321 protein-coding genes, 3 tRNA genes, 4 pseudogenes and 3 riboswitches (1 of these 331 only partly in view) are annotated in these 358,976 nt (G+C 72.7%); of the genes and pseudogenes, 183 read left to right on the top strand and 145 right to left on the bottom strand.

Annotated elements, in window-relative coordinates; translation table 11 throughout:
• The 5 genes from ispG to ASD48_RS27175 form a co-directional block, all read left to right on the top strand.
• The coding region (gene ispG / locus ASD48_RS27195; protein ID WP_057604327.1) for a flavodoxin-dependent (E)-4-hydroxy-3-methylbut-2-enyl-diphosphate synthase at positions 1-808 on the top strand (808 nt) is incomplete at its 5' end.
• 26 nt (positions 809-834) lie between these two features.
• A complete protein-coding gene (gene dxs / locus ASD48_RS27190) occupies positions 835-2,757 on the top strand; it encodes a 1-deoxy-D-xylulose-5-phosphate synthase (protein ID WP_057604326.1) in 1,923 nt (640 codons plus the stop codon).
• Positions 2,754-4,139 (top strand): aspartate aminotransferase family protein, encoded by a 1,386-nt coding sequence (locus ASD48_RS27185; protein WP_057604325.1) that lies wholly within the window; start codon positions 2,754-2,756, stop codon positions 4,137-4,139. The genes dxs and ASD48_RS27185 overlap by 4 nt, the downstream gene beginning before the upstream one ends.
• Positions 4,140-4,261: 122 nt before the next feature.
• A complete protein-coding gene (locus ASD48_RS27180; protein ID WP_057604324.1) occupies positions 4,262-4,894 on the top strand; it encodes an XRE family transcriptional regulator in 633 nt (210 codons plus the stop codon).
• Positions 4,891-5,013 (top strand): DUF6126 family protein, encoded by a 123-nt coding sequence (locus ASD48_RS27175; RefSeq protein ID WP_020129477.1) that lies wholly within the window; start codon positions 4,891-4,893, stop codon positions 5,011-5,013. Before ASD48_RS27180 ends, ASD48_RS27175 begins: the two co-directional genes overlap by 4 nt.
• A gap of 107 nt (positions 5,014-5,120) precedes the next feature.
• Here ASD48_RS27175 and ASD48_RS27170 read toward each other — a convergent pair whose 3' ends face one another.
• Positions 5,121-5,918: a tyrosine-protein phosphatase gene (locus ASD48_RS27170; RefSeq protein ID WP_057604323.1), complete on the bottom strand. Its 798-nt coding sequence runs from the start codon at positions 5,916-5,918 to the stop codon at positions 5,121-5,123.
• Between the two features lie 220 nt (positions 5,919-6,138).
• On the opposite strand from ASD48_RS27170, the gene ASD48_RS27165 reads away from it, so the two are divergent.
• The 6 genes from ASD48_RS27165 (at position 6,139) to ASD48_RS27140 (ending at position 14,416) form a co-directional block, all read left to right on the top strand.
• Entirely contained in the window at positions 6,139-8,214 is a 2,076-nt protein-coding gene (locus tag ASD48_RS27165) for an alpha-galactosidase (RefSeq protein ID WP_057604322.1), read from the top strand.
• A 269-nt stretch (positions 8,215-8,483) separates the two neighbouring features.
• A riboswitch (cyclic di-AMP (ydaO/yuaA leader) is annotated at positions 8,484-8,678 on the top strand.
• 4 nt (positions 8,679-8,682) lie between these two features.
• Entirely contained in the window at positions 8,683-9,654 is a 972-nt protein-coding gene (locus ASD48_RS27160) for a LysM peptidoglycan-binding domain-containing M23 family metallopeptidase (protein WP_057604321.1), read from the top strand.
• Positions 9,655-9,914: 260 nt separating this feature from the next.
• On the top strand, positions 9,915-11,810 hold the full coding sequence (locus ASD48_RS27155) for a hypothetical protein (RefSeq protein WP_057604320.1): 1,896 nt from the start codon (positions 9,915-9,917) through the stop codon (positions 11,808-11,810).
• Between the two features lie 14 nt (positions 11,811-11,824).
• Positions 11,825-12,544, top strand: a complete 720-nt coding sequence (locus tag ASD48_RS27150) for a DUF6250 domain-containing protein (protein ID WP_057604319.1) — start codon at positions 11,825-11,827, stop codon at positions 12,542-12,544.
• Positions 12,545-12,670: 126 nt separating this feature from the next.
• Positions 12,671-13,456 (top strand): SGNH/GDSL hydrolase family protein, encoded by a 786-nt coding sequence (locus ASD48_RS27145; RefSeq protein WP_057604318.1) that lies wholly within the window; start codon positions 12,671-12,673, stop codon positions 13,454-13,456.
• Positions 13,457-13,654: 198 nt separating this feature from the next.
• Positions 13,655-14,416 (top strand): SIMPL domain-containing protein, encoded by a 762-nt coding sequence (locus ASD48_RS27140; protein WP_057604317.1) that lies wholly within the window; start codon positions 13,655-13,657, stop codon positions 14,414-14,416.
• Between the two features lie 589 nt (positions 14,417-15,005).
• On the opposite strand, the gene ASD48_RS27135 is transcribed toward ASD48_RS27140, so the two are convergent.
• Positions 15,006-15,626 carry a TetR family transcriptional regulator C-terminal domain-containing protein gene (locus tag ASD48_RS27135; RefSeq protein WP_057604316.1) on the bottom strand — a complete coding sequence of 207 codons (621 nt, stop codon included), beginning with the start codon at positions 15,624-15,626 and terminating at the stop codon, positions 15,006-15,008.
• Positions 15,627-15,684: 58 nt separating this feature from the next.
• Positions 15,685-16,872 carry a Glu/Leu/Phe/Val dehydrogenase dimerization domain-containing protein gene (locus tag ASD48_RS27130; RefSeq protein WP_057604315.1) on the bottom strand — a complete coding sequence of 396 codons (1,188 nt, stop codon included), beginning with the start codon at positions 16,870-16,872 and terminating at the stop codon, positions 15,685-15,687.
• 185 nt (positions 16,873-17,057) lie between these two features.
• Here ASD48_RS27130 and ASD48_RS27125 point away from each other — a divergent pair, with 185 nt between their 5' ends.
• The 6 genes from ASD48_RS27125 (at position 17,058) to ASD48_RS27100 (ending at position 23,196) form a co-directional block, all read left to right on the top strand.
• Entirely contained in the window at positions 17,058-18,287 is a 1,230-nt protein-coding gene (locus tag ASD48_RS27125) for an MBL fold metallo-hydrolase (RefSeq protein WP_057604314.1), read from the top strand.
• Between the two features lie 310 nt (positions 18,288-18,597).
• Positions 18,598-21,054 carry a sensor histidine kinase gene (locus tag ASD48_RS27120; RefSeq protein WP_057604313.1) on the top strand — a complete coding sequence of 819 codons (2,457 nt, stop codon included), beginning with the start codon at positions 18,598-18,600 and terminating at the stop codon, positions 21,052-21,054.
• A gap of 62 nt (positions 21,055-21,116) precedes the next feature.
• Entirely contained in the window at positions 21,117-21,551 is a 435-nt protein-coding gene (locus ASD48_RS27115) for a roadblock/LC7 domain-containing protein (RefSeq protein ID WP_020129489.1), read from the top strand.
• Between the two features lie 2 nt (positions 21,552-21,553).
• A complete protein-coding gene (locus tag ASD48_RS27110) occupies positions 21,554-21,925 on the top strand; it encodes a DUF742 domain-containing protein (RefSeq protein ID WP_020129490.1) in 372 nt (123 codons plus the stop codon).
• Positions 21,903-22,562 (top strand): ATP/GTP-binding protein, encoded by a 660-nt coding sequence (locus ASD48_RS27105; RefSeq protein ID WP_057604312.1) that lies wholly within the window; start codon positions 21,903-21,905, stop codon positions 22,560-22,562. Before ASD48_RS27110 ends, ASD48_RS27105 begins: the two co-directional genes overlap by 23 nt.
• Before the next feature lie 61 nt (positions 22,563-22,623).
• Entirely contained in the window at positions 22,624-23,196 is a 573-nt protein-coding gene (locus ASD48_RS27100; protein ID WP_057604311.1) for a GAF domain-containing protein, read from the top strand.
• A gap of 10 nt (positions 23,197-23,206) precedes the next feature.
• Here the strand turns inward: ASD48_RS27100 and ASD48_RS27095 are convergent, their stop codons facing one another.
• Positions 23,207-23,812 carry a GPP34 family phosphoprotein gene (locus ASD48_RS27095; RefSeq protein ID WP_057604310.1) on the bottom strand — a complete coding sequence of 202 codons (606 nt, stop codon included), beginning with the start codon at positions 23,810-23,812 and terminating at the stop codon, positions 23,207-23,209.
• Positions 23,813-24,065: 253 nt separating this feature from the next.
• Between ASD48_RS27095 and tdh the strand changes: the two genes are divergently transcribed.
• The 7 genes from tdh (at position 24,066) to ASD48_RS27060 (ending at position 29,415) form a co-directional block, all read left to right on the top strand.
• Entirely contained in the window at positions 24,066-25,094 is a 1,029-nt protein-coding gene (tdh, locus tag ASD48_RS27090) for an L-threonine 3-dehydrogenase (protein WP_057604309.1), read from the top strand.
• Between the two features lie 56 nt (positions 25,095-25,150).
• Positions 25,151-26,362: a glycine C-acetyltransferase gene (locus tag ASD48_RS27085; protein ID WP_057604308.1), complete on the top strand. Its 1,212-nt coding sequence runs from the start codon at positions 25,151-25,153 to the stop codon at positions 26,360-26,362.
• Between the two features lie 405 nt (positions 26,363-26,767).
• Positions 26,768-27,670 carry a LysR family transcriptional regulator gene (locus ASD48_RS27080; protein WP_057604307.1) on the top strand — a complete coding sequence of 301 codons (903 nt, stop codon included), beginning with the start codon at positions 26,768-26,770 and terminating at the stop codon, positions 27,668-27,670.
• A gap of 55 nt (positions 27,671-27,725) precedes the next feature.
• On the top strand, positions 27,726-28,322 hold the full coding sequence (locus ASD48_RS27075; protein ID WP_057604306.1) for an XRE family transcriptional regulator: 597 nt from the start codon (positions 27,726-27,728) through the stop codon (positions 28,320-28,322).
• Positions 28,319-28,840, top strand: coding sequence for a GNAT family N-acetyltransferase (locus ASD48_RS27070; RefSeq protein ID WP_057604305.1), 522 nt, complete (start codon positions 28,319-28,321; stop codon positions 28,838-28,840). Before ASD48_RS27075 ends, ASD48_RS27070 begins: the two co-directional genes overlap by 4 nt.
• Before the next feature lie 30 nt (positions 28,841-28,870).
• Positions 28,871-29,230 (top strand): MmcQ/YjbR family DNA-binding protein, encoded by a 360-nt coding sequence (locus ASD48_RS27065; protein ID WP_057604304.1) that lies wholly within the window; start codon positions 28,871-28,873, stop codon positions 29,228-29,230.
• Between the two features lie 108 nt (positions 29,231-29,338).
• A tRNA-Pro gene (locus ASD48_RS27060) sits at positions 29,339-29,415 on the top strand.
• Here the strand turns inward: ASD48_RS27060 and ASD48_RS44420 are convergent.
• Positions 29,378-29,524: a hypothetical protein gene (locus ASD48_RS44420; protein ID WP_157880702.1), complete on the bottom strand. Its 147-nt coding sequence runs from the start codon at positions 29,522-29,524 to the stop codon at positions 29,378-29,380. The two genes, ASD48_RS27060 and ASD48_RS44420, sit on opposite strands and share 38 nt — an antisense overlap.
• A 214-nt stretch (positions 29,525-29,738) precedes the next feature.
• On the opposite strand from ASD48_RS44420, the gene ASD48_RS27055 reads away from it, so the two are divergent.
• Positions 29,739-30,494 (top strand): sigma-70 family RNA polymerase sigma factor, encoded by a 756-nt coding sequence (locus ASD48_RS27055; protein WP_057604303.1) that lies wholly within the window; start codon positions 29,739-29,741, stop codon positions 30,492-30,494.
• On the opposite strand, the gene murJ is transcribed toward ASD48_RS27055, so the two are convergent.
• The 6 genes from murJ to ASD48_RS27025 all read right to left on the bottom strand — a co-directional run bounded on the left by murJ (position 30,400) and on the right by ASD48_RS27025 (position 36,520).
• Complete coding sequence (gene murJ, locus ASD48_RS27050; protein WP_242432742.1) at positions 30,400-31,983, bottom strand: murein biosynthesis integral membrane protein MurJ; 1,584 nt, start codon at positions 31,981-31,983, stop codon at positions 30,400-30,402. The genes ASD48_RS27055 and murJ overlap by 95 nt on opposite strands.
• Before the next feature lie 150 nt (positions 31,984-32,133).
• Complete coding sequence (locus ASD48_RS27045) at positions 32,134-32,559, bottom strand: (2Fe-2S) ferredoxin domain-containing protein (RefSeq protein ID WP_242432735.1); 426 nt, start codon at positions 32,557-32,559, stop codon at positions 32,134-32,136.
• 2 nt (positions 32,560-32,561) lie between these two features.
• Positions 32,562-33,101: an NUDIX hydrolase family protein gene (locus tag ASD48_RS27040; RefSeq protein WP_107104401.1), complete on the bottom strand. Its 540-nt coding sequence runs from the start codon at positions 33,099-33,101 to the stop codon at positions 32,562-32,564.
• 15 nt (positions 33,102-33,116) lie between these two features.
• On the bottom strand, positions 33,117-34,280 hold the full coding sequence (locus ASD48_RS27035; protein WP_057604300.1) for an amidohydrolase family protein: 1,164 nt from the start codon (positions 34,278-34,280) through the stop codon (positions 33,117-33,119).
• Position 34,281: 1 nt separating this feature from the next.
• Positions 34,282-35,685: a glutamine synthetase family protein gene (locus tag ASD48_RS27030; RefSeq protein ID WP_057604299.1), complete on the bottom strand. Its 1,404-nt coding sequence runs from the start codon at positions 35,683-35,685 to the stop codon at positions 34,282-34,284.
• A 43-nt stretch (positions 35,686-35,728) separates the two neighbouring features.
• Complete coding sequence (locus tag ASD48_RS27025) at positions 35,729-36,520, bottom strand: SAM-dependent methyltransferase (RefSeq protein ID WP_199875968.1); 792 nt, start codon at positions 36,518-36,520, stop codon at positions 35,729-35,731.
• A gap of 121 nt (positions 36,521-36,641) precedes the next feature.
• On the opposite strand from ASD48_RS27025, the gene ASD48_RS27020 reads away from it, so the two are divergent.
• Together ASD48_RS27020 and ASD48_RS27015 are read left to right on the top strand one after the other, a co-directional pair.
• The gene (locus ASD48_RS27020; protein WP_057604297.1) at positions 36,642-37,496 is read left to right on the top strand and encodes a Cof-type HAD-IIB family hydrolase; all 855 of its coding nucleotides are present in this window, start codon (positions 36,642-36,644) and stop codon (positions 37,494-37,496) included.
• 275 nt (positions 37,497-37,771) lie between these two features.
• Positions 37,772-39,016 carry an amidohydrolase gene (locus tag ASD48_RS27015; protein WP_057604296.1) on the top strand — a complete coding sequence of 415 codons (1,245 nt, stop codon included), beginning with the start codon at positions 37,772-37,774 and terminating at the stop codon, positions 39,014-39,016.
• Between the two features lie 43 nt (positions 39,017-39,059).
• On the opposite strand, the gene ASD48_RS27010 is transcribed toward ASD48_RS27015, so the two are convergent.
• The 4 genes from ASD48_RS27010 to ASD48_RS26995 all read right to left on the bottom strand — a co-directional run bounded on the left by ASD48_RS27010 (position 39,060) and on the right by ASD48_RS26995 (position 41,049).
• Positions 39,060-39,392 carry a DUF3140 domain-containing protein gene (locus ASD48_RS27010; protein ID WP_057604295.1) on the bottom strand — a complete coding sequence of 111 codons (333 nt, stop codon included), beginning with the start codon at positions 39,390-39,392 and terminating at the stop codon, positions 39,060-39,062.
• Between the two features lie 64 nt (positions 39,393-39,456).
• The gene (locus ASD48_RS27005) at positions 39,457-39,939 is read right to left on the bottom strand and encodes a DNA starvation/stationary phase protection protein (protein ID WP_057604294.1); all 483 of its coding nucleotides are present in this window, start codon (positions 39,937-39,939) and stop codon (positions 39,457-39,459) included.
• Positions 39,936-40,193: a WhiB family transcriptional regulator gene (locus ASD48_RS27000; protein WP_057604293.1), complete on the bottom strand. Its 258-nt coding sequence runs from the start codon at positions 40,191-40,193 to the stop codon at positions 39,936-39,938. Before ASD48_RS27000 ends, ASD48_RS27005 begins: the two co-directional genes overlap by 4 nt.
• A gap of 55 nt (positions 40,194-40,248) precedes the next feature.
• Positions 40,249-41,049 carry an alpha/beta hydrolase gene (locus ASD48_RS26995; protein WP_057604292.1) on the bottom strand — a complete coding sequence of 267 codons (801 nt, stop codon included), beginning with the start codon at positions 41,047-41,049 and terminating at the stop codon, positions 40,249-40,251.
• A gap of 103 nt (positions 41,050-41,152) precedes the next feature.
• Here ASD48_RS26995 and ASD48_RS26990 point away from each other — a divergent pair, with 103 nt between their 5' ends.
• Together ASD48_RS26990 and ASD48_RS26985 are read left to right on the top strand one after the other, a co-directional pair.
• Complete coding sequence (locus ASD48_RS26990; protein WP_057604291.1) at positions 41,153-42,340, top strand: acetyl-CoA C-acyltransferase; 1,188 nt, start codon at positions 41,153-41,155, stop codon at positions 42,338-42,340.
• A 190-nt stretch (positions 42,341-42,530) separates the two neighbouring features.
• Positions 42,531-43,304 (top strand): sulfite exporter TauE/SafE family protein, encoded by a 774-nt coding sequence (locus ASD48_RS26985; RefSeq protein ID WP_057604290.1) that lies wholly within the window; start codon positions 42,531-42,533, stop codon positions 43,302-43,304.
• A gap of 24 nt (positions 43,305-43,328) precedes the next feature.
• On the opposite strand, the gene ASD48_RS26980 is transcribed toward ASD48_RS26985, so the two are convergent.
• The 3 genes from ASD48_RS26980 to ASD48_RS26970 are packed head-to-tail and all read right to left on the bottom strand — an operon-like array spanning position 43,329 to position 46,823.
• Positions 43,329-45,416 carry an MDR family MFS transporter gene (locus tag ASD48_RS26980; protein WP_057604289.1) on the bottom strand — a complete coding sequence of 696 codons (2,088 nt, stop codon included), beginning with the start codon at positions 45,414-45,416 and terminating at the stop codon, positions 43,329-43,331.
• A gap of 60 nt (positions 45,417-45,476) precedes the next feature.
• The gene (gene cobF, locus ASD48_RS26975) at positions 45,477-46,250 is read right to left on the bottom strand and encodes a precorrin-6A synthase (deacetylating) (RefSeq protein ID WP_057604288.1); all 774 of its coding nucleotides are present in this window, start codon (positions 46,248-46,250) and stop codon (positions 45,477-45,479) included.
• Positions 46,251-46,292: 42 nt separating this feature from the next.
• A complete protein-coding gene (locus tag ASD48_RS26970) occupies positions 46,293-46,823 on the bottom strand; it encodes a DUF309 domain-containing protein (RefSeq protein WP_057604287.1) in 531 nt (176 codons plus the stop codon).
• Between the two features lie 100 nt (positions 46,824-46,923).
• On the opposite strand from ASD48_RS26970, the gene ASD48_RS26965 reads away from it, so the two are divergent.
• The 5 genes from ASD48_RS26965 to ASD48_RS26945 all read left to right on the top strand — a co-directional run bounded on the left by ASD48_RS26965 (position 46,924) and on the right by ASD48_RS26945 (position 50,910).
• A tRNA-Pro gene (locus ASD48_RS26965) sits at positions 46,924-47,000 on the top strand.
• Positions 47,001-47,183: 183 nt separating this feature from the next.
• Entirely contained in the window at positions 47,184-48,170 is a 987-nt protein-coding gene (locus tag ASD48_RS26960) for an aldo/keto reductase (RefSeq protein WP_057604286.1), read from the top strand.
• Positions 48,171-48,272: 102 nt separating this feature from the next.
• A complete protein-coding gene (locus tag ASD48_RS26955; RefSeq protein ID WP_057604285.1) occupies positions 48,273-48,845 on the top strand; it encodes a TetR/AcrR family transcriptional regulator in 573 nt (190 codons plus the stop codon).
• Between the two features lie 125 nt (positions 48,846-48,970).
• Positions 48,971-50,149: an acyl-CoA dehydrogenase family protein gene (locus ASD48_RS26950; protein ID WP_057604383.1), complete on the top strand. Its 1,179-nt coding sequence runs from the start codon at positions 48,971-48,973 to the stop codon at positions 50,147-50,149.
• Between the two features lie 2 nt (positions 50,150-50,151).
• Positions 50,152-50,910, top strand: a complete 759-nt coding sequence (locus ASD48_RS26945; RefSeq protein ID WP_057604284.1) for an SDR family NAD(P)-dependent oxidoreductase — start codon at positions 50,152-50,154, stop codon at positions 50,908-50,910.
• Between the two features lie 41 nt (positions 50,911-50,951).
• On the opposite strand, the gene ASD48_RS26940 is transcribed toward ASD48_RS26945, so the two are convergent.
• The gene (locus tag ASD48_RS26940; protein ID WP_057604283.1) at positions 50,952-51,737 is read right to left on the bottom strand and encodes a GntR family transcriptional regulator; all 786 of its coding nucleotides are present in this window, start codon (positions 51,735-51,737) and stop codon (positions 50,952-50,954) included.
• 621 nt (positions 51,738-52,358) lie between these two features.
• Here ASD48_RS26940 and ASD48_RS26930 point away from each other — a divergent pair.
• From ASD48_RS26930 to ASD48_RS44870, 6 genes are all read left to right on the top strand, one after another.
• Positions 52,359-53,378, top strand: coding sequence for a sugar ABC transporter substrate-binding protein (locus ASD48_RS26930; protein WP_057604281.1), 1,020 nt, complete (start codon positions 52,359-52,361; stop codon positions 53,376-53,378).
• Positions 53,378-54,454 carry an ABC transporter permease gene (locus tag ASD48_RS26925; RefSeq protein WP_057604280.1) on the top strand — a complete coding sequence of 359 codons (1,077 nt, stop codon included), beginning with the start codon at positions 53,378-53,380 and terminating at the stop codon, positions 54,452-54,454. Before ASD48_RS26930 ends, ASD48_RS26925 begins: the two co-directional genes overlap by 1 nt.
• 8 nt (positions 54,455-54,462) lie before the next feature.
• The gene (locus ASD48_RS26920; protein WP_057604279.1) at positions 54,463-55,377 is read left to right on the top strand and encodes an ATP-binding cassette domain-containing protein; all 915 of its coding nucleotides are present in this window, start codon (positions 54,463-54,465) and stop codon (positions 55,375-55,377) included.
• 1 nt (position 55,378) lies between these two features.
• Positions 55,379-56,281 (top strand): sugar phosphate isomerase/epimerase, encoded by a 903-nt coding sequence (locus tag ASD48_RS26915; RefSeq protein ID WP_057604278.1) that lies wholly within the window; start codon positions 55,379-55,381, stop codon positions 56,279-56,281.
• A 152-nt stretch (positions 56,282-56,433) separates the two neighbouring features.
• Complete coding sequence (locus ASD48_RS26910) at positions 56,434-57,687, top strand: serine hydrolase domain-containing protein (protein ID WP_057604277.1); 1,254 nt, start codon at positions 56,434-56,436, stop codon at positions 57,685-57,687.
• Positions 57,688-57,720: 33 nt separating this feature from the next.
• Positions 57,721-57,912, top strand: a complete 192-nt coding sequence (locus tag ASD48_RS44870) for a hypothetical protein (protein WP_054241309.1) — start codon at positions 57,721-57,723, stop codon at positions 57,910-57,912.
• 66 nt (positions 57,913-57,978) lie between these two features.
• On the opposite strand, the gene ASD48_RS26900 is transcribed toward ASD48_RS44870, so the two are convergent.
• From ASD48_RS26900 to ASD48_RS26890, 3 genes are all read right to left on the bottom strand, one after another.
• A complete protein-coding gene (locus tag ASD48_RS26900; protein ID WP_057604276.1) occupies positions 57,979-58,983 on the bottom strand; it encodes a Gfo/Idh/MocA family oxidoreductase in 1,005 nt (334 codons plus the stop codon).
• A gap of 107 nt (positions 58,984-59,090) precedes the next feature.
• Positions 59,091-59,867, bottom strand: coding sequence for an SDR family oxidoreductase (locus ASD48_RS26895; RefSeq protein WP_057604275.1), 777 nt, complete (start codon positions 59,865-59,867; stop codon positions 59,091-59,093).
• 15 nt (positions 59,868-59,882) lie between these two features.
• The gene (locus ASD48_RS26890; RefSeq protein WP_057604274.1) at positions 59,883-61,049 is read right to left on the bottom strand and encodes a phytanoyl-CoA dioxygenase family protein; all 1,167 of its coding nucleotides are present in this window, start codon (positions 61,047-61,049) and stop codon (positions 59,883-59,885) included.
• A 118-nt stretch (positions 61,050-61,167) separates the two neighbouring features.
• Between ASD48_RS26890 and ASD48_RS26885 the strand changes: the two genes are divergently transcribed.
• Entirely contained in the window at positions 61,168-62,202 is a 1,035-nt protein-coding gene (locus ASD48_RS26885; protein ID WP_057604273.1) for a LacI family DNA-binding transcriptional regulator, read from the top strand.
• A 37-nt stretch (positions 62,203-62,239) separates the two neighbouring features.
• Here the strand turns inward: ASD48_RS26885 and ASD48_RS26880 are convergent, their stop codons facing one another.
• Together ASD48_RS26880 and ASD48_RS26875 are read right to left on the bottom strand one after the other, a co-directional pair.
• Positions 62,240-62,908 carry a hypothetical protein gene (locus ASD48_RS26880; RefSeq protein ID WP_057604272.1) on the bottom strand — a complete coding sequence of 223 codons (669 nt, stop codon included), beginning with the start codon at positions 62,906-62,908 and terminating at the stop codon, positions 62,240-62,242.
• 149 nt (positions 62,909-63,057) lie between these two features.
• On the bottom strand, positions 63,058-64,215 hold the full coding sequence (locus tag ASD48_RS26875) for a Gfo/Idh/MocA family oxidoreductase (protein WP_057604271.1): 1,158 nt from the start codon (positions 64,213-64,215) through the stop codon (positions 63,058-63,060).
• A 129-nt stretch (positions 64,216-64,344) separates the two neighbouring features.
• Here ASD48_RS26875 and ASD48_RS26870 point away from each other — a divergent pair, with 129 nt between their 5' ends.
• Positions 64,345-65,391: a LacI family DNA-binding transcriptional regulator gene (locus tag ASD48_RS26870; protein ID WP_057604270.1), complete on the top strand. Its 1,047-nt coding sequence runs from the start codon at positions 64,345-64,347 to the stop codon at positions 65,389-65,391.
• Here ASD48_RS26870 and ASD48_RS26865 read toward each other — a convergent pair.
• Positions 65,381-65,755: a cupin domain-containing protein gene (locus tag ASD48_RS26865; RefSeq protein ID WP_057604269.1), complete on the bottom strand. Its 375-nt coding sequence runs from the start codon at positions 65,753-65,755 to the stop codon at positions 65,381-65,383. The two genes, ASD48_RS26870 and ASD48_RS26865, sit on opposite strands and share 11 nt — an antisense overlap.
• A gap of 122 nt (positions 65,756-65,877) precedes the next feature.
• Here ASD48_RS26865 and ASD48_RS26860 point away from each other — a divergent pair, with 122 nt between their 5' ends.
• From ASD48_RS26860 to ASD48_RS26825, 8 genes are all read left to right on the top strand, one after another.
• Complete coding sequence (locus ASD48_RS26860; protein ID WP_057604382.1) at positions 65,878-66,390, top strand: hypothetical protein; 513 nt, start codon at positions 65,878-65,880, stop codon at positions 66,388-66,390.
• 138 nt (positions 66,391-66,528) lie between these two features.
• Positions 66,529-67,179, top strand: a complete 651-nt coding sequence (locus ASD48_RS26855) for a GntR family transcriptional regulator (RefSeq protein ID WP_020127395.1) — start codon at positions 66,529-66,531, stop codon at positions 67,177-67,179.
• 49 nt (positions 67,180-67,228) lie between these two features.
• Positions 67,229-67,981: a PIG-L deacetylase family protein gene (locus ASD48_RS26850; protein WP_057604268.1), complete on the top strand. Its 753-nt coding sequence runs from the start codon at positions 67,229-67,231 to the stop codon at positions 67,979-67,981.
• Positions 67,978-68,682: a 4-carboxy-4-hydroxy-2-oxoadipate aldolase/oxaloacetate decarboxylase gene (locus ASD48_RS26845; protein WP_057604267.1), complete on the top strand. Its 705-nt coding sequence runs from the start codon at positions 67,978-67,980 to the stop codon at positions 68,680-68,682. The genes ASD48_RS26850 and ASD48_RS26845 overlap by 4 nt, the downstream gene beginning before the upstream one ends.
• Positions 68,679-69,791 (top strand): 4-oxalomesaconate tautomerase, encoded by a 1,113-nt coding sequence (locus ASD48_RS26840; RefSeq protein ID WP_242432734.1) that lies wholly within the window; start codon positions 68,679-68,681, stop codon positions 69,789-69,791. The genes ASD48_RS26845 and ASD48_RS26840 overlap by 4 nt, the downstream gene beginning before the upstream one ends.
• Complete coding sequence (locus ASD48_RS26835; protein ID WP_057604266.1) at positions 69,788-70,738, top strand: catechol 2,3-dioxygenase; 951 nt, start codon at positions 69,788-69,790, stop codon at positions 70,736-70,738. Before ASD48_RS26840 ends, ASD48_RS26835 begins: the two co-directional genes overlap by 4 nt.
• A 193-nt stretch (positions 70,739-70,931) precedes the next feature.
• A complete protein-coding gene (locus tag ASD48_RS26830) occupies positions 70,932-72,257 on the top strand; it encodes an aromatic acid/H+ symport family MFS transporter (RefSeq protein ID WP_057604265.1) in 1,326 nt (441 codons plus the stop codon).
• 247 nt (positions 72,258-72,504) lie between these two features.
• The gene (locus ASD48_RS26825) at positions 72,505-73,293 is read left to right on the top strand and encodes an alpha/beta hydrolase (RefSeq protein WP_057604264.1); all 789 of its coding nucleotides are present in this window, start codon (positions 72,505-72,507) and stop codon (positions 73,291-73,293) included.
• Positions 73,294-73,313: 20 nt separating this feature from the next.
• Here ASD48_RS26825 and ASD48_RS26820 read toward each other — a convergent pair whose 3' ends face one another.
• Positions 73,314-73,727, bottom strand: coding sequence for a cupin domain-containing protein (locus ASD48_RS26820; RefSeq protein ID WP_057604263.1), 414 nt, complete (start codon positions 73,725-73,727; stop codon positions 73,314-73,316).
• Between the two features lie 203 nt (positions 73,728-73,930).
• On the opposite strand from ASD48_RS26820, the gene ASD48_RS26815 reads away from it, so the two are divergent.
• The 12 genes from ASD48_RS26815 (at position 73,931) to ASD48_RS26760 (ending at position 85,025) form a co-directional block, all read left to right on the top strand.
• Positions 73,931-74,488 carry a carboxymuconolactone decarboxylase gene (locus tag ASD48_RS26815; RefSeq protein WP_079073985.1) on the top strand — a complete coding sequence of 186 codons (558 nt, stop codon included), beginning with the start codon at positions 73,931-73,933 and terminating at the stop codon, positions 74,486-74,488.
• The gene (locus ASD48_RS26810; protein WP_057604261.1) at positions 74,485-75,972 is read left to right on the top strand and encodes a sugar ABC transporter ATP-binding protein; all 1,488 of its coding nucleotides are present in this window, start codon (positions 74,485-74,487) and stop codon (positions 75,970-75,972) included. The genes ASD48_RS26815 and ASD48_RS26810 overlap by 4 nt, the downstream gene beginning before the upstream one ends.
• The gene (locus ASD48_RS26805; RefSeq protein ID WP_242432733.1) at positions 75,969-76,991 is read left to right on the top strand and encodes an ABC transporter permease; all 1,023 of its coding nucleotides are present in this window, start codon (positions 75,969-75,971) and stop codon (positions 76,989-76,991) included. The genes ASD48_RS26810 and ASD48_RS26805 overlap by 4 nt, the downstream gene beginning before the upstream one ends.
• 56 nt (positions 76,992-77,047) lie before the next feature.
• Positions 77,048-78,001, top strand: coding sequence for a sugar ABC transporter substrate-binding protein (locus ASD48_RS26800; protein ID WP_057604260.1), 954 nt, complete (start codon positions 77,048-77,050; stop codon positions 77,999-78,001).
• Between the two features lie 102 nt (positions 78,002-78,103).
• Positions 78,104-79,012 (top strand): LysR family transcriptional regulator, encoded by a 909-nt coding sequence (locus ASD48_RS26795; RefSeq protein WP_057604259.1) that lies wholly within the window; start codon positions 78,104-78,106, stop codon positions 79,010-79,012.
• 109 nt (positions 79,013-79,121) lie between these two features.
• Positions 79,122-80,042 carry a VOC family protein gene (locus tag ASD48_RS26790; protein WP_057604258.1) on the top strand — a complete coding sequence of 307 codons (921 nt, stop codon included), beginning with the start codon at positions 79,122-79,124 and terminating at the stop codon, positions 80,040-80,042.
• 46 nt (positions 80,043-80,088) lie between these two features.
• Complete coding sequence (locus ASD48_RS26785) at positions 80,089-81,537, top strand: NAD-dependent succinate-semialdehyde dehydrogenase (protein ID WP_057604257.1); 1,449 nt, start codon at positions 80,089-80,091, stop codon at positions 81,535-81,537.
• On the top strand, positions 81,534-82,340 hold the full coding sequence (locus tag ASD48_RS26780) for a fumarylacetoacetate hydrolase family protein (RefSeq protein ID WP_057604256.1): 807 nt from the start codon (positions 81,534-81,536) through the stop codon (positions 82,338-82,340). Before ASD48_RS26785 ends, ASD48_RS26780 begins: the two co-directional genes overlap by 4 nt.
• The gene (locus tag ASD48_RS26775) at positions 82,337-82,708 is read left to right on the top strand and encodes a VOC family protein (RefSeq protein WP_054241285.1); all 372 of its coding nucleotides are present in this window, start codon (positions 82,337-82,339) and stop codon (positions 82,706-82,708) included. The genes ASD48_RS26780 and ASD48_RS26775 overlap by 4 nt, the downstream gene beginning before the upstream one ends.
• 26 nt (positions 82,709-82,734) lie before the next feature.
• Positions 82,735-83,520, top strand: coding sequence for an alpha/beta hydrolase (locus tag ASD48_RS26770; RefSeq protein ID WP_057604255.1), 786 nt, complete (start codon positions 82,735-82,737; stop codon positions 83,518-83,520).
• Complete coding sequence (locus ASD48_RS26765; protein WP_057604254.1) at positions 83,517-83,993, top strand: heme-binding protein; 477 nt, start codon at positions 83,517-83,519, stop codon at positions 83,991-83,993. Before ASD48_RS26770 ends, ASD48_RS26765 begins: the two co-directional genes overlap by 4 nt.
• Positions 83,994-83,996: 3 nt before the next feature.
• Complete coding sequence (locus ASD48_RS26760) at positions 83,997-85,025, top strand: methionine synthase II (cobalamin-independent)-like protein (protein WP_057604253.1); 1,029 nt, start codon at positions 83,997-83,999, stop codon at positions 85,023-85,025.
• Positions 85,026-85,119: 94 nt separating this feature from the next.
• Here the strand turns inward: ASD48_RS26760 and ASD48_RS26755 are convergent, their stop codons facing one another.
• Positions 85,120-85,407 carry a putative quinol monooxygenase gene (locus ASD48_RS26755; RefSeq protein WP_057604252.1) on the bottom strand — a complete coding sequence of 96 codons (288 nt, stop codon included), beginning with the start codon at positions 85,405-85,407 and terminating at the stop codon, positions 85,120-85,122.
• A gap of 190 nt (positions 85,408-85,597) precedes the next feature.
• On the opposite strand from ASD48_RS26755, the gene ASD48_RS26750 reads away from it, so the two are divergent.
• The 5 genes from ASD48_RS26750 to ASD48_RS26730 all read left to right on the top strand — a co-directional run bounded on the left by ASD48_RS26750 (position 85,598) and on the right by ASD48_RS26730 (position 92,376).
• Positions 85,598-87,046 (top strand): aldehyde dehydrogenase family protein, encoded by a 1,449-nt coding sequence (locus ASD48_RS26750; protein WP_057604251.1) that lies wholly within the window; start codon positions 85,598-85,600, stop codon positions 87,044-87,046.
• A 37-nt stretch (positions 87,047-87,083) separates the two neighbouring features.
• Positions 87,084-88,295, top strand: a complete 1,212-nt coding sequence (lhgO, locus tag ASD48_RS26745; RefSeq protein ID WP_057604250.1) for an L-2-hydroxyglutarate oxidase — start codon at positions 87,084-87,086, stop codon at positions 88,293-88,295.
• Between the two features lie 389 nt (positions 88,296-88,684).
• The gene (locus tag ASD48_RS26740; protein ID WP_054241279.1) at positions 88,685-89,545 is read left to right on the top strand and encodes an amidohydrolase family protein; all 861 of its coding nucleotides are present in this window, start codon (positions 88,685-88,687) and stop codon (positions 89,543-89,545) included.
• 13 nt (positions 89,546-89,558) lie between these two features.
• On the top strand, positions 89,559-91,277 hold the full coding sequence (locus tag ASD48_RS26735; RefSeq protein ID WP_057604249.1) for a thiamine pyrophosphate-dependent enzyme: 1,719 nt from the start codon (positions 89,559-89,561) through the stop codon (positions 91,275-91,277).
• Between the two features lie 19 nt (positions 91,278-91,296).
• Positions 91,297-92,376: an Ldh family oxidoreductase gene (locus ASD48_RS26730; RefSeq protein ID WP_057604248.1), complete on the top strand. Its 1,080-nt coding sequence runs from the start codon at positions 91,297-91,299 to the stop codon at positions 92,374-92,376.
• A gap of 130 nt (positions 92,377-92,506) precedes the next feature.
• On the opposite strand, the gene ASD48_RS26725 is transcribed toward ASD48_RS26730, so the two are convergent.
• The 8 genes from ASD48_RS26725 to ASD48_RS26690 all read right to left on the bottom strand — a co-directional run bounded on the left by ASD48_RS26725 (position 92,507) and on the right by ASD48_RS26690 (position 109,876).
• Entirely contained in the window at positions 92,507-93,460 is a 954-nt protein-coding gene (locus ASD48_RS26725; RefSeq protein WP_057604247.1) for an alpha/beta hydrolase, read from the bottom strand.
• 100 nt (positions 93,461-93,560) lie between these two features.
• Complete coding sequence (locus ASD48_RS26720; protein ID WP_199875964.1) at positions 93,561-94,628, bottom strand: class I SAM-dependent methyltransferase; 1,068 nt, start codon at positions 94,626-94,628, stop codon at positions 93,561-93,563.
• On the bottom strand, positions 94,625-95,800 hold the full coding sequence (locus ASD48_RS26715; protein WP_057604246.1) for a glycosyltransferase: 1,176 nt from the start codon (positions 95,798-95,800) through the stop codon (positions 94,625-94,627). Before ASD48_RS26715 ends, ASD48_RS26720 begins: the two co-directional genes overlap by 4 nt.
• Positions 95,797-96,612 carry an alpha/beta hydrolase gene (locus ASD48_RS26710; protein WP_057604245.1) on the bottom strand — a complete coding sequence of 272 codons (816 nt, stop codon included), beginning with the start codon at positions 96,610-96,612 and terminating at the stop codon, positions 95,797-95,799. The genes ASD48_RS26715 and ASD48_RS26710 overlap by 4 nt, the downstream gene beginning before the upstream one ends.
• A gap of 3 nt (positions 96,613-96,615) precedes the next feature.
• Positions 96,616-96,942 carry an acyl carrier protein gene (locus ASD48_RS26705; protein ID WP_057604244.1) on the bottom strand — a complete coding sequence of 109 codons (327 nt, stop codon included), beginning with the start codon at positions 96,940-96,942 and terminating at the stop codon, positions 96,616-96,618.
• Positions 96,939-101,483: a type I polyketide synthase gene (locus ASD48_RS26700; RefSeq protein ID WP_063887501.1), complete on the bottom strand. Its 4,545-nt coding sequence runs from the start codon at positions 101,481-101,483 to the stop codon at positions 96,939-96,941. The genes ASD48_RS26705 and ASD48_RS26700 overlap by 4 nt, the downstream gene beginning before the upstream one ends.
• Before the next feature lie 8 nt (positions 101,484-101,491).
• Entirely contained in the window at positions 101,492-108,544 is a 7,053-nt protein-coding gene (locus ASD48_RS26695) for a type I polyketide synthase (protein WP_057604243.1), read from the bottom strand.
• 573 nt (positions 108,545-109,117) lie between these two features.
• Positions 109,118-109,876 carry an SDR family oxidoreductase gene (locus ASD48_RS26690; protein WP_057604242.1) on the bottom strand — a complete coding sequence of 253 codons (759 nt, stop codon included), beginning with the start codon at positions 109,874-109,876 and terminating at the stop codon, positions 109,118-109,120.
• 971 nt (positions 109,877-110,847) lie between these two features.
• Here ASD48_RS26690 and ASD48_RS26685 point away from each other — a divergent pair.
• A complete protein-coding gene (locus ASD48_RS26685; RefSeq protein ID WP_057604241.1) occupies positions 110,848-112,050 on the top strand; it encodes a serine hydrolase domain-containing protein in 1,203 nt (400 codons plus the stop codon).
• A 7-nt stretch (positions 112,051-112,057) separates the two neighbouring features.
• Here ASD48_RS26685 and ASD48_RS26680 read toward each other — a convergent pair whose 3' ends face one another.
• Positions 112,058-112,639, bottom strand: a complete 582-nt coding sequence (locus ASD48_RS26680; RefSeq protein WP_057604240.1) for a TetR/AcrR family transcriptional regulator — start codon at positions 112,637-112,639, stop codon at positions 112,058-112,060.
• Between the two features lie 124 nt (positions 112,640-112,763).
• Here ASD48_RS26680 and ASD48_RS26675 point away from each other — a divergent pair, with 124 nt between their 5' ends.
• Positions 112,764-114,194, top strand: coding sequence for an MFS transporter (locus tag ASD48_RS26675; protein WP_057604239.1), 1,431 nt, complete (start codon positions 112,764-112,766; stop codon positions 114,192-114,194).
• 44 nt (positions 114,195-114,238) lie between these two features.
• Positions 114,239-114,312: transfer RNA gene (locus tag ASD48_RS26670), tRNA-Pro, on the top strand.
• 58 nt (positions 114,313-114,370) lie between these two features.
• Here the strand turns inward: ASD48_RS26670 and ASD48_RS26665 are convergent.
• Positions 114,371-114,658, bottom strand: a complete 288-nt coding sequence (locus tag ASD48_RS26665) for an SHOCT domain-containing protein (RefSeq protein WP_057604238.1) — start codon at positions 114,656-114,658, stop codon at positions 114,371-114,373.
• A 240-nt stretch (positions 114,659-114,898) separates the two neighbouring features.
• Here ASD48_RS26665 and ASD48_RS26660 point away from each other — a divergent pair, with 240 nt between their 5' ends.
• The 5 genes from ASD48_RS26660 to ASD48_RS26640 all read left to right on the top strand — a co-directional run bounded on the left by ASD48_RS26660 (position 114,899) and on the right by ASD48_RS26640 (position 119,625).
• Positions 114,899-115,330, top strand: a complete 432-nt coding sequence (locus ASD48_RS26660) for a hypothetical protein (RefSeq protein ID WP_057604237.1) — start codon at positions 114,899-114,901, stop codon at positions 115,328-115,330.
• 334 nt (positions 115,331-115,664) lie between these two features.
• Positions 115,665-116,504 carry an SDR family oxidoreductase gene (locus ASD48_RS26655; protein ID WP_057604236.1) on the top strand — a complete coding sequence of 280 codons (840 nt, stop codon included), beginning with the start codon at positions 115,665-115,667 and terminating at the stop codon, positions 116,502-116,504.
• Between the two features lie 111 nt (positions 116,505-116,615).
• Complete coding sequence (locus ASD48_RS26650) at positions 116,616-118,004, top strand: cytochrome ubiquinol oxidase subunit I (RefSeq protein WP_242432741.1); 1,389 nt, start codon at positions 116,616-116,618, stop codon at positions 118,002-118,004.
• Positions 118,001-119,050, top strand: coding sequence for a cytochrome d ubiquinol oxidase subunit II (locus ASD48_RS26645; protein WP_057604234.1), 1,050 nt, complete (start codon positions 118,001-118,003; stop codon positions 119,048-119,050). Before ASD48_RS26650 ends, ASD48_RS26645 begins: the two co-directional genes overlap by 4 nt.
• Entirely contained in the window at positions 119,047-119,625 is a 579-nt protein-coding gene (locus tag ASD48_RS26640; protein ID WP_057604233.1) for a gluconokinase, read from the top strand. The genes ASD48_RS26645 and ASD48_RS26640 overlap by 4 nt, the downstream gene beginning before the upstream one ends.
• A 4-nt stretch (positions 119,626-119,629) precedes the next feature.
• Here ASD48_RS26640 and ASD48_RS26635 read toward each other — a convergent pair whose 3' ends face one another.
• A complete protein-coding gene (locus tag ASD48_RS26635; RefSeq protein ID WP_057604232.1) occupies positions 119,630-121,378 on the bottom strand; it encodes a cation:proton antiporter in 1,749 nt (582 codons plus the stop codon).
• 13 nt (positions 121,379-121,391) lie between these two features.
• Positions 121,392-121,826, bottom strand: a complete 435-nt coding sequence (locus ASD48_RS26630) for a DUF6325 family protein (protein ID WP_057604231.1) — start codon at positions 121,824-121,826, stop codon at positions 121,392-121,394.
• A gap of 393 nt (positions 121,827-122,219) precedes the next feature.
• On the opposite strand from ASD48_RS26630, the gene ASD48_RS26625 reads away from it, so the two are divergent.
• On the top strand, positions 122,220-123,152 hold the full coding sequence (locus ASD48_RS26625; RefSeq protein WP_199875962.1) for a cyclase family protein: 933 nt from the start codon (positions 122,220-122,222) through the stop codon (positions 123,150-123,152).
• A 165-nt stretch (positions 123,153-123,317) separates the two neighbouring features.
• Complete coding sequence (locus ASD48_RS26620; protein WP_057604230.1) at positions 123,318-124,913, top strand: GMC family oxidoreductase; 1,596 nt, start codon at positions 123,318-123,320, stop codon at positions 124,911-124,913.
• Between the two features lie 27 nt (positions 124,914-124,940).
• On the opposite strand, the gene ASD48_RS26615 is transcribed toward ASD48_RS26620, so the two are convergent.
• The 3 genes from ASD48_RS26615 to ASD48_RS26610 all read right to left on the bottom strand — a co-directional run bounded on the left by ASD48_RS26615 (position 124,941) and on the right by ASD48_RS26610 (position 128,936).
• Entirely contained in the window at positions 124,941-125,444 is a 504-nt protein-coding gene (locus ASD48_RS26615; protein ID WP_057604229.1) for a hypothetical protein, read from the bottom strand.
• A gap of 82 nt (positions 125,445-125,526) precedes the next feature.
• The gene (locus ASD48_RS44415; RefSeq protein WP_157880701.1) at positions 125,527-125,664 is read right to left on the bottom strand and encodes a hypothetical protein; all 138 of its coding nucleotides are present in this window, start codon (positions 125,662-125,664) and stop codon (positions 125,527-125,529) included.
• 95 nt (positions 125,665-125,759) lie between these two features.
• Positions 125,760-128,936, bottom strand: a complete 3,177-nt coding sequence (locus ASD48_RS26610; protein WP_282438320.1) for a tetratricopeptide repeat protein — start codon at positions 128,934-128,936, stop codon at positions 125,760-125,762.
• Positions 128,937-129,132: 196 nt separating this feature from the next.
• Here ASD48_RS26610 and ASD48_RS26605 point away from each other — a divergent pair, with 196 nt between their 5' ends.
• A complete protein-coding gene (locus ASD48_RS26605; RefSeq protein WP_107104400.1) occupies positions 129,133-131,256 on the top strand; it encodes a tetratricopeptide repeat protein in 2,124 nt (707 codons plus the stop codon).
• Positions 131,257-131,268: 12 nt separating this feature from the next.
• Here ASD48_RS26605 and ASD48_RS26600 read toward each other — a convergent pair whose 3' ends face one another.
• The 4 genes from ASD48_RS26600 to ASD48_RS26585 form a co-directional block, all read right to left on the bottom strand.
• Positions 131,269-131,763 (bottom strand): hypothetical protein, encoded by a 495-nt coding sequence (locus ASD48_RS26600; RefSeq protein WP_057604228.1) that lies wholly within the window; start codon positions 131,761-131,763, stop codon positions 131,269-131,271.
• The gene (locus tag ASD48_RS26595) at positions 131,763-132,986 is read right to left on the bottom strand and encodes a hypothetical protein (RefSeq protein WP_057604227.1); all 1,224 of its coding nucleotides are present in this window, start codon (positions 132,984-132,986) and stop codon (positions 131,763-131,765) included. The genes ASD48_RS26600 and ASD48_RS26595 overlap by 1 nt, the downstream gene beginning before the upstream one ends.
• 110 nt (positions 132,987-133,096) lie before the next feature.
• Positions 133,097-133,456 carry a hypothetical protein gene (locus ASD48_RS26590; protein ID WP_057604226.1) on the bottom strand — a complete coding sequence of 120 codons (360 nt, stop codon included), beginning with the start codon at positions 133,454-133,456 and terminating at the stop codon, positions 133,097-133,099.
• Between the two features lie 94 nt (positions 133,457-133,550).
• Positions 133,551-134,201, bottom strand: coding sequence for a TetR family transcriptional regulator (locus ASD48_RS26585; protein WP_057604225.1), 651 nt, complete (start codon positions 134,199-134,201; stop codon positions 133,551-133,553).
• Between the two features lie 57 nt (positions 134,202-134,258).
• Here ASD48_RS26585 and ASD48_RS26580 point away from each other — a divergent pair, with 57 nt between their 5' ends.
• The 13 genes from ASD48_RS26580 to ASD48_RS26525 all read left to right on the top strand — a co-directional run bounded on the left by ASD48_RS26580 (position 134,259) and on the right by ASD48_RS26525 (position 147,981).
• Positions 134,259-134,945, top strand: coding sequence for a class II aldolase/adducin family protein (locus ASD48_RS26580; RefSeq protein WP_107104399.1), 687 nt, complete (start codon positions 134,259-134,261; stop codon positions 134,943-134,945).
• A 58-nt stretch (positions 134,946-135,003) separates the two neighbouring features.
• Positions 135,004-135,933: a carbohydrate kinase family protein gene (locus ASD48_RS26575; RefSeq protein ID WP_057604224.1), complete on the top strand. Its 930-nt coding sequence runs from the start codon at positions 135,004-135,006 to the stop codon at positions 135,931-135,933.
• A 242-nt stretch (positions 135,934-136,175) separates the two neighbouring features.
• Positions 136,176-136,676, top strand: a complete 501-nt coding sequence (locus ASD48_RS26570) for a DoxX family protein (protein ID WP_057604373.1) — start codon at positions 136,176-136,178, stop codon at positions 136,674-136,676.
• A 915-nt stretch (positions 136,677-137,591) separates the two neighbouring features.
• Positions 137,592-138,488 carry a glutathione S-transferase C-terminal domain-containing protein gene (locus ASD48_RS26565; protein ID WP_057604223.1) on the top strand — a complete coding sequence of 299 codons (897 nt, stop codon included), beginning with the start codon at positions 137,592-137,594 and terminating at the stop codon, positions 138,486-138,488.
• Positions 138,489-138,554: 66 nt separating this feature from the next.
• A riboswitch (SAM riboswitch) is annotated at positions 138,555-138,674 on the top strand.
• Between the two features lie 396 nt (positions 138,675-139,070).
• Positions 139,071-140,051: an amino acid ABC transporter permease gene (locus ASD48_RS26560; RefSeq protein WP_057604222.1), complete on the top strand. Its 981-nt coding sequence runs from the start codon at positions 139,071-139,073 to the stop codon at positions 140,049-140,051.
• The gene (locus ASD48_RS26555) at positions 140,048-140,851 is read left to right on the top strand and encodes an amino acid ABC transporter ATP-binding protein (protein WP_057604221.1); all 804 of its coding nucleotides are present in this window, start codon (positions 140,048-140,050) and stop codon (positions 140,849-140,851) included. The genes ASD48_RS26560 and ASD48_RS26555 overlap by 4 nt, the downstream gene beginning before the upstream one ends.
• Positions 140,852-140,949: 98 nt before the next feature.
• Positions 140,950-141,972: a transporter substrate-binding domain-containing protein gene (locus ASD48_RS26550; protein WP_057604220.1), complete on the top strand. Its 1,023-nt coding sequence runs from the start codon at positions 140,950-140,952 to the stop codon at positions 141,970-141,972.
• A gap of 158 nt (positions 141,973-142,130) precedes the next feature.
• Complete coding sequence (locus ASD48_RS26545; RefSeq protein WP_057604219.1) at positions 142,131-142,880, top strand: GNAT family N-acetyltransferase; 750 nt, start codon at positions 142,131-142,133, stop codon at positions 142,878-142,880.
• An 11-nt stretch (positions 142,881-142,891) separates the two neighbouring features.
• On the top strand, positions 142,892-143,023 hold the full coding sequence (locus ASD48_RS46210) for a putative leader peptide (protein ID WP_348983231.1): 132 nt from the start codon (positions 142,892-142,894) through the stop codon (positions 143,021-143,023).
• Between the two features lie 127 nt (positions 143,024-143,150).
• Positions 143,151-144,353: an LLM class flavin-dependent oxidoreductase gene (locus tag ASD48_RS26540; protein ID WP_057604218.1), complete on the top strand. Its 1,203-nt coding sequence runs from the start codon at positions 143,151-143,153 to the stop codon at positions 144,351-144,353.
• Between the two features lie 22 nt (positions 144,354-144,375).
• Positions 144,376-145,752, top strand: a complete 1,377-nt coding sequence (locus ASD48_RS26535; RefSeq protein WP_057604217.1) for an NtaA/DmoA family FMN-dependent monooxygenase — start codon at positions 144,376-144,378, stop codon at positions 145,750-145,752.
• Positions 145,749-146,840 carry an LLM class flavin-dependent oxidoreductase gene (locus ASD48_RS26530; protein WP_057604216.1) on the top strand — a complete coding sequence of 364 codons (1,092 nt, stop codon included), beginning with the start codon at positions 145,749-145,751 and terminating at the stop codon, positions 146,838-146,840. The genes ASD48_RS26535 and ASD48_RS26530 overlap by 4 nt, the downstream gene beginning before the upstream one ends.
• Positions 146,833-147,981: an LLM class flavin-dependent oxidoreductase gene (locus ASD48_RS26525; protein WP_057604215.1), complete on the top strand. Its 1,149-nt coding sequence runs from the start codon at positions 146,833-146,835 to the stop codon at positions 147,979-147,981. Before ASD48_RS26530 ends, ASD48_RS26525 begins: the two co-directional genes overlap by 8 nt.
• 104 nt (positions 147,982-148,085) lie before the next feature.
• Here the strand turns inward: ASD48_RS26525 and ASD48_RS26520 are convergent, their stop codons facing one another.
• The 5 genes from ASD48_RS26520 to ASD48_RS26500 all read right to left on the bottom strand — a co-directional run bounded on the left by ASD48_RS26520 (position 148,086) and on the right by ASD48_RS26500 (position 152,833).
• Positions 148,086-149,198: a phosphotransferase gene (locus ASD48_RS26520; protein WP_057604214.1), complete on the bottom strand. Its 1,113-nt coding sequence runs from the start codon at positions 149,196-149,198 to the stop codon at positions 148,086-148,088.
• Entirely contained in the window at positions 149,195-149,956 is a 762-nt protein-coding gene (locus ASD48_RS26515) for an ABC transporter ATP-binding protein (protein WP_057604213.1), read from the bottom strand. The genes ASD48_RS26520 and ASD48_RS26515 overlap by 4 nt, the downstream gene beginning before the upstream one ends.
• Positions 149,953-150,723 carry an ABC transporter permease gene (locus tag ASD48_RS26510; protein WP_057604212.1) on the bottom strand — a complete coding sequence of 257 codons (771 nt, stop codon included), beginning with the start codon at positions 150,721-150,723 and terminating at the stop codon, positions 149,953-149,955. The genes ASD48_RS26515 and ASD48_RS26510 overlap by 4 nt, the downstream gene beginning before the upstream one ends.
• The gene (locus ASD48_RS26505; RefSeq protein WP_057604211.1) at positions 150,720-151,772 is read right to left on the bottom strand and encodes an ABC transporter substrate-binding protein; all 1,053 of its coding nucleotides are present in this window, start codon (positions 151,770-151,772) and stop codon (positions 150,720-150,722) included. The genes ASD48_RS26510 and ASD48_RS26505 overlap by 4 nt, the downstream gene beginning before the upstream one ends.
• A 137-nt stretch (positions 151,773-151,909) precedes the next feature.
• Complete coding sequence (locus ASD48_RS26500; RefSeq protein WP_057604210.1) at positions 151,910-152,833, bottom strand: ABC transporter substrate-binding protein; 924 nt, start codon at positions 152,831-152,833, stop codon at positions 151,910-151,912.
• Positions 152,834-153,271: 438 nt separating this feature from the next.
• On the opposite strand from ASD48_RS26500, the gene ASD48_RS26495 reads away from it, so the two are divergent.
• Positions 153,272-154,186 (top strand): rhodanese-like domain-containing protein, encoded by a 915-nt coding sequence (locus tag ASD48_RS26495; RefSeq protein ID WP_057604209.1) that lies wholly within the window; start codon positions 153,272-153,274, stop codon positions 154,184-154,186.
• 232 nt (positions 154,187-154,418) lie between these two features.
• Here ASD48_RS26495 and ASD48_RS26490 read toward each other — a convergent pair whose 3' ends face one another.
• Together ASD48_RS26490 and ASD48_RS26485 are read right to left on the bottom strand one after the other, a co-directional pair.
• Positions 154,419-155,876, bottom strand: a complete 1,458-nt coding sequence (locus ASD48_RS26490; RefSeq protein ID WP_057604208.1) for an MFS transporter — start codon at positions 155,874-155,876, stop codon at positions 154,419-154,421.
• 198 nt (positions 155,877-156,074) lie between these two features.
• Positions 156,075-157,160, bottom strand: coding sequence for a M12 family metallopeptidase (locus ASD48_RS26485; RefSeq protein WP_057604207.1), 1,086 nt, complete (start codon positions 157,158-157,160; stop codon positions 156,075-156,077).
• A gap of 96 nt (positions 157,161-157,256) precedes the next feature.
• On the opposite strand from ASD48_RS26485, the gene ASD48_RS26480 reads away from it, so the two are divergent.
• Complete coding sequence (locus tag ASD48_RS26480) at positions 157,257-159,278, top strand: LuxR family transcriptional regulator (RefSeq protein ID WP_063887500.1); 2,022 nt, start codon at positions 157,257-157,259, stop codon at positions 159,276-159,278.
• Positions 159,279-159,300: 22 nt separating this feature from the next.
• On the opposite strand, the gene ASD48_RS26475 is transcribed toward ASD48_RS26480, so the two are convergent.
• Entirely contained in the window at positions 159,301-161,880 is a 2,580-nt protein-coding gene (locus tag ASD48_RS26475; RefSeq protein WP_057604372.1) for a CHAT domain-containing protein, read from the bottom strand.
• A gap of 248 nt (positions 161,881-162,128) precedes the next feature.
• Between ASD48_RS26475 and ASD48_RS26470 the strand changes: the two genes are divergently transcribed.
• The 3 genes from ASD48_RS26470 (at position 162,129) to ASD48_RS26460 (ending at position 164,696) form a co-directional block, all read left to right on the top strand.
• Positions 162,129-163,556, top strand: coding sequence for a S8/S53 family peptidase (locus tag ASD48_RS26470; RefSeq protein ID WP_057604205.1), 1,428 nt, complete (start codon positions 162,129-162,131; stop codon positions 163,554-163,556).
• Positions 163,557-163,626: 70 nt separating this feature from the next.
• Positions 163,627-164,202: a sigma-70 family RNA polymerase sigma factor gene (locus tag ASD48_RS26465; protein ID WP_057604204.1), complete on the top strand. Its 576-nt coding sequence runs from the start codon at positions 163,627-163,629 to the stop codon at positions 164,200-164,202.
• A gap of 5 nt (positions 164,203-164,207) precedes the next feature.
• Entirely contained in the window at positions 164,208-164,696 is a 489-nt protein-coding gene (locus ASD48_RS26460; protein ID WP_057604371.1) for a hypothetical protein, read from the top strand.
• Between the two features lie 313 nt (positions 164,697-165,009).
• On the opposite strand, the gene ASD48_RS26455 is transcribed toward ASD48_RS26460, so the two are convergent.
• Positions 165,010-165,813, bottom strand: coding sequence for an N-formylglutamate amidohydrolase (locus ASD48_RS26455; RefSeq protein ID WP_057604370.1), 804 nt, complete (start codon positions 165,811-165,813; stop codon positions 165,010-165,012).
• Positions 165,814-166,206: 393 nt separating this feature from the next.
• Positions 166,207-168,426 (bottom strand): NADP-dependent isocitrate dehydrogenase, encoded by a 2,220-nt coding sequence (locus ASD48_RS26450; protein ID WP_057604203.1) that lies wholly within the window; start codon positions 168,424-168,426, stop codon positions 166,207-166,209.
• 210 nt (positions 168,427-168,636) lie between these two features.
• Between ASD48_RS26450 and ASD48_RS26445 the strand changes: the two genes are divergently transcribed.
• Complete coding sequence (locus tag ASD48_RS26445; protein ID WP_057604202.1) at positions 168,637-170,226, top strand: M1 family metallopeptidase; 1,590 nt, start codon at positions 168,637-168,639, stop codon at positions 170,224-170,226.
• A 30-nt stretch (positions 170,227-170,256) separates the two neighbouring features.
• Here ASD48_RS26445 and ASD48_RS26440 read toward each other — a convergent pair whose 3' ends face one another.
• The 3 genes from ASD48_RS26440 to ASD48_RS26430 form a co-directional block, all read right to left on the bottom strand.
• A complete protein-coding gene (locus ASD48_RS26440; protein WP_057604201.1) occupies positions 170,257-171,354 on the bottom strand; it encodes a mechanosensitive ion channel family protein in 1,098 nt (365 codons plus the stop codon).
• A 201-nt stretch (positions 171,355-171,555) separates the two neighbouring features.
• Positions 171,556-173,106, bottom strand: a complete 1,551-nt coding sequence (locus ASD48_RS26435; protein WP_079073982.1) for an amino acid permease — start codon at positions 173,104-173,106, stop codon at positions 171,556-171,558.
• 130 nt (positions 173,107-173,236) lie between these two features.
• Positions 173,237-174,232 carry a hypothetical protein gene (locus ASD48_RS26430; RefSeq protein WP_057604200.1) on the bottom strand — a complete coding sequence of 332 codons (996 nt, stop codon included), beginning with the start codon at positions 174,230-174,232 and terminating at the stop codon, positions 173,237-173,239.
• A 331-nt stretch (positions 174,233-174,563) separates the two neighbouring features.
• On the opposite strand from ASD48_RS26430, the gene ASD48_RS26425 reads away from it, so the two are divergent.
• Genes ASD48_RS26425 through ASD48_RS26415 form a run of 3 tightly spaced genes read left to right on the top strand, consistent with a single transcriptional unit; the run spans position 174,564 to position 178,710 of the window.
• Positions 174,564-176,003, top strand: a complete 1,440-nt coding sequence (locus tag ASD48_RS26425; protein ID WP_057604199.1) for an FGGY family carbohydrate kinase — start codon at positions 174,564-174,566, stop codon at positions 176,001-176,003.
• Entirely contained in the window at positions 176,000-177,364 is a 1,365-nt protein-coding gene (locus ASD48_RS26420) for an FAD-dependent oxidoreductase (protein ID WP_057604198.1), read from the top strand. Before ASD48_RS26425 ends, ASD48_RS26420 begins: the two co-directional genes overlap by 4 nt.
• Positions 177,361-178,710 carry an FAD-dependent oxidoreductase gene (locus ASD48_RS26415; RefSeq protein WP_057604197.1) on the top strand — a complete coding sequence of 450 codons (1,350 nt, stop codon included), beginning with the start codon at positions 177,361-177,363 and terminating at the stop codon, positions 178,708-178,710. Before ASD48_RS26420 ends, ASD48_RS26415 begins: the two co-directional genes overlap by 4 nt.
• Before the next feature lie 24 nt (positions 178,711-178,734).
• On the opposite strand, the gene ASD48_RS26410 is transcribed toward ASD48_RS26415, so the two are convergent.
• Complete coding sequence (locus ASD48_RS26410; RefSeq protein ID WP_079073981.1) at positions 178,735-179,706, bottom strand: lysylphosphatidylglycerol synthase transmembrane domain-containing protein; 972 nt, start codon at positions 179,704-179,706, stop codon at positions 178,735-178,737.
• Positions 179,707-179,952: 246 nt separating this feature from the next.
• Between ASD48_RS26410 and ASD48_RS26405 the strand changes: the two genes are divergently transcribed.
• Positions 179,953-181,833: an ABC transporter ATP-binding protein gene (locus tag ASD48_RS26405; protein ID WP_057604195.1), complete on the top strand. Its 1,881-nt coding sequence runs from the start codon at positions 179,953-179,955 to the stop codon at positions 181,831-181,833.
• Positions 181,834-182,126: 293 nt separating this feature from the next.
• Here the strand turns inward: ASD48_RS26405 and ASD48_RS26400 are convergent, their stop codons facing one another.
• The 3 genes from ASD48_RS26400 to ASD48_RS26390 all read right to left on the bottom strand — a co-directional run bounded on the left by ASD48_RS26400 (position 182,127) and on the right by ASD48_RS26390 (position 185,690).
• A complete protein-coding gene (locus ASD48_RS26400) occupies positions 182,127-182,996 on the bottom strand; it encodes a hypothetical protein (protein ID WP_057604194.1) in 870 nt (289 codons plus the stop codon).
• A 154-nt stretch (positions 182,997-183,150) separates the two neighbouring features.
• Complete coding sequence (locus ASD48_RS26395; RefSeq protein WP_057604193.1) at positions 183,151-184,059, bottom strand: YihY/virulence factor BrkB family protein; 909 nt, start codon at positions 184,057-184,059, stop codon at positions 183,151-183,153.
• A gap of 209 nt (positions 184,060-184,268) precedes the next feature.
• Positions 184,269-185,690: an RICIN domain-containing protein gene (locus tag ASD48_RS26390; RefSeq protein ID WP_057604192.1), complete on the bottom strand. Its 1,422-nt coding sequence runs from the start codon at positions 185,688-185,690 to the stop codon at positions 184,269-184,271.
• Between the two features lie 156 nt (positions 185,691-185,846).
• On the opposite strand from ASD48_RS26390, the gene ASD48_RS26385 reads away from it, so the two are divergent.
• Together ASD48_RS26385 and ASD48_RS45580 are read left to right on the top strand one after the other, a co-directional pair.
• A complete protein-coding gene (locus ASD48_RS26385; RefSeq protein WP_057604191.1) occupies positions 185,847-187,760 on the top strand; it encodes an SMI1/KNR4 family protein in 1,914 nt (637 codons plus the stop codon).
• 118 nt (positions 187,761-187,878) lie between these two features.
• Positions 187,879-188,122, top strand: a pseudogene (locus ASD48_RS45580) (endonuclease/exonuclease/phosphatase family protein); the annotation flags it as partial.
• Positions 188,123-188,145: 23 nt separating this feature from the next.
• Here ASD48_RS45580 and ASD48_RS26380 read toward each other — a convergent pair.
• Together ASD48_RS26380 and ASD48_RS26375 are read right to left on the bottom strand one after the other, a co-directional pair.
• Positions 188,146-190,320 carry an FUSC family protein gene (locus tag ASD48_RS26380; RefSeq protein ID WP_057604190.1) on the bottom strand — a complete coding sequence of 725 codons (2,175 nt, stop codon included), beginning with the start codon at positions 190,318-190,320 and terminating at the stop codon, positions 188,146-188,148.
• A 408-nt stretch (positions 190,321-190,728) separates the two neighbouring features.
• The gene (locus ASD48_RS26375; RefSeq protein ID WP_057604368.1) at positions 190,729-191,832 is read right to left on the bottom strand and encodes a hypothetical protein; all 1,104 of its coding nucleotides are present in this window, start codon (positions 191,830-191,832) and stop codon (positions 190,729-190,731) included.
• 246 nt (positions 191,833-192,078) lie between these two features.
• On the opposite strand from ASD48_RS26375, the gene uvrA reads away from it, so the two are divergent.
• Positions 192,079-194,547 carry an excinuclease ABC subunit UvrA gene (gene uvrA, locus ASD48_RS26370; RefSeq protein WP_057604189.1) on the top strand — a complete coding sequence of 823 codons (2,469 nt, stop codon included), beginning with the start codon at positions 192,079-192,081 and terminating at the stop codon, positions 194,545-194,547.
• Here uvrA and ASD48_RS45575 read toward each other — a convergent pair.
• From ASD48_RS45575 to ASD48_RS26360, 3 genes and pseudogenes are all read right to left on the bottom strand, one after another.
• Positions 194,517-194,924 (bottom strand): annotated as a pseudogene (locus ASD48_RS45575) (transposase); the annotation flags it as partial. The gene uvrA and the pseudogene ASD48_RS45575 overlap by 31 nt on opposite strands.
• A 57-nt stretch (positions 194,925-194,981) precedes the next feature.
• Entirely contained in the window at positions 194,982-195,431 is a 450-nt protein-coding gene (locus tag ASD48_RS26365) for a DUF1931 family protein (RefSeq protein ID WP_057604188.1), read from the bottom strand.
• Positions 195,432-195,787: 356 nt separating this feature from the next.
• Positions 195,788-197,569 (bottom strand): helix-turn-helix domain-containing protein, encoded by a 1,782-nt coding sequence (locus ASD48_RS26360; RefSeq protein ID WP_057604187.1) that lies wholly within the window; start codon positions 197,567-197,569, stop codon positions 195,788-195,790.
• Between the two features lie 290 nt (positions 197,570-197,859).
• Here ASD48_RS26360 and dnaK point away from each other — a divergent pair, with 290 nt between their 5' ends.
• The 10 genes from dnaK (at position 197,860) to ASD48_RS26310 (ending at position 207,890) form a co-directional block, all read left to right on the top strand.
• Positions 197,860-199,761, top strand: a complete 1,902-nt coding sequence (dnaK, locus tag ASD48_RS26355; RefSeq protein ID WP_057604186.1) for a molecular chaperone DnaK — start codon at positions 197,860-197,862, stop codon at positions 199,759-199,761.
• Between the two features lie 8 nt (positions 199,762-199,769).
• Positions 199,770-200,378, top strand: coding sequence for a nucleotide exchange factor GrpE (locus ASD48_RS26350; protein WP_057604185.1), 609 nt, complete (start codon positions 199,770-199,772; stop codon positions 200,376-200,378).
• Between the two features lie 6 nt (positions 200,379-200,384).
• On the top strand, positions 200,385-201,335 hold the full coding sequence (locus ASD48_RS26345; RefSeq protein ID WP_057604184.1) for a J domain-containing protein: 951 nt from the start codon (positions 200,385-200,387) through the stop codon (positions 201,333-201,335).
• The gene (locus ASD48_RS26340) at positions 201,335-201,742 is read left to right on the top strand and encodes a chaperone modulator CbpM (RefSeq protein WP_057604183.1); all 408 of its coding nucleotides are present in this window, start codon (positions 201,335-201,337) and stop codon (positions 201,740-201,742) included. The genes ASD48_RS26345 and ASD48_RS26340 overlap by 1 nt, the downstream gene beginning before the upstream one ends.
• On the top strand, positions 201,733-204,372 hold the full coding sequence (gene clpB, locus ASD48_RS26335) for an ATP-dependent chaperone ClpB (protein ID WP_057604182.1): 2,640 nt from the start codon (positions 201,733-201,735) through the stop codon (positions 204,370-204,372). The genes ASD48_RS26340 and clpB overlap by 10 nt, the downstream gene beginning before the upstream one ends.
• A complete protein-coding gene (trxA, locus tag ASD48_RS26330) occupies positions 204,369-204,815 on the top strand; it encodes a thioredoxin (RefSeq protein ID WP_057604181.1) in 447 nt (148 codons plus the stop codon). Before clpB ends, trxA (ASD48_RS26330) begins: the two co-directional genes overlap by 4 nt.
• 5 nt (positions 204,816-204,820) lie before the next feature.
• Positions 204,821-205,084, top strand: coding sequence for a UBP-type zinc finger domain-containing protein (locus ASD48_RS26325; RefSeq protein WP_057604367.1), 264 nt, complete (start codon positions 204,821-204,823; stop codon positions 205,082-205,084).
• A complete protein-coding gene (locus ASD48_RS26320; protein WP_057604180.1) occupies positions 205,084-206,898 on the top strand; it encodes an FAD-dependent oxidoreductase in 1,815 nt (604 codons plus the stop codon). Before ASD48_RS26325 ends, ASD48_RS26320 begins: the two co-directional genes overlap by 1 nt.
• Positions 206,899-207,079: 181 nt before the next feature.
• Entirely contained in the window at positions 207,080-207,499 is a 420-nt protein-coding gene (panD, locus tag ASD48_RS26315) for an aspartate 1-decarboxylase (RefSeq protein ID WP_057604179.1), read from the top strand.
• A gap of 43 nt (positions 207,500-207,542) precedes the next feature.
• Entirely contained in the window at positions 207,543-207,890 is a 348-nt protein-coding gene (locus ASD48_RS26310) for a GNAT family N-acetyltransferase (RefSeq protein ID WP_057604178.1), read from the top strand.
• 446 nt (positions 207,891-208,336) lie between these two features.
• On the opposite strand, the gene gndA is transcribed toward ASD48_RS26310, so the two are convergent.
• On the bottom strand, positions 208,337-209,776 hold the full coding sequence (gene gndA, locus ASD48_RS26305) for an NADP-dependent phosphogluconate dehydrogenase (protein WP_057604177.1): 1,440 nt from the start codon (positions 209,774-209,776) through the stop codon (positions 208,337-208,339).
• A 198-nt stretch (positions 209,777-209,974) separates the two neighbouring features.
• Between gndA and ASD48_RS26300 the strand changes: the two genes are divergently transcribed.
• Positions 209,975-211,216, top strand: coding sequence for a transglycosylase family protein (locus tag ASD48_RS26300; protein ID WP_057604176.1), 1,242 nt, complete (start codon positions 209,975-209,977; stop codon positions 211,214-211,216).
• On the opposite strand, the gene ASD48_RS26295 is transcribed toward ASD48_RS26300, so the two are convergent.
• Complete coding sequence (locus ASD48_RS26295) at positions 211,206-212,474, bottom strand: DMT family transporter (protein WP_057604175.1); 1,269 nt, start codon at positions 212,472-212,474, stop codon at positions 211,206-211,208. The genes ASD48_RS26300 and ASD48_RS26295 overlap by 11 nt on opposite strands.
• 227 nt (positions 212,475-212,701) lie before the next feature.
• Between ASD48_RS26295 and ASD48_RS26290 the strand changes: the two genes are divergently transcribed.
• From ASD48_RS26290 to ASD48_RS26270, 5 genes are all read left to right on the top strand, one after another.
• Positions 212,702-213,541, top strand: coding sequence for a (2Fe-2S)-binding protein (locus ASD48_RS26290; protein ID WP_057604366.1), 840 nt, complete (start codon positions 212,702-212,704; stop codon positions 213,539-213,541).
• A 39-nt stretch (positions 213,542-213,580) separates the two neighbouring features.
• Positions 213,581-214,732 (top strand): glycogen synthase, encoded by a 1,152-nt coding sequence (glgA, locus tag ASD48_RS26285; protein ID WP_057604174.1) that lies wholly within the window; start codon positions 213,581-213,583, stop codon positions 214,730-214,732.
• 50 nt (positions 214,733-214,782) lie between these two features.
• Entirely contained in the window at positions 214,783-216,003 is a 1,221-nt protein-coding gene (gene glgC, locus ASD48_RS26280) for a glucose-1-phosphate adenylyltransferase (RefSeq protein ID WP_057604173.1), read from the top strand.
• A 104-nt stretch (positions 216,004-216,107) separates the two neighbouring features.
• Positions 216,108-217,466, top strand: a complete 1,359-nt coding sequence (locus tag ASD48_RS26275; protein ID WP_057604172.1) for a wax ester/triacylglycerol synthase family O-acyltransferase — start codon at positions 216,108-216,110, stop codon at positions 217,464-217,466.
• Between the two features lie 103 nt (positions 217,467-217,569).
• Positions 217,570-219,078, top strand: a complete 1,509-nt coding sequence (locus ASD48_RS26270) for an SDR family NAD(P)-dependent oxidoreductase (RefSeq protein WP_057604171.1) — start codon at positions 217,570-217,572, stop codon at positions 219,076-219,078.
• Between the two features lie 160 nt (positions 219,079-219,238).
• On the opposite strand, the gene ASD48_RS26265 is transcribed toward ASD48_RS26270, so the two are convergent.
• Together ASD48_RS26265 and ASD48_RS26260 are read right to left on the bottom strand one after the other, a co-directional pair.
• The gene (locus tag ASD48_RS26265; RefSeq protein WP_057604170.1) at positions 219,239-219,997 is read right to left on the bottom strand and encodes an SDR family oxidoreductase; all 759 of its coding nucleotides are present in this window, start codon (positions 219,995-219,997) and stop codon (positions 219,239-219,241) included.
• Positions 219,998-220,022: 25 nt separating this feature from the next.
• Positions 220,023-220,472 carry a hypothetical protein gene (locus tag ASD48_RS26260; protein ID WP_057604169.1) on the bottom strand — a complete coding sequence of 150 codons (450 nt, stop codon included), beginning with the start codon at positions 220,470-220,472 and terminating at the stop codon, positions 220,023-220,025.
• A gap of 483 nt (positions 220,473-220,955) precedes the next feature.
• Between ASD48_RS26260 and ASD48_RS43675 the strand changes: the two genes are divergently transcribed.
• The gene (locus ASD48_RS43675) at positions 220,956-221,129 is read left to right on the top strand and encodes a hypothetical protein (RefSeq protein ID WP_107104397.1); all 174 of its coding nucleotides are present in this window, start codon (positions 220,956-220,958) and stop codon (positions 221,127-221,129) included.
• Positions 221,130-221,193: 64 nt separating this feature from the next.
• On the opposite strand, the gene ASD48_RS26255 is transcribed toward ASD48_RS43675, so the two are convergent.
• The gene (locus ASD48_RS26255; protein WP_057604168.1) at positions 221,194-222,537 is read right to left on the bottom strand and encodes an amidase; all 1,344 of its coding nucleotides are present in this window, start codon (positions 222,535-222,537) and stop codon (positions 221,194-221,196) included.
• Between the two features lie 122 nt (positions 222,538-222,659).
• Entirely contained in the window at positions 222,660-223,376 is a 717-nt protein-coding gene (locus tag ASD48_RS26250) for an FCD domain-containing protein (protein WP_057604167.1), read from the bottom strand.
• A gap of 188 nt (positions 223,377-223,564) precedes the next feature.
• Between ASD48_RS26250 and ASD48_RS26245 the strand changes: the two genes are divergently transcribed.
• From ASD48_RS26245 to ASD48_RS26230, 4 genes are read left to right on the top strand one after another with little or no spacing between them, the layout of a single operon-like run.
• Positions 223,565-224,320 (top strand): SDR family oxidoreductase, encoded by a 756-nt coding sequence (locus ASD48_RS26245; protein ID WP_057604166.1) that lies wholly within the window; start codon positions 223,565-223,567, stop codon positions 224,318-224,320.
• Complete coding sequence (locus ASD48_RS26240) at positions 224,317-225,285, top strand: aldo/keto reductase (RefSeq protein WP_057604165.1); 969 nt, start codon at positions 224,317-224,319, stop codon at positions 225,283-225,285. The genes ASD48_RS26245 and ASD48_RS26240 overlap by 4 nt, the downstream gene beginning before the upstream one ends.
• Positions 225,282-225,596, top strand: a complete 315-nt coding sequence (locus ASD48_RS26235; RefSeq protein ID WP_057604164.1) for an L-rhamnose mutarotase — start codon at positions 225,282-225,284, stop codon at positions 225,594-225,596. The genes ASD48_RS26240 and ASD48_RS26235 overlap by 4 nt, the downstream gene beginning before the upstream one ends.
• On the top strand, positions 225,593-226,417 hold the full coding sequence (locus tag ASD48_RS26230; RefSeq protein ID WP_057604163.1) for an amidohydrolase family protein: 825 nt from the start codon (positions 225,593-225,595) through the stop codon (positions 226,415-226,417). The genes ASD48_RS26235 and ASD48_RS26230 overlap by 4 nt, the downstream gene beginning before the upstream one ends.
• Here the strand turns inward: ASD48_RS26230 and ASD48_RS26225 are convergent.
• On the bottom strand, positions 226,405-227,826 hold the full coding sequence (locus ASD48_RS26225) for a lipase maturation factor family protein (protein ID WP_057604365.1): 1,422 nt from the start codon (positions 227,824-227,826) through the stop codon (positions 226,405-226,407). The genes ASD48_RS26230 and ASD48_RS26225 overlap by 13 nt on opposite strands.
• Positions 227,827-227,953: 127 nt before the next feature.
• On the opposite strand from ASD48_RS26225, the gene ASD48_RS26220 reads away from it, so the two are divergent.
• The 3 genes from ASD48_RS26220 (at position 227,954) to ASD48_RS26210 (ending at position 231,610) form a co-directional block, all read left to right on the top strand.
• A complete protein-coding gene (locus tag ASD48_RS26220; protein ID WP_057604162.1) occupies positions 227,954-228,520 on the top strand; it encodes a hypothetical protein in 567 nt (188 codons plus the stop codon).
• A 62-nt stretch (positions 228,521-228,582) separates the two neighbouring features.
• A complete protein-coding gene (locus ASD48_RS26215; protein ID WP_057604161.1) occupies positions 228,583-230,670 on the top strand; it encodes a SpoIIE family protein phosphatase in 2,088 nt (695 codons plus the stop codon).
• A gap of 76 nt (positions 230,671-230,746) precedes the next feature.
• On the top strand, positions 230,747-231,610 hold the full coding sequence (locus ASD48_RS26210) for a DNA-formamidopyrimidine glycosylase family protein (RefSeq protein WP_057604160.1): 864 nt from the start codon (positions 230,747-230,749) through the stop codon (positions 231,608-231,610).
• A 178-nt stretch (positions 231,611-231,788) separates the two neighbouring features.
• On the opposite strand, the gene ASD48_RS26205 is transcribed toward ASD48_RS26210, so the two are convergent.
• From ASD48_RS26205 to ASD48_RS26195, 3 genes are all read right to left on the bottom strand, one after another.
• Positions 231,789-232,451, bottom strand: coding sequence for a zf-HC2 domain-containing protein (locus ASD48_RS26205; protein ID WP_057604159.1), 663 nt, complete (start codon positions 232,449-232,451; stop codon positions 231,789-231,791).
• Between the two features lie 141 nt (positions 232,452-232,592).
• Entirely contained in the window at positions 232,593-233,108 is a 516-nt protein-coding gene (locus ASD48_RS26200) for a hypothetical protein (protein ID WP_057604158.1), read from the bottom strand.
• Positions 233,109-233,264: 156 nt separating this feature from the next.
• The gene (locus tag ASD48_RS26195) at positions 233,265-233,816 is read right to left on the bottom strand and encodes a sigma-70 family RNA polymerase sigma factor (protein ID WP_054241199.1); all 552 of its coding nucleotides are present in this window, start codon (positions 233,814-233,816) and stop codon (positions 233,265-233,267) included.
• Positions 233,817-234,039: 223 nt separating this feature from the next.
• Between ASD48_RS26195 and ASD48_RS26190 the strand changes: the two genes are divergently transcribed.
• A complete protein-coding gene (locus tag ASD48_RS26190) occupies positions 234,040-235,191 on the top strand; it encodes a CapA family protein (RefSeq protein ID WP_057604364.1) in 1,152 nt (383 codons plus the stop codon).
• 31 nt (positions 235,192-235,222) lie between these two features.
• On the opposite strand, the gene ASD48_RS26185 is transcribed toward ASD48_RS26190, so the two are convergent.
• Positions 235,223-235,696 (bottom strand): universal stress protein, encoded by a 474-nt coding sequence (locus ASD48_RS26185; protein WP_057604157.1) that lies wholly within the window; start codon positions 235,694-235,696, stop codon positions 235,223-235,225.
• Between the two features lie 87 nt (positions 235,697-235,783).
• Between ASD48_RS26185 and lysX the strand changes: the two genes are divergently transcribed.
• Positions 235,784-239,050 (top strand): bifunctional lysylphosphatidylglycerol synthetase/lysine--tRNA ligase LysX, encoded by a 3,267-nt coding sequence (gene lysX, locus ASD48_RS26180; protein ID WP_057604156.1) that lies wholly within the window; start codon positions 235,784-235,786, stop codon positions 239,048-239,050.
• 115 nt (positions 239,051-239,165) lie between these two features.
• Positions 239,166-240,005: a polysaccharide deacetylase family protein gene (locus ASD48_RS26175; protein ID WP_057604155.1), complete on the top strand. Its 840-nt coding sequence runs from the start codon at positions 239,166-239,168 to the stop codon at positions 240,003-240,005.
• 33 nt (positions 240,006-240,038) lie between these two features.
• Here the strand turns inward: ASD48_RS26175 and ASD48_RS26170 are convergent, their stop codons facing one another.
• Entirely contained in the window at positions 240,039-240,707 is a 669-nt protein-coding gene (locus ASD48_RS26170) for a class F sortase (RefSeq protein WP_057604154.1), read from the bottom strand.
• Positions 240,708-241,040: 333 nt separating this feature from the next.
• Between ASD48_RS26170 and ASD48_RS26165 the strand changes: the two genes are divergently transcribed.
• Positions 241,041-241,547: a hypothetical protein gene (locus tag ASD48_RS26165; protein ID WP_057604153.1), complete on the top strand. Its 507-nt coding sequence runs from the start codon at positions 241,041-241,043 to the stop codon at positions 241,545-241,547.
• Positions 241,548-241,656: 109 nt separating this feature from the next.
• Here ASD48_RS26165 and ASD48_RS26160 read toward each other — a convergent pair whose 3' ends face one another.
• From ASD48_RS26160 to ASD48_RS42440, 3 genes are all read right to left on the bottom strand, one after another.
• Positions 241,657-242,193: a hypothetical protein gene (locus tag ASD48_RS26160; RefSeq protein ID WP_057604152.1), complete on the bottom strand. Its 537-nt coding sequence runs from the start codon at positions 242,191-242,193 to the stop codon at positions 241,657-241,659.
• A 279-nt stretch (positions 242,194-242,472) separates the two neighbouring features.
• Positions 242,473-243,237: a DUF4239 domain-containing protein gene (locus ASD48_RS26155; RefSeq protein ID WP_079073977.1), complete on the bottom strand. Its 765-nt coding sequence runs from the start codon at positions 243,235-243,237 to the stop codon at positions 242,473-242,475.
• A gap of 21 nt (positions 243,238-243,258) precedes the next feature.
• Complete coding sequence (locus ASD48_RS42440) at positions 243,259-243,891, bottom strand: hypothetical protein (protein WP_199875978.1); 633 nt, start codon at positions 243,889-243,891, stop codon at positions 243,259-243,261.
• Positions 243,892-244,176: 285 nt separating this feature from the next.
• On the opposite strand from ASD48_RS42440, the gene ASD48_RS26145 reads away from it, so the two are divergent.
• The 4 genes from ASD48_RS26145 to ASD48_RS26130 all read left to right on the top strand — a co-directional run bounded on the left by ASD48_RS26145 (position 244,177) and on the right by ASD48_RS26130 (position 248,963).
• Positions 244,177-245,151 carry an SCO0930 family lipoprotein gene (locus tag ASD48_RS26145; protein ID WP_057604150.1) on the top strand — a complete coding sequence of 325 codons (975 nt, stop codon included), beginning with the start codon at positions 244,177-244,179 and terminating at the stop codon, positions 245,149-245,151.
• 361 nt (positions 245,152-245,512) lie between these two features.
• Positions 245,513-246,325, top strand: coding sequence for an SAM-dependent methyltransferase (locus ASD48_RS26140; RefSeq protein WP_057604149.1), 813 nt, complete (start codon positions 245,513-245,515; stop codon positions 246,323-246,325).
• Positions 246,322-248,457, top strand: a complete 2,136-nt coding sequence (locus ASD48_RS26135; RefSeq protein ID WP_057604362.1) for an EAL domain-containing protein — start codon at positions 246,322-246,324, stop codon at positions 248,455-248,457. Before ASD48_RS26140 ends, ASD48_RS26135 begins: the two co-directional genes overlap by 4 nt.
• A gap of 173 nt (positions 248,458-248,630) precedes the next feature.
• On the top strand, positions 248,631-248,963 hold the full coding sequence (locus ASD48_RS26130; RefSeq protein WP_057604361.1) for a DUF4440 domain-containing protein: 333 nt from the start codon (positions 248,631-248,633) through the stop codon (positions 248,961-248,963).
• 2 nt (positions 248,964-248,965) lie between these two features.
• Here ASD48_RS26130 and ASD48_RS26125 read toward each other — a convergent pair whose 3' ends face one another.
• Complete coding sequence (locus tag ASD48_RS26125; RefSeq protein ID WP_057604148.1) at positions 248,966-249,817, bottom strand: LysR family transcriptional regulator; 852 nt, start codon at positions 249,815-249,817, stop codon at positions 248,966-248,968.
• Positions 249,818-249,938: 121 nt separating this feature from the next.
• Between ASD48_RS26125 and ASD48_RS26120 the strand changes: the two genes are divergently transcribed.
• Positions 249,939-250,829, top strand: a complete 891-nt coding sequence (locus ASD48_RS26120) for an NAD(P)H-binding protein (RefSeq protein WP_057604147.1) — start codon at positions 249,939-249,941, stop codon at positions 250,827-250,829.
• Between the two features lie 123 nt (positions 250,830-250,952).
• Here the strand turns inward: ASD48_RS26120 and ASD48_RS26115 are convergent, their stop codons facing one another.
• Positions 250,953-251,837 carry a LysR substrate-binding domain-containing protein gene (locus ASD48_RS26115; RefSeq protein WP_057604146.1) on the bottom strand — a complete coding sequence of 295 codons (885 nt, stop codon included), beginning with the start codon at positions 251,835-251,837 and terminating at the stop codon, positions 250,953-250,955.
• 131 nt (positions 251,838-251,968) lie between these two features.
• Here ASD48_RS26115 and ASD48_RS26110 point away from each other — a divergent pair, with 131 nt between their 5' ends.
• The 6 genes from ASD48_RS26110 (at position 251,969) to ASD48_RS26085 (ending at position 258,967) form a co-directional block, all read left to right on the top strand.
• On the top strand, positions 251,969-252,640 hold the full coding sequence (locus tag ASD48_RS26110) for a succinate dehydrogenase (protein WP_057604145.1): 672 nt from the start codon (positions 251,969-251,971) through the stop codon (positions 252,638-252,640).
• Positions 252,641-252,642: 2 nt separating this feature from the next.
• Positions 252,643-254,601, top strand: coding sequence for a fumarate reductase/succinate dehydrogenase flavoprotein subunit (locus ASD48_RS26105; RefSeq protein WP_057604144.1), 1,959 nt, complete (start codon positions 252,643-252,645; stop codon positions 254,599-254,601).
• Entirely contained in the window at positions 254,598-255,347 is a 750-nt protein-coding gene (locus tag ASD48_RS26100; protein ID WP_057604143.1) for a succinate dehydrogenase/fumarate reductase iron-sulfur subunit, read from the top strand. The genes ASD48_RS26105 and ASD48_RS26100 overlap by 4 nt, the downstream gene beginning before the upstream one ends.
• 271 nt (positions 255,348-255,618) lie before the next feature.
• Entirely contained in the window at positions 255,619-256,392 is a 774-nt protein-coding gene (locus tag ASD48_RS26095; protein ID WP_057604142.1) for a GNAT family N-acyltransferase, read from the top strand.
• Entirely contained in the window at positions 256,392-257,354 is a 963-nt protein-coding gene (locus ASD48_RS26090) for a lysophospholipid acyltransferase family protein (RefSeq protein ID WP_079073975.1), read from the top strand. The genes ASD48_RS26095 and ASD48_RS26090 overlap by 1 nt, the downstream gene beginning before the upstream one ends.
• Positions 257,355-257,911: 557 nt before the next feature.
• Positions 257,912-258,967, top strand: coding sequence for an NAD-dependent epimerase/dehydratase family protein (locus tag ASD48_RS26085; RefSeq protein WP_057604141.1), 1,056 nt, complete (start codon positions 257,912-257,914; stop codon positions 258,965-258,967).
• Here the strand turns inward: ASD48_RS26085 and ASD48_RS26080 are convergent.
• The 3 genes from ASD48_RS26080 to rpmF form a co-directional block, all read right to left on the bottom strand.
• The gene (locus ASD48_RS26080) at positions 258,964-261,333 is read right to left on the bottom strand and encodes an excinuclease ABC subunit UvrA (protein WP_057604140.1); all 2,370 of its coding nucleotides are present in this window, start codon (positions 261,331-261,333) and stop codon (positions 258,964-258,966) included. The two genes, ASD48_RS26085 and ASD48_RS26080, sit on opposite strands and share 4 nt — an antisense overlap.
• A gap of 112 nt (positions 261,334-261,445) precedes the next feature.
• The gene (locus ASD48_RS26075) at positions 261,446-262,459 is read right to left on the bottom strand and encodes an LLM class flavin-dependent oxidoreductase (protein WP_057604139.1); all 1,014 of its coding nucleotides are present in this window, start codon (positions 262,457-262,459) and stop codon (positions 261,446-261,448) included.
• 83 nt (positions 262,460-262,542) lie between these two features.
• A complete protein-coding gene (rpmF, locus tag ASD48_RS26070; RefSeq protein WP_057604138.1) occupies positions 262,543-262,713 on the bottom strand; it encodes a 50S ribosomal protein L32 in 171 nt (56 codons plus the stop codon).
• Positions 262,714-262,879: 166 nt separating this feature from the next.
• Here rpmF and ASD48_RS26065 point away from each other — a divergent pair, with 166 nt between their 5' ends.
• Positions 262,880-263,371 (top strand): hypothetical protein, encoded by a 492-nt coding sequence (locus ASD48_RS26065; protein ID WP_057604360.1) that lies wholly within the window; start codon positions 262,880-262,882, stop codon positions 263,369-263,371.
• A 192-nt stretch (positions 263,372-263,563) separates the two neighbouring features.
• Here the strand turns inward: ASD48_RS26065 and ASD48_RS26060 are convergent, their stop codons facing one another.
• Positions 263,564-263,779, bottom strand: coding sequence for a dodecin (locus tag ASD48_RS26060; protein ID WP_057604359.1), 216 nt, complete (start codon positions 263,777-263,779; stop codon positions 263,564-263,566).
• Between the two features lie 230 nt (positions 263,780-264,009).
• Here ASD48_RS26060 and ASD48_RS26055 point away from each other — a divergent pair, with 230 nt between their 5' ends.
• Positions 264,010-265,269 carry an extracellular solute-binding protein gene (locus ASD48_RS26055; protein ID WP_057604137.1) on the top strand — a complete coding sequence of 420 codons (1,260 nt, stop codon included), beginning with the start codon at positions 264,010-264,012 and terminating at the stop codon, positions 265,267-265,269.
• A gap of 64 nt (positions 265,270-265,333) precedes the next feature.
• Here the strand turns inward: ASD48_RS26055 and egtD are convergent, their stop codons facing one another.
• From egtD to egtA, 4 genes are read right to left on the bottom strand one after another with little or no spacing between them, the layout of a single operon-like run.
• Positions 265,334-266,296 (bottom strand): L-histidine N(alpha)-methyltransferase, encoded by a 963-nt coding sequence (gene egtD / locus ASD48_RS26050; RefSeq protein WP_057604136.1) that lies wholly within the window; start codon positions 266,294-266,296, stop codon positions 265,334-265,336.
• A complete protein-coding gene (egtC, locus tag ASD48_RS26045; protein WP_057604135.1) occupies positions 266,293-267,084 on the bottom strand; it encodes an ergothioneine biosynthesis protein EgtC in 792 nt (263 codons plus the stop codon). Before egtC ends, egtD begins: the two co-directional genes overlap by 4 nt.
• Positions 267,084-268,454 (bottom strand): ergothioneine biosynthesis protein EgtB, encoded by a 1,371-nt coding sequence (egtB, locus tag ASD48_RS26040; RefSeq protein WP_057604134.1) that lies wholly within the window; start codon positions 268,452-268,454, stop codon positions 267,084-267,086. Before egtB ends, egtC begins: the two co-directional genes overlap by 1 nt.
• Positions 268,451-269,752, bottom strand: coding sequence for an ergothioneine biosynthesis glutamate--cysteine ligase EgtA (gene egtA / locus ASD48_RS26035; protein WP_057604133.1), 1,302 nt, complete (start codon positions 269,750-269,752; stop codon positions 268,451-268,453). The genes egtB and egtA overlap by 4 nt, the downstream gene beginning before the upstream one ends.
• Positions 269,753-270,060: 308 nt before the next feature.
• Between egtA and ASD48_RS26030 the strand changes: the two genes are divergently transcribed.
• Complete coding sequence (locus ASD48_RS26030; protein ID WP_057604132.1) at positions 270,061-270,921, top strand: TIGR02452 family protein; 861 nt, start codon at positions 270,061-270,063, stop codon at positions 270,919-270,921.
• Here ASD48_RS26030 and ASD48_RS26025 read toward each other — a convergent pair.
• The 4 genes from ASD48_RS26025 to ASD48_RS26010 form a co-directional block, all read right to left on the bottom strand.
• A complete protein-coding gene (locus ASD48_RS26025; RefSeq protein ID WP_057604131.1) occupies positions 270,906-271,352 on the bottom strand; it encodes a type II toxin-antitoxin system PemK/MazF family toxin in 447 nt (148 codons plus the stop codon). The genes ASD48_RS26030 and ASD48_RS26025 overlap by 16 nt on opposite strands.
• 44 nt (positions 271,353-271,396) lie before the next feature.
• A complete protein-coding gene (locus ASD48_RS26020; RefSeq protein ID WP_057604130.1) occupies positions 271,397-272,878 on the bottom strand; it encodes a flotillin family protein in 1,482 nt (493 codons plus the stop codon).
• Between the two features lie 154 nt (positions 272,879-273,032).
• Positions 273,033-273,251, bottom strand: a complete 219-nt coding sequence (locus ASD48_RS26015) for a hypothetical protein (RefSeq protein ID WP_020127564.1) — start codon at positions 273,249-273,251, stop codon at positions 273,033-273,035.
• 26 nt (positions 273,252-273,277) lie between these two features.
• Positions 273,278-274,699, bottom strand: a complete 1,422-nt coding sequence (locus ASD48_RS26010; protein WP_057604129.1) for an amidase — start codon at positions 274,697-274,699, stop codon at positions 273,278-273,280.
• 260 nt (positions 274,700-274,959) lie between these two features.
• Between ASD48_RS26010 and ASD48_RS26005 the strand changes: the two genes are divergently transcribed.
• The gene (locus ASD48_RS26005) at positions 274,960-276,348 is read left to right on the top strand and encodes a glycoside hydrolase family 43 protein (RefSeq protein ID WP_057604128.1); all 1,389 of its coding nucleotides are present in this window, start codon (positions 274,960-274,962) and stop codon (positions 276,346-276,348) included.
• A 77-nt stretch (positions 276,349-276,425) separates the two neighbouring features.
• On the opposite strand, the gene ASD48_RS26000 is transcribed toward ASD48_RS26005, so the two are convergent.
• From ASD48_RS26000 to ASD48_RS25980, 5 genes are all read right to left on the bottom strand, one after another.
• Positions 276,426-277,766 (bottom strand): DUF3500 domain-containing protein, encoded by a 1,341-nt coding sequence (locus tag ASD48_RS26000; RefSeq protein WP_057604127.1) that lies wholly within the window; start codon positions 277,764-277,766, stop codon positions 276,426-276,428.
• A gap of 166 nt (positions 277,767-277,932) precedes the next feature.
• Entirely contained in the window at positions 277,933-279,453 is a 1,521-nt protein-coding gene (locus ASD48_RS25995) for an ATP-binding protein (RefSeq protein ID WP_057604126.1), read from the bottom strand.
• Complete coding sequence (locus ASD48_RS25990) at positions 279,444-280,169, bottom strand: response regulator transcription factor (protein WP_057604125.1); 726 nt, start codon at positions 280,167-280,169, stop codon at positions 279,444-279,446. Before ASD48_RS25990 ends, ASD48_RS25995 begins: the two co-directional genes overlap by 10 nt.
• A 122-nt stretch (positions 280,170-280,291) precedes the next feature.
• On the bottom strand, positions 280,292-281,413 hold the full coding sequence (locus ASD48_RS25985; RefSeq protein WP_057604124.1) for a PP2C family protein-serine/threonine phosphatase: 1,122 nt from the start codon (positions 281,411-281,413) through the stop codon (positions 280,292-280,294).
• 456 nt (positions 281,414-281,869) lie between these two features.
• Positions 281,870-282,325, bottom strand: a complete 456-nt coding sequence (locus ASD48_RS25980; protein ID WP_020127572.1) for a MarR family transcriptional regulator — start codon at positions 282,323-282,325, stop codon at positions 281,870-281,872.
• Between the two features lie 167 nt (positions 282,326-282,492).
• Between ASD48_RS25980 and ASD48_RS25975 the strand changes: the two genes are divergently transcribed.
• The gene (locus tag ASD48_RS25975) at positions 282,493-283,950 is read left to right on the top strand and encodes an MFS transporter (RefSeq protein WP_057604123.1); all 1,458 of its coding nucleotides are present in this window, start codon (positions 282,493-282,495) and stop codon (positions 283,948-283,950) included.
• A gap of 210 nt (positions 283,951-284,160) precedes the next feature.
• On the opposite strand, the gene ASD48_RS25970 is transcribed toward ASD48_RS25975, so the two are convergent.
• The 4 genes from ASD48_RS25970 to ASD48_RS25955 all read right to left on the bottom strand — a co-directional run bounded on the left by ASD48_RS25970 (position 284,161) and on the right by ASD48_RS25955 (position 288,429).
• Positions 284,161-285,150, bottom strand: a complete 990-nt coding sequence (locus ASD48_RS25970; protein WP_057604122.1) for a helix-turn-helix domain-containing protein — start codon at positions 285,148-285,150, stop codon at positions 284,161-284,163.
• A 267-nt stretch (positions 285,151-285,417) separates the two neighbouring features.
• On the bottom strand, positions 285,418-286,392 hold the full coding sequence (locus ASD48_RS25965; RefSeq protein ID WP_057604121.1) for an alpha/beta hydrolase: 975 nt from the start codon (positions 286,390-286,392) through the stop codon (positions 285,418-285,420).
• 182 nt (positions 286,393-286,574) lie between these two features.
• Positions 286,575-287,522, bottom strand: coding sequence for an FkbM family methyltransferase (locus tag ASD48_RS25960; protein ID WP_057604120.1), 948 nt, complete (start codon positions 287,520-287,522; stop codon positions 286,575-286,577).
• A gap of 343 nt (positions 287,523-287,865) precedes the next feature.
• Positions 287,866-288,429 carry an NAD(P)H-dependent oxidoreductase gene (locus ASD48_RS25955; RefSeq protein WP_057604119.1) on the bottom strand — a complete coding sequence of 188 codons (564 nt, stop codon included), beginning with the start codon at positions 288,427-288,429 and terminating at the stop codon, positions 287,866-287,868.
• Positions 288,430-288,529: 100 nt separating this feature from the next.
• Between ASD48_RS25955 and ASD48_RS25950 the strand changes: the two genes are divergently transcribed.
• Complete coding sequence (locus tag ASD48_RS25950; RefSeq protein WP_057604118.1) at positions 288,530-289,231, top strand: TetR/AcrR family transcriptional regulator; 702 nt, start codon at positions 288,530-288,532, stop codon at positions 289,229-289,231.
• Here the strand turns inward: ASD48_RS25950 and ASD48_RS25945 are convergent.
• Both ASD48_RS25945 and ASD48_RS25940 read right to left on the bottom strand, forming a co-directional pair.
• Positions 289,215-290,342 carry an NAD(P)/FAD-dependent oxidoreductase gene (locus tag ASD48_RS25945; protein WP_057604117.1) on the bottom strand — a complete coding sequence of 376 codons (1,128 nt, stop codon included), beginning with the start codon at positions 290,340-290,342 and terminating at the stop codon, positions 289,215-289,217. The genes ASD48_RS25950 and ASD48_RS25945 overlap by 17 nt on opposite strands.
• A 31-nt stretch (positions 290,343-290,373) precedes the next feature.
• The gene (locus ASD48_RS25940; protein ID WP_057604116.1) at positions 290,374-291,045 is read right to left on the bottom strand and encodes a TetR/AcrR family transcriptional regulator; all 672 of its coding nucleotides are present in this window, start codon (positions 291,043-291,045) and stop codon (positions 290,374-290,376) included.
• 116 nt (positions 291,046-291,161) lie between these two features.
• On the opposite strand from ASD48_RS25940, the gene ASD48_RS25935 reads away from it, so the two are divergent.
• The 3 genes from ASD48_RS25935 to ASD48_RS25925 are packed head-to-tail and all read left to right on the top strand — an operon-like array spanning position 291,162 to position 294,891.
• The gene (locus ASD48_RS25935; protein ID WP_057604115.1) at positions 291,162-292,211 is read left to right on the top strand and encodes a LacI family DNA-binding transcriptional regulator; all 1,050 of its coding nucleotides are present in this window, start codon (positions 291,162-291,164) and stop codon (positions 292,209-292,211) included.
• A gap of 25 nt (positions 292,212-292,236) precedes the next feature.
• Entirely contained in the window at positions 292,237-293,415 is a 1,179-nt protein-coding gene (locus ASD48_RS25930; protein ID WP_057604114.1) for a 4-hydroxybenzoate 3-monooxygenase, read from the top strand.
• A 39-nt stretch (positions 293,416-293,454) separates the two neighbouring features.
• The gene (locus tag ASD48_RS25925; protein WP_057604113.1) at positions 293,455-294,891 is read left to right on the top strand and encodes an aldehyde dehydrogenase family protein; all 1,437 of its coding nucleotides are present in this window, start codon (positions 293,455-293,457) and stop codon (positions 294,889-294,891) included.
• Between the two features lie 36 nt (positions 294,892-294,927).
• On the opposite strand, the gene trxA (ASD48_RS25920) is transcribed toward ASD48_RS25925, so the two are convergent.
• Positions 294,928-295,332, bottom strand: a complete 405-nt coding sequence (gene trxA, locus ASD48_RS25920) for a thioredoxin (protein WP_057604112.1) — start codon at positions 295,330-295,332, stop codon at positions 294,928-294,930.
• A gap of 141 nt (positions 295,333-295,473) precedes the next feature.
• On the opposite strand from trxA (ASD48_RS25920), the gene ASD48_RS25915 reads away from it, so the two are divergent.
• Positions 295,474-296,892, top strand: a complete 1,419-nt coding sequence (locus tag ASD48_RS25915; protein ID WP_057604111.1) for an NAD(P)/FAD-dependent oxidoreductase — start codon at positions 295,474-295,476, stop codon at positions 296,890-296,892.
• Between the two features lie 26 nt (positions 296,893-296,918).
• Here ASD48_RS25915 and ASD48_RS25910 read toward each other — a convergent pair whose 3' ends face one another.
• Positions 296,919-297,563, bottom strand: a complete 645-nt coding sequence (locus ASD48_RS25910; RefSeq protein ID WP_057604110.1) for a peptide deformylase — start codon at positions 297,561-297,563, stop codon at positions 296,919-296,921.
• A gap of 159 nt (positions 297,564-297,722) precedes the next feature.
• Between ASD48_RS25910 and ASD48_RS25905 the strand changes: the two genes are divergently transcribed.
• Positions 297,723-299,120 (top strand): PepSY-associated TM helix domain-containing protein, encoded by a 1,398-nt coding sequence (locus ASD48_RS25905; RefSeq protein WP_057604109.1) that lies wholly within the window; start codon positions 297,723-297,725, stop codon positions 299,118-299,120.
• Positions 299,121-299,185: 65 nt separating this feature from the next.
• Here ASD48_RS25905 and ASD48_RS25900 read toward each other — a convergent pair whose 3' ends face one another.
• The 3 genes from ASD48_RS25900 to ASD48_RS25890 all read right to left on the bottom strand — a co-directional run bounded on the left by ASD48_RS25900 (position 299,186) and on the right by ASD48_RS25890 (position 300,580).
• On the bottom strand, positions 299,186-299,557 hold the full coding sequence (locus ASD48_RS25900; protein WP_057604108.1) for a tetratricopeptide repeat protein: 372 nt from the start codon (positions 299,555-299,557) through the stop codon (positions 299,186-299,188).
• Positions 299,558-299,630: 73 nt separating this feature from the next.
• The gene (locus ASD48_RS25895) at positions 299,631-300,083 is read right to left on the bottom strand and encodes a hypothetical protein (protein ID WP_057604107.1); all 453 of its coding nucleotides are present in this window, start codon (positions 300,081-300,083) and stop codon (positions 299,631-299,633) included.
• Positions 300,084-300,085: 2 nt separating this feature from the next.
• Entirely contained in the window at positions 300,086-300,580 is a 495-nt protein-coding gene (locus ASD48_RS25890; protein ID WP_057604106.1) for a MarR family transcriptional regulator, read from the bottom strand.
• A 287-nt stretch (positions 300,581-300,867) separates the two neighbouring features.
• Here ASD48_RS25890 and ASD48_RS25885 point away from each other — a divergent pair, with 287 nt between their 5' ends.
• Positions 300,868-302,049: a cytochrome P450 gene (locus ASD48_RS25885; RefSeq protein ID WP_157880700.1), complete on the top strand. Its 1,182-nt coding sequence runs from the start codon at positions 300,868-300,870 to the stop codon at positions 302,047-302,049.
• Between the two features lie 143 nt (positions 302,050-302,192).
• Here the strand turns inward: ASD48_RS25885 and ASD48_RS25880 are convergent, their stop codons facing one another.
• The 5 genes from ASD48_RS25880 to metE all read right to left on the bottom strand — a co-directional run bounded on the left by ASD48_RS25880 (position 302,193) and on the right by metE (position 307,960).
• Positions 302,193-302,540, bottom strand: coding sequence for a hypothetical protein (locus ASD48_RS25880; RefSeq protein ID WP_057604358.1), 348 nt, complete (start codon positions 302,538-302,540; stop codon positions 302,193-302,195).
• Positions 302,541-302,592: 52 nt separating this feature from the next.
• Positions 302,593-304,539: a glycoside hydrolase family 9 protein gene (locus ASD48_RS25875; RefSeq protein WP_057604104.1), complete on the bottom strand. Its 1,947-nt coding sequence runs from the start codon at positions 304,537-304,539 to the stop codon at positions 302,593-302,595.
• Positions 304,536-304,664, bottom strand: coding sequence for a hypothetical protein (locus ASD48_RS46050; RefSeq protein ID WP_282438308.1), 129 nt, complete (start codon positions 304,662-304,664; stop codon positions 304,536-304,538). Before ASD48_RS46050 ends, ASD48_RS25875 begins: the two co-directional genes overlap by 4 nt.
• Before the next feature lie 119 nt (positions 304,665-304,783).
• Positions 304,784-305,350, bottom strand: a complete 567-nt coding sequence (locus ASD48_RS25870) for a universal stress protein (RefSeq protein WP_057604103.1) — start codon at positions 305,348-305,350, stop codon at positions 304,784-304,786.
• Positions 305,351-305,641: 291 nt separating this feature from the next.
• Entirely contained in the window at positions 305,642-307,960 is a 2,319-nt protein-coding gene (metE, locus tag ASD48_RS25865; protein WP_057604102.1) for a 5-methyltetrahydropteroyltriglutamate--homocysteine S-methyltransferase, read from the bottom strand.
• Positions 307,961-308,138: 178 nt separating this feature from the next.
• Positions 308,139-308,342: riboswitch (cobalamin riboswitch) on the bottom strand.
• Between the two features lie 147 nt (positions 308,343-308,489).
• Between metE and ASD48_RS25860 the strand changes: the two genes are divergently transcribed.
• On the top strand, positions 308,490-308,759 hold the full coding sequence (locus ASD48_RS25860; RefSeq protein ID WP_057604101.1) for a hypothetical protein: 270 nt from the start codon (positions 308,490-308,492) through the stop codon (positions 308,757-308,759).
• A gap of 31 nt (positions 308,760-308,790) precedes the next feature.
• Here ASD48_RS25860 and ASD48_RS25855 read toward each other — a convergent pair whose 3' ends face one another.
• Positions 308,791-309,279, bottom strand: coding sequence for a nuclear transport factor 2 family protein (locus tag ASD48_RS25855; protein ID WP_057604100.1), 489 nt, complete (start codon positions 309,277-309,279; stop codon positions 308,791-308,793).
• A 33-nt stretch (positions 309,280-309,312) separates the two neighbouring features.
• Positions 309,313-309,456: a hypothetical protein gene (locus ASD48_RS45570; RefSeq protein ID WP_242432731.1), complete on the bottom strand. Its 144-nt coding sequence runs from the start codon at positions 309,454-309,456 to the stop codon at positions 309,313-309,315.
• Positions 309,457-309,796: 340 nt separating this feature from the next.
• Here ASD48_RS45570 and ASD48_RS25850 point away from each other — a divergent pair, with 340 nt between their 5' ends.
• Positions 309,797-310,246 carry an ATP-binding protein gene (locus ASD48_RS25850; protein WP_057604099.1) on the top strand — a complete coding sequence of 150 codons (450 nt, stop codon included), beginning with the start codon at positions 309,797-309,799 and terminating at the stop codon, positions 310,244-310,246.
• A 72-nt stretch (positions 310,247-310,318) separates the two neighbouring features.
• Here ASD48_RS25850 and ASD48_RS25845 read toward each other — a convergent pair whose 3' ends face one another.
• Positions 310,319-311,689: a M1 family metallopeptidase gene (locus ASD48_RS25845; RefSeq protein WP_079073974.1), complete on the bottom strand. Its 1,371-nt coding sequence runs from the start codon at positions 311,687-311,689 to the stop codon at positions 310,319-310,321.
• Between the two features lie 166 nt (positions 311,690-311,855).
• Positions 311,856-312,452, bottom strand: a complete 597-nt coding sequence (locus ASD48_RS25840) for an NAD(P)H-dependent oxidoreductase (protein ID WP_057604357.1) — start codon at positions 312,450-312,452, stop codon at positions 311,856-311,858.
• Positions 312,453-312,564: 112 nt separating this feature from the next.
• Here ASD48_RS25840 and ASD48_RS25835 point away from each other — a divergent pair, with 112 nt between their 5' ends.
• Complete coding sequence (locus tag ASD48_RS25835) at positions 312,565-313,401, top strand: helix-turn-helix transcriptional regulator (protein WP_057604097.1); 837 nt, start codon at positions 312,565-312,567, stop codon at positions 313,399-313,401.
• Positions 313,402-313,464: 63 nt separating this feature from the next.
• On the opposite strand, the gene ASD48_RS25830 is transcribed toward ASD48_RS25835, so the two are convergent.
• The 4 genes from ASD48_RS25830 to ASD48_RS25815 all read right to left on the bottom strand — a co-directional run bounded on the left by ASD48_RS25830 (position 313,465) and on the right by ASD48_RS25815 (position 316,347).
• Positions 313,465-314,109 carry a dihydrofolate reductase family protein gene (locus ASD48_RS25830; protein WP_057604096.1) on the bottom strand — a complete coding sequence of 215 codons (645 nt, stop codon included), beginning with the start codon at positions 314,107-314,109 and terminating at the stop codon, positions 313,465-313,467.
• 219 nt (positions 314,110-314,328) lie between these two features.
• Complete coding sequence (locus tag ASD48_RS25825; RefSeq protein WP_057604095.1) at positions 314,329-315,294, bottom strand: pirin family protein; 966 nt, start codon at positions 315,292-315,294, stop codon at positions 314,329-314,331.
• Positions 315,295-315,371: 77 nt separating this feature from the next.
• Positions 315,372-315,860, bottom strand: coding sequence for a hypothetical protein (locus tag ASD48_RS25820; RefSeq protein WP_242432730.1), 489 nt, complete (start codon positions 315,858-315,860; stop codon positions 315,372-315,374).
• Between the two features lies 1 nt (position 315,861).
• Positions 315,862-316,347 carry an ATP-binding protein gene (locus ASD48_RS25815; RefSeq protein WP_057604093.1) on the bottom strand — a complete coding sequence of 162 codons (486 nt, stop codon included), beginning with the start codon at positions 316,345-316,347 and terminating at the stop codon, positions 315,862-315,864.
• Between the two features lie 130 nt (positions 316,348-316,477).
• Between ASD48_RS25815 and ASD48_RS25810 the strand changes: the two genes are divergently transcribed.
• Both ASD48_RS25810 and ASD48_RS25805 read left to right on the top strand, forming a co-directional pair.
• Complete coding sequence (locus ASD48_RS25810) at positions 316,478-316,708, top strand: DUF397 domain-containing protein (protein WP_107095593.1); 231 nt, start codon at positions 316,478-316,480, stop codon at positions 316,706-316,708.
• 182 nt (positions 316,709-316,890) lie between these two features.
• A complete protein-coding gene (locus ASD48_RS25805) occupies positions 316,891-317,814 on the top strand; it encodes a helix-turn-helix transcriptional regulator (RefSeq protein WP_057604092.1) in 924 nt (307 codons plus the stop codon).
• Between the two features lie 11 nt (positions 317,815-317,825).
• On the opposite strand, the gene ASD48_RS25800 is transcribed toward ASD48_RS25805, so the two are convergent.
• Positions 317,826-318,644 (bottom strand): SAM-dependent methyltransferase, encoded by an 819-nt coding sequence (locus ASD48_RS25800; protein WP_057604091.1) that lies wholly within the window; start codon positions 318,642-318,644, stop codon positions 317,826-317,828.
• Between the two features lie 173 nt (positions 318,645-318,817).
• Here ASD48_RS25800 and ASD48_RS25795 point away from each other — a divergent pair, with 173 nt between their 5' ends.
• From ASD48_RS25795 to ASD48_RS25785, 3 genes are all read left to right on the top strand, one after another.
• Positions 318,818-319,582, top strand: coding sequence for a PAS domain-containing protein (locus tag ASD48_RS25795; protein ID WP_057604090.1), 765 nt, complete (start codon positions 318,818-318,820; stop codon positions 319,580-319,582).
• Positions 319,579-320,553, top strand: a complete 975-nt coding sequence (locus ASD48_RS25790; RefSeq protein ID WP_057604089.1) for a pyridoxal-phosphate dependent enzyme — start codon at positions 319,579-319,581, stop codon at positions 320,551-320,553. The genes ASD48_RS25795 and ASD48_RS25790 overlap by 4 nt, the downstream gene beginning before the upstream one ends.
• 142 nt (positions 320,554-320,695) lie before the next feature.
• Positions 320,696-321,055, top strand: a complete 360-nt coding sequence (locus ASD48_RS25785; RefSeq protein ID WP_020127623.1) for a cupin domain-containing protein — start codon at positions 320,696-320,698, stop codon at positions 321,053-321,055.
• Between the two features lie 17 nt (positions 321,056-321,072).
• On the opposite strand, the gene ASD48_RS25780 is transcribed toward ASD48_RS25785, so the two are convergent.
• Together ASD48_RS25780 and ASD48_RS25775 are read right to left on the bottom strand one after the other, a co-directional pair.
• Complete coding sequence (locus ASD48_RS25780) at positions 321,073-322,425, bottom strand: VWA domain-containing protein (protein ID WP_057604088.1); 1,353 nt, start codon at positions 322,423-322,425, stop codon at positions 321,073-321,075.
• Positions 322,422-323,279: a MoxR family ATPase gene (locus ASD48_RS25775; RefSeq protein ID WP_057604087.1), complete on the bottom strand. Its 858-nt coding sequence runs from the start codon at positions 323,277-323,279 to the stop codon at positions 322,422-322,424. The genes ASD48_RS25780 and ASD48_RS25775 overlap by 4 nt, the downstream gene beginning before the upstream one ends.
• Positions 323,280-323,403: 124 nt before the next feature.
• Between ASD48_RS25775 and ASD48_RS25770 the strand changes: the two genes are divergently transcribed.
• Entirely contained in the window at positions 323,404-323,982 is a 579-nt protein-coding gene (locus tag ASD48_RS25770; RefSeq protein WP_057604086.1) for a hypothetical protein, read from the top strand.
• Between the two features lie 2 nt (positions 323,983-323,984).
• Here ASD48_RS25770 and ASD48_RS25765 read toward each other — a convergent pair whose 3' ends face one another.
• Entirely contained in the window at positions 323,985-324,830 is an 846-nt protein-coding gene (locus tag ASD48_RS25765; protein ID WP_057604085.1) for an NAD(P)H-binding protein, read from the bottom strand.
• 104 nt (positions 324,831-324,934) lie between these two features.
• Here ASD48_RS25765 and ASD48_RS25760 point away from each other — a divergent pair, with 104 nt between their 5' ends.
• Positions 324,935-325,300: a helix-turn-helix domain-containing protein gene (locus tag ASD48_RS25760; RefSeq protein ID WP_057604084.1), complete on the top strand. Its 366-nt coding sequence runs from the start codon at positions 324,935-324,937 to the stop codon at positions 325,298-325,300.
• Positions 325,301-325,350: 50 nt separating this feature from the next.
• Here the strand turns inward: ASD48_RS25760 and ASD48_RS25755 are convergent, their stop codons facing one another.
• From ASD48_RS25755 to rhaI, 6 genes are all read right to left on the bottom strand, one after another.
• Positions 325,351-325,992, bottom strand: a complete 642-nt coding sequence (locus tag ASD48_RS25755; RefSeq protein WP_057604083.1) for an LUD domain-containing protein — start codon at positions 325,990-325,992, stop codon at positions 325,351-325,353.
• Complete coding sequence (locus ASD48_RS25750) at positions 325,989-327,476, bottom strand: LutB/LldF family L-lactate oxidation iron-sulfur protein (RefSeq protein ID WP_057604082.1); 1,488 nt, start codon at positions 327,474-327,476, stop codon at positions 325,989-325,991. Before ASD48_RS25750 ends, ASD48_RS25755 begins: the two co-directional genes overlap by 4 nt.
• Positions 327,473-328,228: a (Fe-S)-binding protein gene (locus ASD48_RS25745; RefSeq protein ID WP_057604081.1), complete on the bottom strand. Its 756-nt coding sequence runs from the start codon at positions 328,226-328,228 to the stop codon at positions 327,473-327,475. Before ASD48_RS25745 ends, ASD48_RS25750 begins: the two co-directional genes overlap by 4 nt.
• 73 nt (positions 328,229-328,301) lie before the next feature.
• On the bottom strand, positions 328,302-329,738 hold the full coding sequence (locus ASD48_RS25740; RefSeq protein ID WP_057604356.1) for a rhamnulokinase family protein: 1,437 nt from the start codon (positions 329,736-329,738) through the stop codon (positions 328,302-328,304).
• A 5-nt stretch (positions 329,739-329,743) separates the two neighbouring features.
• Positions 329,744-331,783: a bifunctional rhamnulose-1-phosphate aldolase/short-chain dehydrogenase gene (locus tag ASD48_RS25735; RefSeq protein WP_057604080.1), complete on the bottom strand. Its 2,040-nt coding sequence runs from the start codon at positions 331,781-331,783 to the stop codon at positions 329,744-329,746.
• Positions 331,784-331,953: 170 nt separating this feature from the next.
• Complete coding sequence (rhaI, locus tag ASD48_RS25730) at positions 331,954-333,114, bottom strand: L-rhamnose isomerase (RefSeq protein WP_057604079.1); 1,161 nt, start codon at positions 333,112-333,114, stop codon at positions 331,954-331,956.
• A 261-nt stretch (positions 333,115-333,375) separates the two neighbouring features.
• Between rhaI and ASD48_RS25725 the strand changes: the two genes are divergently transcribed.
• The 10 genes from ASD48_RS25725 (at position 333,376) to ASD48_RS25680 (ending at position 344,172) form a co-directional block, all read left to right on the top strand.
• Positions 333,376-334,893 (top strand): sugar ABC transporter ATP-binding protein, encoded by a 1,518-nt coding sequence (locus ASD48_RS25725; RefSeq protein ID WP_057604078.1) that lies wholly within the window; start codon positions 333,376-333,378, stop codon positions 334,891-334,893.
• Positions 334,890-335,984 carry an ABC transporter permease gene (locus ASD48_RS25720; RefSeq protein ID WP_057604077.1) on the top strand — a complete coding sequence of 365 codons (1,095 nt, stop codon included), beginning with the start codon at positions 334,890-334,892 and terminating at the stop codon, positions 335,982-335,984. The genes ASD48_RS25725 and ASD48_RS25720 overlap by 4 nt, the downstream gene beginning before the upstream one ends.
• Positions 335,977-336,969, top strand: coding sequence for an ABC transporter permease (locus ASD48_RS25715; RefSeq protein ID WP_057604076.1), 993 nt, complete (start codon positions 335,977-335,979; stop codon positions 336,967-336,969). Before ASD48_RS25720 ends, ASD48_RS25715 begins: the two co-directional genes overlap by 8 nt.
• A 34-nt stretch (positions 336,970-337,003) precedes the next feature.
• The gene (rhaS, locus tag ASD48_RS25710; RefSeq protein ID WP_057604075.1) at positions 337,004-338,086 is read left to right on the top strand and encodes a rhamnose ABC transporter substrate-binding protein; all 1,083 of its coding nucleotides are present in this window, start codon (positions 337,004-337,006) and stop codon (positions 338,084-338,086) included.
• Between the two features lie 40 nt (positions 338,087-338,126).
• Positions 338,127-338,447 (top strand): L-rhamnose mutarotase, encoded by a 321-nt coding sequence (locus ASD48_RS25705; RefSeq protein WP_020127639.1) that lies wholly within the window; start codon positions 338,127-338,129, stop codon positions 338,445-338,447.
• 85 nt (positions 338,448-338,532) lie between these two features.
• Entirely contained in the window at positions 338,533-339,957 is a 1,425-nt protein-coding gene (locus ASD48_RS25700) for a BNR repeat-containing protein (RefSeq protein WP_057604074.1), read from the top strand.
• Positions 339,958-340,059: 102 nt separating this feature from the next.
• Positions 340,060-341,100 carry a LacI family DNA-binding transcriptional regulator gene (locus tag ASD48_RS25695; RefSeq protein WP_057604073.1) on the top strand — a complete coding sequence of 347 codons (1,041 nt, stop codon included), beginning with the start codon at positions 340,060-340,062 and terminating at the stop codon, positions 341,098-341,100.
• 127 nt (positions 341,101-341,227) lie between these two features.
• On the top strand, positions 341,228-342,529 hold the full coding sequence (locus ASD48_RS25690) for an alpha/beta fold hydrolase (protein WP_057604072.1): 1,302 nt from the start codon (positions 341,228-341,230) through the stop codon (positions 342,527-342,529).
• Between the two features lie 28 nt (positions 342,530-342,557).
• A complete protein-coding gene (locus tag ASD48_RS25685; RefSeq protein WP_057604071.1) occupies positions 342,558-343,301 on the top strand; it encodes a PIG-L deacetylase family protein in 744 nt (247 codons plus the stop codon).
• Between the two features lie 40 nt (positions 343,302-343,341).
• Positions 343,342-344,172, top strand: a complete 831-nt coding sequence (locus ASD48_RS25680; RefSeq protein WP_057604070.1) for a pentapeptide repeat-containing protein — start codon at positions 343,342-343,344, stop codon at positions 344,170-344,172.
• Here ASD48_RS25680 and ASD48_RS25675 read toward each other — a convergent pair.
• Positions 344,134-345,789: a cytochrome P450 gene (locus tag ASD48_RS25675; protein WP_242432729.1), complete on the bottom strand. Its 1,656-nt coding sequence runs from the start codon at positions 345,787-345,789 to the stop codon at positions 344,134-344,136. The two genes, ASD48_RS25680 and ASD48_RS25675, sit on opposite strands and share 39 nt — an antisense overlap.
• 107 nt (positions 345,790-345,896) lie before the next feature.
• Here ASD48_RS25675 and ASD48_RS25670 point away from each other — a divergent pair, with 107 nt between their 5' ends.
• A complete protein-coding gene (locus ASD48_RS25670; RefSeq protein WP_057604069.1) occupies positions 345,897-346,511 on the top strand; it encodes a TetR/AcrR family transcriptional regulator in 615 nt (204 codons plus the stop codon).
• A 135-nt stretch (positions 346,512-346,646) separates the two neighbouring features.
• Entirely contained in the window at positions 346,647-347,372 is a 726-nt protein-coding gene (locus ASD48_RS25665) for a DUF2470 domain-containing protein (RefSeq protein WP_057604068.1), read from the top strand.
• Here the strand turns inward: ASD48_RS25665 and ASD48_RS25660 are convergent.
• Complete coding sequence (locus ASD48_RS25660; protein ID WP_057604067.1) at positions 347,340-348,626, bottom strand: lactonase family protein; 1,287 nt, start codon at positions 348,624-348,626, stop codon at positions 347,340-347,342. The two genes, ASD48_RS25665 and ASD48_RS25660, sit on opposite strands and share 33 nt — an antisense overlap.
• Positions 348,627-348,925: 299 nt before the next feature.
• Positions 348,926-350,182, bottom strand: coding sequence for an FUSC family protein (locus ASD48_RS25655; RefSeq protein ID WP_057604066.1), 1,257 nt, complete (start codon positions 350,180-350,182; stop codon positions 348,926-348,928).
• A gap of 180 nt (positions 350,183-350,362) precedes the next feature.
• Between ASD48_RS25655 and ASD48_RS25650 the strand changes: the two genes are divergently transcribed.
• Positions 350,363-351,010, top strand: coding sequence for a TIGR03086 family metal-binding protein (locus ASD48_RS25650; protein WP_057604065.1), 648 nt, complete (start codon positions 350,363-350,365; stop codon positions 351,008-351,010).
• Between the two features lie 62 nt (positions 351,011-351,072).
• On the opposite strand, the pseudogene ASD48_RS45565 reads toward ASD48_RS25650, so the two are convergent.
• Positions 351,073-351,319 (bottom strand): annotated as a pseudogene (locus tag ASD48_RS45565) (diguanylate cyclase); the annotation flags it as partial.
• 19 nt (positions 351,320-351,338) lie between these two features.
• Positions 351,339-351,938 carry an HD domain-containing protein gene (locus ASD48_RS25645; protein WP_057604064.1) on the bottom strand — a complete coding sequence of 200 codons (600 nt, stop codon included), beginning with the start codon at positions 351,936-351,938 and terminating at the stop codon, positions 351,339-351,341.
• Between the two features lie 48 nt (positions 351,939-351,986).
• Here ASD48_RS25645 and ASD48_RS25640 point away from each other — a divergent pair.
• The 4 genes and pseudogenes from ASD48_RS25640 to ASD48_RS25625 form a co-directional block, all read left to right on the top strand.
• A pseudogene (locus ASD48_RS25640) lies at positions 351,987-352,220 on the top strand (hypothetical protein); the annotation flags it as partial.
• Positions 352,221-352,242: 22 nt separating this feature from the next.
• Entirely contained in the window at positions 352,243-353,205 is a 963-nt protein-coding gene (locus tag ASD48_RS25635; protein ID WP_057604062.1) for an aminoglycoside phosphotransferase family protein, read from the top strand.
• A gap of 91 nt (positions 353,206-353,296) precedes the next feature.
• A complete protein-coding gene (locus ASD48_RS25630) occupies positions 353,297-354,589 on the top strand; it encodes an ROK family protein (protein ID WP_057604354.1) in 1,293 nt (430 codons plus the stop codon).
• Positions 354,590-354,747: 158 nt separating this feature from the next.
• Entirely contained in the window at positions 354,748-355,029 is a 282-nt protein-coding gene (locus ASD48_RS25625) for a hypothetical protein (protein ID WP_057604061.1), read from the top strand.
• A gap of 323 nt (positions 355,030-355,352) precedes the next feature.
• Here ASD48_RS25625 and ASD48_RS25620 read toward each other — a convergent pair whose 3' ends face one another.
• The 3 genes from ASD48_RS25620 to ASD48_RS25610 all read right to left on the bottom strand — a co-directional run bounded on the left by ASD48_RS25620 (position 355,353) and on the right by ASD48_RS25610 (position 358,466).
• Positions 355,353-356,315: an SDR family NAD(P)-dependent oxidoreductase gene (locus ASD48_RS25620; protein ID WP_057604060.1), complete on the bottom strand. Its 963-nt coding sequence runs from the start codon at positions 356,313-356,315 to the stop codon at positions 355,353-355,355.
• A 416-nt stretch (positions 356,316-356,731) separates the two neighbouring features.
• On the bottom strand, positions 356,732-357,388 hold the full coding sequence (locus ASD48_RS25615) for an HAD family hydrolase (protein WP_057604059.1): 657 nt from the start codon (positions 357,386-357,388) through the stop codon (positions 356,732-356,734).
• A 37-nt stretch (positions 357,389-357,425) separates the two neighbouring features.
• Entirely contained in the window at positions 357,426-358,466 is a 1,041-nt protein-coding gene (locus tag ASD48_RS25610) for a PHP domain-containing protein (RefSeq protein ID WP_057604058.1), read from the bottom strand.
• Between the two features lie 116 nt (positions 358,467-358,582).
• On the opposite strand from ASD48_RS25610, the gene ASD48_RS25605 reads away from it, so the two are divergent.
• Positions 358,583-358,819: a hypothetical protein gene (locus ASD48_RS25605; protein WP_028806480.1), complete on the top strand. Its 237-nt coding sequence runs from the start codon at positions 358,583-358,585 to the stop codon at positions 358,817-358,819.
• A gap of 6 nt (positions 358,820-358,825) precedes the next feature.
• Here the strand turns inward: ASD48_RS25605 and ASD48_RS25600 are convergent, their stop codons facing one another.
• Positions 358,826-358,976, bottom strand: the final stretch of a protein-coding gene (locus tag ASD48_RS25600; protein WP_057604057.1) for a VanZ family protein. The gene runs 326 nt beyond the window's last position; only the last 151 of its 477 coding nucleotides appear in the window; its start codon lies off the right edge, out of view; the stop codon is at positions 358,826-358,828.

Here is a 358,976-nt window from a genome sequence, read left to right as displayed (position 1 = left end):
GAACCCCGGCAACATCAAGCAGTTCGACGACAAGGTSARGGAGATCGCCAAGGCGGCGAAGGAGCACGGCACCCCGATCCGCATCGGCGTCAACGCCGGCTCGCTGGACCGCCGCCTGCTCCAGAAGTACGGCAAGGCGACCCCCGAGGCCCTCGTCGAGTCCGCCCTGTGGGAAGCCTCCCTCTTCGAGGAGCACGGCTTCCGCGACATCAAGATCTCGGTCAAGCACAACGACCCGGTCGTGATGATCGAGGCGTACCGCCAGCTCGCCGCCCAGAGCGACTACCCGCTGCACCTCGGCGTCACCGAGGCCGGCCCGGCGTTCCAGGGCACGATCAAGTCGGCGGTGGCGTTCGGCGCGCTGCTCTCGCAGGGCATCGGCGACACGATCAGGGTGTCGCTGAGCGCCCCGCCGGCCGAGGAGGTGAAGGTCGGCATCCAGATCCTGGAGTCCCTCAACCTCAAGCAGCGCGGCCTGGAGATCGTCTCGTGTCCGTCCTGCGGCCGCGCCCAGGTCGACGTGTACAAGCTGGCCGAAGAGGTCACGGCGGGCCTCACGGGCATGGAGGTCCCGTTGCGCGTCGCCGTCATGGGATGTGTGGTCAACGGCCCCGGCGAGGCGCGGGAGGCGGATCTGGGGGTCGCCTCCGGCAACGGCAAGGGCCAGATCTTCGTGAAGGGCGAGGTCGTCAAGACCGTCCCCGAGTCGAAGATCGTGGAGACCCTCATCGAGGAGGCGATGAAGATCGCCGAGCAGATGGAACAGGACGGCGTCGCGGCGGGGGAGCCGGCCGTCACCGTGAGTTGAACAGCACGGACCGAAGGGGGCCCGACGTGACGATCCTGGAGAACATCCGGCAACCACGCGACCTGAAGGCGCTGTCCGAGGCGGAACTCGGTGAACTGTCCGAAGAGATCAGGGAGTTCCTGGTGCACGCGGTCGCCAGGACCGGCGGACACCTGGGGCCCAACCTCGGTGTGGTCGAACTGACTGTCGCGCTCCACCGGGTCTTCGAGTCCCCGGTCGACCGCGTCCTGTGGGACACCGGACACCAGAGCTATGTGCACAAGCTTCTGACCGGGCGTCAGGACTTCTCCAAACTGCGCGGCAAGGGCGGCCTGTCCGGCTACCCCTCCCGCGAGGAGTCCGAGCACGACGTCATCGAGAACAGCCACGCCTCCACCGCCCTCGGCTGGGCCGACGGCCTCGCCAAGGCCCGCCAGGTGCAGGGCGAGAAGGGCCACGTGGTCGCGGTCATCGGCGACGGCGCGCTCACCGGCGGCATGGCCTGGGAGGCGCTGAACAACATCGCGGCCGCCAAGGACCGGCCGCTGATCATCGTCGTCAACGACAACGAACGCTCGTACGCGCCGACCATCGGCGGACTCGCCAACCACCTGGCGACCCTGCGCACGACCGACGGCTACGAGAAGGTGCTGGCCTGGGGGAAGGGCGTACTGCTGCGCACCCCGGTCGTCGGCCACACGGTCTACGAGTCGCTGCACGGCGCGAAGAAGGGCTTCAAGGACGCCTTCGCGCCGCAGGGCATGTTCGAGGACCTCGGTCTGAAGTACGTCGGCCCCATCGACGGGCACGACATCAAGGCCGTCGAGTCCGCGCTGCGGCGTGCCAAGCGCTTCCACGGGCCGGTGCTGGTGCACTGCCTGACCGAGAAGGGCCGCGGGTACGAGCCCGCCCTCGCGCACGAGGAGGACCACTTCCACACCGTGGGTGCGATGGACCCCCTCACCTGCGTGCCGCTCGCGCCCGCCGGCGGCCCGTCCTGGACGTCCGTCTTCGGCGAGGAGATCGTGCGGATCGGCGAGGAACGCGACGACGTGGTGGCGATCACCGCAGCGATGCTGCATCCGGTGGGGCTCGGCGGGTTCGCCGAGCGCTTCCCGGACCGCGTCTGGGACGTGGGCATAGCCGAACAGCACGCGACCGTGAGCGCGGCCGGGCTGGCGACCGGTGGCCTGCACCCCGTCGTCGCCGTCTACGCCACCTTCCTCAACCGGGCCTTCGACCAGCTGCTGATGGACGTGGCCCTGCACCGCTGCGGGGTCACGTTCGTGCTGGACCGGGCCGGCGTGACCGGTGTGGACGGGGCCTCCCACAACGGCATGTGGGACATGTCCGTGCTCCAGGTCGTCCCGGGGCTGCGCATCGCGGCCCCCCGCGACGCCGAGCAGTTGCGCGCGCAGCTGCGGGAGGCGGTCGCGGTGGACGACGCGCCGACCATGGTCCGCTTCCCGAAGGAGTCGGTCGGACCGGAGGTGCCGGCCGTCGGACGGGTGGGCGGCATGGACGTACTGCACCGCGGCGACCGCGCGGACGTGCTGCTGGTGGCCGTCGGCGTGATGGCGCCGGTGTGCCTGCAGGCCGCCGAGCTGCTGGACTCCAGAGGTGTCGGCTGCACGGTCGTCGACCCCCGCTGGGTGAAGCCCGTCGACCCGGCCCTGCCCGGCCTCGCCGCCGGGCACCGGCTGGTGGCCGTCGTCGAGGACAACAGCCGCGCCGCCGGCGTCGGATCGGCGGTGGCGCTGGCCCTGGGCGACGCCGACGTCGACGTGCCCGTACGGCGGTTCGGCATCCCGGAGCAGTTCCTCGCGCACGCCAAGCGCGGTGAGGTGCTCGCCGACATCGGCCTCACCCCGGTCGAGGTGGCCGGCCGGATCAGCGCGAGCCTGGCCGCCGCGGACGTCCGGTCCCTCGACACCGCGGTGACCGGCCCAGTCAAGGAGAAAGCTGAATGACCACGGAGTTCGACCTCGGCGCCCTCCTGGCCGAGCGCGGAGCCGAGCGCTACGAGCTGCACGCCAGATACCTCAACCACCAGCTGCCGCGCATGCTGCACACCATCGGCTTCGACAAGGTCTACGAGCGCGGTGAGGGCGCGTACTTCTGGGACGCGGACGGCAACGACTACCTGGACATGCTCGCCGGGTTCGGGGTGATGGGGCTGGGCCGGCACCACCCCGTCGTCCGCAAGGCGCTGCACGACGTCCTCGACGCCCGGCTCGCCGACCTGACCCGCTTCGACTGCCAGCCGCTGCCCGGGCTGCTGGCCGAGAAGCTGCTCGCCCACAGCCCGCATCTGGACCGGGTGTTCTTCGGCAACAGCGGCACCGAGGCGGTGGAGACGGCGCTGAAGTTCGCGCGCTACGCCACCGGCAGGCCGCGGGTCCTGTACTGCGACCACGCCTTCCACGGGCTCACCACGGGCTCGCTGTCGGTGAACGGCGAGTCCGGGTTCCGGGACGGGTTCGCGCCCCTGCTCGCCGACACGGCGGTCCCGCTCGGCGATCTCGACGCACTGGCCGGGGAGCTGGGCAAGGGAGACGTCGCCGCCCTCATCGTCGAACCGATCCAGGGCAAGGGGGTGCACGAGGCGCCGCCCGGCTATCTGCGTGCCGCGCAGGAGCTGCTGCACCGGCACAAGGCGCTGCTGATCGCGGACGAGGTGCAGACGGGTCTCGGCCGGACCGGCGACTTCTACGCCTACCAGCACGAGGACGGCGTCGAGCCGGACCTGGTGTGCGTGGCCAAGGCGCTCTCCGGGGGCTATGTGCCGGTCGGCGCCACGCTCGGCAAGGACTGGATCTTCAAGAAGGTCTACTCGTCGATGGACCGGGTGCTCGTGCACTCGGCGAGCTTCGGGTCCAACGCGCAGGCCATGGCGGCCGGGCTCGCGGTGCTGTCCGTGCTGGAGAACGAGCAGCTCGTGGCCAACGCGCGGGCCACCGGCGACCTGCTCAGGTCCCGGCTGGCGGCCCTCGTCGACAAGTACGAGCTGCTCGCCGACGTCCGCGGCCGGGGTCTGATGATCGGCATCGAGTTCGGCAAGCCCGGCTCGCTGAAGCTGCGCAGCCGGTGGGCCATGCTCCAGGCGGCCCGCAAGGGACTCTTCGCGCAGATGGTGGTGGTACCGCTGCTGCAACGGCACCGGATCCTCACCCAGGTCTCCGGCGACCATCTGGAGGTCATCAAGCTGATCCCGCCGCTGATCATCGGCGAGACGGAGGTCGACCGGTTCGTCGACGCCTTCACCGCCGTGATGGACGACGCGCACGGCGGCGGCGGGCTGATGTGGGACTTCGGCAGGACGCTGGTGAAGCAGGCGGTCGCCAACCGCTGACCCGCACGGGGCGCGGGCGGTGGTGGTGGGGGAACGGGCGGCCGGGAGGGCGGTCCCCCAGGCGCTTTTGCCTCTGAGGCAACAAATTTGCCGCAGAGGCAATTCCGGCGTGCAATGGAGCCATGAGCTCGCCCGAGTCCGAGGACCCGGCGGAACCAGCCGGGGCTCTTCCCGCCGTCGCCCCCCAGCTGCGCGCCCTGCGCCGCCGGGCCGCCCTCACGCTGGAGGCCGCGGCCCGCGCCGCCGGGCTGTCGCCCGCCCATCTCTCCCGCCTGGAGACCGGGCAGCGCCAGCCCTCGCTGCCGATGCTGCTCGCGCTCGCCCGTATCTACGGTACGACGGTCTCGGAACTGCTCGGTGAGACGTCCGCCGACCGGGACGCCGTCGTCCGTGCCGCCGGCATGGAGCCGACCCGCGCGGGCGGCTGGACGTACTGGCAGGCCGGCGCGTCCGGGCGCGGGATGCAGGCCCTGCGGGTCCATGTGCCGTACGGCTCCCAGGGGGACGTCGTGCGCGTGCACCCCGGGGAGGAGTGGCTGCACGTCCTGCGCGGGCGGCTGCGGCTGCGCCTCGGGGACACCACCGAACTGCTCGGGCCCGGTGACAGCGCGCACTTCGACTCGCTGACCCCGCACCGCATCGCGGCGCAGGACGCCGACGGGGTCGAACTGCTCTTCGTCCACACCCTGTTGCAGAGTCCCACGGCCACGCTGTGCCTGGGCCCGACCCCTTCGCACATCGGAGAGACACCATGAAGGACATCGAGGAGAAGTTCCCCCGCACCCTCTGGATCCGGCTGATCATCTACATCGCGGTCGGGCACGTCTTCGCGGCGTTCCTCTGGCTGCTGTTCGAGGTGGGGGCCAACCAGTAGCGCCCCCGGGAGCCCGTGCGCCCTCCGGGGCACGGACCCGGACGCGACCTCGGACGCGACCTCGGACGTGACATCGGACGCGATCTCGGACGACAGCGGACGCGGTGTCAGTCGAGCAGCCGGGTCCGCAGCCGCTCACGGGTCTCGGGGGAGAGGCCGAGACCCTCCTCCAGATAGGTGTCGACGCCGCCCCAGGTCTCCTCGATGGTCTCCAGGGCCGCCGCGAGGTATTCCGCGCGCGCGTCGAAGAGGGGGCTGAGCAGCTCCATGACCTCGGGGGAGTAGGCCGCGGACGAGGTGGCGCTGCGGCGCACCCGGTAGCGGCGGTGCTTGGCGTTGGACTCCAGGTAGTCGGCGAGGATCGCCTCGCGCTCCACACCCAGGGCGAGCAGTGTCACCGCGATGGACAGGCCCGCGCGGTCCTTGCCCGCCGCGCAGTGCATCAGAGCGGGGACGCTGTCCTCGGCGAGCGAGTGCAGCACCCGCGCGTGCTCGGCCGTCCGCTCCTTGATGATCGAGCGGTAGGAGGCGATCATCCGGCCGGCGGCCTTGCCGTCGCCGAGGATCCCGCGCAGCTGGTCGATCTCGCCGTCGCGGACCATCTTCCAGAACTCGGAGCCGTCCGCCGGGTCGGACAGGGGCAGGTTCACATTGCGTACGCCCGGGAGCTCGACGTCCGGGCCCTCCAGCTTCTGGTCCGCGGCGTTGCGGAAGTCGAAGATCGTGTGCAGGCCCAGGCCGGAGAGGAACGCGGCGTCCTCGTCGGTCGCGTGCGCGAGATGGCCGCTGCGGAACAGCACGCCGTGCCGCACCCTCCGGCCGTCGACGGTCGGCAGACCGCCCACGTCCCGGAAGTTGCGCACACCGGCCAGCTCGGGCTCGGTCGACGGGATCTGCTGCGTCACGGGGGCCTCCCTGTCGGTCTCCGCCGGCGCGGCTCGTGGTGGCCGACGGGACGCTTCCCCGACGATACGACATGGGTTCCCCGGGCAACGGGTTGTCCACAGGGCGGTACTCCGGACGTCCGCCCAGGTGAAGAGTTGTCCACGGAAAGTTGCCCGGCAGGCCGACCGCATTCGATGATGTTGGTGCTTGATCGCACCTGTTCGAATTAGTGGGGGTTTGATGCCCGAGATCGCCGACAACGGCCGTACCTGGCTCCTTTCGGGGCCGACGAGCAGCTATGCCCTCCACCTCACCGAGGCCGACGAGCTGGTCCACCTGCACTGGGGCCCGGGCATCGCGCTCGCGGACGCCGAGGCGCTCGCCGCCCTCCCGCCGTCGGAGCGGGGGGCGTCCTTCGAGTCCCCGCTCGACGGCCGGGAGGAGTACCCGGTCGAGGGCGGCCCCCGCTTCGTCCGGCCCGCCCTGTCGGTGCGCACCGACAGGCGGCGCGGCACCGAGTGGTCCTACGAGGGCTTCGAGGCCGACGCCGACGGGCTGCGGCTGCGGCTGCGGGACGCCGGGCTGGCCGTCACCCTGCACTACCGGATGCGCGGCGACGTCGTCGAGCGCTGGACGACCCTGCGCAACGACGGTGAGCGGGCGCTGGAGCTGCTGCGCGCCGACTCGGCCACCTGGACCCTGCCCGAGCGCGACGACTGGCGGCTGTCGCAGCTGCACGGCCGCTGGGCCGCCGAGTCCCGGCTCACCCGGTCCCCTCTCACCTACGGCGAGCAGGTCATCGGCAGCCGGCGCGGCCACACCGGGCACCAGCACCTGCCCTGGGTCGCCCTGGACACCGACGCGACCGAGGAGCGCGGCGAGGTCTACGGCTGTGCCCTCGGCTGGTCGGGCACCTGGCGGATCGCCGTCGCCCAACTTCCGGACGCGCGCGTGCAGATCACCGGGGGCGCCGGATACGACGACTCGGGGCTGCTGCGGCTGGCCGCGGGGGAGTCCTTCACCACGCCCGTCTTCGCCGGCCTGTGGAGCGACGCCGGCTTCGGCGGAGCGAGCCGCGCCTGGCACGCCTACCAGCGCGCGTACGTCGTCCCGGACGCCGGACGGGACCGGCCGGTGCTGTTCAACTCCTGGGAGGCCACCTACTTCGACATCTCCGAGGAGCAGCAGGGCGCACTCGCCCGGCGGGCCGCCGCGATCGGCGTGGAGCTCTTCGTCGTCGACGACGGCTGGTTCGGGGCGCGCACCGGCGACCACGCCGGGCTCGGCGACTGGCAGCCCAACCCCGACCGCTTCCCGAACGGGCTGAAGCCCCTCGCCGACCAGGTGCACGACCTCGGTATGCAGTTCGGCATCTGGGTCGAGCCCGAGATGGTCAACCCGGACAGCGAGCTGTACCGGGCGCACCCCGACTGGGTGCAGTTCCAATCCGGACGAAAGCGGACGGAGTTCCGCAATCAGCTCGTGCTGAACCTCGCGCGCGAGGACGTCCAGGAGTACCTCTGGCAACAGCTCCACGCGCTCCTGTCCAGCGCGCCCGTCGACTATGTGAAGTGGGACTTCAACCGCTGCTTCACCGACGCCGGCTGGCCGGACGACCCCTACCCGCAGCGCCTCTGGGTCGACCACGTACGGGCCCTGTACGCGCTCCTGGACCGGCTGCGGGAGGCCCACCCCGGGGTCGCCTTCGAGTCCTGCTCCGGCGGCGGCGGGCGCATCGACCTCGGGATCATGAGCCGCACCGACCAGGTGTGGACCTCCGACAACACCGATCCGCTCGACCGGCTCGACATCCAGCACGGCTTCAGTCAGATCCACCCGGCCCGGGTGATGGCGGCATGGGTCACCGACAGTCCCAACGCCCAGCTCAACGGCAGGGTCAGCTCGCTGCGCTTCCGGTTCGTCAGCGCCATGGCCGGCGTGCTCGGCGTCGGCGGTGACCTCTCCGAGTGGGGCGAGGAGGAGCTCGCCGAGGCGCGTCGATGGGTGGACCTCTACAAGGAGATCCGGCCGCTCGTCCAGCAGGGCGACCTCTACCGGCTGCGGCCCCCGGCGGGCGGCCTGAGCGCCGTCCAGTACGTGCGCGGTGACGAGAGTGTCGTCCTCGCCTGGCTCCAGGCGCAGCGGTTCGGCGAACCCGTCCCGGCGCTGCGGCTGCGCGGACTCGACCCGACGGCATCGTACGAATGCCGTGAAACGGGCGAAGTTCACCGAGGGGCGGTATTGGTCCATCACGGACTGCGCACCGGACTCCGGGGGGACCTTGATGCGACAGTTATCCGACTGCGTCGCATCTGAGGTTTCTGTCCGAATTGAAGCCTTAATTCCAACTCGCTCTGGAATAAAGGAACCTGGAGAGCTGTCACGTGAGGAGCGTCATATCCGTGACCGTACGTCGCCCGTCATGTTCACGTAATTCGTAGGCGTTTCCAGGGTGCTTGGCGATAAAGGGACCCCTTGTCTCACGCAGTGTGACCGGGGATTCCCACAGGGGATCAAGAGATGGGCGTGAGCGGCACAACCTCTGCTTGTCCCTGTGCGTCCCGGTCGCTTACGTTCCACACCAATCCGGACGGACGCCGAATCCTGCCACCGCCCGGAGCCCGCACACTCACCCGTATCTGGCAGGAGCGGGGGACCCACAGGTACAACCGCCTGTTCCGGTCTCCGGAAGAGGCTTTGGGGTAAAGCCGCGCCTCGGCGCGGCCGGGCATCTCCAGTCCGCACCCGACAGCTCACCTCGCAGGCGCCGGAGAGGAATTCGCCATGCCCGCGAAGGGTAAGCACCGCCGTCCGAAGACCCAGCGCTTCACTCGTTCCATCGCCGTCGCCGGAACGGGCGGCGCCGCGCTCGCCCTTCCGCTCATAGGTGCCGCCGGCGCTCACGCGGCCCCCGCCCAGTCCGTCGCGCAGTCGGCTTCCCAGGCCGTTCCGGAAAAGGCCGTGCAGTCCGTGCCGGTGGCGCAGAAGACGGCCACCGCCACGACGGCCAAGTCCTACACCGTGCGGTCCGGCGACTATCTGTCGAAGATCGCCGACGAGCAGAACGTCAGCGGTGGCTGGCAGAAGCTGTACCAGGACAACCGTCGGGCCGTGGGCAGCGACCCGTCGCTGATCCACCCGGGACTGAAGCTCTCGATCGGCAAGAAGGCCGCGAGCACCGGTTCGTCGTCCGGCTCGTCGTCCGGTTCCTCCTCGTCCTCCCCGTCGAAGTCGAAGGCGTCCGGAACCAAGTCGTCGTCCTCTTCCTCCCCTTCCTCTTCTTCGTCCGGTTCGTCCTCCTCGAAGGCGGTCACCCAGGCCGCCGAGAGCGGCACCGGCACCTCCAGCGGGTACACGCTGCCGGTGGCGGGCGCCACCGTCGGCACCGCTTACCACACGGCCGGCAGCATGTGGTCCAGCGGCTACCACACCGGCACCGACTTCGTCGTCCCGACCGGTACCTCCCTCAAGGCCGTGGGCGCGGGCACCGTCGTCTCCGCGGGCTGGGGCGGCGCGTACGGCAACCAGGTCGTCATCAGGCTCGCCGACGGCTACTACGCCCAGTACGCCCACCTGTCCCAGCTCTCCGTCTCGGCCGGCCAGACCGTGACCGCGGGCCAGCAGCTCGGCCTCTCCGGTGCCACCGGCAACGTGACCGGCCCGCACCTGCACTTCGAGATCCGCACCACGCCGGACTACGGCTCCGACGTGGACCCGATCGCCTACCTCCGCTCGCACGGCGTCTCGATCGGCTGACCCCGCCGACTCCGACGACCTCCCGCCTGACACGCGGCCGAAGGCCGGACCCCGATCCCCGGGTCCGGCCTTCGGCTTGTCCGGGAACGGCACGGCACGGCACGGTCGGCCGGGCGGGCGGTGTCGGACTTTGCGCGTTCATGATCGTTTCATTGCGTTCTTGTGGCAGCCCTTCTTGCCCCGTCGACAGGCGGGTCAGAGTGGGGACACAGTGATCTCCGTCAGCGAGCAAGCGCTTTCTATCGCTCTTCGGAGGTCCTGTGTCCGGCGTCGACCGACGCATCGTCATCAAGGGCGCCGCCGCCGCGGCCGCCGTCACCGCCGTCAGCCTGCTGGCCGGACTCGTCTCCGCGCCCGCCGGGCACGCAGCCGGGATCCCGCGCCGGATCGTCGAGAACCTCGACCGCGGCCTGGTCGCCACTCCGTCCGGCGAGGGGACCTTCCTCAGCTGGCGGCTGCTCGGCACCGAATACGCGCGCTACGGCGACACCCTCGCCTTCAACGTCTACAAGAACGGCCGCCGCCTCAACCGGGAGCCGGTGCGGAAATCGACGACCTATCAGGACAGCACCCGGGGGACGGGGACCTATACCGTCCGCGCCGTCGTGGCCGGGCACGAGCAGCGGCCGAGTCCGGCGGCGCTGCGCTTCACCGACGGCTACGCCGAGATCCCGCTGGCCGACGCCGACGGGTACACCGTCCAGCACGCCTGGCCGGGCGACCTCGACGGCGACGGACGCTACGAGCTCGTCGTCAGCCGGCTGTCGGGGACCCGTGACAGGCCCGACCTGCTGGAGGCCTACACGCTCACCGGTGAGCGCCTGTGGCGGGTCGACCTCGGCCCCGGCTCCTACACCCAGGTCGGCGGGAACGGCGCCAACGACCCGGCGCCCGCCGCGATCAGCGGTTCCACCGCGATCGGCGGCTATCGCAACGACGACAACGTCACCGTCTACGACCTCGACGCCGACGGCCGCGCCGAGGTGCTGGCGCACACCGCCGCCGGGACCACCTTCGCCGACGGGGCACAGGTCACCGCCGCCTCGCCCGCGAACCAGTTCGTGTCGGTGATCGACGGCGCGACCGGCACCGAGCGGACCCGGCAGCCCGTCCCCGACGACTTCACGGCCGACGGCCCGTCCGGCGGCCACTTCGGCGTCGCCTACCTCGACGGCGTGCATCCCAGCCTGGTCACCAAGCTGGTCACCCGCGTCGGAGCCAAGCGCGGCTCGTTCCGGGTCCTCTTCCAGACCTGGGACTTCAACGGCACTGATCTCGAACGCCGTTGGAAGTACGTCGTGGACCCGACGACCGGCGCTACCAGCTTCCACCAGATCCGGACCGTCGACGTCGACGGGGACGGCAGGGACGAGATCGCCGACGGCAACTACGTGGTGAACAGCGACGGCACGCTGCGCTACGTCGTCGACGGCGCCATCCACGGCGACCGCTTCGACATCGCGGACCTCGACCCCGACCGGCCCGGCCTGGAGGGCTTCGCCATCCAGCAGTCCGAGCTGGGCATCGTCTCCGCCTTCCCCTGGTACTACTACGACGCCGCCACCGGCGAGCGGCTGGTCACCGGCTCGCACCCGACGAGCCCGGTGAGCGACGCGGACCTCGACACCGGCCGCGGGAACGCCGCGGACATCGATCCCGGCCACCGGGGCTACGAGTACTGGACGTCCACCGCCGACGTGACCCGGCCCGGCGCGGGCGTGTTCAACGTCCAGGACGGCAAGGTCTCCACCACCACCCCGAGCGTCAACTTCCGTATCTGGTGGGACGGTGACAAGGCGTCAGAGCTGCTCGACTTCACCCGCGTCGAGAAGTGGGACCCGGCGACGGAGAGCAGCGCGACGGTCTTCGACCCGGCCGGCGTCGTCTCCGGCGCCCGCAACGCCACCCCGTTCTACGGCGATCTCGTCGGCGACTGGCGCGAGGAGATCCTCGCGGAGACCGCCGACCACACCGCCCTGCGCCTCTACACCAGCACCGTGCCGACCGGCACCCGCGTCTACACGCCCGCCCAGAACCCCGCGTACCGCCTCGGCTGGACCGTCCGCGGCTACCTCCAGTCCACGTACACCGACTACTACCTCGGCACCGAGACCCGCCGGGTCCCCGAACCGCACCTCACCACCCCCGCCCGCTGAAGGAGCCGACCATCATGACGACCACCCGCAGGGCGTTCGGAGCCCTCGCCGCCGGCGCGGCGCTGGCCGCCCTCGCCCCGGCGACGAGCGCGAGCGCCGCGACCGCCCGACCGCCCCGCCACCGCCGCCTGATCGCCCACGACGACTTCCGGCACGGCCTGCGCCAGTGGGCCGTCGAACTGGAGAAGGGCGGGACGGTCACCGCCTCCCGCGGGACCCTGGAGGTCGACGTGCCCGCCGGGGCCACCATCTGGTTCAAGCGGCCGCTCGAAGGGCCCTACGTCCTCGAGTACACCGCCACGCCCGTCTCCGCGGGCGGGGTCAACGACCGCGTCTCCGACCTCAACAACTTCTGGAACGCCGTCGACGTCCGCTCCCCGGAGAATCTCTTCGCCACCCCGCGCGGCGGCGCGCTCGCCGAGTACGACTACCTGAAGACGTACTACGTCGGCTACGGCGCCAACACCAACACCACGACCCGGCTGCGCCGCTATGTCGGCGAGGCCGGGGTGCGTCCGCTGCTCTACGACTACACCGAGCCGCTGCTCGTCGCGAACGAGCCGAACCACGTCCGTATCGTCTCCGACGGTTCGGTCGTCCGCTGGTGGAACAACGGCCGGCTCGTCTTCGACCACACCGACCCGGAGCCCTACACGGGCGGGCACTTCGCCTTCCGCACCACCTGGAGCCATTTCCGGATCAACGACTTCCGGGCGTGGTCCCTTATTCCCTGATTGGCGAAGTCTTTAAGGGTGTCCTATCTCACCGCCCGTCAACCCCTTCCTACGATCGCGTAGGTCACATTCGAAGGTGAATGATGAACTGCTGTGGCAGACGATTCGAAGTGTGACGACAGATCAGTGATCGGGTCGTACGTGGCGGTGGGGGACAGCTTCACCGAGGGCGTCGGCGACCCAGGCCCCGACGGGGCGTTCGTCGGCTGGGCGGACCGCTTCGCGGTGCTCCTCGCCGACCGGCGCCCCGAGGGCGACTTCAACTACACCAACCTCGCGGTCCGCGGAAAGCTGCTCGACCAGATCATGGAGGACCAGCTCCCCAGGGCGGTGGAACTCGCCCCGGACCTGGTCTCCTTCTGCGCGGGCGGCAACGACATCCTCCGTCCCGGTACCGACCCGGACGAGGTCGCCGAGCGGTTCGAACGCGCGATCTCGGCCCTGACCGCCGTGGCCGGCACGGTCATGGTGACCACCGGCTTCGACACCCGTGGCGTCCCCGTGCTCAAGCATCTGCGCGGCAAGATCGCCACCTACAACGGCCACGTCCGTGCCGTGGCCGACCGCTACGGCTGCCCGGTCCTCGACCTGTGGTCCCTGAAGTCCGTTCAGGACCGCAGGGCCTGGGACGGCGACCGGCTCCACCTCTCCCCGGAGGGGCACACGCGCGTGGCGCTGCGCGCCGGCCAGGTGCTCGGCGTCGAGGTACCGGCCGACCCGGAGCAGCCCTGGCCGCTGCTCCCGCCGCGCGGCACCCTGGACGTACGGCGCGACGACGTCCACTGGGCGCGCGAGTACCTGGTGCCGTGGATCGGACGACGGCTGCGCGGGGAGTCCTCCGGCGACCACGTGATCGCCAAGGGCACCCTGTCGCCGGACGACATCAGGATGCGGATAGCGGCCGTGGCCTGACCGCCGACCGGGTGGGCGCGGCCGGCCGCGGAGGACGCACGGCCGGCCGCTCCCGCGCCGCTCCACCAGTGAGGTGATCGCACGGGAGTGGTGCCCGGGCGGTGCCGGGTGCGGGTGCTGGGATGACCGCACCCGCACCCGCACCCGGCACCGCCCGCCCACGCCGGCACCGCCGACACCTCCAAGGACCGGTCCCGTATGCCTCTTCGCCGTACGCCCGTCGCCGTGGCCCTCGCCTCCCTGCTCGCCCTGGGCGTCCCCGCCCTCACCGCGCCCGCGGCCGCCGCGCTGCCCGCCCACCCCGCTCCGGCGGCCCGTCCGTTCGCACCGGACAGCCCCGCCTCCGTCACGGTGACCGGCGAGGGCAGCGCGAGCGCACCGCCCGACCTCGCGGTCGTCGGCGCCGGTGTCGAGGCCTCCGCCAAGACCTCGCAGTCCGCGCTGGACGCGCAGAACAAGGCGGCCGCCGCGCTGCTGGCCGCCGTCCGCGCCCAGGGCGTCGCCGACCGGGACATCCGTACGGAGAGCATCTCCCTCGACGCGGTCTACGACCACACGGGCGGCACCGCCCGCCTGACGGGCTACCAGGCCACGCAGTCCTTCTCCGTGAAGGTGCGCGAGGTGAGGAAGGTCGGCGCGGTCGTGCAGGCGGTCACCGACGCCGCGGGTGACGCCGGGCGGATCGCCTTCGTGGCGTTCGACGTCTCCGACCCCGCCCCGCTGCGGGCCGCCGCGCGCGAGGCCGCCCACGCCGACGCCCACGCCAAGGCCGAGCAGTACGCCCGCCTCAGCGGCCGCCGCCTGGGCCGGCTCGTCTCGCTCAGCGAGGACGCGTCCAGCTCCCCGCGCCCGGCGCCGTCGGCCGCGGACACCCCTGGTGCCGGCCTCGGCGGTGTGGCCGTCGCGCCCGGCGAGATCCGCGCCACGGCGACGGTGACGGCGGTGTACGAACTGGACTGAGACGCGACTCCCGACGAGTCATGACCGGGACGCCGGTCGGGCCGGGCCGTCGGTCGGTCGGGTCGGCGGCCGCGACCCGGGGTGCGGGGCTCGGGGCTCGGGGCTCGGGTGTGGCCGTCGTGCCGGGTGCGGTCCGGGGGTGGGCGGCGGTGACGGTGGTGTGCGAGCGGGCCGTGCCGACCGGGTCCGGGCACCGGAAATCGCCCGCGGCCAGTCTTCCGGCCGGGTCGTCGGGTCGGGTCGGGGCGCCCGGCGCGGTCGGCGGCCGCGACCCGGGGTGCGGGGCTCGGGGCTCGGGGTGCGGGGCTCGGGTGTGGCCGTCGTGCCGGGTGCGGCCGGGGGTGGGCGGTGGTGACGGTGGTGTGCGAGGTGCACCGAGCCGTCCGCGGGAGCCGGTCACGGGCCGGGTCGGGTGGCCCGGCGCGGTCGGCTCGCCGCTCCGGCCCCGCCTGCCGTTCCGGCTGAGCCCGCGTCGTCGCTGCCACGCCGGTGACGTTCCTGTGCCGCCGTCGCGGGCCCGGCAGTCACGGCGGTCACGGCAGTCCCGGTGGGCCCGCTGGACTCCGGGGGTGTGGCGGGAGCCGGTCGCTCAGGGGTTCTGGGTGCTCAACGTCTCGGGGCCCAGGCCGAGTTCCCGGGCCAGCGCCTCGTCGACCCACTCCTGGGCGCGGGCCCGGGACACCGTGCCCGCGTAGGACGTCAGCTGTACGGCGAGTCCGTCGAGCAGGGCCGTCAGGCGCAGGGCCGTGCCGGCCGGGTCCGGGCACCGGAACTCACCCGCGGCCACGCCCTCCGCGATCACCTCGGCGAGCGCCGCCTTCCACTCCCTGTCGAGGTCCCGCGCGACCTCCCGCAGCGCGGGCTCGCGCAGCGACACCGCCCAGCCCTCGATCCACAGCCGCCAGCCCTTGGCCTGCCCCGTGGGCGCGTACCAGCGCACCGCCGAGCGCAGCCGGCGCAGTGCGGTGGTCCGGCGGCCGACCAGCTTGCGCAGCCGCGCCAGGTCGCCCTCTGCCGCGTAGGCGAACGCGTCGGCGACCAGCTTCTCCTTCGTCGAGAAGTGGTAGAGCACCAGGGCGTTGCTCACACCGAGGGCCGCGGCCACGTCGGCGATCCTGACCGCCGCCACGCCCCGCGCCTCGATCTGCTCGATGGCCGCCCGCAGCAGCTCCTCGCGCCGCTCGGCCACACTCAACCGGACCCTCACCACGCCGTCACCCTAATCCGTCGGCGCGCGCGACGGCGGGCCGGTCCGCGGCGGCGGACGTCTACGGAGCGGGCCGGTAGCGGCCGAAGCGTTCCGCGATCACCGGCAGCCGCCGCTCGGCGATCGTGTGCGCGGCGGCCCGGGGCGTGGTGCCGTCCGCCTCGGCGCGGGCCAGCACCAGTTCCACCAGGGCGCGCATCGAGCGGCGCGTGTACGCGAAGGCCTCCGCCGCGTCCGCGCCGATGTCGCCGAACAGGGTCCACCACCACCAGGCGTTCGTCCCGGAGTTGACGACGACGTCCGGCAGCACGCTCACCCCGCGCGCGTGCAGCAGCTTCTCCGCCTCCGGCAGGACCGGCATGTTGGCGGCCTCGGCGATCCAGCGGGCGCCGATCCGCTCCTGCTCCTCGACCCCGATGGCGTACGACACGGCGGCCGGTACCAGCACCTCCGCCTCCACCGACAGCCAGGCGTCGCCCGGTAGTTCGAGGTCCGCGGGGCGCAGTACCGCGCGGTCCACCGTGCCGTGGGCGTCCCGCGCGGCCAGCAGCGCCTCCACGTCGAGACCGGCCGGGCAGGCGATCGTGCCCTTGACGTCGGCGACGGCCACCACCGTCAGCCCCGCGCGCGTGAGGAACCGCGCCGTGGCCCCGCCCATGGTGCCGAACCCCTGGAGGGAGACCCGCGTCCCGGCGTACGCCACCCCGGCCCGGTCCAGCGCGGTGAGCACGGACTCGGCGACCCCGCAGCCGCCGACCAGCTCGTCCAGGCCGATGCCGTCCACCTCGACGGCGAAGGCGGCGGCGAGCCGCTCGCGGGCGGCGGACTCGTCGTCCAGCAGCGGGTAGACCGCCTGCACGGACGACACCAGCCCCGCTTCGGCGGCCGCCCGGTCCACCAGGTCCTGGGTCAGCCCCAGGTCCTCGCCGGTGGTCCAGCAGCTCTCCACGTACGGCCGTACCGCCCGCAGGTACCGCACCAGCAGTCCGTACGCCTCCGGGTCCCGGGGATCGCAGTCGATGCCGCCCTTGGCTCCGCCCAGCGGGACGTAGCGGGCCTCGGGGTCGTAGTGCAGCGCCTCCTTGAGGCTCATGCCCCGGGCGAGCCCGGTCACCTCCTCCAGGGTGCAGCCCGCCCGCATCCGCAGCCCACCGCTGCACACGCCGCGCACGAGCCGGTCGACGACCAGGTGGCCCTGACGCCCGGTGACGTGATCGGTCCAGGTGAGCGACAGGAAGGGGGCGGTCATACGGACTCCTCGACCGGCGGGCCCGGGGGTGGCCGGAAACGACTGGTACTGAACAGTGGGTCAGTATCGGAAGGCGGGGGCGCGGGTGTCAAAGCCGGCTCGCGGCGGAATGACCGGGGTGACCCCGGCGTTGTGGGAGCGGGCAACCATAATGGAATGCCTCAGCGACTCCACCTGGAGGTACCGTGTCCGGTTTCCGTTCCCTGAGCTCCGGGCTCCGCGCTCTTCAGCCCGAGGCCTTCGGCGCGGATCCGAGCGGCGAGCGCCTGGCGCGCATCCGCAGATCGCCCCACTTCAAGGACGGCGTCTTCCAGAACCCCGGCGGCCCGGCGCGGACCCGCCCCTCGGGCTCCACGCTCGACTTCGCCAAGGTCTTCTTCGACAAGGAGCAGCGCCCCCGCCGCGCCCCCGCGGGCACCGTACCGGTGCACCCCACCACCCTCGCCGACCTCGCCAGGCCGCCGGCCACGGGCCTGCGGCTGACCTGGATGGGGCACTCCAGCGTGCTCGCGGAGATCGACGGGCAGCGTGTCCTGTTCGACCCCGTCTGGGGCGAGCGCTGCTCCCCCTTCCCCTTCGCGGGCCCCAAGCGGCTGCACCCGGTCCCGCTGCCGCTCGCCGCGCTGGGCCCGGTCGACGTCGTCGTCATCTCCCACGACCACTACGACCATCTGGACCTGCCCACGATCAAGGCGCTCGCGGACACGGACACCCTGTTCGCCGTGCCGCTCGGCGTCGGCGCCCATCTCGAGCACTGGGGCGTGTCCGCCGACCGGCTGCGCGAGCTGGACTGGCACGAGGCGACGAAGGTCGGCGGACTCACCCTGACCGCCACCCCGGCCCGGCACTTCTGCGGCCGCGGCCTGCGCAACACCCAGCACACCCTGTGGGCCTCCTGGGTGGTCGCGGGCGAGGAACACCGGATCTACCACAGCGGCGACACCGGCTACTTCGACGGCTTCAAGGAGATCGGCGCCGATCACGGCCCGTTCGACGCGACCATGATCCAGATCGGGGCCTACTCGGACTTCTGGCCCGACATCCACATGACCCCCGAGGAGGGCATGCGCGCCCACCTCGATCTCCAGGGCGGTCCCGGCGGAGTGATGCTGCCGATCCACTGGGGCACGTTCAACCTCGCCACCCACGCGTGGACCGACCCGGGGGAGGGCACCCTGGCCGCCGCGCGGGCCGTGGGGGCGCGGGCCGCCCTGCCCAGGCCCGGCGAGCCCTTCGAGCCCGGCGGCGAGACCGTTCCGGGCGGGCCGTGGTGGCGGGAGGCGGCCCTCGCGCCGGCCGCCGGATGGCAGCCGCTGATCGCGACGGTAGCCAAGGCCAAAGCCGATACCGAGAGTGACGAAATCCAGGGTGCCGTCGAAGGCGGCGACGCGCCGGAGGCGGTCCCGGCGGGCTGACGGGGGCCGGAGGCGTTCGACCGTGCGGGCCGGGGAGCGAAAAGCTCCCCGGCCCGCACGTCGTTTCCGGACCATCTCTGACCAGGTCTGATCGTGCTCTTTCCATGTTGTCCTCCGGGTGGCACGGTCTTATCGGTCTGTCGTGCGAAGCCTCATACCAGAGCGGGACGCTCGCTGGGTGACTTTGTCAACTGCCCATCGCACCTGACACGTTGCCGACTACTGTGAGTGGCCGTCGGGCGGCACCGGGCCGAATTCTTCGGCTCTCCCGACCGACAGCCAGGCTCGACGGACCAGTACGAGGACACCGATGTCTCACCTCCGCGCACCCGCCACACGCGCCGACCGCCGTGAGGGCGGACGGCACGGGCGGCCGGTCGCCCGCCCCGCACCGGCGTCGGCCGAGACACACATACGGCCGCAGCTGCTGCGGCTCGCCGTGCTCCCGCCGACCGCTGTCGCCCTCAGCGCCTGCGCGGTCGTCCTGTTCACCGTGCGCTCCACCGGCGTCCGGCCCGGCGTGACCCTGTGGGCGGTCCTCGCCGGTGCCGTCGCGGTGACCGGCGCCGGCATCGTGATCGCCGCCGTGGCCGCGGACCGTGCCGCCCGCTCCGTCAGCGACCGTGTCGCGGCCCTGCGCCGCGGCAGCGCGCGCGGCGAGGCCGAGCTGCGCGCCGTCATCGAGGCGCTGCGCCGCGGCGAGGTCCCGCCCCGGCGCACGTCGCGCGGCGGCCCGCCCGGCGACGCCGACGACTTCGAGCTGCTCGCCGCCGACCTGGCCCGGGCCCACGAAGGGGCCGTCACCGCCGTCGTCCAGGCCGCGCAGCTGTCCAGCCAGGCCGGCAGCGAACAGAAGCTGGAGGTCTTCGTCAATCTCGCGCGGCGCCTTCAGTCCCTGGTGCACCGCGAGATCTCGATCCTCGACGAGCTGGAGAACGCGATCGAGGACCCCGATCTCCTCAAGGGCCTCTTCCACGTCGACCACCTCGCCACCCGCATCCGCCGGCACGCCGAGAACCTCGCCGTCCTCGGCGGGGCCGTCTCCCGGCGGCAGTGGAGCAACCCGGTCTCCATGACCGAGGTGCTGCGCTCCGCCATCGCCGAGGTCGAGCAGTACGCACGGGTCAAACTCGTCCCGCCCATCGACGGCGAACTGCGCGGCCACGCCGTCGCCGACGTCATCCACCTGCTCGCCGAACTCGTCGAGAACGCCACGGTGTTCTCCGCCCCGCACACCCAGGTGCTGCTGCGCGCGAACCTCGTCACCTCCGGACTCGCCGTCGAGGTCGAGGACCGAGGGCTCGGTATGCCCGTCGAGGAGCAGAGCAGGATGAACGCCCTGCTCGCCGACCCCGACCAGGTCAACGTCGGCCGTCTGCTCGCCGACGGCCGGATCGGCCTGTTCGTCGTCTCCCAGCTCGCCCGGCGGCACGGCATCCGGGTGCGCCTCCAGAGCAACATCTACGGCGGCGTCCAGGCCGTCCTCGTGGTGCCGCAGGCGCTGCTGGGCTCCGCGCCGGGCATCCCCGGAGCGGTACCGCGCGGACCGGACACCGACGGCGGCGGCCGGCCCCTCGTGCCCGCCGCGCCCCCGGTCCCGGCCGAGCCGGTACGGCCGCCCCCGCCGCCCGCCCCGCAGTCCCGCGCCGCCCGGCCCCCGGACCCCGTACAGCCGCACGGTCCCCGGCACACCGCGGACACGGGCCGCCCGGCGGGCTTCGCGCATCCGCAGGACACGCCGGGCGCGGGCGGGCCTTCGGCGCCGTCCCCGGGACGGGACACCGACGGCGCCGGGCGGTCCCTCGGTCCGGCGCGGGGCGGCGCCACCCGCCCCGGCCCGTCGGCCGGTTCGCCGGAAGCGCGGAACGCCCCGGGCGCGGGTCGGAGCCCGTCCCACGCCCCGACCCCGTCCCAGGTCCCGACCTCGTCCCCGACTCCGGCCCCGGCCCCGTCCTCGACGCGGGACACGCCCGGGTCCGGGGTGCCCGTGGTCGCCCCGCCCCCCCAAGGTCACCCGAGCGGCTCCGGCCCGACGCGTGCCGCCGTGCCGTCCCCGCACCTCGGCCCCGCCCCCGCCGAGCCGATGCCACAGCGGCCGGGCGCACCGGCGCCGCTGCCCGTCCGGGGCGCCCGCGCGGCACGGCCCAACCCGGCCGAGGCGGTGCCCGGCATCCGGCGCGGCGACCGGCCCGTCGTCGAGGAGCACGCGGGCATCGCGCCCACCCCGCGCGTCGGCGCGGTGCGCGGCACCATGGGCAAGCCCCAACTGCCCCGCCGCCGTGCCCAGGAGCACATCGTGCCCCAGCTGCGCGGCGGCCCCGTCCCGCGCCAGGACTCCGAGCAGCCGGCCGGCCACGACCCCGGCCTGATGGCGGCCTTCCAGCGCGGCATCGGCCTGGCCGAGGCGCAGCAGAGCCTGGAGGCGGACGTCCCGGACCCGGCACCGCCGCACCCGTCGGCCCCGCTCGACGCCCTGCTCGATCCGGCCGCGGACCCGGCGTCGCACCACGGCCACAGGCCCGCGGGTCACGGTGCCCTGGGCGACGGCGCCCCGGGCGGGGGCCCGGAACAGGGCCGGCCGGTACCGCTCCCCGCCGAGGCCGGCGCCGAGGCCGATGTACGACCGCCGCACCCGTCCCGCATACCGCAGGCGCGCCCCACGCCCGCCGCCGCGCCACTCGATGCCTACGGCGCGGGTGACGGGCCGGACCTGCCCGGTCCCGACCGATCCACCCCCCGGCACGACGGGAGCGCACCGGCCGGATGAGCACGGTCACCCCCACCCCCAGCGCTCCCGCAGACCTTCGTACCCCAAGGAGTCGATCCACCATGGCGAGCGATGCGCCGACCGGCCAGGTATCCGATCTCGACTGGCTGATGAGCGGCCTCGTGCAGCGCGTACCGCACACCACCAGCGCGGTGCTGCTCTCCTGCGACGGACTGGTGAAGTCGGTCCACGGCCTCGACCCGGACAGCGCCGACCACATGGCCGCGCTGGCCTCCGGCCTGTACTCCCTCGGCCGCAGCGCCGGCGTCCGGTTCGGCGACGGCGGGGACGTGCGGCAGGTCGTCGTCGAACTCGACTCGACGCTGCTGTTCGTCACCACCGCGGGATCGGGCGCGTGTCTCGCGGTGCTCGCCGGCCGGGAGGCCGACGCGGCCGTGCTCGGCTACGAGATGTCGATGCTCGTCAAGAGCGTCCGGCCGTATCTCATGACCGCGCCCCGGCAGCACGCCGTCGAACCGTCGGTGATGGGGCCTTGAGCGTGGCGGCGGCCGGCGACGGGCCCTGGCTCGACGACGCAGCCGGGCGGCTGGTGCGCCCGTTCACGGTCAGCGGGGGCCGGACCAAACCCAGCGTCGCCCTCGACCTCATGTCGCAGGTGATGGCCACCGGGGCGACCCCCCTCGGCTACCTCGGTCCCGAACACGCGACCGCGCTCCACCTGACCCGCGCGCCCGTGTCGGTGGCCGAGATCGCGGCCCATCTGAAGCTGCCGGCGGCGGTCACCAAGGTGCTGCTCTCCGACCTCCTCGACTGCGGGGCGCTGACCACCAAGCCCCCCGAGTACCACCACATCCCCACCGACCGGGCCCTTCTGGAGGCAGTGCTCGATGGACTACGACGACAGCTCTGAGTACGACACGTACGACGGGCACCGCGCGTACGGCGCCGCTGACGGCGGCGGCTCCGACCCCTTCCCCACGGCACTGAAGATCCTGGTCGCGGGCGGTTTCGGGGTCGGCAAGACGACCTTCGTCGGCGCCGTGAGCGAGATCGCGCCGCTCAGCACCGAAGAACTGCTCACTACGGTCAGTGCCGCCACCGACAACCTCGACGGCATCGAGAACAAGGTCGAGACGACCGTCGCCATGGACTTCGGCCGCATCACCCTCGACCCGAGCCACGTCCTCTACCTGTTCGGCACGCCCGGCCAGGAGAGGTTCTGGTTCATGTGGGACGAACTGTCCGAGGGCGCCCTCGGCGCGGTCATCCTCGCGGACACCCGGCGCCTCGAGGAGTGCTTCGCGGCCGTCGACTTCTTCGAGGAACGCGGACTCGCCTTCATCATCGCCGTCAACGAGTTCGACGGCTCCCACCGCTACAACCCCGAGGAGGTGCGGGCCGCCATCGACCTCGCCCCGGACGTCCCCGTCGTGCGCTGCGACGCCCGCATCTCCGCGTCCGGTGTGCAGACCCTGCTCACCCTCGTCAAACACCTCATCGCCCACGCACCGGCCGCACCCCAGCCGAGCCGCGGCGCTCACATGTGATCCCCGCTACCGACGCCCCGGAGCCGCATATGACGTACGTCCACAGCGACGGAACCCGGCCATGAGCTACGACCCGCCGCGCCCGGCCGGTCGTCTGCTGCTCACCCCGGACGACAGGGAAGCTCCCGCCCGCGCCCGCAGGCTGCGCAGACTCGGCCTCGGGGCCCGGCCGGAGCCCGCCCTGGACGCCTTCGCGAACCGCCTGGCCCAGGTGGCCGGAGCGCCGTACGCCATGGTCAACTTCCTCGACGAGGAACGGCAGTTCTTCGCCGGGCTGCACACCCCGGAAGGCGGCCGGGCCGCGCGCGGCGGCAAACCCGAGGTGGGCCGCCGGCTGCCCCGCGACTACGGCTACTGCCCGCATGTCGTCGTGCGGCGCAAGGCGCTGGTGCTCGAGGACGTGGGCGACTATCCGCGCTTCGCGGGCAACCCGGTCGTCGACGAGTACGGCATCCGCTCCTATCTGGGCGCCCCGCTCATCGACACGAGCGGCATGGTGCTGGGCACGGTGTGCGTCGCCGATCTCACGCCCCGGCCCTGGGGGAAGGCCGGCCTGGAGACCATCAAGTCGACCGCCGCCGAACTCGCCGGACACCTGCAGCGGCGGGAGAGCGGCGGGTTCCCGGAGCCGTGAGGTACGCGGGTCAGGGAGCCCGCCAGATGTTGTCGAAGGCCGCGTCCTCGATGGACCGGCGCTGCCGTACCGCCTCGAGCTCCGCCACCGCGTCGCCGACCGCTGCCAGGACCGTGACGACCGTGTCGCCGGGGAGGTCCGGGAAGCCCTCGGCGGGCTCCTCGCGCAGACCCACGGCGGCGCCCAGCGCGGCGAGGACCGGCTCGTCCGCCGCCCAGCGCCCGGTGGCATGGCGACGGGCCGGTGAGTCGAGCGGCTCGGTACCCGCGGACCGGAACGGGAGCCGGCCGTGGCGTGTCCGGCCGACCAGCCCGTCCGCCTCGAACCGGGCGGAATAGGCCGCGGCCAGGCCGCTGCCGCGCCGCCACAGCCAGTCCTCGACCGACTCGTACGGCGCCGCCCGTACGAGTGACGCCGCGGCCTCGGCCAGGAGGCGGTCCTCCGGTGCCGGCGCCGGGCCGGGCACGAGGAGGTCGCCGTCGAGGGACACCGCTCCGGTGCCGACGAGATCGATCACCTCGGCGCCCGCGAGGGCCAGGGACAGTTCGCCCTGCCCGGCGGGGCGTACGGGCGCCACGTCCATCGCGACGAGCATCAGGTCCCGTGCAGTGGTCATCGAGGACTCCATGTCAGTCGGCCGGCCCGGTGAGGGTTGCGGTCAAGGGTGGCACGCCCCACCGTGGTGTGCGGGAAGCCGGTCCGGGCGAGCGGGGCCACCCGTGTGAAGCGGAGCTGTGGCGGCGCTTAAGAAAAGCTCGATGGACCCGGCCGGTGAAGTGCGGCAGATTGCTGGGCGAATCCACATGTCTTCCCGGATGCGGGGCCCTTCGGGCTGCTCGTGCCCGGGCCCTCACCACAGGAGCCGTAGCGTGAAGGCGCTGGTCAAGGAGAAGGCGGAGCCCGGACTGTGGCTCGCGGACGTCCCCGAGCCGGCCGTCGGGCCCGGAGACGTGCTGATCAGGGTGCTGCGCACCGGTATCTGCGGCACGGATCTGCACATCCGGTCCTGGGACGGCTGGGCGCGGCAGACGATCCGTACCCCGCTCGTGCTCGGGCACGAGTTCGTCGGCGAGGTGGTCGGCACCGGCCGCGACGTCGCCGACATCCAGGTGGGGGACCGGGTCAGCGGCGAGGGCCACCTCGTCTGCGGCAAGTGCCGCAACTGTCTCGCCGGGCGGCGTCATCTGTGCCGGGCCACGGTCGGGCTCGGAGTCGGCCGTGACGGCGCCTTCGCGGAGTACGTCGCCCTGCCCGCGGCGAACGTGTGGGTGCACCGGGTGCCGGTGGACCTCGACGTTGCGGCGATCTTCGACCCGTTCGGCAACGCCGTGCACACCGCGCTGTCCTTCCCGCTCGTCGGCGAGGACGTCCTGATCACCGGCGCCGGACCGATCGGCCTGATGGCCGCCGCGGTCGCCCGGCACGCGGGTGCCCGCAACGTCGTCGTCACCGACGTCAGCGAGGAGCGGCTCGAGCTGGCCCGCAAGATCGGTGCGAGCCTCGCGCTGAACGTGTCGCGGGAGACCATCGCCGACGGGCAGCGTGAGCTGGGGCTGCGCGAGGGCTTCGACATCGGTCTGGAGATGTCCGGCCGGCCCGCGGCGCTGCGCGACATGATCGCGAACATGACGCACGGCGGCCGGATCGCCATGCTGGGGCTGCCCGCCGAGGAGTTCCCCGTCGACTGGGCCCGGATCGTCACCTCGATGATCACGATCAAGGGCATCTACGGCCGCGAGATGTTCGAGACCTGGTACGCGATGTCGGTGCTGCTGGAGGGCGGCCTCGACCTCGCCCCCGTGATCACCGGCCGGTACGGCTACCGCGACTTCGAGGCGGCCTTCGCCGACGCGGCGAGCGGCCGCGGCGGCAAGGTCATCCTCGACTGGACCGCGTAAGTCACCTGCGTTTCTCGGCGTTTCCTGCGTTTCCTGCGTTTCTTAGGAGCTTCCTGATGTTCGACTCCGTGCGCGACGACGTGCGCGCCACCCTCGACGAGATCCGTGCCGCCGGTCTGCACAAGCCCGAGCGGGTCATCGGCAGCCCGCAGTCGGCGACGGTCGCCGTCACCGCGGGCGGCCGGCCCGGCGAGGTCCTCAACTTCTGCGCCAACAACTACCTCGGCCTCGCCGATCACCCCGAGGTCGTCGCCGCCGCCCACGCGGCCCTCGACCGCTGGGGCTACGGCATGGCGTCGGTGCGCTTCATCTGCGGTACGCAGGAGGTGCACAAGGAGCTGGAGGCCCGGCTGTCGGCCTTCCTCGGCCAGGAGGACACGATCCTGTACTCCTCCTGCTTCGACGCCAACGGAGGGGTCTTCGAGACGCTCCTCGGCCCCGAGGACGCGGTGATCTCCGACGCGCTCAACCACGCCTCGATCATCGACGGCATCCGGCTGTCCAAGGCCCGCCGGTTCCGCTACGCCAACCGCGACCTGGCCGACCTGGAGCGGCAGTTGAAGGACGCCTCCGACGCGCGGCGCCGGCTGGTCGTCACCGACGGCGTCTTCTCCATGGACGGCTATGTGGCGCCCCTCGCCGAGATCTGCGACCTCGCCGAGCGCTACGACGCCATGGTCATGGTCGACGACTCGCACGCGGTCGGCTTCGTCGGTCCCGGCGGCCGAGGCACCCCCGAGCTGCACGGCGTGATGGACCGCGTCGACATCATCACCGGCACCCTCGGCAAGGCGCTCGGCGGTGCGTCCGGCGGGTATGTGGCCGCCCGGGCGGAGATCGTCGCCCTGCTCCGCCAGCGCTCCCGTCCGTACCTCTTCTCCAACACCCTCGCCCCGGTCATCGCCGCCGCCTCGCTGAAGGTCCTCGACCTGCTGGAGTCGGCCGACGACCTGCGGGTGCGGCTCGCCGAGAACACCGCGCTGTTCCGCCGCCGGATGACCGACGAGGGCTTCGACATCCTGCCCGGCGACCACGCCATCGCGCCCGTGATGATCGGCGACGCTGCGAAGGCGGGCCGGATGGCCGAACTGCTGCTGGAGCGCGGGGTGTACGTGATCGGCTTCTCCTACCCGGTGGTCCCGCAGGACCGGGCCCGCATCCGGGTCCAGCTGTCCGCCGCGCATTCCACGGACGACGTCAACCGCGCGGTCGACGCTTTCGTCGCGGCGCGCGCGGAACTGGACGCGTCCGAGCCGCAGACGGTCTGAAGCCGGCGGGCCGGGGGCGAGGCGGCGCGGTCCCGGCCGACGGCCGCCCGAGCGGCGGCTGACCGGGACGGTGGCCGCCAGGACCGGTGGCCGCCAGGACCGGTGGCCGACCGCGACGGTGCAGGCCTGGCCCGGCGGCTGACCGGGACGGCCCGGGCCGACGGCCGTTCCGGCCGGTGGGGACCAATGACCGTCCGGGCTGGAGGCTGTCCGGGGCGGTGACGCTCTCGGCCGGTGCCCCCTGGACAGGTGCGCCCGCGACGGCGGCCGCCCGCGGCGGTGCCCCCGTCCAGGTCGGGGGGCGCCCGGGACGGTGGTGGTCCTGAGTGGGGGTCCTCCGGGCGTCGGTGGGGGGCCGGGGCGGCGGCGGGGCGAGTGGCTCGGGCGTGTTGCGATAATCGATCCATGATCGAAGCGCGGCGGCTCCACATCCTCCGGGCGGTGGCAGACCACCGTACGGTGACCGCGGCTGCCGCCGCCCTGTATCTCACCCCGTCCGCCGTCTCCCAGCAGCTGACGGCCCTGGAGCAGGAGACCGGCCACCGGCTGGTCGAGCGGAGCGCGAAGGGCGTACGGCTCACCCCGGCAGGCGAGATCCTGCTCACCCACACCAACGCCGTCCTGGCCCAGCTGGAGCGGGCCGAGGCGGAGCTGGCCGCCTACAGCTCCGGCGCCGCCGGCACGGTCACGGTCGCCGCCTTCGCGACCGGGATCGCCCTGGTCGTGGCGCCCGCCGTGGCCCGGCTGGCCGGTACCGCCCCGGGGATCCGGATCCGCGTCCAGGACGCCGAGGGCGACGCCAGTCTGCCGATGGTGCTCGACCGGCAGGTCGATGTCGCGGTGGCCGTCGAGTACCGCGGGGCCCCGGCCGCCGACGATCCGAGACTCGCGCACGTCCCGCTCTACGCCGAGCCCTTCGACGCGGTCGTCCCCGTCAGCCACCGTCTCGCCGACGCCCCCGAGGTTCCGCTCGCCGAACTCGCCAAGGACCCGTGGATCGGCCCCTACCCGGGCAACCCATGCCATGACGTGGTCGTCCTGGCCTGCGAGAACGCCGGCTTCCAGCCTCGCCTGGAGCACTCCTCGGACGACTTCCGCGCGGTCGTCGCACTGGCCTCGGCCGACGCGGGCGTGGCGCTCGTCCCGCGTTCGGCGCTGCGCGGCATGGACCTCACCGGGGTGGTCGTACGGCCGGTGGACGGGGTGGCGCCGACCCGGAGGGTCTTCGCGGCCGTCCGTCGGGGAGCGGAGGGGCATCCGCTGATCCGTCCGGTGCTGGAGGCGCTGGGCGAGGCCGCACGCGTGTGAGCCCTGTGAGCCTTCCGTAACCGTGCCGTCTCATATCAGGGATAGCGTCCCGGATATGAGACATGAGGCAGGCGGAGCGGAGACGGTCGGGGCGCCGGACCCCGTCGATGTGCGGATCGCCGGGCGGCTGGCCGAGTTGCGGGCCGAACGCGGCTGGTCGCTGGGGGAGTTGGCGGAACGCAGCGGGGTGAGCCGGTCGACCCTGTCGCGGGCCGAGCGGGCCGAGACCAGTCCGACCGCGGCGGTGCTCAACCGCCTCTGCCATGTCTACGGGCGGACCATGTCCCGGCTGCTCAGCGAGGTGGAGGCGGAGCCCGCGCCGCTGGTGCGCGCCGACGAGCAGTCGGTCTGGGAGGACCGGGCCTCCGGGTTCGTCCGGCGTTCCGTCTCGCCGCCGCACCCGGCGCTGCGCGGCGAACTGGTCGAGGGCCGGCTCGACGCGGGCGCCGACATCGCCTACGACCGGCCGCCCGTGGCGGGCCTGGAACAGCACATCTGGGTGCTGGAGGGCGCCCTGGAGGTGACGGCCGAGAGCACCGCGCACCACCTCGGCGCCGGGGACTGCCTGCGCCTTCGGGTGTGGGGCCCGACCCGGTTCCGGTGCGCGGGCGGCGAGGACGTGCGGTACGTGCTGGCGGTGGTGCTGCCATGACCGTGGCCCGGCTCGACGCCTCCCGACTGCGCGCCCGCGCGGCGGAGTTGGCCGACCTGCTGATCGACGCGGTGGACGACGGCGCCTCGCTCGGCTTCCTCGCCCCGCTCGACCGGGGGGCGGCCGAGGACTGGTGGAGAGACCGCGCGGAGGGCGTCGCGGCCGGGCAGCTCGCGGTCTGGGCGGCCCGGGACGGGGACCGTGTCGTCGGCACCGTGGGCCTGGCCTTCCCCGGCAAGCCCAACAGCCGCCACCGTGCCGAGCTCGTCAAGCTGATGGTCCACCGGGACGCCCGCGGGAAGGGCCTCGGCCGCACCCTCCTGACCACCGCCGAGGAGAGCGCCGTCGCGGCCGGTGTCACCCTGCTGCACCTGGACACCGAGACCGACAGCCCCGCCGAGCACCTGTACCGCACCGCCGGGTGGACCAGGGCCGGGGTGATCCCGGACTACGCGGCGAGCCCGGCCGGGATCCTGCGCCCGACCACCCTGTACTACAAGCACGTCGGCGCCGGGTGACTGTCAGTGGCAGCGGCTACGGTGCGGAGCATGCCGGACGCCGAAGACGTACGCCGTATCGCCCTGTCCCTGCCGGACACCACGGAGAAGATCTCCTGGAACATGCCCACCTTCCGGGTCGCGGGGAAGATGTTCGCCACCCTGCCCGAGGAGGAGACCTCCCTCGCCGTGCGCTGCCCCAAGGAGGAGCGCGACGAACTGGTGCTCGCCGAGCCGGGGAAGTTCTGGATCGCCGACCACGAGGCGCAGTTCGCCTGGGTGCGGGCCCGCCTCGCCGCCCTGGAGGACGAGGACGAGCTGCGGGACATCCTGGCCGACTCGTGGCGTCAGGCGGCCCCGACGCGGCTGCTCGACGCGTACCCGGAGCTGGGGGCGGCCCCGGGGGACTGACGGTGCCCGGTGGCCGGGGCGCGGGAAACGGGTGCGCGACCATCGACCCGAGTGCGGTATGGTTTCCATGCGTGTTCGGCCAGGGGAAAGCCCAGGTCAGGCGGGCAACGGGACGTGGCGCAGCTTGGTAGCGCACTTGACTGGGGGTCAAGGGGTCGCAGGTTCAAATCCTGTCGTCCCGACCAGCTTCATCGCAGGTCGGAAGGTCGTTTCCACGAATGTGTGGAAGCGGCCTTCGTCGTTTTCCACCCGGTTCACGTCGTTCGCGCGGTTCACGCGGTCCACGTTTTCCACGCGGCTCATGTGGAGCGACGAGCCGGGACGGGGTGGGACGCGATGACGTGTCTCGCGCGCCCCCCGCCCCCGATCTGACAGCCCCCGACCCGACGGCCCCGACCTGACGAAGGTGACGTGTGCGCGCCGTCCCGGCCTGTGAGTCGGCCGGGCCGGCTGTGGATTCGCTTAACCCCCGGTGACGCCCCGCGGCCCGCTGCCAGGATGAGGCGCCATGACCGCAGGGCACGGCAAGGCCGACAAGCACCGCAGACTCCCGGACACCGTCAAGGCCGGGAGGCACCGCACACCGCACGGCGCCGGACGCGCGAAGCGGGCCGGCAAGGCGGCACCGGCCGACGAGTCGACGACCGCGCTGGCGCTGGCCGCGCGGGGCGGGGACGCGACGGCCGTCGAGGCGTTCGTGCGCGCCCTGCATCACGACGTCCTGCGGTACGTGGCCCATCTGAGCGCCGACCCGCAGGCGGCGGACGATCTGGCGCAGGACACGTTCCTGCGGGCGCTGAGCGGCCTGCACCGGTTCGAGGGACGTTCCTCGGCGCGGGCCTGGCTGCTGTCCATCGCGCGCCGGGCGGTGACGGACAGCTTCCGGTCCGCGGCAGCCCGGCCGCGCCTGTCGGACCGGACGGACTGGCAGACGGCCGTCGAACTGGCCCAGCCACGCGGACTGCCCGGCTTCGACGACGGTGTCGTCCTGCGGGATCTGCTGGCCGCGCTGCCGCAGGACCGGCGGGAGGCGTTCGTGCTGACCCAGCTGCTGGGGCTGCCCTACGCGGAGGCGGCCGAGGTGAGCGGCTGCCCGGTCGGCACCGTCCGCTCGCGGGTGGCCCGGGCCCGTGCCGCGCTGGCCGGCCTGCTCACCGAGACGGGCGACCCTACGGCTCCCGCGACCCCCGCAGTCCCCGAGGGCCCCGCAGCTCGTCTACCTTCGTCAGCCGGAGGAGACCGAGATAGACCAGGACCAGGGTGAGGGAGCCCGCCGCGAGGGCGGTCGCGGTCGACACCGTGCCGCCGCCCAGCGCGGCCGCGCACGCGCCGTCGGCCGCCCACCCCGCGACGGCGGCGAGGCCCGCTGCCACCAGCAGCTTGGTGTACGTGCGCCGCAGCGCGCCGTCGTCCAGACGCCCGCCGGTCCGGCCGCGCAGCCGGCGCGCGGTGAGGGCCAGCCCCGCGAGGTAGGACAGCGCGTAGGCCCCGGCCATCCCGGTCACCGCCCAGCGGTCGGGCAGCAGCAGCCGGCAGCCGGTGGCCAGAGTGATGTTCACCGCCGCGATCCAGAGCGCCATGAAGAACGGTGTGCGGGTGTCCTCGAAGGCGTAGAAGCCGCGCAGGAGGAGGTACTGCGCGGAGAACGGGATCAGGCCGAGTCCGAACGCCTGGAGCATGTGGCCGAGCGGCTGCGCGGAGGCCGCGTCGGCCGCGCCGTGCGCGAACAGCAGCGTGGCGATCCGCGGACCGAGGGCCAGGAACAGGAACGCGGCCGGGACGATGACGACCCCGCTCACCCGCAGCCCGCGCGACAGATCGGCGCGCACGTCCGCGACGCGCCCCCGGGCCACGGCGCGGCTCATGCGCGGCAGCAGCGCGGTCACCAGGGAGACGGTGACCACCGACTGCGGCAGCATCCAGATGGTCTGCGCGTACATGTACGCCGTGTAGCCCGCGCCGGCGTCCGGCAGCCTCTGGTCGACCGTGGTGGCGTAGTTGGTCACCACGGTCAGCGAGACGAGGTTCGTCAAAACGAGCAGCAGGGTCCACTTGGCGGCGTGCACACCGGATCCGAGGCCCGAGCCGCGCCAGTCGAACCGCGGGCGGAAGCGGAACCCGGCGGCCCGCGCGAACGGGACCAGCGCGAGGGCCTGCACCGCGATGCCGGCCGTCGTCCCGACGCCCAGCAGCCGGACCTGGGCGTCGGTGATGTCCCCGACCTCCGCCGGCACGGTCATCAGGCCGAGGTAGGCGCCGAACATGCCCAGCAGCACGACGTTGTTGAGGACCGGCGTCCACATCATCGCGCCGAACCGCTCGCGGGCGTTGAGCACCTGTCCGTAGATGTTGAACAGGCCGTAGAAGAAGATCTGCGGGAGCAGGAACCGGGCGAAGACCACGGTGAGGCGGTACGCCTCGTGGTTGTCCGGGGTGTCGCGCATGTACAGCGAGACGATCTGCGGGGCCGCCCACACCGCCAGCGCCGTCCCCGCGGCGAGGACGGACACGACCAGGGTGACGAGCCGCTGCTCGTAGGCCCGTCCGCCGTCCGGGTGGGTCGCCCTCGCCCGTACCAGCTGCGGCACCAGCACGGCGTTCAGCGCACCGCCGATCAGCAGGGTGTAGAGGCTGGTCGGCACGGTGTTCGCGGTGTTGTAGGTACTGGCCAGCAGGCCGGTGCCCAGGGCGGCGGCCTGCAGGACCTGGCGGATCAGCCCCGTCGCCCGGGAGACGATCGTGCCCAGGGCCATCAGCACCGACGAGCGCGCCGCCCCGCCCTTGCGGATCTGGTGTTCCCCGGACTGCCGCTGTGCTGTCGCCCCCATCGGGCCAACCTACGCCAGACGTGCTCCGCGAGCCCCAACCGCCTTGCTCGCCAGGGCGGTTGGCGGGCACGGGAGTCACCGGCGGCTGCGTACCCGCTCCCCGCGCGGCGGGCTGATGAACTGGAGCTCCAGCGTGACCGGCGGCGCCGCGATCCCCGGGCCGCCCGCCGCGGCCCAGGTCAGGATCTCGTCCGTGCAGTCGTCGTCCATGGCGAAGCCGACCCAGGTGGCCCGGCCGCCGGCCCGGCGTCCACCGGCCGAGGGCTGCACGACGATCACGTTGGCCTGGTCGCAGGGGCCCAGGCAGTCGGTCGTCCGGACCTCGAAGGCACCGGCGGAGTCGGCGGCGGCCGCCCGCAGCCGCTCCAGCTGCCAGGCGTGGTCGTAGCCGGGGTGTTTGCCGGCGTCGCCGCAGCAGCAGCCCCTGCACACCACGAGGGTGCAGGGACGACTGCGGGCGGCGCCCACCAGGGCACGACGGCCGGCCGGGGCGGGGATCACGCTCAGGAGGCCGAGAGGCCGACGTGGGCCAGGGCCTGCCGCAGCAGGAACCCGTGTCCGCCCGCCATCTCGCTCTGCACCGCGAGCGAGGCGGCCTCCTGCGGGCTGAACCACACCAGGTCCAGCGCGTCCTGGCGGGGACGGCAGTCGCCGGTCACCGGCACGATGTAGGCCAGCGACACCGCGTGCTGACGGGGGTCGTGGTACGGCGTGACGCCCTGCGTGGGGAAGTACTCGGCCACCGTGAACGGCTGGAGCGAGGTCGGAACGCGGGGCAGCGCCACCGGACCGAGGTCCTTCTCCAGGTGGCGCAACAGGGCGTCGCGGACGCGCTCGTGATGCAGGACCCGGCCGGAGACCAGGGTGCGGCTGACCGTGCCTTCCGGTCCCATCCGCAGCAGCAGGCCGACGCTGGTGACTTCGCCGCTGTCGTCGACGCGCACGGGCACGGCCTCGACGTACAGGATCGGCATACGGGCGCGCGTCATCTCGAGCTCGTCGGAGCTCAGCCAACCCGGCGTGGTTTCGGTCAAGTCAGACATTGCTTGATCATACTTTCAGTGTCCGTCGGGAAGCCGGTAGACCCGGCGGGCGTTGTCGGCTCCGGCCCAGCGCGCCAGGCGCAGCGCGTCGGACAGGCCCAGTTCGTCGGCGTCCACCCGGTCCTGGAGCAGATCCCCCAGTCCCCTGCGGAACGCCAGCGCGCCGAGCCCGTAGAACTCCGCCACACCATAGGCGTCCGAGCTGTACAGCAGTTTGCGGAACGGTGTGATCTCCAGCGCCTCCTCCAGGACCGCCCGCGCTCGTGGGGGACCCACATGATGCAGGGTGAGCCCCACATCCAGGTAGACCTGCTCGAACACCGCGGCCAGATAGGCGGCCTGGCGCTGATAGGGCCAGCAGTGCAGCAGCATGACCGGGACGGTGCCCGCCGTCAGGTGCAGCCAGTCCGTGAGAAGGCTCGGGTCCACCCGGTGCAGCCGGATGTCGTTGTCGCCGAAGCCGGTGTGCAGTTGGAGGGGGAGCCCCACGTCGACGGCCGTCCACAACAGGTGCCGGACCAGCACCGGGTCCGTCAGCCGTCCGCCGCCCGCCGTCCAGCGCCGGGCGGCCCGGGTGACCTCGGCGTCCGAGGGCCGGGCCGGGTCGAAATCGAAGCCGGTCCGGTACGCGGCCACCGACTTGACCGCCACCACGCCCGGCCGCCGCACCGCGTCCAGGGCCGCCGCCCGGAACGCGTCGGAGTACCCGTCGGCCTCGACACCCCGCGTGACCACGGCCTCCGCGACGGCTTCCAGCCGGACGACCTCGTGGGCGACCGCCGGCTCGTGGGCGACCGCCGGACCGCCGGCCGCGGCGGCCGCCGCCAGCTCGGCGGGCGTGGTGATGCGGTGCGGGGCGAACCCGGTGTCGACGCAGAACACGCCGGTCCGGGCGGCGCCGAGGAACCGCCGGTTCACCTCCCGCGGACCCAGTTCGGCGCGCCGGGCCAGGTAGACGTCGGCCGGGGCGTGCCGCTCCAGGTCGAGCAGCGGCGCGCAGTGGCGGCGCACGGCCACCCCGGCGGGGGTGTCGAAGGCCGACACGCCCGGCCACCGGTCGCCCTCGGTGAGCAGGGCCTCGAAGCCCGGCCGGTCCAGGGGGTCGACGACCACGCCGTGGCAGTGGTGATCCACCAGCTCCAGCTCGGCGAGGGCCTCGTGGACCGGTCCGCCGGTCATGTCAGTACTTCCAGCGGTAGGCCGCGGCCACCCGCTCGTCGTCGAGTCCGTCGACGGCGTCGATCTCGCCCTGCCGTACGGCGCTCACCGCGTCGGCGAGGACCGGGCCGAGCGCGGTGCGCAGCACCTCGTCCCCGCGGAACTCGGCGAGCGCCGCGGCCAGCGAGGCCGGCAGCCGGCGCACGCCCCGGGCCGCGGCCTCCCCGGCACCGAGCCGGGCCGGGTCCCCGTGCGTCTCCTCGGGCAGGACGGCGCCCGACGCGAGCCCGGACAGCCCGGCGGCGATCAGGCAGCCGAGGGCGAGGTACGGGTTGGCGGCCAGGTCGACCGGCTTGACCTCCAGATTCGCCTGCTCGGCGCGGCGGCCCGCCGTACCGCGCACCAGACGCAGCGCGCACTCGCGGGTCTCCAGGCCCCAGGCGGTGAACACCCCGGCCCACTGGGACGGTTTGAGGCGCAGATGGCTTGCCGGGCTGGGCGCGGTCACCGCCGTGAGGGCCGGCAGCCGGGCCAGCACTCCGGCCGTGAACGCCTCCGCGTCGGCCGTCATGCCGTGCCGCCGCACTCCGCCCGCGTGCAGGTTCGTGCCGTCCCGCCAGGCGGAGAGATGGACGTGCCCGCCGTTGCCGACGCCTTCCGCCACGACGGCGGGGGAGAAGGACACCCGCAGGCCGTGGCGCCGGGCCAGCGCGCGGATCGTCTGGCGGACGAGGACGCTGCGGTCGGCCGCCGCCACCGGGTCGAGCGCGCCCACCGAGATCTCGAACTGACCGGGCGCGTACTCCGGATGGATCTGGTCGACGGCCACGCCCTGCGCCGCGCACGCGGCCAGCAGCTCGACGGTGTACTCGCTCAGCTCGACCTGCCGGGTCGCGCCGTACGCCGGTCCCGCGGCCGCCGGGACGAACTCGCCCGCGGGCGCCGAGTCCAGGCCGACCGCCCACTCGATCTCGATGGCCGCCTTGAAGTCGAGACCGTGCTCGCGGGCCGCCCGCGCGACGACGCGCCGCAGAAAGGTGCGGGAGCAGCCGGGGTGCCGCTCCCCGTCCTGGGTGACGCGGTCGACCGGCGCCCAGGCCCAGCCGGGCTGCGCGGCCAGGGCCACCAGCCGGTCGAGGTCCGGGTACAGGCGCAGATCGCCGTCCGGGGAGCCCAGCACGTCCGTCGCGACGATGTGGTCGTTCGCCAGGAACGTGTCGAACACCGGCGACATCCCGACGCCCCAGGCGACCGCCGAGGCCAGCCCGGCCGTGGGGATCGTCTTCACCCGGCCGATGCCCGCCGTGTCGACATACGCCAGGACGATCCCGTGCACGCCTCTCTCCGACAGCTCGCCGGCGAGCGCCCCGGCCCGCTCGACCTCTCCGGGACGCCCGCCGGGGACGGGATCGGCAAGGGTGGTCATACGTCCTCCACGGTCGGTACGTCCGGTGCGTGCCGTACGTCCGTCAGGGTTTCACGGCCACCGCGCCGTACTGCGGCACCACCGCGAGGGAGTCGGCCTCGCCGCGCCACCGCGAGCAGGACACCAGGCCCGGCTCCAGCAGCTCCAGGCCCTCGAAGAACGCGGCGATCTCCTTGCCGCCCCGTGCGGTGATCGGCGGGGTGGCGTTCTCGTTCCAGAACTTCATCGCCGGGATCTGGCCCTCGCCGCCCACCTCGCTGTCGTGGGTGGGGTGCGTCAGCACCAGGAAGCTGCCCGAGGGGACGTCGGCCATGACCTTGCGGACGATGTCCCGGGCCGCGTCGAAGTCCAGGACGAAGTTCAGGATGCCCAGCATCATCACCGCGACCGGGCGGGTGAAGTCCAGGGTGCCCGCCGCGCGTTCGAGGATCTGGGCCGGGTCGTGCACATCGGCGTCGATGTAGTCGGTGACGCCCTCGGCGGTGCCGGTCAGCAGCGTACGGGCGTGCGCCAGCACGATCGGGTCGTTGTCGACGTACACGATCCGCGACTCGGGCGCGACGCGCTGCGCGATCTCGTGGGTGTTGTCGGCCGTCGGCAGTCCGGTGCCGATGTCGAGGAACTGCCGCACCCCGCGCTCCTCGGCGAGGAACCGCACCGCCTGTCCCAGGAACCAGCGGTCCGCGCGCGCGATCTCCCGGATGAGCGGGAACATCCCGGCGACGTGTTCGCCGACCCGCTGGTCGACCTCGTAGTTGTCCTTGCCGCCGATCCAGTAGTTCCACACCCGCGCGTTGTGCGCGACGCTGGTGTCCAGCCGTGCCGACCCGCTCACCCGAGAGCCCCTTCTCACGTCCTGCCCGCGTCACGGGCCTCCGTCCGCCATTGTGCCGCCGGATGATCACCGTTGTCCCCGGTAGGGTGAAAATCCGGTGATCCCGTCCAGGAAGCAGGCCATGCCCTACTCGCACGCCCCCCGCCCGACCGCGTCCGCGTCCCCGGCGGGTCCCGTCGACATCCGGCTGGTCGTCACCGACATGGACGGCACGCTGCTCGACGACGACAAGAAGATCCCCGAGGGCCTGTGGGAGACCCTGGCGCGGCTGCGCGAGCGCGGGGTGCTGTTCACCCCGGCGAGCGGGCGCCAGTACGCCACCCTGGCCGCGGAGTTCGCCGAGGTCGCCGACGGCATGGTGTTCATAGCGGAGAACGGCACCTACGTGGTGCGCGACGGGGAGGAGCTGAGCTCCGATCCGCTCGCGCCGGGCGTGGTCGCGCGGGTGATGCAGACCGTGCGCGGGCTGACCGCCGACGGCGTCGACGTGGGCGCCGTCGTCTGCGGGAAGCGGTCCGCCTACGTCGAGCGGGCCGACGAGGCGTTCCTGGCCGAGGTGGGCCGCTACTACGTGCGGCACCGGGTCGTCGAGGACGTCACCGCCGTCGACGACGACATCATCAAGGTCGCCCTCTTCGACTTCGCGTCCGTCGAGAGGACCACCGCACCGGCGCTCGCGCCCTTCGCGGGCACCCACCAGGTCGTCGTCTCCGGCGAACACTGGGTCGACGTCATGAACCGCACCGCGAACAAGGGCGCCGCGCTGCGCGCCCTCCAGCGCGAGCTGGGCATCACACCGGCGCAGACCATGGTGTTCGGCGACTATCTCAACGACCTGGAGATGCTGGACGCCGCCGACTGGTCGTTCGCCATGGCCAACGCCCACCCGGAGGTCGTCCGCCGGGCCCGCCACCTCGCGCCGTCCAACAACGACAACGGGGTACTGCGCACCGTCAGGCGCCTGCTGGACCTCTGACGCCGCGGACGGTGCCGCTGACGGTCCCGGCGAAGGTGTGCAGCAGGGGGCCTGATCCGGCCGGATCAGGCCGACGCGCGGTCCGCCGCCTCCGCGCCGCGACCCGCCCGTGATCGCGAGCGGGTCGTGTGCCGCGGCCCCGACGTCCTGGCCGGCCGGGGCTGCGGGCGAGGGGCCGTACGCCTTCCCGGCCCACGGCGGCGGACGGTCCCGCCGACCGGCCGATCGCGCCCGTCGGCTGCGGCCGGCCCGACCGCTCTCCTAGGCTGCGCGGTATGACCGAACCGGCCGTAGTCGCCCGCCTGACCCGCGAGATCACCTCGGGACTCGAACCCGGCCGGCTGGCGGGCTTCTACGAGGATCTGCACCGCCATCCCGAGCTGTCCTTCCAGGAGCACCGCACCGCCGGGAAGCTGGCCCTGCGGCTGCGCGGGGCCGGGTACGCGGTGACGGAGGGGGTGGCCCGCACCGGCGTCGTCGGGGTGCTCGAGAACGGCGACGGGCCGGTGGTGTGGCTGCGCGGCGACATGGACGCGCTGCCCGTGCGGGAGGCGACGGGGCTGCCTTACGCCTCGACCGTCGACGGGCTGATGCACGCCTGCGGCCACGACCTGCACGTCACGTGGCTGGCGGCCGCCGCCGAGACGCTCGCCGCCGCCCGGGAGACCTGGTCCGGGACGCTCGTCGTGGTCGGGCAGCCCGCGGAGGAGGCCGGGGGCGGCGCCCGGGCGATGGTCGCCGACGGGATCCACGCCCGCTTTCCGCGCCCGGACGTGCTGTTCGGCCAGCACGTGGCGCCGGGACTCGCCGGTCTCTACCCGCACACCCCCGGCCTGACGCTGTCGGCCTCGGACGACGTCGACGTCGTCGTGCACGGTGTCGGCGGGCACGGTTCGCGGCCCGAGTCGACGGTCGACCCGGTCGTCACGGCCGCGTACATCGTCACCAGGCTGCAGACCGTGGTCGCGCGCGAGGTGGCGGCGACCGAGCCGGTGGTGCTGACGGTGGGGAGTTTCCACGCCGGTACGAGTGCCAACATCATCCCCGCCGAGGCCCGGCTCGCGCTGAACGTGCGCACCCGGGACAGCCGGGTGCGCGAGCGGGTCCTCGCCGCGATCCGGCGGGTCGTGGAGGGGGAGTGCGCCGCCGCGGGGTGTCCGGTCCCGCCCGAGGTCACGGTCCACGCGGGCTGCCCGAACACCGTCAACGACGCGGTCCTGGACGGGGAGATCGCCGCCGTGCACCGTGAACTCTTCGGCGAGCACACGGTGTTCGACTTCGGGCAGGCACTGGGCAGTGAGGACTTCTCCCTGCTCGCCCCGGCGGGCGTGCCGTACGACTACTGGTACGTGACCTCGACCCCGGAGCCCGTGTGGGAGGCGGCGCCGGGGGAGGAGCTGCGGGAGAAGTTCGCGGGAGTGCCGGGCAACCACAGCCCGTTGTTCGCGCCGGACCCGTCCGTGCTGGTGCCGGGAGTGCGCACGCTGGTGTCGGCGGCGCTCTCCCGGCTCACCGGCTGAGGCGTGGGCGGCCTGTGGCGCCCCGTGCGGCCCGAGCGGGCCCTCAGGGCTTGAGCGGATCGTGGCCGATCGTCATCAGACGATGGCGCCCGCGGGTGTCCTCGGCCCTGGGCTCGTTCTCCGGGTCCGTCTGCGCGGTGACCGTGTCCACGACCCGGTACATCACGCGGACGTCGTCGTCGGTCAGGTCGGTGCGCCGTTTCTGGAGGATCGCCAGCACCTGCCGCCCGGTGGAGGTTCCCGCCTCCTCGGGCAGCGGCTCGGCGTTCTCGTCGGCGTCCCGCACCCGCAGCCAGGCGGCCAGCTCCTGCGAGGTCATGTTCACCGCGCGGTGGAAGTCCTCCCACAGCGCGTCGAGTTCGAGTGCGTCGGTCATGGCGGGTGGTCCGCTCCCTCTGTTCCGCTCTCCGCGTGGATCAGTGCTCGGGTCCCTGCCCGGATCAGTGCTCGCGCGGCCAGTTCTCCGCCTCGAACATCCACCGCTGCTTCTCCAGCTCGGCGGTGATGCCGATGAGCAGGTCCTGGGTGACCGGATCGGCCTGTTCGGTCGTCGTGATCCGCTCCCGCAGGCGTGCGATGGCCGCCCCCAGTGTCTCCGCGATCACCTGGACGACGTCCTCGTCGCGCAGCCAGCCGTCCTTGGGGGAGGGGAGGGTGAACGCCGAGGCGATCGTCTCCGGGCGGCCGTCGGGCGGCAGGCCCAGCGCCGCGGCGCGCTCCGCGACCGTGTCGGCGTACGTACGGGCCGTCGAGACCACCTCGTCGAGCTGGAGGTGTATCGAGCGGAACCGGGGCCCCACGATGTTCCAGTGCGCCTGCTTCCCGATCAGGGAGAGACCGAGGAGATCCACGAGGGTGGTCTGCAACGCGTCGAAGGTGACCTGGCGGGCCGGTTCGGGCAGGGGGCTCTTCACGACAGTCATGCGGTGCTCCTCGTCGTCGCGTCGTGTCTGGCGGTACGGAGCAGTTCCGCGCGTTCCTCCTCGCCGGTCCCGCCCCACACACCCGACGTCCGTCCGATCGCGAACGCGTACGACAGGCACTCGGCGCGCACCGTGCAGCGGGCGCAGACGCGTTTGGCCGCCGCGGTGTCGCGCAGGGCGGGTCCGCTCGTGCCCACGGGGAAGAACAGCTCAGGGTCCTCGCCCACACAGGCGGCACTGCGCAACCACTCCATGCAGGCGCGGGTGCCCCGGTCACACCACCGCAAACAGCCGCATCCTGGTGCCGTCTCAGGAGGCGGGCACACCGTCGAGGAAACGCGTCACGTCCGCGAACACCTCGGCGCGGTTCGTCTCGTTGAAGACCTCGTGCCGGGCCCCCGGGTAGATCCGCTCGGTCTGGGTGCCGCCGCTCAGCCGCTCGACGCCGGTCCGGCTGCCGGGCAGCGGGACCAGCCGGTCGTCGTCCCCGTGCAGCCACAGCAGGGGCAGCGGCCCGATGTCGCCGCCCTCGGCCACGGTCCGCAGGGTCCGTACGAACGCCTCCAGCGTCGGCCGCTTCATCGGCCCGTGCCAGACCAGCCCGTCCGCCGCGTAGGCAGCGCCCACCGAGGGGTCGCGGGAGAGGGCGGCGGGCGAGACGGGCAGGTCGGGGATCTCCTCGTACGCCAGCAGCCGGCCGGGCAGCTCCCAGTCGCCGATCACCGGGCCGGACAGCACGAGCGCGGCGAGTGTCCCGCCGTACCGCTGGGCGTACCGGGCCGCGACGAGTCCGCCCATGGAGTGCCCGATCACGATCAGCGGGAGGTCCGGGTGCGCGGCGCGGGCCAGCCGCGCCACGGTGTGCACATCGGTGACCACGTCCTCGAAGTCCTCGATCGCCACGCGCTCGCCCGCCGACCTTCCGTGCCCCATGTGGTCGGGGGCGAAGACGGCCGCGCCGTGCCGGGTCAGGACGTCGGCGAGTTCCCCGTAGCGGCCGGCGTGCTCGCCGTAGCCGTGCACCACCAGCGCGATCCGGCGGGGCCGCGGAGCGGACCACTCGTGCACGACGATCGTGCCGCGGGTCCCGGTGAGGACGTGTTCGGTCATCGCTCCTCCAGCTGCGTCGGCGAAGGCCTGCGGGGATCTTCCCAGGGGGTCGGGCCGGGGTCTACAGTCGAAAAACTAGCAGTGTTAATCAAGGAGTCCTGACGTGCGTCCCGTCCACTTCGCGGCCGCCCGCCGCACCCCCGTCGGCAGACTGCGCGGAGCCCTGTCCTGCGTGCGGCCCGACGACCTCGCCGCCACCGTCATCCGCGGCCTGGTCGCGGGGGTGCCCGCGCTCGATCCGGCCCGTATCGACGACGTCTACTGGGGCGCCGCGAACCAGGCGGGTGAGGACAACCGCAACGTCGCCCGGATGGCCGCCCTGCTCGCCGGACTCCCCGAGACCGTGCCCGGCGCCACGGTGAACCGGCTGTGCGCCTCCGGGCTCGAGGCCGTCACGACCGCGGCCCGCACGATCGCCGCGGGCGAGGCCGACATCGTGCTGGCGGGCGGCTCCGAGTCGATGAGCCGCGCCCCCTTCGTCCTGGCCCGCCCCGACGAGGCCCTCCCGCACCGGGTCGAGACCGTCGACACCCGGCTCGGCTGGCGCCTGGTCAACCCCGCCATGAAGGAGCTGCACGGCCTGCTCGCCATGGGAGAGACCGCCGAGGAGGTCGCCACGCGGTACGGCATCACGCGCGAGCGCCAGGACGCGTTCGCCCTGCGCAGCCACCGACTGGCGGCGCTGGCCCGCAAGGACGGCCACTTCGACGACGAGCTCCTGCCCGTACGGCGCCCCGACGGCGTGGTCGTCGACGCCGACGAGGGCATCCGCGAGGACACCTCGCCGGAGAAGCTCGCGAAGCTGAAGCCCGTCTTCCGCGAGGGCGGCACGGTCACCGCGGGCAACGCCTCACCCATGAACGACGGCGCCGCCGGGCTCCTCCTCGTCAGCGAGGAGGTGCTCGAGGAACTGGGGCTGGAGTCCCTGGGCCGGTATGTCGCGGGCGGCTCCGCGGGCGTCCACCCCGACGTGATGGGCATCGGCCCGGTCCCCGCCACCCGCAAGGTGCTGGCCCGGGCCGGCTGGAGCGTCGACGACGTCCAGGAGGCCGAGTTCAACGAGGCGTTCGCCGCCCAGGTACTCGCCTGCGTCGACCAGCTCGGCATCGACCCCGGCCGGGTCAACCCCAGCGGCGGTGCGATCGCCCTCGGCCACCCGCTCGGCGGCTCGGGTGCCCGCATCCTCACCACCCTCCTGCACCGCATGCGCCGCACGGGGGCGGAGCGCGGACTGGCCACGATGTGCGTGGGCGTCGGACAGGGCAGCGCGGTACTCGTGGAGAGGCACTGAGCGGCACGGGCGGCACGGGCGGCACGGGCGGCGGGCGTGGCACGGGCGGGACGAGCGGTACCGGCAGGCGCTGAACGGCGCTGACGCCGTCGGCCGGGGACCGCCCGGTCGGCGGCCGGCGGGGCGGGACCGGCCACCAGGCGAGACGGCTTCGGGCCGTCCGGTAGGTGTGCGTAGCATCGGTCTCCGCATGAACACGATGAACTTGTGGCACATCACCGGCTGGGAGTTCGTGGCGCTGGCCCTCGCGGCCCTGCTCGTCGGCTTCTCCAAGACGGCCGTCAGCGGGGCCAACACGGTCAGTCTCGCGATCTTCGCGGCGATCCTGCCCGCCCGCGCCTCCACGGGGGTCCTGCTGCCGATCCTGATCGCCGGCGACGTCCTCGCCGTCCTCACCTACCGGCGGCACGCCCACTGGCCCACCCTGTGGCGGCTGTTCCCGGCGGTCGCGGCCGGCGTGGTCGTCGGGACGGTCTTCCTGGTGTGGGCCGACGACGAGGCGGTGCGCACCTCGATCGGCGCGATCCTGCTGCTGATGGCGGGCGTCACGGTGTGGCGGCGCCGCACGGCCGACGCGGACGGCGGACCCGACACCGTGGCCACCCGGTCCGGCCGCCTCAAGGCCCGCTCCTACGGCGTCCTCGGCGGCTTCACCACCATGGTCGCCAACGCGGGCGGGCCGGTGATGTCGATGTACCTGCTCTCGGCCGGCTTCCGCAAACTCGGCTTTCTCGGCACCTCCGCCTTCTTCTTCCTCATCGTCAACGTCTCGAAGGTGCCGTTCAGCGCGAGCCTCGGACTCATCGACGGTCGCTCGCTCCTCCTGGACGCGGCACTCGTCGCGTTCGTCGTCCCCGGCGCGCTGCTCGGCAAGTGGGCCGTGCCCCGCATCGACCAGCGGCTCTTCGAGCGACTGGTGATCGCGGCGACCGTGGTGGGCGGCCTCCAGCTCCTGCTGCGCTAGCCGTACGGCCCGGACAGCCGGTCCTCAGGGCGCCGCGACGGCCGCCGGCTCCGGCTCCGGACGGCGTCGGGGCAGGCCCTCGTTGAGATCCTCGACCAGGAGCCGCTTGGCGATGGTGTCCACCGCCGCCCGCAGGTCGCCGCCCGCCGGACGCCCGATGTCCTGCGCCACCCGCTCCTCCAGCCACTCGCCCCACGCGTGGGTGATCACCCCGGCCTCGCGCGCGCCCGCCTCCGTGTGCGACAGCAGGGAGCCGTGGCGGGTCAGATATCCCTCGTCGACCATCCGGTCGAACACCGGCAGCAGCACCTCCGGCGGCAGATGCCGACGGGCGGCGACGAGCCCGAGGCTCGTGTGGCCGACCATCCGGTCGAACAGCTCGACCTGCATCACCGCCCAGGCCCCGGCCACGTCCAGGCGGGTGTCGGAGCTCTCGACGATCCGGCGCGCGGTGTCCGCGTCCGTACCGCCGATGATCTTCGCGACGGAAGCCTCCAGCACCCGCCGGGAGTCCGCGCCGGACGGCTGGCCGAAGCCCTCTCCCATGTCGGTGGAGCTCATCCGCGCGCTGTCGCGCAGCTCCACCTGCTTCAGGAACAGGGCGACGACGAAACCGGCGGCCGCGACCGGCACCGTCCACAGGAACACCGTCTGGAGCGTGTCCGCGTAGGCGTGGACGATCGGGTCGGCGATGTCGGAGGGCAGTCGGTGCAGGCCCTCCGGGCTGGTCGCCGCCTTGGCGATGGTCGCCGTGTCGACGCTGCCCGCCGCCGCCGTCGTGGCGGCCCCGATGCCGTCCTCCAGGTTCGGGGTGAGGGAGTTGGTGTAGAGGGTGCCGAAGACGGCCGTGCCGAACGAGCTGCCGAGCGTGCGGAAGAAGGTGACACCGGAGGTGGCGGTGCCCAGGTCGGCGTACTCGACGGTGTTCTGCACGGCGATCGTGAGCACCTGCATGCACAGGCCGATGCCGGTGCCGAGCACGAACATGTACAGCGATTCCAGCCACGCCCCCGTGCCGGGCCCCATCAGGGACATCAGATACAGGCCGACGCCCATCACCAGCGAGCCGACGATCGGGAAGAGACGGTACTGCCCGGTCTTGCTGACCACGTTCCCGCTGAAGACCGACGCGATGAGCAGACCGAGCACCATGGGCAGCGTGCGCACACCGGAGACGGTGGCCGAGTCGCCGTCGACGTACTGGAGGTAGGTCGGCAGATAGGTCAGCGCGCCGAGCATCGCGAAGCCGACGATGAAGCTGAGGATCGAGCACACGGAGAAGACCGGGTTGCCGAACAGCCGCATGGGAAGCATGGGTTGCCGCGCCCGTGTCTCGACCAGGCAGAAGAGGGCGAGCGCGACGGCACCGCCCGCGAACAGGCCGATGATGACGCCCGAGTCCCACGCGTACTCGTTGCCGCCCCAGCTCGTGGCCAGGATGAGCGCGCTCGCGCCGACCGCGACCAGCGCGATGCCCAGGTAGTCGATGACCGGCCGGACCGCCGACTTCACCACCGGGATGGTGCGGGCGGCCGCGAAGACGACGACGATCGCGATGGGCACGTTGACGTAGAACGCCCACCGCCAGGACAGATGGTCGGTGAACAGCCCGCCCAGCAGCGGTCCGATGACGGTGGCCACGCCGAACACCGCCCCGATCGCGCCCTGGTACTTGCCCCGCTCGCGCAGCGGGATGACATCGGCGATCAGCGCCATCGCCGTCACCATCAGGCCGCCGGCGCCGATCCCCTGCATGGCCCGCCAGGCGATCAGCAGCGACATGTTCGTCGCCAGGCCGCACAGGAACGAGCCCGTGATGAACACGATCGCCGAGACCTGGAAGACCACCTTGCGGCCGAACAGGTCACCGAACTTGCCGACCAGCACGGTCGCGACGGTCTCCGCGAGGAGGTACGAGGTGACCACCCACGACATGTGCGCGGCCCCGCCGAGGTCCGACACGATCGTCGGCAGCGCCGTGCCCACGATCGTCTGGTCCAGCGCCGCCAGCAGCATCCCCAGCACGATCGTCCCGAAGACGATGTTCCGTCGCCGCGGGTCCAGGACGGGCGGCTGGGCGGCGGCCGGAGCGGTTTCCTCGGAGACGGTCACGAGGTCACGATCACACCGGCACCCCCGCCGCGCACCCGGGGACGGGCCGCCCGGGGGAGGTTACGCGCGCCCCGGGTTGCGGCGCAGCAGATAGGTGTCCATGATCCAGCCCTTGCGCTCGCGTGCCTCGGCGCGCAGCCGCTCGATGCGTGGTCCGGCCTCGGCGATCGGACCGGAGACGAGGATCTCGTCCGGGGTCCCGATGTAGGCGCCCCAGTAGATGTCGACGTCCTCCTCGGCGTACTGCCGGAAGGTCTGGTGGGCGTCCAGCATCACCACCACGTCGTCCACCCCGTCCGGAAAGCCCTCGGCGAGCCGCCGGCCCGTCGTGATCTGCACCGGACGCGCCACCCGGTTCAGGCCCGTGCGGTGCCGGGCGACGAGAGCCGAGACGCTGCTGATGCCGGGGACGACGTCGTACTCGAAGGTCACCGCGCCCCGCGCCAGCACCTCCTGGAGGATGGCCAGCGTGCTGTCGTAGAGCGCCGGATCGCCCCAGACCAGGAACGCGCCGCTCTGCTCCTCGCCGAGTTCCTCGGTGATCAGCCGCTCGTAGATCCCGGCGCGGGCGCTGCGCCAGTCGCCGACGGCGGGGGAGTAGGCCGCGCCGCCGGCCCGGCGGTCCCGCTCCGGGTCCCGCGCCTCGACCACCCGGTAGCCGCCGTCCGGCAGGTGCGTGTCGAGCATGTCGTGGCGCAACCGCGTCAGGTCGCTCTTCACCTCGCCCTTGTCCAGGACGAAGAAGACGTCCGTGCTGCGCAGCGCCCGGACCGCCTGGAGGGTCAGCTGGTCGGGGTCGCCCGCGCCGATACCGATGACATGAATCTTTCGCACGCCACGAGTCTGCCGTACGCCACCGGCCGTGACCGGGCCGGGTCAGCGCAGCCGGGGCGCCCGGGCCCGCGCGTCCACGGCGGCGCCGGTCCGCTCCACGGTGTCCGCCAGCTCCCGCGCCCAGCGGGCCAGAGCGGCGAGATCCATCCCGTACGGCCGTTCCTGCCCCGCTGCGGCCGCCCACTCCCGCACCGCCCCGGCCCCGCGCCGCAGCAGCCGCGCCCCGCCCGTGAGGTTGCCCCGGGCGGCGTGCGTCAGACCCACCGCGAGCTGCGCGAGCCCGCGCCACAGGGTGCGCTCCGACTCCGGGCCCGCCTTCCAGGCGTCCTCGAAGACCTCGTGCGCGTGGAACGGCTTCCCGGCGTCCAGCAGGGCCTGCGCCTCGGTGACGGTCGCCTCCGGGGTGCGGACGACGCCCTCGGGCTGCCGCTCCACACCGGGTGCGCCGTACGGCAGGGGCCGGCCGAGCCCGTCCCGCGGCCGGGCGTTGCGCGCCCGCCCCTCGCCGTCCCGGTCCCGGGGCCCGGCGGGCCGGCCGCCGCTCGTACCTCCTGTGCTGTCCCAACGGTCCATACGTCGATTGTCCCGCGCCCGGGCCCTCTACGGCGCACCGCCCGGTGTGGGGTAAAGTGCTGTTCGCGCGATCACACGGCGAACACCGTGCGAAGCGCACCGGGACGTGGCGCAGCTTGGTAGCGCACTTGACTGGGGGTCAAGGGGTCGCAGGTTCAAATCCTGTCGTCCCGACCAGCTTCACGGCAGGTCGGAAGCCGCTTTCTCGTCATCGAGAAGGCGGCTTCGGTGCGTTCGGGGCACCTCTCAGGTCCCGTCGGCCGCCCTCGCGGCCGGGGAAAAGCCCTTGCCCTCAAGCGCACTTCAAGCGGAAGACTCCCGCTCGGGCCGGAGAACACCGGCCGAACGGGAGGCTTCAGCATGAAGTACCGCACGATAGGCGCCGACCCGGCCACCCGGCGCGAGGTCAGTGTGCTCGCGCTCGGGGCGATGCTGTTCGGGTCGGTGACGGACGAGGCGACGTCCTTCGCGATTCTCGACCGGTACGTCGAGGCGGGCGGGAACTTCGTCGACACGTCCGACAACTACGCCTTCTGGGTCGACGGCGGCCAGGGCGGCCAGAGCGAGGAACTGCTCGGCCGGTGGCGGCGCAGTCGGGGCATCGGCCGCGAGATCGTCGTCGCGACCAAACTCGGCGCCCGGCCGCTGGCACCGGGCACCGGCTACACGGACAACCCGGAGGGCCTGTCGGCGAAGGTGATCCGCGAGTCCGCCGAACGCAGCCGGGAGAGGCTCGGCGTCGAGAAACTGGACCTGCTCTACGCCCACATCGACGACCACGCCGTCCCGCAGCGCGAGACGGTCGAGGGCTTCGCGGAACTCGTCGCGGAGGGCACGGTGGGGCTGCTCGGGGTGAGCAACCAGGCGGTGTGGCGGGTGGAGCGGGCCCGCGCCCTCGCCGCCGCGGCGGGTCTGCCCGGCTACGAGGTGCTCCAGTACCAGCACAGTCATCTGCGCCCGCGCTCCGACATCCCCGGCGAGCTCTTCCCGGACGGCAGCCTCGGTCACGCAGGCGCCGAACTCCTCGGCTACCTGCGGGCCGAGCCCGGCCTGACGCTGGTCGCCTACTCGCCCCTGCTCGCCGGCGCCTACGTGAGGCAGGACAAACCCCTGCCGCCGGACTACGACCACCCGGGCACCCCGGCCCGGCTCACCGTGCTGCGCGAGGTCGCCCGCGAGACCGGCGCGAGCGTCAACCAGGTCGTGCTGGCCTGGCAGTTGGGCGGGGAACCGCCGATCGTCCCGCTGGCCGGGGCGTCGTCGGTGGCGCAACTGGAGGAGAACCTGGCCGCCGTCGACCTGGAACTGACCGAGGAGCAGCGCTCGCGGCTGGACAGCGCGCACTGACGATCCGACGCCGACCGGACACCCGACCGGGGGAGGACCGGGTACGACCGGGGCGCCCCGCGGAGGGCGCCCCGGGAGCGAGGGGGAGGCTACGCTGAGATCATGCCGTCCAACCGCCGTACCGCCCGGCAGGCCGACCTGCTCGAACGCCTCGTCGCGCTCCTGACGGCGGAGGGGTTCTCGGACCTCACCCTGGACGACCTCGCCGAGCGGCTGCGCTGCTCCAAGACGACCCTGTACCAGCTCGCCCGCAGCAAGCAGGGGCTGGTCGTGGAGGCGGTGAAGCACTACTTCCGCGGGGCCACCGAGGCGGTCGAGAAGCGGGTGGCGCAGACCGTCGACCCCTCGGACCGGGTCCGCGCGTATCTGACCGCCGTGGCCGAACAGCTGCGCCCGCTCTCGCGCCGGTTCCTCGACGACGTGGCGGACTTCCCGCCCGCCCGCGAGGTGTACGAGGCCAACACGCGGATGGCCGCGGAGCGGGTGCGCCGGCTGATCGCCGAGGGTGTCTCGGACGGCGCCTTCCGCGAGGTGCACACCGCGTTCGTCGGCGAGGTGGCCGCCGCGACCATGCGCCAGATCCAGCAGGGCGAGCTCAAGACCCGTACCGGGCTGACCGACGCGGAGGCCTACGAACAGCTCGCGTCGCTCATCGTGCACGCCGTCTCCTCCTGAGGCGAACACTTTCCGACCGTTGCCGGATGCCGGACGCCGTCCTCCTGCCGTACTGTGAATGATACGCTCGTACGCACTCCAGTATCACTTCCAGTACTCACCGGTACTCCTACGTGGAGGTCACCATGCCTGCCACTCGTGCCCTGCCGACCGAGGAAGCCGTCGAGCTCATCCAGCTCACGCGCACCCTCGCCGCCAAGGAACTCGCACCCCGGGTCGCCGACGCGGAGGCGGACGGGGCGTTCCCACGGGACGTCTTCCGCGTCCTCGGGCGCAGCGGCCTGCTCGGGCTGCCCTTCGCCGAGGAGGACGGCGGGGCTGCCCAGCCGTACGAGGTCTACCTCCAGGTGCTGGAGGAGGTCGCCGCGGTCTGGTCGAGCGTCGCCGTCGGCATCTCCGTGCACGCCCTGTCCTGCTTCCCGCTGGCCCGCTTCGGCACCGAGGAGCAGCGGCGCGAGTGGCTGCCCGACATGCTGGGCGGCGAGCTGCTCGGCGCGTACTGCCTGTCCGAGCCGCACGCGGGATCCGACCCGGCGGCCATGCTCACCCGCGCGGTCCGCGACGGCGACGAGTATGTCCTCAACGGCACCAAGGCCTGGACCACGCACGGCGGTTACGCCGACTTCTACACGGTCATGGCCCGCACCTCGGACGACCGGGCGCGCGGCATCTCCTGCTTCCTGATCCCGGCCGGCACCCCGGGACTCAGCGCCGACCCGCCGGAGCGGAAGATGGGCCTGACGGGCTCGGCGACCGCGACCATGCGGCTGGAGAACGTCCGGGTGCCCGTCGGGCGCCGGATCGGGCAGGAGGGGCAGGGGCTGAAGATCGCGCTCGCCTCCCTCGACTGCGGCCGCCTCGGCATCTCGGCCGTCGCCACCGGCCTCGCCCAGGGGGCCCTCGACCACGCGGTGCGCTACGCGCGGGAGCGGGAGACCTTCGGCAAGCCGATCATCGAGCACCAGGGGCTGGCGTTCGTGCTCGCCGACATGGGCGCCGCGATCGAGTCGGCCCGGGCCACCGCCCTGTCCGCCGCCCGGTTGAAGGATCTCGGCCTGCCCTTCACACGGGAGGCGTCGATCGCCAAACTCGTGGCCACGGACAATGCCATGAAGGTGACCACGGACGCCGTGCAGGTCCTCGGGGGGTACGGATACACCCGCGACTTCCCGGTGGAGCGCTATATGCGCGAGGCCAAGGTCATGCAGATCTTCGAAGGAACCAACCAGATCCAGCGCATGATCATCTCCCGTGCGCTGGACCGTGACGAGGGCGGTGTGCTCACCGTCCTCGGCAAGGAGTGATGATGCAGCTCGAGAACACCGCCGCCCTTGTCACCGGCGGTGCGTCCGGCCTCGGCGCGGCCACCGCGAAGGCCCTCGCCGAGGGCGGCGCCCAGGTCTTCGCCCTCGACCTCAAGGACGGCATCGACAAGGCACCCGAGGTGCCCGGCGTGACCTATGTCCCCGCCGACGTCACCGACCCCGACCAGGTCGGCGCCGCCGTCGCCGTCGCGGCGGGCTCCGGTGTCCCGCTGCGCACGGTCGTCAACTGCGCCGGTATCGGCCCGTCCGCGCGGATCCTCGGCAGGAAGGGCGTCCACGATCTCGGCCTGTACGCCAAGGTGATCCAGATCAACCTGATCGGCACCTTCAACGTGCTCGCGCTCGCCTCGGAGGCCATCGCCGCGACCGAGGCCGACGCGAACGGCCAGCGGGGCGTCATCGTCAACACCGCCTCCATCGCCGCGTACGACGGGCAGATCGGCCAGGCCGCCTACGCGTCCTCCAAGGGCGGGGTGGTCGGCCTGACCCTGCCCGCCGCCCGCGACCTCGCGCAGTACGGGATCCGGGTGTGCACCATCGCCCCGGGCATCGTGGAGACGCCGATGCTGGCGACGGTGTCGGAGGAGTTCCGCGCCTCGCTCGCCGAGGGCGTGCCCTTCCCGCGCCGCCTGGCCCGGCCCGAGGAGTACGCCCGGCTGGCCCTGGCGATCGTCGACCACGACTACCTCAACGGCGAGACGATCCGCATGGACGGCGCGCTGCGGATGGCCCCGAGGTAGGTCACCGCGAGTCCTCGGCGCTCTTGGCCTGAGCGCCGACCTCAGGGCCTGACCAGCAGCTGGAAGTCGAACGCGTAACGGGACGCGCGGTAGATGTGCGTCCCGTACTCGACCGGCCGGCCGGTGTCGTCGTACGCCGTGCGCTGCATGGTCAGCAGGGCCGCCCCCTTCTTCTCGGCCAGCAGCTCGGCCTCCTCGGCGCTGGCCGAGCGGGCGCCGATGGTCTGGCGGGCGCTGTGCAGGGTGATGCCCGCCGAACGCAGCAGCCGGTACAGGCCGGTCGACTCCAGGCGTTCCGTGTCGAGTTCCAGGAGGGCCGGGGGCAGGTAGTTGCACAGGAACGCCACCGGCTGTCCGTGCGTGGCGCGCAGCCGCTCCAGAAGGGCCACCTCGCTGCCCTCCGGGACGCCGAGCGCGGCGGCCACGTCGGCGGTCGCCGGCACGGGTTCGTTGCGGACGACATGGGTGGTGGGTCCCTGTCCGGCCGCCTCCAGGTCGTCGTAGAGGCTGCTCAGTTCCAGCGGCCGTTTCACCTGACTGTGCACGACCTGGGTGCCCACTCCCCGCCGGCGCACCAGGAGTCCCTTGTCGACCAGGGACTGGATGGCCTGGCGGACCGTCGGGCGGGACAGCCCGAGGCGGGTCGACAGGTCGATCTCGTTGCCGAGGAGGTTGCCCGGGGCGAGCGCTCCCTGTTCGATCGCCGCCTCCAGCTGCTGGGCGAGCTGGTAGTAGAGCGGCACGGGGCTGGTGCGGTCCAGGGCGAAATGCAGCAGGTCGAGCGCGGAGCCGGGCACGGCACGGGATCGGTCGCCGGTCTTCGCCATCGGGGCACCTCCTCGGGGTCGGTGGGGTCGGGTGGAGCGCTGCCGGGAGCGGGCGGAGCTGATCAGCCGGGCCGGCGGGGTCGGCCGGGTCGTCGGCCGGTGACGGCAAGTCCCGCCGTCCGGTCGCCGGTCCCCGTCCCGGTCCCGGTCCCGTTCAACGGGGTCAACTCCCGCCGGGCGAAGGCGACACGGTCCTTTTCGAACGTCTTCGACCACGTGAGGGGTACGTCCGGTCGCAAGGGGTAGAGATCGATCCCGGTACGACCCGTCGTGATCACGTCCCGTGGCTGGGCCGGCTCGGCCATGTGCGACGCTCCTCACGGTGATCGTGGTGATCGTGGGCCTGGCGTCTCCCAGGTGTAGGTCCAGGGGACCCGCGCTGTCAAGAGTTTGTACTTACATTCGGACCTGCTTGTGAAATGATGTCTTAACAAAGTATTGACAGTGAGCCCGGCAAGGGATTGGATCCGGCATCAACAGCGCACGCCGGGTCCGAGACACCTGAACAGTCGCGGACCCGGCCCCATGGCCCCAATCTGAGTAGAAACGGGCCCCGGATCTTCGCGATCGCCTCCCCTTTTCCCGTCGTTTTTCTCCGTCGCACAGTGAGGTGCAGGAAAGATGGACAGCTCTTCTCCCTTCCGCTCGAGCAGAATCGCCCCGGTCGTGGCCATGGCCGCGGCGGTGGCCCTGACCCTCGCGGGCTGCTCCAGCAGTTCCGGCGGCAAGAAGTCCGAGGAGAGCGCGGACGGCGCTTCCGCGGGCAAGGCGAGCACTCCGCAGATGACGGTGGCCCTGGTGACCCACCAGTCGCCCGGCGACACCTTCTGGGACATCGTCCGCAAGGGTGCCGAGGCGGCCGCCGCCAAGGACAACGTCAAGCTGGTCTACTCCGCCGACCCGAACGCCGGCAACCAGGCCAACCTGATCCAGAACGCGATCGACCAGAAGGTCGACGGCATCGCGGTCACCCTCGCCAAGCCGGACGCGCTGAAGGACGTCGTGGCCAAGGCGAAGGCCGCGAAGATACCGGTGGTCGGTCTCAACTCCGGTGTCAGCGAGTGGAAGAACCTCGGCCTGATGGAGTTCTTCGGCCAGGACGAGACCGTGGCCGGTGAGGCGCTCGGCAACAGGCTCAACTCCGAGGGCGCCAAGAAGGCCGTCTGTGTCGTCCAGGAACAGGGGAACATCGGTCTCACCCAGCGCTGTGCCGGTGTGAAGAAGACGTTCTCGGGCACGACGGAGACCCTGTACGTCAACGGCACCGACATGCCGTCCGTGAAGTCGACGATCACCGCCAAGCTGAGCCAGGACAAGGCCATCGACTACGTCGTCACGCTCGGCGCCCCGTTCGCGCTCACCGCGGTGCAGTCGAAGGCCGACGCGGGCAGCAAGGCCAAGATCGCCACCTTCGACCTCAACAAGGACCTGACGAGCGCCATCGACAAGGGCACCATCGAGTTCGCCGTCGACCAGCAGCCCTACCTCCAGGGCTACTTGGCGATCGACTCGCTGTGGCTCTACAAGAACAACGGCAACTACATGGGCGGCGGCGAGCAGCCGGTGCTGACCGGTCCGGCCTTCGTGGACAAGACCAACGTCGACGCGGTCGCCTCGTTCGCCGCGAAGGGCACCCGGTGATGAGCATGACCCACCATGCCGAGCCGGCGGTGACCACACCGCCGGCCCCCGGCCGCAAGGAGAGCGACGGCCGGACCAAGCAACGCCCGCTGGCCCTGCGGATGCTGGCGCGCCCCGAGGTGGGGGTGTTCCTCGGCGCGGTCGCGGTGTACGTGTTCTTCCTGATCGCGGCGCCGCCGGTACGTGACGGCAGTTCGATGGCCAACATCCTGTATCAGTCGTCGACGATCGGGATCATGGCGCTGCCGGTGGCGCTGCTGATGATCGGCGGAGAGTTCGATCTGTCCGCCGGTGTCGCCGTCATCACCTCGGCGCTGACCGCGTCCATGCTCAGCTACCAACTGACCATGAACGTGTGGGTCGGTGTGGTGGTCGCGCTGCTGGTGTCGCTGGGGATCGGCTTCCTCAACGGCTGGATGGTGGTGAGGACCGGGCTGCCGAGCTTCCTGATCACCCTGGGCACGTTCCTGATCCTGCAGGGTGTCAATCTGGCGGTGACCAAGCTGGTCACCACGAACGTGGCCACCGACGACATCAGCGACATGGACGGCTTCGGGCAGGCGAAGAAGCTCTTCGCCTCGTCGTTCGACGTCGGCGGCGTCCAGGTCAAGATCACCATCGTGTACTGGCTGGTCTTCGCGGCGATCGCGACCTGGGTCCTGCTGCGGACCCGGTACGGCAACTGGATCTTCGCGGTGGGCGGCAACAAGGACAGCGCGCGGGCGGTCGGCGTGCCGGTGACGTTCACGAAGATCTCGCTGTTCATGCTGGTCGGTTTCGGGGCCTGGTTCGTCGGGATGCACCAGCTGTTCACGTTCAACACCGTGCAGTCCGGCGAGGGCGTGGGCCAGGAGCTGATCTACATCTCCGCGGCCGTCATCGGCGGCTGTCTGCTGACCGGCGGTGCCGGTTCGGCGATCGGCCCGGTCTTCGGGGCGTTCATGTTCGGGATGGTGCAGCAGGGCATCGTCTACGCGGGCTGGAACCCCGACTGGTTCAAGGCCTTCCTCGGCGTCATGCTCCTGGGCGCCGTCCTGATCAATCTGTGGGTCCAGCGCACGGCCACCCGGAGGTGACCACCCCTATGACCACCGACGGAACCGGCACACACGGCGCCATCCTCGCGGACACCGCCCCCGAGGGCGGTGACAGTCCCCTCGTCGAACTGCGCAACGCGGGCAAGTCCTACGGCAACATCCGCGCCCTGCACGGGGTCGATCTCGCCGTCCGGCCCGGCCAGGTGACCTGTGTCCTGGGTGACAACGGCGCCGGCAAGTCCACCCTCATCAAGATCGTCTCGGGGCTGCACCAGCACACCGAGGGCGAGTTCCTCGTCGACGGCCACCCCGTGCGCTTCTCCACCCCGCGCGAAGCCCTCGACCGCGGCATCGCCACCGTCTACCAGGACCTCGCCACCGTGCCGCTGATGCCGGTGTGGCGCAACTTCTTCCTCGGCTCCGAACTCACCAAGGGCCCCTGGCCCGTGCGCCGGCTCGACATCGAGAAGATGAAGAAGACCGCCGACGAGGAACTGCGCCACATGGGCATCGTCCTCGACGACCTCGAACAGCCCATCGGCACCCTCTCCGGCGGCCAGCGCCAGTGCGTCGCCATCGCCCGCGCCGTCCACTTCGGCGCCCGCGTCCTCATCCTCGACGAACCCACCGCCGCCCTCGGCGTCAAACAGTCCGGCGTGGTCCTGAAGTACATCGCCGCCGCCCGCGACCGCGGCCTCGGCGTCATCTTCATCACCCACAACCCCCACCACGCCTACATGGTCGGCGACCACTTCAGCGTCCTGCGCCTGGGCACCATGGAACTCTCCGCCTCCCGCGACCAGGTCAGCCTCGAAGAACTCACCAACCACATGGCCGGCGGCACCGAACTCGCCGCACTCAAACACGAACTGGCCCAGGTCCGCGGCGTCGACGTCGACGAACTCCCGGAGGAGAAGGACCTCACCGCGCCTGTGGCGAGTCCCGGCGAGAGGACGCCCTGACATGCCGGGCGCCCTCGACCGCATCCGGGTCGGCTCGGCCCCCGACTCCTGGGGCGTGTGGTTCCCGGACGACCCCCGGCAGGTGCCCTGGGAACGGTTCCTGGACGAGGTCGCCGAGGCGGGCTACTCCTGGATCGAACTCGGCCCCTACGGCTATCTGCCGACCGACCCGGCCCGTCTCACCGACGAGGTCACCCGGCGGGGGCTGAGCGTCTCGGCCGGCACGGTCTTCACCGGCATGCACCGCGGCCCGTCCGTCTGGGAGTCCACCTGGGCGCACGTGAGCCAAGTGGCCTCGCTCACCCGGGCGATGGGCGCCGGGCACCTCGTCGTCATCCCGTCCTTCTGGCGGGACGACAGGACGGCCGAGATCCTGGAGCCGCCGGAGCTGACGGGTGAACAGTGGGCCCATCTCACCAAGGGCATGGAGCGGCTGGGACACGAGGTGAAGGAGACGTACGGCCTGGACCTCGTCGTCCATCCGCACGCCGACACCCACATCGACACCGAGGACCACGTCGAGCGCTTCCTGGACTCCACCGACGGTGAACTGGTCAACCTCTGCTTGGACACCGGTCACTACGCCTACTGCGGCGGGGACAGCGTCGAGCTGATCGAGAGCTACGGCGAGCGCATCGGCTATCTCCACCTCAAGCAGGTCGACCCGGCGGTCCTCGCCGACGTGGTCAGGGACGAGGTGCCGTTCGGTTCGGCCGTGCGGCGCGGAGTGATGTGCGAACCGCCCTCCGGAGTACCGGAGCTGGAGCCGGTCCTGGTCGCGGCGCAGCGGCTCGGCGTCGAGCTGTTCGCGATCGTGGAGCAGGACATGTACCCGTGCGAGCCGGACCGGCCGCTGCCCGTCGCGGTACGCACCCGGAAGTTCCTGCGCTCCTGCGGGGCCTGACCGGGAACCGGATCACCAGGCGCGTCGCGCCGTCGCCGACAGGCGGCGGCGCGCCCGCGCTCGTATGGTGGTGGTGATGGGCCGCATGCGGCCCGTGCCCCCTGGTGCGGCTGTGGCCTGCGGCGGAAACCTCCTCATACGGGAGCGAGCCCATGACACACTCGTGCATCCGACTGCGCAGGGGGATCGTCGTCGCCGCCGCGGTGGGGGCCCTGGTGGTACCGGCCGCGGGTGGGGCGGCGACGGCGCTGCCGTCCTCGGCCGCCACCCTCCCCACCGGCACCGCACCGCCTTCGCCGTCCTCGTCCGGGGACGGCGTCGTCGCACTCACCCCGGCCGTACGGCAGCAGGTCGACGCCGCCGTGCAGCGGGTGATGAAGCAGGCGAACATCCCCGGCGTGTCCGTCGGCATCTGGACGCCCGGCAAGGGCGAGTACGTGAAGTCCTTCGGCGTCGCCGACAAGAGCACCGGCCGGGCGATGGACCCCGGGCTCTACATGCGCATCGGCAGCGAGACCAAGACGTTCACCGTCACCGCGGTCCTCCAGCTGGTCGACGAGGGGAAGATCGGCCTCGACGACACCATCGGCGAGTACATCGACGGCGTGCCGAACGGCGACGAGATCACCCTGCGTCAGCTGGCCGGCATGCGCAGCGGACTGTTCAACTACTCGGCGGACGAGGACTTCTTCAAGGCGCTGACCTCCGACCCGCAGCGGCCGTTCACGCCGCAGCAGCTGCTCGACTACTCGTTCAAGCACCCCGTGCTGTTCCCGCCGGGCGAGAAGTTCTACTACTGCAACACCAACCTGATCCTGCTGGGCCTGGTCGTCGAGCAGATGAGCGGTCAGCATCTCAACGACTACATCCAGGACCACATCCTGGACCCGGCCGGCCTGGACCACACCCTGTTCCCGACCGGCAACGAGTTCCCGACCCCGCACTCCCAGGGCTACACGAACCAGACGGCGACCGGGAAGGTCGAGGACTCCGCCGACTGGAACCCGTCCTGGGGCTGGGCGGCCGGCGCGATGATCTCCCGGCTGGAGGACCTGCGGATCTGGGCGCCCACCGTGGCCACGGGTGTGCTGCCCGACGGTGAGCGGATGGTCAGCGCCGCCACCCAGCGACAGCGCCTGATCACCCCGCCGACGCCCATTCCGGGCGCCGGCTACGGGCTCGGCATCTTCAACGTGCAGGGCTGGATCGGCCACAACGGCTCGCTGCCCGGCTACGAGTCCCTGACCATCTATCTGCCGTCGGCACGGGCGACCCTCGTCGTCGTCCTCAACACCGACATCAACTACAAGAACGAGGAGCCCAGCACCCTGTTCGGCGACGCGATCACCTCGATCATCTCCCCGGACCACATCTTCGACCTGCCGGCGGAACCAGCGGCGAGGTGAGGACGTTCGGACAGGTACCAGAGGTGTGCAGTCGTGGACGGGGAGGGTGAGATGCAGGAGGAAGAGCAGGCCGGCACCGCGGAGGTCCGGCGCCGGGCCCGGTTCGGCGCGCTGCCCGAGCGAGTACGCCCGCAGGACATGGTCGAGGAGCGGCCGGCCACCCCGCGTGACCCGGACCGGGACGCCTACGACCCGGACGAGTTCGCGGTCCGCTACGGCCTGTGAGCAGGTGAGGGCGGCCGGGGAACACTCCCCGGCCGCCCTCACGCGCGGATGCCCCGGGCCGCGGGCTCAGGAGGCGCGGACCTCCGCGATCGTCACCGGCCGGTGCTCGTGCAGGGACAGCGTGCACGCCTCCGCGATCCAGCCCGCCTCCAGGGCGTCCTCGATCGTGCAGGGGGAGGGCCGGGTGCCGGCCACGACCTCGGTGAACGCGGTGAGTTCGGCGCGGTAGGCGGCGGTGAAGCGGTCCATGAAGAAGTCGTGCGGGACACCGGCCGGGAAGGTCACGCCGGGTTCCACCGAACGCAGCGGCAGCTTGTCCTCCAGGCCGACGGCGATCGAGTCCGTGAAGCCGTGGATCTCCATGCGGACGTCGTAACCCCGGGCGTTGTGACGGGAGTTGGAGACCACCGCGATCGTGCCGTCGTCGAGGGTGAGGATCGCGCCGGTGGTGTCGGCGTCGCCCGCCTCCTTGATGTAGTCGGCGCCCCGGTTGCCGCCGACCGCGTACACCTCCGTCACCTCGCGGCCGGTGACCCAGCGGATGATGTCGAAGTCGTGCACGGAACAGTCCCGGAAGATGCCCCCGGAGGCGGCCACGTACGCGGCCGGCGGCGGGGCCGGGTCGAGCGTGGTCGAGCGGACCGTGTGCAGCTTGCCCAGCTCGCCCGACGTCACGGCCGCCCGCGCGGCGACGAAGCCCGCGTCGAAGCGGCGGTTGTAGCCGATCTGGATGGGGACGGCACTGCCCCGCACGGCTTCGAGCACCTCGACGCCCTCGCTCATGGTCCTGGCGACGGGCTTCTCGCAGAAGACCGGGATGCCCGCCTCGACGGCGGCCAGGATCAGGCCCGGGTGGGCGTCCGTCGCCGCCGCGACCACGACGCCGTCCACTCCGGCGGCCAGCACGGCCTCGGGGGAGTCCGCGACCTCGGCGCCGAACCGCTCGGCGGCCTTCTTGGCGGCCTCCGCGAACGGGTCGGCCACGACGAGCGACGAGACGGCGTCGAGTCCGGAGAGGGTCTCGGCGTGGAAGGCGCCGATGCGGCCGAGGCCGAGGATTCCGATGCGCATGTGCTCCGCTGCTTTCTGGTGTGTGGTTGCTGTGCGTTGCCGGGGCTCCGCCCCGGACCCCGATCGCCCTGCGGGCCGTCCTCGAACGCCGGACGGGCCGAGCCTGCTCAGTCGAGCCCGCCGAGCACGTTCTGGTCCCAGTCGATCACCGAACCGGTGACCACGCCCGACCGCTCGGACAGCAGGAACACCACGAAATCGGCGATCTCGTCCGGCCGGCCCAGCTTGCCCATCGGCAGCCGTGCGGCGGCCTGCTCGCGCCAGTCGTCCCCGGCGCCGTGGAAGGCCTTCTGTGTCGCGTCCTCGCCCTCGGTGGCCGTCCAGCCGATGTTGAGGCCGTTGATCCGGACCCGGTCGAAGCGGTGCGCGTGCGCCGCGTTGCGGGTCAGGCCGACCAGGCCGGCCTTCGCGGCGACGTACGGCGCGAGAAAGGGCTGACCGCCATGGGCCGAGGAGGTGATGATGTTGACGACCGTGCCGGGCGCCTCGCGGGCCAGCATGTCCGCGACGGCCGCCTGCATGGCGAAGAACGGCGCCTTCAGGTTGATCGCGATGTGCTGGTCGAACAGCTCGGGCGTGGTGTCGAGCAGCGTGCCGCGCGAGGTCAGCCCGGCCGAGTTCACCAGGCAGTCGACGCGGCCGTAGGAGGCCACCGTCTCGGCCACCGCCCCCTTCGCCTGCCCGGCGTCTGCGAGGTCGGCCCGGACGAAGAGCGCCTTGCCGCCGGCGGCGGTCAGCTCCGCCACCAGCGCCTCGCCCGGCTCCGGCCGCCGTCCCGTGATCGCGACCAGGGCGCCCTCGCGGACGGCGGCCCGGGCGACGGCCGCGCCGACGCCCTGACTGCCGCCGTTGACGAGGACGACCTTGTCGTCGAGAAGTCCCATGGAGGGGAGGTCCTTTCAGCTCGTGCGCCGCAGGGCGTGGGCCCGCAGCTCGTCACGGAGCGCCCGCGGGGTCCACTCCTCGTGGAGCGCCCGCCGTACGAGGTCCGCCTGCGCGGGCGGGGCGAGGCCGTCGACCGGCGGGTCGCTGTCGAGGTTGGTGGGGAAGGGGTAGCCCTCGGCGCTCGCGGCGACGACGTGCTCCAGCCACTCCTCGCCCGCGCCCCGCGCCCGGCGCTCCAGCAGCACGGGATAGACCGCGTTCGTCACCGCCTCGCGGTCCACGGTCTCCATCGCGCGCCCGAAGGCCGAGGACACCTGGAGCAGGTTGGCCGTCCGGCGTACGTCGGTGGTGCGGTTGGTGCCGGCGGCGTGGAAGACGGCCGGATTGAAGAACGCGGCGTCGCCCTTCGCCAGCGGCAGTTGGACCCGGTTCTTCTCGAAGTACTCCTGGAACTCGGGCCGTCGCCAGGCCAGGTAGCCGGGCTCGTACGTCTGCGAGTACGGCAGGTACAGCGTGGGCCCGGACTCCACGGGCATGTCGCAGTGCGCGACCGCGCCCTGGAGGGTGAGCACGGGGGAGAGCCGGTGGACGTGCGCCGGGTAGGCCGCGGCCCTCGCGTCGGAGAGGAAGCCGAGGTGGTAGTCGCGGTGCACGCTCTGCGCCTGGCCGCCCGGGTTGACCACGTTGACCTGGGAGGTCACCTGGTAGCCCGGACCGAGCCAGGCCCGCGAGACCAGCGCCAGGATGTCGTTGGCGTAGTAGTCGGCGAACGCCTCCGGGTCACGCAGGGCGGCCTTCTCCAGGGCGTTCCAGACCCGGTCGTTGGTGCCGGGCCTCGCGAAGTGGTCGCCGGCCGTCGCGCCCGAGGCGCGCTGCTCGGCGATGAGCGCGTCGAAGACGGCGGTGGCCCGGTCGACGACCGCCGGATCGGGGAAGGCGTCGCGGAAGACGACGACTCCGGGGCCGTCGCTCAGGGCCCGCACCAGCTCGGCGCGGACCGCGCGGTCCGTTCCGGGGGCGCGCAGCCGCTCACTGTCGTAGACGAGGACGTTCCCCTGCACCGCCGAGGCGTGCGGGAAGTCGGCGAGGTCGGTGGTGCGCTCGACGAGCGGGCGGAAGGTGTCGAGGTCGCAGTCCTGCTCGGTCAGCCAGGCGTGACCTCGCACGGAGGTGAAGGACATCGTCGTCCCTTCGATGGCAATGGCGGCTCAGTGCTGCCATTCTTGTCATGACAAACCCGTCGAACAACCAGCAGGCGGCCATCAAAAACCCCTCAAGCAGATCCCGGAGGATCTTTCCGTGGGCCACCCCTTCCCCATCCGGGAGATCGCACGTCAGGCGGGTCTGAGCGAGGCCACCGTCGACCGCGTGCTCAACGCCAGGGGAGGGGTGCGGGAGTCCACCGTGCGGGAGGTCCGGCGCGCCATCGCCGACCTGGACCGGCAGCGCACGCAGGTCAGGCTCGTCGGGCGCACCTTCATGGTCGACATCGTGATGCAGGCGCCGGAACGGTTCAGCACAGCCGTCCGGGCCGCCCTGGAGGCCGAACTGCCGTCCCTGCACCCGGCCGTGCTGCGCTCCCGCTTCCACTTCCGGGAGACCGGACCGGTCCAGGAGCAGGTCGCCACCCTCGACCGGATAGCCCGGCGCGGCTCCCAGGGGGTCGTCCTCAAGGCGCCGGACGTTCCCGAGACCAACGCCGCCGTCGGCCGGCTGGTCGCCGCCGGGATCCCGGTCGTCACCCTGGTCACGGATCTGCCGGCCAGCGCCCGCCTCGCCTACGTCGGCATCGACGACCGGGCCGCAGGCGCCACCGCCGCCTATCTGACGGGCCAGTGGCTCGGTGACCGGCCCGGCAATGTGCTCACCAGCCTGAGCAGCGGCTTCTTCCGCAACGAGGAGGAGCGCGAGATGGGCTTCCGCAGCATCATGCGGGCCCGCCATCCCGAGCGCACGCTGGTCGAGATCGCCGAGGGGCAGGGGCTCGACGCCACGCAGTACGAGCTCGTCCGTGCCGCGCTGGAACGCGATCCGGAGATCCGCGCCGTCTACTCCATCGGCGGCGGCAACGACGCCACCCTGCGTGCCTTCGCCGACCTCGGCCGTGCCTGCGACGTGTTCGTCGCGCACGACCTCGACCACGACAACACCCGGCTGCTGCGCGGGCACCGGCTGTCCGCCGTCCTCCACCACGACCTGCGCCGCGACGTGCGCGAGGCCTGCCACACATTGATGCGCGCGCATGGCGCGTTGCCGCCGGCCGGGCCCCCGCTGCCGTCGGCGATCCAGGTGGTCACCCCGTACAACATGCCGCCCCGGGGGGCTGCCGGCTGACGCGGCCGCCCCCCGGGGCGCGGGCCCTGCGGGCGGATCAGCGCGGTACCGACGGTGCCCCGGCGGCCGGGGCGACGCGTGCCGCGCTGCGGTAGGCGCAGACGCCCAGGGCCAGCAGCCAGTAGCTGAGGACCGCCCCCAGCAGGGCGGTCGTGCCCCAGCCGTTCGCCGCGTAGAAGAACGCGGGGTCGTTGCCGAAGAACAGGGAGGGCACGAAGGCCAGGTTGATCCCGGCCAGGACATAGGCCGAGCGGCCGGTCCAGCGCGGCAGCAGGCGCGCGCCGGTGACGGCTCGGCCCAGCGCGGTCAGGAAGAGCGCCAGCATCAGCTTGGAGATCGACCCGTAGAGGATGTAGGTGCCGCTGACGTCGATGGTCGGGTCGATCGGGTGGTCGACGGCGATGACCGCGCCCGCCTCGAGGCCCATCGATACCAGGGTGATCGTGGCGTAGACGAGGCCCGTGGCGAAGGCGATCGAGCCGACCCCTTCACGGTCCGGTGCGACGCTCTTGACCAGCTCCCGGAACGCCGTCACGAACACGACCAGAGAGGCCAGCGCGACGATCCCGATGAGCAGCCGGGACAGGACGTTGCCGTCCGGCGGCGGTCCGTCGTAGACGAAGTAGAGCGGCACCTGGACGATGAGGGCGACCGCGGTGACGAGGGCGGCGAGGCCGGTCAGACGCCGGGCGGTGACTTCGGACATGAGGGTCCCCCGAGTTCTCGGTGTGGCGGATTCGGTGCCGGCGTCCGCGGGTTGTGCGGTCGCGTTCGCCGCCTCCTGAAGCCTGTCGTTCCCGGGGCGCGCCGTCCCTGGGCCTGGGAACCGGATCGGGGGTGGTCCTGTCGCCACCCCTACGGGTGCACGTCCACCCACGAGCCGCTCTCCGCGGAGCGTGTCATCGCCTCCAGCACGGTCGCGCTGTGCACCGCGTCCGCGAGCGTCGCCCCGTAGGGGGTGCCCTCGGCGACCGAGCGCAGGAAGCGGTAGGCCTCCACCACCTTGAGATCGTCGTACCCCATGGCGTTCGCCGCGCCCGGCTGGAAGGCGCCGAACTCGCCGTCGCCCGGGCCGACGTACACCGTGCTGACGGGCTGGTCCTGGTAGGTGGTGCCGCGGCTGACGCCGAGCTCGTTCATCCGCCGGAAGTCCCAGAACACGGCGCCCCTGGTGCCGTGCACCTCGAAGCCGTAGTTGTTCTGCTCGCCGACCGAGACGCGGCAGGCCTCCAGCACGCCCCGGGCGCCGGAGGCGAAGCGCAGCAGGCAGTCGACGTAGTCCTCGTTCTCCACCGGGCCGAGTTCGCCGCCGACGGCGAGACTGTGGCCCGCCGTCGCTCCCGTCGGGCGGGCCCGCTCGGGGACGAAGACCGCCGTGTCGGCGGTCAGGGACGTGATGTCGCCCAGCAGGAAACGGGCCAGGTCGACGCCGTGCGAGGCCAGGTCGCCCAGCACTCCGCTGCCGCCTCGCTCCCGCTCGTACCGCCAGGTCAGGGCGCCGTCGGGGTGGGCCGCGTAGTCGCTGAAGAGGCGGATGTGGGCGTGGGTGACCGTGCCCAGCTCACCGGAGGCGATCAGGTCGCGGGCGGCTTCCACGGCGGGCGCGTTGCGGTAGTTGAAGCCGACCGTGCCCTGCACGCCCGCCTTGGCCACCGCGTCCGCCACCGCCCGGGCGTCCCGGGGCGCGAGGCCCACCGGCTTCTCGATCCAGAGGTGCTTGCCGGCTTCCGCCATCGCGACACCGATCTCGCGGTGCAGGAAGTTCGGCGCGGTGATGCTGACGGCCCGCACCCGCGGGTCGGCCGCCACCTCGCGCCAGTCCCGCGTGGCGCAGGCGAAGCCGAACTGCTCCGCGGCCTCCTCGGCCCGTCCGGGCACCTCCTCGGCGACGCTCACCAGTTCCGGCCGCAGGGCCAGCCGCGGGTAGTGGTGCCGTACGCGCGCGTACGCCTGGGTGTGCACGCGGCCCATCCAGCCGAACCCGACGACGGCCACTCCCAGCGCATCCACCATGACAGTCACCACAGCCCTTCCTTGGACCGCTCCATCCACCGACCAGGCCACCCTGCGGGCCTTCTCGCCAGGGTGTCAAGGGAATCCGGGCCCTTTGACAACCGATGCGTCACATGGAACGGTCCAAGCATGAGAGCGCCGACCATCCGCGACGTCGCCGACCGGGCCGGGGTGTCCAAGTCACTGGTCTCCCTGGTGCTGCGCGGCTCCGACCAGGTGCGTGCCGAGAAGCGGGAGGCCGTCCTGCGGGCCGTGCGCGAGCTGGGCTACCGGCCCAACGAGGCGGCCCGCAGCCTCGGCGAGCGGCGCACCGCGCCCGAGCCCCGGCCACGCCCCGACGGGGGGAACCCCATGGTCGGCGTCCTGCTGCACGATCTGCGCAACCCCTGGTACGTGGACCTCCTGGACGGCCTCAACTCCCTGCTGCACGCGAGCGGTCTGCACATGCTGCTGGCCGACGCCCGGCTGCACCGGCGCGTCGGCCAGGACCCGGCCGGGCCCTTCCTGGACCTGGGAGCGGACGGGCTGGTCGTGGTGGGCACGCTGCCCGACCCGGCGGCCCTGGAGACCGTCGCCGCCCGGATGCCGGTCGTGGTCGCGGCGGCCCGGGAGCCGGTGCCGGACGGGGTGGACCTGGTGGCCAACGACGACGAGCGCGGCGCCCGCCTGGTCACCGAGCACCTCGTCGGACTCGGCCACCGCCGCATCGCCCACCTGACGGGCTACGGTGCCGTCGCCGACCTGCGCCGACGCGGCTTCGAGGCCACCATGCGCGCGGCGGGAGGGGCCCATGAGGCGCTGGTCGAGGCGGGGGACATGACCGAGGAGGGCGGCTACCGGGCCACGGTGCGGCTGCTCGCCCGCGCCGACCGGCCCACGGCCGTGTTCGCCGTCAACGACATGACGGCGGTGGGGGTGCTGTCGGCGGCCGAGGAACTGGGCCTGCGCGTGCCGCGCGACCTGTCCGTGGTCGGCTACGACAACACCGGCATCTCCCGGCTGCGCCATGTGTGGCTCACGACCGTCGACGGCGCCGGCCACGAGGTGGGCCGCCGGGCCGCCCGCTGCCTGCTCGACCGTCTCGAACGGCCGGGCGGACAGGGGCGGTTGCAGCTGACCCCGCCGGTCCTGGAGGTCCGGGGGACGACGGCGCGCCCGCCCGCGGTCACAGCGTGATCGCGTAGGCCTTGCGCAGCGTCTCGTGGACCGTCCAGGTCGTCCGGTCGCCCTCGCGCAGCACCGCCATGTCGCCCGGACCGACCGTCAGGGTGGGGCCGCCCTCGACCTCGATGGTCGCCGACCCGCTGATCACCACGAACAGCTCGTCCGCCTCCGTGTCGGTGACGACGCCCGGGGTGAGCTGCCAGATCCCCCTGACCTGACGGCCGTCCGCCGACTCCCACACCACCTTGCCGGTCACCTCGGGGGTCCCGGCGACGATCTGCCGCGGATCGAGCGGCTCGGGATCGAGACCCGCGTCGGGGATGTGGACGACGAAGCTGGCGGGCGGAGGGCTGTCGGGGCCGTTGTCGGTGCTCATGAGGCGACCCTAGCGAGGCCGTACGTCCGCCGGGCGTGGACACTGTGTGGGCTGTCGGCCCAGGTGGGAGGACACTTCGTCACGACTGGCGGCCCGTGCGCGGCGGGGTGATCGTGGTGCCCATGGCGGACGACACCGCGACGGCGCGTGAGCCGCACCGGCACGACACGCGTGAGGCGCTCCTCTTCGGCGGTGTCTACGGCGCGGTGCTCGCGAGTTCGATGGTCGCCGCGCTCAGCCAGTACGGGCACACCTCCCGGGACAGCCGCCGCTACGACGCCGTCTGGCTGCTGGTGACCGCGTTCGCCTCGGCGCTCGCGCACGGCTACGCCCACTACATCGCCGAGCGGGGTGCGCACCGCCGGGGGGACGCGCTGCGCACCCTGGTCGAGGAGTGGCCCCTTGTCGCGGCCGTGCTGCCCACCGTGCTGATCCTCGCGGGGGCCGGCTGGGGCTGGTGGCCTGCGGGCGGGGTGGAGTACGCCGCGTTCGCCCTGAACATCGCCCTGCTGTTCGCCCTCGGCCTGGTCACCGCGCGCTGGTCGCGCCGCCGGTGGGCCGTCGCGGTGCTGATCGGGGCGGTCGACGCGCTGCTCGGCGTGATCGTGGTCGTGGCGAACGCGTTGATCAAGTAGCCCGCACCGTCCTCGCCCCTCCCGTCCAGTGGGAACATGGCGCGGCGGACGTACGCGCGCAATACGGCGGACAAAATTGTTGACAATCTTGTTTCGCTAGATTTAGGTTCGACAGGCACTCACTCAGGGAGGGCAACCATGCCGAAAGAAGCCCGTCCGAGCACCGGGGAGCAGGCCAAACAGCATGCGCTCGCGCAGCTGCGGCAGGCGATCCTGCACGGCGAGATGGCACCGGCCCAGCGGCTGGTGGAGAACGAGCTCGCCGAGCAGTTCGGTGTGACGCGGGCCAGCATCCGCGCGGCGCTCATCGATCTGGAGTCCCAGGGGCTCGTCGAACGGATCCGCAACCGCGGCTCGCGGGTGCGGGTGGTGACCGTGGACGAAGCGGTCGCCATCACCGAGTGCCGCATGGTTCTCGAAGGGCTCTGCGCTTCGAAGGCGGCCGTCGCGGCCAGCGACGACCAGCTGATCGAGCTGACCGACCTCGGCACGGCCATGACCAAGGCCGTCGCCGACGGCGAGCCGGTCACCTACTCCGACCTGAACCACGAACTGCACGTCCGCATCCGGGAGTTCTCCGGCCAGCAGACCGCGCAGGAGCTGCTGGAGCGGCTCAACGCCCAACTGGTGCGTCACCGCTTCCAGTTGGCGCTGAGGCCGGGGAGGCCGCAGCAATCCCTGAACGAGCACCTGACCATGATCGAAGCGATCCGGGCCAGGGACCCCCAGGCGGCCGAGACGGCCGTCCGCGCCCACCTCACCAGCGTGATCGAGGCGCTGCGCGACTGATCACGGCTGCGCGGGGCGGGCGCCCACCTGTCACCAAGGAGATCTGAGAATGACCCAGGCCAACGCGCCCGCCAGCCCATCACGATCGACCCTCGTCGTCACCGCGCACGCCGGCGACTTCGTGTGGCGGGCGGGCGGTGCCATCGCCCTGGCCGCCTCCCGCGGGGAGAAGGTCACCATCGCGTGCCTGACCTTCGGCGAGCGCGGTGAGTCCGCCAAGGCGTGGCGCGAGGGCAGGAAACTCGACGAGATCAAGGCGATACGCCGGGACGAGGCGGAGCGCGCCGCCGCCACCCTGGGCGCCGAGGTCCGCTTCTTCGACGCGGGCGACTACCCGCTCGTGGCCACCGCCGAGCTGACCGACCGGCTCGTGGCCGTCTACCGGGACACCCAGCCGGACGTGGTGCTGACCCACCCGACCGAGGACCCGTACAACGGCGATCACCCGGCCGCCAACCGGATGGCGCTGGAGGCCAGGGTCCTCGCCCAGGCCATCGGCTACCCGGGCGAGGGCGAGATCATCGGCGCGCCGCCGGTCTTCTACTTCGAGCCGCACCAGCCGGAGATGAGCGGCTTCAGGCCCGAGGTGCTGCTCGACATCACCGAGGTGTGGGACACCAAGCGCAAGGCCATGGAGTGCCTCGGCGCCCAGCAGCACCTGTGGGACTACTACACCGACCTCGCCGTGCGCCGGGGCGTCCAGCTCAAGCGCAACGCGGGACCGAACCTGGGCCTGGCGCACAAGACCATGGCCGAGGCGTACATGCGTCCCTACCCGCAGATCGCGAAGGAGCTGGCATGAGCGGCGTGATCGTCACCGGCCCGCCCAGGGCGGAGCTGAAGGACGTCGACGCGCTGGCCGGCTTCGGTGTGGCCACGGTCGGCGAGGCGTTGGGCCGGACCGGTCTGCTGAGTCCAAAGATCCGCCCGATCCAGCAGGGCGTACGGGTCGCCGGCACCGCCGTGACCGTGCTCAGCTGGCCCGGCGACAACCTCATGATCCACGCGGCCGTCGAGCAGTGCGGCGAGGGCGACATCCTGGTCGTCACCACCACCTCCCCGTCCACCGACGGCATGTTCGGCGAGCTCTTCGCGACCGCGCTGCAGCGGCGCGGGGTGCGCGGAGTGATCACCAACGCGGGCATCCGCGACACCCAGGAGCTGCGGGACATGGGCTTCGCGGCCTGGTCGCGGGCCGTCTCCTCGCAGGGCACCGTGAAGGCCACCGGCGGCTCGGTCAACGTCCCGATCGCGATCGACGGTCAGGTGATCCGTCCGGGCGACGTGATCCTCGCCGACGACGACGGTGTGGTGGTCGTCCCGCGCGAGCGCGCCCGCGCCACCGTGGTGGCGTCCGAGGCCCGCGAGGCCAAGGAGGCCCGCTCCCGTGCCGCCTTCCTCGACGGCGAACTCGGCCTGGACCGCTACGGGTTGAGGGAGACCCTGCAGCGGCTCGGCGTCGAGTACCAGACGTACGACGCGTACACGGGGGAGTCGTCGTGACCTTCGTGCCCGAGGAGCTGCCCTGCCTGCTGATGCGGGGCGGCACCTCCCGGGGCGCGTACTTCCTCGCCGACGATCTCCCGGCCGAACCGGCCCTGCGCGACGAGCTGTTGCTGCGCGTCATGGGCAGCCCGGACGCACGCCAGATCGACGGCCTGGGCGGCGCGCACCCGCTCACCAGCAAGGTGGCCGTGGTGTCGCCGTCGGCCGACCCGCACGCCGACGTCGACTACCTCTTCCTCCAGGTCGCCGTGGACCGGCCGGAGGTGAGTGACCGTCAGAACTGCGGCAACATCCTCGCCGGTGTCGGTCCGTTCGCCGTGGAGCGCGGGCTCGTCGCGGCGGGGGAGGAGGAGACCGCCGTCCGTATCCGCATGGTGAACTCCGGCGACTTCGCGACGGCGACCTTCCCGACGCCGGGCGGTCGCGTGGACTACACCGGCGCCGCCGAGATCTCCGGGGTGCCGGGGACGGCCGCGCCCGTGGTGATCGAGTTCCCGCCGGGCAACGGCACGCTGCTGCCCACCGGCAACGTCCGCGACGAGATCGACGGTGTGGCGGTGACCTGCGTGGACAACGGGATGCCGACGGTGCTCGTCGCGGCCACCTCCGTCAAGGTCACCGGCTACGAGCTGCCCCAAGACCTGGAGGAGGACGTCGCGCTCGCCGACCGCCTGCGGAGGATCCGGCTGGCGGCGGGACGGCTGATGGGCCTCGGTGACGTGTCGGACACCACCGTGCCCAAGCTCACGCTGCTCGCCGCGCCCCGCGGCGACGGCGCGGTCACCACCCGCACCTTCATTCCCGTGCGCTGTCACCCCTCGATCGGGGTGCTCGGCGCGGCCAGCGTCGCCGCCGGCCTGCGGATCGAAGGCAGCGTGGGGGCGGAGCTGGCGAGGATCGACGCCGGTAGTGACCGAATTCGCATAGAACATCCCACGGGATTCCTGGATATCGAAAGTAGCCTCGGGTCAGCCCCCGACGGTCTGCCCTCCGCCCGCCGCACCGCCGTGGTGCGCACGGCCCGAAAGATCTTCGACGGCACGGTCTTCCCCCGGTCCGCCGAGACGGCCCCCCTCTCCCCCCGCTCCCCTGGAGGTCAACGATGACTCCGCCGCTCGGCGACATCGCCCACATCGGCCATGCCCAGCTCTTCACCCCGGACCTGGACGCCAGCGTCGGCTTCTTCACGGACTACCTGGGGCTCACCGTCAACGGCCAGGACGGCGACACGGTCTACCTGCGGACCTTCGACGACTACGAGCACCACAGCCTGGTGCTCACCGCCCGCGAGCGGCCCGGCCTCGGCCGGCTGGCCCTGCGCACCTCCAGCGAGGAGGCCCTGCAGCGCCGGGTCGCGGCCGTCGAGGCGGCCGGCGGCACCGGCCACTGGGCCGAGGACGAACCCGGCCTCGGCAAGCTGTACGTCACCACCGACCCGGACGGCCACGAGCACGCCCTGTACTGGGAGAGCGAGCACTACCGGGCGCCCGACGAGCTGAAGCCGGCGCTGAAGAACCAGCCGCAGGCCAAACCCAACCGGGGCGTGGGTGTACGGCGCCTGGACCACATCAACTTCCTCGCCGCCGACGTGCTCGCCAACTCCGAGTTCCAGCAGAACCTGCTGGGAGCCCGCCCCACCGAGCAGATCAGGCTCGACACGGGGAAGATCGCGGCGCGCTGGCTGACGTACACGAACAAGTCGTACGACGTCGTCTACACCTCGGACTGGACCGGCAGTTCCGGGCGGCTGCACCACATCGCGTTCGCGACGGACACCCGTGAGGACATCCTGCGCGCCGCCGATCTCGCGATCGACTCGGGCGTGTTCATCGAGACGGGCCCGCACAAGCACGCCATCCAGCAGACGTTCTTCCTGTACGTCTACGAGCCCGGCGGCAACCGCATCGAGCTGTGCAACCCGCTCACCCGCCTCGTCCTGGCCCCCGACTGGCCGCTGATCACCTGGACCGAGGAAGAGCGCAAGAAGGGGCAGGCCTGGGGTCTGCGGACGATCGAGTCCTTCCACACGCACGGCACGCCGCCCGTGAGCTGAGTGTGTTCTTCGGGTGCGCAGGGCCTCGGACCAGCGGATCGACTGATTGTCGATGAGATTGTTGACAAAAGTGTTGACTCTCTTGGCCCTGATCCTTAGCGTCTTGCGCACACCGGGTCAGCCGCACGAGCCGCGCCGGCCCTCTTCACTCGTCCCCTCCAGGGAACGTCTCCTGGACGAGAGGAAAACAACGATGTCCTCCTCCCCCGCGCTGTCCGCCCGCGGCAGCAGACTGGCCCTCCTGGTCGTCGGTCTGTGCTGGCTGGCCGTGCTCTTCGACGGCCTCGACATGTTCATCTACGGCTCGGTGCTGCCGCACCTGCTGGAGACGAAGACCTTCGGCCTCACCCCGGACACGGCCGGCGACCTCGGCAGCTACGCCACCTTCGGCATGCTGATCGGCGCCCTGACGGCGGGCACCGTCGCCGACCGGGTCGGACGCAAGAAGCTGATGGTCGGCTGCGTGGTCCTCTTCTCGCTCGCCTCCGGCGTGTGCGCGACGGCGGGCAGCGTCGAGGTCTTCGGCCTCGGCCGGACCCTGGCGGGCGTCGGCCTCGGCGGCCTGCTGCCCACCGCGATCAGCATGGTCTCCGACTACGCCCCGCGCGGCCGCGCCGCCCTCGTCATCGGTCTGCTGATGACCGCCCACCACGCGGGCGGCATCCTCTCCGCCTACGTCGCCAAGTGGCTCATCGACCCGGTCGGCTGGCGTGCCGCGTTCTGGGTGTGCGTGCTCCCGCTGCTCTTCGCCCCGGTGCTCGCCAAGCTGCTGCCCGAGTCGCTGAGCTTCCTCGTCGCCAAGGGCCGCACCGACGAGGCCCGCGAGCTCGCCACCCGCTACGACGTCGAACTGCCCGCCGAGAAGTCCGGCAAGCAGGGCGCCGCCGACCGCTGGAACGCGCTGAAGAACCTCTTCCGCGGCGGCGAGTGGACCCAGACCCTGCTCTACTGGCTGGCCTCCTTCGGCGGTCTCCTCCTCGTCTACGGCGTCGCCACCTGGCTGCCCACCCTGATGCGCGCCGAGGGCTACGAGCTGGGCTCGGCCCTGTCCTTCGTGGTCGTCTTCAACCTCGGCGGCATCGTGGGCATGCTGGTGGCCGGGCGCGCCGCCGACCGGTTCGGCGCCCCGCGCATCTCCGCGATCTGGTTCGCGCTGACCGCCGCCGGCGTGTTCCTGCTCAGCGTCCACATGCCGATGAGCGTGACGATGATCGTCGTCTTCCTCACCGGCGTCTTCCTCAACAGCGCCCAGACGATGATCTACGCGACGGTCTCCATCCGCTCCCACGCGGACAACCGGGCCACCGCCGTCGGCTGGACCTCCGGCATGGGCCGCTTCGGCGCCGTCTTCGGCCCGTGGCTGGGCGGCCAGCTGCTCGCCTCGAACCAGGGCGACTGGGGCTTCACCGCGTTCGCGATCGCCGGCCTGTCGTCCATGGTCTTCATCGGCATCGCCGCGCTGCGCAGCTCCAAGGAGACGCCGCGCGGCGCCGACCAGGAGCTGGTGGGCGCGCACTGAGCGAGCGCACGGGCGCACGGCTGTCACCGGGGGCAAGGACGGACGCCGGCCACCGCACGAGGTGCGGGGGCCGGCGTCCGGCGTGTCCGGCGTCCGCCTCGCGCCGAGGGCCGCGGGAGCCGGCCGACCGCGGCTTCGGGGGGCTGGTCGCACAGGCCCCGCGTCGCCGGGAGGCCCCGGTCGCCCGTGCTGTCCGGCGCCGTCCGTCCGGGGTGCGGCGAGGCGCGTCCGGCCGCACGCTCGAGGTATGGGTGAGCGGTGGGAGATCCGCCGGGCGGGCGCGACGAACGCCCCGCACCGGGTGCTGATGATTCCGGGCGGCCTGTGCACGACCGAGTTCTACGCGGACGTCATGGCCGAACCGGCGGTGGCGGGGCTGGGCATGGTCGCGGCGACCCAGCCGGGCTTCGGCCGCACCGAGGCACCCGAGGACGTGTCCATGGAGCACTACGCCCGGCTGATGGCCGACTTCGCCGCCGACGCCCACTGCGACGCGGTCGTCGGGCACAGCCTCGGCGCGAACGTGGCGCTGGAGATGGCGGCCCAGGGCCTGTTCAAGGGCCCGCTGGTGCTGTTGTCGCCGACCTTCTCGAGGGGCGACGAGGCGAGATTCCTGACCGTGCTGAACGCCCTGGGCCGGGTGCCCGGCGTAGGCGCCGCGGTCTGGAAGGCCATGCTCACGCTGCTGCCGCGGTCCGTGAAACGCGAGATGCCGCCGCACCGCGCCGAAGCGCTGGCGGCGGTCATGGGCGGCAACGATCCGGCGGCCTGTCGCCGGATCGTCCGGGGCTACTACACGTACCTGGAGCGGTATCCGTCGCTGGTACCGAGGCTGTGCGGGTCCGGGGTGCCCGCCTGGGTGGTGCGCGGCGACCGCGACGGGATCGGTCTGACGGCCGACGAGCGGCGGGGCCTCGAGGCCTGCCCGCGCGTGCGCACGGTCACCGTGCCCGACGCGGGTCACCTTCTCCTCGTCCAGCAGCCCGCCGCGGTCGCCGCGGTCATCGCGGAGGCGGCCACGGCGTCCGTGCGCTGACGGCCGTCAACGGCGCGTCCTCAGTCGTCGGAGCCCATCTGGTCCTGCGCGGACAGGTGTTCCACGGTGCGGCCGGTCTCGGTGAACGTGCGCGTCACATGGCCCGAGGAGTACACCCACAGGATCCGCAGCGGGCGGTCGCCGACGTTGCGGAACAGGTGGGGGACCGGCGACGGCACGTAGGTGGTGTCGAACCGCTCCAGCTTCGTCACCTCGCCGTCCACCCACACCTCCGCCTCGCCCTCGAGGATCGTCACGTGCTCGTCGCAGTTGTGCGAGTGCAGCGGGGCCCCGGAACCGACCGGGTAGACGCTCATCCCGCTGGTGATCCGGTTCTCCCCGGCCGCCGACGTGGTCGTGACGAGCGGTGTCGTCACGACCGCGCCGCCGCGGTCGAGCAACGGGACGGACGCGGCCTTGATGATGGTGGTCATGTCGGACGACGTTAGGTCGCCGTCCGGCGAATGGGGGGCCTCCGGCGTGCAGTTTTACGTTGCGCTCCGAGGTGGGTGAGCTTCTCGGACACGGCTGTACCTTCACCTGGCACCGCACGGAATCACGACCCGTGCCCGTAACGCGCCGGAAAGAAAAGGCAGGTATCGGCCGGATGAGGCTCCCCGTTCTCGACGAAGAGGAAATGGATGCGCGGCAGCAGGAGCTGGCCGCGCGGATCGCCGGCCGCCGTGGCGCGGTGCGCGGTCCCTTCCGGGTCTGGCTGCACAGCCCGGAGATGTGCGAACGGGCCGAGTCGCTCGGCGCGTTCGCCCGCTTCGACTGCTCGCTGCCCAGGCACCTGCGCGAGCTGACCCTGCTGATGGCCGCCCGCAACTGGGACGCCCAGTACTCCTGGAACGCCCATGTGCACCAGGCGATCGAGGCGGGCATCCCCGAGGCCGCGGTACAAGCCATCGCCGAGAAGCGCGAGGCGGTCTTCGACGACGAGGCGGACCAGGTCTTCTACCGGTTCTGCCGGGAGATCCTCGACGAGCACTTCGTCACCGACGCCACCTTCGCGGCGGCCCTGGAGCACTTCGGCTCCAAGGGCCTGGTGGACACCATCGGCGCGCTCGGCAACTTCACCATGCTCGGCATGTGCCTGAACACCTTCCAGGTGGACCTCCAGGCCGACAAGGAGCCCCCCTTCCCGGACATCCGCGGCTACGGACGTGTGGCCCCCGAGGGCGACCGGCCGTGACCGCCGTACTGCGCGCCCGGGGCGTCACCAAGAGCTTCGGCGGGGCGGCCGCGCTGAAAGGCGTCGACCTCGACCTGTACCCCGGCGAGGTGCACGCCCTGATGGGCATGAACGGCGCCGGCAAGTCCACCCTCGTGCAGGTGCTGTCCGGCGTCCACCAGGCCGACGCCGGCACGATCGAGGTCGACGGGCAGGAGCAGCACGGGCTGAGTGTGCGCAGGGCACGCAGGCTGGGCATCTCCTCGGTGCCGCAGCGCCGCGAACTGGCGATGGGCCTGAGCGTCGCCGAGAACATCCTGCTCGGCGACCTGCCCACGCGGGGGCGTGCCGTGCGGTGGAAGGCGGTCCGGCAAGAGGCCCGCACGGCTCTCGCCGCCCTGGGCATCGCCATCGACGTGGAGCGCGCCGCCGGTTCCCTCACCGTCGCCGAGCAGACCATGGTGGAGGTGGCCCGCGAGGTCCGGCGCGGCGGCCGCGTGCTGATCCTGGACGAGCCGACCGCGTGTCTGAGCGCCAAGGACGCCCACCGGATCCGCGCCCTGGTGCGCACCCTGCGCGACGAGGGCGTGGCCGTCGTCTACATCTCGCACTACATCGACGAGGTCATGGCCGTCGCCGACCGCCTCACGGTGCTGCGGGACGGGGCCGTCGTGACGAGCGCGCCCGCCGCCGAGCTGGACGACGCGGCACTGGTGCGCGCCATGGTCGGCCGGGACGTGGTCTCCACCCGCCCCGAACGCCCCACGCCGAAGGACGAAGTCGGCCTCGCAGTAAGGGGGTTGAGCCAGGGCCGGGCCATCCGGGACTTCACCGTCGAGGTGCGCAGGGGCGAGATCGTCGCCGTCCTCGGGCCCGCCGGGGACGCCCAGTCCCGGCTCTTCGACCTGCTGTCCGGACGGCAGCGCCCGCAGAGCGGCACCCTGCACGTCGACGGCCGGGCCGTGCCCTTCGGCCGGGTCCCCGCCTCGCTCGCCAGCGGACTGCGCTGTGTCACCGGCGACCGCCGCTCCCTGGGCCTGGTCCCGGGCATGTCGCTGGACGAGAACCTGATGCTCGCCGACGACCGGTTCGCGCGCCGCCGACTGCACCGGCGCGGTGAACTGGCCCGCCGGGCGGCCCCGTTGCGCCACAGCTACGGAGTCCGAGCACTCGCCGGGAACCCGCCGGTCAGCGCGCTGTCGGGCGGCAACCAGCAGAAGGTGCTGCTCGGGAAGTGGCTGGAGACCTCACCGGCCGCCTGCTTCCTGGAGGACCCCACCAACGGCGTGGACATCGCGGCCATGGCCGACATCCACACCCTCCTCGACGACCTCGCCTCCCGGGGAGTGGCCGTACTGCTCGCCTCCTCCTCCGCCGAGGAGGTCATGCGGCTCGCCGACCGGGTCGTCGTCGTGAGCGCCGGCCGCACGGTCGCCGAACACGACATCACCGCCATCACCCGCGACGAACTCGTCGCCACGGCCCTCGGAGGACAACCGCAGTGAGCGTCAAGACACTTACCGATGCCCCCGGCGTGTCCGACCCGCCCGGGGCGGCCAAGTCCCGTCTTTCCCTCGGCAGGGTGCGCGATCTGCCGCACGCCGGCCTGATCGCCGTGCTCGTCCTCGTCGTGGTGTTCACCGCCGCGCAGAGCGAGACGTTCGCCACCGACCGCAACATCGTCAACATCCTCGGCCAGGTCAGCGTCAACGCCGTACTCGCCGCGGGCCTCACCCTGTTGATGACCGCGGGCGGCATGGACTTCTCCATGGGCAGCAATGTCGCCGTCACGGCCGCCGTGTCGGCGAAACTCCTCGCCGACGGTCAGCCCACCGGCTACGCCGTCGTGGTCGCGCTGCTGCTCGGCACCGCCGTCGGACTCGTCAACGGGCTGGTGGTGACCTTCACCAACGTGGCGCCGTTCGTCGTGACGCTGGCCTCGGCCACCCTGCTCGACGGCGTCGCGCTCCTGGTCCACGACGGCTCCACCATCTCCATCGGCACCCGCATGTTCGCCCTCGGCAACGACAAGGTGCTCGGGGTGCCGTACCTGCTGATGGTCGCCGTCCTGGTGCTGATCGTGACGGCGCTCGTCATGCGGTTCACCGTGTTCGGCCGGGACGCCTTCGCCATCGGCGGCAACGAGCACGTGGCCCGCCTCAGCGGTATCAACGTCACCGCCCGCAAGCTCACCCTGTACGGCCTCACCGGCACCCTCTCCGGACTGGCCGGCCTGATGCTGCTGTCCCGTCTCGGCTCCTCCAGCCCCGGCGGCACCGCCGGCCTCTCGCTCCAACTGGCCGTGGTCGCCGCGGTGGTCATCGGCGGCACCTCGCTGGCCGGCGGGCACGGCACCGTGATCGGCACCGCTCTCGGCCTGGTGCTGCTCGGCGTGGTCGCCAACGCGCTGAACCTCCTGGACTTCTCCAGCAACTACCAGCCGGTCTCCGTCGGCGCCGTGCTGCTCGTCGCGGCCGTCGCCAACGAGATGCACAAGGCCCGCTCGGGCTCGGCGCGTCACTGACCTTCCCGCTCGTCCGTGCCCGTCCTCGTTCATGCCCGTCCTGAAAGGCGTTTCCCATGAGACTCTCCGCCCGTTCGCGCAGGGCGCTGTTCGCCACCGTCACCGGCTCCGCCCTCGTGCTGACCGGCTGCGGCAACGGCGACAGCGGCAGTGGCAGTACCGACAGCGTCTCCCTCGGCTTCGTCAACGGTGGCGACACCAACTTCCACAGCTGTCTGCAGAAAGCCGTCGAGGGCCAGGCGAAGACCGCGGGAGCGAAGGTCTACACGGCCAACTCCCACCAGAACGCCGGGACCGAGCTGTCCAACATCGAGGACATGATCTCCCGCAACGTGAGCGCCCTGATCGTGCAGACGGTCAACGTCGACGCGCTCAAGGGCGACATCGCCAAGGCGAAGGCCTCGGGCATACCGATCTACCTGACCTCCGTGTCCACCAGCGACGCCGGCGACATCCTCGGCGCGGCCGTCGTCGACCTCAAGAAGGTCGGCAGCCTCGACGCGGGCTGGATCGCCCAGGACGCGGGCACCAAGGAGGTGCAGGTCGGCATCGTGGCCGGGGCTCCCGGCGCGGCCTCGGACCTGCTGGTGGGCGGCTTCAAGGGCGCCCTTCCGGCCACGGCGAAGGTCGTCGCCGACCAGCCGGGCATGTTCAATCCCGCGAAGGCCCAGGACGTGGCGGAGAACATGATCCAGGCCAATCCCGGCCTGGACTACGCGTTCGTCGCCAACGAGGAGATGGCCTTCGCCGTGCGCAAGGCGTTCGACGCCGCCGGTGCGAAGAACGTCAAGATCGTCACCGTGAACGGGACCGACGAGGGCTTGACCGCGGTGAAGAACGGCGAGTTCTCGGCCACCGTCGCGAACTCGGCCAAGACGATCGGCGAGACGGCCGTGACCAACGCCGTCGGGCTCCTTGGCAAGGAAAAGGTTGACAAGATTGCCAACATTCCTCTTCTGTTGGTGACCAAGGACAACCTGAGCGAGGCACCCCAGTACTGCCCGAAGTGAGGGCCCCACCGGGAAGCGGTGCCGGCCGGCGCCCGGTTGTCCCGAGCCGCAGGAATGCTCCCGTTCTCGACGCCGCGGGCGGGAGCCGCAATCGGAGGAAACATGGACCGCTTGCTGCTGATGCACAGTTTCGTCACTGTCGCTCAGGCCGGAAGCTTCAACGGAGCCGCCAAGAAACTCGGCTCCTCCGGGTCACTGGTGTCACGGCACGTGGCCGAACTGGAACGTCAGGTGGGGGTCCGCCTGGTCAACCGCACCGCCCGCTCGGTGAGCCTCACCGAGCCGGGGCTGCGGTACGCGGAATTCGCCGCCCGCATCCTCGAGGAGATCGAAGCGCAGGACGCGGCACTCGCCGACTCGCACGACCGGGCCGAAGGCACCCTCAGCATCATCTGCCCGAAATGGATAGGCAGCCTGGACCTGGGCGACGCGATCGCCGCCTTTTCCGCGGCCCATCCGAAGATTCAGGTCCGATTCGAACTCGGCGGCATGTCCGACCGCACCTACGATTTCCTGGACAGCGGATTCGACGTCGCTTTCCACACCCGCGACCTCCGCGATTCCAGCGTCCGCCTGAAGAAGATCTCCTCCCTGCCGTTCGTGCTGTGCGGCTCGGCGGACTACATCGAACGCCGGGGCGGCCTCGCGCACCCCAACGACATCGCGGGCCACGACTGCCTGGTGCACGTCAACGACCCGGTCTGGCGCATCGGCCACGGCCACGCGAGCACCCTGCACAAGATCCGCAACATCGCCTTCTCGTCCAACTCCTACCTGGCCCTGCAGAAGGCCGCCGTGCACGGCCGCGGCATCGCCCTGCTCCCGCAGCGCCCGGCCTACGACGACCTCGTCTCCGGCGCACTGCAGGTGCTGCTGCCGGAACTCGCCGTACCCGACCGTCCGCTGTACGCCATCTACGGCCCCGGACAGGACACCCCGCGCAAGATCAGCGTGTTCCTGGACTTTCTCTCCGAATGGTTCTCGCAGAACCCGATTCCCGCGATCCGGTAACCCTGACGGCACACGCAACCAAGAGTTGCGCATTGGGTTGAGCCGGGGCCATTGAGGCCCGGGGCACCCCAAACCTACGCTCACCAGGCGACCCGGAAACGAGGAATCCATGGGAATCCAGAGAATCGAATCGGTCACCTACGGCATCGACGACCTCGACGAATGCGTCCGGTTCTTCGACGACTTCGGCCTGTTCCTCCTGGAGCGGACCGAAGAACACGCCGTGTTCGAGACCCGCACCGGGCAGACCCTTCACCTCGACACCGCCCCGAGCCCCCTGCTGCCCCCGCCGGTGGAGGACGGACCCACCCTGCGCGAGGTCGTCTGGGGCGTCGACACCACGGCGGAGCTGACCCGGCTGGCCGCGGCCGCCGGCCGGCGGCGCCCGGTGCGCGAGAGCGCCGACGGCGTCCTGCACACCGCCGACCGCAGCGGCTTCGGCGTGGGCCTCACCCTCGCCCGGCCCAAGCCGGTCACCGTCGCCGCCCGTCCCGCCAACGCGACGGGCGGCGTCCACCGGTGGAACACCCCCCTGGAGCCGCTCACGCGCGCGTACCCGCTGCGCATGTGCCATGTGGCGCTGAACATCGCCAAGGCGGGCAAGGACGAGGCCGTCGCCTTCTACACCGACGTCCTCGGCTTCCGGCCGACCGACATCGTGGAGCCGATGGGCGTCTTCCTGCAGGCCCCGGGCGACGACGACCAGCACACCATGCTGCTGTGCCACCGCCCGGACCGGGCGGGCGTCAACCACATCGCCTACGAGGTGCCCGGCTTCGACGACGTCGTCGAAGGCGGCAACCACATGATCGAGAAGGGCTGGCGGGAGGCCCGCCGGCTCGGCCGCCACACCATCGGCTCGAACGTCTTCCGCTTCCTGCACGCCCCGTGCGGGGGCCGCGTCGAGTACGCGGCCGACATGGACCGCGTCGACGACACCTACGAGACCCGCGTCCACGAGACCACCCCGCCGCATCACATCTGGGCGCTGCGCACCAACCGCGACCAGGACGCCACCACCGCCTCCTGAACCGCCCCGGCCCCATCGACTCTCCAGCCTGAGAGGGCACCCACCCATGACCACCGACCACGGCTACCCCGCCGTCCGCCTCCACATCGCGGGCGAGTGGTGCCAGGGCGGCACCGGACGTACCGCCCCGATCGTGAACCCGGCCACCGAGGAGGTGATCGGGGACGTACCCCTGGCCGACCCCGCCGACCTCGACCGCGCGCTCGAAGCCGCCGCGGCGGGCTTCAGGGTGTGGCGCGCGACGCCCGTGGCCGAGCGCACCGACATCCTGCACGCCGCCGCCGGCCTGCTCACCGAGCGCGCCGCCGAGGTCGGACGGATCATGACCCTGGAGCAGGGCAAGCCGCTGGCCGAGGCGACCGGCGAGGCCCGCCGGGTGGCCGGCACGCTGCGCTGGCACGCCGACGACGCCCGCCGCGCCTACGGCCGGATCATCCCGGCCGAGCCCGGCACGCTCCTGACCGTCCGCCGTGAACCGATCGGCCCGGTCGCCGCCTTCGTCCCGTGGAACTTCCCGGCGGGCGGCCCGATGCGCAAGATCTCCGCCGCGCTCGCCGCCGGCTGCTCGATCGTCATCAAGGCCTCCGAGGAGACCCCGGCGACCGCCATGGAACTGGTGCGCTGCTTCACCGACGCGGGGCTCCCGGCCGGCGTGCTGAACCTCGTCTTCGGCGAGCCCGCCGAGGTCTCCGCCCACCTGATCGCCTCCCCGCTGGTCCGGCTGGTCGCCTTCACCGGCTCGGTGCCGGTCGGAAAGCTGCTGGCCGCGCAGGCCGGCCAGGTCATGAAGCCGTCGCTGATGGAACTCGGCGGACATGCCCCGGTGATCGTCTGCGCGGACGCCGACCCGGTGCGGGCCGCCCGCAAGGCCGCCCGCGCGAAGTTCGCCAACGCCGGGCAGGTCTGCACCTCGCCGAGCCGCTTCCTCGTCCACGAGAGCCTCGTGACGGAGTTCACCGCCGAGTTCGTGAAGGCCGCCGAGGCGGTGGTCGTCGGCGACGGTCTCGAACCCGGCACCACCATGGGCCCGCTGGCCAACGAACGCCGACTGAAGTCCCTGGAACGGCTCACCGCCGACGCCGTCGCGCGCGGCGCCAAGATCCTCACCGGCGGCGACCGGCCCGACCGGCCCGGCTGGTTCTTCGCGCCGACCGTCCTGACCGACGTGCCCGAGGACGCGGAACTGCTGCACGAGGAGCCGTTCGGGCCGATCGCGCCGATCGTGCCGTTCAGCGACCTCGACGAGGCCGTCGCCCTCGCCAACGCGCTGCCGTACGGCCTCGCCGCCTACGGCTTCACCGACTCCGCCGCGACCGCCGAGAAGCTGTCCGCCGAGCTGGAGGCCGGGATCCTCTCCCTCAACCACTGCGGCGGCTCCGTCCACGAGGCACCCTCCGGCGGCGTCAAGGACAGCGGGTACGGCCGGGAGGGCGGGCCCGAGGCACTGGACGCCTACCTGGTCACCAAGCGCGTCTCCCACCAGCTGGCGCCATGAGGTACGCGCGACTCTCGGTCGGCGGACGTGCACGGTGGGGCCGGGTGGGCGAGACCGACGTCGAGCTGCTCTCCGGCTCCCCCCTGGAAGGCGACGCCGGCCGGCCGGATCCCGAAGTCGTCGGGACCGTGCGGCGCGACACGGCCGACTGGCTGCCGCCCGTCGTCCCGCCCGTGTTCTACGCGGTCGGCCTGAACTACCCCCGGCACATCGAGCACGCGGCCCGGCTCGGCAATCCGGCAGCCGTCCTGCCGGACCGCCCGGAGGTCGGCTACCGCGCCAACAACGCTCTCACCGGCCACCGTTCACCGATCGTGAAGCCCGCGGAGGTCGAGGGACGCTTCGAGGCCGAGCCCGAACTCGTGGCCGTCATCGGCCGCACGATCCGGCACGCCTCCTACGAGGAGGCCCGCACGGCGGTCTTCGGCTGGACGATCGGCAACGACGTCAGCGCCCGCACCTGGCAGCACCAGGACCGCACCTTCTGGCGCAGCAAGAACAGCGACACGTTCAAGCCGATGGGGCCGTGGATCGAGACCGACGTCGACGCCCTGGCGCAGAGAACCACCTTGCGGGTCAACGGCGAGGAGCGGGCCTCGTTCCCCACCGGCGACATGGTCTTCGACCCGTTCGACTTCATCGTCGAGATCACCCGGCACATCACCATGCGGCCCGGGGACGTGCTGTGGATGGGCGCCGAGTCGACCTGCGGGATCGAGCCCGGGGACACCGTGGAGGTCGAGATCGGCGGCATCGGTGTGCTGTCCAACCCCGTTCACCTCGAAGGGAATCACCAGTCATGAGCGCGGAACCCCGTTACATCCACCATGTCAACTTCCCCACCACCGACTCCGACCGCACCGCCGAGTGGTACACGAAGGTCTTCGGCATGAAGCGGATCATGCCCAAGTCCAACACCCGGGTCGTCCTCATGACCCGCGGCAACTTCGACCTCCACTTCACCCCCGTCGAGGAGATGGAGCGCATGGCGCCCTATCACTTCGCCGTCGAGGTCGACGACTGGGACGACTTCCTCGCCCACCTCGACGAGCTGGGCATCCGGCACACCCGGACCATCGAGCGCCCCGAGAACCAGTCGAAGTTCTGCTACATCCACGACCCGGACCACACCATGATCGAGATCGTCCACCACGCCAAGCGCCGCGACTGAGCGCCCCCGCTGAGGAGTGACATCCCATGCCCCTCGCCGACTCCGACGGCACCTCCCTCTACTACGAGCGCCACGGCAGCGGTCCGGCGATCCTGTTCGTGCACGGCAGCGGCGGCCACCACGCCGCCTGGTGGCAGCAGGTCGCCGCCCTGCGCGACGAGTTCACCGTCGTCACCGTCGACCTGCGCGGCTTCGGCAATTCGGACTCGTCCATGCCCGAGTTCGACGGCCAGGACTTCCCCGGTGACGTCGTCGCCGTCCTCGACCAGGAGGACCTCACCGACGTCATGCTGGTCGGCCAGTCCATCGGCTCCGTCGCCGCCCTGCGCGCCGGCCTGCTGCGCCCCGGACGCGTCTCCTGCGTCGTCCTCGGCCACTCCCTCGGCGGCATCAGCCACCCCGAGCTCAGGGAACTGGCCGCCGCCGACCGCGCCGAGGCGGTGAAACTCCCGGTGATCGACCGGCTGTTGACCAAGGCCTTCCAGCGGAACCGCGCCGATCTCACGTTCCTGTTCCAGCAGATGGGCACCTTCAACGTCGCCAGGATGCAGGACCTGCGCAACCTCGACACCAACGGCCCCTCCCTGGAGGAGATCGAGGCCTCGGGCGTCAAGGTCGCCTTCCTCGCGGGCGAGAACGACGCCGTGCTGAGCGTCAAGACCGTGACCCGCGCCCACGAACTGCTCGCCGGATCGCACCTGGAGATCGTCCCGGGCGCCCCGCACTCCATGTACTGGGAGACGCCCCGGGCCTACAACGAGGCCGTCGCCCGTCTGCGCCGCACCCTCACCGCACCGAAGGAAGCAACATGAGCAGCCTGACCCTGGCCGCCGCCGAGGAGATCATCGAGGCCGCCACCCGGCGGGCCCGGGCCGTGGGCAAGGCGGTGAGCGTCGCCGTCGTGGACGCCGGCGGCTTCCCCGTCGCCGTCCGCCGCGCGGACGGGGCCCGCCCCCTCACCCCGGACATCGCCCGCGCCAAGGCGTACACCGCGGCCGTCATGCAGCGGCCCGGCACGATGCTGAAGAAGTGGCAGGAGAGCCAGCCCGTCTTCTTCGCCCAGCTCTCCCAGCTCCCGGGCGCGGCCATGCCGATCATGGCCGCCGAGGGCAGCGTCACCATCAAGAAGGACGGCGAGATCATCGGCGGCCTCGGCATCGCCGGCGGCACCGCGGGCGAGGACCAGACCATCGCCGACGAGGTGCTCGCCTCCCTCGGCTACGAGCTGGAGTTCGCCGCCTGGGGCGTCGCGGGCGGACCGGCCGGGCCCGGAAAGGACGCGTGACCCATGGCGGACACGTTCAACTACCGCATCGACCACCACGGCAGCCTGGTCCGTCCCGCCGAGCTGGTCGCCGCCCGCGCGGCCGGCGACCCGCAGGCACGGACGGCCGCCGAACGGAAGGCGGTCGAGGAGGCGGTCGTCCTCCAGCGCAGGCTCCGCTCGACCGTCGTCACCGACGGCGACTTCCCCCGCGAGGACTTCCGCGGCGCCGTCCTCGACGCCGTGACCGGTTTCCGCCGTACCGACGAGGTCGGCGCGGACGGTCTCGCCGTCCGGGTCGCCGAGTCCCTGCCCAAGGCGAACGGCCCGTTGCTCGCCGACTGGGCCGACCGGCTCACCGCGCTGACGGTGATCGCGCCGAAGGTGTCGCTGCCCTCCCCGGCCTACCTCGCCGCGACCACCTACCGCCCCGGCCTCGGGGTGTCCTCCGCACGCGAACTGGGCGAGGCCCTCGCGGAGATCATCCAGGCCGAGATCGAACTGCTGGTGTCGAAGGGCGTACGCCTGATCCAGCTCAACAACCCGCTTCTGCTGGGTCAGTTGGCGACCGACCCGGCCGACCCGGGCGCGCTGTCCTTCGAGGACGCCCTCGCCGTCGAGGCCCTCGCGGTACGGCTGGACACACGGCCCGAGGGCGTACGGATCGGGGTCGCCCCCGGCTTCACCGCCCCGGGGACCGTGGACCGGGCGCGCGCCGGGCGGCTGTACGGCGCGGTGCCGGCCGACCGCTGGATCCTGCCCTTCGACCAGGGCACCGACGCCGAGCTCGACCTCGTCCGGGCGCTGCCGGAGGACCGGGACGTGTGCCTGGGCGTGGTCGACGCGACCGTGCCCGAACTCGAGGACATCGACACGGTGATGGCCCGCATCGACGCCGCCGGTGAGGTCAAGGACCTCGAGGACGCGGCGGTGTCGCCGTCCCGCGGCTTCGCCGACGTGGCGAGCCGGCCGCTGCTGACCTCGGAGGAGCAGCGCAGGAAACTCGTGCTGGTGGAGACGGTCGCCCGCTACGTGTGGGGCAACGAGTTCTGACATCGGTGGACAAGGGCCGGGCAACTGAGAGGAGTTGCCCGGCCCGGGACGTACGGGGCCTCGCCCTGCGCGCCTCGCCCTGCGGCGCCTCGCCCTACAGTGCCTCGGCGAAGGTGACCGTCCGGTCCGTCAGCAGCGGCCACACGGTGGCCACGATCAGCTGCTGGAAGTGCTCGGCCGCCTTGTGCGCCTCGAATCCGGCCCGGTCGGCATACCGCTCGTACAACAGGAATCCGCCGGGCTGCCCCTCGACGGCGTGCACCTCGTACCCCTCGTTCGCCGGCTCGGCGCGGGTGTGCTCGCGCACCCGCAGGAGCGCGGCGCGCACGGTGCTCTCGTCGGCGGGGGCGCAGCGGTAGTGGGCGACGACGGCGTAGGGCATGTCCGGTTCTCCTCGATGGGTCGGCGGAGACCGCTGTCAGGCCTCCGGCCTGCCGATTCCAGCATGGATCAGACCCGCGACCACCCGCGCGCGGCGCAATCAATGCCTGCTGCCGCAGAGCTGGCGGCACCGCCCTGACGTGGTGTGTCGTCACAGTCCGCACCCTGGCCGACAAAGGAAGTGACCCGACATGCGTACCCTGGAAACCCTCGTGGGCGGGGAGTGGGTGGCGAGCGCCGAATGGATCGACGTCCTCGACCCCGCCGACGTCCGTACCCCCGTCGCCCGCGTCCCTGCCCTCACGGCCAAGGACGTCACCCGTGCCTTCGACCACGCCGAGCGCGGGTTCGCCGTCTGGAAGCGCACCAGCCCCTTCGAGCGGGCCCGGATCTTCACCGACGCGGCCCGGCTGATCCGCGAACGGGTCGAGGAGATCGCCGCCGACGTGACGGCGGAGAACGGCAAGACCCTGACCGAGGCGACCGGAGAGACCCTCAAGTCCGCCGACTTCCTGGAGTACTACGCCGGTCTCGCCCGCCAGGGCTACGGCACCCTCCTGCACGACGTACGGCCGAACCACCGCACCCACACCCAGCGCGAGCCGATCGGCGTGATCCTGGTGATCAGCCCCTGGAACGACCCGCTGATCACACCCGCCCGCAAGCTCGCCCCGCTGCTCGCGACCGGCAACGCGGCCGTGTTCAAGCCGGCCACCGAGACCCCGGTCTCCGGCCTGCACTTCGCCCGCGCGCTGCACGAAGCCGGCCTGCCCGCGGGCGTGCTGAACGTGGTGACCGGCCGGACCGCCGAGATCGAGGAGGCCCTCCTCGACGATCCGCGGATCGTCGGCATCACCTTCACCGGCTCCAACGCGGTCGGAAACCGCATCCGCCGCCGTCTCGCCGACCGCAACGTGCGTTTCCAGGGCGAGTTGGGCGGCAAGAATGCCTCGGTGGTGCTGAAGGACGCCGATCTGCCCGCCGCCGCGAAAGCCGTCGTGGCGGCTTCGTTCGGGCAGGCGGGCCAGCGCTGCACCGCCACCAGCCGGGTCGTCGTCGAACGGCCGGTGTACGAGGAGTTCACCCGGCTGCTGGTCGCCGAGGTCGAGAAGCTGAAGGTCGGCCCGGGCAGCGACCCGGCGACCACCCTGTGCCCGCTGTCGAGCCCCAGGCAGCGCGACAGCGTCCTCGCCCACCTGGCCGGGGCCGTCGAGCAGGGCGCCACCGTCCTCACCGGCGGCCACGCGGACACCGAGGGCGAGCGAGCCCACGGCTGCTACGTGCGGCCGACCGTGCTCGGGGACGTCACCCCGCAGACGGCGATCTGGCGCGAGGAGGTCTTCGGGCCGGTCCTCGTCCTGCGCGCGGTCGACGGCTTCGACGCGGCCGTCGAGGCGGTCAACGACTCCGGGTTCGGCCTCGCCGCCGCGGTCTTCACCCGCGACCTGGCCAGCGCCCACCGCTTCGCCGACGAGGCCGAGTGCGGACAGGTCGCGGTCAATTCCACCACCACCGGCTGGGACGTCCACCTGCCCTTCGGCGGGTTCCACGACTCGGGCACGGCGTACAAGGAGCAGGGAGAGGAAGTCCTGCGCTTCTCCACGCGGGTCAAGACGGTCGCCGTGCACTTCGGCGGCTGACGATCGTGAGCAGCGACTACACAGAGAGGAGGTGCCGATGGCTGACGAGACGATCGGCATCGTCGGCGGAGGCATCGTGGGTCTGGCCACGGCCCGCGAGATCGCCCTGAGCAGGCCCGGCACCCGGGTCGTGGTCTTCGAGAAGGAGCGGGAGGTCGCGCTCCACCAGACCGGCCACAACTCGGGCGTCGTGCACGCCGGCATCTACTACACGCCCGGCAGTCTCAAGGCCGAGCTGACGGTGCGGGGCGTGGCCCTGCTCCGCGCGTACTGCCAGGACCGCGAGTTGCCGTACCGCGAGATCGGCAAGCTGGTCGTGGCGGTCCGCGAGGACGAGCTCGGCCGGATGAACGCCCTGTACGACCGGGCCAGGAACAACCATGTGCCCGAGCTGCGGAAGGTCTCCCGCGAGGAGATCCGGGAGATCGAGCCGAACGCCGGCGGGGTCGCGGCCCTGTACTCCCCGCGCACCGCGATCACCGACTACCCGGCCATCGCCCGTGCCTTCGCCGAGGACGTGGCCGGCTCCGGGGGAGAGGTGCGGACGGGCTTCCCGGTCACCTCCCTCACCGAGGTGCCCGGCGGCATCGAGGTGGCCTCCGGTCCGCGGCGCGAGCGGGTGGACCGGCTGATCCTGTGCGCGGGGCTGCACTCCGACACCGTGGCCGGCCTCGCACAGGACCGTCAGGAGCCGCGGATCGTCCCGTTCCGGGGCGAGTACATGCTGCTCAGGCCGGAGAAGACGGATCTGGTGCGGGGCCTGATCTACCCCGTGCCGGACCCCCGCTACCCGTTCCTCGGCGTCCACTTCACCCCCCGCGTCGACGGCTCGGTGGAGGTCGGCCCCAACGCGGTCCTGGCCCTCGCCAGGGAGGGGTACACCCGCACCCGGGTCTCCCCGAAGGACCTGTTCGGCCTCGCCGCCTATCCCGGCGTCTGGAGGATGGCGGCCCGGCACTGGCGTACCGGCGTCAAGGAGTACCGCGGGTCGTTCTCGGCTGCGGCCTTCATGAAGGACGCCAAGCTGTACGTCCCCGCGGTCGGCGTCCAGGACGTCGTGCGCGGCGGTGCGGGTGTGCGCGCCCAGGCCCTCGACCGGGACGGCACCCTCGTGGACGACTTCCGTATCCATCGGGTGGGCCGGGTCACCGCCGTCCGCAACGCGCCCTCGCCGGCCGCGACGGCCTCCATGGCGATCGCCGAGCACATCGTCGAAGCCGTTTTCGACCGCGCTTCCGGCAACAGCTGAGAAGCAGGCCGCGAAACCGGTTGCGGGACCGGCGGCCGGAGCCTGTCGAGAAACAGGCCGCGAAACCGGTTGCCCAAGAGGTCGCCGACGCCTGCCGAGAAACAGGCCGTGAAACCGGTTGCCCGAGAGGTTGCCGGTGCCTGCGGAGAAACAGACCGTGAAACCGGTTGCGCGACAGGCCGGGAAGCCTGTCGCGCAACCGGTTGTGCGACAGGTTCGGAAACCGCTTTCGGCGACCGCTCGCGCAATCTGAAAGTGCCTTGCGAACAGCGCACTTTCACGCAACAACAGCTTGCGCTCCCAGGGGCTCCGCAAGGCCTTTCCGGCCCCCTAGCGTTCCCTCCGCACCGCCTCACCACGTGCCTTGCCGAGAGAAAGAAGTACGGGACATGTTCGTCGTCGACACGCAGATCCACATCTGGCTGGAAGAGACCCCGGACCGCCCCTGGGTCCCGGGTGCCCGGGAGCGGATCCGCCTCAACGGCCACCGCGAGGACCCCTTCTCCTACGAGGAGGCCCTGGAGCTGATGGACGAGGCCGGCGTGAACCGCGCGCTGATCCTGCCGCCGTCCTGGGAGGGTGACCGCATCGACTACGCCCTGGAGGCCTGCGAGGCGCACCCGGACCGCTTCGGCATCATGGCCCGCATCCCGCAGAACAAGCCCGAAGAGGGCAAGGCCATGCTGAAGGACTTCGCGCAGAACCCGCACATCAAGGGCACGCGACTGACCTTCCACCGGCCGCAGGACCGCAACTGGATGATCGACGGCACCAACGACTGGTACTGGCCCGTCGCCGCGGAGCTCGGCATCCCCACCATGGTGCACGCCCCGATCTGGAAGCGTGAGCTCGGCGAGATCGCCGCCAAGCACCCCGAGCTGAAGATCATCATCGACCACATGGGCATCATGGCCCGCTGTGTCGACGACGCGATCGGATACTGGGTCGCGGAGACCGCGGACCTCGCGGCCCATCCGAACATCTACGTCAAGGTGTCGGCGCTGCCCGGCTACTCGACGCAGCCGTTCCCGAACAACAACATCCAGAAGTACGTGCGCGAGATGGTCGACAAGATGGGCCCGCAGCGCTGCTTCTACGGCACCGACATCACCCGCCTGCTGGGCCACGGCATCACCTACACCGACACCATCGAGCAGTTCACCAAGCACTGGGACTTCACGCCCGAGGAGCTGGAGTGGATCATGGGCCGCGGTATCTCCGAGGTCCTGAACTGGCCGATCGAGGGCTGAGGAACCACGCGAGATGACCGACACCACCACCGCACCGGGCGCCGACGGCGGAGACGCTCTCGTCACCGCCTTCAACGCCGCCGGCGCCGACTACCTGTTCTGCTCGTCCGGGTCCGAGTGGGCCCCCGTCTGGGAGTCCCTCGCCCGGCGTCACCGGGACGGACTGCCCTGCCCGCGGTACCTGGACCTGACCCACGAGACCGTCGCCGTGGGCATGGCCACCGGCTACGGACTGGTCAGCCGCCGGCCCCAGGGGGTGCTGCTGCACGCGGCGCCCGGCCTGCTCCAGGGTTCGATGGCCGTCCACGGGGCGCTGCTCGCCGGCGTCCCGATGGTGGTCAGCTCCTCGGAGTCGACCACCTACGGTGACGGCCCCGGGCAGGATCCGGGCGGCCAGTGGTACCGGAACCTGTCCATCGTGGGCGGCCCGCACGGGGTCGCGGCCCCGTTCACCAAGTGGTCCACTGAGGCCGCCAGCGTCCACACGCTGCCCACCATGGTCACGCGGGCGGCCGAGCTGGCCTGGCGGGCCCCGGCCGGCCCGGCGTACCTGAACGTCCCGCTGGAGATCCTCCTGGAGGACTGGGACGGCCGCGAGGCCAAGCCCATCGTGCCGCCGGGCTCCACGCACAGCTCGCCCGAGGAGGCCGACGCGGTCGCCCGGCTGATCCGCGAGGCGAGGAACCCGGTCGTCGTCACCGAGACCGCCGGCCGGGAGGCGGGCGGCTTCGAGGCACTCCTCGCCTTCGCCGAGGCATGGAACATCCCGGTCGTCGAACCGGACTCGGCGGTGTGCGGCAACTTCCCGCGCACCCACCCGCTGCACGCCGGCAGCGACATCGGCCCGTGGATGGACGAGGCGGACCTCATCCTCCTCGTCAACTGCCGTGCGCCGTTCTACCCGCCGTCGCGCCGCCCCTCCAAGGCACGGGTCGTCGTCATCGACGAGGTGCCGCAGCGTCCGCACGTCGTCTACCAGGTCCTGTTCGCCGACGCGTACCTGGAGGGCAACGTCGCCAACACGCTGCGCCAGCTCGCCAAGCGGGCGAAGGATCTCGACGAGGCAGCCGTCGCCGTACGGCGCACCGCGCAGGACGAGCGGCACGCCGCCGAGCAGACCGCCATCGCCGACGCCGAGGCCAGGGCCGGGGCGCAGCGGCAGACCGAGGGCGTCGACCCGGTACTGGTCGCCGCCACGCTGCGCGAACTGCTCGACGGCGCGGACGGCGTCGTCGTCGACGAGACCATCACCCACAGCCGCGTGGTCAAGCGGCACCTGCGCACGGCCGACCCCGACTCGTACTTCTACGTACAGGGCGGCCTCGGCCAGGGCATCGCGGTCGCGCTCGGCGTCAAACTCGCCGCGAAGGACCGGCCGGTGGTCCTCACCATCGGTGACGGCGCGTTCACCTACAACCCGGTCGTCGCGTCGTACGACGCGAGCAGGGCCTACGAACTCCCGCTGCTCATCGTGGTGTTCAACAACCGTGTCTATAAGTCGATGAACCTCAACCACCGCAGGTTCTATCCCGACGGAGCGGCCGCCCAGACCGGCGAATGGCTCGGCACCGACCTGCACCGCCTGCCCCGACTGGCCCGGTTCGCCGAGCCGTTCGGCATGCACACCGAGACCGTCGACACCGCACAGGCGCTCGGACCCGCCCTCGAGCGCGCCCTCAAGGCCGTGGCGGAGGGCACCACCGCCGTCGTCGACGTCCTCGTCACCCGCTGAACCAGGAGGCACCGCCACCATGTCCACCCTCACCCCACCCCCGAAGATCCTGGTGCCCGCCGAGGACCTGCGCACCTTCTCCGCGGCCCTCCTCGAGAAGGGCGGTCTGCGCGCCGAACACGCCCGCACCACCGCCGACGTGTTCGTCTGGGCCGCGCTGCGCGGCGTCGACTCGCACGGCATCGCCCGGGTCCCCGCCTATCTGGACCTGCTGGAGAAGGGCGTCGCCAACGCCGACGCCCGGATCACCGTCGAGTCCACCACCCCGGCCGCGGCCGTCCTGGACGCCGACCGCGCCCCCGGCCCGGTGGCCCTCAGCGCGGCGGCCGACGAGGCCGTGACCAGGGCGCGGACGACCGGCGTCGCCGCGGTGGGCGTGCGCCGCACGGTGCACACCGGCGCGATCGGCTACTACGTGTCGAGGATCGCCGAGCAGGGCCTGGTCGGCATCGGCTTCGTCGCCGGGATGCCGAACATGGGCTACACCGGCGTCCGGGGAGCGGCGGTCGCCACCAGTCCGCTCGCCATCGCCGTGCCCACCGACTCCTCGTCGGCGCACGCGCCGCTGCTCCTGGACATGGCGACCGCGACCGTCGCGCTCGGCAGGATCCGGCAGGCGAGGGCGAGCGGCACCCCGCTGCCCGAGGGCGCGGCCGCCACCGAGGACGGCACCCCGACCACCGACCCGGAGAAGGCGGTCATGCCGCTCCCGCTCGGCGGGGCCAAGGGCTCCGGCATGTCCCTCGCCTTCGAGCTGCTGACCAGCGTGCTGGTGGGGGCGCCGATCTTCGCGTCGTTCCACTCGGACGACCCGGCCGGCCGCAAGCACCGCCAGAACGCCCTGCTCATCGCCGTCGACCCGGCCGCCTTCGGGGGCGCGGAGGCCTTCGCCGCGTCCGTGGACGCCACGCTGGACACCCTCAAGGGCCTGCCGGCCGCGGACGGCGCGCAGGGTGTGTTCTACCCGGGCGAGCGCAGTGCCGCCGTGGCCGAGGGGCGTGGGAAGAAGGGCGTCCCGGTGGCGCCCAAGGTGTGGCGCGACCTGACCGAGCGCGCCGGGAAGCTGGGCGTCGCCCTGCCGGAAGCCGCCGGACAGTAGACCGCGGCTGCCCGGGGCGACGACCCGGGGAGGGGCGGGTGGCCGGGCACGCCGGTGCGGCGGACGACGCCTGCGGACCACCCGGGTGGCGTCCGGTGCGGCGGACGCGACCTCCCGCCCCCTCGCGGCCTCACGAGGCCCGTGACGTACCGGCGCCGGTCGCCCGTCGAAGATGGCGGGCGATCAGCGCGTAGGTGGTCCGGGCCCTCTCGTCGTCCTTGGTGTCGTAGCCGTGGTCGGCCCCGGCGAGGTCGTGGTGCCCGACCAGGGCACCGGCCGCGTCCAGCCGCTCCGCGTAGCGCACCCCCTCGTCCCTGAGCAGGTCGTACTCGGCCGTGATGACCAGCGCCGGGGCGATGCCCGTCAGGTCGGCGGTGTCGGAGGCATGGGCGGGCGAGACGAACCGGTGGGCGCGCTCACGCGGATCCGGCACGTACGAGGTGTCGAAGATCTCGGCCATCCAGGGCCGCAACAGAGGCTTGGCGACAGCCGCCTTCTTGTCCTTCGCGCTGGTCGCGAGATCCAGCGGCGGGTAGTGCAGCACCTGCAGGGCGATCGCGGGTCCACCCTGTTCCAGGGCCTGGCGGGCCACGGCCGCCGTGAGTCCGCCGCCCGCGCTCTGTCCGCCCACGGTGAGCCGCCCGCCGTCCCAGCCGTGCTCCGCGCCGTGCTCGGCGACCCAGCGCACCACCTCGAAGGCCTGCGTGGGCGGGGCCGGGAACGGGTGCTGCGGGGCGACGACGTACTTCACGTTGACCACGACCACCCCCGCTTCGGCGGCCAGCCACCGGCAGAGCCCGTCGTCGAGTTCCGGCATCGACACGACATAGCCGCCGCCGTGGAAGTTGACGTGGACGGGCGCGGGCGTCGCCGTCCCGGCCGGGGGCTCGTACACCGTGACCTGGGCCGGGGCGACGGAGGTCGGCACCGTCAGCTCACGCACCACGCGCGGGTACTCCGGGAAGCGGGCCTGCCCGCCGGCGGTCGGGCCGGGGCCACCGGATCGGCGGCTCGCCAGCCCGGTGAGGCCCTGCATCGTCTTGGCGGCGAGGGCGGCCACCGCCGGTCTGGCCAGGAGGGACATGCGCGTTCCGTTCGTCGAGCCGTGCCGTCGATCATCAGGATTCCTGTTGAAGGGAACGGGGCGAAGCTAGCACGGAGGGACCCGCGCGCGCACCGGTCCCTCAGTCCCGCCGGGCCACGATCCGGTACGCGTTGGACACACCGAGCCGGTGCGAGAGCGGACGCACCGCGAACCGATCGAGCAGGGTGCCCACGATCAGTGCCGGGATCCCGGCGACCAGCATCGCGGCGCGCAGCGTGCGGCGCAGCGCGCCCGGCGGCTCGGGCAGCCACGGCGCGTCGTCGCGCGGCGCCGCGTGGTCCAGCGCCAGCCAGACGGCGGCCAGCAGGTCGACCGGGTCGTGCGGCTCGGCGTGCTGCTCCGCCAGTACCGTGAAGCCCAGCAGCGTGAGCCGTTCCCGCAGATTGGCCACCGGCACGAAGTGCAGATGCTGCGGCTGGAGCCAGGGCAGCCACCAGCGGCCCAGCAGCCGCGCGTAGCGGCTCTCGGGGTCCGGCACCTCGATGAGGAGATGGCCGCCGGGGCGCACCGTCTCGTGCGCGGCGCGCAGTTCCCGGTCGGGGTCGGTGCTGTGCTCCAGGTAGTGGAACATGCTCACCACGTCGTAACGGGCGGCGAGCCCGGGCGCCAGCTCCGGGAACGCGCCCCGGTAGCCGTGCGCCACCCGGCCCTCCCGCTCGGCGAGTTCGACGCCGTCGGTGAAGTCCAGCCCGTCGAACGTCGTCCCGGGCAGCACCTCCCGGGCGGCCGCGCAGAAGTGACCGTGCCCGGTGCCGACGTCCAGCCAGGTCTTCGGCGCGGGATCGTGCGGCAGCATCGACCCGGCCCGCCCCCGGTACATCTTCGTCCGGCCCCCGAAGGTGTCCCCGAGCTTCTTCTCGCCCAGCCCGTCGTAGAAGTCCCGGTAGTAGAACTCCAGGCCCTCGGCGGTCAGCCGCGGGTTCTGGAAGGTGTGCCCGCAGCTCTCGCAGCGGTCCAGGACGAAGCGGCCCGGCTTGTGCTGGAGCAGGTCGGTGGTGCGCAGCCGGGTGGTGAGCGCCGCCGAGCCGCACCACGGGCAGTTGGTGCGGCGGGGCTCGAAGAAGCGGTCCAGGCCGGCGGCGATGTCCGCCCGGTAGGCGGGACGCGCCTCGGCGATCCGCTCGGCGGTCCTGTTCTCCTCGGTCATCCGAACTCCCGGGCCAGGTCTTCGAGATGGGTGGCGGCGGTGGACGAACCGCCCGCGGCGCGGAACGCCGTACGGATCCGGTCGGCGGCGGCGCGGTATCCGGGTTCGTCCAGCACGGAGTCGAGCGCCGCGCCCAGCTGTCGCACGGTGACCCGGCCGAACCGCACCCGCAGGCCCGCTCCCGCGTCGGTGACCTGCCCGGCCACGACCGGCTGGTCGTCGCGGATCGGGGCCACGACCAGGGGAACGCCGTGCCACAGGGCCTCGCACACGGTGTTGTGCCCGGCATGGCAGAGAACCGCGCCGGATGCCTTCTCCAGCCTTTCCAGCAGGGCGAGTTGAGGCACCGACGGCAGGATCAGCAGGTCCTTGTCCTCGCCCCGCGGCTGCAGCGTGCGGCCCGGGTCGACGATCACGCCCTGCACCCGGTCCGCCCGCTCCCGCAGCACATCCCGGCAGACCTCGAGGAAGCGTCCTCCGACGTCGGTGTTCGCGGTGCCGAGCGTGACCAGCACGGTGGCGCGGCCGTCGTCGAGCCACTCCCAGGGGAAGCCGGCTGCGGACGGCCGGGCCGTGACCGACGGGCCCACCCAGCGGACCCCGTCGTGCGCCTCGCCCGCCAACTCCGGTGTGCTGAAGGCGAGGACGAGATGTGGCGAGAAGCGGGGGTCGGCGTCGCCCGCCGGATCGCCGATCGCGGACCGCAGTCCGGCGAGGCGCCGGTCGAGCCACTCCCCGACCTTGGGCAGCCCGGCCAGCGGATCCGTGAACTCGGCCGAGGTGGTCGCCGAGGTCGCCCACGGCAGGCCCAGCCGCTCCGCGACCAGCGCGCCGGCGAAGGCCTGCTGGTCGGCGACCACGACGTCCGGCCGGAACGCCTCGACGGCCGCCCGCACCCCCGGCGCCATCGCCTCGGCGAGCGGCAGCAGGTACCACTCCCACAGGAACTTCAGCGCCTGCGGACCGCGCAGGTCGGCGGGCCGCTCGCCCGGCGGCGCGCCGCCGCAGGGGAACACCGTCCCGGCGCCGGGGCCCGCCAGCCGGCCGACCAGCTCCGGATCGGCGCAGGCCCACGCCACCCGGTGGCCGCGTGCGGTGAGTTCGGCGGCGACGCCTACGGCCGGGTTGAGGTGACCCACCAACGGCGGTACGACGAACAGGAACCGGCTCACCCCGTCGCCTCCGCCGCCACCCGACCGGCCTCGTCGACGAGGGACAGGATGTGCCCGCCGACCGTCCCCGAGGCCTCCACGAGGACCGAGTGCTCATGCCCCGGGATCACCACGGTGCGGCAGTCCGGCAGCACCGCCCGGAGCCAGGGCGCCAGTTCGGCCAGATCGGAGTCGGCGCCGTACAGTCCGAGCACCGGGCAGCGCACCGCCGCTATCTGATTGTCCGTCAGTACCCGACTGGCCGGGATGTCCCGGCCGAGGGAGGTCTCCCGCGCGAGCCGGGCCGCGCCCTTGGCCAGGCGGGCCGTGTTGTGACCGCGGTTCGCGGTGATCCAGGCGATCGCGTCGGACTCGTTCCGGGCGAGCTGGGTCACGACCCGGTCCAGGATCCCGCCGAGCTTCACCGCCCAGGCGGCGGTGGCCGGTTCGGACTCGACGAGGCTGACGCTGGCCGCCCGCTCGGGGTGCCGGGCCGCGTAGCCGAACGCGATCGTGCCGCCGTAGGAGTTGCCGACCAGGTGCACCGGACCGCTCACCCCGAGCCGGTCGAGCAGTGCCTCCAGGTCGTCGACGTTGTCGTCCAGCGCGTAGCCCGCGGTGGGGCGCTCGCTGCGGCCGTGGCCCCGCAGGTCGTACATGACGACATCGAGGCCGGCGGCCGCGAACGCCGGGGCGACGGTGAAGTAGTAGCTGGCCAGGCTGTCGGTCAGCAGACCGTGCACCAGGACCACGGTGGCGGTGGCCGGCCGGCCCTGCCGGGGGCCGATCCGCTGTACGTGCAACCGGACGGTGCCGGTGTCGACCATCGCCATGGCTCAGCTCGCCTCCGCGGCCTTCAGGCTCGTCACGACGTACTCGACGAGCCGTCCGACGGTCAGTTCGATGATCTCGTCGAACTCCATGCCGGCCAGGAACTCGGCGAAGTTGACCCGGTCGCCGTACCGCTCCTGGAGCAGGCCGGCCAGGGTGACGAGGTCGATGCTCTCCAGCTCCAGGTCCCGGTTGAAGGTGGTCTGCAGGTCGATCTCGATGTCGTCGAGCCCGTACTCGTCCTCCAGGAGCCGCGTGAGCATGCCGGTGAGATCGGCCAGGACGGACCGCTCGTCGGCGGTGACGGGGGTGTGGGGGGTGGGGGGTGTCATCGGGCGTCGTACTCCTCTGCGGTCGGGTGTCCCGTCGTCCAGGCCACCACGTACGAACGTTCGGGCAGCCGGGGCGGGTTGGCGGCCGGTGCGCAGTGCACGGGCCAGGCCCGTTCGAGGCGGCCCGCGACGGTCAGCCGGTCGCCGGCCGGTGTCGCGTCGAACACGGTGAAGTCCCTCGGCCGGCCCTCGAATCCGGTGCCCTCCGCCTTGGCGACGGCCTCCTTCGCCGCCCAGAAGCGGGTGAACCACAGCGCCTCGGAGTCGCCGGAGCCGGCCGACAGGTCTCGCAGCAGCCGTAGTTCGTCCTCGCCGAGGGCGGCGGCGAGGGTCTGCGGGGTGCGGTCGGTGACCTCCTCGATGTCGATTCCCGGGCCGGGGCCCGGCGTGTGCGGCCGGACGATCGCGACGCCCGCCTCCGCGCAGTGGGCCAGCGAGACGTCCAGCGCGGGCAGGACGCGTCCGTGCACGCCGGTGACGTACGGCCGTCCGGCCTCGTCGTTGTGGACCCGCAGCTCGGCCGGGAAGACCGGGCCCTCGCCCTGGTCCCACAGCCACTGCCGTACCGCGTCCTTCACGGCGATCCGGCCCAGCAGCCACTGACGGCGCCCGCGCGGCGCGTGCTGCGCGTACTGCGAACGCTCCGCGCCACCCAGCGAGTTGCGCATGATCAGCTCGCGGGACGCCAGGTCCGGCCACCGCTCGTGCAGCAGCTGCCAGCCGCCCGGACGGGTCTCGGACAGGGTGTGGCGCTCGGGGAAGCGCTCGACGGGCCGGGTCCTGGGGTCGTTGTCGAACCGGCGGTCCTGCCAGCCGGACAGCTCGGCCCAGACCGTGCCGCCGGCCGTCAGCTGCACGTCGGCCTCCAGGAAGGCGTCGGTGAGCGAGGTGATCCGCACCAGGCACCCCACCTCGGTCCCCGGCGCCGGATGCGGTCCGTGGAAGCGCATCTCCCGCATCCCGACGGGGAACACGACGGTCCGTTCGGCATGGGTCGCCATGATCCAGTAGCCGAGGATCTGGCCGACGTTGTCCAGCAGGGCGCCGGGCGCGTACGGGGTGGTGATCACCCCGCGGATGTGGCGGTCGCCGATCGCGGTGAGCTCGGTGACGCCCTGGAACGCCGGGCCGTGGAACATCCAGCGCTCGTCGTAGAGCTGGGCGGCGGTGTGCTCCGGGGCACGCTCGGTGACGGGTTCGACGGGCCACGGGGCGGGCGGCGGTGGGTGGGCGGCGGCCAGTTCGACGGTGGCGCGGGCCCGGGGACCGAAGGACACGGCCAGCCGGCCGGAACCTTCGGCCGTCACGGTCACGGGCACGTCGACGGCGGGGGTGGCGGTGAGCCACTCCTCGAACCGCGCGCCGTGCACGGCCACCGGCACCGTGCCGGGGGCCGCGTCCCGCGCCGCGTCCGCCGCCGCGTCCACGATGTGCCGCACGATCGTCGTCGCCGGGACGACCGGCCACCGGTCGGCGACCTCGGGCCAGCCGGGCCGCTGCGGGAAGAAGCAGTGGTCCAGCAGGTAGGGCATGGTGTCGGGGGAGACGTGGACGCTGCCGTGCCACGGGCCGGTCGGCCGTGCGGCCGCCACGGCGCCGGCCCTCGCGGTCATGAGGGCGGCCGCCGTGTCCGCCGTCTCGTGCAGCAGGGCGGACAGTTCGGCGGCCATCGGCGAGTCCCCGGCCAGGGCGTCCAGCGGCGACGGGCCGGCGGGACCCGCCGCACGGACCGGGGCGCGCAGCTCGGCCCGCAGGGCGGTGAGCCGCTGCGGCGCGAGGGACACCAGGGCGCCGCCCAGATCCAGCCGCACCGGCGGCCGAGCCGTCCGCTCGGCCGCGGCGGACGTCGGGGAGGGCCCGGGGGAGGACGCCACGGAGGGTTCCAGGGAGGGCGCCACCGCCGCCCCCGCCGTCCACAGCGCGGTGGCCACCCGGCGGAGCTGGGCGAGGCCCGTGCGGTGGGGGGAGTTGGCGGCCACGACCAGGTGGTCCCGGCCGCCCAGGGTGTCCCCGACCAGCGAGCCGAGCTGACCCGGGCCGACCTGGACGTACACCCGGTGTCCGGACGCGTACAGCGCCTCGGTCAGCTGCCGGAAGCGGACGGGCTCCAGCAGATGGCGGACGAAAAGGGACCGTATCCCCGCCTCGTCCTCGGGGAAGGGCGCTGCGGTCGTCCCCGACCAGAGGGGGGTGTGCGGCGGACGGAGCCGGAACCGGTCGGCGGCCTCCTTGATCGGGCCGAGATGCGGTTCCAGCATCGGTGTGTGGAAGCCCGACCGGAACGGCAGCACCTGGCTGAGGACACCCTGGGCGCGGAAGGCCCGTACGAACTCCTCCACCGCCGCTTGCGGCCCGCACACCATCGACTGGCCGGGCGCGTTGTCGTGGGAGAGCACCACGCCCGCCGTGGCCGGGCCGCCGTCCCGCAGGGCGGCCAGGACCCGCTCGGCGGACGCGCCGATCGCCCCGAAGGCCAGCCCCGGAACCGATACCGAGTCGGGGTCGAAGTCCGCCATGAACGCGTCGACCTCGTCCCCGGAGTACAGCCCGGCCGTCGCCATCGCCGTCCACTCGCCCACGCTGTGTCCTGCGACCGCGGACGGCACGATCCCGCCGCGGCGCAGCGCGGCGTCGAGCAGCCGGCCGACGGCGACCACACCGAAGCCGTGACGGCCCACGTCACCGGTCCGGTCCCCGCCGACGGACGGGGCGGGCAGACCGAAGTGGGCGGCCACGTCGTCGACCTGCGGAGCGAAGTCGCCCTCCAGGCCCGGGAACAGGAACGCGGGCCCACCCCCTTCGGCGCCCAGCAGGGGGCTCGGCCGGAACCAGACGTCGCTGCGGCCGTGCCAGGCACGCCGCTTGCCGACCGCGCGGCGGGCCAGGGCGAGCCGCTTGGCGGTCGGGTCGACGATGCCGAGACGGGCCGGTCCCGCGTCCGGGTGCGGATGCGAGGGCGCGAGTCCGGCGGCCCGCACGGCGGCGTCGTCGGCGTCCAGAAGGGCGGCGAGACGCGCGGGGGAGTCGGCGGCGAGCAGCAGGACCTGCTCGGGTTCGGTGACCGCCAGGGCCGGACGGGGCGGGGCGGCCGCGCGGGATCCGCGGGTCCCGGACGCGCGGGATCCGCGGGTTCCGGGCGCCTCCTCCAGCACCACGTGCGCGTTGATCCCGCCGAATCCGAACGCGTTGACGGCGGCCCGGCGCACGGGCTGCCGCTCGGTGGTCTCCCAGTCGGCCGCCTTCTCCAGGGTGCGGAACCGGGTGCGGGCCAGGGCGGGGTGCGGGTCGTCGCAGTGCAGCGTCGGGAGCAGCGTGCCGTGGTGGACGGCGAGCGCGGCCTTGACGAGCCCGGCCACCCCGGCGGCGGGCATGGTGTGCCCGATCATCGACTTGACCGACCCCAGCACCGCTTCACCGTCGCCGGGGCCGAACACCTCGGCGAGGGTGGCCAGTTCGGCCTCGTCGCCCGCCGGGGTCGCGGTGCCGTGCGCCTCCAGCAGACCGATCGAACCGGGCTCGGCCGGGTCGAGCCCGGCGGCCCGCCACGCCTGCCGGACGGCCTGTGCCTGACCGCCCGGATCGGGGTTGACCAGCCCCGCGGCCCGGCCGTCGCTGGCCACCCCGGTGCCCCGGATCACCGCGTAGATCCGGTCGCCGTCGCGCTCGGCGTCGGCCAGCCGCTTGAGCACGACGACACCCGTCCCCTCGCCGATCAGGATGCCGTCGGCGTCCCGGTGGAAGGGGCGGCTGCGCTGGCTGGGGGAGAGGGCGCGGAGCTGGGAGAAGACGCTCCACAGCGTGATGTCGTGGCAGTGGTGCACGCCGCCCGCGAGCATCAGGTCGCAGCGCCCGGAACCGAGTTCGCCCACCGCCTGGTCCACGGCGACGAGCGAGGACGCGCAGGCCGCGTCCACGGTGTACGCGGGGCCGCGCAGGTCCAGCCGGTTGGCGATCCGGGAGGCGGCCAGGTTGGGCACCAGACCGATCGCGGACTCGGGACTGTCCGGACCGAGCCTCTCGGTGAACGCCGCCCGTACCCGGCCGAGTTGGTCGGTTGTCAGGTCCGGCAGCAACTCACCGAGGGTGTGGACGAGTTGGCCGGCCGTCCGGACCCGTTGGTCGAGCCGGACCAGGCCTGGACCGAGATAGCCGCCCCGGCCGAGGACGACGCCGACGCGCCCTCGGTCGGGGAGCCGGTCCGGGCCGCCCGCGTCGTCCAGGGCGGCCGAGGCCACGTGCAGGGCGATCAGCTGGTCCGGCTCGGTCCCGGCCACCGAGTGGGGCATGATCCCGAACCGGGTCACCTCCACCTCCGCGAGCCCGTCCACGAACCCGCCCCGGCGCGCGTACACCCGGTCCGCGACGGCCGGTTCCGCGGCGGTGCCGGGACGGTAGTACGCGGCGTCCCAGCGCCCCTCGGGCACCTCGCCGATCGCGTCCACGCCGTCCCGCAGGTTCCGCCAGTACGCGTCCAGGTCGGCGGCGCCCGGCAGCAGGACCGCCATGCCGACGACGGCGACCGGCCGGTGACGCGCGGCCATGGCCGCCGTCACCAGCCCGAGGCGGTGTGGACGACGGCCGTGGCGGACTCCTCGCCCCAGGCCAGCTCCCGCAGCAGCGCCGCGGTGCCCTCCTCGGGATCGATCAGCCGGATGCCGCGCCGGGCGTACTCCCGGGCCAGTTCCGCCCCCACCATGCCGGCGTGCCCGGCCGCGGGTGCCCACGGCCCCCAGTGCACGGTCACCGCACGGTGCCCGGTACGGGCGGCGAAGGCCGCGCCGAGCGTCTCCAGCGCGTCGTTGGCGGCCGCGTAGTCCACCTGGCCCCGGTTGCCGAGAACGGCCGAGATCGAGCCGAACAGCACGGTGAACGCGGGCGCGGCGGGCAGGTCCTCCAGCGCGGTGAGCAAGGCGTCCGCGCCGGTCGCCTTGGTGCCGTAGACGCGCTGGAAGGACTCGGCGCTCTTCTCCGCGACGAGCCGGTCCTCGATCACCCCGGCTGCGTGCACCACGCCGTCCAGCCGGCCGTGCTCGGCGTGGATCTCCTTCACCGCCTGGAGCACCGCCCCGGGTTCACGGAAGTCGACGGAGCGGTAGCGGGCCCGGCCGCCGAGCGCCGTGAGTTCGGCGAGGGTCGCGGTGATCTCCCGCTGGGCCAGCAGGAGTTCGGCGGCACGGTTGATCTCCGACGGCTTCCCGCCGCCGCGCGCGGCGAGCACGGCCCGCAGCTCGGCCGGGGTGCGGGCGGCGGCGGTGTCCGCGGCCTCGGGACCGTCCGGCGCGGGGGTGCGGCCGAGCAGCTCCAGACGGCAGCGGGCGGCCCGGGCGAGCGTGGCGGCGAACTGCGCGGTGATGCCCCGCGCCCCGCCCGTGAGCAGGACCACCGAGTCCCGGTCCAGTCCGAGCGCCGCCGCCTCGGCGGCCCCGTCCCCGGCGGGTCCCGCGCCCGTGCTGCCGAGCGCGCCGAGCGGCGCCTCCACCAGCTCGAAGCCGTGCCGTCCGGCCGCCGTCCGCAGGACGACCGGGGTGCGGTCCGGCGCGACGGCCTCCGCGACCACGGCGTCCGCGACGGCGGACGGCGAGGCGTCACAGAGGTCGACGACCCGGGCGACCAGCTCCGGATACTCCCGTGCCACCGTCCGGAACAGGCCGCGCAGCCCGGCGGTGCGGGGATCGGGTGTCCCGCCGTCGGCGGTCCGCACGGCGAGCAGCCAGCGCGGGCCGCGGGCCAGGGCCGCCTTCAGGACGGGGAACGCGTCCGGCAGGACGGGGCCGTCGCCCGCGCCGTCGAGGGCACCGAGGTACAGCACGCCGTCCACCGGCCCGTCCGCCTCGGCCAGGACGTGGTCCCGCGCCCGTACGGCGACGTCGGCCCCGTGGGACACCAGCCGGGCCGCCGCCTCGGGTGCCTCCCCGAGGAGGATCCAGCGGGTTCCGGAGAGCATGGCGGAGGGGACGGCGGACGGGGCGGCCGAGGGGGCGGCCGGGGCGTCGGTTCCGGCGTCGAGCGGTACCGGCCGCAGCACGTGCCTGCGGGGCGGTTCCCCGGTCACCTCCGGTGGGACCGCCTGTCCGGGCGCCCCGGGCTCCGTGGCCGGTACCGCCACGGCCACCGTCGCCTCCCCCGGCGCCGTGCCGTGCCCGGCGGTGGGCACGGGGGCGTCCGGTCCGCCCAGCCGGGCGGTCAGCCAGTCGGTCACCGCGGCGGCCGTACGCGCCTTCGCCAGCTCCTCCAGCTCGTCGTCGTCCATCGACGCGAGGTCCGCGCCCGCCCCGGCACCCAGACGGCGGGCCAGCTCGCCCGCGATCTCGGCCCGCTTGATGGAGTCGATGCTGAGGTCGGCCTCCAGGTCGAGGTCGGGCTCGATCATGTCGACGGGGTAGCCGGTGCGCTCGCTGATGATCTCCAGGACGACCTGCTGGACGTCGACGGGCCCGGTGGCGCGGGGCGGAGCGGAATCCCCGGCCGGTTCCGCCGTCGCGGCGGCCGCCGCCGGTTGCGTCGTGGGGAGTTCGGGCACCGCATGGATCACCTGCGGCACCGCCGCAGCGGGCGCAGCGGGCGCAGCGGGCGCCGCGGGCGGCGCGCCCGCGGTCGCCCCGAAGTAGGTGAGCAGCACGTCCCGTTGGGCGGCGATCATCTCCCGGCTGGTGCGCAGGAATTCGGAGACCAGCGCGTCCCGGTCGGACGGGACGCCGTGCGGGGGGTTCGTCGGCACAGTCGCCACGGTCCTCTCGGGTTCCACGACTCGTCGGGCCGGTGCGAGCGCACCGGGAAGGAGGGCGCCGGCGGCGGTGCGGACCAGGTGCCCGTCGACCGTCCAGCCGGGCCGCTTCGGCACGGGGGTCCGTACCGCGTCGACCGCGTCCCGGCCGCGCAGCAGCCACCCGGCGCGTACCGGCAGGCCCGCGACGGCGAGCCGGGCCAGCGCGTCGAGCCAGCCGTGCAGTCCGCCGCCGGGGCGGGGCTCGCACGCCACCGTGCGGTGCGGACGGTCGCCGAGGATCTGTCCGACCAGGCGGGTCAGCACCGACCCGGGGCCGGCCTCGACGAAGACCCGGGCGCCCGCCGCGTACATCGCCTCGATCTGCTCGGCGAAGGAGACCGGGGCGGCGATCTGGGCGGCGAGTTCGGTGCGTACCCCGTCCGCGTCGGCGGGGTAGGGGGCGGCCGTGCGGTTGGACCACACCGGGAACTCGGGCGCGTGCACCGGCCGGGCCGCGAGTGCCTCGGCGAAGCGGTCGGCGGCACCGGCGACCAGCGGGCTGTGGAAGGCGCAGGCCACGGGGATCCGCTTGGCCCCGACACCGGCCTCGCGCAGCAGCCGTACGGTGTCGGCGACGGCGTCCGTGGGGCCCGAGATCACCGTCTGCTCGGGCGAGTTGCGGTTGGCGACGACCACGGACTCCGGCGCCCGCACCGCCTCCAGGGCCCGCGCCACCTTGTCGGCACCGGCCGCGACGGCGGCCATGGCGCCGGGATCACCACCGGCTGCCCCGGCGGACCCGCCTGCCCTGGCGGACGCGGTGGACCCGGCGGGCCCGGTGGACCCGACAGCCCCGGCCGCACCGGCGGCTTCGAGGATCGCCGTCGCCCGTTCCGCGCTCAGCTCCAGCAGTGTCTCGGGGCTCAGCGCCCCCGCCGCGCAGAGGGCGACCAGCTCGCCGTAGCTGTGTCCCGCCGCCATGTCCGGCCGTACCCCGGCCGCGGTGAGCACGGCGTGCGCGGCGAGCCCGGCGACGCCGAGGGCCGGCTGGGCCACCCGGGTGTCGGTCAGCGCGGCCTGCTGACGGTCGTGTTCCGCGTCGTCGAAGGCGGCCGGCGGGTACAGGGTGTCGGCGTGGGCGCGTCCCAGTTCCAGATAGGGCCGCAGCTCGGGGAAGGTGACGAACAGGTCCGCGAGCATGCCGGTGCGCTGGCTCCCCTGGCCGGGGAAGAGGAAGGCGACCTTGGCGTCCCCGGGGTCGTCCGGTCCGGCCCGGTGGATCCCCCGTGCCGGGTCGTGCTCGGCCGGATCGGCCGACACCCGTCGCAACTTGCCGACCAGGTCGTCCACGTCCGTCGCCACGACGGCGACCTGCGCCGGTTCCCCGCTCGCGTCGGACCGCCGGGCGGCGCCGAGCGCCAGGTCCCGCAGCCGCCACGGCCGGCCCTCAGCCTCCGCGGCCCTGAGGAGTTCGTCCGCCGCGCGGCCGGCCGCGGCGGCGTCCCGTCCACGGAAGACGAACAGTTCGGCCGGCCAGGCGTCCGCGCCCCGTACCGGCGGCACGCCGCCGGCGTGGGCGCTCAGCACCACATGGAAGTTGGTGCCGCCGAAGCCGAACGCGCTGACCCCGGCGAGGCGTTCCTCGGGAGGCGCCGCCCAGGGCCGGGCGCGTGCGTGGAAGGCGAAGGGGCTGCTCTCCCGGTCCCAGGCGGCGTTGGGGGCCTCGACGTGCAGCGTGGGCGGCCGGACACCGGTGTGCAGGGCGAGCACCGTCTTGATCAGCCCGGCGAGTCCGGCGGCGCACTTGGTGTGCCCGATCTGCGACTTGACCGAGCCGATCGCGCAGCTGCCCGGCGCCGCCCCGGCCTCGCCGAACACCTCGCCGAGGATGCGCAGTTCGGTGCGGTCGCCCACCACCGTCCCGGTGCCGTGCGCCTCCACGAGACCGACGTCGGCCGGGGAGACCCCCGCGTTGCGGTAGGCGCGTTCCAGGGCGGAGCGCTGGCCCTCGGGCCGGGGCGCGGTGAGCCCGAGGGAGCGGCCGTCGCTGGAGGAGCCGAGGCCCTTGATCACACCGTAGATGCGGTCGCCGTCGCGTTCGGCGTCCGCGAGCCGCTTCAGGACGACGCAGGCCACGCCCTCGCCGAGTGCGATGCCGTCGGCCGAACCGTCGAAGGCGCGGGAGCGGCCGGTCGGCGACAGGGCGTGCACGGAGGAGAAGAGGACGTAGTCGTTGATGCCGTTGTGCAGGTCGGCGCCGCCGCAGAGCACCACGTCGGAGGTGCCGCCGACGAGTTCCTTGCAGGCGACGTCCACCGCGGCCAGCGAGGAGGCGCAGGCGGCGTCGACGGTGTAGTTCGCGCCGCCGAGGTCGAGCCGGTTGGCGATCCGCCCGGAGATCACGTTGGCGAGCATGCCGGGGAAGGAGTCCTCGGTGAGCTGCGGGAGCTGGTCGTCCAGACCCGCCGGGACGCCGCCGTAGTACGAGGGCAGGACCGCCCTCAGGGTGGCCGCGTTCGACAGGTCGCTGCCCGCCTCCGCGCCGAACACCACCGAGGTGCGGGAGCGGTCGAACGCCCGCTCTCCTTCCCCGTATCCGGCGTCCTCCAGGGCGCGCCGGGCCGCCTCCAGGGACAGCAGCTGCACCGGCTCGACGCTGCCGAGCGAGGCGGGCGGGATGCCGTACCGCAGGGGGTCGAAGGGGATGCGGGGCAGGAAGCCGCCCCACTTGGACGGGGTCGACTCGCCGTGGTGGACGGCCGGGTCCCAGCGGTCGGCCGGGACCTCGCCCACCGCGTCCACCCCGCCGACCACGTTCGCCCAGAAGGTGGGCAGGTCGGGTGCCTGCGGGAACATGCACGCCATGCCGACGACGGCGATGTCGAGCGGGGCCGGGGCGGCCGGCTCCCGGACCGTCTCCTCCCGGCCCCACTCGGCTGCCCGCCGGGCGAGATGCCCGATCGCGCCGGTGGTCACCGACTCGTGCAGCGCGGCGACCGTGGTGGTCGTCGAGCGCAGCACGGCCACCGCCCCGGCCATGAACATCCCCTCGGCGAGCTGGCGTTGCTCGTCGACGGGGGTGAGGGAGCCGTCGGTGTCCCGGGTCACGCCCTTGCTGGCGATGCGCAGCCGGCCGACGTTGAGCCGCTCCAGGGACTCCCAGATCCGTCGGTCCCCGGCGCCCTCGGCCCGCAGCCGGGCCTCCTCGTCGCGGTACCCGGCGGCGAACGGGCTCGGCACGCACCGGGTGGCGTGTCCCGGCGCCGACTCCAGGAGCGTGGTGCGCTCGGCCGCCATGACCTGCCGCTGGAAGAGCGGCCGGATCGCGCCGCAGGAGACGGCCTCTTCGGTGAACAGGTACGCGGTGCCCATCAGCAGGCCGACGGCCGCTCCGCGCGCGGTCAGCGGCGCGGCGAGCGCGGCGACCATCGCCGCCGACCGTTCGTCGTGGACGCCGCCCGCGAAGAGCACCTCGACCTCCTCGGCCCGGTGACCCTGCGACCAGTCCTCCAGGACCGCCAGTTGGGCCTCCCAGAGCGCGAAACTGGCGCGCGGTCCGACGTGGCCACCGCACTCGGAGCCCTCGAACACGAACCGGCGGGCCCCGGCCTCCAGGAACTGTCGCAGCAGTCCCGGCGACGGCACGTGCAGGAAGGTCCGGATGCCGTCCCGCTCCAGCGCCTGCGCCTGGGACGGCCGGCCGCCCGCGATGATCGCGTGCGTCGGCCGCAGCTCCCGTACGGCCTCCAGCTGTGCGGCGCGCACGTCCTCCGGCGCGAAGCCGAGCACGCCCACCCCCCAGGGCCGGCCGGCCACCGCGTCCCGGGTCTCGGCGAGCATGGCCCGGGTCCGCGCGCCGTCCGCCAGCGCCAGGGCGAGGAAGGGCAGTGCCCCGTCGGCCGCCACCGCCGCGGCGAACGGAGCCCCGTCGCTCACCCTCGTCATCGGCCCCTGGGCGAGGGGGAGCCGGGTGCCGAGCGCCCGGCTCATCGGTGACCCGGCCCGCAGGGCCCGTACGGCCGTGTCGTCGCGTAAGGCGTCCAGGACCGCGTCCCGCACCGCCCGCAGGGTCCGCCGCACGTCACCCCAGCGCTCCGCGAACCGCGCGGCGAGGAAGCCGTCCTGGCCCACCGGGAGCAGTTGTCCGCGCGGATCCTGCGCGCCCAGCAGCGCCGCCACCGCCTGCGGTCCCGCGTCGAGCGGGAGCCGCGGGGCGTCGGGGCCGCGCCGCAGCAGGACCCGGTGTCCGGCGAGGACGACGGTCTCCGAGCCGTCCAGGGTGCGCAGTGCCGCGGCGGCGGGTTCGGGCAGCGCGGACTCGGCGAGCAGCGCGAGCTGGCTGTCCAGCACGACGCCTGCCGCTCCGCCGGCCACCGCGGCGGCGGCGGTGCGCGGGCCGATGCCGCCGCACGCCCACACCGGGGCGGCCACCTCGGGCGCGGCGAGGAGCTGCTGGAGCAGGACGAAGGTGCTCAGTTCACCGATACGCCCCCCGCTCTCGGCGCCGCGGGCGATCAGGCCGTGCGCCCCGGCACGTAACGCGTCGCGCGCGCCCGCCAGGTCGGTGACCTCGACCAGCACGCGGTAGCGAGCCGAAAGGCCTTCGACCGGCCAGGACGCCCCGTCGGTGTCCGCAGTGAGGACCAGCGTGTGCGGGCCGTCGGGTTCGAGGTCGGCGGGGGTGAGCCGGCAGTGTGCGCCGACCCGGACCGCGAAGGCGCCCGGGGAGGCGCGGCGCAGGCGGGACAGGGCCTCGCGGGCTCTTCGGTCACCGGATCCCAGGTCGAGTACGCCGAGCCCGCCGGCCCGGTCGATCGCCAGGGCGAGCCCGGCATCGGGTTCGCCGAAAGGAGTGATGCCGATGATCATGTCCTCGGAACGCACAGCAGACGTCATGATTCTCCGAATCAAGGGTGAGACTGCACGGTGGGGGGTTCGGGACAGCAATGGCGGCTCACCGGATTCCCGCGGGCAGGGTCCACCGCGGAACGCCGTTCTAAAGCGCGTGCTCGAAACGCGTTGAAAGGTAGTGCGCTTATTACTCACTGGTCAACGTTCGAACGATCGGGCGGTATCCAGCCGCAATGATTCGGTCAGTCACGGGCGGACGGCCAGGGCGTAGGAAATCGGATGAATTCCTTTCGGGCCCGGCCTCGTTCACCCTCCTCACACACTGTAGAAACATGAACGAACGCAGGAAATGGGTTCCTCTGGACCGCTTGTCCGAATCGACACGCACATTCCCGGCGTCGGCCGGGTGGCACGGAAAATTCTGTGTGTCGGTCCTGGAGTGACCGGGAAAGGCTTGTGTGGACGACGGTGCCCGAGTCGACCCGTGAGACGGGCCTTGACGCGGACCGGACGGCCCCGAAGACTGGAACGACTGCGGAGTCGAGCCGGTCTTCGGGAGGTCGTCGACCGGCTTGACTGCGTGGCCACCCCGGTGCCCTCTCCGCGAGGCCGGGTGCCTCACACGCTGTACCCCCCGTCGACCCCCAGGGCCTGGCCCGTGATGAACCCGGCCCGGTCCGAGGCGAGGAAGGACACCGCCTCCGCGATGTCCGCCGCCTCCCCGAACCGGCGCAGCGGGATGTTCCGCCGGGCGACCGCGAGTGCCTCGTCGTCCAGTTCGCCCGACTCGATCAGCCGGCCCGCGATGCCGTCGGTGAGCATGCCGGGCGCGACGCAGTTGACGCGGACCCCGTAGCGCCCCTCCTCGGCGGCCAGGGCGCGGGCGACCGCCTCGACCGCCCCCTTCGCCCCCGAGGACAGCCCGTCGCGCACCGGGAAGCGCCGGGTGGCGACGGTGGTGACCGCGACGATGCTGCCCCGGCTCCGGCGCAGCACGGGCAGCGCCGGATGGACGAGGTTGAAGAACGCCCCCGCGTCCGCCTCGAGTTGGGCCCGGTACTCGCCCGGGCTCACCCGGCTCAGGTGCCGCATCGGCACATGCGGACCGGCGGCGTACACGAGGGTGTGGAGGGAGCCGTACGCCTCGGCGGTCGCGGTCAACGCCCGGGCCGTCGCCGTCTCGTCGGTCAGGTCCAGGGGGAGGGGCACGAGCCCTTCGGCCTCGTCGGCGAGGGCCTCGGCCGCCTCCCGCCGGACCCGGTAGGTGAACACCACCGCGCTGCCGCGTGCCGCCAGGGTCCGTACGACCGCCGCGCCGATGCCGCCCGTGCCACCCGCGACGAACGCCACTCCCGGCCGCCCGGAGAAGTCCTCCATGCCCCACCGTCCTCCCTGTCTCCTTGCCCCGGCGCCCCGCCCCCGGCTCACGGTCCCGGGGAACCGGCGACGACCATCTGCGTGACCCCGCTCGTTCCGGCGTGGATGCGGGGCTGCGCGCCTCCGCGTGCAGTCGGGCGATCGGGTACTCCAGCATCTAGCCCAATCCGCCGAAGAGTTGAAGACATGGGCCGAGAGTGTGATCGAGCAGGGCCTGTCCGGCATCCGACTCGACGGACCCGGCGGTGAGTCCGAACGACGTGCCCCGCAAGGGCGCGACCGTCCGGCCCGACACCCCGCGCTCCTCGGCCCATCCGGCCGGTGCTACCGGCGCTACCGGCCCGACCGGCGCTACCGGTGTCCTGGACGTCGGTGGAGAGCGGGCGGCGCACGGCAGATTCGGCGGCGAGCTAGTCGGCGACGGTGTCCATCTCGGCGCCCACCACTCGGCGACGGGACCGACGGGACCGACGGGACCGACGGGACCGACGGGCCGACTGGGCCGAGCCGGTGGGTCTCCTCGGCGTCGATCGTCTTCGTGGGCGGCGTGGGCGGCGTGGGCGGCGTGGGCGGCGCGGGCCGTCGGGCTGCCGGTTCCCGCGGGGTATCGGCAGCGGCCTGGCGCCCCGCGTCCGGGGGCAAGGGGTGCGCGCCGGCCCACCCCGGCCGCCGCCGCCCGGGCGAAACCGCGGGTGCCGGGCCGTGTGGCGTCGCGCCGCCCCCCCCCTGCCGCCGACCCGGACCGCGTCGGTCATCCGGACGGCGTCGGTGGTCCGGGCAGGCGCCTCGACGGATCCCCTCGACCGGCCTCGACGGATCGCGTCGACGGATCGCCTCGACCGAACGGGTCGACCGAACGGGTCGACCGGACGGGTCGCGAGAGGCGTGCCGAGGGCCGTACGGGTCCTGGGGTGAGGGCGTACGGAGTGTTGACCCCCTGACCGATGTGACAATCAGCCCATAGTGCCCGTATGACGCGTACCCGTACGGCGCTGCTGTGCGCCGCCGCTCTTCTCGCCTCCACCTTCCAGACGGCGGCCGTGGCCGCCACCGCCGTCCCCGATCACCAGGGCCGGCCCTGCACCTCCACCCCGAAGCCGCGGGGCCAGGCGCGCGAGGTCCTCGCCCTCGTCCGCGCCGCCCGCAAGGAACTCGGTCTCAAGGCCGCCCTGGTCAAGGTCACGGTCGGCGGGCGTGAGCTCGTCACCGGCGCGGTCGGCGAGTCCCTCACGGACGTGCCCGCCACGCCCGCCATGCACTTCCGGACCGGCTCGGTCGGCATCGCCTTCATGGGCACGGTGCTGCTCCAGCTCGTCGAGGAGCACAAGGCGCGCCTCGACGACCCGGTCTCCCGCTGGCTGCCCGACCTGCCGCACGGCGACAAGATCACCCTGCGGATGCTGGGCGACTCGACGTCGGGCCTGCACGACTACGTCACCGACCCGGTGTTCCTGAAGAAGCTCTACGCCGACCCCTGGCAGCACTGGACCCCCGAGGAGGTCGTCGGGATCTCCCTCAGTCACCCCCTGTGGTACCGGCCGGGCACCAACTGGAGCTACTCGCACGCCAACTTCGTCCTCCTCGGCCGCGCCCTGGAGAAGATCTCCGGGACCCCGCTCGACCGGCTCCTGCGGCAGCGCGTCATGAAACCCCTCAAGCTGCGCAACACCCGCAACAACGACACCGCGCTCATCCCGCCGCCCGTGCTGCACGCCTACGACGACGAACGCGGCACCTACGAGGAGTCCACCTACTTCAACCCCTCCTGGACCACCGCGCCGGGCGCCGTCCTGACCCAGGACATCTGTGACCTGGCCCGCTCCGGGCAGGGCATCGGCTCGGGCGAGCTGCTCTCGAAGCGCTCGTTCCGCACCCAGCTGGACCCGGGCACCGTCGGCCTCGGGCACCCCACCGCGAACTGTCCCGCCACGGTCTGTCTGCCCATGACCGAGGACTTCCACTTCGGCATCGGCGTCGTCGTCAAGAACGGCTGGGTGGTGCAGAACCCGTCCTTCTTCGGCTACGCGGCCGTGATGGCGTACGAGCCGCACCAGCGGCTGTCCATCGCGGTGTCCACGACGGTGGGCCCGGACGCGCCCGAGGGCAACACCGCCCAGACGATCACCGAGCGGATCGCGGACCTGCTCGCCCCGCGGTACCCGCTGTCCGGCTGACCCCCCCTCATCGGCGCCCGGCGCGCACCCCGTCCAGGGCGATGGCCAGGACGCGGTCGCGCTGGGCGTCGTCCACGAAGGCCGTCGCGGTGATCCCGGCGACCATCCGCAGCAGATCGCCGAAGTCCATGTCCGCGCGGGCCGCCCCCGCCCGCTGGGCCCGCTCGAACAGTGGGCCGCCCGCCGCGTACATCGAGTCACGGCAGGCCTGGAAGATCTCCGACTCGCCCTCCAGCGCCTCGCGCACCGCCCGCTTGGTGACCATGTAACCGGCGAACCGCTCGAGCCAGGCGGTGAGCGCCTCCCACGGCTCCAGGTCGGCGAACTCCACGGCGTACCGGCACAGCGCGTTGACCTCGTCCGCGTACACGCTCTCGAACAGTGCCCGGCGGGTCGGGAAGTTCCGGTAGAGCGTGCCGATGCCGACGCCCGCGCGCCGGGCGATGTCCTCCAGCGACGCCTCGGAGCCGTGCTCGGCGAACGCCTGGCGGGCGGCGGCGAGCAGCGCGTCGTAGTTGCGGGCCGCGTCCTTACGGACGGGGCGCTGGGCCGCGACGATCTCGCTGATGGGGAACGGCTGAGCCGGCACTGCTGCCTCCTGGGCGGGCACTCGGTTGAAACGGAGGGGTGCCTCCGTTACAGTGGAGGGGTGCCTCCACTTTAACAGTCCGAGGCCCCTTCTCCTCTTTCCGGGTCTTTCCGAGAGGCTTGTCATGCCCCGCAAGTCCACCCGCCTCACCTTCGCGGTCCTCGCGACCGGTGCGGGCGTGTTCTCCATGCTCCAGTCGCTGATAGCGCCCGCCCTGCCGACCGTGCAGCACGCGCTGCACACCTCGCAGTCCACCGCGACCTGGGTGATGACCGCGTATCTGCTGTCCGCGTCCGTCTTCACACCGATCCTCGGCCGGGTCGGCGACCTGATCGGCAAGAAGCGCACCCTCGTCGGGGTCCTGCTCGCCGTCCTGGCCGGCTGTCTGCTCGCCGCGCTCGCGCCGAACATCGGCGTCCTGATCCTCGCCCGGGTCGTCCAGGGCATCGGCGGCGCCCTGTTCCCGCTCTCCTTCGGCATCATCAGGGACGAGTTCGCCCCCTCCCGCGTGCCCGGCAGCATCAGCAACCTGTCCGCCGTGATCGCCGCGGGCGGCGGCGTCGGCATGGTCGCGGCCGGTCCGATCGTCTCCGCGCTGGACTACCGCTGGCTGTTCTGGATCCCGGTCGGCATCGTCGCGGCCGCCACGCTGATCGCCCTGCGCTATGTGCCCGAGTCGCCCGACCGGGCGGAGGGCAGGGTCAGTTGGCTCGGCGCCGTGCTGCTGTCCGGCTGGCTGGTCGCCCTGCTGCTGCCGCTCAGCCAGGCGGGCAACTGGGGCTGGGGCTCGGCCCGGGTGATCGGCCTGTTCGCCCTCGCCGTGGCGCTGTTCGCGCTGTGGCTGTACACCGAGGCCCGCTCCCGCAGCCCGCTGATCGACCTGCGCATCATGCGACTCCCGGCCGTGTGGACCACCAACCTCGCCGCCCTGCTGTTCGGTGCGGGCATGTACGCGATCTGGTCCTTCCTGCCCGGGTTCGTCCAGACGCCGGGCACGGCCGGGTACGGCTTCGGCGCGAGCGTCACCGCCTCCGGACTCCTCATGCTGCCGATGCTGCTGGCGATGTTCGTCTCCGGTGTGCTCGGCGGCCGTCTCGAGCCCCGCGTGGGCGCCAAGGCGCTGCTCACGGCCGGCGCCGCGCTCGGCGCGCTCGCCCTGGGCTTCCTCGCCCTCTGGCACGACGAGCGGTGGCAGGTCGCCTTCGTGGCGGGCGTGTTCGGCCTCGGTATCGGCCTGGCCTTCGCCTCGATGGCCAACCTGATCGTCGGCAGCGTCCCCGCCGGGCAGACGGGCGCCGCCACCGGCATGAACGCCAACATCCGCACCATCGGCGGATCCATCGGTGCCGCCGTCACCAGCGTCCTGGTCACCGGCCGGCTCCAGCCGTCGGGCCTGCCCTACGAGTCCGGCTACACCCACGGATTCACCCTGCTCGCGGTGCTCTGCCTGGGCGCCGCCCTCGCCGCCCTGCTGGTCCCGGTCCGCCGCGCGGACCGTCTGCCGGGGCCGGCCGCCCGTCAGACGCCGACCGCCGCACCCACCCCCGTACGGTAGGCTCTGCCTGCGCGTTCCCGCAGCTCACCGCCGCGGCAACGCCTCGGGACGTGGCGCAGCTTGGTAGCGCACTTGACTGGGGGTCAAGGGGTCGCAGGTTCAAATCCTGTCGTCCCGACTTCGCGAAGTCGCGGAGCGGAGGCTGTACCGGAGCTGCTCCGGTACAGCCTTTCCTTTCAGGATTCGAGGATCCTGCGCTTCTGCTCCTCGAACTCGGCCTCGGTGAGGACGCCCTGGGCCTTGAGCTCTCCGAGTTGCTTCAGCTGGTCGATCTTGCTGCTCATGTCGGCCGGCGGGGGAGCGGCGGCCGGCTGCGGCGCGGGCGCCGGCTGCGGCGGCGCGGCCTGTTGGTAGTCCTGCTGGGCCCAGCGCCCTTGCTGGCGGCGTGACACGCGGTTGGACACGGCGGTCGCGGTACCGGCCACTACGGCTGTGCGGGCGACCCCGCGGAGGAGACCTGGCACGGCGGTTTTCCTTTCTCGCCGGAGACCTGCGGAGGAGACGGATACTCCGGCCGGCGCACGGCGGTCGGTGCACCGGATACCCCCATTGGACCACCGCCGGATATCCCTCGCACGTCGGCCCCCGCGCTGAACTGCGTGAATACCGGTGTTCTGCCGGTTTGTGCTTCTCGTGGCAAGCTGATATCTGGGCGACCGAACGGCCACCTGTCCGTGGCGAGATGTGTGTGGGAGGAGCCCGAAATGACCGCGACCGGAATGCATCACCGGCAGGGAAGGGCAAGCGGCGGCGGAGCGTGGGTGTCCGGCTGGACCGGATTCGCCGGGGTCATGATGATCTTCGGCGGGGTGATGGCGATATTCCAGGGAATTGCCGCCATCGCCCAGGACGACGTCTTCGTCGTCACCCGTGATTACGCCTACAACTTCAATCTGACGAGCTGGGGCTGGATCCATCTCGTCCTCGGTGTTCTGGTCGCGCTCGCGGGTGCCGCTCTGTTCGGCGGCGCGGTGTGGGCACGCGTCGTCGGCGTCGGCCTCGCCGGCCTGTCGATGATCGCCAATTTCATGTGGCTGCCGTACCAACCCGTCTGGGCCATCGTGCTGATCGCCGTGGACGCCTTCGTCATCTGGGCGCTGTGCATCGGAACGGGCCGGGACGCCCGCACCGAGTAGCCCGTCCTCACGGCCCGTCCGACCAGCCCTTTCCGACCGTCCGGTCCGACCGGCCCGTCCCATCAGCCGGTCCCGTCAGCCGGTCCCGTCAGCCGGTCCGACCGGCTCGTCGACCAGCCCGTCGACCACCCCGCCCGGCCGGCCGGGCGAGCGGTCCGCTCCCTTCCGCGTCACCCGGCCGGCGGGCATTGGGCCGTTCAGCGTGGGCGGGCACCCGGGCGGCTGACGGGGGACGCGCCACCGTGCCGTACCGATCCACGCGTGTTTTCGTTGTCGGGCGGATTCCTTTGAACGTCCGCCGAATGTCCGCGCCGGCACGCACAGGGAGACACGAGTGGAAACCAGCGGCAATGACGGTCGCCAGCCCCTTGCCCCATTGCTCCTCAAAGGACAGAAGGCGCTGGTGACGGGCGCGAATTCCGGCATCGGAAAGGCCACGGCGATCGGCCTGGGGCGGGTGGGAGCCGATGTGGTCGTGAACTACGTCGCGGGGCGGGAAGCCGCGGAGGAAGTGGTACGCGAGATCGAGGGTTTCGGCGTCCGCGCCTATGCGCACGAAGCCGATGTGTCGCAGGAGGACCAGGTCGTCGACATGGTCTCCCGGATGGTCGAGGAGTTCGGCACCATCGACGTCATGGTCGCCAATGCGGGGCTCCAGCGGGATGCGCCCCTCACCGACATGACCATCGACCAGTGGCGCAAGGTACTGGACGTGAATCTGACCGGACAGTTCCTGTGCGCACGTGAAGCGGCCAAGGAATTCATGCGGCGAGGTGTCGTTCCGGAGGTGTCCCGGTCCGCCGGGAAAATCATCTGCATGAGTTCGGTCCACCAGATCATCCCCTGGGCGGGCCATGTGAACTACGCGTCGTCGAAGGGCGGGGTGCAGATGCTCATGGCGACCCTCGCCCAGGAGCTCGCGCCGCACCGGATCCGGGTGAACGCCGTCGCTCCGGGAGCCATCCGCACGCCCATCAACCGCAGTGCCTGGGAGACCCCCGAGGCCGAGGCCGACCTTCTCCGGCTCATCCCCTACCACCGCGTCGGCGACCCGGACGACATCGCGAACGTGGTGGCCACGCTGGCCTCCGACCTTCTCGACTACGTGGTGGGGACCACCATCTACGTCGACGGCGGAATGACGCTGTTCCCCGGATTCGCCACGGGCGGCTGAGACCCGCCACTCCTGCGCCATCCGGGACGAGCCACCGAGGACCATGTGAACAGCGCGATCGACCACTTTCTGGCGGACGGCCCCGCACAGCTGCTGCCGGCCCGGGAGCTGATGGCCTTCACCCTGGGCTCCCACATCCTGCTCGTGCCCTTCGGCGTGGCCCTGCCCGCCATCACCCTCCTGATGCACTACCGCGGGCTGCGCAAGGGCGACGCCGTCGCCCTGCTGCTCGCGCGGCGCTGGTCGGCGGTCATGGCCGTCCAGTTCGCCATCGGCATCGTGACCGGCACGGTGCTCTCCTTCGAACTCGGCCTGCTGTGGCCGGGGATGATGGGCCGGTGGGGTGATGTCTTCGGCCTCGGCTTCGGGGTCGAGGCCTGGGCGTTCTTCCTCGAGGCGATCCTCATCGCCATCTACCTGTACGGCTGGCGCCGGCTCAAGCCGTGGACGCACTTCTGGCTCGGCCTGCCCCTGCCCCTGGCCGCACTGATGGGGGCGTTCGGCATCGTGGCCGCGAACTCCTGGATGAACACCCCGCGCGGCTTCTCGCTCGACGCCTCCGGAGCCCCCGTGGACGTCGACGTACGAAGGGCGATCTTCACCCCGATGTTCGGCCCGGAGTACTGGCACTTCGTGGTCGGAGTGGTGCTGACCGCGGGCTATGTCATCGCCGGGGTGTACGCGGTCGGCTGGCTGCGGGGCCGCCGGGACCGCTACCACCGGCTCGGCTTCACCGTGCCGTTCTCCGTCGCCGCGATCCTGACCCCCGTGCAGTTCGTGCTCGGGGACTCGATCGCCCGGTCCGTCTTCCACAAGCAGCCGGTGAAGTTCGCGGCCACCGAGATCGTCTGGAAGACCGACACCCATGTGCCGGAGTACATGTTCGGGCGGCTGCATTCCGACGGGACGATCTCCGGCGGGATCAGGATCCCCCAACTGGACTCGATCCTCGCCGGTTTCAGCCCGGACACCAAGGTCACGGGACTGTCCTCGGTCCCGGCCGCCGACCGTCCGACGGCGACCCAGGCCACGATCGCGCACTGGGCGTTCGACATCATGGTGACCATCGGAAGCCTGCTCGTCCTGCTCGCGCTCTGGTACGGCTGGTGCTGGCTCCGCCGGCGTGACCTGCCCCGGTCCCCGTGGTTCTTCCGGTGCGCGGCACTGGCCGGCGGCGCCTGTCTGCTGACCGTCGAGTGCGGCTGGATCACCACCGAGGTGGGCCGGCAGCCCTGGATCGTCTACCAGAACATGCGGGTCGCGGAGGCGGTGACGGACACCCGGGCCTCGACCCTGTGGACGATGCTCGGCCTCGTCGTGGTGCTCTACGCCCTCGTGTTCGGCGCCTTCCTGACCGTCCTGCTGAGGATGAGCGGACGATGGCGGCTGGCCGACGAGGGCGCCGCCGCGGCAGCCACCCCCGAGGACCTGGAGGGGGACACCCCCTACGGACCCCGGCCGGTGTCCGCGACCGGCGGCAGGGACGGGGGCGGCGCATGACCGAGGACGTCGTCGCCTGGGTGCTGCTGGCCGTGGTGGCCGCCTACGCGTGTGCCGGCGGCACGGACTACGGCGCCGGATTCTGGGACCTGCTCGCGGGCGGCACCGCACGCGGCAAGCGCCCCCGGTGGCTCATCGACCACGCCATGGAACCGGTGTGGGAGACGAACAACGTCTGGCTCATCTTCGTCCTGGTCATCATGTGGACCGGCTTCCCGGTGCTGTTCCAGACGGTCTTCACGGCCATGTGGCTGCCGTTGGCCCTGGCGGCCGTGGGACTCGTCCTGCGCGGCGCCGGGTTCGCGCTGCGCAAGCCCACGCAGCGGCTCGCCGGGCGCAGGGTCTACGGCGCGGTCTTCGCCGTCTCCTCGCTGCTGACGCCCTTCTTCCTCGGAGCGGCGGTCGGCGGGCTGGCCACGGGCCGGGTGGCCCCCGGTACGAAGGCGTCGGCCGACGCGTGGTCCAACGGGACGTCCGTGATCGCCGGGCTGCTGACCGTCGCCGCGACCGCCTTCCTCGGGGCGGTGTTCCTGACCGCCGACGCACGCCGCTTCGACGCCGCCGACCTGGTCGGATACTTCCGCCTGCGGGCCTGGTGCAGCCTCGGCGTCCTCGCCGTGCTGGCGTGCGTCGGCCTCGTCGTCACCCGCGACGACGCGCGCTACGTCCACGACGGGCTGACCAGCGGCATCGGTCTAGCCCTCGTCCTGGTCGCCGTCGTCAGCGCGCTGGCCACCGCCGTGCTGCTGTACCGCACCGCCACGGGATGGGCGAGGATCACCGCCGTCGGCAGCGTGGCCCTCGTCGTCGTGGCGTGGGGGCTGGCCCAGCGGCCCTATCTCATCCCCACCTCGCTGACCGTGTCCGAGGCGGCCGGCGCGACGACGACATTGCGCTGGCTGCTGCTGGTCACGGCCATCGCCGTGGTGCTCGTCGGACCGCCCCTCGTCCTGCTCTACCGGCTGAACACCGCCGGGGCCCTCCAGCCCCTCACCGAGGCGGACCTGCGGCGGACGGCGGCCGGACGGGAGCCCGAGAGCCCGTGACCGGCGGCGGGGAGTCGGTGCGCGGGGAGCCGGTGCGCGGGGCCGGGCAGGCGCCGCCGATCGTGCTGGTCCTCGGGGTGTCCGGTTCCGGGAAGACCACCGTCGGCAAGGCGTTGGCCGAGCGGCTCGGAGTGACGTTCGTCGAGGGCGACGGCTTCCACAGCGCCGCGAACATCGCCAAGATGACCGCCGGCCACGCCCTGGACGACGCCGACCGCGAACCCTGGCTGCGGGCCCTCGCCGCCCGCGTCCGGCACTCCGCCGAGGCCGGGGAGGGGCTGGTCGTCGCCTGCTCGGCCCTCAAGCGGGCGTACCGCGACGAGCTGCGGGCGGCCGCGGGCCCCCGGCTGTGGTGCCTCTACCTCGCCCTGGACCGGGACACCGCACGGGACCGGGTCTCCCGGCGCACCGGCCACTTCATGCCCGCCCGGCTGGTCGACTCGCAGTTCGCGACGCTGGAGCCACTGCAGGCGGACGAGCCGGGCCTGACCCTGGACGCCACCACCGCTCTGCCGGCCGCGCTCGCCCGGGTGCGGGCCGCCGTCGCCTCCTTCGGGAGGTCCACGGGCCGCTGACGGATCACGCGCTCAGGAGTACGGCGACGTCCCCCGGCCGCGGCGCCGGGCCGTCGGCACGGGTGACCGGGAGGAGCCGGCCGTCACCGCGCACCAGGAACAGCATCCGGTGTCCGGCCGGCAGGGTGCCGTCGCAGCGATGCGCCACGACCCGGGCACCGCGGGCGTGACGACGTGCCAGTTCGGGCCCGGTCAGGTCCGGATCGAAGAGCACCTCGCCGCCCGCGTAGGGCGTGATGACGCCCTGGCTGTCCGCGGGCGGCCGCAGCCGGTGGACCGTGCACTCGACGCTGCCTTCGAGACGTGTGGCCGCCAGCGCGTTGAAGTCGTCCTCGCCGGTGAGGAGCAGGACCCCGGTGAGGCCCTCGAGTTCGGCGCCCTCGCCCGTGGCCGCGGCGAACAGCTCGCCCGGGGCGAGTTCGATCCCGGCGGCCCTGATGCTGTCCCGCTCCGTCTCGCGCCCCGCCCACATCACCACCTCCAGCCCGGCCGACCGCAGGGCCCGCCCCAGATCCACCACCCAGGGATCCCCGCCCACGAGCAGCGGCCGGGAACGCGTCGAGCGCACCACGCCCAGCCGCCCGGCCACCGCCGCCGCGCTCAGCCCGTACAGCGTGACGGTGGCGACGATCACCACGAACGTGGCCGGCAGGATCTTCGCCGCGCCCCGGACGCCCTGGTCCACCAGCGTCGCCGAGAACGTCGAGGCGGTGGCCGCTGCCACGATCCCGCGTGGCGCCATCCACCCGAGGAAGCCCCGTTCCCCGGGCGTCAGATCGGTTCCCCATGCCGACACGGCCGCCACCAGGGGGCGGGCCACGAACACCAGGACCGCCACGGGCCCCAGCGTCGGCAGCACCACATGCCGCAGGGACTGGGGGCTGACGGTGGCCGAGATGGAGATGAACAGCAGTCCGATGACCAGGTTCACGAGAGTCTCGAAGAAGGGTCTGCGGGCCGTGACACCCCCGCCGGGCAGGTTCGCCACCGCCAGCCCCATCAGGACGGCGGCGATCAGTCCGGTGTCGTCCCGGACGACGTCGCAGGCGGCCGCGACGCCGACCACCGCGGCGAGCTGCACGGTGGTGGCGAGCACCTCGCCGAGCCGGAGCCTGCGCAGCGCCACCGTCAGGACGACCGCTCCGACGACGCCCCCCGCCACCCCCACCGCCGTGCTGACGGCGAAGGCGCCGACCCGGCTGCCGAAGCCGCCCGGCCCGCCCGCCGTGACGGTGTGGAAGACCAGCGCGCCCAGGATGCCGCCCACGGGATCGATCAGCGACCCCTCCCAGACGAGGATCCGCCGCAGGCGCTCCGTGGGGCGGACGAAGGTGAGCAGCGGCCCGACGACCGTCGGCCCGGACACGACGAGGATCGCCCCGAGCATCACGGCCGCGCCCTGTGACATCCCGAGCAACGGCATGGCCACCAGCGCCGCCGAGGCGCCGCTGACCAGCGCGCCGAACCAGATCAGCCGCACCACGACCCGGCGGGTGTGGCCTCTGAGTCCCCTCAGGTCCAGGCCGAGTCCGGCGTCGTAGAGGATCACCGCGACGGCGAGCGAGACCAGCGGGGAGAAGGCGCTGCCCAGGAGCCGCTCGGGGTCGAGGTCGTCGGTCAGGGCGCCCGCGGTGAATCCGACGGGCAGCAGGACGATCAGGGCGGGGATGCGCAGACGGTACGCCAGCACCTGGGAGCCGACGGCCAGCACGATGATCAGGCCGAGGCCCAGGAATACCTCGTCCTCCGTCACCGCGAGGGAGTCTCTACGTGCTCGGCGGCCGGACGTCGTCCGTCTCGTCCAGCGCGGCCAGGACGGCCGGTACCGGGATCCGCCCGGAGGCGACCAGTTGTGCGCCGCCGCGTCGCAGGGCGGTGGCGAAGGGCGCGGCCCACAGGTTCTCGTAGACCAGGATCGCCGCGGAGTTGCCGGCTCCCAGAGCGCCGCCGGCCTCCTCGATGTCGTCCTGGCCCAGCAGGCCGGAGGAGGCGCCCTCGAACACGGCCAGGTCCAGAACCCCGTCGCCGGTGAGGTCGGCGATCTCCAGGCCGACCACGGATCCGTCCTCCTCCTTCCGGACGAACAGCAGATCGAGGATCCGGATGAGGCCGCGGTCCACCAGATCGACCAGCAGGGGGAAGCCCTCCCCGGTCATGCGGCTCCCGGGGAACTCGACGACGACATAGTCGATCGGTCCCATTTCGACGAATTCATCGTTCACGGCTTCACCCCTGGGTCCCGGCGTTCGGCGGCCCCCCTGTCTTCGGACTTCATTGCAGCATCGGACGGAGACGGCCGCACCTCGGTACGGGCCTCGCCTGCACCTTGGTACGGGCCTCGCCCGCACGGCTCCCGCGCGGTGCGCCCGCGGCCCGCGCGCGGGCCGGAGTTCGCCCACCCGGCGCCGGACGGCCCGCCGGCGGTGGGATCCGGCGGGCACACCGCGCGGACACGGCTCATGTCCGTCCGGACCCCCGCGGAACGGTTCGTCCGCTCGTCGGCGTGGTGGCCCCGGGCCCGGCGACTCGGCGTGGTGGCCCCGGGCCCGGCGCCTCGGTGTGCGGGGGCCTGGGACCTGCCGGAGGGTGGGGGCATGCGGACGAGCGGCGATCTGAGCGAGGCCGACTTCCGGCGTCTGTACCGGCAGCTGCGCGACACGTCCCCCGGCGGCGCCGGACGCCGGGGCGCCCTGGACACGATCACCGCGGACCTCGTGCTGGCCGCCGTAGGCGAGGTGCGGTCGGGGCGTACGGTGTCGCTCGCCGCCCCCGTGAACACCCGCGGCGGACCTGACGACGCCGACCCGGCCGAACACCGGCTCACCGCCCCGCCGGGCGGCGAACCCGGGACGAGCGGACTGGAGTTCGCCCGGGACCGCTTCGCGATGAACGTGCACGGAGACGTCAACAGCCACCTCGACGCGCTGTGCCACGTCGTCTACGACGGCACCCTGCACGGGGGCGTACCGGCGGCGGACGTCCTGTCACCGCACGGCGCGAGTGCCCTGTCCGTCGACCTCGCCCGCGACGGCGTCGTCGGACGCGGGGTCCTCCTCGACATCCCCCGGCTGCACGGTGTCCCCTGGCTCGAACCCGGAGCGCGGGTGGGGGCCGAGGACCTCGCCGCCGCCGAGGCACGGCAGGGCGTCCGGGTCGGCCGCGGCGACATCCTGCTCGTGCGGGTCGGACACCGCCGCCGCCGCGAGGAGCTCGGCCCCTGGGACGTGACCGGCGCCCGTGCCGGACTCCATCCGACGGCCATGGAGTTCCTGGCCGAGCGGGAGGTGGCCGTACTCGGCGGTGACGGCAACAACGACAGCGCGCCCAGTCCCGCCCGCGGGGTCGCGTTCCCGGTCCATGTGCTGGGCATCCACGCCATGGGACTGCACCTGCTGGACTATCTGCGGTTCGAGGACCTCGCGCCGATCTGCGCGAGCGAGGGCCGCTGGTCGTTCCTCCTCGTCGTCGCCCCGCTCCGGCTGCCCGAGGCCACCGGCTCTCCCGTCAATCCCCTCGCGATCCTGTGACACCGGTCGGTCCGCGCACGTACGGGTCGTCGTCGCGTCCCGGCGGCCCGGTTCACCCGACCGGCCCAACTCGCCGCAGGCATCGCTCGGAGATACGTTGGTGGTCGGGTCGGACGGCCCATTCACCCGGCAGAACCGGCGCATGCTCCGAGGACGGTGGCCGGCATGACCGACGCGCAGTACTACGACGTCATCATCATCGGGACAGGTGCGGGCGGTGGCACTCTCGCCCATCGACTGGCACCCACCGGAAAGCGGATCCTCCTTCTCGAACGCGGCGGTTATCTTCCCCGTGAACGGGACAACTGGGACTCCACAGCGGTCTTCGTCAAGGGGAAGTACCGCGCGCCGGAGTTCTGGTACGACAAGGACGGGAAGGAGTTCCCGCCCGAGGTCAACTACTACGTGGGAGGCAACACCAAGTTCTACGGCGCCGCGCTCTTCCGGCTGCGCCCCGAGGACTTCGGCGAACTCCGCCACCACGACGGTGTGTCGCCCGCCTGGCCCCTGAGCTACGAGGAGTTCGAGCCGTACTACACGCAGGCCGAACACCTCTATCTCGTCCACGGCCGGCACGGCGAGGATCCCACCGAGGGCCCCACCAGCGCCCAGTACGCCCATCCGCCGGTCCAGCACGAGCCGCGCATCCAGCAGCTCAGCCACGACCTGGAGAAACAGGGGCTGCATCCCTTCCACCTCCCGATCGGGGTGAATCTCACCCAGGACGAGCGGGGCCGGGCCACCCACACCAGCGCCTGCATCCGCTGCGACCGGGTCGACGGATTCCCCTGTCTGGTCGGCGCCAAGTCCGACGCCCAGGTCATCTGCGTCGACCCCGCTCTCGAACACCCCAACGTCGAGATGGTCACCCACGCGGACGTGCGGCGGCTGGAGACGGACGCGACCGGCCGGAGCGTCACCTCGGTCGTCGCCAGGGTGGGGGAGCCGGGCGACGGGGACGCCGCCACCGTGGAGTTCCGCGCCGACCTCGTGGTGGTCGCCTGTGGCGCCGTCAATTCCGCTGTCCTGCTGCTGCGTTCGGCCAACGACCGGCATCCGCGGGGACTGGCCAACAGCTCGGACGTGGTGGGCCGGAACTACATGCGGCACAACAACCTGGCCCTGATGGCCGTCTCCAGGGAGCCGAACGACACCAGGTTCCAGAAGACCCTGGCACTGCACGACTGGTACCTGGGAGCCGACGACTGGGACTACCCCCTCGGCGGCATCCAGATGCTCGGCAAGTCCGACTCCGAGCAGATCCACGGCGAAGCGCCCCGCTGGGCCGGGGCGATGGCCCCCGACATGCCGTTCGAGGTGCTCGCCCACCACGCGGTCGACTTCTGGCTCTGCGGAGAGGACCTGCCCGCCGCCGGCAACCGCGTCACCCTGGACCGCGACGGCGGCATCCACCTGGCCCTGGACGAGAAGAACAACGTCGCCGGACTGAACCGCCTGCGGCACAAACTCCAGGGCATGCTCGGTCATCTGGGCATGAACGAACACCATCTCCTGTCGCACAGCATCTATCTGCACAAGGGCATGCCCATCGGCGCCACCGCGCACCAGGCGGGCACGGTCCGCTTCGGCGACGACCCCGGCGGCTCCGCCCTGGACGTCCACTGCAAGGCCCACGACCTGGACAACCTCTATGTCGTCGACACGAGCTTCTTCCCGAGCATCGGGGCGGTCAACCCGTCGCTGACCGCCATCGCCAACGCCCTGCGCGTCGGCGACCACCTCGCGGAGCGGCTGGCGTGACACCTGCCGGTCCGGCCGGTGTCGTCGTCAGTCCGGGGCGGTGGGCGGGGTGTTCCTTCCGGGGTCCACGCTCGGTGGGGCCGGGATCGTGAAGGAGAGGCCGGAGAAGTCGCGGCCCTGGAGAACGGGGCCGGTGAACGTGCCGCCGCTGATCTCGTTGTGCACGTCGCCGGTGCGCAGCGGGCCGGCCAGCTCGTGCCATCGCGCGAGACCCGCCCGGAAGTCCGCGTCCCCCGCCGCCCGCACCGCCAGTGCCGTGCTCAGCGCGCGGGCCAGTGCCGCGTCGTCCGGGTCCGCGGCCAGCCGGACCAGCTCCGGTTCCGCCGAACCCGCCGCCGGGGCCCCGGTGTTGCCCTCGCCCTCACCCTCGCCGTCGTCGCCACCGCTGCCGTCACCGCTGCCGTCATGTCTGCCGTCGCGCCGGAACGGGCGCCGGACGAGTTCGCTCAGTGTCGCCCAGGCCTCTCGGCCGGCCTCGCCGCCGGCTCCCGCGGCCAGTGCCGCCAGCAGCGCCACCGATATCGGCTCCAACCCCGCACCGTCCTCTCGTGTCCGATGGGTGGGGTGGCGGCGTGTGCTGCCACCCCCGGTGCGCCGATCGACCCTCAGGGGGTCACATCATGATGCACCTGTAGGTGCCGACCGCCGCGGTCGAGGCGGGCTCGGCCGCCGAGGCATTTGGCGCGGTCACGCCAAGAATGGCGAGAGTGGCGAGACCGGTGACGACGGCCAGTCGACGCATTGTGCTCACGTGACGGGATCCCTCCTTGATCGATTGATTCCGGAGGCGACCGTAGATGACCGTCGGCATATCTCATAATTGAACGATATTCACTTGTTGCGCGTTTAATTACTGCCCGGTTCGAATGTGTGTCCCGGTAAGGCGTGCGTCGTCGAGGCGACACCTACCGCCCGCCGTACGTCCGTCAGAACGCTTTCCGTCCGGGCTTTCTCGTCGACGTCGTGGGTACGCTCGGCCAGCGAAAGGGCCGCCTCCAGATCTTCCCCCGCGGAGTCGAGCCGCCCGGCTGCGAAATGCGCCTGACCGAGGTGGCGCAGCGCCCGGATCTCCTGGTGGGCGGCGCCGATCAGGCGGGCGATGTCGAGAGCATCCAGGAAATACCGTACGGCCTTACCGGGATCCCCCGCTTTCCGCTGTGCCTCGCCCAGACCGATCAGCGTGTCGGCCTGACTCTTCCGGTCGCCCAGCGCGCGGAATTCCGCGAGGGTCTCCTGATAAAGGGGGAGAGCTGCGGTGATGTCGCCCGATTCCGTGAGGACATCGGCCAGGCTGCCGCGCACGGTGGCGCGGTCGTAGCGGTTACCGGAATGTTCCAGGAATGTCAGTGCTTCCTCGAAAGACCGGCGCGAGGATTCCAGGTCTCCGCGACGCAGATGCAGATCGCCGATGTTGTTGAGCGTCTTTCCGAGCGCCGCGTGATCGCCCGCCTCGGTGAATCCGCTGAGCGTCTTCTCGAAGTGTTCCAGCGCACGGTCGTACTCCCCGAGAAAGAGGAGGGTGACCGCCATGTTGTTGTGCAGGCGCGCGCGGTCCAGGGAATCGCCGGACACCGCGGTGATCGCGAACGACTTCTGGAAGAGGACGAGCGCCGCCTGATGGTCGCCCACGTGCCAGTTCAGGGTGCCGAGCGTGCGCAGCACCTCGGCCTCCGCCTCCCCGTCCCCCGTCGCACGGGCGATCCGCAGAGCCCGGTCGCCGCTCTCGGCGGCCTCCGGGTAGCGCGCGGTGTGCGCGTGGACGGCGCTGAGGTGCAGCAGGGCACGGCACAGCGCGGCCTGCTCGCCCGTCCGCGTCCAGTGCTCGACGGCGGTCTCCAGGACGGCCTCGGCGTCGAGCCAGTGGCACTCCTCGTCGAGGAAGCCGGCCATGGCGAAGGCGAGTCGGGCGGCCGCCCCGGGGCGGCCCTGGCCGCGCGCCCGGCGTTCGGTGGCCAGCAGGTTCGCGCGCTCGGCGGCCAGCCAGGACCGCGCGGCCACGGCGTCGGGCCAGTCGGGCAGCGCTGCGCCGGGGCCGCGCTCGCGCGGCGGCGCCGGCCTCGTGCGGCGGGGGTACGCGAGACGGTCGGCGCGGTCGGCGGCGTCGACGTGGAAGTCCGTCAGGCGCCGGAGGACGTCGGCGCGCTCCTCGTCGGTGTCGTCGGCGCGGGACCTGGAGTGGCCGTACTCGCGCAGCAGGTCGTGGAACCGGTACCGGTCCGGGGTCGGCTCGTGGAGCAGATGGCACGTCAGCAGCGCTTCCAGCACGCGTTCCGCGGCGGCCGGGCGCAGGTCCAGGGAGGCGGCCGCCGAGTCCACCGTGAAGTCCGGGCCGGAGTGCAGACTGAGCCGGCGGAACGCGGCGCGCTGCTCCGGCGTGAGGGTCCGGTACGTCAGGTCGAAGGCCCGCAGCAACTCCTGCTCGGCATCCCTGATCTCGCCCAGCCGTCCCTCGGCGCGGGTCAGGCGGTCGGCCAGCGTGCCGAGCGTCCAGGCGGGATGGGCGCGGAAGCGGCTCGCGACCAGTTCGATCGCGAGCGGGAGATGGCCGCATAATCGAACGATCGTGGTGATCTCCCGGATGTCCAGGGCGCGTTCCTCGCCCGCGCAGGCGCGGAACAGGGCGATGGCGTCGTCGGTCGGGAGCACGTCGAGCGGGATGTGCCGGGCCTGCGGCAGGCCCGTCAGCCGGCGCCTGCTCGTGACGATGGCCAGGGTGGGCGAGCCGCTCGGCAGCAGCGGGCGGATCTGGTCGGCGCTCACCGCGTCGTCCAGGACGATCACCGCCCGCCGCTCGGCCAGCACGGTCTGCCACAGCGCGGTACGGCCCTCCAGCTCGACCGGGATGGTGTCCGCCGGCGTGCCGAGCAGACGCAGCAGGGTGGCCAGGGCCGCGCCGGGACCCAGCGGTTCGCCGACGGGGGAGTGGCCACGCAGGTCCACATACAGCTGGGCGTCGGGGAACCGCTCGGCCAGCCGGTGCGCGCCGTGCACGGCCAGGCTGGTCTTGCCCACCCCGGCCATGCCGCTGACGGTGCTGACGGACTCCAGGCTGATCACCCGGCCCTGCTCCGCCGCCGCGTCGGCCGCGGCGCTGAGGGCCCGCAGTTCGGCGTGACGGCCGATCAGGGGCGGCTGATGCGGCAGGTTCCTCGGCGGGCGCGGGCGGTCCGGCGGCGGGGCCGCGACCGGGCGGGCCGGGCGGGGCGCGGCCGTGCGGCCCCGGACGAGATCGGCGGCCGGCACCCGGTCGAGGATCCCGCGATGGATGCGGTCCAACTCGGCGCCCGGGCGGGAGCCGTACTGCGTCATCAGCATCCGACGGGTCTCCTGGTGGACCCGCAGCGCGTCGGTGTACCGGGCGCCGCCGTAGTACGCCAGCATCAGCTGACCCGCCAGCGTCTCGTCGCCCGGACACCGGTCGACCAGGGCGGACAGCTCGGCGGTCACCTCCGTGTACCGGCCGAGCCGGAGGGAGGCGGCGATCCGGGAGACGGCCGCGCCCAGCCGCCGCTCCGCCAGCGTCCGGCGGGTGGTCTCGGCCCACAGTCCGGGCAGTCCGGCCAGCGCCTCGCCCCGCCAGATGCCCTCCGCGCGGTCGAGGAGGGCGGCCGTGCGCTCGTCGTCGCCGTCCGCCGAGGCCGCCCCGGCCCGCGCCACGAGCTGCTGGAACCGGTGCCAGTCGACTGCCTCGGGAGCCGCCTCCAGCGTGTAGGTGTGGGCCCGGCCGACGATGCGGGGCGCACTCGCGGACGACGGGCCGGCCAGCCGGAGCCGCCTGCGCAGCCGCGAGACGTAGCTGTGCGCGTTCTCCCGTGCGTGCGGCGGCGGTTCACCGTCCCAGAGCCGGTCCAGGAGCACGCCCAGCGCGACCGGCCGGCCCACGTCCAGTGCCAGCAGGCCCAGCAGGGTCCGCTCCTTGTCCGAACCGAGCTCCACCCGGCGGCCGTTCGCCTGCAGACCCACCGGGCCCAGTACCTGGAATTCCACCAGCGCCTCCCGCTGGTCCGGCCGTTCGACTACCACGGCACCGGGGACGGTCGTGCCATGGAGCGAAGAGCATGACAGGCAGGACAGGGGGTTCCAAGAGGGGCCGGTGCGCTGGCCGAATCGCTTCCCTGCCGGAGCCCCGGCGTCCGTGGCCTGCATCGTCGGAGGCCCGCCGGGGGTAGGACCACCTTGATCGATGTAGCGGGCAACCGGTCGGAGGGGGACGAGCGGTATGAGTGCGGCGCGGGAGGACGACCAGGGGAGAGCGAGCAGCAACAGCATCGCCGGATCGGCCCGGCTCTACGGACCGACCGTCCAGGCCCGTGACATCCACGGCGGCATCCAGGTCCGGACCGCCCCGCCGCAGCCACCTCCGACGCCCCGCCAACTACTGCCGGTACCGGCGCACTTCACCGACCGGCGGGACGAACTGGAGGCCCTGGACCGGCTGCTCACGCGGCATACGGCCGCAGGGTCCCGGCAACCGCTGATCGTGGTCAACGGTCCGGCGGGCATCGGGAAGACCACCCTGGTCTCCCGCTGGCTGCGCCGTCATGAATCGGTCGCCCCCGACGGGCAGTTACACGCCGATCTGCGCGGACACGCGGCGGGCGGACCGGCGGACCCGGGCGAGATCCTCGGCCGGTTCCTGCGTGCGCTCGGCGCCTGGGCCGTCCCCGTCGACCTGGCGGAACAGGCGTCCCTGTGGCGGTCCGTCACCGCGGACCTGCGCATCGCGGTGGTGCTGGACAACGCCTTCTCCGCGGCACAGATCCGGCCGTTGTTGCCGGGCGGGCCCGGCAGCCTCGTCGTCGTGACCAGCAGGCACCGGCTGACCGGGCTGCGGCTGGACGGAGCGGAGTTCCACCGGCTGCGGGCGCTGGGCCCCGCCGCCGGGGTGGAGCTGTTCCTGCGCGGTGTCGGCGAGCGCCGGGTGGCCGGGGAACTGCCCGCGGTCCGCCAGGTCGTGGACCTCTGCGCGGGGCTGCCCCTCGCGGTGTGTCTCGCCTCCGCCCGGCTCGCCGCCCGCCCCCGGCAGCCGGTCGCCGCACTGGCCGACGCGCTCACACCCGACGTCGGCCGCCTGGCCGCGCTGGAAGTCGAAGGGGAGGCGACCGTGCGCAAGGCCCTGGACGCGTCGTACGCGGTGCTGGGAGAAGAGGCCGCCCGGATGTACCGGGCCCTCGGGCTGCTGCCCCTGCCCGAGTTCGACGTCCGGACGGCCGCCGCGGCCTGCGCGGAGCCCCTCGACTGGGCGGAACGCCGGCTGGACGAACTCGTCGAGGCCAACATGCTGGAGGAGGTCGGCCCGGACGCGCTCCGCTTCCACGACCTCGTCCGCCTCCACGCCCGCGACCGCGCGGCCCTGGCCGGCACCGAAGCGGACCGGGAACGTACCCTGCGGCGCGTCGCCGACTGGCACCTGCTGACCGCGACCGAGGCCCAACGCCTCATCACCCCCATCCAGTTCACCCTTCCCCGGACCTACGCGCAGCCCTTCCCGCTGCCCCCGCCCTTCACCGACGACCGGGGCGCCCTCGGCTGGCTGCACGAGCGACGCGGCCACCTCATGGCGATCCTCCGCCTGGCCGTGGAGCGCGGCTGGCACGCCACGGCCTGGCAACTCGTCGACGCCATGTGGCCGTTGTTCCTGCGGCTGCGCCACTACGACCTGTGGATCGAGGCCCACCGCATCGGTCTGGAGGCCGCCCGCCGCGACGGACACCGGGAGGCCGAACGCCAGATGCTCAACTCCGGTGCCATCGGGCTGAGCGCCGCCCGACGGCTGGACGAGGCCGTGGAGTGGTACACGGCCGCCCTGTACGCGGCGCGCGACGGGGAGGACCCCCGCGACGAGGGCCAGGCCCTGCTCGGCCTCGGCAACTGCCACTTCGAGGCGGGCCGGTTCGCCGAGGCCGTGTCGTGGCTGAACGGCGCGGTGGCGACCTGGCAGGAGTGCGGCTATCCGCGCGGGGTGGCGCTCGCCCGGATCACGCTCGGCGAGGTCGCTCTCGCCGAACACGACCCCGAGCGGGCCGTCACCTGCTTCGCCCGGGCCCGGCAGGGACTCGTGGAGGCGGCCGACCCGCACGACACGGCCCGGGCCCTCGCCTTCCTCGGCCGGGCCCGTGCCCGGACCGGCGACCACGCCCTGGGCATCGCCCACCTGAGCGAGGCGCTCGCGGTGTTCACCGCCTCCGGCGCCGTCCACTGGCAGGCCCGCACCCTGGAGATGCTCGGCGACACCGCACGGGAACGGGGCGAGGACACGGCCGGCGAGGAGTTCCACGCCCGCGCCCTCGCCCTGTACGAGACCACCAGCCCGGCGGACGCCCGCCGGCTCCGGCGCGCATAGGCGCCGCCGGGCTCACCCGCCGTGCACCACGCGGATGTCCTGGATGTCCCGCAGGGCGCGTCCCGCCACCAGCCAGGCGTGCAGACAGGACGCCAGCAGGGGCTGGTCCGGGGGAACCCGGTGCGCCAGGGGAAGGACCGTGCGGCTCGTCCCGTCGATGACCGCCCAGCCGCCCCCGGTCAGCGGTGCCGCGGCCAGCAGGCACCCCGGATGGGCGGCCGTGAGGTCGCCCAGGCGGCGCACCGCGTCGGCGTACGGGCGCGGGAACCGTTCGTGCAGCACATCGGCGCAGACCGGCCACCGGATCCCGGGGCACGGCCCTGCCTCCGCGGCGACGTGTTCGTCCGCGCCGGGCGCCCCGCCGGGCGCCAGGAGGCCGACCCGGGCCAGCACGTCGTGGTCGCCCGCGGCCGAGCGGACGCGGAGCGACAGGTCCGCCGCCGGGACGCCGCGCGGGCCCCGGGGGTGCGGCGACGACGCCCGCAGCCGCACGGAGACGTAGCGCATCACGCCGGCACCTCCCGCCGCCCGCGCGCCCAGGTGTCCAGCGGGGGCGGCTCCGGCAGCGGGACCGTCACCGGCTCGTGGGCGGGCCGGCCGAGCCCCAGCACGCGGTACATGAGCCGCCGCATGTTGCGGTTGAAACGGCCGGGCTCCGAGGTGATGCGCGAGGCGATCGCCGCGTACTCCTCCCGGCGGTACTCGGCCGCCGTGTACCTGAGCTGGCCGACGAGCGGGTGGGCGGGCGAGAGCGCCGGCGCGGTCACCGCGAGGGTGGCGGCCGGCGAGGCGGGGTTGATCTCCCGGTCCGGTGACCCGGCCAGCAGGATCGGCGCGCCGGTGAGCGTGCCGTACAGCGTCACCGAACCGTGGTCGCCGATGATCCAGTCCGCGGCGATCAGGACACTGCGCCAGTCCGCCTCCGGCGGCACGAGGGCGGTACCGGACCCGGCGCAGCGCGCCAGCCAGGCCCTGACCTGCCAGGAACCGTGCCCCGACCACACGTTGGGGTGGACCAGGATGACGGACCGGAACCGCCTCGCGGGCAGTTCGGCGGCCAGCCGGGGCAGCAGCGCCTCGAACCGGCCGAAGGACGAGCGGGCGCCCCAGGTCGAGACGACCACCACCAGTTTCTCGCCGTCCGCGAGGCCGAGGGCCCGGCGGTAGCGGGCGCGCAACGGCAGGCTCGCCGCGATCCGGTCGTGCACCGGATCGCCGACCACATGGGTGAGCGGGAGCACCTCCGGGCAGTGCCGTTCCAGGTCGGCCAGTTCGGCGTGGTGGGGCACCGCGACGGCGGCGGGCAGCCGGCCGCCGGGGACGAGATCCTGTCGGCGCAGCCCCGCCACACCCGGCTGCCGCACCGAGACCAGCCGCTTGAGGTATCCGGCCCCGTGCGACATCGCGATCACCGGCCCGGAGATCTTCTCGACGCCCCGCGGACCGGCGGCGAGAGCCAGGTCGAACCGCATCCGCACCGCCTCGTCCCACGGCAGCACCGCGCCTCCCAGACCCTCGAGGTAGCGCGGGACCTCGTCACCGAAGACGTGCGGCGGCGCGGTGAACACCACCTGCACCCTGAAGTCGGCCTCCAGCAGCGACAGGACCTCGACCAGCCGTTTTCCGTAGGTCAGGGTGTGCACCACGACCAGCACCAGCTTGCGTTCGACGAGCGTCAGCCACTCACGCTCCTCGACCGACGGATCCGTACTCCTGCGCAACGCCGACATCGAGACCCCCGTCGTCCGTGCGGGACCGGCTCGGCCCCGTCTGCCGGGCGTTTGCCCCTCCCGATGGACGGAAGGCCTGCCGGGACCTTGCGGAATCCTTGCAGCGGGCGTCACGAGAACACGTGCACGACCTCGATCTCGCCCACGAGATGGGCGTTGAACTCGTCCAGCTCCTCGGCCGGCACCCACAGTTCGAGGATCGTGCGGCCGCCCGCCTGACGGACCGGATACCGGCGCAGGAACGCGGAGTCGACCTCGAACCGGGTGACATAGCCGGCCCCGTCGTGCTTGACGTTCCAGTCCCGGGCGATCCTGATGGCGTAGTCCTCGTCGAGGACCGGGTAGAAGATCGGCTGCTCGGGCAGCCGGGGAGGCCAGGCCCGCCGGCCGAGCTCACGGACCAGCTCCAGTTCCCTGGGGCCGGTGGGACGCCACAGGGTCGTGGTGGCTCGGGGGTGTCGCCTGGTCATGGGATGCGCTCTCCGGGTGCGGCGACCGCCGGCGCGGTCGGTTACGGACGCCGACGCTACCGGGCGGCGCACGGCGGCGGCCAGGGACTTTCGGCTACCGCCGCCCGTAGCGCGCGACGACCTCGGCGAGATAGCAGCGCAGCATCGCCTTCGCCTCGTCGAGGAGGTCGGTGTCGCCCTCCGGGGCTCGCCGGAAGGCCTCCTGGGCGAGGGCGTCGGCGGCGAGGATCGCCGCGTGGCAGGCCCGCGCGAGCGCTTCGTCGTCGGAGGCGACGCCCAGCGCGAGCAGCACCCGGCGGACGCCGTCGGCCATGCGCCGCTTGTGCTCACGGTCCGCGGCCCGGGTCCGCTCGGTCAGCCCGCTGCCGAACCACAGGGCACGGAAACCGTGTTCGGTCCGGTAGACCCGGGCGAAGGTGTCGATGAGCACGCCCACGGGGTCGTCCCACCGCTCCCGCGCCGCCGTCCGGACCAGCTCGTCCATGACGTCTTCGAGGCGCGCGAAGTAACCCGTGGCGAGGGCGTCGATGATCGCGTCACGGTCGGGGAGGTACTGGTACAGCGAGCCGACCGACACCTTCGCCTCGGCCGCGACCCGCGTCGTGGTGAGCGCCTCCACGCCGTCGCCGACGAGGATGCGCTCGGCGGCCTCCAGCAGCAGGGCCAGACGGGCCTTGCTGCGCGCCTGGCGGGGCGTGCGGCGCAGGGGGACGCCACCGCCCGGACCCGTGGTCGCCTGGACCAAGGACTGCCTCCAAATCTGAACGTGACTTTGTTTCACGTTTACGCTACCTTCGCGGCCATGACCGCCTCAAGCTCGGCGCTGAGACAGGAGCGGGCCGCCGTCGCGGACGTCTGCCGGCGCCTGGGGGCCGAAGGCCTCCTCATCGGCACGGCCGGCAATGTGAGCGTACGCGTCGAGGACCGGGTCGCGGTCACCGCGACCGGGGCGGTCCTCGCCGAACTCACCCCGGACCAGGTGACCGTGGTCGACCTCGACGGCGAGGTGGTGGCCGGAAAACTGCGGCCGACCTCGGAACTGGAGCTGCACCTCGGGGTCTACCGCCGCTACGGAACCGGAGCGGTCGTCCACACCCACGCTCCTATGGCCACGGCGGTCTCCTGCGTCCTCGACGAACTGCCTTGCATCCACTACCAGTTGCTCGCCCTCGGCGGCACGGTACGGGTCGCGCCCTACGCGACCTTCGGCACCCCCGAACTCGCCGAGTCGGTACTCGCCGCGCTCGACGGCCGCGGCGCCGCCCTGCTGGCGAACCACGGCGCCGTCACCCACGGGACGACTCTCGACAAGGCCGTCGAGAACGCGCTGCTGCTCGAATGGGCCTGCGGCGTCTACCAGCGCGCGGCCTCCATGGGCCGGCCCCGCTTCCTCGACGAGCAGCAGCAACTCGCGGTGATCGAGGCCGCGATCGCCCGCGACTACGGAACCACCCACCCCGTACCACCCGCGCAGGAACAGAGCCGATGAAGCCGACGAGGGCGATGAAGCCGACGAGGCCGATGGAGCCGATGAAGGGGGATGGCCGATGAAGATCTTCACCATGGGCGTGCACGTCCTGGACGTGCTGGTACGGCCGGTCCAGGAGATACCCGAGGGCCAGGGCGCGACACTGGTCGACGACATCCGGATGACCGCCGCCGGAACCGCGGGCGGCACCGCGCTCACCCTCGCCAAGCTGGGCGCGCAGGTGCGCACGGCCGGCGCCATCGGCTCCGACCCGGCCGGGGACCTGCTGGTGGGCCTGCTGGACCGGGCGGGCATCGACACCGGGTTCCTCGTCCGCCGCACCGACACCGCCACCTCCGCGAGCGTGCTGCCGATCCGGCCCAACGGTGACCGCCCCTCGCTGCACCTGCTCGGCGCCAACATCACCTACGGCCTCGACGACGTCCCCTGGGACGCCCTCGCCGAGGCCGACCATCTGCACCTGGGCGGACCGGAGTTGATCGGCGTCGAGGTCGCCACACGCATCCTGAAGCACGCCAGGGAACACGGCGTCGTCACCTCCGTGGACCTGCTCGCCCCCGGTGTCCTCGGCAGCTTCGACCAGATCGAGGCGGCCCTGCCGTACATCGACCATCTGCTGCCCAACGAGGACCAGGTCCTCGGCTTCACCGGCGAGAGCGACCTGCTGACGGGCGCGCGCAAGCTCCTCGGCGCAGGTGCGGCGGTCGTCGCCGTCACGCGCGGCGGTGACGGCGCGCTCGTGGTGACCGCGGACGGCGCGGAACCGGTCCCCGCCTTCGTGGTCGACGTCGTCGACACCACCGGATGCGGCGACGCGTTCTCGGCCGGCTATCTGCGCGGCGTGAGCCTCGGCCGTACGCCGAGCGACGCCGCCGTCCTCGGCAGCGCCGCCGCCGCCCTCGTCGCGCAGGGGCTCGGCAGCGACCACGGAGACTTCGACCTCACCGCCGCCGACGCCTTCGCCGCGACGGCCAAGTCCCGCACCTGAGAGGGAGAGGGGGAGGGGAGGGAGAGGGAGAGGGCGGTCCGCCGGTAGGCGGCAGAGGTGGGGGACGGACCTCGCTTTCATGTTCACCGGAGCCCCACTGGTGGTACGCCACGAGCAGGCGGGCGCGGGCCACCACACCGCGTCGGCCGTACCGCTCTCGCCCGCCACCCGCACGCGCCCGCCTTCGTCGAGGAGTGCGCGCCGGGTGTGCGGGCACTCCCGACGGACAAGGGGACATGGCGATGAGTGAGGCTTCGGACACCGCACTGCTGCTCGTACGGGTCGTGCTCGGTGCGGTGATGCTGGCGCACGGCTGGAACCACTGGCGCGGCGGAGGCGGCATATCCGGTACCGCCGGCTGGTTCGGCGGGCTCGGACTCACCCGCCCGAGACTCCAGGCATGGCTCAGCGTCCTCACCGAACTCGGCGCGGGCGTGCTTCTGTTGGCGGGCTTCCTGACCTCACTGGCCTGCGCGGCGGTGCTGTCCGTGATGCTGGTGGCGGGCCTGCTCGCACACCGTCGCAACGGCTTCTTCGTGTTCAAGGACGGCTACGAGTACGTCCTCGTCCTGGGCGTCCTCGCGGTGGCGCTGGGGGCGTGGGGGCCGGGGGAGTACGCGGTGGACCAGGCCGCGGACATCGGGGTGACCGGATGGGCGGGCGCCGGTGTCGTGCTCGGGGTGGGTGTCGTCGCGACGGCCGGGCTGCTCGCGGTGTTCTGGCGCCCCCGGCAGGAGAGTTGAAGCAGCGACCGTGCGCGCCTGCTTCATCGGAGTGGGGGCGGCCAGGAAGCGCGCCGTTGGCCCGCCGGATCGCCGAGGCGGGCCCATGGTCCCGGCACCGCGGCTCCGGTCCGGGCACGCGTGACGGAGGCGTTCGGCGCGGTCGTGGGCAGACGGTACGGGGGCACCGAGCTGATCCCGCAGGGCAGACCCCGCACGGGGTCCGTGACCCACCTGCGCTACCGGGTCGTCTGAACGACCGCGGCGCGCAGCCCGGAGCCCGGAGGCCGGAGGCGATCGGGCGGAAGCCACTCGGCCCGCACGCCGTCAGGCCGCTCGTGGGCAGACGGTACGGGGGCACCGCCGTCTCACCCTCTCGCTGCTCGCGGCGCCTCCGGCGGGACGCGTCACCCAAGGGGTGAGCCGTCGGCCGTTCAGACGCCCGGGGCGCCGCCCGCCTCCGGCCGAGCGTCCCGGGCCGCGCACCCGCTCCCGCTCCCCGGGGGCTCCCCGGGGCCGCCCCGGGGAGCCCCCGGTACTCACCTGGTGGACGCCCCCTTGACGGAGGCTCGAGGCGGATCGACACTCGATCCGGGAATCCTAGTGAACGGGTAGGGAAACAATGGGGCGACTGGAGCCGACCACCGGCCGAGCGGGCCGCACGGCGTGGTCGTCACCCCTTCTCACCTCCCGCCGTCACATCGACCTGAAGCGCGTCTGCAGCGCCATCAGGTTCCGGGACTGAGCCGGGCCCGTCCCCGCGCCGAACCGCACCGGCGGTGTCCCGCGGACGCGGCCGCACCCGGCACGTGCGGACGAGGTCCGCGAGGTACGTACCTCCGTGCCTCCCGTACCTCCGTACCTCCCGCACCTCCCTCTTCGACGTCGCATCCGCCGCGCGCACGTCCCTCGTGCGTCCCGCCCCCGGGGAGAGTCATGTCCTTCACACCACTGGCCGCCCACCCGTCCACCCGGCCCACCGCCGCCTTCCGGGGCCGGATCGGCCGGGACGCGCGCAGCGGCCACTACGCGGTGCCGCGCCGCTACCGCCTCCATCTGGCGGCGGCCGACCCCGACTGTCTGCGCATCGCCGTCACCCACAGCCTCCTCGGCCTGGACAAGGCCTGCCCGGTCACCTTCCTGCCCGCCGTCCCGGACTGCCCCGACGGAGGTCACTCGGCGCTGCGTCCGCTGTACGACGCCAGCGCGCACCGGTACACCGGCCCCGCCCTCGCGCCCGTGCTCAGCGACGACTGGTCCGGGCGCATCGTGAGCAGCCACGGCCCCGACATCGCCCGGGACCTGGCCCGGCACTTCGGCGGCGGCCGGCCCACCCTGTACCCGTGCGGCGCGGAGTCGCAGATCGAGGCCGTGGAGCGGATGTGCGCCCAGGGCATCGAGGAGGCCGCCCAGCGCGCCGGAGCGGCCGACGCCGAGGAGGCGGAGCGCACCGCCGCCCTCGACACGTTGCTCACCACACTCGGGGTGCTGGAGCGAGGGCTCGGTGCCCACGAGCACCTGATCAGCGATCAGATCACGGCAGCAGACGTCGAGTTGTGGGTCGCCCTGGTCCAACTCGACACCGTGCACCGCTACCACCTGGACGCGGCCGCCGTGCACCGCATCGCCGACCACCCCGCGCTGTGGGCCTACGCCCGTCGGCTGGCCGCCCGCCCGGCCTTCGGCGCCCACCTCGACCTGGACGCCATCGCCCGCCGTCACCACGCCCGTTGCCAGGGCCTGGAGGCCGCCGGCGCCGCCGTCCAGATCCTGGACTGGGAGACCCACGCGGAAGCCGGTTCGGTGGTCCGACCGCAGGTCAACCGGCCCTGAACCGGTCCACCCACCGGACAACCGTTGACATTCGTTCGGGCAACTGTCTTACTTACGGCCCAGAACGGTCATGAGCGTCAGCGACAAGCCCTGGCTAGCTGACCGGCAACCCTCGCTCCGCGGTGGGGTGCCCCAGGTGACGACCGGACCGACGTTTCGGTAATGACGTATCGGTAAGCGCGAGGGCCCCTCGGGGGCCGGAACAGTGATGGTGACGGACATGTACGCAGCTCATCGGACGGCGCCCCGTCGCCCCCGGGGCTGCGTACGGCCGTACCTCGACATCCTCGTCGCCAACCGCGCCGTCGACCTCCTGCGCGTGAACAGCGCACTGTGTACCGCACCGGGCCGTGCCCGCTGTCGGGGCTGAACGAACCCCTCGCACCGCAGCCCCGCCTCCGCGTTCCTGACGAACACCGCCCGAGCGGTGTGCCGTTGTCCGCCCCACCCCGGTCTCCTGTACGCATCCGTGCGCCATGCCCTGTTCGCGCCCGCGGAGCGGTCCCCGCCGCCCCGCACAAGCGCGTCCGGCCACGCACGTCCGCCGTGACCCGGGGTGTCCGACTCCCGCCGGAGCCCCTCATGAGTGAACCCCCAGGCGCCGTGACCCTCGCCGAACCCGCACCCGCCCTCGACGTCCCGTCGGAGAAGCTCACCGCCCAGCGCGTCCAGCCGCTGCGCAAGCCCGGCCGCTGGATCGCCACCGCCGTGGCCCTGGTCCTGGTGGCGCAGTTCACGCACGGACTGATCTCCAACCCCTTCTACCAGTGGGACCGCTTCGGCTACTGGTTCCTGCGGCCGGTCATCCTCGACGGACTGCTGATCACCCTGGAAGTGGCCGCCTACAGCGCGGTGCTGGGCCTGCTGGGCGGCATCCTGCTCGCCCTCGCCCGGCTCTCGAAGAGCCCGGTGCTGCGCGCGGTCAGCTGGATCTACGTGTGGGCGCTGCGCTCCATCCCGCTGATCGTGGTGCTGCTCTTCCTCTACAACTTCAGCGCCCTGTACCAGACTTTGAGTGTCGGGGTGCCCTTCGGCCCGGCGTTCTTCCGCTTCGACGAGTCCCGGCTGGCCACCGACATGGTGATCGCCGTCGTCGGCCTCAGTCTCAACGAGGCGGCCTACGCCGCCGAAGTGGTCCGCGGCGGCATCCTCTCCGTCGACCAGGGCCAGCACGAGGCGGCCGCCGCGCTCGGCCTGCCCAAGCGCTACCAGTTCTGGAAGATCGTCTTCCCGCAGGCCTTGCGATCGATCACACCGAACTACGTCAACCAGCTGATCGGCCTGGTCAAGTCCACCTCACTGGTCTTCTACGTGTCCCTGCTCGACCTGTTCGGCACCGCGCAGACCATGGGGGCCACCTACCCCGGCGACATCGTGCCGCTGCTGCTGGTCGTCACCGTCTGGTACCTGATCCTGACCAGCCTCGTCTCCGTCGTCCAGTTCTACGTCGAGCGGTACTACGCCCGGGGCGCCACGCGGTCCCTGCCGCCGACGCCGCTTCAGAAACTGCGGACCGGTCTCACCGACCTGCGGGCCCGCATCCGCCGGGAGGCCGCCGTATGACCACCGAGACCGTGCAGAGCACCGGCACCGCCGGGATCGTGCCCGCCGCCGTCGAGGTGCACGACGTGCACAAGTGGTACGGCGCCCACCGGGTCCTGGACGGTGTGAGCCTGACCGTGCGGCCCGGCGAGGTCACCGTGATCCTCGGCCCGTCCGGCTCCGGCAAGTCCACCCTGCTGCGGGTCGTCAACCACCTGGAGAAGCCCGAGATCGGCTATGTCAGCATCAACGGCGAGCTGATCGGCGTCCGCCGCAACGGCGACCGGCTGCGCGAGCTGAGCGAAAGGGCCATCCTGGCCCAGCGCGGCCGGATCGGCTTCGTCTTCCAGAACTTCAACCTCTTCCCGCACCTGACCGTCCTCGACAACGTCGCCGCCGCGCCGGTCGCCACCGGGCGGCTCGCCAAGCCCGCGGCCCTGGAACTGGCCCGGGAACTCCTGGACCGGGTGGGCCTCGCCGACAAGGCCGGCGCCTATCCCCGGCAGCTGTCCGGCGGCCAGCAGCAGCGTGTAGCCATCGCCCGCGCCCTCGCGCTGCGCCCCGGCGTCATCCTCTTCGACGAGCCCACCTCCGCCCTCGACCCCGAGCTCGTGGGCGAGGTCCTCGCCGTCATCAAGGACCTGGCGACCAGCGGCACCACCCTCGTCATCGTCACCCACGAGGTCGGCTTCGCCCGCGAGGTCGCCGACCGGGTCGTCTTCATCGACGACGGGAAGATCGTCGAGCAGGGCCCGCCGGGGGAGGTCCTCGAAAATCCGCGGCACGAGCGGACCCGGGACTTCCTCAGCAAGGTGCTCTGACACCGAAGAGCCCCACCCTCCCCCCCCACAGCTCCACCACGCCACCTCCCCCCCGCCACCACCCTCTCGCCCAGTCACACCAGTCACAAAGGACGCCCATGTCTGCCCACTTCACCCGACGCAGCCTGATTCGCGGCATCACCGTGGCGACCGCGGTCGCCACCCTCGCCACCGGGCTCGCCGCCTGCGGTGGTGACAGCGAGGCCGCCACCACGACCGGCAGCGCGGCCGGCAGCGTGACCATCGGCCGGGTGTCCAACGGCGCCGCCGAGGAGACCGCCCTGAAGGTCTCCGAGGTCAAGTCCATCAGCGCCGAACTGCCCGACGCGATCAAGAAGAGCGGCAAGCTGAACATCGGTATCGGCGCCCTGCCCTCCGGCTTCGCCCCGCTCGCCTACGTCGGTGACGACCAGAAGACCCTCACCGGCGCCGAGCCCGACCTCGGCCGTCTGGTGGCCGCGGTCCTCGGACTGAAGTCGGAGACGAAGAACTTCACCTGGGAGAACCTCTTCGTCGGCATCGACAGCGGCAAGGTCGACGTCGGCTTCTCGAACATCACCGACACCGAGGAGCGCAAGAAGAAGTACGAGTTCGCCTCCTACCGCCAGGACAACCTCGGCTGGGAGGTCAAGAAGTCCAGCACGTGGAACTTCGACGGCGACTACGAGAACCTCGCCGGTCTGACCGTCACCGTCGGCTCCGGCACCAACCAGGAGAAGATCCTCCTGGAGTGGAAGAAGAAGCTGGAGTCCGAGGGCAAGAAGCTCACCGTCAAGTACTACCCGGACCGCAACGGCATCTACCTGGCGCTCGCCAGCGGCAAGATCGACGCGTTCTTCGGACCCAACCCCGGCATCGCCTACAACGTCTCGCAGACGGCGGGCAAGGCCAACGCCACCCGCAACGCGGGCACCTTCTCCGGCGCCGGTGAGTCGCTCCAGGGCCTGATCGCCGCCACCGCCAAGAAGGACAGCGGTCTCGCCAAGCCGGTCGCGGACGCCATCAACTACCTGATCGAGCACGGTCAGTACGCCAAGTGGCTGGCGGCCTACAACCTCTCCAACGAGGCCGTCGCCAAGTCCGAGATCAACCCGCCCGGTCTGCCGCTGGACAATTCCTGACTGTTCGTCACCACCGCGCTGACGCATACAGGTTGAGTCAGGCACGACAGCAACGACAGCAACGACAGGTACGACAGGTACGACAGGTACGACAGGCACGACAGCAACGACAGGTACGACAGGCACGACAGCAACGACTGGAAGGGAACTGCGCCTCCGTGACCACCCCGATCGACCTCCGCGGAGGCGGAGCTCCGGCCGACATCCACCCGCACCCCCTCGACAACGCCGTGTGGGCCGCGCTCGGCGGCCCGCACGCCCACCTCGCCGACCGCGTCGGCCGTGCCGCCCGCTACCCGGCCGACGTCTACGACTTCGCCGCCCTCGCCGACCCCGGGGACCCCGCCGCGTGGGCCGACCTTCTCACCCTCGTCGGCCCCGGAACCGCCGTACGCGTCAAGCCCGTTCCACGGGTTCCCGACGGCTGGGAGGTCGTCGGCGCGGGAGAGGGCGTCCAGCTCGCCGCCACCGAGGCGTTCCGCACCGAACCGGCGCCCGAAGCCGTACGCCTCGGCCCCGACGACGTGCCGGACATCCTCGACCTCGTCGCCCGCACCCGTCCCGGCCCCTTTCTCCGACGGACCATCGCCCTCGGCGCCTACCTCGGCATCCGGCACCACGGACGCCTGATCGCCATGGCCGGCGAACGCCTGCGGCTGCCCGGCTGGACCGAGATCAGCGCCGTCTGCACCGACCCCGGCCACCGTGGCAACGGCCTTGCCACCCGGCTGATCCGCGCGGTGGGCGACGGCATCCGCGAGCGCGGCGACACCCCGTTCCTGCACGCCGCCGCGGGCAACGCCCCGGCGATCCGCCTCTACGAGTCCCTCGGCTTCACCCTGCGCCGCCGCTCGACCATCGTCTCGGTGCGCACACCGGGAACATCCGTCGGATTCACGGCGTTCTGACTGATGACGAGATGTGTGAGGCGCCGCGCGGCGCCAGGAACGAGGGAGGTGCGGACGTGACCCACATACGCCACGCCGTACACCTCCACTCCCGGCCCCACATCGACCTTCAGCGCGTGGCCGGCGCGCTCTGTTGCTCCTGACCCCTCCCTCCCCCCGGCCTCAGGCCGGGGGGACCCCCGGCTCGACGCGCTCGCACCTCGCCGCGTGCCCGCGCCGTCTCCGCGCGCAGGCCGGCGCTCTCGTACGGACCTCCAGGAAGGCACCCTCGTGTCCTCGACCCCCTCCTCCCCGCTGCATCTCGCCGTCGCTCTGGACGGCACCGGCTGGCACCCCGCCTCCTGGCGCGAGCCCGTCGCCCGACCCCGCGAGCTGTTCACCGCCGGATACTGGGCCGATCTGGTCGCCGAGGCCGAGCGCGGACTGCTCGACTTCGTGACGATCGAGGACGGCCTCGGCCCGCAGTCCTCCCACTTCCTCGACCCGGACGACCGCACCGACCAGGTGCGCGGCCGGCTCGACGCCGTTCTCGTCGCCTCCCGAGTCGCCCCGCTCACCCGTCACATAGGCCTGGTGCCGACCGTGGTGGCCACCCACACCGAGCCCTTCCACCTGTCCAAGGCGATCGCCACCCTCGACTACGTGAGCACCGGCCGTGCCGGCCTGCGCGTGCAGATCACCGCCCGCCCCTCCGAGGCCGCCCACTTCGGCCGGCGCACGATCCCCCGGATCGAGGCCTACGACGCCCCGGCCACCCAGGAGTTGGTGACCGACCTGTTCGACGAGGCCGCCGACTACGTCGAGGTCGTGCGCCGCCTGTGGGACAGCTGGGAGGACGACGCGGAGATCCGCGACGTGGCCACGGGCCGTTTCGTCGACCGCGACAAGCTCCACTACATCGACTTCGAGGGCCGCCACTTCAGCGTCAAGGGGCCGTCCATCACCCCGCGCCCGCCGCAGGGCCAGCCGCTGGTCACCGCCCTCGCGCACGACACGGTCCCCTACCGGCTGGTGGCCCGCGCCACCGACGTCGGGTACGTCACCCCGCACGACACCGGCCAGGCCCGTGCGATCGTCGCCGAGATCCGAGCCGAACAGGAGCGGGCCGGACGGGCCGCCGAGCCGCTGCACGTCTTCGCGGACCTGGTGGTCTTCCTCGACGACGACCCGGCCGCGGCTGCCGCCCGGCGCGACCGCCTCGACGCCCTCGCCGGTGAGGAGTACCGCAGCGACGCCCGTGTGTTCGCCGGCTCTCCCGCCCAACTCGCCGATCTGCTGCAGGACTTCCAGGCGGCCGGACTGACCGGGTTCCGGCTTCGCCCGGCCGTCGCCGGCCACGACCTCCCGGCCGTCACCCGGGGGCTCGTCCCCGAACTCCAGCGCCGCGGCGCCTTCCGCCGTGCCTACGAGGCCGACACCCTGCGCGGGCTGCTCGGCCTGCCCCGCCCCGCCAACCGCTACGCCGCAGTCTGAGCCGGACGGAGAGTCCACGACCATGAGCAAGCCCCAGAAGCAGATCCACCTCGCCGCGCACTTCCCCGGCGTCAACAACACCACCGTGTGGAGCGACCCGCGGGCCGGCAGCCACATCGAGTTCAGCTCCTTCGCCCACTTCGCACGGACCGCGGAACGCGCCAAGTTCGACTTCCTCTTCCTCGCCGAGGGGCTGCGCCTGCGCGAACAGGGCGGCAAGATCTACGACCTGGACGTGGTCGGCCGCCCCGACACCTTCACGATCCTCGCCGCGCTCGCCGCCGTCACCGAGCGCCTCGGTCTGACCGGGACCATCAACTCCACCTTCAACGAGCCCTACGAGGTGGCCCGCCAGTTCGCCAGCCTCGACCACCTCTCCGACGGCCGCTCCGCGTGGAACGTCGTCACCTCCTGGGACGCCTTCACCGGCGAGAACTTCCGCCGGGGCGGCTACCTTCCGCAGGACGAGCGGTACGCCCGCGCCAAGGAGTTCCTCGCCACCACCGGCGAGCTCTTCGACTCCTGGCGGGGCGACGAGATCGTCGCCGACCGCAGCACCGGCACCTTCCTCCAGGACGCCAAGGCCGGGGCCTTCGTCCACGAGGGCCGGCAGTTCGACATCCAGGGCCGGTTCAACGTGCCGCGCAGCCCCCAGGGCCGCCCGGTGATCTTCCAGGCCGGGGACTCCGACGAGGGCCGGGAGTTCGCCGCCTCGTCCGCCGACGCGATCTTCAGCCGGTACGCGGCCCTCGACGCGGGCCAGGCCTTCTACACCGACGTCAAGTCACGGCTCGCCAAGTACGGCAGGCGCGCCGACCAGCTGCTGATCCTGCCCGCCGCGAGCTTCGTCCTGGGCGACACCGACGCCGAGGCCGAGGAGATCGCCAAGGACGTGCGCCGCCAGCAGGTCAGCGGCGCCACCGCCCTCAAGCACCTGGAGTTCGTCTGGAACAGGGACCTGTCCGGCTACGACCCGGATGGCCCCCTGCCGGACATCGACCCGGACCTCGGCGAGAACCACATCGCGCGCGGCCGCGCCCAGGTCCGGATGTACCGCGACCCGCTGGCCACCGCCCGCGAGTGGCGGGAGCTCGCGGAGGCCAACAACTGGTCGATCCGCGATCTGGTCATCGAGACCGGCAACCGGCAGAACTTCGTCGGCTCCCCGGCGACCGTCGCCCGGACCATCAACGAGTACGTGCAGGCCGACGCAGCCGACGGCTTCATCCTCGTCCCGCACATCACCCCCGGCGGCCTCGACGCGTTCGCCGACCAGGTCGTCCCGCTCCTCCAGGAACAGGGCGTCTTCCGCACCGAGTACGAGGGCACCACACTCCGCGACCACCTCGGCCTCGCCCACCCCGACGAGGTGGCCGGCACCGCGCGGGTGGCCTCGTGAAGTTCCTCGCCATCACCCTGATCGTGCACCGCCCGGACCCGGTCACCGGTGTCCTGAAGTCCACGCAGGACCGCTTCCGCGAGGTGCTCGACAACGCCCTGCTGGCCGAGGAGCTCGGCTTCGACGGCTTCGGCGTGGGGGAGCGGCACGAGCGGCCCTTCATCTCCTCCTCCCCGCCGGTGGTGCTGAGCCACATCGCCGCCCGCACCCGCCGCATCCGGCTCTTCACCGCCGTGACGACCCTCAGCCTCCTCGACCCGGTCCGCGCCTACGAGGACTACGCCACCCTCGACCACCTCTCCGGCGGCCGCCTGGAGCTGATCATCGGCAAGGGCAACGGCGCCGCCCAGCGCGAGCTGTTCCGGGTCACGCCCAAGGACCAGTGGGAGCGCAACGCCGAGAGCTACGAGGTGTTCCGGCAGATCTGGCGCCAGGACAAGGTCACCGCGGCAACCCGTTTCCGCCCGGAGCTGACGGACGCGGAGGTGTGGCCCCGGCCGTACCAGCGGCCCGTCCGGGTCTGGCACGGCAGCGCCACCAGCAAGGAGTCCGTCGACCTGGCCGCCCGCTACGGCGACCCGCTGTTCTCGGCGAACGTCACCCACCCCATCGAGCCCTACGCCGAGCTGATCCGGTACTACCGGGAGCGCTGGGAGCACCACGGCCACGACCCGGACGCCCTCGCGGTCGGGGCCGGCTCGGCGGGACTGTACGTGGCGCGCACCTCCCAGGAGGCCGTCGAGGCCTACCGGCCGGTCTTCGAGGGCACGCTCGCCTTCCAGCGACAGGCCGGGCTCCCCGTCGTCTTCGAGACGGTGGAGGACTTCGTCGAGCGCAGCTCCGCCCTGATCGGCAGCCCGCAGCAGGTCATCGACAAGGTGCACCGCTACCACGAGCGGTTCGGCCACACCGTGCTGCATGTGCAGGCCGACGCGAGCGGACTGACCGACACCCGGCACCGCGACTCGCTGGAGCTGTTCCAGTCGGAGGTGGCGTCCGTGCTGCGCAAGGACCTGCCGGACCCGCCGTTCGCCTGGGGCCCGGTGCTTCCCACACCGTCGAACACCGAGGAGCCGGCCCGTGTCTGACATCCCCCTCGGCGTGCTCGACCTCGTCCCGATCCCCTCGGGATCGACGGCCGCCGACGCCCTGCGCAACTCCATCGACCTGGCCCGGCACGCGGAACGGCTCGGATACGCCCGCTACTGGTTCGCCGAGCACCACCTCAACCCCGGTGTCGCGGGCACCTCCCCGGCCGTCGTCCTGGCCCTGACCGCGGCCGCCACCGACACCATCCGGCTGGGCTCGGGTGCGGTACAGCTCGGACACCGCACCGCCCTGTCCACGGTCGAGGAGTTCGGCCTGATCGACGCGCTGCACCCCGGCCGCTTCGACCTGGGCCTGGGCCGCTCGGGCGGCCGTCCGCCGGAAGAACGGCCGAGCCCGCCGTCCACGGCCACCCCCGTCGTCGACGGCCGGGCCCCGAACGGCCTGCTGATCCCGTCCCGCTTCTCCTTCGAACGCCTCCTCGGCTCGCCCCGGATCGCCCTCCAGCGCCGGCTGCTCCTCCTGCCGGAGGCCACCTCGCAGGACTACGCCGAGCAGATCGACGACGTCCTCGCCCTGCTGGCCGGTACCTACCGGTCCCCGGAGGGCCTCGAAGCGCATGTCGTACCGGGCGAGGGCGCCGAGGTCGACGTGTGGATCCTGGGCAGCAGCGGCGGCCAGAGCGCCGAGGTCGCGGGCGCCCGCGGCCTGCGCTTCGCCGCGAACTACCACGTCAGCCCGGCCACCGTCCTGGAGGCGGTGGACGGCTACCGGGCCCGCTTCAAGCCCTCCGCGTCCCTCGACGCGCCCTATGTCAGCGTCTCCGCCGACGTCGTCGTCGCCGAGGACGACGACCGCGCCCGCGAACTCGCCGCCGGCTACGGCCCGTGGGTGCGCAGCATCCGTACCGCCGAGGGCGCGATCCCGTTCCCGACCCCGCGGGAGGCACGCGCCCACGTCTGGTCCGACGAGGACCGGGCGCTCGTCCAGGACCGGATCGACACCCAGTTCGTCGGCTCCCCGGCCCGGGTCGCCGATCTTCTGGAACAGCTCCAGGAGGCCACCGGCGCCGACGAACTGCTCGTCACCACCATCACCCACGACCACACGGACCGCGTCCGCTCCTACGAGCTCCTCGCCGAGGAGTGGCGCCGCAGAGGGCACCTCGCCCCGTCGGACTGACCCAGCGGGCGGTCCCGCCGCACCGGCGTCCCCACGGACGCCCGCACGGGACCGCCTCGGCGCGGCCGGCCTCGTCGCCGCGCCGACGGCGGCACACCCACCGCCTATCGCACGGTGCCCGCCGTGGATCGCCCGCGCTCGGCCCCGACGGCACGGGCCACGACGTCCAGCAGGTGCCTGCCGTCCTCGCCCGTGAACCACTCGGCGTGCCCCACGCAGTACTCGTACGCCAGCCGGGTGTTCTGCGCGGACCGCGTGACGCCGTGGAAGTAGCCCAGCTCGGACAGCGCGAACTCGGCGTGCACCAGCGGCAGCAGCTCCGGGAGCGCCGCCGATTCGACGGCGGTGAGCGGTCGTACGGACCGGTATCCGTCGACGAGCGCGGTCACGTCCGCCTCCCGCACCGGGTATCCGGGCCGCAGCCACTGCACGGCGTTGCGTTCGATCGCGGTGGCCAGGTCGTGCACGGCCGTCGTGCGGTCGCTCATACCGAAGTCCAGGACGGTGCTGACCTGTCCGTCGGGGCCCCACAGCAGGTTGGAGGCGTGCCAGTCGTTGTGGGTCCACAGGGGTTCCAGACCGGACAGATGGGGCGCGAGCCGTTCGTGCAGCGGCAGCAGCACCCGCCGCATGTCCTGGCGCCAGGGGAACCGCCGTATCCCCGAGGCCAGTCGGGGCCGCGCGTCGAGGAACAGGTCCAGCGCCTCCCGGGGATCCCGCGCGGCGAACACCGTGAACGAGGCGACGAGCGGCTGCACCCGGCGCCGGGGCGCGTCGAACCCCCGGGCCGCCAGGTGAAGCCGGGCCAGCGCCGCGCCCGCCGCCCGGGCGTGCGCGGGGGAGCGGAACGGCGACCAGGACAGCGCGTCCCGGTACAGGTCCTCCCCGGCGCCCGTCGAGTGCACCTCGTACGTCCACGCGCCGCGTGCCGCCGTGTGCAGCACCTCCACCACCGGCGCGCCGTGCTCGCGCAGATGGCGCAGGAAGGCGTGCTCCTCCGCCAGCCCTGCCGGGGAGCGCACGGCGACGTGGTGCCGCTTCACGAACAGCCGCCGGCCGTCCCGCTCGACGACGGCCGCCGCGGACAGCGGGCGGGGGCTGCGCCACACCACCCGGGTGCCCGCCCCGACGACGTCCGTCACCTCGTCGTCGGTCAGCGGCGCCCAGTCGGGCTCGACCGGGTCGGTGCCGAGACCGTGGGCCAGATGCGCGCTCACGCGGTCCTCACCGCCGTCGTGCCGCGGAGCGATTCCAGGACCCGGCGCTCGGTGGCCGCGAACCCGGGCGCGGTGAAGTCCTCCGCCCCGCGCGGGCGGGGCAACGCCACCTCCACGCGTGCGACGACGGTGGCCGGTCGCGGCGACAGGACGTGCACGGTGTCCGCGAGCAGCACCGCCTCGCGGATGTCGTGGGTGACCAGCAGCACCGTCCACCGGTGGCGTTGCCACATCTGCGCCAGCCACAGCTGCATCTCGGTGCGGGTCAGCGAGTCCAGCGCCCCGAACGGCTCGTCCAGCAGCAGCACCGGACGCTCCAGGACGACCGTGCGCAGCAGCGCGGCCCGTTGCCGCATGCCGCCACTGAGCTGTGCGGGGTACGCCTTCTGGAAGCCGTCGAGCCCGAAGTCGGCGAACAGCGCGTCGGCCCGGGCCCGGGCCTCCTTCCTGCGCACGCCCTGCGCCTCCAGGCCGAGCGCGGTGTTGTCCAGCACGGTCCGCCACGGGAACAGCAGGTCCTTCTGCGGCATGTAGGCGACCTTGCCGGATCGCACCCCGGCCGGTTCGCCCTCCACCAGCACCCGGCCGGTGGTCGGCCGGTCGAGCCCCGAGACGAGGTTGAACAGCGTGCTCTTGCCGCTGCCGCTCGGGCCGATCACGGCCGCGAACTCGCCCGGCTCCACCGACAGTTCGAGACCGCGCAGCACCTCCAGCGCGCCGAAGGACCTGCCCACGTCCTCGATCCGCAGACTGCTCATGACGTCTCCTCCCGCTGCGCGCGCTCCCACGGCAGTGCCAGCCGCTGCAGCAGGCAGACCGCCCCGAACAGCGCGATGCTCAGCGCCGCCGTCACCCCGACCGCGGCGAACACCAGGTCCGTGCGGAACGCGCTCTTCTGCGCCTGCATATAGATCCCGAGCCCGGCCTCCGCACCCGCGTACTCCGCGAACACGGCGCCGACGACGGCGTAGGTGATGCTCACCCGCAGGCCGGCGAAGAAGTACGGCATCGCGCTCGGCACCCGCACCAGGCGGAACGTCCGCAGCCGGCCCGCGCCCAGCGAGCGCAGCAGCCGCATCGCCTCACGGTCGGTCGCGGCGAACCCCGCGGCCAGGTTGGCGGCGAGCGGGAAGAACGTCGTCAGCGTCACCACCAGCATCTTCGGCAGCAGCCCGAAGCCGAACCAGATGATGAGCAGGGGGGCCACGGCGACGATCGGGACGGTCTGCGAGGCGACCAGGAGCGGGTACAGCCCTCTGCGGGCCGCCGCCGAGAAGTCCAGGAGCACGGCGACCAGCCAGGCCGCCGCGAACGACAGCGCGAAGCCGAGCAGGGTCTCCTGGAGCGTGGGCACGGTCTGCGCCCACAGGTCCGCGCGGTTGGCCCAGCCCTGCTCGAGCACCCGCGTCGGCGACGGCAGCATCGTCGGATCGACTCCCGCGCCGGTCACGTACAGCTGCCAGCCGCCGACCACGACGGCCAGCACGAGCGACGGCGGCCACAACGACCGCAACAGGGAGCTCACTTGTTGCTCCCCGCGTCCTTCGAGGCGGGCAGATAGGCGTTGGTGAAGAAAGACGCGGCGTCCGGGGCCTCGGTCAGCCCGTCGCCGTTCGCGTCGCTCAGCAGCCCGGCCCGGTACTCGAAGTCGGCGAAGGCCTGCCAGCGCTCCTGGCTCTGGGTGCCGATCGTGCCGTCGGCGGCCCGGTAGTACTCCTTGGCCAGCAACTCCTCGCTCTTGCGCACGAGTTCGGTGTTGGTGAGGACGCTCTTGTTGGCGTCGACGAGGAGATCCGCGGCCTGGTCGGGATGGTCGGCCGCGTACCGGTACCCCTGGTCGACGGCGGCGAGGAACTTCTTCGCGACCGCCGGGTTCTTCTTCAGGAATCGGCCGGAGGACGCGATGAGCGTCGAGTAGATCGCCGGGAAGCCGTAGTCGGACAGCTGGAAGTTCTTCAGCGGCTTGCCGCTCAGTTCCGCCTCCAGCCCCTCCCAGGTCGGCATCGGCATCGCGAAGTCCGCCTTGCCCGCGTAGAGCGCCGCGTACGCCGAGGTGCTGAGGGTGACCTGCTTGAAGTCACCCTTGCCGCCCGCGTTGCGGATCACCTTCTGCAGCAGCGGCTTCTCGTAGGGCGCGCCGAAACCGGCGTACGTCTCGCCGTCCAGGTCCTTGGGGGACGCGATGTCCGTCCGGCCGGCGCGCACGGCGATGGTGACGTTCGTCTTCTGGGTGACCGCGTAGACGGAGGTGATGTCCTGTCCGGCGGCGCGCGCCGTGGTGACGCCCTCCTGATACGAGATGCCGAAGTCGGCCTGGTGGCTCGCGATCAGCGTCTCGGGCGCGGTCGAACCGTAGGGCACGATCCTCAGATCGATGCCGGCCGCCTTGAACCAGCCCTTCTGCCGGGCGACGTAGATGCCGGTGTGGTTGGTGTTCGGGGTCCAGTCCAGGGCGAGGGTGACGGTCGTGGTGCCGTCCTTCGCGGTGGCGTCGGCCGAGGGGTCCGCCGAGCAGCCGGTGGCGGCGAGGACGGCCGACGCGGCTATGACGGACAGGACGGTACGGCGGTGCATGAGGTTTCCTTCGGGGGCGAGGGGAGGGGCGGGGCGGCGTCGGCGCGGTCACGCCCGGCGACACAGCGCGCTGTCCACCCGCTTGAAGTCGACGGCCAGCCGCCGGGTCAGCCCCCGGGCCTGGCAGGACAGGTCGCTCATGCGGTCACGGCCGGCAGCAGCGCGTTGGTGAAGGAGCGGTCCCAGTCCCGGTCGTGCGCGAGGGCGCCGTGTTCCGACAGCCAGTGCGCGTACGGGCCCGTGCGCGCCGGGTCGATCACTCCCCAACGCCCTTGCGGATCCGTCCAGGTGGGTGAGATCAGGGCGAGGGAGCGGGCTATCAGCGGGCGCGGGAAGTAGGGGATGACCCCTTCGAGCAGCTCCAGCGTCCGCTCGGTCTCCTGCGCGGCGGACGCGTAGCCCCGGGCCGTGACGGCGAGGAAGTCCCTTACGAGAGAGGGCTGTTCGGCGAGCAGGTGCTCGCTCGTGCCCAGCAGGTAGCTGTGGTAGCGGGGTGCGCCGATCTCGTCGACGGGCCAGGTCACGCGCCGCTCCTCGGGAAGGTCGCCGCGCAGCGCGTCCCAGGACCAGTAGGTGCCGAAGGTGGCGTCGGCCTCGCCCGCCTCGATGTCGTCGACCGTCAGCTCGCGGGTGCCCGCGTCGATCGTGACCACCGCGTCCGGGTCGCCGCCGTCGGCCGCCACCAGATGGCGGACCATGGCCAGGCCGCGCGGGGTCGGGTTCAGGGCGACGCGACGGCCCGCGAGTTCACGGGGCCGGGTGATGCCGGTGGACGCGGTGGTCTGGATCGCCTCCAGGCCCCGGTGGTTGACGGCGGCCACCGCGATCAGCGGCTGGCCGTGCGCGGCACGCCGGGCCAGCAGCCGGTTGGGCGGGAAGACACCGAAGTCCACCTCCCCGCGTGCCAGATACTCCAGGGTGTCACCCCGTCCCGGATCCTGGACCACGAGTTCCACGTCCAGCCCGGCCTCCGCGAACCAGCGGCGGGCGCGGGCCACGTAGAAGCCGGAGGAATTGGGCCAAGGGTGGAAATAGTCGAGCATGACCCGGATGTGCGGCATGAGGGGACTCCGAAGGCGGCGCGCGGGAGCGCGGAAAAGGGGCGGAAGGGGAGAGGGCGTGCGGCGTGCGGTGCGGTGCGGTGCGGTGCGCGGTCAGACGGACCGGCGACAGCGGCACGCGCGGCAGTCGCACGGGCGACAACAACAGGAGCTGCCCGCCGGGGTGGAGACCACCGGAGGCTTCGGCTCTACTGCTGCGGACACGTGAACTCCTACGCGGGGCGCCGGGGCGCGTTTCGTGCGGTCGGCGTCCCCATGGGGACCGCGTTCGACGAACGGATCCCAGACGCCCTCTCAGCCCGTCCGGGGAGGGGCTCCCGCGTAGATGGCCGAAACCATAACGGCAGCCGACGGTCCTCGCGCAACCTTGATCCGGAATATGAGACAGCCATGATCAGTGGGTAAGACTCCCAGTTCACGGGCGTACCATCGGCCGCCATGACCACCTCCCCACTGCCCGGCCCCCTCGTCGACGCCACCTGGCTGGCCCCCCGGCTCGACGATCCCCGGCTGGTCGTCCTCGACGCCACGGTGCTGCTGCCCTCACCCCGGTACGACGGCGACCGCCGCAGTGCGAGCGGCCGTGAGGGATGGGTCCGACGACACCTCCCCGGGTCCCGGCACGCCGATCTGACCGGAGACTTCTCCGACCTCGACGCGCCCTGCCACTTCACCGCGCCGGGCCCGCGGGCGCTGGCCCGCGCGCTCGCCCGGGTCGGCGTGGGGGAGGGCAGCGCGGTGGTCGCGTACGACACCGGGGGCGGGATCTGGGCGGCCCGGCTGTGGTGGATGCTGCGGGCGATCTCCGTGCCGGCGGCCGTGCTCGACGGAGGCCTCGCGGCCTGGGAGTCGGCGGGAGGACCGCTCGCGTCCGGCGACGACCCGGTGCCGGTGCCCGAAGTGACGCCCGTGACGCCCGTCCCGCGTCCCGGAATGTGGACCGATGTCCACGAAGTGGGGGCCATCAGCCGGGGCGAGCGGCCCGGCACGCTGGTCTGCGCGCTGCCCGCGGCCGCCTTCGACGGGTCGGTCCCCACCCGGTACAGCCGACGCGGACACATCCCAGGGAGCCGCAGTCTTCCCGGTCGCGAACTCCTGGACGGCGAAGGGCGCCTGCTGCCCGCGGCCGACCTCGCCGCGCGTGTCGGTGCCGGTCTCGACACCACCGACACGCCCGTCGTCCTGTACTGCGGCGGCGGTGTCTCGGCCGCCGGGGTCGCCCTCGCCCTCACCCTGCTCGGGCGCGAGGACGTGTCCCTCTACGACGGTTCGCTGGAGGAGTGGTCGAAGGACCCGGCGCGACCACTGGAACTGGGCGCCGCGGCCGGGCCGGGTCCGCGTCAAAGCGACTGACCCGCCCGACCCTCCGCCCGGCCGCCCGCCCGCCCGTCCCGTCCGCCGACCTGTTGGTGGTCCCCGCGCCGACCTGTTGGTGGTTCGCCCGTCGGTTTGCCGACCCGTGGGCCGTCCGGCTGCCGACCCGTCGCCGGCGCCCGTCCGCCGAGCGTCGTCCGCCGGTCCGCCGGTCCGCCGACCTGCCGGCCCGTGGGCCCGTGGGCCCGTGGGGCGCCCGTTCGCCGACGGCCTACGGTGCCTCGCTGGACGTGCGGTCCGTGGCTCCCGCCCGCCCGGTGACCCGTCCCGCGCCGGACGGCACGTGCGGCAGCGCCATGCTCACCGGGAGGGCCGCCGCCAGCAGGCCCGCGCAGACGACCGTCGCGATCGCGAACGCCGTCCTCGGTACGCCCTCCGCCGAGGACGCGCCCCTCAGGTAGATCCCGGAGACCGCGCTGAGGCACACCGCCGCCGCGATCCGCTGGGTCATCTGGAGGATGCCGCCCGCCACCCCGGCCGCCTCGGCGGGGGCGTGCTGCAGGACGCGCGCCTGGTTCGGCGAGACGGTCAGCCCGGCCCCGGCGCCCGAGACCACCTGGACCGCCGCCAGCACGACAGGCAACGCGGCGAGCGGCAGCGTCACCGCCGCCACGGCCCCGCCCAGCAGCGCGAGGACGCCCACCGACAGACCGAGGGTGACGGTACGGGCGCCGATCCGCCGCACCACCCGCCAGGCCACCGCCGACGACACCCCCATCGCGACCGCCGACGGGAGCGTCACCGCCGCCGTGGTCAGCGCCGAGAGGCCCAGCCCGCTCTGCAGGAACAGCGTCAGCACCAGCCCGGCCGCCAGGGACGCGCCGAAGTTCGCCATCGCCACCAGCGTGCCCAGCGCGTACGGCGCCGAGCGGATCAGCGAGGGGTGCACCAGCGGCACCCGCCCGCGCCGGACCCGCCACCGCCGGCCCAGCGCCGGCGCGCCCGCCGCGACCAGCGCCGCGGCTCCCCACAGCGCGACCGCGCCACCACCGTCCGGGGGCCTGATGAAGGGCAGCATCAGGGACAGGGTCAGGGCCGCCACGCACAGCAGCCCCCACAGGTCGGGACGGCCGGGCGCCGCGACCCGCTTGGGCGGCGGCAGCCTGCGTGCCGCCAGCCACAGGGTGACCGCCCCGCACGGCGCGCTCAGCAGCAGACACAGCCGCCAGCCGGTTCCGGGACCGCACAGCGCGACCAGCGCGCCGCCGAGCGCCGGGCCCAGTGCCGCCGCGACCCCGCCGGTGACCGCGTACAGGCCCAGGGCACGGGCCCGGTCCAGTCCGTGGAAGACGTCCTGGAGCGTCCCGATCACCTGGGAGTTGACCAGTCCGGCACCGGCACCCTGCACCAGCCGGGCCACGATCACCGTGACCGGGTGACCGCCGGTGGCGGCGACCAGGCCGCACAGGACGAACGTCGAGAGGCCGACGAGGAACAGGTGTTTGCGGCCGTGTGCGTCACCCAGACTGCCGCCCGGCACCAGGGCGAGCCCGAAGGCCAGCGAGTAGCCGGAGACGATCCACTGCACGTCCGTCGCGCCGGCGGACAGCGACTGGCGCAGCGCGGGGACGGCGATGTTGAGGACCGACTGGTCCAGCAGGGTCGTCGCCCCGGCCGCCAGACAGACCGTCAGTACCCGCCGGGCCGCGCGATCATCTCCCGGAAGCATGCCGTCATGCTCACACCGCCCGGACGCTCCTGTCCCCGTCCCGGCCGGCCTGTTCGCACGATGGAAACACGCCGGGCGGGCCCGCCCGTGAACGGCGGACCCGGTGTGGCCGGGGACGCGTCTCCCTCCCCCGAAGGCGACGCGTCCCCGGCGCTTCCCCCGGCGCCGGACTGTGGTTCTTCCAGGTGGCCTCGCGGCTCACCAGCACATGACCGCCGTCTCGCCCGAACCCCAGCCGGAGTACTGGCGTACGCGGACGAAGTAGCGGCGGTCCCTGACGAGCCGGACCCTGATCGTGGCGTTGTGCGGAGTGCCTCCGTCGTCGTGTCCCGCGAGGAAGCGGGGCTCCCCGTCCCGCTCCTCGAAGACCACGACCATGGAGTCGCTCTCCCCGAACGTGGCGAAGGTGTACTCGCGGGTCTCGCGCGGCTCGACGGTGAAGTCGACCTGCTCGCCGGGCCCCAGCGACAGCGGCACCGAACGGAACGGCAGCAGCACCGGCGGGCGGGCCCCCTCGGGCGGCGGATACCAGCCGAGCACGAACTCCTTGTCCAGCGGCGACAGACCGCCGGACGGATGCACACCCCCGCGGAACTGCTCCGGCTCCAGGATCAGGCCCGCCGAGAAGGGATACTCCATGACGGACTGCGGGTCCCACACGGACCCGTTCACCTCGGCCGGGTCCAGCTTGCGCAGGATGTTGAACCAGGTCCGCTCCCGGCTCCAGTGGTTGGGCGGGCCCGCGAGATCGGCGTAGACGGCCTCGTCGTCCCAGTGGAGGCCGGCGAACGGGCTCTGGTGCTCGTGCTGCATGCCGAGCGCGTGCCCGATCTCGTGCAGGGCCGTCGCGCGCTCCCCGGGCGCGGTCAGGTCCCAGCCGAAGTTCATGGTGCGCTCGTTCAGACCGGCCGACAGCGCGTCCCGGCCCACCGCCGACCAGGAGCCGTCACCCGGCTGGAATCCGATGCGCAGTTCCGCCTCCGAGCGGTCGGTGACCTCGGCGAAGGACACCCCGATCCCCAGGTCCCGCCACTCGCGGAAGCAGTCCCGCACGACCTCCCGCTGGTCCTCGCCGCCGACCCACGACACCCAGCGGGTCCCCCCGGAACCCGGCAGGGCGATGACCGACCCGTCGCTCTCGCCGTCGAGGAAGCAGTAATGCAGCACCGTGCCGTTGACCCACATCCGCCGCCCGCTCATCAGCGCGCCGAGCCGCTCGGCGGCCAGCCCCGGCGCGAAGGCGGGGGCCGACTGCTGGGCGAGCGAGCAGTAGCGGGCGGTCATGGGTTCCAGGTTGCCGTGCGGGACCGCCGCCCGGCCTGAGTCGGGGGCTACTCAAGTCGCCCTGTATCAGGCGTGAGTATGCCGACTCTCCTTGATGTGACGACCTTCGAACCCCAGGACAGGACCCTGCGACTGCCGTGGCCGTTCACGGGCCGGGAAGAGGAACTGGCACTCGTCCGCCGCTCCTTGGCGGGAGGCCGGCCCGGCATCGTGATCACCGGGCCGGCGGGCTGCGGCCGCACCCGGCTGGCCATGGAGGCGGTCCGCGGCACCGACTGCGCCCGGGCGGCCGGCACCCCCGGGACCCGCGACCTGCCGTTCGCCGCCTTCGCGCATCTGCTCCCCGAGGGTGTCACCCTGCACAGGGCGGTCCAACTCCTCTCCGGTGTACGGCTGTTGCTGGTCGACGACGCGCATCTGCTGGACGACGCCTCCGCGGCCCTGCTCCATCAGCTGGCCGTCCAGGGCCGCACCCGTCTGCTGGTCCTCGTCACGGACGGGGCCCGCCCGCCCGGCGCGGTCGCCCGCCTGTGGACCGGCGGACTGCTGCCCCGCCTCGCCCTGGAGCCCCTGACCCGGGAGGACACCGCCCCGCTCCTCGAAGCGGGCGCCGGTGGCCCCCTGGAGCCCCTCACCGCCAACCGCCTGCACCGTCTGTGCGGGGGTGATCTGAGCCTCCTGCGCGATCTGCTGGACGCGCTGTGCGAGCAGGGCCTGCTGACCAGGGACGCGGACACCGACGAGCGGACATGGCGCGGCCGTGTCCCGGTGACCCCGGCCCTGCGCGACCGCGCCGCCGCCGTGCTCGCCCGCGCCTGCCCCGACGAACGCGAGATCCTCGACCGGCTCGCCTTCGCCGAACCGCTCCCGCCTGCGGCGGACACCCTGGATCTGAGGATCCTCGAACGCCTGGAGGCGGACGGTCTCCTCGCCGTCGGCGACGACACGACCGTCCGTCTGGCCCACCCCCTGCACGGCCCGGTCCTGCGCGCCGGGGCCGGCCGGCTGCGCGCGAGGCGGCTCACCGGCCGACGACGGTCCACCGCGTCCGCCCTCGACGCCGAGGCGACCGAGCTGACCCGCCGCATCGAGCGGGCCGACGTCCGGGCGACGCCGCTGCCCGTGGGGGAGTGGGTCGTCGACGAGGGGGAACCGGTACCGGCGCGGTACGCCGCCGTCCGCGCGCGGTTCTCACGGCTGCGGGGAGAGCTGCGCGAGGCGGCGGCCTGGGCGCGGGAGGGCCTGGCCGCCGCCCCGCAGGACCGCGCCTGCCGTACCGAACTCGCGCTGTGCGCAGCCCAGTCGGGCGAGACGGGCGCACCGATCGACCTCCTCGCCGAACACCCCGCCACCGCCGCCTGGCCACCGGCCGCCCGCGGAGACCTCGACACGGCCCTGAAGACACTCGAAGAGACCGGGGCCGAGGCCGGGACCGGGGCCGAGGCCGGGACCGGGACTGCGGCTGGGGCCGGGGCTGGGGCTGGGGCCGAGATCGGAGCTGGGGCCGGGACCCGGACCGGCACCGAGGCCGGGACCGGGGCCGACACCCATGATTCCGGTACCGGTACCGGTGACTCCCGCGAGGCCCGGGATCCCTTCAGCGCCCGCGACCCCTACAACGCCCGCGACCCCTACATCGCCTACGACGCCGTACGCCTCGGTGCTCCCCGGCGTGCGGTCCGGCTTCTCCCCTCCGACGGGTGCCTCGCCCGGCACGCCCGGGCGCTGGCCCGGGGTGACGGGCCGGCCCTGGACCTGGTGGCGGCCGAGTTGGAGGAGCGCGGATTCCTTCTCTTCGCGGCCGAGGCCTACGCGCAGGCGGTACGCGTCCACCGGGACGCCGGTGCGGCCCGGACCGCCCGTACACGCTCCGTCGCCCTGGCCCGGCGCTGCCAGGGCGCTCGTACCCCGGCCCTGTCCGGTCTCGTCCTGGGCGAACTCACCGCACGGCAGCGGCAGATCGTCACCCTCGCCGCGGCGGGCCTGAGCAACCGGCAGATCGCCGAACGCCTCACCCTGTCCGTCCGGACCGTCGGCAACCACCTCTACGGCGCCTACACCCGGCTCGGCGCGGGCGACCGCGGCGCCCTTCCGTGGCTGGTGGAGCAGCCGGCCTGAACGGGCCGGGCCCGGGGCCGCCTCACGCCGCGCCGAAGGCCGTGAACGCCCACCCCGTCGCCTGGTGCAGCGCGTCGTCCGGCAGTGCGGCACGGGCGTCCCGCAGGGCCTCGGCCAGGGAGAGGCCCGCGCTGACGCCCTTGTGCAGGGCCAGCATCAGCGGGACGACCGCCGCGTCGTTGACGGGTGCGCTGCTCGCCAGCACACCCGCCGTGCCCAGCGGCAGCAACGCCGTGACCAGGCCCAGGAGTTCGTCCGCGCCGACCGAGGCGAGCCGGGCGGTGTCGCAGCTGGAGAGGATGATCCGGTACGGGCTGCGGGCGAGCCGCTCGAAGTCGTGGACGATCAGCGGGCCGTCCGCCATCCGCAGGGAGGAGAACATCGGGCTGTCGCCGCGGAACGTGCCGTGCGCGGCGATGTGCGCCAGCGCGGCCCCGTCCAACTCCTGCAGCACCCGCGCCACATGGGCGTCCTCCTGCTCCAGCACGATCGGCCTGCCGTACCGCCCGGCGACCTCCGGGACCTCGGCCCCGCAGGACGCCAGCCCCGGCCCCCGTACGAGGACCTGGCGGCCGCCCGGGGGCGGTTCGGTCTCCCGCGCGCGCAGCCAGCCGCTGGCCGACGGCGACACACTCACCACCCGCTCCCGCAGCGACGGCAGCAGCGCCCACGGCACCCGGTGCAGCCGGGCCGGCGGCACCACGACCAGCGGACCCGGGCCCAGCTGCCTCGCGGCCTCGCCGAGCAGCAGCTCCTCCAGCCTGCGCCCCGCCGCCTCCACCACCGGCAGCCGGCCCTCCGCGCCGGGGTGGGCCAGCCGCCGCAGCCCGGCCTGTACGTGTTCGGCCTCCCGCTCCGCCTCGGCCAGCAGACCGCCCGCGAACCGGCGCACCCGCCCGCCCCCGCACAGCAGCACCTGGACCCGCCCGTCCAGTACGGCCAGTTCGACCAGCCGCCCGTCGCCGAGCCGCTCCAGCAGCCGGCCCGCGTCGAACCGGTCCCCGCCGAACCGTTCCCCGCCCCAGGGCGTCACCCCGCGGATGTGCAGGGTCCGGGAGCGGATCTCCCGCTCCAGGCGCCGCTGTTCACGCTCCAGCGTCGGCACCGGCCGGCCGTCCATCCGGGCGGCCTCCGCACGGGCGGCGATCACCCGGAACGCGGTCAGCCCGCTCAGCAGCGCCGGGTCGGCCGGCGGCCGGGTGGGCGGCGTCGACAGCGCCGTGGCCCGCCACCGCTCGCTCCACACCAGCAACTGCCTCGGCCCGCCCCGCTCCAGACTGACCTCCTGGGCCAGCGCGGCAAGCTCGGCGCCCTGCGCGGTGGCCCGGGCCCGCAGCTCCGAGGCGCCCAGCGTCGTCCGGTGGTCGTCGAGGACGTCGAGCCCGCGCCGGCAGGCCTCCAGCACGCCCCGGCCCGAGCCGGTGGCCCGCGCCCACAGTGCCTGCGCGGCCCAGCCCGTCATCCGGGCCAGCGGCGGCCCGCTGCGCCGGCTGCGGGCCGCGATCTGGAGGTAACGCTCGGCGTCCGTGGCCCAGTTGAGGTCCAGCGCGATCCGGCCGGCGAGCAGCCAGGCCTCCGGTGCGGCCGGCGCCTGGAAGGAGGCCAGCCGTTCGGCGAGCCGGGCGGCGTCCGCGACCAGCCGCCCCGAGCCGCGTCCGGTGGCCACCCGCGCCTCGATCAGCACCAGCCGTGCGTGCGTCTCCCACCAGGTGCGCCGCTGTCCCGCGAAGAGCCGCTCGGCCACCGCCGCGCGCGCGATCGCCGTCCCCGGATCGCCCGCCAGCCGCGCCGCCCTCGCGGCCGTCAGCAGCAGTTCCGCCTTGCGGGTGGACTGCCCGCCGATGCCGTCCAGCACCCCGATCGCCGCGTCCGCCTCGGCCAGCGCCTCGGGCGCGAGACCGGCGGCCATCAGGACCTCGCAGCGCCGGATGTTGAGCATGAACGTCGGCGTGCCGAGCTTCGCGTAGCGCTCCTCCGCCTCGTCGAGGAGGCGCAGCGCGGCCGGTACGTCCCCGGAGCGGAAGGCGGCGAGCCCCCGGCTCTCCACCGCGTCCGCCTTGTCGTGTTCCTGGCCGGTGGTGTCCCACAGCGCCTCGGCCGCCGTGAAGTCCGCCTCGGCCCGCTCCACCGCCCCGAGGGCCAGGTGCACGGTGGCGCGCAGGGTCAGGGCGCGGGCCGTCCAGATGACGTCGTCCGCCTGACGCAGCACGGGAATCGTGCGGCGTACGTCCTCCAGTGCCTCGCGATGATGGCCGAGGACCCACAGGGAGTAGGCCCGCCGGTACATCACGCGGGCGCGGGTGTGGCCGGTCCCGCGCTCGACCCCCCGCTCGAAGGCGGCGAGCCCCTGCCGGGTGCGGCCCGCGTGCACCAGCGCCACACCGAGCGTGCCGAGGACGTCCGCCTCCCGCTCGGCCGAGTCCGCGCGCGCCGCGAGGTCCCGGGCGCGCCGCAGATGGTCCAGGGCCAGACGCATGTCGCCCCAGTCCCGCTGCCAGATGCCGATCACCTGGTGGGCGACCGAGGCGTGCAACGGCGTCGGATCGGTGTCGAGCACTCCTTCCGCCCGCGACAACGCGTCGCCCGGGGCGGCGAACACCATCGGCAGCAGTTCGAGAACCGAGTCGTTTCCCGCTGTCACTCCACGGATGGTAGTGCTCCGGCCTGCGCGCCACACCGGTTCGGCACTGTATCCACCAGTAACAATTGGACGTCGTGTCAACGGAATCGGCGGGGTGAGGGGGCGCGTGGCCGCAACCGCACCACCCCCATCCGCCGTCGCACCACCTGTATCAGACGGCCGTCCCGCGGGTCTTGCTGTCGACCACCGGCTGTAGGGGAGGACATGCCATGGCACCACAGCGATTCCACGAGCAGTTCGATCATCTCCAACGTGCGCTGCCCGACGTCCCGTTGGCGATGGGGCCGGACGACTCCGCCGAGTTCATCTACGAGAAGGGTGTCGTCCTCGCACGCGACGGCGAGGAGGCCCGGGTCGTCGAGGACGCCGTCCGCTCGCACTTCACCGCGACCGAGGGCCTGGTCCCGGACCATGTGCGCCGGGCGGGCCCGGAGACCAACCGCTCGGGCATCACCCGGATCCGGGTCGGTGACCCCGGCGAGGGCGGCCGGGGCGCCGACCGCACCGTCGCGGGGGCCCTGCGCGCGCTGCGGGAGACGGAGGGCCGGGCCGGCCGCCGTCTGATCAGCCGCAACCACCTGGTGTCGATCGCCGTCAACGCCTGCCCCGGCGACGAGCCGGTGCCCGCCCCGCGCAGCGCCCGGCCCAACCCCGCCGAGGCACCGGCGGCCCGGGCCACGGAGAGCGCGGACGCCGTCGGCGTGCTCGTGATCGACACCGGCCTGACCCACGACTACCGCTCCTACCCGCTGCTGGCCCGCACCGAGGGCGACGCCCAGGTCAGGGAGACCGACGAGGAGGGCATCCTCCAGCAGTACGTCGGCCACGGCACGTTCATCGCGGGGCTCGTCGCGGCCGTCGCGCCGGACACCGACGTCACCGTGCGGGGCACCCTCAACGACGCCGGCGCGATCCTGGAGTCCGAGTTCGGCGAGCGGCTCTTCGACGCCGTCGAGGACGGCTGGCCGGACATCATCAGCCTCTCCGCGGGCACCTCCAACGGGCGGGTGGACGGCCTGCTCGGCGTGGCCGCGTTCATGGAGGAACTCCGTTCCCAGGGGACCCTGTTGGTGGCGGCCGCCGGCAACAACGGCAGCGCCGCGCCCTTCTGGCCCGCCGCCTACGCCTCGCTGCCCGAGTACGCCGACGCGGTGCTGTCGGTGGGCGCGCTGCGCGGGGACGGCGAGTTCGGCGCCTGCTTCAGCAACCACGGCCCCTGGGTGAAGGTGTACGCCCCCGGCGAGCGCCTCACCAGCGCCCTCACCGGCTTCGACAGCCCCGTCCCGTACGTCTACCAGCACTCCACCTACGAGGCCTGCCGCTACGGCTTCAGCTACTCCTGCACCTGCCGCTCCCCGCGCCACACCGGCGTGTTGAGCGAGGCGCTGCAGGTCACCCCGGGCAAGCCGGACCAGGTGATGTTCGAGGGGCTGGCGTCCTGGAGCGGCACCTCCTTCGCGACCCCGCTGGTGGCCGGGCTCGTCGCGGCCCACATGACCGCGCAGGGGCTGACCGATCCGCGGGCCGCCGCCCGCCGCCTCCTCGCCACCGGTTCCGAGTTCGCCGAGGTGCGCGGTGCGCACGTACCGGCCCTGCTTCCGCCCACCTGGCAGCCGGCCCCGGTCGGTCCGGCGTGACGGCGCCATGAGGTCCGAGAGGTGCCCTGCCACGGCGTACGATGACAGGCCGTACACGAGGGGTGGGGCCGTGGACCGTACTGATGTCGGCGCGCTCGTCCAGTCCGCCGTCGACGGTGACACGGCGGCCTGGAAGGCGCTGGTGGACGGGCTGAGCCCATTGGTGTGGTCGGTCGTGCGCGCGCATCGGCTCTCCGACGCCGACGGGCACGAGGTGTACCAGACGGTGTGGTTCCGCTTCGCCCAGCATCTGGGGCGGATCCGTGAGCCGCACAAGGCCGGTTCGTGGCTCGCGAGCACCGCGCGCAACGAGTGCCTGAAAGTGATCAAGAGCTTAAGGCGGACGACGCCGACCGACGATCCCCTGCTGCTCGACCGTGCCAGCGAGGACCTGACCCCTGAGCAGTCGGTCCTCGACTCGGAGGAGGCGGCCGCGCAGAGCGAGCGGGTCCGGTTCCTGTGGCAGGAGTTCGAGGCGCTCGGCGAGCGCTGCCGGCAGTTGCTGCGGGTCCTGATCGCCTCGCCGCCGCCCAGTTATCAGGAGGTGTCGGCCGCCCTGGGCATCGCCGTCGGCAGCATCGGACCGATGCGCCAGCGATGTCTGCGGCGCCTGCGCGCCCGACTCGACGCACGGGGAGCCCTGTGAACGGCATGAACGACGACGATCAGGACGACATCTTCGGCGAAGTCCCCTTCGTCGACGAGGAGTTCGACCACGACCGGCTGGAGGAGGAACTCCGCCAGGCCGCCGCCATCCTGGACCCGGTCCCCGCCGAACTGCGGCGGGCCGCCATCGAGGCCTACGCGCTGCACGACCTGGACGCACGGATCGCCGAGCTGACGTTCGACTCGCTGGTCGACGCCATCCCGGTGCGGGGAGCGGTGGACGTGCCGCGGATGCTGACCTTCCACACGGGCGGGCTGACGGTCGACGTGGAGGTGACCGACGAGGGACTGATGGGTCAGCTGCTGCCGCCCCAGTCCGCCTCGATCGAGGTCCTGCACGGCCCCCGGGCGGCCGCCTTGCTCACCGCCGACGACATGGGCCGCTTCGCCTGCGACACGCCTCCGGGCGGCCCGTTCGCCCTGCGGCTGCGGACCGACGCGGAGGTCGTCGTGACGGAGTGGCTGCGCGCCTGAGACCAACGGCGACGAACGGCCTCGGCGGCCCGGACGACGCCACTCCACCGCGAGCCGCTCCGGCGGAAGGGGGGCACGCAACCCCGGCGGCGAGTACACCGGCGTGGCCACCGGTGGTGGGTGCGGCCGGTCGGCGAGGTGGTCTCCCGGACGGGCCGCCCGCCGTCACCTGCCGTGAGGTGATCGGGTCGGCGGGGATCGCAAGCCGCAGGCCTGGCGGGTGCGGGCAGCCCTTTCGGTGCCGGTGCCGGTGCCGGTGCCGGTGCGGGTACGGACGCGGTGCGGGTGCGGGGCCGGGGGCGGTCCCCGGAGGTCAGGTGGACACGGTGTCCACGAGGGCCGCGAGTGCCGAGGCGAGCCGGGTGAGTCCCGGCCCGGCCGGTCCGCCGGGCTCGGTCATGTACGTGTCCCGCCGGATCTCCACCATCAGCGCGCTCACCCGGGGTTCCTTCCCGTAGTGCTCCAGGGGCACATAGGCCCCGGCGAACGGGCTGTCGAGCCCGGTTTCCCCGACCGCCTCCCCGAACGCCTCGCGCGCGGCGGCGAGCAGCTCGGGAGGGGTGTGGAAGGCGTCGGTGCCGAGACAGACCGGCGGCCGGGGGCCCTCGCCGTGCAACTCGTAGGGCAGCGGCTCGGTGGGGTAGGAGTGCACGTCGACGACCACGGCCCGTCCGACCGCTGCCAGCCGCTCGGCGACGGCGTCGGTCATCGCCTGCGCGTACGGCCGGAAGTAGCGGGCGACGAGCGGCTCGGGGTCGGTCTCCTGCGGCCGCAGCACCTCGCGGTGCGTGGTCCGCGTGTACACGGCCCCCATGCCGACGGCCCGCATCTCCTCGCGCTCGTCCGGGAACCGCTCCGGATCGACGACCAGCCGCGACAGCCGGTTCACGAACCGCCAGGGCGTCACTTCCGCCAGCCGCGCCGCCGCCTCGGCGATCTCCGCGGTGTGCGAGTCGGTGATGTGGTCCAGCTCCCGTTCCAGCGCCCCGTCGTCCAGCACGATGCCCGCCCGCACCCCTGCCGGTATCTCCCGCGCCGAGTGCGGCACATGAAGGATCACCGGCGAGTCGGCGGCGCCGGGGAGGAAGGAGAAGGAGGACGGTGCGACAGGGGTCATGAGGCTGCTCCCGAGGACGTTGCCGGTGGTGTGGCGCATGATCAAGATGCCATATCGACCCGTCCGGGCGACCTGTCCGGGCGACCTGTCCGGGCGACCTGTGCGGGCGACCCGTCCGGGCGACCTGTGCGGCGGTTGCCGTCACGAGAGCGGGTTTCCCGGGAGCCGGGAGCCGGGAGCCGGGGCACGGGGCGTGTCCGACCGTCCGGGCGGGCCCGTCCCCGGGTGTGCCGCGTGGAACGCGGACCGCATCGCGCCGCGGCCCACGACGGAACCCGCCCTGGCGGGACGCGGGACGCGGGACACGCGGACACACGGCCGCCCCGGCCCGCGGACACACGGCCGCCCCGGCCGGGAGAGACCGGCCGGGGCGGAGGTGGGTGTCGCGGTGCGTCAGCTCAGGGACGCCAGGGCCTCGTTCCAGGTGGTCGACGGGCGCATGAACGCCGCCGCCTTCGCCGGGTCGGGCTGGTAGTAGCCGCCGATGTCGGCCGGCTTGCCCTGGACGGCGTTCAGCTCGCCGACGATGGTCTGCTCGTTCGCCGCGAGGGTCTCGGCGAGCGGGGCGAAGGCCTTGGCCAGGTCCGCGTCGTCGGTCTGCGCGGCCAGCTCCTGCGCCCAGTACAGGGACAGGTAGAAGTGGCTGCCGCGGTTGTCGATGCCGCCGACGCGACGGGTCGGGGACTTGTCCTCGTTCAGGAAGGTCGCCGTGGCGCGGTCCAGCGTGTCGGCGAGGACCTTGGCACGGGTGTTGCCCGTGAACTCGGCGTACTGCTCCAGGGAGGGCACGAGCGCGAAGAACTCGCCCAGGGAGTCCCAGCGCAGGTAGTTCTCCCGGACCAGCTGCTGGACGTGCTTCGGCGCGGAGCCGCCGGCGCCCGTCTCGAACAGGCCGCCGCCCGCCATCAGCGGGACGACCGACAGCATCTTGGCGCTGGTGCCCAGCTCCAGGATCGGGAACAGGTCGGTCAGGTAGTCGCGCAGCACGTTGCCGGTGACGGAGATGGTGTCCTCGCCGCGGCGGATGCGCTCCACCGACAGCTTGGTCGCCTCGACCGGGTTGAGGATCCGGATGTCCAGGCCCTCGGTGTCGTGCTCCGGCAGGTACGCGTTGACCTTGGCGATCAGGTTGGCGTCGTGGGCGCGGGTCTCGTCCAGCCAGAACACGGCCGGGCTGCCGGTGGCACGGGCGCGGGTGACGGCGAGCTTCACCCAGTCCTTGATCGGGGCGTCCTTCGTCTGGCAGGCGCGGAAGATGTCGCCGGCGGAGACGGTCTGCTCGATCAGCGCGTTGCCGGCCCGGTCGACGAGGCGGACCGTGCCGGTGGTCGGGATCTCGAAGGTCTTGTCGTGGCTGCCGTACTCCTCGGCCTTCTGCGCCATGAGGCCGACGTTCGGGACGGAGCCCATGGTCGACGGGTCGTAGGCGCCGTGGGCGCGGCAGTCGTCGAGCACGGCCTGGTAGACGCCGGAGTAGGAGGAGTCCGGCAGCACCGCGAGGGTGTCGGCCTCCTGGCCGTCCGGGCCCCACATGTGGCCCGAGGTGCGGATCATGGCCGGCATCGAGGCGTCGACGATGACGTCGGACGGCACGTGCAGGTTGGTGATGCCCTTGTCGGAGTCGACCATCGCCAGGGCCGGGCCCTCGGCGAGCTCGGCGTCGAAGGAGGCCTTGATCTCGGCGCCCTCCGGCAGGGACTCCAGGCCCTTGTAGATGCCGCCCAGACCGTCGTTCGGGGTCAGACCGGCCGCCGCGAGCACCTGGCCGTACTGCGCGAAGGTCTTCGGGAAGAAGGCACGCACGACGTGACCGAAGATGATCGGGTCGGAGACCTTCATCATCGTGGCCTTGAGGTGCACGGAGAACAGCACGCCCTCGGCCTTGGCCCGGGCGATCTGCGCGGTGAGGAACTCGCGCAGCGGCGCGACGTGCAGGACGGAGGCGTCGACGACCTCGCCCTCGAGGACCGGTACCGACTCGCGCAGCACCGTGGTGGAGCCGTCGTCGCCGACGAGCTCGATCCGCAGGGAGCCGGCCTCGGAGATCACGACCGACTTCTCGGTGGAGCGGAAGTCGTCCACGCCCATGGTGGCGACGTTGGTCTTGGACTCCGGCGACCAGGCGCCCATGCGGTGCGGGTGGGTCTTCGCGTAGTTCTTGACCGACGCGGGGGCGCGGCGGTCGGAGTTGCCCTCACGCAGGACCGGGTTCACGGCGGAGCCCTTGACCTTGTCGTAGCGGGCCTGGATCTCCCGCTCCTCGTCGGTCTTCGGGTCGTCCGGGTAGGCCGGCAGCGCGTAGCCCTGCGCCTGGAGCTCGGCGACCGCGGCCTTGAGCTGCGGGATCGACGCCGAGATGTTCGGCAGCTTGATGATGTTGGCCTCGGGCGTCTTGGCCAGCTCACCGAGCTCGCTCAGCGCGTCCGGGATCCGCTGGTCCTCGGTCAGGTACTCCGGGAACACGGCGATGATCCGCCCGGCCAGCGAGATGTCCCGCGTCTGGACGGCGACACCCGCCTGCGAGGCGTACGCCTGGACCACCGGCAGGAAGGAATACGTCGCCAGGGCCGGGGCCTCGTCAGTGTGCGTATAGATGATGGTCGAGTCAGTCACCGGGTGCTCCGCTCCACGTCTGCAACATTGCTCGACATCAAGATATCTCGTGACCGGCGTCGGCTCGACAGGGGTCTCCTCACACCCCGGGATGTCCGCGTGGTCCCGCGGGGCAACCGAAGCGTCCGTTTCGGTGGTCGTGCGGGTGTACAGCGTCGACCTCATCCGACGGCCGGACCGACCATCCGGCCGCCCGAGCGAAAGCGGACCATGAGATATCGCAGCAGAGTGACGGCCCCGGCGGCCGCGCTGATCGGCACGGCGGCAGTTCTGGCCGGGGGCGGCACGGCGTACGCGGGCGCGAAGACCGATGACGCCCCGACCCCCGGGACGGCCTCCGGTACGACGCCCGAGACGGCACCCGGGACCGGCCCCGAGACCCTCGGCGACCCCGTCTTCCCGGCCCTCGGCAACGACGGATACCGCGTCGACGCCTACCACCTCGACTTCTCCTACGACTCCGGGACCGCCCTGGTCGACGCGACGGCGACCCTGGAGCTGCGCACCACCCAGGCCCTCACCCGCCTCTCGCTGGACGCCCTGGGCCTGGACATACGCACGGTCCGCGTGGACGGCCGCACCGCCACCTTCGAACAGGTGGACGAAAAACTGCGGATCACCCCGGCCCTGCCGCTGCCCGCGCGGGCCGGGGTCACCGTGTGTGTGACCTACACCGCGGACCCGCGCCGCGCGCTCGCGCACACCGCGTGGGTCCCGACGGCGGACGGGTTCGCGATCTGTCCCCAGCCGGACTCGGCGCACACCGTCTTCCCCTGCAACGACCACCCGTCGGACAAGGCGGACTTCACCTTCCGCGTCACCGTCCCCGCCGCCCTGCGGGCCGTCGCGAGCGGCTCCCTGGTGTGCGTCGAGCAGCCGGCCGCCGACCGGACCGCGTACACCTACCGCTCCCGCTCGCCGATCGCCACCGAGCTGGTGCAGATCACCGTCGGCGACCATGTCGTGAAGGAGCGCCGGGGCCCGCACGGGCTGCCGCTGCGCGACGTCGTCCCGACCGCGCGGGCCGAGGCCCTGGAGCCCGCCCTCGCGCTCACCCCGGGCCTGGTCGAGTGGATCGAGGCACGGCTGGGGGCCTACCCGTTCGAGACGTACGGACTGCTGCCCTGCAACTCCGACGACCCGGCCGCGTTCGACTTCACGGGCCTGGAGACCCAGACCCTCACCCTGTACAAGCCGAACTACCTGCTCCAGGCGGAGCCGAAGATCGGCTCGCACATGATGCACGAGCTGGTCCACTCCTACTTCGGCAACAGTGTCAGCCCCGCCACCTGGGCCGATCTGTGGCTCAACGAGGGTCACGCCGACTTCTACGGGCTGCTCTACCGCTACGAGCGGGGCTGGGCGGACTCCCTGGGCCTGACCACCCTCGAGGCCCGGATGAAGGACACCTACGCGCGCGGCGACCAGTGGCGGAAGAGCTCCGGCCCGGTCGCCGCGCCGAACGCGGTCGACCTCTTCGACAGCCAGCGCTACCTGGGCGGCGTCCTCGTCCTGTACGCGCTGCGCCGGCTCATCGGCGAGGACGCCTTCCAGGCGGTCGAGCGGGCCTTCCTGGCCCGCCACCGCAACTCCTCGGCGTCGACGGAGGACTACATCGCCATCGCCTCACAGACCTGCGGGCAGGACGTGTCCGGCTTCCTGCGGGACTGGCTGTACGGCACGACGACACCGAGGATGCCCGGCCATCCCGACTGGACGGTCACCCCGGTGACGCCGTCCCTCACCGCCCCGCGCCGCCGGCCGGGCGCGCGACCGCACGAGAACTCGGCCACGCTCTGACCCGGCGGCGGCCGACGCTCTCGGCCGCCGTCAGTCGTGCAGGGCGGACATCCCGCCCTGCACGAACTCGTCGCCGGTCCGCTGCTGCGGGATGACGACCGTGCCCGACTGCAACGCCACCGTGCGGGCCGGCGCCGGGATCCGGATGCCCTCCTCGCGGTAGCGGCGGTGCAGCCGCTTGATGAACTCGTGCTTGATCCGGTACTGGTCGCTGAACTCGCCCACGCCCAGGATCACCGTGAAGCCGATCCGCGAATCGCCGAAGGTGTGGAAGCGGATGGCGGGTTCGTGGTCCGGGAGGGCGCCGTCGACGCCCGTCATGACCTCCGCGATGACCTCCGAGGTCACCCGCTCCACCTGCTCCAGGTCGCTGTCGTAGGCCACGCCCACCTGCACGAGGATCGTCAACTGCTGCTCGGGACGCATGTAGTTGGTCATGTTCGTCTTGGCGAGCTGTCCGTTGGGGATGACGACGAGGTTGTTGGACAGGGCGCGCACGGTCGTCTGACGCCAGTTGATGTCCTCGACATAGCCCTCCTCGCCGCTGCTCAGCTTGATGTAGTCACCGCGCTGGACGGTCTTGGAGGCCAGGATGTGGATGCCCGCGAACAGGTTCGCGAGCGTGTCCTGGAGGGCCAGCGCGACGGCCAGGCCGCCGACGCCCAGGGCGGTGAGCAGCGGGGCTATGGAGATGCCCAGCGTCTGGAGCACCACCAGGAAGCCGATCGCCAGGACCAGGATCCGGGTGATGTTCACGAAGATCGTGGCCGACCCGGCGACTCCGGAGCGCGAGGAGGTCACCGACTGCACGAGACCGGCGACGACCCGCGCCGCCGACACGGTCACCACGAAGATCAGCAGCACCGTCAGGCACTGGTTGACGGTGTGCTGGACGGTCTTCGTCAGCGGCAGCACCGCGGCCGCGGCCGCCCCGCCACCGGCGATCATCGACCACGGCACCACCGTACGCAGCGCGTCCACGACGACGTCGTCGCCGCTCCACCTCGTGCGCTTGGCGTGCTTGGCGAGCCAGCGCAGCAGCGTGCGGGACAGGAAGGCGGCCAACAGGCCGGTGGCCAGGGCGATCCCGGCGATGACCGCGTCGTCGAGGGTCAGGGCGCGGTTCACCGGTCACCTCCGGGAAGTCGATCCGCGGCACGGGGGGTCGCCGACGGCCGGATGTGAAGTCTCGTCACGATGTCACCTGTTCGGTTCCGGGATGTGCGGTCGCGCCCGCCGTTCGCGGAGTGGGCGCGACCGCTCATCCTGCCGTATCCGGCACGGGAGTTCGTACCCGAGGATCCGGTCGCGGTGGCGGGATCCCGCAGCTCAGACGATTCCCTCGGCCAGTTCGGCCTGCTCGCGGTCCGATCCGTAGGCCGCCGCGGTGGGCGTCCCGTACGAACGGCGGGCCACGAACCACCACACCGTGGCGAGGAGCAGTACGACGGCCAGCGCCACGGACGCGTAGTTCATCGTGTCCACCGTCACCGGCGACGACTGGGGCAGACAGAACAGCACCGTCACACAGGCCACCCACACGACGGCGACCCATCCGACCGGACGGCTCCAGCGGCCCAGATGCCACGGACCCGGCCGGAAACGGTCCCCGGCGCGCAGCCGCAGCAGCACCGGGATGGCGTACGCGGGTGTGATGCCGATGACGTTGATGGCGGTGACCGCGCCGTACGCCGTCGCCGAGTACAGGGACGGCAGGGCGAGCACACCCGCGACCGCCACCGACAGCCACACGGCGGCGACCGGCGTCTGGGTACGGCTGCTGACCTTGCGCCACAGATCCGAGCCGGGCAGGGCCCGGTCCCGGCTGAACGCGAAGACCATCCGGCTGGCGGCGGCGACCTCGGCGTTCCCGCAGAACAGCTGGGCGGTGATCACCACGAGCAGCAGCGCGCTCGCGCCGTTCGTGCCCAGCCCGTCGAGGAGGATCTGCGCGGGCGGCACACCGGTGGCGGTGGCGCGGGTGGCGGCGTAGTCCTGGATGGCGAAGGTCAGCCCCGCCAGCAGCGCGAAGCCCGCGATCCATGACACCCAGATGGAGCGCACGATGCCCTTGGCCGCCGCCACCGAGGCGTTGGAGGTCTCCTCGGAGAGGTGGGCCGAGGCGTCGTAGCCGGAGAACGTGTACTGGGCCAGCAGCAGCCCGATCGCGGCCACGTACACCGGGTGGTGCCAGCCGGTGTCGTTCACGAACTCGGTGAACACGAACGAAGGCGACCGGTGGTGGTCCGGGACGATCCACAGAGCGCCGACGATCAGCCCCACCCCCGCCAGGTGCCACCAGACGGAGACGGAGTTGAGGACGCTGACCAGGCGGACGCCGAACAGGTTCAGCACGGCGTGCAGCAGCAGGATCGCCACGAAGATCAGCATCGTCTTCTCCGGCGTCGGCTCGAAGCCCCAGCGGAGATTGGCGAACGCCCCCACGAACAGCGCGGCGCCGTAGTCGATGCCGGCGATCGCGCCGAGCAGGCCGAGCAGGTTCAGCCAGCCGGTGTACCAGCCCCAGCGCCGGCCGCCGAGCCGGTCGGCCATGTAGTAGAGAGCGCCGGACGTCGGATAGGCGCTGGTGACCTCGGCCAGCGCGAGCCCGACGCAGAGCACGAACAGACCGACGCCCGCCCAGCCCCAGAGCATCACCGCGGGGCCGCCCGCGCCCATGCCGAAGCCGTACAGGGTCATACAGCCGGACAGGATCGAGATCACGGAGAAGCTGATCGCGAAGTTGCCGAAGCCGCCCATCCGGCGGGCCAGCACCGGCCGGTAGCCGAGTTCGCGCAGCCGCTGCTCCTCGTCGGGGCCGGATACGGCAGGTGTGGCGGGTGCGGCGGGCAGAGCCGCAGGGTCGGGGACGCTGGACATGACAAACCTCCGAAGAAAAAGAGGCCCCGAGGGGAGCACGGGGGGGAGAAGGGGCGGGAGAAGGGGGGAGGGGCGATGGGGGAGGGGAGATGGGGGAAGGGAGGGTGACTGGCGAGGGACGCGGACGGCGTCAGGAACCGGGCCCCCGCGCCGGAGACCGGCTGCGCGTACGGGCCTGGAGGAACACCTGCACGGCCTCCGCGTGATCCCCCGGAGCCGGGGCGCGATACGCCCAGGGAAGCGGCGTGCAGTACGGGCCGATCGCGTCGAAGACCTCCGCCGCGTCGGCGAACCGGAGCGCCCCCCACAGGGCGTGCGCCAGGTGGTTGAGGTCGAGCGGCGAGCGTTCGGCGGCACCGGCGCGGTCGAACCACCCCTTCCGCGCCCGCAGCGCCTCGCGGATCGCGTCCTCGGCCACCCAGTGCAGGTCGAGCGCGGCGCCACGTCCGCCACCGCGCCGGTAGCGCTCGGCCCGCACGTACAGCGGCAGGACGTGCAGGGCGGAACCCGGCGGGGCGCTGCCCGCGACCCGGTGCGCGAAGCCCGCCGCCCCGGCCAGCCGCCCGGAACCCGCCTGCGTGTACAGGAACTGGAGCATGCGGTGGTGCGCCTCGCGGTTGTGCGGGTCACGTCGGCCGGCCTCGTCCAGCAGCCCCCACGGGCCCGGCGGGAGGCTCGGCTCGGGCGGCGCCGCCCGGTGCTCCGCCCACAGCAGCTTGCGGTCCAGCTGGGCCAGCGCCAGCAGACACACCCAGGGCACCGGGTCCTGCGGCGCCGCCCGGGCCGCGGACTGGCTCAGGTCCCAGGCCTCGATCCACAGTTCGTGCGTACGCAGATGGCGCTCGCGATCCGCCCGCAGCGCCCGCTCGACGGCCACCCGGGCCTGCATCACCGTGGCCGGCACACTGTGCGGTTCCTCGGCGAGCCAGGCCCGCACCACGTCAGTCCCGGCCGCCGCGGCGGCCAGCACCTGGGTGCGCCGCGTCCACTGCCACCACGCCGTGGTCCGCTCCAGAAGGACGCGCATGGACAGCCAGCGCCCGGTGCGGACCTCCTGGAGAGCGGCCCGCAGATCGCCGTCGTGCCCGGCGGGGTCGTAGACCGGCCGCGCTCCGTCTCTCGCCATCAGCCACCCGCCCGCGGGCGTGGTACCGGCACGACGGCAGGGTGGAGTAACAACAGCCCTCCTCGGGGCGGCGGATGGAGCGGCGGGTGAGGAGATCGCGTCGGTCGGCCGTCACTATAGAGGCGCCACATACACGTCACACGCGTTTCCGGCTTGATCCGACTCCCCGTCCGAGCCCCGTCCAACTCTCGCCCATCACGCCTTACTTGACTGGCCATCAGCCAGCGAACGAGGGCAGGTCCACCGCTGTCGGGGGCCTCTTGACGGGACCCGTGACCCGACGGCAGGCTGTCGCCCCGTGATCACCGAGCGATCACCCAGGGAGGGCGCGATGACCGGTCCGGTACTCGCCGTCGATCAGGGCACCTCCGGCACCAAGGCCCTGGTGATCTGCCCCGAACGCGGCGTGATCGGCACCGGGTTCGCCGCCGTGCACCCCCGCTACCCGTCCGGCGGGCTGGCCGAGGCCGACCCCGCCGCGCTGTACGACTCGGTCGTCTCCGCCGGCCGCCACGCGCTGGCCGAGGCCCGCGAACCCGTCGTGGCGCTCGGCCTCGCCAACCAGGGCGAGACCGTCCTCGCCTGGGACCCGGACACGGGCCGCCCGCTCACCGACGCCCTCGTCTGGCAGGACCGCCGGGCCGCTTCCGTCTGCGCCGGACTGGAGCCGTACGCCGACGAGTTGCGCCACCTCACCGGCCTGCCCCTGGACCCGTACTTCGCCGCCCCCAAGATGGCCTGGATACGACGTCACCTCACCACCGAGGGAGTCGTCACCACCAGCGACTCCTGGCTCGTCCACCGCCTCACCGGCGCCTATGTCACCGACGCCGCCACCGCGGGGCGCACCCAGCTGCTCGACCTGGACCACGCCCGGTGGTCGCCGCGCGCCCTCGACCTCTACGGGCTGTCCCGCGAACGGCTCCCGGACATCGTCGACAACGCCCGACCCGTCGGCACGACCCGTGCGTTCGGCCCGGAGATCCCGCTCACCGGCCTCGCCGTCGACCAGCAGGCGGCCCTGTTCGCCCAACGCGTCACCACCCCCGGCGTCGCCAAATGCACCTACGGCACGGGGGCGTTCCTTCTCGCCCCCACCGGCGACACGGCCCGCCGCAGCGCCTCGGGACTGGTCGGCTGCGTCGCCTGGCGGCTCGGCGGACGCACCGCCTACTGTCTCGACGGCCAGGTGTACACCGCGGCTTCCGCCGTGCGCTGGCTCACCGGCCTCGGTGTCATCCAGGGCGCCGCCGACCTCGACACCGTCGGCGCCACCGTGCCCGACAGCGGCGGCGTCACCTTCGTCCCCGCCCTCGCCGGACTGGCCGCCCCCTGGTGGCGCGGCGACCTGCGCGGCTCGCTCACCGGACTCGGCCTGGACACCACCCCGGGGCATCTGGTGCGCGCCCTGTGCGAGGGCCTGGCCGCACAGATCGTGGAGCTGGCCGAGGCCGCGGCGGCCGACCTCGGCACGCCCGTGTCCACCCTGCGGGTCGACGGCGGCCTGACCCGCTCGGCCCTGCTCATGCAGACCCAGGCCGATCTGGCGCAGTGCCGCGTCGAGGTGTCTCGGCTGCCCGACGCGACCGCCCTGGGCGCGGGCGCCCTGGCCCGCCTCGGCGTCACCCCCGGTCTGGGCGTCGCCGACGTGCTGCCCGAGAGCCGGCCCTCGGCCGTGTACGAGCCGCGCATCCCGGCGGCGGAGGCGGCGCGGCGGCGGGGCGAGTTCCGCGCCGCCGTGGACGCGTTGCCGGAGAGGAAGCCGGTATGACGGTGACCTCCGCCGGGCCGCTGCCCACGGCGCCGTACGACGTCGCGATCATCGGCGCCGGGGTCGTCGGCTGCGCCATCGCCCGCGAACTGGCCCGCCGGCCCCGCCTGAAGGTCGCCCTGGTCGAGGCCCAGGACGACATCGGGCAGGGCACGTCCAAGGCCAACACCGCCATCCTGCACACCGGCTTCGACGCGGTCCCCGGCTCACTGGAGGCCCGCCTGGTCCGCGAGGGCGCCGCCCTGCTCGCCGCGTACGCCGCGGAGTCCGGCATCCCCGTCGAGCCGGTCGGCGCGCTGCTCGTGGCCTGGGACGAGGAGCAGCTCGCCGCCCTGCCCCGCCTGGCGGAGAAGGCCGAGCGCAACGCGTACCGGGACGCGCGCCTGCTCGGGGCCGCCGAACTGTACGCGCGCGAACCGCACCTGGGACCCGGCGCGCTCGGCGCCCTGCAGGTGCCCGGCGAGAGCGTCATCTGCCCCTGGACGACCCCGCTGGCGTACGCCACCCAGGCCGTGCGGCACGGCGTGGACCTGCACCTCGACTCCCCTGTCCGGCAGCTGGACCGGCAGGGCGACACGCACCTGGTCCATACCGGCCGGGGCACCCTGCGTGCCCGCTTCCTCGTCAACGCGGCCGGTCTGCACGCCGACACGCTCGACCGGCAGCTCGGCCACGACGACTTCACCGTGACCCCGCGCCGCGGCCAGCTCATCGTCTTCGACACGTTCGCCCGCGCTCTCGTCCACCACATCCTGCTGCCCGTGCCGACGGCCCTCGGCAAGGGCGTCCTGGTCGCTCCCACCGTGTACGGCAACGTCCTGCTCGGCCCCACCGCCGAGGACCTGGACGACAGACACGCCACGCACTCCACGGCCGACGGCCTCGCGGGGTTGCGCGCGCAGGGTCGCCGCATCCTGCCCGGGCTCCTCGACGAGGAGGTCACCGCCGTGTACGCGGGACTGCGCGCCGCCACCGAGCACGACGACTACCGCATCACCGCACACCCCGGCCGGGCCTGTGTCACCGTCGGCGGGATCCGCTCCACCGGTCTGACCGCGTCCCTCGCCATCGCCGCCCACGTCGTCGGCCTGCTCGAGACCGAGACCGGCCTCGACCCGGGACCGGTGCGCGCGCTGCGGCCCGTCCGGATGGACCGGCGAGGGACCGGCCCCGAGTACGGCATCCTCGTCTGCCACTGCGAACGTGTCTCCCGGGGCGCGATCCGCGACGCCCTCGCCGATACGATCCCGCCGCGCACCCTCGACGGACTGCGCCGCCGCACCCGGGCCCGCGCGGGCCGCTGTCAGGGCTTCCACTGCGGGGCGGCCGTGCGGGCCCTGCTGGAGGAGGCCCGGACATGACCGGAGTACGCCAGGTGGACGTCCTGGTCGTCGGCGCGGGTCCCGCGGGCCTCGCGACCGCCGCCCGGCTGGCCGCCGCCGGAGCGGGCCGCGTCGAGATCGTGGACCGGGAGACCCAGGCCGGGGGAGCGCCGCGGCACGGCGCGCACGGCGGCTACGGGACCCTGCTGCATCCCCTCACCGGCCCCGCGTACGCCCGGCTGCTGGTCACCGCGGCCCGGCAGGCCGGGGCGACCCTCCGCACCGGTGTGACGGCCCTCGACTGGGCCGGCCCGCTGGCCCTGCACACCCTCGGCGCCGAGGGGCCCGGGACGATCACCGCGCGGGCGGTCGTCCTGGCCACCGGCGCCCGCGAACGCCCCCGTGCGGCCCGGCTGGTGCCCGGCACCCGTCCGGCCGGCGTCTACACCACCGGCGAACTCCAGCAGGCCGTACACCTCTACGGGCAGCGGATCGGTACACGCGCGGTGGTGGTGGGCGCGCAGGACGTCTCGTACGCCGCCGCCGACACCGTACGGGCCGCCGGTGCCACGGTCGTGGCGATGCTCACCGACCTGCCCGGCCCGCAGACCGCCCCGGCCCGTGCCGCCGGCTCCCGGCTGTGTCACGGCACCCCGCTCCTCACCGGTGCCACGGTCGCCGAACTGCTGGGCCGGGGGCGCCTGTCGGGCGTGCGGGTACGGCACCGCGACGGCCGTACGGCCGTACTCTCCTGCGACACCGTCGTGTTCACCGGCGACTTCGTCCCCGACCACGAACTGGCCCGGCGCGGCGGGCTCGCCCTGGATCCCGGCACCCGAGGCCCGGCAGTCGACGGCGCCCTGCGCACCTCGCGCCCCGGTGTCTTCGCCGTCGGCAGCCTGCTGCACGCCGTGGAGAGCGCGGCGACCGCGGTCCGGGAGGGCGCCCACGCCGCCGGAGCCGTCACCGACCACCTCGCGGTCACCGACCACCTCGCGGTCACCGACCCGTTCGCGGCCACCGACCGGTTCGCGGCCACCGACCGGTTCGCGGCCACCCGCCACCTCGCCGGCACCGACCACCGCGCCGGCACCGGTCGGCCCGTGGGCGCCGAGCGCTCCGGGGCCGTGCCGCTCGTCGTGGACCCGCCGCTGCGCTGGATCGCCCCGAACCGCGTCACCACGGCGGACCGCCTCCCCTACGTCCTGCGCACCGCCACGCGCCTGACCCGCCCCGTCCTGCGCGTCACCCAGAACGGGCGCGTCCTGCACAGGGAACGGTTGTGGACGGCCGCCCTGCCGAACCGCACCCTGCGCCTGCCGGCCTGCTGGACGCACCGGGTCGACCCGGAGGGCGGTCCCGTCCACGTGAGCGTCCTGCCCTGAGCGCTTCGCGGCCTCGCGGGTGCCTCAGATGACCTTCATCCGTACCAGCGCGCCGAGCGTCAGCGCCCCCGGCACCAGCGGCAGCCACACCGTGATGATCCGGTAGCCGAGCACCACGGCCGTGGCCACCGCCACCGGACCGCCCGCCGCGACCAGCGCCACGATCAGCGCCGCCTCCACCGAACCGATCCCGCCCGGCGTCGGGACCAGCGCGACCGCCACCGTCGCCGCCAGGTACGCGACCGCCATGTGCGCCACCGGCACCGGCAGCCCCAACGCCTGCCCCACCGCGGCCAGTCCGGCCGCCTGGAGCACCGGGAACGCCAGCGAGCCGCCCCACAGGGCCAGCGCCCGGGCCGGGCGGGAGTGCACCGAGCGCGCCTCTCCCAGCGCGGTGCGCAGGAAGGAGCACACCGCCGACCGCAGCCGCCGTACGAGGACGAGCGCGCCCGCCACCACCAGCACGGCCGCCCCGAGGACGCCGAGCAGCGGGCCGAGCGCCCCGCCGGGCAGCAGGGAGCCGAGCCGCAGCGCGTCGGGGAAGACGAGTAGCAGCACGGTCAGCAGGCCCACCCGGGCCACGCCCTCCGCCATCAGATACAGCACGAGGGCCGCGGAGGAGCGGGCCAGGGGCACTCCGCACACGGTCATGAACCGCAGGTTGACCGCGCTCGCGCCGAGCCCTGTCGGCAGCAGGTGGTTGGCGGCGCCGGCCGCGAACTGCGCGGCCAGCAGTCGCCGTCCGGGCAGCCGCTGCACCACCGCGCCCTGCCGGGTGACGGCCGCCGCCACCCACGTCAGGCAGGTCGCTCCGAGCGCGGCCAGCAGCCAGGGCCACTGCGCGCTCCGCAACTGTGCGAAGCCCTCGACGAGAACGGACCGGTGCCGCACCGCGACCACGGTGACGAGCAGGAGCGGAAGCACACACAGGATCTGGCGTACCGGCAGGCGCCGGGCCGCCCTGTCCGGGGGAAGGGGAACGGGAACCGCTGTCACACTCGGAGAGGTTCTCGGCACGGCGCCAACGGCGGGTTGCGGAAGCGGGGACGGAACATTACGTACGGTCATCGGGTCCTTCGTCTGATCCTGTGCCTGATCCTGTGCCTGAACCGCTGTCCGGCCCCACGGCCGGTCCCTCGGCCGGTCCCTCGGCCGATCCCTTGTCCGATCCTTTGCCGTCGAGGATGCGGGAAGACGGTTGACCTCAAGGTTCCTTGAGGTCTTACGGTCACTCCCATGAGCATGGAGAGCACCGCCTGGACGCAGCTTTACAGCGTCATGAACGCCCGACAGGAACGCCGCCCCTTCGATCGGGTGACATTGCGCCGCATCGGCGCGTTCGCCCGCCCGCACCGCCGCCGGATCGCGCTGTTCGTCCTGCTGGGGGTGCTGACCGCGCTGCTGGCCGTCGCCACCCCCGTCCTCGCCGGGCGGGTCGTCGACGCGATCGTGTCGCACGGCGACGCGGACGCGGTCGTCCGCCTGTCGCTGCTCATCGCGGTCATCGCGGTGCTGGAGGCGGCGCTCGGCATCCTGGGCAGGAGGCTCTCGGCGACGCTGGGGGAGGGGCTCATCCTCGATCTGCGCACGGCCGTGTTCGATCATGTGCAGCGGATGCCGGTCGCGTTCTTCACACGTACCCGTACGGGAGCGCTCGTCTCCCGACTCAACAACGACGTGATCGGCGCGCAGCGCGCCTTCAGCAACACCCTCTCCGGAGTGGTCTCCAACCTGGTCACCCTGGTGCTCACCCTCGCCGTCATGCTCACCCTGTCCTGGCAGGTCACCCTGCTCGCACTGGCTCTGCTGCCGGTCTTCGTGATCCCGGCCCGGCGGATGGGCAGCCGGATGGCGGGCATGCAGCGCGAGGCGGCCACGCTCAACGCGGCGATGGGCACCCGGATGACCGAGCGGTTCTCCGCCCCCGGCGCCACACTGATCAAGCTGTTCGGCCGGCCCGAGGAGGAGTCGGCGGAGTTCGCGGCCCGCGCCGCCCACGTCCGGGACATCGGCGTCCGTACCGCCACCGCCCAGTCGGTCTTCATCACCGCCCTGACCCTCGTCTCCGCCCTGGCCCTCGCCCTCGTCTACGGTCTCGGCGGCCGCCTCGCGCTGAACGGCACCCTCGAACCGGGCGCCGTCGTCGCCCTCGCCCTGCTCCTGACCCGCCTGTACGCCCCGCTGACCTCCCTCGCCGGGGCCCGGGTGGAGGTGATGAGCGCGCTGGTCAGCTTCGAGCGGGTCTTCGAGGTGCTCGACCTGAAGCCGCTCATCGAGGAGAAGCCGGACGCCCGCGAGGTGCCGCCGGGGCCCGTCTCCGTCGAGTTCGACGAGGTCCGCTTCGGCTACCCGTCCGCCGACAAGGTCTCCCTGGCCTCCCTGGAGGAGGTGGCCGCACTCGACTCCCGCGGCGGCGCCGAGGTCCTGCACGGCGTCTCCTTCCGTGCCGCCCCGGGGCAGACCGTCGCTCTCGTCGGCTCCTCGGGCGCCGGCAAGTCGACCGTCGCCCAGCTCCTGCCGCGCCTGTACGACGTCGACGCGGGCGCCGTCCGGATCGGCGGGGTCGACGTCCGTGACCTGAGCGCGGGTTCGCTGCGGGCCACCCTCGGCATGGTCACCCAGGACGGCCACCTCTTCCACGACAGTGTCCGCGCGAACCTCCTGCTGGCCCGTCCGGAGGCCACCGAGGACGAGTTGTGGGACGCCCTGCGCCGCTCCCGCCTCGACGACCTCGTCCGTTCCCTCCCCGACGGCCTCGACACGGTCGTCGGGGAACGCGGCTACCGCCTCTCCGGCGGTGAGCGCCAGCGCATGACCATCGCGCGGCTGCTGCTGGCCCGCCAGCGTGTCGTCATCCTCGACGAGGCCACCGCGCACCTCGACAACACGTCCGAGGCGGCCGTCCAGGAAGCCCTCGCCGAGGCCCTCGCGGACCGAACGGCCATCGTCATCGCCCACCGGCTGTCGACCGTGCGCGCCGCCGACCTGATCCTCGTCGTCGAGTCCGGCCGGGTCGTGGAACGCGGCACGCACGACGAACTCCTCGCGACCGGCGGACGGTACGCGGAGCTGCACCGGACGCAGTTCGACCAGCCGGGGATGACGGAGGCGGCCGTGAGCTGAGGCGAGGCGCGGGCGGCGCACCGACGGTCCGCCCACGCTCGGCCTCGCGTCAGGAAGGCTGCCCCGCCCGGGTTCGGCGCGGACGGCCCGTCCGGGCTCAGGCTCGCGTGATGAAGGGCGTGTCGCCCGGGTTCGGCGCGGACGCCCGTCCAGGCTCCGGCTCGCGTGGGGAAGGGTGTGTCGCCCGCGTTCCGCGCCGATGGCCCGTCCGGCCCTGCGCCGCGTGCGGAACGCGAGCCGCCCGCGCGCCGCGCCGACGGTCCGCCCGCCCCCCTCGCGCCGCGTCCGGAAGGTCAGCTCTTGGCGAGCAGATCCGCCGGGAAGGCGCCGGCGGTCAGCGCGGTGCGTACGAAGCCCGTGCCGAGCTCGGTCAGCCGGGCCACACCCTCCGCGCCCAGGTGTGCGTACGGGGCGAGGTCCAGCCGGTCCGTCTCCCGCTCGATCTCCTGGCGCAGCGCGCGGCCCTGCTCGGTCAGCTCCCCGTCCTCGTCCAGCAGGCCGCGCTCCCGCAGCCGGCCGACCGCCGCGTCCCAGTCCTCCCGGCTCCAGCCGCGGGTGTCGAGCACCCACTTCGGCGACATGCCTTTCCCGGTCGCCGTGTGGGTGACCATGGCCTCCAGACCGTCGAGTCCCGCGGCCATCAGCACCGCGAGGTGCCCGTCGCCCCGGTGCTCGCGCAGCAGCGTGGCCGCGTGCCAGTACGCCAGGTGCGGCTCCTCGGGGACCGGCAGGTCGGCGTGGGCCGAGTACAGGGGCCGGGCGCCGCGCGAGCAGGCCTCGGTGGCGCGCAGGGCGAGCCGCGCCGCCTCCGCCATCTCCGCGGAGGCGATCACGTCCGCGCCGAGCAGGCGGCGCAGCGTCGTGTCGACGGCGCGCGTGCGCGCGGCCAGGACCTGTCGAGGCGTGGCGGTCTCCCACACGGCGGGCACGTACCGGGCGACGAGCGTGTGCTTGTAGTTGTAGAACGTCGCCGTCACCGCGCCGGCTCCCACCGGCCCCAACGCGGCCGCCCGCACGGCGAAGTTGACGGCCCGCGGATGGGTGACGCCGAGCGCGCCCAGTTCCCGGCCCACGTCGGGGGAGAAGTAGTGCGTCGCGTGCAGCGAATTGAGGGTGCTGTGACAGTGGCGGCCCGCGCGCGGGTCCGGAGCGACGGTGGTCATGGCGGGCACGATACCGACCGGTCGGTAACTTTTCCAGGTCGGTGACGTACAACCGGTGACGCACGACCGGTGACGCACAGCCGGTGACGCACCCCGCGGCCCGCCGAGCAGATCGCTTCCCGGAGCTGCCGCCGGCCGGCCCGGCCGCCGAGCGCTACGGCACGCCCGACGGCCTGGCCGTGTCCTGGTCGCGCGGTGTGGCGAGTTCCGCGGCGAACTGCGCCCCGGTCAGCAGGGCGAGGTTGGACAACCACAACCAGACGAGGAAGACCACGACGCCCGCGAGCGAGCCGTAGAGCCTGCTGTACGCGCTCAGGCCGGAGGCATACCAGGCGAAGCCCGCGGAGACCACGAGCCACAGCGCGGCGGCCAGCACGCCGCCGGGCAGACTGCGCCCGCGCAGGCGGGCCGGGGCCGGACCGGTGTGGAAGACGACCACGACCAGGAGGGCGACCAGGCACAGCAGCAGCGGCCAGCGCAGCACACTCCAGGCCCAGGTCGCGGTGGCGTCCACGCCGACGACCCGGCCCGCCGCCTCGGCCAGCGGACCGGTCAGCAGCAGGACCAGGGAACCGGCGAGGAGCAGCCCCAGCAGAGCGAGGGCGGTCAGTAGGATGCGGGGCGCCTTGCGCCAGGGGGAGCGCCGGTCCTCGACCCGGTGCATGTGGTGCAGGGCGCGGCGGAAGACGGCGAGATAGCTGGAGGCCGACCACAGGGCGCTCGTCGCCCCGGCCACCAGCAGGGGCCAGGCGCCCCGGTCGGCGCCCAGCGCACGGGACAGCACGGCGTGCAGGTCGGCGCCGGACTCGGCCGGGGCGTACATCGTGACGTGGGTGACGAATTCCTCCGCCGTGTCCGGGCTGATCATCCCGAACGCGAGGACGGTGGCCATCATCGCGGGGAGCACGGCCAGGATCGCGTAGTACGTCAGCGCGGCCGCGTAGTCCGTGATGTCGTCGTTCCACAGGGACATCGGCGTACGCCGCAGCGCCGGCCACCAGGCGGCGGGCCCCCGGTGCAGGAAGGTACGGCGTACCCCGCCGGTGTACGGGTCAGCGGACATGGCACCTCCGGTGCCTCCGGGTACTGCGGCGCAGGCGGGTGTGCGCGGTGTACGGCGCGGCCGTGTCCTCGGCCATGCCCGCGGTCATTCCTGCGAACGGTGTGCTCATGTTCCTCCACCTCTCCCCCGGATCCGCCTGCGCACACTCGTCGCGGAGCCGCCGCTCGCTCGGCGCCGTCGACGGCGACCGGTCCGGGAGGGGTGGTGTCTCAGGAATCCGAGGGACGGACGATCTGCCACTCCTGGTCGTCGGTGTTGGAGCAGGTGAAGAGCGTGAGGTGTTCTCCGTTGCCGCCGGTGCTGTATCCGGCGACGTCCAGGCACGCGTTGTTGCTGGCGTAGTTGCGGATCCAGTAGTTGCCGTCGTCCTGTTTGTCGAGCCACCACAGCTGGTTGTCGGCGGTCGTCCCGGCGCAGGCGTACTCCAGGATCGGGGACCTGATGGGCTTGGCGCCGTAGTCCGGCAGATCCACGCACTTCTGGTCCTCGACGTTGCGGATCTGGAAGAGCGCCGAGCCGCCGGGGCCCAGCTTCGGGTACCGCACCTCCAGGTTCCACCGCTGGCTGCCTGCGCTGTTCTCGTCGCAGGTGGCCTGCACCACCCGGCCCGCCGAGTCGGCGTCGTCGCCGGCGGGGAGGTCGGCGCACATCTTGGTGGTCGGGTTGCGCAGCATGATGTCGGAGGCCGGCAGCACGCTCGGGGCCTTCTTCGTGGCCGACGGGGACGCCGCGCCTCCGCCTCCGCCGTTCTGTGCCGGGGCCGACGCGGCGGGCGCGGCGGACGCGGCGGGCGTGGCCGACACGGCGGGTGCCGAAGGCGGGGCCTGCGGCGCCGAAGGGGAGGGCGCCAGTGTGCTGGCGGCGGCCTCCTGCAGTTCCCGGGCGGAGCTGGTGACCCTGGGCTTGTAGGCGATCCACAGCATCACGAAGGCGATCGTGAGCGCCAGGAGGATCCCGGACAGCCTGGTGAGCCAGCCGGGCAGGAAGCTCCGCTGCACATAGGTGCCGTCGACGGTGAGCGGCGCCACCCCCGACCGTTTCACCGCGAGGGTGTACGGCCGTTCCGTCCTGGACCCGAACCAGATGATCTGCCGAGGCTTCAGTGTGGCCTTGACGAACGCGGCCCGGCCGGGCTCGATCTGGAAGCTGCTCGGCTGGAGCTCGTAGGACAGCTGGTCACCGTTGTCGCTGCCGCTCAGGGACCCGGTCAGCTTCGTGTTGCCGAGGTTGTCGACGGCCAGCTTCGGCCGTCCCCGGAACCGGCCCTTCACCGTCGGCGGGACGAGTTCGGCCCGTACCTCCGTGAAGGGCGCGATCGTCAGATTCCCCTCGGGGACCGTCGTCGCCTCCGGATGCTCGGTCGGGGTGATCCGGATCGCGTACGGGTTCGGGCCGGCCGTCGCGTCGGGCGTGCGCGGCGGCGCGAAGGTCAGCTCCACCGTCCCCGTCGTCCCCGGGAACAGCCGCAGGGAAGCGGGCTCCACCGTGGTCCAGGGCGCGAGGCCGCCGACGGGTTCGAAGCGGTACTCGTCGACGACGTCGCCGGTGTTGCGCAGCCGCAGCCGCACGGTCGTGCTGCCACCGGGGTCCACGGTGGCCGAGGAAGGTTCGAGGGAAGTCCAAATACTCACTGCTCGACGCTACGGGTGCGGACGCCGTCCGTCAGGAGCCGCCGGGGCAGGCCGCGTTGCCCCGACGGGCACCGGCGGTCCCGGAAGCACCCAGGCGGGAGAGGAGGCGGGGCGCTTCGCGGCGCCGTTGTCAGTGCCGGATGACACCATCCGGACATGAGCGGAGAGTCTTTCGACTGGCACGGTTTTCTGGGGCGTTGGCAGGAGGAGTGGATCCCGCGCGAGGACGAGGAGGAGGAAGAGGGCGAAGAGGGCGACGGCGATCGGACCGCTGTCCGCCTCGGCAGGCCCGGGGCCCGGGAGCCGGCGATCGCCGCGGCCGAGGAGCGGCTGGGACGGCGACTGCCGCCTTCGTACCGGGAGTTCCTGGCCGTGAGCGACGGATGGCACGTGGAGCAGACGGCCGGCGTCTACCAGCTCGGCGGTGTCGCGGACATCGGCTGGTTCGAGGATCCGTACGACATGGCCCCGCTGTACGAGGAGAATCTGGGCGCCAACCCGCGCCGGGAGGACGTCCTGCTGGCCGGGATGTGGAAACGGGCGCTACGGCTGGAGACGGACTCCGACATGTCTCACGCCCTGCTCGACCCGGGCGACAGGGACCAGGACGGCGAGTGGGCACTCTACGTCTACAAAGGCTGGAGCGGTGAATTCCCGGACCGTTACCCGTCGTTCCGCGCCTACATGGAGGCCATGTACCGAGGCTTCCACGCCGACCGGGCGGGGAGGGCCGACTTCGTCAACGCGACCACCCGCGCCCAGGACGCCCGGGTGGCGCGGGCCCGTCTGCTGGCCCTGCGCGGACGGCACGAGGAGGCCCTGCCCCTGATCGAGGAGGCGCTGTCCTTCGGACGGCCGCACAGCGCCGTCCTGCTGAACCAGCTCCGGCACCTGTCTGCTCCGCACAGCTCCCGGGACCACGGCTTCCTGGCGGCCGACCCTCGCTACCTGCCCGAGATCCTTCCCGTGGCGGCCATGACGCCGGCCCGCGGCGAATGGCGGCTGGGCGGGGACGACCACTGGCTCGGCATGATGACCGCCCGCGGGGTCCCCCGGGACACCGCCGAGGCCGTACTGGGCACGATGCGGGACGGCACCCATCGCTACGCGCCCCCCGGCCCATGGGGCGAGGCCGTCTCCGAGGCCAGGGAGCAGGCCCGCTGGGGGGCGACCGACGCCGCGTGGCGGACCCTGCGGGACGCGCTCCCGGGCTGGGAGACGCCCGGACCCTCCCTGATCGCCCCGATCGGCCTGCTCGCCGATCCGGTCCTGGGCCCGCTGGTCACCCCGGAGCGTGGACGGGAAATCCTTGCGACGCCGCGGGCCGGGGAAGCGGGACCCGCTCCCGAGCCGGTGCCCGACCTCGACCCGCCGGGCCTGGCCTGGCTGACGGAGCCCGCGGCGAACCGGCGGCCGTCCGACGGCTACCGCTGTGTCTGGGTGAAGGGGATCGATCCTGCCCGCCTGCCCGCTCTGATAGGCGAGGAGGGCGCCGAACTGAGCGCGCCCGCAGACCCGCGCGAAGCCTTCTGGCGCGCACCCAAGCCCCACGAGCGCGAGGGCGTGGAACTCTGGGAGGACCGGGCCGTGGTGGCCGTCGGGCGCACCGCCGAAGCGTGGGCCTTCGCCTTCGACGGCGACTCCCACCACCTCGGCACGCTGTTCTCCTCCCCCGCCCGGGCCGCCTCCTCGGCCGGCCGCGCGGTGGTGGTGTGGCGCGATCCCCGGCACTCGTCCTCGGGGGCCCACCCGGCCGCGTTCCACCTCGCGGTGGCCGAACAGGGCGAGGAGCTCTACGCGTTCACCGTCCGGGGTACGGAGATCGAGCGCTCCGGCGCGATTCCCGAAGCGTTGGACCCCGCACGGCTGTTCCCTCCGGAGGATACGGAGCCGGACCGCGAACGGCGGCTGCTACAGACCCTGCACACCGAACTCGGGCTGTCGCTGCCCCGCTTCGCGCTGACCCAGGGCAGGCTGCCCACCTTCACGACCCGTTCCTGGACCCGGGCGCCACGCGATGGGGAGGGATTCGCCTACGCCTACATCAGCCTCGGTCGGCCACGGCCCTGAACGCGCGCGTCAACTCCCGCGTGAAATCGCGCGGGAATCGGCGCGCTCCCGGGAGAGCCGCAGTTGGAGCCGGTCACCTGGACGCAGGCGTTGGCGATGCCGCCGCCCGGTCGACGCAGTGGCCTTTGCCGACGACGACCGGGCGGCGGAGATCGCTGCCATACGCACCCCAGGTCAGCGGCCTGCAGGAGGCATGCGTGCGTGACGTCGAGAGGATCCGGGACGATCTGGACAATCGCCGCGGGCTCGTCTACCACGTCGAGTACGGGACGGTTCTTCGGAATTGGGGCCGTTGCGGGGGAGTGCGGTGGAATCCCGGGACTTACGGCCAGGCGATTCTCTCGGCAGCACCGATGACCGACCTTTCATGAACGCCGAGAAGACGTCACCCACCCCGGTGCGCGGCTTCTGAGCCGTCGCCTTCCGCCGCCACGGCCGCCCGCACCCGCTGCTCCTCGCGAGCAGAGCCGACGTCCCGTTCCAGGGGCGTGCGGCTCACGGCCGTCGCGAGCTCTTCCAAGGCCCGTTTTTGCAGCCCCGCCTCGCGCCGCACTACCTGGCTCCGGTCCCCGGCGGCCCCCTCCCACGCGCGGAACGCCTCGTCCACGTGCCCCCAGTCCGGATTTCTGTGCTCGCGCACGTCGGCTGCCGCCTGCTCGGTGTCTGCCTCCAAGGCCTCGGCGAACCGCTCCGCCTCGGGGACGAAACGGCTGTCCGCCCGCGGGACATGGCTCTCCATGAGCATCGCCGCCCGGCCGAAACGCTTGAGCGCCTCCTCTGCCTCCTGGGCCTCGCGCGACGTCAGACCCCTGGGGCGGACCGGTTCCTGCCTTGCCTGGTCGTATGCCTCCTGCCAGGCGGCGCGTGCCTCCCTGCTCGCCAGCAGTGCCCTGCGCATGTCGGCGTGACGCTCCCGGGTCGGTTCGGCGTAGTCGCGGAGCACCGCGGCCGCGTAGCGGCCGTTGGCGGCGAGCCAGTCCGCAAGCCGGCCCGCCAGCTTGGGCGTCTCCCATGCGGGGAACACCACGTACGCCACCATGGCCAGGACCCCGCCGAGCAGGGTGAGCAGCACGCGCTCCGGGACTGTCTGCTCCCACGCCTGGCCGCCCATGCCGAGCAGGAAGACGACGTACGCGGCGGTGAAGCACTGGGAGTAGGCGTAGCCGGTACGGATCAGCGTGTACGACAGGCCGGCCGAGACCACCGCCAGCGCGCCGAACACATGGGCGTCCGGGCCCAGAGCCCGCACCATCCCGGTGGCGAGCGCGACCCCGGCAAGGGTCCCTGCGAGACGGGCCACCGCGCGCGCGTACGTCCGGTGGAAGTCCGGCCGCATCACCATCACCGAGGCGATGGGCGCCCAGTAGCCGTGGCCCAGGGGGAGCCGGGCGGCGATCAGATAGCCGAGCGTGGCCACCGCCGCCAAGCGGACGGCGTGCCGGAACACGGGCGAGTCCCGCCGCAGCTCACGGCGGACCGCCCTGACGACCACCGGGACCAGCCGGAGCATCGTCGGGCGCACCAGGAACTGGGTGCCCGCGGGGCCGGGCGGCGTGGGCGTCCTGCCGCGCGCGCCGCCGCAGTCGGCGATCTCCAACGCCTCGCCGAGCAGTTCCACGAGCCGCTCGGCGGCCTGCCGCGCGGGCCCCTCCAGCACCTCGTGCTCCTCGTCGACGCGCAGGACGTCCGTGCTCCCGGGCCGCACCTCGGCGGGAGTGCCGCGGCGGATCGAACGGGCGGCCGCATCCAGGACGTCGGCGGCCGCGTCGAGCAACTCCCGCGCGCGGTCCCGCCCGGGTCCCTCCGCAGGTGCGCCCACGTCCGGGTCGGCGAGCGCGGCGACAACCGGCCGAATGCGCTCGGCGAGTCCCCGGGGTCCGTGGAGGACGGACGGACGGGTGCGGGCCTGTGACGGCGTCACGGCTGCCGCGTCCCGGGCCGTCATCAACGGTTCCGGGTCGAACGGGGCGGTCGGGTCGTGCCGCAACCGGCGGGCGTAGTCCGCCACGGCGGCCAGGGCGTCGGCGAGCGCGTCACGATGCGCTCCCCAACGCCGGATCGGGAACAGCAGGATCAGCACGGCCTGCGTCGCGCCCCCGAGCGCGATGACCCCGGCGTGCTCCAGGGCCCGCCCGACACTCGTGGGCAGGGTGATGGTCACCAGCATGCTGCCCACGGTCGTCGCCGCGACGATCCCGGCGGTCGATCCGACGGCCCACGCCATTCCCGCGGCGAAGGCCCATACGGCCAGCAGCGGGAGGAACGTCACGAGTCGCCCCGCCGCCAGGTAGCCCACGAAGGTGCTGAGCGCCAGGCCCGCGCCCGCGCCGAGTGCGATCACCTTGCGTGGACGCCAGGTGCGCTGGAAGGTGGCCCCACCCGCAGAGTAGGCGCCGAGGGCGGCGGACGCGGCATACGCAGGGGAGACCAGCCACAGCGCCGGCCCGACGACGATCGCGACCCCAGCGGCCGTGCGCAACGCGAGCAGGGGCTCCAGCCGCGTCTCCTCGATCGTGAGCCCGGATCGCACGACCTCCCCGAAGGCCCGCAGCCACGTCACGGGTCTGAGCCTGGCCGCAACGCCCTGCCGGGTCGCGTCGGCCTGGTTGAGGTGCGGCAGCGGTCGGACAAGGAAGCCTCCCACACGGGCCCGCGAACAGGCTGCGGCCGCAGCCGCTGGACGGGGCGCAGCCACTGCGGACACTGCCGAGCACGCCGTTCGTCCCGCCGGGCCGGAGCGCGGGCAGATCGCGCCCGTCCCCGGGACCGGTCCGGGGGAACCGGCGGGGCTGCGGCCCGGGTCTCTTACCGCTTGTGGCCGTTCCCGTGTCCGGTCGGATGCAGGACCACGCGGCGTGCCGTCCGGGTCCCCGCCGGTCCCCGACGCGAAACAACCACGCACCGATCGATCAGCGGAGTCTTCGTGGGTGGACGATCATCGGCCACCCGTCACCGACGAATCCCCGACTCAGGTCACCACCTGGTCCCCGTCGTCGTCCTGGAGCATCCGGCGGCGTTCCTGTTCGCGCTTGGAGTAGGCGGCTGCCCGGATCGCCTCGTCGCTCTCCAGGCCTGATCCCAGCGCGCCGCCCACTGTGGCGACCGAGGCGACGAACCAGGACAACGTCCAGTATTCGGCGGCGTCGAGCGGGGTTCCTGTCGTGGAGGCGAACACGTGGCCGTTGAGGATGAACAGGGCCCACACCAGGTTGATGACGATCAGACCCACATAGCAGACGAGCACCCCGATGCCCACGGTCATGACCGTCGACACGTTGTAGAGCCTTGCCCTCTGCCTCGCCTCCCGCGAGGCCTCGGCTGATCGATGCCACAGCTGCGCGTCCACGATCAGCCAACCGATCATGAGTGCGACAGATCCGACCGTGGCGATCACGAGGCGCGGCGCGCTCAGTGACTGGGCCAGGCTCCAGATGGTGGAGTTCACGGTGGCGACGGCTCCGGTGGCGAGTGCGGCCGCCAGGGCTTTAGACAGGCCCGGCACCAAGCGCCACGGCCGGTTGGCCCGGACCATACCGAGGAGCACCCTCAGGTATCCGCGCGGCCCGCTGACGACGTACCGCAGATCAGCGGTCTCCTCCGCACCGACCTGGCCCGGGTGAATAGGCGCGAAACGACTGACGAAGGGGGCCAGCAGCGGCTGACTCTGCGCAGGTCCCTCCACCTCGGAGGCCCGCGGACCGGCCAGACTGAGCACGGCTACTTCCACGGCCCGCCGCGCCCTCGTCTGCAGCCGCAGGCCCCCCAGCGTAGGAAGAGACAGCAGTGCCAAGCCGTGTTCGTGACTCAGATCCACCACGAGCTTGCGCCCGTGTGAGTGCAGCGGAAGGTCGGTGAGGGCCACGACGATGTCCCAGTTCTGCGCACTTCCACGGTGCATGATCCGGTGCATCAGGGTGGGCAGGTCCTCGGTCCCCGCGGTGAAGGGCTCACTGACCACCTCGACGTCGAACCGTCGCCCCCGGCCGGACCTGTCGGCGAGCCGAGCAGGAAGTATCCGGGCCATGCGCTGCGCGATCTCCGTGGGCGCGTCCGGATCGGCCAGGATAGTCACGACCGTAACGCCCTGAGATGACATCCGCATGACTCCTTCTCGTCGGCTGCCTCCGCGACGCCCCGTGCCCACAGGATGCCCCCGGGGTATCGCCGATGCAGCGTGACACGCTGGCCCCTCCCGGCGGGTGCAGGCGTTACGGTCGGATCTCGAAATCGGATCCGGGATGCTCCCGACGCTCCTGTGGGCGGGCCCGGTGACGGTGCCTGTCGCGCGGTTCCCGGCGCGATCAGGTAATCAGGAACGGTGAACAAGGACGCGAACGATTCCTTCGTGCAGGTCCGGGGCGCCCGTGAGAACAACCTGCGGAACATCGACGTCGACGTTCCGCGGGACGCGATGGTCGCCTTCACCGGCGTCTCCGGTTCGGGCAAGTCCTCGCTCGCGTTCGGCACGCTCTACGCGGAGGCCCAGCGGCGCTACTTCGAGTCCGTGGCACCGTACGCCCGAAGGCTCCTGCAACAGGTCGGCGCACCGCACGTGCAGGAGATCACCGGACTGCCACCGGCCGTGGCCCTGCAGCAGCGACGCGGGTCGCCCAGCTCGCGTTCGACGGTCGGCACCATCACGACGCTGTCGAATCTGCTGCGCATGCTGTACTCCCGCGCCGGCACCTATCCGCCCCGGGCCGCACGGCTGGAGGCCGAGTCGTTCTCACCCAACACCGCGGCCGGCGCCTGCCCGGAGTGCCACGGACTGGGCGTCGTGCACGACGTGGCCGAGGACCTGCTCGTCCCGGACCCCTCGCTGAGCATCCGCGAGGGGGCGATCGCCGCCTGGCCGGGCGCCTGGCAGGGCGCCAATCTGCGCAGTGTCGTGAACGGTCTGGGGATCGACATCGACCGACCGTGGCGCAGGCTCAGGAAGAAGGACCGCGACTGGCTGCTGTACACGGACGAGCAGCCCTCCGTGTACATCGAGCCGGAGGAGGACCGCGTCGACTACGGCTACCAGGGCAAGTTCTGGAGCGCTCGCAAGCACGTCATGCATGTGCTCGCCGACTCCAAGAGCGAGAAGATGCGCGAACGGGCGCTCCGGTTCGTCAGGAGCGTGCCCTGCCCCGAGTGCCACGGCAGCGGACTGCGGCCCGAGGCGCTCGCCGTGACCTTCGCCGGACGTTCCATCGCCGAGATCAACGCGATGCCGCTCGCCGAGGTCGTGGCGCTGCTGCGGCCCGTCGCGGCGCGGTCCGAGGCCGGCGCCACCACGTCGACCGCCCGATCCGGCGAGACGACCGAGGTCGCGGTCCGGATCTGCGGCGATCTGGTCGCGCGGCTCGACGTACTGCTCGACCTGGGCCTCGGATATCTCAGTCTCGGGCGCCGCTCGACGACCCTGTCGCCCGGCGAGGCGCAGCGCCTGCGGATCGCCACCCAGCTGCGCTCGGGGCTGTTCGGCGTCGTCTACGTGCTGGACGAACCCTCCGCGGGGCTGCACCCGGCTGACGCGGAACCGCTGCTGGACGTGCTGGACCGCCTCAAGGCGGCCGGCAACTCGCTGTTCGTCGTGGAGCACGACATGGACGTCGTACGGCGGGCGGACTGGGTGGTCGACATCGGCCCCGGCGCGGGCGAGGGCGGCGGACGCGTGCTGTACAGCGGCCCGGTCGCCGGTCTCGAGCGGGTCGGGGAGTCGGCCACGAGCCGGTACCTGTTCGGGCGCGCCGAGCCGCTCGAGCACCGTCCGCGCGCACCGCACGGCTGGCTGCACCTGAGCGGCGTCTCCCGCCACAATCTGCGCGACGTGTCCGTCGACGTACCGCTGTGCGTACTGACGGCGGTGACGGGCGTGTCCGGTTCCGGGAAGTCGACGCTGGTGACGCAGGTGCTCGCCGAGGTCGTCCGCGGCCACCTCGGACTCGCACCCGAGGAGCCCGAGGATGCTCAGCTGGAGGTCGACGTCCAGGACGCGTCGGGGATCGAGTCGTTCGACCGGCTGGTCCGGGTCGACCAACGGCCCATCGGCCGGACTCCCCGGTCCAACCTGGCCACGTACACGGGGATGTTCGACGCGGTGCGCAAGCTGTACGCGGCGACGGACGAGGCCGGGGCGCGCGGCTACTCGGCCGGGCGGTTCTCCTTCAACGTGCCCGAAGGGCGGTGCGAGACCTGCCAGGGCGAAGGATTCGTCGCGGTGGAACTGCTGTTCCTGCCCGGCACCTACGCGCCGTGCCCGACCTGCCAGGGCGCCCGGTACAACGCCGAGACGCTGGAAGTCACCTACCGCGGCAAGAACATCGCGGAGGTGCTGGGGCTGTCCGTCGACGCCGCCGCCGACTTCCTGTCCGCCGTCCCGGCCGCCTCCCGCAGTCTGGAGACGTTGCGCGAGGTGGGACTGGGCTACCTGCGGCTGGGCCAGCCCGCGACGGAACTCAGCGGTGGTGAGGCACAACGCATCAAACTGGCCACCGAACTGCAGCGAGCCCGCCGCGGGCACGCGCTCTACCTGCTCGACGAGCCGACGGCGGGGCTGCACCCCGCGGACATCGCGCTGCTGCTGCGACAGCTGCACCGGCTCGTCGACGCCGGCAACACGGTCGTCCTCGTCGAGCACGACCTGGACACGATCGCCACCGCCGACTGGGTCATCGACCTCGGGCCGGGCGGCGGCGACGCGGGCGGACGGGTGGTCGCGGCGGGCCCGCCGGCCAAGGTGGCGAGGGCCCGACGGAGCGCCACCGCGCCCTATCTCGCGGCCCGGCTCGCACGCCCCTGACGACGCCGCGAGGGGCTGAGCACCGGTCGGGTTCGGGACGCAGGGTCGCGCTCATCGCCGTGCTGCGCTCCAGCTCGCGGCGGACATCGCTCGCGCGGTGTCCCGTCCGGGCCCGTTGCACGATGACTTCGGCGACGTGGCGGCACGGCAGCCCGTGGAGTGACGCTCAGGTCCCACGTGACAGCACCCTTCGCGTCGGCCGGACACTGGAGCCGGGTGAGGACCCGGTGCCAGGGGCCGCTCCGCTGCCATCGGTGGAGCGGGGCGCAGATGTGGCTCCACGGCCCGTACTCGACGGGCATGTCCCGCGACGGAGCGACGGTGCGGACCCGGAACCGTATGCCGGCGATCAACCGCCGCCGAGGCCGGACAGGCGGCCGCCCCTCCCCGGCACCCTTCGGCTACAAGCTGCCACCTGCACCGGGACGCGACTGTTACAGCAGCCGGTCGAACACCGCGGTCACGCCCTCCCAGTGACTGGTCTGCGGGTTCTTGACATCCGGATACATGATTCTGAACGTCTCGGCGAGGGCGACGCTGAGACCGCCGATGATCTCGGGGTAGCGCTCTTCGGCCTCCTGGGTGGGTGTCCTGTCGAGGGGAGGGTGCGCGGCGAGCTGTTCCAGGATCGGCTTCAGCTCGACCTCCTCGTCGAGCCGCCGGAACCGGTGGATGCTCTCCTGCAGGCCCTTGGTGATCGGTAGGTCCCACGGTTCGACGGTATCCCTGCCGTTGGCCTTGGCCGACGCCTGGCCGACGACCAGGAGGTCGTAGAGCTTCGCGTCGACGAAGTCGCCGTACCGCTTCAGGTCGTTCCTGTCCACGTCGAGGCTTGCGGCGGCGCGGAAGAACCTCTCGAACTTCGACACAGCCATCACGGTCATGCCTCTCGCCTCCTTACCGGGAAGGGACGGCGCCCGCGCCGCCGTGGCTGTTACCCGGTCGAGATTCGCAGAGCCCCCTGCTGAGCGCCTCCGCACCCCAGGCCGAAAAAGGGCGGCCCTTCTTCCCCTGGCAGAGCAGCACGAAGTGCGCAGAAATCCCTCGGCCAGCCGTACGTCGGCAGGAGGCCGCACGGCGGTGCAACGCCAGAACCAGCGATGGCGGTCATGAACCAGGGCCCCCTTCCGGCGCGACGCGACCGCCCGGGATCAAGCCGAGGGAGGGCCACCCACTCACTGGAGCAGGGCAGCCCGCCCAACTGCCGCTGACATCGCTCGCGCAAGTTCTGGCGGGGCAATCAGCCGGGCCCGCCCAGCACGATCTTCCACACTCGGGTCGCCACTTGGAGGTTCAGCCGGTCCTCGACGTTCGCGAGGTCCTTGCCGCCGATGTCGCGGATGCGCTGGAGCCGATAGCGCAGCGTGCTGCGGTGTATCGCGAGGGATTCCGCGGTCTCGTCGTAGTTGCCGCCGCAGTCGAAGTACCGGGACAGGGTTTCCACCATGGACGTGTGGTGCCGGGAGTCGTAGTCGATGAGCTGCCCGAGCCACTCCTGGACGAACGTTTCCAGTTCCCGGTAGTCGTTGCCGGGTCCCAGGATGCGGTAGAGGCCCAGCTGGTCGAAGAACGTCGTGCCGTAGCGCTCGCGGGAGTGACGGCGCACTTCCATCGCGCGCTGCGCCTCCTGGTAGCGGTGGGGTATGTCGTCCAGGGAGTCGCAAGGCGCGCTCACTCCGATCGTCCCGGACCGTGTCCCGGTCTCCCGGGCGAGCGCCTCGTACAGCGCGCGGGCGTGCGGCCTGTCGTCGGCGACCAGGACCACGTGGTCGGAACGTAGGGTCAGCAGCGAGCGCATGCCCACGGCAGAGGCCGCCCGTCCCACGGTCTGCGCGAAGGAATCGTCCGCAGTCCGGTTCGGCCACTGCACCACGACGATGTAGTGGCTGCGGTGCAGGTCGTGTCCGACAGCCTCGGACCGGGCGTAGGCGCTCGCCTCGTCCGTCCCCGCCAGGAGGTCGTCGACCAGCTCGCGGTGCAGCCTCAGCTCCACCTCGGCCAGATCGCGCAGGTGCGTAAGCTCCGGGGCGAGCGACGCGGCGGCGCGTTCCAGCGCGAGCACGGTGTGCTGGTCGGCCTCGTCCCCGGCATCGACCACGGCCAGCACGCCCAGGATCTCGCCGTGCGGGCGGACCAGGGCGACCAGCCGGTCCTTCACCCGCACCGGCCCGGCCTGACGGGCGACGGCGTGCAGCATTTCGTCCCGGCGCACGGGGTCCGGCTCGGGATAGGGGTCGGGGCGGCTGGGGCCGGTCCAGGACCTCAGCCGACCGAAGCGGTCCTCGACCAGCGCGGGGAGTCCGGTGAGCCTGTGCAGTGCGCGGGTGATGGCTTCCTCGCCGCCGCTCGAGGCAGCGACGTCGGCCATGAGCGCGTCAACGGCCCTTTGGTACCCCAGCTCCGCCATGACGGAGATCAGCTGCCGCTGGAGGGTCGTGCGTTCGTTTCTCAGTCGGTGCAGCTCCAACGCGTCATCGCGTCGGCGGTGGTGTGCGAAGGCGACTGACAATGCGGCAGCGGTGTGCCGGGCGATCGTGGCGAGCAGGGATCGCTCGGCCTCGGACGGCCAGGAGCGGGACGTCACCACGAGGTAGCCGTGGAGTCCCCCCGGTCCGCGCAGCCCCAGAGCCCGGCCCCAGGGCCTGCCGGGTACGGTCACGGGGCCGTCCCGCCCGGCCAGGTCCCGCACCTTCCGGCCCAGGGCCGAGGTATGCGTCTGTCCGTTACTCGGGCTGGGGACCAGGTCGCCGCCCACCTTGAGGTATCCGGCCTCGGCCCTGTACGGCCCCGCGGTGGCTAGGTGGTCCATGGCCAGTCGCAGGATCTCGTCCTCGTCCGGGGTGTCGAACAGTGTGCGGGAGAGCGCCGTCAGGTCGCGGAGGGGATGGTCGGCTCGGGTGCGAACGGGTGGGCAGGGCCGTGTGCGCGCGGCAGTGGAGTGCCGCCGGGCGTCGCCCCGCGGAAGGTTGCCCGCCCGGTCGGAGCAGCGGTGGTACAGGCTGTGCGTCCGACTGTCGGCCATGGGATCACTCCGTTCTCCCTGTGTCTTCAGGGAGGCGAGTGGTATGTCGCGTACCCGCTTCCGGCCGGCCTACCCGAAATGTTCGGAATCATTCTCTCGTACTCGTGGGGCGACCGGACGCGTGCATTCCTGGCCCGCCAGGCGCAGGCGTGGAGCCACCCGGCTCGTCACCCTGGGGAGTGTTCGGGATCCTCCGTGCGCAGCGTCGGGAAACCGGCGGAGGTCCCTCTTCTACCTGAACGAACGTGATCCGCAAGGTCGGCGCAGGCGCCGTACCGGGAGGAGTTCCCATGGCCAAGGCAGTGGGCATCGACCTGGGCACCACCAACTCGGTGATCGCCGTGTGGGAGGGCGGCGAGCCGTCCGTCGTGCCCAACAGCGAGGGCAACCGCACGACACCGTCCGTGGTGGCCTTCACCGACACCGGGGAACGTCTGGTGGGCCAGCTGGCCCGCCGCCAGGCCATTCTCAACCCCAAGGGCACCATCTACTCGGCCAAGCGGTTCATCGGCCGGCACTTCGACGAGATCTCCGAGGAGGCCAGGGCGGTGGCGTACGACGTCGTCGAGGGCGACGGCGGGGCCGCCCGCTTCAAGGTGCGCGACAAGCTGTACGCGCCTGAGGAGATCAGCGCACAGGTGCTGCGCAAACTCGCCGACGACGCCTCCAAGCAGCTGGGGGAGCGGGTCACGGAGGCGGTCATCACGGTGCCCGCCTACTTCAACGACGCTCAGCGCACCGCCACCAAGGACGCCGGACGGATCGCCGGACTGGAGGTGCTGCGGATCATCAACGAGCCGACGGCGGCCGCCCTCGCGTACGGCATGGACAAGAAGGAGCACGAGACCGTCCTCGTCTTCGACCTGGGCGGCGGCACCTTCGACGTGAGCATCCTCGACGTCGGCGACGGCGTGGTGGAGGTGCGCTCCACCGCCGGTGACAGCCACCTGGGGGGTGACGATTTCGACCGGCGTCTGGTGGATCACCTCGCCGACGACTTCCAGAAGGAGAACGGCATCGACCTGCGCAAGGACCCGCAGGCGCTGCAACGACTGTTCGAGGCGGCGGAGAAGGCCAAGACCGAGCTCAGTTCGGTGACGCAGACGCAGGTCAGCCTGCCGTTCATCACCGCCGACGCCTCGGGCCCCAAGCACCTCACCGACTCGATCATGCGGTCCACGTTCGAGCAGATCACCGGCGACCTGGTGGAGCGCTGCCTCGGACCGGTGCAGCAGGCGATGGCCGACGCCAAGGTCGGCGACAGCGACATCGACGAGGTCATCCTCGTCGGCGGTTCCACCCGCATCCCCGCTGTCCAGACCCTGGTCCGCCGGCTGACCGGCGGCAAGGACCCCAACATGAGCGTCAACCCCGACGAGGTCGTGGCCCTGGGCGCCGCGATCCAGGCCGGGGTACTCAAGGGCGAGGTCAAGGATGTCCTGCTGCTCGACGTCACACCCTTGTCGTTGGGCGTGGAGACGCGCGGCGGAGTGATGACGAAGATCATCGAGCGGAACACCACCATCCCGGTGCGCCGCAGCGAGACCTTCTCCACCGCCGAGGACAACCAGCCGGCCGTCGATGTGGTGGTCCTCCAGGGCGAGCGCGAGCGGGCCGCCGACAACCGGGTGCTGGGCCGGTTCCAGCTCACCGACATCCGGCCGGCGCCGCGGGGCGAAGCACAGATCGAGGTCATCTTCGACATCGACGCCAACGGCATCCTCAACGTCAAGGCCCGCGACCGGGACACCGGCAAGGAACAGGGCATCACCATCAGCGAGAGCTCCAACCTGGACCGCAGTGAGGTCGAACGCATGGTCCAGGAGGCCGAGAGCAACCGGGGCCAGGACCAGGCACTCCGCGAGGCCGTCGACGCCCGCAACGAACTCGACGCCGTCGCGTACCAGGTCGAGAAGCGTCTCACCGAACTCGGCGACGCAGCGCCCGCGCACGAGAAGGCACGCGCCGAGATGCTCGTGTCCGACGCCCGGGCGGCTGTCAAGGAAGAGGCGGGCGTGGAGCGCGTGCGGCCCCTGACCTCCGAACTCCAGCAGGTGCTCGCGGGGCTGACGGCCCATCAGGGCGCGGGCGCCACAGGCGAGGGTCCCGGCCAGGACGCCGCCGCCGGCGGTCCCACGAGTGGCGGTGGCGATGACGATGATGTCATCGACGCCGAGTTCGACAAGGGCTGAGGCGCGCCATGCCCACCCACCCCCAGGAACCCGACCGGCCCGCGTCGGATCCGGTCGTACCGGTCCCCGAAGGCGCCGGACGCCCTCCGCGAGAGGATCTGCCCCAACCGGGCCCGCCCCGGTCCGAAGCGGGGAACGGCGAACCGGGACCCGACGCCGCAGGCCCCGCGCGTGCCGAGGACGAGTACACGACCGCGATCCAGGAACTGGAGGACCGCTGGCGGCGCGCACTCGCCGACCTCGACAACCTTCGCAAGCGTCACGCCAGGGAACTGGAGCGCGAACGGGCGGTCGAGCGGTCCCGCACGGCGGCCGCCTTCCTGCCCGTCCTCGACAACCTCGAACTCGCCCTGACCCACGCGGGCGCCGATCCGGGCGCGATCGTGGAGGGCGTCCGGGCCGTACGCGACCAGGCGGTGAACGTCCTCGAACTGCTCGGCTACCCGCGGCATGCGGAGACCGGCGTCGCCTTCGACCCGGCCCTGCACGAGGTGGTCGGTGTCGTCCAGGACCCCGACGCCCCACCGGGCACGGTCGTCCAGGTGCTGCGCCCCGGATACGGGGACGGCGAACGACAGCTCAGGCCCGCCGCCGTGACCGTCGCGAAGCGGGAGTGACCGGCCATGGCACGGGACTTCTACGAGGTGCTGGGCGTGTCGCGGACCGCGAGCCAGGACGAGATCCAGCAGGCATATCGCAAACTCGCCCGCAGGCACCACCCCGACGTCAACAAGGACCCCGGGGCGGAAGAGCGCTTCAAGGACCTCAACGAGGCGTACAGCGTCCTGTCCGATCCCAAGACCCGAGCCCGCTACGACCGCTTCGGCGAGGATTTCCGCAAAATCCCGGAGGACTTCGACGAACGGGTCGCGGCGGGAGCGGGCGGAGGCTTCCGCGGTCGGAGGACCGCAGGCGGTGGCGGTCCCCGTGTCCGGTACGCCACCGGCTTCGGCGACGACCTCGGCGCGGAGGGCATCGACATCGAGGACCTGCTCGGCTCCATGTTCGGAGCCGGCGCCGCGCGAGGCGGGGTCCCCGGAGCGGACCAGGAGGCCGAACTGCCGCTCACCGTCGAGGAGGCGTACCGAGGCGGCCGTCGAACCGTCACGCTCGCCGGCCCCACCGGGCAGCCGCGGCGGTACGAGGTCGACGTGCCGCCGGGCGTCACCGACGGGCAGCGCATCCGGCTGGCGGGTGAGGGTGGCCGGGGCAGTGGTGACGCCGCCGCGGGCGACCTGTACCTGCGGGTGCGCGTCCAGCCCCACCCGCGGTTCCGGCTGGACGGCCGTGACGTGCACGTCCAGGTCCCGGTCACCCCCTGGGAGGCGGCCCTGGGCGCGACCGTGCCGGTGCCCACACCCGGCGGTGGCACGGCCAAGGTCACGGTGCCCGCGGGTTCGTCCAGCGGCCGGCGGCTGCGGCTGCGCGGCGAGGGCATGCCGAACCCGCGGGGCGCGAACGGCGACCTGTACGCCGAACTCCGCGTCATGGTGCCGCCCACGCTCGGCGACCGGGAGCGCGAACTGTTCGAGGAGCTCGCCGCCACTTCCCCGTTCGACCCCAGGAGGACGTGATGAACGACCGACCCGCGGGAGCGGCAGGCATCGGCCGGGCCGGCGCGGGCGCCCGTCCGGTGCGGACGGGCGCGGACCTCACCGCCTCGACGGCTGTCCGGTACGCGCTCGTGCCCGTCCCCAGGCTCTCCCTGGCCGCCGTGGCCCTTCGCTCGGGCCTCCACCCCGATCTGATCCGCAGGTTCGTCGCCCTCGGCCTGGTCGACGCCGACCGCGACGCCGCGGGGCGCCTGGTGTTCGACCCCACGGCCCCTGCGGTCCTCGCCCGCATCCAGCGGCTGCGCACCGGACTCTGCCTCAACTACGCATCCATCGGCCTGGTGCTCGACCTGCTCGACCGCATCAGCCTGCTCGAAGCCGCCCTGCGCGGCCGCGGCACGAGGAGTGACACACCCCCATGGACATGAACCGTCTCACCCAGAAGTCCCAGGAAGCCCTCCAGGAGGCACAGACCGCGGCCGTCGGCATGGGGCACACCGAGGTCGACGGGGAACACCTGCTGCTCGCACTTCTCGACCAGGAGGACGGTCTGATCCCGCGGTTGCTGCAACAGGCCGGCACCGATCCGCAGGAACTGCGCGCTGCCGTGGGCGAGGAACTCTCCCGCCGCCCGAAGGTCACGGGCCCCGGCGCGGCACCCGGCCAGGTCTTCGTCACCCAGCGCCTCTCCCGCCTGCTCGACGCCGCCGAACGGGAGGCCAAACGCCTCAAGGACGAGTACGTGTCCGTGGAGCACCTCCTGCTCGCGCTGGCTGAGGAGAGCTCTTCGACCGCCGCCGGGCGACTGCTCAAACAGGCCGGCATCACCAGGGACTCGTTCCTGAGCGCGCTCACCCGGGTCCGCGGCAACCAGCGTGTCACCTCCGCCAACCCCGAAGTGGCCTACGAGGCTCTGGAGAAGTACGGCCGGGACCTGGTCCTCGAGGCTCGGTCCGGGCGGTTGGACCCGGTCATCGGCCGGGACGCGGAGATCCGCCGTGTGACCCAGATCCTCAGCCGCAAGACCAAGAACAACCCCGTCCTCATCGGCGACCCCGGCGTCGGCAAGACCGCCATCGTCGAGGGCCTTGCCCAGCGCATCGTTCGCGGCGACGTCCCCGAGGGCCTGCGCGACAAGACGGTGTTCGCCCTCGACATGGGCTCCCTGGTCGCCGGCGCCAAGTACCGCGGCGAGTTCGAGGAACGCCTCAAGGCCGTGCTCAGCGAGGTCAAGGCCGCCGAGGGCCGGATCCTGCTCTTCGTCGACGAGTTGCACACGGTCGTCGGAGCGGGCGCCGCGGAAGGGGCCATGGACGCGGGCAACATGCTCAAGCCGATGCTCGCCCGCGGCGAACTCCACATGATCGGCGCCACCACCCTCGACGAGTACCGCAAGCACATCGAGAAGGACGCCGCCCTCGAACGCCGCTTCCAGCAGGTCCTGGTCGACGAGCCGAGCGTGGAGGACACCATCTCCATCCTGCGCGGACTGCGTGAACGCCTGGAAGTCTTCCACGGCGTGAAGATCCAGGACACCTCGCTGGTCGCGGCGGCGACGCTGTCCCACCGCTACATCACCGACCGTTTCCTGCCCGACAAGGCCATCGACCTCGTCGACGAGGCCTGTGCCCGGCTGCGTACGGAGATCGACTCCATGCCCGCCGAACTCGACGAGATCACCCGCCGGGTGACCCGCCTGGAGATCGAGGACGCGGCCCTGTCCAAGGAGACTGATCCCGCCAGCAGGGCCCGTCTGGGGGAGCTGCGCAGGGAACTGGCCGACCTGCGCGGTGAGGCCGACGCCAAACGCGCCCAGTGGGAGGCCGAACGGCAGGCGATCCGCCGCGTGCAGGAACTGCGCCAGGAACTGGAGCAGGTCCGCCACGATGCGGAGGAGGCCGAACGCGCCTACGACCTCAACCGCGCCGCCGAACTCCGCTACGGCCGGCTCCAGGACCTGGAGCGCCGACTCGCCGCGGAGGAGGAGCAACTGGTCTCCAAACAAGGGCAGAACCGGCTGCTGCGCGAGGTCGTCACCGAGGAGGAGATCGCCGAGATCGTCGCCGCGTGGACCGGCATCCCCGTCGCCCGCCTCCAGGAGGGCGAGCGCGAGAAACTGCTGCGTCTCGACGAGATCCTGCGCGAGCGCGTCATCGGCCAGGACGAAGCCGTCAAACTCGTCACCGACGCCATCATCCGCGCCCGCTCCGGCATCCGCGACCCTCGACGTCCCATCGGTTCGTTCATCTTCCTCGGCCCCACCGGCGTCGGGAAGACCGAGCTGGCCAAGACCGTCGCCCGGACTCTGTTCGACTCCGAGGAGAACATGGTCCGCCTCGACATGAGCGAGTACCAGGAGCGGCACACCGTCAGCCGGCTCATGGGCGCGCCGCCCGGATACGTCGGCTACGAGGAAGGCGGCCAGCTCACCGAGGCCGTACGCCGCAAGCCGTACTCGGTCGTGCTGTTCGACGAGATCGAGAAGGCGCACACCGATGTCTTCAACACCCTGCTGCAGATCCTCGACGACGGTCGCATCACCGATGCGCAGGGCCGCACCGTCGACTTCCGCAACACCGTGATCATCATGACGTCCAACATCGGCTCCGAGCACCTCCTCGACGGCGCCACCGCCGAAGGTGAGATCAAGCCCGATGCCCGCGCCCTGGTGATGGGCGAGCTGCGCGGGCACTTCCGCCCGGAGTTCCTCAACCGCGTCGACGACATCGTGCTGTTCAAGCCGCTCGGCGAGCGGCAGATCGAGCGGATCGTGGAGCTGCAGTTCGACGAACTGCGGCAGCGGCTCGCCGAACGCCGCATCACCGTCGAACTCACCCCCGCTGCCCGGGAAGTGATCGCCCACGAGGGCTACGACCCGGTGTACGGGGCCCGGCCGCTGCGCCGCTACATCTCCCACGAGGTCGAGACGTTGGTCGGACGCGCCCTGCTGCGCGGCGACGTCCAGGACGGCGCGACGGTCCGCGTCGACGCCGAACACGGAGAGCTGGTGGTCACCTACGACCGGCCCGAGGACCTGAAGGGAGCGCGGGCGGCATGAGCACGATGCAGGCGACGACCGTCAGTTGTCCGAACTGCGGGCGCACCAACCGGGTGCCCGTGGCCGCGGAGGGCCGCCCCAGATGCGGCCACTGCAAGCAGCCCCTGCCGTGGATGGTGGACGCGGGCGACGACGACTTCACCGAGGTCGCCGAGAGGGCCGACGTCCCCGTCGTGGTCGACCTGTGGGCCACCTGGTGCGGCCCCTGCCGCATGGTGAGCCCCGCGCTGGAGAAGGTCGCCACCGATCTCGCCGGCCGCATCAAACTCGTCAAAGTCGACGTCGACAAGAACCCGCGGCTGTCGCGGCGTTTCGACGTCCAGGCGGTACCGACACTGCTCGTGCTCGACCGGGGCGAGACGGTCGCCAGGCAGGCGGGGGCGGCGCCCGCCCCCGCTCTGCGCCAGTGGGTGGAACAGTCGATCACGGCCCGGGAAGGGTGATCAGGATGACCCTGCACGCAGACCCCCACCTCGCGCTTGTCCGGCCGGTCCGGCCGCTGACCCCGCAAGGGTGTCAGGAGTGTCTGCTGCTCGGCTCCCCGTGGGTCCACCTGAGGCTCTGCCTGACCTGCGGGCACGTCGGCTGCTGTGACTCCTCGCCGAACAAGCACGCGCGTAGGCACGCAGCTGCCGACGCCCATCCGATCGTGCAGTCGTTCCAGCCCGGCGAGGACTGGCGCTGGTGCTACGTGCACGAGGCGTTCGTCTGATGTCCGGCGACCAGTCGCCGCCGGGCGAAGGACCGGTGCCCAAGGAAGCGGACGAAGCCTTCTTCCGGGAGACCCCGGACGTCTACGGCGCGTATCCGCGCCTCACGGAGGAGCAGACGGCACGTCTGGCGGAGCACGGGCAACGCCGGAGCATGGCTTCGAACGACGTGCTGATCAAGGAGGGGGAGCGCTGCGAGACGTTCTTCGTCGTCCTCAGCGGTACCGTCGCCGTCGTCGAGGACTACGGCACTCCCGAGGAGCACGTGCTGCGCGTGCACGGCCCCGGTCGCTTCATCGGCGAACTCGGGCTGCTGCACGGACAGGTGGCCTTCTACACCGCTGTCGCCAGGGAGCCGGGCGAGGTCCTCGTCGTCTCCTTGGACCAGTTGCGCCACCTGGTGTCCCAGGACTCCGCCCTCGGGGACGTCGTGCTGCGCGCCTGTCTGGGCCGTCGCGCGCTGCTCGTCGGACAGGGCGCCGGCTTCCGCATCATCGGCTCGCGCTACTCGCCCGACACCAGGCGGCTGCGCGAGTTCGCCGTCCGCAACCGGCTGCCGCACCGCTGGATCGACCTGGAGACCGACGAGGAGGCCGAGGACCTGCTGCGCCGCTTCGGCGTCGGCCCGGAGGAGACACCGCTCGTCATCTGGCGGGACACCACCCTGTTGCGCAATCCCAGCAACGCGGAACTGGCCCGGCTCATCGGCCTGCCGGCACTGCCCGCCGGAAACCGTCAGGGCGACCTCCTCATCGTCGGCTCCGGACCCGCCGGCCTCGCTGCCGCGGTGTACGCCGCCTCCGAGGGCCTGAGCACCACCGTGGTGGAGGCGATGGCCTCCGGCGGCCAGGCCGGCACGTCGTCCCGCATCGAGAATCTGCTCGGCTTCCCCGCCGGCATCTCCGGCGCCGAACTGACCGAACGCGCCGTGCTCCAGGCCGGCAAGTTCGGCGCCGGGATCAGCATCCCGGTGGAGGCGACCGGTCTCCAGCCCAAGGACGAGGACCACCATGTGGTGGCGTTCGCCGACGGCAGCGAGATCGCCGCCCGCGCCGTCGTCCTGGCCACGGGTGCCCGCTACCGCCGGCTCCAGGTGCCCGGTATCGAACGCCTGGAGGGAACGAGCGTCCACTACTCGGCGACCGTCTACGAGGCCCAGCAGTGCCGCACCGATCCGGTGGCAGTCGTCGGCGGAGGCAACTCGGCGGGTCAGGCGGTGCTGTTCCTCGCCGGGTACGCGCCGAAGGTGCACCTGCTGGTCCGAGGACCCAGCCTCGAGGCCCACATGTCCCGCTACCTCGTCGACCAGGTCGAACGCCATCCGGGGGTGGAGGTCATGCTGCACACCGAGGTCACCGAGGTCATCGGCCAGGAGGTGCTGGAGGAGCTCGACGTGGTCGACAACCGCACGGGCGGGCGCCGCCGGCTCGCGGTACGGGGCCTGTTCGTCTTCACCGGCGCCGACCCCCACACCGAGTGGCTCGCCGGCATCATCGCCCTCGACTCCCGCGGCTTCGTCCTCACCGGCCCGGAGGCCCGGGAAGCCTGCGCCCACCCCGAGGTATGGCACGGCCGCGGGCGCTCGTGCATGACCCTGGAGACCAGCCTGCCCGGGGTCTTCGCGGTGGGGGACGTCCGCAGCGGCTCGGTGAAGCGGGTGGCCTCGGCGGCCGGTGAGGGCGCGATGGCCATCCACTTCGTGCACCGGCACCTGGGGCACTCGGCCGCACCCGGCACCCCGGGCACGTCCGCTGCCGCGGGCGGCTCGGACGTCTCCGCCCGCCTGCGTCACAAGGAGTCCGCATGGCTCGCATGAGGACTGCCGGACCATGAGATCACGCGAATTCTCGCGCGGCATCGGAAAAGTCGGCAACGGGTCGGTGTGACTCCTCGAACACCTGGCGACAGCTGACCGGACATGCGAAACGATGTAGCCTCCGAAGACCGCCCTTGACCTGCAGTAGCAGGCAGGGAGCAGACAATCCGGGAGCTTTTTCATGCTGCGCACCATGTTCAAGTCCAAGATCCACCGCGCCACCGTCACCCAGGCCGACCTGCACTACGTGGGATCGGTGACCATCGACGCCGATCTGCTGGACGCTGCCGACCTGCTGCCGGGGGAGCTCGTCCACATCGTCGACATCACCAACGGGGCGCGGCTCGAGACGTACGTCATCGAGGGCGAGCGCGGCTCGGGTGTGGTCGGGATCAACGGGGCCGCCGCCCATCTCGTGCACCCCGGTGATCTGGTGATCATCATCAGTTACGCTCAGGTGACCGACGCCGAGGCGCGGGTCCTGGAGCCGCGGGTCGTGCACGTGGACCGCGACAACCGGATCGTGGCCCTCGGAGCGGACCCGTCGGAGCCGGTACCGGGCTCCGACCAGGAGCGCAGCCCGCAAGCGGTGTCGGTCTGACCGCAGCAGCCAGCGCACGTATCGCACCGCACCGGGAGTGCCCATGAGCGACATCGAGATCCGCGACGACCGGGCGGCGGGCCGCCTGGAGGCCCTCGGCGACGGCGGTGAAGTCGTGGGCCGCATCGAGTACTTCGTCCTGGAGTCGCCCGCGCCCGCCCTGGTGCCGGTGCACACCGTCGTCAAGCCGGCCCACGAGGGCAAGGGGATCGCCGGGTCGCTGGCCCGGGAGCTGTACGCCACCTCCGAGCGCGAGGGCATCCCCGTGGCGCCGCTCTGCCCGTACGTCGTGAAGTGGGCCGAGCGGCACCCCGACGAGGCTCCGGCCGCCGACCCCGAGCTGCTGCGCGCCGCGAAGGACTGGCTGCGTGCGCACCCGGGCCGTTTCTGATCCGGGCGACGTGCCCGCGGCGCGTCGTCGACGGGGGCCGGCCGGTCGGGCCCACCCGGGTGAGTGGCCGTGGCCGCCCCGGGTACGCGGGGGATGAGTCCGGAGCCAGGACTCGCAACCGGCCGGAGGACACCATGACGAACCCGTACGCCGACCCCGTCCACCCCGACCCCGTCCAGCCCGATCCCGTCCAGCCCGGACCGCCGCCGGGGCCGGTTCCGGGCCCTCCGGAGCCGTTCCCGAGCCCGGTGCCCGTTCCCGAGCCGCCGCCGGGTCCGGACCCGACGCCGCCGCCGCGGCCCGGTCCGCCCCCGGGTCCCTCGCCGTCCCCGGTCCCGCCGGGTCCGGAACCGGTCCCGAGCCCGGAGCCCGGCCCGCCCCTCACCTGACGGAAGCGCGGTGGGCGACGGGAGACCGCCGCCCGCCGCGCTGCCCCTCGACGAGGACTACGCCTCCGTCTCCGACCGGTCGCCGCCCCAGAGGGTGTGGAATGCTCCCTCGCGGTCCACCCTGCGGTAGGTGTGGGCCCCGAAGAAGTCCCGCTGTCCCTGCGTGAGCGCCGCCGGCAGCCGCTCCGCGCGCAACGCGTCGTAGTACGCGAGCGCCGCCGCGAACCCGGGCGTGGGGACGCCCTGAAGCGTCGCGGACACCAGCACCTCGCGCCACGGGTCCTGGGCCGCCGCGATCTCCGAGGCGAAGGTCTCGTCGGACAGCAGGCTCGGCAGATCTGCGCGGTTGTCGTACGCGGCGCGGATCCGGTCGAGGAAGGCCGCGCGGATGATGCAGCCACCGCGCCAGATCGAGGAGACGGCGCCGAGATCGATGTCCCAGCCGTACTCCTCGCTGCCCGCGGCGATCTCGTGGAAGCCCTGCGTGTACGACACGATCTTCGAGGCGTACAGCGCCTGCTCCACCCGGTCGGCGAAGGCCTGGGCCTCCGCCTTGTCCAGCGCGGACGCCGTCGGCCCGGCCAGTCCGCGCGAGGCCTCGCGCAGCTTCGCGTGCCCCGACAGCGACCGTGCGAAGACGGCCTCCGCGATACCCGACACCGGAACGCCCAGGTCGAGCGCGATCTGGACCGTCCAGCGGCCGGTGCCCTTCTGTTCCGCCTGGTCGACCACCACGTCCACGAAGGGCCGGCCCGTAGCCGTGTCCACATGGGACAGCACCTCGGCGGTGATCTCGATCAGGTAGGAGTCGAGGCGGCCGGTGTTCCAGGTGCGGAAGATGTCCGCGATCTGCGCGGGCTCGTACCCGGCGACATCGCGCAGCAACTGGTAGGCCTCGCCGATCAGTTGCATGTCGGCGTACTCGATGCCGTTGTGGACCATCTTCACGAAGTGTCCGGCGCCGTCCGGGCCGATGTGCGTGACGCAGGGCGCTCCGTCCGACGCCTTCGCCGAGATCTTCTCCAGCATCGGGCCCAGCGACTCGTACGACTCCGGCGAGCCGCCCGGCATGATGCTCGGGCCGTGCAGCGCCCCCTCCTCGCCACCGGAGATGCCCGTGCCGACGAAGTGGATGTCCTGCTCGCGCAGTTCGCGCTCGCGGCGGCGGGTGTCGGCGAAGTGCGCGTTGCCCCCGTCGATGATCATGTCGCCCGGTTCGAGCAGCGGGGCGAACTCTTGGATCACCGCGTCGGTCGGCTCACCGGCCTTCACCATGATCACCAGGCGGCGGGGCCGCTCCAGTGCCGCCACGAACTCCTTGGCGGTCTCGGTGGCGATGAACTCGCCCTCGTGGCCGAACTCCTCGACCAGGGCGTGGGTCCGTGCCGCCGTGCGGTTGTGCAGCGCGACCGTGTAGCCGTTGCGTGCGAAGTTGCGGGCGAGATTGCGGCCCATGACCGCGAGTCCCGTGACGCCGATCTGAGCTGAAGTGCTCATACGGTTGGCTCCTCCAGGGGTGTGCCCGTGCATTCGGTCAGTGTCGTCCTGGGACCATCTTGACGGGTTCCGCGGCCGGATTCCCGCCCGGGGCGTCCGGCGTTCGCCCGCGCGTCGGAGCGGCCGGTTGTCGCCTTGTCATGGCCAGTTCGCCGCCCTTAGTTTTGCCCCTCCTGACGCATGTCGAGGGGGATCTCCATGGCCGTACGCGGTCGGCACCGCCGATATCAGCCGAACAGGATCAACCGGGCCTCGCTCACCGTCACGGCGGGCGGTGCCGGTATGGCGCTGCCGCTGATCGGCACCGGCGCAGCTCACGCGGCCGACGTGGACACCTGGAACAAGGTCGCCGCGTGCGAGTCGACCAACGACTGGAACATCAACACCGGCAACGGCTACTACGGCGGACTCCAGTTCACCCAGTCCACCTGGGAGGCGTACGGCGGTACGCGGTACGCGCCCCGTGCGGATCTGGCCACCAAGGACCAGCAGATCGCCGTGGCCGAGAAGGTGCTGGACGGGCAGGGGCCCGGCGCCTGGCCCGTCTGCTCGGTGCGGGCCGGACTGAGCCGGGGCGGCGACACCCCCGACATCCACCCGAACGGCACCACGACGAAGAGCTCCCAGCAGTCGTCGTCCCGGTCGTCGTCGCAGTCGTCCAAGGCGGCTCCCAGGACGGCGAAGACGTCCCTGGACGACGTACGGCCGCAGAGCACACCCCAGTCCCGCGCGGGCACCGCGGAGATGTACACCGTGGTCCGCGGCGACACCCTCTCCGCCATCGCGGACACCGAGGAGGTCAAGGGCGGCTGGCGGGGGCTCTACGCGGCCAACCGGACGACCATCGGCGGCGACCCCGACCTGATCCTGCCGGGACAGCGGCTCAGCCTGGAGGGCCGGGCGAGCGCCGGGACCAAGGCCCCGGGCGCCACCAAGCCCCGGACGGACAAGCCGAAGACCTCCTCGGGCGCCAAGGAGAGCAAACCGGCCAAGAGCACCAGGACGAAGGACACCGACGGCAAGGCCACGACCGGCCATTCCCTCGTGTCGCCCGTCAGCGCCTCCACCGGAACGCCGTACCACGCCACGGGTTCGTCCTGGTCGAAGGGCTACCACACCGGCGTCGACTTCCCCGTGCCCACCGGCACCACGGTGAAGGCGGTCAAGGCGGGCGAGGTGGTGAGCGCGGGCTGGGCCGGTTCCTTCGGTTACCAGGTGGTCATCCGGCACGGCGACGGCCGCTACTCGCAGTACGCCCACCTGTCGGCGATCTCCGTACGGGACGGGCAGTCGGTGGGCGATGGACAGCGCATCGGCCGGTCCGGCTCCACCGGCAACAGCACGGGCCCGCATCTGCACTTCGAGGTGCGGACCGGGCCCGGTTTCGGGACGGACGTCGACCCGGTGGCGTATCTCCGGGCCGGCGGCGTCAGGATTTGACGCGCTCCCGATGCCGGTCCACGACCGGCATCGGGATGTACAGACCTCCGTACAGCGGGGTGTAGAACGACGGAGGCACGTCCCCGCCGGGCGGGCCCTCCTCGTGGCGCTCGCCGCCGTCGGCCGCGGTCGGTGCCAGGACCAGCCGTTCCTCCCGTGGCTCGGCCTCCCGCGCCTGGGCCGGCCGCGCCGCGTCCAGAAGCCGCAGTTCCTCCAGTGCCGCTTCGGCGAGCCGCAGGTCCTCCATCGCCGCTTCCGTCGATCGCACGTCCGCAGGCAGCGGCGCGCCCGGCTGCCCGGGGGACCCGCTGCCGTCCGCCGCGCCACCGGCCTGCCCGGTCTCCGGGGCTGTGGCCGAGACCTCCGCCGTGCCGCCGTCCGCCGGGATCCGCGCGGCCGGTAGAGCAGCCGCCGCTGTTTCGGGCCGAGCACCCTGAAGGCGCTCCGTCGTGAGCAGGATGAGTCCGCCCGCCGCCACCACACCGCAGCTCAGGGCGAGCACGGTGCCCGTGGTGCCGTAGCGGAAGGTCTCGCCGAACATCGTGATGCCGACCGCGGCCGCCACCACCGGGTTGACCACCGTCAGCGTCGCCAGCGGGGCCGCGAGGCCCGCGCCCCGGTAGGAGGCCTGCGACAGCAGCATGCCGGCCGTGGCGAGCACGCCGATCACGGCCAGGGACGGGACGTCGGCCGTCGAGACACCACCGGTCCAGTCGACCGCGACGGTCTTGGTGAACACCGACGACATGCCGAACGCGATGCCCGACGCGGTCGCCAGCAGCATGCTGCGGACCGCCGGGTGCCGGTGTGCGGCCCGCCCGGCCACCATCAGCGTCACGACCGCGGCCGCAGTGATCACGGCCACGCTGACCCGCTGCGGGGTGCTCAGCGACTGCGCGTCGGCCGCCCCCACCAGGGACAGCAGACCGGCGAGACCGACCGTCGCCATGATCGCGCCCCGCCAGGCCGTCGCCCCGGCCCTGCGACCGACGAAGAGCGCGGCCATGGGCAACGCGAACACGATGGTCAGCGCGCCGAGCGGCTGCACCAGACTGAGGGGACCGTAGGCGAGCGCCACCACGTGGAGAAGTCCGCCGAGACCGTTCAGCGCCACCGCCGCCCACCAGCCCGGACGGCGCAGCGGGGCGTACTCCTCGTCGGGCGAGGACAGCGCGACCTGCTCCTGGACGATCGCCCCGGCCGCGTACGCGACAGCGGAGACCAGCGACAGGACCACGGACAACGCGAGGGCGCTCATCAGCTGATCCTCTGCGTGAGGCGGGGGCTCGGGGCCCGGCGCGGCGAACGGTCGGCTCTCATAACCAACACGATGCCCTGTCGATCTGTTCCCGTCGTCGTCCCTGAGCACGCAATAGGTCCTACTACCGATGGAGTACGGAAGGCCCGCTGTCCTCCCTCAGGCGGGTGACGGACCAGGGATCCCCCTGAGCACGGCCCCCGACGCCCTTGGTACTACTGCACTTCGTGGACCTCGACCCCGATCTCGCCGCGCTGCGCCCGCTCGGCCCGTTCTTCGCCCTGCGCACCCGACCGGACGGCACAGGAGCGCCGGCAGTGCCACCGCCTACCCTCACGCGGGCCTACGGGGCGCCGACCCGCCGGGAGACCCCCGGGAGCGCGGCACCGGACGTCCACGGGGATCCGCTGGCCTTCCGGGTCCGCAAGGTGACCCGGGCCCTGCGCGCCCCCGAGGACCGGATCGCGGCCTCGGTGGCGCAGCAGGGCCTCGCGGCCCGCCTCTGGTCGGTGGCACTGGGCTGTGCCGTCCTGTACGGCGGCATTCCCGACCTCGCGCCGGGGCTGCTGTGCTGGGACCCGGACGCGGCCGCCCCGGACGACCTGTGGCTGACCGAGGTGCGGGCCCGGCCGGGGGACGCGGCGACCGTGGCCGCGACGGTCCTCGACGGCCACCTCGAACCCCTCTCCGCCGCGCTGCGCGCCCGCGTTCCGGTCGCGCCGGGCCTGCTGCGGGGCAACTCCGGATCCGCGCTGGCCGGGGCCGCCCGCCAACTGGAGGCGTGGGCCCGTACACACGGCCGTCCGGGCGCCGCCGCACGCGCGCGTGCCCTCACCGCGGAACTGTTCACCCACCCCCTTCTCGCCGACACCGGGACCTTCCTCGCCGACACCGGGACCCCTCTGACGGACACCGGGACGCTCCTCGCGGACGCCGGGACCTCGGCCGGTACCGCCTTCCGCCGCCGCAGCTGCTGCCTGTACTACCGGGTGCCCGGCGGGGGCGTCTGCGGCGACTGTTGCTTCATACGACCCCCGCGCTCTTCCCCCCGCGCCCCGTCTGGGTGACCATGAAAGGAGCCGATCGCCGAGAGTGGGGGTTCCGGGGTGCGAGTGGGACTGCTGACCCGGGAGTATCCCCCGGACGTGTACGGCGGTGCGGGCGTCCATGTGGAGTTCCTGGCCCGTGAGTTGCGGCGGCTCGTCGACCTCGACGTGCACTGCTGGGGCGAGGGCCGCACCGAGGGCGTCCAGCGGCATCGCCCCTGGTCCGCGCTGGACGGCGCCAACGACGCGCTGCGCACCTTCTCCGTGGACCTCGCCATGGCGGCGGCCCTGGAAGGCCGCGAGCTCGTCCACTCCCACACCTGGTACGCCAACCTCGCCGGCCACCTCGCCAAGGAGCTGTACGGCGTCCCGCACGTGGTGACCGCGCACTCGCTGGAGCCCCTGCGGCCCTGGAAGGCCGAGCAACTCGGCGGCGGTTACGCCCTGTCGAGCTGGGCCGAGCGGACCGCGGTGGAGGCCGCAGACGCGGTGATCGCCGTCTCCGGAGCGATGCGCGAGGACATTCTCACCTGCTATCCGACGCTCGCCCCGGACCGGGTCCACGTCGTTCACAACGGCATCGACACCGTTCTCTACCGTCCCGATCACGGCACCGACGCCCTCACCCGGATCGGCCTCGACCCGGACCGCCCGTTCGTGCTGTTCGTCGGCCGCATCACCCGGCAGAAGGGCGTGCCCCATCTGCTGCGCGCGGTCCGGGACATCGACCCCGCGGCGCAGGTCGTGCTCTGCGCGGGAGCGCCCGACACCCCCGAGATCGACCAGGAGTTCCGCGACCTCTTCGCCGGGCTGAGCCGGACCCGGGACGGTGTGCACTGGATCCCGACGATGCTGCCGCGCCCCGAGGTGATCCAACTTCTCACGCACGCCGCCGTGTTCGTCTGCCCCTCGGTGTACGAACCGCTCGGCATCGTCAATCTGGAGGCGATGGCCTGCGGCACTCCCGTGGTGGCCTCCCGGGTCGGGGGCATCCCCGAGGTCGTCGAGGACGGGGTGACCGGGACCCTCGTGGAGGTGGACGACGATTTCGAGGCGGGCCTCGCACGGGCGCTGGACGCGGTCCTCGGCGATCCGGCGGCCGCCCGCCGGATGGGCGAGGCCGGGCGGGCGCGCGCGGTGGGGGAGTTCGGCTGGGACGCGGTGGCCCGGCGGACGGCCGGGCTGTACGAGGAGATCGTCAAACAGGCTTAGTTCCCCCGGCCGGGGGCAACCATGGTTCAACCAGGGTGAGGGGAGCGGCCATGCGTCGTGGTGGGCCTTCGGTGCTCGGAATCGTGCTGGCGGGTGGTGAGGGCAAACGCCTGATGCCTCTCACGGCTGACCGCGCCAAACCAGCGGTCACCTTCGGCGGCACGTACCGGCTCGTCGACTTCGTGCTGTCCAACCTGGTCAACGCGGACGTGCTGCGCATCTGTGTGCTGACGCAGTACAAGTCGCACTCGCTGGACCGGCACATCACCACCACCTGGCGGATGTCCAGCCTGCTCGGCAACTACGTCACGCCGGTCCCGGCCCAGCAGCGGCTCGGGCCGCGCTGGTACCTCGGCAGCGCCGACGCCATCCTGCAGTCGCTCAACCTGATCTACGACGAGCGGCCCGAGTACGTGGCCGTGTTCGGCGCCGACCACGTGTACCGCATGGATCCGCGCCAGATGCTCACCCAGCACATCGACAGCGGCGCGGGCGTGACCGTGGCCGGGATCCGGGTCCCGCGTGCCGAGTCCTCCTCCTTCGGGGTGATCACCCCGGGCTCGGACGGGCTGACGGTCGAGCGCTTCCTGGAGAAGCCGGCCGACCCGCCGGGGCTCGTCGACGACCCGGAGTCCGTGTTCGCGTCGATGGGCAACTACATCTTCTCCACCAAGGCGCTCATCGAGGCGCTCCAGCGCGACGCCGAGGACGAGAGCTCCGTCCACGACATGGGCGGCTCGATCCTGCCCCAGCTCACCCAGCGCGGCGAGGCCCAGCTGTACGACTTCCACGACAACCACGTGCCCGGCGAGACCACCCGGGACCAGGGCTACTGGCGGGACGTCGGCACGCTCGACGCGTACTACGACGCCCATATGGACCTGATAGCCGAGCGCCCGGCCTTCAACCTGTACAACCGCAGCTGGCCCATCTACACCCACTCGGGCCAGCTGTCACCCGCGCGTTTCAACGCGGGCGGTATCGCCGGCGAGTCGATCATCAGTTCGGGTTGCCTGATCCGCGGACAGGTCACCCGCTCGGTGCTCTCACCGGGTGTGGTGGTCGACCCGGGGGCGGTCGTGCAGGGCTCGATCCTGCACGACAACGTGCACATCGGACGGGGTGCGGTCGTGCGCGGGGCGGTGCTCGACAAGAACGTGGAGGTGCCCCCGGGTGCGACCATCGGCGTGAACCCGGAGCGCGACGCGGAGCTGTACACGGTGTCGAAGGGCGGCGTGATTGCCCTGGGTAAGGGCCAGCAGGTGTCCTGAACTTAATGCGCTGTTAACTGTGTGTAGCTTGATCGTACTTGACCGTAATCGCCCGGGCGCGCTTGACTGATGGCCTCCACTCTTAGCCGACGCGAGGCAAGCCCTTGACTGCTGATGATCTGCTGGCCCCCCTCGACCTGGCGTTCTGGAACCTCGAGTCGGCCGAGCACCCCATGCACCTGGGAGCGCTCGGCGTCTTCACGGCGCAGTCGCCCACCGCGGGCGCCCACGCCGCCGACCTCCTCGCGGCCCGGGCCGCCGCCGTTCCCGGACTGCGCATGCGGATCCGGGACCTGTGGCGGCCGTTCGACCGCTCGGAACCGTTCGATCTGCGCCGCTCGCTCTCCTTCGGCGGCGCGACCCGGGAGCCGGACCCCGACTTCGACCCCCTGCACCACGTCACGCTGCACGCGCCCGCCGCCGACTTCCAGGCCGAGGCCGGGCGGCTCATGGAACGCCCCCTGGAGCGCGGCCGCCCGCCCTGGGAGGCCCATGTCCTGCCCGACGCCGAGGGCGGCCGCTTCGCCGTGCTCTTCAAGTTCCACCACGCCCTCGCGGACGGACTGCGTGCCCTGACCCTGGCCGCGGCCGTCCTCGACCCGATGGATCTGCCCGCCCCCCGCCCGCGCCCCGCCGAACCGGCCCGCGGGGCCCTCCCCGACGTGCGCAGACTGCCCGGCCTGCTGCGCGGAGCCGTCTCCGACGTGGGCCGTGCCCTCGACATCGGCGCCTCCGTCGCCGTGCACACCCTGGGCATGCGCCCCACCCCCGCCCTCACCGCCTCGGCCACCGGTACCCGCCGCACCGCCGGAGTCGTCATCGACCTCGACGACGTGCACCGGATCCGCAAGGTCGCCGGCGGCACCGTCAACGACGTGCTGATCGCGGTCGTCGCCGGAGCCCTGCGCCGCTGGCTCGACGAACGCGGCGACGGCAGCGAGGGCGTCGTGCCGCGCGCGCTGATCCCCGTCTCCAAGCGCCGCCCGCGCACCGCCCATCCCCAGGGCAACCGGCTCTCCGGGTACCTGATGCGGCTTCCCGTGGACGACCCGGACCCGCTGCGCCGCCTCGCCACCGTCCGCGCCGCCATGGACCGCAACAAGGATGCCGGCCCCGGCCGGGGCGCCGGTGCCGTCGCCCTGCTCGCCGACCACGTCCCCGCCCTCGGTCACCGCCTCGGCGGCCCGCTGGTCGGCCACGCCGCCCGGCTCTGGTTCGACATCCTCGTCACCAGCGTGCCCCTGCCCGGCTTCGGCCTGAAGCTCGGCGGGAACCCGGTGACCGAGGTCTTCCCGTACGCCCCGCTCGCCCGCGGCCAGGCCCTCGCGGTCGCCGTCTCCACCTACCGCGGCCAGATCCACTACGGGCTCGTCGCCGACGCCGAGGCGGTCCCCGACCTCGACCGGTTCGCCCGCGCACTGACCGCCGAGGTGGAGACGCTCATCACGGCCTGCGGCTCTTGACGGGAACGGGTTTGGAGGAGCGGCCCGGCGCTCCGTAAAATTCGTCCTTCGAGGGCGGACTCGGTCGGAGCGCCGCACGGGTGATCAGGGAAGCGGCAGCGCGATGACGGTGACAGAGGACGGCTCGACGGGGGTCACGGAGGAGGTCGTGGACGAGGTCGTGTACGGGCCCGGCATCGACCCGGAGCGGCTCGCCGTCTGCCTCGCCGTGCTGGACGAACTCGACAAGCTGGACGTCGACCACCCCGACGCGATCGCCGTGCGCCGGGCCACCGCCGGCGTCTACCGCACCGTGAAGCAGCGGCGCCGCCAGGACCGCCGGGCCGCCAAGACCGCCCACGACAAGGCGGTCACCGAGGCCACCGCGACCGGCTCCGCCCAGCGCATCGATGACGAGACCGAGGGCATCCTGCCGTCCTCGGTCACCGAGGAGGGCCGGATCGCCGGGATACTCCAGCGCCCGCGCTCCTGCTACACCTGCAAGACCCGGTACGTCGAGGTCGACTACTTCTACCACCAGCTCTGTCCCGAGTGCGCCCGCCTGAACCGCGACAAGCGCGACGTACGCGCCGACCTCACCGGCAAGCGGGCCCTGCTCACCGGCGGCCGCGCCAAGATCGGCATGTACATCGCGCTGCGGCTGCTGCGGGACGGCGCGCACACGACGATCACGACCCGCTTCCCCAAGGACGCCATCCGCCGCTTCAAGGCCATGGACGACTCGGGGGACTGGATGCACCGCCTGGAGGTCGTCGGCATCGACCTGCGCGACCCGGCGCAGGCCGTGGCCCTCGCCGACCAGATCGCCGAGGCGGGCCCGCTCGACATCCTCGTCAACAACGCGACGCAGACCGTACGGCGACTGCCCTCCGCGTACGCCGCGCTGGTCGACGGCGAGAGCGCGCCGCTGCCCGCCGGTGAGCTGCCCGCCCACCATGTGATCGGCGCCTTCGGCTCCGGCGCGGTCGACGGGCTGGCCGCCCTGCCCGCCGGGGTCTCCGGCATCGACGCCCAGCAGGTCGCCGACCTCGCCCTGGTCGCGGGCAACGCCAGCATCGCCCGGCACCTCGACGGCACCGCCATCGACGCGGGCGGTCTGCTCCCCGACGTCGTCGACAGCAACACCTGGGTGCAGACCATCGAGCAGATCTCCCCGGTCGAGCTCCTCGAGACCCAGCTGTGCAACTACACGGCGCCGTTCATCCTGATCAGCAAGCTCCGCCCGGCCATGGCCGACGCCGCCAGGAAGGCGACGAGCGGCCGTGCGTACGTCGTCAACGTCTCGGCGATGGAGGGTGTCTTCGGCCGCGGCTACAAGGGCGCCGGCCACCCGAACACCAACGCCGCCAAGGCCGCGATGAACATGGTGACGCGGACCAGCGGCCAGGAGATGTTCCAGTCCGACGGCATCCTCATGACCTCGGTCGACACCGGCTGGATCACCGACGAGCGCCCGCACTACGACAAGCTGCGTCTCGCCGAGGAGGGTTTCCACGCCCCGCTCGACCTGGTCGACGGCGCGGCCCGCGTCTACGACCCGATCGTGCGCGGCGAGCAGGGTGAGGACCTGTACGGGGTGTTCCTGAAGGACTACGCGCCCGGTAAGTGGTAGGTCCGCTCGGTGGCCGGTGGCCGGTGGCCGGTGGCCGGTGGCCGGTGCCGGTGGCGGGTTATGGGCTGTGGGGGCCGATCGCACGGTTCCCCGCAACCCGCAACGCGCAACCCGCAACCCGCGACTCGTGCCCGCGACTCGTGCCCGCGCCCCGCGCTTCTCAGGTGGCGATGTGCGCCCGGCGCACCCTCGTGCCGCCGTCCACCAGCAGGTCCGCCCCGGTGATCCACTTCGCCTCTTCGGAGCACAGCCAGACCACCGCTCGTGCCACGTCGTCCGGTTCCCCGATCCGGCCCAGCGGCAGGGCCGCCGCCAACTCCTTCTCTCCCGGCTCCCATACGAACCGGGCCATCTCGGTGCGTACCAGGCCGGGGGAGACGGAGTTCACCCGCACTCCCGGTCCCAGTTCGCCCGCGAGCTGCTCGGTGAGGTGGAGGAGGGCCGCCTTGCTGGTGCCGTAGGCGCCGACGCCGGGTCCGACGTGGCCCGCGCCCTCCGTGCAGATGTTGACGACCACGCCGCCGTGCTCACGCATCCAGCCCCGCCACGCGCACTGCACCAGCCGCAGCGGCGCCTCGACGTTCACCGTGAACGCCTCCCGCCAGGCGCCGGGATCGGCGTCCATGAGCGGTCCGTAGGGCTGGTTGGTCGCCGCGTTGTTGACCAGCACGTCCAGCCGGCCGAAGGTGTCCAGGCACAGTTGGGCCAGCTTCCGGGGGTGCCCGGGGCCCCCGACGTCACCGGCCAGTCCGACGCCGTCCAGCTCGCCGGCCGCGCGGCGCACCCGCTCCGGATCCCGCGCGCTCACGCACACCCGCGCCCCGGCGTCGGCGAGCGCCCGCGCCACCGCCCAGCCGATCCCGCGTGTGGCCCCCGTGACGACGGCGGCCCTGCCCCGCAACCCGTACGACGACGTCATCGGCGTACCGTCTCATGACGGTCCGTCAGTCGACAGCCCCGAGACGCGAGTTCCGTGCCGCGACCAGTTCCAGCACCGTGCGCCAGTCCTCCAGCACACCCGCGTCGAACCCGGCCGCCCGGCCGTCCTCGTCGGCCTGGCGCAGGCGGAGCAGATCGTCGTCGGCGGTGGGCTCGCGCCAGGGGTACAGGTGGACGAGACGGGAGACCCGGGGACCGAGCAGGGGGCGTACGGCCTCGGCGGCCCGTTCCGGCCGGCCGCCGGCGTCGGTGGGGCACAGCAGATGGCCGATGGGGTGGACGAGCCCGGTGAGCTGGAGCTCCTTGTCGGCGGGGCGACCGCGGCGCAGCAGTGCCGCCGTCCGGAGCGCGTGATCGTGCAGGTCGACGCCGGGCGCCCCGCGGTCCGGGGTGCCCCGCACGCCCCGGCAGGCGTACAGCAGGTCCATCAGCTCCTCGACGCTGCGCAGCTCCATGCGTCAGTCCTTCCGCGAGACCGCCGTTGCCGGACGCCAGCAGACCATGGCCTGCTTGCGACCGGACGAACGGCACTTGAACTGAGCCACGAGTTCACGGGCGCATGCGCGGCCCCCTGGGCCGCCACGCCCGGCAATATCCCCCGGACGGGTGAATCCAGAAGGTGCATCAGGGTGCAAAAAGGTTCAATTCACCTGCGGTGACATACGGGTGACTTGCCATGGTTACCCCAAATTTTCAGCCCTATCGAGCGGCCATCCGCTCATTTGGTTAATGTGTAGCGGACGGACAGCAGTACGGAGTGCCACCCACACCCACGGTCCGTCATGGGACAGGCCGCTTCACAACGGCTCGCCCTCCAAGAAGTTGCCGGCGCCACCGCGTCCTCGACCGACTTGAGCCAGGCCCGAGGGAGCGTCAGGCGCCGGACCGCAGACTGGCCGGCACGCCCCGAGGGTGACCCGACACATAAGGAGTGCGCGGTGACACCGGAGAAGACGAATCGCGAGCAACGTCCCAAGGAACGCCCGGAGCGGGCCGGCCGTCGGCCCGGAGAGATCCGCAGCCTCGACGTGTGGGCCCGCTCCGCCCCCATCCGCCTGGCGGGCTACGAGGAGGACCTCGCCGAGCCCCACATCCTGCCCAGCGTGGACTGACCGCTCGCGGTCGCCCGGCCTGGGTGTGCGCCAGGCACACCCACGCCGGGCCCGCTCTCTCCGCTCAGTCGAGCGGAGCCGTCCGCCGCCACGGACGAAGGCTCTCCAACTGCTCCGCCAGCCGCAGCAGTTCGCCCTCCCGCCCCGGCAGGCCCACCAGCTGCACCGCGGTGGGCGCACCGGAGGCCAGCGTGCCGAAGGGGACCGCCATGGCGGGCCAGCCGGTCAGGTTCCACGGCGGCGTCAGCGGCGAGTAGTTCGTGTTCACCAGGACGTTGCGCAGCCAGCCCCGCTCGTGCCACGGCACCGACCTCGGTGAGCGTCGCGCCAGCGCCGGAGTGAGCAGCACGTCGTACTCCGCGAAGAACGGCTCGAGGCGTCGGCGCAGCGCCTCCCGTGCCGAGCCGCCCCGCACCCCGGACAGGAAGCGCCGGCCGACGGCCGCGTGCACCCGGGTGCGCCGTGCCAGCAGCCGCGGGTCGAGGCCGGCGGCGTCCACCGCCGTACCCGCCGTCCAGTGCGCGAGCGAGGTGACACCCAGCGACAGCGGATACGGCGGCTCGGCCCGTTCCACATGGTGTCCGGCCCGGACCAGCACCCCTGCGGCGTCCCGTGCGGCGCCCGTGCACGGCTTGCTCACCGTGACCCCGGCCAGCGGGCTCCGCACGGATACGGCGATCTTCAGCGCACCGGGTTCCCTCGCCGCCGCGACATCGGTGCCCGCGAGGACCGACAGCATCAGCCGGGTGTCCTCGACCGTCGTCGCCAGCGGGCCGTTCTCCGACATCCCGAACCAGTCGCCCTCGCCGATCCCGGCCGGCACCACCCCGTGGCCGGGCTTGATGGTCACCAGGCCGCAGTTGGCGGCCGGGATGCGCAGCGAACCCATGCCGTCGTTGCCGAGGGCGATCGGCACCATGCCCGCGGCGACCGCCGCCGCGCTGCCGCCCGACGAACCGCCCGCCGTGCGGGAGGTGTCCCAGGGATTGCGGGCGGTTCCGTGCACGCCCTCCGTGGTGCCGAAGACGCACAGCTCCGGCACATTGGTCAGGCCCACGACCACCGCACCGGCCGCCCGCAGCCGGGCCACCGTCACATGGTCGGCGTCGGCCTGGGTGTCCGGCGTCGCGGCCGAGCCGACCCGGGTCGACTCGCCCCGCACACCGAGGTTGTCCTTGACCGCCACCGGCACGCCGGCCAGGGGCAGTCCGGTCAGGTCGCCCTGGGCGGCCAGCGCGTCGGCCTCGGCCAGGGCGGCTCGGGCCCGCACCGTGCGGAACGCTCCGATCCGGCCGTCCAGCCGCTCGATCCGCGCGAGGTGCTCGGCCACCACCTCACGCGGCGTGACCTCCTTCGCGCGGACGGCGGCGGCGATCTCGACGGCGGTCCGGCCGACCCAGCTGGTCACAGGCAGCTCCCTCGGTGTGCGTGCACTACTGGTGAGTACGTAGGAGAACTCTGCCCCGCCGGGAGCCTCGCGTCGAGAGGCTGCCACGTCGGGAGACTGCCGCGTCGGGATACGGCCGTGGCTCAGGGACCCACCTGCCCCCTGAGCCACTCCTCCACCTCCGCTACGTGGGCGGCCGCCGCCGCCCGGGCGGCCTCCGGGTCACGGGCGGCCAGCGCGCGGTGGATCGCGGCGTGTTCGCGGCGGGTCCGGGCGAAGGCGCCCTCCTCCTGATAGCCGCGCCAGACACGGGCCCGGAAGGTGCGTGAGGAGAGGCCCTCCAGGATCGCCGCCATCGTCTCGTTGCCGGCCGCCTCCGCGATCACCCGGTGGAACTCCAGGTCGTGCGCGAGGATCTCCTCCGCGTCGTCCGTCGCGTTCATCGCCGCCAGATGCCCCTCCACGACGGCCAGCTGCTCCGGGGTGATGCGGGCCGCGGCCAGTGCGGTGGCCGTGGCCTCCAGCACGCGGCGCACCTGGAGCAGTTCGACCAGACGCGGACCCCGCGACAGATCGGCCACCACCCCGAACGTCTCCAGCAGGTCCCCCGCCTCCAGCGCGGTGACGTAGATCCCGGAACCGTGCCGTGCCTCCAGCACCCCCAGCACCGTGAGCGCCCGGATCGCCTCGCGCATCGAGCTGCGGGAGATGCCCAGCTCGACCGCGAGCTCGCGTTCGGTCGGCAGCCGCTGGCCGGGTTCCAGCGACCCGTCGGTGATCATCGCCTTGATCCGCTCGATGGCGCGCTGCGTCACCGTGCCCTTCGGGACGGCGGTCCCGCTGCGCGGAGTGTCTTCCACGTGGCCCTCTCCTCCTCGCCGGTGCGCCGCGATCCCCGACCGATGTGGTCGGACCACTTGGGCAGGCAACTCGCCAAAAAGCTACCCGGGGGGTGTTGTGGAGCGGAAGTGGTCTGATAAATATTCGGCACGTATCCCGCCGGCGACTTCCGGGCCGCCGACCTCGTGATCCGGAAGGAGAAGGCGGCGTGAGCGACTTCGAAGGGCTGACGGCCCTGGTGACGGGGGGCGGCTCCGGCATCGGCCGGGCGACCGCGGAGCTCCTGGCAGAGCGCGGTGCCCGGGTCGCCGTCCTCGACCTGGACCCGTCGGGGGTGGAGAAACCGCTCCGCGGATATCTCGCCGACGTGACCGACGACGCCTCCGTGCGGTCGGCGGTCGCGGCCGCCGTCACCGACCTCGGAGGGCTGGACGTCCTGGTCAACAACGCGGGTGTCGGCGCCCAGGGCACCGTCGAGGACAACGACGACGCCGAATGGCACCGGGTCCTCGACGTCAACGTCCTCGGCATGGTCCGCACGGCCCGCGCCGTCCTGCCCCACCTGAGGCGCTCCTCGCACGCGGCGATCGTCAACACCTGCTCCATCGCCGCCACCGCCGGTCTGCCGCAGCGTGCCCTCTACAGCGCGACCAAGGGCGCGGTGTACTCGCTGACCCTCGCCATGGCCGCCGACCACGTACGCGAGGGCATCCGCGTCAACTGCGTCAACCCCGGCACGGCGGACACACCGTGGATCGGCCGGCTGCTCGACGCGGCCGACGACCCGGCCGCCGAGCGCGCCGCCCTGGAGGCACGCCAGCCCAGCGGACGGCTGGTCGGCGCGCACGAGGTCGCGGGTGCCATCGCCTACCTGGCGAGCCCCCTGTCCGGCGCCACCACCGGCACCTCCCTCGCCGTCGACGGCGGGATGCAGGGCCTGCGGCTGCGGCCGGCGGGCCGGTGAACACGCTCGGGCGCAGTGGCGTCCCGGTCACTCCGCTCGCCTTCGGCGCCGCCGTCATCGGCAACCTCTTCACCGAGGTCGGCGAGGAGCAGGCGTACGAGGCGGTGGCCGCCGCCTGGCAGCAGGGCATCCGCTACTTCGACACGGCGCCGCACTACGGTCTCGGCCTGTCCGAACGCCGCCTCGGCGCGGCCCTGCGCGAGCACCCGCGCTCGCGGTACACGGTCTCGACCAAGGTGGGCCGCCGTCTGGAGGCCACGGACCGGGGCGGCGACGACCTGGCCGACGGCTTCGCCGTCCCCGCCACGCACCGTCGCGTCTGGGATTTCAGCGCCGACGGCGTACGACGCACCCTGGAGGCCAGTCTGGAACGACTCGGTCTCGACCGCGTGGACGTCGTCTATCTGCACGACCCCGACGACCACGCCGAACAGGCCTTCCGGGAGGGCTACCCGGCGCTGGAGAAGCTGCGCTCGGAGGGCGTCGTCGGGGCGATCGGCGCCGGGATGAACCAGGCGGAGATGCTCACCCGCTTCGTCCGGGACACGGACGTCGACGTGGTGCTGTGCGCGGGCCGCTACACGCTGCTCGACCAGCGGGCCGGGACCGAGCTGCTGCCCGCCGCCGTCGAGCGTGGCGTGTCGGTGGTCGTCGGGGGCGCCTTCAACTCCGGTCTGCTGGCCGACCCCCGGCCCGGCGCCACCTTCGACTACGCGCGGGCGCCGGCCGGGCTGCTGGACCGGGCCCTGCGGATGAAGGAGACCGCCGACCGGCACGGCATCACCCTGCGGGCCGCCGCCCTGGCGTTCTGCGCCGCCCACCCGGCCGTGGCGAGCGTCCTGGTCGGCACCCGCTCGGCGGCCGAGGTGCGGGACTGCGCCGAACAGTTCACGACCCGGGTGCCCGCCGCCTTCTGGCAGGAGCTGCGGGACACGGGACTGCTCGCCCCCGAGGAGCCGTCATGAGGGTCGCCCTGCACACCAGGGTCCGTGCGGACCGCGTCGCCGCGTACGAGGCCGCGCACCGGGAGGTGCCGAGGGAACTGACGGACGCCATCCGGGCCGCCGGCGCCACCTCCTGGACGATCTGGCGCAGCGGGACCGATCTGTTCCATGTCCTGGAGTGCGAGGACTATCCGCGCCTCCTCGCCGAGCTGGAGAAGCTTCCGGTCAACGTGGTGTGGCAGGCACGGATGGCCGAGCTGCTCGACGTGGTGCACGACTACTCCGACGAGGGAGCGGGCGCCGGCCTGGCCGTCGTCTGGGAGCTGCCGTGACCGTCGACGCGCACCACCACGTCTGGGACCTGTCGGTACGGGACCAGGACTGGATCGCCGAAGGCAGCCCGCTCCGGCGGGACTTCACCGTCGACGACCTGGCGCCCGAGGCCCGCGCGGCCGGCGTCGACCGCACCGTCCTCGTCCAGACGGTCACCGTGGCCGAGGAGACCCCCGAGTTCCTCGCCCTCGCGGCCGCGAACGACCTGATCGCCGGTGTCGTCGGCTGGACCGACCTCACCCGCCCGGACATCGCCGACGAACTGGCCCGGCTGCGGGAACTCCCCGGCGGCCGGTACCTCAAGGGCATCCGCCACCAGGTCCAGGGGGAGCCGGACCCGCGCTGGCTGCTGCGCCCGGACGTGCACCGCGGGCTCACCGCACTCGCCGCCGCCGGCCTCGTCCACGACCTGGTGGTACTGCCCCACCAGCTCCCGGCCTGTGTCGAGGCGGCCGCCTCCCTGCCCGGACTCACCTTCGTCCTCGACCACCTGGGCAAGCCGCCGATCGCCTCCGCCGCGCTGGAACCCTGGGCGTCCGACGTCCGGGCCCTCGCGGCGCTGCCCAACACGGTCTGCAAGCTCTCCGGCATGGTCACCGAGGCCGACCCCGCGTCCTGGACCGCCGAGGACCTGCGCCCGTACGCGGACACGGTGCTCGACGCCTTCGGGCCGGCCCGGCTGATGTTCGGCTCGGACTGGCCGGTGTGCACACCCACCGCTTCCTACGGTGAGGTCCTGCGGCTCGCACGGCGGTTGACCGACCCGGGCGGGCACGCCGAGATCTTCGAGACCACCGCCGTCCGGGTCTACGACCTCTGAGCCGACCCCGACAGCCGCGTCGGGGGCAGGTACTCCCGCACGTAGCTGCGATGCCAGTGCGCGCCCGTCTCCCGCAGCTCCCGCCATGTGGTGCAGCGGTAGCGGAAGAGGCGGGCACGGATGTGGCGCGGGGGCTCGTCGGGTGGGAACGGGGAGCGGCGCAGCAGCCTCAGCGTGTCGCGGTCGTTCTCCAGCAGCCGTTCCACCAGGGCGGCGAACCACGCCCCGGCGTAGGCGGGGGAGAGCGCCGCGAACCACATCATCCAGTCCAGCCGCAGATGGTACGGCGCGAACTGGCGCGGCCAGTGCCGGGGATCACCGGGCTTTCCCCTGAACTCGTACTCCCGCCAGTCGGAGCCCTCGCGCGGCACGTCGTCGAGCGTGCCCTCGATCACCACCTCGTAGCGGATCCGGCTCACGCTGCCGAACGCGCCGTAGGTGTTGACCAGGTGCAGCGGATCGAAGGAGCGGTTCATCACCTGGCGGCGGGAGAGCATGTTGACCACCGGGCGGTAGCTGAGGAACAGCAGCAGCGCGGCCACCGCGAGGACCACGATCTCGTACCAGAGCGGGGTGGCGGGGGCCGACCGGTGGCCGGCGGGCAGTTCGAGCGCGGACACGGCCAGGACGACGGTGATCCAGTTCAGCCAGGCGAAGTTGCCCGACAGCACCAGCCACAGCTGGGTCGCGATCATCAGGCAGCCGGCCGCCGTCGCGATCGGCTGCGGGGCGAACAGCAGGAACGGCACCACGAGTTGGGTGAAGTGGTTGGCCGCAGCCTCCACGCGGTGCAGCGGTTTCGGCAGATGGTGGAAGAACCAGCTCAGCGGGCCGGGCATCGGCTGGGTCTCGTGGTGGTGGTAGAGACACGTCAGCTTCCGCCAGCAGGCGTCGCCGCGCATCTTGATCAGGCCCGCGCCGAACTCGACCCGGAACAGGATCCAGCGCATCAGGAAGAGCACGAGGACCGGTGGGGCCACCTCGTCGTTGCCGAGGAACACGGCGAGGAAGCCGGTCTCCAGCAGCAGGGACTCCCAGCCGAACCCGTACCAGGTCTGCCCCACGTTGACGATCGACAGATACAGCGCCCACGGCACCAGCCACAGTGACATCGCGGCCCAGAGGGGCAGCGATGCGTCCAGACCGGCGAGCAGGGCCGCCGACACCGCGCAGCCCGTCCAGGCGCAGCCCGCGAACAGGCGGTCGGAGTAGCGCCAGTGGAACAGGCTCGGCGCCCGGCGGAAGGAGACCCGCTCGACGAAGCGGGGCACCGGCAGCATCCCCCGTTCGCCGAGCAGCGCCCGGAACTGGAGGGCGGCCGTCAGGAACGCGACCAGGTAGACACCGGCCAGGGCCCGCTGGAAGACCAGGCGGCTCAGCCAGTACTCGGGTGCGGTGAACCAGTCCACGGCCGTGCGCTCCTTCTCTCCGTCCGGACCCGTGTCACTGTGCGTGGTAGCGTCCTCCGGTTGCGTGACCATGTCGGGTGAAGCAGACAATAGTGGGCGAATCACCTCCGGGTGAGGGATCGAGACGATGTACGAGACGATGCGGGAGAACGTGGTGCGACTACCCACTGCCACTCTCCTCACCGCCTGCGCGCTCTCGGCGGCGCTCCTCGTCGCCGGACGCGGTGGTGCGGGGGAGAAGATCACGATGCCGGGCGCGGACGGCGTCGTCCCGGCGGCCGAGGGACGCGTCGTCTCCGGCGACCCCTTCAGTGGCCTCTTCGCCGACCCCTCGGCGGCCGACCCGGACTCCGGTCCGTCCCTCGCCGACGCGGGCGCGGACACCGGTCCCGGGGCGGCACCCGGCTCCGGTCCCGGTGACGACCTCGGTTCCGGCGAAGGCCTGGGCTCCGGGGAAGGCCCGGGCGAAGGCCTGGATTCCGGCGAAGGCCTCGGCTCCGGCCTCGACCGGATCGCCGACCCCGGTGAGATCGGCCCCGAGACCGTCCCGGAAGTCCCCGACCTGCCCGACGGTGGCGGGCTGATCCCCGACGGGCCCGACGAGTCCGGCGTGTCCGGTGAGTCCGACGAGTCCGGCGCCCAGGACCGGTCCGGCAGCATCTTCGGCAGCCCCCTCGACGTCGTCATGGGCTGACCGTGGTCCCGGGCCCCGGTTCCCCGGTCGAAGAATCGGGCAAACCCTGGCAAGGTGGCCCCATGGTTGATCGGGGAGCGAGCGCCCTGTCCCTCCCGGACGACTGGCCCGCCCACCCGGACGCGATCCTGGCGCTCAACCGCATGGGCAGTTTCGACTGGGACCTGGACTCGGGGCAGTTCCACATGGACGCCCGGGCCCACGAGATCTTCGACCTGCGGCCCGACGAGTACGACGGCGACCCCGCGAACCTCTCCGTCCGGGTCCCGCCGGCCGAGGGGATCCGCCTGGACGAGCTGGTCGCCCAGGCCATCAAGGACGGCAGCGAGAACTACGGCGCCTACTTCCGGATGCGGTTGCGCGACGGCACCCTGCGCTGGACCCACACCCAGGGCTACATCCGGCGCGACGGGACCGGCCGGCCGCGTCGCATCGTGGGCATCGTGCGGGACGCGACCGACGAGCTCAGCGACCTCGCCGCCCGCAGCGACGAGGCGGCCCTCGACGACGCGCGCCGCGAGCAGACCAACGTCGTCCAGCTCACCACGGCGGCCCTGGCGCACGCCCGCACCGTGGGTGACGTGATCGACGTCCTCAAGGACACCCACGGCCTCACCCATCTCGGCGCGACCAGCCTCGTCATGGGGCTGGTCGAGGCCGGCCGGATCCGGCTCATCGCCGAGGGCCCGGAGGGCAGTTTCGTGCCCGGCACGCTGGTCACCCGTCTCGACGAGCCCTACCCGATGAGCGAGGTGGTGCGCACCCTCACCCCGCGCTTCATCGAGTCGCCGGAGGAGTTCGCGGGCGGCTACCCCGTGCTGTGGCCGCACCTCACCGATCTGAAGATCACCTCGGCCGCCTATCTGCCGCTCATCGTGCAGGCCCGCCCGATCGGCGCGATGGGCCTGCTCTACAGCGACCGCCGGGGCTTCACGCAGGAGGACCGCAACATACTCGTCGCCCTCGGCAGCAGCATCGCGCAGAGCCTTCAGCGCGCGATGTTCTACGAGCAGGAGAAGGACATCGCGCAGGGCCTCCAGCAGGCCATGCTGCCGCGCACCATCCCCAGCGTGCCGGGCGCCGACGTCGCCGTCCGCTACCGTGCCGCCACCATCGGCGGCTCCCTGGGCCGGGACATCGGCGGCGACTGGTACGACCTGATCCCGTTGCCCGGCGGCAGGGTCGGTGCCGTCATCGGCGACGTCCAGGGCCACGACACGCACGCCGCGGCCGTCATGGGCCAGCTGCGCATCGTCCTGAAGGCCTACGCTGCGGAGGGCCACACCCCGGCCACCGTGATGGCCCGGGCCTCGGTCTTCCTGCACGAGCTCGACACCGACCGCTTCGCCACCTGCCTGTACGCGGAGGCCGACCTCTCCACCGGAGTCGTCCAGGTGGTCCGCGCCGGGCACATCGACCCGCTGCTGCGCGGCCTCGACGGGACCTGCCGGCGCGTCGCGGTGCCCGGCGGGCTGCCGCTCGGTCTGTCCGCCGAGTTCGGCAGCCTCGAGTACCCGGTCGGCACGGTGGAGCTCGACCCCGGCCACACGCTGCTGCTGTGCACCGACGGGCTGGTCGAGCAGCCCGGCACGGACGTCGACGACGGCATGCGGGCCCTCACCGAGCTGATCGCCGCGGGTCCCGCGGACGTCCGGAAACTGGCCGACCAGCTCATCGAGGTCGCCGAGGAGCGCGGCGGGGACGACGACGTGGCCCTGCTCCTGCTGCGCCGGCGCGGCCCCGACTGCCCCCAGGCGGGCAGCCGGCTCCAGCAGCATGTCGCCCCCGGCGATCCGGAGGCCCTCAGCGAGGCCCGGCACATGATCCGCGCGGCCGTCCGCACCTGGGGCGCCCGGGACCGCTCCGACGAGATCGAACTGGTCGCCGACGAACTGATCACCAACGCGCTCATGCACACCGAGGGCGCCGCGATCGTCACCCTGCGGGTGCTCACCGGCACCGAACACCGGCTGCGCGTCGAGGTGGAGGACTCCTCCAGCGCCCTCCCGCGCCGCCGTGAGGCGGGCGAGTCGGGGGTCTCCGGGCGGGGCCTGCTGCTGGTGGACCTGCTGACCGACGCATGGGGAGTGGAGGCGCGGGGCGGCGGCAAGTGCGTGTGGTGCGAGTTCGTGGTGGCGGAAGGGACCTGAGCCGGGTACCGGAGCGGACCTGAGCCGGTGCCCGAGCGGACCTGAGGACTCGGGTTCCGGATGGCACTCTGGACGTATGCCGGAACTCCCCGAGGTCGAAGCGCTCAAGGACTTCCTGGCCGAACATCTCGTCGGCCACGAGATCGTCCGCGTGCTGCCCGTCGCGATCAGCGTGCTCAAGACGTACGACCCGCCCGTCACCGCCGTCGAGGGCCGCGAGGTCACCGCCGTGCACCGGCACGGCAAGTTCCTCGACCTGGCGACCGGTGACGGCCCGCACCTCGTCACGCACCTCGCCCGTGCGGGCTGGCTGCACTGGAAGGACAGGCTCCCGGACGGTCCGACCCGCCCCGGCAAGGGCCCCTTGGCCCTGCGGGTCGCCCTGGAGACGGGGGCGGGCTTCGACCTGACGGAGGCCGGCACCCAGAAGCGGCTCGCCGTGTACGTCGTCCAGGACCCGGGGCAGGTCCCCGGCATCGCCCGGCTGGGCCCCGACCCGCTCGCCGCCGACTTCGACGAGGCCCGCTTCGCCGCGCTCCTCGCCGGTGAGCGGCGGCAGTTGAAGGGCGCCCTGCGTGACCAGAGCCTGATCGCGGGTGTCGGCAACGCGTACAGCGACGAGATCCTGCACGTGGCGAGGATGTCCCCGTTCAAGCTGGTGGCCGGCCTGACGCCGGAGGAGACCCACACCCTCTACGAGGCCCTGCGCGGCACGCTCACGGAGGCGGTAGAGCGCTCACGTGGCCTGGCGGCGGGCCGTCTGAAGGCCGAGAAGAAGAGCGGTCTGCGCGTCCACGGCCGCACCGGTGAACCCTGCCCGGTCTGCGGCGACACCGTCAAAGAGGTGTCCTTCAGCGATTCCTCGCTCCAGTACTGCCCCACCTGCCAGACCGGCGGCAAGCCGCTGGCGGACCGGAGGATGTCCCGGCTGCTGAAGTAGCCCCGGCCCGGTCGGCCGGTCAGTCCGTCGGCCGGTCAGCCGGTCAGTCCGTCGGCCGGTCAGCCCGTCGGCCGCAGCCCGTCGGTCGGCCGTCCCGGCCCCGGACCGTACCGGCCCGTCCCGTCCCGCCGAGACCCCGCGTCGGCACCGAGTGACCTGAACTCACTCCGTGCAGGCGTCAGTGGGCCTCTAGCGTCACCAGGTGCTCCCCGCCCGAGGTGCGCAGCTCGTAGCGGGCGATCTCGTCGGGGTGCCAGGCCGCGGCGCCCTGCATGGTGTTGGGACGGGCGTCGTGCTTGGGGACGTTCCAGCTGGTGACCGTCTGCTCGGAGCCGTCAAGGCCGACCGCGATCAGCCGGCAGGAGCGGGGGCCCGCCCCGTCCTTGACCTCGAGCTCCACATGGCTGCCCCACGCCTCGTTCTCGGTGGTGACCTGCGCCCACACCCCGGACTTCTCGTCGGTCGCGGCGACCCGTACGGCGCTCTCGCCCTCACCGCTCGCGCTGCCCGCCATCATCGCGACCACGGGGCCGGCCAGGGCGATCACCACCGAGGCGGCAACGGCGTACAGCACCCGCCGGCGCACGGCCCGGTGGCGGGTCGCCACCTCGGCGAGCAGCCGGTCCAGCAGCTGCGGGCCGGGTCCGGCGAAGGGGTGCACGGCACGCGGGGTGGCGCGCCGGTAGAGCATCATCTGCCGTGCGGTGGGGCCGAACTCGGTGACCTGCGCCGCACACTGAGGACACTCCATGAGGTGGTCCTCGAAGCGGAAGGCTTCCGCTTCGTCCAGCACGCCGAGCGCGTACGCGCCGACGTCGCGATGCCTTTCCAGGGACCTCATGCCGAAACCTCGTGCCTTTGAGTGCCAGTGGGGTTACTCCTTGCTCCCACCGGTACGCACCCGGCCGCCGAATCACTCAAGCCACGTACCGAATCGTGACCCAGATGTTCGGAGCGCTCCGGCCCGCGGATTGGTGCGAATCTAAAAAAGATGAATCGCCAGGTGGCCGAGGGGCAGTCCGAGCTGCCAGGCGGGTGTCCAGACCTTGGGTCCCTCGTCCTCGCCGACCACCGGCGCACCGCCGGGAACCGCGTTGAGATCGGGAGCGAGCAGCTCCGTCTCCTCCAGCCAGCGCCAGGCGGCGGCCGCCAGGTCGAGATCGGGAGCCGGTCCGTCCGACTGGGCTGCCTCGGCCCTCAGTTGAGACATACGTTCCTCGACCCAGTCCTGCCACGGCTGGTCGTACGCCGTGAGCGAAAGCCATGTCTCGAGCTGAGTGACGACCCGGATACCGGGCAGTTCGCCGTCGGTGTCGGAGAGGAAGATGGTGAGCGCCAGGGCGTCACGTCCGGCGCGGAACTCGAAGGACGTCGGCGGCATGAGATCGCCGGTCCGCAGCAGTTCGTCGGCGATGTACTCGGCATACAACCAGGCCATGGGGACGGTGAGTTCACCGCCGCCGGTGCCGTCCGTGCTCTGGTGACCTCTGTGCAGCATCCTTTCCTGCCTTCCTCCGGTGCTTGCGCTCGCCCGTTGCCGGGACGCTGGGGACCCGGTCACCGGGCTCCATCCGGAACACGGATAAGGACACCCGATTACTCAAAGGGGGTCCTCGGCAAGGCGCTTTACGGAGGCTTGACCCAGTCGTGGGTTTCAGCGCAGGTCGGCCGCGTATCCCGGAAGCACCCGGCGCAGGGCGCGCAGCGCGTAGTACGCGCGGGACTTCACGGTACCGGGCGGAATTCCGAGGGCTTCGGCGGCCTCCGCCACACTGGCCCCCTGGAAATACACCAGCACCAGGACTTCACGGTGCTCCGGAGTGAGTGTCTTCACAGCCTCGCGCACATCGAGGGTGGCGGCCGCCCGTTCGGCGTGGTCGGCGCAGACGGGTGACGCGTTCTCCAGCACCGCGTCCCCGACCTCCGCGGGCCGCGCCTGCCGGGCCCGCCGCGCGTCGATCGCGAGCCGCCGGCCGACGGTGAGCAGCCAGGGCCGTACCGAGTCGAAGGCGTCGGCGCGCAGGGCCTCGGGATGCTGCCAGGCGCGTACCAGGGTCTCCTGGACGAGGTCCTCGGCGCGCTGGCGGTCGCCGTCGCACAGCCTCAGCAGGAGCGCGAAGAGCGGCCGGCCGTGCTCGCGCTGGAGTGCGGCGAGTTCGTGCTCGGCGGTCGTCGTCCGGGCGGTGAGGGTGGTTCCGGCGGTCATGGGCGTATGGCACCGCAGTGCGCCGTTTCGGGACAGGGCACGCACACGGGTCTGCGGCGGACGGTCGATCGCGTCGACGAACGGTTCGACGAACGGTCCGGGCTACGCCGATCGCGGGCATCGGTCCTGGACGAAGGGAGTGCCGGGGCGGACCGCCGCCTCCCATGGATTAGTACTGATCCATGGGTAAATATGACAATTCATGGGAAGTGGGGTGAAGCCGGTGATCGCCCGCAGACACCAGGTGGCCCTGGCCCTGACGGCCCTCCTCGCCTCGGCCGCCGCCTGCCAGGCCCGGGACCACGGACCGGGCGAGCGTCCCGGCCGCCCGGCGCCGGCCGCCGCCCGCGGCTTCACGCTCGTCGCCTCCGGCGACATCCTCCCGCACACCACCGTCATCGACCGCGCCGGCTTCGAGGCCGGGGGCACCGGCTACGACTTCCGCCCGATGCTCGCGGGCATCAAACCCGTCGTCTCCGGCGCCGATCTGGCGCTGTGTCACATGGAGACCGTGTACGGCGCGAACGGCGTCTACACCGGCTACCCGGACTTCAAGTCCCCGCCGGAGATCGCCGGGGCCCTGGCCGCGACCGGCTACGACGGCTGCTCCACCGCCTCCAACCACAGCCTCGACGACGGCGCCGCCGGCGTGCAGCGCACCCTCGACGCGCTCGACGCCGCCGGCGTACGGCACGCGGGCACCGCCCGCACCGAGGCCGAGGGCAACTCGGTCACGCTGCTGCGCGCGGGCCCGGCGAAGGTCGCCCACCTCGCCTACACCTACGACACCAACGGTCACCCCGTCCCGCCCGGACAGCCCTGGACCGTCAACCTCCTCGACGAGAACCGGATCCTCGCCGACGCCAAGGCCGCCCGGAAGGCGGGCGCCGACGTGGTCGTCGTCTCCGTGCACTGGGGCACCGAATGGCAGGACGCGCCGGACGACCGCCAGCTCACGCTGGCCCGCACCCTCACCGCCTCCCGCACGGGCGGCCGCCCCGACATCGACCTGGTCCTCGGGACGCACGCCCACGTCCCGCAGGCCTACGAGAAGGTCAACGGCACCTGGGTCGTCTACGGCATGGGCGACCAGATCGCGGGCGAGATGTTCAACCACCAGGGCGTCCAGGACGCGCGCGGCAACCAGTCCACCGTCGCCCGTTTCACCTTCGCCCGGCCCGCGCGGCCCGGCGGCCGCTGGGAGGTGCGCAAGGCCGAGTTCGTGCCGCAGCTGTTCGACATCGACGCCGGCCGGGTGGTCGACCTCAACAAGGCCCTCGCCCGGGGCGCGGACGTCGAAGGGGTGCGCGACCGGATCAGGCAGGTCGTCCTCGGCCGGGGCGCGGCCAAGGACGGTCTGGTGATGGGGAAGTGAGCCGGCCGCAGCGCTCACGGGGTGGCCGGGGCTACGGCACCACCGTCACCGGCCACCGTCCCGCCTTCACCAGCCGCACCGCGACGGATCCCACGATCCGGTGGCCGGCCTGTTCGGAGGCGCCCACCACCACCGCGTCCGCCTTGAGCTGGTCGGCAGCCTTCACCAGGCCGCCATAGGGGTCGCCGCGGAAGGTGTGGAACTCCCAGCGCACGTCGAATATCCCCCGGGTGCGCTCGGTGGCCTCCCGGATCTGCGCGACCAGGTCCTCGGCGATCTCGTCGGTCGTCTCCGCCACCGGCGCCCCGAGCGCCGCGCCCGCCACCAGCACCGGCTGCACGTACACCACGGCGAGCAGCGCGTGCTGGCGGCGGGCCAGGCCACCGGCGTAGGCCGCGGCCCGTAGGGAGGAGTCGGAGCCGTCCACCCCGACGAGGATGACCTTGGGTCCGTCCGTACCCCGCTCGAACTGGTGCGCGGGCTGCTGCGAGTGCTGTTCCGTCACGGCCAGAGGCTATCGGAAGCCGCAGGTCCGGCCGGTGCGCGGGCCGCTCGACGGGCGGTACGGGCCGGGTGTTCCTAGAGTCGGAACATGAGTGCCACCGTGCGGACCGCCACGGCCGCGGACACCCCGGGCCCTGCACGGCGGGCACCCGGCCGCGTCCTCGGCCGGGTGCCCGAAGGGTTCGCGGCCTTCTTCGGCGCCCTCGGCCTGCTCTGCGTCCTGCTGGCCCTGATCCCGCCGCTGCGCCGCCTGCTGCGCCCGGTCGTCCGCTTCCTGGACCTGCTGATCGTCCCGGTCAGCGCCAACCTCGCCTACGCCGTCTTCCTCTTCCTGCTGGCCGCGGCCACCGCCGCCCGCAAGAAGGCCGCCTGGTGGCTGGTCGTCGTCTACCTCGCCCTGCTCGTGCTCACCGACCTCCTCGGTGTGGCCGTCGGCCTGTACGCACAGTCCGTCCCGTCCCTCGTGGTGTGCGCGCTCGCGCTGGCCCTCCTGGTCGTCGCCCGCGGGCAGTTCTACGCCGCCTCCCGCCGCGCGGCGGTCCGGCGGGCGCTCGCCGTGCTGCTCGCCGGGCTGGTCCTGGCGATCCTCGCGGGCTGGGGACTGGTGGAACTGTTCCCCGGCACCCTGCCGGCGGGCCAGCGCCTCGGCTGGGCCGCCAACCGGGTCCTCGGCGGCCTGGTCTCCGCCCGTTCCTTCGACGGCCGTCCGCCCCGCCCCCTCTTCTTCCTCCTCGGCCTCTTCGGCGCCGTCGCCCTCCTGAACGCCGCCGCCACCCTCTTCCGCTCCCAGCGGATGGAAGCGGCCCTGCACGGCGACGAGGAAGCACGGATCCGCGCCCTGCTCAAGGCGTACGGCGACCAGGACTCCCTGGGCTACTTCGCCACCCGGCGCGACAAGGCCGTCGTCTTCTCACCCAGCGGCAAGGCCGCCGTCACCTACCGCGTCGAGGCCGGTGTCTGTCTCGCCAGCGGCGACCCCGTCGGCGACCGCGAGGCCTGGCCGCACGCCATCGCCGCCTGGCTGGACGCCGCCCGCCTGCACGCCTGGGCGCCCGCGGTCATGGGCGCCTCCGAGGACGGCGCGAGGGCCTACGCCCGCGCCGGACTCGGCGCCCTGCAACTCGGCGACGAGGCCATCCTGCCGGTCGCCTCCTTCGACCTCGGCGGCCGCGAGATGCGGGTCACCCGGCAGGCCGTGAACCGGGTGCGGCGCACCGGCGCCTCCTGCCGGGTCCGCCGCCACTCCACCCTCACCGACCGGGAGATGGAGGAGGTCGTCGGCCGGGCCGACGCCTGGCGCGACACCGAGACCGAACGCGGCTTCTCCATGGCCCTGGACCGCCTCGGCGACCCCGCCGACGGCGACTGCCTCCTCGTGGAGGCCCTGGACGACGGCGGCCGTCTCCTCGCCCTGCTCTCCTTCGTCCCCTGGGGCCGCGACGGCATCTCCCTGGATCTCATGCGCCGCGACCGCTCCGCCCCCAACGGCGTCATGGAGTTCATGGTCGCGGACCTGTGCGCCGCCGCCCCGAAGCTCGGCGTGCGCCGGATCTCCCTCAACTTCGCCGTCTTCCGCTCGGCCTTCGAGGAGGGCGCCCGCATCGGCGCCGGACCGGTGCTGCGGCTGTGGCGCCGGCTGCTGCTCTTTTTCTCCAAGTGGTGGCAGCTGGAGGCCCTCTACCGCTCCAACGCCAAGTACCACCCCGAGTGGTACCCCCGCTTCCTCTGCTACGCCGACGCCGGCTCCCTCGCCCGGGTGGGCCTCGCCTCCGGTATCGCCGAGGGCTTCGTCTCCGTGCCCTCGCTGCGCAAGCTCTGGGGCAACCGCAACGCCAAGGGCGGGCCGCGCCCCGCCACCACCGAGGGCCTGCCGCCACTGGCGGCACTCGGCCTCGACGGAGGGGACGAGGCCGGGGACGGCGGTCCGGACGCGGGCCTGCCCGAGCAGGTCCGCGTCCGGCACCGCAAGCTCGACCGGCTGCGCGCCGAGGGCGTCGACCCCTATCCGGTGGGCGTCCCGGCGCGCACCCACACCCTCGCCGCGATCCGCACGGGGGAGACGGTCACCGTCGCGGGCCGGATCATGCGGGTGCGCGACTTCGGCGGCATCGTCTTCGTGACGCTGCGCGACTGGTCGGGCGACCACCAGCTCGCCCTCACCCACGAGGCACTCGGTTCCTTCAGGTCCGACACCGACCTCGGCGACCACCTCGTCGTCACGGGCACGGCCGGGACGAGCGACAAGGGCGAGCCCACCGTCTTCGTCACCTCCTGGCAGCTCACCGCCAAGTGTCTGCGCCCCCTGCCCGACAAGCGCCGCGGCCTCACCGACCCCGAGGCCAAGGTCCGCATGCGCTACCTCGACCTGGTCGCGAGCCCGGCCGCCCGCGATGTCGTCCGCGCCCGCTCGCACGCCGTACAGGCTCTGCGCCAGGGCCTGTTGGAACGCGGCTACCTCGAGGTCGAGACCCCGATGCTCCAGCAGATCCACGGCGGCGCCAACGCCCGTCCCTTCACCACCCACATCAACGCCTACGACCTCGACCTCTATCTGCGCATCGCCCCCGAGCTGTACCTCAAGCGGCTGTGCGTCGGCGGCCTGGAGAAGGTCTTCGAGATGGGCCGCACGTTCCGCAACGAGGGCGTCTCCTACAAGCACAACCCCGAGTTCACGATGCTGGAGGCCTACCAGGCGTATGCCGACTACGACGTCATGCTCGACCTGGTCCGCGAGCTGATCCAGGGCGCGGCCACGGCCGCCTTCGGCTCGCCGGTCGCCCGCAAGGACGGACGGGAGTACGACATCTCGGGGGAGTGGCCGGTCCGGACGGTCCACGGCGCGATCTCCGAGGCGCTCGGCGAACAGATCGACCCCGACACCCCGCTGACCCTCCTGCACCGGCACTGCGACCGGGCCGGGGTCCCGTACACGCCGGACGACGGCCGGGGCGACGTCGTGCTCGAGATGTACGAACGCCTGGTCGAGGAGAGGACCCAACTCCCCACCTTCTACAAGGACTTCCCCACCGACGTCTCCCCGCTCACCCGGCAGCACCGCGTCGACCCACGGCTCGCCGAGCGCTGGGACCTCGTCGCCTTCGGCACTGAACTGGGCACGGCCTACTCCGAGTTGACGGACCCGGTCGAACAACGCCGTCGCCTCACCGAGCAGTCCCTGCTCGCCGCCGGCGGAGACCCCGAGGCGATGGAACTGGACGAGGACTTCCTCGACGCCCTCGAGTACGCGGTGCCCCCGACCGGCGGCCTCGGCATCGGCGTCGACCGCCTGGTCATGTTCCTCACCGGTCTCACGATCCGCGAGACCCTGCCGTTCCCGCTGGTACGACACCGCTGACCCGGCACCCTTCAACTGTTCGGACCGACCGGCACTGCGCCGGGCGGGTGGAATCGTGCCGCCGGTCCGGTGCCGGTGTGGTGGGTCGGGGGCCCGCCGGGCGACTGATGACTGCATGAAGAAGGATCAGTTGTTCACGCGGCGCCGGGCGTTGCTCGCCGGAGCGGCCGCCGTCGGAGCGGTCGGCACGGCCGGAGTCTTCCTGTGGGGCGAGGACGGGAAGCCGGTCCGGGCCGCCGCCCCCGCCGCGGGCGCCCCGGCGCGGAGCCTGCCGCTGAAGCCCTCCGCCTACCGCCTCCAGCCGCTGACCGGCTACGGCCCCCCGCGCGTCGCCCCCGGCCGCACCCCGGTGCGCCACGAACCGCTGCTGAGGATGACCGGCCGCGGCCGCACCATGGTGCTGACCTTCGACGACGGACCCGACCCCCGCTACACCCCCGGCATCCTCGACACGCTGGCCCACTACGACGTGCGCGCGATGTTCTTCGTGTGCGGTGAGATGGCCGCCGACAACCAGGATCTGCTGGGCCGGATGGCCGACGAGGGCCATGTCGTCGGCAACCACACCTGGTCCCACCCCCTGCTGACCGGCCTCACCCGCCGTCAGATCCGCTCCGAGATGTCCCGCACCAGCGACGTCATCGAGGACGGCTACGGCGAGCCGCCCCGATGGTTCCGCGCCCCCTACGGCGCCTGGAACCGTGCCGCCTTCCAACTCGGTGCCGAACTGGGCATGGAGCCGCTCGCCTGGACGGTCGACACCCTCGACTGGACCGCCCCCGGCACCGGCACCATCGTCGAACGGGTCGAGAAGGGCGCCGGCCCCGGCGTGGTGGTGCTCTCGCACGACGCCGGGGGAGACCGCTCGCAGAGCGTGCGGGCCCTGCGCAGCTATCTGCCGCAACTGCTGGACTCCGGCTACCACATCACCGTCCCGCACCGGCGGTACACCTGACGCGAGCCCCCCGCCCGCCCGGCCGGAATCCGTTCAGCGGACCTCGGCCAGGCGGGCGAAGGCGACCACGTTCCCGTCGTATCCGTTCGCCTTGGAGAAGCCGCCGCCACAGGTGATGACCCGCAGTTCGGGCGTGCCCTTGGAGGCGTAGACGCGGTCGCCGGGGAAGTTGTTCTTCTCGAACACCTCGATGCCGTAGATCTCGAAGACCGCCGTCTTTCCGTCCCCGCGCGACACCTCGACGCGATTTCCCTTCTTCAGGGCCCCGAGACCGTAGAAGACGGCGGGGCCCAGTTTGTTGTCGACATGGCCGACGACGACCGCGGTCCCCTTTTCGCCGGGCGATACGCCGCCGGTGAACCAGCCGGCCAGGTTCGGGTCCTCCGGCGGCGGCGCGCCGACCCAGCCGTCCGCGTCCAGGCCGACCGACGTGACCGGCGCGTCCACCCGGATCGCGGGGATCCGGACCCGGTCCGGCACTGCGTACGGCAGCGCGGCCGGGGTCCGGCCGAAGGCACCGGCGGTGCGGCCGTCCGCGGCCGCCGCCGAGGCGGGCTGCGGCGGGCCGATGTCGAACTCTCCCGACCCGTTCCGGATGAGCGCGAGACCGGTCAGCAGTACAAGCGCTATCACGCCCCATGGGGCGCGCTTGCGCCGCCGCTCCTCTTCTTCCGCCACCTCGGACAGCTCGTACGCAGACATTCGCCATCCCCTTTCGACGCGGCCGTCACCGCGTCCCTTCGCGCATACGAGAACGCTAAGTCCCCGGGCGGGAACCGGCGACGGGGCAGCAGCGAACGGGTGGCCCCGGTGTCTTTCGGTGAGCCATCCGAGTTGACGACGGAAGTAATTTTCTGACGGTCCGTGACCTGCGGCAATATCCGATTGTGTGCATTTCGCTCGGCGTGTCTTCTCACCAGGACGGACCATTCCCGAAATGCGGGCGCGTGCACGGCATCTGAGGGTCGTTTCGGGAGGTGCTTTCTCGCCGACATGCCGGGGACGGGCCCCGGGGCGCCTTCCGCGGAGGATCACATGCGCATCACTCGATTTCTGGCGGCCTCGGTGGTCTCGGCCGCCGCGGTCGCCTCGCTCGGCGTCAGCGCCCCGGCCGCCGTCGCACGCGACGGCATGGGGGCGAACCCGAGCAACATCGTGGCCCTGCCTGCCGTCATCGCCCGCGGCGGCCAGATGACGGTCACCGTCGACGGCTGCCCCGGCGGCGGCACCATGACCTCGGCGGCGTTCCCGCAGGCCAACCTGACGCCGATCAACGGCGCCAACCAGACAGCCAAGGGGACGGCGACCATCAACAACAACGCCCGGCCCGGCACCTACGACATCACCGTCAACTGCTCCGGCCGGACCCTGACCCGCCCGGCCGCCTTCACCGTCATCGGCGGTGTCCGCGGCGGTCTCGGCGGCAGCACCACCACCGGCGCCACCCCGACCGACATGGCCATCGGCGGCGGTCTCGTCGCGGCGGCCGTGGTCGGGGGCGCTCTGTTCTGGATGCGCCGCCGCGCCGAGCGCCGCGTCTGAGGCCCGCCCCGAAGGGGACCGCACGTCGCACGTGACGCAGGCCTTCGCCCCGGTCCCAGCGGGACCGGGGCGAAGGCCTGCGCACGGCGGAGCCGCCGGCGGTGAGCGGTCAGTTGCCGTCCTCGGCGGCGCGGCGCCGGGAGAAGTAGTACGCGGCACCCACCGAGCCCACGATGAGCGCGGCGCCCAGGGCGATCTCCTCGAGGTCGAACCCGGCGACGGTGCCGCCCTCGCCGGCGTGCACGCCGCGCGGGACCGGATAGGGCACCGTGGGGTCGACCGGACGGCCGCCGGCGATCGTCAACTCCTTGACGGCGCTGATGCCGCCGCAGGCGAACGTCACCCGGTAGGAGGCACCCGCCCTGGCGTCCCAGTCGACCGTGACGACCGCGGACGACGACCCCCGGGGGATGACGACCGCGTCGAACACGCCCGAGGAGACCGTCACGGCGCTCCGGCAGCCACTGGCGTTGCGGTCCACCTGCACGGTGACCTGCCCGCCCGCCGCGATCGTCGAGGGCAGCACGCTGTAGCCGTTGGACATGACGTAGTGGTTGTCGTCGTCGCTCGCGACGGCTACCGGTGCGGAGAAGGTCAGGGCGGTGACGCCCAACAGTGCGGCCGAAGCGACGCGTATCGCGCGCATGGTGGATCCTCCGGTCCCCGAGGAGCAGCTGCGGACCTTTTCCGCTTACGTCATCAATGCACCTCGATGACCGAAACGCTAGGAACATGTGTGCGCTCCCGCGATCGCAGTCGCGCGAATGGGGCAAGCGTGTGGGCCGCCCAGGGGACACCGTTCCGGCAACCGGGGGACGGCGACGGCGCGGCGGCCGTCTTCTGCCGCCGTCCCCCGGTTGCCGTCCCCCATCCCCCGACCCCCGTCCGCCGTCCACCGTTCGCGGGAGGGTGAGGTGAGCGGACGTCAGCCCGCGACGCCTGGGAACAGATGGAGGAACGGTTCCGCCGACGCGGTGATGCCACGGCTGTACGGCGCGTCGAAGTCCCAGATGAGGAAGAGCAGAAAGGCGATCAGCGCGGAGAACAGCCCGGCCAGCACCAGTTCGCGGGTGGTACGGCGGATCTGCAGCGCGAAGACCATGCCGATGGTGATGGCGGCCCCGGCCAGCAGCCCGAACCACACCACGCCCGGCATGGTGGCCCCGGTCGACTCGGCCCGCGCGTTGCGTGCCTGGTCGGCGGCGGCCATCTGGTCGATCAACGGCTGGTAGGCCTGCGCCTGGAAGTCGGACGCCGGCTCGTAGTCGGTGACGTCCACCCGGATCCGCTGGAGGAGTTCGTCGCCGCGCTTCGTCACCTCACCGTCGTCGGCCATCGACTTCCACTCGGTGGTGACGACGTGTCCGACATAGGCGTTGACATCCTCCCGAATACGGTCACGGGCATCGGCCGGGTAGACGCGTACCCGCTCCGAGATCTCGTGGAGCGCCTGCGCCTCCGCCTGGACGTGGTCCTGGGCCACACTGCGCGCCTCCCAGACGCCTGCGATGGCCAGGCCCAGGACGATGGCGTACACCACGCCGATCCACATCGTCATGTACTCGATGACGTCCGGGGTCTCGGAGGGGTCCTCGTCCTCCGGCGCCCTGCGGTGCCGCAGAAGGGTGATGACGACCACCACCGCGCAGGCGGCGAGCATCGCGAGGGTGAGAACAAGCCATTCCGGCAAGAGATGCCTCCAGGGTCGGCGCTAACGCGGTCGCAGCGCGGCGACGGCGATCACCGCGGGCACGGTGATGAGCAGGACGTAGGTGACCGGCGACTGGCCGCGGCGGACGGGCCGCTGCCGCGGCGAGGCGTGGTACGCCGGGTAGCTCACCGGGGTCGCGGACGGGCGTGGCGTGGGCTTCGGCTCGGCGGTAGGTGTCGGATCGGGGGCCGGTGGAGGTGGCGGCGGGGGTGTGGGGGCCTGCCGCGGAGGCGGTGCCGCGGGCCGGGGCGGCGCGGGCGCCATCGGCCTGGGCCGCGGCTTCGGCGCCGGGGGTCCGGGCTCGGGAGGCGGCGGCGGGGGCGTCGGCTTCGGGGTGGGAGTCGGCGTGGGTGACGGGGTGGGGCTCGGCGTCGGCTTGGGCGGGGGCTTCGGCTTCGGCGGTGTGGGGGTCGGGGTGGGCGTCGGCGTCGGTTCCGGGCACACCGGGGGAGCCGGCCATGAGTGACTCCCCGCGACCGCCACCGCCTCGGTGCCGTCCGGGCCGGTCGAGGCGTACGCGCACGCGTCGGCCGCGGCCACCCCGGCCGGGGCGGCCGCGAGGATCCAGGCCGCGGTCACCAGGGCCAGGGTCCTGGTGAGGAGGGCGGATCGGGTCGGTTGGGGTCCATGCACGACGGAGATCATGCGGCGTCCCGTACCTGCCCACGCCCCTGCCCGGTGGGTATTGCCCCGAACGGGGGAAGTTCCCGTCCCCGGGTTTGCCGGGCGGTGCGCTCGCGCATCCGGCACGCCGTGCGCCTGTGCGATCCGGAGGGCCCGCCGGGGCCGGTGTCACAGGTCCCGGAAAGTTTTTTGTGCCGTGTTTGAACACAACGACCGTCACCATGCGTACTCAGTGCCGTGCGGCGGCGCAGCAGGGCGCTGCAACACCTTGTGACGATCGGGGAGTTGTTGACGATGAAGACCACCTGGCGGAGCGCCTCACTTGCGGCGAGTGCTGTGGCCGTGCTGGCGCTGACGACGGCGTGCGGTTCTGAGAGCGGCACGTCGTCGAGCCAGAACGTCGGGGCCACGGCTCCGGCCGGTGGCATCGCGGGCGTCGGCGTGGGCAGCGGCGTCGGCAGCGGGGTCGGTTCCGGTGCGAGCGCCAGTGCGACCGCTGGGGCCGCCGCGCAGGGCAGCGCGGGTGAGCTGGCCGTCTCCGCGAACGACGAACTCGGCAAGATCCTCACCGACGGCACCGGCAAGACTCTCTACCGCTTCGACGCGGACACCGCGGAACCCCCGAAGTCGAACTGTGACGGCGACTGCGCGACCGCCTGGCCGCCGGTCTCCGCCGATGACATCGCGGCCGGCGACGGCATCGACAAGTCGCTGCTGGGTGAGGTCACCCGCACCGACGGCACCAAGCAGCTGACCGTGGCCGGCTGGCCCGCCTACTACTACGCCAAGGACGCCAAGGCCGGTGACACCACCGGTCAGGGCGTGGGCAACAAGTGGTTCGCGCTCACCCCCGAGGGCAAGAAGGCCAAGTCCGGCTCGTCCGCCGAGTCCGGCACCGAGCTGGCCGGGCTGTCCGTCCGCAAGGACGCCAACCTCGGTGAGATCGTCGTCGACAAGAACGGCATGACGGTCTACCGCTTCCTGAAGGACAAGGCCTGGCCCGAGCCGGTGTCGAACTGCAACGGAGCCTGCCTCGAGAAGTGGCCGGCCGTCGCTCCGGTCGCGTTCAACGAGACCGAGGGCATCCAGGAGAAGGGCTACATGAACTTCACCCGGTCCGACGGCACCAAGCAGCAGACGATCAACTGCTCGCCGATCTACACCTTCTCCGGTGACAAGTCGCCCGGCGACATCAACGGCCAGGGCGTGGGCGGCACGTGGTACGCCGTCGCGCCGAACGGAAAGCTGGTCGGAGCGCCGGAGCAGTAGAGATCGCCTCCCCAGGGCCGATCCCGCAGCTGCCCCATCGCGCACGACCGTTGGTCCGCCCCCTCCGCGCCGCACGGAGGGGGCGGACCGTTGTGCGTTCCGTTCCGCCCGCCCCTCGTGCTTGTCCGGCCGCCGGTTCCTGTGCGTAGACTTTCGCCGCCCCGCGGACCGCTCCGGAACCCTCCGGAACTCTCCGGAACGAACCGGGCACCTCAAGTAGCCCTTCGGGGCGCGTCGATTCGGCACGTGCCGCAGGCAGTGACCGGGAACGGACGGTCAATTTCCGTTTCCACTCGCCCGTTTGGCGGGCGATCAGTAGCCTCAGCTCGAACACCGGATCGCCTACGCCTTGGAGAGATAGATGGAGCGACCCGCCTGGGCCCCTCGGAGCATCGACATCTCGGTGCCCAGCGTCTCGCGGATCTACGACCACTACCTGGGCGGCTCGCACAACTTCGAGGTCGACCGGGAAGCAGCCCGCAAGGCCATGGAGTTCCTGCCGGGACTTCCGAAGATCAGCCAGGCGAACCGGGCGTTCATGCGCCGTGCCGTGCGGTACGCGGTCGACGAGGGCGTCACCCAGTTCCTCGACATCGGCTCCGGCATCCCCACCTTCGGCAATGTGCACGAGGTCGCCCAGGCGATGAGCCCCGGGGCCCGGGTGGTCTACGTGGACCACGACCCGGTGGCCGTCGCGCACAGCGAGGCGGTGCTGGCCGGCAACGCCGACGCCGATGTCGTGGCCGCCGATCTGCGCAAGCCGCAGGAGATCCTCAGCAGCCCGCAGGTGGCGCAACTGATCGACCTGGACCGGCCGGTGGCGCTGCTGCTGGTCGCCGTCCTGCATTTCGTGGAGGACGCGGACGACCCGTTCGCGGCGGTGGCCGAGCTCACCGCGGCGCTCGCGCCCGGCAGTCTGCTCCTGCTCACCCATGCCTCGTACGAGGGAATCCCACTGCCACCGGAGCGGGCCGGGGGCGCGGTGAACGTGTACAAGGACATCCGCAACCCGCTGATCATGCGCTCGCGTGACGAGATCGCGCGGTTCTTCGAGGGGTACGACATGGTGGAACCCGGACTGGTGCCGATGCCGCACTGGCGGCCGGACACGGCGCCGGAGGACGAGGACCCATGGGCCCTCTCCGGTTTCGCCGGCGTGGGGCGTACGGCGTGACCGCCGAGCCGGACGGGCCGGAGGACAGACTGCGGCGGTTCGCGACGATCTGGAGCCGGTCCGTGTTCCCGGTCACCTCGACGTCGTTGACCCGGTCCGAGCTGGAGGAGCAACTCCTGCCGCTGGCCGCGCGGTTGCGCGGCGCGCTGCTGGAGCGCGCCTTCGACGCCGACACGGGCAAGGCGGTCGGCGCCGCCCTCGTCGACGCGCACTGCACCGACCCCGAGGCGCTCAGCCGCTCCCTCGACTGCGTCGACGCGTATCTGGTGCTCTACTGCGGCGAGGACGGCCCCCGGGAGGATCTGCGGGCCCGCGCCGCCAGGCTCCAGCACGCCATGGCGGCCGGGTACGCGCAGGCGCTGCGCGAGCGCACGCTCGCCGAACAGGAGGCCATCGCCCAGGCCGCGTTGCGGGCCCAGGGCGTGGTCGCGCAGGCGCTGCACGCGAGTGAGGCCCGCTTCCGCGCGGTCTTCGAGGGCGCCGCGATAGGAATCGGCATCGCCGACCTGGAAGGCAACGTCCTGCAGGTCAACGGGGCGCTGCTGCGCATGTTCGGCGGTTCGGAGCAGACCCTGCGCGGACGCAAGGTCCAGGACCTGACCCATCCCGAGGACGCGCCCCAGACCTGGAAGCTGTACGACGAGCTGGTCCGCGGCGAACGGGAGCACTACCACACGGAGAAGGCGTTCAGCCGCCCCGACGGAACGGCCCTGTGGACCAACCTGACGGTCTCCCTGCTGCGTGACGCGGACGGCGAACCGCAGTACTCGCTGGCCCTGATGGAGGACACCACCGAGCGCCGGCTGCTCAACCTGCGGCTGCGCTACGAGGCCACCCACGACGCGCTCACCGGCCTGCCCAACCGCACCCTGTTCTTCGAACGGCTGGAGAAGGCGCTCGGCGCGGGCCCCGGGCAGCGCTTCGGGCTGTGCTACCTCGACCTGGACGGCTTCAAGACCATCAACGACAGTCTCGGGCACGCGGCCGGTGACCGGCTGCTCGTCGAGGTCGCCGACCGGCTCCAGTCCTGCGCCACCGCGCCCGGCGAGATGGTCGCGCGTCTCGGCGGTGACGAGTTCGTGGCGCTGACCACCGGCCCCGACACCCGCCGTGAGGTCGACGACCTGGCCGCACGCATCATGAACGCCCTGATCGCGCCGGTACGCATCGACGGCCGGGAGCTCACCGTGCGCGGCAGCATCGGCATCGTCGAAGGACCCGCGGGGGAGCGCAGCGCGGCGGAGGTGCTGCGCAGCGCCGACATCACCATGTACCGGGCCAAGTCGGCGGGCGGCAACCGCTTCGAGCTCGCCGACGCGGAGGCCGACGCCCGCGCGATCACCCGCCACGGCCTGACCACCGCGCTTCCGGCGGCCCTCGACCGCGGCGAGTTCTTCATCGAGTACCAGCCGCTCGTCCACCTCGGCGACGGCAGTGTGCGCGGTGCGGAGGCCCTGGTGCGCTGGCTGCATCCGCAGCACGGGGTGCTCGGCCCCGACCGGTTCATCCCGCTCGCCGAGCACACCGGACTGATCGTGCCGCTGGGCCGCTGGGTCCTGGAGGAGTCGGTCCGGCAGGCCGGCGAGTGGCGGGAGCGGGGCGGCGACACGGATCCCCTCCGGATCAACGTCAACCTCTCCCCGTGCCAGCTCACCCATCCCGGTCTGGTGCAGGACACCGTCGACATCCTGGAACGCGCGGGTGTCGCACCGGAGGCGCTGTGCCTCGAGGTGACGGAGTCGGCGTTGATCGGCGCCGACGACGACCTGCTCAAGCCGCTGCGCCGGCTCGCCGAGATGGGCGTCGACATCGCCCTGGACGACTTCGGCACCGGCTACTCCAACCTGGCCAACCTGCGGCGGCTGCCGGTGAGCGTGCTCAAGCTGGACCGCTCCTTCACCCAGGGCATGCAGCAGTTCCCGGCGGACCCCGTCGACCTCAAGATCGTCGAGGGGATCGTCTCACTCGCCCACAGCCTGAACCTCGCGGTCACGGTGGAGGGCGTGGAGACCGGCGCGCAGGCCGAACAGCTGCGGATACTGGGCTGCGACACGGCCCAGGGCTGGTACTACGCCCGCCCGGGCCCGCCGGACCGGCTCCACCAGCTGGCCCTGGTGGACGCGACGGGGTGAGCGGACAACCGGGTCGACAACCGGGTCGACAACCCGGTCGCGGGAGCGCGGGGGTCACCCACGGAGGCGGACAGGTGACCCACGCACGGGACGGGGACGACGACGTGAACGAGGGCGCGGAGGACGGCGTGGAGGGCGCCTTGGACGAGGTGATCGCCGGTGAGCTGGCCCTGATGGACCCCGCCGTGCGCGCCTCCCGGGCCCTCTTCGAGCGGCTGCTCGACCCCGAGTTCGTCGAGGTCGGCTCCTCGGGCCGCCGCTACACGTACGAGGACATGCTGGCCTGGCTGCCCGAGCACTCGGGCAGTTCGCGGGGCGGCCCCCGCTACCGGCCGTCGGCCATCGAGGGCGTCCTCCTGGCGCCCGGCCTGATCCACCTCACCTACGAGACGGACTTCGACGGCCTGCACGTCCGGCGCAGCTCGCTGTGGCGCAAGCGCAGCGAGGAGACGGGCTGGCGGATGTACTACCACCAGGGGACACCGGTCCCGCCCGAGGCCGCGTAGCGTCAGCCCGCCTCGCGCTCGCGTTCGCGTGCTTCCTCGGCCACGGCGACGGCGGCCCGCACCAGCGCCGCCGTGGCCGGTGAGCGGGACTGCTGGGGCCACGCGACGGCCAGGACCGCGGGCGGCGCGTCCAGGACCGGGCGGTAGACGACGCCCGGCCGGGGGTAGCGGTCGGCGACGGACGCGGGCAGCAGGGCGACGACCTCGCCCAGTCCCACCAGCGTGAGGAGCTGGGCGAGGTCCTGGCCCCTGCCGCGTACCTCGTCGATGTAGCGGTGCGCCTCGTCCGGGCGCAGCCCCAGGTCGGCCAGGCGCAACGCGGCCCGGGCGGCGAGCGGATGACTCACGGCGAGGGCGGCGACGCGCGGCTCGGCGGCCAGGTCCTCCGTGTCCAGGCCGGTGCGGTCGTACGGCTCGTAGACGAGGGCCACATCGGCCTCGCCCCGGCGCAGCAGCCGGGACTGCTCGTGCCAGGCGCACAGCCGTACGGCGACCGGCACCGCCGCGGGGTCGGACGTGTACCGGGCGAGGATCCCCTCCAGCAGCCCGGCGTCCCCGTCGGCCTTGACCGCCAGCGCCAGTTTCGGCTCGGGGGCGGCGGCCCGCCGGGCCCGTCGCCCCGCGGCCTCCAGCGCGGCGAGCGCGAACCGGGCCTCCACCAGCAGGACTTCGCCCGCCGACGTCAGCGACACGCTGTGCGTGGTCCGCTCGAACAGGACCGCCCCCAGCTCCGTCTCCAACTGGCGGATCGCCCGGGACAGCGGCGGCGGAGAGATGCCCAGCCGCTCGGCGGCGCGGGCGAAGTTGAGCTCCTCGGCGACGGCGACGAAGTAACGCAGCGGGCGGGACTCCATGGCGGCCCTCCGATCGGTATTGCTCTGAGGGTAACAACCGCGAGCCGATCGATCCTTCAGTTCCGAGGCGCGGGGCAGCAGGCTCGACGCATACCGACCATCGCGATCTCTGGAGCAGTTCATGATCGTCATCACCACTCCGACCGGCCAGATCGGCCGCGAGGTCCTGGCCCGTGTGCTCGACGCCGGCAACGGCGCGCCACCGGTCCGGGTGATCGTCCGCGACCCCGCCCGGCTCTCCCCGCAGACCCGCGAACGCGTCGAGGTCGTCCAGGGGTCCCACGCCGACCCCGCCGTCCTGAAGGAGGTGTGCCAGGGCGCCGACCGGATCTTCTGGCTGGTGCCCCCGACTCCCGGGACGCACAGCGTCGAGGGCCACTTCCGTGCCTTCACCGATCCGCTGTGCGAGGTGATCGAGGGCCAGGGCGTCGAGCGGGTCGTGGCCGTCTCGACCCTGGGCCGGGGCGTCGCCGAGAACGCCGGGCCGATCTCGGCGTCGCTGGCCATGGACGAGGCGATCGCCGCCACGGGCGTGCACTACCGGGCGCTGTGTCCGCCGTCGCTGATGGAGAACCTGCTCCGCCAGACCGCCTCGATCCGCGCCGAGGGCGTGTGGTCGGAGGCGCTCGCGCAGGATCGCGTGGTGCGCACCTGCGCCGTCCGGGACGTCGCCGCCGAGGCGGCCCGGCTGCTCCTGGACGACTCCTGGACCGGATACGCGGACGTTCCGCTGGTGGGCCCCGACGCCCTCAGCCCCGAGGGCATGGCCCGGATCGTCTCCGAGGTGCTGGACCGGCCCGTGCGGGTGCGGCAGATCACCGTCGCCGAGCAGAAGGCCAGGCTCACGGGCTTCGGCGCCACGGAGGCCTGGGCGCGGGGTGTGGCCGACATGATGCACGCCCAGAACACCCAGGGCTTCTACGGAGCCACCCAACCCAGCACCCCCGACACCGCACCCACGAGCTTCCGCCGGTGGTGCGAGGAGGTACTCAAGCCGGCTGTACACGCCTGACATCCGCAGGTACCGGCCCCTGCGGGCGGCCGTCTCGTGTGTGCCGGCGCAGGGGAGCGCCCCGCGGGCTCGGTGGCAGCACCTGCGCCCGACCCGCACCCGCCGGTCGGGCGCAGGTGCTGCTCAGCGTTCCAGGAGCATGCGCTGGAGTTCCCGGGCCGCCCTCGGCGGAGCCACATCGCTGCGGTGTGCGAGGGCGATCGCGCGGTGCAGGCCTGGGCGGGCGAGCGGGGTGACCCGCAGGCCCCGGCCCGACCGGGCGGCCACCATGCGGGGGACGACGGCCACGCCCAGCCCGGCCCGGACGAATCCGAGCACCGCGTCCATCTCCCCGCCCTCCACCGCGAAGTCCGGCTCGAACCCCTCCGCCCGGCATGCGGCCACGGTCAGTTCCCGCAGGTCGTAGCCGTGCCGGAACATCACCATGCGTTCGCCCTCCAGGTCGGCGATCCGGACGGTGCGCCGTCCGTCACCCGGCTTGGAGGCCTCCGGGGAGGACACCACCACCAGGTCCTCGCGCAGCAGCTCCACCGTCGTCAGGGCCGGGGACGGGGTCGGCAGCGGCAGTACGACCAGGGCGAGATCGAGGGCGCCGCGGGCCAGCTCCCGGACGAGGTCGTGCGAGCCGCCCTCCTCGATCAGCAGCCGGATGCCCGGATAGCGGTCGTGGAAGGCGCGCAGCACGTCCGGCAGCAGGCCCGTGCACAGACTCGGCGTCGCCCCGAGCCGCACCCGCCCGCTGCGCAGCTGCACCAGCTCCTGCACCTCGTACCGCGCGGTCTCCGTGTCCGCGAGGATCCGCCGCGCCAGCGGCAGCAGCGCCTCGCCCGCGTCGGTGAGGGTGATGTTGCCGCGCGCCCGCAGGAACAGATCCGCCCCCAACTCCCTTTCCAGCGCCTTGATCTGCTGCGAGAGGGAGGGCTGCGCCACGTGCACGAGCTCGGCGGCCCGGGTGAAGTGCCGGGTCTCGGCCACCGCCACGAAGTACTGGAGCTGCTGGAACTGCATGCCCCCAGCCTACGTCGGCGATAGCCGGAGGCTATGGAATCGAGGCGGACCATGTCTTGGACCGATGGGGTGGTCCGGCCCTAGCGTCTTGACCCATGGCTCTGGCAACGCGGACGGACCGACGGCCGTCCATGGCGCGCACCGTGTGGGACTCCTCCGTCGGCAAGAAGACGGTGATGGCCGTCAGCGGCATGATCATGCTGCTGTACCTGGTCGTCCACGTCATCGGCAATCTGAAGATCTTCTTCGGCGCGGAGGAGTTCAATCACTACGCCCACTGGCTGCGCACCGTGGGCGAACCGTTCATGCACTACGAGTGGACGCTCTGGCTCGTGCGCGTCGTGCTGGTCGTCGCGGTGGTCGCGCACGCCGTCTCCGCGTACCAGCTCAGCCGCCGCGACATCAGGGCGCGGCCCAGCAAGTACGTGCACAAGAAGCCGCGGGCGAGCTACGCCACCCGCACCATGCGCTGGGGCGGCATCATCCTGGCCCTGTTCATCGTGTGGCACATCCTCGACCTGACCACCGGCACCGTGCACAGCGGCGGCTTCCAGGAGGGCCACCCGTACCAGAACGTCGTGGACACCTTCTCCACCTGGTACGGCAACGTCATCTACATCGTGGCGATGCTCGCCGTCGGGCTGCACGTCCGGCACGGCTTCTGGAGCGCCGCCCAGACCCTCGGCGTCGGCAGCCGCACCCGCGACCGCGCCCTCAAGACCGTCGCCGACATCCTCGCGCTGCTGCTCACGGCCGGCTTCCTCGCCGTACCCGTGGGCGTCATGACCGGAGTGGTGAGCTGAACATGACTGCCTTCTCCGCCTACGCGGACTACGAGACCGGTGAGCCGGTCGTCGACACCAAGGCCCCTTCCGGCCCCGTCGCCGAGCGCTGGGACAAGCGCCGCTTCGAGGCCAGGCTGGTCAACCCGGCCAACCGGCGCAAGCACACGGTCATCGTCGTGGGCACCGGCCTCGCGGGCGGCTCGGCCGGCGCCACCCTCGCCGAACAGGGCTACCACGTGGTCCAGTTCTGCTACCAGGACTCCCCGCGCCGCGCCCACTCCATCGCCGCGCAGGGCGGCATCAACGCGGCGAAGAACTACCGCAACGACGGCGACTCCGTCCACCGCCTGTTCTACGACACCGTCAAGGGCGGCGACTTCCGCGCCCGGGAGTCCAACGTGCACCGGCTCGCGCAGATCTCGGTCGAGATCATCGACCAGTGCGTCGCCCAGGGCGTGCCCTTCGCGCGGGAGTACGGCGGGCTGCTCGACACGCGTTCGTTCGGCGGCGTACAGGTGTCGCGGACCTTCTACGCCCGCGGCCAGACGGGCCAGCAGCTCCTGCTCGGCGCCTACCAGGCCCTCAGCAGGCAGATCGCCGCCGGCAACATCGAGATGCACCCGCGCACCGAGATGCTCGACCTGATCGTCGTGGACGGCCGAGCGCGCGGGATCGTGGCCCGGGACCTGATCACCGGGAAGATCGACACCTACTTCGCGGACGCCGTCGTCCTGGCGAGCGGCGGCTACGGAAACGTCTTCTACCTGTCGACCAACGCCATGAACTCCAACGCCACCGCGATCTGGCGGGCGCACCGGCGGGGCGCCTACTTCGCCAACCCCTGCTTCACGCAGATCCATCCGACCTGCATCCCGCGCACCGGCGACCACCAGTCGAAGCTGACGCTGATGAGCGAGTCGCTGCGCAACGACGGCCGGATCTGGGTGCCCAAGGCCAAGGGCGACGACCGTCCGCCGAACCGCATCCCCGAGGAGGAGCGCGACTACTACCTGGAGCGCATCTACCCCTCCTTCGGCAACCTGGTCCCACGGGACATCGCCTCCCGCGCCGCCAAGAACGTCTGCGACGAGGGCAAGGGCGTCGGCCCCGGCGGACAGGGCGTCTACCTCGACTTCGCCGACGCCATCGCGCGCATGGGCCGCAAGGCCGTCGAGGCCAAGTACGGCAACCTCTTCGACATGTACCAGCGGATCACCGACGAGGATCCGTACGAGGTCCCGATGCGGATCTACCCGGCGGTGCACTACACGATGGGCGGGTTGTGGGTCGACTACGACCTCCAGACCACCGTCCCCGGCCTGTTCGCGATCGGCGAGGCCAACTTCTCCGACCACGGCGCCAACCGGCTCGGCGCCTCCGCGCTGATGCAGGGGCTCGCCGACGGCTACTTCGTGCTGCCGGCCACCATCAACGACTACCTCGCCCGCAACCCGCACCAGGGCGAGGTGACCCTCGAACACCCCGTCGTCCAGGAGGTGCTGGCGGAGACCCAGGACCGCCTCAACCTGCTGCTCTCGGTAGACGGCGACCGCACCCCGGACTCCTTCCACCGCGAGGTCGGCGAACTCATGTGGGAGTTCTGCGGCATGGCCCGCAGCGACTCCGGTCTGCGCAAGGCCCTCGAGCGCATCCCGCAGATCCGCGAGGAGTTCTGGCGGCGCATCAAGGTGCCGGGCACCGGCGAGGAGTTCAACCAGTCCCTGGAGAAGGCCAACCGCGTCGTCGACTACCTGGAGCTCGCCGAGCTGATGTGCCTCGACGCGCTGCACCGCGCCGAGTCCTGCGGCGGCCACTTCCGCGAGGAGTCGCAGACCCCGGACGGCGAGGCGGCCCGCCGGGACGAGGAGTTCGGCTACGCGGCGGCCTGGGAGTTCAACGGGACGGGCGAGGCCCCGGCCCTGCACCGGGAAGACCTGGTCTTCGAGTACGTCCACCCCACCCAGCGGAGCTACGCATGAAGCTCAACCTGCGCGTCTGGCGGCAGAAGAACGCGGACGCCGACGGCGCCATGTCCACGTACGAGGTGGACGGCATCTCACCCGACATGTCCTTCCTGGAGATGCTCGACACCCTCAACGAAGAGCTCATCCTGCGCGGCGACGACCCGGTCGCCTTCGACCACGACTGCCGCGAGGGCATCTGCGGCGCGTGCTCGCTCGTCATCAACGGCGACGCGCACGGCCCCGAGCGGACCACCACCTGCCAGCTGCACATGCGGTCCTTCCGGGACGGCGACACGATCGACGTCGAGCCGTGGCGGGCCGCCGCCTTCCCGGTCGTCAAGGACCTGGTGGTCGACCGCAGCGCCTTCGACCGGATCATCCAGGCCGGCGGCTATGTCACCGCCCCGACCGGTGCCGCCCCCGAGGCCCACGCGACGCCCGTGCCCAAGCCCGACGCCGACTTCGCCTTCGAGCACGCCGAGTGCATCGGCTGCGGGGCGTGCGTCGCCGCCTGCCCGAACGGCGCGGCGATGCTGTTCACCTCAGCCAAGGTCAACCATCTCAACGTGCTGCCCCAGGGCGCGCCCGAGCGGGAGACCCGGGTGCTGGACATGGTGGCCCAGATGGACGAGGAGGGGTTCGGCGGCTGCACGCTGGCCGGCGAGTGCGCGACCGCCTGCCCGAAGGGCATCCCGCTGGTGTCCATCACCGGCATGAACAAGGAGTGGCTGCGGGCCACGCGGAAGGTCACGAAGCGGTAGTGCCGCGGGGCGGAGCGGCGTTCTGACGCCCGCTTCGGAAAGAGACGTTCGCCGACAAGGTGCGGACGGGCGGGGCCGGGAGTGGTGCTCATCCCCGGCCCCGTCTCGCGTCGGGCCCCGGGCGGAGCGGAGCGGGCGTCTGGCATTCAGCAGCCGCACATCCACGGGCCCCGTGCCGGTCACGCCGAGGCCAGCCGGGCGCGGAAGAAAGCAGGTGCAGCTTCCCCGTGCACCGTCCCCATGCTTCTTCCGCCCGGCGCAGGAGACCTCCATGACCGCCATGCCCGTCGCACCCGCCGCTCCCGCCGTCCCGCCCGGCGGCTCCGGCTATCTCGTCTCGCTCGCCCGCGACCAGGACGACGTCCGGGCCGCGCAGCGGCTGCGCCACCAGGTGTTCGCCGGAGAGCTGGGCGCCCGGCTCGACGGCCCGGAACCGGGTCTGGACACGGACGCCTTCGACGCGTACTGCGACCACCTGCTCATCCGCGACAACGCCACCGGCGAGGTGGTCGGCACCTACCGGCTGCTGCCCCCCGAGCGGGCCGCGATCGCCGGACGGCTCTACTCCGAGGGCGAGTTCGACCTCGGGCGGCTCGACGCGATCCGGCCCGGCCTGGTGGAAGTCGGCCGCTCGTGCGTGCACCCCGACCACCGGGACGGCGCCGTCATCGGGCTCATCTGGGCCGGGATAGCCCGCTACATGGTGGACCGCGGACACGAATGGCTGGCCGGCTGCTGCTCGGTCCCGCTGGCCGACGGCGGGACACTGGCGGCGGCGACCTGGGAACGGGTGCGCGGCAAGCACCTCGCCCCGCCGGAGTACCGGGTACGGCCGCTGCGGCCCTGGACCCCGAACGGCACCGTCCCGGCCGCACGCACCGAACTCCCGGCCCTGCTGCGCGGCTACCTCCGCCTCGGCGCCTGGGTGTGCGGGGAGCCCGCCCACGACCCCGACTTCGGCGTCGCCGACCTGTATGTGCTGCTGCCGATGAGCCGGGTCGACCCGCGCTACCTGCGGCACTTCCTCTCCCTCGTCCCGGCCTGATGAGCGTCTGGCTACCCAGCGCGCCCTGCACCCCGCGGGTGTGCGTGGAGGCCACGGCGACCCTCACGACCGTGCCCCGGGCCGTGCTGCGGCTCATGGCGGTGGTCGCGCTGGTCCTGGTCGGGGTGGTGCTGGCGCCCGTCGGCGGCCGGTTCCCGTCCCGCGTGGTGCGGTACTGGAGCCGGACCGTCGTGCGGGCGGCGGGGGTGCGGGTCCGGGTGACCGGCGGGCCCGCGCCCACCGGCACCGGGCTGCTGCTGGTGGCGAACCACATCTCCTGGCTGGACATCCCGCTGCTGGCCGCCGTCCGCCCGGCCGGGATGCTCGCCAAGGACGAGATCCGCCGGTGGCCGGTGGCGGGCACGCTGGTCGCGCGCGGCGGTGTCCTGTTCATCGACCGCGACCGGCTGCGGGCCCTGCCCGCCACGGTCGCCGCGATCGCCGACGCCCTGCGCGCCGGGCGGGCCGTGGCGGTGTTCCCGGAGGGGAGCACCTGGTGCGGCCGCGCCCAGGGACACTTCCGGCGGGCGGTGTTCCAGGCCGCCCTGGACGCCCGGGTGCCGGTGCTGCCCGTACGCATCCGCTACCGGGACCGTGCGGGGGCGGCCAGCACCGTGGCCGCCTTCGTCGGCGACGACCCGCTGCTCGCCTCGCTGTGGCGGGTGGTGTCGGCGCGGGGCCTGGTGGCGGAGGTCGAGGTCCTGCCCGCGCTCGCGCCGGGCAGCCATCCCGACCGCAGGGCGCTGGCCGCGGCCGCCGGCGCCCGGGTGCTGGACGGCCCGCCCGAGCGGCAGGCCACGGCCCGGCCGGGCCCGGCGTGCCACCACCCCGACCCGCGCGAACCGGTCCCGTCGCGCCGCCGTCTCCGCCTCCGCCGCCTCCGCCGTCTCCGCGGTCCTCGCGGGGTGCTCCAGGGAGCCGGGGAGCGCGCCGGAGCTCCGGTCGGCCAGCCGGTCCGGTAACTGGTCGGCCCGCCGGCCCGTCAACCGGCCCGTCAACCGGCCCGTCAACCGGGGCGGCTCCCGGCGCGGGTCGTGCCGTGGGCGCGGGGTCTGCGTTCGACGGCGAAGGTCGGGTCGCCGGGTCCGCCGAGTCCGCCGGGTCCGCCGAGTTCGCCGGGTCCGCCGAGCCTGGCGAGGTCGCCGGGTCCGCCGGGTCCGCCGAGCCTGGCGAGGTCGCCGGGTCCGCCGGGCCCAGCGGGTTCGCCGGGTCCGCCGGGTTCGCCGGGTCCGCCGAGCCGCCGAGGCCAGCGGGTCCGCCGAGTCCGCCGAGCCGCCGGGGCCAGCGGGTTCGCCGAGTCCCCCGAGTTCGCCGAGCCCGGAGAGTCCCCCGAGTCTGCCGGGTCCGGCGACCCCGGCGACCCCGGCGGGTCCGCCCGGTCCCCCGAGCCCGGCGAGTCGGCCGGTTCGCCGAGCGGGGTCGGTGGGGCCGGCCGTCGGGCGAAATTCCGTTCAAGTCGGGGGCCGTCGGCCGACCTTGATGCGATCATGGCGCATCCCGACCTCTGAGGGGAGCGCGCGTGAGCGGAAGCCCGGCCGGCCGGACGGTACTCGTGACGGGAGGCAGCGGCTTCGTGGCCGCCCATCTCGTACAGCAGCTCCTGGAACGCGGCTACCACGTCCACACCACCGTGCGCGCCACGGCGAACGAGGCCAAGCGCCGGCCGCTGCGCGCCCTGGGGGACGCCCATCCCGGCCGCCTCCACCTCTTCGAGGCGGACCTGCTGGCGGCGGGCTCCTTCGACGAGGCCATGAAGGGCTGCACGGTGGTCTTCCACGTGGCCTCGCCGTTCCTGATGCCGGAGCAGATCAAGGACGGACGGCGGGACGTGGTGGAACCGGCCCTGGCGGGCACGCGCAACGTCGTGGCGTCGATCGAGCGCACCGAGACCGTCGAGCGCCTGGTCCTCACGTCCACGGTGGGGGCGATCTTCGGCGACTACGCCGACGTACGGGAGATGGACGACCGGACCCTGTCGGAGAAGTACTTCAACACCACCAGCACCGTGGAGAACAACCCGTACCACTACGCCAAGACGGTGGCCGAGCGGGCCGCCTGGGAGGCGGAGGCCGTCCAGAGCCGCTGGCGCATGGTCTCCGTCAACCCCGGCCTCGTTCTGGGCCCTTCCCTCACCCCCGGCTCGGACTCGGGCAGCCTGTTCCTCCTGGACGAGCTCTTCAAGGGCTACTTCTTCTACGGGGCCCCGGACTTCAGCTTCACCACGGCCGACGTCCGCGATGTCGCCGCGGCCCACATAGCGGCGGCCGAGCACCCCGAGGCGCACGGCCGGTACATCGTCGCGGCGCAGGAGATGACCTCCTTCCACCAGATGTCGAAGGTCCTGCGGAAGCACCACCCGCGAAACCGGCGCCTGCCCAGGACCGCCCTCCCGCACTGGCCGGTGCGGATCCTCGGCCCCGCCTTCGGCCTCTCCCAGGAGTACATCCGGGGCCACCTCGGCATCCGCTTCCGTGTCGACAACCGCAGAAGCACCGAGGAACTCGGCCTCACCTACCGTCCGATCGAGGAGACCCTGGTGGACCACCACCGGTCCTGGCGGGACCAGCGACGCTAGCGGAGCGTGCCCAGCACCCGGCGCAGATACGGCGCCGTCGCGCTCTCCTCGGCCGCCGCCACCTCCTGCGGCGTCCCCGTCGCCACGATCCGTCCGCCCGCGTCGCCGCCGCCGGGCCCGAGGTCGATCACCCGGTCGGCGCCCGCCACCACGGCCATGTCGTGCTCGACGACGATCACGGTGTGCCCGGCGTCGACCAGGCCGTGCAGCTGCCGCATGAGGACCTCGACGTCGGCCGGGTGGAGACCGGCCGTCGGTTCGTCGAGGAGGTAGAGCGTGTGGCCGCGGCGGCCCCGCTGCAACTCGGCCGCCAGCTTGATGCGCTGGGCCTCGCCGCCGGAGAGTTCCGTCGCGGGCTGGCCGAGGCGCAGATAGCCGAGGCCCACGTCGAGGAGGGTGGCCAGACTGCGCGCGACGGCCGGGACGTCGGCGAAGAAGTCAGCCGCCGACTCCACCGTCAGGTCCAGCACCTGCGCGATGTTCCGTTCACGGTAGGTCACTTCGAGTGTTCCGGGGTTGTAGCGGTCGCCGCCGCAGTCCGGACAGGGAGCGTACGTGCTGGGCAGGAAGAGCAGTTCGACGCTCACGAAACCCTCGCCCTGACAGGTCTCGCAGCGCCCTCCCGCCACGTTGAAGGAGAACCGGCCGACGCCGTACCTCCTGGCCCGTGCCGCGTCCGTCGCCGCGAAGACCTTGCGGACCACGTCGAACAGGCCCGTGTACGTCGCCAGGTTGGAGCGCGGGGTGCGGCCGATCGGCTTCTGGTCGACCGCGACCAGCCGGCCCACGCCCGGCAGGTCCTCCGTGATCTCGCCGACGAGCGTCGACTTTCCCGAGCCCGAGACGCCGGTCACCGCCGTGAAGACGCCGAGCCCGAACTCCGCGGTCACCCCGCGCAGGTTGTGCCGGGTCACCGGGCCGACCGTCAACCGGCCCCGGGCGGAGCGGACTTCACGTACGGGTGCCGCTGAGCGGTCGAACAGGAAGCGTGCCGTCGCCGACTCCTCGACCGACGCCAGGGCGGCCACCGGACCGCTGTGCAGCACCCGCCCCCCGTGCTCACCGGCCCGCGGGCCCACGTCCACCAGCCAGTCGGCGGCGCGCATCACGTCCAGCCGGTGTTCCACCACGAACACCGAGTTGCCCGCCGCCTTCAGCCGTTCCAGCACGGTGAGCAGGGCCTCCGTGTCCGCCGGGTGCAGTCCCGCCGACGGCTCGTCGAGCACGTACACCACGCCGAACAGCCCGGAGCGCAGCTGGGTCGCGATCCGCAGGCGCTGCAGCTCGCCCGCCGACAGGGTGGGGGTGGCGCGGTCCAGACCGAGGTAGCCGAGCCCGAGTTCGAGGACGGGAGCGATGCGGGTCCTGAGGTCGTCGGTGAGGACCCGGGCCGTCTCGGACGTCCCTTCGAGGAGCCGGGCCAGTTCCGCCAGCGGCAGCGCGGCCAGTTCCGCGATCGTCCGGCCCGCGAAGGTCACGGCGAGCGACTCCGGCCGCAGCCGGCCGCCGGCGCACGCCGGGCAGGGTGCGGCCGTCAGGAAGCGTTCCGCCCTGGCCCGCAGGGTCTGGCTCCGGGAGTCCGCGAAGGTCTTCATCACATAGCGGTGGGCGCTCATATAGGTGCCCTGGTAGGGGCGTTGGATGCGGTTCGCGTCCCGCACCGGGTGGACCGTCACCACCGGCTGCTCGTCCGTGAACAGGATCCACTCCCGCTGCTCGGCGGGCAGTTCGCGCCACGGTACGTCGACGTCGTGGCCGAGCGCGTCGAGGATGTCCCGCAGGTTCTTGCCCTGCCAGGCGCCCGGCCAGGCGGCGATCGCGCCCTCGCGGACGGACAGCGACGGGTCCGGTACCAGCGACTCCTCGGTGGTGCGGTGGACCTCGCCGAGGCCGTGGCACTCGGGGCAGGCTCCGGCCGCCGTGTTGGGGGAGAAGGCGTCCGAGTCGAGGCGCTCCGCGCCCGGCGGGTAGTCGCCAGCCCGGGAGAAGAGCATCCGCAGCGAGTTCGACAGGTTCGTGACCGTGCCCACCGACGAGCGCGAGGTGGGCGTCGAGCGGCGCTGCTGGAGCGAGACCGCCGGGGGCAGTCCGGTGATCTCGCCGACCTTCGGCGCGCCGACCTGGTGGATCAGCCGCCGCGCGTACGGCGCCACCGACTCGAAGTAACGGCGCTGGGCCTCCGCGTAGATCGTCCCGAACGCCAGCGACGACTTCCCGGAGCCGGACACCCCCGTGAACACGGCCACCACGTCGCGGGGGACGTCGACGTCCACGCCCCGGAGGTTGTGCTCGCGGGCGCCCCGGACCCGGATGTACCCGTCCTTCGTGGACGGCTCGCCGTCGTGCGGCTCGGGTGGGCTCGGCATGGGGGGACTCCGTACGGGTCTCCGGCCGTGCGGCCGGCGCGGTGCGGGACAAACCCCGCAATCCTATGCGTGCGCGGCGGGCGACGCCCGGTGGGCCGCCCGGGGCCGGCGGTCAGCCGCCGCTCCGCTCCGCGTGCACGATCCCGGCGAGCCGCCGGTAGGAGTCCAGCAGCGCGGCCCGGTCGTAGGTGCTGGTGGTGACCAGGACCTCCTGCGCCCCCGTCTCCTTGAGCACCGTCTCCAGCCCGTCGGCCACCTGCTCCTCGGTGCCCGCGAGATGACCGGTGAGCCCGGACTCGTAGAAGCCGCGCTCCTTCGCGGTCATCGCGCGCGGTTCGGCCTCCTCGGCCGGTGGCAGGGGCGGGAAGGTGCCGTGGGTGCGGGAGTACGCCATCGACCAGGCCTCGGGGATCAGCAGCCGTCGTGCCTCCTCGGGCGTCCGTGCCACCGCGATCGTGCCGGAGACGACCACGTAGGGCTCCGACGCCCAGGGGGAGGGCCGGAAGAGGGAGCGGTAGCGGTCGACGCCGCGCCGCATCCTCTCGCGGTCGCGGAGGTCGCCGATGACCATCGGCAGCCCCGCGCGCGCGGCGATCTCCGCGCCCTCGCCCATGGCCAGTACGAACGGTGGCACGGTCAGCCCTTCCGAGGGCCGTGCGTGCACGCCCGTGGGCGAGTCGCCGAGGAACCAGCCGAGCAGTTCCCGGAGCTGTCCCGCGAAGTCGTCGGCGTCGTCCTTGTCCCGGCCCAGCGCCCTGCGCACCCCGTCGGTGAAGCCCACCGACCGTCCCAGGCCCATGTCGACGCGGCCCGGGAACAGGGACTCCAGGACACCGAACTGCTCGGCCACGACCAGGGGCCGGTGGTTGGGCAGCATCACCCCGCCGGTGCCGACCCGGATCCGGTCCGTCGCGGCGGCCACGGCCGCGGCCAGCACCGTGGGCGCGGACCCGGCGACCCCGGGCACGCCGTGGTGCTCCGAGACCCAGAACCGGTGGTAGCCCAGCGCCTCCGCCTCCCGCGCCAGCCGCACGGTGTCCCGGAGCGCCTCGGCGCCGGTGTGACCCTCGCGCGTGCGCGAGCGGTCGAGGACGGAGAAGCGGGCCGAGGCGATCACGGAGCTCATACGGGGTTCAACACCGTGCGGCCCGCTGGATTCCCCGCACGGCGTGATGGTCCGTGCGGGACCGTCCGGGCTGCCGGCGCGGGTCAGTCCTCGGGGCGCAGCAGTCCGCGCCGGTACGCCGCCACCAGGTGCTGGGGTACGAGACGGCGGACGCCGTCGACGGTGACCGGTACCAGCTGCGCCGTGCTCGCCTTCCACCGGGCGCGGCGGTGCCGGGTGTTGCTGCGGGACATCTTCCGCTTGGGAACGGCCATGGGAAACCTCCTCGGTGGGCTCGGGTGAGCTGCGAGGAAGCTATATGAAAATGGATCCCATTAGCAATTGTGTCGGCCGGGACCGTCGGCCAGGGCCGTCGGCCGGGGCAGGCCGAACCGGGCAGGCCTGCTGGGGCCCTGGTGCCGGCTGTCTAGGGTGGACGGCGTGACCGACAGCAGCAGGCGACCCGTCGCCGTCTTCGACCTGGACAACACCCTCGCCGACACGGCCCACCGGCAGCGCTTCCTGGAGCGCAGCCCGCGCGACTGGGACGCGTTCTTCGCCGCCGCGCCGCAGGACCCGCCGATCCCGGAGGGCGTCGCGATGGTGCTGGCCCGCGCCGAGGAGTGCGAGGTCGTCTACCTCACCGGCCGGCCCGAGCGATGCCGACGCGACACGCTGGAGTGGCTCGCCGCGCAGGGGCTGCCGGAGGGTCGCGTCCACATGCGGCGCAACGACGACCGCAGGCCCGCGCGGCGCACCAAGCTGGAGGTGCTCCGCCGACTGGCCCGCAACCGGGAGGTGAGCGTCCTGGTGGACGACGACGAACTGGTGTGCGCCGACGCCCGGCAGGCCGGTTTCACCGTCGTCCTGGCGCGCTGGACGGCCCCTTCGGGCGCTCTGAAGCAGGCGCAGGAGGGTGAGGGGCGCACCTGAGGGGCGCACCTGAGGGGCGCCCGTGCCCGAGGTGCGGCCGGGTGGGGTGGCGCGGCCGTGTGGGGCGGCGCGGCCCGTACGGGAAGGCGCGTCGTGCGCGATGGTGCGGCTCGTGCGCGACGGTGCGGCCCGTGCGGGACGGTGCGGCCCGTGCGGGACGGTGCGGCCCTTCGTGAAGGGGGTGCCGGGCCGTCAGGCCGACTCGTCCAGGCGGAAGCCGACCTTCAGGCCCACCTGCCAGTGTGCGATGTCGCCGTTCTCGATCTGGCCGCGCACCTGGGTCACCTCGAACCAGTCCAGGTTGCGCAGGGTCTGCGCCGCGCGGGTGATGCCGTTGCGGATGGCGTCGTCGACGCCGTCCGGCGAGGTGCCGACGATCTCCGTGACCCGGTAGGTGTGCTTCGACATCAGGGTGCTCCTCTCGACCGTGACGGCCTCGTCACGTGTGTCACGCGTCACTCCACCGTGCCCCAAGCTGCGGCGGAGCGCGAGGCGTCGGACCGGACGGACCCCTTCCGCCCGGTCCCTCTTGACCCCCCGCATTGGTCCATACCAAAATCCGGGACACCCGTACGAGCGCCGCGCTCGTCCCCCACGTCGGGCCTCTCGCCCTGTCCGCCGGGCAGAACAGGACCCCCGTGCGACGTCGCCTCCTCGCCCTTCTCTGTGTGTCCGCCTGCCTCCTGACCGCCTGTGGCGTGCTGCCGGGGACGGGGGGACCCGACCGCCGGACGGTCACGGTGTGGCTGATGAAGGACAGCGCGTCACAGGAGTTCCTGGACCGGTTCACCGAGGACTTCGAACACGACCACCCGGATCTCGACCTCGACATCCGTATCCAGGAGTGGACCGGGATCGGCGGCAAGGTGCAGGCCGCGCTGGAGGCCGACGACGAGAAGGGGCCGGACGTCATCGAGGTGGGCAACACCCAGGTCCCGCAGTACGTCGACGGGCACGGACTGCTCGACCTGACCCTGGAGTCCGCCGCGAGATGGGGCCGGGACGACTGGCTGCCCGGCCTCGCCGAACCGGGACAGCAGCGCTTCCACCAGTACGGCATCCCCTGGTACGCCGCCAACCGGGTGGTCATCTACCGCAAGGACCTCTTCGAGCAGGCCGGCATCACCGCTCCGCCCCGCACCCGCGCCGAGTGGCTGGCCGCCACCGAGAAGCTGAACTCGGACGGGAACCAGGGCATCTATCTGGCCGGGCAGGACTGGTACACGCTCGCCGGGTTCATCTGGGACGAGGGCGGCGACCTCGCCACCGAGGACGGCGGCCGCTGGGAGGGGGCCCTCGACACCCGGGCCGCCCTGCGCGGCATGGACTTCTACCGGCGGCTCCAGGCGCTCGGCGGCGGCCCCGTGGCGGCGGACGAGGAACACCCGCCCCAGGCAGGGGTGTTCGCCGGGGGCAAGGTGGCGCAGATCGTCGCCGTGCCCGGACTGGCCCGGGCGGTCGTGCAGCAGAATCCCGCCCTGGACGGCGAGCTGGGCTTCTTCCCGGTGCCCGGCAAGAGCGCGGCCAGGCCCGGCGCGGTCTTCACCGGCGGCTCCGACCTCGTCGTCCCGCGCAAGACCGACGTCAGACAGGGTGCCGTCGCGGTGGTCGCCGCGCTGACCGGCGCGGAGTGGGACACCGAACTGGCCCGCACCATGAACTACGTACCGAACAAGGCGAAGCTGGCGAAGTCCGTCGCCGGTGAGGAGGGGGTCGAGGCCATGGCGGCGGGGGCCGCGCAGGGACGCGCGACCCCCAGCACACCCGAGTGGGCGGCCGTCGAGGCGGACAACCCGATCAAGGACTACATGACGAAGGTGCTCACGGGGGCCGACCCGGAGACCGAGGCCCGCCGCGCCGCCCGCCGGATCACGGAGGCGCTGACGGTGACCTTCTGACGGCCTCGGCCGCCCTGCCCGGTGCTCCCCGGGCAGGGCGCGGAGGGTACTCGACGGGCGGTGCTCAGCGGGCGGTGCTCAGCGACAGCGCGAACCGGCCCGCGCCGTCCGTCCACCAGTGGCTCAACTTCATTCCGACGGCCGCCAGTTCCGTGCGCACTCCCTCCTCCCGGAACTTCGCCGACACCTCGGTGCGCAGTTCCTCGCCGGCCGCGAAGTCGACGGCGAGGTCGAGCGCGGGAACCTTCACGGTCTGCGCCGTACGGGAGCGCAGCCGCATCTCGATCCACTCGTTCCCCGCGTCCCAGAGGGCGACGTGGTCGAAGGCCGCGGGGTCGAAGTCGGCACCCAGCTCCCGGTTGACCACGGTCAGCACGTTCTTGTTGAACTCGGCCGTCACGCCGGCCGCGTCGTCGTACGCCCGCACCAGCACCCGCTCGTCCTTGACGAGGTCGGTGCCCAGCAGCAGCGCGTCGCCCGGCGCGAGCAGCGCGCGCACCGAGGCCAGGAACAGCGCGCGCTCGGCCGGCAGCAGGTTGCCGATCGTGCCGCCGAGAAACGCCACGAGGCGTGGCCCCGGGGTGTCGGGCAGTGCCAGGGACGCCGTGAAGTCGGCGATCAGGGCGTGCACGTTCAGCCCCGGCCGCTCGGCGACCAGGGCCCGCCCGGCCTGGGTGAGGGCGCTCTCGCTGACGTCGACGGGCACATACGTGTCCAGTCCGGTCAGCGCGTCGATCAGGTAGCGGGTCTTCTCCGAGGAGCCCGAGCCGAGTTCGACGAGCGTGCGGGCACGGGCCGCCGCGGCGATCTCGCCGGCCCGGTCCTCGAGGATCTCGCGCTCGGCGCGCGTCGGGTAGTACTCGGGCAGTTCGGTGATCCGCTCGAACAGTTCACTACCGTGCGCGTCGTAGAACCACTTCGGCGGCAGCGTCTTCGGGGTGTCGGTGAGGCCGTGCTGGACGTCGGCGCGCAGCGCGGCGTCCGTGGCGTCCTCGGGGAGGGTGCGGGTGATGCGGAACGGGCTCACGTGCTGGTCTCCTCGGGTGGTGCGGATGCCGTGTCGGTGCTCGGTTCCTTCAGTGGGGTGAGCAGGACGTCGGCGCGGCTCGCCGCGAGCAGGGTGCGGTCGGGGACCTCCTGCCAGCGCGGATCGTCGTCGTACGGTTCGGAGGCCACGACCGTGCCCCGGCCGGGCTCCGCCAGGTACCACAGGGTGTCGCCCCAGGCGGTGGCGGTGATGGACTCCCCGTCGGTGAGCAGCAGGTTGAGGCGCGAGCCGGGAGCCGCCGCGGCGACCTCGAGCACCGTGTCCGCCAGTGCCTGGCTCCCCGTGTCGCCGGCGCGCAGCCGGGCGAGGACCAGCGCCCAGACGAACGCCGAGTCGTTGCGCGCCTCCATCGACAGCAGGTCCGCCGGGGGCAGCGAACCGGTCAGCGACTCCAGTGAGCCCGGCCAGCCCGCGACCGCCCCGTTGTGGCTGAACAGCCAGGTCCCGGCCGCGTACGGCGCCGCCGCGGCCTCCGCGTCGGCGCCGGCCAGCGTCGCGTCCCGTACGGCGGCCAGCAGGGCCCGGCTGCGGACGACCCGGGCCAGGTCGGCGAAGGAGAGATCCGCCCAGATGGGTCCGGCCCGGCGGTAGCGGGCCGGAACCGGATCCCCTTCGGCGTACCAACCCACTCCGAAACCATCGGCGTTGACCGTCCCGTACCGCTGCCGCCGGGGCGCCCACGACTGCCGGTACAGGCTGTGCCCGGGCTCCACGAGGAGCCGCCCGAGCGGCACCCCGTGACCCAGGTAGGCGAGGTGACGGCACATCAGACGTCCCCCGAGCGGGCCGTGCGGAACCCGGAGAAGATCTGCCGCCGGATCGGGTAGTCCCAGTTGCGGAACGTGCCCCGGCAGGCCACCGGGTCCACCGCGAACGACCCGCCGCGCAGCACCTTGTACTCGGGGCCGAAGAAGACCTCCGAGTACTCCTTGTACGGGAACATGCGGAAGCCCGGGTAGGGAAGGAAGTCGCTGGACGTCCACTCCCAGACGTCGCCGATCAACTGCCGCACCCCGAGCGGGGACGCACCGGCCGGGTAACTGCCCGCAGGGGCCGGCCGCAGATGGCGCTGGCCCAGGTTGGCGTGTTCGGGGCCGGGGTCGGCGTCGCCCCACGGGTAGCGCATGGAGCCGCCGGTCGCCGGGTCGAAGCGGGCCGCCTTCTCCCACTCCGCCTCGGTGGGCAGCCGGCGTCCGGCCCAGCGGGCGTAGGCGTCGGCCTCGTACCAGCACACGTGCAGTACGGGCTCGTCGGGCGGTACGACCTCGGTGACCCCGAAGCGGCGGCGCAGCCACTGCCCGCCGTCCCGGTGCCAGAACAGCGGCGCGTGGATCTTGCTGCGGCGCACGTGCGACCAGCCCTCGGTCGTCCACCAGCGCTCGTCGTCGTAGCCGCCGTCCGCGATGAACGCCTGGTAGGCGCCGTTCGTCACCGGGGTGGTGTCGATATGGAAGGGGGCCACCTCACGCCGGTGCGCCGGCCGCTCGTTGTCCAGCGCCCAGGGCTCACCGGAGGTGCCCATCGTGAACGGGCCACCGGGCACGAGGACCTCGGCCGGGCCGGTGAACAGCGGCACCGGATCCGGGTCGGGCGCGGTGAGGGCCTGCGGGCCGGCCCGGAGCTGATGGGTGATCAGCATGGTCTCGTCGTGCTGCTGTTCGTGCTGTGCGATCATCCCGAAGGCGAAGCCGGCCTCCGTCAGCCGGGTGCCGCCGAAGTCGGCGGACTCCAGCACGTCCATCACGCGGCCGCGCACCTCCGACGCGTACCGGCGGGCCTCGTCCGGCGGCAGCAGGGGCAGGGAGGGCCGTTCGGCACGCGAGTGCTCGAAGGCGTCGTACAGGCCGTCGATCTCGGGGCGCATGGCCTCACGGCCGGCCACCGTGCGCAGCAGCCACAACTCCTCCTGGTTCCCGATGTGCGCGAGGTCCCACACCAGGGGGGACATCAGGGGGGAGTGCTGGGCGGTGAGGTCGGGCTCCTCGACGCAGCTGGTCAGGAGTGTGGTGCGCTCCCGGGCCGTGGTGAGGGAGGCCAGCACCCGGGTGCGCAGGGTGTCCGCGTCCGGGCCGGGGCCGTCGGCCGGGTCGGGAACGGCGTCCAGCGCCTGCCCGGTGTCCAGGGCGGGGTCGGTCATGTGCGGAGGTCCTTCCCGTACGCGCGGGTGTCCGTGCCGCGCAGGCGGTCGAGCAGGTCGTCGGCGGGGGTGCGGCCCGGGATGACGTACCGCTCGAGGTAGTCCGACACGGCGTCCGTCACCGCCCCGGTGGCGCCGAGGCGGGGCAGCGCCCGCAGAGCCGTGGTGAAGCAGGTGACGGCGACCTCGTGCAGCTCCGGGTCGGTCAGTCCGTACCGGGCCGCGTCGATCCACAGCGGATTGTGCGGGGCCGGCAGCGGCTGGGCCCGCTCGGTCAGCGGCTTCACCGCGCGATAGACGTTCTCGGCGGCCTCGGGATCGTCGAAGAGCGCCGTCGTCACGGCGAGCGGCACGATCCAGCCGTCGTCGCCGGGCTGCGCGTCGATCATGCGCAGCTCCAGGTGGCCGCGGGGTCTGACCGGCGGGAACAGTGTGGTGAGGTGGTAGTCGAGGTCCTCCCGGGTCGGTGCTCCCGTCCGGATCCACTGGCGGAAGGTGCGCCGGTCGGGCACCTCCCACGGCCCGCTGTCGCGCCGGACGCACATCACCGGCGCGTCCAGCACGTGCCGGGCCCAGGTCGCGCGCGGATCGCCGTCAAGCGGGGGCCCGCCCGCGCGGCCGGCGCCGATCTCCATCCACAGCAGCTGCCGGGTGGAACGCCAGCCGGTGGGGGCGCCGTCGAGCAGCGGGGAGTTGGCGAAGGCCGCCACCAGGACGGCGCCCAGGGTGTGGGACAGCAACCAGCGCCTTCCGTGCCCCAGGGGGCCGGGCTCCTCGTACCCGGCGTCCAGGCAGACCTGCACGGAGGCCGAGGTGCACATCATGGCGCGGCCGGCCGGACCCGTGCGGTCGAGGCATGCCTCCATGGCGTCGTAACGGGGCTCGTGGAGGAACCGGCGGGGTGTGCGCCAGGGGTCCGTGCCGTGACCGGAGAGGGCGAGACCCTGTTCGGCCAGGACCGCGCGGACGGCGGTCAGATCGGCGGAGACGGTGCCCACGCACTCCATCAGGGAGGCGGCGGGCGGCGAGCTCAGTTCCAGCTGGCCGCCGGGTTCGACGGTGAGCGGTGAGCTCAGCGGCAGGGTGCGCAGTGCGGCGTAGGCCGCTTCGAGTCGTTCGGGTGTGACGGGGAGCCGCGGATCACGCAGCTCGTGAACGAGCCATTCCACCTCGACCCCGACGGTGCGGGGTGGTCCGGTCTTGAAACAGATGCCCCTGACCAGGGCCTCCACCTCGGCTTCGGTGAGGGCCCCGCGGGACGGGGTCTCGTCGGTACAGTCGCTGACTGAGTCGGACATGTCGGGATCCTCCTGAGATTCCACCATGCCACCGGTCCGGCCTCGGTGCGGCCGGACAGGCATCGCTCGTCCCACCCAAAACCCTCGAACGGATCCGCACAAGGGTACACAACCGTACATACCGGACCGAGTTCGAGCTGTTTTCCAGGCGTTCCCGACCGGTCCGCGGAGCGTTTCCCGGCCGGGGAAACCCTGTTGCACGCGATGTCCAGGATCGCTCACGATGCGTGTATGAGCACGACGGGGGAGACGGACGGGGCGTGGGAGACCGCGCGCCGCACGGCCATGGAGTCCACGGGGGTGGCGCCATGAGCGCGCGGCTGCGCGGCATCGCGCGGGAGACGCAGGAGATCGTCGCGGCGGGGCGCTACCGCGCGTCCGACGGGCGTGAGGTGTCCCTCTCCGCGGCGGTCGCGACCGCCCGGGCGGGGACGCGGATGACGGGACCGGGGCCGGTCGAGGTGCCGCAGGGCTCGGCCGCGGACGCGGCGGCACGGCCCCTCGGAGACACGTTCGTCGAGGTCACCGGTGAGAGCAGCCTGGAGGCGGCCCGCCGGCTGGCCGGCGCCGGCCCGGTCGCCGTGCTGAACTTCGCCTCCGCCCGCAACCCCGGGGGCGGCTACCTCAACGGGGCCCAGGCGCAGGAGGAGGCGTTGTGCCGGGCCTCCGCGCTGTACACCTGCCTGCTCGAGGCCCGGGAGTTCTACGACCACCACCGCGCCCACCGCGACCCGTTCTACACGGACCGCGTCATCCACTCACCGGCCGTGCCCGTCTTCCGTGACGACCGGGGCCGTCTGCTCGACGAGCCCTTTCGCGCCGGCTTTCTGACGGCCGCCGCCCCGAACGCGGGCGTGGTGCTGCGGACGGCTCCGGAGCGCGCGTCGGAGTTGCCGGCCGCGCTGGCGGTCCGTGCCGGGCGGGTCCTGGAGACGGCCGCCGCGCACGGCTACCGGCGCCTGGTGCTGGGCGCGTGGGGCTGCGGGGTGTTCCGCAACGACCCCGCGCAGGTGGCGGGGGCGTTCCGGGCGCTGCTCGGCCCCGGGGGGCGGTTCGAGCGGACGTTCGAGCATGTGGTGTTCGGGGTACTGGACCGGACGCCGGGAAGCGTGGTGCTGGCCGCTTTCGAGGGGGTGTTCGACCAGAAGGGCCGTCAGGTCCAGCCGTAGCGCTCGTGCAGGCGGTGCCGGACCAGGTTGAACCGCATCCGGTCCAGCGCGCAGGCCTCACGGCGCATGCCGTCCTCGTGCAGCCGCAGGACGCGGTCGACGTCCACCCACGAGTCCCGCCCGGTCCGGTCCCAGGGTCCGCTGCCGATCGGTACCCACTCACGGTCGCCGTCGTGCCGCTTGCTCGACAGCTGTACGGCGAGGAAGGTCCCGCCCGCCTCCCGGGCGACGACGAGCACCGGGCGGTCCTTGCCCCGGCCGTCGTTCTCCTCGAAGGGCACCCAGGTCCACACGATCTCGCCGGGGTCCGGGTCGCCGTCGTGCGCGGGGGAGTACTCGGTGCGCACCCGGCCGACCTCGCGGGGATCGGCCTCGGTGGTGGCGGAGGGGCCGGAGCGGCCCGGGACGTCTTCATCGGTAAACGCGGTCACGGGGGCACCCTAAGGGGTGCCCCCGTGACCGGTTCGTCAGCGGGTCACTTCTCCTCGACCGGCACCCGCTGCGCAGCCGGGCTCGCCACGCCGTTGAGCGGCGAAGTCCCGTTCGGGGCATGCCCGTTCTGGTTCATCGAGGCGAGCAGCTGACGGGCCAGACCGAGTCCCGTCCCGCCCATGGTGAGCGCCTTGGCGAACACGTCCGCCATACCGTCGGCGCCGTTGAGCAGCACCATGTTGTCCACGTTGCCGAAGGCGGACGCGCCCGCCCGCACGATCTCCGGCCAGTTCTCGGCGAGTTGCTGGGCGACGACCGCCTCCTGGTTCTCGGCCAGCGCGGCGGCCCGCGCCTTGATGGCCTCCGCCTCCGCGAGGCCCTGCGCCTTCGCCGCCTCGGCCGCCGCCAGACCCCTGGCCTGCGCGGAGGCCGCCTCGGCCTCACCGGTGGCCCGGGTGGCGGCCGCGGTGGCCTCACCCCGGGTCCTGGTCGCCTCGGCCTCGGCGCCGGCGGCGGCCTTGACCCGGGTCGCCTCGGCGGCGGCCGCGAGCTCCGTCTCCTTCGCCTTGGCCTGCGCCGCCGAGATCCGCGCGTCGCGCTCCGCCTCGGCCAGCGTGCGCTTCTCGTAGGCCTGCGCGTCCGCGGGCTTGCGGACGTCCGCCTGGAGCTGCTGTTCGCGCCGCTGCGCCTCGAGTTCGGCGACCCGCGTCTCCTGGACGACGACCTCCTGCCGGGACGCGGCGTCGGCGAGGGGTCCCGCCTGGCGGGCCCTCGCGCCCGCCTTGTCGCGCTCCGCCTGGTAACCGGCCTGGAGGATCTCGCTGTCCCGGGTGGCCTCCGCCATCCGGGCGAACGAGGCCTGCTCCGCCTCCGTGGCGAGACGGTTCGCCTCCGCCTGCGCGATCCGCGCGTCCCGCTGCACGGCCGCCGCGTGCGGCATCGCCATGTTCTTGATGTAGCCGGTCGGGTCCTCGATCTCGTGGATCTGGAGCGAGTCCACGATCAGGCCCAGCTTCTCCATCTCCGTACCGCAGGCGGCACGGGTCTGCCCGGTGAGCTTCTCCCGGTCGCGGATCATGTCCTCGACCGTCAACCCGCCCACGATGGACCGCAGATGACCGGCGAAGACGTTGTGCACCCGCTCCGACATCAGCTTCTGCTGGTCGAGGAAACGCCGGGCCGCGTTCGCGATCGACACGAAGTCGTCGCCGACCTTGAAGATGACCACGCCCCGCACCTTGAGCGGGATGCCCTGGTGCGTCACGCAGTCCACATGCAGTTCGGTCTCGTTCAGGTCGAGCGACAGCTTGCGCACCACCTGCACCCCGGGCATCACCATCGTCCCGCGCCCCGTGACGATGCGGAATCCCATGCCCGCCTCGAGGCCCTCCGTGCGGTGGTTGGAGCCGGAGATGACGAGTGCCTCGTTGGGTTCCGCGACGCGCCACATCATCTTGAACAGACCGATCAGACCGAGGACGGCGACAACCGCCACCCCCGCAACGACGCCGACAACCATCGGCATACGCCCCCTTTTGATGGTGCCCTTTCGGCACCGAACGAAGGGAGTCTGCGCCTGCCCGGTTCAGGGTTGAAGACGTCGGCGAAACCTTGTTGCAATCTTGACGCTTACGTTCCCGAAGGCGTACAGAGCGGCTCTCACCTGCGCCGGGACGGGCTCAACTGTCGTATGCCCGGGTGACGTAGACCGTCCTGGGCGGCAGGTGCTCCACCACCATCACCACCGTGCCGGACTCGATGCGGCCCGTGCCGTCCGCCGGGTGCGCCAGGAAGTGTTCGGCCCCGCCGCGCACCCGGACGATCACCTCGCCGACGAGTCCGGGCCCGATCGTCCCGGTGACCCGCCCCATGAGCCCGACCATCGACGCATCGTCCATGGTCACAGGGTACGGGCGGAACCCGCTCATCCGGCCGGCGAGTCCGCGACCGCTTCCCGCGGCCAGTGCTCGTGCCAGCGCAGCTCCGCCTCCAGCTGGGCGGCGAGCGAGATCAGCAGCGGCTCGCTGTTCGCCGGGCCGAGCAGCTGTGCCCCGACCGGGAGCCCGCCGGGCGTGAAGCCCGCGGGGACGTTGACGCCGGGCCAGCCCAGCACGTTCCACGGCCAGGCGTAGGGGCAGGCGGCGATCATCGCGCGGTCGGTGGCGAATCCGCTCAGGTGCAGCATGGCCCCGATGCGGGGCGGGGGAGCGGCCGTCGTCGGCGCGAGGATCACGTCGTACGTCTCGAAGAAGCCGCCGATACGGCGGTGCAGGACGGCCTCCGCGCGCCGGGCCGCCCGCAGCGGGACCCCGCCCAGCAGCCGGCCCAGCCGGGCGGCGCCCCGGGTGCGCCGGTCCAGGAGCGCGGGGAAAGGGGCCTCGGCGACCCGCTCGGCGATGCCCGCGGTCGCCCGGGGCACGAAGGTGAGGCCGATCTGCCCGTACGGCGGGTCGGCCTCCTCGACGGTGTGGCCGAGGCCCGCCAGCCGCTCGGCGACTTCGAGGACGCGGGTGCGCACCTCGGGCCGCAGCCGGGCGGGTACGGCGGTGAACGGGGGCTTGAGCGAGAGCGCGATCCGCAGCCGGCCGGGGTCACGCCCCACCGCGGCCGACGCGTCGACGGCGGGCGGCCGGTGCGGGTCGTGCGCGTGGTTGCCGCTCGCCGCGTCGAGCAGCAGCGCCGCGTCCGCGACCGTGCGGGCCAGCGTGCCGTTGACCGTGATGCCGTGGAAGGACTCGCCGCGGGGCCAGGTCGAGACCCGGCCGCGCTGCGGTTTGATGCCGACCAGATGGGTCCAGGAGGCGGGGATGCGGACCGAACCTGCCCCGTCCGAGCCGAGCGCGGCCGGCACCAGACCCGCTGCCACCGCGGCCGCCGAACCGCCGGAGGAGCCGCCCGGGGTGTGCTCGGTGCTCCACGGGTTGCGTGTCGCGCCGAAGGCCGGGCCCTCGGTGAACGGCCACTGGCCCAGCTCGCAGGTGTTGGTCTTGCCGACGATCACGGCGCCGGCCGCCCGCAGCCGGCGTACCGCCTCACCGTCCTCGGTGACCGCGGGGTGCGCGCCCTGGCAGCCGAACGCGGTCGGTTCGCCCGCCACGTCCATGTCGTCCTTCACGGCGACGGGGACTCCGAGCAGCGGCCGCCGGCCTCCGGCCGCCAACTCCCGGTCGGCCGCGTCGGCTTCGGCGAGCGCGGCCTCGGCCCGGACGATCCGGAAGGCGTTGAGGGTGCTCTGGCTCGCCTCGATCCGGGCGAGGGTGTGCTCGACGAGCGTGCGGGAGGACATCCCGCCCTCGGCCAGCGCGCGGGCGGTGGCCGTCAGGCCTGCGGCACGGTCGGGCGTCATGCGGGCACCTCCGGGACGACGATGTCTACCGCACGGTAACGTCTGGCGGCCCGGCGGTGGAACGGCACGCGGGCGGAGGGGCCGGCCCGTCCGTCGCGGGGGCGGCGGCCCGGCCCTGCCACAGGCGTCCCACAGGCATCGTCCGTTCCTGCGCAAAGGATTGACGTGTTCCTGCCTCACCCCTACCTTCTGATCGACTTTCCGAACCGTGTTCGGAATATCGAACCGCTGGACGCGCCTTGAGCCGTAGGAGAGCCGCCATGACGACCCGTCCCCCCGCCCCGTCCCGCCGTGCCCTGCTGCGCGCGATGGCCGTCCTGCCCGCCGCGGCACTCGTGCTCGGCGAGGCACCCGGCCTGCTCGGTACGGCCCTGGCCGCCGCTCCGGCCGCCGGTTCGGCCACCCGCTACACGATCGTGCCGTTCCTCAACAGCAACGACGGGACGGTGAACGTCTACCAGTCCGACGACGCCACCGACTTCCGGCTGCTGCAGTCGTCCGCCTACACCCCGCCGAGCAACCGCATCCGCGACGCCAGCGTCTTCAAGCACACCGACGGCTACTACTACGTCACCTACACGACCCACACCTGGCAGGACGCCAGCACCACCATCGGCTTCGCCCGCAGCTCCGACCGGGTCAACTGGACGTTCCTGTACGACTACACGGTCCCGATCACCGGCCTCTCCCGCGCCTGGGCGCCGGAGTGGTTCGTCGACAGCGACGGCAGCGTCAACGTCATCGTGTCCTGCTCCGTGACCAGCGACGAGTGGATCTTCACCCCGTATCTGCTGAAGGCCACCAACTCCGCTCTCACCGCCTGGAGTTCACCGGTCGCCCTGTCCGGCATCGGAGCGAACCACATCGACACCTACATCGTGAAGGTCGGCTCGACCTACCACGCGTTCACCAAGAACGAGACGGCGAAGTACATCGAGTACGGCACGGCGTCGAGCCTGGCGGGCCCGTACACGATCACCAGGACCGGCGACTGGGCGGGCTGGGGCAGCTACCGCGAGGGCCCGTCCGTCATCCGGCTCGACAACGGCGCCTGGCGGATCTTCTTCGACGGCTACGGCGACGGCAACTACTACTACAGCGACAGCTACGACTCCTTCGCCACCTGGAGCGCGCCCAGGGCGCTGCCCGGCATCTCCGGCACGGCACGCCACTTCACGGTGATCAAGGAGACCGTGACCGGTGGCCCCACCCTCACGAAGAACGCCACCCGCTCCTTCCGGTCCGGCAACTACACCACCCGCTACTGGCAGGAGCAGTCCGCCCTGCTCAACCTGCCCGTGGTCACCAGCTCCAGCACCACGGCCGAGAAGCAGGCGTCCACCTTCACCGTGGTGGCGGGCCTCGCCGACGCGAACGCGTACTCCATCCGCGACGCCGCCGGAAACTACCTGCGCCACTACTCCTTCCGCGGCCGCTTCGACGCCAACGACGGCACGGCGACCTTCGCGAAGGACGCCACCTTCATCGCCCGGACGGGATCGGCGAGCGGTTCGGTCCGCTTCGAGTCGTACAACTACCCCGGCTACTACCTGCGCCACTACAACTACCAGCTCCGGGTCGAACAGCCCGACGGCACGGACCTGTTCCGCCAGGACAGCTCGTTCGTGGCGGCGACCGCCTGGGCGTGAGCACGCCCGCCTCGTGACGCGCGGTGTACCGGGCCGGGATGACGGGGGCCCCGGCCCGGTGGTCCACCGCTACGACCTCACCGGTGGTGCGGCGACGTCAGGTAGTGCTGCCGGAGCAACTCCTTGCCGTAGTCGTTGCCGTTCGGGGTGCGCACGACGGAGTGGACGTGCTTCTGGGTGGCGCCGCTGCCCTGGGTGGCGCCGTACGCGCCCGCGAGGGGGCCCGGGGCCTGGCAGTCCACCTCGATCCAGACGACGGGGCTGTGCACACGGACGTAGAAGGCGTCGTCGTCGCCGGTCCCGCCGGCCCAGGTGACGTAGGTGTCGTCGAGGTGCTTGCGGACCTCGGCCAGCGTCACCTTCGCCACGTCGGCCTTGGCGCGCCCGGTGAAGGCCTGCACGATGCCGAGGAGCCTGGTCCTCTGGGCGGCGGTGAGCGCGTCGCCGCGGATGCCGGTGTACGCCTGGACCGCGTTGTCGGAGAACGCGCCCGCTTTCATCGACTCGTTGGACTTGGTGGACGACTCGACGGCGACCGCCTGCTGCGCCGCGCTGAGGGAGTTGATGAAGGCGAGGCCGGCGACGACCTCCTCGTGGCAGACCGTGACCGTCTCGCCGTCGATCTCCATCGAGGTCGGTTCCGAACCCCAGAAGCAGGGGCTCATCACGACCTGGTCGCCGAGGACGAAGTAGTTGACGACCAGGTGGTGGCCGTCGAACTGGAAGCCCCAGGGCTCGGTCGCCGAGGGCGTGCCCATCACGGTCCAGTAGTAGGCGTCCTCATTGAAGGAGGCGGTGTTGCCGATGGCCTCGCCGGCCGCCTGGTTGATCCTCCGGATCTTCTCGGTGGTCTCCAGGCCGTCGGCGCTGAGCGCCGACTTCAGCAGCGCGGTGCCCAGGGCCTTCTGGTCGTCGCCGAGGTCGGCGAGGGACACGCCCTGGCGGGCGTAGGAGTCGATGTTGCTCCACAGCCGCCACTCGGTGGAGTGGACCGTGAACTGCGTGGAGGTCTTCTGGGTGTCGCTGAGCCCGGCCAGGAAGGCGTTCGCGGCGGCGATCACCGGGGCGGTCTTCACGCCCGTGGAGTGGATCGTGAACAGGTCGTCGACCCGCTTGCCGTCGGTGGTGAGGCCGAAGAAGTCCTCGGTGATCGACTGGTTGCCCGGACCCCCGGCGCCACCGCCCGGGCCCCCGCTGGGCGCGCCGCTCGGCACCGCGCTCGGGTCGGCGGACGCGGTGGCGGTGGCGTCGTCCGCCAGCGCCGCCCAGGCACCGGCACCGCCCATGGTCGCGACGGCCGTGGCACCGCTGGCGAAGAAGACCTTGCGCATGAAGTTGCGGCGGCTCGCGTGCGCACGGCGGGCCGCTTCGGACGGTGTCTCGTGGGCCGTCTGCTCACCGGAGTCGAGCTCGGTCATCGTCGCTGATTCCCTTCGTCAGGGGCGCGTCCCCGCTGAACGGCCGCCGGGTGATCACTTTGGCGGAGCCAACTGAGGCAGGCCTGAAGCGGCGACCGCAGGACCGCCACCACCGGTGCGCGCGGGACCCCCGCACCCGGTCCGAACTGCGGTTCTGTGAGAGCCCTTAGAGTTGCGGGGAAGGTGCGGCGCCGGCTTGCCCGGCGGTGGGAAGCGTCACCGAGAACTCGGTCAGCCCCGGTTCGCTCCGTACGTCGATCCGGCCGCCGTGCGCCTCCGTGAGGGCCGCCGCGATGGCCAGGCCGAGTCCCGTGCCGCCCTCCTCGCCGCGAGTGCGCGAGCGGGAGCCGTCGGCCCGGGTGAACCGCTCGAAGATCGAGGGGAGCAGGCCGGGCGGAATGCCCGGACCGTCGTCCCGGACCCGGATCACGCACCGGGAGGCATCCGGCGACTCCACGACGACGGTGACCTCGGTGCCGGCCGGTGTGTGCACACGGGCGTTGGCCAACAGGTTGGCCACCACCTGATGGAGCCGGACCGCGTCGGCGACGACCGTCACGGGCCCGTCGAGGCGCAGCGCGAGCCGCCACGCGTGCTCGGCTCCGGCGACCTGCGCGTCCCAGACGGCCTCCGCGACCAGGGCCGCGAGGTTCACCTCGGTCCGCCGGAGCGGCCGTCCCTCGTCGAGACGGGCGAGCAGCAGCAGATCCTCCACCAGGCCGATCATCCGGGCCGACTGGGCGGAGACGCGCTGCCAGGCCAGCTCCGGCGTGATCGTCCGGCTGCCGCCGTTCATGTACTCGGCGTACCCCGCGATCGAGGCGAGCGGTGTGCGCAGTTCGTGGCTGGCGTCGGCGAGGAACCGGCGCATGCGTTCCTCGGTGCGCCGGCGTTCGGCGAGCGAGGACTCCACGTGGTCGATCAGCTGGTTGAGCACGACACCGACCTGGCCGGCCTCGGTGCCGGGGTCGGTGTCACGTGCGGCGACGCGGGCGAGGACGGCGACCTCGCCGCGGTCCAGCGGCACCCGGGCCACCTCGGCGGCGGTGGCCGCGACCCGGCCCAGCGGGCGCAGCTGCCGCCGTATGACGACGGCGGAGGCGCAGGCCGCGGTGGCCAGTCCGATCCCGGCGATCACCGCCTCGACGACGACGAGACGGTCGATCACCTGCTGCACGTCGGCCATCGGCAGCCCGGCCAGGACGGGCACCCCGTCGCCGCCGAGCGCGGTCACCCGGTACGTGCCGAGACCCGGGACGGTGCGGGTGTGCAGCGACCCGTCCGCGGTGATCCCCCCGAGGGCGGCGCGCTGGGCCGCGGTGAGGACCCGCTGACGGCCGTCCTCGGTCACCACCTCGGCGGCGATGATCTCCCCGTCGGCGAACCGGGCCGCCAGGGTGCCGGCCGGCTGCCCGCGCTCGTTGAGGAACCCCAGATCCGTCGCGCCGCCGGTCCGCCGCTGCAGCCCGCCCTGGCTGCGCTCGGCGGCGTCGGTGACGCGCTGGTCCAGGTCCCCGAGCAGATAGACGCGTTGGACGAGGACGGTGCTGAGCGCCATGACCGCGCACACGGCGACCAGGGTCACGGAGACGAAGAGCACGAGACGCACGCGCAGGGACCGCCGGCCCAGACCGGTGCCGGACGGGCTCGTCCCGCGCCGCCGGCCCGACCGGACCGTCAGGTCCATTCGTCCGCGGCTCTGATCGCGTACCCCGCGCCGCGCACGGTACGGATCATCGGCGCCCGCCCTTTGTCGATCTTGGCGCGCAGCCCGTAGATGTAGACCTCGACCAGGTTTCCCTCGCCGTCGAAGGAGGCGTTCCAGACGTGGTCGAGGATCTGGGCCTTGCTGAGCACCTGGTGCGGATGGCTCATGAGGAATCGCAGGAGGTCGAACTCCTTGGTGGTCAGAGAGACTTGCACTCCGCCCCGCCGCACCTCGCGGGTGCTCTCGGCCAGCACGAGATCGCCCAGCACCCGCACGGGACCCTGGTCGGCGCTCTCGCCGGGGCCGGCCCTGCGCAGCAGACCGCGCAGCCGCAACACGACCTCCTCCAGGGAGAACGGCTTGGTCACATAGTCGTCCGCGCCGGCCGACAGCCCGTCGATGCGGTGCTCCAGGGCGTCCCGCGCGGTGAGCATCAGCACCGGCAGCCGGGCGTTCTCGCCGCGCAGCCTGCGCAGCACCTCGACCCCGTCGACGTCGGGCAGCATGCCGTCGAGGACGACGACGTGCGGGGCGCAGTCCCGCGCGATGCGCAGCGCGCTGCGTCCGTCGGCCGCCGCGAAGGACCGCCACCCCGCCTCGGTCACGGCCGCGGACAGCAGCTCGGTGAGCTCGGGCTCGTCGTCGACTATCAGCACGCGAACCGTGCCTGCACGGGTACCGGGGACGCCAGACATGGCTCGACCCTCTCTCCGTTCACCATGAGGAGCATGTGTGCGAGCTGAGCGCACGCCATGGGGCGGACGAACCAGGGAACGCGCGCGACGGCACGGACCGGCCGCGCGGCCGGCTGCCGGGTTCAGTGACGCGGTGACCGGCGGACGGTCAGCACGGCGACGTCGTCGTGCCGGCGGTCGTACCCGGCGTGCGCGCGGGCGTCCTCGTGCAGGGCCAGGGGCAGCTCGGTGGGGGAGAGGCCGAGGTGCTTCATCAGACGCTCGTCGACCGGGTAGAAGGTGCCGTCCTGGGCGCGGGTCTCGGTGAGACCGTCGGTGGTCAGCACCAGCGTGGAACCGGCCGGGAACGCGAACCACCCGACCGTCGTGGGTTCGGCGGCCAGCTCGGCGAGCCCCAGCGGGACGCCGGTGTCCACCGCCGGTGTGGTGACGGCGCCGTCGTGCATCAACCGGGGCGGAATGTGACCGCAGTTGACGACCTGCGCCTCCGCGCCCGGGTCGACGCCGATGATCAGGGCGGTGACGAACCGCTCGTCGTCGCCGGTCTGTTCCGCGTAGGAGTTGTGCCGGACGACCGCGGCGTCCAGGGCGTCGACGAGCGCGGTCAGCGTGGGCTCCCGGTGGGCCGCCTCGCGGAAGGCGCCGATGACGGCGAACGCGGCGCCGACCGCAGCCAGCCCCTTGCCCTGTACGTCGCCGATCAGCACGCGCGTGCCGAAGGGCGAGGCCACGACGTCGTAGATGTCGCCGCCGACGAGCCGGTCCTCCTGCACGGGTTCGTAGACGCCGTTGACCAGCACGTCGTCGGTGAGCAGGGGCAGGGGGTGCAGGATGTGCCGCTGCATGGCGGCGGCGGTGGAACGCAGCCGGAGCATCTCGTGCTCGCGCGCGATGCGCCGGTGGCAGGCGTAGACGGAGGCGGCTCCCAGGGCGAGGGTGAGCAGCACCAGCAGCGCCCGGTCGAGCCACCGGCCGCCGTCGTCGGCCCGTACGAGCAGGGTGAGGGTGACGAACAGGGTGGTCCAGGCGGCGACGAACCTCGTCTGCTGGACCGTGCACAGCGCCGAGGCCGTACCCGGCAGGAAGACCAGCAGCCCGAGGAGCCACACCTCGGATCCCGACAGGACGCCGAGCACCTCCACCAGGACCGTCACCGACAGCACACCGACGACCGTCTCGGCGTTGCCCGGGGGTTCGATGGCTTGGAGGGCGTCGGTGGGGCGCGTCCGACGGGGACCGGTCATGGGAACTCCCGCGCAGGTGGTGATCTCCACTTTAGACAGGTCGTCGGCCCGGGCGGGCGGTGATGCCGGCCGCGGGGAACGGCCTCCCGGCCGCGGGGCGGCCCTCGGCCACCGCGGCCCGGGCCCGCGCGGCGCCGGGCCGGTTCCGCGCACCGGCGACGGCGGCTGAACGGGCGCCGGTGTCCACCCGTACCCCTCGCCGAACGCCCGTCCACGGGCCCGTCGGCAGGCGCGTCCGCGGGCGGCGACGGGAGGAGCGCCGACCACGGAGTTGTACGTGCTCCAGCAGTCCACGGGCCGCCTCGTGCGGGGTGCCGCACCGGCAGGCGGCCCGGCCGTGCTTTCCTTCGCCACCGCGGGTCCGAACGCGGCGCCCGGCGCGTCGTGACACCCGCCGCCTCCGGCCAGGGCCGGCCCGGCGGCGGCGAGGTCATCCGGCCGGGAGCGGCCACGACGTCACGGGCGTGGCCAGGGGCGGCCGCCGATGGCCTCGATGCCGTAGTTGAAGCGCCGTAGATAGCCCGCGAAGGCGGCGATGTCCTCGTCCGGCCAGTCGGTCATGACCTGGTCCAGGATGTCCACGATCCCCTCGCGCTCCGAGTCCAGCAGACGCGTGCCCTCGTCGGTGAGCCGGAACTTGCGGGCCATCCCGCCCTCCGGGTCGGGGATCCGCTCGATGAGCCCCGCCCGCATCGCCGCCGCGGTCTGCCGGTTCAGGGTGGAGGCGTCCAGTCCGAAGGCCTCGCTCAGTTCCCCGATCGACATGGGTCCCTGGACCCGGATCCGGCTGAGCAGGATGTAGGCGCTGCGCTCCATGAGGCTGTTCTTGCGGCGACCGCCCCGCTGGTTGAGGAACGTGTGGCGGCTGAGCAGCATCTGCTCGTACTCGACCTCGTGCGTCGGCGTGTCCATGTGCCCGGCCTCCTGCTTCCTTGCGCCCGCACCATCCTGGCACACCGCTGTGCACGGACCACAGCATGTGCTCGATACATACGACATGTACGATGCACATCCTTCGCGTGCTGCGCGCGGATCCTTCCCGCGGACCTTCACCGCACATCCCAAGTCGAGGAGTCCCCATGGGCGCCCCCGCTCTCCAGCCCACGGCCCGCCCAGGTGCCGTGATCGCCACGCTGGCCTTCGCCGGCACCACCGCGGCGATCATGCAGACGCTGGTCACCCCGCTCATCGCCGAGCTGCCGCAGATCCTGGACACCTCGTCCTCGAACGCGGCCTGGGTGATCACGGTCACCCTGCTGGTGGCCGCCGTGTGCGTACCCGTCGTCGGCCGCCTCGGCGACCTGCTGGGCAAGCGCCGGATGCTGCTCGCCTGTTCCGTGCCGCTGATCGTGGGCTCGGTGGTGTGCGCCTTCGCCTCCGACGTCGTCACGATGATCGTCGGGCGTGGCCTCCAGGGCATGGGCATGGGCATGGTGCCCCTCGGCATCGCGCTGCTGCGGGACGTCGTACCGGCCGAGAAGCTCAGCGGCTCCATCGCGCTGGTCAGCGCCTCCATGGGCATCGGCGGTGCCATCGGCCTGCCGCTGGCCGCCGCGGTCGCCCAGTACGCGAACTGGCGCGTGCTGTTCTGGGGCTCCGCCGCCCTGGCCGCCGTCGTCGCCGTCCTGATCTTCATGCTCGTCCCGGACGTCCCGGCCGGCGCCAAGGGCCAGCGGTTCGACCTGCCCGGCGCGATCGGCCTCGGTGTCGGCCTCGTCTCGCTGCTGCTCGCGGTCTCCAAGGGCGCGGACTGGGGCTGGGCCTCGGGCACCACGCTCGGTCTGTTCGCCGCCGCCGTCGTGGCCCTCGCCGGCTGGGGCGTGTGGGAGGTGCGCACCACCGACCCGCTGATCGACCTGCGCACCACGGCCCGTCCCCGGGTGCTCCTCACCAACCTCGCCTCGGTCTTCATCGGCTTCGGCATGTACGCGAGCATGCTGGTGATGCCGCAGCTGCTCCAGTTCCCGGAGGCCACCGGCTACGGCCTCGGCCAGTCGATGCTCGCGGCCGGTCTGTGGATGGCGCCCGGCGGCCTGATGATGATGCTGATCTCCCCGGTCGGCGGAAAGCTCACCAACGCCCGCGGTCCGAAGTTCACACTGATCTGCGGTGCCCTGGTGCTGGCCGCCGGCTACTTCGTCTCCCTGGCCCTGATGGGGTCCGCCTGGGGCGTCATGGTGGTCACGCTCATCACCAGCGGTGGGGTGGGCCTCGCCTACGGCGCCATGCCCGCCCTGATCATGAGCTCGGTCCCGCTCACGGAGACCGCCGCCGCCAACGGCTTCAACACCCTCATGCGTTCGCTCGGCACTTCGATCGGCTCCGCCGTCATCGGCGTGATCCTCTCCCAGATGACCACGACCATGGGCGGCCACACCTTCGCCTCCGAGGACGGCTTCCGCACCGCGCTCCTGGTCGGCGGCGCCCTCGCGCTGATCTCCGCGGCCATCGCCGCCGTCATCCCTGCCGCCCGCGCCGCGGCGGCGGGCGAGGACGCGACCGACCGGAACGCCGTGTCCGAGCAGGCCAAGGTCTGAGACACCGAGGGGGGCGACCACGGCCGGCCGCCCCCCTCCGGGCTGCCGTCTCTGGGCTGCCGTCTCTGGGCTGCCCTCTCCGGGCTGCCCTCTCCGTGCGGCCCTCTCCGTGCGGCCGTCCCCGCGCTGCCCTCCGTGCCGCCCGTCCGCGCCGCCCTCTCCCCGCTGTCTCCCGAGGTCCCAGGGGAGCGCCGCCGCGCGGGAGTGACGTCACGGCCGTGTCAGCCGCCGCATCGTCAGCGCGAGGTGCAGCCGCAGCCGGCCCTGGGGCGTGCGCACCGGCCACCCCAGCAGATGCTCCGCGTGGGCCAGCCGGTCCTGGAGGGTGGAGTGGTGGACGTTGGCCTCGGCCGCCGCCGACCGCAGACTCGCGGTCGTGGTGACGGCGTGCAGGGTGGCCAGCAGCCAGGGGGCGTCCGCGGCGGCCGTCTCGACCGCGAGGACGTCCGCCGGGGGCTCGGCACCCGGCGCGACGAGGTCGGCCAGCAGGGCGATGCCGCCCAGCTCGTCGGCGTACACGACACGGGGGCCCGGGTCCTGTGCGGTGCCGTCCGCGGTGAAGCGGAGCGCGGTACGGGCCGCCGCCCAGGAGCGCGGCAGCTCCGTCACGGGCACGGCGGGCCCGACCCCCACCCGGCCGGCCGGAACCGCGTCCCGGGCGTCGGCGGGCAGCACCCTGGGCCGGCCGCCCGGTGTGGCCAGGGCGCGGGCCGGGGCGGCGGGGCCCAGGCCGAGGCGGCGGGCCGCGTGCAGCCGGGCCGGTTCGGCGGCCGTGGCGTCGAGGAGTGTCTCGACCAGGGCGGGATCGTCCAGCGGCGCCCGCCCGCGGGTGCGGTCGAGCACGACGCGAGCCGCGCCGGCCGCCCGTTCCAGGATCACGGCGTCCACGACGCTGGGCAGCGCACCGGCGCGTTCCAGCCACAGCGCGGGCGGCCCGTCGGGCGTCAGCGTCGTGCACGGCCAGTCGGGGTCCGGCGGCAGCTCCGTGTCCCGGCGTGTGCCGTCGGGCTCCACCCGGACCCGCACCCGCCGGTCCGCGTCGACGAGCCGCGCGGGCACCCCGGCGAGCACCGCGGCCCCCCGCATCAGCGCCTCCACCCCGGCCCGGGACTCGGCGAGCCGGTCGAAGTAGGCGATGACCCGCACGGCGGCGCCTGCGTCCGGGTCCAGCGCGGTCAGGCGCCCGGCCAGCTCTTTCATACGGCCATGATGCGCCACGCGAGCGCCGACGAGGAGGGGTGCGGCCACCGCTCGCGCCCGGAACCGGCCTCGGCGGTGAGGTACGGGCGGGAACACGGCGCCGGGGGCCGGACCCGTGCGGAAGGAGCCGATCGCCGGCCGCTCCTGCCCGCGGACGGGTCCATCGAGACGAACGCGGGTCCCCGGGGGTCCATCGAGACGAACGCGGGTCCCCGGGGGTTCACGCGCCGCTGAGCCGCCCGGCCGCCGGGCCGCCGCCCGTCGGCGTCACTCGGCGAGCAGCCGTCGCAGCCAGTCCAGGTGGGCCGCGCGGGCCGACCTGGACAGCGCGGCCTGTGGCGCGAAGCCGTCGAAGCCATGAAAACCGCCCGGCCAGACATGCAGCTCCGCGACCCCGCCGGCCTGCCAGATCCGCGAGGCGTAGGCGACCACCTCGTCCCGGAACGTCTCGGCGGAGCCCACGTCGAGAAAGGCCGGCGGCAGCCCGGACAGGTCCTCGGCCCGCGCGGGCGCCGCGTAGGGGGAGACGTCCGGTCCGCCGCGCCGCTCGCCGAGCAGGGCCGTCCACCCGGTCTCGTTGGCCGTGCGGTCCCAGACGCCCAGGCCCGCCATCTGGTGGCTCGAGGGGGTGTCGTTGCGGTCGTCCAGCATCGGGCACATCAGCAACTGGCCGAGCGGCCGCGGCCCTTGACGGTCGCGCAGCAGCAGGGCGAGCGCGGCGCCGAGGCCGCCGCCCGCGCTTGCCCCGGCGAGCACGATCCGCTCGGGGTCCGCGCCCAGTTCCGCGGCGTGCTCCGCCGTCCACAGCAGCCCGGCGTACACGTCCTCGACCGGCGCCGGATGGGGGTGTTCGGGCGCCAGCCGGTACTCCACGGACACCACGACCATGTCCAGTTCCCGCGCCCAGTCCAGGGCCACGTCCACGCCGACCCGGTTGTTGCCGAGGACCATGCCGCCGCCGTGCACGTGATAGACGACCGGACGCGGGCGGGCCGGGGCCGGTGAGGCGGGCCGGCAGATCAGCAGCGAGATCCCGGGGGCGCCCGGGGGCCCCGGCACCGTCCGGTCCTCGACCTCGAAGGCCCCGCCCAGGGTCAGGTCCAGTTCGGCCAGCAGGGCGATCCCCGGCCCCTGGCGGACGGCTTCGATGTCCTCGGCGCTCAGCCCCGGCTGGATCATCTCCCGGATGAGTTCCAGGGCGGCGCCGAGCTCGGGGTCGAAGGGCGGCGGTGCGGACGTCATGGGCTTCTCCTCACGCGGAGCGCGGTTGCGCGGCGGCTCGTGCGGCCCATGATCGGCGCAGGCGGCGTCCGCCCGGGCGCCGCCGTACGGCGGGACCTGCCCGCCGTACGGCGGGTGACAGCCCTGGCGACCGGAGGCAAGGAACGAGACGGACGGGACGGCGCGGGACGGCGCGGGACGTTCTACGGTGCGGGCGCGGCCTCCGCGCGCATCATCACGCAGTCGAACTCGATCACCCGGCCCGTCGTCGCCTCGCGCGTCACCGGGTACATGCCGGTGATGCCGAACCCGGCGGTCTCGTACACCGCGACGGCCTCGCCCATGCCCGGACTGCCCTCGTACAGCTTCAGCACCGCTACCTCGGACTGCATCCCCACGAACTCCGCGATCCGCTCCCCGGCCCCGGCGAACACCTCCAGGTCGTAGCCCTGGGTGTCCATCTTCAGGTAGGGGCGCGGATCGGCGAGGCCGTCCAGTGCCTCGGCCATGACCTCGTCCAGCCGGCGGACCCGGATCTCCTCGGTGTCGGGCTTCGCGAACCTGCTGTAGCGGTTCCTGCCGTAGTCGCTGGCCGGCAGCAGGGAGTTCATCGTCTGCCAGCCGACGTGGATCTCGGCCGTCGTCTCCTCGCGGCCGAGTCCGCACCGGTACACCTGCCAGTCGGGGTCGTCCGCCGCGGCCTTCTCGAGCCGGGCGAACGTCTCCGAGGTGGGCTCGAAGGACACGATCCGGCCGGTGTAGCCGAGCTTCCGCAGCCGCCTGGCGTACTGGCCCTTGTTGGCGCCGACGTCGAAGACGCAGTTCACGCCGTAGAGCTCCAGCATGGCGGCCACGTGCTGGGTGCAGAGGTACTCGGCGGCCGCGAGCTGGAGTCTGCGCTCGTCCTGACCACCCGTGGTCTCCATCAGGAGCACCGCGCCGGTGTCGCCCAGCCGCACGGCGCCGCCCTCGGCGACCTCGGAAGGGGCCTCGTCCCGGGTCCGCCGCAGCACCCAGGTGTCCTTGTCCGCACCGGTCACCCGGTACGCGCCGCCGCGCCGCGAGACCACCGCCGTCCCCGGTCCGAGGTCGGTCACCCGGACGCCGATACGGGGCATCAGGCCGAGCAGTCGTCGATAGAGGGTCTGCATCTGCCCACCCCTATCAGACGCGACGGGAGGCGGTCCTCGGGTTGAACGAGATTCGGCGATCGGATGACCGGACGGAGACGCGCGGCCCGGCCCGGCCGCTCTTTCTCGACTTCGAGAGCGCTCCAAGGCCCGGCGTGCCGGGGGCCGGTGAACGGCGAGCCGGACCGACCGGACCGGGGGCGCGTGGAGCGGGGGCGTGTACGGGGACCCCATCGGGGCCGCGTACGAGGACCTCACCGGGGCCGCGTACGAGGATTTCACCGGGGCCGCGTACGAGGAAAGGGGTCCGGAAAGTGTTCCGGACCCCTGCACCCCGCGTCCTGCTGTGGCGCCGTGCCGTTGGTCAGGCGGCCGCGACCTCGCCCGCGTGGCCGTGCAGACGGGCCACGACCTCGGTCAGCTGGGCGGCGACCTCGGCATCGTCCACCGGGTGGGTCTCGGCGAAGCGGGTCAGCGAGCCCGGGATGGAGAGCTTGAGGTCCTCGATGACCTTGCCGCCGGCGATGCCCACGGCCTTGCGGGCCTCGTCCTGCGCCCACACGCCGCCGAACTGGCCGAACGCCGTACCGACCACGGCCACGGGCTTGCCGCCGAAGGCGCCGGCGCCGTACGGGCGGGACAGCCAGTCGATGGCGTTCTTGAGAACGGCCGGGATGGTGCCGTTGTACTCCGGGGAGAAGAGCAGGAAGGCGTCGGCGGCCTGGGCGGCGGCGCGCAGCTTGGCGGCGGCGGCCGGGACGCTGCCCTCGACGTCGAGGTCCTCGTTGTAGAACGGGATCTCGGCCAGGCCCTCGAAGAGGTCGACGGTGGCGCCCTCGGGAGCGACCTTGACGGCCGCCTCGGCGAGCTGGCGGTTGGTCGAACCGGCGCGAAGGCTGCCGACGAGCGCGAGGATGCGGACAGACATGGGTACTCCCAGAGGCTGAAACATTGCCGTTACGAATCCGGACCGAGGTCCGTTTAATGTTCTAGCACTCTAACCGGACCGCGGTCCAGTTTCATTCCCGATGCTTTACGCTGAGTTCATGTCCGCCGTTCTGCCTCCCTGTCCGGAGCCCGAGGAGAGCCCGACCGAGCCCGAGCTGCTGCACCTGGGTCCGGCCGGGGACGAGCCGTGCCTGCGCGCCGACGCGGCCCGCAACCGGGCCAGGCTGCTGGACGCGGCCGCCCGGCTGATCGCCGAGCACGGCGCGGCCGGGGTCACGATGGAGGCGGTGGCGAGCGCGGCGAACGTCGGCAAGGGCACGGTGTTCCGGCGCTTCGGCGACCGTACGGGGCTGCTGACCGCGCTCCTGGACCACTCGGAGCGGAACTTCCAGGCCGCGTTCCTGAGCGGTCCCCCGCCGCTGGGGCCGGGCGCGGAGCCCGTGGAGCGACTCAGGGCGTTCGGCATCGCCATGCTCGGACGGGCCGTGGACGAACTGGACCTCCAGCTGGCGGCGGAGCCCGGACCGGACCGCCGGTACTCCGTGCCGCCGCGCCGGGTCCACCACAGCCACCTGGTCCTGCTGCTGCGGCAGGCTCTGCCCGACGCGGACGCCGAGCTGCTGGCCCATACGCTGATGGGGTACCTCAGCCCGGTCCTCGTCCACCACCTCACCCGGCAGTGCGGCATGCCGGCGGCGCGTCTTGAGGCCGGCTGGAGCGAACTGGTCGACCGGGTGACCAGCGGGGTGCCGAGCGGGGCGCCGGTCAGGGTGCCGCGGTGAAGAGGTCGACGACGGCCTGCGGGGCGTCCTCGGCGAACAGGGCCACACCGCTGTGGGCGGAGTCGGCCGCGGCCGCCGCGCTGCGCGGGAACAGCTTCTCCTCGTAGGCGGCCAGCGCGGCCTCGCGCTCGCCCGGGTGCGCGGCGAGGGCCAGGCCCAGTTCGGCGCCGTCCAGCATCGCGAGGTTGGCGCCCTCGCCAGCGAACGGCGACATCAGATGGGCGGCGTCGCCGAGCAGGGTGACCCCGGGGACGCGGTCCCAGCGGTGGCCGACCGGCAGGGCGTGGACCAGGCGCGGCACCAGCGGTCCGTCGGCGTCGGCGACCAGCGCCCGCAGGCTCTTGTCCCAGTCCGCGAAGTGCTCCAGGACGTACCCCCTGGCCGCCTCGGCGTCGCCGAAGTCGACGCGGTCCACCCAGTCCTCGGCGACCCGCAGGGCGGTGTAGACGTGCAGGCTGCCGTCGGGTTCGCGGTGCGCGAGGAAGCCCTTGCCCGCGCCGAGGGCGAAGAGGAACCCGGCGCCGACCACCCCGGCGCTCACCGGATGCCGGGTGTCCGCCTCCAGCAGGTCCGTCTCGACGAACGACACGCCCGTGTACGCGGGCCGGGCGTCCGAGAGCAGCGGGCGGATCCGCGACCAGGCTCCGTCGGCACCGATCAGCAGGTCCGTGGTGAACACGGAGCCGTCCTCGAGACGCACCTCGTGCCGTCCGCCGTCCAGCGGCCGCGCGCCGGTGACCTTCGCGCCCCAGCGGATCGTTCCCTCGGGCAGTGAGCGCAGCAGCAGGTCGCGCAGGGCGCCCCGGTCGACCTCGGGGCGCTCTCCGGTGCCGTCGTCGGCCCCCTCGAAGCGGACCACCGCGTCCTTGTCGAGGACCCGGGTGGCCTGGCCGCCGGGCATGACCAGTGTCCGGAACTCCTCGTGCAGTCCGGCGGCGCGCAGTGCCTCCTGGCCGGAGTCCAGATGGATGTCGAGCATGCCGCCCTGGGTGCGGGCGCCGGGCGAGGCGTCCAGGTCGAGGACGGCCGCCTCGATGCCGTGCACGTGCAGCACGCGGGCGAGGGTGAGTCCGCCGAGGCCGGCGCCGATGATCGCTACGGGGTGGTGCATGGGTCCTCCTGTGGTCGTCGTCCGGGTGTCGTCATTCGGGTACGGCGGTCCGCTCGATGCCGCCGATCAGCGCCTGGAACCCCCAGGAGAGGCGGGCTTCGGGCGGACCCGAGAGCAGCGGCCCGGCGAGGCGGGCGACCTGCGGGTGGGTCCGCTCCGACGCCTCGCGCACCGCGTGCCGCAGCGCGTCCCAGTCCTCCTCGGAGGCCTCGTCCGTGTGCTCGGCGGCCGTCGCGGTGGCGTGCTGGAGCAGCAGGTCCACGCCCCACGCGGCCTGCCTGGGCGGCACCCCGCCCTCGTCGAGCAGAGCCAGCAGGGTCTCGATCAGGTTCAGGTAGTGCGGGCCGCTGGGCCGGGCGGTGAGCGCGGAGCGGGCGAGGTCGGGATAGGCGAAGAGCATCGCGGTGTACGAGGTGAGCACGCCCTCCAGCCGCTCGCGCCAGCTCCCCGCGGCCGGTCCCGGCAAGGCCGTGCCCAGCAGTTCGTCGAGCACGGCCGCGTGCAGTTCCGCCGTGTTGCGGACGTAGACGTAGAGGGAGGCCGGGCCGGTGTCGAGTTCCTCGGCCAGGCGCCGCATGGTCACCTTCCGCAGGCCTTCGGTGCGCAGTACCGCGAGGGCGGCGGCCACGATGCCCTCCCTGGTGAGAGCGGGCTTGGCCGGGCGATCACGGCGGCTGCGCGGGGTGTCGGGGCGTGCTGTCATGCCTGGAGCGTACCGAACATGTTCGTCGCGAACAAGTACGTCACGAACATGTTCGTTGACGGCTCATCGGATTTCGGCGTCCCCCGCCCGGAAGGTCGCTCACAGCTTCTGCCAAGATGCCGTACGTCATGGTGCAGATACCGAACACGCCCGCGCCGACGAAGTCGCCGGTGCCGCGCCCCGTGCCCACGAGCGCCGACGTGGCCCACCTGGCCGGCGTCTCGCGCGCGACCGTCTCCTACGTCCTGAACAACGCCAGCGCAGTACGCATCAGCGAGCCCACCCGCCGCCGCGTGCGCGAGGCCGCCAAGGAACTCGGGTACGTCCCGCACGCGGCCGCCCGCACCCTGCGGGCCGGACACAGCCGCATGGTCCTGATGCCCACCCTGCCCGTCCCGGCGGGCCCCCTCTACTCCCAGTTCGTGCACGACTTCCAGGGGGCCCTGAGCCGCCTCGACTACACCGTCGTCCAGTACGGCGCCACCGGTCTGCGCGGTGACGACGCGGCCCGGGCCTGGGCCGAACTGCGGCCCGTCGCCGTGCTGGTGCCCAGCCCCGGCATCGGCCCGGAGGGGGTCGCCGTACTGAAGAGGTCCGGCGCGCGGGCCGTGGTGACCCTCGGTCCCGAGGCGGTCGAGGGGGCCCGCGCCCTGCTGCTCGACCACGCCGACGTGGGCCGCAGCGCCGCCGGGCACCTGTACGCCCGCGGCCGCCGCCGGATCGGGGTGGTGGTCCCGGCCGAACGCGGCATGGAGATGTTCTCCGCGCCCCGTCTGGCCGGCTCCCGCGAGGCGCTGCACGGCACGGACGCCACCGTCACCGAGCTGTCCCTGGCCTACACGGAGGAGTCCGCGGCCGCCCTCGCCGCCCGCTGGCCCGCCCTCGGCCTCGACGCCGTCTTCGCCTACAACGACGAGTACGCCATGCTGCTGATGCGCGCCCTTCAGGACGCGGGCCTGCGTGTACCCGAGGACGTCGCCGTCATGGGCGCCGACGACCTGATGCTCGGGCGGTTGCTGCGGCCCCGGCTCAGCACCGTGCGGATCGCGCTGCCCTCCGGCCGCGACCTCGCCTCGGTGGTCGACCGGGCGGTGCGCAGCCCCGCGGCCGCCCCCGAGGCGCACGAACCGTTCGGAGCCACCGTGGTGCAGCGCGACTCCAGCTGAACTACGGTCGCAGGGGAGGCGTGCCATGCGTGCGACGGTCGGCATCATCGGCGGTGGCCCCGCGGGGCTGCTGCTCGCCCGGCTGCTGCACCGCGCGGGCGTCGACTGCGTGGTCCTGGAGAGCAGGACGAGGCAGTACGTGGAGCGGCGTCAGCGTGCCGGAATGCTGGAGCAGGGCACGGTCGACGCCCTGCGCGCGGCGGGAGCCGCCGACCGGCTCGACCGCGAGGGCATGGTGCACCAGGGCATCGAGCTGCGTTTCGACCGCGAACGCCACCACCTCGACTTCCCCGTCCTCACCGGCGGCCGGACGGTCACGATCTACGCCCAGACGGAGATCGTGAAGGATCTCGTCGCCCTCCAACTCGCCGACGGGCCGCCGCTGTTGTTCGAGGCGGCGGCGCTCGCCGTGGAGAAACCGCTGAGCGGTTCGCCCGTCGTGCGGTTCCTGCGCGAGGGCCGCGAACGGACCCTCTCCTGCGACTGGGTCGTCGGCTGCGACGGCTCGCACGGCGTCGCCCGTGCGGCCTTCCCGGCCACCGCGGGCCGGACGTACACCTATGACTACCCGTACTCCTGGCTCGGTGTGCTCGCCGAAGTGCCCCCCTCCTGCGAGGAGTTGATCTACGCACGCCATGAACGCGGCTTCGCCCTGCACAGCATGCGCTCGCCGCGGATCTCCCGGTTCTACCTCCAGGTCCCCAACGGCACAGGCCTGCGGGAGTGGCCCGACGACCGGATCTGGGACGAACTCGCCGCCCGCTTCGCCGTCGACGCCCACTGGACACTGTGCCGCGGCCCCATCACCAGCAAGGCCGTGACGCCGATGCGCAGTCTCGTCCACGAGCCGATGCGGCACGGCCGGCTCCTGCTCGCCGGGGACGCCGCCCACATCGTCCCGCCGACCGGCGCCAAGGGGCTCAACCTCGCCGTCTCGGACGTACGGCTGCTCGGCAGCGCCTTCGCCGAACTGCACGCCACCGGGTCCACGAGGCTGCTGGACGGGTACTCGGACGTCTGTCTGCGACGTGTGTGGCAGGCGACCCGCTTTTCCGACGACATGACTAGGATGTTGCACGCTCAACCAGATGGAGATGCGTTCGACCATCGGATGCAGCTCGCCCGGCTGCGCCGGATCACCGCATCCCGCCACGCCGCCGCCGAACTGGCGGCCAACTACACGGGACTTCCGCTCCCCCTGTGAGAGGCGCGAGTCCCGCGGGTCACCGATCGGAGAGCCTTCATGCCGCTGCTCGACCCCCAGAACTGGCAGTCCCGCCCCTTGTCGGGCCCCCGGTACACCGTCACCGAACCCGCCACCGGCGACCCGCTGGGCACCGTCGACCTGGCGGGCGCCGCGGACGTCGGTCCGGCCGCCGAGGCCGCCCGTGCCGCGCAGACCGAGTGGGCCCGGCTGCCCCACTTCGTGCGCGCCGGCGTGCTGCGCAAGGCCGGTGACCTGTTCACCGCCCACGCCGAGGAACTGCGCGAGTGGATCGTCCGCGAGTCCGGATCCATACCCGGCAAGGCCGACTTCGAGCTGCACGTCGCCGCCCAGGAGTGCTACGAGGCCGCCGCGCTCGCCTCCCGCCCGGCCGGACAGGTCCTGCCCAGCGAGGCGCCCCGGCTGTCGTACACCCGGCGGGTGCCCGTCGGCGTCGTGGGCGTGATCTCCCCGTTCAACGCCCCGCTGATCCTGTCGATCCGGTCCGTCGCGCCCGCCCTCGCGCTCGGCAACGCGGTCGTCCTCAAGCCGGACCCGCGGACGGCGGTGTGCGGCGGACTGGCACTGGCCGCGGTCTTCGCGGAGGCCGGGCTGCCCGAGGACCTCCTGCACATCCTCCCGGGCGGCGCCGAGACCGGGGCGGCCCTGGTCGCCGACCCGCGGGTGCCGGTGATCTCCTTCACCGGCTCCACCGGCGCCGGGCGGGCGGTCGGTGAGGCGGCCGGCCGGCACCTCAAGCGGGCCCACCTCGAACTCGGCGGCAACTCCGCCCTGATCGTGCTGGAGGACGCCGACCTGGACGCGGTGATCTCCACCGCGGCCTGGGGATCCTTCTTCCACCAGGGCCAGATCTGCATGACCACCGGCCGCCACCTGGTGCACGCCTCCCTCTACGAGGAGTACGTGGAGCGGCTCGCGGCCAAGGCCGACGCCCTCGCCGTCGGCGACCCGCACCGCGCCCAGGTCCACCTCGGCCCGCTCATCGACGGCGGGCAGCTCACCAAGGTGCACGGCCTGGTCGAGGCCAGCACCGCCGCCGGCGCCAAGCTCGCCGCGGGCGGCAGGCACGAGGACCTCTTCTACCGGCCGACCGTCCTCGCGGGCGTCGACGACGACACCCCCGCCTACGCGGAGGAGGTCTTCGGCCCGGTGGCCCCCGTCCGCTCCTTCGGCACCCCGGACGAGGCGGCGGCCCTGGCCGCGCGCAGCTCCTACGGCCTCTCGCTCGGCATCGTCACCCGGGACGCCGCCCGCGGTCTGGACCTCGCCGAACGCGTCCCGACCGGCATCGTGCACATCAACGACCAGACGGTGAACGACGAGGCCGTCGCCCCCTTCGGCGGGGTCGCCGCCTCCGGCACCGGCGCCCGCTTCGGCGGCGAGGCCAACCTCGAGGCCTTCACCGACGTCCGCTGGACGACGGTGCGCGCGGACGTGGCGCCCTACCCCTTCTGAGGGCCGGGGCTCTTCCGGGCGCCGGGGCTCCCGGGGCTACTCGCCCTGGGCGGCCGGGGCGCCGTCGGCCCCGGCCTTGGCCTGCTCCTCCTCGATGGACTTGCGGACCTCGTCCATGTCCAGCTTGCGCGCCTGTCCGATGACGTCCGTGAGGGCGGCCTCGGGCAGGGCGCCCGGCTGCGAGAACACGGCGACCCGGTCCCGCACGATCATCAGCGTCGGGATCGACTGGATGCCGAAGGCCGCGGCCAGCTCCGGCTGCGCCTCGGTGTCCACCTTGCCGAACACCAGATCCGGGTTCTCCTGCGCGGCCTTGTCGTAGACCGGGGCGAACTGACGGCACGGGCCGCACCAGGCCGCCCAGAAGTCGATCAGGACGAAGTCGTTGTCCGTGACCGTCTGGTCGAAGTTCTCCTTGGTGAGCTCCACGGTGCTGCTCATGGCGTGATTCCTCTTCCCGGTGCTTTCTGTCAGGGTCCCCGACATGGGGTGAAGCCGTCCGGCACAACGCGGCCGGCCCGACGCGTATTCCGCGCCCCTACCCGTGTGGCCACCCCGCACACCACCCACCAGACTGACCCCATGACGGAAACGGAAACCAACCTGTACGACGTGGTTGTGCTCGGAGCCGGGCCCGTGGGGGAGAACGTCGCCGACCGCACCCGTGCGGCCGGCCTCACCACCGCGGTCGTGGAGAGCGAACTGGTCGGCGGCGAGTGCTCGTACTGGGCCTGTATGCCGAGCAAGGCACTGCTGCGCCCGGTGATCGCCCGCGCGGACGCCCGCAGACTGCCCGGCCTGCGCGACGCGGTGCAAGGCCCCCTGGACACGGCGGCGGTCCTCGCCCGCCGCAACTGGTTCACCGGTGACTGGACGGACGACGGCCAGGTCGACTGGATCAAGAGCATCGGCGCGGACCTGTACCGCGGCCACGGGAGACTGACCGGCCCGCGCACGGTGACGGTGGGGGACAGGGTCCTCACGGCCCGCCACGCGGTCGTCGTCGCCACCGGGACCCGCGCGGCGCTGCCCGACCTGCCGGGCCTGGCCGAGGTCGGGCCCTGGACGAGCCGGGAGGCGACCAGCGCCCAGTCGGCGCCCGGCCGGCTCGTCGTGGTCGGCGGGGGAGTCGTCGCCACCGAGATGGCCACCGCCTGGCAGGCGCTCGGCTCGCAGGTCACCCTCCTCGTGCGGGGCAAGGGCCTGCTCGACCGGATGGAGCCGTTCGCGGGCGAACTGGTCGCGGAGGCGCTCACCGAGGCCGGCGCGGACGTGCGCACGGGCACCTCGGTGGCGTCGGTGACCCGCTCCGACGGCACCGTCGTGGTCGTCACCGACACCGGCGAGCGCATCGAGGCCGACGAGATCCTCTTCGCCGTCGGCCGTGCCCCGCGCACCGACGACATCGGCCTGGACACGGTCGGTCTGGCACCCGGCTCCTGGCTCACCGTCGACGACAGCCTGCGCGTCACCGGCACCGACTGGCTCTACGGGGTGGGCGACGTCAACCACCGGGCCCTCCTCACCCACCAGGGCAAGTACCAGGCCCGGATCGCGGGCGCCGCCATCGCCGCCCGCGCGGCCGGTACCGACCTGCCGGAGAGCGACCCGTGGAGCGCCCACGCCGCCACGGCCGACCACGAGTCCGTCCCCCAGGTCGTGTTCACCGACCCGGAGGCGGCCGCCGTCGGCCTCTCGCTCGCCGAGGCGGAACAGGCCGGACACCGGGTGCGGGCCGTCGACGTCGACATGTCGTCCGTGGCCGGAGCGGGCCTGTACGCCGAGGGCTACAAGGGCCGCGCCCGGATGGTCGTCGACCTGGAGCGGGAGATCCTGCGCGGCGTCACCTTCGTCGGCCCGGGCGTCGGCGAGCTGATCCACTCGGCGACGATCGCGGTCGCCGGACAGGTCCCGCTCGCCCGGCTGTGGCACGCCGTCCCGTCCTACCCGACGCTCAGCGAGGTGTGGCTGCGACTGCTGGAGGCCTACCGGGACAACTGAGCGCACCCGGCCGACCGGCCCGCCGTTCAGGGGAGTTCGAACCCCAGCGTCCGTGCGGCCAGGTCCGCCGTCGGCTGCGTCCAGCGGTCGAGCACGGCCTGGTTGGCCGAGAGCGAGCGCGGTTCGGCCCGGTCGAGGTAGAGCAGACCGTCGAGGTGGTCCGTCTCGTGCTGGACGATACGGGCGGGCCAGCCGGCGAACACCTCGTCCAGCGGCCGGCCGTGCTCGTCCGCCCCCGTGAGCCGCACCTCGGCGTGCCGGGCCACCACCGCCTGGTAGCCCGGCACGCTCAGGCAGCCCTCGAAGAAGGCGGCACGGGCCGAACCGACCGGCTCGTAGGAGGGGTTGACCAGGACCCGGAACGGCTGGGGCACCCGGCCGCGGGCCAGCCGCACCTCCTCCGGCACCGGCGCGGGGTCCTCGATGACGGCGATCCGCAGTTCCACACCGACCTGCGGGGCGGCGAGTCCCACGCCCGGCGCCGCGTGCATGGTGACGCGCAGGGCCTCGACGAACCGGGCCAGCAGGGCGGGGTCGAGCTGGCCCTCGTAGCGTGTCGTGCCCGTCCGCAGGACCGGGTCTCCGGCCGCGACGATGGGCAACGGGCCACCCGGGGCGAGGAGTTCCTCGATCCGATCGGCAAGGGGCGCGCGAGGACTGGGAGATGCCATCGGGCCAGCATGCCACGGCCTCATGGCATGTGACGCACGTCACTCGAACTGGCGGGAACTCGGTGCCGTCCGCCGCCGACTACTGGTGCGTCACGGCCGAAAAGCGTCCCCCAGGCCGCTGTCCCCGACCCACTCCTCCTGCCCCCGGAGAAGCCCACCATGTCCACCGCTCCCTCGACCACCACGGACGAGGCCCCGCAAACAGCGGCCCCCGCGCCGAAGTCCCGCGGTCCGTGGGCCCCGCTGCGCCCGCTGATACTGCGTCTGCACTTCTACGCCGGTGTGTTCGTGGCGCCGTTCCTGCTGGTCGCTGCCGTCACCGGATTCCTGTACGCCGGCGCGTTCCAGGCCGAGAAGCTCGTGTACTCCCACGAGTTGACCGTGCCGGTCGGGGACACCCCACTGCCGATCTCCGAGCAGGTGGACGCCGCCCGCAAGGCCTACCCCGAGGGTACGGTTTCGGCCGTCCGCCCCTCGCCGCAGGACGACGCCACGACCCGGGTGATGCTGTCCGGTGTCGAGGGCGTCGACGCCACCCACACCCTCGCCGTGTTCGTCGACCCGTACACGGGCGAGGTGCGCGGCGCGCTGGAGCAGTACGGCTCCACCGGCGCGCTGCCGCTGCGTACCTGGATCGACGAGCTCCACCGCGATCTGCACCTCGGGGAGAACGGCCGCCTTTACAGCGAACTCGCCGCCAGCTGGCTGTGGGTGATAGCCGGCGGCGGCCTGGTGCTCTGGTTCTCCCGCCGCCGCGCCCTGCGCAAGGTCCGCGGCACCAGTGGACGGCGCCGCACGCTGGGTCTGCACGGCACCGTCGGCGTGTGGGCCGCCGTCGGCTTCATCTTCCTGTCCGCGACCGGGCTCACCTGGTCCACCTACGCGGGCGCCAACATCGACGTCCTGCGCACCTCGCTCGGCCAGGCCACCCCGTCCGTCTCGGCGGCCGCGAGCGGCGGCGACCACGCCGGTCACGACACGGCCTCCGGCGCGGGCGGGGACGCCGAGCACGGCGTCGGCCTCGACAGGGTCCTGGCCGCGGCGCGGGCGAAGGGTCTGGGCGACCCGGTCGAGATCGTCCCGCCCGCGGACGCCTCCTCCGCGTTCGTGGTCAAGCAGGTGCAGCGCAGCTGGCCCGAGAAGCAGGACGCGGTGGCGATCGACCCGGCCACCGGCGAGGTCACCGACGTGCTGCGGTTCGACGACCACCCGCTGCTCGCCAAGCTGACCCGCTGGGGCATCGACCTGCACACCGGCGTCCTGTTCGGTCTGGTCAACCAGCTCGCGCTGATGCTCCTCGCGGGCTGCCTGGTCCTGTTGATCGTGTGGGGCTACCGCATGTGGTGGCAGCGCGGCCGCGGGTCCGCCTTCGGCCGGCCGGTCCCGCGCGGCGCCTGGGCGCAGGTCCCGCCGTACGTCCTCGTCCCGCTGATGGCGACGGTCGCCGTGCTCGCCTACTTCGTGCCGCTCCTCGGCATCCCGCTCGCCGGCTTCCTGGCCGTGGACGTCGTCCTCGGCGAGATCGCGCACCGGCGGGGGAGGCGGGCGGCCGTCTGAGCGGCCCCGTGCACGGCGGCGGCCCGGCGGTGGACATCACCGCCGGGCCGCTCGCCGCCGTGGGCTCAGGCCTCGGGGAAGTCCCCGGCCAGCGCCGAGGCGAGCCGCAGATGCGGTCCCGCCTCGGCGTGCCGCCCCTGTCGCTCCAGGGTCCGGCCCAGCATCAGCCGGGCGTAGTGCTCCACCGGGTCCCGCTCGACGATCAGCCGCAACTCGGTCTCGGCGCGCTGCAGTTGGGCCGAGTGGTAGTAGGAGCGGGCCAGCAGCAGCCGCGGTCCGGTCTGCTCCGGCACCTCCTCGACCAGCCCGACCAGCACCCGCGCGGCGGCGGTGTACTCCTTCGCGGCGAAGAACAGCCGCGCCCGCTCCCACCGCTCGGCCGGCGTTCCGTGGGCGTAGTAGGTGGTGTTGTCGGTCGTCTCGTATGTGGTGTCCACTCGTGCCTCCTTCGCGTCCGACAACCGGGCGTGGTGGTTGAATATTCCACTACCCGGGGGGTGTGCGGGTGCGCTACCGGGACGCGCGGGTCAGCTCCGCAAGCTCCGCCTCGGCCCGCTCGGTGACGCGGGCCAGGGCGCGGCCGGTGGCCGCCAGGTCCTCCGGGGGGATCCCGGCATAGATCCGCGCCGAGATCTCGCCCGTCTCGGCGCCGACGACGGCGAACAGCTCACGGCCGGCGTCGGTGGGCCGGACCAGAGGGCCGTCGGCCGCCAGCAGCCCCGCGGCGAGCAGCCCGTCGACGGTGGCGTGTGCGTCAGCCGCCTCGGTCTTGAGCGCGTCGGTCACCTGCCCTACGAGCGCGCCGCGTTCCAGCGGCCCGCCCGCGGTGACGGCCGTCCGCAGGGTGATCTGCTGGTGGAAGGTGGCGCCGTGGCGCGCCAGGACGTGCTCCAGGACGGCGCGGCCCGCGTAGTGCGCGAGCCCTATGGTGCGGCCGCCGACGGGCGGTGCGGTCTCGGTCATCGTCACTCCTGAGTTGTCTCGTCGGTGAGGTCGAGCGGTGCGTCGAGCGGTACGTCGAGCAGAAGGGCCAGTTCGCCGGTGAGCGCGCGCGTTCGCGGGCTCTTCAGGCCGCCGAGCGGTTCCAGCAGCCGCTCCAGCAGCCCCTGGACCACCTTGACGGCCCGCTGTGTCACGTCCTGGCCCCGCTCGGTCAGGGCGAGCTGTACGGCGCGCGGGTCGCGGGGATCCCGGGTGCGCTCGATCAGTCCGGCGGACTCCAGGGCGCGCGCCAGCTTGGAGACGTACAGCGGCTCCAGGCCGGTGTGGTCGGCCAGCCGGCGCTGGCTGGGCCGTTCGCCGGCGTGCTGCATCCCGTAGAGCGAGGCGACCAGCGAGTACTGGGCGTGGGTCAGGCCGAGCGGGGCCACCGCGCGGTCCACGGCCACACGCCACTTCGTCGACAGCCGCCACACCAGAAATCCGGGCGTCGCCCCTTCGGGGCCCTTGCGCTCACTCATGCACAATAGAGTACATGGCTACTATGTACATGGCTACTTAATCTCCGTCGCCGAGTCGGGAGTGACACGGGAGACGGGGGATCAGGTTTGCTGCGACGTCCGCCGAAGCAGTCTCAGGGGGATGCGTCCGGCTCGAACGATGAAGCGAAGGTGTGCGGCGTGTTCCTCTCGGACCGCGAGTCGGACACGCGGTTCCGGGACTGTGATCGGGACTGTGACCGGGACCGGGATCGTGACCGGCACCGGGTTCGTCGACCGTCGTCGCCGACAGTTCAGGGGAGGAAACCGTGGCCGTCGCACCCATGACCGAGATCGACATGTTCGCGACCTCGGATCAGCGCACCCGCTACGAGCAGTACCGGCAGCTGCGCGAGCTGGGCGCCGTCGTCCGGCTGCGCGAACCCGACGTGTACGCGGTCACCCGCTACGACGAGGTGAAGGCGGCGCTGGCCGATCACGGCACCTTCGTCTCCGGTGAGGGCGTGGGATTCAACCCGGTCGTGAACCAGATGATGCGGGGCGTCACCCTCGTCAGCGACCCGCCGGAGCACGACGTGCTGCGCTCCGTCGTCGGGGCCGGACTGCGTCCCCGGGCCCTGCGCGGTCGTGGTGAGGAGGTCGCCCGGAAGGCGCGGGACCTCGTCGGCGAAGTCGTCGCCAAGGGTGAGATCGACGGCGTCGCCGAGCTGGCCCAGGCGATGCCGATGGCGGTCGTCCCGGACTTGCTCGGACTGCCCGAACGCAACCGGGAGCACCTCTACGAGTGGGGGCAGGTGGGCAACGACCTGCTCGGTCCGGTCACCGAACGCACCCCGTACAACCTGGAGATGACGCGGCGCCTGTTCGCGTTCGCCCACGAACTCGCCGCCGACGGGGAACTCGCGCCGGGAAGTCCTGGGGCCGCCATGCTCGAAGCGGCGGACCAGGGTGTCATTCCCCGGGAGAAGTGCCCGCTCCTCCTCGTGGACTTCATCGGACCGTCGCTGGAGACCACCGCCGCCGCGATCGGCCATTTCCTCGTCGTCTTCGCCGAGCGTCCGGACCAGTGGGCCGCGCTGCGCGCCGAGCCCGGACTCGTGGCTTCGGCGGTCAACGAGCTGCTCCGGTTCGAGAGCCCCCTGCGGGGACTCACCCGCGTCGCGGCACATGACACGGAGCTCGGCGGGGTGACGATCCCGCAGGGCGCGCGGGTGTGGGCCCTGTTCGCCTCGGCGAACCGTGACGAACGCAAGTGGGTGCGCGCGGACGAGTTCGACCTCCGCCGCAATCCGCCGGACCACCTCGGATTCGGATACGGAGCGCACAGCTGTGTCGGACAGGGCGCGGCCCGCCTCGAAATGAACACCCTGATCCATGCGCTTCTCGAGTCCGTCGAGCGCATCGAACTCACCGGCGATCCGGTGATCGCGGAGAACACGCTGCTCAACACGTACGCCGAGATCCCCGTCCGACTCGTCGCGAGGAAATGACCCGACCTACCGGGCCGGGTGGTGGCCGTGGCCCGCGGCTGCCGGGTGTGCGGGGCGGGAGCCGGAAGCGGTCGGGAGCCGGAAGCGGTCCGGGAGTTGGAGGCGGTCGGGGAGCCGTCCGCTACCCCTCCACGCCTCCCGGTTCACTCCGGACGGGCCACGGCGTCCGCTACTGCCTCCTTCTGCAGATTCACCGCCGCCAGCAGGCTCAGCCCAGGTTCCGCCCGGCGCAGGGCCTTCACCGCCGCGACCGAGGCGATGTCGCCGGTGAAGCCGACGGCGGCCACTCGGGAGCGGACCCAGCGGGCACGCAGCTGGGTCTCGGTGGCGGCGGCCGTGGACTCGACTAGTGCGGCGGCGCGTTCCAGGCCCGGACGCTCCTCGGGCGAGGCCTCGGCCAGTGCCCGGCGCAGAGCCGCCGCGATCAGATCCGCGTCCCGGATGGCCAGCACGAAGTTGTTCTTCCTGCCCAGTCCCGTGATTCCTGTCATGGACAGCAGCCTGACGGTCATGATCCGTGGATGCCAAGCGACTTGAGGAGTCTCAGAGGCTCGGCTTCTCGCTGCCACCCCGCGCGGTCAGGGCGAAGGCCAGCAGCGCCGTCGTGGTGAAGTCCAGTGCGGGCTCCACCGTCTGCCAGGCGCCCACGTCGTCGACGTACCGTGCGCCCTTCCCGTCGAAGTCGGTCCAGGCCCCGGCCGGCGGGGCGGCGCTGCACTTCTTCATGGTCGGGAAGCCGTTCAGCTCCGCCAGCCTCGACGCGGCGTTGGGGCCGTTGACCACGGCGCCCCGCAGGACGGCGCCCTTTCCGTCGTGGCTGCCCCGGAGGTTGGCGAGCTGGTGTTCCGGGCAGTGCGGGTATACCTCACCCGCACCGATCACGAAGCTGGTTCCCCAGGCGTTGGCGCCGAGGGCCCAGCCTCGCTGCCGGCCGGCGAAAGCCGCGTAGCGGGTGTCTCCGGTGGCCCCGGCGTACAGGCGGGCGGTGGCCACCAGACCGAAGGTGTGCGGTACGGCGTCGAAGTCGTCGTAGACGGCGCCGGCTCCGAACGGGTCGTGCCCGGCGCGGGCGACACCGTCGTCCAACTGGCGGCGCAGGTCCGCGTATAGCTCCTCGGCCCCGATGCCGTTCGTCCGGGTGCCGTCCAGGACCGCGGCCAGGTCGACGTGGGCCAGGGCGCTGACGTCCGCGACGTTGAGAGTGCCCTTGACGTCGGAGTCCAGATAGTCCCCGGCCCATCCTGCCGCCGCGTCCGCCCAGTCGCTCTCCCGGCCGTCCCCGAGTTCCCGTGCGGCCAGGGCCAGTTCCGCGCCGCCGAACTCCATGTCGTCCTGCCACGAGTCCTCGGGGTAGAAGGCGCCCGGGAACGCCGTGACGAGCTGCTCGTCGGGGTCGTGACCGGTGTCGGCCAGGTCGTAGACGGCGGCGGCCTTGTCCAGCCACGCCCGGGCCTTCTCCGGCTCCGCGGCGGCGGCGCGCTGTGCGGCGAGGGCGAAGACCGCGGCCACCCGTCCCGCCAGATTGGGGCTGATCGCCTCGCCCGGTGCGGCCGCGCGGAAGACCGGCCGGTGCTTGATCGCGTACTCGGGGTCACCGGGTGACACGTCGAGTCGGTCGTCGGCCTCCGGCAGCCGCCACACGTCGTGGTCCGTCAGTACGGCGTCGTTGCCCGCGCCGATGCCCACCTGTGCGTAGAGGGTCTCGCTGTCCTCGTCCCACATCCTGTCCAGCCAGGCCAGCCCGTGCGAGGCCTCGGCGGACAGTTCCGCCATGCCCGGCAGGTCACGCTGGGCCAGCAGGAGTTCGGCGACCGAGTAGGAGGTGGTGCCGGTGAACTTGAGGAAGTCCCCCGCGTCGAACCAGCCGCCCGAGACGTCGACCCGGTCGCCGGTCGGGGTCAGCCGCTCGTCGAGCAGTTCGTCGCCCTCCTCGTCGTAGTCCGGTTCGGCGTAGACGGCCGCGTCCTGGTCGGCCAGATGCGAAGGGCCGTGCCGCAGGGCGCCGGGGAGCACGTCGGCTCCGTCGCGCTGTGCCTGCAGGAAGCGGACGTTGTCCCGGACGAGCGGGGTCATCAGCTCGCGGGCGCCGGCGATCCGGAACGCGGGCGAGCGGCCGGCCGCGGTGCCGGTCAGGACGACGCGGTAGGTGCCGGGGGTGTCGAGCGCGGTGAGGTCGACGGTGCGCACCGCGGGGTACTTGGCGTTCCAGCGGCCGGTGGAGGCCCCGAGCCGCCCCGCCGTGACGACGTCGTCCTCGGCGTCGACGACCTGGTAGCGCGCTCCGGCGAGGGCCGTCGAGGGCCCCATGACGTAGGCCCGCTTAGCCTCCCCTCGTACATAGCCGACCTGGTCGACCCGGATGGCCACCTCGGTCGCTGCGGGCCCGGTGCCGCCGTCGAAGGGCAGGCCGTGCAGGGTCGCGGCGAGGAGCAGCGTGCCGAGTCCCGCGGCGGCGCCGACGAGCAGCCGGGGCTTGCGCGGAGTGTTCATGCGCCCGGCTCGGGATCCGCGACGGACCCAGGCCGCGCGAGGTCCACCGCGGGGCCCGCGCCACGCAGCCGAGCAGCGACGAGCGTCCCCGGCTCGGGTTCGTCCTCCAAGATCCATACGCGCATGGTCCGGAGCTTAGACGATGCGGCCGCGGGCTTTACTCTGCGTGACGGAGCAGCCGCCTGGCGCTGCATTCCGCGACCGGTACCGCTCGGCGGCGGCGGGCCGTGCGGTCCCGATCGCCTCAGGCGTCGGGCGGCACGGTCTCGAACTCCCTCGCCACGTGCCGGGTGTCCAGCCGCAGCCCCCACGTGTTCCGGCGCTGCGCAGCCGCGAGGGAGTCCTGGAGAGGTGACGGCGGCACCGCCAGGACCGGGCAGGTGGCGCGGGCGAGGCAGTGACGGGCGGTCGACGGCCACAGGGCGCGGTGCAGCAGGCCGCGCCGTCCGGCGCCGATCACGAGGAGGTCGTCCTCCCGGTCCGCGGTTCCGACCAGCGCCGGACCCGGGGTGCCGCGCGCGATGAGGGGGCGGGTACGCAGCGCGGAGCCGTCACCCCCGAAGACCTCCCGCAGGGCACCGAGCAGCCGCTCACGTGCCAGCCGCTCCCAGTCCTCGACCAGGACGGCCGCCGCCGTCGTCCTGCGGGCGGCGAGTTCCCCGCCCGGCGGCTCCCAGGCCAGCACCGGCCAGAGCTCGGCTCCCCGGCGCCGCGCCTCGTCGGCGGCCCGGACCAGGGCGGTGAGACTCCCCAGAGAGCCGCTCACCCCCACGACGACACGGGCGGCCGAGGACGGGCGGGACTCGTACATCGCTTCCTCCGTTCTGCGTGCGCCGACCGGTCCCTCCGGGCGGCGGCCTTCCGCAAAACCGCTTCCCCCCGCCTACCCCGCAAGGCTCCGAACAGCCCGTACCCCGACCCGGTCCCGACCCGGTCCCGACCCGGTCCCGACCCGGTCCCGACCCGGTCCCGACCCGGTCCCGACCCGACCCCGACCGGGACCGGGATCGGGGCCGGGGGAGGACGGCGACTGCTTCCTCCCCCGGCCTGCTCGGCTCCTCGGCTGATCGACTCCTCGACCGCTCGGCCGGTCGGCCCGCCGTCAGGACGCGGAGAGTTCCTCACGCACGGCACGGGCGGCGGCGACCAGGTTCTCCAGCGAGGCCCGGGTCTCGGGCCAGCCGCGGGTCTTCAGGCCGCAGTCGGGGTTGACCCACAGACGCTCGGCGGGAATGGCCCTGAGACCGGTACGCAGCAGCTCGGCGGCCTCCTCGGTGCTCGGGACGCGGGGGGAGTGGATGTCGTAGACACCCGGTCCGGCCTCGCGCGGGTAGCCGTGCGCGGCGAGTTCGCGGGCGACCTGCATGTGGGAGCGGGCGGCTTCGAGGCTGATGACGTCGGCGTCGAGGTCGTCGATGGCCTGGACGATGTCGCCGAACTCGGCGTAGCACATGTGGGTGTGGATCTGCGTGTCCGGTCGCACGCCGCCGGTGCTGAGCCGGAACGCCTCGGTGGCCCAGGCCAGGTAGGCCGGGCGGTCGGCGGTCCGCAGCGGCAGGGTCTCGCGCAGCGCGGGTTCGTCCACCTGGATCACCGAAGTCCCGCCCGTCTCCAGGTCGTCGACCTCGTCGCGCAGGGCGAGGGCGACCTGGCGGGCGGTGTCGCCGAGGGGCTGGTCGTCGCGGACGAAGGACCAGGCGAGCATGGTGACGGGGCCGGTGAGCATGCCCTTGACCGGGCGGTCGGTGAGGGACTGGGCGTACGTCGTCCAGCGCACGGTCATCGGTGCGGGCCGGGAGATGTCGCCGGCCAGGACCGGCGGGCGGACGTAACGGGTGCCGTAGGACTGCACCCACCCGTGCTCCGTGGTCAGGTACCCGGTGAGCCGCTCGGCGAAGTACTGCACCATGTCGTTGCGTTCGGGCTCGCCGTGCACGAGGACGTCCAGGCCCGCCTTCTCCTGGAAGGAGACGACGTCCTGGATCTCGGCACGGATGCGCTCCTCGTAGGCGGCGGTGTCGATCCGGCCGGTGCGCAGGGCGGCGCGGGCGGTGCGCAGTTCGCCGGTCTGCGGGAAGGACCCGATGGTGGTGGTCGGCAGGAGGGGCAGCCGGAGATGGGCACGCTGGGCCGCGGCCCGCACCGCATACGGCTGGGAGCGGCGGGCGTCGGCGTCGCCGACGGCGGCGGCACGGGCCCGGACGGCCGGGTCGTGGGTGAGGGGGGAGCCGGCCCGGGCGGCCAGGTCGGCCCGGTTCGCGGCCAGTTCGCCGGTGATCGCGTCGGTACCGAGAGTCAGACCCCTGGCAAGGGTGACGACTTCGGCGGTCTTCTGGCGGGCGAAGGCCAGCCAGCGCCGGATCTGTGGCTCGATGTCCCGTTCCAGGTTCGTGTCGAGGGGCACATGGAGCAGCGAGCAGGAGGCGGCCACATCGACCCGGTCGGCGAGCCCGAGCAGGGTGCCCAGGGTGGCGAGGGACTTCTCCAGATCGTTGATCCAGACGTTGCGGCCGTTGACGACACCGGCCACCAGCCGCTTGCCGGGCAGGCCGCCCACGGCCGCGAGGGCGTCGAGGTCGGCGGCCGCGGCGCCGGTGAAGTCGAGGGCGAGGCCGTCCACGGGGGCCTTGGCCAGGACCGGCAGCGCGTCGCCGAGCCGGTCGAAGTAGGAGGCGACCAGGAGCCTGGGCCGGTCGGTCAGGGCGCCGAGAGCGCGGTAGGCGCGGGCGGTGGCAGCCAGTTCGGCCGGGGTACGGTCCTGGACGAGGGCGGGCTCGTCCAGCTGTACCCACGCGGCGCCGGCCGCGCGCAGGTCGGCGAGCACCTCGGCGTACACCGGCAGCAGCCTGTCCAGCAGGCTGAGCGGCTCGAAGTCCGCGGGCACGCCCGGGGCGGGCTTGGCGAGCAGCAGGTAGGTGACCGGGCCGACCAGTACCGGGCGGGCGCTAAGCCCGAGGGCGAGGGCCTCCCCGAGCTCGGCGACCTGCTTGGCCGGATCGGCCGTGAAGACGGTGTCCGGTCCCAACTCGGGTACCAGGTAGTGGTAGTTGGTGTCGAACCACTTGGTCATCTCGAGCGGCGCGACGTCCTGGGTGCCGCGTGCCATGGCGAAGTAGCCGTCGAGCGGATCGGTGGCGACGGCGTCGCGGTGGCGGCCGGGGATCGCGCCGACCATGACGGTGGTGTCCAGGACGTGGTCGTAGTACGAGAAGCCGCCGGTCGGTACCTCGTCGATGCCGGCCTCGGCGAGCTGCCGCCAGTCGGCGGCGCGCAGTTCGGCGGCGGTGGTCCGGAGGGCGTCGGCGGTGACGCGGCCCTTCCAGTAGCCCTCTACGGCCTTCTTCAGTTCCCGGTTCGGTCCCTGGCGGGGGTAGCCGTACACGGTGGCCCGTGCCGCCGCGGCTGCGGACTTCGCTGTCACGGAAATCTCCTTCGCGAGATATCTCCCTGGGATCCCGGGACGGGACGCGAGCGCGAAGGGGTGACGAACCGGGCGGACCGATCCCGCGCGGCGCGGCGCGGTCGTTCGCCTGATATGTACGCCGACCCGCCCACGAGGTCACCGGGATTTCCGCGCACGAGTCCTTTCGCGCGCGGGCAACGGGCAGGTCTTCGGACTCACGGGCACGTCTCTGTGTACGGAGTGCGTACGAGACACCTACTGGCCGTCGCTTCCCAGACCCTGTTCGTGGGTCCAGTGCGTATGACGGCGGTCGTTCCCGCTCACCGCTGCGGGGCAGTCCCGGATTTCCACCGGGTTCCCTCTTGCGACGCATCCCGCCTGGCGGACGGGGCGAACCAGCTGCGCCCGCCAGCCTACGGGGCGCTCCTCCGGCGCGCCGGATGACCTCGGCCGTTCGGATGGTGAGGTGGAACACGCGTTCGGCATGCTTGGAAGACGCCGAGGGCGGGAAGCGCCCCACTCCGACTTCCACGCAGCGAGGATCACCATGTCCAAGGACCGTCCCTGGAACCGCAGTCCCGAACCGGAGCCCGCCGGGCGGCCCGCACCGGCGCACGTCTTCCCGCCGTTGGCCGGGCTGGAGATCCACGGTATGGACGACGCGCAGGTCCGGGCCCACTGCCTGCGACAGGCCCGGTACCGGCTCGCCTCCTACGAACACCTGCGCCGCCGCGACGACGAGCACCTGGAGACCGCCACCAGGTACGCCGTCCTCGCCGATGCCTTCCGGCCCGGGTCCACGCCCACGGAGGAGTAGCCGCGTGCCGCGCGCCGATCGCGACGGTGGGTCACGCAACCGGTGCGGGCCGGAACTCCGGGGGGAGCTCGGGCGGCTGACCTGTGGTCCACATCGCCTGGACGGACATGCGGCTGATACGCCATCCCCCGTGCTCGCGCCGCAGTTCGGCCTCCCAGTGGCCACCCACCGTGAAGACAGGGTCGGCGTCCTCGCCGCGCCGCCGAAGCGTCTCCTCGTGGTGAACGTGCGTCATCAACGCGTTCCAGGACGCCGTGGCCCTCCCCGAGGCCGGTTCGACGTCGACCAGGAGGTCGGAGGTGATGTGCTGGGTGCGGGCGTACCGCTCGAGTGCCTCCCTGGCGTGCGCCATCGCGTCGACGCCGTCGGCCGCGCCGATCGGGGTCGTCGTCCGGACGTCGTCGGTGACGTAGTCACGGGCCCAGTCGCCCTCGAACTTCCGCTCGTCCAGAGCTCGGAAGAACCGGCTGACGAGCCTGCTGATCTCGGTGTGATCCGTCTGCGTGGTCGTAGTGGTCATGGCCGAAGCGTCGGCCCTCAAGCGCGCTTGAGGTTAAGGTCGGAGCGCGTCCGGTCGCATCGCGGCGGGGCGCAGCACGTGGGGTCGGCCCTGCGCGCCGCTCACCTGCCGGTGGGCGGCGAGGAAGACGTTGATGCCGCTGGAGTCCATGAAGGCCACGCCGCCGAGGCCGGCCACGATCCGCGGGGCGGCACGGCTCCGTCCGCGCGGAGCGGGGCTTCGCCGAGGACCTCCCTGACGTCGTGGTCGATCCCGCCCCGCACGGTCACGGCCCGGACGCCGTCGACCACGCGACGCGCGACGGACAGCTGCTCGGCCGGTCCGCTTTCCCGATACCGGTCACCGTCTCCTCGACTGCGTTTAGGCTGGCCCCCGGGCGAGGGGCGGGCGCGGAGGATTCCGTCCCACCACCGCGGCGGCACGCACCCGGGCGGCTGTGCCGGGCGGCATCCCGTGGCATGCATCGCGCGATGGCGGGTACCGGCGCACGTGACCGGGGGAGTGAGGGCGAGGACACGTGGAATCCCACGCCGGAGGCGACGGCTCTACCGGGCTGGACGGCCACCTGATGCGCGCCGGATACTCTCTGGGCGCGGACGACGCGAGCATCGCGGACGCCCGCCACCATGCCGTCGCCTTCCTCGACCGGGCCCATGACCACCATCGCCTGCCCGATCCGGCCCGCGCGCGGGACCTCACCCAGCTGGTGGTGAGCGAGCTGGTCACCAACGCCCGCAAGTACGCCCCGGGCCCCGTTCTGATGGAGCTGCGCCTCACGGCCCACGCGGTGGAAGTCGTCGTGTGGGACAGCGACCCGACGGTGCCCGCGGCCCGGGCGAGCGATCCCGGACGGATCGGCCAGCACGGCCTGGAGATCGTCAAGGCGGTGACGGACGACCTGTTCGTCGAGCAGGAACCGGTCGGCAAGCGCATCACCGCCCGCATCGCCCTCGACGGCCCTGGCTGACCCACCCCGCAACAGCGCCGCCCCGCACCCGGCGCAGCGGTAAGTCCCCTCCGCTCGCGGGTCGTTGCGCCGTCACCGGATGCGGTGGGCCTCCCAGAACGGACGGAGATCCTCGTCCGTCATGGACTGGGCGGCCTTCTTGAAGTCGGCGGTGGTGGAGACGCCGTACCAGTGCTCCCGGGCGTACCGCTCCAGGAGCCGCGCCATGGTGTCGGGGCCGAGGGCGCGTTCCAGGTCGGCCAGGGCGCAGGGCCCGGCCGTGTAGACGAGGTGGTACGTGCCGCGGTGCTGCGACCAGTAGGCCATCGAGGAGGTCAGCGCGGCACTGTCGTCGGGCCAGTAGACGTCGGACCAGCAGTCGCCGGTCTCCCAGCCGTAGAAACGGGCGTTGGCGTACTGGGCGAAGCTCTCGTCCAGCCATGGTGAGGTGTACTCGTCGTTGCCGACGATGCCGTACCACCACTGGTGCGCCAGCTCGTGGACGACGGCCCCGCCCTCCTCGGTGGTGCCGAGGAGGACGAGTCCGGGGTACTCCATGCCGCCGCCGAACCCGGGGGTCATCACGAGGTCGATCTCGCCGTACGGATAGCGGCCGAACTCCCGGCCGAACCGGTCGACCGCCGCCACGGCGTCCGCGCGGGTGAGGCGCACGCCCTCGGCGGGGGTGTCGGCCGCCCAGTACGCCTTCACACGCACGCCCCCGGGCGTGGTCCGCGCCGCCGTGCGGAACGGGCCCGCGGCCCACGCGAAGTCCCGCACCCGGTCCGCGACAGCGACGGTGACCGTACGGCCCGGGCCGCCGGGGAGGCTTCGGGTATGCCCGGTCGTGGGCACCTTCAGGGCCGACGGGTGGTCGAGACGGACGCGGAAGTCGCTCGTCAGGGCGTAGAAGCTCTCACCGAGCGCCACGTACGGGTCGAGGTGCCACCCCTTCGCGTCGTGGACGGCGAGCACCGGCAACGCGTTGCCGAGGAAGCGGTAGGCGCCTTCGCGGCCGAAGCGGGCGTTGCGCGCGGGCACCGTGATGGAGACATCGAAGGCGACGGCCGTCCGCGCGCCGCGCGCGAGCGGCTTCGGCAGGGCGATGCGCAGGGCCGTGCACCCCACGGAGGGACGCCCCGGCGTGCCTCCCGACACGCTCGACACGACGACGGGGGAGGGTGCGCCGGGCGTGCCGCACATGTCCTCGCCGTTGCCCCAAAGCCGCAGGTACACCGCACGCAGCGGCCGGTCGGACGCGTTTTGGAACGACACCCGCTGCCGTCCGGTCCAGTGGCCGCCGTCGGCGTCGGAGCGCAGGGTCACGTCGTAGCGCGCCCGATCGGGCGTCGCCGCGGCCCTGGGCACCCCGTGCCCGGTGGCCGCGCCGGCCTCGCGCACACCGGCGCCGACCGCCGTGAGCAGCAGCACGAGCAGCACGACGAACAGACGACGGACGGGCATGGGCGACCGCAAGGCCAACGACGACATGCCAGCCGATACTGCCACAACACCCTTACTATGGCGCCGAGTTGGACGGGAATGCCGCCGGGACCACTCCGCAGCCCCTCGCGTCAGCCGGTGCGGGTGCGGGTGCGGGTGCCGGTGCCGTTCCCCGCGTCGCCCGTCGTCATGCGGGATAGGGGGTGGTCTCGCGCGCCGTGCGCAACGCCCCCGCCCACCAGGCCAGTTGGTCGAACAGGGTCTTGGCGTACCCGGGGACCTGGGGATCGAGCGGACGGCCGTCCTGCCACGCGGTGTAGTAGTTCGGGAAGGCCAGGCCGTCGCGGATGGTCACCGCGTGCAGCTCGGTCAGCACGTTCTCCAGGTGCAGCACCGCGTGCCGGCCGCCTGCCGCGCCGCCGTAACTGACGAACGCGACGGGCTTGGCCGTCCACTGGGTGAAGTGCCAGTCGATGGCCGCCTTCAACGAGGCGGGGTAGCTGTGGTTGTACTCCGGCGTGACGACGATGAACGCGTCGGCGCTCTCCAGCGCCGAGGTCAGTTTCGTCATCCCGGCCGGACGGGGATAGTCGTCGCCGGCGAACTTCGGTGAAGCCGCGGGCAGGGTGAGCGGGAGGTCGATCCCGGCCAGATCGACGACCTCCACCTCGAAACCGGCGTGCAGGCGCGCCTGTTCGGCGATCCACGAGGTCACGACCGGGCCGAACCGTCCCTCCCGGACGCTCCCGAGGATGATCACCAGCTTGTGCTTGTCGTTGTTCATGCCCACCACGATCAGGCCGCACCGTGGCCGCAGCCAGACCGTGCTCAGGCTGGCCCCCACAGGGCCACGCTGAGCCCGGCGCGATCAGCGGACGGCGGCCTATCCTCGTCGCATGGGCACGCCGTTGGGAGATTTCGTCCGGGCCAAGCGCGACAGCATCCAGCCGCAGTCGCTGGGGCTTCCCGATCGCGGCCGCCGCCGGTCACCGGGCCTGCGACGGCTGGATCTCGCCGCACGGGCAGGCATCAGCGTCGAATACCTGACCCGCATCGAGCAGGGCCGTGACCGCCGCCCCTCGCCGGCGGTCGTCCACGCGCTCGCCGACGCGCTCAGCCTCGACGCCTCGGAGCGCGACCATCTGCGCTACCTGGCGAAGATCACCGGCGGCGAATGCTCCGCGCACACCCGGCCCGCACCGGCACCCCGGACTGTGCGACCGTCCGTCCTCGAAACGCTGCGCCTCCTCGAACCGGGCATCGCCGTGGTCACCAACCGGCTGGGCGACCTCCTCGCCCACACCAGCGCGTACGAGTCGGTGACCGGTGCGGCCGGACTGCTCGACGCCGACGCTCCGAATCTCACCCGCTACGTCTTCACCGACGCCCGCGCCCGCACGTTCTTCGCCGACTGGGACGACATCGCCGACGAGCAGGCGTTCGACCTCTGGCGCGGGCCGTCCGTCGAGAACGCGGAGTGGCTCACCGCGCAACTCGCGGCCCTCGCCGGACCCGACTTCACCCGCCGCCGCAACCGCCACGTGGTTCCACGCCGTGGCGTCCTGCGGCTGCACCACCCCTCCGGGGCCGAACTCCGGCTGCGCCGCGAGACACTCGAACTGCCCTCGGACGCACAGCAGGTCGTCGTCCTCCTTCCCGCGGACGACTCGACGGCGCAGGCCGTCGAGCAACTCCGCAGGCGGCCCCACCGCCCGCTCCGGGCCATCTCGTGACGGACTCCGCCCGGGCAGACGACCCGGGCCCGCCCGGCCGCGGCAGGTTCACCGCGGGACGGCTCAGCCGCCGTGCCCGACACCGCGATCGGGCGCGCTCATGTCCCCGGTCCCGGGGGTGCCTTCGGCGAGCCCGTAGCGCAGGTACACGGTGCCCTTCGGGCCGGCTGCCGGCGGTTCGAGGAGGGTGACGTTGGTGGGCACCGCGCCACCGTCGAACACCTTCTTCCCGACGCCGAGCACGATCGGGTGCACCCAGAGGTCGAGCCGGTCGAAGAGCCTCTCGCGCAGGAGGGTCTGCACCAGGTTCAGGCTCCCGACGACCTTCACGTGCTCGTGCCGGTCCCGGATCTCGCGCACCGCGCCGGCCAGATCCGGCCCGAGCTGCGTCGACCCGGCCCACGCGAGGTCGGGCCTGCCCCGGGAGGCCACGTACTTCGGGACGCTGTTGAACAGCGTGGCGATCTCGTCGTCCTCGCCGCCCTCCTGGTTCGGCCAGTGGGCGGCGAAGATGTCGTACGTCCGCCGGCCGAGCAGGAGAGCGTCCGTCCCCTCGTACGCGGCCATGACCTGCGCCCCGGCGACCTCGTCGAGCAGGGGCGCCTGCCAGCCGCCGTACGGGAACTCCGCCGGGTCCTCCTCGGGGCCGCCGGGCGCCTGCCCGACGAGGTCGAGGGTCGCGAACAGCTCGATGTGGATGAGGCCCATGTCCTGCTCCCGGTGGGATCGTCTCGGTGGGGAGGTAGACCGGTGGGCGCCGGCGGACTCATCGTTGCCACGCAACCCGGATGCGTCCGTGTCCCGGCACTCCCGACTCACGATAGGTCACCGGCCGCGTCCTCACCGGATGGCTGCCGTTCCCCCGGCGTCACCGCAGGTCAATGGCGTGATCCACGGCCGCGGCCGGCCGGCTCCGCTTTTCCCGGGTCAGCGCACCCTTCCGCGCGGCTTCAGCGGGGTCGGCGGCAGTTCCGGGGCGCGCAGCGGAGCGCCGTCGTAGCCCTTCACCTCGCCGAAGCGGGTGCCCGTCGTCCAGTCCTCGCGGGCCTGGGCGATCTCCTCCTGGGAGCGGCCGACGAAGTTCCACCACATGACGAGCTCCTCCTCGAACGGTTCGCCGCCGAGGAGCATCAGGCCCGCGTCGGACTCGGCCCGCAGGGACAGTTCGGTGCGCCCGCAGCCGAGGTAGAGCATCGAGCCCGGCAGCACGGGCACCCCGTCCACGTGTGCCTCGCCGGACATCGACAGCACGCCGTACTCGAAGTCGGGGTCCAGCGGCAGCCGGACGTCGGCGCCCCGGGCGAGGGCCAGGTCGGCGCCGACGAGGGGGGTGTACGTGGTGCCGGGGGAGGCGGCGCCGTCCAGGGCGCCGAGGAGCACGGTGGCGGTGAGGCCGGGGGCGGTGACCGTGGGCAGCTCGGCGTGGTGCTCGAAGCGGGGGTCGGTGTGCCGGTGGGCGTCCGGGAGCGCAACCCACAGCTGGGCGCCGTGCAGGTAGCGGGCGTGCGCACGCGGGCTCTCCTCGGAGTGGCTGATCGCCCGCCCCGAGGTCATCAGCCCGAGTTCCCTGGGCCGGATGGTCTGGAGGCTGCCGGTCGAGTCGCGGTGCAGCACCTCGCCCTCGTGCAGCCAGCTGACGGTCTGCAGCCCCATGTGCGGATGCGGCGGGACCTGCATGCCGGGCTCGTCGGCGATGTCGTCGGGGCCGTAGTGGTCGACGAACGCCCAGGCGCCGATCATGCGCCGGCCGAGGTTCGGCAGCAGTCGGCGCACCTCGGTCGACCCGCCGAGCTTCACCTGCCGGGGGCTCAGCAGTTCGCGGACGGGTTCGGCTACGACGAATCCACGGCCGCCGCACAGGCTCGGTACGGGCGCGCGGTCAAGGTTGCTCATGCGGCCAACCTAGCGGTCGGGTGCGGCGGTGCGCAGAACGGGCGGCGCGGGCCGGGGCGCGGTCCGCGGCGGCGGCTTCAGTCGGCCAGGGCCGCGGCGAGTTCCGTGGTGGCCCGTACGAGGTCGGTGTCCCGCTCGGCGAGCAGTTGACGCAGGACGTCGCGCTGGGCGTGGACGGCGTGCCGGGCCGCGCGTTCCCATGCCACGTAGTTGTCGGGGTGGTGCAGCAGCTTGGGGTAGGCGGCGGCGGTGGTCTCCCACTGCCGGGTGTCGGCGATGCTCTTCAGCAGGCCCAGGATCTCCGCGCGGCAGGTGACCTGGGGGAGCCGGACCAGTTCCCAGAGGAAGGGCACCGTGGCCGCCGTCGCCTCGTCGACGACGAAGCCGAACTGGCAGATCCGGCGGCGCAGTTGGCCGAGTGCCGTGCCGGCGCTGGCGGCGTCGCCCCGGGCGAGCGTGGTGAGCAGGAAGGGGATGCCCGCCGCGGAGCCGGTGGAGTCCTTGATCTCGGGCCACGGCACGTGTCCCAGGTCCTTGAGCGGTGCGGGTCTCTTCGTCGCAGTCATGTCAGGTGTCAAGTATCGGGTAGGGGTCGGGACGGGAGTGGGTCGGCAGCATCGCCCAGACGGTCTTGCCCACGGGAGGGCGCCGGGTCCAGCCCCAGTGTTCGGAGAGGGCCTCGATGATGTGCAGTCCGCGGCCGTGTTCCAGGAGGGCGTCCGTGGTGCGCGCGTGGACGGGCAGGCTGTCGCTCGGATCGGTGACCGCGCACACCAGGTGCGCGCGGCGCAGGGTCAGCCGGAGCCGCACGTGGAACTCGTCCGTCGAGGTGTGCGGCAGCGCGTGCAGGACGGCGTTGGCGGCCAGTTCCGTGACGACGGTGACCGCGTCGTCGGTGCAGCGGGCCAGGGACCAGCAGTCGAGGGTGCGCTGGGTGAACTCCCGGGCCTGGGCGAATCCCTCCCGGCTGCCCGCGAGGTACAGGGCGGCGGTTCTCGGGGATTCACGGACGGAGACGGACTCGTGGCTCCGGAACTGCGCAGGTGATGACACGGGGCATCTCCCTGAGGCGGCGTCAGGACGTCGGGTTGCCAGTGCGGTTGACGGCATGGCTATTATCCACGCTGACGAGGTCCTCGTGCAATTTCACGAGAAATTGCGCGTACGAAGCGAGGAGAGTGCAGTGTCGTCAGTGTCGAACGGAGTGCGGGCGAGTTCGCTGGGCGTCCGCTGGATCAAGAGCAGTCACAGCAACGCCGAGGGCAACTGTGTGGAGGTGGCGGCCCTGGTCGGGGGAGGTGTCGCGGTGCGCAACTCCCGTGATCCCGACGGTCCGGCGCTGGTGTACACGCCGGCCGAGGTGGCAGCGTTCGTGGCCGGGGCGAAGGACGGGGAGTTCGACCACCTCGTCTGACGCCTCGTCCGACACCCGGTCCGAGGTCCGGGCCGGCAACAGAGTCGGCACCTGGCTCGGCGTCTGGTTCGGCATCTGGTTCGAGGGGGCTGTGTGGAGGCTCAATTCCCCTGCCGCGTGCGGTCGGAGGCCTTCGGATGCGATACTGCGGTCTGTCGTCTGCCGGTCCACGGGGAGTCAGGATGTCTGTCGAGTCGCCTCGAGTGTCCCGCCTCGAACCGTATCTGAACCGGGCCGAGCCCGCCCCGACCTTGCTCAAAATGCTGGTCGGCGTGCAGCTGGCGGGTATCCGGGAGGACTCCGGCCTCTCCCAGGACCAGGCCGCTCGGGCCGTCGGGTTCAGTCCGGCCAAGCTGTCGCGCATCGAGGCGGGCAAGGGGCGCAGACCGCCCGTCGAGGCGGACGTCCGCGCCCTGCTGTCGCTGTACGAGACCGACGATCACGAGGCCTCCGTACTGCTCCGGTTGCTGCGGCAGGCGGGCGAGCCCGGCTGGTGGCAGCGCTACGACAAGCGGCTCATGCCCGAGTGGTTCGACCGGCTGGTCGGCCTCCAGGAGGCGGCTACCGCCATCCGTACCTTCGAGATCCAGTATGTGCCGGGCCTGCTGCAGACCCCCGCGTACGCACGTGCCGTCGTGGAGCGCGGGCTGCCTTCGGCGACGTCCCGGGAGGTCGAGCGCCGGGTGGAGCTGCGGACGCGGCGCACCGAACTGCTGCGCAGACCGGACGCCCCACGGGTGTGGGCGGTCCTCGACGAGTCGGTGCTGCTGCGGGTGCTGGGCGGCCGCGACGTGATGCGCGAGCAGCTCACCCACCTCGTGGAGCTGGCCGCGCTGCCCCATGTCACGGTCCAGGTGGTCCCGTTGGACGTCACGCATGCCTCCGCGCCGGCCATACCGGTCACCTATCTGCGGTTCGGCGGCGTCGATCTGCCCGACGTCGTCTACCTGGAGCAGATCAGGAGCGCGACCTTCCTGGAGGACCGGGACGAGACGGAGGAGTACCGGGTCGCGCTGGACCGGCTCGCGGACGAGGCCCTCGATCCGCGTGCCTCGATGGCGCTGCTGAAGGAGACGGCGGAGCGGCGCTATGTCGCCGCTCCGTGAGGTGAGGCGGCTCAGCCCAGGCGGCCCACTCCGCCGAACTCGATCCACTCCTGGGTGAGTTGGCGAGGAGCGACCTCGGTGTCGGGCCGCCAGGTGGAGACCTCCACCAGTCCCGGGTCGAGGATGGCCATGCCCTCGAAGAACGAGGCGACGTCCTTCTCCTGGCGCACCCGGCCCCAGTGGCCCTGCGTGGCCTTGTCCATGAAGTCGGTGACGAACGCCCTGACCTCGGGGTCCTCGCTGACCAGCTGGCACATCACCAGGAAGCTGCCGGGCGCGAGGCGTTCGGTCACCCGGCGGATCACCGCCTGCGGACCGTCGGTGTCGCTGTCGGGGATGCAGTGGAAGACCGAGTTGAACAGCACGGCCACCGGCTGCGAGAAGTCGATCAGTCGCCGGGTGTCCTCGTGCGTGAAGATCGCCTCGGTCTCCCGCAGGTCGGCGTGGATGACGGTGGTCCGCTCGTCCTGCTCGAGCAGGGCCCGGCCGTGCACGAGCACCATGGGGTCGTTGTCGACGTAGACGACCTGTGCGGTCGGGTCGACGCGCTGGGCGACCTGGTGCACGTTGTCCTGGGTGGGCAGGCCGGAGCCGTGGTCCAGGAACTGCCGGATCCCGAACTCCCGCGTCAGGGTCTTCACGACCCGTTGGAGGAAGCGCCGGTTGTTCAGCGCGAGGGCGCGGGTGCTCGGGACGACCTTGTCGAGCTCCTCGCAGGCCGCCCGGTCGGCCGCGTAGTTGTCCTTGCCGCCCAGGTAGTGGTCGTACATGCGTGCGGCTGTGGGGACGGCCGCATCGATCGACGTGGACAGCTGCTTGCCAGGCTGCATCTCTTCCCCCAGAACGCCGCCGCACCACGGACTGGCGCGGTCGACAACACATCCTAGGGACACGGTAATTGGCGAACCACCCCCGTGATCGGCGGTTCCCCTGAAGGTGTCGACGCATGCGGTCCATTCTGGACTGCTGGTCCAGAGGCTGGACGTGTGGTCTAATTTCACTCATGGAATCCCGGGAGGCCGAGCAGGACGTGATCCTGCGTGCGCTCACCCCCGTCGTCGACGGGATCGCTGCCACGTTCGGCCCGGTGTGCGAGGTGGTGCTGCACGACTACCGGCGGCCGGAGCGGTCCGTCGTCGCCGTCGCCGGATCGGTGACGGGGCGGACCGTCGGCGGGGCGATGAGCGAGATCGGCATGCGCGTCCTCGCCCGCGGCGACGACGCCGTCGACGAGCTGAACTACGTCACCCGCACCGGCGCCGGACGGCTGCTGAAGTCGTCCACGATGGTGCTGCGTGACTCCGCGGGCGCGGTGTTCGGCGCGCTGTGCGTCAACGTGGACGTCACCGAGGTGGACCGGGTGCAGGGCCTGCTGGCGGCGCTGGCGGGGGCGGCGGGCGGCCGGGCCGAGGCGCCCGTGACCACGTTCGGCGACGACATCGAGTCCGTCGTCGACGCCCTGCTCGACGACCGGCTGCGGGGCCAGGACCAGACCTGGGCCGGCCTCGACCGGCCGAGGCGCCTGGCGCTGTTCCGCAGCCTGGACGAACGCGGCGTGTTCGCCGTGCGCCGCGCGATCGAGCAGGTCGCCGCCCGCCTCGGCATCTCCCGCGCCTCCGCGTACAGCTACCTCTCCCAGGCCAGAGCGACGGACGGGACCGCGGCCGAAGGCACCGGAGCCGACGGCACCGCAGGCACCGGCACCGCAGGCACCGGCACCGCACGCACACGCACCGACGACGACAACCCCGAGGGAGCACACCCGTGACGACCACACCCCCGACGATCACCCTCGACGACGTGCGCGACGCGGCCGCCCGGCTCAAGGGCGTCGCGCACCGCACCCCCGTGCTCCGCTCCCGCACCCTGGACGCGCTGGTCGGTGCCGAGGTCCTGCTGAAGTGCGAGAACTTCCAGCGCGTCGGCGCGTTCAAGTTCCGCGGCGCCTACAACGCGGCCTCCCGGCTGGCCCCCGAGCAGCTCGCCCGGGGCATCGCCGCGTACTCCTCCGGCAACCACGCCCAGGCCGTCGCCCTGGCCGCGCGGGAGCTCGGCACCACCGCGGTGATCGTCATGCCCGAGGACGCGCCCCGCTCCAAGCGGGCCGCGACGGAGGGCTACGGCGCCGAGATCGTGACCTACGACCGCTACACCGGCGACCGGGTGGCCATCGCCGAGGCACTGGCCGCCGACCGGGGACTGGCGCTGATCCCGCCCTACGAGCACCCGCACGTCATGGCGGGCCAGGGCACCGCCGCGCTGGAACTCCTGGAGGAGGCCGGCGAACTGGACGCCCTGCTGGTACCGGTCGGGGGCGGCGGGCTGATCGCCGGCAGCGCGACCGCGGTCAAGGGGCTGCGCCCGGGCACCCGGATCGTCGGGGTGGAACCGGAGTCCGGGGACGACACCAAGAGGTCGCTGGAGGCGGGCCGGCGGGTCGAGATCCCGGTGCCGCGCACCATCGCCGACGGCCAGGCCCTGCACACGCCGGGGGAGCTGACCTTCTCGGTGAACCGGCGGCTCGTGGACGACATCGCCCTGGTCGGCGACGACGAGATCCGCGCGGCCATGCGGTTCGCCTTCGAACGCCTGAAGATCGTCGTGGAGCCGAGCGGCGCCACGCCGCTCGCCGCCCTCCTCGCCGGGCGGGCCGGTGTCCTGCCGAGGCGCGTCGGCGTGATCGTCTCCGGCGGCAACATCGACACCGGCCGCTTCGCCGAGCTGTGCGGCGGCGCCTGAGGGGCCGGTACCACCGATTGGCGGCCCCCGCGCGACGGGCGGACGATGGAGGGGTGGGGCTCGGCCCCCGACCGGCGACGCCCAGGGCCGCCGGGGAGACCGGCCCCGGCCGCGGTGAGGCGCGGCCGGAAGGAGGAGCGTCATGATGGAAGTGAAGGCGCTCGAGAAGCCGGACGAGCGGCGCGATTTCCCCCGGGGGCACCTGGAGGCCGTCCATATGACGGGGCTCGACTTCGCCGTGGCGACCTTCGAACCGGGATGGCGCTGGTCCGAGTCGCTCGCGTCGCTGGCGGGCACCGACACCTGCCAGATCCACCACAACGGTTACGTGGTCCAGGGTCGTATGCACATCACCATGGACGAGGGCGGCGAGGGCGAACTGGGCCCGGGTGACGTCTTCGTGGTGCCGCCCGGCCATGACGCGTGGGTCGTGGGCGACGAGCAGTGCGTGGTGTACGACTTCGCCGGGGCGATGGCCAAGGACTACGCGAAGGCGCAGTAGGACGGGGCCGGAGAGGGCTAGACCGGCAGCAACCGGCTGACCAGGGCGCCGAGTTGGTGGGCGTTACGGCACTCGTGCATCGCGATCGCCTCGCCGTACTCGGGGGCGGCGGAGTCGCCCGTGCCCCACAGGGAGCGGGGCTCCGGGTTCAACCAGTGGGCGTGACGGGCCTGTTCAACGATCCGCCGGACCGCGGGCAGGTTCGGGTCGCTCATGTTCGTCCGCGCGTCGCCGAGCACGAACACCGTGGTGCGCGGGCCGACCGCCGCACCGTACCGCTCGGTGAACTCGCCCATGGCCACGCCGTAGTCGCTGCTGCCGTGGTATCCCGTCAGGTTCGCCTCCGCCCGGATGCGGGCGCCGAGGCCCTCGGGGTCGGCCGCGCCGCGTTCGAGGAGGCCGGTCACCTCGTCGATCCGGTTGACGAAGGCGAACACCCGCACCTTGCTGAACTGGTCGTGCAGCGCCTGTACGAGCAGCATCGTGAAGTCCGAGAAGCCGGACACCGAACCCGACACATCGCACAGCAGCACCAGTTCGGGACGGGCCGGACGCCGACGGCGCAGCACGGGCCGCATCGGGACCCCGCCCGTCGACAGCGAGCCGCGCAGGGTCCGCCGCAGGTCGATGGTGCCCCGGGCGGCCCGGCGGCGCCGCGCGGCCATCCGGGTCGCCAGCTTGCGGGCCAGGGGCTGTACGGTCCGCCGCAGTTCGGCCAGCCGGTCCTTGCCCGCGTACAGGAAGTCGACCCGGTCGGCGGTCGGCGCCACCGCCCGCCGGGCGATCTCGTCCCGTCCCCGCCGCTCCGCCACCCGGCGCCGTGCCTCCCCGGCCACCAGCGCCCGGAAGGCGTCGATGCGGCGCCGGATCTCGTCCTCGAGGAGCCGGTCGGTGAACCCGGCCTGACCGCCCCGGGCCCGGACGTCGTCCCGTACCCGCGCCAGCAGCGTCTGCGGGCGCAGGCGTTCCAGCGTCTGGTGCGACGACCAGCCGTCCGCGCCCGGTGAACTCCCGTACCCGCCCAGCCCGTCGACCGCCTCGATCGCCAACCGGGCCAGCATCGTCTCGTCGTCCGCGGCGAGTGCGGCGGCCAGCCGGTCACGCAGGTCGTCACGGTCGCCTGGCTCGCCCCGGGGCGCGCCGACGCCGTGCGGGAAGTACAGGTCGAAGACGGTGTCGAACACCCGCCGCTGGTCCGTGGAGTGCAGCAGCGTGGCGGCCAGCCCCTCGCGCAGCAGGCCGCGGTCCGCGAACCCCAGCGCCGCCGCCGCCTCGGCGGCGTCCACCGTCTCGCCGGTGCCGACGCGCAGACCGTGCGCGCGCAGCGCGGCGACGAAGCCGACCAGGCGGTCGGCGGCCTCGGCGCTCACACGGCGTCCAGGTCGAGCTTCGCGCCGGCCTTGAGGATGTCGTCCTGGTGCTTGAGGATCACGCCCAGGCTGTCGCGTACGACGTTCTCGTCGAGGGTGGTGGCGCCGAGCGCGAGCAGGGTGCGCGCCCAGTCGATGGTCTCGGCGACGGAGGGGGCCTTGCGCAGGTCCATCGCGCGCAGCGCGCCGATCACCCGGACCACCGACTCGGCCAGTGCGGCCTCGATGCCGGGCACCTTCAGCCGGACGATCCGCCGCTCCAGCTCCTCCTCGGGGAAGTCGATGTGGAGGAAGAGGCAGCGGCGGCGCAGCGCCTCCGACAGCTCTCGGCTGGCGTTGGAGGTGAGCACCACGAACGGCCGGCGGGTGGCGGTGATCGTGCCGAGTTCCGGGACGGTGACCTGGAAGTCGCTGAGCACTTCGAGGAGGAGTCCCTCCACCTCGACGTCGGCCTTGTCGGTCTCGTCGATCAGCAGGACGGTCGGCTCGTCACCGCGGATGGCGGTCAGCAGCGGCCGGGGGAGGAGGAACTCCTCGCTGAAGATGTCCGTGCGGGTCTCGTCCCAGGTCTCGTCGCGGCCCGCGGTGATGCGCAGCAGCTGCTTGGCGTGGTTCCACTCGTACAGCGCCCGGGACTCGTCGACGCCCTCGTAGCACTGGAGCCGCACCAGCCGGGCCCCCGCCACCTGGGCCACCGCCTTGGCGAGCTCCGTCTTGCCGACGCCGGCGGGCCCCTCCACGAGCAGCGGCTTGCCGAGCCGGTCGGCGAGGAAGACGGTGGTGGCGACGGCGGGGGAGGCCAGGTAACCGCTCTCGGCGAGCCGGGCGGAGACATCGTCGACGGATGTGAACAACGGGGCCTCCGGGTGGATCGGTCGCGGTCTCGGCGAGTGTTCGATCACCTATCTAAGCGCTTGTTCACCCCCGTTGTCACCAGCGGCCGGCGGTGTTGTCAGTGGCGGACGGTACGTTGCGATCATGGGTGTGTATCTGGTGAGCGTCACCGCGCGGGACTGGTCGGAGCCCGGCGAGGACGGGTACGGGGACATCGCGGCCGCGCTGAACACGGAGTTGGGGCGGCGCGGGCTGCCGCCGTACGAGCCGCGAGAGGCCGTACGGGAGGCGCCGGGCTGGTTCGAGGAGAAGATCAGCCCGTCCATGGACGGCTTCGACGCGCTGTGCCGGGCGCGGCTGACCCCCGAGGAGCGGCACACCCTCCTCGACTGGACGCTGCTGGTCCCGTTCGCGCTGGACGACGGCGTCCTGCTGCCCGTCGGCTCCGCGTACGCGGACGAGACCCTGGTGGTCGGAGCGCCGCGGGTCCTCGCGCTCGCCGAGCGGCTCGCCGCGGCCCTCGGCCTGCCGCTGGACCTGGTACCGGCGGCCCGCGGCAACCTCGAACTGACCTTCTGGTTCCTGGAAGGCGGTGCGGAGAAGGCCGCCGCGACCCGGCCGGGCCCCTGGGCCGACGACCTGGCCACGGCGTTCTACACGGCGCTCTACCTGCGCGCCGCCCAGTACGCGCTATGGCACGGCTGCCCGATGACCTACTGCTGAGCTCACCGGAACGCGGCCGCGTTGCGCCGTGCCCACTCCTCGAACGGGCGCGGCGCGCGGCCCAGGACGCGTTCCACGTCCGGGCTGACGAGCCGCTCGGCGGGCGTCGGTGCGCCGAGGATGGACAGGGTGGTCTCGACGACCGGCTCCGGCATGAAGGCCAGCATCTGCTCGCGCGCCTCCTCCCGCGTCTGCTCGACGAACCGGACCGGCTCCCCGATCGCCCTGCCGATGGCCTCCGCCCGCAGGCGGGGTGTGGTGGGCGCGGGCCCGGTCAGTTCGTGGATCCGGCCGTGGTGCCCGTCCTCCCGCAGGGCCACCGCGGCGACCTCCGCGATGTCGGCCGGGTCGACGGTGGGCAGACCGACGTCCCCGAAGGGGGCCGCGACGGTGCGGTGGGTACGGACCGGCTCCGCCCAGGCGTAGGCGTTGGAATGGAAGCCGCCCGGCCGCAGGACCGTCCACTCCAGGCCGGACTCCCGGACGGCTTCCTCGATCGCGCCCGCCAGGGCGCCGTGCGACTGCGACTTTGGCCGGGTCGCCACCCCTTGGGACGACAGCAGCACCACCCGGGCGACCCCGGCGGACTTGGCCACGTCGAGCAGGTCCCGCGGCCTGAGCAGATGGAGGGCGGCGCCGCCGTTCTGGAGGAACAGCGCCTCGGCCCCGTCGAGCACCGGCCGCAGGCTCTCCGCGTCGGTGAGGTCCGACCGCACCGTCCGTACGCCGTCCGGGACGTCGGCCGCCGCGATGTGCCGGGACGTGGCGGTCACCCGCTCGCCCGCGGCCGCCAGAGAACGGACCAGTTCACGGCCGACGTTCCCGGTCGCCCCCGTCACCACGATCATGAGTAACTCCTTGTTCCAGGTGGGTTGTTGACGTTGCGGAGCGACGCTAACACCGCCGGTATAGTAGGTACCCAGAGGAAAGTGACTTCCCCGGAGGGGTGCACATGACCGGTGACCCGGCCGATCCCGAACTCGCCTGTCCCATCGCCCCCGTGGTGGACATCGTCTTCAGCCGCTGGACCACGCCGATCCTCTGGACGCTGCACGCCCGCGGCCGTCAGCGGTTCGGCGAGCTGGAACGCGCGATCACGCACATCACCCCCAAGGTGCTGACCCAGCGCCTGCGCCAGCTGGAGCGCGACGGCCTGGTGGTGCGCACCTACCACCCGGAGGTGCCGCCGCGCGTCGAGTACGAGATCAGCGAACTCGGCCTCAGCCTGGCCCCGCTCTTCGCCCACCTCGCGGAATGGGCCACCGCAAACCTGCCCAAGGTGGCGCAGGCCCGGGAGGGGTACGACCGCAGAACATGAGCCGGCCCCGGGGATCCTCGCGATCTCCGGGGCCGGGCACGCGGGGACGCTCAGCCGACGAGGATCACTTCCAGGGTGCGCGGACCGTGCACGCCCTCCACCCGGTCCAGCTCGATGTCACTGGTCGCCGAGGGGCCGGAGATCCAGGTCAACGGGCGGGCCGGATCGAGCCGTTCGAGAGCCTGCGGCACGGACGACACCACCTGGTCGGGGACGCGCACCACGCAGATGTGATGGTCCGGGACCAGGGTGATCCGGCGCCGCCCCTGGTCGGGGCCGCCGTCCAGCACGATCGTCCCGGTCTCGGCGACCGCCACCGCGCAGGCGGTGACCACGCTGTCCACCTGGTCGAGTTCGTGCGCGCCGCTCTCCGCCCGGTCCGCCACCCGGGCGGCGTCCACCTGCGCGAGCCATGCCTCGTCGAGGCCGGGCGGCACGAGCACGGTCGACGTCTTCCGCTCCGTGAGCAACCGGGCTAGCAAGGAAGGGAGTTCGTCCGTGTCGCACCGGTGCACGACGGCCCGGTAGTCCGCCAGGTTCTCCGCCAGCAGCCCGACCGTCTCCTCGGTGCTCCGGGCGCCGTGCTCGCGCAGGTAGTCGCGCGCGACGGCGTCCTCGTACGGCGGGTCGTCCTGCGGCACGTCGGCCAGCGCGCGCCGCACCCGGCCCAGAATCCGTTCCCTGCTGCTCACTTCGCCGTCCCCTCGTCGGTGGTGCCGCCGTTCGTGCGCTGCCACCAGTCGCGGAACGGCTCCGCGGGCACCGCCGGCAGATCCCGCGTTGCGCTCCACGCCTTGCCGGGGCCCGGCAGCGTACGCGGATGCAGCCGCCGGGTCCGGGACGCCAGCCGCTGCCCGGCGCGCAGGGCGCCGGGCCGGCCGAACGCCCACCGCGCCGCCCGCATGGCGGCCCGCTCGGCGGCATGGCCCTTGGCCGGCTTGAGCACCACCTTGTTGCCCTCGCGCGTGACCGGGCCGCCCTGGACGACCCGCTCCCGCAGGTGCACCAGCACCTCCGGGATGTCGATGGCCACCGGGCACACCTCGTAGCAGGCGCCGCACAGCGACGAGGCGTACGGCAGTGAGGCGTCGATCTCGCTCCCGGTGCCGCGCAGCTGGGGGCTGAGGATCGCGCCGATCGGGCCCGGGTAGACCGAGCCGTAGGCATGGCCGCCCGCCCGCTCGTACACCGGGCACACGTTCAGACAGGCCGAGCAGCGGATGCAGCGCAGGGCCTGCCGGCCGACCTCGTCCGCGAGGGTGTCGGTGCGGCCGTTGTCCAGCAGCACCAGGTGGAAGGTGCGCGGGCCGTCACTGTCCACCGTGCCCGTCCAGGTCGACGTGTACGGGTTCATGCGCTCGGCCGTCGAGGAACGGGGCAGCGTCTGCAGGAACACCTCCAGGTCCCGCCAGGTGGGCACGATCTTCTCGATGCCGACGACGGAGATCAGCGTCTCCGGGAGGGTGAGGCACATCCGCCCGTTGCCCTCGGACTCGACTACCACCAGGGTGCCGGTCTCGGCGACCATGAAGTTGGCCCCGGAGACGCCGACCCTGGCGCGCAGGAACTTCTCGCGCAGGTGCAGCCGGGCCGCGTCGGCGAGTTCGGCGGGGGTGTCGGTCAGCCCCTCGGGGGCGGGGCGGCCCCACTCGCTCATCTCGCGGGTGAAGATGTCCCGGATCTCACCCCGGTTGCGGTGGATCGCGGGGACCAGGATGTGTGAAGGCCGGTCCTTGCCCAGCTGCACGATGAGCTCGGCGAGGTCGGTCTCGTAGGCGCGGATGCCCTCCGCCTCCAGCGCCTCGTTGAGCCCGATCTCCTGCGTGGCCATGGACTTGACCTTGACGACCTCCGACTCGCCGGTCTCCTTGACCAGGTCGGCCACGATCCGGTTGGCCTCGTCCGCGTCGGCGGCCCAGTGGACGATGCCGCCCGCCGCCGTCACCGACTCCTCCAACTGCACCAGATACCGGTCGAGATGACGCAGCGTGTGATCCTTGATCCGCTTGCCCGCCTCCCGCAGCTCCGCCCAGTCGGACACCTCGGCCACGGCTGCCGCCCGCTTGGCGCGGATGGTGTGCGTGGCGTGCCGCAGATTGGCGCGCAGGGTCTGGTTGCCGACCGCCTCGTGCGCCGCCTTCGGGAAGGCCGGTATTCCTACGAACGTCCCGCTCATGCCGCCGGCTCCTCCTTCGTGCTCGCCAGGATCTCCGCGATGTGCACGGGGCGCATGCCGGTCTCCAACCGGGTCATGGTCCCGCCGATGTGCATCAGGCAGGAGTTGTCCGCCGCGCACAGCACCTCGGCGCCCGTCGACTCGGCGTTGCGCACCTTGTCGGCGCCCATCGCCGCCGAGACGTCGGCGTTCTTCAGCGCGAAGGTGCCACCGAAGCCGCAGCACTCGTCGGCCCCCGGCAGCTCCACCAGCTCCAGCCCCCCGACGGCCTGGAGCAGCCGCCGGGGCCGCTCCCCGAGCCCCAGTCCGCGCAGCCCGTGACATGTGGGGTGATAGGTCACCTTGTGCGGGTAGTAGGCGCCGACGTCCGTCACCCCGAGCACGTCCACCAGGAACTCGGTGAGCTCGTACGTCTTCGGGACCACCGGTGCCAGGGTGGCCGCGAGGGAGTCCCCGCGCCCCTCGGCCCGGGCCCGCTCGCCCATCCGCGGATAGAGCTCCCGCACCATCGCCCCGCACGACCCGGAGGGCGTCACGATCGCCTCGTACTCCCCGAATACATCGGAGAAATGACGGGCCAGCGGCTCGGCCTCATGGCGGTAGCCGGTGTTGTAGTGGGCCTGGCCGCAGCAGGTCTGGGCCATCGGGAAGTCGACGTCGACGCCCAGCCTGGTCAGGAGTTTCACCACGGCACGGCCGGTCTCCGGATACAGCGTGTCGTTGACACAGGTCAGGAACAGTGCGACACGCATCGCGGCTCCTTGCGGGTAGGTCATCGGATGAGTGCAGAGTAGCCCGCTGCAGGGGCCCGGGGGAGGCCCCGGCTCACCGCGTGGCGAGCCGGGCCTCCGCCTCGCGCCATCGCTCGGCGCCGCCCTGCGGCTCGTAGCGCGTCAGGGGCTGGGTGCGGGCGAGCAGCCGGCGCATGTCGGCACGGTCGCCGACCAGCCCGTGAGCCCGCGCCTGGACGAGCACGTTGCCGAGGGCCGCGGCCTCCGTCGGACCGGCCACCACCGGCAGCCCGCAGGCGTCGGCGGTGAGCTGGCAGAGGAGCGCGTTGCGGGTGCCGCCCCCGACGATGTGCACGACGTCCACGGGATGGTCGGCGAGCCGCTGGGCCTCGTCGACGGCCCGCCGGTGGGCCAGCGCGAGCGAGTCGAGGATGCACCGCGTGACCTCCGCGGGCGTGGCGGGAACCGGCTGCCCGGACGCGCGGCACGCCTCGGCGATCCGCTCCGGCATCCGCCCGGGCGCCAGGAACGCGGCGTCCCCGGCGTCCACGACCGAGCGCAGCGCGGGCACGGCGGCCGCCTCCCGCAGCAGCCCGCCCAGGTCCGGGTCGCCCCAGGCCCGCAGGCACTCCTGGAGGAGCCACAGCCCCATGATGTTGCGCAGGTAGCGGACCGTGCCGTCCAGACCGAGCTCGTTGGTGAAGTTGGCGGCCCGGCTCTCCTCGGTGAGCACGGGCGCCGTCAGCTCCAGGCCGGCCAGCGACCAGGTGCCGGTGCAGATGTAGGCGAACCGCTCGCCGGTCGCCGGGACGGCGGCCACCGCGGAGGCGGTGTCGTGCGAGCCGACCGTCGTCACCGGCACGGGCCCGGTCAGCCCCGTCTCCTCCAGCACCTCGGCCCGCAGCAGCCCGGCGGGGTCGCCGGGGCGCCGCAGCGGCGCGAACAGCTCGAGGTCGATGCCGAGCCGGGCGGCGACGTCGTACGCCCAGTCGCCCGTCGCGGGATCGATCAGCTGGGTGGTGGAGGCGTTGGTGAGCTCGGTGCCCTGCTCACCCGTCAGCCAGTACGCCAGCAGGTCGGGGATGAGCAACAGGCGCCGGGCGTGCGCCAGTTGCCGGGTCCCGCTCGCCGCCGCCAGCTGGTAGAGGGTGTTGAAGGGCGCGTACTGGAGTCCGGTGGCGGCGTAGAGCTCGGCCGCAGGCACGGTCGCCCACACCTTCTCGGCGACCCCCTCCGTGCGCGCGTCCCGGTAGTGCACCGGGTTGCCGAGCAGGGCCCCGTCGGCGTCGAGCAGGCCGTAGTCCACGGCCCAGCTGTCGATGCCGACCGAGTCGACCCGGCCGGCCGCCCGGAGCCCGGCCAGCACCCCCGCGTACAGGGACAGCACGTCCCAGCGCAGGCCCTCCGGGACCCGTACCGGCCGGTTGGGGAAGCGGTGCGCCTCCGTCAGCTCCAGCGAGTCCGGGCCCACCCGGCCGACCATGACGCGCCCGCTGGACGCGCCGAGGTCGACCGCCGCGTACGACCGCACGGCCGTCACCGGAGGAACGCGGCCGCCACACCCGCGTCGACGGGGACGTGCAGTCCGGTGGTGTGGGTGAGTTCGCCGCCGGTGAGCGCGAACACCGCGTTCGCGACATGGTCCGGCAGCACCTCGCGCTTGAGGATGGTCCGCTGGGCGTAGAACTCGCCGAGCTTCTCCTCGTCGATGCCGTAGGTCGCGGCCCGCTGCGCGCCCCAGCCGCCCGCGAAGATGCCCGACCCGCGCACCACGCCGTCCGGGTTGACGCCGTTGACGCGGATGCCGTGCTCGCCCAGCTCGGCGGCCAGCAGGCGCACCTGGTGGGCCTGGTCGGCCTTGGTGGCGGAGTAGGCGATGTTGTTCGGGCCGGCGAAGACGGCGTTCTTCGACGCGATGTAGACGATGTCGCCGCCCAGCTCCTGGGCGATCATCACCCGCGCCGCCTCCCGCGAGACGAGGAACGATCCGCGGGCCATGATGTCGTGCTGGAGGTCCCAGTCGCGTGCCGACGTCTCCAGCAGCGGCTTGGAGATGGAGATCCCGGCGTTGTTGACGACGAGGTCGACGCCGCCGAAGGCGAGCACGGCGTCCCGGAAGGCGGCGGCGATCTGCTCCTCGGAGGTCACGTCGACGGTGACGGCGACGGCCTTGTCGGCCCCGCCGAGCTCTTCGGCGACGGCGGCCGCGTTCTCGGCGTTCAGATCGGCGACGACGACACACGCGCCCTCGGCGGCCAGCCGCCGGGCGATGGCCTTGCCGATCCCGCTGCCGGCGCCCGTGACCAGGGCGACCCGGGTGGCCAGCGGCTTCGGCGCGGGCATCCGCCGGAGCTTGGCCTCCTCCAGGGCCCAGTACTCGATGCGGAACTTCTCCGACTCCTCGATCGGCGCGTACGAGGACACCGCCTCCGCGCCGCGCATCACGTTGATCGCGTTGACGTAGAACTCGCCGGCCACGCGCGCGGTCTGCTTGTCCTTGCCGAACGAGAACATGCCCACGCCGGGGACCAGCACGATCGCCGGGTCGGCGCCGCGCATGGCGGGGGAGTCGGCGTCGGCGTGCCGCCGGTAGTAGGCGGCGTACTCCTCGCGGTACTCCGCGTGCAGCTCCTTGAGCCGCGCGATCGCGTCCTCCACCGTGACGGTGGGCGGCAGGTCCAGGACCAGCGGCCGCACCTTGGTACGCAGGAAGTGGTCGGGGCAGGAGGTGCCGAGTGCGGCGAGCCGCGGGTGCTCGGCCCGGGCCACGAAGTCGAGGACCGCGTCGGAGTCGGTGAAGTGCCCGACCTGGGGACGGTCCTGGGAGGCGATGGCCCGCACGTACGGCGCGAGCGCGGCGGCCCGCTCCCGCCGCTCGTCCTCGGGCAGCGCCGCGTACCCGTCGAGGACCGGCCCGAACGGGTCGGCCTTCCCCTTCTCCGCGAGGAAGGACTCGGCGGTCCGGATGATGTGCAGCGAGTTGCGCTCGCACTCCTCGGAGGTGTCGCCCCAGGCGGTGATCCCGTGCCCGCCGAGGACCACACCGATCGCCTGCGGGTTCGCCGCCTTGATGGCGGCGATGTCCAGTCCCAGCTGGAAGCCGGGCCGCCGCCAGGGCACCCACGCGACGGTGTCGCCGAAGCACTCGGCCGTCAGCTTCTCCCCGTCGGCGGCACAGGCCAGCGCGATCCCGGAGTCGGGGTGCAGGTGATCGACGTGTGCGGCGTCGACGAGTCCGTGCATGGCCGTGTCGATCGAGGGCGCCGCTCCGCCCTTGCCGTGCAGGCAGTAGTCGAACGCGGCGACCATCTCGTCCTCGCGGTCGACGCCCGGGTAGACGTCGACGAGCCCCCGCAGCCGGTCCAGCCGCAACACGGCGAGCCCGGCCCCGGTCAGGGTGCCCAGGTCCCCACCGGACCCCTTCACCCACATCAGCTCGACGTCGCCGCCGGTCACGGGGTCGGTGTCGGTGCCCTTGGCGGAGGTGTTGCCGCCGGCGTAGTTGGTGTTACGGGGATCGGCGCCGAGCCGGTGGGACCGACCGAGGAGGGCGGCGGCTTCGGGGTGGGTGGTCATGCGGATTCCTTACTTCTCGAACGCGGGCGAGGGGGCGCGCCCCCGAGGGGCGCGGGGCTGTATCGGTGTGCGGCTTCCGCCGCGCGGGCGCGACGGGCCACGACGGGCCCGCAGTCCACGACAGGACAGGTGAGGCCCGCGGTCCACGACGGACGGGTGAGGGCGGACGCCTACGCCCCCCACCCCGCCTGCTCCCCGCCGACCCGGGAGGCGACGATCTTCTCGGCGTACCCGGACGCCCGGTAGGCGGCCATGGGATCGGGGTCCAGCCCCGACTCCTCCCGCACCTCCCGCAGCAGCGGACGCACGTCCGTGTTGTACGCGTCCATCACCACCGCGTTCGCCTCCAGCACGTCGCCGGACGCCTGCGCGGCGGCCAGCGCCGACCGGTCGACCAGCAGCGCCTTCGCCGTCGCCTCCTGCACGTTCATCACGGACCGGATGATCGCCGGGATCTTCGCCTCGATGTTGTGGCACTGGTCGAGCATGAACGCCACATCGGACGTGAACCCGCCGCCGCGGACGACCTCGTACATGATCCGGAACAGCTGGAACGGATCGGCGGCGCCCACCATGAGGTCGTCGTCCGCGTAGAACCGGGAGTTGAAGTCGAACCCGCCGAGCTTCCCCTCGCGCAGCAGCGTGGCGACGATGAACTCGATGTTGGTGCCGGGCGCGTGGTGCCCGGTGTCCACCACGACCTGCGCCTTCGGACCGAGCTTCAGGCAGTGCGCGTACGCCGTGCCCCAGTCCGGCACGTCCGTGGAGTAGAAGGCGGGCTCGAAGAACTTGTACTCCAGCAGCATCCGCTGCCCGTCCCCGAGCCGCTCGTACACCGCGGAGAGGCCCTCGGCGAGCCGGTCCTGCCGCTCCCGGAGATCGTCCTGGCCGGGATAGTTCGTGCCGTCGGCGAACCACAGCTTCAGATCGGCGGAGCCCGTCGCGTCCATGATGTCGACGCATTCGAGCAGATGATCGAGAGCCTTGCGCCGAACCGCCGCGTCCGGGTGGCAGATGCTGCCCAGCTTGTAGGCGTCGTCCTGGAAGGTGTTGGAGTTGATCGCCCCCAGCTTCACCCCGCGGTCCTCGGCATGTTTCGCAAGTGCGGAGTAGTCCTCCACCTTGTCCCACGGGATGTGCAGCGCCACGGTCGGGGCCGCGCCGGTGAACGCGTGCACCTGGGCGGCGTCGTCCACCTTCTCCTGCGGGGTGCGCGGGACGCCCTGCTGGGCGAACACCTTGAAACGGGTGCCTGAGTTCCCGTACGCCCACGACGGCGTCTCGACGGCCTGGGTCTTGAGCGCGGCCTTCACCGCGGCGAGGTCGGTCACTTCGGGCTCCTGTGACATCGGTCCGGAACAACTCCCGGATGAAACGATTCAGTAGGGGAAGCTATGAGGCCGCGAGGGGAGTGTCAAGCCCTCCGGCCTGCCTCGTTCTCCGTGACCGCCGCGTGACCTTCGACTATCGAAAACTTTTCGAGACGTACCCATTGACGTGACATGGCCCGGATGCCTAACGTCCCGGCAATCCAGTTGAAACCTTTCACGACGCTGTGAGGGCCTGTCCCGGGCGTCGTCGAGGAGCCATCCATGACCCACCCGTCCGACGCGGGACCAGCCCCGGTGCTGGCGTTGAGGGACGTCGACAAGTCCTTCGGCGCCGTTCGCGCCCTGCGGGGCGTCTCCCTCGAACTGTTCCCCGGCGAGGTGCACGCCCTCGCCGGAGAGAACGGCGCGGGCAAGTCCACGCTCATCAAGACCCTCGCGGGAGTGCACCGACCCGACGCGGGTCGGGTGCTGCTCGATGGTGAGCCCGTCGTCTTCCACGGCCCCGGCGACGCCCGCGACGCCGGCATCGCCGTGATCTACCAGGAGCCCACGCTCTTCCCCGACCTCTCGATCGCCGAGAACATCTTCATGGGCCGCCAGCCCCGGCGCGCCCTCGGCCGCATCGACCACAAGGCCACCCGCACGGCCACCGCCGAGCTGATGCGGCGCCTCGGTGTCGAGCTCGACCCCGACCGCCCGGCGCGCGGCCTGTCCATCGCGGACCAGCAGATCGTCGAGATCGCCAAGGCGCTCTCCTTCGACGCCCGGGTCCTGATCATGGACGAGCCGACCGCCGCCCTCACCGGCAGCGAGGTCGCCCGGCTGTTCGGCGTCGTGCGCACCCTGCGCGAGCAGGGCGCGGCGGTGCTGTTCATCTCGCACCGGCTGGAGGAGATCTTCGAGATCTGCCGGCGGGTGACCACCCTGCGCGACGGAGCCTGGATCGCCAGCGAACCGCTCGCGGACATGACCGAGGACGACCTGGTCCGCCGGATGGTCGGCCGCGACCTCGACGAGCTCTACCCCAAGCAGGACGTGACGCCGGGCGAGGTCGCCCTGAGCGTGCGCCGGCTGACCCGCGAGGGCGTCTTCACCGACGTCTCCTTCGAGGTCCGGCGCGGCGAGATCGTCGGCCTCGCCGGACTCGTCGGCGCCGGCCGCACGGAGGTCGCCCGGGCGGTCTTCGGCATCGACCGCTGGGACGCAGGGGAGGTCGCCGTGGACGGCCGCGCGCTGACCAACGGCGCCCCCTCCACCGCGATGGCGGCAGGCCTCGCGCTGGTCCCCGAGGACCGCCGGGCCCAGGGCCTGGTGATGGACATGTCCATCGAGCGCAACATCGGCCTGACCGGCCTGCGCACGACCGTGAAGGCCGGCCTGATGGACCGCGGGGCCGAGCGCAGCCGCTCCCTCGACTGGGCGGTCAAACTCCAGGTGAAGTACGCCCGGATCGCCGACACCGTCAACACGCTGTCCGGCGGGAACCAGCAGAAGGTCGTCCTCGCCAAGTGGCTGGCCACCGGCCCCAAGGTGCTCATCGTCGACGAGCCGACCCGTGGCATCGACGTCGGGACCAAGGCCGAAGTGCACCGTCTGCTCAGCGAGTTGGCCGCCGACGGGGTCGCCATCCTGATGATCTCCTCCGACCTGCCCGAGATCCTCGGCATGGCCGACCGCGTGCTGGTGATGCACGAGGGCCGGCTCGCCGCCGAGATCCCCCGTACCGAAGCCACCGAGGAAACCGTGATGGCCGCAGCCACCGGGAGGGCAGCCGCATGACGGTGACCACCTCCCCCGAGGCCCCCGTCGCCGAGGTGCCGAAGTCCAGCGGCACCCGGCTGGTCGACCGCGTCTTCAAGATGCGCGAACTCGCCATCCTGGTCGTCTTCCTGGTGATGATCGCCGTCACCCAGGCCGGCAACAGCGAGTTCCTGTCCGAGCAGGGCATCAAGGACCTGCTGCTGAACGCGACCATCCTGGTGCTCGTCGCCACCGGCCAGTCCCTGGTCGTCATCACCCGCAACGTCGACCTGTCGGTCGGCTCCACCCTGGGCATCAGCGCCTTCGCCGCCGGTACGTATCTGCACGGCGGCGGCGACCCGGTGATCGCGATCGTGCTGGCGATCCTGCTCGGCGTCGGCTTCGGGCTGCTCAACGGCCTGCTGGTCAGCCTCGGTCAGGTGCCGGCCCTCGTCGTCACCCTCGGCACGCTGTACATCATCCGCGGCATCGACTCCATCTGGGTCGGCTCCCGCCAGATCACCGCCGCCGACCTGCCCGACTCCTTCGTGGACTTCGGCTCCGGCGGTCTGTCCGCGGTGCCGTGGCTGGCGCTCATCGCGCTCGCCGTCCTCATCGCCACCGCGTACTACCTCAAGCACTTCGGCAGCGGCCGCGAGCTGTACGCGCTCGGCTCCAACCCGGAGGCCGCCCGGCTCGCCGGCATCCCGGTCCGCAAGCGGATCCTCGCCGCGTACACCTTCTGCGGCGGCCTCGCCGGCCTCGCCGGGGCGATGTACCTGGCCCGGTTCGGCAACGTCGACTCCGGGACCGGCAACGGCTACGAACTCACCGTCGTCAGCGCGGTCGTGGTCGGCGGCGTCGTCTTCACCGGCGGCTCAGGCAGCGTCTACGGCGCGGCCCTCGGCGCGCTGCTGCTCACCTCCATCAACAGCGTCCTGCCCGCGCTCGGCGTCAGCTCGGTCTGGGTGCTCGCCATCAACGGCGTGCTGCTCCTGATGGCCATCGCGGTCGACCGGGTCGTCGCCCTGCGGGTGGCGTCCGCGCTGAAGAAGAAGTCGGCCGCGGCCAGGACCACCACCGCCCCCGTGAAGACCCCCGTCAAGAAGGGAGACGCCGGCCATGCCTGAGTCGCTCACCCGCGCCGTCCGCTGGGACACGGTCGTCGGCGCCCTCCTGATCGTCCTGCTGCTGTTCTCGTTCTCCTTCGTGGACGGCTTCGGCAACGCCCTCAACCTGTCGTTCCTGATCGGCAACACCCTGCCCATCGCGCTCATCGCGCTGCCGATGACCCTGCTGGTCGTCGCCGGCGAGATCGACCTGTCCGTCGCCTCCACCGCCGGGCTGTCCGGCGCGGTGATGGGCGCCCTGTGGAACCAGGGCCTGACGATCGAGGCGATCATCCCGATCTGCCTGCTGCTCGGTGTGGTGTGCGGGCTGGTCAACGGCCTGCTCGTGACCCGCCTCGGGCTCCCGTCGCTCGCCGTCACCATCGGCACCATGGCCGCCTACCGGGGCATCGCGCAGATCGTGCTCGGCTCCGACGCGGTGACCGACTTCCCCACCCAGTACCTGGACTTCGCGGCCGGCCGGCTCGGGGACACCTTCGTCCCGCAGGCCTTCCTGCCCTTCGTCGTCCTGCTCGCGATCGCCGTGGTCGTCCTGCACGCCACCCCGTTCGGCCGCTCGCTGTTCGCGATCGGCGCCAGCGAGGAGGCCGCCCGGTTCGCCGGCATCCGGGTCAGGCGGCACAAGCTGATCATGTTCACGGTGACCGGCCTGCTGGCCTCCCTCACCGGCATCTTCTGGGCCCTGCACTACGCCAGTGCCCGCTACGACAACGCCACCGGCCTCGAACTCTCCGTCATCGCGGCCGTCCTGCTCGGCGGCATCGACTTCGACGGCGGCAAGGGCACGCTCGGCGGCGCGATCGCGGGAGTCTTCCTGCTCGGCGCCGCACAGAACGTGATGAGCCTCCAGGACGTCTCCGCGCAGTCGCAGATCGTCGTCACCGGCGTCCTGCTCGTCGTCTCCGTGCTCGGCCCCCGGGTCGCACGGCAGATCTCCGTCGCACGGGCGGGCCGCAGAGCCACGGCCCCTGCTCCGACGGCTTAACCCCGCTTCGCTCACCTCGTAAAGGAACCCCGTGATGCGCAAGTCATCCCTCCGTCGTGCCTGTGCGGCCCTCGCCGCCGTCTCCTCCCTCGCGCTCGCCGCCACCGCCTGCGGCGGCACGACCAAGGAGGACGTGAAGAACGAGAGCACCGGCGCCGCCGCCTCGGCGGGCAAGGCCGACCCGAACGCGGCCACCAAGAAGGGCCTGACCGTCGGCTTCCTGCCCAAGCAGGTCAACAACCCCTACTTCACCAGCTCCGACAAGGGCGGCGAGGCGGCTCTGAAGGAGCTGGGCTCCAGCTACAAGGAGGTCGGTACCAACAGCGGCACCGACACCTCCGGCCAGGTCTCCTACGTCAACACGCTGACCCAGCAGCAGGTCGACGCGATAGCCGTGTCGGCCCAGGACCCGGGCGCCCTGTGCACCGCGCTCAAGCAGGCCATGAGCAACAAGATCAAGGTCGTCACCTACGACTCGGACACCAACCCCGAGTGCCGCAACGCCTTCGTCTCGCAGGCCTCCGCCGAGGACCTGGGCCGTACCGAGGTGCAGCTGCTCGCCGAACAGATCGGCTACAAGGGCGAGATCGCGATCCTGTCCGCCGCGCAGACGGCGACGAACCAGAACACCTGGATCGACTTCATGAAGGACGAGCTGAAGGACGCCAAGTACAAGGACATCAAGCTCGTCAAGGTCGCGTACGGCGACGACGACGCCCAGAAGTCCTTCCAGCAGACCCAGGGCCTGCTCCAGGAGTACCCGAACCTGAAGGGGATCATCTCCCCGACCACCGTCGGCATCAAGGCGGCCGCCCAGTACCTGTCGGGCTCCAAGTACAAGGGCAAGGTCAAGCTGACCGGCCTCGGCACCCCTAACGACATGCGGACCTACGTCAAGAACGGCACCGTCGACGCCTTCGAGCTGTGGGACCCCTCGAAGCTCGGCGCGCTGGCCGCCCGCACGGCCGTGGCGCTGGTCTCGGGCCAGATCACCGGCGCGGAGGGGGAGACCTTCAAGGCCGGCGACGCCACGTACACCATCGGCAAGGACGGCGTGATCAGCCTCGGCAAGCCGACCGTGTTCGACGCCAAGAACATCGACCAGTTCAACTTCTAGTCGCCCGAAACCTCAACCCCCCACGGAGGAGCGGTACCTCATGCAGCGCGTCTGTTTCCTGCTCAAGGTCCGACAGGACCGGCTCGCCGAGTACCGCGAACGCCATGCCGCCGTGTGGCCGGAGATGCTCGAAGCTCTCTCGGCCACCGGCTGGCACAACTACTCCCTGTTCCTGAGAGACGACGGCCTGCTCGTCGGCTATCTGGAGACCGAGGACTTCGCCGCCGCCCAGGCCGGCATGGAGGCCGCCGACGTCAACGCCCGCTGGCAGGCGGAGATGGCCCCGTTCTTCGAGTCGCTCGACGGGGCCCGGCCCGACGAGGCGATGAAGCCTCTGACCGAAGTGTTCCACCTCGCCTGACACCCCCGTCCCCTCCCCGCTGTTTCCGGCTGTCCCTCGCTGTCCCCTCTGCTTCCCGCTCTCGCAGACGATGGAGTCCCCCGAGATGAGACGACGCACCCTGCTGGCCGGCGCTCTCCTCAGTGCCGCGGCGTCCCCCGTCCTCGCCGCCGGCACCGCCCGCGCCGCCGACCCCGGCCCCTCGGTCACCAAGAAGGCCACCACCCAACTCGACGCCACGGCCGTGTTCTTCGTGTCCTACGACGGCCTGGTCAACAACAACTCGTTCCAGAAGAACGGCCTGCTGACCTACAAGGGCTACCAGTACGCCGCCTGGTACACCTCGACCAAGAACGCGGTCGTCGCCCGTCGCGTCCTCGGCGGCACCACCTGGTCCACCGTCACCCTCGCGCACCAGCTCAAGGCCAGCGACTCGCACAACGTCATCTCCATGGGCGTCTCGAAGGCCGACGGCCGTCTGCACCTCAACATGGACTCCCACAGCGACGGCTTCTTCTACGTGAAGTCGAACGCCGGACTCCTGGACAACCCGGCGGCCACCTCCTGGACGCCCTCCGTCTTCGGCGCCGTCCAGACCACCCTGGACGGCCTCGCGCTCACCACCCAGTTCACCTACCCGCAGTTCATCGCCACCCCCGAGGGCAGGCTCCAGCTCAGCTACCGGGTCGGCATCTCCGGCAACGGCCGCAACGCCCTGGCGGAGTACGACGGTTCGACCTGGACGAACCTCGGAGAGTGGTCCAGCTCCACCGGCACCTACACCAGCGAGCACGGCTCCTCGACCGTCCGCAACATGTACCTGCACGGCATGGACTACGACGTCAACGGCCGACTGCACTCCTTCTTCACCTGGCGCGAGCAGAACGGCGCCGTGATGTGCTCCAGCGGCGGCATCACCAACCACGACACCGGCTACGTCTACTCCACCGACCGCGGCCGCACCTGGCTGAACAACGCGGGCACCGTCGTCGGCACCACCGGCGGCTCCGACAAGGTCGCCGTCACGGACGCCGGACTCGTCGTGGACGCGCTCAACCCGGACCACTCCCTGATGAACCAGGAGAGCCAGGCCACCGCCTCCACCGGCCTTCCGCACGCGATCATCAGCTATGTCCCCGGCCGCTTCGGCCAGTGCACCACCGACTACGTCAGCGACCGCACCGCCAACGGCCGCGCGTTCCATCTGCGCAAGAACTCCTCCGGGAGCTGGCAGAAGACGGAGATACCCGTCGTCCTCGGCTCCAGCCAGCGCACCAAGCTGGTCCTGGACAAGTACGACAACGCGTACGCGATCTTCCCCTTCGGCCGGATCGCCGGTGCCTCCAAGGCCTCCGGCTACACGGACTGGACCGTGCTCTTCGACGGCAGCGGCCTCAACGCCTTCGGCGAGGTCGTGATCGACGAACTGCGTGTGAAGGCCGACAACGTGCTGTCGTTCATGTACCAGGAGAAGTCGAGCGGGACGACCCCCTCGGCGCTCCACGTCGTGGACTTCGCACTGCCCGCATGACCCTGATCCGACCCGAATCCGTACTCGGACAGGGGTGCGGCGGAGTGACGGTAATGTGAAGGCCGTCCCGCCGTATCCCGTTCACCTGGAGGTCCCCGCCTGATGGCCCAGCCGGTGGGAATCAAGGACGTCGCCCGTGCCGCCGGAGTCTCCGTCGGCACGGTGTCGAACGTCATCAACCGCCCGGACACCGTCGCCACCGAGACCCGGGCGCGCGTGCTGTCGGCCATAGACCGGCTCGGCTACGTGCGCAGCGAGTCCGCCCGCCAGCTGCGCGCGGGACGCAGCCGGATCATGGGGCTGCTGGTGCTCGACATGGGCAACCCCTTCTTCGTGGACGTCGCCCGCGGCGCCGAGCGGGCCGCCCGCGACGCCGGGCTCGGCGTGATGGTCTGCAACAGCGCCGAGAGCGCCGGCGAGGAGGCCGAGTACCTGTCGCTCTTCGCCGAGCAGCGGGTGCGGGGCGTGCTGCTCACCCCGGCCGACGCGACCGGCCGCAACATCGCCTCCTTCCGCCGGCACGGCATCCCCTTCGTCCTCGTGGACCGCGTCTCCGAGGGCACCACCGAGTGCTCGGTCTCGGTGGACGACGTGGCGGGCGGCGCGCTCGCCGTACGGCATCTGGTCGACGCCGGTCACCGCTCGATCGCCTATGTCAGCGGTCCGCCCGGTTTCACCCAGGTCCGCGACCGCCGTACCGGAGCCCTGAACGCGCTCGCCGAGGCGGGCCTCGGCCCGGAATGCCTGCGCGAGCTGCCCACCGAACGGCTCGACGTGGCCGCCGGGCGGGACGCGGGCGCCCGCCTGCTGGGCCTCGGCGACCGCCGCCCGACCGCCGTCTTCTGCGCCAACGACCTGCTCGCCCTCGGCGTGCTCCAGGCGATGTACTCGGCGGGGGTGAAGGTGCCGGAGGACCTGGCCATCGTCGGCTACGACGACATCGAGTTCGCGGCCGCCGCGGCCGTCCCCCTCACCTCGGTCCGGCAGCCCGCCGTCACCATGGGCGCGCTGGCGGCCGAGATGCTGCTGGAGGAGACGGAGGAAGGAGGGACGGCAGGAGCGGGCGCCGGCCGGCACGAACACCGGCGGGTGGTGCTCCAGCCGGAGCTGGTGGTGCGCAGGTCCAGCCTCTCGGCGCGCTGAGCGGCGGTTCAGTAGGCGTGCTGAGTGCCCGTTCAGTAGCCGGTCATGATCCCCCGGGCTCCTGCACCGCCCGGACATGTGCTGAACTGGGACGCGGCCCTTACACCGATCGTCCCGGGAGCCTCCCTTGTCCGTCAGCTATCGCCAGCCCGGCGTGGTCCTCACCGACCGTCGCTTCACCGTCCCCCTCGACCACGCCGACCCGGACGGGGAGACGATCGGGCTCTACGCCCGCGAGGTCGTGGCGAGCGAGAAGGCGGACCAGGACCTGCCGTGGCTGCTCTACCTGCAGGGCGGCCCCGGCTTCGGTGCCAACCGGTTCGTCGGCCGACCGGCCTGGCTCGGGCGCGCACTGAAGGAGTACCGCGTCCTCCTCCTCGACCAGCGGGGCACCGGCCACTCCACCCCGGCCAACCGCCAGACCCTCCCGCTGCGCGGCGGCCCGGCCGAACAGGCCGACTACCTGGCGCACTTCCGCGGCGACTCCATCGTCCGCGACTGCGAGCTGATCCGCCGCGAGGTCACCGGCGGCGCCCCCTGGACCGTGCTCGGCCAGAGCTTCGGCGGCTTCTGCACGGTCACCTACCTCTCCCTCGCGCCCGAGGGCCTTGCCGCCGCCCTGATCACCGGCGGTCTGCCCGCCCTCGACGCGCACGCCGACGACGTGTACCGCGCCGCCTACCCGCGCATGGAGCGCAAGGTCGCCGCGCACTACGCCCGCTACCCCCAGGACGTCGAGCGCGTCCGCCGGATCGCCGACCACCTCCTGCATCACGAGGTGACCCTCCCGAACGGCTACCGCCTCACCGTCGAGGCCTTCCAGACGCTCGGCATCCTCCTCGGCGGCGGCGAGGGAAGCCACCGCCTGCACCATCTCCTCGAAGAGGCCTTCGTCCCCACCCCGGACGGCCCGGCGCTGTCCGACGCCTTCCAGGAGGAGATGCAGAGCCAGCTCTCCTACGCCGGACACCCTCTCTACGCCCTGATCCACGAGGCGATCTACGGCCAGGACAGCCGCCCCACCGCCTGGGCCGCCGACCGGGTGCGCGCCGAGTTCCCGCAGTTCGACGCGGCGAAGACGCTCACCGGCGACGGACCGCTGCTGCTCACCGGCGAGACGGTCCACCCCTGGATGTTCGACGTCGACCCCGCGCTGCGCCCGCTGCGCGAGACCGCCGAGCTCCTCGCCGCCCGCACCGACTGGCCGCCGCTGTACGACCCCGCGCGCCTCGCCGCCAACGAGGTCCCGGTGGCCGCGGCGATCTACCACGACGACCTGTACGTCGACACCGCCCACTCCCTGCGCACCGCCCGCACCATCCGCGGCCTGCGCACCTGGGTCACCGACGAGTTCGAACACGACGGTGTCCGGGCCGGCGGCCCCCGGGTCCTGGACCGGCTGCTCGCCCTCGCCCGTGACGAGGCGTGACCGGTTCGTCACCGGTTAGTCTGCGGGCATGACCGAGCCGACGATCACCCAGCTCCAGCCCATGCCCGAGGACTGGCGGCGCGCCCTGGCCGTGGTGGCGCACCCGGACGACCTCGAGTACGGGTGCTCCGCGGCCGTCGCCGCCTGGACCGACGGCGGCCGCGAGATCGCCTATGTGCTGGCGACGCGGGGCGAGGCGGGCATCGACACCCTCGCGCCCGCCGAGTGCGGTCCGCTGCGCGAGCGGGAGCAGCGGGCCAGCGCCGCCGTGGTGGGTGTGTCGACGGTGGAGTTCCTGGACCACCGGGACGGCGTCGTCGAGTACGGTCCCGCCCTGCGCCGCGACATCGCCGCCGCGATCCGCCGGCACCGCCCCGAACTGGTGATCACCCTCAACCACCGCGACACCTGGGGCGGGGTCGCCTGGAACACCCCCGACCATGTGGCGGTCGGCCGTGCCACCCTGGACGCGGCCGGGGACGCGGGGAACCGCTGGATCTTCCCGGAACTTCTCGAACAGGGCCTGGAGCCCTGGAACGGCGTGCGCTGGGTCGCGGTGGCCGGCTCCGCGACGCCCACCCACGCCGTGGACGCGTCGGCGGGACTGGAGCGGGCCGTCCGCTCACTGCTCGAACACCGCGCCTATATCGAGGCGCTGACCGACGAGGAACCGGATGACTATGTACGGGGCTTCCTGACCGGGGTGGCGCATTCGGTGGGCGAACGGTTCGGCGGCCGCCCGGCGGTGGCGTTCGAGCTGTTCAACCGGTAGCCGGGCAGGCCGGCCCGGGTCGCATGCGTAGGCTGACAGCATGCAAGAAAAGACGGCGGACCGGACCGGACTGCGCGGCGACTGCGAGAACTGTTTCGGCCTGTGCTGCGTGGCCCTGCCCTTCGCCCGCTCCGCGGACTTCGCGATCGACAAGCCGGCGGGCCGGGACTGCCCCAACCTCGGCGAGGACCATCGCTGCGGGATCCACGCGCGGCTGCGGCAGAGCGGCTTCACCGGCTGCACGGTCTACGACTGCTTCGGTGCCGGGCAGAAGGTCTCGCAGCTCACCTTCGGCGGGCGAAACCGGCGTACGGCCCCACCCGAGGAGGCCCGCCGGATGTCCGAGGTGTTCCCGGTCGTCCGGCAGCTCCACGAACTCCTGTGGTATCTCACCGAGGCGCTCGGCCTCCCCGCCGCCCGCCCGATCCACGGCGACCTGCGCCGGACCCTGGCGAGGACCGAGGAACTCACCCGGCTGTCCCCGGACGAGCTGCTCGCCCTGGACGTCCCGGCGCACCGTCAGGACGTCAACGTGCTGCTGCTGAAGACCAGTGAACTGGCCCGGGCGGGTGTCCCCGGGCGCAAGAAGGAGCGCCGGGGCGCCGACCTGATGGGCGCCCGTCTGCGGGGCGCGGACCTGCGGGGCGCGAACCTGCGCGGCGCCTGTCTGATCGCCGCCGACCTCACCGGCGCGGATCTGCGCGGAGCGGATCTGATCGGTGCGGATCTGCGCGACACCGGCCTCGCCGACGCCGACCTGACCGGCGCCTTCTTCCTGACCCAGCCGCAGCTGAACGCGGCCCGGGGGAGCGCGGGCACCAGGCTGCCGGAGTCAGTCACCCGTCCCGCGCACTGGACAGCGGGGCGCTGAGGGCGCCGTCTCCGCGCGCTCCTCGCCGACCGTCCCGCCGGACGGATTCGGATTCGGGGTCGGAGTGGGGATCGGGGTGGGAGTGGGGATCGGAGTCGGTGAGGGCGACGGCGCCGTCGTCGGTGTGCGCCGGTCCAGGTGCATCCGCAGCCCCTCCGGCATCAGCGTCAGCCGTTCCGTGACCCGCAGCCGGTACGCCGGGTCGGGCCGCAGCTCGTAGCGGCGCAGCAGCAGCCCGAGCACCAGCGTGGCCTCGTGCAGCGCGAACTGCCGTCCGATGCAGGCCCGCGCCCCGGTGCCGAACGGCTTGAAGGTGTGCGGGGCACGCGCGCGTACGGCCGCCGCGTCGAAGCGGTCCGGGTCGAACCGGTCGGCGTCCGGCCCCCATGCCTCGGGGTCCCGGTGCAGCATGGCCGTCAGGATCAGCGCCCAACCGCCCCGCCGCACAGGGTGCTCCCCGCCCAGCACGGTGTCCGCCCGGGCCTCGCGCGCGAACGCCGGCGCCGTCGGCCACAGCCGCAGCGCCTCGTCGAGGACCCGGCGGACGTATCGCAGCTTCGCGACCTGCTCGTATCCCGGCACGGCCGCGTCCCCCCACACCCGGTCCACCTCGGCGCGGGCGCGGGCGGCGATCTCGGGGTGGCGGGACAGGTAGTGCAGGGCGAAGGAGAGCGCGCCCGAGGTGGTCTCGTGACCGGCCACCAGGAAGGTGACCACCTGACGGCGCACGTTCTGCGCCGACAGCCGTTCACCCGTCTGCGGGTGCGCGGTGTCCAGCATCCGGTCGAGCAGGTCGCCGTCCCCGCCGCCGCCGTCGCGGCGCGCCCGCACCAGCTCGTCGACCGTGCGGTTCAGATAGGCGATGTCGGCCTCGTTGCGGCGCGTGGCCCGGCGCAGCAGGGCGGGGGAGGGCACGGTGTTGAGGCGCTGCGCGTAGGTGAGGGTGCCGACCATCGCGGTCACGAAGGGGTGCGGCCGGGTGCGCTCGAAGGAGGCGAAGTCGTGTCCGAAGCCGGTGCGGGCGATCGTCTCCAGGGTCAGTTTCGTCATGTCACCGGGTACGTCCACCGCCCGGCCCGCGGCCAGCTCGCGGTCCCAGTGGCCGGTGAGCCGCTCCGCCACGTCCAGCATCATCGGGTGGTAGGCCGCCATCGCCTCCCGGCTGAACCCCGGGGCCAGGACGTCGTGGGCCAGCTGCCAGTTGGGTTCGTGGTTGTACGCCGTGAACAGGGCGTCCCCGACGACGGGCCGCAGATTGGCGATGCCCAGCCCCACATGCTTGGCGAACCGTGTCTCGTCGGCCATGTCGGCGGCCAGTCGGGCGCCCCACACGAACACGAATTCCCGGCCGAACGCCTTGCGGCGGAAGATCGGGCCCAGCTGCCCGGCGTACCGCAGGGAGTCCTGCAGGGGCGTGCGCCGGCTCGCGCCCAGTACGTCGCCGAGCAGGGGGAGCCGGCGCGGCGGGTGCGGTATGCGCTCCAGCTCGGGCCAGCCGAGCTCCGCGCTGCGGAACCCCTTCGGCAGGACGTCCTCCGGCGCGGGCCCCGTCGTCCCCGTCGTGGCCGGTCCGTCCGTCGTCCCCGTCGTCCCCGTCGTCCCCGTCGTCTCCGCCATGACGCGATCTCCCTTGATGCAGCGGCAGGTTGAGCATGTTGTACGTGGGTTCAACAGCGGACTCAGTCTGCTGCCGCTGTTGAACCGGCGTCAAGTAAAGTGCGGGGATGGCCGCGAACCAGGGGGAGCGCACCCGGCGCCGACTCAGCACCGAGGAGCGCAGGGAGCAGCTCCTGTCGGTCGGTGCACGGCTGTTCTCGGAGAGCCCGTACGACGACGTGTGGATCGAACAGGTCGCCGAGATCGCCGGGGTCTCCCGGGGGCTGCTGTACCACTACTTCCCCACCAAGCGGGACTTCTTCGCGGCGGTGGTGGAGCGCGAGAGCCGGCGGATGCTGCGCATGACGGCGGCGGTTCCCGGTGTCCCGGTGCGCGAACAGCTGGCGTCCGGCCTCGACGCCTACCTGGCGTACGTGGCGGCCCACGCCCACGGCTACCGGGCCTTCCACCGCGCCGACGCCTCCGGTGACCAGGCCGTGCGCCGGGTCTACCGGCGGGCGCTCGCGGCCCAGGAGCGGCAGATCCTGGCGGCGCTCGGCGCCGACCCGGAGTTCGGCCCGGCCTTCGAGGAGCGCCCCGACGTACGGCTGGCGGTGCGCGGCTGGCTGGCGTTCACGACGGCGGTCTGCCTGGAGTGGCTGCGGGGGTCGGACCTGTCACGGGAACAGGTGGGCGAGCTGTGCGCGCGGGCGCTGCTGGGGGTCATCGCGGGCCCGGCGTGATCGTCGACGGGCGGGTCCGCGCCCGCGTCGCCGAGGCCGGGCGGCCGGTGTCCCGGTCGGACACGGTGCGGTCGTGGTTGGCGAACACCCGGATCTCCGATAGGTTAGGCAAGGCTTACCTAAGGAGGTTTTGGGATGGGTGACAGCCAAAGCTGGGCGGCCGTGCCGGCCACTGCCGAGCGGGCCCGTTCGGTACTCGCGGCCTCGTGGTCCTGCGCGGTGACCGCGGACGGCGGGCGCGAGGAGTTCGTCGGTGCGCACACCGTCGACGAGGACGGCCGGGTGATCCTGCACGTCCCCGAGGACAGCACCCTGCGGACGGCCGCCCTCTGCGCGCCCCGCGGCGAGCCGTCCGCCGTGCTGGAGTTCGCGGACGTGGCGCCCGTCCCGGTACGCGGCCGTATCCGTGCCCGGCTCTGGCTGGCCGGCTGGTTCATGCCCGAGGACGGCCACCTCGCCTTCCACGCCACCCGTGTCGTGCTGAAAGAGCCCACCGGCGCGGTCGTCGTCGGCCTCGACGAGTTCGCCGAGGCCGAACCCGACCCGCTCGCCACCGCCGAGGCGCACCTGCTCACGCATCTCGCCGACGCCCACCCCGACGCGGTGGAGCGGCTCACCAGGCTCGTCCGGCGGGACTGCCTGCACGGCGCCGTCCGGGTCCAGCCGCTCGCCGTCGACCGGCACGGACTGACGCTGCGCATCGAGCGCTCCCGCGCCCACGGCGACGTACGCCTGCCCTTCCACGCGCCCGCCGACGACGTCGGCCAGCTCACCGAGCGCATGCACGTCCTGCTCACCCAGGCGGCCGCCGCCGCCTGTCCCCGAGCCCTACAGCGGCAGCGCGCAGACGGCGACGGGTGACGCGAACGGCTCGCCCGCGAGCCGCAGCCCACCGTCGGCGCCGTCCACCCCGAAGACGCTGACCGTGCCGGAGCGCTGGTTGGCCGCGAACAGCAGGCCGCCGTCGGGGGAGAGGGCGATCTGCCGGGGGAAGTCGCCTTCCACCGGCACCGTGCCGAGCAGCCGGAGCCGGGCCCCGTCCGCCTCCACCGCGTAGCGGGCCAGGGTGTTGTCGCCGCGGTTGGCCAGGAAGGCGTACCGGCCGTCCGGCGTGACCGCCAGCTGCGCGGGATAGTTGCTGTCCGCCTTCGCGCCCGTGGACTGCGGCCTGCCGATGGTCAGCCGGCCGCTCGACGCCTCGTACGCGCAGACCGCGACCGTGTCGTCCGCCTCGTCGGCGAGGTAGGCGTACCGGCCGCCGGGATGGAACGTGAGGTGACGTGGACCGGCGCCCGCCCGGGTGTGCGCCTGCGCGACCTCCGTGAGCGTCCCGGCCCGTTCGTCCAGGCGGTAGCTGTACACGGTGTCCGTGCCGAAGTCGACGGCGAGGACATGGCCGCCGTCCGGAGCCGTGATGAACTGGTGCGCGTGCGGGCCCTGTTGACCCGACCGGGGCGCCGGACGGCTGTGTGTCACCCGGTCGGTGCGCTCGCCGAGCGCCCCCGAGGCGGCGATCGGGTGAACGGCCACGCTGCCCGAGCCGTAGTCGGCGCTCAGCAGCCACCGCCCGCCCGGATGGACCGACAGGTGGCAGGTGTGCGCCCCGCCCGTCGGCCGGCCGCCCAGCACTTTCCCGTCGGACAGCCGCACGGCGGTCACCGCGCCCCGCTCGCGTTCGTTCACCGCGTACAGCGTCGCGCCGTCCGGGTGCACCGCGAGATACGACGGGTCCTGGACGCCGGTGAGCGTGCCCCGCCCGGTGATCCGCCCCGAGGCGGGGTCGTACGAGGCGACGCCGATGCCCTTCCCGCCGCCCTCGGCGGAGGTGTAGGTGCCCAGGTAGAGCGGGCGGGGGCCGGTGGAACTGCGCGAGGGGTCCGGGGCGGTGGACGCCGACGCCGAGGGCTGCCCGGGCGGCGCGGCCTGTGGTGCGTCCGGGCTCTTCGCCGGGCCACCGTCACCGCCGTCGCCGTCGCCGCCGCTGCCGCATCCGGCGAGGGCCGACGCGGCGGCGGCGCCGCCGAGCAGCCCGACGAAGCCGCGCCTGCTCCAGGGTCCGCCGGGCCGCCCGGACCGGGAGGAATCCCGGTGCGTCGCTTCCGTCCCACTGCCCATGCCCGCACCTCAGGTCGTCGTACGCCTCCGCCGTGACAGCCACCTTGACCCGGACCGGCCGTCGAACGCAAAAGCGGATGCCCGGGCGCGGCGTTCGGACGGATGCGCCGCGGATCGGCGAGCGGTCGGGTGCGAGGAGGCGGGCGGCCGCCACGGTCCGGGCCGGCTGACGGCGGCTGCGGACGGCATCCAGGGGACGGTGCCCACGGGGACGCACGCGGGAACGGCACCCACGGCGACGGCGCGCAGGGGCGGCGACACCCGGGGACGGCACGCACGCCGACCTCGTCCGGGCCGGGTCAGGAAGAGCGCCTGCCGAACCCCGTGCGGTTCCGCCACAGCTCGTCCTGCACGCCCAGCCGCCTGCGCAGCTGGTTCAGCCAGGGCTTCCGCTCACGCTGCTCCCGGCTGTTGCGGTCCAGTTCCTCCAGAAGACGGCGGGTGCGGTGCTCGGTGTCGAGCTCGTCGATGATGCGGGTGGCCTCGGTCAGCACCGCGCCGTGCAGCTGCCACTGGCGGGCGTCGTGCTGGAGCTGCTCGAGCAGCAGCTGGGCCAGCTTGTCGCGGGTGGCCGCGGCCTGCCGCAGTTCGGCGGTGAGCCGCTCCTCGGCGGCGTCCGCGTTGAGGCTGACGCTCGTGGTCACCAGCACCGCGAAGCTGACCACCGCGTCGGCGATCTCGGACAGCAGCCGCTCCACGACCTCGCCGGTCCCGGCCGGGAACAGCGGGCGCGGCTCACGCTCCTTGGCGAGATCGGTCAGGCTCCGGGCGAACACCCGCAGCACGACCGTGCAGATCTCCAGCGTGTCCAGACCGGTGCGCAGCACCACCCGGTGCAGCAGCCCCTCGCGCACACGTGGATTGAACCGCAGGCTGTCCTCGGCCTGCCGCAGGGCCGCGTCCACCTCGACGATGTCGTGGTCCAGGCGGCGCGCCTCGTGCAGCCGCGCCGCCGCCTGCTCCACCGGGGTACGGCCCGACGCCTCCTCGCCGATGCGCAGCATCAGCTGGCGCAGCCGCCGGGCCAGCCCCTCGATCGACTCACCCGCCTCCTCCACCCACACCGGAGGCGGCAGCAGCAGATTGCATCCGAGCCCGACGAACGCGCCGATCAGCGTCTCCACCACGCGCGCCCACGCCGTGTCCCCGACGGTGGTCACGCCCAGCACCAGCATGGCGCTGATCGCCACTTCGGGCACGTACTCGTCGACCCGCACCAGATGCCCCACCGCCAGCGAGGACACGATCAGCAGCGCGAGGCTCCACCAGGTCAGACCCACCAGGAGGCTGAAGGCGATGGCCACGAGCACCCCGGCGACCACCGCGTTCACCCGGCGGATCCCGTTGGTGAGGGTCGCGTACAGGGTGACCTGGACGACGAGCAGCGCGGTCAGGGGCGCGGTGAGGGGCAGTGCCTCGGGGCTCAGGCGCAGTGCGATGACATAGGCGATCGTCGCCGCGGTGGCGGACCGCACCGCCTGGACGACGACGGGTTCCCGGTGGCGCTGTACCAATCGGACGAGCGGTGCCGCTCGCTCACGTACTTCTTCTTGCATTGACAGTCCAGTTCCCCGTACCCCACGACCTCGAACGTTTCTTCATCACCTCGCGACACGCGGCGGCCGACCGCTGCGTCGATCGGCCGCATCGAGGACGGTGGCTGTCCGCAAGCGGGCCTAGGTTGGTCTCGTCAGCCGGGGAACACACCGGGCACGGCGAACGGAGGGGGAAACTCCATGGTGGACAGCGCAGCCGCGGGGGACGAGGCGGTCACGGGCGGCCGGACCGGAGGGGCGGGCACGCCGGGCATCGAGGTCCTCACGAGGGCGCACGCCTACCTGCGGGAGGTGGTCGCGGCGGTCGGCGACGACCAGTGGGGCGCGGCGACCCCGTGCGAGGCGTGGACGGCACGCCAGGTGCTCAACCACGCCCGCATCGATCAGCAGGGCTACGGCCTCGCGCTCACCGGAGGCCGGCCCGACAGCGACCCGTTCCACCCGGCCGACGCGCTCGACGGCGATCCGGCCGCCGAGCTGGCGAAGGTGCTGGACGCGGTGGCCGGGGCGTACGACGGGCTGCCCGCCGACACCGGGCAGGTGCCGACTCCGCTGGGCCCGCTGCCGCTGCCCCTCGCGATCGGCGCCGCCGCGATGGACGCGGCCGTGCACGCCTGGGACATCGCCGTGGCCACCGGCCAGGACCGTCCGCTCCCGGCCGAGGCGGCCGAGGGGATCGGGCCGGCGGCGGAACACCTGGTGGACCGGCTGCGCGACTCCTTCAAGGTCTTCGCCCCGGCGCGGGAGACCCCGGACGACCACGACCGGTCGGCGACGCTGCTGGCCTTCCTCGGCCGCGACCCGCACTGGTCCCCGCCCGCGTCCTGAGCCGGACGGCGGGGCGGCCGGCCCAGGACGCCCCGCCGCGCCGCTCCGGGCGGCCGCCGGCACACCGACACCTGGCAGCGCGAGCGGTGCCGCAGCCGCAGTCGCAGCGCCTCGGCGATCCGCTCCGCCTGGGTCGCCTCCCGCGGCCGGAGCCTCCAGCACCTCCCGCCCGCGCAGCCGGCCCGGGCTCGTCCCGCACTCCGGGGCCATCGCCGGATTGGCAGGCAGGACGGCGCCGTACACCTCGCACACCGCGACCGGCACCGGCACCCGGTCGAAGAGCGGCAGCGCGCGGTTGCGCCACACCACGGCGTCCCGCCCGGCCCCCTCACCCGTGGACGGGATGCGCCGCCTGCCAGGCCAGGCGCAGATCCGCGCCCTCGCCGAGGCCGGTGAGGAACTCGTCGAGGTCCAGGAACTCCTGCCAGACGGGCCGCCCGCCCGCGCGCGACAGCTCGGCCACCACCAGGTCCTCCAGGTCGGCCACCCGCTTGTTCTTCCACACCTTGTCGGCCAGGCTCACCAGCAGATCCTCCACGGTCACGCCCGGCGCCCCCCAGGAGGCGTGCGTCCCGGCGAACCGCGCCGCGTCGGGGCGCACCCCGTGGGCCAGCAGCAGCTCCCGTCCGGCCTGCTCGTGGCGGGCGCCGGGGCCGGACAGCTCACCGGGGTACAGGGTCTTGCCGATGTCGTGCGTGGCCGCACCGAACAGCACGGCCTCCCGGTCCACGGCCAGCGCCGGGCAGTGCCGTCCGACCCAGCCGACGAGCCGGTCCGCGACATCGTGGACGGCCCGCAGATGAGCGACCAGCCGGGGCGGCGCACCGACCTCGTCCAGGAGTCTCGCCACCTCCCCGGGCAGCGGGCGCAGCACAGGGTCCGAGGTCTCGTCCAGGGCGATGGACAGCACGGTCGGGGCGGAGGTCATCCGACCAGCCTAATAACCGTCACCGGTACACCTCCGCAACCGGCGATGTTCGTCCAGCACCGCGTCGCCGCCGAGGCCGACGAGGCGTGGCGGCTGCCGGCCGCCGGGGCCCGTGTGTACGTCTGCGGCGACGGTTCGCGGATGGCCCCGGGTGTCCGGGAGGCGTTCCGTACCCTGTACCGGGACCGCGCACCCGGGGCCGGTGACACGGCCGCCGAGGCGTGGCTCGACGGACTGATCGCGGACGGCCGCTATGGGGAGGACGTTCACGCGGCCGGGTGACCGGGAGGAAGGAACGGGCGGGGTGACGGATTCCTGGGAGCGTGCCCGGAGCGTCCTGGAGACGGCGGGCATCCCGCCCGGCCGGCTGGCCCACGTGGGGCCGCTCGGCGGCGGCACGTACAACACCGTCGAGGAGCTCCGTCTCACGGACGGCGGCCACTACGTACTGAAGGTCGCGCCCACGGTGCCTGGCCTGAGCCACGAGACCCGACTGCTGTCCGCGGAGGCGGAGTTCTGCCGCGGCGCGGCCCTGGCCGATGTCCCGGCGCCGCGTGTCGTGGCCCTCGACGGGCAGTGGCTGCTGATGACGGTGTGCCCGGGCGACCCTTGGAACGGATCACCGGAACCCGCCGAACAGGCCGACCTGCGCAGGGAGTTGGGCGGTCAGGTCGCCCGGCTGCACCGGGTGACCGGGCCGGGCTTCGGCTACCCCTCCGGCGCCTTCGGCCCGCTCGCCCCCGACTGGCGCACGGCGTTCACGGCGATGTTCGACGCCCTCCTCGCCGACGCCCGCACCTACGGCGCCTGGCTGCCCCGTCCCGCCGACGAGGTGGCCGCCGTCGCGCGGACCGCGTACGACGCCCTGGACGAGGTGCGCGTTCCCCGCCTCGTCCACTTCGATCTGTGGCCGGGCAACATCCTGGTCGACCGGGTCGGCGGAACACCCCGGATCGGGGGCCTGATCGACGGCGAGCGCATGTTCTGGGGCGACCCCCTCGCGGACTTCGTCTCGCTTGCGCTGCTCGGGGACATCCGGCGGGACGAGCCGTTCCTGGAGGGCTACCGCCGGCCCGGAGGCCAGGCCGTGTTCGACCGGTCCGCCCGGCTGCGTCTCGCCCTGTACCGCGCCTACCTCTACCTGATCATGCACATCGAGACGGTCCCGCGGGCGTACGGCGCGGAACACGACCGCCGGCTGCGCGAGACGGTCGCGCCGGAGCTCCTCGCGGCACTGGACGAGATCGAATCCGGCGGCGTCTCTTAGCTCACATCGTGAACTAAGGGTTGGAGGAATGTCGCGCGAGGCTGCCGGCAGGGGTATGTTGCAGGTCGGGCAGGGGGCGAAGGGGAGCGACATGACGGGGCGGAACGGGCGCACGGTACGCGACCTGAGGCGGGCCAACCGTACGGCCGTGCTGCAACGGCTCTACTTCGACGGGCCCCTCAGCCGCTTCGAACTCGGCCCGACCACCGGCCTGAGCTCCGGTTCGGTGAGCAATGTCGTCGCCGACCTCGTCGCCGACGGCCTGGTCGAGGAGGCCGGCAGCGTCGACTCCGACGGCGGCCGCCCCCGGATCCTGCTGCGCGTCGTCCCCGCCAGCGGGCACATGATCGGCGTGGACGTCGGCGAGACCCGGGTGCGGATCGAGCTGTTCGACCTCACCCTCACCGAACTCGCTCGGGTGGAAAGGCCGTTGGAGCAGCGGCGGTACGAGGTCGACGGGATCGTCGGGCACATCAGGGACGGCGTCGCCGAGGTGCTGGGCGCCACCGGCATCCGCCCGGAACAACTGCTCGGGGTCGGTATCGGCGTCCCGGGCATCATCGAGCACACCCCGGAGCGGGGCGCCGTCGTGCACGGCCAGACGATCGGCTGGGACGCCGTTCCGCTGGAGGCGCTGCTGCGCGAGAGCGCGCTCCTCCCCGAGAGCGTGCCGTACTTCATCGACAACGGCGCCAAGACCCTCGGCCAGGCCGAGATGTGGTTCGGCGGCGGACGCGGTGCGCACAACGCGGTCGTCGTCCTCTTCGGCTCGGGTGTCGGCGCCTGTCTCGTCACCCCCGAGGTGGAGCACGGCCGGGCCGTCGAGTGGGGGCATCTGACCGTACGGGTGCGGGGCCGCCGCTGCCGGTGCGGCGCCCTCGGCTGTCTGGAGGCGTACGCGGGCGCCGAGGCGCTGCTGGAACGCTGGCGGGAACAGGGCGGCCGGCCGCCGGAGGGCGCGGACGAGGAGAGCGCGCTGACCGCGATGCTCGGCGCCGCCTACCCCCTCGGGAGCGCGCAGGCCCCCGACCCCGTGGCGCTCGAGGTGCTGGAGGAGACGGCCGAGTACCTCGGCGCGGGCCTCTCCGACCTGATCAACCTCTTCCAGCCCGAGCGCATCCTCATCGGCGGCTGGGCCGGACTCCAGCTCGGCGCCCGCTTCCTGCCCGCCGTACGCCGCCACGCGACCGCGTACGCGCTGCGTCACCCCGCGCAGAAGGTCACCGTGGAACTCGGGAGGCTCGGCCCCGACGCGGTCACCGTCGGCGCGGCGATCCTCCCGCTCGCCGACTTCTTCGCCCGGGGCGGCCGACGCCCGGAACCCACCCCCGCCGGCCCGGCTCCCGCCTGGCGCACGGTACTGGAGGAACGCGCCCCGCGTTGACCCGTGCCCCCGGCCCGCCACCGCCCCCGGGGACCCGCGCCTCCGGCCACGTCACGTTTCGTCGTTTGCCGTGGAGGTACTCGCCTCCTCGCCCGGGCGATCGTCGCCCGGGGGAGTCGTCCGCGCCCGGCTCGGCGGGACGGTGGAGGGAGGACGTCGTGGCCGTACAGCGCCCCGAAAGCCCCGGTGGGAACGGCAATCCCATCCCGCGTGACCTGCCGGACCAGCAGGCCGACGGGGGAGAGGACCACTGGGACGTCGGTACCCCCGGGCAGGCCGCCGGAGCCGGCGAGTCCGGTGCGTCGGGCGAGTCCGGCGGGGACGTGGAGAACGCGCAGGACGTTCCCGACACCGACGAGGCGGGTACCGGCCGGCAGGGCGCGCCCCACGCCGGCAGCGGCCAGTCCGACGAGCCCGTGCCCGAAGAGCCGGCCGACTGAGGAGCCGACACGGACAGGGCCGGACCGGATCCGCTCATGGCCCGCCCTCGGAGAGCTGATCGCCGAACCAGAGGTCGCCGCCGAATCAGACGTCGACGCCGAACTGGCCGCGCTCGACCTGCCCCTGCCGCTGCTCGTCGCCACGGCGGCCACGGTGCCTTCGGGCCCAACGAGCCGGCCGGCCGCCGGGCCGCGCGCCTCGCCCCGAACGCCACCTCGCGAGGTGTACGAGAACGCCGGCCACGGCCTTTTCGCCACCCACGCCGACCCGCCTCACCGCGGTTCTGGGGAAGTTCGCGGCAGGGAACCGACCCGGCGTCCCGTCACGCGAACGCGTTCACACCGGTCAGTCGTGCCGACAGCTCCCACAGCCGGGCCGCCTGCTCCGGGTCCGTCGCCCAGTCCTTGACGCCGACCCGTTCGCCGTCCGCCGGGGCGGCCTCCGCGATGTCGCAGTCCTCGAGGTAGACGCCGCCCCTACCGGCCAGCTGCGGCGAGGTCGCCGCCCACACCTGGGTGGCCGCGCCCTGCTCCGGGGTCTTGAAGCCCTCGACGTCGAGCACGTTGCCGTCCTCGTCGATCCAGCCGCGGTCCACCATCTCCTGCTTCGGCAGATGCCGCTGCAGGGGCGTGAGAATGCCGCCGGGGTGGAGGGAGAACGCGCGCACGCCCCGGTCCCGGGCCAGCCGGTCGAGGTGGCCGGCGAACAGCACGTTCGCGGTCTTGGCCTGCCCGTAGGCCTCCCACTTGTCGTAGCCCTCGCGCCACTGGACGTCGTCCCAGCGCATCCCCGAGAAGTGGTGGCCGCGCGAGGACACCGAGACGATCCGGGCGCCGCCGGGCTCGACCGCCGGCCAGAGCCGGTTGGCGAGGGCGAAGTGGCCGAGGTGGTTCGTGGCGAACTGGGCCTCCCAGCCGGGGCCGACCCGGGTCTCGGGGCAGGCCATGATCCCGGCGCTGTGGATGAGGAGGTCGATGGTCCGGCCGGACGCGAGGAACCGGTCGGCGAAGGCGCGCACGCTCTCCAGGTCGCCGAGGTCGAGGGTGTCCGTCTCGACACCGTCGAGGCCGGCGAGGTTCTCGCGGGCGGTGTCCGGGCGGCGCGCGGGCACGACGACCCGGGCGCCGGCCCTGGCCAGCGCGCGCGTGGTCTCCAGTCCGAGACCGGAGTATCCGCCGGTGACGACGGCCAGCTTCCCGGTCAGGTCGATGCCCCGCAGGACGTCGTCGGCGGTGCTCGTGGCGCCGAAGCCCGAGCCGATCTTGTGCTGTGCGGTGTCGCTCATGTCCGGAACGCTACGGATTGGAGTGCACTCGAAGTCAAGCGCCCGAGTCGCGCTCCCAGGGGTCGCGCGCCCGAAGTCGAGCGGCCAGGGACAAGCGCCCAGAGGTACGGGCGGGGGAGCCGCGGGGGTCCGATCGGTGCGGGCGGAGGAAAGCCCCGACCGGACGGGGGAATCACGGTCGGGGCGGTCTGAGCGTGGGCGCGGACGGCGGTCGCCTCTCGGCGAAAGGCTGCACAGGGCTTCAGCCGGACGATCGTCCCTGTGTGCAAAGGTGAGGCCCGGGGACACTGTCCCATCCACACCCACGAATGGTTCAACGGAGAACTTCCTAGGGGTGTTCCCGGGACCACGACCGTGTGCGGTGACGTGTGTCACCCGCACCGGAGGCGGACCCTCGCGGGACACCGTCGCGTCCCTCAGGCCAGCGGGCTGTCCGGCAGGGACGCCAGGAGCTCGGCGGGATCGGCGTACACCGCCTCCGCGCCCGCCTCCAGCAGGTCGGCGCGGGGGATGCCGCCGCACAGAACGCCCACGCAGCGCACCCCGGCCCGGCGGCCGGCCCGCATGTCCCAGACGGTGTCCCCGACGAACACCGCCCCTTCGGCGGGCGCCCCGGCCAGCTCCAGCGCGTGTTCCACGGGTTCCGGGGCGGGCTTGCCCTCCTCGACATCGTCCGCGCTCGCGGTCGCGGCGATGACGTCGTCCGCGTCGATGGCGCGCCGCAGGGCGGACAGCTCGGCCCCGCTCGCGGAGGTCGCGAGCACGACCGTCCAGCCGTCGCCGTGCAGCCTGCGCAGCAGCTGACCGGCGTCCCGCAGCGCCGGCAGCCGGTCGAAGTACTGCCCGTAGAGAGCCTTGTGGGCGGCGCTGATCCGGGCGTCCTCGTCCGTGTCCCGGTCGTCGCCGAGCAGGTGGGCGACGAGATCACCGGACCCCAGCCCGACCGCCCGGTGCACCGCGTGCATCGGGACCCGGTGGCCCGCCTGCCGGAACGCCTCCCACCAGGTGGTGACGTGTAGATGGTTGGTGTCGACCAGGGTGCCGTCGACATCGAACACGGCGGCGCGTGTCATCACGGGTCCTTTCTCTCGATCCCCCCCGGGTACCACCTCAGGCACCCGTCACGCCCGCCGGTACCCGCCCTTCCCGCGTCCAGGCCAGCAGGTCCGCCAGCGGCCAGGCGGTCACGATCCGTTCCTCCGGCACCTCGCACTCCTCGGCCCGCGCACAGCCCAGGATCTGCCAGTCCAGCTGGCCGGGCGCGTGCGCGTCGGTGTCGACCGAGAACAGCACGCCCGCCTCGACGGCCCGGCGCAGCAGCCGGCGTGGCGGGTCGAGACGCTCGGGCCGGCTGTTGATCTCGACGGCCGTACCGGACTCGGCGCACGCGGCGAACACCGCGTCCGCGTCGAACTCCGACTCCGGCCGTCCCCGCCCGGTCACCAGCCGCCCGGTGCAGTGGCCGAGGATGTCGGCGTGCGGGTCGCGCACGGCGTTCACCATGCGGCGCGTCATCGCCCGGGACTCCATGCGCAGCTTGGAGTGCACGGACACGACGACCACGTCGAGCCGTTCCAGCAGCTCCGGCTCCTGGTCCAGCGACCCGTCGTCGAGGATGTCGCACTCGATACCGGTCAGCAGCCGGAACGGCGCCCAGGTGGCGTTGAGCTCCTCGACCACCTCCAACTGCCGGCGCAGCCGCTCGGGAGAGAGCCCGCGGGCCACCGTCAGACGGGGTGAGTGGTCGGTCAGCGCGGCCCATTCGTGGCCGAGCGCGGCCGCGGCGCGGCCCATCTCGTCGATGGGACTGCCGCCGTCCGACCAGTCGGAGTGCAGATGACAGTCCCCCCGAAGCCGCTCCCGCAGCCGTCCGCCGGCGCCGTCCGTGAGCGGCTTGCCCGCCTCGTCCTCCAAGGTGCGCAGATAGGACGGCGTCTCCCCGGCGAGTGCCTCGCGTGCCACCTGGGCGGTCTTCGGACCGACACCCTTCAGTGTCTCCAGGGTCCCGGCCCCCGCCCGCTCGCGGACCTCTTCCTCGGGCAGCCGGGACAGGACGCGAGCCGCCGTGCGGAAGGCCTTCACGCGATAGGTCGGCGCCAGGGACCGCTCCAGCAGGAAGGCGATCCGGTCCAGGGCTTCGACGGGGTCCATCGCCACCTCCCGGGCTCCCTCGCGACCTCCTGGCTCCAGAGTTCCCCACCCGCACGCCGCCCGCACCAGGAAATAAGATGATTCGCCCAGGCGCGTTCCGTTTTATCCTCTATGGCATGACCGAAATCGCGAGCCTCCGCATCTCCCAGCCGCGGATCATGGTGCTCGGGGTCCAGCCGGGCCTGTCGCCGTTCCGCATCGTGGAAATCGACTCCGAGGTGGTCGGCGAGGCGAGGGACGTGACCGACGTCCTCGAGATCGCCGCCGCGTACGGAATCACGGTTCACGATCTCGACGACCCCGACGTCGTGCGATGGGTCGGCGGGGACCGGTACACCTGGACCCCGCGCTGACGGCGGTCAGGCCCCCTCTCGGGCACCCCGGCGCAGGTGCCGCTCCCGCGCGTGCACCGCGCGGCTCATCCGGCGGCCCACGAGCAGGTAACCGATCAGGGCCCCGGTGGTGTTGAGGATGACGTCGTCAATGTCGAAGGCGCGTCCGGTCACCACG

Source organism: Streptomyces sp. Root1310 (genome assembly GCF_001426425.1).
Classification (GTDB): Bacteria; Actinomycetota; Actinomycetes; order Streptomycetales; family Streptomycetaceae; genus Streptomyces.
Note: the sequence above shows the minus strand (reverse complement) of the source record. Positions and strands in the feature narration are given on the sequence as shown.

Coding starts and splice junctions, on each gene's coding strand:
- ASD48_RS27185 (WP_057604325.1), top strand. CDS start 2,754: ATGACCACGGAGTTCGACCTCGGCGCCCTCCTGGCCGAGCGCGGAGCC.
- ASD48_RS27180 (WP_057604324.1), top strand. CDS start 4,262: ATGAGCTCGCCCGAGTCCGAGGACCCGGCGGAACCAGCCGGGGCTCTT.
- ASD48_RS27175 (WP_020129477.1), top strand. CDS start 4,891: ATGAAGGACATCGAGGAGAAGTTCCCCCGCACCCTCTGGATCCGGCTG.
- ASD48_RS27165 (WP_057604322.1), top strand. CDS start 6,139: ATGCCCGAGATCGCCGACAACGGCCGTACCTGGCTCCTTTCGGGGCCG.
- ASD48_RS27160 (WP_057604321.1), top strand. CDS start 8,683: ATGCCCGCGAAGGGTAAGCACCGCCGTCCGAAGACCCAGCGCTTCACT.
- ASD48_RS27150 (WP_057604319.1), top strand. CDS start 11,825: ATGACGACCACCCGCAGGGCGTTCGGAGCCCTCGCCGCCGGCGCGGCG.
- ASD48_RS27140 (WP_057604317.1), top strand. CDS start 13,655: ATGCCTCTTCGCCGTACGCCCGTCGCCGTGGCCCTCGCCTCCCTGCTC.
- ASD48_RS27130 (WP_057604315.1), bottom strand. CDS start 16,872: ATGACCGCCCCCTTCCTGTCGCTCACCTGGACCGATCACGTCACCGGG.
- ASD48_RS27120 (WP_057604313.1), top strand. CDS start 18,598: ATGTCTCACCTCCGCGCACCCGCCACACGCGCCGACCGCCGTGAGGGC.
- ASD48_RS27115 (WP_020129489.1), top strand. CDS start 21,117: ATGGCGAGCGATGCGCCGACCGGCCAGGTATCCGATCTCGACTGGCTG.
- ASD48_RS27105 (WP_057604312.1), top strand. CDS start 21,903: ATGGACTACGACGACAGCTCTGAGTACGACACGTACGACGGGCACCGC.
- ASD48_RS27100 (WP_057604311.1), top strand. CDS start 22,624: ATGAGCTACGACCCGCCGCGCCCGGCCGGTCGTCTGCTGCTCACCCCG.
- ASD48_RS27095 (WP_057604310.1), bottom strand. CDS start 23,812: ATGACCACTGCACGGGACCTGATGCTCGTCGCGATGGACGTGGCGCCC.
- ASD48_RS27085 (WP_057604308.1), top strand. CDS start 25,151: ATGTTCGACTCCGTGCGCGACGACGTGCGCGCCACCCTCGACGAGATC.
- ASD48_RS27080 (WP_057604307.1), top strand. CDS start 26,768: ATGATCGAAGCGCGGCGGCTCCACATCCTCCGGGCGGTGGCAGACCAC.
- ASD48_RS27075 (WP_057604306.1), top strand. CDS start 27,726: ATGAGACATGAGGCAGGCGGAGCGGAGACGGTCGGGGCGCCGGACCCC.
- ASD48_RS27070 (WP_057604305.1), top strand. CDS start 28,319: ATGACCGTGGCCCGGCTCGACGCCTCCCGACTGCGCGCCCGCGCGGCG.
- ASD48_RS27065 (WP_057604304.1), top strand. CDS start 28,871: ATGCCGGACGCCGAAGACGTACGCCGTATCGCCCTGTCCCTGCCGGAC.
- ASD48_RS27055 (WP_057604303.1), top strand. CDS start 29,739: ATGACCGCAGGGCACGGCAAGGCCGACAAGCACCGCAGACTCCCGGAC.
- murJ (WP_242432742.1), bottom strand. CDS start 31,983: ATGGCCCTGGGCACGATCGTCTCCCGGGCGACGGGGCTGATCCGCCAG.
- ASD48_RS27040 (WP_107104401.1), bottom strand. CDS start 33,101: ATGTCTGACTTGACCGAAACCACGCCGGGTTGGCTGAGCTCCGACGAG.
- ASD48_RS27035 (WP_057604300.1), bottom strand. CDS start 34,280: ATGACCGGCGGACCGGTCCACGAGGCCCTCGCCGAGCTGGAGCTGGTG.
- ASD48_RS27030 (WP_057604299.1), bottom strand. CDS start 35,685: ATGACCACCCTTGCCGATCCCGTCCCCGGCGGGCGTCCCGGAGAGGTC.
- ASD48_RS27020 (WP_057604297.1), top strand. CDS start 36,642: ATGCCCTACTCGCACGCCCCCCGCCCGACCGCGTCCGCGTCCCCGGCG.
- ASD48_RS27015 (WP_057604296.1), top strand. CDS start 37,772: ATGACCGAACCGGCCGTAGTCGCCCGCCTGACCCGCGAGATCACCTCG.
- ASD48_RS27010 (WP_057604295.1), bottom strand. CDS start 39,392: ATGACCGACGCACTCGAACTCGACGCGCTGTGGGAGGACTTCCACCGC.
- ASD48_RS27005 (WP_057604294.1), bottom strand. CDS start 39,939: ATGACTGTCGTGAAGAGCCCCCTGCCCGAACCGGCCCGCCAGGTCACC.
- ASD48_RS27000 (WP_057604293.1), bottom strand. CDS start 40,193: ATGGAGTGGTTGCGCAGTGCCGCCTGTGTGGGCGAGGACCCTGAGCTG.
- ASD48_RS26995 (WP_057604292.1), bottom strand. CDS start 41,049: ATGACCGAACACGTCCTCACCGGGACCCGCGGCACGATCGTCGTGCAC.
- ASD48_RS26985 (WP_057604290.1), top strand. CDS start 42,531: ATGAACACGATGAACTTGTGGCACATCACCGGCTGGGAGTTCGTGGCG.
- ASD48_RS26970 (WP_057604287.1), bottom strand. CDS start 46,823: ATGGACCGTTGGGACAGCACAGGAGGTACGAGCGGCGGCCGGCCCGCC.
- ASD48_RS26960 (WP_057604286.1), top strand. CDS start 47,184: ATGAAGTACCGCACGATAGGCGCCGACCCGGCCACCCGGCGCGAGGTC.
- ASD48_RS26955 (WP_057604285.1), top strand. CDS start 48,273: ATGCCGTCCAACCGCCGTACCGCCCGGCAGGCCGACCTGCTCGAACGC.
- ASD48_RS26950 (WP_057604383.1), top strand. CDS start 48,971: ATGCCTGCCACTCGTGCCCTGCCGACCGAGGAAGCCGTCGAGCTCATC.
- ASD48_RS26945 (WP_057604284.1), top strand. CDS start 50,152: ATGCAGCTCGAGAACACCGCCGCCCTTGTCACCGGCGGTGCGTCCGGC.
- ASD48_RS26940 (WP_057604283.1), bottom strand. CDS start 51,737: ATGGCGAAGACCGGCGACCGATCCCGTGCCGTGCCCGGCTCCGCGCTC.
- ASD48_RS26930 (WP_057604281.1), top strand. CDS start 52,359: ATGGACAGCTCTTCTCCCTTCCGCTCGAGCAGAATCGCCCCGGTCGTG.
- ASD48_RS26925 (WP_057604280.1), top strand. CDS start 53,378: ATGAGCATGACCCACCATGCCGAGCCGGCGGTGACCACACCGCCGGCC.
- ASD48_RS26920 (WP_057604279.1), top strand. CDS start 54,463: ATGACCACCGACGGAACCGGCACACACGGCGCCATCCTCGCGGACACC.
- ASD48_RS26915 (WP_057604278.1), top strand. CDS start 55,379: ATGCCGGGCGCCCTCGACCGCATCCGGGTCGGCTCGGCCCCCGACTCC.
- ASD48_RS26910 (WP_057604277.1), top strand. CDS start 56,434: ATGACACACTCGTGCATCCGACTGCGCAGGGGGATCGTCGTCGCCGCC.
- ASD48_RS26900 (WP_057604276.1), bottom strand. CDS start 58,983: ATGCGCATCGGAATCCTCGGCCTCGGCCGCATCGGCGCCTTCCACGCC.
- ASD48_RS26895 (WP_057604275.1), bottom strand. CDS start 59,867: ATGGGACTTCTCGACGACAAGGTCGTCCTCGTCAACGGCGGCAGTCAG.
- ASD48_RS26890 (WP_057604274.1), bottom strand. CDS start 61,049: ATGTCCTTCACCTCCGTGCGAGGTCACGCCTGGCTGACCGAGCAGGAC.
- ASD48_RS26880 (WP_057604272.1), bottom strand. CDS start 62,908: ATGTCCGAAGTCACCGCCCGGCGTCTGACCGGCCTCGCCGCCCTCGTC.
- ASD48_RS26875 (WP_057604271.1), bottom strand. CDS start 64,215: ATGGTGGATGCGCTGGGAGTGGCCGTCGTCGGGTTCGGCTGGATGGGC.
- ASD48_RS26870 (WP_057604270.1), top strand. CDS start 64,345: ATGAGAGCGCCGACCATCCGCGACGTCGCCGACCGGGCCGGGGTGTCC.
- ASD48_RS26865 (WP_057604269.1), bottom strand. CDS start 65,755: ATGAGCACCGACAACGGCCCCGACAGCCCTCCGCCCGCCAGCTTCGTC.
- ASD48_RS26860 (WP_057604382.1), top strand. CDS start 65,878: ATGGCGGACGACACCGCGACGGCGCGTGAGCCGCACCGGCACGACACG.
- ASD48_RS26855 (WP_020127395.1), top strand. CDS start 66,529: ATGCCGAAAGAAGCCCGTCCGAGCACCGGGGAGCAGGCCAAACAGCAT.
- ASD48_RS26850 (WP_057604268.1), top strand. CDS start 67,229: ATGACCCAGGCCAACGCGCCCGCCAGCCCATCACGATCGACCCTCGTC.
- ASD48_RS26845 (WP_057604267.1), top strand. CDS start 67,978: ATGAGCGGCGTGATCGTCACCGGCCCGCCCAGGGCGGAGCTGAAGGAC.
- ASD48_RS26835 (WP_057604266.1), top strand. CDS start 69,788: ATGACTCCGCCGCTCGGCGACATCGCCCACATCGGCCATGCCCAGCTC.
- ASD48_RS26830 (WP_057604265.1), top strand. CDS start 70,932: ATGTCCTCCTCCCCCGCGCTGTCCGCCCGCGGCAGCAGACTGGCCCTC.
- ASD48_RS26825 (WP_057604264.1), top strand. CDS start 72,505: ATGGGTGAGCGGTGGGAGATCCGCCGGGCGGGCGCGACGAACGCCCCG.
- ASD48_RS26820 (WP_057604263.1), bottom strand. CDS start 73,727: ATGACCACCATCATCAAGGCCGCGTCCGTCCCGTTGCTCGACCGCGGC.
- ASD48_RS26815 (WP_079073985.1), top strand. CDS start 73,931: ATGGATGCGCGGCAGCAGGAGCTGGCCGCGCGGATCGCCGGCCGCCGT.
- ASD48_RS26800 (WP_057604260.1), top strand. CDS start 77,048: ATGAGACTCTCCGCCCGTTCGCGCAGGGCGCTGTTCGCCACCGTCACC.
- ASD48_RS26795 (WP_057604259.1), top strand. CDS start 78,104: ATGGACCGCTTGCTGCTGATGCACAGTTTCGTCACTGTCGCTCAGGCC.
- ASD48_RS26790 (WP_057604258.1), top strand. CDS start 79,122: ATGGGAATCCAGAGAATCGAATCGGTCACCTACGGCATCGACGACCTC.
- ASD48_RS26785 (WP_057604257.1), top strand. CDS start 80,089: ATGACCACCGACCACGGCTACCCCGCCGTCCGCCTCCACATCGCGGGC.
- ASD48_RS26780 (WP_057604256.1), top strand. CDS start 81,534: ATGAGGTACGCGCGACTCTCGGTCGGCGGACGTGCACGGTGGGGCCGG.
- ASD48_RS26775 (WP_054241285.1), top strand. CDS start 82,337: ATGAGCGCGGAACCCCGTTACATCCACCATGTCAACTTCCCCACCACC.
- ASD48_RS26770 (WP_057604255.1), top strand. CDS start 82,735: ATGCCCCTCGCCGACTCCGACGGCACCTCCCTCTACTACGAGCGCCAC.
- ASD48_RS26765 (WP_057604254.1), top strand. CDS start 83,517: ATGAGCAGCCTGACCCTGGCCGCCGCCGAGGAGATCATCGAGGCCGCC.
- ASD48_RS26760 (WP_057604253.1), top strand. CDS start 83,997: ATGGCGGACACGTTCAACTACCGCATCGACCACCACGGCAGCCTGGTC.
- ASD48_RS26755 (WP_057604252.1), bottom strand. CDS start 85,407: ATGCCCTACGCCGTCGTCGCCCACTACCGCTGCGCCCCCGCCGACGAG.
- ASD48_RS26750 (WP_057604251.1), top strand. CDS start 85,598: ATGCGTACCCTGGAAACCCTCGTGGGCGGGGAGTGGGTGGCGAGCGCC.
- lhgO (WP_057604250.1), top strand. CDS start 87,084: ATGGCTGACGAGACGATCGGCATCGTCGGCGGAGGCATCGTGGGTCTG.
- ASD48_RS26740 (WP_054241279.1), top strand. CDS start 88,685: ATGTTCGTCGTCGACACGCAGATCCACATCTGGCTGGAAGAGACCCCG.
- ASD48_RS26735 (WP_057604249.1), top strand. CDS start 89,559: ATGACCGACACCACCACCGCACCGGGCGCCGACGGCGGAGACGCTCTC.
- ASD48_RS26730 (WP_057604248.1), top strand. CDS start 91,297: ATGTCCACCCTCACCCCACCCCCGAAGATCCTGGTGCCCGCCGAGGAC.
- ASD48_RS26725 (WP_057604247.1), bottom strand. CDS start 93,460: ATGTCCCTCCTGGCCAGACCGGCGGTGGCCGCCCTCGCCGCCAAGACG.
- ASD48_RS26720 (WP_199875964.1), bottom strand. CDS start 94,628: ATGACCGAGGAGAACAGGACCGCCGAGCGGATCGCCGAGGCGCGTCCC.
- ASD48_RS26710 (WP_057604245.1), bottom strand. CDS start 96,612: ATGGCGATGGTCGACACCGGCACCGTCCGGTTGCACGTACAGCGGATC.
- ASD48_RS26705 (WP_057604244.1), bottom strand. CDS start 96,942: ATGACACCCCCCACCCCCCACACCCCCGTCACCGCCGACGAGCGGTCC.
- ASD48_RS26700 (WP_063887501.1), bottom strand. CDS start 101,483: ATGGCCGCGCGTCACCGGCCGGTCGCCGTCGTCGGCATGGCGGTCCTG.
- ASD48_RS26695 (WP_057604243.1), bottom strand. CDS start 108,544: ATGACGTCTGCTGTGCGTTCCGAGGACATGATCATCGGCATCACTCCT.
- ASD48_RS26690 (WP_057604242.1), bottom strand. CDS start 109,876: ATGGAGGACTTCTCCGGGCGGCCGGGAGTGGCGTTCGTCGCGGGTGGC.
- ASD48_RS26685 (WP_057604241.1), top strand. CDS start 110,848: ATGACGCGTACCCGTACGGCGCTGCTGTGCGCCGCCGCTCTTCTCGCC.
- ASD48_RS26675 (WP_057604239.1), top strand. CDS start 112,764: ATGCCCCGCAAGTCCACCCGCCTCACCTTCGCGGTCCTCGCGACCGGT.
- ASD48_RS26660 (WP_057604237.1), top strand. CDS start 114,899: ATGACCGCGACCGGAATGCATCACCGGCAGGGAAGGGCAAGCGGCGGC.
- ASD48_RS26650 (WP_242432741.1), top strand. CDS start 116,616: ATGGCCTTCACCCTGGGCTCCCACATCCTGCTCGTGCCCTTCGGCGTG.
- ASD48_RS26645 (WP_057604234.1), top strand. CDS start 118,001: ATGACCGAGGACGTCGTCGCCTGGGTGCTGCTGGCCGTGGTGGCCGCC.
- ASD48_RS26630 (WP_057604231.1), bottom strand. CDS start 121,826: ATGGGACCGATCGACTATGTCGTCGTCGAGTTCCCCGGGAGCCGCATG.
- ASD48_RS26625 (WP_199875962.1), top strand. CDS start 122,220: ATGCGGACGAGCGGCGATCTGAGCGAGGCCGACTTCCGGCGTCTGTAC.
- ASD48_RS26620 (WP_057604230.1), top strand. CDS start 123,318: ATGACCGACGCGCAGTACTACGACGTCATCATCATCGGGACAGGTGCG.
- ASD48_RS26605 (WP_107104400.1), top strand. CDS start 129,133: ATGAGTGCGGCGCGGGAGGACGACCAGGGGAGAGCGAGCAGCAACAGC.
- ASD48_RS26600 (WP_057604228.1), bottom strand. CDS start 131,763: ATGCGCTACGTCTCCGTGCGGCTGCGGGCGTCGTCGCCGCACCCCCGG.
- ASD48_RS26595 (WP_057604227.1), bottom strand. CDS start 132,986: ATGTCGGCGTTGCGCAGGAGTACGGATCCGTCGGTCGAGGAGCGTGAG.
- ASD48_RS26590 (WP_057604226.1), bottom strand. CDS start 133,456: ATGACCAGGCGACACCCCCGAGCCACCACGACCCTGTGGCGTCCCACC.
- ASD48_RS26580 (WP_107104399.1), top strand. CDS start 134,259: ATGACCGCCTCAAGCTCGGCGCTGAGACAGGAGCGGGCCGCCGTCGCG.
- ASD48_RS26575 (WP_057604224.1), top strand. CDS start 135,004: ATGAAGATCTTCACCATGGGCGTGCACGTCCTGGACGTGCTGGTACGG.
- ASD48_RS26570 (WP_057604373.1), top strand. CDS start 136,176: ATGAGTGAGGCTTCGGACACCGCACTGCTGCTCGTACGGGTCGTGCTC.
- ASD48_RS26565 (WP_057604223.1), top strand. CDS start 137,592: ATGTCCTTCACACCACTGGCCGCCCACCCGTCCACCCGGCCCACCGCC.
- ASD48_RS26560 (WP_057604222.1), top strand. CDS start 139,071: ATGAGTGAACCCCCAGGCGCCGTGACCCTCGCCGAACCCGCACCCGCC.
- ASD48_RS26555 (WP_057604221.1), top strand. CDS start 140,048: ATGACCACCGAGACCGTGCAGAGCACCGGCACCGCCGGGATCGTGCCC.
- ASD48_RS26550 (WP_057604220.1), top strand. CDS start 140,950: ATGTCTGCCCACTTCACCCGACGCAGCCTGATTCGCGGCATCACCGTG.
- ASD48_RS46210 (WP_348983231.1), top strand. CDS start 142,892: ATGTGTGAGGCGCCGCGCGGCGCCAGGAACGAGGGAGGTGCGGACGTG.
- ASD48_RS26535 (WP_057604217.1), top strand. CDS start 144,376: ATGAGCAAGCCCCAGAAGCAGATCCACCTCGCCGCGCACTTCCCCGGC.
- ASD48_RS26515 (WP_057604213.1), bottom strand. CDS start 149,956: ATGAGCAGTCTGCGGATCGAGGACGTGGGCAGGTCCTTCGGCGCGCTG.
- ASD48_RS26505 (WP_057604211.1), bottom strand. CDS start 151,772: ATGCACCGCCGTACCGTCCTGTCCGTCATAGCCGCGTCGGCCGTCCTC.
- ASD48_RS26500 (WP_057604210.1), bottom strand. CDS start 152,833: ATGCCGCACATCCGGGTCATGCTCGACTATTTCCACCCTTGGCCCAAT.
- ASD48_RS26495 (WP_057604209.1), top strand. CDS start 153,272: ATGACCACCTCCCCACTGCCCGGCCCCCTCGTCGACGCCACCTGGCTG.
- ASD48_RS26490 (WP_057604208.1), bottom strand. CDS start 155,876: ATGCTTCCGGGAGATGATCGCGCGGCCCGGCGGGTACTGACGGTCTGT.
- ASD48_RS26485 (WP_057604207.1), bottom strand. CDS start 157,160: ATGACCGCCCGCTACTGCTCGCTCGCCCAGCAGTCGGCCCCCGCCTTC.
- ASD48_RS26475 (WP_057604372.1), bottom strand. CDS start 161,880: ATGGTGTTCGCCGCCCCGGGCGACGCGTTGTCGCGGGCGGAAGGAGTG.
- ASD48_RS26470 (WP_057604205.1), top strand. CDS start 162,129: ATGGCACCACAGCGATTCCACGAGCAGTTCGATCATCTCCAACGTGCG.
- ASD48_RS26460 (WP_057604371.1), top strand. CDS start 164,208: ATGAACGACGACGATCAGGACGACATCTTCGGCGAAGTCCCCTTCGTC.
- ASD48_RS26455 (WP_057604370.1), bottom strand. CDS start 165,813: ATGACCCCTGTCGCACCGTCCTCCTTCTCCTTCCTCCCCGGCGCCGCC.
- ASD48_RS26445 (WP_057604202.1), top strand. CDS start 168,637: ATGAGATATCGCAGCAGAGTGACGGCCCCGGCGGCCGCGCTGATCGGC.
- ASD48_RS26435 (WP_079073982.1), bottom strand. CDS start 173,106: ATGTCCAGCGTCCCCGACCCTGCGGCTCTGCCCGCCGCACCCGCCACA.
- ASD48_RS26430 (WP_057604200.1), bottom strand. CDS start 174,232: ATGGCGAGAGACGGAGCGCGGCCGGTCTACGACCCCGCCGGGCACGAC.
- ASD48_RS26425 (WP_057604199.1), top strand. CDS start 174,564: ATGACCGGTCCGGTACTCGCCGTCGATCAGGGCACCTCCGGCACCAAG.
- ASD48_RS26420 (WP_057604198.1), top strand. CDS start 176,000: ATGACGGTGACCTCCGCCGGGCCGCTGCCCACGGCGCCGTACGACGTC.
- ASD48_RS26415 (WP_057604197.1), top strand. CDS start 177,361: ATGACCGGAGTACGCCAGGTGGACGTCCTGGTCGTCGGCGCGGGTCCC.
- ASD48_RS26405 (WP_057604195.1), top strand. CDS start 179,953: ATGGAGAGCACCGCCTGGACGCAGCTTTACAGCGTCATGAACGCCCGA.
- ASD48_RS26400 (WP_057604194.1), bottom strand. CDS start 182,996: ATGACCACCGTCGCTCCGGACCCGCGCGCGGGCCGCCACTGTCACAGC.
- ASD48_RS26395 (WP_057604193.1), bottom strand. CDS start 184,059: ATGTCCGCTGACCCGTACACCGGCGGGGTACGCCGTACCTTCCTGCAC.
- ASD48_RS26385 (WP_057604191.1), top strand. CDS start 185,847: ATGAGCGGAGAGTCTTTCGACTGGCACGGTTTTCTGGGGCGTTGGCAG.
- ASD48_RS26365 (WP_057604188.1), bottom strand. CDS start 195,431: ATGACCGTGATGGCTGTGTCGAAGTTCGAGAGGTTCTTCCGCGCCGCC.
- ASD48_RS26360 (WP_057604187.1), bottom strand. CDS start 197,569: ATGGCCGACAGTCGGACGCACAGCCTGTACCACCGCTGCTCCGACCGG.
- dnaK (WP_057604186.1), top strand. CDS start 197,860: ATGGCCAAGGCAGTGGGCATCGACCTGGGCACCACCAACTCGGTGATC.
- ASD48_RS26350 (WP_057604185.1), top strand. CDS start 199,770: ATGCCCACCCACCCCCAGGAACCCGACCGGCCCGCGTCGGATCCGGTC.
- ASD48_RS26345 (WP_057604184.1), top strand. CDS start 200,385: ATGGCACGGGACTTCTACGAGGTGCTGGGCGTGTCGCGGACCGCGAGC.
- ASD48_RS26340 (WP_057604183.1), top strand. CDS start 201,335: ATGAACGACCGACCCGCGGGAGCGGCAGGCATCGGCCGGGCCGGCGCG.
- clpB (WP_057604182.1), top strand. CDS start 201,733: ATGGACATGAACCGTCTCACCCAGAAGTCCCAGGAAGCCCTCCAGGAG.
- trxA (WP_057604181.1), top strand. CDS start 204,369: ATGAGCACGATGCAGGCGACGACCGTCAGTTGTCCGAACTGCGGGCGC.
- ASD48_RS26325 (WP_057604367.1), top strand. CDS start 204,821: ATGACCCTGCACGCAGACCCCCACCTCGCGCTTGTCCGGCCGGTCCGG.
- ASD48_RS26320 (WP_057604180.1), top strand. CDS start 205,084: ATGTCCGGCGACCAGTCGCCGCCGGGCGAAGGACCGGTGCCCAAGGAA.
- panD (WP_057604179.1), top strand. CDS start 207,080: ATGCTGCGCACCATGTTCAAGTCCAAGATCCACCGCGCCACCGTCACC.
- ASD48_RS26310 (WP_057604178.1), top strand. CDS start 207,543: ATGAGCGACATCGAGATCCGCGACGACCGGGCGGCGGGCCGCCTGGAG.
- gndA (WP_057604177.1), bottom strand. CDS start 209,776: ATGAGCACTTCAGCTCAGATCGGCGTCACGGGACTCGCGGTCATGGGC.
- ASD48_RS26300 (WP_057604176.1), top strand. CDS start 209,975: ATGGCCGTACGCGGTCGGCACCGCCGATATCAGCCGAACAGGATCAAC.
- ASD48_RS26295 (WP_057604175.1), bottom strand. CDS start 212,474: ATGAGCGCCCTCGCGTTGTCCGTGGTCCTGTCGCTGGTCTCCGCTGTC.
- glgC (WP_057604173.1), top strand. CDS start 214,783: ATGCGTCGTGGTGGGCCTTCGGTGCTCGGAATCGTGCTGGCGGGTGGT.
- ASD48_RS26270 (WP_057604171.1), top strand. CDS start 217,570: ATGACGGTGACAGAGGACGGCTCGACGGGGGTCACGGAGGAGGTCGTG.
- ASD48_RS26265 (WP_057604170.1), bottom strand. CDS start 219,997: ATGACGTCGTCGTACGGGTTGCGGGGCAGGGCCGCCGTCGTCACGGGG.
- ASD48_RS26260 (WP_057604169.1), bottom strand. CDS start 220,472: ATGGAGCTGCGCAGCGTCGAGGAGCTGATGGACCTGCTGTACGCCTGC.
- ASD48_RS26235 (WP_057604164.1), top strand. CDS start 225,282: ATGAGGGTCGCCCTGCACACCAGGGTCCGTGCGGACCGCGTCGCCGCG.
- ASD48_RS26220 (WP_057604162.1), top strand. CDS start 227,954: ATGTACGAGACGATGCGGGAGAACGTGGTGCGACTACCCACTGCCACT.
- ASD48_RS26215 (WP_057604161.1), top strand. CDS start 228,583: ATGGTTGATCGGGGAGCGAGCGCCCTGTCCCTCCCGGACGACTGGCCC.
- ASD48_RS26210 (WP_057604160.1), top strand. CDS start 230,747: ATGCCGGAACTCCCCGAGGTCGAAGCGCTCAAGGACTTCCTGGCCGAA.
- ASD48_RS26205 (WP_057604159.1), bottom strand. CDS start 232,451: ATGAGGTCCCTGGAAAGGCATCGCGACGTCGGCGCGTACGCGCTCGGC.
- ASD48_RS26200 (WP_057604158.1), bottom strand. CDS start 233,108: ATGCTGCACAGAGGTCACCAGAGCACGGACGGCACCGGCGGCGGTGAA.
- ASD48_RS26195 (WP_054241199.1), bottom strand. CDS start 233,816: ATGACCGCCGGAACCACCCTCACCGCCCGGACGACGACCGCCGAGCAC.
- lysX (WP_057604156.1), top strand. CDS start 235,784: ATGAGTGCCACCGTGCGGACCGCCACGGCCGCGGACACCCCGGGCCCT.
- ASD48_RS26175 (WP_057604155.1), top strand. CDS start 239,166: ATGAAGAAGGATCAGTTGTTCACGCGGCGCCGGGCGTTGCTCGCCGGA.
- ASD48_RS26170 (WP_057604154.1), bottom strand. CDS start 240,707: ATGTCTGCGTACGAGCTGTCCGAGGTGGCGGAAGAAGAGGAGCGGCGG.
- ASD48_RS26165 (WP_057604153.1), top strand. CDS start 241,041: ATGCGCATCACTCGATTTCTGGCGGCCTCGGTGGTCTCGGCCGCCGCG.
- ASD48_RS26160 (WP_057604152.1), bottom strand. CDS start 242,193: ATGCGCGCGATACGCGTCGCTTCGGCCGCACTGTTGGGCGTCACCGCC.
- ASD48_RS26145 (WP_057604150.1), top strand. CDS start 244,177: ATGAAGACCACCTGGCGGAGCGCCTCACTTGCGGCGAGTGCTGTGGCC.
- ASD48_RS26140 (WP_057604149.1), top strand. CDS start 245,513: ATGGAGCGACCCGCCTGGGCCCCTCGGAGCATCGACATCTCGGTGCCC.
- ASD48_RS26130 (WP_057604361.1), top strand. CDS start 248,631: ATGGACCCCGCCGTGCGCGCCTCCCGGGCCCTCTTCGAGCGGCTGCTC.
- ASD48_RS26125 (WP_057604148.1), bottom strand. CDS start 249,817: ATGGAGTCCCGCCCGCTGCGTTACTTCGTCGCCGTCGCCGAGGAGCTC.
- ASD48_RS26120 (WP_057604147.1), top strand. CDS start 249,939: ATGATCGTCATCACCACTCCGACCGGCCAGATCGGCCGCGAGGTCCTG.
- ASD48_RS26115 (WP_057604146.1), bottom strand. CDS start 251,837: ATGCAGTTCCAGCAGCTCCAGTACTTCGTGGCGGTGGCCGAGACCCGG.
- ASD48_RS26110 (WP_057604145.1), top strand. CDS start 251,969: ATGGCGCGCACCGTGTGGGACTCCTCCGTCGGCAAGAAGACGGTGATG.
- ASD48_RS26105 (WP_057604144.1), top strand. CDS start 252,643: ATGACTGCCTTCTCCGCCTACGCGGACTACGAGACCGGTGAGCCGGTC.
- ASD48_RS26100 (WP_057604143.1), top strand. CDS start 254,598: ATGAAGCTCAACCTGCGCGTCTGGCGGCAGAAGAACGCGGACGCCGAC.
- ASD48_RS26095 (WP_057604142.1), top strand. CDS start 255,619: ATGACCGCCATGCCCGTCGCACCCGCCGCTCCCGCCGTCCCGCCCGGC.
- ASD48_RS26090 (WP_079073975.1), top strand. CDS start 256,392: ATGAGCGTCTGGCTACCCAGCGCGCCCTGCACCCCGCGGGTGTGCGTG.
- ASD48_RS26080 (WP_057604140.1), bottom strand. CDS start 261,333: ATGCCGAGCCCACCCGAGCCGCACGACGGCGAGCCGTCCACGAAGGAC.
- ASD48_RS26075 (WP_057604139.1), bottom strand. CDS start 262,459: ATGAGCTCCGTGATCGCCTCGGCCCGCTTCTCCGTCCTCGACCGCTCG.
- rpmF (WP_057604138.1), bottom strand. CDS start 262,713: ATGGCCGTTCCCAAGCGGAAGATGTCCCGCAGCAACACCCGGCACCGC.
- ASD48_RS26060 (WP_057604359.1), bottom strand. CDS start 263,779: ATGTCGAAGCACACCTACCGGGTCACGGAGATCGTCGGCACCTCGCCG.
- egtC (WP_057604135.1), bottom strand. CDS start 267,084: ATGTGCCGTCACCTCGCCTACCTGGGTCACGGGGTGCCGCTCGGGCGG.
- egtB (WP_057604134.1), bottom strand. CDS start 268,454: ATGACCGACCCCGCCCTGGACACCGGGCAGGCGCTGGACGCCGTTCCC.
- egtA (WP_057604133.1), bottom strand. CDS start 269,752: ATGTCCGACTCAGTCAGCGACTGTACCGACGAGACCCCGTCCCGCGGG.
- ASD48_RS26030 (WP_057604132.1), top strand. CDS start 270,061: ATGAGCGCGCGGCTGCGCGGCATCGCGCGGGAGACGCAGGAGATCGTC.
- ASD48_RS26020 (WP_057604130.1), bottom strand. CDS start 272,878: ATGCCGATGGTTGTCGGCGTCGTTGCGGGGGTGGCGGTTGTCGCCGTC.
- ASD48_RS26015 (WP_020127564.1), bottom strand. CDS start 273,251: ATGGACGATGCGTCGATGGTCGGGCTCATGGGGCGGGTCACCGGGACG.
- ASD48_RS26010 (WP_057604129.1), bottom strand. CDS start 274,699: ATGACGCCCGACCGTGCCGCAGGCCTGACGGCCACCGCCCGCGCGCTG.
- ASD48_RS26005 (WP_057604128.1), top strand. CDS start 274,960: ATGACGACCCGTCCCCCCGCCCCGTCCCGCCGTGCCCTGCTGCGCGCG.
- ASD48_RS26000 (WP_057604127.1), bottom strand. CDS start 277,766: ATGACCGAGCTCGACTCCGGTGAGCAGACGGCCCACGAGACACCGTCC.
- ASD48_RS25995 (WP_057604126.1), bottom strand. CDS start 279,453: ATGGACCTGACGGTCCGGTCGGGCCGGCGGCGCGGGACGAGCCCGTCC.
- ASD48_RS25990 (WP_057604125.1), bottom strand. CDS start 280,169: ATGTCTGGCGTCCCCGGTACCCGTGCAGGCACGGTTCGCGTGCTGATA.
- ASD48_RS25985 (WP_057604124.1), bottom strand. CDS start 281,413: ATGACCGGTCCCCGTCGGACGCGCCCCACCGACGCCCTCCAAGCCATC.
- ASD48_RS25980 (WP_020127572.1), bottom strand. CDS start 282,325: ATGGACACGCCGACGCACGAGGTCGAGTACGAGCAGATGCTGCTCAGC.
- ASD48_RS25975 (WP_057604123.1), top strand. CDS start 282,493: ATGGGCGCCCCCGCTCTCCAGCCCACGGCCCGCCCAGGTGCCGTGATC.
- ASD48_RS25970 (WP_057604122.1), bottom strand. CDS start 285,150: ATGAAAGAGCTGGCCGGGCGCCTGACCGCGCTGGACCCGGACGCAGGC.
- ASD48_RS25965 (WP_057604121.1), bottom strand. CDS start 286,392: ATGACGTCCGCACCGCCGCCCTTCGACCCCGAGCTCGGCGCCGCCCTG.
- ASD48_RS25960 (WP_057604120.1), bottom strand. CDS start 287,522: ATGCAGACCCTCTATCGACGACTGCTCGGCCTGATGCCCCGTATCGGC.
- ASD48_RS25955 (WP_057604119.1), bottom strand. CDS start 288,429: ATGTCTGTCCGCATCCTCGCGCTCGTCGGCAGCCTTCGCGCCGGTTCG.
- ASD48_RS25950 (WP_057604118.1), top strand. CDS start 288,530: ATGCTTTACGCTGAGTTCATGTCCGCCGTTCTGCCTCCCTGTCCGGAG.
- ASD48_RS25945 (WP_057604117.1), bottom strand. CDS start 290,342: ATGCACCACCCCGTAGCGATCATCGGCGCCGGCCTCGGCGGACTCACC.
- ASD48_RS25940 (WP_057604116.1), bottom strand. CDS start 291,045: ATGACAGCACGCCCCGACACCCCGCGCAGCCGCCGTGATCGCCCGGCC.
- ASD48_RS25935 (WP_057604115.1), top strand. CDS start 291,162: ATGCCGTACGTCATGGTGCAGATACCGAACACGCCCGCGCCGACGAAG.
- ASD48_RS25930 (WP_057604114.1), top strand. CDS start 292,237: ATGCGTGCGACGGTCGGCATCATCGGCGGTGGCCCCGCGGGGCTGCTG.
- ASD48_RS25925 (WP_057604113.1), top strand. CDS start 293,455: ATGCCGCTGCTCGACCCCCAGAACTGGCAGTCCCGCCCCTTGTCGGGC.
- trxA (WP_057604112.1), bottom strand. CDS start 295,332: ATGAGCAGCACCGTGGAGCTCACCAAGGAGAACTTCGACCAGACGGTC.
- ASD48_RS25915 (WP_057604111.1), top strand. CDS start 295,474: ATGACGGAAACGGAAACCAACCTGTACGACGTGGTTGTGCTCGGAGCC.
- ASD48_RS25910 (WP_057604110.1), bottom strand. CDS start 297,563: ATGGCATCTCCCAGTCCTCGCGCGCCCCTTGCCGATCGGATCGAGGAA.
- ASD48_RS25905 (WP_057604109.1), top strand. CDS start 297,723: ATGTCCACCGCTCCCTCGACCACCACGGACGAGGCCCCGCAAACAGCG.
- ASD48_RS25895 (WP_057604107.1), bottom strand. CDS start 300,083: ATGACCGAGACCGCACCGCCCGTCGGCGGCCGCACCATAGGGCTCGCG.
- ASD48_RS25890 (WP_057604106.1), bottom strand. CDS start 300,580: ATGAGTGAGCGCAAGGGCCCCGAAGGGGCGACGCCCGGATTTCTGGTG.
- ASD48_RS25880 (WP_057604358.1), bottom strand. CDS start 302,540: ATGACAGGAATCACGGGACTGGGCAGGAAGAACAACTTCGTGCTGGCC.
- ASD48_RS25875 (WP_057604104.1), bottom strand. CDS start 304,539: ATGAACACTCCGCGCAAGCCCCGGCTGCTCGTCGGCGCCGCCGCGGGA.
- ASD48_RS46050 (WP_282438308.1), bottom strand. CDS start 304,664: ATGCGCGTATGGATCTTGGAGGACGAACCCGAGCCGGGGACGCTCGTC.
- ASD48_RS25870 (WP_057604103.1), bottom strand. CDS start 305,350: ATGTACGAGTCCCGCCCGTCCTCGGCCGCCCGTGTCGTCGTGGGGGTG.
- ASD48_RS25860 (WP_057604101.1), top strand. CDS start 308,490: ATGTCCAAGGACCGTCCCTGGAACCGCAGTCCCGAACCGGAGCCCGCC.
- ASD48_RS25855 (WP_057604100.1), bottom strand. CDS start 309,279: ATGACCACTACGACCACGCAGACGGATCACACCGAGATCAGCAGGCTC.
- ASD48_RS25845 (WP_079073974.1), bottom strand. CDS start 311,689: ATGCCCGTCCGTCGTCTGTTCGTCGTGCTGCTCGTGCTGCTGCTCACG.
- ASD48_RS25840 (WP_057604357.1), bottom strand. CDS start 312,452: ATGAACAACGACAAGCACAAGCTGGTGATCATCCTCGGGAGCGTCCGG.
- ASD48_RS25835 (WP_057604097.1), top strand. CDS start 312,565: ATGGGCACGCCGTTGGGAGATTTCGTCCGGGCCAAGCGCGACAGCATC.
- ASD48_RS25830 (WP_057604096.1), bottom strand. CDS start 314,109: ATGGGCCTCATCCACATCGAGCTGTTCGCGACCCTCGACCTCGTCGGG.
- ASD48_RS25825 (WP_057604095.1), bottom strand. CDS start 315,294: ATGAGCAACCTTGACCGCGCGCCCGTACCGAGCCTGTGCGGCGGCCGT.
- ASD48_RS25820 (WP_242432730.1), bottom strand. CDS start 315,860: ATGACTGCGACGAAGAGACCCGCACCGCTCAAGGACCTGGGACACGTG.
- ASD48_RS25805 (WP_057604092.1), top strand. CDS start 316,891: ATGTCTGTCGAGTCGCCTCGAGTGTCCCGCCTCGAACCGTATCTGAAC.
- ASD48_RS25800 (WP_057604091.1), bottom strand. CDS start 318,644: ATGCAGCCTGGCAAGCAGCTGTCCACGTCGATCGATGCGGCCGTCCCC.
- ASD48_RS25795 (WP_057604090.1), top strand. CDS start 318,818: ATGGAATCCCGGGAGGCCGAGCAGGACGTGATCCTGCGTGCGCTCACC.
- ASD48_RS25785 (WP_020127623.1), top strand. CDS start 320,696: ATGATGGAAGTGAAGGCGCTCGAGAAGCCGGACGAGCGGCGCGATTTC.
- ASD48_RS25770 (WP_057604086.1), top strand. CDS start 323,404: ATGGGTGTGTATCTGGTGAGCGTCACCGCGCGGGACTGGTCGGAGCCC.
- ASD48_RS25765 (WP_057604085.1), bottom strand. CDS start 324,830: ATGATCGTGGTGACGGGGGCGACCGGGAACGTCGGCCGTGAACTGGTC.
- ASD48_RS25760 (WP_057604084.1), top strand. CDS start 324,935: ATGACCGGTGACCCGGCCGATCCCGAACTCGCCTGTCCCATCGCCCCC.
- ASD48_RS25750 (WP_057604082.1), bottom strand. CDS start 327,476: ATGAGCGGGACGTTCGTAGGAATACCGGCCTTCCCGAAGGCGGCGCAC.
- ASD48_RS25745 (WP_057604081.1), bottom strand. CDS start 328,228: ATGCGTGTCGCACTGTTCCTGACCTGTGTCAACGACACGCTGTATCCG.
- ASD48_RS25735 (WP_057604080.1), bottom strand. CDS start 331,783: ATGACCACCCACCCCGAAGCCGCCGCCCTCCTCGGTCGGTCCCACCGG.
- ASD48_RS25725 (WP_057604078.1), top strand. CDS start 333,376: ATGACCCACCCGTCCGACGCGGGACCAGCCCCGGTGCTGGCGTTGAGG.
- ASD48_RS25720 (WP_057604077.1), top strand. CDS start 334,890: ATGACGGTGACCACCTCCCCCGAGGCCCCCGTCGCCGAGGTGCCGAAG.
- ASD48_RS25715 (WP_057604076.1), top strand. CDS start 335,977: ATGCCTGAGTCGCTCACCCGCGCCGTCCGCTGGGACACGGTCGTCGGC.
- rhaS (WP_057604075.1), top strand. CDS start 337,004: ATGCGCAAGTCATCCCTCCGTCGTGCCTGTGCGGCCCTCGCCGCCGTC.
- ASD48_RS25705 (WP_020127639.1), top strand. CDS start 338,127: ATGCAGCGCGTCTGTTTCCTGCTCAAGGTCCGACAGGACCGGCTCGCC.
- ASD48_RS25700 (WP_057604074.1), top strand. CDS start 338,533: ATGAGACGACGCACCCTGCTGGCCGGCGCTCTCCTCAGTGCCGCGGCG.
- ASD48_RS25695 (WP_057604073.1), top strand. CDS start 340,060: ATGGCCCAGCCGGTGGGAATCAAGGACGTCGCCCGTGCCGCCGGAGTC.
- ASD48_RS25685 (WP_057604071.1), top strand. CDS start 342,558: ATGACCGAGCCGACGATCACCCAGCTCCAGCCCATGCCCGAGGACTGG.
- ASD48_RS25680 (WP_057604070.1), top strand. CDS start 343,342: ATGCAAGAAAAGACGGCGGACCGGACCGGACTGCGCGGCGACTGCGAG.
- ASD48_RS25675 (WP_242432729.1), bottom strand. CDS start 345,789: ATGGCGGAGACGACGGGGACGACGGGGACGACGGGGACGACGGACGGA.
- ASD48_RS25670 (WP_057604069.1), top strand. CDS start 345,897: ATGGCCGCGAACCAGGGGGAGCGCACCCGGCGCCGACTCAGCACCGAG.
- ASD48_RS25665 (WP_057604068.1), top strand. CDS start 346,647: ATGGGTGACAGCCAAAGCTGGGCGGCCGTGCCGGCCACTGCCGAGCGG.
- ASD48_RS25660 (WP_057604067.1), bottom strand. CDS start 348,626: ATGGGCAGTGGGACGGAAGCGACGCACCGGGATTCCTCCCGGTCCGGG.
- ASD48_RS25655 (WP_057604066.1), bottom strand. CDS start 350,182: ATGCAAGAAGAAGTACGTGAGCGAGCGGCACCGCTCGTCCGATTGGTA.
- ASD48_RS25650 (WP_057604065.1), top strand. CDS start 350,363: ATGGTGGACAGCGCAGCCGCGGGGGACGAGGCGGTCACGGGCGGCCGG.
- ASD48_RS25645 (WP_057604064.1), bottom strand. CDS start 351,938: ATGACCTCCGCCCCGACCGTGCTGTCCATCGCCCTGGACGAGACCTCG.
- ASD48_RS25630 (WP_057604354.1), top strand. CDS start 353,297: ATGACGGGGCGGAACGGGCGCACGGTACGCGACCTGAGGCGGGCCAAC.
- ASD48_RS25620 (WP_057604060.1), bottom strand. CDS start 356,315: ATGAGCGACACCGCACAGCACAAGATCGGCTCGGGCTTCGGCGCCACG.
- ASD48_RS25615 (WP_057604059.1), bottom strand. CDS start 357,388: ATGACACGCGCCGCCGTGTTCGATGTCGACGGCACCCTGGTCGACACC.
- ASD48_RS25610 (WP_057604058.1), bottom strand. CDS start 358,466: ATGGACCCCGTCGAAGCCCTGGACCGGATCGCCTTCCTGCTGGAGCGG.
- ASD48_RS25605 (WP_028806480.1), top strand. CDS start 358,583: ATGACCGAAATCGCGAGCCTCCGCATCTCCCAGCCGCGGATCATGGTG.